Origin of the sequence: Microbacterium sp. LWO14-1.2 (assembly GCF_038397715.1) — a bacterium.
GTDB lineage: Bacteria > Actinomycetota > Actinomycetes > Actinomycetales > Microbacteriaceae > Microbacterium.
Genome location: NZ_CP151633.1, coordinates 1,732,048 through 2,184,815, shown reverse-complemented (window position 1 = coordinate 2,184,815; position 452,768 = coordinate 1,732,048). Strand labels below are relative to the sequence as shown.

Genomic DNA, 452,768 nt, shown 5'->3' with positions numbered 1-452,768 from the left:
GCGACGGGGGCGTCGGACGAGATGGTCATCGGCACGCCGGCGCGCTCGAATTCGCCGAGCGGGTTGAAGCGCTCACCGGGGGTGCCGATGGCCTCCTCCACGCCCTCGCCCCAGTTGAAGTAGTGCTGCGTCTGGTTCACGGGACGGATGCCCGACGCGGCCATCCGCTCGATCTGCTCGGGCGTGGGCAGGCCGCAGTGCTCGATGCGGTGACGGGCGTCGGCATCGGGATGCTCGGCGAGTGCCGCCTCGATCGCCGACACGACCATCTCGATCGCCGTGGGCGATTGGGCGTGCGTGGCGGTCTGCAGCCCGGCCGCGTGCGCCTTCGCGATGAGCGCCGCGTAGTCGGCGGGCTCATGGTAGAGCTGCCCCGTGCGGCACGGGTCGCCGACGTAGCCGTCGGGGAAGTACGCCGTCCACCCGCCGAGCGTGCCGTCGGCGTAGAACTTGATGCCCGCGAAGCTCAGGTGCGCGTTGCCGAACTGTCCGACCAGGCCCATCTCGAGCGCCTCGTCGAGCAGGTGCGACAGCAGGTACATCGACACGCGCAGTTCGAGGCGTCCGGCCTCGGCGAGCCGCAGGTACATGTCGAACTCGCGCCGGGTGACCTGGCAGTCGCCGATCGACGTGACCCCGCCGGCGAGGAAGCGCTGCGTCGCGGCATCCAGCTGCCTGAGGTGCTCCTCCGGTTCGTCGGCGAGATGGAAGTTCGGTCCGTGGTGGCCGATCTTCACGCCGTGCACGCCGGTGAGGATGTTGCACGCGGCATCCGACAGCTCGCCCGTCAGCTCGCCGTCGGCGTCGCGGAAGAACTCGCCGCCGTCGGGGTTCGGGGTGTCGCGGTCGACGCCGCCCGCGGCGAGCGTGTACGAGTTCACGACGCCGCCGTGACCCGAGGCGTTCATGAGGTACACCTCGCGGTCGCGGGCGACCTCGTCGAGCTCGAACCGGGTGGGGTGCCGCTTCTCGGCGAGGTTGCGCTGCTCGTACCCGTACCCGCGCACCGGACGTCCGGCCGGAGCCTCGGCCGCCGCGGCCGACAGCAGCGCCACGATCTCGGGGATGCTGCCGGCCTTCTCGGGTCCGCAGTCCACCCACGTCATCATCTGACCGAACATCAGAGGGTGCGCGTGCGCATCGACGAAGCCGGGCACCACGACCGCATCGCCCAGGTCGACCCGCTCGGGGCGCAGGCCCGCCCGCTCCGCCGCCTGCTCGCACTCCGCGAGGGAGCCGATCGCGACGATCCGACCGCGGTCGGTGAGCAGGGCCGTCGCGGTGGCGGCGTCGGCGTCCACGGTGTGGATCGCGCGGGCCGTGATCAGTCGCGGCGTCGTCTGGGCGGAGCGGTCGAAGGGGGTGAGCTTTCTCATGGGCCTGTTCGCTGTCGATGCGGTCGGGGTGGGGCGGGAGCGGCGCGGGTCAGGGGAGCCGGTTCGCCGTCGTGTCGGTGCGGGCGGTGAAGGATGCCGTGACCGGCGCCTCGTCGGAGTGCTGGGGCGCGAGGCGCGTGCAGATGCCGGCGATGATCGCCATGCCGATGAACATCGCGATGACCGCCCAGACGCTGCCGGTCCAGGCGATGAGCTGCGTCGCGAACCACGGCGAGAAGCCGGCCCAGACCGCGGCGCCTACGCCGTACGACAGGGCGATCGACGTGTAGCGGGCCTGCGGACGGAACATCTGCGCGAGGATCGCGGCGATCGGCGCGTAGGTCGCGCTCATCGCGATGCGCACGAGCGAGGCGAACAGGAAGATGAGCGGTTCGACGCGGCCCGGCATGATCAGCAGGAACGGCACGAACGTGAGCACCGAGGTCACGAGGCCGATGTACATGACGTTCTTGCGGCCCCACTTGTCACCCAGCCAGGCGACCGGGAGGGTGACGAGGAACTCGACGAACGAAGCGATCGTCATGGCGTCGAGGATGACCTGCTCGCTGATCGCGATGGGCTCGCCGGTGGCGTACGCGGTCGCGAACGTCGTGGCCAGGTAGTAGCCGCCGGTGGAGATCGGCAGGATGCCGATGCCGAGCAGGATCGGCTTCCAGTTGGCGCGCAGCGCGAAGGCGAGGGGCATGGACTGCTTGCGGCCCTCGATCTTCTTCTCGAAGACCGGCGACTCCTCGACGCGGTAGCGCACCCAGAGGCCGACGCCCACGAGCACGATCGAGAGGAGGAACGGGATGCGCCAGCCGCCGTCGATGATGAAGTCCTCGCCGCCGCGCGACATGATCGCGAAGATGCCCGAGGCGAGCAGCGCACCGGCCGGGTTGCCGAGCTGGGTGAACCCGCCGTAGAACGTCTTCGACTTCTCGGGCGCGTGCTCGACGCTCATGAGCACGGCACCGCCCCACTCGCCGCCTACCGCGAGACCTTGGATCGCACGGAGCAGGATGAGGAGGATCGGTGCGAGGATGCCGATGTTCTCGTAGGTGGGCAGGCAGCCGACCAGCACCGTCGCGACGCCCATGAGCAGCAGCGTGATGACGAGCGAGACGCGACGACCGAGCTTGTCGCCGATGTGACCGAAGATGATGCCGCCGAGGGGACGGACGAGGAACGCGACGGCGAAGGTCGCGAACGCGGCGGCGGTCTCGGCGAGACGGTCGCCGCTCGGGAAGAACAGCGGACCGAAGACGAGCGCTGCGGCGGTCGCGTAGACGTAGAAGTCGTACCACTCGATGGTGGTGCCGACGAACGCGGCGATGCCCGCGCGCCGCGCCTTGCTGTGGGTGGAAGCCATGAGGCCCGCTCCTTTGCGGAAGATGTTCGGATAGCGAAGGATGCTACGGACGGGACCGGGTCTGCGACAAGACCAGAACTCCAGCGTGACAGACGATTCACTGGACTTCTGATCGCGCACCGACGCATCTCTCGCCTTCCCGCCCGCCACGTGTGCGCTTACACTGCAGATGTGCACGCGCAGTCGCGCGATCGCGGGAAACTGACGAATGTGGGCGGACCCATGGATTTCGACGCCGAACTGATCCGTGCCCTGCAGGAGGACGGTCGCGCCAGCATCCGTTCGCTGTCGGTGCGGCTCGGACAGTCCCGTGCGGCCGTGGCGGCGCGGCTGCGGACGATGCTCGACGACCGCACCGTGCGGGTGGTCGCCGCGGTCGATCCGGTGTTCCTGGGGCAGCACGTGCTCGCGCACGTGTCGATCCGCACCGACGGATCGGTGGAGGTGGTCGCCGAGCACCTGCGGGACATGAGCGAGACGGTGCTCGTGTCGGCGGTCGGCGGCGCGCACGACCTGGTGACGGAGGTGCGTCTCGGGTCGATGGCGGAGCTGCACGATCTGCTCGCGCAGATCCGCGCGATCGGGGGCGTGCTCGACATCAACACGATCATCTACTCGACGGTCGTGAAGGGGTTCTTCGTGTCGGAGTACCACGGAGACGTGACGCTCGACACGATCGACGAGGACCTCATCGAGCACCTGCAGTCGGACGGGCGGATGAGCTTCCGTGCGCTCGGCGAGGCGGTACGGCTGTCGCCGTCGGCGGTGGCGACCCGGGTGCAGCGGCTCATCGACGGCGGTGTGATCAAGATCAGCGCGGTCGAGGCGCGCGGCCTCGCGCACCGGCAGCTGTCGATGGGGGTGGGGCTGAACCTCAACCACGACGACGATGCGGTGATCGAGGAGCTGCGCACCGGGCGGGGCATCGACTTCGCGGCACGCACTCTGGGCCGCTTCGACGCGGTCGCGACCCTGGTCGAACCGTCGGCGGGGGCGCTGTATGCGAGCCTGGAGCGCCTGCGGTCGCTTCCCGGCGTCACGCGCATCGAGGCGTGGCTGCATCTGGCGGTGCTCAAGGAGGACTACGCGCGCACCCTGCATGCGCCCGCGCTGACCCGGCTGGTCGGGCAGGGCTGAACGGCGCGCCGTCACCGTCCGTTCACCGCGCGCCGCCAGACTGCGAGGATGAGCGAATCCCCGCAGAGCAGCGCGGTCCCCGACCCCGCTGCGACGGCGAACAGCGGCGCGGTCGGCGTCATCGGCCTCGACCTGCGCGGCGACACCCCCGCACCGAGGAAGCAGGTGTTCTCGTGGGCGCTGTGGGACTGGGCGACACAGCCTTTCAACACGGTCATCCTCACTTTCATCTTCACGGCGCTGTACCTGACGACCGAGGCTTTCCTGCCCGCGGACATCGCGGCGCTCGACGCGAAGGACCCGGTGCGGCTGGCCGCCGAGGCCGACCTCGCGTCGGGTCTCGGGCTGGGGTCGACGATCGCGGGCATCGCGATCCTGCTCATCGCCCCCGTCCTGGGTCAGCGTGCTGACGCGGCCGGTAGGCAGAAGCTGTGGCTGGGCATCGGCACGGGTGCGCTCATCGCGTGCATGTTCGGCCTCTGGTTCGTCGAGCCGACCCCTGCGCTGTTCTGGCTCGGCGTGGCACTGATCTCGGCGGGGTCGGTGTTCGGCGAGATCGCCGCCGTGAACTCGAACGCCATGCTCATCGGCATCGCGAACCCGAAGACCGTGGGCCGCATCTCGGGTCTCGGCTGGGGATTCGGCTACATCGGCGGCATCCTCGCGCTCGTGCTGGTGGTCGTGTTCTACATGCTCGACTGGTTCGGTCTGCCGGAGGACGGAGGGCTGCCGTTCCGGATCATCGCGGTGGGCTGTGCGATCTGGGCGATCGTGTTCTCGATCCCGATCTTCCTCAACGTGCCCGAGCCGTCGCTCGGCCGCCCGGAGCGGAAGGTGGGTTTCTTCGCGTCGTACGGGCTGCTGGTGAAGGACGTCGTCCGCCTGTACCGCAACCCCGAGACGCGCAACACGTTCTGGTTCCTGCTGTCGAGCGCGGTGTTCCGCGACGGGCTGGGCGGCGTCTTCGCGTTCGGTGCGATCATCGCGGGGCAGGTGTTCGGATTCGAGTTCCTGGAGCTCGTGATCTTCGGCATCGCGGCGAACCTCATCGCGGGCGTCTCGACGATCATCGCGGGACGTTTCGACGACACCTACGGCCCGAAGCGCATCATCCTCGTGTCCCTCGCCTCGATGATCCTCGCCGGTCTCGCCGTGTTCTTCCTCGTGGATGCCGGCACGATCGTCTTCTGGATCGGCGGTCTGATCCTCTGCGCGTTCGTGGGGCCCGCGCAGGCGGCAGCGCGCTCGTTCCTCGCCCGCGTCACCCCTGCGGGGCGCGAGGGTGAGATCTTCGGCCTGTACGCCACGACGGGTCGCGCGGCGAGCTGGATGTCGTCGGGCGCGTGGACGCTGCTGATCGTGCTCACCGGTGCGACCGCCTTCGGCATCGTCGGGATCGTGATCGTGCTCATCGCCGGGTTCCTCCTGCTGCTGCCGGTCAGGGCCACGGCGCGCTGAGCCGCGCCCACCCCGCGTGGACGGGAGTAGCCTGACCGCGTGACGGTCATCATCGCGTTCCTCGCCAATGTCCTCGTGGCGATCGCCAAGACGGTGGCGGCCGTGCTCACGTCGTCGGCGTCGATGGTCGCCGAGGCCGCGCACTCGTGGGCGGATGCCGGGAATGAGATCTTCCTGCTCATCGCCGACCGGCACGGTGCGAAGGCGAAGGACGAGCGGCATCCGCTCGGGTACGGTCGCGCGGCGTTCGTGTGGTCGCTGGTCGCCGCGTTCGGGATCTTCACCGCCGGATCGATCGTGTCGATCATGCACGGCGTGCAGGAGCTGTCGGACACCGGCCCGGTGGAGAGCCCCGGCATCGCGTACGCGATCCTCGGCATCGCGTTCGTGCTCGAGGGGGCGTCGTTCACACAGGCGCTCGTGCGGTCGCGGAAGCTCGCCCGCGAGCGGGGGTCGTCGACGTGGGACTACGTGCTCGAGACGAGCGACACGACGCTGCGGGCGGTGTTCTTCGAGGATGCGGCGGCGCTGATCGGGCTCGTCATCGCCGGCGGCGCGATCGCGATGCATCAGATCACGGGCGTCGCGGCGTGGGATGCGGTCGGATCGATCCTCGTCGGCGTGCTGCTCGGTGTCGTGGCGCTGATCCTCATTCGACGGAACATCGCATTCCTCATCGGGTCGAACGCCTCGCCGGCGTTGCGTGTGCGGGTGGGGCGCGCGCTGCTGACATCGCCGCAGATCCAACGACTCACGTACCTGCATATCGAGTACGTGGGTCCGAACCGGCTGTTCATCGTCGCGGAGGTCGACCTGGCGGGCGACGCGCGGGAGCACGACGTGGCCCGCCGCCTGCGCGAGGTCGAACGGCAGATCGAGTCGCACCCGGTGGTCGAGACGGTCGTGCTGTCGCTGTCGGTCGACGACGAGACGTCTCTCGACTTCGGGGCGCCTGCGGGCGTCGGCACGGTCTAACACGCTCGGGCGAACGGGCGCGGCGCGCTGAGCCGCGGCGGCACGCTGAGCCGCGGTGTTCGCCATCGCTGCTCCGGGTCCCACCAGGCGGGCCCGCGCACCTGCGGGACGCCGGAATGCATGCGGATCTCCCACCCGGAGTGGTCGAGTGATCGGTGGTGCCACCAGCAGAGGGGGACGCCGTTGTCGGTATGGGTGGGTCCGCCTCTGGCGTGTTCGGTGACGTGGTGGATCTCGCACCAGGACGCCGGGACGTGGCATCCGGGGATCAGGCATTCCTTGTCGCGTGCGACGATCGCTCGTCGTTGGTGCACGGTGAACACGCGATCGGTGCTGTCGATCCCGACGATCCGGCCCGCGTCCATGGTGACGCGCTGGATCGTGCCCGAGCAGCCCACCTGGGCCGCGACCCCGACCGGGATCTGGCCGTGCGAGTCACCGTGAGCGCCGGGTAGCGTGGCCCATCCCGCGCCTTCCTCCAGGTCACGTGCGTCGACGGTGACGACGAGCGTCGGCGCTGCTCCGCCGAGAGTCGGCATGTCTTTGTGCCGGGCGGCGATCGCGAGCACGGCCGCGAAAGCGTCGTGACGCTTCTGCATCGCTGTGCGCGCGTCGATCACCGCGCGAGGGTCCGAGTTGAACGGATCCGAGTCGAACGGATCGGGGTCGCGGGGCAGGAACGCGACGCGCGACGCCGACCCCGCTCCGGTGGGGTTGGTGATCGCGTCGATGACGGTTTCGAGTTGCGCGGCGACCTCGGGCGACAGCCACCCGCGGATGGGTCGCAGACCGTGGCGAAGTCGACCCAGCGTGATCCCGCGTCGATGCTGGGCATTGCGGTCATCGGGGTCGGCTCCGTCGGGGTCGAGCACGGCGACGAGCGCATGCGCGAGGTACGCGAGATCGTCGGGGCTGGGCACCGGTCCGTCATCGGCACTCGACGCAGTGTCATCGCCCTCGCCGCCGGCATCACCGCGCTCGCCAGTCTCTGAACCCGGACCGTCTGCATCCCTGCCGCCGCGCCCGCGCGCCGCCTGGGCGAGGCACTCGTCTGCACCTGCTCGCTCGTCGGCAGAGAGCCGCTCCCACGCCTTCTCCACCGGTGCGGTCGCCGCCAGCATCCCGGCGATTCCCACCCTGCCGTCGATGAACGCATCGCGCAGTGCGGGCCATCGCGCCGGCATCCGCTCGCCCGACAGCAGGTTGACGTCGCGCCGCACGAGGCCGACCACCCGACCGATGCGCGTCGCGGCGGATGCGTCGACCGCGAGAGCACGCTGCAGCAGTTCATTCTGCGAGCGACACCCGGCGGCGTGCGGGAGATCGGCAGCGTCTGCGGTGGCGAGCGCCTCGACGACGACGGCTTCCGCGCGACGCAGGACTGCGCCGGCGGCGGCGATGACCGCGATGCGCTCATCGTCGGTCATTCCGGCGAGCGCGTCGTCGCCGAGCGCGCGATCGAGGTCGGAGACGACCTGATCGAGGAGCTCGCGGGTGCGGGATGTCATACCCCCATACAACCCGCCGCCTCCGACATTCAGACCCGAAAACGGGCTGATTTACCCCAGCTCAGAGCAGTATTCCGAAACTCGCTTCCGCCGTTCCGGCATATCCGAAGAACCATGGGAGAGAAGCGCCTACGCACCCCAGTTGTCGGCCAGCTTCCCGAGCAACCGCGCCAACTCGGCCCGCTCCTCGTCTGTGAACGCGGCCAGCGCGCTCCCCAGCATCTCTCGTCGTTCGCCGCGCATCCCTTTCGCGAGGGTGCGCCCCTCGTCGGTCAGCGCGATGCGCGTCCGGCGCGCATCGTCGGGGTCGGCCTCGCGGCGCACCCACCCGTGCGCGACACCCTGCTGGACCAGGCGGGACGCGCGGGGTTGATCGACGCCGATCTCGGCTCCGAGATCACTCACGCTCAAGGGAGAGGATGCCGCGGCGAGCGCCTCGAGCATCCGCATCCGCGCCGGTCCGCCGAAGCGCCCCGACGGGTCGGTCATCCAGGGCGGCATCCCCGCGCGACCCGAGTAGCCCGGGTGGCCCGGGTGACCCGGGTGGCCCGAGCGACCCGGGTGACCGTGCTCGAAGTGGTCGGGGTGCGGCCCGCCATGCCACCCGTGCGGACCATGCCCGCCCGGACCCCGCCCCCGCTCGCCCTGACGCCTTCCACGCAGCCGCGAGAGTGCGCGGGCGATCGCCTCGGTGGAATCTTCGTCTGGAGTCGTCACAGCTCGATTTTACATGCGACTTGACATGTAATCCGAGTCCATGTCACACTACATATACATGCACTGTGACAAGCACATGCACACTGACATTGAAGGACTTCCGATGAACACCACCGATACACAGAACACCGAGCAGACCCCTGACCGCCCCTTCGGCTACTGGCTGAAGGCTGTCGACCGCCTGATGGCCGCGCAGTTCGAGACCGCCTTCGCCGGCGAGCACGCGACTCGACGCGACTGGCGGCTGCTGAACGTCGTCGACGGAACGGCTCCCGCCCGCCGCCCGCTCACGGCGCACAAGCTGCACGATCTCGTCGACCGCGGCTGGGTGGTCGCCGACGGCGACGGCTGGGCGCTCTCCGATGAGGGACGCGCCGCCAAGGACAGGCTCGGCGCCCTCGTCGACGGCATCCGCGCGACGGTCACCGACGCCGTCTCCCTCGACGACCTCGCCACGACGATGTCCTCCCTCGAGAGCATCGCACGCGCACTCGGCTGGGACGAGGGATCGCCGCTCCCGCGCGGACGCGGACGGCACCACCGCCACGGACGCGGTCACCGCTTCGGCGGCCCTCGCGGCTTCGATCACGTCCGCGGCTTCGGGCACCGTCACGGCTTCGACCCGCGCCACGGCTTCGACCCGCGTCACGGCTTCGACCGCGAGCACGGCCACGACTGCGGCCACCGCGGCCACCCCGCCCACGCATTCGAGCGTGGTTTCGACGCCGGCTTCCGTCGCGGTCGCGACGCCTGACCACGGCATCCTCGCAGAGCCCCATCCTCACGCAGGGTGGGGCTCTCTGCGTCTCCGCGCACCTTTCCCGCGCCCGCGCCGCCGCACGGCGACTCACTCCGGCGACTACCGCAGGGCCGGCAGCACCACCTGGTCGATGAGGTCCGCGACCGTCTCCGGATCGAGAGCGCGGCGGCGCAGACTCACGCTGCCGAACGCCGCGGTCGGCACGATCCCGGCGATGAGCGCGACGGGCGCATCCGGGCGCACCTCGCCGCGTTCCTTCCACCGCTCGATCACCGTGGTCAGCACGGCGACGGGCGGTCCGCCGATCACCCGATAGGCGACGGTGCGCAGCTCCTCGTCGCGGCCGATCTCGCTGAGGATGCCGGCGAGCACCGTGGCTGTCCGCTCGTCGGCGTCGGCGAAGTGCCCTGCGGCGGCGAGCAGGTCGCCGCGCAGGGTGCCCGTGTCCGGTGCTTCCGTCGCGACCTGCAGAGCGCGGACCGCGGCGACGACGAGCTCGGCCTTGGTCTCCCAGCGGCGGTAGATCGCCGACCGGCCGCATCGGGCCCGCTCCGCCACCGCCGCGATGGTCGCGCCGTCGTACCCGTCCTCGATGAGGAGGTCCTGCACCGCCGAGAGGATCGCCGCCTCGACTCCTGGGTCGCGCGGGCGACCAGCCGCCCTGCTCGCCTCGTCCGCTCCCACGCGCCCATTGTACATTCCGGGATCGAGCAGTACCGTATATATCGGTACTGCTCAGTACCGTATTCCTCGAGCAAGGAGTCGTCATGGTCACCACCGCATCCGCACAGCCCGTCGCGACCCGACCACGCGCCCGCGCGGCGCTGATCCTCACCGCCGCCGTCGCCATCGCCATCGCACTCAATGCCGTCGTCGCGGCCGTCGCGATCGCGACCGGCGCACCCGCCGCCTACGGACCCCTCACGCCGCCCGCGTTCGGGCTCTTCACCGCGCTCGGAGTCGCCGCCGGGTGGGTCGGCTGGTCGCTCGTGACCCTGCGCGCGAAGGATCCGCGCCGGACGCTGTCGATCCTCGTCCCGCTGGTGACGGTCGCCTCGTTCATCCCCGACGTGCTGCTGCTCGCGCTGGGATTCATCCCCGGCACGACCACCGGCGCCGTGATCGCGCTCATGGTGATGCACGTCGTCGTCGTGGCCGTCGCCGTCCCCGCGTACGCGCTCGCCACGCGAAGGCGCTGACAGAGGGAGGGCGGCGGCGCGACCCCGTCAGCCCAGGAAAGCGGATGCCGTCGAGATCGGCGCGGCGACGGCATCCGCCGCGAACGGCAGCCCGACCGACGTCGCGAGGTAAGCCGCGCCCGCGATCGCGCCGGCCAGCAGCAGGACGAGCACCGCGAACACCGCCACCGCGAGGCCGCGATACGAACCGGGGGCCGGATCCTGCGGCGCCACCGACGGACGGGCCCAGTCGTCGGCGACCGCCGACGGAGCGTCGTCCGCGAGCACAGCCGGACGGCGGCGAGCGCTGCGGGTCGCCGGCAGCTCGGCATCCGCCGGCGGAGGAGGGATCACGGCGTCCGCGGGTGCGATGTCGGCGGGCGGAGGCGTGAGCAGCGCCTCGGGCACGGGGGCGTCGGATGCCGGGGGCGGCGTCAGCAGCCCCTCCGGGACAGGAGTGTCGGATGCCGGAGGCGCGGCGAGCAGCTCGTCGGGAACCGGCGTCGCGGGCGGTGGCGCGACAGCATCCGCCGAGGCGTCCTGCGGGCGTGTGCTGTCGTCGCTCATGTCAGCCTCCGAGGGCTCCGACGTCGGTGACCCCGACGTCGGTGCGGTGGAAATTCTGGAACGACCGGGATGCCGTCGGCCCGCGCTGCCCCTGGTAACGGTTGCCGTAGGGACCCGACCCGTACGGGTTCTCGGCCGGGGACGTCAGGCGGAAGAAGCACAGCTGCCCGATCTTCATGCCCGGCCACAGCTTGATCGGCAGCGTCGCGACGTTCGCGAGCTCGAGCGTCACGTGCCCGGTGAAGCCGGGGTCGATGAAGCCGGCGGTCGAGTGCGTGATGAGCCCGAGGCGCCCCAGCGACGACTTGCCCTCCAGACGCGCGGCCACGTCGTCTGCGAGCGTGACCTGCTCGAACGTCGCCCCCAGCGCGAACTCCCCCGGGTGCAGGATGAACGGCTCGTCGGGTTCGACCTCGATCAGCCGCGTCAGCTCCGGCTGATCGACCGACGGATCGATGAACGGGTACTTGTGGTTGTCGAACAGACGGAAGTAGCGGTCCAGGCGCACATCGACGCTCGACGGCTGGATCATCTCCGGCTCGTGCGGCTGCAGGCCGATCCGGCCTGATGCGAGTTCTGCCCTGATGTCGCGATCGCTGAGAAGCACGGCACCAGCCTAGTTGCCGCGTCAGCGCGACGCTTTGGTCGTGACGTGCCTGGCGGGTAGGCTTGCGATCACCCGGTCTTCGGAACGGGTACGGGGCTGTAGTTCAATGGCAGAACTTCTGCTTCCCAAGCAGACAGCGCGGGTTCGATTCCCGTCAGCCCCTCCACATGTGACTTCCAACGCTATCCCGGACGTTCTGGAGCTACTCCGGACTGAGGATTTCGCGGGGATGCCGTCTACCGGTCAGGTATCAGCCGGTTCGGGTTGAGCCAAGTGGCCGCCGTCTCGGAGAACAGCCCGACCAGTGTCTTGAACCCGGGTTCGGCGAACTCGTGCTCACGCGTGGCGACGTGAAGGTTCCGACGCACAGGCTCCGAGAGCCGACGGAGCTCGACCCCCTCGGGCACCGCTGCCACGGTCAGCGCCGGAACCAGCGCGACTCCGACGCCAGCGGCGACGAGTTCGAGCTGGACGGCGAAGTCCATCGACTGCGCAACGACGCGGGGGCTGAATCCGGCAAGCCCGCACGCTCGCTCCATCATCTCGAAGCACGAGACATCCGAAGTCGGGGCAATCCACGAAGACGCCTCGAAGTCCGACAGCTCGAGGACCGGCCCGATCCCCGAGCCAGATCTGACCGCCAGCAGTACCGGTTCGCTCCCCAGCTTCCGGGTAGCGATGCCCGCTGGAAGATCCCTAGGGACGTTGGAGTACGAGTGCACGACTGCGAGATCGACGCTCCCGCTTGTGAGGGCATTCAGCGATTCCGTCGGCTCTGCCGTGGTCAGATGAAGTTCCAGCGCCGGCGCTGCGCTGTCGTTCAGCCGACGGAAGGCGTCCGCGACGATTGTCCTGGCTGCTGAGGGGAAGGACGAGATCTTGTACAGGCCGACCGTCCCTTCGCGAAGCGCCTCGACTTCGAGTTCCGCGAGGGAGAGCCGATTCACGATCTCGTGCCCGTGCGCGGCAAGCGCCGATCCGGCGGGGGTCAGCACAAGGCGCCTTCCCTGTCGCCGTGTGAGCTGGACTCCGACCTCTTTCTCCAGAGACGCGATCTGCATGGATACGCCCGGCGAGCTGATATGGACCTCTTCGGCCACGGCCGTGACCGTGCCCAAGCGCTCCAGAGCAGCGAGGAGCCGCAGCTTCCTCACGTCAATCATGCATTCTCCTTAAGCTCTGCTTAGGAATATAGTCAGCCACCGTAACTGGTGCTTATCTTTCAATGTTGACACTCTTACACTATGAAGATCAATCGCCCGCTCCTCGCCGGCCTTCTCGTGGTCGCGTTGTGGGCCTCGGCATTCCCTGCGATCCGTGTCGCGGCACCCGCGTTGGGCGTCGTCGGTCTGTCGTTCGTTCGGCTGGCCGTAGCCTCGCTGGCCCTGCTCGTCATGGCGGTTGCGGTGCGGGCGCGCATGCCGCGGCGGGAGGACCTCGGCTGGATCGCGGCATGCGGATTTTTCGGGATGGCCGTGTACCAGCTGCTGCTGAACTGGGGCGAGCTGTACGTTCCTGCGGGCACGACAAGCATCATCGTCGCGGCGGCACCGCTTGTCTCGGTCATGGTTGCCCGCGTGCTCTTCTCCGAGCGAGTTTCGGTCGTGACGGTGGTGGGCAGCGTCATCGCGCTCGCGGGAGTAGCGCTGGTCTGCCTCGCACGTGCGGGAGTCTCCCTGTCCGCAGCCGTCTGGATCGTGGTCGCGGCGATGGTCGTGCAGGGCATCTATCACCCGCTTCAGCGCCCGCTGCTGAAGCGCTACTCGAGTATCGAGGTCGCCTGCTACGCCATGATCGCAGGCACCGTAATGACCATCCCCTTCGTCCCGTTCGACCTCGATGGCCTGTTGAACGCCGACACCGCCGCCTGGCTCGCGGCGATCTACTTGGGGTTGCTCCCTTCCGCGGCCGGTTTCGTCCTGTGGGCGTACGCCGTCGCCCGGATGCCCGTGGCCGTCTCGACCTCCCTCCTGTATCTCGTGCCACCCGTTGCCGTGCTCATCGCCTGGCTCTGGCTCGGTGAGCTTCCGATCCTCCCTGAACTACTTGGCGGCATCGTCGTCATCATCGGGGTCGTCACCATCTCCCAGCTCCCTCGGATGCTCGCAAGACGAGCCGAAGGTCGGCAGAGTCTCCCCGCCGACGCGATTCAGAAAGATCGTCGCTAGCATGCGCGTTCTCGTTGTCGGTGCAGGAGCAGTCGGCGGATACTTCGGCGGCTCCTTGGCGCGTGAGGGAGTCGATGTCGAATTCCTCGTCCGACCTCAGCAAGCACAGGAACTCTCCAGGCGAGGCATGGTCACGGTCTCGTCGACCGGGCATCGCATGACCGACAGAGTCGAGACCGTGACCGCGGATCGTCTCGGTCCCGGATGGGATCTGATCCTCCTCGCGGTGAAAGCGAGAGCACTGAACAACGCTCTCGATGACATTGAAGCTGCCGTTTCGGATGCGACGGCCATCCTTCCGTTCCTCAACGGAGTCGGGCACATCGAGACCATCGCGAACCAGTTCGGGATCCGGCATGTTCTCGGCGGCGTCGCCACCATTGCCTCTGAGCTGAACTCCTCCGGCGAAATCACCCTGCTTGCCCCCGGAGGCTCGGCAGCGTTCGGTGAGCTCGACGGACGCATGTCGGACCGGGTCGCTCGAATCGCGACCATGTTCGAACGGACCGCGATTAACGTATCCACCTCGACCACCATCGTTCAGGACATGTGGGAGAAGTGGTTATTCATGGCCGCAGGAGGAGCGGTCACGACGTTGCTCGGTGCGCCCATCGGGGAGGTGGTCGACGTTCCCGGCGGTCCGGCCATCACCGAGCAGATCGTGTCAGAGGTCTCATCAGTGCTTCACGCCGAGGGGCACGCGCCACGCCCTCAAGCACTGTCGCGGGTATTGTCAACGCTCACCGAAGCCGGCTCTTCCTTCACGACATCCCTGTATCGCGACGTCGTCGCCGGTCGACATACGGAAGCCGAGACGATTCTGGGCGGCATATCACTACTGGCGCAGAACCACCGAATCGAGACGCCCATCACCGATACAGCCGTCGCACGGCTACGGATCTTCGAACGCCGGCTGTCGTTGACGAAGCGAAACGAATCAACGGAGCATTGACACAACAGTTATTCACGCCCGTCCCCGAACAGGGACTTCTCTGCTCCCGTTGTCTGAAGTAGCCGTGGAACGCCCGACTGCGCGACTCGCAAGATCCGCATGAGCTTCGGTCCGAACAAGGAGACCAAAGAGGATCAGTAGTCCGGAATAGCTATGAAAGTGACACCACATGAGCCCGCCGCAGGTCGGCTCCTCCCCGGTGATCGATCAGGATCCCCGCTGCGCGTCGTCCAGCGAGATGACGAGCTTCTGCGCCGAGACTCCGTCGCGGAGAGTGTCGATCGCGTGCTGGACCGCCGCAAGGCCGCGTCCGGCGACACGGGCTTGCGGATAGGGGCGGTGCTCCCCGGAGGCGAGCGCGGCGGGAAGGTAGCGGCCCCAGATGGCGGGGCCGACCGGCGAGGCGGCGATGGCGCTCCCCCAGATGAACGACGGCGTGATGCCACGGGAGCGACTCCGCACCTGCAGCAGCGCAGTGCGGGTCCCGAGCGTCAGGAAGAGGCGGATGCGGGCGAGGGAGAAGCCGCGCCGGCGTGGCTGGTCGACGAGTGACCCGGCGGATCGCGACGAGGACGCCCCGGCGTGCGTCGTGGACGGGAGTGTTTCGCTAGCCTGACCACATGGACCAGGACCACCCGATGCTCTCGCTCGTCTACACCAGTTCCGCAGCGCAGCCCTTCACCGAGGAAGAGCTCAGCGAGCTGCTGGAGAGCAGCAGGGCGGGCAACCGCTCGCGCGGCATCACAGGACTGCTCCTGCACCGCGACGGCGAGTTCGTGCAGATCCTCGAGGGCGACCGTGACGAGGTCGAGCACCTGATGGGGCGCATCGTGCAGGATCGCCGGCACCGCGACGTGCGCATCCTCCTCAAGGAGCCGCTGCACGAGCGCCGCTTCGCGCACTGGACCATGGGCTACGAGTCGCTCTCCGCCCTCGACGCGACACCGGCGGAGGGATACCGCGACTCGTTCGACGACCTCAGGATGGGCGACCACGACATGATCGGACGGGCGCTCATGGAGCTCACCATGTGGTTCCGGGTGCGCGACGCGGATCAGCGCCGGGAGGCGTAGCAGACGCCTCCCGGCGCGTCGCCGGAGATCAACCGACGGAGATCAGCCGAGGGGGATCAGCCGACGGGGGATCAGCCGAGCCGTTGCCTTCGTCGCAGCACGAGCGCGCCCCCGACGCCGAGCAGCAGCGCTCCGGCGAGCACGAACGGCACGGGGTCGGCTCCGGTGGCGGCGAGCGCTCCCGCCCGCGGACGGGGAGCGGCGGCGACCGCTCCGGATCCTGCGGCACCCGCGGCATCCGTTCCCGCGGACGGGTCGGCGCCGCCCGATCCGGCCCCGGGGTCCGTGCCGGGGCCGGGGTCCGTGCCGGGGTCCGTGCCGGCGTCGATGCATGCCGCGTACGCCTCGGGCGTGGGCGAGAAGCGGAACCAGTCGAACGTCGCGGGGAGCTCCGCCGCAGCGGTGGCACCCCGGAAGGCGAACGGCCCGACGTGGGTGTACCGCGGGACGCCGGGAGACGTCTCCAGTCGCACCCGGTTCCCGAACGCCTCGAACGTCGAGCCGTCGTACGAGACAGACGCCTCGATCTCGCGGCCGTCGCTGGTCAGCCGCAGCCAGACCTCGCCGACGTCGGTGCGCTGCTGACTGGTGAAGGCCGGGGAGCCCGCCCCCACCAGTTCGACGACCCGACCAGGCGTCGCCTTGCCGAGGTCGAACTTCAGATAGTTCGTGTCGCTGGCGTAGAGCAGCAGACCGGCCTGCTGGAAGTTCTGCGTCGGGGTCAGGCCGACCTTCGTCGTCACCTGCCACGCCCCGGCGGGCAGCTTCTGCTGCAGCAGCGGTGCCGCCGACACCCCTCCCGTGTAGGTCGGCACGATCAGCGCGCCGTCGGAGACGGTGTGCCGCGCAGCATCCGCCCGCACCGTGCGATCCCACTGGTCGCCCAGCGCGCCGTCGAACTCGTCGGACCCCGGGGCGGCACAGGTGGCGAACAGCGGGTTCGCGGCATCCTCGGCGAACCCGCCGAACGGGGGTTCGATGACCGTCTCCGCCCCGGCCTTCGCCCAGGCGATCGTGCCGCCGAGGCGGTCTCCGGATTCATAGAACAGATACGTCTCGCCGCCGTCGGTCACGACCTCCGGCGATGCCACCCGGCCGGTGTCGGTGCCGAGTCCGCTGGACTCGTGCAGCAGGATCGGGGTCTTCCCCACGTCGCGCAGCGTCGGGTCGATCGTGCGCGCATAGGACTTGCCGCTCGACGCGTGGTACAGCACGTAGAGCTGGCCGTCGTGCTCCCAGAGGTTGGGTCCGGAGACGTTCGCCCCCTCCTCCTCGCCCGGCTCGACGACCGGCACGGGGTCGACGACCCAGGTGCGCCCGTCGACGGACTCCGCGAGCCGGATGCGACGGATGCCGGTGAGACCGCCCGCGATCGGGGTGTCGTCGTTGGCCATGTAGAACATCGCGTAGTTGTACGGCGAGTCGGGATCGGGGTGGTCGAAGACCCGCGCGTACGAGCTTTCGGTGATCCTGCGCGTGCCCGGCACGTCGCCCATCGCGTTCGTGACGGCGATGTCGCCGTACTCGAACGTCACCCCGTCGTCGCTCGTCGCGAAGCGCGTCACCGAGTTGTTGCCGTGGAAGTAGAGGAACATCTTGCCCTCGTCAGCGTTCCAGAACGCGTCGGGGCTGGACACATGCGGCACCGGTCCGTAGTGCGGCGGCCAGTCGTTCGTGATGACGGGCCCCGCGGCATACTCGGTCCACGGACCCTCGAGGCTGTCGGCGTACATCAGCACGATCCCGCCGGGGTCGTCGTGCGGCGCGAGGTAGAGGTACCACTCGCCGAGCGGGTCCGCGAAGTGCTCCCCGGCGTGGAAGACGCTGGGGAAGATGTACTCGTCGGTCGGGTTGTAGATCATGTCGAACTTGTCGGTGATGATCCCCTGGTAGCCGAAGACCGGCCAATCGGCGGGTGGGGGCGCCACCTCCGCGGCGACTCCGCTTCCCGATCCGACGGGTGCCGCCTGCGCGGGCAGGGCGCCTCCCGCCGCCATGACCGCGGCGACGGCGACGGCGGCGAGCGACAGTGCGCGTCGCTGCGCACGTCTGGCTGTCGTTCTCATTGCTTCTCCTTCGGTGGATCCTGCGATGGATGCCCCGGCGAGGGCGCGACGAACAGCGCTCGGTCGGAACCGGGCGTGACGCGAGTGAGGGCGCTCCGGGTCAGCCCTTCAGACCGGTGTGGGCGAGTCCCTGCACGAACTGCTTCTGCGCGAACAGGAAGACGACCAGTACGGGCACGACCGTGAGCGTCGTGGCGGCGAGCTGCACGTTCCACATCGGCCCGCCGTAGGCGTCGACGTACTGCGTCAGCGCCTGCGGCAGCGTGAACATGTCCTTGCTCGACAGGTACACGATCGGCTCGAGGTACAGGTTCCACGACTTCAGGAACGTGAAGATCGCGACCGCGGCGAGCGCGGGTCGAGCCAACGGGAACGCGATGCGCCAGAAGATGCCCCAGCGGCCGAGGCCGTCCATGCGCCCGGCCTCCTCCAGCTCCGTCGGCAGCCCGAGGAAGAACTGGCGCATGATGAACACCGCGAGCACCGCCGGCGCCCCGAGCACGGGGATGACGATCAGCGGCCAGTGCGTGTTGATCAGCCCCAGGGAGTTCACGAAGCGGAACAGCGGGACGATCGTCACCTCACTGGGCACCAGCAGCCCCACGAGCACCACGAGGAAGAGCGCGTTCGCGCCGGGGAAGCGGATGCGGGCGAACGCGTACCCGGCCATGGCGGCGACGAGCATCGTGCCCACCGTGACGAGCGCGGCGATGTAGAGGCTGTTCCAGTACTGCTGCGCGAACGGCTGCAGGCGGAACACCTCGCCGTACGCGTCTGCCGACGGGTTGGCCGGCCACAGGGTCGGGACCTTCTGAAGGATCTCGCTCATCGGCTTGAAGCTGCTCGTGATCATCCACAGCGTCGGGAAGACGAAGGGGATGCTGAGCACGGCCATCAGCGCGATGAGGCCTCCCGCGAACCAGCGCCGGCGGCGGGTGGCGGCACCCGGCCGCTCGCGACGCTCCGGGGATCCGGTCGTGACGGCACGGGTGCTGAGGGACTCCGGCCGGTCGATGACGTCAGTTCTCATTGAAGACCCACCTCTTCCTGGTCTGCCATTGCACGAGCGTCAGCACGAGCACGATGAGGAACATCAGCACGGCGATGGCGCTCGCGTAGCCGAAGTCGTTGAAGCGGAACGCCTGCTGGTACAGGTAGTACACGAGCACGGTCGTGGAGTTGCCCGGCCCGCCTCCGGTGAGGACCGCGATCTGCGCGAACACCTCGAGCGAGCCGACGATGGTGAGGATCATCACGAGCAGGATGGTCGGGCTGATCATCGGCAGCGTGATCGAGCGGAAGCGACGCCAGGCGCCGGCCCCGTCGATCCGTGCGGCCTCCCCGATCTCCTCCGGCACGCCCTGGAGCGCGGCCAGGAAGAGGATCAGGTTGAGGCCGACGTTTTTGAACACCTGCACCACGATCACGGCGAGCATCGCCGTGACGTCGTTGCGCAGCCAGTTCGGCCCCTCGATTCCCACGGTGGCGAGGAAGCCGTTGATGCCGCCGTCGGACTGCAGCAGGAAGCTCCAGACGATGGTCCACGCGACGAGTGAGACGACGACCGGCGAGAAGAAGAACGTGCGGAAGGTCGTCGTCCCCGGCAGCTTCTGGTTGAGAAGCACCGCGAGGAAGAGGGCGAGCGTGACGTTGAGCACGACCAGCCCGATCGAGAACCACAGGCTCGCGAGCAGCGAGTCCCTGAGTCCGGGGTCGGCCAGCATCCGCTCGTAGTTGTCGATTCCCGAGAACACGAAGGTGTTGGCGAGCACGTTCCAGTCGTGCAGCGAGAACCAGAGCACGGCGACGAGCGGGACGATGACGAAGGCGACGGCGCCGAGCACCACGGGGGCGACCATCGTGTACCCGACGATCCAGTCCTGCCGCGTCGCCGCGGAGCGGCGGGGGCGTGCGGGCCGCCCCTTCCGCTCCGCGGTGTCGGCCGCCGCGAGGACGGCGGAGGATGTCATGCGATCAGCCCTCCAGAAGCGGAGCGATCGTCTCGCAGGTGCTGCCGAGCACGGACTCCACGTCGGCGTCCGCGGTCCACAGGGCGTCGAGCTGCGCACGCACCGTGTCCTGGATCTTGGCGAAGTTCGGGTGAGCCGGCTTCGTGACGGCATCCTGGATCCCGTCGACGACCACGGCCTGCAGCTGCTCCTCGGTGAGGCGCGGGTTGCCGGCGGCGAGGGTTTCGGCGTTCAGCAGCGACTCGCGGGGCGGCGGGAAGTACGCGGCGAGCTTCTCGGCGTTCTCCGGCTCCGTGAAGAAGGCGAGGAAATCGGCGGCCACGCCGGGGTTCTCGGCGTTCGCGAACACGCCGATGCCGGCCTGTCCGATCACGTTCTGGCGCCCCTCCGGGCCGTCGGGCAGCGGCACGACGTCCCAGCCGAACGAGTCGTCGAGGGCCGACGCGCGGCTGATCTGCGTGATCGTCATCGCGGCGTCCCCGGCGAAGAAGTCGGCGGTGACTCCGGGCTCGGGCATCGCGCCGTCGACGAAGATCGCGTCGTGGATCCACGTCATCGCGTCGACCATCTCGGGGTCGGTCAGCGTGCAGCTGGCGCCGTCCTCGCTCCACGGCGAGGCACCGAACGACGACCAGATGGTGGCGAGGTTCTCCCACACCTTGTAGTCGAAGTCCCGCACGACGAGACCCTGCTTGCCCGAGGTCGCGGCGGAGGCGGCGGAGATGTCGCGGGCCGCATCGAACGTCCAGTCGCCCGAGGCCACGAGGTCGGCCGGGTTCGGCTGACCGGCCGCGGCGATCTGGTCGGTGTTCACGAACACGGCGAACGGACTGTTCGAGAACGGGTACGCGAAGAGCTTGTCGTCCTGCTGCCAGAGCGCGAGCGAGGAGTCGAGCAGGTCGTCGTACTCGTACCCCTCGTGGTCCTGCAGCGTGCCGGTGATGTCGTAGAGGGCACCCGACGAGACGAACTCCGGGGCGTAGCTCTCGAGGATCCAGCCGAGGTCGGGGGCGTTGCCTCCCGCGAGCTGGGTCGTGAGCGTCGTCGTGTAGTCGTCGAACGGGATCGGCTCGAAGGTGACCTTCGAGACCAGCTCCGGGTTCTCGGCGACGTACTCGTCGGCGATCTCCTGGAACAGGCCGAGCTGCGTCTCGTCGGCCGTCCAGACCGTCATGCGGAGCTCGACGGGCTCGTCGGGGGTGGCGGTGCCCTCGGGGCTCCCGCTGCATCCGGCGAGCACGAGGGCGACGGCGGCGATGCCGGCCCCGGCCGTCAGCGGCAGACGCCGACGACGCGATGCGGATGTGCTCATGGTTGTCTTCTCCTTGCTGTGCTGTGATTCGGGTGGGTAGTGGGTGGGGTGGTCAGTAGGCGTAGACGCGGCCCTCCGGCCAGTGCAGCTCGACGCCGGCGGCCTCCAGCTCGCGCTGGTAGTCGGAGCGGATGCCGGCGTCGCCGTGCACCTCGTGCGGAGTGGTGTCCGTCGCGGCGCAGTAGGCGGCGAGGTGGCCGGCCGCCTCGCCGACGTTCCACTCCACGGGGTGCAGCCGGTAGCAGCCGTTCGTGATGTGCGTCGTGCCGATGTTCTTGTTCGCGGCGAGCAGGTTGGCGGTGCGCTGCGGGATGAGCGCGCCGAGCGGGATCTCGAAGGGCGTGGAGGCCACGTCGATGTAGGTGTCGCCGCCCGTGGAGGGGTGCAGATCGATGCGGTACATGCCGACGCCGACGGACTCCTCGTACCTGGTCGCGCCCTCGTCGCCGCGCACGTCGTACGACACATCGTTCTCGGTGACCGTGGTGAGCGCGCGGATCCGGCGGGATTCGCGGTGGTACGGGGCCTGGGCGAGCCCGTCGTCGGACCCCATCACATCGGGGCGCAGCCGCAGGCCCGGGTATCCGGTGCCCCCGTCGGCGCGCGGGGCCTCGGTCTGCATCCAGTACATCATCGACAGCGACAGCTGCCGCGCCCGCCGGTAGTGCTCGAGCTCCGCGTCGCGCGACACATCGAGCACCGGGGCGAGGAAGTAGTCGATGCTGGGCCAGTTCACGAGGCAGATGTCGCTCTCGTAGAAGCCCTGCTCGAACTGGTCGCGCGCGGCGATGCGGCGGAACGTCCACAGGTTCGCGTCGCCCGCATTGCGCGACTGGTCGGCGTCCACCTCGGCGACGTCATCGCCCGGGTTGGGGTCGAACGCACGCGTGCCCATCTCGAGGGTGCGGGGGTTCGGGGCCTCCCACGACAGCATCCGGCTGCCCTGCCAGGCCTCGGGCAGGTAGTCGCGCCAGAAGTCGTAGTCGGCCGGACGCTCGATCGTGTGGTCGCCGTCGACGTGCTCGATCGCGAAGCACACGCTGAGCGCCTGCACGTTGTCGGGCTGGGCCTCGTCGGGGGCGCTGGGCTCGCCGGTCTCGGTGCGCGACTCGAAGCCGGTCACGTACTCGGTGCCCGACAGCGGCAGCAGCTCGCCGGTCTCGGTCGCGTCGAGCACGTACTGCGCGGTGACCGAGACGGTCTCGCCGTCGACCTCCGACTGCAGCGTGACGCGGGTGATGCGGTCTCCGTCGACGTCGGCCGCGACGGGACGCACGCGTTCCAGCAGGCGGATGCGGCCCGTCGACCGGTGCGGGGCGAGCATCTCCTCCAGCACGCCGACGGCGATCCGCGGCTCGTGGCACAGCTTCGACACCCAGCCCGCACCGGGGTTGAGGTCGGCGCGGCCCTTCGCGGCATCCGTCAGCGGATAGCGGCGACGGTAGACCTCGCGGATGCCGTCGCGCAGCTGCCGGTAGCGGGCGGTGATGCCGAACTCCTCCACCCAGGGGTGCTCGTCGGGCGGCACCGCCTGCGAGGTGAGCTGGCCGCCGATCCACGGGTACTCCTCGGTGAGGATCACGTGGGCACCTCGGTCGGCGGCGGCGAGGGCGGCGGCCACGCCGCCGAGTCCGGCGCCCACGACGAGGATGTCGGTGGTCAGTTCTCGCGTTGTCACGAAGGGTTCCTTTCGAAGGGTCGGGTGAGGGAGGGGGCCAGCGCGACGGTGTCACCCTCGACGTCAGGGCAGTCGATGATCTGGTGGTAGTCGGCGTCCGTGAGCCGCAGGGCGGCGGAGGGGCGGACCGAGGAGCGGCGGGTCGGCTCGGCATCCTGATGCACGATCCGCGAGAGCAGCACGAGGGCGCGGGCGCCCATCTCCTCGCGAGGGACGGAGAAACCCGACCACCGGCGCCCGCGGCGCAGCGGCAGGTGCGGCTGACCGAGCAGCACGACCGACAGATCGCGCGGAACGGCGAGCCCCCTCGCCTCGAGCGCGTCGGCGATCTCGTCCGGGTCGTTCTCGGGGGCGAGCAGCAGGGCCGTGATGCCGCGCTCGACGATCTCGTCGGTGCCGCGGGCGCCGTCGCGCAGGTCGAGGAAGCGGGGCGTGAGCCCCTTGGCCTTCATCGCGTCGCGGTAGCCGTCGACGCGGTCGCGCGTCGACTGGTCGTCGCTGCGCGCGCCCGCATAGGCGATCTGGGTGTGTCCGAGAGCGACGAGCCGATCGACCTGCCGCGCGGTGGCCGTGACGTAGTCGGCGCCGACGTACGGGAGCAGGTGCTTGTCGGTCTCGCGCTTGCCGATGAACACGAACGGGTAGTTCGTGTCGAGCAGGTGCTGTAGCTCTTCGCGGTCCTCCTGCTGCCCGAGCAGCAGGCATCCGTCGGCGATGCCCAGCCGCTGCCACCCGTCGCCCGCGAGCCGGCGTCGTCCGTCGACCACCCGCGCGGAGGTGAACAGCAGCATGTCGACGCCGAGCTGCTCGGCCGCCTCCTCGATGCCGTTCAGGAAGGCGCCGTAGAAGTCACGGCCTCCGCGCGGGAACGTCTTCTCGTAGGTGAAGACGCCGAGCAACTGGTTCTTGCCGCCGGCGAGGCGCTGCGCCACCGGGTTGGCCGAGTACCCCGTGATGCGGAGCGCCTCGAGCACCCGATTGCGCGTGGCCTCCGAGATGCGTACGCCCTTCGGCGTGTGCCCGCTCAGCACGATGCTGACGGTCGCCTGGCTGACGCCGGCGAGAGCGGCGACATCGGCCTGCGTCGAGCGGTGGTGCGGCATCGATCCTCCTTGATCGCCTGCGGGGTATTCCCTCACTCTGGCGATAGAGGACCGAGGTGGTCAACGTGATAATACGCATTATTAGCGCGGATGCCGGGGGCGTCTCCCCTGGCGCGTCAGGCGGCGAGCGCGAGCCACGCCCTCGGACTGCATCCGAGTCGCTGGGAGAACGCGCGGGAGAACGCCGAGGCGCTGGCGTAGCCGAGCTCCGCCGCGATCGTGCCGACCGGCGTGCCGGCGCGCAGCTGCTCCTGCGCGATCGTGAGTCGCCATTCCGTGAGGTAGTCGGCGGGCGTGGTGCCCACCACGTCTTTGAAGCGGGCGGCGAAAGCGCTCCTCGACATGGCCGCGGTGCGGGCGAGAGCGTGCAGCGTCCACGGCTCGCCCGGTGCCTCGTGCACGGCGGACAGCGCGAGTGCCAACCGCTCGTCGGAGAGCCCGGAGAGCAGTCCGGGCGGCAGCGCGAGCCGCTGGGGGTTGTCGAGCATCCACCGCAGCAGCTGGATGAGCACGACCTCGAACAGCCGGTCGATGAGGATCGGGTGCCCGCAGCGTGCATCGTCGACCTCCGCGAAGAGCAGGTCGAGCGCCGGTCGCAGCGTCGCGACCTCGGCGAGGGGCAGGACGACGACCGACGGCAGCGCGCGCACGAGCGGATGCTGTGCGCCGCCATCGAGCTCGACGGTGGCGCACGCGAAGTCCGACTCCTCGGTCGGCGCGCCGACGAAGACGTGCTCGGTCGGCCGGGGGAAGAACAGCAGACTCGGCTCGGTCACGGCGATCCGGTCTGAGGAGCCGTCTGGCCGCCTGACCTCCATCTCCATCTCCCCCTCCCGCAGGACGTGCAGGAATCCGCGCCCGGCCTCGGCGGGGAACGCGGTGACTCCGCACAACGGCCCGCTGTGGAAGAGGCGGGTGCGCACCCGGAATCGCGCGAGCAGGGGCGAGAGGCGATCGACGGAGGGCATGGGCTCATCATCTGGACTATCTGTCAATTAGTCAAGACGGAATGGTGCGTATCGTCCACGGTCGATCGGAAGGATGGAGTCATCGCCACCCGCGTGAGGGTGGCCCGATCAAGGAGTAGAACCATGGCCAACGTCCCTCTCATCGACCGCAACGACACCACCGGCACCGTCAGGGAGCACCTCGACGAGATCTCGGGCGCCTTCGGCACCGTGCCGGCGATGTTCCGCGCGGTGGCCAACTCGCCCGCCGCACTCGCGAGCATGTGGGGCTCCTTCGGCGCTTTCGGCGGCGGGACCCTCGGTGCGGCCCTCGGCGAGCAGATCGCCGTCGCGGTCGCCGATCGCAACTCGTGCGAGTACTGCCTGGCCGCGCACACCGCGCTCGGGAAGAGGGCGGGACTCACGCGCGACGCCCTCGCCGCCGCACAGCACGGCGAGTCGGACGATCCGAAGACCGCTGCGCTCCTCGCGTTCGCGCTCGCGCTCGTGAACGACCGGGGCCAGCTGTCTCCGGCCGACGTACAGGCGGTCCGCGACCAGGGCTGGACCGACGAGCAGATCGTCGAGACCATCGGCCAGGTCGCGCTCAACCTCTTCACGAACTACGTGAACATCGCCCTAGACGTCCCGATCGACTTCCCCACCGTCCCGCTCCGCCGCGCGCGCTGATCGCTCCGGCATCCACCAGGTCGTCGCCACCAACTTCCAGACGGTGGCGGCGGCCAACGGATACTGGCGGCGGTGACGTCGGGCGGCGGCTACCACCTTTCCCCGCCCGTTTCAAGCACGCGCGCCACTTCCTGCCGCGTGCGACGATCAGGTCATGGACGCTCCCACCCCGCTCTCCTCCTCCGGTGAGGATGCTGCGCGGGGTGCGGAGCGCCGGCTGATGGCCGAGGCAGCCGCAGGCGGACAGGCCGCCCTCGCGCAGGTGTACGACCTCACCTCCGCGCAGGTGTTCGGCCTGATCCTCGGCGTCGTCCGCGACCGGACCGCGGCCGAGGAGGTGCTGCAGGAGACCTACCTGCACGCCTGGCAGCACGCCGCCGATTTCGACGCCTCCCGCGACACCATCGCGGTGTGGCTGTGCGGCATCGCGCATCGGTACGCCGTCGCCCATCTGCGGTCGGTCGAGGCGGAGGCAGAGGCAGAGGGCGGAGCCGCCGACGAGGAGTCCTACGCCGACCGGCTCAGCGAGGCGATGCGCAGCCTCCCGCCCGAGCAGTCGCAGTGCATCGCGCTCGCGTACTACGCCGGGCTGACGCAGTTCCAGATCGCCGCCCGCACGGCGCAGACGCTCGCAGCGGTACGGTCGCACACCCGCGCCGGGCTCTCCGGACTCCACGACCACTCCCAGCGGGCCCGGCCCGAGACCGCCGCCACCAGGACCCCCGAGCCCGCCTGAGTCAGTCCCTGGCGTGCCGCGCGCCCGACCGGTACGCGCGCCAGAGGATCTGCGCGTGGTCCTCCTTGGCATCGGCGACGCCCGCCTCGTCGCCGCGCAGCGCGCTCACCCACTCGCGCACCCGAGCCGCGACGGCGCCGACGATCATCGCGAGATCGGTACGGACGGGCGGGGGCGTCAGCGCCTCCTCGTCCGACATCCGGCCCCGCGCAGGCAGGTCGTCGTCCAGATGCCGCATCGTGAGCTTCGCGACCCCCACGGCGTGCGCGTTGATGATCGAGTGCGCCGCCCCCTCGATCTCCCAGCGGGACGCCGACGGGCAGGCGGCGATCAGTCGCGAGTGGAAGCGCCGCGACGAGGTCGCATCGTGCTCACCGCGGATGAACAGCATCCGCGTCGAGAGTCCGCCGACGGCATCCGTGATCCGGTAGCGGAGCATGTGCGGCAGCACCCGGAGGAAGTACACGGGGCCGCAGAGGATGTACGCCGAGACGGCGATCATGGCCAGGTGCAGCGACTCGCGCAGCGACGACTGCAGGAATCGCACCGCCTGGCGGAAGACGGTGGCCTCGTGCTCGTCGACGACGGGGCTCACGAGCACGGCGTGACGCAGGTCGGGCCTGCGCGTCAGCACCTCGGTGACGATCTGCGACCCCATCGAGTGGCCGATGAGAACCGGCGTCGACAGTCCGTAGTGGTCGAGGACCGCCTCGACCTGGTCGGCGAAGAAGGAGATCGACGGCGTGCGTTCGCGGGGTTTCGCGACGCCGGCGAATCCGGCGAGGTCGAGGGCGTACACGTCGCCCCGCTGCGCGAGCGTCGGTGCGAGGAACTCGAAGTAGCTCGCCGCGACGCCGATGCCCGCGACCAGCACGAAGGGCTCCCGACCCGCCGCCGCGGTCGTCGTCACCCGGGTGACGCGCGTGGTCGCCGACGGCGAGGTCACGTGCTCGACGATCACCTCTGGCCTGTCCGATCCGCTCGTCACCCCTCCACCCTGCCAGTCCGCGGCACGGATGCCGCGCGGACGGACCCGCGATGTCGGTGCCCGGGAGTAGACAGGAGGCATGCGTGCGCCCTCTCCCCTGCTCGACGTCAGGCGGATCTATGCGGAGCCGGATGCCGCGCGCTCGCCCCGCGGGCAGGAGATCATCGCCCGGTGGCCCGACGCGGCGATCGTGCCGGTCGCGTCGCACTGGCAGATCCCCGAGGTGCACGGTGACGAGCGCAACGTGGCGCGCTGGGTGCGCATCAAGACCGAGGCGCTCGTGCTCGGCGAGAAGAAGAGCGTCGCGACACGGGTCAACGGCCGCTCGGCCGACTTCATCGCCCCGTCGCTCGCGAACGGCTGCGCCATGGCCTGCGCCTACTGCTACGTGCCGCGCCGCAAGGGCTACAGCAACCCGGTCACGGTGTTCACCAACATCGACCGCATCACGGCGCACCTCGCCCGGCACGTCAGCAAGCAGGGGCCGAAGACCGAGCCGAACCAGTGCGACCCCGAGGCGTGGGTGTACGACATCGGCGAGAACAGCGACTGCTCGGTCGACGCGATGATCAGCGAGAACGTGCGCGACGTCTGCGACCTGTTCCGCATGCTCCCCACCGCGAAGGCGTCGTTCGCGACCAAGTTCGTCAACCGCGACATGCTCGACTGGGATCCGCTCGGCCGCACCCGCATCCGCTTCTCGCTCATGCCGGCATCCGTCGCGAAGGTCACCGACATCCGCACGTCGCCGATCGCCGAGCGCATCACCGCGATCGACGACTTCGTCGAGGCCGGCTACGAGGTGCACCTCAACTTCTCGCCGATCATCGTCACGCCCACCTGGGTCGAGGAGTGGACCGAGCTGCTCGTGCACCTCGACGACGTGCTGTCGCCCGCGGCGAAACGGCAGCTGGCGGCCGAGGTCATCTTCCTCACCCACAACGAACGACTGCACGAGGTCAACCTCGGCTGGCATCCGAAGGCCGAGGACCTGCTGTGGACGCCGGCGACCCAGGAGGCCAAGGTGTCGCAGAACGGCGCCGTCAACGTGCGATACCGCGCCGACCTCAAACGCGCGCACGTCGAGACCTTCACCCGGCTCGTCGCGCGCCACCTGCCCTCGTGCCGCATCCGGTACGCGTTCTAGATGTCAACCCTCGCGCACCTTCCGGATCGCGGGGATACCGTCGCTGACATGAGCTCTTCTCGCACGTCCCCCGCTTCCGTCGACGACATCGCCCGCGACGGATTCGGGTGGCACGAGCTGCTGCCCGGGCAGCGCGAGGCCATCACCTCGGCGGCCGCGGGGCGCGACACGCTGCTCGTGCTGGCCACCGGCGGCGGCAAGTCGGCGGTGTACCAGGTCGCCGGCGCGCAGCGCGGCGGTGTCGTGCTCGTCATCTCGCCGCTCGTGGCGCTGCAGGCCGACCAGCTCGCCTCGATCCGCGAGGCGCCGGCCGCCCCGCCGGCCGTCGCGCTCAACGGCTCGACCTCCGCCGCCGACACCGCTCGCGCCTGGGAGCTCATCGATCAGGGCGGCCCGGTGTACGTGCTGCTCGCCCCCGAGCAGCTGGCGAAGGAGGAGACGGTGGCACGCCTGGCTGCGGCGGGCGTCTCGCTGTTCGTCGTCGACGAGGCGCACTGCGTGTCGTCGTGGGGGCACGACTTCCGCCCCGACTACGCACGGCTCGGCGATGTGCGCCGCGAACTCGGCGACCCGCCCGTGCTCGCGATGACCGCGACGGCCTCCGAACCGGTCCGCGCCGAGATCATCGAGAAGCTGTCGATGACCGACGTCGACGTGCAGGTGCACGGCGTCGACCGTCCGGAGATCCGTCTCGTCGTGCACCGGCACGAGAGCGACGCCGAGAAGAAGGCCGCGGTCGTGCAGGAGGCTCGCACGTGGACCGCGCCGGGCATCGTGTACGTCGCGACCCGGAAGGAGGCCGAGAGCTACGCCGACGAGATCGCCTCCGACGACCGCCGCGTCGCCGCTTACCACGCGGGACTCCAGGCCGCGGAGCGGCGCGATGTGCAGGATCGCTGGCGCGACGGCACCCTCGACGTCGTCGTCGCGACCTCCGCGTTCGGGATGGGCATCGACAGGGCAGACGTGCGCTTCGTGCTGCACGCCACGGTCACGGAATCGTTGGACGCGTACTACCAGGAGGTCGGACGCGCCGGTCGCGACGGAGAGCCGGCGACCACCGCCCTGCACTACCGGCCGGAAGACCTCGGGCTGCGGCGCTTCTTCACGAGGCGGTCGGTGCGCACGGCCGACATCCGCGCGGTGCGCTCCGCGATCGTCGCGACGCCCGGCGCACACCTGCGCGCGCTGGCGGATGCCGTCGGCAGGCCCACGCGCACGGTCACCCGTCTCGTGAACGACCTGGTCGACGCGGGCCTCGTCGACACCACCGACGGGGTGCGCCTGGTCCGCCCGGTCACGGCGGCGCAGGCGGCGAAGGCCGTGCGGGAGACGCTGGAGTCACGCGAGCGGATCGCCGACTCCCGTCTCGCGATGATGCGCGCGTACGCCGAGACGACGCAGTGCCGTCGCCGGGTGCTGCTCGAGTACTTCGGGATCGACGGCCCCGCCTGGTGCGACAACTGCGACCGCTGCGAGCAGCGCGACGCCTCGGCCGCGGACGATGACGGGGTCGCGATCGCCGACGCCCCTGTCGCCGTCGACCAGAGCGTCCGTCACCGGGACTGGGGCACGGGCACCGTGACGGGTGTGGAGGCCGATCGAGCGACGGTGTACTTCGCGTCGGAGGGCTACAAGGTGCTGTCGTTCACCGCGATCGACAACGGCGCGCTCACGATCGCCGAGCCCGCCGGTCGCTGATCGCGAGCAGCGCTCCGCCGAGCACGGCCGCGACGAGCGAGCCCGTGAGCACGCCGATCTTCACGTGCTCGTCGGCGACCGACGCGCTGCCGTATGCCAGCTCGCCCACGAGCAGCGACACCGTGAAGCCGATGCCGGCGACGAACGACATGCCGGTGAGGTCGAACCAGCGCAGGGACGGATCGAGCCGCAACCCGGGAAGGCGCGTCAGCACGAAGGTCGTCACGAGGATGCCGAGGGGCTTGCCCGCCACGAGACCCACGACGATCCCGAGGGTCAGCGGATCGCTGAACGCCGAGCGCAGCCCCTCCGCCCCACCGATCGCGACACCGGCGGAGAAGAACGCGAAGACCGGGACCGCGAACACCGTGGCGACGACGCCCCACCGGTCCGCCCAGTGCGGGGCCAGCCCCTCCCAGACCGGCTCGGGCTCGCCGCGGTCGATGCGCACGCGCGCGCGACGGGTGGGCAGCACCGGCACCGTGAACCCGAGCAGCACACCGGCCACGGTGGCGTGCACGCCCGAGGCGTGGATGAGCGCCCAGGTGGCGAGGGCGAGCGGCAGCAGGATCCACCACGCGCGCACGCCCCGCTGCGCGGCGACGGCGAATCCGGCGAGCGGCAGCAGTGCGAGTGCGAGCCACGGCAGGCTGATCGTGTCGGTGTAGACGGTGGCGATGATCGTGATCGCGATGAGGTCGTCGACGATCGCGAGAGTGAGCAGGAACACCCGGAGCGCGGGCGGAAGGAAGCGCCCGACCACTGCGATCACGGCCACCGCGAAGGCGATGTCGGTCGCGGTCGGGATCGCCCAGCCGGATGCGGCGTCCGCGTCTCCGGCGGTGAAGAGCAGGAAGATCAGCGCCGGAGCGACGACGCCGCCCGCGGCGGCGGCGATGGGGAGCGCGGCAGCCCGCGGATCGCGGAGGCGCCCCGCGACGAACTCCTCCTTCAGTTCGAGTCCGACGACGAAGAAGAAGATCGCGAGCAGACCGTCGGCCGCCCACGCGCCGACCGACAGCTCCAGATGCAGCTCGGGGATGCCGAACGTGAAGTCGCGGATCGCGGCGTACCAGCCCGACGCGGGGCTGTTGGCGAGGATCAGGGCGGCGACGGTCGCGGCCAGGAGCAGCACTCCTGCGGTGACGTCGCTGCGGACGGTGGAGCGCACGCCACGCCACAGCTCATGGGGCGCGACGCGGAAGATGGACGACGAGGACATGGATGACCTACCTCACGGTGGGAACGGGCGACACGGGCATGAGCGCACCACCCACCGGGGTCGGCGGTGCGTCAGCTGCGTGGCGGCGGGCAGCCCGCGATCTCTCCATGCGACAGCGTGCCCCAGACGCTGGTCCATCCGTTGGTCCCCGGGTGCATGACGACCTTCTCGCCGGCGGCCATCGGGGTCGCCGATGCCAGCAGGCGCGGAGCGCGCACCGCAGCGGGCATCGGACGGGGAGGCATGACCCCATTCTACCGCCGGGCCGGGTCCGGCCGACAGCGCTCATCCGCCATCGACCGGACCCTCCCCACGGTCAGGAATCCCGTCGGATCAGGTCGTTCGTCGACCTCAGCACCAGCCGGTCCGAGAACGCCGCGGCGTCGGCATCCGTCGCTCCCCGCACGGTGAACCGGGCGGTCTCGCCCGGCAGCAGCGTGACGAGCGCCTCGTCCGCCTCGGCCGCAGGATCGATGCGGTCGACGAGCAGCGTGAGATCGCGCACGAGCGTCCCCGCCGTGACGTCGACGGCCCAGCCGTCATCCGTCCGCTGCGCTGCGACCTCGGTCGACGCGGCGGGCAGCGACGAGTCGCGCGGCTCCGCGAAGAACCAGTCGGCGGTCGCGTCGGCGTCGGCGCTCCCGCGGGCCGCGGTCGCGCGGATCATCTCACCGGCGGCGTCCTGCGCTGCAGCGACGTCGGCGGCGAGGGCGACCCGCTCGATGCCGCGCGCCGGCACGACGACCGACCACGTCTGCTCGGCGAGCGGCGCACCCTCGAACGACCGGCGGGTGATCGCGAACTCGGCGCGCCAGTCCTCGTCGGTGTCGTTCGTCGCGGTGAGGGTCAGCCCCTCGGCGCCGGGCTGGATCGTGGCCAGGCGCGGAGCGTTCGCCGCCCGCAGGGCGAAGAGCAGCGGCTTGCGGCGCCCGTCTCCGTCGACGGCGGCCCACGAGGTCACGGGCCAGCAGTCGTTGAGCTGCCAGGTGACGGTACCCGTGTTGTACGGGGCGAGCGAGCGCCACCACTCGATCGCGGTGCGCACGGCCACCGCCTGGTTGAGCGACATCGCCCAGTGCCAGTCGTCCATGTCGTTGGGCAGCGGCAGGTGCGGCACGAGGCCGTCGGTGAGCTTGTCGTTGCCCGTGATCGCCTTCTGGTGAACGATCATGCCGGGCGACTCGGGGGTGAGCGGGTCGTCGCCGACAGCCCTGGTGAGGGTGCTCCACGTGGGCGGCCCCTGCCACCCGAACTCCGCGACGAATCGCGGACGGTGGTCGCGGTAGTGCGTCCAGTCCTTCTGGTTCCAGGTGTCCCACACGTGCATGGTGCCGCGCTCCGCGGCGTTCTGCCGGTCGTCGCGGTCGGGGCTGAACGGGCTGCCGGGCGTGTAGGGCACGTGCGGGGCGAGCTCGCCGACGATAGCCGGCAGCAGCTCGTAGTAGTACCCGGCGCCCCAGGTGCGACCGTCGAGACGTCCCTCCCAGCGCCACTCCTGTCGGCCCCAGATGTTCTCGTTGTTGCCGTTGAGGATGACGAGCGACGGATGAGAGGCGAGGCGGACGACTGCCGCTCGCGCCTCGAGGTCGACCTCGGTCCACAGCGGCTCGTCCTCCGAGTACGCCGCGCACGCGAACAGGAAGTCCTGCCAGGTCAGCAGGCCGCGCTCGTCGCACTCGGCGTAGAAGTCGTCGGATTCGTAGATGCCGCCGCCCCAGACGCGGATGAGGTTGAGGCCCGCGAACTCCGCCTGCGCGAGCCGCTCGGCGTACCGTGCCCGGTCGACGCGGTGCGGGAACGCGTCGTCAGGGATCCAGTTCGCCCCGCGGATCTCGATGACCCGGTCGTTCACGACGATGGCGAAGCCGACGCCCTGCTCGTCCTCGTCCAATCGCGCCTCGACCGAGCGGAACCCGACCCGCCGCTCGTGCTCGTCGATCGCCTCACCGTCGCGCAGCAGCTCGAGCCGCGCGTCGTACAGCGGCTGCGCGCCGTGGCCGCGCGGCCACCAGAGCTCGGCCGACGGCACGTCGCCCTCGACCAGCACCGCGCCGTCGCGCACCTCGGCCTCGAACTCCGCCCCCGCGACGACGAGCCGCGCACGCAGACCATCGGGGGCCCCGACGACGGATGCCGTGGCCCGCACCCGCGGCACGCCCTCCGCCACGTCGCCCGCGATCAGTGCGTCCCCGAGCCGTGCACCCGACCAGCTCTCGATGGCGACGGGGCGCCAGATGCCGGAGGTCGTGGTGTCGATGCCCCAGTCCCACCCGAAGCTGCACGCCATCTTGCGCAGCGAGTTGTACGGGTGGTGGTTGGCGTGCGGGCGGGCGCCGAGCGCGAGGCTGGCGGCATCCGCCGCGCGGATCGGCGACCGGAACGCCACCTCCAGCTCGTTCTCCCCCGCGCGCAGCGCCGACGTGACGTCGATGCGGTGCGGGCGGTGCATGTTCTGCACGCTCGCGATCTCGACGCCGTTCAGGCGGATCGACGCGACCGTGTCGATGCCGTCGAACACGAGGTCGTGCCGCTCGTCGGCATCCGGGTCCACCCCGTCGATCGTGGTGCGGTAGGTCCAGTCGGCGAGGCCGATCCACGACAGAGTCTTCTCGTTCTCGTCGAGGTACGGGTCGGGGATGACACCGGCCGCGAGCAGGTCGGTGTGGATGCTGCCCGGCACCTGCGCCGGGATCGCACCGGCGTCGGCGACAGCCGGCGGAACGGTCCCCCTCGCGGCGATCGCAGTCCATCCGTCGTGCAGGGGTCGTCGGGTGACGGTCACAGGGTGCCTTTCATCGGTCACGGCTCGGGGGAAGCGTCGGGCGCCGCCGAGGAGACCGCGTCGGCGCACATCTGCAGCATCCAGTCAACGCTGGCGCAGAGCATGAACCCGATGGCCACGCCGGTCAACCCCCTGACCGGTGCGGGAGGGGCCGACCTAGGGTCGTCGCACACGACCGAACACGAGCAGAGGAGGACGATATGAGCGACCCGTCGAACACGCAGGGCACTCCCGGTTCCGGCGAGGAGGCCGACACGGCGTCGGGCGGCGCGCCGGACGACTCCGGCGACAAGAGGTACACCGGCGAGACCGACGGACCTGACGACTCCGACGACGTCCGCGAGACGCTCGACGAGCAGACGACCGACGACGAGGGCAAGCCCGTCGAGAACCCGTCGGGCGGCTGACCGGCCGAGGACCGGCCGCCGGCTACTTCACGGAGCCGGCGGTCAGTCCTCGAACGAAGTACCGCCCGAGCACGAGGTAGAGCAGCACGGTCGGCGCCGCGACGAGCACGGCACCGGCCATCAGCTCCGAGTAATCGACGGTCGTCGTGCCGATCATGTTGTTCAGAGTGACGGTCGCCGGCCACACCGACGGCGACGACAGGATGAAGGCGAACAGGAAGTCGTTCCAGATGTTCGTCACCTGGAAGATTCCCGCGACGACGAATCCCGGCACCGACAGCGGCAGGAACACCCTCGTGTAGGTGCGCCAGATGCCCGCGCCGTCGACCGCGGCCGCCTCGACGAGCGCGCTCGGGATGCCCTCGTAGTAGTTGCGGAAGATCAGCGTCGTGATCGGCAGCCCGTAGATCACGTGCACGACGATGAGGCCGACGATCGTGCCCTGCAGCTGCACGGCGCTGAGGAACTGGAACAGCGGGATGATGACCGACTGGAAGGGGATGAACATGCCCACCAGCAGGATCGTGAACAGCGCCCCCGAGTAGCGGAACGGGAACTTCGACAGGATGAACCCGTTGAACGATCCGATGAGGCACGACAGCACGGCGGCGGGGATCGTGATCTGCAGCGAGTTCAGCAGCGATCCGTGCAGCTTCTCCCAGGCGCCGGCGAAGGCCTCGAAGCTCGGCTGGTCGGGGAAGGCGAGGAAGAAGGACGGTGCGCCCGTCGACCCGGCCAGCGCGGTCGCGATGATGACGTACACGGGCACGAGCATCGTCAGCAGGCCGGCGACGCACAGGGCGAACACCACCCACTCCCCCACGGTGCGGGGCAGACGGCTGCGCTGCCGGCCGTCGTCGGCGACGGCGCGGCGGCGCGTGCGCGCGGGCAGGGTGACGAGCCGGGTGGCCGTCTCGTCGGTCGTCATGACGGCCATGTCACGACCTCCGTTCCTTGCGGTAGCCCCGGATCAGGTAGGGCACGATCACGCAGAGCGTGAGCACGAGCAGCACGATCGACATGGCCGAGGCCTTGTCGTAGCGGCTCGCGAGGTAGTTGTAGATGTAGATGCCCGGCACATCGGTCACGAACCCGGGACCCGACCCCGACATCGAGACGACGAGGTCGAAGATCTTCAGCGCGACGTGCAGCAGCAGCACGAAGCACGTGACGGTCGCGGGCCAGAGCTGGGGCAGCGTGATGTGCCGGATGCGCTGCCAGGCGCTCGCGCCGTCGACGGATGCCGCCTCCAGCTGCTCCTCGGGGATCGCGGCGAGACCGGCGAGGTACATCGCCATCGCGAAGCCGAGCAGCTGCCAGCCCGCGGCGAAGATGATGGGGAGCATCGCGACGGGGACGCCCAGCTGCACCTTGAGCCAGTCCTCGCCGGTCGGCTGGTTGAGCGCGCCGAGGATGGTGGTGTCGGTCATCCACCCGGGTGGATCCTGCACGCCGAAGAACTCGAGGATCTGGTTGACGCCGGTCTCCGGCGCGAAGATCCACCGCCACGCGACGCCTGTGACGATGAACGACAGGGCGTACGGCAGCAGGAACACGGTGCGGAACAGTCCGCGAGCGGCGACCACGTGGTGGATGAGCAGCGCCCAGATGAGGCCGCCGAGCACCGAGAGCAGCAGGAAGCAGACCGTGAAGACGACGAGATTGCGGATGCCGGCCTGGAACCGCTGCTCCAGCACGAGCTCGGCGTAGGTGCTGCCGAGGGGCTCACGCAGCGTGAGGTCGCGCGAGGTGCCGATGCGCCAGTTCGACAGCGAGATGTAGACCGTCGTGCCGATGAAGACGTAGACGAAGACGAGGCTGACGAGCATGGTCGGCGCGAAGGCGAGGGCCGCCCTGCGCTGGGTTCCGGCGCCGAGGCGGCGACGCCGAGCGCGGCGCGCGGGCGACGACGGCGGAGAGGACGGTGCGGACACGACGGGTCCGGCACCGCCGACACGGCCGCCGGAGCGGGCCGTGTCGGCGGCGGAGCGCAGGTCGACCATCGGCCTAGAGGCCGCCCTGTGCCGCGACCATCGTCGCCAGGAAGGCGTCGACGTTCTGGTCGCCGTTGAAGGCCGAGACGGCATCCGCGAAGATCCGCGAGAACTCGGCGGTCGTGACCTGCCCGTGGGCGAGGCTCGACACGACGGATGCCGAGGCGAAGGTCTCGGCTGTGGCCTGCTGGTACTCCGAGAGACTCGACGTGTCGGCCGTGGTGAGCGCCGGGATCGTGCCCTTCTTGGCGGCGAACGCGGTCTGCACCTCCGGGTCCATGAGCGTCTCGAGCCACAGGTCGGCGGCCTCGGCGTTCGGGACGTTCGACGCGGGGATCGAGAAGCCGTCGCCCACGTAGTCGAAGATGTCCGCCGACTCGGGGAACGACGCCCACCCGAAGTCGCTGCCCGGCTCGAACCCGCCGTTCACGAGCTCGCCGTACGCCCAGTCGCCCATGAGGTTCACCGCGCAGTCGCCCGCGGCGACCTTCTTCGCGGCCTCGTCCCAGGTGAGGGCCGAGTGGTCGTCGTTCGCGAGCGAGAGGGCGGTCTTGTAGTCCTCGACCGCCTGCCGCACCTCGTCGGAGTCGAAGGGCGCGTCGTTCGTGAACAGCTCCTTCCAGCCGTCGCCGCCGGTGCGCGCCATGATGAACGACTCCAGCAGCTGCGCGGAGGCGAACACGTCCTTGTCGCCCAGGCAGATCGCGGTCGTGCCCGAGTCCGCGATCTTCTGCATGTCGTCGAGGAAGCCGTCGATCGTGGTCGTGTCGTCGAGCGTCACGCCCGCCTCTTCGAGCACGGCCGGGTTCGTCCACAGCACGTTGCCGCGGTGCACGCCCACCGGCACGGTGTAGTACTTGCCGTCCACGGCCTGCGCCTCGGCGACATCGGCCGGCAGGTCGTCGGCCCACCCGTGCTTCTCCCAGAGGGCGCTGATGTCGGCGACCTGGCCGCCCTCGACGTAGCTCTTCAGCTCGCCGTCGGGGTGCAGCTGCCACGAGTCCGGCGGATCGTTCGCCTGCAGACGCGCGGCGAGCGCCTGCTTGGCGTTCGCCCCGCCCCCGCCCGAGACGGCCGCGTTCTCGACGGTCAGTTCGCCGTCGGCATCCTCGACGGCGTCGAAGAGCACCTGCAGCGCCTCGGCCTCGGAGCCGGAGGTCCACCACGAGGTGACCTCCAGGGTGTCGGCGCCTCCGCCCCCACCGGTGCCGGTGGTGTTGGCGCCGCAGCCCGAGAGGGCGACGGCGGCGAGGGCGGTGGCGGTCACGGCGGCGGCCGTGCGGTACAGACGTGTGTCGTTCATGACTCTTCCTTGAGCGGTGATCGAGCGGTGATGTCGGGTGTGGTCGGGTGGGATCAGGGTCGAGGCAGCGCGGCGGCGCGCTCCACGACGCGGGCCTTGCGCGTGATGCCGAGGCCGCGGGCGCCGATCTGGTTGAGCTGGTCCTCGCGGAACCGGTTCTCCCAGTCGACCTCGTAGTCCTCCTTGGGGAAGTCGGCGGGGCTCTCGCCTCGGCGGAACCGCTCGGCGACGTCCTTCGCGTAGGCGGCGTTCTTGGCGCACATCGGGGCGGCAGGGATGTAGATCACGTTGCCCCAGCCCTCCTGCTTCTCGACGGCGGCGACGCCGTGGATGACGTCGGAGTGCCACCAGACCGAGTCGCCGGGCTGCACGGTCGGGATGCCGGCGCGTGCCCGCATGAGCAGAGGGTGCCAGCGCTCGCTGATCGCGAGGGCCTTCCCCTGCTCGGCGCCGGCCAGTTCGTCGTCGGGCACGTCGTCGAGCAGCGCCCTGACGAGGATGTAGGCCATCGCCTCGGGGATCGGCACGACCCAGAGCACACCCTGGTCGTGGCGCATCTCGGACATCGCGAGCCAGCCCTGGAAGCTGCGGAAGACGCTGCACATGGTCGAGGACGGGTACTCGTCAACCTCGGTGCGGAACGCGGCGTCCCACGGGTCGTACGACTCGAAGTCGCCCTGGAAGATCGACTCGAACACCTGCTGGTACGCGGGCGTCAGCCAGCGCTCGACCGAGCCGGAGTCGGTGTGCGCGCCGAGTCCGCCCGAGGTGGTCCCCGGCGGGCGGCGGCGGATGCGGTCGGGGTACATCGAGTCCTGGTCGGGGTCGAACCACGTGACGCCGCGGGACTCGCTCTTCCACATGCGGTTCAGGAAGCTCTGCACCTGCGCGGTGTGCTCGTGCTGCCGTGCCTCCATCTGCGCGGTCGACCAGTAGATCGGGAAGATCTCGGGCTTCGACGCGTCGAGGTTGCCGAAGAAGTCGTCGCCGGGGCCGCGGTACTTCGCCATGAAGTCGTTGCTGTCGACGTACTCGACGAGCGAGCGATCCCACTCGACGGCCTGCTCGGACGGCACCTGGCCGCGGACGACGGCGCAGCCGCGGCGGTGGATGAGGTCGATCGTCTCCTGCGGGACGGTGCCGGCCTCGATGTCGGAGTAGTGGACGACCGGCCAGACCTCCTCGCCGTTCTCCCTCGCGCGCTCGATCTCGACCACTCGCGGTTCGATCGCCGCTTCGATGCGGCGGAAGAGGCCGGCGACGTCGCCGATCTGCTCGCGAAGCTTGGTCTTGACGGCGCGGATGGCGGCCGGGAAGTCTTCCGGTGGGGTCGCCCAGCTCGTCTGCTCAGTCATGGAAAACTCTCCTTAGCGGTGGTCGTGGTGGATTCGGTAAGCTACGATTACTGAATCGTGAGGGCAACCATAGGAGACGGTCGGTGGCGGAGTCAAGCGGCAATACCGGTATACGGGTTTCGGGGCTGACGGCCCCGCGTCCCGAGGTGCTCGCCTCGATCACCGATCAGCACGTGCTCGCCGTGATCGAGGCGGCCGAGGCACCGCTGTCGCGCGCCGAGATCGCCGAGACCACAGGGTTGTCGAAGCCCGCCGTGTCCGCGGCCGCCGCCCGGCTGAGCGAGCGGGGCGTCATCCACGACGTCGGCGTGCGCGAGGGACGACGCGGCGGTGTCGCGACCCTCTACGCCCTGAACGAGGACTACGGCCGGTCCCTCGCCGTGGTCATCGGCAACGAGTCGATCGCCGTGCAGGCGAGAGACCTCAGCGGCACGGTGCGCGTCGCGCTCGAGAGCCCTCTCACGCAGGAGCACCCGCCGCAGCACATCGTCGCCGAGACGAACCGCCTCATCGCCGAGGCCGCCGCCGCGTTCCCCGCGCCGCTGCTCGCCGTCGCGGTGTCGATCGCCGATCCCGTCGACGCGCACTCCGGCACACCGCTCGTGCTGCCGAAGTCGGTGTTCCCCGCCGCCGACATCCACCCGACGACCGAGTTCGACCTCTCAGACGCGGCCCGCGTCGTCGTCGACAACGACGTGAACTGGGCCACGATCGGCGAGTACCACGAGGGCGAGCTGCGGGGCAGCGACGACTTCGCGTACGTCTACTTCGGGCAGGGCATCGGCGCCGGACTGCTGCTGAACGGCCGGCTCTTCCACGGCCACCGCGGTCTCTCGGGAGAGATCGGCTACGTGTGGGAGGGGGCGGACGGACGCCTCGACGTCACGGAGCGGCTGGCACTGCTCGGCCTCGGTTCCCCCGGCGTCTACGGCCTCGACCTCGCCAAGGCCGACGCGATCCTGGCGCCCGACCCCCTCGGCGACGCCGCGGTCGCGGCATCCGAGGTCCTCGCCTTCGCCGTCGCGAACCTGACCATGGTGATCAACCCCTCGGCGATCGCGTTCGGCGGTCCCCTCAGCGTCTACCCGGCGTTCGCGGAGGCCCTGGGGCAGCGCATCGCCGCGCTCAGCATCGACCCGCCGCGGTTCGTCGTCAGCACGTCGACGCCGCTCCTCGGCGCGAGCATCGAGGCGCACCGTCTCGCTCTCGAAGAGGCGGGCATCCCCGACGTCGCGGCGAGGTCGTCGCGATGATGCGGGAGGCAGGGATGCCGTCCGGCGCACCCGCCTGGCTGCAGGAGCTCGACCTCACCCTGCCCGTGACGGCGCAGTACGTGCTCACCGGGAACCTGCACGACGTGCATCCGGCTCTCGACGGCACCGGCTTCGTCTCGACCGCCGACCTCGTGCGCGAGTGCCTCGTCGCGAACGACGCCGACCTCGTCTACCGCTTCGACGCGCTGGAGGGCATCTGGCTCGATCACGCGGCCCCCGGGGTGACGAGCGACGAGTTCTTCCCCGATTCGCACCTGAACCGCGCCACGGTGGGCGCCGTCGCCAAGCTCGCCGATCTGCTGCTGCGGTCGACGGCCGACACCGGGCGACGGGTGGCGCTGATCGTCGAATCGGGGTCGGCGATCTGGAGCGACCACGACAACGTCGAGGCCCGCCGCCTGCTGCTCGCCAGTCGACGTCTCGCGACGCAGGACGCGCGGCGCGTGCCCGGCGGACGCCGCGCGGTGCCCGCGGGCAACACCGTGGTCTGGATGGCGGATGCCGAGGCCGATGCGCCCGACTGGCTGCGCCACTCCGACAGCACCAGGACGCTGCGGCTGCCCCTCCCCTCCCTCAGCGCCCGCCGCGCGGCCGCGGAGCGCCTGCTGGAGGGATCCGACGGGCACGCCGAGCAGGCCGCCGCCGCGTTCGCCGAGAGCACGCAGGGCCTCACCCTGCGTGCGATGCGCAACATCGCCACCCTCGCCCGCGATCAGGGCCTCGACGGCGACCGCATCACCGAGGCGGTCCGCAGCCACCTCGCCGGGGTCGTCGACAGCCCGTGGCAGGACCCGGCGCTGCTCGACCGCATCCGCGGCGCCGACGGGATCCTCGGACGCCGGGTGCTCGGCCAGCCGCGCGCGGTCTCGCAGGCCCTCGACATCCTGCTGCGCTCGGCCCTCGGGCTCACCGGCGCGCACCAGGGCGGCGCGCGGGCACGGCCGCAGGGCATCCTCTTCTTCGCCGGCCCCACCGGCGTGGGCAAGACCGAGCTCGCGAAGGCCCTCGCGGAGGTGCTGTTCGGGGCGGAGGACGCGTACGTCCGCTTCGACATGAGCGAGTTCTCGGCGGAGCACAGCGAGGCCCGTCTGATCGGCGCGCCGCCCGGATACATCGGCCACCGCGAGGGCGGCGAGCTGACGAACGCGGTCAGGGAGCGGCCGTTCGCGGTGCTCCTCTTCGACGAGATCGAGAAGGCGCATCCCCGCATCCTCGACAAGTTCCTGCAGATCCTCGATGACGGCAGGCTCACCGACGGCAGCGGCGACACGGTGTACTTCAGCGAGTCCGTCATCATCTTCACGTCCAACATCGGCGCGAGCGAGGCGCTGCACGACATGGCGGTCGCACGGGGGGAGGGCGTCGCCGCAGAGGATGCCGCGGCCAGGGTGCTCGCGCAGATCCGCACCCATTTCACCGACGAGCTGCAGCGGCCGGAGCTGCTGAGCCGCATGGGCGACAACATCATCGTGTTCGACCCGATCAGCCCCGAGGTCGGGCGTCGTCTCGTCGAGAAGTACATCGACACCGTGTCGGAGACCGTCGCTGCGCGGCTCGGCGCCTCGATCCGGCTGCACGACGACGCTCGTCGCGCGATCGAGGAGTACGCGCTCACCAAGCTCCCGTTCGGGGGCCGCGGCATCGGCACCGCGATCGAGACGGCGCTGGTGAACCCGCTCGCGCGGTCGCTCGACCGGTCGAGCGACGGGCAGCTCGTGATGATCCGGGACGCTGCGCCCGGACCGGCCGGTTGGGAGCTGTCGGTCGAGGTGTCGCGACCGTGATGTGATCTGAACCTTTCGTCTCCGGTCCCCGTCTCTTCGGAGAGAGTGCGTCCCACGCCCTCGAACCGACAGGATGACGCGGACCGGTCACGACCTTCCGCGCGAGGAGCAGCGCATGGATACGGGGAATTCGTCGACAGACGCCGACGAACTCCTCCGAAGCATCCACCACCGTTATGCCGGCATGCTGCGTGGCTTCGTGATCGGGCTGGCCTACGACGCGGCGGCCGCCGACGATGTCGTCCAGGAGACGCTGCTCCGGGCGTGGCAGCGCCCCGAGATCCTCACCAGGCCCGAGCCGGTCATCCGCGCGTGGCTCTGCCGCGTCGCCCGCAACCTCGTCACCGACGACCTGCGCAGCGCGCGCCACCGCCGCGAGATCCCCGTCGACGCGCTGCCCGAGTCCATCGGCGACGACGAGACCGATCGCATCTTCGACCGCTGGATGGTCTCCGAGGCGCTGTCGACGCTCCCCGCCGACCACCGCGCCGTGATCCGCGGCGCGTACCACGGCGGACGCAGCGTCGCGCAGCTCGCCGCAGACTTCGGCATCCCCGTCGGCACCGTGAAGTCGCGCCTGCACTACGGGATGCGCGCCCTGCGCGCCGCGCTCCGAGAGAGAGGGATGCTGTCATGATCCCCGACCACCACTACGCCCACTGGGACGCCGCCTACGTGCTCTGCGCGCTCAGCGATCCAGAGGACCGCGAGTACGAGGCTCATCTCGCCACGTGCTCGGCGTGCTGGCGGGTCGTGGCCCAGCTCGAGCCGCTGCCCGCGCTCCTCGCGCTGCTCGGCGACGAGCCGGACGCCGCTCCGGTCGAACCGGCGCCGCTGGCCGCCCTCGCGACAGCCGCCCGTCGCAGCCGCCGTCGCCGCAGTGCGCTCCTCGTCGCCGTGGCGGCAGCGACGGCCCTGCTCGCCGGTGTCGCCGGGAGCGCCGTCGTCACGATGCTCTCGACGACTTCCGTGGAGGCCGCAGCGGTGCCGGTCGACCTCCGCCCGGTCGGCTCGAGCGGCGTGCGCGCCGATGTGTCGCTGACCTCCGAGGAGTGGGGGACGCGACTCGCCTGGGACTGCTCGTATCCCGCCGATGTCGCGGCCGGGCACCGCTACGAGCTCGTGGCAGTCGACGCCCACGGCGTCCGCCGCGTGGTCGGCACCTGGATCGGCGACGGACGACCGACCGCCGGCCTCACGGCGACCACCGCCCTGTCCCTCGACGAGATCGTGCGCGTCGAACTGTCCTCGGCGATCTCGGGCAGGCTGCTCGCCGCCGCCGACCTCTGACCCTTTCCCTCATCCCCACACCAGACCGGAGAACCATGTCAGCCTCAGCATCCACCCGTCGATCGGCCGCCCCGGCGGACGCCGCGTCGTCGACCCCCGCCGTCACGAGCCGGGGCACCCGCCTCCTGCTCCCGCTCACCCGCATCGCCCTCGGCTTCGTCTACCTCTGGGCGTTCATCGACAAGCTGTTCGGCCTCGGCGTCGCGACTCCGCCCGACGGGTCGGTGCTGGCCGGACAGTCGCCGAGCGCCGGATACCTCGGCCACACCGAGGGCGCCCTGTCGGGCGTCTTCCGCGCCATGGCCGGCAACCCGGTCGTCGACGTGCTGTTCATGCTGGGCCTCGGCGCGGTCGGCATCGCCCTGGTGACGGGCGTCTGTGTGCACCTCGCCGCACTCGGCGCCACCTTCGTCATGGGCGGCATCTACCTCAGCGCGCTGCCGCTCGCCAACAACCCCCTCGTCGACGAGCACCTCGTCTACATCCTGCTCGGCTGGCTCCTCGCCGCGCTGGGCGCCGGCCGGATCGCGGGGTTCGGCACCCGCTGGGCGTCGCTCCCGCTCGTGCGCCGCCACCCCTGGCTCACCTGATCCGACGCCGACACACCTCATCCCCCTCCGCCCCGGAGGGCTCGACTCCCATCCCTCCCCCACCTCGTCGGGTCCTCCGGTTCTCCCGCCCTGATCGCCGAGACCCCGGTTCATCGCAGAGACCCCGGTTCATCTCAGAGACCCCGGTTCATCGCAAAGACGCCGGTTCGTCGCAGAGACCCCGGGCTGTGGTCGTCCACAACCCGGGGTCTCGACGCGAAACCGGAGTCTCCGTGCGCGCGGCCGTCAGCCGAGGCGAGCCGTGCGCAGCGTGGCGGTCGCGCTGTGCGCGGCCATGCCCTCCGAGTCGGAGATCACCTGCACGGCGTCTGCGAGCGCGGGCGTCGCCTCACGGCTGATGCGCTGGTACGTGAGCGGCTTGAGGAAGCGCGACACCGAGAGCCCGGCGCTGTGCTTGGCGCCGCCGGCCGTCGGGAGCACGTGGTTCGTGCCCGCCATGCCCTTGTCGGAGTAGGCGACCGTGCTCCACGGACCGAGGAAGATCGACCCGTAGTTGCGGAGGTTCTCGTGGTACCAGTCATCGTCGGCCGTGAGGATCTCGAGGTGCTCGGGGGCGAGGTCGTCCATGAGGGCCGCGGCGGTCTCGCGGTCCTTCGCGACGGTCACCACGCCGTAGTCGCGCCAGGCCGCGCCGGCGATCTCCGCGGTCGCGAGGGTCTCGAGCTGTCGATCGATCTCGGCGATCACGGCGCGACCGTGCTCCTCCGACGTGGTGATGAGCGCAGCCGGCGAGTTGGGGCCGTGCTCGGCCTGACCGAGCAGATCGGCGGCGACGAGCTCGGGATCGGCCGTCTCGTCGGAGATGACCGCGACCTCGCTGGGGCCGGCGAGCAGATCGATCGCGACCGTGCCGAAGAGCTGACGCTTCGCCTCGGCGACGAAGGCGTTGCCCGCGCCGACCAGCATGTCGACGGGCAGCTCGCCCAGCAGGCCGTAGGCCATGGCGGCGAGCGCCTGCACTCCGCCGATCACGAAGACGCGGTCGACGCCGGAGAGGTGCGCGGCGTACACGACGGCGTCGTTGGCTCCGCCGTCGGGCTGCGGGGGCGTGCAGGCGATCACGGTCGGCACGCCCGCGGCCTTCGCGACGCCCACGGTCATGAACGCGCTCGCCGTGAGCGGGAAGCGTCCGGCCGGCAGATAGGCGCCGACGCGGGAGACGGGGATGTACTTGGCACCGGTCACGAGGCCGGGCACCAGCTCGGTCTCGAAGTCGGCGAGGTGCGAGCGCTGCTCGCGGGCGAAGGCCTGGGTGCGCGCGGCGCCGAGCTCGATCGCCTCACGCAGGGCGGGATCGAGTCGCTCGCCGCTGCTCGCGATCTGCTCGGGCGTGAGCTCGATGGCAGCGCCCTGGTAGTTGTCGAGCTTCCTCGCGTAGTCGAGCACGGCGTCCATGCCGCGGTCCCGGATGTCGGCGAGCATCGTCGTCACGGTCTCGATCACGGCGGGGTCGCGCTGCGCGGCCGGGGCGTCGATCAGCGGGGTCTTGAGGTGGTGGAAGGCGCCGTCATGACGCGCGAGGACTGCAGGAGAGTAACGCATGCAGGAAGGCTAGATCGGCGGCATCCATCCGACAAGCCTGATGATCCGTACTGATGCATCGGGTTTACCATTGGCCTGTGACCATCACGCAGCTCACCGCCTTCCTCGCGGCTCTCGAACACGGCTCGTTCACCGCAGCGGCGGCGAGTCTGGGCATGACGCAGGCCTCCGTGTCGGAGCTCGTCGCCCGCCTCGAGCGCGAGCTCGACGCGACGCTCTTCGTGCGCGGCAGCCGCCGTCTGGTGCCGACGGCCGCCGCGCAGGAGCTGCGCCCGCACGCCGCGCAGGCCGTCAGCGCCGTGCAGAACGGCATCGACACGATCCACTCTCTCGCTTCGCTCGACCGCGGCATCTGCACCTTCGGCGTGCTGCGCAACGCGGCGTACTACGCCCTCGCCGATCTCGCCGAGACGTTCCACCACCGGCATCCGAACGTGCGTCTGCGGCTGGTGGGCATCAACTCCGCGCACGTCGCGCGGTCGATCGCGCGCGGGGAGCTCGAGGCCGGCCTGCTCGTGCTGCCGATCGACGAGGACGGCCTCGAGGTCAAGCCGCTCTTCCGCGACGAGGTGCTCTACGTGTCCTCGACCAGGCCTCTCGACGGCGGACCGGTGACGATCTCCGAGGTCGCCGAGGCGAAGCTCGTGCTGTACGACGCCTTCGCCGGATGGGACGACCCGACACGCAGACAGCTGCTGGAGCGCGCCCGCCTGCAGGGCCTCACGATCGAGCCGTCGGTCGAGGTCGAGCACGTCGAGACCGCCCTGAGCCTCGTCGCCGCCGGCACGGCCGACACGATCGTGTCGCGGTCGATCGCCGAGTCCGAGGGCTTCCCTCCCGGCATCCGCACCTTCCCGTTCGCGGAGCCCATGCACGACACGATCGCGCTCGTGCAGCGCGAGGGGGTGCTGCTGTCGCCGGCGACGCGCAAGCTCGCGGAGCTCGCCGAGCGGATGCTGCGCGAACGCCTCCCCGAGCACGCGGGGCGCACGCCGCTGCAGTGACCGCAGACGCGACGGGGCGCGAGGAGCCATCGCCCCCCGCGCCCCGTCGTGAGAGGTGTCGGCTCAGTCGTCTTCCGTGGCCGTGACCATCACGCCGAGTGGCGCGAGGTAGCCGTTGGGGTCGATCGTCCAGTCGGCGGCAGCCGCGGCCTCGACGACCTCGGGGGCCCACTCGAGGTAGACGCGGTCGTCGCCGCCGTTGATGACGAGCACCGTGCCGGAGCCGGTCTCGTCGCCCTCGACGCAGACGTACGAACGCCAGGCGCCCTCGGGCACCGAGAACGTGCCGCCGGCTCCGAGTGTGACCGTCGTCGACGGGTCGCCGTTGAGGGTGACCTCCCAGCGTCCGGTCTTGAACAGCAGCGCCTGCGTCTTGTCGTGACGGTGACGCAGCACGCCCTGACCGGGCTCGGCCTTGACCCACGCGAGGTTGAACGAGTGGGGCTCGTGCACGTTCGGCACCTGGCGGCGGTTCTCGCTCATGCCGTAGCCGATCGCGGTGGCGAGCTCGACGCGGCCGCCGTCGACCGCCGCGCACAGCAGCGCCGCAGCCGAGTACTTCCGGTCGCCGGGCTGGATGACGCGCGAGCGCATGTCCTCCACCGAGTACTCGGTGAGCTCGTCGATGTAGTGCTGCTTCATCGGCTTGATGAGCGCCACGTCGTCGGGCAGCACGTCGCCCGCGACGGTGTCGATCAGCTTGTTGTCGGCCGTGAGGTGCAGTCCGTACGACTCCGCCTCGCGGAGCACCGACGGCCCCCAGATGATGCCGCCGTTGTCGTCTCGGCCGAGCACCGTGTAGAGGATGCCGTCGTCCGGTCCCTCGTTGGTGAAGCCGCGGAAGATCCAGGTGGGGATCGTGACGATGTCGCCGTCGTGGCTGATGTACTCGCCCTGCTTGCCGTCGACGCCCCACCGCAGCCGGAACTCGCCGCCGAGGTTGATGAACACCTCGGCCGTGAAGTGCAGGTGCAGGTTGTTCGAGATGCCGTTCGGCATCCCGGCGGCGCCCGTGTTGAACCCGTGGTTCACCTCGAGGTTCACGTACTGGCTCGCGTTCTGCGAGACGCCGGCGCCGATGAAGGAGTAGTTCTCCTTGCGGTCGGACCCCGGGGTGCGGCAGTCGATGAACGCCGAGTTGCACGGCACCCAGTCCGAACGGCGGATGGTCCGTCGCTGGATCTCCTCGGTGTCGACGACGACGTCCGTCGTGCCCTCGATGACGGTGCTCATGTCTTCTTCTCCCTTGTCGATCAGTCGATGATCAGTAGATGTTGGCGAAGGGCACCGGCTCGTCGCCGCGCGACCCTGCGATCTGCGCACGGAGTGCGATGTCGTCCCACAGGCGCACCTCCTTGACGATGGCGCCGTTGTGGAAGGTGAACTGCGAGATGCCGATCAGGTCGATCGGCTTGCCGGTGAGCGGACCGTAGTTCGGCACGCCGTTGTAGTCGCCCACGAACTTCCAGACGACGGCGACGCGGAGGCCCGCGTAGCGCACGTCGTAGTTGGTCTGGATGTCGCGGATCTCGAACTGCCCGCCGGGGAACGACTCGAGCAGGCGTAGCAGCGCGCGGCGGTAGCCCTCCGGGCGGATGATCGTGCGGTCGCCGACCGTGTTGAGCGTGAGGTCGCGGTCGAAGTACTTCTCGACCTTCTGCAGGTCACGGTCGTTCCACACGGTCTGGATCATGTCGATGACCGTCTCGACCTCGGCGCGGTGCTCGTCGGGGCGGACGCCCGAGTCGCCCTTCGCGATGGGGTCGGCGGGGGCGGGCTCGGTCCAGGAGCCGGAGAAGCCGCGGAACGCCTGCGCCCGCGCCAGCTCGTCGAGGTCGTCGCCGCGGCGCAGCGCCCCGGCGAGCGTGTCGCGCACGACCCACTCCTCGACCATGCGGCCGCGGCGGTAGAGGCAGTTCGCGATCGTGCGGCTCACGTACGGCGAGTGCAGGTCTCCCGACAGCACGAGGTGGGAGCTGAGGAACGCGTCGTCGCCGCGGGCCTCCCAGATGACGTCCTCGGCCTGACCTGTGCGGTCGGGCGTCGCCGAGATGCGCATGAGCGACCCCTCGATGACCTCCTGACGAGTCGTGGAGGTGCCGAGGGCGCCGTGCACGATCGAGTCGGGCTCGTAGTTCTCACGGATGTAGCTGATCGACCGATCGACCCAGATGAGGTCGGTGACCTCGCGGATGAAGTCGTCGGGGTCTTTGTACGGCAGGTAGGCGACCGGGTCGAGAGACACGCTTTTCCACTCCTTCGAGATACGACGCTGCGGTTCATCGGTGATCGCACGCCTCGTTGTGGTCAGTGTATGCGTATGCACAACACAGCGCAAGAGAGGTTCCAGCGCACACGTGGTCATTCCCCGAGAACCGTCGATCGGGGCCGGAACGGATGCCGCGGCCGACACTCCAGCGCACGAGGGAGGAGCTGCCGCAGGAGCGGAGAGACCCGCGGAGTCAGCGCGTCGGCGCGGGCGCCAGCGTGCGACGCGCGATGAAGGTCGACGCGAACCCGGACGTCCGGATCTCGGCGCTCGGATCCTCGATGCGCCGCACGACGAGGTCGGCCGCCGCGCGCGCCATGCCGACGATGTCATAGCCGACCGTGGCGAGGTCGATGATGGGCCATGCCGCCTCGGGGAGGTCGTCGAAGCCGATGACCGAGAGGTCCTCCGGCACGCGCAAGCCGGCACGGTGCGCGGCGTTGAGCGCGCCGTATGCGACGACGTCGTTGCCGCAGAAGAGCACCGTGGGGCGGTCCGACCCGGCGAGCAGCTCGGCCGCGGCGGCCTCTCCCTCGGTCGCACCGTAGGGGGTGCGACGCACGTCGCGCTCGTCGAGCTGCAGCCCCTCGGCGGTCAGGGCATCGCGGAGCGACGCCTCGCGCCCCTGCCCCGTGCTCGTGTTGCTCGGCCCGAGCACCGCGCCGATGCGCCGGTGCCCGAGGGCGACGGCCGCTCGGACCGCCTCGCGATAGCCGGGCACGGAGTTCACGACCGCCGCGTCCGCATCGACGAAAGACCCGGTGCGGTTGAAGTACACGAAGGGCAGACCCCGGTCGCGCAGGCGCAGCGGAGCCACGGAGTCGACGGTCGTGGTGGCGAGGATGACGCCGTCGAGGCCGTTCGCGAGCAGACGCTCGACGACCGTGTCGTTGTCGGCCGACTCGGTGTGCAGCATCAGCTGGTAGCCGAGGGCCTCGAGCTCGCGATGCACGGGCGCGATGATGTGCGAGTAGAACTGGTTGTCGAGGTCGGTGAGCAGCAGGCCGATGCGCCTGGTGCGGCCGGACGAGAGAGCCCGGCCGGCCTCGCTCGGCACATAGCCGAGCAGCTGGGCCGCCTCGCGCACCCGGAGCTTGGTCGCCTCGGACACTCGGGCGTCGTCACGGAGCGCGCGCGACACCGTCGGCTGCGACACCCCTGCCAGACGGGCTACATCCCGGCTCGTGACGACCATGTCAGGCCTCCCCCTCGGTCACCGGATTCTACCGCCCTTGACGCCGGAATGCATACGCGGTCATAATCAGCACATACGTATGCAATGAAAGGAAGGGCCATGCCCCTGCATCTGAAGACCGCGCCGACGAAGACGTTCGCGGACACCGCTCAGCAGGACGTCGCGGAGCGGGTGAGGGCGATCATCGGCGACATCCGCGAGAACGGCGACGCGGCCGTCCGACGCTACGCCGAGCAGTTCGACAACTGGAGCCCGGAGTCGTACCGGCTCTCCGACGACGAGATCGCGCAGATCATGGGCACGCTCGACGACCAGGTCATCGCCGACATCGAGTTCGTGCAGGCGCAGGTCCGTCGCTTCGCCCAGGCCCAGCGCGACTCCCTCGTCGACATCGAGGTCGAGACGCTGCCCGGGGTCTTCCTCGGCCAGAAGCACGTGCCGGTGCAGGCGGCCGGCGCGTACATCCCCGGAGGCAAGTACCCCCTCACGGCCTCCGCGCACATGACCATCATCACGGCCAAGGTCGCCGGGGTACCCCGCGTCGTCGCGTGCACCCCGCCGATCCGCGGCGAGATCCCCGCCGCCACGGTCGCCGCCATGAAGCTCGCCGGCGCCGACGAGATCTACATCCTCGGCGGAGTGCAGGCCGTGGCAGCCATGGCCGTCGGCACCGACACGATCGAGCCGGTCAACATGATCGCCGGCCCCGGCAACGCCTACGTCGCCGAGGCCAAGCGCCAGCTGTTCGGCGAGGTCGGCATCGACCTGTTCGCCGGCCCGACCGAGATCCTCATCGTCGCCGACGAGCACGCCGACCCCTTCTTCACCGCGGTCGACCTGCTGTCGCAGGCCGAGCACGGCCCCGACTCCCCCGCCGTGCTGGTCACCACCTCGCAGCAGCTGGCCGAGGAGGTCATCGACTGGATCGACCGGATCCTTCCCGGCATGCCGACGCGCGACTACGCCGGACCCGCCTGGCGCGACTGGGGCCAGGTTATCGTCGCCGACGACCTCGACGAGGCGTACCGCATCGCCGACGACTTCGCGTTCGAGCACGTGCAGATCTTCACCGAGAACCCGCGCGAGGCGCTGACGAGGATGCACGACTACGGCGCCCTGTTCCTGGGTGAGAACACCTGCGTGTCGTACGGCGACAAGGTGATCGGCACGAACCACGTGCTGCCGACGCTTGGCGCCGCCCGCTACACCGGCGGCCTCTGGGTCGGCAAGTACCTGCGCACCGTCACGTATCAGGAGGTGCAGAACACCGAGTCGTCCGCCGAGCTCGGCGCCGTGTGCGGACGCGCAGCCCGCGTCGAGCTGTTCGAGGGTCACGCCCGTTCGGGCGACGCGCGCGCGTGGCGTCACGCGGGCACGCAGTTCGACTGGATCGACGAGAGCCACGCCGCGATCGGCGCGGACGCCCGATGACCGATCTCACCGGCCGCACGGCCGTGGTCACCGGCGGCGGCAGCGGACTCGGGGCGGCGATCGCCCGCGCCCTGCACACCGTCGGAGCCTCGGTCGTCGTGGTCGGCCGCGACACCGCCAAGCTGGACGCCGTGGTCGCCGAACTCGGTCCGAGGTCCCGCGCTGTCGCGTGCGACGTCGCGGACCCGGCCTCCGTCGACGCCCTGCGCAGCGCGCTGGAGGGCACCGAGGTGTCGATCCTCGTCAACAACGCCGGCATCCCCGGCCCGGTGGCGGCGCTCACCGACATCGAGGTCGACGACTGGGACGAGGTGTTCGCGGTCAACGTGCGCGGCACGTTCCTGCTGTGCAAGGCGCTGCTCCCGGGCATGGTCGAGCGCGGTGACGGCGACGTCATCAACGTGGCATCCGTGTCGGGCAAGCGCCCGCTCGCCCACCGCACTCCGTACTGCGCCTCGAAGATGGCCGTCATCGGGCTCACCTCGACCCTCGCGTTCGAGGTCGGGCCGGCCGGTGTGCGGGTGAACTCGCTGTCGCCTGGTCCCGTGCAGGGGCCGCGCATGGCGCGCAACTTCCGCCTCGAGGCCGAGCGGTCCGGCACGAGCGTCGACGACGCCGAGCAGGCATTCGTGTCGCGGGCCGCGCTGGGCCGCATGGTGACAGAGGAGGAGGTCGGCGCAGCCGTCGTCGCGATGCTCGCGATGCCCGGCATGTGCGGCGCCGACGTCGATCTCTCGGCGGGGATGGTCGCGTGACCGCCTCGCTGCGGCAGCGCGCGAGCGCCGGTGAGAAGCTCATCGGCGCTCTGCTGCGCATGCCGGCCGAGGAGACCGTCGAGATGCTGGCCGTCGCCGGCTTCGACTTCGTGCTGATCGACTGCGAACACGGACCGGCCGACATCGTCGCGCTGCGTCACCACATCGCGCTGGCGGCGGTGCACGACGTGCCCGTCGTCGTGCGGGTCGGCGAGAAGGACCGCGGCCTCGTGCTGCGGGTGCTCGATCAGGGCGCGCAGGGCATCCTCGCCCCGCACCTCGACACGGCCGAGGACGCAGCCGACCTCGTCGACGCCTCCCTCTATCCGCCCGTCGGCTCGCGCGGCTTCGCGACCTACAGCCGTGCCGGGCGCTTCGGCGAGGTCGCGGCGGCCGCGCACCGGGACTGGTGGCTCGAGAACACCCTGGTGCTCGGCATGATCGAATCGCCGCGCGGCGTCGCGAACGTCGAGGCCATCGCGTCGACGCCGCGCCTTGACGGCATCATGATCGGCCCGGCCGACCTCGCCGCGGCATCCGGAGCGGACGACCTGCCGGTGTCTGAGGCCGTCGCGGTCGTGAACGGGGCGCTCGCGCGCTCCGCTGCCCTGCGCATGGACATCGTGGGGACGAAGGATGCCGCGACTGCGGCGTTCGCGCACGGCGCCGACCTCGTCGTCTACAACCTCGCGTCGTCGCTCATGACGCACCTGCGCGATCTGGCCGCTCCGACGCGCTGAGCTTGCGCAGGAGATCTCGCGTGACGAAGGACGCGATCGCGGCATCCGTCCTTCGTTGCGTGAGATCTCCTGCAGTGCGTGCGTCGCCCGCTCACGCCACGGCTGCCGGCCGAACCCGCTGCGCGCACCATGAGCGCACGAGATCGCCGAACTCGCGCGGCCGTTCGAGCGGCAGCAGGTGACCGGCGTCGAGTGACACCAACCGCGCACCGTCGATCTCCGCCACGATCTCGGTGTGGAACCGAGGCGGGCAGATGACGTCGTCGAGTCCGGACACGACGAGCGTCGGCATTCGCAGCGATGACAGCCGCGACAGCAGGTCGACGCGGGTCAGCTGCAGCTCGAGCTGCGTGCGCAGCAGGTCGTCGCCGGTGTCGTCGCCCATGCTCAGGGCGCGTTCCACGAGGTCGGGGCGCTCCGCGGCCAGGCGTTCGCCGAGGAGCGGTTCGAGGATGCTCTGCTGCAGCGATCGGGCGTCGTCGCCGTCGTCGAGGCGGCGGATCCACTCCGTCCAGCCCGCGCGCTGTGCCCCGGTCGGCGCCTTCGCGTTCGTCGACACGAGGCAGAGCCCCGCCACGCGGTGCGGAGCGGCGAGGGCGAGCGCCATGCCCACGATCCCGCCGAGCGAGTGCCCGACGATCACCGACTGCGCGGGCAGATCCGCCAGCAGCGCCTCGACCTGCGCGCGGAGCGAGGGGCGATCCAGCGTCGGCCGGATCACCCCTCCACCCTCCGTGTCGAAGCCGGCGTCCGCCCACAGGTCGGCCGTGCAGTTCATGCCGGCGAGCAGCGTCAGCGGCGGGACGGATGCCGACACGTCAGCCCTTCACGGCGCCGTCGCTGAGACCGGCGACGAGGTACTTCTGCGCGATGAACGCGATCACGAACACCGGGATGGTCAGCAGCATCGATGCGGCTCCCGCCTGTTGCAGCATCGGCAGGGTCTGTCCGAGCTGCGTCGCGATGAACACCGGAACCGTCTTCGACGACGTGTCGGTGAGCACGAGCGCCGTGAGGTACTCCTGGAACGCGAACAGGAACACGAAGATGCCGGCGGTGAGGATGCCCGGCCCCATCAACGGGATCATGACGCGCCGCAGCATCCCGATCCGGGTGCAGCCGTCGATCATCGCCGCTTCGTCGAGCTCCCGCGGGATCTCGGCGAAGAAGTTGCGCAGCAGCCAGATCGTGAACGGCTGGTTGATCGCGACGAGGGCGATCGCGAGCGCGAACGTCGTGTCGTAGATGCCGAGCGCGCGGCTGATGTCGTACATCGGCAGCACGACCGAGAAGCGCGGCAGCGCCCGGAAGATCAGCGCGAGCACGAGCAGCAGCGCCGACACGTAGCTCGGGAAGCGCGACAGCGCGTACGCCGCGGGGATGCCGATCACGAGCGCGATCACGGTCGAGACCACCGCGACGACGAGCGTGTTGACGAGGTAGTCCGCGAAGTACGTCGTCTCCCACAGGTCGACGAACGCCTGCAGCGTGGGCTGGTAGTCCCAGAGCACCGGCGGGTTCGAGAACGCGACGTCGGTGGGCTTGGTCACCGACAGCGTCATCCAGATGAACGGGCTCAGCACGACCACGCAGAGGATGCCGAGCAGCAGCCCCGTGATGACGGGCGGGCGGTGGGGGCCGCCGCGGCGGCGCCGCTTCGGCGCGCCGCGGGTGACGATGGCTCTCGTCGAGAGCTCTGCGGAGGTGAGACTCATCGTTCGGCCTTCGCTTCCTTGAAGATGCCCCGGATGAACGGGATCAGCATGATGAGGATCAGGAGGATGGTGAGCACGTTGATCGCGCTGCCGAGGCCGAGGTTCTCGGCGCCGTCGGCGAACGCCACCGAGTAGACGTAGAGCATGATCGACTCGTTGCCGATGTTCTGCGCCTGCGGCGACAGCGGGATCAGGTTGTCGAACATGCGCAGCACGTCCATGATCGTGATCAGGGTCACGAACCCGAGCACGCCGCGGATCGTCGGGATGATCACGCTGATGTGCGTCTGGAACGCGTTGGCCCCGTCGATCTTCGCGGCCTCCTTCAGCTCGTTCGGCACGCCCTGCAGCCCGGCGAGGATGATGAGCATCGCGAACGGCAGCATGTGCCAGACCGTGTTCGCGATGACCAGGATCGCGTTGGGCACCTGGTCGGTGAACCACAGCACCTGGGTGCCGCCGAAGAAGCCGATGAGCCGGTTGACGACTCCGCCGAAGTTGTCGTCGAAGAGCCACGAGAACGCGACGGCGCCCACGAGGTTCGGCAGCACGTACGAGACGAGCATGATGCCGAGCACCAGGGGGCGCGAGGTGGTGATGCGGTTGATGCCGGTGGCGATGATGTAGCCGAAGACCAGCAGGATGGCGGTGGTGATGATCGTCACGACCACCGTGAACACGACCGCCTTGTGGAAGCGCGGATCGGTCAGGGCGTCGGTGAAGTTCTCGAGCCCGATGAAGGTGCCCGGTGAGCCGTAGCGGACCTGTTCGAAGCTCCACTGCACGGTGCGCACCAGCGGGAGCACGAGGAGCGCCCCCATCACCAGCAGACTCGGGAAGAAGAGCAGCCAGAACTCGCGTGCCTTCATAAGCGTCCTCCCTTGGACGGACTGTGGCCTGAACTCGCGCTCAGGCCACAGTCATGACGTCGGTGCGTCGGTCAGCCGGCGATCTTCTCGCCGGCGGCCTGCATCTGGGCGAGTCCTTCGTCGACCGCGATCTGGCCGTTCAGGATCGAGACCAGGATCGGCCGGATCTCGTTGGTGATGTCGGCCGCGATCGGCGAGACGATCGGGGGCATGGCGCTGGCGATCGAGTCGTTGGCCGCCGCACCGTACGGGGAGTTCTTCTCCGTCACCATTCCCTCACGGGCAGGGTAGGCCGCGGGGACGGAGGCCTTCGACGCGTCTTCGCTGACGGCGGAGGCCATCATCTGGAACAGCATGTCGTGGTCGAGCTTGGTGTTGAACGGGATCGACCAGCCGTCGATCGAGAGGCGGTTGTACGAGTACTCCGCGTCGGAGGTGACCTTCGGCGCCCCGGCGAACCCGAACGAGTCGGCGAACTTGGAGTTGGAGTCGAGCGTCAGGTCGAACATGCGACCCGAGAACATGATCGACATCGCCGCGGTGCCGTTGAACATCTGCTGCTGCACCTTGGGCTGGTCGAACGTGGTGACCTGCGGGTCCATGTACGGCTTGAGCGCGAGCATCGCCTCGACGGCCTGCTTGGCCTCGGGGGTGTCGAGCGTGACCTCGCCGTCTGCGGTGACGAAGTCGGCACCGAGCGAGTTCATCGCACCCTGGAAGCCGGTGGTGACGTCGGCCGTGGCGAGCCACGGCAGGGCGATCGGGTAGTCCATGAGCCCGGCGCCCTTGATCGCCTCGGCCGCGTCGATCATCTCGTCGAACGTGGTCGGGACCTCGAGGCCGAGGTCGTCGAAGATGTCGGTGCGGTACGCCATGACGAACATCTGCGCCTGCATCGGCACCGCGTAGATGTCGCCGTCGTACGACATGCCCTCGACCATCGACTGGCTGATGTCGCCGAGGCCGTAGTCGTCGGCGTACTTGTCCCACAGATCGTTGAGGGGGACGAGCTTCTCCTCCTCGCCGAATCCGGGGATGACGAAGCCGTACGTCTCGATGATGTCGTAGGTGCCCGTGTCGCCCGCGAGGGTCGCGGTGGTCTTGGTCACCTGGCCGCCGAAGTCGATCGGGTCGTGCTTCAGCGTCACGTCGTCGGTCGAGCAGCTCGACACCATCGTGTCGGTGAACGGGTCGATCGCGGAGGAGTTGTAGGCGAGGACGTTGACCGTCGTCTTGCCTTCGGGTGCCGTGTAGTCGCACGTCACCTTCGTCGAGTTCTCATTGTCGGTGCGGGAACCCGCGCCACAGCCGGCGAGGGCGACGATGCCCACGGCGACGAGTGCGAGTACCGGCAGTGCTCGGTGCTGTGTGTGTCCCATGTCGCTGATGGTATACGTATGCAGTCGACTTAGGGAAGCCTATATTCGGGCTTTCTCGACAGTTGGAATACGTATACTGCACCGGTCGTGCCACACCCGCCGTCCCGACACCGGCGAGGTCACCCGCCGAGCGCCTCGAACGGGATGCCGTGACGCGAGAACTCCCGCGTCGAGCGCGGTCCGGCGTCGACCAGCACGGTCCGACGGCTGCGTCGGGCGAGCGGCAGATCGCTCGCGGAATCCGTGTAGAGCGTATCCGCGATCGCGCCGGGGCGCATCGCCTCCAGGGTCTCGACCTTGCGCTCGCCCACGTTGTGGTCCGCGAAGCGCGGACCCCGGGCGGAGAAGCGGAAGCGCGACGCGAGCAGCGGCATCCCGCCGACGCCGAGGGCGTCGAGGTACGCCGCGGCGAGCGCGTGCTCGGTCGCGGTCGTCACGACGCCCGAGCCGTCGGCCCATGCCCGGCGCAGCGCGGTCAGCACCTCGGGCCGCACGTTGTCGGGGCGTGCGGCGAGCCCCTGCGCGGTGCGGACAGCGAGCCGCGCGTAGGCGGCCTCCGACACGCCGGAGAGGACGACGTGCACGATGACGCGGTTGCACCGCGGGCGCAGCGACCCCGCCGCCGGAGCGAGCGCGGCGGTCACCGCGAGAGCCGCGACCGGCAGCACGAGCCACGGGCGCGACCGCAGCCGCGCGAACACGAGCGTGGCCATGGTGTCGGCGCGGCTGAGCACACCGTCGAGGTCGAAGACCGTGGTCACTCCGCGTCGACCGCCCGGTCGATGATGAGCGAGACCCGGTCGGCGCGGTAGACGTCGACCGCGAACTCCAGGCAGTCGCCGTCGGCGAGGAACGTCCGTCGCGTCAGCTGCAGTCCGCCCGCGGCGCGGCGGGTGCCCAGGCGGCGTGCATCGTCGGCATCCAGCACGACCACCTCGAGCTCCGCCGAGGTGCGGGCGATGGCGAGGCCGAACCGCCCGCGCAGCTCGTCCCACAGCGACCCTGCGAGGTCGCCGTCGAGCAGGCCGGGCACGAGGTCGGCGCGGTAGTAGGTCGTCTCCACGGCGAGGGGCTCGTCGTTCGAGCGCCGCAGGCGCCGAAGCGCGTAGACGAGTGAGCCGGCAGGGATGCCGAGCCCCGCCGCGACGGTCTCGTCGGCCGGTCGCTCCTCGGCCCAGAGGAGCTCGGCTCCCGGGTTGCCGCCCGCGCGGGCGATCTCCTGCGAGAACGAGCCGAGCCGCAGGCGCACGCGGGGTTCCGACACGAAGGTGCCGCGGGTCGCGTCGCGGTGCACTCGCCCCTCGTTCTCGAGCACCCCGAGCGCACGGCGGAGGGTCATGCGGCTCACGCCGAGCTCGACGCTCAGGTCTCGTTCCGCCGGCAGGGGCGTGCCGGGGGTGAGCTCACCGTCGTCGATGCGGGTGCGCAGCTCGCCGGCGATGCGCACGTAGGCGGGCTCGCCAGATTTCGTCCGTGTGAATTCTTCCGTCTCGCGCATGCCCACCATTGACACGCTACTCGTGCTCGCTCTACCGTGCCTTGGTATAGACCAGCTGTATCCACCGCCGTCGAATGAAGGTCGAGTCATGGAAACACCCGAAGCTCCCATCGCCCCGTCCGCCGCCCCGACCGGCACCCGCATGAAGCGGGAGCTCGGGCTCTACGCATCCTTCGCCGTCGCCTTCGGGTTCGTCTCGATCGCGACCGGCATCTTCACGACCTACGGGGCCGTGCTGAACAGCAGCGGACCGCGCGGCATCTGGGCCTGGCCCATCGCCGTCGTCGGTCAGACCATGGTCGCGCTCATCTTCGGCGCGCTCGCCGCCCGCATCCCGATCAGCGGCTACGCCTACCAGTGGGTGTCGCGCCTGGCCAACCCGATCCTCGGCTGGCTCACCGGGTGGATCTCGTTCGCGTTCCTCGTCGTCGTGGTGGTCGCGGTCGACTACACGATCGCCGCGACGATCCTGCCCGAGCTGTTCGGCTACGCCCCGAGCCCCGCCAACTGCTGGGTCATCACGGCCCTCGTGATGCTGCTGCAGGCGATCCTCGTGGCCCTGAGCACCAAGGTCACCAACCGCGTCAACGAGGTCGCCGTGACCGTGCAGATCATCGGGATGATCGGCATCACCGTGCTGCTGTTCGCCGTCGGTGCGGCGCTCGGGCGCCTCGACTTCACGCAGCTGTTCGCCACGGCACCCGTCGCCGAGGCGGGGTACTGGGACTTCGGCGGACTCACCGAGGCCGGCCCGTTCCCGCTCGCGTTCCTGCTCGGCGCGTTCACGATCGTCGGCTTCGAGTCGGCCGCGAACCTCGCCGAGGAGACGAAGAACCCGGAGCGCGTGATCCCCCGTGCCATGGTGCAGGCCGTCGTCGCCCTCGGTGTGCTGGGGATGCTGTTCCTCATCGCCGTGACCGCACTCGCGGGCGACACCGCGAAGCTCGCCGAGTCGGCGACCCCGGTGGCCACCGTCATCACCTCGGTGCTGGGCCCCGTGGTCGGGAAGATCCTGCTCGTGCTCGTCGTCATCTCGATCTTCTCGTGCGGCCTCGTCATCACCCTCAGCGGCACCCGCCTGATCTGGGCGATGTCGCGCGACGAGCGCTTCCCCGCCTGGCAGCTGCTCCGCCGCGTCAGCCGCACCCGGCACACCCCGGTGGCGGCGACGCTCGGCTACCTCGTCATCACGCAGGCGATCCTCGCGATCTTCAGCGGCACGAGCGATGCGCTCTTCATCCTGTTCTCGGCGGCGACCCTGCTGCCGGCGATCATCTACGCGGGCACCGTGCTGCTGTACATCGTGAAGCGCCGCTCGCTCCCCGCGAGCGCCGGGTTCTCGCTAGGCCGGTGGGAGGTGCCGGTGCTGATCCTCGCGAGCGTCTGGCTCGTGTACGAACTGCTCATCTTCCGCGACGTCTCGTTCGAGCAGCCGCGACTGTACGTCGGCATCATGCTCGTGATCGGCATCGCGTACCTCGTCTACCTGCTCGCGACACGCGGACGCCGCGGTCTCACCATGCCCGATATGGCCGACGTCGACCGCACGTTCGACGACGACACCGCGTCCGCCTCCCGGTGAGACGCCCCTCCTCCAGAGAAATCAGCGAAAGTGGAACCATCATGAACTCCCCCTCTCCCGCCCTCCCCGTCGTCGTCATCGGCGGAGGAATCGTGGGGTCGGCCCTGCTCTACACGCTCGCGCACCGCGGAGTGGATGCCGTGCTCCTCGAAGCCGAGAGCGCGCTCGGTCTCGCGGCGAGCGGCACGAACTCCGGCGTGCTGCACACCGGATTCGACTCGACCCCGGGTGAACTCGAGACCGAGCTGATCCTGCGCGCCGCCCGCATCCGTCCGGCCATCCTCGACGCGCTCGGAGTGCCCGTCATCCACTGCGGCGCCGAGCTCGTGCCGCACACGGACGAGGATGCCGAGACGGTCGCGGCGCTCGCGGCCGGCGCCGCCGCGAACGGCGTGGAGGTCGAGATCCGCGAGTCGGACGGCGCCCTGCTGGTACCGGGCGAGTCCGTCAGCGACCCCGTCGCGTTCACGTCGGCGCTCGCGGCGTCGGCTGTCGCCGCCGGGGCACGGGTGGAGCTGGGCGCACGCGTCTCCGCGCTCACGCCGGGCGAGGAGGCCATCGTGGTCGAGACGGCCGACGGCCGGACCATCCGAGCCGCCGCGGTCGTCAATGCCGCCGGGCTGCACGCCGACGACGTGGCCCGGCTCATCGGCGACGACTCGTTCGAGATCTACCCGCGCAAGGGCGAGTTCTTCGTGTTCGAGCTGCCGGGCGGCGCGACGCTCGACCGCATCATCCTGCCGGTGCCGACGAAGCGCACGAAGGGCGTGCTCGTCTTCCCCACGCTCGACGGCAAGGTGATCGCTGGTCCGACCGCGGTCGACCTCGACGACAAGGACGACTGGACGGTGCGCCGGGAGGCACGGGAGGAGATCCTCGCCAAGGCCGTCGCGCAGTTCCCCGCGCTGGACGGCCTCGAGCCGATCGCGAGCTACGCGGGGCTCCGCCCTGCCGGCCGAGGGAGCAACTACGTGATCGGGTCGTCGGAGAAGGATGCCCGCCTGATCAACGTCGCGGCCATCCGCTCGACGGGTCTCACCGCGTCACTCGGCATCGCCGATCACGTGGCGGAGCTGCTCCCCGCGGTCGGCATCGAGGTCGGTCCGCTGCAGCCGCCCACGCCCGCGGCGCCGGTTCCGGCCGCGAGCACGCCGTGGTGGCGTCGCACGGCCGAGCACCGCGGCGTGCTGCCGGGTGCCGTCGCGGGCGAGGATCAGCCGTCATGACCACCGTGCTCGCGATCGACCAGGGCACGTCGGGCACCAAGGCGGTCGTCGTCGACGAGTCCGGGGAGATCCTCGCCCTGAGCGAAGTCGCCGTGCGGCCGACGTACCTCTCGGGCGGCGGAGTCGAGCAGGACCCCGAGGCGCTGCTCGACTCGGTGCTCCGCGCCGGACGCACCGCGGTCGCCGAGGCGGGCGCCGAGGTCGACATCGTCACCCTCGCGAACCAGGGCGAGACCGTGCTCGCGTGGGATCCCGATACCGGCGCCGCGCTGTCGCCCATGATCGTGTGGCAGGACCGCCGCGCCGAATCGGTCTGCGCCGAGCTGCGCGACCACGCGGAAGACATCGCCCGCCGTACCGGACTCGTGCTCGACCCATACTTCTCGGCACCCAAGCAGGCGTGGATCCGGCGCACTCTCACCCGCGAGGGCGTCGTGACGACCTCTGACAGCTGGCTGCTGCACCGCCTCACGGGCGAGTTCGTCACCGACGCCTCGACCGCCAGCCGCTCCCTGGCGGTCGACCTCGACAGCGCCGCCTGGGACCCCGAGCTGCTCGACCTGTTCGGACTCGCCGACGAGCGACTCCCCCGCATCCTCGCGTCCGACGACGTCGCGGGCACGACGACCGCCTTCGGCGGCTCCGCTGCGGTCGGCGGGCTGATCGTCGACCAGCAGGCGGCGCTCGTCGCGCAACGCTGCCTGCAGCCCGGTGAGGCCAAGTGCACGTTCGGCACCGGCGCGTTCCTGCTCGCGAACACCGGTACGGAGGCCGTGCGCTCCACCGCCGGGCTCTCGTCGTCGGTGGCGTGGCAGCAGGGCGGGCAGACGAGCTACTGCCTCGACGGCCAGGTGTACACGGCGGCGTCCGCGGTGCGCTGGCTCGAGAAGCTCACGTTCATCGACACGGCCGCCGATCTCGACCGGGTCGCCGCCGACGACGCGGACGGCGTGCTGTGTGTGCCGGCCCTCGCGGGACTCGCCGCTCCCTGGTGGCGTCCGGACGCGACGGCGACGTTCACCGGCATGACCCTGTCCACGGGCAGCGAGCATCTGGTGCGCGCGGTGCTGGAGGGCATCGCAGCGCAGGTGGCCGAGCTGGCCCGCGCGATGTCGGCAGACCTCGGCTCCCCGCTCCAGCGGCTGCGGGTCGACGGCGGGCTGACCCGCAGCCGGGTGCTCATGCAGGCGGTCGCCGATCTCATGCGCGTCCCCGTCGACGTGTATCCGTCGCAGCATGCGACACCTCTCGGCGCTGCCGCGCTCGCCCGCTGCGCGGCGGACCCCTCGCTCACGCTCGACGAGGCGATCGTGTTGTGGTCGCCCTCGCAGACGTACGAGCCGCAGTGGTCGGACGACAGAGCCGCGGAGTTCTCGGGGCGCTGGCGCGCGGTGGCGGAGTCGCTGTCCTGACCCACCCGGCGGTCAGGCGGCCCCCGCGTAGAGCTCGCCGACCGGCACGGCCACCGGCAGCACATTGCCCGGCTGCGCGAGCGGACACGCCCACGCCGGGTCGTAGGCGCACGACGGGTTATAGGCGAAGTTGAAGTCCAGCACGACGGTGCCGCGCTCGGCATCCGATCCGAGGTCGGCGCCCTTGATGGTGTCGAGCAGGTAGCGTCCGCCGCCGTACGTGCCGCCCGGCGTGCCGGCGAGCGCGTCGCGCACCGGTACGAACAGGCCGCCCCCGTAGGTCGTCAGCCGCCAGACGTCGAGGCTGCCCACGCCGGGGATCTCGACGAGGCCGACGCGCTCGAACGGCACCACGCCGTCGGTGCCCGTCGCGAACTCGAAACCGCCGGGCTCCGCGGGCTGGATGGGCAGCTCGAAGCGCCACTCCGGGTCGTACGAGGCGATCGGCACGCCCTCGAAGAGCACCCGGTCTTCGGCCAGGAGCGGAGTGGCCGGATGCCGCAGCAGCAGCTCATCGCGCTCGATGCGCCACAGTTCGTGGGCCTCCTCGGGCGAATCGGCCTCACGGATCGCGGCGTACAGCGCGAAGACGCGGCGCCGCCAGTCGGCGACCTCGAGGGCCGTTCGTGCACTCTGCGTGGTCATGCGCCCAGGCTACGGGAGGCAGCGCCACCCGGGGCCGGGCACCGTAGGTTGGTGTGATGACCCCGACCCCGCGGACCCGCGACCTGGCCGGCCGAACGTTCCTCGTCACCGGGGCGAACGCCGGCATCGGATACTGGTGCGCCGAGCTGCTCGCCGCCCGCGGCGCGCGGGTCGTGCTCGGATGCCGCTCGGTCGACCGCGCGACCGTGGCTGAGCGGTCGATCCGCACGCACGTCGAGGGCGCCGACGTCGGCATCCTCTCCCTCGATCTCGGTGCGCTGACCGGCATCGCCGCTGCGGCGGCGAGCGTGGACGAGCCTCTGCACGGCGTGATCTGCAACGCGGGGGTGAAGGCGGCTGACCGCGGCGAGCGCACCGCCGACGGGCACGACCTCATGATCGGGACGAACGCGCTCGGCCATTTCGCTCTGCTCGCCCGGCTCGCACCCGCTCTCGCTCCGGATGCCAGGGTCGTCGCCGTCGGCTCGATCGCACACCGGTTCGCGCGCATCTCCCCCGACACGCTCGACGCCCCGTGGACCGGCAGCTCGCTGCGGCAGTACGGGCGCTCGAAGGCCGCGCTCATGGCCCTCGCGTTCGAGCTCGATCGACGGTGGCGCGGCACGGCGCGCTCGGCGCTCTGCGCGCACCCCGGCTATGCGGTCGACCCGCTCACCCCGGAGCGCGACGGCCTCGCCCCCGTCCGGCCGTCGACCAGGCGACTCGCCTCCCTCACCCGCGGGGTGGTGCAGGGGAAGGATGCCGGTGCCGCGCCGATCGTGCACGCCGCGGCCTCGCCGGACGCCACCGGCGGCGACTACTGGGGGCCGGGCGGACTGCTGGAGTTCCGCGGCGCTCCGCGCCGCGTCCGCGCGTCGGACGAGGTGCGCTCGCGGGAGGTCGGCGCCGCCCTCTGGACGGCCGCCGAGGAGCTCACCGGAGTGACGTTCCCGGCGTGATCGGTCGTGCCGCCCATGCCGTCAGACGGCGCGGACCGCGGCGGGGATCTCGTCGACCGAGCGGTAGACGGGGAGTCCGCGCTGGAGGGCGATCTCGACGTCCTTGTCCGCGCCCGCTGAGGCTCCGGGCAGGCGCAGCACCGCGTCGCAGTGCTGCAGCAGGCGGCGGGCCGTCTCGTACATGACGTCGCCGTCTTCTCCTGCCTCGTCTCCCGCGGCGCCGTCCGAGAGTCCGCGCAGCACGGGGAGGGCCACCCATTCGCCGATCATCGGCACGTGTCCGAGGCGGTGGATCGGCGCAGCCGCCTCCTCGAGCCGTTCGAGGTTGCGTGCAATGAGCGCGGGGTCTCCGCCGGTTCCGGAGCGGTAGGGGCCGGCGATGAGGATCAGGAGTGGTGTGTTCATGCCGAGCACTGTATCGTTAACCGTGCACAAACGTGCAACTCCATGAAAGAACGAGGCTATCCGGATGCTGAGCGCCCAGCGCAGGACCCATCTCCGCGAGATCCTGCAGCGCGACGGTCGGATCGTCGCGAAGGACGTCGCCCGCGAGCTGTCGCTGTCGGAGGACTCCATCCGTCGCGACCTCCGCGAGATGGCCGAGGCCGGTGAGCTCGTCCGCGTCTACGGCGGAGCACTCCCGATTCCCGCCGCCGACCGCCCCGTGGACGCGCGACTCCGCCTCGCGACGGAGAGCAAGGAGCGTGTGGCCCGCCGCGCGGTCGACCTCATCGCCCCGGCATCCACCGTCGTGCTCGACGCCGGGACCACCACGCTCGCGATGGCCAAGATGCTGCCGCCCGGCGCCGACCTGACCGTGATCACTCCGAGCCCCGCCGTCGCACTGGCGGTCGCCGAGCACACCGACGCCCGGGTCGTGATGATCGGCGGGGAGCTGTCGCGCCACTCGCTCGTAGCAGGCGGACCGCTGGCGATCGAAGCCCTGCAGCACCTCTCCTCCGACGCGTTCTTCCTCGGTGTCACGGGCATCGATCCCGAGAACGGCCTCACCACCGGGCGTCTCGACGACGCCGCGACGAAACGAGCCGTCGCCGCCCGGAGCCGACGCACCTACGTGCTGGGCAGCGAGGAGAAGATCGGGGCGACGTCGCACTTCCCCGTTCTCGACCTCGATGCGGTGACCGGGATCGTGGTCGACCCCGACGACCGCAATCCCCTCATCGGACGCCTCCCGACGGTCTGACGGGCGGCAGGTCGGGTGACCGGGCTCAGGTGACCGGGCTCAGGTGACCGTGCTCAGGTGACCGTGGCCGCGACGATCGCGGGAGTCATGGCCGCCATCATCGCCGCAGCCATCGCCGCGTTGAGGGCGCTCGCCACCGCGTCGCCGACCGCGGTGCCGTCGGCCTGCGGCGCGTCCGCCGTCAGCTGTTCGATCCGCTTCTTGAGGTCGCGAGCCGAGGCACCGGCGCACTCCTCCCGGAGGATCGCGTGCGCCGCGTTCAGGTTCTGCAGGATCGACAGCAGCGAGAGGTCGGCCCTGGTGGCGGCGCGGTCGCCGGCGATCACGTCGGCGAGGCGGGCGCGCAGCACGCGCTCGGGCGCCGGGTCGGACTCGGGCGTGCGCACGGACCCCCAGCCGAAGAATCCGCGCTCACCGCGCACGAGCACACCCTGCACGACGAGCGACTCGACGACCACCTCGAGCGGGTCGAGCTTGGGACGGCCGATGAGCGACTGCAGACGCTTGCCGCGCAGCGGCAGCAGCCGCTCGAGCGTCGTGTCGAGCACCGGGTGCCCGGTCGGCTCGGTCGACGCGATTTCGACGACGGGATGACGCTCCTCGGTGAGGGTGATGCGCCCACGCAGCGCGAGGTCGGTGAGCACGGCGGCGATCTCGCCGTACAGGCGATTGACGCTCACCGAGGATTCGACCCGGCCGTCAGGACGGAGGAGGAGCATGTGGAGCTCTTCGACGATCAGCATGCCTCCACGGTACGCAGGAGCGCCGCCGCCCGGCATCCACCGGAGGAATGATTCGCCGGGTCCGCCGCCCGGCCGACCGGGTGTGGCCGACCGGACCCCGCCGTGTCAACCCCGTCGCCCGACGACGATCGCGTTCCTAGGGTTCAGCGCATGGCATCCGACACCGCAGACGCGCCCGCCGGCGCCGAGACGCCCACGAAGCTGCGGCGTGCGATCACCGGACCGCTGCTGTTCGCCTTCATCCTCGGCGACGTGCTGGGCGCCGGCATCTACGCGCTCATGGGCGTGCTCTCCGAAGAGGTCGGCGGGATGCTGTGGGCACCCCTGCTGCTCGCACTCCTGCTCGCGCTGTTCACCGCCGGTTCCTACGCCGAGCTGGTCACGAAGTACCCGCGTGCCGGCGGGGCGTCGGTCTTCGCCGAGCGCGCCTTCCGCAGTCCGATCGTGTCGTTCCTCGTCGGGTTCAGCATGCTCGCCGCGGGCGTGACGAGCGCGGCGGGTCTCGCGATCGCCTTCGCCGGTGACTACTTCGGCACGTTTTTCGACCTGCCTGCGACTCCCGTGGCCATCGTCTTCCTCGCGGTCGTCGCCGCCCTCAACGCCCGCGGCATCCGGGAATCGATGGGCGCGAACCTCGTGATGACGGCGATCGAGCTCAGCGGCCTCGTGATCGTGATCGCGGTGGTCGGCATCTTCGTCGCAGGCGGTGGCGGTGACGCGTCGCGACTCACCGCGACCCCCGAAGGCACGCCGGTCGCGCTCGCAGTGCTGGGCGGAGCCGTGATCGCGTACTACTCGTTCGTCGGGTTCGAGACCTCGGCGAACATGATCGAAGAGGTCAAGAACCCTCGCCGCACCTACCCGCGCGCCCTGTTCGGGGCGCTGTTCACCGCCGGCGCGGTGTACGTGCTCGTCGGCGTCGCGAGCTCCCTCACACTCCCCGCGTCCGAGCTGCAGGAGTCCAGCGGCCCGCTGCTCGCGGTGGTCGAGGCCACCGGCGTCAGCATCCCCTCGTGGCTGTTCAGCCTCATCGCGCTGATCGCCGTCGCCAACGGCGCACTGCTGACGATGATCATGGTGAGCCGTCTCACCTACGGCATGGCCGAGCAGCGCCTGCTGCCGGGCATCCTCGGGCGGGTGCTCCCGAACCGCAGGACGCCGTGGGTGGCGATCCTCACCACGACCCTCGTCGCGATGGGCCTGACGCTCGTCGGCGACCTCGCGACACTCGCCGAGACCGTGGTGCTGCTCCTGCTATTCGTGTTCCTCAGCGTCAACGTGTCGGTGCTGGTGCTCCGTCGCGACCGGGTCGAGCGCGACCACTTCCGCGTCTGGACGTTCGTGCCGGTGCTCGGCGTCGCGTCCTGCATCCTGCTGCTCACACAGCAGCGTCCCGTCGTCTGGCTCTTCGGCGCCATCCTGCTCGCCGTCGGCGTCGTGCTGTTCGTCCTCGCCCGCTGGGGACGCGCCCGCTCCGACCGGGCGACAGCAGCCGCCACCGCATCCGCCTCACCGACCACCCCTCACGACACCCAGGAGGACACCCATGGCAACGCCTGACGACACGAGCAGCGTCGACGACATGAGCTTCGACGAGAAGCGTCACGACCAGCTGACCACCGCCCCGAACGCGACGGAGGAGGACGCGGCTCCGCGCATCGAGGTCACCGAGCACGACGGCGTGACGCGCATCGACATCGCTCCGGATGCCGCGGTGCGCCCCGGCCCCGGCCCGGGCGTCGAGCTCGACGACGAGGGCCGCCCGGTCGACCGCTGAGCCGCGTGCTCTCCGACCGACGGCGCGGCCAGCGCTCGGCTAGAGCCAGCCCTTGCGCTTGAACGCGACGTAGAGGCCCACGCCCATCGCGAGCATGAGCCCGATCGCCATCGGATACCCGAACGCCCAGTGCAGTTCAGGCATGTTGTCGAAGTTCATGCCGTAGACCGTGCCGACGAGCGTCGGGGCGAAGAGGATCGCGGCCCAGCCGGAGATGCGCTTGACCTCGTCGTTCTGGCGGATGCTCAGCTCGGTCATGCGCCGCATCTCCTCGTTCTGGCGGCGGGCGACGATCGTCGACTCCACCGTGAGCGCGTTGTCGAGCACGGTGCGGAACGTGGTGACCCGGTCGGCGATCCGCAGCGTGTGGTCGAGCACATCGCGCAGGTACCGCTGCAGCTCCTCGTCGACGTGGTACTTCTCGGATCCGCGAAGCAGGGCGTCGAGCATGCCGGACAGCGGCTGCGTCGCCCGCTGGAAGTCGATGACCTCGCGACCGAGCTCGTAGATGCGCTGGGTCGCGTCGACGCCCTCTTCGAACAGCTGGCTCTCGATCTCGTCGATGTCGTTCTCGAGACCGGCGAGCACCGGGGCGTACTCGTCGACCACCTCGTCGAGGATGGCGTAGAGCACCGCCTCCGGACCCTGCGTGAGCAGCGCGGGATCACCCTCCAGGCGGTGCCGCACCTTGCCGAGGTCGGGTGATTCGGCGTGGCGGATCGTGACGACGAACTCCGGTCCGACGAGCACGTGGATCTCGCCGAACTCGACCTCCTCCGTCGCATCGAGGTAGCGGGCGGAACGCAGCACCATGAACAGCACGTCGCCGTAGCGCTCGAGCTTCGAGCGCTGATGGCCCGAGAGCGCGTCCTCCACCACGAGCTGATGGATGCCGAACTCCTCGGCGACCTCGCGGATCTCATCGGCGCTCGGCCGATAAAGGCCGATCCAGCTCATGCCGCCGCGCGCGTGCATGAGCTCGAAGGTCTCGCTGAGGCTCGCGGGGTTCTCGGTGCGGACACCGTCGACATAGATGGCGTTGTCGATGATCGGCATGGCGCTCCTCCTGCTCAGGCCGTGCCGGGTGCGCTCAGCCCTCGGCGGGGGCGACGCAGGCGATGGCCGTCTCGGCGATCGCCTGGTGGTACTGCTCGGCGGTGAAGGGCAGACCGAAATCGGGCGCCGTCTGTCCGGAGGCAGCGGGGGCCTTCGACGCGATGGCGGCGAGCTCCCACGCGAGGTACGCGGCGACCGTGCCGCCCTGCGTCGAGTCGTTGAGCGACACGGCGACCGTGAAACCCGTGGTCGGGTCTGAGTACGCGGCCGTGGCGTAGCCGGGAGTCCAGCCGTACTGACCGACCATGGAGCCGACGAGGCTCGCGCCGCCGGTCGCCTGCTGCCACGACGGCGCACCCTCGTAGGCGGGCAGCGGGGCGCCGAAGCGGTTCGGCTCCTCCTTGGTCCGCAGTACCTGGGCCGCCTCGGCCTGGGCGTAGCGACCGAGGTCCTCGATGGTCGACACGACGCCCGAGTCGGTGAACCCGGTGCTCGACGACATGGTCGTGATGTCGACGGGAGCCGCGCAGTTGTACCCGCCCTCGACGGGCGACAGGTAGTGGCCCTCCATGACCGCGCCCGTCGACGGCGGCGCCGCGGTCGCGCGCGGAAGCGACGTGTTCGGGAGCCCCAGCGGCTCGGTGACGTACTGCGCGATGAGCTCGGAGGCGGAGAGACCGGAAGCCCGTTCGAGGGCGAGACCCAGGATCAGGTACCCGGCGTCCGACTCGCGGTACGTGGTGTGCGGGGCGACACGTCCGGCGCCGAGACCGTAGGAGGCCAGCTCCAGGGGCGACCACACGCGCTCCGGGGTGTTGAGCCACGCCGACTTGGCGACCGCTTCGGACGAGCCGATGCCGCTCGTGCCGTTGCACAGGTCGACCAGCGTGACATCCTTCATGTCGGGCACACCCGAGACGTAGTCGGGCACGAGGTCGTCGAGGTCGACCGTCCCCTCGTCGGCGAGCGCGTACAGCACGTCGCAGGTCATGAGGCGGGTCACGTCGCCGATGCGGAACGCCATGTCGGTGCTGATCTCGGCTCCGGCACCCGGATCCTGCGTCCCGACGCCGGTCACCCACTTGCCGCTCCACGGCACCCAGACGCCGACGACCGCACCGGTCGCGCCGGAGGCCGTGAGCGCGTTCGTGACGGCATCCTGCATCGCCGCGACCGTGTCGTCGGGCAGAGCGCCGTCGACCTGAGCCGGCGGCTCGTAACTGAAAGAGGGCTCGGACGTGCACCCGGTGAGGAAGATCCCGAGCATGGCGACGCCGGCCGCTGCTGCGCGGAACCTGCGCGACGAGAGAAGCTGCATGAAGGGGACCCCCGGAAGACGTGTCTCCCGAGTCTAGAACGCGGAGGCTGAAAGTACGCATCGGGCGTGCCCGTAGGGTGATGATCATGCCCCACACCTTCGATGCCGACATCATCGCCGCCGTCCTCCGTCACATGAACGGCGACCACACCGACGACAACATGCTGATCGCCCGGGCGTTCTCCACCGGCGAGGAGGGCGAGGTCACGGGATCGACCATGACCGGCTTCGACGGCGACGGCGGCACGTGGAGCGTGACGCGCGGCGGCACGGCATCCGAGCTGCGCGTCCCGTGGCCGGGCGGCCCCATCACCGAGCGTCCGGCGGTGCGGCGCGAGGTCGTCGCGATCTACGACCTCGCCTGCGCGAAGCTCGGCATCGAGCCGCGGCCCCACGACTGACCCGCGCCGCCTTTCGTTTCGCCGAGCCACCCCCTTCTCGCCGAGCCACCCCCTTCGGCGCGGTGGGAAAGAGGGTGGTTCGATGCGAAGGGGGTGGCTCGGCGTGGGGGTGGGCGCAGGCGGGGCGACATCGAGGGTTTCGCTTCAAGTTAGGCAACCCTTACACTGAGGACATGTCCGAGATCCTCTCCTTCTCCGCCGCCCTCCGTGAGCGCTCCTCCGGTTCGCATTCGCGCAGCGAGGGGGCCGGCTTCATGTCCGATCTGCTCAAGGGCGAGGGCTCCCGCGAGGACTACATCTCCCTCGTCGCGCAGCACTACTTCATCTACGAGGCGCTCGAAGGCGCGGGCGACCGGATGCGTCAGGACCCCGTCGCCTCGGTCTTCCTCAGCGACAAGCTCACCCGCCTCCCGGCCCTCGAGGCGGACCTGGAGTTCCTGCTCGGCGAGGACTGGCGCGAACGCATCAGCCCGCTGCCCACCACCCAGCGCTACGTCGAGCGCATCCGCCAGGTCGGTGCGACCTGGGCCGGCGGCTTCGTCGCCCACCACTACACGCGGTACCTCGGCGACCTGTCGGGCGGCATCTTCATCGGCCGGGTCATGGCGCGCCGCTTCGGCTTCGAGACCAACGGGATCGGCTTCTACCTGTTCGACGACATCGCCGACCCGAACGCCTTCAAGGACGTCTACCGCGAGCAGCTCGACGCCGCACCCTGGGATGACGCGGAGCGCGAGCGCGTCATCGACGAGGTCCTGCTCGCCTACCGCTTCAACACCGAGCTCTTCGAGGATCTCGACCGGGCGCGCGTCGCCGCCTGACGTCGGTCACCGCGTTTCGTCTCGCTCCGCTCGCTCGACGACCTCTCGGGTTGTTGGGCGCGGTCCGGGTCGTTGCGCGAGGAGCGCAGCGACGAGACGAAACGCGCCACGACCTCTCGGACGCCTCAGGCCTTCCCGACCTCCGGGGTCGACCGCGCGATCCACGCGTCGCGCATGAAGCGCCGCACGTCCTCGTCGACGCGGATGTCGCTCGGGCGCAGCGGCCGCGAGAGGTACAGCCCATCAAGCGAGGTCAGCCGGGAGAGCGCGACGTACGTCTGACCGGGCGCGAACGCCCCCGATCCGAGATCCACGATCGCCCGGTCGTACGTCTTGCCCTGCGACTTGTGGATCGTCACGGCCCACGCCAGACGCAGCGGGAACTGCGTGAACTCGGCGATCACGTCACGCGTCAGCTTCTTCGTGGTGGGCTCGTACGAGTATCGGAATCGCTCCCAGACGGCAGGCTCGACGTCGACCTCCTCGCCGTCGATCTCGACGCGCACGGTCTCGCCGAGGATGCGCACGACCGTGCCGATCGTGCCGTTGACCCACCGCGGCGGCTCCCCCGACATCGACGTGTCGTTGCGCAGGAACATCACCTGGGCACCGACCTTGAGCTTGAGCTCGGTCTCGGCGGGCAGCGACGCCTCCCCGCGGCCGAACTCGCCGTTGATCTCGGCCTTCGCCGACTGCTCCTTGCCGGGCAGCGCCGCGAGGTGACGGCTGTTGATGCCGTTCACGATGTCGTTGCGCGTCGCCAGGGTGATCATCGGCACCTCGCCCGGCTCGGGCTCGGGCGGCGTCCGCGCGCCCTGCGCGTTGAGCACCCCGGCGATCTCGGCGGTCACGCGGCCGTAGCGCACGGCGTTCAGCATCGCCTTGAAGCCGTCGTCGGACTGCCGGTGGATCTGCACGAGCTCGCGCACGTGCAGCTCGGCGCGGGTGTCGACCGCGAACAGGGCATCGCCCGAGGATGCTTCCGCATCGCCGCCGTCGAAGCCTGCCCAGACCTTCGCGTCGAAGAACCAGAAGGACCGGTAGTGGTCCTTGACGTAGCGCAGCTCGTCGCCGCGCGGCGGGACCGGCGCCAGCTGGTACGGGTCACCGAACATGACGACCTGCACCCCGCCGAACGGGATGCCGCGCTTGCCGCGCGCCTGGCGGAGCGAGCGGTCGATGGCATCCATGAGGTCGGCGTTCACCATGGAGATCTCGTCGATCACGAGCGTCTCTATCGCGTTGAGGATGCGGCGGGTGTTGTCGTTCTGGTCGATGTCGGAGTCGCCGATCAGACCGATCGGCAACCGGAACAGCGAGTGGATCGTCTGCCCCTCGACGTTGAGGGCGGCGACGCCGGTCGGTGCGCAGATCGCGATCTGCTTCTTGGTGTTCCAGGCGAAATGCTGCAGGAGGGTGGACTTTCCCGTGCCGGCGCGGCCCGTGATGAAGACGTGCTCGCTCGTGTCCTCGATCAGGCGGAACAGCTCCTGCTGCTCTTCTGACAGGGCGGGAAGGGACACGACTCTCTCACAGGGCTGGCGACGGGTGGAAGCGCGGCGATCACGGCCGCGGGGACGCACGCGCGGATGCCGTGCGCACGCTCCCCCATGGTACGTGGCGGCACCGCGCGGCATCCGTCTGACACGGGCGCGACGACGTGGCGACGCTCGGCGTCCCCCCAGCGCTCCCTCCTAGACTTGCGCCATGCAGCAGGTCGAGACGAAGGCGCCCCGGCGCTCCCGTCTCGCTGCCGACCTCGCGCTCCTCGCCGTCGTCGGACTCGTGCTCGTCGCCGCCCTGGCGGCGGGCGGCGCCACACTGTATCAGCAGTTCTACGGCCCGTCCGCGTTCGTCGAGCGGTATCTCGACCTGCTGTCGCAGGGCAAGGCCGCCGACGCGCTCCGCGTGCCCGGTGTGGCCATCGACAGCGAGACGCTGGAGAAGGCGGGCATCCTGGCCACGGCATCCGAAGCCATGCTGCGTCAGGCCGCGCTCGCGCCGCTCTCGGAGGTCGAGATCGTGTCGGAGAAGCCCGAGGGCGACCATATCGCCGTCACCGTCTCGTACCGCGCGGGCGAGCACGACGGCACGACGACGTTCTCGGTCGCCCAGGACGGCTGGGCCGGGGTCACCCCGAACTGGCGCTTCACGACCAGCCCGCTCGCCGTCGTGAACCTCACGCTCCGGGGTGCCGACCGGTTCTCGATCAACGGCTTCGAGGTCGACCGTCGCCAGATCTCGGCCGATGCCGCGCCGCTCGACCCGCTCCCGATGCTCGTGTTCACCCCCGGCATCTACTCCGTGACCGTCGACACCCCGATCTCGACGTCGACGGGGGTGGGCGTGCTCGCCGACACCCCGCTCGCCGTCACGCCTCTCGACGTGCAGACCGAGCCCACCGAGGAGTTCACGGCGGTCGTGCAGCAGCGCGTCGAGGAGTTCCTGACCGCGTGCACCACGCAGGAGGTGCTGCAGCCGACGGCCTGCCCGTTCGGACTGGAGGTGTCGAACCGCATCGCCTCGCTGCCGAAATGGTCGATCGCCGCACAGCCGCAGGTGACGGTCGTCCCCGACGACAACGGTCACTGGAGCATCCCCCCGACGGATGCCGTGGCGCACGTCGAGGTCGAGATCCGCTCCCTGTTCGACGGCAAGGTGCAGGCGATATCCGAGGACGTGCCCTTCCAGGTCAACGGCACCATCACGATCCTGCCCGACGGCTCGGCGTCGATCCGCGTGGGGTCTCCGGACGACGCACCGCAGGACTAGCGCACCGCAGGACTAGCGCGCCGCGCGCTCCGCCTCGCGCCGGTCGCGGTCAGCGAGCTCCGCGAGCCGGGCGTTGTACTCCTCGAGCTCGGCATCGCCCGTGCGGTCGGCGTGCCGGTCGCGGCGCTTCTGCAGCTTGGTGTCGCTGCGGCTCCACTGGATCGCCACGGTGATCGCGAGGATCAGCGTGGGGATCTCTCCGATCGACCACGCGATGCCGCCGCCGATGTACTGATCCTCCATCGGGGAGGGGCCCCAGTCGCGGCCCATCGAGCCGAACCAGTCGGCGACCATCAGACCCTCCTGCATCATCATCGCCATGCCGAAGAACGCGTGCATGGCCATGACGGCGATGAGGGTGATGAGACGTCCCGGGTACGGCAGGCGGTACGGCACGGGGTCGGCCCCGACGAGGCTCATGACGAACAGGTAGCCCGAGATGAGGAAGTGCGCGACCATCCACTCGTGACCGAGGTGCTCGTACATCGACCAGCGCACGAGGTCGGTGAAGTAGAAGGCCCAGAGCGACACGATGAAGATCGCCGCCGCGACGAACGGGTGCGTGACCACCTTCGCGAACGGTGAGTGCACGGCCCACATGATCCACTCGCGACCGCCGCGGGTGCCGTCGTCGCGCTTGTGGATCGCGCGCAGCGCGAGCGTGATCGGCGCGCCCGAGACCAGCAGCAGCGGGATCGCCATCGACAGCATCATGTGCCCGAGCATGTGCACGCTGAAGAGGTACTCCTGGTACGCGTTGATCGGCCCACCGGTCACCCACACGAGCATGAGCACGCCGAGCACCCAGAACACCGTGCGGTGGATCGGCCAGCGGTCGCCGCGCTTCTGCAGGCGGCGGACGCCGGCGAGGTAGAAGAACAGACCGAACCCGGCCGCGACGAGCCAGAGGATGTCGATGTCCCAGGCCGTGAACCAGCGGTCGATCGTGAACTCGGGCGGCAGCGGCGAGCGCGTGAGGTTCTCCGCCGGCGTCTGCACGAAAGCCGCCTCCTCCCCGGTGGGAGGGGGCGTGCGCGCGAGCGCCGCGGCGGCACCGGACGCGAGGCCCATCAGCGCGATCTCGCCGAGCACCAGCATCCAGAACCAGCGCGCCGCCTGCGCGCCGTCGAGGCGCGGGATGAGACGGATGCGGTACCAGGCCCCGAACAGCCCCATGCCGACGAGCAGCACGACCTTGGCGATGAGGATGCCGCCGTACGGCGTCATGAGCTGCGTGATGTCGCCGAGGGCGACCACCGAGCGGGCGAGTCCCGAGACGGCGACGACCACGAACGCGGCGATCGCGAGGCTCGAGTAGCGGGCGACGAGCTTCGCCGTACCGATGTCGGAGCGACCGCGCAGCACGATCACGAGCAGCAGGCCGCCGAGCCAGACCGCTGCGCCGATCGTGTGCAGCAGGATCGAGTTCACCGCCACGTTGTGACCGGACAGCTCGCCGGAGTGCCCCTGCGTGGCGAGGGGGAGGAAGGATGCCGCGGCCAGCACGGCCGTGAGCAGGGTGGGCAGCCAGCTGCGCCAGGCGAACACGAGCACCGTGATGACGGACCCCATGATCGTCGTGATCAGCCACGACTGGCCGAGCGCGGTCTCGAGCAGGAAACGGCCGAGCTGCGCCCCGAACTCCCGCTCGGCGCTCAGCTGCGGGTTGAACGCGGCCATGAAGGTGAGGAAGGCGCTGATGCCGGCGGAGACCGTGAAGACGGCTGCGCCGACGGATGCCGTGTTGAGCGCGACCTCGAAGGACTTCTGCTCCGACCTCAGCGCGAAGAGGGCGAGCACGAGCGAGCCGAGCATGGCAGCGGCGGCGATGTTCATGACGAGCTTGACGACGGGGATCGCCCAGCGCACGAAGGGTCCGGGGTCCTGGAGCAGGAGCGGGGCCGCACCGCCGCCGAGGATCAGGGCGACGACCACGGCGACGAGTCCGCCCGCGAGCAGGATGCCGACGCCGACTGCACGATAGGCAGGGCTCGTCGGGGCTGACACGGCGCGGGAACTCACCCCTCCAGCCTAAGCCGCGTGCCGAGGAGGACGCGCCGAAGGCCGCCCCCGACGGATCGGGAGCGGCCTTCGAGAGGTGCGGTCTTACTTGACGGCAGCCTTGAGCTTGGAACCGGCGGTCACCTTGACGCGCTTGCCGGCCGGGATCTTGATCTCGGCACCGGTCTGCGGGTTGCGGCCCGTGCGAGCGGCGGTCGCGACCTGCTCGAACGAGATCCAGCCCGGGATCGAGACCTTGCTGCCCTTGGCAACAGCGTCGGAGACCGAGGAGAACAGCGCGTCGAGAACGCCCGAGACGGTGGCCTGGCTCTGGCCAGTGGCGGAAGCGATGCTCGCGACGAGCTCGGTCTTGGTGATGGACTTGTCAGCCATGTCATCCTCCAGCGACGGATCCGTCGCATCGTTTGTGGTTCGGCAGACGGGCGCCTGCCGTTGGTCGTGTGACCGCCTTGAATGTACCAACGACGACCCACATTTCCGCGTCATTTCGCGGGTTTTGGGCTTTTCCTTGGCGTGTCGTGGTGCAGATGTGACGAATGTGACGCCTGAGGACGTCCCGTGACGGGCTCGCTCACGCCCCTCGGTGATCGTCGACCACCGCCCGGGCAGTGCGTTCGAAGGCCGGAGCGACGCGGTCCTCGCCGTCGAGATAGCCGCCGACGAGCGCCGCGTCGCGGAGCAGGACGAGGGAAGCCGCGACCTCCGAGGGCTGCCGCAGACCCGCCGCCGCCGCGACCTCTTCGAGGGTCGAGCGGAACCAGTCGCGGTGCTCGGCGATCAGCGTGCGCACCGGTCCTTCGGCGTCGGGATACTCCGCCGCCGCGTTGATGAAGGGGCACCCTCTCGTGTGCCGCTGGCGGATGTCGGCGGCGATCCCGCGGATGACGGCGTCGACGAGGGTCGCCGGGTCCGCGGCATCCGCCCCCGCCTCGTCGAACAGCGACCGGAGCATTCCGTCCTCGTTGCGGAGATAGGCGAGCACGAGGTTCTCCTTGCCGCCGAACTGCTTGTAGAGGGTGGCGCGCGTGACCTCCGCCTCCTCGATGATGCGGTCGACGCCGACCGCATGGATCCCCTCCTCGTAGAAGAGGCGTGTCGCCGTGTCGATCAGGCGGGTGCGCGCGGCACTCGGCCGCCGGTGAGTCGTGGTGTCCATGGTGATCCCTCTCATCGTGGCATCCGTCGTACCGTTCCGCGACGAGGCGATCACGCGGCGCGTAAAGAAGGAGATCACGCGTATCGAAGGACCGGATGCGGCATCCAGTCCTTCGATACGTGTGATCTCCTGCGTTGCGTGCGTGCGGGCGGTCGTGCGGGCGGGGCTGCGTGGGCGGGGCGGGCGGGCGCGGGTGGGGTGGAGCGGGCGCACTACGCCCGGTGTCGCCCCTGGGCCACGGCCTCCATCACGACGGCCTGCACCTCCGGCCACCGTTCCATGACCTGCTCGTATGAGAAACGCAGCACGTGATAGCCGCGGAGCATCAGCCTCGCGTCGTGCTCGATGTCGCGCGTGCGCTGCGCGCCCGTGTGGCTGGCCCCGTCGATCTGGATCACGAGTCTCTCGCCGATGAGGACGTCGACCCGGTGTCCGAGCACCCACGCCTGAGGGACCATGGCCACCCTCAGCCATCGGAGGCGAAAGATGAAGATCGTCTCCAGACCGGAGTCGGAGTACGGACGAGCGCGGCCGAGGAGCTCCCGCGCTGCCGGAGAGAGCGCGAACTGCTCCAGCTGCTCCCGATCGACGGCGCCGCGGTTGAGCGCGGACTCCCACACGACGAGCGCGGTCTCCGTCGGTTGGCACGCAGCCACGAGGGACAGCGTATTGAGGATGCCGTCGACGACGGCATCCGGATCCCGCTCGACGAGCGGAACGGCCCAGTGCACGACCACCCCCTCGGGCACGGCCAGGCGCGCGGCGTTCGGGCGCGCGGCCACGTGGATCGGCCTCGCATCGGGCACCCAGAGGCCATACCGAACAGCCGCGGTGAGACAGCTCAGCACGATACCGCGCGAGGCGGCCCCAACGAGGAGCGGATCCGCATCAGGAAGCGCCACCCACCCGCGACGGATGCGGCGGACGGCGCCGACCTCCTTCGCTCGGCGAAGCGCGTGGGCGCTGACGCCGGCCGAGACGAGCGATGCGGTGCGAGCGACACCGCCGCGGCGGGACAACTCTGCGAGCGGATCCATCGTCCGATTCTGCGACGCCGAACACGGGGCATCCGCGGTCTCCACAGGCTTCGAGGGTCGGGAGAGCCTCGGGCGTACTGGTGCAGAAGGAATGGAACGAAGGAGATCGCACGTATCGAAGGACCGGATGCGGCATCCGATCCTTCGATACGTGCGATCTCCGTCGTTGCGCGTGCGCGCCCGGGGGGGGAGAGGAGCACGTGCGGGGGACAGGACGCGGGCGAGGCAGAGCCCGGGGATGCAGAAGGGGCGAGGATCCGAAGATCCTCGCCCCTTCCGACTGGATGCTGTGGCTTACCAGCTCGACTTGGTCACGCCGGGCAGCTCGCCGCGGTGCGCCATGTCACGGAAGCGGACACGCGAGATGCCGAACTTCGTGAGGACACCACGGGGGCGGCCGTCGATGACGTCGCGCGAGCGCAGGCGGACCGGCGACGCGTTGCGCGGCAGCTTCTGCAGGCCGACGCGAGCGGCCTCGCGGGCCTCGTCCGACGCGTTCGGGTCGACGAGGGTCTTCTTCAGCTCGAGACGACGCTCCGCGTAGCGGTCCACGACTGCCTTGCGCTGCTCGTTGCGAGCGATCTTGCTCTTCTTAGCCATGGATCAACGCTCCTCTCGGAATTCGACGTGCTGACGGATGACCGGGTCGTACTTCTTGAGCACGAGACGGTCGGGGGTGTTGCGGCGGTTCTTCTTCGTCACGTACGTGTAACCCGTACCTGCCGTCGAACGCAGCTTGATGATCGGACGGACGTCCTGAGCCTTCTTGGCCATTAGAGCTTCACACCCTTCGCCTGGAGGTCCTTGACCACGTTCTCGATGCCACGGGCGTCGATCACCTTGATGCCCTTGGCGGACACGTTGAGCGTGATCTTACGACCGAGCGACGGGACGAAATAGGTCTTCTTCTGCACGTTCGGGTCGAAGCGGCGCTTCGTCCGGCGGTGCGAGTGCGAGACGTTGTGACCGAAGCCGGGAACAGCACCGGTCACCTGGCACACTGCTGCCATGATGGTGACTCCTTCATTACCGTGAGGCCGGACGGCCTCACCCAAGATCCCTTGTCTGCACGCCACGGGCCCGTCGACAAGCTCGGGAACCCTGTAGCACGCGAACTGCGCACAGGAGTGTGCGCAGACAAAGAGTCAGTCTAGCACGGTCAGGCTCGCCCGATCGACGCGGCCTGCGCACCCCTCCCCCAGCGGAACGGCGAGACGGTCGGATCGCCGGCGATCCAGAACCGCCACGGGAAGGCGTCGGTACCCGCGACACCGGCGACGCCGACACGAGGCCCCGTCGCGACGTCGAGCACCGGCTCGTCGCGCAGCCACAGCTCCGCCCGCGCGCCCTCCAGCTCGGACCCGGTGACCGCGTCGATGCCGTCGTGCAGCGGATGCCGCAGCCCGGCCGCCTGCCCGAAACGCCCTGGCCCGCGGGCGAGGTCGCGCAGCAGGCGCGACGTGAGCGGCGGCTCGGCACGACGGCGGATGGCGGCGGCATCCACACCGTGCACCACCTCGCCGGCGCGCAGCAGGATCCCGCCCGCCTGACCCTCGGCGCCCGAGACGACGTTCACACAGGAGTGGATGCCGTGGCTGAGGTACACGTACAGGTGCCCCGGCTCGCCCCACATCGTGGCGTTGCGTGCCGTGCGGCCCATGCGGGCGTGCGAACCGGGGTCGGCATGCGGCCCGGTGCCCTGCCCGTGATATGCCTCGACCTCGGTGATCCGCAGGTGCACCGCGGAGCCGGCGACGAGGGTGCGCAGCTCTCCGCCCAGCAACGACGGGGCGACGTCGACCGGCAGGCCGGACAGCTCGGCGCGGGTCGCCCGGTGCACGGCATCCGACGGCATGGTGCTCAGAACTGCGGCGCCGTCTGGCACCACGAGGCGTCGAACCCGGTGAGGGCCACGATCTCGTCGCCCGTGCGCAGGTCGAGCAGATGCGTCTCCATCTTCTCGGGCAGCGGCAGCAGCATGCGGTCGTACGGATTGTCGGTGAGGTCGGGGGCGATCACGACAGCGGCGTACTGGCCGCTGGGCGACGCGCACGCCTGCAGGATCGAATCGGTCGGCCCCACCTCGACGAGGGGGATCGCGGTGCCCTCGTCGTCGACCGTGATGATCGCCTGGCCGGACGGGATGCCGTTCTCATCACGCGCCACGACGTGCCGCAGCGTGCCGCCCGGATAGGGCGTGATCGTCGTCGCCGTGCCGTAGTCGGGGTTCGAGGCGGCGAGCGGCTGCTCCGATCCGTCCGTGAGGTTGAGCTCGACGACCGAGCCGTCGAGCCGCTCGACGATCGCCGTGTACGTGCCGCGGCTGATGCCCTGGATGGTCGTCGCCAGCCCCAGGGACTGGACACCGGCATCCGTCGAGCGGTCGACGAGCGACAGCGCCCCGTCGAAGTCGATGAACAGCACCGCCGAACTGTCGGGCACGAACTGCCAGACGAAGATGTTCGCCTCCTTGCCGCCGACCTCGGTCACCACCGGGTCGTCGTCGCCGCTGAGCGACTGGGTGACGAGGACGCTCGCTCGCCCCTCGGTGTCGCTGAGCTCGCGGTCGGAGTAGCTGTAGCCGACGTACCCGCCGCGGTCGGAGACCTGGATCGCGCCGACGTATCCGTCACCGGGGAGCTTCAGCTCACGCGGATCGGAACCGTCGCGCTTCATGACGAGGAGCTTCGACCCCTCGTCCTCTTCGACCGAGACGACCAGCTGCGTCGACGTCGCGCGGAAGTCGTTGATCTTGTCGGCGGCGTACACCGGCACGGCGTTCTCACCCGTCAGATCGGTGCGGAAGATCGTGTCGTCGCCGTCGGCATCGCGCCGCAGCAGGAAGATGCTCGACGACGGCGTCGTGAAACTCGTCGTCAGCGTCGTCGACGGACCGCCGCCGGCTCCGGTCGCGTCGGCGATGCGCACCGTGTACTCGGTGGCGTCGTCGAGGGGGACCGTGAAGCGGATGCCGACACCGCGCCCTGCCGCATCGAGCGTGAACGGAACAGCCGGTTCGACCGTCACCTGCGACTCGTCGATCGCCGACAGCGCCTGGTTCGTGGTGAGGATCACACGACTGCCCGACGTCTCGATCGCCTGCTCGGGGTTCACCTGCACCTCGGTGATCCGCGGGCCCTGCGTCAGGCTCACGAAGCCGAGGCCCGCGCCCACCAGGACGAGGATGCCGAGCACGGCCCCGAGCGCGACGAGGAAGCGGCGATTGCGGGGCGGTGCTTCGGCGGGGGTCGGACGGTCGGTCGTCGCGGGCGGCGGAGGTGAGTAGACACGCGGTTCCGGCGACGGGGCGGCGTCGGGCGGAACCCCGTGCGTGTCGTCTCGGTCGGCTGCGCCGTCCTCGCTCAACGACCCGCGGGAAGTGACGTCGGCCTCGCGGGCCTCCGCCTCGCGGGCGGCCGCCTCGCGGGCCTCCGCCTCGCCGGCCTCCGCCTCGCCGGCCTCCGCCTCGCGGGCCTCCGCCTCGCGGGCCTCCGCCTCGCGGGCCTCCGCCTCGCGGGCGGCCGCCTCGCGGGCGGCGCGCATCTCGGCGCGGGTGCGCGGGACGGGCGGCTCGTCAGTACTCATACGGGTCCCCGGGCTCGTCGATGGGCTGCACCGAGGTCGGGTCGACGTGCAGACGGCCGTCGGCATCCGCCTTCACGGTGCCCTCGACCTGCACCCACTGTCCGGTCTTGAACTCGCCCGCGTCGATCGTGACGGGCAGCGTCGCCGTCTGCGCGTCGATCACGCAGTGCGTGATGACGAGCCGTGTGAGGTTCACGCCGTCGGCATCCGCCGGGGTGACGAACCCGGTGAGCGACACGGCCTTGCCGTCGTAGGCGGCGGTGTTCGTGGCGGACGCGAACACGCTCGCCCAGTCGCCCACGCCGAACGTCGAGGTGTCGGCGACGCCCAGCGTCACGTCGTCGGCACCGACGAAGAGCGCGGTCTGCTCCCCCGCGCGCGACATCGCGAGCTCGACCGACAGGGAGGCGGGAGGGAGCACGAGTGCGGCGACCACGACACCCGACGCGATCACGCCGCCGGCGACCGTGCCGGCCGTCGCCAAAGCGCGGCGGGCGGAGGGCCGCGCCCCCTCGGCATCCGCATTGTCCGATCCGTGATCGTGAGATCCGTGATCGTGTCCGTGGTCGGTCTCGGCGCCGAGCGGCAGCGTGCACGACCAGATCGCGGCGGCGAGGGTCACGACGGCGGCGGCGCAGGCGAACCACACCGACTCGGGGCTGATGTAGAGGGTGAGGCGTCCGGTCACGCCGAGGCCGAGCGTGACGATGGAGACGACGGTCGCGAGCCCCACACCCAGCCAGCGGGTGCCGAGGGCTCGGCGGCGCGAGACGGACTGCTCAGACAAAGACGTTCACCCCGATCCCGATGGCGAAGGCGGCGAGCACGACCACGCCGACGATTCCGGCGAGCGTACGGGTCGTGAAGGTGGTGCGCATGAGCGCGAGCATCTTCACGTCGACGAGCGGCCCGACGAGCAGGAACGCGACGATCGCTCCCGACGAGAACGTCGAGGCGAACGAGAGGGCGAAGAACGCATCCACGTTCGAGCAGATCGCGACGGTCATGGCGAGCGCCATCATCGCGACGATCGACAGCACGGGGTTGGATCCGATCGCGAGGAGCAGCTCCCGTGGGATGAGCACCTGCACCGCACCGGCCAGGGCGGATCCGATGATGAGCGCCGGCATGACCGCGCGCAGTTCGACGAGGAACTGCGTGAGGCTGCGGCGCACCGGGGTGCCGGGCTCGTGCGTGACCCGCTCGCACGTGTCGACGAAGCGCTGCGTCAGCAGCGAGTCGGGCGAGGGGTGTCGGCTGTAGATCCAGCCGATGAGGTTCGCGATGAGGTATCCGCCGATGAGACGGGCGACGAGGATGCCGTCGTCGAACCCGAACGCCGCGTGCGTCGTGAGGATCACGATCGGGTTCACGATCGGAGCCGCGATGAGGAATGTGAGCGCCTCGGCCGGGGCGAGCCCGCGCATCATGAGTCCGCGGGCGAAGGGCACGTTGCCGCACTCGCAGACCGGGATCAGCATGCCCAGCAGCGACAGCACGGCGCGGCGCGCCCACGCGCGTCGCGGGAGCCAGCGGTGGATGACGTCGGACGGCAGCCACACCTGCACCACGATCGACAGCAGCACGCCGAGGATGACGAAGGGCAGCGCCTCGATCAGCACGCTGAGCGCGAGGGTCAGGCCGTCCTGTGCCCGGCTGGGCAGCGCCGCGTCGTAGAGGTTCGGGAGGAACGCGTCGACGAGGAACAGCGCCGCGACGATGCCGGCGCCGAGGGCGACGCCGATCCAGGGCGACCGCGGCGGCCTGACGGGCCCGTGCGAGTGCGCCGTCCGGGTCGGGGCCTGCGCCGTCACGCGATCGCTGCCTCTTCTGCGGCGCGCTTGTTGGTGCACGGGGCGCACAGTCCGAAGATGTCGACCACGTGCGCGGCGTCCGTGAATCCGTGCAGGGCTGCCGTGCGATGCGCCCACTGCTCGACGTCCTTCGCCTCGATCTCGACGGTGAGACCGCAGTTGCGGCAGATCAGGTGGTGGTGATGACCCTGCGTCGTGCAGGCGCGGTACAGCGCCTCGCCCTCGGGGCTCTGCAGCGAATCGGCGTCGCCGGAAGCGGCGAGGCCGGCGAGCGCGCGGTACACGGTGGCGAGGCCGATTCCCGTGTTGTCGTCGCGCAGCGAAGCGTGCAGGCTCTGGGCGCTCACGAATCCGCGCGCGTCGGCGAGCGCTTCGCGCACGCGTTCGCGCTGCCAGGTGTTCCGCTGAGCCATACCCACGATTCTAGGCGCGCGGCCCTTGTCGGGGGCTGGGAGCCGCTGCGGGACGCATTCGAATCGCTCAACTGGCAATTTCGGGGGTCGGATCGTTGCCAGTCAAGCGATTCGAAAGCGGAGGAGACTATGTCCGGACCCGGCGCACCCCTCCGCGCACCCGCTGGATGATCCAGCACACGACGTAGATCGTGAACGACAGGGTCGTGATGTACGGGCTCACCGGCAGGGTGCCGGCCAGCGCGAGCAGGATGCCGCCCACCGCCGACACGAATCCGAACAGCGCCGCGAGCAGCGGCACCGCGACGGGTCCGGCGGTCACGCGCATCGCGGCGGCGGCCGGCGTCACGAGCAGAGCCATCACGAGCAGCGCGCCGATGATGTGCACGCTGACCGCGACGATGAGGCCGAGCAGCACCATGAACAGCAGGCTCACCGCGCGGGTGGGCACGCCGCGCGCCGCGGCCGATTCAGGATCGAGCGAGTCGAAGCGCAGCGGGTGCCACATGAGCAGCAGACCGAGCAGCACCACGATGCTGATGCCGAGCAGCCAGCCCAGGTCGGGGCTCGAGACGGAGACGATCTGCCCCGTCAGCAGGCTGAAGCGGTTCGCGCTGCGGCCGTCGTAGAGAGACAGGAACAGGATGCCGAGACCGAGACCGAACGGCATCAGCACGCCGACGATCGAGTTGCGGTCCCTCGCCTTCGCGCCGAGGATGCCGATGAGAACGGCCGCGACGAGCGCTCCGCCCAGCGAGCCGGCGACGACGCTGCCGCCGAACAGCAGGGCCGCGGCGGCGCCCGCGAACGACAGCTCGCTGACACCGTGCACGGCGAACGCGAGGTCGCGCTGCATCACGAAGACGCCGATGAGTCCGCCGACGATGCCGAGCACCGCGCCCGCGACGATCGAGTTGGCGAGCAGCGCGACGAGGTCGCCGTAGTCCTGGAACGAGAACACGTCGCTCCAGTCCACGGTCTGGACGATGCCGGTGACGGCGGTCATGCGTGGGCCTCGTGATCGTGGTCGTGGTGGGGCTCGGCATCCGGCACTCCGACGACGACCAGCCGGTCGCCGGCGCGCAGCACGAACACGGGTGTGCCGTAGAGCTCGGTGAGCACGCGGGTCTGCAGCACCTCCTCGGGGGTGCCCAGCACGAAGCGGCCGCCGGCGATGTAGAGGATGCGGTCGACGCGGCCGAGGATCGGATTGATGTCGTGGGTGACGAACAGCACGGCGGCGTCGCGCTCACGGCGCTGCCGGTCGATGATGTCGGTCACGGCGACCTGGTTCGCGAGGTCGAGGTTTGACAGCGGTTCGTCGCACAGCAGCAGCGACGGCTCGTCGGCGAGCGCCTGTCCGACCCGGAGGCGCTGCTGCTCTCCACCCGAGAGCAGCCCCACCCGCCGGCCGGCGAAGTGCGAGGCGCCGACCGCGCGCAGCAGCTCGTCGACCTTGGCTTTGTCGCCGCGGTGGGGCACGGGGAATCCGAACCGGCTGCCCTGCACGCCGAGGGCGACGAGGTCGCGCGCCCGCATGCTGGTGTCGGGAGCGAGGGTGCGCTGCTGGGGCACGTAGCCGATGCGGCGATTGCCCTTGCGCACGGGCCCGCCCGAGACGCGGATCTCTCCGGCCGACAGCGGCTGCAGGCCCAGGATGCTGCGCAGCAGCGTGGTCTTGCCCGACCCCGACGGCCCGAGCACGGCGATGAACTCGCCCGGCTCGACGGTCAGGTCGAGACCGGACCACAGTTCGCGGTCGCCGCGCTGCAGGGCGGCGCCGCGCACCTCCAGGACGGGCGTGCGCGGCGCGGGGCCTGCGGTCGTGTCGGCGGCGCCGCTCACGACTGGAGCGCGTCGGCGAGGCTCTGGATCGCGTCACTCATCCACTCAGAGTACGACGATCCCTCGGGCAGCAGCTCCGTGAACGCGACGAGCGGAATACCGGCATCCGTCGCAGCATCCTCGACGCGCTGCGTCTCGGCGCCACCCGTCTGCGCGTTGGTCAGCACCGCGCGCACGTCTCCCGCGGAGATCACGTCGAGGGTCGCGAGCAGCGTGGCCGGGGCCACGTCGGTGCCCTCCTCCACGGACTCGGCGAAGCCCTCGGGCGTGACGTCGGTGAGGCCGGCCGCCGCGGCGATGTAGCCGGGCAGCGGTTCGGTGATGATGACGTTCGCTCCCGCAGCATCCGTCTTCAGGGTCTCGAGGTCGGCCTCGAACCCCTCGAGGTCGGCGACGATCTTGTCGGCGTTCGCGGTGAAGTCGTCCTTGCCGTCGGGGTCGAGCTCCGACAGCTCGTCGGCGATCGCCTCGACGACGTGCACCATCGTGTGCGGGTCGAACCAGACGTGCTCGTTGAAGCCCTCGATGTGGTTGTGACCCTCGTGGCCCTCTTTCCCGTCGGCGTGCTCGTGGTCGTGGCCCTCGTCCTCCGTGGCGGCCTCGTCGCCGTGGTCGTGGCTCTCCTCGTCGTCGGCGTGGTCATGGCCCTCGTTGCCCGGGTAGTCGTGCGAGTACTCGACGGCCGTGACGACGTGCGGATCCTGCGCGTCCTGCAGCAGCGTGTCGATGAAGGAGTCGTATCCGCCGCCGTTCTCGATCACGAGGTCGGCCTTCTGCACCGTGAGGCGGTCGCGCGCCGAGGCCTCGTACGAGTGCGGGTCCTGCGTGGCCGACGTGATGATCGACTCGACCTCGACGCGATCGCCGCCGATCTGCGCGGCCAGCGAGCCGTAGACGTTGGTGCTCGCGACGACCGTGATGCCGTCGTCGCCGCCCTCTCCCGCGGCCGGGGTGGTGGAGCATCCGGCCAGCGATAGGGCGGCGACGGATGCGAGGGCGAGGGCGACGACGGGCTTCTTCATGCTTTCACTCTAAGCGCTAATGAGAACCATTATCAAATCGCGCCGCTGCGGGGGCGTTCCGCACGCCCGGGCCTGCCCTGTTGGCATCGAGACCCACCTCGCGCGCCGAGACCCACCACCCGCGGCGTCCGGGGTGGTGGGTCTCGACGGGGGTGATGGGTCTCGGCGCCGCGCGGGGGGCGGGGCGGGGCGGCCGCGGGGCGGCGGCGCCGGGCGGCCGGGCGGGCGTCAGACCACGACACCCTGCGGCGCGAGCCAGACCGTCGAGTCCGCGGGCACGGCCCCCTCGACGAGCGTGCCCAGGACGAGGTCGTCGGCCTCCGCGCCCAGGTCGAACGGCTCCGAGCCGAAGTTCGTCACGATCTGCCAGCCGTTCGGCCGCGCGAAGCGCAGGACGTCGGCACGCCCTGTCTCGACCCACTCCAGGCTCTCGTCCGTCTGCAGCAGGCGACGGAGCCGCAGCGCCTCACGGTACAGCGCGAGGGTCGACGACGGATCCGTCTCCTCGACGTCGACGGCGTACTCGGCGAACCACTCCGGCTGCGGCAGATGCGCGTCGCCGGCGCCGAAGCCGAACGACGGACCGGATGCCGTCCACGGCAGCGGCACGCGGCATCCGTCCCTTCCGAGGCCGTCGAAATCGGCGCCGCGGAAGAACGACGGATCCTGGCGCTGCTCCGGTCCGATCTCCGCGACCTCCTGCAGCCCGAGCTCCTCACCCTGGTACAGGTACGTGCTGCCGGGCAGACCGAGCAGCAGCAGCGTCGCGGCGTGCGCCCGACGCAGCCCGCGCTCGCGGTCGAGCTGATCGGCCGGTCCGCCCGCGGCCACCCACTCGACACCCTGCTTGACGCCCTTGCGCCCGTTGAGCGGAGCGAGGCCGTAGCGGGTGGCGTGACGCGTGACGTCGTGGTTCGACAGCACCCACGTCGTCGACGACCCCGTGATGCGCGCCTGCGCGAGGTTGTCGGTGATGACCGTGCGGAACTGCTCCGCGTCGAAGTCGGCGACGAGCAGGTCGAAGTTGAACGCCTGGCCCAGACCCTCGGCCGAGGCGTAGCGCGCGCGGCGCTCCGGGGTGCTCACCCACGCCTCGGCGACAGCCGTGCGGGGCGGGTCGTACTCGTTGAACACTCGCCGCCACTCGGCGTAGATCTCGTGCACGTCGTCGCGGTCGTGCAGCGGGTGGTTGCCGTCGTGCGGCAGTGCGTCGAGCTCGGCGGTGCTGGGCAGCGGCTCGCTGAGATCCTTGGTCAGCATGTGCGCCACGTCGATGCGGAAGCCGTCCACCCCTCGGTCCGACCAGAAGCGCAGCGTCGTGAGGAAGTCTGCTCGCACCTCCGGGTGATCCCAGTTCAGGTCGGGCTGCTCCGGCGCGAAGCTGTGCAGGTACCACTGGCCGTCCTCGACGCGCTCCCACGCCGACCCGCCGAACGCGGCGGTCCAGTCGGTCGGCGGCTCGTCGCCGTCCGGCCCGGAGCCCTCGCGGAAGATGTACCGCTCCCGCGCGGCCGATCCGCGTCCGGCGGCGAGCGCCTCTTGGAACCACTCGTGCAGGTCGGAGCTGTGGTTCGGCACGATGTCGACGACGACGCGGATGCCGCGCTCGTGCAGTGCCGCGACCATCTCGTCGAAGTCGGCGAGCGTGCCCAGCCGCGGGTCGACGTCGCGGTAGTCCGCCACGTCGTATCCGCCGTCGGCGAGCGCCGAGGGGTAGAACGGACTGAGCCAGACGGCGTCGATCCCGAGCTCGGCGAGGTAGTCGGCGCGAGAGACGATGCCGGGGATGTCGCCCAGGCCGTCGCCGTTCGCGTCGGCGAAGCTGCGGGGGTAGATCTGGTACACGATCGCCTGACGCCACCAGGCCGCCGTGACGTCGGAGTGGTCGTTGCGGGTCTCGGTGAGAGTCGCATCGGTCATGAGAGGGTGGTGCTCCTTCTTTCGGTGGTTCGGATGGTCAGCCCTTGACGGCGCCCTGCGTCACGCCCTCCATCACGAAGCGCTGCGTGAACAGGTACGCGAGGATCGCCGGGGCCATGGCCATGAGGTACGACGCGAAGGCGACGTTGTAGTTGTTGCTGAACTGGTTCTGGAAGAGGTTCTGCCGCACCGGCAGGGTCTGCAGGGCGGGGTCGGAGATGATGAGCGACGGCATCATGAAGTCGTTCCACGCATAGAGGAAGGCGAAGATGCCGACGGTCGCGCTCATCGGTGCGAGCAGGGGGAAGATGAGCCGCCAGAACGTCTGCCACGTCGACGCACCGTCGATGCGGGCGCTCTCCTCGAGCTCGATCGGGATCGAGCGGAGGAACGCGGTGAACAGCAGCACGCTGAAGCTCAGCTGGAACATCGTCGCGAGGATGATGACGCCGAACGGGTTGTCGAGGCCGACGCGTCCGGTGAGTTGGATCTGCGGCAGCGCCACCACGGGGAACGGGATGAACATCGCCGCGAGCAGGTAGAAGAACGACCAGCGGAACAGCTTGCGGTCCCAGTTGCGCACGATCGCGTACGAGGCGAACGCCGCGAGGATGATCGTGGCCGCCACGGTGCCTGCGGTGACGAGCAGCGAGATGCCGGCGCCGACGGGGAACTTCGTGAGGTTCCACGCCTGCACGAACCCGTCGATGCTGAACGGCGCCGGTAGCGAGAACGCGTTGCCGTCGACGGCCTGGCCGGTCGTCTTGAACGCCATCGAGATGGTGACGTACAGCGGCAGCAGCACGGTGACCGCGCAGAGGATGAGGATGACGGTGCCCGACCAGTTGACGCGCTCCATGCGGATGCGCGGCTTCTTGCCGTCGGCGGTGACGGTGGTGAGTGTCTGCGTGGACATCAGAGGGCGTTCCTTCCGCGGGTCAGCGAGAGCTGCAGCAGCGAGATGAGCACGGCGACGATGAAGAAGATCGTCGCGTTGGCCATCTGGTAGGCGTAGTCGCCGCCGTTGAACCCGGCGATGATCGTCATCGCGACGCTGCGGGTCGCAGTGCCGGGTCCGCCGTTGGTGAGTCCGACGATGATGTCGTAGGCGTTGAGGAAGCCCTTGAAACCGAGGATCACGTTGATCACGACGTAGCCGGCCACGAGCGGGACCGTGATCCGCAGCAGCTGCTGGGTCTTGCTCGCACCGTCGATGCTCGCCGCCTCGTACACCTCGCCGGGCACCGACAGGAGACCGGCGATGTAGATGAGGAGCGTGCCCGGCGTGGCCTGCCAGGCGGTCACGATCACGATCGCGACCCAGGCGAGGTCGGGGTTGGCGAGCAGGCTCGTCTCCAACCATGGGATGCCGGTGGCTGCGCCCGCCGCGGGGATGGAGTTCGAGAACAGGAAGTTGAAGACGTAGGCGATGATGATGCCCGAGATCACCATGGGGATCACGAAGATCGTGCGGAGCCCGGTCTTGAAGCGGATGCGGGACGTCAGCCCGACCGCGAGCAGGAACGCGATCACGTTGACGACGATCACGGTCGCGATCGAGAAGCCGAACGTGAAGAGGTAGCTCTGCAGGATCGACGGATCGCTGAACATCGCGATGTAGTTCGTGAAGCCGTTGAAGCTCCACTCCCCCAGGCCGATCGAGTCGGTGAAGCTGAAGAAGATGCCCATGACGCCCGGCACCGTGATCGCGAGCGTGAAGATCACGAGCGTCGGCAGCAGGAACAGGTAGTAGATGGGCTCGACCCGCTTGCGGTGGCGTCGGAGGCCGCGGGCGCTGCCCGTGACGATCGCGGTCGTGTCGGTGGTCGGGGTGTTCGGTTTGGTGAGGTTCGACGCGGAGCGCGTCGTGGCGGCGTTCGTCATGGCGTGGACTCCTCTGTCTCGCCGGATGCGGGGGCATCGGCGGACGCGTTGTCCTCCGTGCTGGGGATGGGCGCGCGGAACGCGATGCGCGCCCAGTCCGCGTCCATGGTGCGGAGCGTCGATGCGGGAGAGGCTCCGAGCACCATGGCCTGCACGTAGTTGTTGAGCGGCAGCGTCTTCGGCACGAGCACCGACGGGCCCTGGTAGATCTGCCCGCTGTCGTAGTACTCGATCATCCCCTCGATGCGCGGGTCGTCGGGTGCGGGGGCGTCGGTGGTCGGAGTGAAGCCGAGCTGCGACTCGTTGTACGCCTGGATGTTCTCGGGCAGGAAGAGGTATTCGAGGAAGTCGCGGGCGGCCTCCTGGTGTCGGGAGCCCTCGGGGATCATGGCCGCGAGGTCCATGTTGACGCGGACCCCGAGCTCGGACGGATCGTTCGTCATCGGCAGCGGGAACGTGCCGAGGGCCAGGTCGGGAGAGGTCTTCGCGATCTCGCTGAACGCCCACGGGCCCTGCAGGTACATGGCGGCCTCGCCCTTCGCGAAGGCGAGGTTTCCGTCGCCGTAGCCGCGACTGGGAGCATCCGCGTTCGTGTAGTCCTTCGCGAGCTGGAGCATCTTGTCCATCGGCTCGGCGAAGTCCTTCTCGAACGAGACAGACGAGTCCGGGCCGACCTCTGTGCCCTCGGTGGCCATGGCGTCGAAGAAGTCGATCACGTCGACCGAGCCGCCGGCGGTGTAGTCGTACCAGCCCTGCGCGACCGTCCAGTCGTCCTTGAACGTCGCGTAGAACGGGTCGATGCCCGCGGCCTTGAGCTGGTCGCACACGGCGATCAGCTCGTCCCACGTGGTCGGGACCTCGAGACCCTGCTGCTCGAAGATCTCCTTGTTGTAGATGACGGATGCGGCCATCACCGAGTAGGGCAGGGCGCTCGTGCGCCCTTCGCACGAGCCGTACTGGTCCATGAGCGGGCCGAGGTCGTCGCGGATCTGGCCGGCGGCCTCGGTGCCGGAGAGGTCGGTGAGTGCGCAGCGCTGCACGAAGCGGGCGACCTCGTAGTTGTAGTTGGCGAGCATGATGTCGGGCGGGTTGCCTCGGACGAAGCTCGCCGAGATCACATCGACTCCCGATGTGTCGACCTCGACGTGCACCTTGTCCTGGGAGGAGTTGTACTGCGCGACGAGTTCGGTCATGAACTCGATGGCCTCACGCTTGTTGAACGTGAAGCGGATGGTCTCGGCGCCGCCCGCCGAGGAGCATCCGGTGAGCGCTGCGCCGACGAGCGCGAGCGCTGCGACCCCGGCCGCGATGCGGGCCGGGCGTGGGGATCTGTCAGACACCGTCGTCCTTTCGTCCTGTAAATCAGCAGACTAAATCTAGTGAGCGAATTTACTTCGATGACCGGTACTCTCTCATCTGAGCGAGAGTGAGGTCAAGACCCGTGACAGAAGCCAGCGCCGGCCTCGGCACCGGTCGCGCCAGCGTGAGCGCGGTGCTCGACTTCGCCTGGACGGGCGGAGAGTTCACGGCGACCGAGGTCATGGCCGGCACCTCGCTGACCCGCTCGACGGCGATCGACGCGATCGACACGCTCGTCAGCGCGCAGGTGCTGCGCGAGCTGCCCAACGCCAGGGCGGCCGGCAGCTACCGCTCCGGCCGACCGGCGCGGCGCTTCGTGCTCGCGCCCGACCTCGGCGTCGTCATCGGCGTGGACGCGGGCGACACCCACCTCACCGTGACCGTCGCCGACGTGCTCGACCGCACTCTCGTGCATCACCGCACCGCTCTCGACCCCACCCAGTCCGGTCGCGCGAGGCGCGACACGATCCTCGGACAGATGGCGCGGGCGCTCGAGGAGGCGGATGCCGTGCGAGACGACATCCTCGCGATCTGCGTCGGCGTCGCCGCGCCCGTCAACCGCGACGGCATCTCCCCGCCGCACCCGGACGGCTTCTGGGAGCGCACCAATCCGGGCCTCGCCGCCGCCCTGTCCGACTGGGCCCGTGTGGTCGAGATCAAGAACGACGCCCAGCTCGCCGCGATCGCGGAGGGCTCGTCGGGCGCCGCGGTCGGATGCCGTGACTACGTCGCCCTGCTCGCGAGCGAACGGTTCGGCGGCGGCGTCGTGGTCGACGGCCATGTGCTGCGCGGCGCGCACGGCGGCGTCGGCGAGGGCGTGGTCTTCGACCACATCATCGGCGTCGGATCGGCCGTCGGCCTCCGTTACGCCCTGCAGGACCAGGTGCGCGCGGCCGTCGAGAGCGGCGAGATCGCGCACGACACGGCGATCGGCCGACTGGCGGATGCCGAGCAGGTCGACCCGCGGGTCGTGCTGATGGCCGCGGCATCCGGCGATGCCGACGCGCTCCTCGCCGCAGCCCGGGTCGGCGAGACCCTCGCCCGCGTCGTCGGCGTGCTCGGCAGCATGTACGACCCGGCGCGGGTCGTGGTGTGCGGCGCCGTCGCCGAGAGCATCGAACCCGTGCTCGCCGCGGCCCGCGAGGTGCTCCCCGCGCAGCTGCACCTGCCCGCACCCGAGATCCTCGCTTCCACGCTCGGCGCCGAGGTCGTCTCGATCGGCGCGGTCACCACCGCCCGGCGTGCGGCGCGCGAGCGGGCCGTGCCGCTGCTCGCCGAGCGACGACTCGCCGCGCTCGCGTAGCGGCGCGCCACAGCATCCGTTCGCGTCCATTCATGCAGCGGATGCATGGGTGAGGGCTTGGGTGCTATTTGTGGTCGTCCGGCGGCCGTGATGACGTGGATCGGTGAGACGCCCCGAGACCCCGCCTTCGCCCGCCGCCGATTCCGTCGATTCCGCCGCCCCCGCCGCTTCCCTCCCCCGTCGGAGGCGCAGACGCCGGGCGATCGCGCTGGCCGCCGGCGTGCTGATCGTCGGCCTGGTGGCGACCGGCGTCGTGGCGGTCGCCCAGCTGCAGGGCAACGTGACGACCGCGCCGATCCGCGCCTCGGTCGGCGGTCAAGACGATCCGGTCGAGGACGAGCCGGCGACCGGCGCCGTGAACATCCTGCTCCTCGGCTCGGATGCGCGCGCGCTCGCGTCCGACGAGTTCGGCGACGACGACGGCACCCAGCGCAGCGACGCGATGGTGCTCGCGCACATCGCCGACGACAACAGCCGCATCGACGCCGTGCAGCTGCCCCGCGACACGCTCATGGACCTGCCCGCCTGCGAGGACACCGGTCGCGGGTCGTCGAGGGGAGGATCGGGGATGCTGAACTCGGCCTTGAACCTCGGCCCGGCCTGCTCCGTCGCCGCGGTGGAGAAGCTCACGGGAGTGCGCATCGACCACTTCGTGCAGATGGACTTCGAGGGCTTCATCGGGATGGTCGACGCCCTGGGCGGCATCGACGTCTGCCTGCCGGAGCCGCTGCAGGACGGCCACGCGCGTCTCGACCTGCCGGCCGGCCCGCAGTCCGTCGACGGGGCACAGGCTCTGGCGCTCGCCCGCACCAGGCATGCCCTCGCCGAGGAGAGCGACATCGCCCGACTCGGCCATCAGCAGATGGTGCTGTCGGCGATCGTGCAGAAGGCCACCAAGAGCGATGTGCTCGTTCGGCCCGATCGCCTGTACGCGTTCCTCGACGCCGCGACCTCGTCGATGACCGTCGATCCGGGGCTCGGCGCACTGACCGACCTCGCCGGTCTCGCGGCTCGGCTCGCCCGAGTGCCGCTGAGCGACGTCACGTTCCTGACGATGCCGTGGACGCCCGCGCCGCAGGACCGCAACAGGGTCGTGCCGGCCGCAGACGCCACCGTCGTGTTCCAGGCCATCCGGGACGACGTGCCGATCGAGCTGGCTGCCGACGCCCCTCCCGCTGAGGAAGAGGCGCCGGATGCCGCAGTGCGGGCCACACCGCTCACGGTCTCGAACGGCGCCGGCGTCGGCGGGCTCGCCGGCCGTGTCGCCGACGACGTCCGCGCGCTCGGGTACACCGTGCAGGGGCTGTCGAACGCGGAGCGCACCGAGACCACCGTCATCGTCGCCGGGGAGGATGCCGAGGCGCAGGCCACTGCCGCGAGCCTCGTCGCCGACCTCGGCGGGGGCATCGAGGTGCGCACCGGCAGCGGCTCCGGCGTGCAGCTCGTCCTCGGCGCCGACTTCCCCGATCGGGCCGCCGAGGTGCACGTGCCGCCGCGTCCCGTCGACGCGGTCAGCCGGAGCGCCGACACCGACCTGTGCGCGGCGTGAGCGCGGCCTGAGCGCGGCGTGAGCGCGGCGTGAGCGCGGTTCAGCCCCGCAGCGTCTGAAGCAGGCCCGCGACGGCGGGATTCCGCAGCGCGTCGGCGGTGTGCAGCAGCCCGATGGGCCGTGCGGGCTGGTCGTCGAGGGCGATGCAGCGTCCGCCGAGGGCGACGGCGAGCTCGGCGAAGGCATCGGGGACGACCGTGACGCCGCCGACCGCGAGGGCGAGCCGCACCAGGCCGTCGCGCTGCGTCGTGGTGACGACCCGAGCCGGGCGCGCGCCGAGCCGGCGGCACACCTCTTCGGTCGTCGCGCGCATCGACGTGCCCGTCGGAAGGGTCACCAGCGTCGAATCGGCGAGCAGCTCGCGGAGCGGGCGGTCGCCCACGGCATCCGGAGCGACCGCGATGAAACGCTGCGACGGCAGTTCGACCGCGACGAGGTCGCCCGGCACGCCGTCGAGCGCGCACAGCGCGAGGTCGGCGCGTCCCTCGCGGAGCGATGCCACGACCGCCGCCGGGTCCTCCTCGGTCGTCATGCTGAGGGTCACGCCGGGGTGCGCGAGGTGGAAGGGGCCCACGAGGTCGGGAGCCAGCGACGAGATCAGCGACGGCAGGCCGGTGATGCGGAGGGATCCGGCGGCGAGGGTTCGCACGGATTCGGCGAGCGCATCGATCACCGAGACCTCGGTGAGCGCGCGGCGGGCCGCGGCGGCTGCCACCACTCCTGCGTGCGTGAGCTCGACGCCCCGGCCGGAGGGACGGAGGAGCGCGACGCCCAGGGCCTGCTCGAGCCCTTGCAGCCGTCTGGTGAGGGAGGGCTGGGAGACGCCCAGTTCGTCGGCCGCGACGGTGACGGATGCGTGGTCTGCGAGGGCGACCAGGGCCTCCATCTGGCCGAGCGAGGGGCGGGACATCAGTATGCCAACGTATCAGTGGGCGCCTGAAGGCCGGCCGGTGCGGGTGCTACGCGGGCAGTTGCGCCGCGAACCGGTCGTCCGTCGCGCGCAGCACCCGCAGGATGTTGCCCGACCAGACCTTGTCGATGTCGGCATCCGACCATCCGGACACCGAGAGGGCCTCGCGCAGCCGTGCGAACCCCGTGACGTCTGCGAGTCCCTCGGGGAAGTGGTCGAACCCGTCGAAGTCGCTGCCGATGCCCACGTGGTCGATGCCGGCGACCTCTCGGGCGTGGTCGAGGTGCGCCACGACGTGGTCGATGGTCACCGGCGGCGCGTCGCCTTCCTGTCCGGCGGCGAACCAGTCGGCCCAGTCGCGCGACACGAAGACGGGGACGAACGAGACCATGATCACACCGCCGTTGCCTTCCAGCCGCTGCAGGATGCCGTCGGGCACGTTCCGCGGATGGTCGGTGATCGCCCGGCACGACGAGTGGCTGAAGATGACGGGCGAGTCGGTGACGCGCAGCGCGTGGTCCATCGTCGCCTCCGACACGTGCGAGAGATCGACGAGCATGCCGAGGGCGTTCATCTCGCGCACGACCGACTCGCCGAACGCGCTCAGCCCGTCGTGCTGCGGTTCGTCGGTCGCGGAGTCGGCCCAGGGCGTGTTGTTGTTGTGCGTGAGGGTCATGTACCGCACACCGAGCCGCGCGAACATCCGCAGCGTCGCGAGCGATCCGCCGATGCTGTGGCCGCCCTCGGCGCCGAGCAGGCTGGCGATCCGTCCCTCTCGCCCGGCGCGTTCGACGTCGGCGGCCGTGTGCGCGAGGGCGAGTCGGTCCGGATAGCGTCGCACGAGGCGGTGCACGAAGTCGATCTGCTCCAGGGTGTACTGCACGGCATCCACCTCCGGTTCGTCCTCCGCGTAGACCGACCAGAACTGACCTCGCACGCCACCCTCCTGCATCCGAGGCAGGTCGGTCTGGAACGGGGAGAGCACCGCGGCGTCATCCAGCCCCTCGACGGAGTAGCCGGCGAGCGTGCGCGCCGCCCAGGGCAGGTCGTTGTGTCCGTCGATGAGTCCGGCCGGCGATGGATCGGTCAGCGGTGAGTCGGTCATACGACGAGGCTAGAGGCATCGTCACCGTCACGGGATAATCGCACCGTGCAGGATTCCGAGCCGCGGCGCTCCCCCTCAGCGATCGAGCTGCTGCTCGACCCCGAGACCGAGTCCGCCGTGCGCGTCGAGTGGCAGGCACTCGCCGACCTCGGGGTGTCGAGTCTCGCGGCGCACACGGCGCCGAGCAACCGTCCGCACATCACCCTGGTCGCGCGCGTGGGTCTCGCGCCGGTCGCTCCGGAGGTCTTCGCCGCGATGACGGGTTTCCCGATCACGCTCGGGGCTCCGCTGCTCTTCGGGACCGGGGAGCGACGGGTTCTGGCGCGCAGCGTCGTGCCGACCGCGGAGCTGCTCGCGCTCCGGGACGCGGTGCTGTCCGCCGCCGGTCCCGGCGACGACGCGCCGCACACCGCGCCGGGAGAGTGGATGCCGCACGTCGCCCTCGCCCGTCGCATCCGCGTCGCCGACCTGCCCGCCGCGCTCGAGCGCCTCGGCGAGGACATTCACGGACGGGCCGGCGTCGTGCGGCACTGGGACGCGGATGCCGGGGTCACGTCCGTGCTGGCCCCAGCTACCGAGGCACTCACTCGACGAGCAGCGCCGGCTCCTCCAGCACGCTCGCGACGTCGGCGATGAAGCGGCTCATGCCGTCGCCGTCGATGACCCGGTGGTCGAAGGATCCCGCGACCGTCGTGACCCAGCGCGGACGCACCTCGCCGTCGACGACCCACGGCTTCTGGCTGATGGTGCCCATCGCCACGATCCCCGACTCGCCGGGGTTGATGATCGGCGTCCCGGCATCCATCCCGAACACGCCGATGTTGGTGATGGTGATGGTGCCGTGCTGCTGGTCGGCGACCGGCGTCTTGCCCTCGCGGGCCGTGAGCGTCAGCCGGTTCAGTGCCCGTGCGAGATCCTTCATGCTGAGGTCCTGCGCGTCCTTGATGTTCGGCACGAGCAGACCACGCGGAGTGGCCGCGGCGATGCCGAGGTTCACGTAGTGGCGCACGGCGATCTCGGCGCCGTCCTCGGTGTCGATCCACGCGGCGTTCACGAGGGGAGTGCGGCGAGCAGCCCAGATGACCGCGCGAGCCATGATCAGCAGCGGCGAGACACGGATGTCGGCGTAGTCGGGCGACGCCTTCAGACGCTTGACGAGCTCCATCGTGCGGGAGGCGTCGATCTCCTTCCACACGGTGACGTGCGGCGCCGAATACGCGCTCTGCACCATCGCCGACGACGTCGCCTTGCGCACGCCCTTCACCGGGATGGACTCGGTGCGATCGTCGGATGCCGGAGCCGGCGCCAATCCGCGGGCCAGCCCGGCCGGGGCGGACTGCGGCGCCGGCACGGTCTCCTCGCGCACATCGCCCCACTCCGGCGTCTGGATGTTGCGGAAGACGCTCGCCTGCTCGGCGTGCTTCACGACGTCGTCGCGGGTGACCTCGCCGTCGGCGCCGCTCGGGGCGACGGTCGTCAGGTCGACACCGAGATCGCGGGCGAGCTTGCGGATCGGCGGCTTCGCGATCACACCCACCGACGAGCGCACGGGGCGCTCCGCGGGGCGCTTGCGCCGCGAGGTCGCGCCACCGCCGGAGCCGTAGCCGACGAGCACGGATCCGCAGCCCTCCTCGGGAGCGGGCGCCTCGGCCGTCGCGATCACACCGGGTCCGGCGTCGTCGCGAGCATCCGTCACGAAGGTGATGATCGGCGATCCGACCTCGACCGTCGTGCCCTCGGCCGCCAGTAGCTCACCGACGACCCCCGCGTGCGGCGACGGCAGCTCGACGAGCGACTTGGCCGTCTCGATCTCGCAGATCACGTCGTTGATCGCGACGGTGTCACCCGGGGCGACCTTCCACGCGACGATCTCGGCCTCGGTCAGGCCCTCGCCCACGTCCGGGAGGTTGAAGTTCTGCGTGCTCATGATTGATCCTTACTCGTTCGCGGTCGTTGAGCGAGCGGAGCGAGACGAAACGCGGTGAGGCATTTCGTCTCGTCGCTGCGCTCCTCGCTCAATGACCCGGGGGAAGGCGACTGCGGCACGCATCAGTAGGCCAGGGACCGGTCGACGGCCTCGAGGATGCGGTCGGCATCCGGCAGGTATGCGCCCTCGAGCTTCGCGGGCGGGAAGGGGGTGTCGTACCCCGACACCCGGAGCACCGGGGCTTCGAGCGCGTAGAACGCGCGCTCCATGACGGTCGCCGCCACCTCGGAGCCGAGGCTCGTGAAGCCCTGCGCCTCCTGCGCGTAGACCATGCGCCCGGTCTTGCGCACCGACCCGAGGATGGGCTCGTAGTCGATCGGAGACAGCGACCGCACGTCGACGACCTCGCAGCTCGTGCCCTCCGACTCGGCGAGCGCCGCCGCCTGCAGCAGCGTGGTGACCATCGCGCCGTGCCCGACGAGTGTGACGTCGGTTCCGGTGCGCACCACGCGCGAGGCGTGCAGCGGCGCGGCGGAGGCATCCAGTTCGACCTCGCCCTTGGGCCAGTAGCGGCTCTTCGGCTCCATGAAGATCACCGGGTCGTTCGACGCGATGGCCTCCTGGATCATCCAGTACGCGTCGTTCGGCGTCGACGGCGACACCACCCGCAGACCGGGAGTGTGCGTGAAGTACGCCTCGGGGCTCTCCTGGTGATGCTCGACCGCGCCGATGTGGCCGCCGTACGGGATGCGGATCACGATCGGCAGGCTCAGCGAGCCCTCGTGCCGGTTGGTGAGCTTGGCGAGCTGCGTCGTGATCTGGTCGAACGCCGGGAACACGAAACCGTCGAACTGGATCTCGATCACCGGGCGGAAGCCGGTCATGGCCAGACCGATGGCCGTGCCGACGATCCCCGACTCGGCGAGCGGGGTGTCGAGCACCCGGCGGTCGCCGAAGTCGCGCTGCAGATGCTCGGTCACGCGGAAGACCCCGCCGAGCTTGCCGATGTCCTCGCCCATGAGCAGGACCTTCGCGTCGTCCTCCATCGCCTTGCGCAGACCGGCGTTCAACGCCTTACTGAACGGCATCGTCTCGAGAGTCATGCCTGCACCATCCTCGACGTCGTGAAGTTCTGCGGCCATGAGCAATTTCTGCGGCCCTGGCCGAGGGTGGAGGCCGCAGAAGGTGCGGATGGCCGCAGAAGGTGCGCGTCCCGAGTCATGCCTGGCCTCCCTCGAACGACGCCTCGTAGCGGGCGCGCCACGCCTTCTGCTCGGCGATGAGCGGATGCGGGTCGCTGTACACGTGGTCGAACATCTTGTCGGCGCTGGGCGGACCGAGCTCGACCGTGCGAGCACGCAGATCCTCCGCGGCGTCGGCCGCCTCGGCATCCGTGTCGGCGAAGAACTGCGCCGAGGCGCCGCGGTTCTCGAGGAACGCGCGCATGCGCACGATGGGGTCGCGGAGCGCCCACGACTCCTCCTCGTCAGACCCGCGGTACTTCGTGGGGTCGTCGCTGGTGGTGTGCGCGCCGAGGCGGTAGGTGACGGCCTCGATGGCGCGGGGTCCGCCGCCGGCGCGCGCCTCGTCGAGTGCGACGCGCGAGACGGCGTAGCTGGCGAGCACGTCGTTGCCGTCGACCCGGACGCTCGGGATGCCGTAGCCTGCGCTCCGCTCGACGAGCGGCACCCGCGACTGGGTCGTGACGGGCACGGAGATCGCCCAGTGGTTGTTCTGCAGGAAGAACACCGCCGGGGCCTGATAGCTCGCGGCAAAGACCATGGCCTCGTGGACGTCGCCCTGGCTGGAGGCACCGTCGCCGTAGTAGACGATCACCGCCTCATCGCGCTCAGGGTCGCCGGTGCCGGTGCGTCCGTCGAACGAGAGGCCCATCGCGAAGCCGGCGGCGTGCAGGGTCTGCGAGCCGAGCACCAGCGTGTAGAGCCGGGTGTTGCCGTTCTTCGGGTCGGTCGGGTCCCATCCGCCGTGCGACACCCCGCGCATGAGCTTGATGATGTCGACGGGGTCGACACCCCGAATGCGGGCGACGACGTGCTCGCGGTACGAGGGGAAGATCGTGTCCTGCGCGCGGGCCGCCCGACCGGAGCCGACCTGCGCCGCCTCCTGCCCGCGGCTCGGCGGCCACAGGGCGAGCTGCCCCTGCCGCTGCAGGTTGGTCGCCTGGGTGTCGATCGCCCTGATGGCGACCATGTCTCGGTAGAACTGCTCGAGCTCGGCGTCGCTGATCGCCTCGATCAGAGGCAGATACTGCTCGGCTGCGGGGCTCGGGGCGAAGCTGCCGTCGGCGTCAAGGACACGCACGAGGGGGGTCTCGGGGGTACTCACGCGCTCCACGCTACCCGCGGCCGCATGCCAGGTCACGTATACCTAGGACGCCCTCGTAACTGCCGGGAATCCGAAGAAACGGCCGGTCAGCGCAGGATGGCGGCGACGGCCAGCACGCGGTCGACCGACGCCTCCTCGCCCACCGAGATGCGGATGCCGTCTCCCGAGAACGGACGGACGACGAGGTCGTTCTCGGCGAACGCGGCAGCCGCGGCATCCGTCTCCGCGCCCGTTGGGAGCCAGACGAAGTTGGCCTGGGAGGTCGGGACGTCCCACCCCTGCGCCCGCAGACCGTCGATGAGCCGGGTGCGGCGTTCGACGAGCACGGCGACGCGCTCCCGCAGCTCGGACTCGGCGTCCAGGCTCGCGATCGCGGCGTTCTCCGCGGCGGAGGTGACGGACAGAGGGATGCCGGTGGTGCGCGCCGCGTCGAGGACCTTCTCGTTGCCGATCGCGTAGCCGACCCGCAGGCCGGCGAGGCCGTAGGCCTTGGAGAACGTGCGCAGCACGACGACGTTCGGATGCTGCTCGAACACGCGCTCGGCGAGACCGTCGATCGCGTCCTCGTCGGTGACGAACTCGGCGTACGCCTCATCGAGGATCACGAGCACGTCGGACGGCACCCGCTCGAGGAAGCGGGTGAACTCGGCGCGCGTGATGATCGGACCGGTGGGGTTGTTGGGCGTGCACAGGATCACCGCGCGGGTGCGGTCGGTGACGGCATCCGCCATCGCATCGAGATCGTGGCGGGAGTCGGCCGTGAGCGGAACCTGCACGCCGGTCGCGCCCGCGACGAGCGGCAGACTCGGGTACGCCTCGAACGACCGCCAGGCGTAGACGACCTCGTCGCCGACGGAGGCCGTGGCGAGGATCAGCTGGTGCAGGATCGACACGCTGCCCGCCGCGACGTGCACCTGGTCGGGCTCGACTCCGTACCGGGCTCCCAGGCGCTCGCGGAGGCGGCCAGCGGTCGCATCGGGGTAGCGGTTGATCGGCGTCGTGTGCTGCAGAGCCTCGACGACCGACGGGAGCGGCTCGAAGGGGTTCTCGTTGCTCGAGAGCTTGAACGCATCGGGCCCGGCCTGCTTGCCCTGCCGGTACGGCGCGAGGGCGGCGATGGCGGGGCGGATGCGCGGGAGGATCGGGTCGGTCACAGCACCACTCTAGGATCCATAGGCCCGTGGCGGCCAGGAGAAGGCGGCAGTACCATTCTGGTATGGCTATGACGGTGCGACTTCCGGAAGAACTCGACGCGCAGCTCGAGGCTATCGCTCGCGCTCGGCACACCTCGAAGCACGCGGTGCTCATCGAGGCCGCGACGCGCTTCGCCAACAGCGAGTCGAAGACGGATCGCGTGTTGTCGCTGACCGACGAGATCACGGATCGGTATGCCGACACCATCCGACGACTCGAAGACGCATAGACGGTGACGGAGTACATAGAGCCCGAGCAGGCTCTCGCGGTCATTGCGAAGCTCGGTCTGCACGTCCGCGACGAGGGCCTGCTCTTCTCGGCGTTGGCGCGGCCCTCAGCCGGGATGTTCGGCACGGACGCATATCCGACGTTCGAGGGCAAGGCGGCGGCGCTGATCAGTTCGCTGGCCCAGAACCATTCGCTGTTCGACGGAAACAAGCGAATCCCCCTCGTCCTGACCTTCATCTTCATCCGCATGAACGGGTTCGACCTGACCTTCACGAACGACGAAGCCTTCGACTTCGTGCTCGACGTCGCGCAGAGCCGGATCGACCTGGAGCAGATTGCGGCGATCGTTGCCGCGCACGTCCGATCCCGGTGAGCACCGCTTTGCCTGACCCACGCCTCCTGACATCCGCGCACCCTCGTGCGAGACTGGCCTGACCATGCGCTTCATCATCCGAGTCGTCGTCAACGCGTTCGCCCTGTGGGTCGTCACGCTGATCCCCGTGCTGCAGGTCACGATCACGGCGTTCCCTCCGGGCGAGACGCTGCAGCTCGTGCTGACCCTGCTGGCCGTCGCCGCGATCTTCGCGCTGGTGAACACCATCATCGGCACCGTCGTCAAGATCGTCGCCTTCCCGCTGTACATCATCACGTTCGGGCTGATCGGCTTCGTGATCAACGGCTTCCTGCTGTGGCTAACCGCCTGGATCACGAGCGGCTTCGGATGGGGCCTCACGGTCGGCTCGTTCTGGTGGGGTGTGCTCGCCGCGCTGATCATCTCGGTGATCAACGGCGTGTTCAACTTCATCCTGCGCCCGCAGCGCCGCAAGTCCCGCCGGGACTGACCGCGCCGGCGTCTGCATCACCGAGCCGTTCGTTCGGCGCGGTACTCGGTGCGCTCGATGACTGCGGCGTCGTCGAGGTCGTCCCACAGCCGTTCGACGCTCTCGATGCGGGGATCGGCTGCGGCGTCGGCATCCTCCGCCAGGTCGACGTACGCGGCGAGCAGGTGCGGCTCGCCGAAGTCGCCCCACGCGAAACCCGGTGAGTGCTCTGCGGTGACCACGACGCTGTCCCGCGAGCCCGTCCCCGCGGGCGAGCCGCCGCCCGCGAGCGCCCGCACCGGATCGTCGGTGTAGCCGAGCGCGACGAGGGTCTGATCCTCGTCCAGGGTCGGATCGACCGGGCTCCCTGCGGTCACGACGAGGGGCACGTCGTACTCGCTCTGCATCGCGACGTGCGATGCGACCATGCCTCCCTGCGAATGCGCGACGATCCGTACCTCGTCGCCGGGCCGGGCACCGGCCGCTTCGACGGCGGCGAGCGTCGCTTCGTACGAGGCGGAGGTCTGACCGAGGTACAGCTGCGAGTTCGACTTCATGTCCCACGGGTCCGGTCCGCCCATGTCGCCGGGCGCGAACGTCTGGGTCCCCTTCACGTAGACCACGTACTTCGCGGCGCCGCCGGCGAACGAGTACTTCTCGACAGCGACCTGCGCTCCGCGCTTCTCGGGGATCCGGCTCAGCGCGCCCGCGAGCCCGGAGGGCGCGGCGGACGGCGTCGCGGTCTTCACAGGCGTCACCGTCACCGGTTCCGCCACGCCGCGCAGCCGGGATCCGCGGGGGATCACGCCGAGCCTCGACCCGGCGCCCACGAGTGCCGGAACGATGCCGACAGGACCGAGGAGTCCACCGAGCGGCACCTGCGTGATCAGCCCCGCGAAGCGCTCGTCCTCCCACCGCTCGATCAGCCCGCGCGCCAGGTCCGGGATCCGCGGATCTGACTCCTCGAGTCGCCGCATGCCGGCACGCGCCTCATCTCCCACCGCGCCGAACCCCCGTGCCCGAGCCTCGATCAGCAGCTCGACGTACTCGTAGGTGTCGGCCATGAGTCGGGTGCTCGCGGCCGCGTCGACGCACTCCCCGTGCAGCACCGATGACCGCTGGCAGAGACCCCAGAGCGCGACCGTGTCGACGAGGGCGCTGAGCCCCGGGGTGTCGACGATCCGCTGATAGGCGGTGCGCAGCGCCCGAGCCGCCTCGTCATGGCGGAGCGCTGCGGCATCCATCCGACCCGCCAGCTGCCGCAGCTCGTCGGGGTCGACCGAGATCGCCCCGCCATGGCCGACGTCGATCCCGCTCATGCGCTCACGCTCGCGATCCTCGCCTCGTGCAGTCCTGCGTCGGCCGCCGCGACCCGCGTCCTGGTCGCGAGCTCGCCCAGCAGCTCCCGGAGCGCCGCCACTCCGTCCGAGCGCCAGCTGGCGTCGAGCGACAGCGCGAGCACGTCGCCGGCAGCAGCGTCGAGCGCGTCCTGCGCAACGCGAACAGAGGCGAGCGCCTGCAGCAGCGCCCACAGCGCGTCAGAGGTCAAGGGAGCGGAGTTCAGGGGGTCGGCCGGGGCGAGCGAGAGCATGCACCCAGCATCCGCCGCTCCGCCGACGCCCGCGCCGACCGCAGGCGTCCGCGGCCGGTGCCCGTGAGCATCTTCCCGGTGAGCTGCGCGGTGCAGAACAGGTGGCCGCGGCATCCCGGCGTCGCGCGATCAGCTCCCGACGGGCAGAATGGACCGGTGACATCTGAAGATCCCTTCCGCGTGATCTTCGTGTGTACGGGGAACATCTGCCGCTCCCCGATGGCCGAGATCGTCTTCCGCGATCTCGCCGAACGCCAGGGACTCGGGTCGCGCATCGTGTCGCGCAGCGCCGGCACCGGCGACTGGCACGTGGGCGAACGCGCCGACCATCGCACGATCGACGCCCTCGCCCGCCGCGACTACGACGGCTCGCAGCACCGGGCCAAGCAGTTCACGTACGCGTCGTTCGCCGAGAACGACCTCGTCGTCGCGCTCGACCGCACGCACGAGCGGGTGCTGCGCGAATGGGCGCGCGACGAGGACGAGGAGGGCAAGGTCACGCTGCTGCTCGCCTTCGACCCGACCGCGCCGTCACCCGATGTGCCCGACCCGTACTACGCCGGCCCCGAGATGTTCGATTCGGTGCTCGGTATGATCGAGACGGCGACCCGCGGGCTGTTCCGCCAGCTCGAGCCGGCTCTTCGCCAGCCCCGCTCGCCCCGAGGGATCGGGGCCCGATCAGGAGGACTCCCCTGACTTTCACGCCCTCGCTCCCCCCGCAGCCCCTCAGCCCTCTCGACGGCCGCTACCGCGGCGCCGTCACCGGGCTCGCCGACTTCCTCTCCGAGGCCGGACTCAACCGCGCGCGGGTCGAGGTCGAGGTCGAGTGGCTGATCGCCCTCACCGACCGGTCGCTGTTCGAGACGAGCCCGCTGTCGGATGCCGACAAGGAGCGCCTCCGCGCCCTCTACCGCGACTTCGGTCAGGCCGAGATCGACTGGCTCGCCGAGAAGGAGGCCGTCACCCAGCACGACGTGAAGGCCATCGAGTACCTCGTACGCGATCGCCTGAGCACGCTGGGTCTCGACCGCATCGCCGAGCTGACGCACTTCGCCTGCACGAGCGAGGACATCAACTCCGCCTCCTACGCGCTCACCGTCAAGCGCGCCGTCGAGGAGGTCTGGCTGCCCGCGCTCGACACCGTGATCGCGAAGCTGCGCGAACTCGCATCCGAGCACGCCGACGCCGCCATGCTGTCGCGCACGCACGGCCAGCCCGCGACGCCGTCGACCATGGGCAAGGAGCTCGCCGTCTTCGCATGGCGGCTGGAGCGCGTGCGCGCGCAGATCGCGGCGTCCGACTACCTCGCCAAGTTCTCGGGCGCGACCGGCACCTGGTCGGCGCACCTCGCTGCGGATCCGGATGCCGACTGGCCGACCATCGCGCGGGAGTACATCGAGGGTCTGGGTCTCGGGTTCAACCTGCTGACCACGCAGATCGAGTCGCACGACTGGCAGGTGGAGCTGTACGACCGGGTGCGGCACGCCGGCGGCATCCTGCACAATCTCGCGACCGACATCTGGACGTACATCTCGCTCGGGTACTTCGCGCAGATCCCCGTCGCCGGTGCGACCGGCTCGTCGACCATGCCGCACAAGATCAACCCGATCCGCTTCGAGAACGCCGAGGCGAACCTCGAGATCTCGGGCGCCCTGCTCGCATCGCTCGGCCAGACGCTGGTGACGAGCCGGCTGCAGCGCGACCTCACCGACTCGACGACGCAGCGCAACATCGGCGTCGCGTTCGGTCACTCGCTGCTCGCGCTCGACAACCTGCGCCGCGGCCTCAACGCGATCTCGCTGTCGCGCGACGTGCTTCTCGCCGACCTCGACGTCAACTGGGAGGTCCTCGCCGAGGCCATCCAGACCGTGATCCGCGCCGAGGTCGTCGCCGGCCGCTCCACCATCCAGGACCCGTACGCGCTGCTCAAGGAGCTCACCCGCGGGCACCGGGTCGGGGCAGAGGACCTCGCCGCTTTCGTCGAGACGCTCGAGATCGGGGATGCCGCGAAGCAGCGCCTCCTGGCGCTGACGCCCGCGACGTACACCGGCATCGCCGAGCAGCTCGCACGATGACCGGGAGCGGCGGGCTCACGGCGGCGGAGGTCGCGGGCGCCCGCATTCCGGTGCGACGCCTCGGATCCCGCTACGACATCGACGACGTCGACCACTTCCTCGACGAGTGCCGCTCGACGCTGGAGGCGTGGGAGCGGGCGCGCGCGACCGCGACGGGTCTGAGTGCGGGCGACGTCGTGACGACGTCCTTCGGGTCTCCGCGCGGCTTCACGCCCGGCTACGACGCGGATGCGGTCGACGACCTGCTCGACCGCATCGTGGTGCGGCTGCGCGAGCTCGCCGGCTGAGCGGGGGCGACCCACCGGCGTCGGGCCCCGGCTGCGGATCAGCCCGACTGCGCTCCGGCCGGGTCGCGCGGCATGAAGAACGCCGCGGCGAGAGTCAGCACCGCCACGATCGCCGCAGCGATGAACACCCAGAACGAGGCGTTCACGATCGTCGCCGGGTCGCCGGGCCCGGCTCCCCGCGCGATCACCGCGTTGGAGATGGCTCCGAACACCGCGACGCCGAGCGCGCTGCCGGCTGATCGCGCGAACGCGTTCATGCCGGTGACCGCCCCGCGCTCGCCCCACCCGACCGAGGCCTGCGCGGCGATGAGGGTGGGCGCGGCGCTCCAGCCGAGCCCGAAGCCGAGCACGAACGCCACCCCGGCGATGGCGAACGGGTTCGGCCAGGGCGAGACGACGGCGAGTGCGACGGCGGCGACCGTGGTGATCCCGAGCCCGGTGAGGGCGGTGCGCCGGAAGCCGATGCGCAGGTACAGGCGTCCGGCGTTCGCGGCGGCGAGCGGCCAGCCGAGGGTGAGGGCCGCCACCGCGAGGCCCGACAGCAGCGGCGCGATGCCGATCGACCCTTCGAGGTAGGCGGGGGCGAAGCTCGTGACGCCGGTCATGAGGGCCCCGATGCCGAGCGACACGACCGTGGTGGTGAGGATGAGCGGCCGGGCGGCCAGCCGCAGGTCGACGATCGGCTCGGCGGCGCGGCGCTCGACGAAGGCGAACACCACGAGCGCTGCAGCACCGAGCCCGAAGCACACGGCGCTCGGCCACGAGATCCAGTCCCAGGCGTTGCCGCCCTCCAGCATCCCGAGGATGAGTCCGGTGAGACCGACCGTGAGCAGCGCGGCGCCCGCGTAGTCGATGCGATGCTGCTGCGTCTGCTTCTGCTCGTGATACCGCCTCAGCAGCATCCAGGCCGCGATCAGGCAGAGCGGGATGTTGATCCAGAAGATCCAGCGCCAGGCATCGAGCTGCGCGAAGATGCCGCCGAGTGCGGGGCCGACGACGGACGAGATCGCCCACACCGAGGCGATGTAGCCCTGCACCTTCGCGCGTTCGGCGACCGTGTAGATGTCACCGACGATGGTCATCGACATGGGCGCGACCGCACCGGCGCCGAGCCCCTGCACGATGCGGAACACGATGAGCGCGGTCATGCTCCCCGCGAAGCCCGACAGCAGCGAGCCGAGCAGGAAGAGCCCGATCCCGAGCAGGATGATCGGCTTGCGTCCGACGGTGTCGGCGAAGCGCGAGTAGATCGGCACGCTCACCGCCTGTGCGAGCAGGTAGACGGAGAACAGCCAGGGGAACTGCTCGTAGCTGCCCAGGTCGCGCACGATGCTGGGCACCGCGGTGGCGAGGATGGTCGCGTCGATCGCGATGAGGCCGGTCGACAGCATGAGGGCGCCGAGCACCGGCCCGCGTTCCGAACGGAGTCCGACGGAGGCGCGGTCGATGGATGCTGTCACCCTGAGGACAAGCCGCCCGGCACCCCCGATATTCCGCAGACGTGGGAAATCGCGGAGCGAGCGGTCAGGACTCGGAGCGCGTCGCCGGCCCGTCGGAGTCGGCGTCGGGCTCGGCGTCGTAGAGCACCGGGCGGTCGACGGTCTTCGTCACGTCGGCGGGATCGACGACGAGGATCAGCATCGCCAGGAACAGCAGCGTCACGATGAACGCGCCGCCGCCGACGACGAGGCCGAGCGCGATGGGCGTGAGCCCCTCGTAGCTGCCGTTCGCGATCGCCGTGTTCACGCGGGCGGTGAACGCACCGGTCGACACGAGCGTGACGATCGCGGCGAACACTCCGCACGCGAGCGCGATGCCCAGCAGGTGCAGGGGTCGCAGGATGTCGCGCCGGGTGGGCTTCTCTTCGCTCATCGGTCACCTCCGTGCTCGACCGGGGCTGGGGCGGATGCCGCGGCGGCGGGCTCCACGCGCTTCGGCGTGAGCCCGGCGATGCCGAGGAACACGGCCACGACCGCCGCGTAGCCGCCGAACATGCCCACGCCGAGGATGATGCCGGTCAGTTCGAACTCGCCGGCGCCCTGGATGGCGTACGGCTGCACGAAGCCGGCGGGGATGGTCAGCAGCAGCACGGCGAGGAGGATGCCGAAGGCGCCGACCGTGATCGAGTCGCGCGCGGTCGTCTCACCGGCGCGGCGTGCGCGCAGGCCGACGATGAGTTCGACGACGCCGGTCGTCAGCGCCCAGGCGATCACGACGACGAAGAAGAGGTCCTCGGTGCGCCAGGCCGGCACTCCGGCGGTCATTCCGGCGGCGAATCCGAGCAGGGCGAGCACGACCCACGACCAGCGCTGTCCGACCGGGAACACGAGCCACACCGCGAGCAGCATGACGAGCGAGGATGTGAGCACGAGCCCGCTGAAGACCGAGAGGCCGACGGCCGCCGAGTGGTCGGGAGAGAAGGTGATCATCACGGCCGCCGCCGCGGCGAAGAGCGCGCGCAGCAGTTGGACGTGGCGCGGGGTGAACGCGCGAGCAGGGGCAGACATGACGATCCAGAGTCCTCCGGGTGGTTCCCCCCAGTCTACGCGCGGGGCGCAGGGGGTGCGGACGGCCGGGAGCGTCCGTGAGGCCTGACGGATCTCCCCAGATCGATCGTCAGGCCCCACGTGATACGCAGTGACGGGGGCGGCACCGCGTCGAGCCGATCGAGTGCAAGGTCGGGTACCCTGCCTGCCTCGATACAACCCTGTAGACCCCAGAAACGGCACCTCGTCCCCTTCGGGATGCCTGAGTGGTCGTATGCTCACTGTAGGGGCCGGTCGTTCACATACCGGTGGGGGTGGTGTGATGAGTTTCGAGAGAAGCATCCGGCGTACGTCGGACGAGTTCTCCAGCGCTCTGCGCGATGCCATCAACGCTCGCGGTCTGTCTCTGGCCCGTCTCCACGAGATGCTGCGCGCACGCGGCAACGGCGTGTCGATGGCGACGCTCAGCTACTGGCGTTCCGGTCGGCGCCGACCGGAGGGCGTGCAGTCTCTCGCCGCGATCACCGAGATCGAGCGGCTCCTGCACCTCGCCCCCGGCGAGCTGACCGTGCGGCTCGGAACGACCAACCGTACCGGTCCCATCGGTCCCAATCAGTTCCCCATGAACGAGCAGGAGCTCGAGCGCGCGGTCCGCGACGCGTTCACGGCTCTCGGCGCCGCGTACCCCGACACCGCGCGAGAGCTCACCACCCATTCCGTCACCGACGTCGACGCGGCGGGCAACGTGGCGCACTGCGAGACCCGCAGCATCGTGCAGTCGACGGTCGGCACCATCACGTCGATCCCGTTCCTCGAGCTCACCCCTGGCGAGCGGACGCCGGCGCCGATCATCACCGCCATCGCGGGTGGACGGATCGCTGCGCGGTACTCGCACCCGAACGGCGAGGTGCACGGCGTGCTCTTCGAGCTCGATGCGCCGCTCGCCGCCCCCGACACGACGATCGTCGAGTGGGCGGTCGACTACCCGCCCGACTACCCTCCGCAGCGCGAGACCGGCCACGCCGTGGCGATGAAGTGCCGCGAGCTGCTGGTGTGGACGCGCTTCCACCCGGACGCGATCCCCGACCACGTGACCGAGCGCGTCGACAACCCGCAGGGCACCACCACGACCACGACGGAGATCGGCGGGCGCACCGCGGTGGCGCAGATCAGACGCGGCTTCGGCCCCGGTGCCCTCGGCCTCAGCTGGGCGTACGACGACGGACGCTAGCCAGCGGGCGACGCGATTCAGCCGGGCTGGTCGCCCACCGCGACCGGACGCCCCGGTGTGTTCGACCACTGGCTCCACGAACCGGGGAACACCTTCGCCTCGATGCCGACCTCATCGAGCACGAGCGCGGTGTGCGCGGCCGTGATGCCCGATCCGCAGTAGGCGGCGACGGCCGTGCCGGGGGTCACTCCCACGGCGGCGAAGGTCGCCCGCACGGTGTCGTGGTCGAGGATGCGTCCGGCGGAGTCGAAGTGCAGCACGGTCGGCAGGTTGACCGCGCCGGGGATGTGGCCGGCCTGCGGGTCGAGCGGCTCGACCTCCCCGCGGTAGCGCTCGCCCGCGCGCACATCGAGCAGGACCCCGGATGCCGGCAGCGCGGCCGCCTCGTCGATCGTGATCGCCGAGACCCCGATCGCCGCGAGCGTGACGTCGCCCGCCTCCGGCGTCACATCGTCGGTGGTCACGTCGTGCCCGGCGTCGCGCCAGCCGCGGATCCCGCCTTCGAGCACGCGCACGTCGACACCCGCCTGACGCAGCAGCCACCAGGCGCGCGCGGCGGCGACTCCCTTCGCGTCGTCGTACGCGACCACGACGTCTCCGTCGTGTACACCCCAGCGGCGCGCGGCATCCTGCAGCTGCTCGGTCGTCGGGAGCGGATGCCGTCCGTCGGCCGGTTCGCCGTGCGACGAGAGCTCTGCGTCGAGGGGCACGTACACGGCTCCGGGGATGTGCCCGGACAGGTAGTCGGCGCGGCCGTCCGGCCGATCGAGCCGCCAGCGCACGTCGATCACGCGCACCGGCGCCCCCGAGGCCTGCAGCTCGTTCAGTTCGGCGACGCTCACGAAGTTGCTCATGATGCGAGGCTACCCAGCACGCGGCGGGGTCGGGTCGCGGGCGCCACACGCCGTCACGTTCGTCGCGTCACCGCGGCGGTAGGCTCGTGAAGGCCGCGTCGGGAAGGGACAGCATGCCCTCTCGACTCCGCTGGATGCGGCTCCGCCCACAGGAGACCGCCCTCATCGCGATCACCGCCGTGTGGGGCAGCACCTTCCTGCTCGTGCACTGGGCGATGCAGCACTCCGGGCCGTGGTTCTTCGTCGGTCTCCGCTTCCTCGTCGCCGGCGCGATCAGCGTCGTCATCTTCCGGGGCGCGCTGCGCGGCATCCGCTGGCGTGACATCGGCGCCGGAGTCGCGATCGGCGTGATGATCCACCTGGGGTACGGCCTGCAGACCGTGGGCCTGCAGACGATCGACTCCAGCACCTCCGCCTTCATCACGGCGATGTACGTGCCGCTGGTGCCGCTCGCGCAGTGGGCGGTCTTCCGGCGTCGGCCTCCGGTCATGGCCTTCGTCGGCGCAGGACTCGCGTTCGTGGGACTCGTGCTCATCGCGGGACCCGACGCCTTCGCGTTGAGCCTCGGCTCCGGCGAGATCATCACGATGATCAGCACCCTGCCGATCGCCGCCGAGATCATCCTCATCTCGCTGTTCGCCGGGCGCATCGACCTCGGGCGGATCACGGTGGTCCAGCTCCTCACGGCCGGCCTCCTCGGACTCCTCACGATGCCGATCGTCGGCGAGTCGCTGCCCGCGTTCTCGTGGGTCTGGGTCGGCTGCGCGGTCGGACTGGGCGCAGCGAGCTGCCTCATCCAGCTCACGATGAACTGGGCGCAGAAGTCGGTCTCCCCCACGCGCGCCACCATCATCTACGCGGGCGAGCCGGTCTGGGCCGCGGTCATCGGACGCATCGCCGGCGAGCGCCTGCCCGTCACGGCTCTGCTCGGCGGGGCGCTGGTCGTGTTCGGCATCCTCGCCAGCGAGCTGAAGCTGGTGCGTCGCCGGCGTCCGGCGGCGACGCGAGAAGCTGCGACGACGTCGCGGGAATAGAAGCGCGGGGCGCGCGTTTCACCCCACATGATTGAAACTTCAACCGTCGTCCCGCTCGCGACCGAGCGGACGCGCGTACGGGTGCCGATGCGCTTCGGCGACGGATACTCCACGACGGCGGACGTGGTCACCTTCGACGGCCTCGCCGACGGGCGCGAGCACCTGCTGCTCGGGCTCGGCGACTGGCGAGGCGCTCTCGAGCGTTCGGCGGACGGCGGCGACGCGCCGCTCGTGCGTCCGCACAGCGAGTGCCTCACCGGCGACGTGTTCGGCTCGGAGCGGTGCGACTGCGGACCGCAGCTGCGCGAGGCCGTGGAGCGCATCGCCGACGAGGGCGGCTTCCTCCTCTATCTGCGCCAGGAGGGACGCGGCATCGGCCTCTACGCGAAGCTCGACGCCTATGCGCTGCAGGACTCCGGCCTCGACACCTACGAGGCCAACGTCGCGCTCGGCCGCGGCGAGGACGAGCGCGACTACACCGTCGCCGCGCAGATGCTGCAGGCGGTGGGCGTCGACCGCATCCGCCTCCTGAGCAACAACCCCGACAAGGCCGCGCAGCTCGCCGGGCTCGGCATCGAGGTCGTCGAGCAGGTGCGCACGGGCGTGCACGAGACGACGGCGAACCACCGCTACCTCGAGGCCAAGCGCGACCACACCTCGCACACCATCGACCTGTCGGCGGCATGATGAGCGAGCGGCAGCTGGACGACGCCGAGATGGCGACATGGCTGCCGACGATCCGCTTCGTGCAGCTGCTCCCCCAGGTCCTCGACCGCACCCTCAAGGCCGAGACGGGGCTCAAGCACGCGTACTACGCGATCCTCGTCTCGCTCGCGAGGGAGGATGCCGCGGCCATCACGATGACGGACCTCGCCGGTATCGCGGGCCTCAGCAGGTCGCGGCTGAGTCACGCCCTCGACGTGCTGGAGGAGCGCGGCTGGGTCACCCGCACGACGTGCGGCCGGGACAAGCGCACGCTCACCGCTGCCCTCACCCCCGAGGGGCGCGAGCTGCTGCGCGGGGCGGCCCCGGTGCACGTCGCGCAGATCAGGGAGCTCGTGCTCGATCCGCTCACCGAGGAGGAGCGCGAGCAGCTCGGTCGGATCGCGACGAAGCTGCTGCCGGGGGTCTCGGAGGCGCTCGCTTCTCCCCCGCAGACCAGGGCGGCAAACGTATACCGGTAAGACCGGTTGAAAACCATAGGATTCGGTTCCAGAACGCAGTGGATCGCGACGCGAGACACGTCGCGCGGCAGGGAACCGGATCGTATGACAGCGGACACAGGCACCGAGAGGACGTGCGCGGTCAGCGCCTTCGCCGATGCGCTGCGCGCCGCGATCGCCCACCGCCGTGTCTCCCTGCGCGCACTGCAGCGCCGCCTGGGCGACCGCGGTCACGACATCAGCGTCGCCACGCTCTCGATGTGGCAGTCGGGTGCCCGCCGCCCCGAGAAGGACACCTCCCTCGACGTCGTCGCCGAGCTCGAACGGCTACTCGACCTCGACGACGGCGAGCTCGCCGCCTCGCTCGGGCCCTCACGGCGGGTGCGCCCCACCCGGTACCGCTCGTACGCCGCACTGTCGGAGCTGCCAGCGCATCCGCTCACCGAGGAGCCGCAGCCGGAACTCCTCGAGCGCTCGGGCGCCATCCTGCTGCACCTCGACCGCGCGGGCAGGATCGCCCGCACCGTGAACCGCACCGTCTGGCAGGCGGCGGTCGACGGGGCCCGCGACGCCACCGTGTTCTACGGTCTGCGCGACGAGGTCGCACCCGAGATCCGCGGCAGCATCGGGTGCGACCTCGTCGACACCGTCGTCGACCTCGACCTACAGCTGCTGCGCACGACGCTGCGGCTGCACGCCCCGCTCCGCCAGGGCGAGATCGTGATGACGGAACGCGAGTCGACGAACGCGCCGGGGAGCGCCCCCGACGAGACGTTCACGCTCGTCGCCCCGCGTCGCCAGGCGGAGGTCGCGCTGCACGCCGTCTTCGACCCCGCCGCTCCTCCGCGCCGCTGCCGCGTGATCGTCGACTCCGAGGAGTCGTCGCGATCGCACACCGTGCCGATCAACGGCACGTGCGTGACCCACGCCGAGTACGGGTTCGGTCCCGGCACGATGACGATGGTCTGGGAGCTCTAACCCATCCCGCCGGTCGAGCGTCGACGCACGCCCGGACGACGCAGCCTCCCCACCGTGAACACGAGGGCGCCGAGCGCCAGCAGCGCGAGCCCGGTGAGCACGGGCCCCGTCGGCTCCGCGCCGGTCCACGCGAGCACGCCCGGTCCGACGCCCGACGCGGGCGGCGCCGCGGACATCGTGATCGACATCGTCGAGCTCACGACGGTGCCGTCGGCATCCTGCACCGTGTAGGTCACCGGTGTCGTGGTGCCGGAGAATCCCGCGCTCGGCGTGAACGTGACGGTGCCGTCGGAGTTCACGACCCAGCGGCCCTGCGACGGCACGACCAGCGTGCGACCTTCGTCGCTGAGCTGGGATCCACCCGGCATGCCGATGAGCGTGAGCCGCAGGGTGCGCCGGTCGAGCGGAGCGCCGTCACCGGGACGGTCGTTGGCGAGCGGATCGAGCGTGACCGGCCCGAAAGACGTCGAGGACCGGTCGGGTTCCGCCACCGGGGTCTCGCCCACGAGCACGCGCACGCCCGCCGTCACGCGGGTGCCGTTGGTGTCGGCGACCGAGTACTCCACGCCCGCCGGGCCCTCGAAGCCCGGGACCGGCGAGAAGGTGACCGAGCCCGTGTCCGGATCGATGCGCCACTCGCCCTGCCCCGGCACGAGCAGTGCGCGTCCGTCGTCGGTCGCCTCGGGCGAGGTGAAGCGCACGGATGCCGGGTCGAGCGGCGCGGACTCCGCACCGGCGGCGTCGTTGGCGAGCACGTCGACCGTCACGGGCTGGGCGTTGCGGGTCGCGGCCTCATCGTCGCGCGCGATCGGTGAGATCTCGCCGACCGTGATCGTGATCCTGGCGGTGCCGCTCTGCCCGTAGCGGTCGGAGATCCGGTACTCGACGGGCGTCGCCGCGCCGCGGAACGCGGGCTCCGGGTCGAACGCGACCTGACCGCTCAGCGGATCGATCGTGTACACGCCTTCGCTGGGGATCGAGAGCCGGGTCCCGGCATCCGTCGCCTGCGGAGAGGTGAACGCCAGACTGCCCACGACGAGAGGCGAACCGGGCGCTGCCGTGTCGTTGTCGAGCGGCCGCAGTGTCACGGTGACGTTCTGCGGCGTGCTGCGCGCATCGTCGACCGGGACCGGTGCAGCCGGAGGCAGGACGGTCACGATGAGTGCGGCGGTCGCCGTGGTGCCGTTGGCATCCGCGACGCGATAGGAGACGGCATCCGCGCGTCCCACGAATCCGGGAACGGGCTCGAACCGCACGAGCCCGGTCGCGGGGTCGATCGTGAAGACCCCCTGATCGGCGCGCTCGAGACGGGTGCCGCCATCGGTCGCGTCGACGGAGGTGAAGCGGGTGCTCGCCGGGACGAGAGGGGCAGATGCCGCACCAGCGGCGTCGTTCGCGACGACGTCGACCGTGATCGGCGCGTCGAAGGGCGTCGACGCCGCGTCGTCCGTCGCGCTCGGCGTGACGGACGTCACGGTGACGGTGACCTGCGCTGTCGCGGGCTGTCCGTAGCGGTCCGACACCCGGTACCCCACCGGCGTCGCGGTGCCCGTGAACCCGGGCTCGGGGTCGAAGGTCGCCGTGCCCGCGGCATCCATCGTCCAGACACCCTCTCCGGGTACGACGAGCGACCGACCGTCCGCCGTCGCCCCCGGAGCCGTGAAGCGCGCGGATGCCGGGTCGAGTGCCGATCCGGTCGGCACCGTGTCATTGCGGAGCAGATCGATCGAGACGGTGACGTTCTGCGCCGTGCTCGCCGTATCGTCCACGGCCGCGGGTGGGGCGGGCGGCGCGACCGTCACGGTGATCGTCGCCGACCCCCTCGTGCCGTTCCCGTCGGCGACGGAGTAGCCCACGGGCGTCGTGGTGCCGACGTAGCCCTGGACGGGCGCGAATCCGACGGTCCCGGTCTGCGGATCGACCGTCCATGTGCCCTGGCCCGGAACGACGAGCCGCTTTCCGCCGTCCGTCGCGGCGGGGTCGGTGAACACGACGCTCGTCGGCGTGAGCGGCGCCGTGGCAGCGCCCGCTCGATCGTTCGCCAGCACGTCGACCGTGGCCGAGCGGTCGAACGCGGTGGTCGCCCGGTCGTCGGTCACCGTGGGGGTGATGGCCGTCACGGTGACCGAGACGGTGGCGGTGCTCTCCTGCCCGTACGGGTCGCTCACACCGTAGGCAACCGGCGTGGCGGGTCCGATGAAGGCGGGCTCGGGATCGAAGGCGATGCGTCCGTCGGTCGTGACGCGCCAGGTGCCTTCGCCGGGAACGACCAGAGTCGTGCCGCCGTCGCCTGCTCCCGGCGCCGTGAACCGCACCGAGGCCGGATCGAGTGACGACCCGGCCGGCGCGCGGTCGTTGTCGAGCACGGGGACCGTCACCGTGACGTTCTGACCGGTGGTCACGGCATCCGAGGTCGCGGCCGGCGGCGCCGGCAGCGCGATGCCCACCCGCACGATCGCCGCCGCCCTGGTGCCGTTGGCGTCGGCGACCGAGTACTCGACAGGGGTCGCCTCTCCGGTGAATCCCGGCTCGGGGGTGAAGGTCACGGTTCCGGTGCCGCGGTCGACGGTCCAGACGCCTTCGCCGTCGACGGCCAGACGCGTGCCGTCAGCCGTCGAGCGGTCGGACGTCAGGGCCACGCTCGACGGGTCGAGCGGGGCGGAGGCCGCACCCGCGGCGTCGTTGTCGAGCACGGCGATGGTGGCCGGCTGATCGAACGCGGCGGATCCGCTGTCGTCCTGGGCACGCGGTGTGATCGGGGTCACCGTGACGGTGACGGTCGCGGTGACCTCCTGGTCGTAGGGGTCCGACACCGCGTAGGCGACCGGCGTCGCCGCGCCCGTGAAACCGGGCAGCGGATCGAAGCGGACCGCTCCGGTGTCGGTCACGGTCCAGGTGCCCTGTCCGTCGACCGCGAGGGTCGTGCCCGCGTCGGTCGCGGTCGGCGAGGTGAACCGCACGGACGACGGCACGAGCGACGATCCGGCGGGGGACGTGTCGTTGCCGAGCACCGGCACGGTGACGGTCACGTTCTGCGGCGTCACGGCGTCGTCGTCGACCGCCACGGGCGGTGTCGGCCTCTCGACGGTGACGGTGACCCCCGCGGTGCCCCTGGTGCCGTTCGCGTCGGTCACGCGGTACTGCACGGTGGTCGCGACACCCGCGAATCCCTCTGCGGGCGTGAACGTCACCACGCCGGATGCCGGGTCGATCGACCACGTCCCCTCGTCGGGGACCACGAGGGTGCGACCTCCGTCGGTCGCGTCGGGGTCGGTGAAGACCACGCTCCCGGGGTCGAGCGGCGCGGATGGAGCGCCCGGCGCATCATTGCCGAGCACGGGCACCGACACCGGTCGTCCGAAAGGCGTGGAACTCGTGTCGTCGACGACGCTGGGTGTCACCGCCGTGACGGACAGGAGCAGACGGGCGTTCGCGCGCCCGGCGAAGCTGTCGACCCAGGTGTAGCCGACGGGAGTCGCCCGTCCGCTGAAGCCGGGGTCGGGGTCGAATGTGACCTGGCCGCTCTGCGGGTCGATGGTGTACACGCCCTCGCCGGAGACGACGAGGCGCTTTCCACCCGCGGTCGCATCGGGCGAGGTGAACGCCACCGAGGTCCGGTCGATGGTTCCCGGAGTCCCGGCTCCACCGTCGCCGGGGACGTCGTTCTCGAGCGGATCCACCGTGATCGTGACGTTCTGCGGGGTGTCGAACGGGTCGTCGTCCGCTCGCGGGATGCTGCCGACCGTGACCCGCACCTCGGCCGTGGCGCGGGTGCCGTTCGCATCGGTCACGCGATAGTCCACCGCCGTCGCCTCGCCGGTGAAACCGTCGACCGGATCGAACGTGAGGACCCCCGTGACCGGGTCGACCGTCCACGTCCCCTCGCCGGCGACGACGAGGCGTCGTCCGTCGTCCGTCGCATCGGGTGAGGTGAGCCGCAGGCTCGAGCGGACCAGCGGGGCCGAGTCGGCGCCCGCCCTGTCGTTGGCGAGCACATCGATGGCCACGGGGTTCTGGAACGGCCCGACCGCTTCGTCGTCGACCGCGATCGGCGTGATCGCGACCACCTGCACCGCGAGGGTCGCGGTCGCCTGACGACCGAACGCATCGGCCATCCGGTACTCGACGGCGGTCGCGGCTCCGGTGAACTGCGGCTCAGGGATGAAGGTGGCAGCGCCCGTCGCCTGGTCGATCTGCCACGTTCCCTCTCCCGGCACGACGAGCACAGTGCCGCCCGCTGTGGCGTCGGGCGAGGTGAAGACGACCGTCGCGGGATCGGGCTGCCTGCCGTCGAAGGTCTCGTCGTTGTCGAGCAGGGGCATCGTGACGGCGACGTTCTGCGGCGTCGTCACGGAGTCCGCCCGCGCGATCGGCGCGGCCGGGAGCTCGACGCTCACCCGGACCGGTGCGGATGCCGTGGTGCCGTTCGCGTCGCGCACGGAGTAGGTCACCGGCGTGGCCGCACCCGCGAACCCGGCCGACGGTGTGAAGGTCGCCGCACCCGTCGTCTGGTCGATCGTCCACACCCCCTGCCCCGGCACGTCGAGGCGCTTGCCGCCGTCGGTCGCAGCCGGATCGGTGAGCACGACGGTCGTCGGATCGAGAGGAGCGGACGCCGCGCCCGCGCTGTCGTTGTCGAGGATCCGCACCGTGACAGGGGTGCCGAACGGGGTCGACGCCGAGTCGGCGACCGCGATCGGGGTGACGGCGGTGACCGTGACGGTCGCGGTCGATGTCGTGGTCTGACCGAATCCATCGGTGATGCGGTAGGCGGCGACAGCATCCCCCACGAAGCCGGGGACGGGATCGAACGTCATCGCACCGGTGGTCGGATCGATGCGCCAGGTCCCCTGCCCGGTCACGACGAGCGTCTTGCCCGCGTCGGTCGCCGCGGGCACGGTGAAGATCACGCTCGTGCGGTCGAGGCCGGTGCCGGAGTCGTTCGCCGACGGCTCGATCGTGACGTCGGTGTTCTGCGGCGTGGTCGCGGTGTCAGCGCGGGCGACCGGCGCGGCCGGGAGTGCCACGGTGACCGTGAGCGTCGCCCTCGCCTCGCTCCCGTTCGCGTCGAGGATGCGGTAGCGCGCTCCCGTGGCCGTGCCGGTGAAGGTCGACAGGGGCGTGAAGATGATCGCGCTGCTGGTCGAGTTGAGCTCGTACGTGCCCTGCCCCGGAATGACGAGGCGACGGCCCGCGTCGGTCGCTCCCTGGTCGACGAGCAGGAGGGAACGACGAGAGAGGGGAGCGGATGCCGCACCCGCGCGATCGTTCGCGCTGACGTCCACCGTGACCGGCGTGTTGTACGCGGTGGTCGCGGTGTCGTCGACGGCCACGGGCGCGATCGGGGTGACCGTGACCGTGATGGTCGACGACGCGGTCGATCCGAAGGAGTCGGTCACCTCGTAGCCGACGGCGGTCGCCGCGCCGGTGAACTCGGGCAGCGGGTCGAAGGTGACGACGCCCGACACGGGGTCGATCACGTACGTGCCCTGACCCGCGACGACCAGACGGCGTCCGTCGTTCGTCGCATCGGCGGACGTGAAGTGCACGCGGCTCCCGGCGAGCGCCTCGCCCGTGGCGGAGGTATCGTTCGCGAGGGGATTCACCGTGACGTTCACGTTCTGCGGGGTGGTGGCCGTGTCGGGTGAGGCGGTCGGGGCGGCCGGCGCGTCGACGGTGACGTCGACGGTGGCCGTGTCGGTCGCGGTGTTGCTGTCGGCGACGCGGTAGCCGACGGGGGTCGCCGGTCCGGAGAACCCGGTGTCGGGGGTGAACGTCACGGCTCCGGTGACCGCGTCGACCGTCCAGACGCCCTCTCCCGCGACGGCGAGACGATGGCCGCTGTCGGTGGCCTGCGGACTGGTGAGCCGCACGGTCGACGGCACGAGAGCCGCGTTCGCGGCACCGCGGAGGTCGTTGCGGAGCACGTCGATCGTCACGGCCTCGCGGTAGCCCGTGCGGGCGGAGTCATCGCGGGCGTCGGGGTTCGCCGACCGTACCGTCACCGTGACCGGCGCGGTGCTCGTGCGTCCGAAGCTGTCGGTGATGCGATACGACACGGGCGTCGCGGTGCCGGTGAACGCGGGCAGAGGATCGAAGGTCACGACGGCGGTCGCCGGATCGATCGTGTAGGTGCCCTCGTTCGGCACCACGAGACGTCGGCCGCTGTCGGTGGCGGTGCCGCTGGTGAAGATCACGGATGCCGGATCCACGGTCACGCCGTCAGGACGCCGGTCGTTCGCGAGCACGTCGATCGTGACGTCGATGTTCTGTGTCGTGGCAGCGATGTCGGCGACGGCCTCTGCGGCCGGGGGCAGGTCGACCGAGACCGTCAGCGTCGCGGTGGCCGCCGTGCCGTTCGCATCGAGAACGCGGTACGACACGGGCGTCGCGGAGCCGGTGAAGCCCGCTTCGGGCGAGAACGTGATCGCACCGGCGGCGGTGACGTCGTACCGGCCCTGCCCGGCGACGACCAGCGCCGCCCCGCCGTCGATCGCGTTCGGGCTCGTGAGCACGACCGACCGGCTGTCGAGAGGCGCGGTGTCGGCGCCCGCCCGGTCGTTGTCGAGGACCGGGACCGTGGCCGGCGTCCGGAACGGCGTGCGCGCGGCATCCGAGACGGCGGTCGGGGTGACCGCCGTGACGCGAGCGGAGAGTGTCGACGTCGCCGATGTGCCGGCGGTCAGGCTCACGCTGTAGGCCGCCGGGGTCGTGACGCCCACGAAGCCCGGGAGAGGATCGAACGTCGCGATGCCGGTCGTCGCATCGATCGTCCAGGTGCCCTGATCGGGGATGACGAGCTGTCGCCCACCTGCCGTCGCGTCGGGGCTCGTGAACACCACGCTGCCGCGGTCGAACGTGCCGGTGCGGCCCGGCCCGTCGTTCCCGAGCGGATCGATGGTCGCGGTGACGTTCTGCGGGGTGGTGAGCGTGTCGGGGTTGGCGGTCGGCGGTTCAGTGATGCGGGCGCGGATCACGGCATCCGTCGTCGTGCCGTTCTCGTCGCTCACGCGATACGCGACGGGATCGACCGCACCGGAGAACCCGTCGACGGGAGTGAAGGTGACGTCGCCGGTGGTCGGTGCGATCGAGAACGACCCCTGTCCCGGCACATCGAGGCTGCGTCCGCCGTCGGTGGCGTCCGGCGACGTGAACACGACGGAGCGTCGGTCGAGCGGAGTGGACGGCGCCCCCGGTTCATCGTTCGACACCACGTCGAACGTGAGCGGGGTGTCGAACGCCACGGTGACCTCGTCGTCGACGGCGCGTGGGGTCACCGGGGTGACCCGCACCGTCACCTCGGCGGAGACGGTGTTGCCGAAGGAGTCCCTGACCGAGTACGCCACCGGCGCTGCCGTACCTCGGAACGCGGGCTCGGGATCGAACCGGATGACGCCGGTCTGCGGGTCGACGGTCCAGACTCCCTCGCCCGGAACCTCGAGCCGCTTGCCGCCGTCGACCGCTGCCGGGGAGCTGAGCACGACGCTGCGCGGGTCGAAGGTTCCGGTGACGCCGGTACCGTCGTCGCCGACGCGATCGTTCTCCAGGGGATCGACAGCGACCGTGACGTTCTGCGGCGTCGTCGCCGCGTCGTCCGCCGCTGTCGACGGCCCGCCCACGGTCACGGTGACGAGGGCCGTCGACCCGGGGCCGACCGACGCAGTGTTGTTGAAGGCCCGGTACTCGACGGGCGTGGCTCGCCCCGTGAAACCGGCAGCGGGCGTGAAGGTGACACTGCCCGTCGCGGGATCGATCGTGTAGACGCCCTCGCCCGGCACGTCGAGGCGACGACCGGAGTCCGTCGCGTCGGTGCTCGTGAACACGACGGTGCTCGGCTGCATGGTCGCACCGGCGCCGGCGTTGTCGTTCGCGAGCACGGGGACGGTCACCGCCGTGTCGGCGGGGGTGTTCGCGGTGTCGTCGACGGCGTCCGCGGCGACGGTGGTGAAGGCGAAGGGATGATCTTCGACTTCGCCGTCGGGCGTGAATCCCGTCGGCGATGCGCCGGCGGCCTTCCCCGTGCGGATGCGGGCGAAGGTCGGGTAGGTCGCGCCGTCGGCAGGGATGTCGGTCGGCACATCCCAGGTGAGGGAGGCACCGGTCGCGCAGCGTCGGACGGCTGACCGCTCGGCCGTGTCGAACGTGCCGTTGCGATTCCAGTCGATCCAGCCCGCGAGCTGCGAGGTGCCCGAGCAGGCGATCGGCAGCGAGAACGTGCCCCCGGGGAGCACGGTGTTCGTCGACGGGATCGCGAGCGTCTCGTCGTCGGGACCTCCCCAGAACGTCTGCCCCGTGCCGTCGTCGCCGAGAGCGTTGGCCGAGAACGGCTGCGCGGTCTCGATGTCGGTGTTCGAGCCGAGGCGGATGTGCGGTGCTGCCGGGGACGCCAGACTGAAACCGGACCCGAAGAGATCGACGCCGGGGTTGGTCTGCAGGTTCCAGGTCCCCGTCGACTCGGGGATGGTGCCGCCCGTATAGCGGAACTGCGACACGGCGCCGGCCACGTCGTAGGACGCGGGAGCATCGCCGAAGTCGAGCGTCACCGCGACGCCGACCGCGACCGCGCTGATGCCGCCACCGCGCACCGTGACGTCGTCGAGCGACGTCGCGTCTTCGAGGAAGGCGACCGCAGTCGGACCCGCACCACACCCGCCGGTCATGCTCGTGCGGAGGTCGAGTCGACCGCCTTGCCGGAATCCGAGCGTCGAGAAGTTGCATGCGGGGTCGCGGTAGCGGTCGATGATGCGCCACGTCGCGCCGGGGGGCGCAGTAGCCCCGACGTACTCCGCGTTTCCGGATTGCTCGGCATCGGCGATCACCATCCCGGCGAGCTCGATGGGGTCTCCATCGAACGTGGCCGAGCAGTCCAGGTCGAAGTTCGCGTTCCCGCTGGGCCCACCTCGCAGCCCCACGATCAGCTGGTTATTCCCTCCCGTGCCGCCGATGTTGTACATGTCGTCGAGGCCGTCACCGCCCCAGTCTCCCGGACGGTAGGAAGCGAGGCCACCGGTGCCCTGCAGGTCGGAGATGGTGCAGGTGATCGCCAGCTGCTGTCCGCCGACGGTGATGGTGTTGGTGCGGGTGGTGTTGTTCGCGAGCGGCGCGCCGTTCGCTCCCCACGAGAACCAGTTGATGGTGGAGAGGAAACGGCCCGTGCCTCCGGTCGCCGTCGCCGATTGCGCGGCCGGGGCGCTGACGAACGTCAGCACCCCGGCAGCGAGCGCACCCGCAGCGATTCCCGCGAGGACCCTGGACCACCGGTTCCGGCGCTTCTTCGCTGCGTGCATGGCTGTTCCGTTCAGGTCCTTCGGCGACGGATGACGAGCAGGCTCGCCCCTCCCCCGATCAGCGCGAGGCTGAGCACGAGGATGAGCCAGGGCACCGCCCCACCGGTGGCGGGCAGCGGGGGCTCGATCTCCACGAGACCCGCGTCGATCGTCGGGTTGATGAAGGAGGCGACGAGGTTGCCGTCGGCTCCGACCACGAGACGCATGTCGGTGGCGCCGGGACCGAGGGTGAACACGGGGCTGCGCCCGGCCCGGTTCGGGTTGGAGTCGTCGCCGCCTCCGCCGCCCTGACGGGTGAACTCGAACCCGCGAGGAACTCCCGAGAACTGCACGTAGTAGCTGCCGGGCGGCAGACCGTCGAACAGATAGCGTCCGGTCGCGTCGGTCTTCACCGCCGGCACCGGAGCGCCCTTCCAGTCGAGAGCCGGCGTGCCGTCGGCGGTGAAGAGCGTCACGGTGACGCCGGGCGCTGGCTTCTCGCCGGCATCCTGCCGACCGTTGCGGTTGGCGTCGTACCAGACGAAGTCCGACACGGCGTACAGCTGCTGCGCGATACCGAGGTCGATGGTCGGGTTGATCCGCACGGCGCGGGTCGTCCCGTCCGCCGGAGTGACCGGCCGCGTGTCGGTGCCAGCCCCGGAGAGCGTGAACACCGGGGTGAGGCCGGAGGCGTCGGGGTTGGAGTCCGCCGCCGTCGAGACGCCGGGCGCCGACTGGATGGTCGGCATGAAGCCCGCGGGCAGGTCGGTGAACCGGACCCGGTAGTCGCCGGGACGCAGGTTGTCGAACACGTAGTGACCGTTGGCGTCGGTCTTCACGGAGGGCACCGGGGTGCCGTTCGCGTCGACCGCCGGCGAGCCGTCGGGGGTGACCAGCGTCACGGTGACACCGGCGACAGGAGCCTCGTTGGGATCCTGCCTGCCGTTGCGGTCGGAATCGACCCAGACGAAGTCGCCGACGGCGAGCACGGGCACGATTCCCGCGTCGATGGTGCGGTCGATGCGCCGAGCCACGGTCACGCCGTCGTCGTCCTCGGCGGGGGTCGTGTTGTCGCGCCCCGGTCCGACCTCGAAGGGCGGGGTGATGCCGTTCGGGTCCGGAGTGGAGTCGCCGGCGGCGTCACCTTGACGCGGCGTCGTGAAGAGGAAGCCGGGAGGCGTCTCGGTGAACGCGACCGTGTAGGTTCCCGGCGGGAGGTTGTCGAAGACGTACCGCCCGTTCTCATCCGTGCGCACCGGCGGCACCGGCTGACCGTTGAGGTCGGTGACCGGGTTGCCCGAGCCGTCTCGCAGCGTGACGAGCACCCCGGGGACCGACGGCTCGCCGTCGTCCTGACGCCCGTTGCCGTTGTTGTCGGTCCAGACCCGGTTGCCGACCGCGAAGGCCTGCGTGAACCCGAAGTCCACCGTCAACAGGTCGGCGGCATCGCCGTTCGGCCCGTGTGCGCCCGCGCCCGTCGCGCCCGCGTCGACGTCGTCGAGCGGGTTGGTGCGGGTCAGGGTGACCACGCCCGAGGTGACGCCCGTCGCCGACGGATCGGTCGTGTTCTCGCCCTTGTCGCGGTTGTTCGCGGCGGCATCGGAGGACGTGGGCGTCGACGAGAACCACGAGGCCAGCGGCCCGTCGTCCTCGAAGTTCGACGAGGACACGCGCACCCGGTAGTCGCCGGTCGGGAGACCGTCGAAGCGGTAGAAGCCGTTCGCGTCGGTCGTCGCGGTGATCGGGTCTCCGTCGGCATCCCGCACGATTCCGCCCACGCCGTCGAGGAGTTCGACGACCGCGCCGACCACCGGGTCCTCTCCGTCGTCGAAGGCACCGTTGTTCGCCTGACCTGCCCCCGCACCGCTGTCGAACCACAGCCGGTTTCCCAGCGAGAGAGCCGGGACGAATCCGAAGTCGGCGGTGAGGTTGTCGAAGGTGTCGCCGAAGGGGCCGTTCCGCCCCGCGCCGGTGGCGCCGGCGTCGACGTCGCCCGTGGTGCCGGGCGCCAGGGTGATGACGGCCGAGCTGATGCCGGTGCTCGCGGGGAACCGCGAGTCGGTGCCCTTGTCCGCATTGTTCGACCCGCTGTCGAACGCGGAGCTGCTGCCCGTGCTCGAGAGCTGCGCGGCGAGCGGACCGCCGTCGGCGAAGTTCTCGGCGGCGACGCGCACGACGTACTGCCCTGAGGCGAGGCCGTCGAAGCGGTAGAAGCCGTTCGCGTCGGTCGTGGCAGTGACCGGCGTGCCGTTCACGAGCACCGGGTCGCCGTCGGCGTCGAGCAGTTCGACGACAGCGCCGACGACCGGGGTCTCACCGTCGTCGAAGCGTCCGTTGTCGGTGTTCGCGCCCGCGCCCGTGTCGAACCAGAGGCGGTTGCCGAGGCTCAGCGGCGGTGCGGCGACCGTGACGATCGCGCGATCATCATTGTTCGACGGGTTGCCGGGCGACGGGTTCGGGTCGCCGTTCTCGTAGCGGTCGGGCGTGCGTCCGACCGGCACGGTCTCGGGGGTCGGCTGGTTCGGCGACGGTTCGACCACCGCGACGTTGACGAGATCGCCCGCCGAGGTGCTGGCCACGCGCGCGGTGACCGTGATCGGCTCGGCCGCCTCGGTCGCGTCGAGTCCCGCACCCTGCCAGGTGAGCGTGATCTCCTGACCGGTGACGGTCGCGGGCGACCAGTCGGTCCCGGTCGCCGAGACGTACTCCAGACCGGCGGGAAGACGGTCGGAGACGGTGAAGCCCGACCGCGCCGTGCCCGGGCCGTTGTTGCTGGGCGTCAGGCGGAACGTCACCTCGTCGCCGACCCGATACGGGCCGGATCCCGAGGTGAGCTCCTTGTCGAGCGTGAGATCGATGAGCTGCACGAGCCCGAAGTCGACCGTGAGGTTGTCGAACCGGTCGCCCTTCGGACCGTTGGCTCCCGCACCCGTGGCTCCGCTGTCGGCCTCGCCGGTCACGCCGGGCCCGAGGACGATCGGTGCGGAGACGATGCCGGTGGCCGCCGGGTCCGCGGCATCCTGGCCCTTGTCGACGTTGTTGCTCGTCGCGTCGAAGACGGCGGAGGCTCCGGTCGACGAGACCCAGTCCTGGAGCACCTCGCCGTCGGCGAAGTTCGAGGCGGCGATGCGCACCTGGTAGGTGCCGGGCGCGAGTCCGTCGAAGCGGTAGAAGCCCGCGGCGTTCGTCGTCGCGGTGATCGGGTCGCCGCCCGCATCACGGACGGGGGTGCCCGATCCGTCGAGGAGTTCGACGACCGCGCCCTCGACCGGGTCTTCCCCGGTGTCGAAGCGTCCGTTGTTCGCATCGGCCCCCGCTCCGTCGTCGAACCAGATGCGGTTGCCCAGCGAGTAGCTCGGGGTGAACCCGAAATCGAAGGTGTGATCGGCGGCACCGGGACCGGGCGTCCGCACGGCCGCGGTGACGAGCGTCGCGCTCTGCCGCACCCCGTTCGAGTCCACGGCCTCGTCGGTGCCGGCCGCAGTGAGGGTCGGCACCACCTCGTCGAGCGGCCCGCCGTCGGCGTAGTCGGCCGCGCGATCGAGACGGATTTCGTAGTCGGTGTCGGGAGTGAGCGGCAGACCGTAGATCGTCGACCCCGTCGAGGTGCCGGGCGAGCTCGAGAAGATGTAGGTGCCCTGCGCGTCGGTGACGGCCGAGGCCACGACGTTCCCGGCGGTGTCGAACAGGCGCACGGTGACGCCTGCGATCGGGTCTTCGCCCGCCTCCTGGATGCCGTCGCCGTCGAGGTCGAGCCACACGCGGTTGCCGATCTCGACCGGGGGCAGGTCTGCCAGGGTCGTCAGGTCGCCCAGACCTCCGGCCTTCACGAAGCTGCCGCTGTTCGTCTCGAAGCCGGTCGACATCATCGCTCCGCGCTGAGTCGTGCCGTCGGAGTGCTGGTACACGCGGACGCCGTCGGAGCTGAGGTCGAGCGGATCGACCACCGTGGCCATGGTGTTCACATAGCCGGGGATCTGGAGGGCGGACCCGAGGGCGGTGTTGCCGTGATAGTCGACCTGGCTCGCCAGCCGGGAGAAGATCGTCTGATAGAACTTGCCTCCGCCGGGGCCCCAGTCGTTGGGCGCGGCCATGCCGGACGTCGCACCGCCGCAGGAGCCGTCGTTCTCCAGGGTGTAGCCACCGGAGGGGTCGACGCACGCACGCAGGAGGTCACCGGCGCCGATGTAGGTGTGCACGGTCGATTCCGATGCCGTCGTGCTCCCGAGCGCTGCGCCGTTCTGGTCGCCCGAGCGGTCCTTGATCGACAGCAGGATGTTGCCGCCGGAATCGAAGGCGACGCTCGACGCCACCGGCGACGGACCCGCGGAGCGCGGGCCCGAGACGGCGAACGTGTCCGACCACGGCCTGTAGGGCGACGATCCCGCCGGCCCCGACGAGTTGTAGGCGGTGGCCCGGGGGTAGTCGAGTCGCACGCTGAGGACGGGAGCGCCGAACTGCCGGGTGTCCTCGTCCATCGGCACCACCACAGCGCGCAGGTCGGCTGCCGTCGGGCCGGTGCAGGTGAGGGTGGCGTACACCGTGCCGTCGAAGGTCCCGAGACCGTACGGACGGACGTTCGCGGGCGCGCAGCCGCTCACCGAACCCAGTGGCAGCGGGATCGCCACGGGCGCTCCCGCGCTGGGCGCCGCGGTCGGAGTCGCGCCGGGCGTCAGGGGCACGGCGTAGAGGTTCTTGTCGTTGAGGTTGACCGCGTACAGGGTTCGCCCGTCGCTCGAGACCTCGATGTCTCCGAGGCCGATCTTCCCCACTGCCGGAAACGCTGCAGCGTCGTGGAACCAGTCGTAGGTCGCCGGGTCGATGACGCCGCGCGGGTCGGCTCCGGCGTTCGGGATCTGCACGAAGAGACCGGCATTCGCCGCTCCGGACGTGGTGTCGCTGATGTAGATCGCGCCGAGGCCCTGCGGACCGACGGGCGTGCTGCGGCGGAAGGAGGCGGCACTGAAGACGTGAGTGGTGCCGTAGTTGGACGTTCCCCAGACGGTTCCGATCTGACCCTGCGTCGCAAGCACCGTGCGCCCGGAGGCCGGAGAACCGGTCGTCGTGTAGGGCATCGAGTACAGCGCGGGGAGCGCGCCGTGGTTCGGCGTGGGATTCGCCGTGGTCTGCATGAAGTTCGTGCTGATCATCGACCGCTGGGTCGGCACGACCACCTGCGGCGTTCCGCCCTCCGTACGCACCATGCCCTCGCGGGTGGCGCCGAGGCTGACGCCGCTGGCGCCGAGGGTGACGAACTGCACGCTGCTGCCGTTGCTCGCACCGACGCGGGCGGGTCGGAACGGCGCGGGGAGGGTGAACTCGACACGCACCGCCTCGGTCGCCGCTCCGGCCACCGACAGCGTGTACGTGCCGTCGGCCGCGGTCGTCGCGGTGCCGACCACGACCCCGCGTGAATCCGTCGCGGTCACCGAGACGCCGCGCAGTCCGGTGTCGCCGCCGAAGTCGCCTGAGGCGGCATCCCGCACACCGTTGTCGTTGAAGTCCTGGAACACGGTGCCGCTCACCGCGCCATCCGCAGCGGTCGCGGCCTGGCCCCCGACGAGGGTTCCGGTGAGCGCGATCGCGCCCGCGAGAGAGGCGGCGACGAGCGCACGCATCCGCGGCGTCTTCTCCGGGTGTCGACGATGCGTCACGAACAGTCCCATTGATCCCCCAAGACCTCACGGGAGGCACGCTCAGCGCGCCCACAGCAAACAAACAGCAGAACGTTAGCATTTCCGGTCTTGAATTCCGGTATACTACGCAGCCACTCCCGGCTACCCGGCCAGTTGTGCGGCGAGTGGCACGGGAACTCCCTGCTCAGGGGTGAGATCGACGGTCACGGTCTGCGAGGGGAGATCCGCCTCGAAGCGCAACAGTCGCCCGTCTGAGTCGATCCAGAAGCGGGTGTTCCCGCCCTTCCTTTCGGCGGAGTCCGCGTCAGACGGGCCGGCGATCACATCGACCGGGGCGCCGTCGATCTCGTCGGCGCGCAGCCACGCGGCATCCGACTGCGCGAGCAGCTGCGCGTTCTCCGGACGGTCCATCCCCAGGCTCAGCACGAGGAGCAGGACCGCGTCGACGGAAGAGGTCGACGGGTCGAGCGGTCGCGCGCCCCCCGGCTCGGCGGGTGGTGCCGCGGGGATGCCGGGGTCGGCCGCGATGCCGCCCCAGCCGACGAAGGTCGAGGCGTTCCAGGTCACGATCGCGGTGTCCCCGTCGAGCTCGGCCGCCGCGATCCCGACTCCTGCCCGGTGGTCGACCCGTCCGCGCAGCGCGACCGGAGCTCCGCCGGCGGTCACCTCCGTGCGGAACTGCGTGCTCCCCGACTGGTACGCGAGGAAGCGCGCGACAGCGAGGCGCTCGGCCTCGTCGGTGCTGAGGGCGCGCGGCCCGCTCGTGGCCGTGGACGTCGGCACGGGTTCGGGAGTCCCCGCCCCCGCGACTGCCACCGTCGCGACGATTCCGCCGATCAGGGCCGCACTGAGCGCGGCGGCACCCCAGAGGCGGCGTCTCATCGCGCGACGCAGCACGACCATCACCGCCCTCCGAACAGCGAGGACCCCAGCGGACGGTCACGGTCGAACCCGGGCAGGACGAGGAAGGAGCCGGATGCCGTGGTCCGAGCGAACGCGAGGAGGGCGTCGGCCTCCGACATCCGCTCGAGCGTGCGGGTGAAGGTCGACAGCTCCGCCTGCATGCTGATGAACAGCAGCCCGAGGGGCTCTTCCATCGAATACGACCGGCGCAGCATGAGCGGCACACCGGCCGGTCGCGGGTGGGCTCGTCGCGCGTGCGCGTCGGCGGGGATGCGGTAACGGCCGTCGGCGGACTTCGCCTGCAGGTCCACGTCGTCGCCGATGCGTCCGCCCGAGAGCGGCGCACCGCTCGCGCGACGGCGACCGATCGCAGCCTCCTGCTCCCCGACGCTCAGGGAGCGGAACGCCGCCACGTCGACCTCCATGCGGCGGACGACCAGGATCGTGCCCCCGGCGGCGGGGCCGTCGGGGATCCAGACGGATGCCGCGAACTCCTCCTTCGTCGTGGGCACCGCGATGCCGTCGACGAAGCCGAGGAGGTTGCGCGGAGCGGAATGCCCGCGACGGACCCTCTCGTCGGGGCCGCGTGTCCCGCGCTGTCGCCACCGCTCCTGCAGCGCGGTCGTCTTCTCGGCCACCCGCACCAGCACGAGCGGCAGCAGCAGCGGATCGGAAGCGCACACCTGCACAACCACGTCTCCCCCGCGGTGCTGCTCGTCGATGTCCTCCCGGGGGAAGCTCGGCAGCGGCTCGGCACCCGGGGCCCCCGGGTGCGCGGCCGCGACGAGGCGCGGCCCGACGCCGACCGTCACCGTGAGGTCGCCCGGCTCGAGGCCGACGAGCGCCGGATCACGGCCCTCGACGAGATCGAGGATCAGCGCGCCGAGATCGGCGAGCACGGATGCGGGATCGCCGGACAGGTCGTAGACGGCGAGCGCCAGGTGCGGTTGGGCGATGCGCGGTCGGGCGACGCCCGCCTGGCGCGCGCCCGCGGCATCCACTCGGGTCCGACCCGGCTCGGAAGCCGTTGCCGATCCGCGGGGAGAGGCTGCTCCGGCGAGCGCGAGGCCGAGCGCCGCGGCGCCTCCCGAGCCGAGCAGAGCCCTCCGCGACAGCCCCCGCGGGCGCTCCCCGTGCTCGCCGAGATGGTGATCCTGCTTCATACTGCTCCCGCTCCGCGCGCTGCCTATGATGGGGCGATGCGCGCCCGAGTCGCCCCTCTGACCCTGCTCGTATCCGCTGTTCTCGTCCCGGCACTGCTGATGTCCGGATGCTCTGCGTCGTCGCCCGCACCCGAGGTCGCCGACGGCCCGGCGCTGCTGCGCGTGCCTGCGGACCACCCCACGATCACCGACGCCGTCGAGGCCGCCGACGAGGGCGACACCGTGCTCGTCGCCCCCGGCGTGTACCGCGAGACGGTCGCGATCGCCACGGCCGGCATCACGCTGCGCGGCGAGGCCCGCGACGAGGTCGTCATCGACGGCGAGGTGCGCCGCGGCAACGGCGTGGTCGTCTCCGCCCCCGGCGTGACCGTGCAGAATCTCACGGTGCGCAACGCCACGCAGAACGGCGTGCTCGTCACCGGGATGCGCAGCGACGACGGCACCCCGGCCGGCGGCCACGACGGCTACCGGACGATCGACACCGACGACTTCCCGCTGCTCGACGGGTTCCGTGTCGACCACGTCACGGCCTCGAACAACGGGCTCTACGGCATCTACGCCTTCAACGCGGCGAACGGCGTCATCACCGACTCCTACGCCTCCGGCGGCGCGGACTCCGGCATCTACGTGGGTCAGTGCGAGCGGTGCAACATCGTCGTGAGCGGCAACGTCGCGGAGCGAAACGCCGTGGGCTTCGAGATCGCCAACGCGGGCGGCGGGCTGATCGTCACCGGCAACCGCTTCGTCGGCAACCGTATCGGCGCGACCATCGCCTCGGACTACCAGGAGGCATACGTACCCCAGCGGGCGGCCACCCTGGTCGGCAACGTCATCGCCGCGAACGCCGAGGTCGCGACCCCCGAGCAGGCCGAGGGCGGCTTCGGGATCGGGGTCGGCATCGCGGGCGGCACCGAGAACGCGGTGACCGCCAACCTCGTCGAGGCGAATCCGGCAGCGGGAGTCGTCGTCACCTCCGCGGAGGACCTCGGCCCGGAGGCCAACCGGATCACCGGCAACGCCCTGCGCGGCAACGGCCTCGACCTGGTCTACTCGCCGAGCGCGCGGGCGCCGGGCGCCGAGAACTGCTGGGAGGGCAACGCGGGGGCCGTCAGCGCGCCATCCGACCTGCAGACCCTGTCGCCCTGCTCCGCCCCGGCCGCTGTCGACGCGGTCGTGTTCGCGCCGGTCGCGGGGCCGGCCGGCATCCCGTTCTCCGAGGTCGCCGCGCCGCCGGCACAGCCCGATCTCGGGTCGGTCGATGCTCCGCTGCAGCGGTGGGAGGGCGCTGAAGACGTGCCGCAGATCGACGTCGCGGGCATCGGCATCCCGTCGCCCGACCTGCTCGCCGAGAACTCCGCGGTCCGCTGGTAGCGCGATCTCGGGGATGGGGACGGAGCGGGAGCGATCCGTCCCCATCCGTGCGAGGCCGAGGCTGTACCTCCGCCCCCGGAGGGAGGGGGCGTCGAAGGCTCTCGCACCCGGGCATCCCGTCGTGCTCGAGGGGCGGGGATGCCGGCGGGTCTCGGAAGTCAGCTGCGCCCCCGAGGGTGCGGCAGCTCCGAGGTCTGCGGGCGAGGGATGCGGGCGGGAAGCAGACGGAGATGGTGTCTCCGCGTGGAGATGGCGTCGTCGTCGATCGTCATCCGACTCTCCCTCGCGCGATCCTCGCGGGGAGGGTACGGAGAGCGAGACGTACCCCACGCCCCGCTCTCCGCTCACCCTTTTCCCAATTACAGTGGCAACCGGCTTCGGCCTGATCGGCGTCTCTCCGGCGGGCAGAAACGTAGCAAGGCGACGTTCACGCAAGAGCCGCGGGTGTGTGAACGTTCCATTCAGGTGATCACTTCTGCTCCGGTTCGTCTCTGCTTCCGCTCTGGTTCTGCTCTGAGCAGAACCGCTCGATGCCCGCGCCTGGCGCGACGTACCGTGAGTCATGGCCGACATCGTCCCGTTCTCCCGCGCACCCCGCCCCGCCGACCCCGAGCCGCTCTGGCGCCACCTGCTCGGCGATCAGCTGCGGCGCCGCCGCCACGACCGCGAAGAGACGCTCACCGAGACCGCGGAGCGCGCCGGCGTCTCGCCGCAGTACCTCTCCGAAGTCGAACGCGGGCTCAAGGAGCCGTCGAGCGAGATGATCGCCGCGATCGCCGGAGCGCTCGACATCTCGCTCATCGAGCTCACGAGCGCGGTGGCAGACGAGCTGCGGACGGCGGCCGCCCCGGCATCCGCTGCCGTCTCCGCCGCCCGCGGTGCGTTCGTTCTCGCCGCCTGAGCGAGCTCACGCCGTCCGCTCCCCCAGCACGGTGTCGATGAGGCCGTAGCCCAGCGCTGCGGATGCGGTGAACACCCGATCGCGATCGGTGTCGGCGCGCAGCTCCTCGACCGTGCGCCCGGAGTGCCTGGCGAGGATGGACTCCATGTCGGAGCGCACCCGTACGACCTCGTCGGCCGCGAGGATCAGATCGGGGATCGCACCGCGCGACTGTCCGGCCGGCTGGTGCAGCACGATGCGCGCGTGCGTCAGCGCGGACCGCTGCCCCGCAGCGCCCGCCGCCACCAGCAGCGCCGCCGGGCCGATCGCCTGGCCGACGCACGTCGTCGCGATCGCAGGACGGATGTGCTGCATGGTGTCGTAGATCGCCAGAGCCGCCCCGGGATCGCCGCCCTCGCTGTTGACGTAGAACTGCACGGCCGACTCCGGGCTGTCGGCGTCGAGGTGCAGCAGCTGCGCGATGAGCGCGTTGGCGACGCCCGCGTCGATGCCGGTGCCCAGGTAGATCACGCGCTCCGCGAGCAGGTGCGAGTACACGTCCATGACGCGCTCGCCCCGTGGATGCTGCGCGATGACGTTCGGGATCGTGTAGCTGCTCATGAGCCGACCCCCAGTCCGACCCGCGCACGCCGGCGCGGCATGATCTCGGCGACCGAATCGAGGATGCCGTCGATGAAGCCGTAGTCCTGCGCCTGCTGTGCGGTGTACCAGCGGTCGTGCAGCGAGTCCTCGAAGATGCGCTCGGGCGGCTGCCCCGTGTCGTCGGCGATGAGGCCCAGCACCGTGTCGCGCATGTGGCGCAGGTCGCCGGCCTGGGTCTCGATCTCGACTGCGGATCCGCCGATGCCCGCGGACCCCTGATGCATGAGGATACGGGCGTGCGGCAATGCCCGGCGCTTGCCTTTCGCCCCGGCGGAGAGGAGGAACTGGCCGGCGCTGCAGGCGAGCCCGAGCGCCAGGGTCGAGACGTCGTTCGGGATCAGGGTCATGAGGTCGCGGATCGCGAGCATGGACGGCACCGAACCACCCGGGGAGTGGATCCACAGGGCGATGTCGGTGGTCGGGTCCTCGGCCGACAGGGTCAGCAGCTGCGTCATGAGCAGCGTGCCGTTGTCGTCGTCGAGAGCGCCGTCGAGCACGAGCACCCGCTCGTGGAACAGCGCGCGGCGGGCCTCTGGCCCGAACTGCGGGATGGGGTTGTCTTCGCTCATGCCCCCAGCATCCGTCGCCCCCTCGCGGTCCACGCGGGAATCCGCCGGGGGCGGATCCGCCGTGAGCAGAGCCATGCCTTCGCGTGCGGGGAGCCGTGCCGCGCTCGTCGCTCGTGACTCCTCGCTCGTGACGAAGGAGATCTCTCGCTGCGAAGGAGGTTTTCTCGCCCCCGCTCCTGCAAAACGTGTGATCTCCTTCGTTACGGGTGTCCGTCGTTCCGTGCGCGCTGCCCGAGCGTGTCTGGAATACGGTGGGCTCGTCCACCACGAACCCGGAGAACACCATGCCCCTTCACGACGGTGTCGGCGAGGGCGTCGACATCGACGCCTGCATCGCCCTGCTCGAGGCTCACGGAGTGCCCCTCGACCCCGGGCTGCAGTCCGCCGAGCTCGCCGAGATCGAAGCCCGCTACGGATTCGTGTTCAGCCCCGACCATCGGCACCTGCTCGCGCGGGTCCAGCCGGCGGGCGAACGGTGGCTGCACTGGACGAGAGACAGCGAGGACAGCATCCGGTCCCGCCTCGACTGGCCCCGCGAGGGGGTGCTTTTCGACGTCGAGAACAACGCGTTCTGGCCCGCCGGCTGGGGTGTCAGGCCGCCGAACGCTGAAGCGCGCAGCGCTGTCGTGACGGAGCGGGTTGGGCAGTGGCCGACGCTCGTTCCCCTGTTCGCGCACCGGTACATGCCCGCCGCCCCGGCCGGCCCCGGCGCTCCCGTCTTCTCGGTCTGGCAGACCGACGTGGTGTTCTCCGGCGCGGACCTGCTGGACTGCCTCCGTCGCGAGCTCGAGCCAGACACCGCCGGCTCCCCCGTCATCGACGTGTCGGCAGACTCCTGCGTGCCCTGGTCGCTCTTGCCCTTCGAGCAGGAGGTGGCCGAGTAGGGCGTACCGGCGTCGCGATCCTTCGCACGCGCGTAACATCGCCGACTCATGACGGACGTAGCCTCGACCGCATGACGACGCAGCAGACACCCGAGTGGCAGTGGTCGGAGGACGGCATCAACTTCCGCACCCGCAAGTGGGTGCGCCCGGAGGACCTGAACGCCAACGGTTCGCTGTTCGGCGGCAGCCTGTTGAAGTGGATCGACGAGGAGGCGGCGATCTACGCGATCGTGCAGCTGGGCAACTACCGCGCGGTCACGAAGCACATCTCCGAGATCACGTTCGAGGCCTCGGCCGTACAGGGCGACCTCGTCGAACTCGGACTGCAGGCGACGCACTTCGGCGTCACCTCGCTCACGATGCGCGCAGTGGCCCGCAACATGATCACCCGGAAGCGCATCCTCACGATCGAGAAGATCGTGTTCGTGAGCCTCGACGAGAACGGGCGTCCGACACCGCACGGGTACCGCGACATCACCTACAACCGCGACCGGATGCCGACGGAGCGGCTCGTGACCGGGACGGTTCCGCTGCCGAAGCTGTGATCGCAGGGGATCGCACGTAATGAAGGACGCGCCGCGGCATCCTGTCCTTCGCTGCGTGTGATCTCCTTCGTCACGCGTGGACCACGGGGTGACGAAGGAGCAGGCGCGTCAGCGGGCGAGCGCCGGGATGGTGCCCGTCGCAGGCGGCGACGACGTGGCGGGCGCGGCCGTCGTGACCGCGGCCCCCGCCTGCGCCTCTCCGGTCGATGCGGCGAGGCGGGCGGCGCGCGCGGTCGACCGAGCGGGCTCTCCCGCGTTGACGATGCCGCGCACCACCGCGCCGATGACCAGCAGCCCGACCAGCAGCGCCCCCGACACGATGACCGGCATCCACTGATTCGCGAACGACGCGGCCAGGCTCAGCACCGCGGCGGGGATCCAGACCCCCACTGCGCCGCCGGCCAGACCGGCCGCTCCGCGCATGACGGCGATCGCCGCGACCAGCGCGCACAACCCGGCCAGCACGGCCCCCATTATTCCGATCGGCACCAGAACCGATGCCAGATCGCTCGCAACCCTCGATGACGTCATGACGACCCCCCGTCAGCGGACCCTCCGCACCATCAACAGTACGAAGGAGGCGCCGCTCCGGCATCCATCTGCAGGATGATGTTGCGTAATCTTGACGAGCCGTTCAACGTCGGGTCAGCCACCCGAACCGCGACCCGCGCACCGTGCGGATCGGCTGGGTGACGACGGCATCCACGACCATGGATCCATCGGTCGGGCCGACGATCGCCATGGTCGACGTCTCGGTGGCCTCGACCGGGTCGACCTTGAGGTGAGCGAGTCCGCGGTGCGCTCGGACGTAGGCGGGCACGAGCAGCAGGATCGCGCCCAGCCACGCGAGCGGATTGCTGAGCGCGACGCCCTCGAAGCCGATCAGCGCGCCGAGCACCACGGCGGCTCCCACGCGCATCACGAGCTCGATCACACCGGTCACCGTCGGGACGAGCGTGTGGCCGAGACCCTGCAGCGCCCCGCGGAGCACGAACAGGATGCCGAGCGCCCAGTACCCGCACCCGTTGATGATGAGCATCACGTGCGCGAGATCGACCACCTCGTCGGCATCGACGCCGTGCCCGACGAACAGGCGCACGAGCGGGGCGCCGAAGGCGATGATCACGACGCCGAGCAGCAGACCCGCGCCGATCGCCATCCACGTCCCCTCGATCACACCACGGCGGATGCGGTCGGGCCGCCGTCCGCCGAGGTTCTGCGCCGCGTACATCGAGGCGGCGAGACCCAGCGACGAGAGGAACGCGACCGCGAGACCGTCGACGCGGGACGCCGTCGTGTACGCCGCGACCGCGTCGGAGCCGAGCGTGTTGAGCGCGACCTGCACGGTCAAGGTGCCGATCGCGATGATCGACGCCTGGAAGCCCATCGGCAGCCCCAGCCGCAGGTGCTCGCGGACGTCGTCGCGCGTGACCCGCCAGTCGGCCGCGCGCAGGTGCAGCATCGGCAGGCGGCGGCGCACGAACTCCAGGCACAGCACGACCGAGACGGCCTGCGCCACGACGGTCGCGAGCGCCGCGCCGCCCACCCCCCAGTCGAGGGGGCCGACCATGAGAACCACGAGGCCGACGTTCAGCGCGCACGACACCGTGAGGAAGACGAGCGGCGTGCGGGAGTCGCCGATCGCGCGGATGATCGCCGAGAGGTAGTTGAAGAACATCGTCGCGCTCGCGCCGAGGAAGCTGATCTGCGTGAAGGTCGTCGCCTCGGGCAGCAGTTCGACCGGCGTCTGCAGCAGCTCGAGCAGCGGGCGGGAGATGAGGGGCGCGACGATCGTCAGCACCACGCTCGTGACGCCGGTGAGGATGACGCCCGTCGCGACGGACCGACGGACACCGGGGGCGTCGCCGGCTCCGAACGCCTGTGCGATCGGGATCGCGAACCCGCTGGTCAGGCCCCAGGCGAAGCCGATGAGCAGGAACAGCAGGCTTCCGGTCGCGCCGACGGCGGCGAGGGACTGCACGCCGAGGTGGCGACCGACGACGACGGCATCGGCGAACTGGTACATCTGCTGCACCACGTTGCCGATGAGCAGCGGGATCGAGAACGAGAGGATGACACGCCACGGGCGACCCGTGGTGAGGGAGGTGGCCATGGGGAAGCGGCTCGCAGGACTGGGGGGACGGATCGGGGGAGCCACCATTTTATCGAATCGATTCGGGACAACACCATCCCCGATCGGCAACTACGGTCTATGGGATGAGCACCACGAAGCGCACAGCATCCGACACCGGCGTCGGCGACGACGAGCAGCACCTGCGGCGAGCGCTGAGCAACCGCCACATCCAGCTGCTCGCGATCGGCGGAGCCATCGGCACCGGCCTCTTCATGGGCAGCGGCAAGACGATCTCGGTCGCGGGCCCGTCGGTGATCTTCGTCTACATGATCATCGGGTTCATGCTGTTCTTCGTCATGCGGGCCATGGGCGAGCTGCTGCTGTCGAACCTCAAGTACAAGTCGTTCAGCGACTTCGCGAGCGACCTGCTCGGACCCTGGGCCGGCTTCTTCACCGGATGGACCTACTGGTTCTGCTGGGTGGTCACCGGGGTCGCCGACGTCATCGCGATCGCCGGGTACACCGACGCGCTGTTCCCCGGCATCCCGCTGTGGATCCCCGGACTGCTCGTCGTCGTCATCCTGCTCGCGCTGAACCTGCCGACCGTGGCGGCGTTCGGCGAGATGGAGTTCTGGTTCGCGCTCATCAAGATCGTCGCGATCGTGGCGCTCATCGTCACGGGTCTCGTGATGATCGTCACCGGGTTCCAGCACGAGGCCGGAACCGCGAGCTTCGCGAACCTGTGGAACCACGGCGGCATGTTCCCGCACGGCTTCATGGGCTTCGTCGCCGGCTTCCAGATCGCGGTGTTCGCTTTCGTGGGCGTCGAACTCGTCGGCACCGCGGCGGCCGAGACGAAGGACCCGGAGCGCAACCTGCCGAAGGCGATCAACGCCATCCCGATCCGCATCCTGCTGTTCTACGTGGGCGCGCTCGTGATCCTCATGGCCGTCACGCCCTGGACCGAGTACGTCGCCGGAGAGAGCCCGTTCATCGCGATGTTCGCGCTCGCCGGGCTCGGCATCGCCGCGACCGTGGTGAACCTCGTCGTGCTCACCTCGGCGATGTCGAGCGCGAACTCGGGCATCTACTCGACCTCGCGCATGGTGTTCGGCCTGGCGAAGGACGGCGACGCCCCTCGCCTGTTCGGCCGCCTGTCGAAGCGGCGCGTGCCGCAGAACGCGCTCTTCCTCTCCTGCATCCTGCTGCTGTCGGGCGTGGTGCTGCTGTACGCGGGCAAGGACATCGGCACCGCGTTCGACATGGTCACGACGGTCTCGGCCGTGTGCTTCATGTTCGTGTGGACGATCTTCCTGTTCAGCTACCTGGCCTACCGCCGCAACCGCCCGGAGAAGGCGGCCACGTCGACGTTCCGGATGCCGGGCGGCGTGTTCATGGTGTTCGTGGTGCTCGCGTTCTTCGTGTTCATCCTCTGGGCCCTCACCACGCAGCCCGACACGCTCACCGCGCTGCTCGTGACCCCGATCTGGTTCGCGCTGCTGATCGTCGCGTGGCTCTTCGTGCGGAAGTCGCAGAACCACCTCGAGCGGCACGCCGCGCACATCGCGCACCTGCGGAGCGACGCCGCGGAGTAGGGACGCGGCCGACGCACAGCACCGGACGGATATTCTGGACGCCGCGGTCGCGGAAGGAGAGCGATGTTCGACAGTCCGCTCTCAGCCTCGGCCTACGAGATCCTCGGTGTGGATCCGGACGTCGAGCACGACGAGCTGCGCCGGGCCTATCGCCTGCGGCTGCGGCAGACGCATCCCGACACGGGCGGCGACGCCGCGGTCTTCATCCAGGTGCAGCGCGCGTGGGAGCTCGTCGGCACGCCCGAGCTGCGCGCGGCCTACGACCGCCGCAGCGGGGTGCACCCCGGCATCCCCACGGATTCGGAGGAGTCGGGATGGCGTCCGCGCGCCGCAGCGCGCACCGACACCCGCCCGAAGGCACGATCGTACGGGCATCCCGGCGGGTGGCGCCGCGAGAGGTATCTGACCCTGATCCGCGAGTGGGCGGGATTCGGCGTCGAGGTGCCTGACCCGTACGACCCGGCGCTCGTGCGCTCCGCGCCCCGCGACCTGCGGCGGCTGCTCGCCGACGCCCTCGCCGAAGAGGCCACCGCGCGCACCGTCAGCACGCTCGGCATGGGGTTCACCGTGTGGCACGACGTCGCGACGGGCCCCGACCCCGACGACAAGCTCGACCACGTGGTGCTGAGCCCGTCTGGACTCTACGGAGTGATGTCGGAGGACTTCGGCGGCGTCGTCGGCTTCCGCCGCGGCGAGATCACCGGGCCGAGCCTCGGCACGAGGGCGCCGGTCACCGCGGCCCTCGCCCGCATGCGCGCCGTCGCCAAGGCCGCGAGGGTGAAGTTCGGCGGAGCGATCATCGTGCTCCCCGACGACGACCTCTCGCAGGCGGTGACGCCGCTCGGCACGAGTCGCGGCGTGCCGGTCGTGGTCGTGCGGCGCAGCGCTCTGTCGATGGTGCTGCGGCAGGGCGTGCCGGGTGCTCGCGCGATCGGCGGCAACGAGCTGTTCGACGTGCGCACGCGGTTGCAGCAGACCGTTCGCTTCGTCTGACCCCGCCCGCCCCTCCCCCGCCCCGGCCCATCCCCCTCCCCGGCCCGTCCCGCTCTCCGGCCCGCCGAGCCACCCCTTTCGCGTCGAGCCACCCCTGTACGAGCCGCACAGAAGGGGGTGGTTCGGGCATAAGGGGGTGGCTCGGCGAAAGCGGGCGGGCGTTGACGGGAGCGTCAAACCGGTTTACACTCGTCAAACCGGTTCACGAAAGCCGAGTGCAGTCACGAGGAGGTGGCATGAGCCGCACGACCATCGCCGATGTCGCCCGCGAAGCAGGCGTCACCAAGGCCACCGTGTCGCACGCCCTGAGCGGCAAGCGCCCCATCTCCGACGACACCAGGGCGAAGGTGCTCGCCGCCGTCGAGAAGCTGCAGTGGGTCCCGAGTCAGAGCGCCCGCGCCCTCGCGACGCAGCGGGCCAACGCCGTCGCGGTCGTGCTCGCACGCGACCCCGAGGTCATCGCGAACGACTCGTTCTTCCCCGCCTTCATCGCCGGCGTCGAATCGGTGCTCGCCGAGACCGAGACCGCACTGCTGCTGCAGGTCGTGCCGGACCGGGATGCCGAGGAGCGGGCGTACCGCACGCTGAGCCACGGCCGCGCCGACGGCGCCCTGCTGCTCGACCTGCGCACCGACGACTGGCGGGTCCCGCTGCTCGAGCAGCTGCGCGTACCCACCGTGCTCGTCGGCGCCTACGAGCAGCCGACCCGGTTCTCCTGCGTGCGCACCGACGACGCCGCACCGGTGACCGAGATCATCGACCACCTGCGCGCCGCCGGGCACACGCGCATCGCCCACGTCTCCGGGCCGCTCGACTACGTGCACTCGCGCGTGCGCGCCGACGCGTACATCGCAGCGATCGGCGACGACAGCCTGCTGCGCGAGGGCGACTTCACGGCATCCAGCGGCCGAGAGCGCACCGCCGAACTGCTCGCGCTGCCCGACCGGCCGACCGCGATCCTGTACTCGAACGACACCATGGCCATCGCCGGACTCTCGTACGCGCGGTCGCAGGGGCTGAACGTCCCCCGCGACCTCGCCATCTCCGGCTTCGACGACGACCACCTCTCCGCCCACCTCTCCCCCGCCCTGACGAGCGTGTCGTCGGGGCCGGCGGCCCGCGGTCGCGCAGCGGCCCGGCTGCTGCAGGCCGACATCCTCGGCGCCGACCCGCGCGTCGAAGACGTCGACTGCACGGTCGTGCACTTCCGCGCGAGCACCGCGGGCTGACCCGCACCAAAAGAGATCCCGACCAGCACGACCCGAACGGCACCACCCGACAGCATCACCCGAACCATCGCGTCAAGGAGGACACCATGAAAAAGATTCGTGCAGCAGCGCTGCTGGGCGTCACCGCCCTCGTCGTCACCGGCTGCTCGGCGGGCGGCGGAGGCGGAGGCGGTTCCGCCGACGGCACCGGTCCGATCAAGATCTGGCTCTCGAACAACGAGCAGGAGGTCGAGTGGGGCCAGTCGATCGTCGACGCCTGGAACGCCGAGCACCCCGACGAGAAGGTCACCGCGCAGGAGATCCCCGCCGGCTCGTCGTCGGAGGAGGCCATCACCGCGGCGATCACCGCCGGCACCGCCCCCTGCCTCGTCTACAACGTGGCTCCGGCCGCAGTGTCGGGATGGGTCAAGCAGGGCGGGCTCGTCGACCTCAGCGAGATCGACGGCGCCGACGACTACATCACCGAGCGCGGCGGAGAGGTCGACTCCTACTCGACCGACGGCGCCTACTACCAGCTGCCGTGGAAGTCGAACCCCGTCATGGTGATGTACAACAAGGCACTGTTCCAGGCCGCCGGCATCGACCCCGAGAACCCGCAGATGAACACGTACGACGCGTTCCTCGACGGGTCGCGCAAGATCGTCGAGTCCGGCGTGCAGAGCGCCATCTGGCCCGCGCCGACCAGCGAGTTCTACCAGCCGTGGTTCGACTTCTACCCGCTGTACCTGGCGGAGACCGACGGCACGATGCTCGTCGAAGACGGCAAGGCCACGATCGACTCGGATGCCGGCCGCACCGTCGCCGAGTTCTGGTCGACGTTCTACGAGGAGAAGCTCTCGCCGAACGAGGCCTCGACCGACGACGCGATGTCGGCCGGCACCACGGCCATGCAGCTCGCCGGCCCGTGGGCGATCCCCTCGTACGCCGACACGGTCGACGTGGGCTTCATGCCGGTGCCGACCAGCGACGGCCGCGAGAACCCGACGACGTTCGCCGACTCGAAGAGCGTCTCGATGTTCACCGCCTGCGAGAACCAGGGCACGGCGTGGGAGTTCCTGAAGTTCTCGACCAGTGAGGACAGCGACGGCAAGCTGCTCGAGGCCACGGGTCAGATGCCCATGCGCACCGACCTCACCGGCACCTACGCCGACTACTTCAGCGCGAATCCCGACTACGTGTCGTTCGCGGAGCAGGCGGAGGCGACGGCCGATGTGCCGAGCATCGCGAACTCGGTCGAGGCGTGGCAGGCGTTCCGCGACGAGTACTCCTCGGCCGTGATCTTCGGCAAGGAGTCGATCGACGACTTCCTGAAGAACGCCGCGACGAAGATCGACGACCTCGTGGCCGAGTGACGACAGGGTCATGACTCTCCGAGACGACGCGGTCACGGACGTGGCCGGGGCACCCGCTGCCCCGGCCACCCCTCCGGCCCGGTCATCGCGATCGCTGCGCACCCGCCTGCTGGGAGCGCAGCCGATCGGAGGCGCGTTCGCGCTGCCGTACCTCGTGTTCGTGCTGGCGATCTTCGCGTTCCCCCTCGGCTTCGCGGTCTACATCGCCTTCCACGACTACTTCTTCACCGCCCCCGGTGCCGAGGTCGAACGGCCCTTCGTGGGCTTCGACAACTTCGTCACCGTGCTCACCGACCCGCGGGTGCTCGGCGCCTTCCGCAACACGCTGATCTTCCTCGTGATCAACGTGCCGCTCACCGCCGTGCTGTCGCTCGTGCTCGCGGCGGCGCTGAACACCGGCATCCGCTGGGCAGCCGCCTATCGGGTGGCGTTCTACGTGCCGTATCTCACGGCGAGCGTCTCGCTCGTCGGAGTGTGGATGCTGCTGTTCTCGGGCAACGGACTGATCAACACGATCCTTGGTCCGCTCGCACCCGACCCCTCGTGGCTCGTGAACAGCGGGCTGGCGATGCCGATGATCGCGTTCTACGTGACGTGGAAGCAGCTCGGCTTCTACATCCTGCTCTACCTCGCCGCCCTGCAGAACGTGCCGAAAGAGCTGTACGAGTCGGCCGAGACCGACGGGGCAGGGGCGTTCTCCCGGTTCTGGAACGTCACGGTCCCCGGCGTGCGCAGCGCGACGACGCTCGTGCTGATCCTCTCGATCATCACGGGGGCGAACCTCTTCACCGAGCCCTACCTGCTGACGAACGGCGGCGGACCGGACGGCGCATCGACGACCCCGGTGCTGCTGATCTACCAGCTGGGCATCCAGCAGCAGAACCCCGACACCGCGGCGGCGATCGGCATGATCCTCGTGATCCTCGTCGGGATGCTGTCGCTGCTGGCCAACCGCGCGACGAGGGAGCGATGATGACCCGCCGACGTTCACTGCCCCGCATCCTCAGCATCGTCCTGCTGACGGTCGCGGCGATCGGATTCGCGTTCCCGTTCTACTTCATGCTGGTCGGCGCGTTCCAGGAGAGCCCGACGAACTCGCCGAGCGAGCTGCTGCCGACGAGCGGGTGGACGGTCGACAACTTCGTCGCCATCGACTCGCGCATCGACCTGCTCGGATCGCTCGTGAACTCGCTGATCTTCACGGTCGGCGTGCTGCTCGGCACTGTCGTGTTCGGTCTGCTGGCCGGCTATGCGATCGCCCGCCTCGACTTCCGTGGCAGGGGCGTCGTGTGGGTGCTCATGCTGCTCGTGCAGATGGTGCCGTTCCAGTTGCTGATGATCCCGCTCTACGTGCAGATCACCCGCAACTACGGCCTCGGCGACTCGTATCTCGGAATGATCCTGCCGTTCCTCATCAACACGACGGCCGTGTTCATCTTCGTGCAGTTCTTCAAGACGCTGCCCGCCGAGATCTTCGAGGCAGCGCGCATCGACGGCGCCGGCGAGATCAGACTGCTGACCTCGGTGGCGATCCCACTGATCCGTCCAGCGCTCGTGACCGTCGTGCTCGTGACGTTCATCGGCCCCTGGAACGAGTTCCTCTGGCCGTTCCTCATCACGAAGGATGCCGCGCTGCAGCCGCTCGCGGTGTCCCTCGCCAACTACATCTCCAACGTCGCGCAGTCGACGGCGAACCCGAACGGGGCGATCCTCGCCGGGGCCACGGCGCTGGCGTTCCCCGTCGTCATCCTGTTCATCGTCTTCCAGCGCTACTTCACCGCCACCGACCTCGGTGCGGCGGTCAAGGGCTGACGCCCGACCACCGCGCCAGAAAGGACCCCCATGTTCACCGGAGCCTCCTTCCCCCTCGGTCCGTTCACGCCCTACGAGGGCAACCCGATCCTGCGCCCGCGCGGCGACAGCTGGGAGTCGGGCAACCTGTACAACCCCGCTGCGCTCGTCGACGGCGACGAGGTCGTGCTGCTGTACCGCGCCCACGCCGACGACATCGTGTCGCACATCGGCATCGCGCGGTCGAGCGACGGCGTGAACTTCACCCGCGAGGACGCGCCGATCCTCTCCCCCTCGGAGGACTACGAGACGTACGGCTGCGAGGATCCGCGCATCGCGCTGATCGACGGCACGTACTACCTCACCTACACGGGGTGGGATCGCCGCAGCGCGCAGCTGTGCCTGGCGACCTCGACCGACCTGCGCACCTGGACCAAGCACGGTCCGCTGTTCGACGACTTCGACACGTTCAAGACCATGGATCCGCGGGGGTTCAACTGGTCGAAGGCCGGGGTCATCGTGCCGCAGAAGATGCACGGCTCGTGGTGGATGTACTTCGGCGAGGGCGGCATCTACTGGGCGACGAGCGACGACCTCATCCACTGGACGCCCGGCACGCCGGACACCCAGCCCATGTACTCGCCGACTCCCGGCACGTGGGACGAGGCGCTCGTCGAGATCGGCACCTCGCCGGTCGTCACCGACAACGGTCTGCTCGTGATGCTCACGAACGGCGCGACGCGCACCGTGCACGACGACGGCACGGTCGACGTCGACTACCGCTGCGGCCAGATCGCGATCGACCCCGACCAGCCCACGAAGGTCATCGCACGCCTGCAGGAGCCGTGGCTGCGCCCGCAGACCTTCGAGGATCTCAACGGACTCGTCTCGAACGTCACGTTCGTCGAGGGGCTCGTGAAGTTCCGCGGCAAGTGGTTCGCGTACTACGGACAGTCCGACACGACGCTCGCCGTCGCGATCCACGACCCCGCCGAGCCGTGGGGCCGGGCGCTCAGGGAGCAGTCATGACGATCTCGCGTCGAGCCTTCCTGACCGCCGCGGCCGCGAGCTCGGCGCTCGCGCTGCTCCCCAGCGGCCCGGTGGATGCCGCGGCGGCGTCTCCGGCATCCGCTCTCCCGGTGCGCGTGCCGGCCGAAGCGGCGCGGGGACGCCGGCTCACGAACCTCGCGCACCTGCGATTCCTGCTCGCGGAAGTGCCCGTCGCGGCGAGCGCGACGCACACGACCTTCGGGATCGAGAGCGATCCGCGGGTACGCGCGCCCTGGACGTACGCCGACACCGACGGCGCGGGCGGATACCGTCCGGTCGGCGGCGGCACACGCGACGCGGCGACGGGGTACTGGACGCAGGGCGCCTACAACGCCGACGACATCGCCAGGGCCGCGGTCGTCTTCCTGCGCGACTGGAAGGCCACGGGCGACGCGCAGAGTCGCGACGAGGCACGGGACGTGCTGCGCTCGCTCGCGTTCCTGCAGACGGTCTCGGGCCCGAACGCGGGGCGCGTCGTGCTGTGGCAGCAGGAGGACGGCACGCTCACCCCCAGTGCCATCCCCGTCGAGCTGCCCGACCCGTCCGACTCGGCGGAGTCGTACTGGCTCGCCCGCACCGTCTGGGCGTTCGGGGAGGGCTATGCGGCGTTCGCCGCGGAGGATGCCGCGTTCGCGGCCTTCCTGCTCGAACGCCTGCACCTGTGCCTCGACGCGCTGGGCCGCGAGTCCCTCGGACGCGCGGGGCAGTTCGTGCGCAGCGACGGGCGCGACCTTCCGGCATGGCTGATCGCCGGAGGAGCGGATGCCACGGCCGAGGCCATGCTCGGACTCGCGGCCGCCGCGGAGGTCGGCGACCGGCGCAGTCGTGACGCGCTCGCGACGTACGGCGAGGCGGTGGCCGCGATGGCGACGGATCCGCGGGGCGGGTGGCCGTTCGGCGCCGTGCTGCCGTGGACGGGGTCGCTCGGGTTCTGGCACGCGTGGGGCGCAGCGGCACCGGAGGCGCTCGGTCGTGCGGGCACCCTGCTGCGGCGGCGCGACTGGTCGCGGGCGTCTGTGGCCGATGCGGGCACCTTCACGCCGCAGCTGCTCGCCTCCGGAGGACCGCACAACGCGTGGGCGCCGCTGCCCGCCGAGGCGCAGATCGCGTACGGCGCGCACGGTCGGGTGGCCGGCGCCCTCGCTGCGGCGGCGGCCGGTGGCGGCGAGGGACTGCGTGTCATCGCCGGTCTCGCGGCGGGCTGGTTCTTCGGCGCGAACACCGCCGGCCGACCCGTGTACGACGCGGCGACGGGTGTCACGTTCGACGGCGTCGAGACCGACGGACGCATCAACCGCAACTCCGGCGCCGAGTCGACGATCCACGGACTGCTCACGATGCTGCTGCTCGACGCGAACCGCGACGTCGCGGCCCTCGCGACCTCGATCACCGGGTTGAGCTCGTTCTCGGGGCTCCGAGTGCTCGAGGCGGAGACGGCGCGGCTGTCGGCGGGGTGCGTCGTGGAGCGGCCGGCGGGCGGCGCATGGACCGGGGAGGGCAACCTGTCCGCCGGAGCGTTCGTGCGGGTGCCGGCCGGCGAGACGGTGGAGTTCGACGTGACGGAGGCCGGCGGCATCCTGCACGGTCTGATCTGGCGACAGGCGGCCGATGCCGGGGATGCGGTGTGGGAGGTGTTCCGCGGCCGCAAGCGGCTGTGGAGCACCCGCACGCCGGCCGGCGGGACGGGCGACCGCGGTCTCACGGAGGCCGACGGGATGCTGGTGCCGCAGCGCCTCGGCGGGGACCTGCCGGGCGAGGCGGTGGTCGTGCGGTGCACGAGCCGCGGCGACGTGCGGCTCGATGCCCTCGTGATCCAGCCGGCCGTCGCGACGGCGGTGTACGCGACGACCTCGGGCTCGGCGGTGCTGTACGCCGAGGGGACGGGCCGCGACCAGCGAGTGGCGGCTCTGGCCTCTGGCTCCGGGCGCGCGTACGAGGCCGACGGGTCGCAGCGCGGGCAGGCCGTCGGCGGCGGGAAGGTGCGCGTGCGCGGCGGCGGGTTCTCCGTAACGCGGTGAGCGCATCCCCCTCTTCTCCCTCCCTGCCCTCCCCCGTCCTCCCCTGCCTCCTTCCCCCCTTCTTCGCGAACCACCCCTTTGTACCCGAGCCACCCCCTAGTGCGCCGCTCATAAGGGGGTGGCTCGGGCCGAAGGGGGTGGGTCGGCGGGCGGGCGGGCGGGAGCGGGGCGCGGCGGGAGCGGGGCGCGGCGGGAGCGGGGCGGGGCGAGCGGGCGGCGCGTAGCCTGGGAGGGTGCCCCTGAACGATCCGCTGCCCGACCGCCCCGCACCCGACAACCCCACCGGCAAGCTCGTACTGCTGCGGCACGGCGAGACCGAGTGGTCCAAGGCGGGGCGGCACACCGGTCTCACCGACATCCCGCTGACCGCGCGCGGGGAGGACCTCGCCCGCGGTGCGGGCCGCCTCGTGGCCGACTACGACTTCTCGCTCGTGCTCACGTCTCCGCTCGAGCGCGCCCGGCGCACGGCCGAGCTCGCCGGCCTGCACGCCGAGGTCGATCCGCTGCTCGTCGAGTGGGACTACGGCGGGTACGAGGGCCGCACGACGAAGGACATCCGCGCCGAGCTCGGCTACGACTGGAGCGCGTTCACGCACGGCGTCGTGCGCGGGGAGACGCCCGGCGAGACCGTCGAAGAGGTCGCCGCACGAGCGTCGCGCGTGCTCACCCGCGTGCTGCCCGTGCTCGCCGAGGGCGACGTCGCACTCGTCGCGCACGGCCACTTCCTCCGCATCCTTACCGCCGTCTACCTGCGGCTCGCCCCGCGCTTCGGCGCGCAGATCTCGCTCAACGCGGGGTCGGTGTCGGTGCTGAGCTTCTACCGCGAGCAGCCGGCGATCCTCTCCTGGAACTACGGACTCGAACTGCCGCTCGCCCCGTCGGAGTCCTGACCCGGAAACCCCGTGCGCGATGTCGTAGCGCGGGAGTAGCCTGCCCGTCATGACGACGACGATGTCGACGGAGACGATGCAGTGGCTGCTCGGCGGAGACCCCGCCGTGCGCTGGCAGGTCGAACGCGACCTCGTGCACGCACCGGATGCCGCGTGGCAGGCGACCCGTGCACGGGTGGCGACCGAGGGATTCGGCGCAGCCCTGCTGGCGGCGCAGGATGCCGACGGGCGGTGGGCGGGCGGTGCTCACTTTCCCGCCGGCTTCTTCGACACCGGTGGTCCGGCCGAGACGGATCAGCCGTGGATCGCGACGTCGTGGTCGCTGAACCAGTTGCGCGAGTGGGGCGCCGACGCGGCGGCGCTCGGCGACACCGCCGCCCGCCTCGACCGCAACTGCCGCTGGGAGTACGACGACATGCCCTTCTGGGGCGGCGAGGTCGACGTGTGCATCAACGCGTTCACACTCGCGAACGGCGCGTGGCTCGGCGCAGACGTGTCGCGCCTGGTCGCGTGGTTCCCCGAGCACCGGCTCGCCGACGGCGGCTGGAACTGCGAGGCGGAGGAAGGCGACTCGGTGCGCTCGTCGTTCCACTCGACGCTCAACGCGCTGCGCGGGATGCTGTCGTACGAGCGCTTCACGGGCGACACCTCGCTTCGCGAGGCCCGCCACGCCGGCGAGGAGTACCTGCTGCGACGGCGGCTGCTGTACCGCGAGTCCACGGGCGAACGGGTCGGCGCGTTCGTCGATCACTTCGTGTACCCGTCGCGGCATCAGTACAGCGCGCTGACGGCGCTCGACCACCTGCGCGAGGCGGCTCTCGTCGACGGCACGGCTCCCGATGAGCGGATCGCGGATGCCGTGGCGGTGGTGCGTGCGGCGCGGCGGCCGGACGGGACGTGGCTGCAGGGCGCTCCCCTGCGCGGGCGCACCTGGTTCGACGTCGATGTCCCCGAGGGCGAGCCGTCGCGCTGGCTGACCCTGATCGGCGCACGCGTGCTCGCCTGGGCCGATCGCGGCTAGCGATCGTCGGCGGAGTCAGGCCACCCGCCGCAACGACACCGCGAAGATCGACGGCTCACCCTGCAGATCGAGTTCGACCTTCAGGCCCGTGCTCGTCGTGGTGATGTCGAAGGCGATCGTCGCGTTCGTGCACTGGGTCGGCTGCGGCGAGGGCTCGGCATCCAGATCGCCACTGGATGCCGAGATCGTGCCGTCGCCCCGGCACGCGATCTGCGCCTGGTAGATGCCGGGCTCGAGCGACTGGAACCGCGACATGTAGTGCGCCGACAGGGGCTCGCTGAGCCAGCCGGACAGCGAGCCGACGTACCCGTCGGTCTCCGATCCGGGGACGGCGGTCTCCGCCCAGTCGGGGATCTCGTCGACCGGAAGGGGGAGCTTCTCCGCCGCCGCGGGATCCGGTGTGGGCTCGGGCGAGGTGGTGACCGAGGCGGAGGGCGCCGGGGAGGCGGACGCATCGCGGTCGGCATCTGACATCGGCGTGCAGCCGACCACCCCCGCCGTCGCCGCGAGAACCAGCCCGACCGTCGCCATTCGTCTGCCGTCCATGCCCTCCACGCTACGGAGGCGTCAGGAGAGCGCAACCCCTCGCGGTCTGAGCGACGGGGTGGTCGGGTCGGATCCCCGCGCGGCCGACGCAACGAGAAGCCCTGTCGCCGGGGCGAGGTTGACCATCAGTCCTGGCTGCAGCACGATCGCCACGATGAGCGCGACCGGCGCGGCGATCTCGAGGATCCGCGACGTCCACCCCGTCGTCGCCACGCTCCCCGCTGCGGCGATCGTCCCGACGATCGCCGCGATGGCCGCCGGCCCGACAGCCTGGTTCCAGTATCCGAGTCCGCTCATCGGCGCGTACTCATCACCGACCAGGGTCGCTGAGCCGTATCGGGTCCAGGCGAGGATCCAGGCGACCGATGCCGCGGCGAGGATCACCAGGCACACTCTGGCGATGCGATCGGCGCGGACCAGCAGGGCGACGAGGCCGCCTGCCACGACCGCGACGAACCACATGAGTCCGAGCACCACGGCGACACCGAGGTAGCCGATGCCGTCGGCGCACGTCCATGTGTCGGCGCCCTCACCTCCCGGCGGACCCATGCTGCAGCTGAGGTGCAGCTGTTCGCGGACCATTCCGATGGTGGCCGCGCCGAAGAGGAACCCCGCGAGACCTCCGGCGAGCACCGCGGTCACGGCGAAGAGGACTCCGGTCCGCTCCGTGGCCCTGCGTCTCGATCCGCTCATGTACGAGGCACGTTAGCAGGGCCGCAACCCCTCCAGCATCCCGGGATACGACACGCCGTTCTTTTGAATCATTCAAAAGAACGTGTAGTGTCGGGGGCATGGAAACCACACTCGAGTCGGCGCTTCACGACGCCGGTCTGAGGGCGACCGCGGGCCGCGTCGCCGTTCTCGAGGCGATGGAATCCATGGCCCACACGGATGCGGAGCGCGTGTTCCGCGCAGTCTCCGAGGTGCTGCCGACGACGTCGATCCAGTCGGTGCACAACATCCTCGCGGACCTGACGACGGCGGGCCTGCTCCGCCGGATCGAACCGGCAGGATCCGCAGCGCTCTACGAACGGCGCATCGGCGACAACCACCACCACGTCGTCTGCACCCGCTGCGGTGCGATCGGCGACGTGGACTGCGTCGTCGGCGAAGCACCGTGCCTCACCCCGTCTTCGGCCGGGGGATTCACCGTCCAGACAGCCGAAGTCACCTTCTGGGGCCTCTGCCCCAGTTGCCAGAACGCCGCGTAGGCGTGTCCGCCGACGCCCCCGGAACCCCGGGTGCACTCGTCGCGCCCACGCGCAGAAGGAGAAGATCATGACCGACCCATCCACCACGCCCCTGCCCGCGACCACCACGCAGACGGGCACGCCGGTCGCCAGCGACGCGCACTCCCTCACCGTCGGCGCCGACGGCCCCACGGTTCTGCACGACCGCTACCTGGTCGAGAAGCTCGCGTCGTTCAACCGCGAGCGCGTGCCGGAGCGCAACCCGCACGCGAAGGGCGGCGGCGCGTTCGGCGAGTTCGTCGTCACCGAGGACGTGTCGGCCTACACCCGCGCCGCCGTGTTCCAGCCGGGCGCCACGAGCGAGACGCTGCTGCGCTTCTCGTCCGTCGCCGGTGAGCAGGGCTCGCCCGACACCTGGCGCGACGTACGCGGCTTCTCGCTGCGCTTCTACACGACCGAGGGCAACCTCGACATCGTCGGCAACAACACCCCCACCTTCTTCATCCGCGACGCGATGAAGTTCCCCGACTTCATCCACTCGCAGAAGCGCCTGGGCGACTCCGGTCTGCGGGATGCCGACATGCAGTGGGACTTCTGGACCCTCTCCCCCGAGTCGGCCCACCAGGTCACCTACCTCATGGGCGACCGCGGTCTGCCGCGCAGCTGGCGCCACATGAACGGCTACGGCTCGCACACGTACCAGTGGGTCAACGCCGAGGGCGAGCGCTTCTGGGTGCAGTACCACTTCCTGTCCAACCAGGGCGTCGAGGCGATGGGCGCGGCAGAGGCCGAGCAGCTCGCCGGATCGGATGCCGACTTCTACCGTCGCGACCTGTTCGACGCGATCACCCGCGGCGAGCACCCGTCGTGGGACGTCTACGTGCAGATCATGCCGTACGAGGAGGCCAAGGCCTACCGCTTCAACCCGTTCGACCTGACGAAGACCTGGTCGAAGAAGGACTACCCGCGCATCAAGGTCGGCACGTTCACCCTGAACCGCAACCCGCAGAACTTCTTCGCCGAGATCGAGCAGGCGGCGTTCTCGCCCGGCAACCAGGTGCCCGGCACCGGCATCTCGCCCGACAAGATGCTGATGGCCCGCGTCTTCGCGTACCCCGACGCCCAGCGTCACCGCGTCGGCACGAACTACAACCAGCTGCCCGTGAACCAGCCGCACGCGGCCGAGGTGCGCAACTATATGCACGAGGGCAACATGCAGTACCGGTTCAACCCGGCCGAGCACCGCGTGTACACGCCGAACTCGTACGGCCCTGCCGGCGGCCCCGCCGCCGACCCGCTGGCCGGTGTCGAGGCGAGCTGGGAGTCCGACGGCGAGCTGATCCGCTCGGCCGCGACCCTGCACCTCGACGACGACGACTTCGGTCAGGCCGGAACCCTGTACCGCACGGTCTTCGACGACGAGCAGCGCGCCCGCTTCCTCGAGACCCTCACGGGTCAGGGTCGCGGCCTCACGGTCGACGCGATCCGCGAGCGCTTCTTCCAGTACTGGACGAACGTCGACGCCGCGCTCGGCGAGGCCCTGCGCCGCGCCGTCTGACGCATCTCCGTCGCGCCGAAACCCACCGCGACCGTCGAGACCCATCCCCCGCGCCGTGCGGGAGGGTGGGTCTGGACGGGGCCGGTGGGTTTCGGCGTATCAGGGGACGGGGGCGAGGGACAGGGACGGGGGCGAGGGACAGGGGACGGGGGCGAGGGACAGGGGACGGGGGCGAGGGACGGGGACGGGGACGAGGGGCGGAGAGCGACAGCGTCAGGATGCCGGAACGTGCAGCGCCCGGTGACCGAGAGCGACCACGACGAGCGTGAGCAGCGCGGCGAGCAGCAGCGGCACGGCCACCCCGAGGCGCAGCAGCAGGGCCCCGACGAGCGCCCCGGCGAAGATGATGGCGATCGCCGCGAGCCGCCGATTCCACACGCTGCCGAGGCCGCCGCCGACCAGCGACTCGCTCGCGAACGAGGTGAGCGTCGACGTGACGACGACGGTCGTGACGTCCGCGACGGCGAGACTGCGGGCGACGGCCGCCTGCATCCCCATCGCGGCCGCCGTCGTCGAGGAGGCGACGAGCTCGAGAGCCGGTGCGTCGGCCCAGGCCGGCACGAGGTAGGCGACGCCGAGCAGGGCCAGCACGAGCGCGCCGGCGCCGAGCAGCAGCGAGACGCCGCCGCTCCACACCTTGCGCCGCGAGCGCAGCACCAGGCCGCCGATGAACGCACCGACCGTGAACGTGGCCAGAGCGACCGCGGGTCCGAGCACCGGCAGGTCGTCGGCCCCCGCGACAGCCATGCCGAGGACGACGATGTTGCCGGTCATGTTGCCGACGAACACGCGGTCGAGGCCGAGGAAGCCGACCGCATCGACCACGCCGGTCACGAACGTGAGCACCATCATCATCCACAGCGTGACGGTCGGCGCGCGCTCCCCGGAGCGCGGGTGGGTGATCGTGGTGCTCGTCATCGGATCCTCTCCAGCGTCGCCCGGCTCTCCCCGCCGAGCTGCAGCACGGCCTCGGCGAGGGCACGGATGCCGGTGGCGACGTCGTCCCCGCCGACGAGCTCATCCGGGTGATGGCTCGTGCCGTCGGGGTTCCGCAGGAACATCATGCCCACACCCGTGATGGCGGCGAGCGCCATGCCGTCGTGTCCGGCCTTGCTGAAGATGACGGCGGGGTCGTCGGCACCGTCGGGCAGAGTCGAGCGGATGCCCTCGCGCACCACGTCCTGCAGCAGCGGCGCGCACATCACGGCCGACGCGCTGTGCACCTCGCGCGCCTGCCAGCGCAGCCCCCGCTGCCCGGCGATCGCGTCGATCTCGGCCGAGATCCGCTGCCACACCTCGTCGCGGTGCGCGTCGAGCTCGCCGCGCAGGTCGAGGCTGAACCGCACCTCGCCCGGCACGATGTTGACCGCCCCGGGGAACGCCTCGAACTGCCCGACCGTGCCGATGACGTGGTGCTCGGCCCGACACAGCCGCTCCACCGTGAGCGCGGCCTCGCTCGCGCCGAGCAGCGCATCCCGACGCACCGAGTACGGCGTGCCGCCCGCGTGCCTGGCCTCGCCCTCCATCGTGAACTGGAAGCGCCGTGCGCTCGCGATCGACGACACGACGGCGAGGGCCTCCCCGCGATGGTCGAGCTCAGGGCCCTGCTCGATGTGCGCTTCGAGGTATCCCACGAGCTGCTCCGGCCGGCGCTCGGCCTCCCCGATGCGCTCCGGGTCGAGGCCGAACGCGTGGAAGGCCTCGCGCAGCGTGGTGCCCTCGGCATCCGTCAGCGCCCACCAGTCGTCCTTCCAGGCGCCGGCCACCGCCGAGGAGCCGAGCAGGGCGGTGCCGAAGCGCGTGCCCTCCTCATCCGCGAACGCGACGACCTCGAGCGCGAAGGGGAACGGCGACGCCCATCCTCCGTCGTGGAGGGGCACGCGCAGCATCCGCACGATCTCGATCGCCATGAGCACGCCGACGATCCCGTCGTAGCGTCCGGCGTCGGGCACGGTGTCGAGGTGCGAGCCGAGCACGAGTGCCGGAGCCTCCCGGTCGACACCCGTCCCGCCCGCGGCGTCGAGCCGTCCGATCTGGTTGCCTGCGGCATCCTGCCACGTCGTCATGCCGATCTCGCGCATCCAGCCGGCGGCGAGCGCGTTGCCCTCGGCGTGCTCGCGCGACAGGTACACGCGCTGGATCGCGTCGCTCGCGGCCGACACGGCGGCGAGCTCCTCGCAGCGCTGCATCACGCGACGGGCGGCGTCCGCGACCCTGTCTGGGCCGACGACGGATGCCGGAAGCCGGTCGATCAGCGCGATCATGCCGCACCCCCGTAGACGTCGGAGGCCGCGTCGACGCCGCCGCCAGGGGCGACGCGGGCCCCGGCCCGCCGCAGCACGGCCTCGAGCGCCGCGAGGGTCGTGAGCACGGCATCCTTCCGCGCGTTGTACCCCATGGTGCCGATGCGCCAGACGCGGCCGTGCAGGGGTCCGAAGGAGGTGCCGATCTCGATGCCGAAGTCGTCGAGCAGCGCCTGGCGGGTCGCATCGCCGGCGACCCCGTCGGGGATCTCCACCGCGACGACGTTGTTCATCTTGTGCGCCACGTCGCCGAACACCTCGAGGCCCAGACCGCGCACTCCCGCGAGCATGGCGTCGCCGGCGAGCCGGTGGCGTGCGATCACGGCATCCCTGCCCTCGATCGCGATCGTGCGGGCGCATTCGCGAGCCGCGTAGAGCATCGACGTCGCCTCGGTGTGGTGGTTGAGGCGGCGCGGCCCCCAGTAGTCGAGGATCATGCCGAGGTCGAAGTAGTTCGAGCGCACGAACCGGTCGGACACGGGGTCGCCGGCCTCGCGGATGCCCGCCTCGATGCGCTTGCGGCTCTGCACGACCTCGACGGCTCTCTCGGAGAGGGTGATCGGCGCCGCGCCCGACGGTCCGCTCAGGCACTTCTGCAGTCCGGCGGTCGCCGCGTCGAGTCCCCATGCGTCGGCCTCGAAGTCGTTGCCGCCGAGCGAGGCGGTCGCATCGCAGTAGAACAGCACGCCGTGCCGCGCGCAGAGCTCGCCGATCTCGTCGAGCGGCTGGTTCATGGTGGTGGACGTGTCGCCCTGCACGATCGCGAGCACGGCCGGCCGCACCCGCTCGATCGCCTCGGCGATCGCCGACACGGGGAACACCTGCCCCCAGTCGGTCTCGATCGTGTGCACCTCGGCGCCCGCACGTTCGGCGATCTCGACGAGGAGGTGCCCGAAGCGTCCGAAGATCGGCACCAGCACGCGGTCGCCCTGGTTCACGAGCGATACGATCGCCGCCTCGATACCGGCTCGCGAGGTGCCGTCGACGAGCAGGGTCGCCTCGTTCCGGGTCGCCCAGACCGCGCGGTACAGCTCCTGTGTCTCGGCCATCGCGGTCGTCATGAAGGGGTCGTACTGTCCGACGAGCGGAGCCGACAGGGCGCGCAGCACGCTCGGGTACGCCGACACCGGACCGGGGCCCATGAGGAGGCGGGCGGGCGGGTCGATGGGGGCGGGGATGCGGGCATCCGTCATTGTTCTTCCGTTCTCTGTGTCATCGAGGTCATGAGGCGGCGCGCGAGCCGCACGAGGGCGGCGTCGCTGCCGGGGCGGCCGATCAGGCTCACGCCGACCGGTGCCGGACCGAGCGGCGACGCCACGGTGAGCAGCGGCGCGGTCACCGACGGCAGTCCGGCGATCGACGCCGGGTTGGTGAGGCGCATGGTCGCCTGACGCGTGCGCTCGGTCGCGAACTCACCCGCCGAGCGCGACGGGGCGGGACCCGGCACGGTCGGCAGCAGCAGCACGTCGTCGAGCACGAGACGGCGGATGCGGTCGCGCAGCGACGCGGCGACGGTGAGCGCCTCGGCCTCTTCCTCCGGAGTGACCGCCGCCGCACGACGGAATCGCTCCGCGACCGCTGCTCCCAGCGCCCCCTCGTGCCGCCGCACCCAGGAGCCGTGCGCACGCCAGGCCTCGGCGGCCTGCAGCGTGCGGAACGTCGCGGCGAACTCCTCGGGGGCGCCGAGCGAGACGTCTGTCACGCACAGATCGTGCGCGGCGCTGTCGGTCTGGGTGCGGAGCGCATCGGTGAAGGCGGAGAACGCATCCAGGGTCGCGGGGTCGAGGTCGGCGAGCAGCTCGACGGGAACGGCGAAGCGCCGCGGTAGCTCGGCATCCTGCAGATCACTCGCGGGGCGCTCCCGCTCTCCCCCGCGCAGGCTCCAGTCGACGACCCGCTGCAGCGTCTCGCCGTCGCGCGCGATCCAGCCGACGGTGTCGAACGAGGGCGCCAGCGGAAGAACGCCGTGAGTCGACACGAGCCCGTGCGTGGTGCGCAGGCCCCACAGCCCCTGGTACGAGGCCGGCACGCGGATCGATCCGGCCGTGTCGGTCGCGAGCGCGACGTCGGCCTGCCCGGTCGCGACGGCCGAGGCCGCGCCGCTCGACGATCCACCGGGCAGCGCTCCGGGCAGGGCGCCGTTCGGCGGAGTGCCGTAGTGCGGGTTGTCGCCGGCCATCGAGTACGCGAACTCGTCGGTGCGGGCGATGCCCCGCACGGCCGCACCGCCCTGCAGCAGATCGGCCACGGCGGGGGCCGTCGTGCGCTCGACCCGTGCCGCATCGAGGAACGTCGGGTTGCCGGCCCCGATGCGGTGGCCCGAGATCGCGAACAGGTCTTTCACGGCGACCGTCAGGCCGGTGAGCGCTCCCTCGGCGGCAGCCGGTCGCAGGGGGTCGCCGACCGTGCGCCAGATCGAGCGGTCGAGCGGCTGCGCCCTCGGGCTGACGTGCGCGGCGGTGATCAGCCAGCGCCCGTCGATGCGCTGCCAGACCTGGGTCTGCAGACCGGTACCACCCGCGCGGTAGCGCGAGGTCGACACGAGCAGTGCGACGTCGCCGCCCTCGCCGAGCGGGCGGTACTCGACCCGCTCGATCGTGCGCGGCGGCACGCCCCCGCGTCCGCTGCGGAACGCGCTGATCGCGTCATGACCGACGAGCAGCCCCGTGTGGTCGCCGCGCATCGTGGCGGGCCCCGGCGCGAACGACGCGTCGAGCACGGGCACGTCGTCGGCCACGATCGCGCGCTCGTACTCCTCGAACGCGGCGCGCAGCTCGGCCGGCATGGTGGCGGTCACGGCGTCTCCCCCTCGGCGGGGCGCAGTGCCGGGGACGCGGGAGCGGACTCGGCAGCCGGGACGGACGCGGCAGGGCGGTCGACGCGCACGAAGTCCGCCTCCCTGATGCGCGCGTGCACCCCGCACACGACGTCGACGACCTGGGAGATGTCGAAGTCGGTCGCGGCGGAGAGGTACGCGTAGGCGAGGTGCTCGTCGAGCCCCCACCGCGCCTGCACGACATCGATCGCCGCGCGCACGCAGTTCCTCATCGCGAGGCCGAGATCGGGATCGAGTCCGGTCGGCACGAGGTACTCCGGAGTCCGCACGAGGGGGCCCGCGAGCTCGCCGAACTCTGCGAGCGCGACCGCACGCGGCACGACGTCGAAGCGCAGGGTCGCCCGCAGCGAGGCCTCGAGCGCCGTGAGCGCCACCTCGCCGTCGCCCTGCGCGAAGTGCGGATCGCCGACGTACGCCAGAGCCCCGGCGACCTGCACCGGCAGGTACAGCGCGGTGCCCTCGACGAGCAGGCGGATGTCGATGTTGCCGCCGTGCGACCCCGGCGGAACGGAGTGCGGTCGCGCGTCACCCGCCACCGCGACGCCCATCGTTCCGAGGAACGGCGCGAGAGGGAACTCCACGAGGCCCGGTCCGCCCTCGTGAACGGGCAGCACGCCGACGAGTCCGTCCGGCCGCTCCTCGACGGGGGTGAACACGCTGACGGACCCCGGATGCCGTGGCAGCTCGCCCGCGAGGGCGCCCTTGCCGTGACGGTTCGAGATCACGCCGTACGGCACTCGCGGTTCGAGTCGGACGACCGTGATCCGCAGCAGGTCGCCGGGCTCCGCGCCCCGCACGAGGATGGGCCCGGTGACGACGTGCGGTCCGTCGTGGTGCGGGTCGCGCGCGACGGACGCGGCGATGGCCGCGGCATCCGTCAGCACCTCCTCGGCGGGCACCCCGTGCGCGCCGAAGAACGCGACCGGGTCGCCGCCCTGGTCGTCGAGGAGTCCCTCGTGGCTGACCGTGTCGACCGTGACGGTGGCGCCGGAATCGACGATCAGCGCCGGGCGGTCGGTCTCGCACGGCAGGCGTCCCCACAGCACGGTCTCGGGCGACGCCGGCAGGTAGTGGTCTCCGGCGATGGCGCCGACGCCCGGTTGCAGCACGGCGAAGGTCGCGACGGTGTCGATGGTCATGCGGAGATCTCCCTCGCGGTGAGCAGCCGGCCGGATGCGGCGGCGGGGCGCGTCGCCCCGGCATCCTCGGCGGTGATGTCGTGGATCAGGGCCCCGCGCAGCCAGGTGCGGCGGATGCGACCGATGAGGTCGCGTCCGTCGTACGCCGTGATGGGATTGCGGTGCCAGAGCTCGGCCGCCCGCACGGCGAAGCGCTCGGCCGGCGCGAACTCGGTGAGGTGGGCCGGCGCGCCGACGGCGATCTCGCCGACCCCGGCGAGTCCGGCGACGCGTGCGGGTCCGTTCGCGAAGAGCGGCAGCAGCACCTCGAGCGGGATGCCGCGGGTCAGCGCCTCCGTCCACACGGCGGACAGACCGACCTGCAGCCCCGAGATGCCGCCCCAGGCGAGACCGAAGTCGCCGTCGCCCGCCGTCTTGAGCTCCGCGGTGCTGGGCGAGTGGTCGCTGACGATCGCGTCGATCAGCCCGTCGCGGATCCCGTCCCACAGCAGATCGCGGTTGCGCGCCTCGCGGATCGGCGGGCAGCACTTGAACTCGCTCGCGCCGTCGGGGATGTCCTCGGCGATCAGCGTCAGGTAGTGCGGACAGGTCTCGACCGTCAGCGCGACGCCGTCGGCCTTGGCCTGCGCGATGAGCGGTAGCGCGGTGGCATCGCTGAGGTGCAGGATGTGCACGGTGGCCCCGGTGCGTCGCGCGGCGTCGATCACGGCCGCGATCGCCGCGGCCTCACTCGCCGGCGGACGGGAGTCGAGGAAGGCGCGGTACCCGCGACCCAGCGCGCCGGGCGGGTCGAGCAGCGTCGGATCCTCGGCGTGCACGATGAGCCGCGAGCCGATGGCGGCGACCTCGACCATCGCGCGGTCGAGCTGGTCGAGGTCGAGGTGCGGGAACTCGTCGACGCCGGAGGGCGAGAGGAAGCACTTGAACCCGAACACGCCCTCGTCGTGCAGCGCGGCGAGCGAGCCGAGGTTGTCCGGCACGGCGCCGCCCCAGAACCCGACGTCGACATGCGCGGCGCCGGCAGCCGCCCGCCTCTTCACGGCGAGCGCGTCGGGGGTGGTCGTCGGCGGCAGGGAGTTCAACGGCATGTCGATGATCGTCGTGACGCCGCCGGCCGCGGCCGCGCGGGTGGCGGACGGGAAGCCCTCCCACTCCGTGCGGCCGGGGTCGTTGACGTGCACGTGCGAGTCGACGAGCCCGGGGAGCAGGACGGCCTCGTCGGCGACGAGCACGTCGGGCGTCCGCTCCGGCGAGGGGTCGTCGACCGCGACGATCACGCCGTCGGCGACGGTGAGGTCGGCGGGGCGCAGAGCGCCGTCGATCCAGGCGCGGGCGGCCCGGACGGTGGTGCGGGTACTGCTCATGCGCTCAGCGGCTCCCGACCAGTGCGCCGCGGCGGGGAGGGAACGCGTACTCGTCGCGCTTGCTCGTGCCGACGCCCATGCGGGCCATGCCGCTCGCGAGTCCGACCGCGGCGGCCACGCCGTCGACGACCGGCACCCCCACCTCGGCGGTCAGCGTGCGGCACAGGTCGGCCATACCCGCGCAGCCCAGCACGATCACGTCGGCCTCGGCCGCGACGGCCTCGTGGCACAGCGCCGCGATGGTCGCGACGGACTGCGACGACGTGTCCTCGAGATCGAGCACGGGGATGCCGGTTCCGGCGAGGGAGACGCAGGCCTCCCGCATCCCGTAGCGCGCGACGAGGTCGCTCGCGCGTCCGAGCGTGCGGGTCAGCGTCGTGACGACTCCGAACGAGCGACCCGACACCGCGGCGACGTGCATGGCGGCCTCGGCGATGCCGACCACGGGCACGTCGACGAGTTCGCGGGCGGCATCCAGCCCTGGGTCGCCGAAGCAGGCGATGACGTACGCGTCACTGCCCCCGTCGCGCTGGTCCTGCTCGACGAGCTCGATCACGGCGGCGGCCGCGAACACCTCGTCGACATGACTCTCGATCGCCTCCGCACCCGTGTCGGGGCAGACGGCGTGGATCTCGATGTCGGGACCCGCCACCTCCCGGGCGGCGACCGCGATCTTGTCGGTCATCGCCCGGGAGGTGTTGGGGTTGATGAGGGTGATCCTCACGACTCGTCCTCCGTCACCGTGCCGTCGGAGATGCCCTCGGTCTCGCCGTCGAAGGTCGGGACGCGCGGGTCGATGCGCTCCAGCACCGTGAACGCCAGGAAGCCGAGTCCGCAGCCGATGAACCAGGTGAAGTTGCCGATCCAGGAGATGTCGAACAGGCCGAGGTCGGCGATCAGCTTGGGCAGCACGGCGATCACGATCGTCGGGATGCCGGCCCACAGCAGCGCCTTGAGCGCGTTCGGGTTGTAGCCGTTGCGGTACCAGTACGCGCCGGTCTCTGACATCGTGAACATGTCGTCGGTGCGGATGCGCTGCCGCGCCGCGATGTAGTACCCGGCGATGAGCAGCCCGAACAGCGGACCGATGAGCGCTGCCAGCAGCCCCAGCGAGTAGTGGATGGCCGTCGCGTCGGAGTACCAGTTCCACGGGAGGAGGAAGACGGAGCCGACCGCGGCGATCATGCCACCGGTGCGCCACGAGATCTTCTGCGGGGCGACGTTCGAGAAGTCGAAGGCCGGGGCGATGAAGTTCGCGACGATGTTGATGCCGACGGTCGCGGTGACGAAGGTCAGTCCGCCGAGCAGGATCGCGACCGGGGTGTCGATCCGCTCGACCGTGTGGATCGGGTCGGTGATGAGCTCGCCGAAGACCGGGACGGTGGCGGATGCCGTGATCACGACCAGCAGCGAGAAGAACAGGAAGTTCACCGGGAGACCCCAGAAGTTGCCCTTCTTCACGGCGCCGAAGCTCTTGCCGTAGCGGGCGAAGTCGCCGAAGTTCAGCATCGGCCCCGAGAAGTACGACACCACGACGCCGATCGCCATGAACATCAGGCCGAGGGATCCCCAGAAGCCGACGTCGGGCTGCGCGGGGTCGGAGAGGTCGAGGCTGATGTTCTCCCAGCCGGCCTGCGAGATGAGGTAGACGGCGAGCACGATCATCACGACGTACACCGCGGGGCCCGCCCAGTCGATGAAGCGGCGGATGACCTCCATGCCGTTCCAGAACAGCGCGACCTGGGCGACCCAGAGGATCGAGTACGAGATCCACCCGAGGGCGCTGAGGCCGAGGAAGCTCACATCGAGCAGCGCCGCGGAGCCCGGGAAGAACTTCAGGAACACGATGTTCAGCGACTGCGCGGCGAGGAACGTCTGCACTCCGTACCAGGCGATCGCGATGAGACCGCGGATGATGGCGGGGATGTTCGCGCCCTTGACGCCGAAGATCGCGCGGTTGATGACCGGGTACGGCACGCCCGTCTTCTGGCTGGGCTTCGCGACGAGGTTGGTGAAGATCTGCACGATGACGATGCCGACCACGAGGGCCACGAGCACCTGCCATGCGGCGATGCCGAGGGCGAAGAGCGATCCGGCGGTGACGTAGCCGCCGACGGAGTGCACGTCCGACATCCAGAACGCGAAGATGTTGTACCACGACCACTTCTGCGTGCGGAGCGGGGCGAGATCCTCGTTGGCGAGGCGCGAGTCGTAGTGCGGCTTGACGTTTCCGGAGCCGGAGGGGTGTCCGGCTGCTTCGACGATGTCCTGGGGTGTGGTGGGCGGCGCGACGGCCGATGTGCGAGGGGGAGGAGTCATTTCCGTGCCTTCCGGAGAGGCCGTGCGGCCTGGATCGTTGGGAGCGACCACGACATCGGGGTGCGGGTGATGGAAATGAAGCTATTGATTAACACTCCGCGTCAGGTTTCGGAGATGTAACGGAGCCGTGAAGTTCCCGCTTCATCCACGCCACTTCGCGCCCTAGACTCGGGGACATGACGGATGCCGAGACCCCGCTCGCCTCGTCGGGCCCCGGGCTCCTCGTCGGGTCACGGGTGCGGGATCTGCGCACGCAGCAGGGGATGTCGGCCCGGTCCCTCGCCCTGCGGCTCGGCATCTCGCCGAGCGCGATCTCGCAGATCGAACGCGGCGTGCTGCAGCCGAGCGTCTCTCGGCTGATCGCCATCACGGATGCTCTCGGCGTGCCCCTCGCGGCGGTGTTCGACTCCGGCGCCGCGCCTGCCGGCGCGCCGGGCGGGGCGACCACCGACACCGGGTTCGTCCTGCAGCGGGCAGCGCAGTCGTCGGCCGTCGAGCTCGACGGAGGGGTGCGCTTCCGCCGACTCTCCCCCGGCGACAGCCCCGGCATCGACTACTTCGAGTCGACCTACCCGCCCGGGACGGCCGCGCACGCCGACGCGGACCTGTTCCGCCATGAGGGATACGAGGTCGGCACCGTGATGTCGGGCGAGCTGACGATCGACTTCGACGCCGAGCGGGTCATCGTGCGCGCGGGGGACTCCATCAGCTACCCGTGCTCGCTGCCGCACCGCATCCACAACACCGGAGCGGAGGATGCCGTGGCGCGATGGCTCATCGTGCACTCCGCTCCGGGAGCCTGAGCCCGCACCGACCTGCGTCCGCGATGATGGAGGGGTGGCCGTCCCCCTCTCCGATCTGAACAGCATGCCCACGCCGCAGCAGGTCTACGCGGCCGACGGCACCCGCCTCGCGACGTACACGTGGGGCGAGCTCGACGCCCCTGTCGTCGTGATCGTGCACGGGTTCGCGTCGAGCGCCCGCGACACCTGGGTGCTCACGGGCTGGGTGCGGCAGCTGACGCAGGCCGGCTACCGCGTGCTCGCGCTCGACCAGCGCGGCCACGGGCTCAGCGAGAAGCCGCATCAGGCGGATGCGTACGGCATCCGCACCCTCGCCACCGACGTCGAATCGGTGATGGACGCGTATCTCGTCGACGAGGCGTCGTACGTCGGCTACTCGCTCGGCGCCCGCGTCGGCTGGGAGGTGGTGCGCGATCTGCCGCAGCGCATCGGGCGGGCCGTGCTGGGCGGCGTGCCCGACGGCATCCCTCTCGCGCGTCTCGATCTCGCGCAGGTCCGGGCCTACCTCGCAGACGGCACGCCGGTGGCGGATCCGACCACCCAGAACTACATCGCCCTCACGGAGCGCGTGCCGGGCAACGACCTGAGCGCTCTCGTGGCGCTCGCCGAGGGGCTGCGGTCGTCGCGCACGATCGACCCGGATCCGTCGAACGCGCCGGAGAGTCCGATCCTGTTCGCGACGGGGTCGAAGGACGCGATCATCGAGGGGTCCCGTGCGCTCGCAGAGGCCGCGCCGCAGGGGCGGTTCTTCGAGATCCCCGACCGAAACCACTTCAACGCACCGGGGTCGCGGGCCTTCAAGGAGGCGGCGCTGGCGTTCCTCGCGGAGGCGTGACGCCCGCGGGCGCTCGCCCCGCCCGCCGACACACAAGGGGGGCCGACAGGCCAGATGTCGGACGCTTCGGCGGGAAACGTCCGGGATGCGGCGTGTCGGCCCCCGGAGTGTGAGGTGCCGGTCAGACGGCGCTGGTCTCGCGCTTCGGCAGCACCCATCCCGCGCGCGGGAAGTGGCAGGTGTAGCCGTTGGGGTAGCGGATCAGGTAGTCCTGGTGCTCGGGCTCGGCCTCCCAGAACGGTCCCTCGGGCTCGATCGTGGTGACGGCCTTGCTGGGCCACAGACCGGAGGCGTCGACGTCGGCGATGGTGTCGCGGGCGACGCGCTCCTGCTCGGGGCTGAGCGGGAAGATCGCCGACCGGTAGCTCGAGCCGATGTCGTTGCCCTGACGGTTCAGGGTCGACGGGTCGTGGATCTGGAAGAAGAACGCGAGGATGTCGCGGTACGTCGTCTTCGTGGGGTCGAAGACGATCTCGACGGCCTCGGCGTGGCCGGGGTGGTTCCGGTAGGTGGCGTGGTCGTTCTGGCCGCCGGTGTAGCCGACGCGGGTGTCGAGCACGCCCGGCTGACGGCGGATGAGGTCTTCCATGCCCCAGAAGCAGCCGCCGGCGAGGACGGCCGTCTCGGTTCCGGGTGTGCGGGTGATGGTTCCGGTGTCTGTCATGACTGCTCCTCGGAGGTGCGGGCGGTGGTGTCGGTCTCGTCGGCGTCGGGTCCGGCGAAGAGGGGACGGTAGCGACCGTACCCCTCATCCTCGAGCCTGTCAGCCGGGATGAAGCGGAGGGCGGCGGAGTTCATGCAGTAGCGCAGTCCTCCGTCGGCGACGGGTCCGTCGTCGAAGACGTGCCCGAGGTGGCTGTCGGCGCCGGTGGAGCGGGCCTCGGTGCGGGTCATCCACAGCTTCCGGTCGGTGCGGGTGGTGACGGCATCCGCGTCGATCGGCTTGGTGAAGCTCGGCCACCCGGTGCCGCTGTCGTACTTGTCGGTGGACGAGAACAGCGGCTGTCCTGACACCACGTCGACGTAGATGCCGTCGTCGTGGTTGTTCCAGTAGGCGTTGCGGAAGGGCGGCTCGGTGCCGTCCTCCTGCGTCACCTCGTACTGCAGGTGGGTGAGCTCGCTGAGGGCCTGAGGGGTCTTGCCGTAGTCGTTCGACATGGTCTGTCTCCTTTGTCCGACGCGGCTGGCTGCGGCGTCATAGAGGAGAACCGGCGACGGGTCCGATTTGGTCCCTCGGGGCTGTGAGCGGGCTGTGAGTTTCGGTGGAGTCGATAGAGTTGCTCGTCTGCACGCTTCTGCAAACGGATCCCCAGGGGAGAACGCACATGTCGGTGGGATTGCTCGCGGTCGTCGATGACATCCTCAGCGCGGCGATGAAGGCCTCGGCGAAGGCGGCCGGCGTCGTGATCGACGACGCCGCTGTCACGCCGCAGTACGTGCAGGGCATCACGCCGGCGCGCGAGCTGCCCGTCGTCGCGAAGATCGCGTTGGGGTCGCTGGCGAACAAGTTCGTGATCATCATCCCGATCGCTCTGCTGCTGACGGCGTTCGCGCCGTGGGTGCTGCCGTACCTGCTGATCCTCGGCGGTGCGTATCTCTGCTTCGAGGGCGCCGAGAAGGTGCTCGAGTGGTTCGGCGTGCATCACGGCCATGCCGATGAGGGCGCGCGCAACGAGAACAAGCTCGTGTGGGGTGCCGTGCGCACCGACCTGATCCTGTCGACCGAGATCATGCTCATCTCGCTCGCGAACCTCGAGGCGGGTCTGGACGTGTGGACGACGCTCGCCATCCTCGCGGTGATCGCGGTACTGATGACGGGTGTCGTGTACGGCGCGGTGGCGCTGCTGGTGAAGATCGACGACATCGGCCTGAAGATGGCGAAGAGCCCGGAGCGGCGGGTGCGCCACACGGGTACCCGCATCGTGCGATCGATGCCGGCGGTGTTCCGCTTCATCAGCATCCTCGGCACGGTCGCGATGCTGTGGGTCGGTGGGCATCTGCTGCTCGTGAACCTCGGCGAGGTGGGCGTGCACGTCGGCGCCGACATCCTGCACGCGATCGAGCACGCCCTGGAGCCGGCGGGCGGCGTCATCGTATGGATCGGCGACACCCTCTTCTCGGCGATCGCCGGGCTCATCGCCGGACTGATCATCGTCGGGGTGGTGCTGGGGATCGGTCGCCTGTTCGGAAAGCGTCCGAGCTTCCACGAGGGCGAGGAATCCCCCGCCGACGTGCGGGTCTGAGCCCCGCCGACGTACACGTCTGCGCCCTCGCCGACGCGCACCGCTGAACCGCGGGCATCCGATCGGGCGCCCGTCACTCTCCCCGGTAGAAGAAGTACGGGTCCTCCTCGCCCGTGTAGACCTCGGCGGCCGCCTCCCCCGCGAAGAAGGCCCGCACCGGTTCATAGACGACCTCGTCGTCGCGGTCCAGGCTCTGGTGCGCGGCCTTCGGCGCGAAGACGACGACCGCGTTGGGGTTCGCGTCGCGGTACGACCGCGGCTCGACCCACGGCACGTAGTCGAACTCCGGCCGGACGATGAGCGTGGGGACCGCGGTCTCGGCGACGTGGTCGAGCACGGCATCCGCGATCTCCTCCGACGACGACGTGACGAGCACGTTGGCCAGGATGTTCATGCCCACCGCTGAGTCGAGCATCGTGGCCGACACGTCGAGCATCTCCCGCTGCGGCATGAAGGCCACCGCGGCCTGCGGGCTCACGTCCATCAGCAGCGCCGCGACCAGCACCTTCGTCTCCGCGAGGAATCCGGCAGTGCTGCGCGCGCCGAAATCGTCCTCCGGCTGTGCCGGCGGGGCCGGCATCTCGTCGACCTCCTCCTCGCTGAGACCGCCGTGGCTGTAGCCGCCCGGTGCCACGAGCGCGACCTTCTCGACGGACTGCGGGTGCGCCGACGCATAGGCCTCGGCGTAGAACCCTCCGAACGAGTGCCCGAGCAGCGCGATCGTCTCCTCCTCCACGACCTCCGCGCGGAATGCCTCGAGGTCGTCGAGCAGCCTCTCGATCGAGTACTCGTCGGCGGGCAGCATGTCGGAGAGACCAGCGCCCGGCTGATCGAAGTAGTACACGTCGCGGCCTTCCTCGGCCGCGAGACGATCGAACAGCTCCACCGACCCGCAGACGCAGTATCCGGGCCCGCCGTGCAGGAAGACGATCGGCGGCTCGCCCGAGTCGGATGCCGCCTCGGTCTTCCACCACGCCACTCGTGATCCCGTCGAGAGCTCGGCGTACTGCGTCGCCTCCGGAGCGTCGAGACTCTGCGCACCCGAGTGGAGCGGGATGCTGAGCGTGATCACCGCCACGCCGAGCACGGCCGCCGTGATCCCGGCCGTCACATCGCTGGTCGACGTGCGTCGCGACCAGGACGCCCCTCGCACGCGGCGGCGCCGCGTGCGAGCGAGCAGCACGAGCGATGTCGCATAGGTGACCGCGACTCCGACGAGGACCGATCCCGCGTACATGGCCACCCGCTCCGGCAGCAGCGCGCCGATGACCACGAAGGCGACGATCGCCACGGCCACCCCCATCAGCACCGACACTGCCGCGGCGATGCCCACGGCGACCGCCCCGAGCGCTCTCCGCGGCGCCGTTCGCGTGCGCCTCCGGTCCGTCGTCGTTCCGTCTGTCTTCGTCATGACCCGCCGCTCCCTGCAGTCGTCCGATCGGCGGGATCATGGCCCCGTCCGACCGCAGAACGTTAGCCGCGATGTCGTCGATTGAGGGCACGAATCAGCCAGCCCATCCCGGCATCCCGGCATCCATTCCGGGGCGGCCGGGCCTCAGGCCGGGTCACAGGCCGGGTCACAGGCCGGGTCAGCGGGTGTGGTCGGCGCTCCGCAGCCACTCGTCGAACGTCTGCGTGCCCCGGATCGCATCCGGTCCGCCGCGCAGGGAACCCGAGGCCAGCCCGCGTCCGTACGCGCCCGGCAGCCGCACCTGCAGCACCCGCTGCCGCGAGCCGTCGAACGCCAGCTGCCGCCTTGCCGCATCCGCCAGAACCTCGTCACGGGGTCCGACGAGATCGCGGGCGCGCCCGACCGCACCTCCCTCGGCCGCCCGCACGAGGTGCGCCCCGACCTCGCGCGCGGCGACCGGGCGCATGAGCAGCCTCGGCATCAGCGCGACGGGTCCCCTCATCCCGGACAGCAGCTGTCCGGCGAACTCGTGGAACTGTCCGGCGCGGGCGATCGTGAACGGGACCGGCCCTGCGGCCACCGCGCGCTCCTGCGCGAGCTTGCCCGCGTAGTACGACGCGTCGATGTCGTCGATCCCGACGATCGACAGGGCGACGTGATGCCCGACACCCACCCGGCGTCCGGCGTCGAGCAGGTTCGCCGTCGCCGACTCGAAGAACGCGATCGCCGTCTTCGCCGACAGCGTGGTGCCGCTGTTCGAGGCGTCGATGATGGCATCCGCTCCGTCGAGGGCCTCGACGAGCCCCTCTCCCGTGAGCACGTCCACCCCGCGCGACCGCGCCAGCACGACCACATCGTGGCCGGCGTCGGTCGCGGCGCTCACCACGTGCCGACCGACGACTCCCGTTCCTCCTGCGACGGCGATCCTCATCTGCATCCTCCTGCTGTCGTGCCTCTCGGCGTGCGATCGCACGCCTCCACCTCGATGACGACGCAGCCCGGCGGAACGTGAGGCTCACATTCCGGGATGCCGCATCGTCATATCCTGCGAGAGCAGCCCGCGAGAGGAGCCGGTGTGGACGACGATCTGGACGAGGTGTTCCGCGAGCGTCGGCGCCTGCTCGCGCTGGGCTACCGCATGACGGGCACGATGGCGGATGCCGAGGACGTCGTGCAGGAGACCTACCTGCGCTGGTACCGCCTCGACGATCAGGAGCGCGCCGCCGTCGCGAATCCGGCCGGCTGGCTCACCACCGTGGCGGGCCGCGTCGCCCTCGATCTGCTCGGCTCGGCCAGGCGGCGGCGCGAGCAGTACGTGGGTCCGTGGCTGCCCGAGCCGGTGCCGGCCGACCTGTTCCGCGGAACCGCGCCGGCGAGGATCGCGTCCGCAGACGATCCGCTCGACCGCGTCACCCTCGACGACGACGTCTCGACCGCGCTGCTCGTCGTGCTCGAGTCGATGACTCCCGCCGAGCGCGTGGCGTTCGTGCTGCACGACGTGTTCGACGTGCCCTTCGACGACATCGCCCGGGCCGTGGGCCGCTCCCCCGCCGCCGTGCGCCAGCTCGCCTCCTCGGCGAGGCGGCACGTGCGCGAGAACCGCGCGAAGTCGGTGCCGCGCGCCGAGCACGACCGGGTGGTGCGCGCGTTCCAGGAGGCGACGCGCACCGGCGAGATCGCGAGCCTGATGCGCTTCCTCGCGCCCGACGTGCAGCTGCACAGCGACGGCGGCGGCTTCGTGAGCGCGGCCCGCAACATCGTGTCCGGCGCCGACCGGGTGGCGCGCTTCCTGCTCGGCATCGCGGCGAAGCATCCCGAGCTGACTCTCGAGGAGCAGCAGCTCGCGGGCGGCGTCGGTTTCGTGTTCCGCAACGGTCCGGCCGTGCAGTCGGTCATGGACATGCAGGTGCAGGACGGACGCATCACCCACCTGTGGATCGTGCTGAACCCCGAGAAGCTCACCCTCTGGGGCGACGCGCGCTGAGCAGCCGGGCGCCGCGCGGGTCTGCGCACAGGGCGCCGTCGCACCGGCATCCTGCTAGCGTCGTCCCTGCGCACCCGCACGCCCCCGCAGGAGACCCGATGAGCGACGCTCTGATCCGGGATGCCGAGACGGCCGACCTCGACGCCATCACCGACATCCACAACCACGCCGTCGTGCACACCACGGCGATCTGGAACGAAGACGCCGTCGACGTCTCCGACCGCGCCGCCTGGCTCGCCGCACGGCGGGAGCGCGGCTACCCCGTGATCGTCGCCGTCGACGAGACGGGCGTGGTCGGATACGCCTCGTTCGGCGACTGGCGCCCGCACAGCGGCTATCGTCACACGGTCGAGCACTCCGTGTACGTGCGCGACGACCAGCAGGGCCGCGGCATCGGCAAGGCGCTCATGATCGAGCTCATCGACCGCGCCCGCCGCCTCGGCGTGCACGTCATGGTCGCCGCGGTCGAGAGCGGAAACCTCGCGTCGATCGTGCTGCACAAGCGCCTCGACTTCCTGCAGGTCGGACGGATGCCGCAGGTCGGCGCCAAGTTCGGGCGTTGGCTCGACCTGACGTTCCTGCAGCTGATCCTCGACGACCGCCCTTTCCCGCCCGAGCTCGCCGCGACCGACGGAGCCGCCGGGTGAACCCCCTGCTCTGGCTCGTCGACGCGGTCAACTCGCAGTGGGTGCTCCCCGGCGGGCAGGCGCTTCTCGTGCGCGAGGTCGTCGGCAACGCGTTCGGGCTCGCGAGCGCCCTGGGCGGCATGCGCCGCAAGGTCTGGGCGTGGCCGGTGGGCATCGTCGGCAATCTGCTGCTGCTGACCGTCTTCCTCGGCACCATCCTCAACCCGGACCACGAGCTGCCGCACCTGTTGGGTCAGGCCGGACGCCAGGTCATGTTCATCGTCGTCGCGATCTACGGATGGGTGCGCTGGAAGCAGGCGTCGAACGACGGCGGACGCGTCACGCCGCGGTGGGCGCCCACGAGCGCCCGCATCGGACTCGTGCTCGTGCTCGTCATCGGCACCGTCGCGCTCACCCCGCTGTTCCGCGCGCTCGGGTCGTACGAGCCCGTGTGGGCCGACGCGTGGACGTTCGTCGGATCGCTGCTCGCGACCTACGGCATGGCGAAGGGCTGGACGGAGTTCTGGCTCATCTGGATCGCCGTCGACGTCGTCGGCGTGCCCCTGCTCTTCGCATCGGGCTTCTACGCGACCGGGTTCATGTACGTGTTCTACGGCGTCTTCACGGCCGTCGGGTTCGTCGTCTGGTGCCGCGCGCAGGCGAACGCGAAACCGCAGGTCGACACGCTGATGCCGGATCCGCGTCCGCAGACCGCGCCGATCCGCACCGCCCGACGCCGCCGCTGACCGCCGCCCGCTGCTGCTGCCGCCGCTGCCGCCCGCCCGTTTCGAATCGCCCGAATTGCAGTTTTCACCCCCGCTCAGTTACCAGTTGCGCGATTCGAAACACCGTCCGTGTGACGGCATGTGTCGGCGACACTGGCACGCAGCGGCGGGTGCGCGGTTGCCTTGACGACATGACCCGTCAGATCCGCTTCAACGCCTTCGACATGAACTGCGTCGCCCACCAGTCGTCCGGGCTGTGGCGCCACCCCGACGACCGCTCGCGGCAGTACAACACCATCTCGTACTGGACCGACCTCGCGAAGCTGCTCGAGAGCGCGACCTTCGACGGCATCTTCATCGCCGACGTGCTCGGCACGTACGACGTGTACGGCGGCACGAACGAGGCGGCGATCCGCAACGGCGCGCAGGTTCCGGTGAACGACCCGATCCTGCTCGTGAGCGCCATGGCAGCCGTGACCGAGCACCTCGGCTTCGGCGTCACGGCCGGAACCGCGTTCGAGCATCCGTACCCGTTCGCCCGTCGCCTGAGCACGCTCGATCACCTCACGCAGGGTCGCGTCGGCTGGAACGTCGTGACCGGATACCTGCCCAGCGCCGCGCGCAACATGGGTCAGGAAGATCAGCTCGCGCACGACGACCGCTACGACCACGCCGACGAGTACGTCGAGGTGCTGTACAAGCTGTGGGAGGGGTCGTGGGAAGACGACGCGGTCGTCGAGGACCGCGAGCGCGGCATCTTCACCGACCCGTCGAAGGTGCACCCGATCGGCCACGAGGGGAAGCACTTCAGCGTGCCGGGCATCCACATCTCCGAGCCGTCGCCGCAGCGCACTCCGGTCATCTACCAGGCCGGCGCGAGCCCGCGCGGCGTGCGGTTCGCGGCCGAGAACGCCGAGGCGATCTTCGTCGCCGCCCCGTCGAAGGAGGTGCTGGCCGGCACCGTGAAGCGCATCCGCGATGCGCTGGAGGATGCCGGGCGCGACCGCTACGACGCCCGCATCTACACGCTGCTCACCGTCATCACCGGCGCCACGTCGGAGGAGGCGGCGGCGAAGCACGCCGAGTACCTGTCGTACGCGAGCCCCGAGGGCGCCCTGACGTTCATGTCGGGCTGGATGGGCGTCGACCTGTCGCAGTACGAGGAGGACGAGCCGGTCGGCAACGTCGAGTCGAACGCCATCCAGTCGGTGCTGCAGCACCTCAAGGAGGAGGCGGACCTCGGCCGCGAGTGGACCGTCGGCGACTTCGGCCGCCACAACGCCATCGGCGGCCTCGGACCCACCATCGTCGGCTCGGGCGAGGAGATCGCCGACGAGCTGCAGTCGTGGGTCGACGAGACCGACATCGACGGCTTCAACCTCGCTTACGCCGTGACGCCAGGCACCTGGCAGGACGTCATCGAACACGTCATCCCCGTGCTGCGGGCGCGCGGCGCCTACCCCGAGGAGTACACGCCCGGCACGCTGCGCCACAAGCTGCACGGCAAGGGCGACCGGGTGCAGGACACGCACCGCGCGGCACGTTACCGGGTGGGTGCGCGAGTCGGCTAGGCCTGTCGCTTCTGCGGTGAAGGGCAGGAATTGCGGATGCTTTCGCGCACAGCATCCGAGATTCGTGCCCTTCTCCGCATTTCGTGCGCCTCGCGATGGCGGGATCCGGTGGGATGCTGACGGTCCGGCCGCTCGTGGTGGCGGCCGGACGCCGATGAGACTGGGCGTATGCGCATCGCCGACTTCCCCGTTCCCGACACCGCCGCCGCCCACGGCGCGCTCGTCCTGGCCCGCGAGTACCACTCGCCCTCGATTCTGAACCACGTCACGCGTTCGTGGCTGTGGGCCGAGGCGTTCGCGTCCGTCGAGGGATTCGGCGCCATCGATCACGAGCTGCTCTACGTCGCGGCGATGCTGCACGACATCGGCCTCGCCCCCGAGTTCGACAACCACACCCTCGCGTACGAGCATGCCGGCGGACACGTCGGCGTCGCACTGACGGCGGGCGCGGGCTGGGATGCCGTGCGGCGCCGCCGCGTGCTCGACGTGATCGTGGAGCACAACTGGCCGAGCGTGGACCCTGTGCAGGATGCCGAGGGCTACCTGCTGGAGGTCGCGACGGGTCTCGACATCTCCGGCGCGCGGCCCGACGCCCTGCCCGGCGACTATCTCCGCGAGGTGCTCGCCGCCCATCCCCGTCTCGCCCTCGCGCGGGAGTTCGGCTCCTCCGTGGTCGACCAGGCCGAGCGGAAGCCGTCGTCCGCCGCCTGCCGCCTCGTCGACGGCGGCGTCGTGGGCAAGCTCCGCGACAACCCCCTCGAGACCCTCGCCTGACGTCGGCCGCCCCCGGTGCGAAAAGGACCCGCGCTCGGGTATCAGGAGGGGGATGCCGACTCCGCGGGAAAACCCCAGGTCGCGCGCACAGGTTAAGCGATCCGTTATGCCGCGCTGAGAAGTCGAACTTTCCACTTATCTGCGGCGTCGACATAATCGATCACGAAGGGTTCAGCCTTACCCGAGACCCCCTCACCCCGACGAGCAACGGAGCCGTCGATGACGACGCTCCGTGTTTCGTGACACCTCGAGCGATGGCGCCTCGGCGCGCCATGGAAGGACTTCGTCATGCCTGCTTCACAGCATCTCCGCCGTCACGGGAGCACTCCGGCCCGCTGGATCGGCGCCGTCGCCTTCGGCGCGGCATCCATCCTCGTCCTCGCCGGCTGCGGCGGCTCAGGCGACTCCGGCGACTCGGGGGGCGAGGGCGGAGCGCAGACCCTCGTGTTCGGCCTCTCGGCCGAGCCGGCGACGCCCATCACCGGCATGCAGCAGGGCGGGGCCGTGAACCAGCTGCTCACCATGGTGCACCGCGGGCTCATGACGTACGACGAGAGCGGCGCGGTCGTGCCGGGTGTCGCCGAGTCGGTCGACACGAGCGATCCCACGTCCTACGTGTTCACGCTGCGTCCCGACCTGACGTTCCACGACGACACCCCGCTCACGGCGGAGAACGTGAAGAACTCGCTCGACTACTACCGCGACCCCGCGAACGGTTCGCAGCTCGCCGCCGGCCTCAAGGACATCACCGACATCGTCGCCGACGGCGACACCGTCACCATCACGCTCGCGCAGCCCAACACCGCGTTCCTGCAGTACCTGGCCCTGCCGTTCGCGGCGATCGTGCCCGACTCGTCGCTCAACGCCGACACCGCGAACTGGATCGGCGCCGGCCCCTTCGAGATGACGAACCTCGATCAGGGCATCGGCCTCACGGTCGAGAAGAACGAGGACTACTACGACGCCGACGAGGTGTCGCTCGACAGCATCGAGGTGAAGTTCTACCCCGACGGGGAGGCCCGCACCAACGCGCTGCTCAGCGGCGACGTCGACATGATCGAGTACGTGCCGTGGGAGAACTTCCAGCGGGTGTCGGATGCCGGGCTCACGGTCGACGCGCAGCAGGGGCCGTTCCAGTACGTGCAGTTCAACGTGACCGACGGCCCGTTCGCCGACCCGAAGGTGCGCCAGGCGGTCGCCTACGCGCTGAACCGCGAGAACGCGGTGACCGCAGCGTTCCAGAGCAACGGCGCGCCGCTCGACGGCATCGTGATCCCGGACGACGACCCCGCGTACGACCCGAAGGCCGCCGAGCTGTGGAGCTACGATCCTGAGAAGGCGAAGGAGCTGCTCGCGGATGCCGGGTACCCGGACGGCTTCTCGGCGACGCTGCTCTCGACCTCGCAGTACACGTTCCTGCAGGACAACGCGCTGTCAGTCCAGGAGGACCTGCGCGCGGTGGGCATCGACGTCACGCTCGACGCCCCCGACTGGTCGACCCGCGTCAGCAAGGGCAACGCCGGAGAGTACGACCTCGCCGTCTCGGGTGACGCCGGCGTCATCACCGATCCGTCCTACCTGCTGAACTGGGTCGTCGACAGCCGCAACTTCAACGTCGGCTGGGGCTACTCGAACGAGACGCTGCGCGGCCTGATCGAAGACGGCCTCCGCGCCGCCGACGACGACGCCGCGAAGAAGGAGATCTACGCGCAGATCGCCGACATCTGGGCGGAGGACGTGCCCTTCGCCTCCATCAACACCCGCGAGCAGGCGTACGCCTACAACGACAAGGTGAAGGGCTTCGAGACGCTGCCCGGGTTCCTCGTCTTCTACAGCTCGCTCAACCTGGCGCACGCCTCCGTGGAGTGACCCCGCTGTGATCCTCTTCATCGCGAAGCGGCTGGCGATGGGGGTGGGACTGGTCCTGCTGGTCCTCACCCTCATCTTCTCCGCACTGCAACTCGTTCCGGGCGACCCCGCCGTGCTGCTCCTCAGCACGGGCGACGGCGGGGCGCCCAGCCCGGAGGCCGTCGCGGCCCTCCGCGAGCAGCTGGGCCTCAATCAGCCGCTCCTCACCCAGTACCTGTCCTTCCTCTCCGGCGTCTTCACCGGCGACCTGGGCGAGTCGTTCCGCACCTCTCAGCCCGTGCTCGAGGCCATCGGCGCCCGCCTCCCGCGCACCCTCCTCCTCGTCGCGTACGCCACGGTCCTGTCGATCGTGATCGGCGTCGCGATGGGAGCCCTCGCGGCCCGCCGCGGCGGATGGGTCGACACGCTGGTCACCGCGCTCAGCTCGATCGGCGTCGCCCTGCCCGTGTTCGTGTTCGGCGCCGTGCTCATCCTCGTCTTCTCGATCACCCTCGGCCTCTTCCCCGCGGGCGGCTACGTGGACCCGTCGAAGGACTTCCTCGGGGCGATCAAGAGCCTCACCCTTCCGGCGATCTCGCTGGCGGTCGGGTTCGCGGCCCAGATCGCCCGCATGACGAGGTCGGCGGTGCTCGAGGTGCAGACGCAGGACTGGGTGCGTACCGCGAAGTCGATCGGACTCGCGCCGATGACGGTGTTCCGCCGGCACGTGCTGCGCAACTCCCTGACCCCGGTGGTCACGGTCGTCGGCATCGGCTTCGGCACCCTGCTCGGGTCGACCGTGCTCGTGGAGCGCGTCTTCAACTACCCGGGCCTGTCGAGCCTCCTCGTCGACGGCGTCACGACACGCGACTACCCGGTCGTGCAGGGCGTCGTGATCGTGATCGCGATGCTGTTCATCGCGATCAACATCGTCGTCGACATCACCTACGGAATCCTCGACCCCCGAGTGAGGCGAGCATGAAGATCAGCCCCCGCCTCCGTCAGGCGATCACCCCGCTGCGCAGCGTCATGGTGGTGTACCTCGTCGTCATCATCGTGCTCATGGCGTTCGCGCCGCTGCTCGCCCCGTATGACCCGATCGCCCAGAACGTCGCGATCCGCCTGCAGCCGATCTTCAGCCCAGGGCACCTGCTCGGCACCGACGAGCTGGGGCGCGACATCCTCTCGCGCATCATGTTCGGCGCACAGGTCGAGCTGTTCATCGCCCTCGGCGCCACGGTGCTCGCCGCGGTGCTCGGCACCCTGCTCGGCCTGCTCGGCGCCTACTTCAACGGCCTCACCGAAGTGGTCACGATGCGGCTCATCGTCGACGTCATCCTCGCGTTCCCGCCCATCGTCCTCGCACTGCTCGCCGTGACGCTCTACGGGCCGGGCCCGGTGACCCTCATCATCGCGATGGGTGTGCTGTTCGCCCCGATCTTCGCCCGCATCACCTACGGACAGGTGCTGTCGACGAAGCGCGAGGAGTACGTCGACGCGGCGCGTACGTTCGGAGCGCCGACGGTCGTCATCCTGTTCCGCACCGTTCTCGCGAACGTCTCGGCGCCCATCATCGTGCAGTTCTCCCTGACGATGGCTGCGGCGATCCTCATGGAGTCCGGACTCAGCTACCTCGGCCTCGGCGTCGTGCCGCCCACCCCGTCGTGGGGCTCGATGGTGGCGCAGGGTCAGCGGTACCTGACGACCGATCCGCACGTGCTGCTCGTGCCGGGCGCGGTCATCGTCCTGACGATCCTCGCGTTCGGCATCCTCGGCGACGCCCTCCGCGACCTCCTCGACCCGAAAGCGAAGAAGCGCTCATGAACGACCCGCTGCTGCAGGTCGACGGCCTGTCCGTCGAGTTCGCCACTCCCGACGGCTGGCGCCAGGTCACCCACGAGGTGTCGTTCAGCGTCGACCGTCGCAAGACGCTCGCCCTCGTGGGCGAGTCGGGCTCCGGCAAGTCGGTCACGGCGATGTCGATCCTCGACCTCCTCCCTCCCAACGCGCGGCGCACGGGACGCATCCTCTTCGACGGCACCGACCTCGTGCCGTTGCGCGACAAGGGGCTGAGGCCGCTCAGGGGATCCCGCATCGCGACGATCTTCCAGGAGCCGATGACGGCCCTGAACCCCGTCTACACGATCGGGCATCAGCTGATCGAGGCCCTCACCAGCCACCACGACCTCGACCACAGGGTGGCGCGTGAGCGCGCGGTGCAGCTGCTGCGCGACGTGCACATGCCGGCTCCGGAGGAGAAGGTCGACCACTATCCGCACCAGCTCTCGGGCGGCCAGCGCCAGCGCGCGATGATCGCGATGGCGATCTCGTCGGAGCCCGACCTGCTGATCGCCGACGAGCCGACCACGGCGCTCGATGTGACCGTGCAGGCCGAGATCCTCGACCTCATCGCCGAGATCCAGGAGCGCATGGGGATGGCGGTGCTCATCATCACGCACGACATGGGCGTGGTGGCCGACGTCGCCGACGAGGTGGTGGTCATGAAGGACGGCCGCGTCGTGGAGGAGGCGCCGTCCGCTCGACTGTTCAAGAGCCCGCAGGAGCCGTACACGCAGGCATTGCTCGCCGCGGTGCCGCATCTCGGCAAGGCCGACGACTTCCTGGCCGCCGCGGGCAACAAGCTGCGCATCGACGGCGTGACCGCCACCACCCCGCTGCCCGAGACGGTGCTGCGGCTGCAGGATGCCGTGATCCGGTACCCCGGACGCTGGCGCCGCCCCGGGTTCCAGGCCATCAACGGCATCGACCTCGAAGTGCAGCGCGGCGAGATCGTCGGCCTGGTCGGCGAATCCGGATCGGGCAAGTCGACGATCGGCAAGGCCGCGATCGGCCTGCTCCCGGTGACCGAGGGCACCCTCGAGGTGCGCGGCGAGCGCATCACCGGACGACCGGGGCGTGCGCTGCGCCAGCTGCGACGCCACGTGACGATGGTCTTCCAGGACCCCGCATCCTCTCTGAATCCCCGGCGCACGATCGGGCAGGCGATCTCCGACCCGCTGCTGTGGCAGGGGCTCGTGCGCGATCCCCGCGCGCGGAGGGCGCGGGCGAAGGAGCTCCTGGAGCGCGTGCAACTGAACCCGGACTGGTCCGATCGCTACCCGCACGAGCTGTCGGGCGGGCAGCGGCAGCGCATCGGCATCGCTCGCGCGATCGCGACCGACCCGGTGCTGATGATCGCCGACGAGCCGACCTCGGCGCTCGACGTGTCGGTGCAGGCGCAGGTGCTCGACCTGTTCCTGGCGCTGCAGCGCGAGCTCGGGTTCTCGTGCCTGTTCATCAGCCACGACCTGTCGGTGGTCGAGACCCTGTCGAACCGCGTGGTCGTGCTGCGGCACGGCGACGTCGTCGAAGAGGGTCCGACCGAGGAGGTGCTGCACCACCCGCACGACGAGTACACGAAGCGTCTCATCGCGGCCGCGCCCGTGCCCGACCCCGAGATCCAGCGGGTGCGGCGCGCGGAGCGTCTCGCGTCGAGGAGGGCCTAGCGCATGGAGACACGACGACTGGAGCTGTTCGTGACGCTGGTGGATGCCGGCGGCTTCAAGCAGGCGGCCGACAGCCTCTTCATCACGGCGCCGGCCCTCTCGCAGCAGATCTCCCGGCTGGAGAAGGACGTGGGGGTCGCCCTGATCGACCGCACCACGCGTCCGATCACGCCGACCGAGGCGGGCCGCGAGTTCTACTACCGATGCCGGCGGGTGCTGGAGGCCATGCAGCACATCACCCAGCTGCTCGACGACCAGCGCAGCCACGAGTTCGGGCGGGTGCGGGTCGGCATCGTGCCCGCGATGATGTTCAGCTCACCGGCTCGCGCCGTTCGGCAGTTCATCCGCGCGCATCCGACCGCGACGGTGCAGGTGCGCAGCATCCCGACCTCCCTGCTCGTCGACGAGCTGGAGCAGGGGTCGATCGATGTCGCCATCCTGCTCACCGAGCCCGACCTCAAGGACCTCTCGTCGACGGCGCTGTTCGCCGAGGAGTACCTCGTGGCCCTCCCCGACGACCACCCGCTCGCGGGGGTCGACGAGGTCGACTTCGCGATGCTGCGCAACGAACGCATCCTGCAGGGGCCGCGCACCGCCAACCCGACGGGCTACGACGCGGTGGTCACCGCGTGCATGCGCGCCGGATTCTCGCCGCGCTCGCTCGAGGTCATGGGCTCGTACCTCGACCAGGCGGCGATGGTGTCGGCCGGGATGGGCGTCTGCTTCATCCCGAAGTCGCTGTCGGACATCCCGCAGCACAACGTCGTCTACCGCACGCTCGTGAACCCCTCGGTGGGACTCACGACCTCGATCTCCTGGTTCGACCGCCGCCTCGACGCGGTCGGCCGGGCGTTCGTGCAGCACTGCATCACCGAGCTCTCCGTCCCGGAGAGCCTCACCACGGAAGAAGGTTCATCATGAAGTTCGCGATCGGCCAGATGGTCTCGGGCGACGACAAGGCCGCGAACCTCGCGGAGATCTCCCGGCTCACCGAGGAGGCGGCGGCTGCCGGAGCGCGCCTCGTCGTCTTCCCGGAGTTCGCGATGTTCGACGTCCCCACCCTCGACGAGGAGTTCGTGAAGCAGGGCGAGTCGCTCGACGGACCGTTCGTGACGGGACTCGCCGAGCTGTCACGACGCACCGGGGTCTCGATCGTCGCCGGCATGCTCGAATCCATCGACGGGGAGGCGCGCGGCTACAACACGCTCGTGCTCGTGACGCCCGACGAGGGCCTGTCGCGGGTCTATCACAAGCTCCACCTGTACGACGCGTTCGGGTTCCTGGAGTCCGACCACATCCGCCCCGGCGACATCGCGGGCCCGGTGACGTTCACGGTCGACGACGTGACCGTCGGGATGCTGACGTGCTACGACCTGCGCTTCCCCGAGGTCGCGCGCGAGCACGCCGACGCCGGCGTCGACCTGCTGCTCTACCCCGCCGCCTGGATGCCCGGGGCCCGCAAGGAGGACCACTGGAACACCCTCGCCCGCGCCCGCGCGATCGAGAACACGCTCTACGTCGCCGCGGTGTCGCAGGGGCCGGGAGTGGGCACCGGCGGCAGCATCATCGTCGACCCCATGGGGATCACGCTCGGCGAGATCGGCGAGTCGACCGGCATCGCCGTCGCCGACGCCCGCCCCGAGCGCATCGCCCAGGTGCGCAGTGTGAACCCCTCGCTCGCCAACCGCCGCTTCACCGTCGTCGCGTCCGCCTGACGCCCGCACCCCGGAACACCGAAAGGAACATCATGACTCACACACTCAAGCAGGGGGCCTGGCTCTCGGACGGCAGCAGCGCGATCGGGGAGATCGTCGCCGGACTCGGCTACGACTTCGTGGTGCTCGACATCGAGCACGGATCGTTCGACCTCGCGACCCTCGAGCGCTTCATCCCGCTGCTCAAGGGGCTCGGCCTCGAGGTCCTCTCGAAGGTGCTGGTGCCCGAGCGCGGCGCGATCCAGCAGGCCCTCGACTTCGGCTCGGACGGCGTCATCATCCCGCACATCGAGGGACTGGAGCACGCCAAGCGCATCACCGACTTCGCGAAGTTCCCGCCGCTCGGATCACGGAGCCTCGCGGGTGGTCGCACCATGGGCTACCGCGGCTACTCCGACGAGTGGATCGCCGCCCAGGACCGCGACATCAAGGTCTTCCCCATGGTGGAGGATCCACGGGCCCTGCGCGACGTCGAGGGCATCGCCGCCCTGCCCACGGTCGACGGCATCTTCATCGGCCCCGGCGACCTCGCGGCCATGAGCGGTCGCGGCGCGTACCGGCAGACCGAGGCCGACTTCGACGACTTCCGCCGCGTGATCGCCGCCGCACGCGCGAACGGCAAGCCGTGGGTGCTCCCGGCCTGGACCACGATCGAGAAGGAGTTCGCGATCGCCGAGAACGCCGACTACGTGCTGCTGACCATGCAGCACGCCGCGATCTCGGAGGGCTACGGCAACGCGCGCACCCTCATGGACGGGCTCATCGCCGACGCATCCGTCTCCGTCGCCTCCTGATCGGCCGCCCCCGGAGCCCCGCTCCGGGGGCGTTCTCCGATCCCGCCCTCACACTCCGACTCCCTGCGTCGTCATATCGGTGGAGGCGCATCCGGCGCCCCGAGAACCAAGGAGACGACGTGTCGCACGTGAACATCGGCAAGATCTACTCTGCCCCTTATCGGGCGATGCTCGAGTTCAACGACCAGGCGGTCGCCGCGGGAGTGGATGCCGGGCTCTCGCCGCTGCTCGTCGAACTCGTGAAGGTGCGCGCATCGCAGATCAACGGCTGCGCGTTCTGTCTGCGGATGCACAGCGCCGATGCCGTGAAGGCCGGGGAGACCGCCGACCGGCTCGCAGTCGTCGCCGGGTGGTGGGAGTCGCAGTACTTCAGCCCCGAGGAGCAGGCAGCGCTGCAGATCGCCGAGCGGGTGACGATGATCGGCGACCACGCCCGCCTCCCCGACCGGGGCGTCGACGTCGACGGCGTGCTCAGCGAGAAGCAGATCGCCGCCGTGACGTGGCTCGCCGTGGTCATCAACAGCTGGAACCGCATCGCGATCAGCAGCCACTACCCCGTGCATCCCTGATCCAGGATCGCCCGATCGCTGGGCGGGCAGGTCACTGGGCGGGCAGGTCACTGGGCGGGCAGGCAGCCGCCGTCCATGATGTAGCCGCCCACGTCGACCGTGACCACGTCGGCGCGGAGCTCGCCGAACACGCAGCCGCCCTCGGGGGCCGCGGCGCCGAACGCCACGGCACGCTCATCGCCCATCACCTGCGGGTCGACGAGGCCGGCGTCGTCGAGAGCCTGCTCGACGGCGTCGAGCGAGATGCTGCCGGAAGCCTGCAGCGTTTCGAGGCTGCGCTGCAGATCGGCTGCGGGCTGTGCGGCGGCCGCCCGGGCGTCCTCGTCGAGATCCATCCGCTCCCGGTGCCGATCGTTCTGCGCCATCGCGTGGTCGGGGTCGTACGGCGCGCACTCGGGCGGCAGCGTCTGCCCCTCCACCAGCGGGCACGCCACTGTCGGCGTCGGGGTGGGACTCGGAGTGGGCGGTGCGGCTCCCGGCCCCGTCGCGGTGGCGCATCCGCCCAGCAGCAGCATGGTCGCGAGAACGAGCGGCACGCCTGCCCGTCTCGCCGCATCCCCCCGGATCCCGGTCATGCCGCCATGCAACCACATCGCCTGCACCCCGTCGAGCGTCGCGTGCTTCCGCACAGCACCACTCCACGTCAAGACCCTTTGTCACCCTCGCGCGAGGGCGCACACTGCGAGCATCCGACCGATGGGAGCATCACCGATGACTGCGCTCGCACACTCCACCCTCGACACCGTCACGGCGCGGGGTCCGATCAGCGAGGCCGTGCTCGGCCGCCTCCGCGGGCATGCCGACACCGGGCCGGCGGATGCCGCGCGCGCCGCGCTGCCGACGGTCTCCGATGTCGTCCGAGACGACGACGTGCAGCTGTCGCTGTTCCTGCTGTACGCGTCGTCGTACGGCTCCTTGCCCGGTCTCGACCCCGACCTGGAGTGGGACGCAGAGCTGATCGCCGCCCGCCGGATCCTCGAGGAGGCGTTCGAGGCGGCCCTGCGCGCGCAAGTGCCGCAGCCGGAGTCGCCCGAGCCGACGGTGGATGCCGTGGGCCGCGCCCTGTTCGCGCTCGCTGCGGCCGACACCGGCCCGAGCCTGTCGCGGTACATGGCGAGGAAGGCGACCCGCGAGAACGCCGTGGAGATGTTCATCCAGCGGTCGATCTACACGCTGCGCGAGGCCGACCCGCACTCCTGGGCGATCCCGCGGCTGCACGGTCGGGCGAAGGCGGCGCTCGTGGAGATCCAGACCGACGAGTACGGCGGCGGCCGACCCGACCGCGTGCACGCCACGATCTTCGCGCGGGCGATGCGCGGCATGGGCCTCGACGACACCTACGGCACCTACGTCGACGACGTGCCGGCGATCACGTTCGCCTCGCACAACCTCATGTCGATGTTCGGGCTGAACCGGCGGCTGGTCGGCGCGATCGTCGGACACCTCGCCGCCTACGAGATGACCTCGTCGATCCCGTGCCGTCTGTACGCCGACGGGCTGCGCCGGCTCGGCTACCCCGACGACGTCACCGACTACTTCGACGAGCACGTCGAGGCGGATGCCGTGCACGAGCAGATCGCCGGGCGCGACCTCGCCGGCGCCCTCGCCGAAGACCACCCGGAGCTGCTCGACGACATCATGTTCGGCGCCTCGGCATGCCTGACGGTCGACGGATGGATGGGCGGACACATCCTCGACGCCTGGCAGCGCGGCGAGTCGTCGCTGCGCACGGGGGCGCGGGCATGAGTCGCGCGGCCGACGACGTCACGATCACGGCGTACCCCGACGGACCCCTGCTGGTCAGAGGGGCCGCCGTGCTGCAGACCGTCGACGGCGAGACGATCGAGGTCACGCGACCGACCGTCGCCCTGTGCCGGTGCGGGCTCTCGACGATCAAGCCGTTCTGCGACGGCACGCACAAGGCATCCGGGTTCCGCACCGACGTCTGACGCCCGGCATCCGCATCCGTTCCGCATCCGTTCCGCATCCGTTGCGCAGGAGATCGCACGTAACGAAGGACGGATGCCGGCATCCGGTCCTTCGTTGCGTGTGATCTCCTTCGCTGCGCGCGCCGGGTCACCACTCCCACTCGATCGCGATGCTCCCCGGGCCGAAGTCGAACTCGATGTGCGAGGCGCAGCCGCCGATGAGCGAGACCGGGAAGGAGCGTTCGACACCGTCCTGCTGCGTCGTCGCCCAGCACCGGCGCGGAAGCCGCTCGTCGTCGAAGTAGATGAATACGCCGACCTCGGCCTCACGCCGCACGGCCACGAGAGACTGGATCTCGCTGATCGCATCGTCGGCGTACCGGTGGTCGAAGGTCTCCCACTCCGTCATCACCAGCTCGCCGCGGCGGAGCGGCGCCTTCAACCGCACCATCGGCCGGATGACGCGCTGTGCCATGTCGACGACCACGTCGACGAGATCGCAGCCGAGCACGGCGCGGACGCCGGGAGCCTGCGTCTCGCCGGGCTCGACCGTGACGAACACCGCGACCTCCCGGGCTCCGTCGATCCTCGCCTGCCAGACGTTCCTGGCGACGTTGCGTGAGAGCAGGCCCTCGGCATCCACGTAGGTCATCAGCGTCGACGAGCGCTCCGACAGCTGTCGTGGCGCGCTCTCGTCGGTGACCTCGTTGTGCTCGAGCCCGACGAAGCTCGCGAACGGCACGTTCCCGTCTGCCGGAACACGGCGACGGGGCACGAGCTTGCCGGCGAGCACTCCGTCGTCGAGCCGCAGCAGATCCTCGAGCTCGTGCACGACGTCGGCGGAGGCGTCGGTGCCGGGGATGCGCGCCCCCGACTGCCAGTGCGACAGCGCGGCGACGCTCACCTCGTGGCCACGGTCCCTCAGCCGCTGCTGCAGCGTCCTCAGCGACATGCCCCGGCGGCGCACGGCGTTGCGGAGGATCGTCGCGAAGTCGTCGTCGCCCGCGTGCTCGTCGTCGCCCATCACGCCCTCCCCACCAGGGTCCGTCACCGGTCGCTGCACCGGATACCGAGATTCTGGCAGAGCTCGAGTCGCCCTCTCCGCTTCGTTTCGTTCGGGCCGTCCTTCAACGCGCCGGTCGGCGCTTTCGCTTCTGCACCTCGGGCACCATCAAGGTCGGAACCGCGCGCATCATGAACTTGTCGAAGTCGGGAACCGTGAACGCCGCGTAGCCGTGCTCCGGGGTGTAGAGCAGGCCCATGTCGATGAGCTCTGCTCGCGTGGGTCCCAGCTGGGTGGATTCGCGGCCCATCAGCCTGGCCACATCGGACGCCTTCTGCGCCGCAGGTCCGAGCTGTGCCATGGCGCGCATGTAGGCGGTCTGCAACGGGGTGGCGCGATCCAGTCGCACTCGGAAGAAGGAGGCGTCGAGTTTCGCCTCGTATCCCTCCCGAGCGTCGAGAACGTCCGCACGAGTGATCGGCGATCCTTCCGCGATCTCCCACACCTGATATCCGAGCTCCTGAAGGAAGAACGGATACCCCTGCGTGATGTGAATGGCGAGAGCCACCGCATCCGGTTCGTACTCCACTCCTTCCGCTCGCGACGGCTCGACGAGAGCCTCGCGCGCGCTCCCCTCGTCGAGAGAATCGATCTTCGGAAACTGGAACAGTCGCTCGGCATACGACTTCGCATCACCCGCGAGCTCCGCGATCTGCGGGAGACCGGCTCCCACGAAGGTGATGGGCAGTTTCCGTTGCACCGTCTTGTGGATCGCCTGAATGAGAGCCTCGAGCTGCCTCGCGCTGAGGAACTGCACCTCGTCGATGAGGATGGCGACGCCCCGCCCATGTTCCTGGGCGGCCTCTCCTACCGCGACGAGGACATCGGTGAGGTCCATGCCGAGCTCTCCATGGTCCGCGAAGCCCTCCGCCGCCTCGACGTCCCAGGACAGCGACCATGCACCCTGTTGATCGACAGAGAGCGCGAAGGAGGTGACGACCGCGGCGGCGCGGCGCATTCTGTCCGTCCACTTCGCCCTCGGGGAGAGCCTGAGCAGGGTGGCTTTGAGCAAGGAGGCCATGTTCTGTCGAAACCGCGTGTCGTCGTGCTTGCTGGCCTCGATCTCGACCACTTCCCATCGCTCGGACCGCGCGATGTCACCGAATTCGTTCAGCAGGACCGTCTTGCCCACGCCGCGCAGCCCGGTGATCACCATCGACTGATGCGTCTTGCCGCGGGCCAGTCGCTGCAGGAGGGTTCGAAACGCCCTGATCTGCTCTTCCCGCCCGACGACGATGTCGGGCGAGGCACCCGCATTGGGAGTGTATGGATTGAGAACGCTGTCCATCGAGCCTCTCTTTCAAGCTTTAGCCCACTTTATTGAGATGAGATAAAGACGAACGAGCGGACGGCGACCGCGGTATCGCCATTCCGGTACAGCGCGTTCGGGCCGTCCTTCAGCGCGGATTCAGCGCGCGGCCACCACACTGGAGGAATGCGGATCCTGGTGGTGGACGACGAGGTGCGCCTCGCCGACGCCGTGCGGCGGGGGCTCGAGGCGGAGGGCTTCGCCGTCGACGTCGCGCACAACGGCGTCGACGGGCTGTGGCGTGCGCGGGAGACCCGCTACGACGCGATCGTGCTCGACCTCATGATGCCGGGGATGAGCGGCTGGAAGGTCTGCGAGGCGCTGCGCGCGGAGGAGAACTGGACCCCCGTGCTCATGCTCACCGCGAAGGACGGCGAGTGGGATCAGGTCGAGGCGCTCGAGAGCGGCGCCGACGACTACGTCACGAAGCCGTTCTCGTTCGCGATCCTCGTCGCGCGCCTCCGCGCGCTCGTCCGGCGGGGAGCGGTCGCCCGGCCGGCGGTCCTCGAAGCGGGTGATCTGCGTCTCGACCCCGCCGCGCACCGCGTGTGGCGCGGCGACATCGCCATCACCCTCACGGCCCGCGAGTTCGCGGTGCTCGAGCATCTGATGCGGCACCGCGGCCAGGTGCTCTCGAAGCGCTCCCTCATCGACGGCGTCTGGGACGACGACTTCGACGGCGACCCGAACATCGTCGAGGTGTACGTCGGCCACCTGCGCCGCAAAGTCGACAAGCCGTTCGGCCGCGAGGCGATCGAGACCATCCGCGGCGCCGGATACCGGTTGGCGGCCGACGGTGGGTAGCCGCGGCTGGCGCTCCGTTCGGGGCAGGACGACGCTCGGCGCCACGGCCGTGGTCGCCGTCGCGCTGATCGTCGGAGCGTTCTCGTTCTACGGCATCCTGACCACCAGCATCCGCGCCAGCACCGAGCGTGCCGCCGAACAGCGCGTGGAAGAGCTCGCCGACCGGCTCGACGGACCGGGCGGCCGCGACATCCGCACCCTCGACGACGAGATCGTGCAGATCATCGGCCCGGACGGCGTCGTGCGCGCGGCGAGCGAAGAGGCACAGGACGAGCTGGGCTCGACCGCGCTGCCCTCCGACGGCGACACGCACACCAGGACGATCGACGGCACGCCGATGCTCGTGGTGTCGGAGGACCTGCGCGACGATCAGACGATCGTGCTCGCGGTGCGTCTGGACGACGACGACGAAGCGCTCTCGACCGTGGCGGTGCTGCTGATCGTGGCCGTCCCTCTGCTGCTGATCCTCGTGGCGGTCACGACGTGGCTCGTCGTCGGACGCGCCCTGCGGCCCGTGAACCGCATCCGCGAAGAGGTCGACGGCATCACCGCCGAACGCCTGCACCGCCGCGTCGAAGTGCCACCGTCGGCCGACGAGGTCGCCGCGCTCGCCACCACCATGAACGGGATGCTGGACAGGCTCGACGCCTCAGCCACCGCCCAGCGGCGCTTCGTATCCGACGCCTCGCACGAGCTGCGATCGCCCCTCGCGACCATCCGCCAGCACGCCGAGCTCGCCCAGGCGCACCCGGGCACCACCAGCATCGGCGAACTGGCCGAGGTCGTGTCGGAGGAGGGGCTGCGCCTGCAGGGCATCGTCGAGTCGCTGCTGCTGCTCGCCCGCCTCGACGAGGGTGCGGGCTCCCATGCCGAGCCCGTCGACCTCGACGACATCGCGCTCGGCGAGGTGCGGCGGCTGCGGGCGTCCGGCCTCGACGTCGACGGCTCGGGCATCGCGGCAGCGCGAGTCCATGGCGACCCCCGTCTGCTCGGACAGCTGCTGCGCAACCTCGCCGACAACGCCGCCCGGCACAGCCGCGGACGCCTCGCGATCGGCGTCACGCCCGCCGACCGGCACGTGTTCGTCACGGTCGAGGACGACGGCGCCGGCGTTCCCCCCGAGGAACGCGAGCGGATCTTCGAACGCTTCGTGCGACTCGACGAGGCCAGGAGCCGGGATGCCGGGGGCAGCGGCCTCGGACTCGCCATCGTCCGCGCGATCGCCACCGCCGCCGGCGGTTCCGTCACGGTCGACGACTCGCGTTGGGGCGGGGCGCGCTTCGTCGTGACGCTGCCCCTCGCCCATCCGGGTCGGTGAGCGCGCCGCACGGCCCTCGCCGCGTTTCGTCTCGCTCCGGCTCGCTCAACGACCCGCGGGTGCCCTGTGCCGCGCCGGGTCGATGAGGGGAAACGTCGCCACACGGGTCGTTGAGCGAGGAGCGCAGCGACGAGACGAAACGCGGTACGCGCCGCACGGCCCTCGCCGCGTTCCTGAAAAGGGCTTCAGGTCGCTTCAGGATCGCTTCAGCGCCCCTCCGACACCATCGGAGACATGAACGACAAGACCCCGAACCAGGACCACAGCTCCGACGAGACCACCCCGATCTCGTCGCCGGATGCCCCGACGGTGCCCGTCGCTCCGGCATCCGCCACTCCGGCATCCCCCGAACCCGCTGCCGCGGCGCCCGGGCCCGCGCCCGCCGAGCCCGCCCCCGCGGCGAGGAACGGTCGCAAGCGCGGCCTGCTGATCGGCGGCGGAGTGCTCGCCGCCCTGCTGCTCGCGGGCGGCGGTGTCGCGGTCGGCGCGGCCATCGGCGACGAGTTCGACGACGACGACGACCGTCCGGGCTTCTCCGACGGACCGCGCGACGACGACGGCCCCGCCCAAGGCCCGCAGGACGGACGCCCCGGCGACGACCGCGGCGGCGACCGCCGCGACGACGACGGCCCGGGTGCAGGACCGGGCAAGGGCCCCGTGGCGGGCATCGGCACGGCATCCGCCGACGAGCTCGTCGACATCGCGAACGCGGCGCGCGGCGCGGCCGACGGCGAAGTCACCTCGATCGACGCCAAGCGCGACGGCGCGTGGGAGGTCGAGCTGACGACCGCGACCGGCGGCGAGACCGAGGTCCGCGTGGATGCGGAGGGGACGGCGGCGGTGGTCTCCTCGCAGGACGAGGACGATGACGACACCGCCCCCGCGTACGTTCTCGACGACGCGGCGATCCGCGCGCTCGTCGCCGCCGCACTCGACGAGGCGGACGGCCTGATCACCGACCTCGACGCCGACGACGACGCGTCCAGCCCGTACGACGCCCAGGTCGTGACCGACGACCGCCGGTCGATCGACATCGACTTCGACGCCGAATTCGCGGTCGTCGGCACCGATTCCGACGACTGACCCGTCACCGAGCCCGCCCTTTCACACTGGGGCGGGCGACGTGTGAACGCGATCGTGGTCTTCTTGTACCGCGATCGCAAACGGCCGGGGTGCCGACCGATCGTTCTCCCGCCGTCCTCCCCTCGTCGACGGCATTGGTGGGCGGAGCGCCTTCATCCGCTCCGCCCACCATCTCCCTCGCCCGCCGCCCTCGGCGATAGCATTCTGGGATGACGAACTCCGGCCCGATCGACGAGATCTCCATCGGCGGAGAGATGATCCGCCTCGGTCAGTTCCTGAAGTACTCGGGGCTGCTCGACTCGGGCGGAGACGCGAAAGAGGTCGTGATCGACGGCTTCGTGAAGGTGAACGGCGAGGTCGACAGGCGTCGAGGACGCCAGCTGCACGACGGCGACCTCGTGACGTTCGAGGGCCGAACGGTGCGCGTCCGCCCCTGACGGCCTCCTCGGCGCACGATCCTTCTGCGCACGCGCGTAACGCACACCCCCACCGCCGCGCAAGGTCTTTGCCCGTCGGCGCGTGCGGGTCGAGCATGAGGACATGCCGTCCTCCCCCTCCGTTCGACCGATCGATTCGTATGCGCCCATCGGCGACGGTCGCACGGTCGCGCTGATCGGCGACGACGGACGCGTGGACTGGCTGCCGCTCCCTGACCTCACCGACCTGCCCGTGTTCGCGCGGCTGCTCGACGACGAGACCGGCGGATGCTTCGAACTGCGGCCCGTCGCCGAGTTCCGTTCCGAGCGGCGGTACATCCCTGACACGAACGTGCTCGAGACGACCTTCACGACCGACGACGGCGTGGTGCGGGTGACCGACGCGATGGTCTCCGGCGTCGCCGGACGGATGCCGTGGGCCGAGCTCGCGCGACGCATCGACGGCGTCGAGGGCGAGGTCGCCCTGCGCTGGCGCGTGCAGCCGGGTTCGTCGCTGCAGACGGCATCCCCGTGGCTGGAGCGCACGCAGCACGGCGACGTGATCCGGAGCGGGAAGACCGCGTTCGGCCTGACCGGGTTCGAGCACGGTCCGGCCGACCCCGACCCGACGGCGCCGCTCGGCGCCGAGCTCACCGGCGGGTTCACCGCGACCCCCGGATCCCGGCATCTGCTGGCCGTCGCCGCCACGCACGACGAGCCGCTGCATCTGCCCGACCCGTACAACGTCGACGACGGCATCGACCGCACGATCGAGCACTGGCAGCACTGGTCGCGGGTGTTCTCATACGACGGGCCGTGGGGCGAGCAGGTGCAGCGCAGCGCGCTCGCCCTCAAACTGCTGATCTACAGCCCTTCGGGAGCGATCGCCGCGGCCGCGACCACCTCGCTACCCGAGAATCCCGACGGCGGCAAGAACTGGGACTACCGGCACGCCTGGGTCCGCGACCTCGCGTACACGACGCACGCGCTCGTGCGCTTCGGGCTGCGCGAGGAGACGCACGCCGCCCTGTCGTGGCTGCTGCACACGATCCGCCGCCACGGCGACGATCTGCACGTCATGTACACGCTCGACGGCGGCCTCGTGCCGGAGCCCACCGAGTACGACGTGTCGGGGTGGAACGGCATCGGACCCGTCGTGACCGGGAATCCGGCGGGCGAGCAGCTGCAGCTCGGCGTCTACGGCGACCTCATGGCGATCTGCCGCACCTACGTCGACGCGGGCAACGTGCTCGACATCGGCACCGGACGGATGCTGTCGCAGATCGCCGACCGCACGTGCGACGTGTGGCGCAACCCCGACTCGGGAATGTGGGAGCTCCCGGAGGAGCGTCACTACACGTCGTCGAAGATGGGCTGCTGGAAAGCGCTGGAGGATGCTGTCGCCCTCGCCGAAGCGGGCGCCATTCCGGGGAGCGCCGAGCGCTGGCGGGCGGAGCGCGACCGCATCCGTCACTGGATCGACGAGCACTGCTGGTCGGAGGAGCGTTCCGCGTACGTCTTCTACGCCGGCGCCGACACCCTCGACGCGTCGGTGCTGCTGCACGCGCCGAGCGGTTTCGACCGCGGCGAGCGCATGTCGACGACGATCGACGCCCTGATCGAGGAGCTCGGGGCCGGCGCGCTGCTGTACCGCTACAGCGGCGTCTCGGCCGAGGAGAAGACGTTCGTCGCGTGCGCGTTCTGGCTGACCGAGGCGCTCGCGTGCGTCGGCCGGCACGAGGAGGCGCGGGAGCGGATGGACCAGCTCCTCGCCCTCGCGAACGACGTCGGCATCTACGCCGAGATGATCGACGCCGACGACGGCTCGGCCTGGGGCAACACCCCGCAGGCGCTGAGCCACCTGGCGTTCCTGACGGCGGCGATGACCATGCGCGAGGTCATGCCCGACGACCTGCTGCCCGACAGCTGACCGCACTCCGGGCGATCGAACGCCCGGATCGCAGACCGACCACAGACCGGAAAACAAGGAGAGGACACACCATGTCTCGTGACCAGTACACCTTCGTCAACCCTGCAGAGCTCTACTCCGACATCGAACCGCAGAAGCAGCAGATGCCCGAGCCGGGTCTCGACGCGGATCTCACCCCGAAGGCCGATCTCGGTGAGGAGTCGTACCGCGGCTCCGACCGCCTGAAGGGCCGCAAGGCGCTCATCACGGGCGGCGACTCCGGCATCGGTGCGGCCACGGCGATCGCGTTCGCCCGTGAGGGTGCGGACGTCGCCCTGTCGTACCTGCCCGAGGAGGAGGAGGATGCGGCGCGCATCGCCGGCATCCTGCGCGAAGCGGGTGCGAACGTCGCGACCATCCCCGGCGACCTGCGCGACCCCGAGTACTGCCGCACCCTGGTGTCCGAGGCCGTCGGCGCGCTCGGCGGGCTCGACATCCTCGTCAACAACGGCGGCAAGCAGATCTTCCAGGAGTCGCTGACCGACATCACCGACGAGCAGTTCGACGACACCTTCAAGACCAACGTCTACGCGATGTTCTGGATCACGAAGGCCGCCCTGCCGCACCTGAAGCCCGGGTCGACGATCATCAACACGACCTCGATCCAGGCGTACTCGCCGTCGGGCATCCTCGTCGACTACGCGTCGACCAAGGCGACGATCAACGCGTTCACGAAGGGTCTCGCAGACCAGCTCGCACCGAAGGGCATTCGCGTGAACGCCGTCGCGCCCGGCCCGATCTGGACGCCGCTGCAGCCGAGCGACGGCCAGCCGCAGGAGAAGATCGAGCAGTTCGGCGAGGAGACCCCGCTCGGACGCATGGGTCAGCCGGCCGAACTCGCGCCGGCCTATGTGTTCCTCGCGTCGGCCGAGTCGAGCTACGTCGCCGGTGAGACGCTCAATGTGAACGGCGGCATGCCCACCCCGTGATCGGGATGCGTCGGCTCGCACACTCGTGATGCCGAGACCCACCACCCTCGTCGAGACCCATCGCCCGATACGTCGGGGGCGGTGGGTCTCGGCGCAGCGGGTGGGTCTCGACGCCTGTCGGTGGGGCACGGCACGATGGGGTCATGGCCGACGGATACGACCTCGACTTCCTGCCCGCCCCCGTGCCGCTGCCCCTGCCGCCCGGCGCGGTGCGCGAGCTGACCTACCCCCGGTTCACGGTGCTGCTCCACCCGGAGCGCCGCCTCGCCGCGGTGACCGGGGTCAACATCGAGGGCTCGCGACTGCTCGACCTCGGGCGCTCGGGAGAGTGGCGCCTCGACCCCCGTGTCGACGCCGATCTGCAGACGGGACCGGAGGTGTACGCGCGCAACGACCTCGACCGCGGGCACCTCGTGCGGCGGCGGGACCCGGGCTGGGGCGGCGCGGCCGAGGCGCGCGAGGCCATGGAGGCGACGTTCTTCTATCCGAACGCCGCCCCGCAGGCAGCCGGGTTCAACCAGTCGAAGGAGCTGTGGCTCGGACTCGAGGACCACGTGCTCGCGTACGCGGAGTCGACGGATCAGCGCGTCTCGGTGTTCACGGCGCCCGTGCTCGGCGACGATGATCCGCCGTACCGCGGCATCCTCATCCCGCTGCGGTTCTGGAAGGTCGCCGCCTGGCAGGGGCCTGACGGGCTCGCCGCGGCCGGCTTCCTGCTCGACCAGTCGGATCTGGTCGATCTCTCGGAGGGTCTGCGTGCGGCGCCGCCGCTCGGCGGCTTCCGCACGTTCCAGGTCTCCGTCGCCGAGATCGCGCGTCTGACCGGGATCGACCTCGGTCCGCTGACGGATGCCGACGTGCTGCCGCGACGCACCGCGAGACCGACCGACCGCATCCCGCTCGCGACTCCCGCGGACATCGTGCTCTGACGCCCCACGGCGACTCCCGGCATACCGATAAGCAATCCCTCTTGCGCGCCGGGCGCAGGGGTGTCACGCTTGCGAAACAGCCATTCGCACCGCAATGCGGATGCTGCGGCGTCGCCCTTCGGCGATGCCAGGCGGGGCGCCCTTTCCGCCGCCTCCCCCGTGGTGGGGGCGTCCCGCCTGCAACGCGCCTCAGTCGTCGTGCGCGATTCGGAACACCGGGCGACCGGAGGTCCGCGCGCCACCCGATGCCACCCAGTCGGCCACCTCGGTCCAGGGCCGGATGTCGAGCGGGCCGACGTCGAGGTCCCGGTCCGCGGCCAGGTAGGCCATCTCCTCCGGCAGTCCTGGCTCGGATCCGAGGAAGAAGCTCGTGATGGAACGATCCGCGGTCGCGGGGTCTGCGACGAACGCGCCGTAGGGGAAGTGCTCGTCTGCGCCGGCCGCGTGCCCGAGCGCGATGGCCGTGCCTCCCGGTGCGAGCAGAGAGTAGGCGCGCACCAGCTCGTCGCCGCCGATGAGGTCGATCGCGCCGTGCACGCGGCCCTCGACGGCCTCGGTCGTACCGTGCACCTCGTGCGCACCGAGACGGCGGAGCTCCTCGTGCTGTCTTTCGTCGCGAGCCACCGCGACCACGTGCGCGCCCGAGCGCGCAGCGAGCTGCACCGCGACACGGCCGACGGCTCCGGTCGCGCCGACGATCAGCATCCGTCGTCCGAGCACCGAGCCGAGGCGCCGCACGGCGCGCAGCGCGCTGGTCGCCGGCACCGGCAGCGTCGCGAGGCGCTCGGGCGAGACGTCGTGCGGCGCCGACGCGGTCATGGTGTGCGGCACCGCTCTGCGCTCCGCCCATCCGCGTGCGGCGAGGCTGAGGAAGACGACCCGGTCCCCCGCTTGCGGTCCGAGCCCGTCCGCCGCGGCCTCGATCACCACACCGCTCCCGTCCCACCCCGGGATCGCGCCATCGGAGAGGGAGGGCAGCGCGGCGAGGTCCCCGGGATTCGGGGCGAACGCGTCGACGCGCACCAGCAGCTCATCGGGTCGCGGCGTCGGATCGGGCACGTCGGCGAGCGCCAGCCCGCCGGGTTCCTGCGCGTTCTTCGTCCAGGCCAGCATCGTTCCGTCCTCCCGTGTCGTTCTGTGGGGAGCAACCGGTCGCTCGGGAGGGGCATTCCCGTGCGCGGGCGTCAGCGGGAGCCGGATCGGGCATCGGCACGCAGACGGACGACGAGCAGGACCGCGCCCGGACGCGACTGTGCGGTGCCCGCGTCACCGCGGGCACCGCACAGTCGTCAGGGCGTCAGCCGATCAGCTGATCGGCATCCTCCGTCGCGCGCTTCCGGCGGATCAGGAGCAGAGCCGCACCGCTGGCGAGCAGCATCAGCGCGGCGACCACGACCCACGCCGCGACCTCGCCACCGGTGACGGCGAGCGGGACGCCGGGCGTCTCGACCGACACGATCGACGGATCGGAGGTGAAGGGGTCACCGCCGGGGGTGGTGCCGCCGGCCGTCGCCATGTTGCGGATGGATCCGGCATCCAGATCAGCCTGCGTCACCGAGTACGTCGCCGTGCAGGTGACCTGCGCGCCGGGGGCGAGCGATGCCGCTCCCGCGGGGCAGGTGACCGCCGACAGCGTCCCGGTGCCGGTGAAGCCGGTCTCGTTCACGACGATGTCGGTGAGCGTCAGGTTGCCGGTGTTGGTGACGACGAACGAGTAGGTGATCGCCTGTCCGACAGCCGTCGCACGGTCGATGCTCGCGGTCTTCACCACGTTCAGACCGGGAGCCGGCGCGCTGGGCACCGACACCTCGGACTCCGGCGACACGGGGTCGGGGCCGGTGGGCGGTGTGCCGGTGGCGGTCGCGGTGTTGGTCACCGTGCCCGCGTCGACGTCGGCCTGCACGACCGTGTAGGTCGCGGTGCAGGTGACCTGAGCGCCGGGAGCGAGAGACGCGGCCCCGGCCGGGCAGGTGATCGCCGACAGGTCGCCCGCACCCGAGAAGTCGCCTTCGACGACCTCCACGTCAGCGAGAGTGACGTTGCCGGTGTTCGTCACGAGGAAGGAGTACGTGATCTCCTGCCCCACGGCGATGTCGTCCTGCGCGGCCTCGTCGGCGGACTTCACGACCGTGATCGCGGGTGCCGGCGGGATGTCGACCGTGATCTCGTCCTCGGGCGAGACGGGCGGCGGCGTCAGCGGGTTCGGCGGGGTGCCGGTGCTGGTCGCCGCGTTCGTGACCGATCCGGCGTCGACGTCGGCCTGCGTCACGACGTAGGTCGCGGAGCAGGTGACGGAGGCGCCGGGGGCGAGGGATGCCGCGCCTGCAGGGCACGCGATCGCCGAGAGGTCGCCGGTGCCGGAGAAGTCCGTCTCGGTGACGGTCACGTCGGTCAGCGTCACGTTGCCCGTGTTCGTCACGAGGAACGAGTACGTGATCGTCTGGCCGGCGGCCGTGATCGTGGTCGGGTTCGCGGTCTTCTCGACCTCGAGCGCGGGTGCCGGCGGCACCTCGACGACGACCTCGTTCGAGGGGACGACCGGCGGCGGCGTCAGCGGGCTCGGCGGGGTGCCGGTCACCGATGCGGTGTTCGCGATCTCACCGGCGTCCACGTCGGCCTGCGTGGCGACGTAGGTCGCCGTGCAGGTCACGGAGGCGTTCGGCGCGAGCGTCGAGGCGCCTGCAGGGCAGGTGATCGCGGACAGCTGCCCGGTGCCCGAGAAGTCGGTGTCGGTGACGGTGACGTCGTTGAGCGTGACGTTGCCCGTGTTGGTGACGAGGAAAGAGTACGTGATGGTCTCGCCGGCCTCGTCGATCGTCTCGACGTCCGAGCTCTTCACGATCGTGAGGGCGGGAGCCGGGTCGACCGACGGGATGGTGACCTCGGACGGGGGCGATACGGGCGGCGGCCCCTGCGGCGGGGTGCCGGTCGCGGTCGCGGAGTTCGTGATCGAGCCGTTGTCGACGTCGTCCTGCGTGACGGTGTACGTCGCCGTGCAGGTCACGGAGGCAGCCGGCGCGAGGTTCGCCGCGCCCGCCGGGCAGACGACCGGCGAGAGGATGCCGGTTCCGGTGAACCCGGTGTCGGTGACCTCGACGTCGGTGAGCGCGACGTTTCCGGTGTTGGTGACGACGAAGGAGTAGGTGACGGCCTGGCCGGCGGTGAACTGCTCCTCCGAGGTGGGGGTCGCCGACTTCACGACGCGGATCGCCGGTGCCTGCTCGTCGAACACGACGGTGGTGTCGGCGGGCGGGTTGAGACCGGTGCTGGTGATGTTGTCCGGACCGTTCGTGAACGAGCCGGCCACCGGCGACGTGACGTTGACCGTGATCGCGCACGAGGCCATCCCGGCCGTGAGGTTGCCCGAGGCCGTGATCGTCGTGCCGCCCGCCGGGGCGTTCACCACTCCTGCGGGGCACGTGGTCACGGCCGCGCCGTCGGCGATCGTCAGACCTGCCGGCAGGGCGTCGGTGAGCGACCAGCCGTTCTTGGCGGCCAGGTCGGCGGTGTTCGTCACGGTGAGGGTGAGCGTCGAAACCCCACCGGCGACGACGGATGCCGGGCTGAAGACCTTGTCGAGCTGCGGCGTGACGTCGAGGATGCGGATGTTGTCGAAGGCCGCGTCGTTGCCGACACCCGAGCCGTTCGCGTTCGTCATGCGGATGCCGAGGCTCGACCCCGAGAACAGCACCGAGCCGTTCGAGGTGTACGTGCCGACGTTGACGGGCTTGGCGGCGACCGGTCCGACGGCGGGCGCGTCGACAGTGGTCGTCGACGAGCAGGCGTTCAGCACACCGCCGACGTTCGTCGCCGTGCCGCCCTCGTTGAGGAAGGCGAACTGGTACTGGGGTGCAGAGACCCCGCAGTTCACGGCGGCCGTGTCGACGCTGAAGGTCAGGAACCGGCCGGACGGCTGAGCGACCGGGATGTTGTTCACGGTCTGGAACTCGATCGCGTTCGCGCCCGGGTTGCCCTCGGTGTACGCGGCGACGACGTCGTTCGTGTTGGGATTCGCTGCGCCGCTGTGGACGCCCAGACCGTACGCGAGCTGGCGCAGGTTGGCCGAGCTGACTGCGCTGGCGCAGTTGCCCTGCGACGTGTACGGGATGTTGAAGTTGACGATGGCGCCGTTGCAGTTCGTGAGCCAAGCGGTGTCGGCCGTGTACGTCTGACCGCCCGCGCCGACGTACGAGGTGAGCACGACGGGCGCGGTGCCCGGACCGTTCTCGAAGTTCTCCTCGAAGACGACGCTGTTCGGCTGCGGTGTGCCCGGTGTGCCCGGCGCCGCCTGCGCGGCGGTCGCGACGCCGACGAGCGAGGCGCTCGCCAGAGCCAGAAGCCCGAGGGCGGCGGCGATCCTGCGCCCCGTCTCCCGTGCCGATGATGGGCGCGAGCGCCCCCGGTGGTTCCTTCGCATGACTCCCTCCCCGTCTACCCGTGGGGCAGACCCTGTGTGCATGCGGCGCTGTCGTTCGGGTGCGCCGCTCGCACCGATGAGCGCGGCTCCACAACGCCGCGATGACTGCGGATCGGTTCGCGGGTGCAACTGCGCGACCGAGTCCAGGGGGAGTCTTTCAGCGGGGCGGGCATTCAGCTCAGGCACAGGAAGCGAATTCACCCCTCCGACCGATATATCACCCCTGGGTCGGAAGAGCGGCGGACGGCAGACGGCGCGGATCAGCGCCCGAGTTGGAACAGCTGCTGCAGTTGGGCCCTGTTCGACACCCCGAGCTTGCGATACGCCGTGCGCAGGTGGGTCTTCACGGTGTTGACGCTGACGTGGTGGTCGGCGGCGATCTCGACGTTCGACCGACCGGCGACCGCAGCGCGCACGACCGCGTTCTCGCGTCTCGTCAGAGCGTCGGTGCCCGCGATCGCTGCGTTGTCGACGACGGCGCGCAACCTGTCGGCGATGTCGTGGTCGCCGCGTTCGTCCACGAGCTCGGCGAGGCGCTGCCGGGTCTTCGCCGATCCGAGGGCGAGGGCCGCGTGGCAGCGATTCCAGCTCGCCAGCGCCGCCGCGCGGCGCAGCAGTTCGTCGCGCTGGTCGACGACGTCGGTGTCAGCAGCGATCAGCAGCGAGGGGACGAGCACGCGCGGGTGCGCACTCGAGGCCTGCAGCAGGGGTGCGACGACCGCGCGCGCCTCCGCACCCCGGTCGAGGGCGAACAGCCGGAAGGCGTGCAGTGTCGCGCCGGTCTGCCGCACGACGCTCGACGCGGTGTCGACCGGCAGATCCCCGAGCGCCCGAGACGCTCGCTGCGGCTGATGCAGGATCTGCAGGAGCAGGTACCGCACGATGCTCGAGTACTCGGCGTTGAGCGGGACGTTCGCATACTCCGGGGCGAGCCCGCCGACGAACGCGTCGAACTCCGACAGCAGCGCCTGCGCGTCGCCGGGGTCGTCGGGCGTCAGGAAGGCGCGGAGCGCGAAATACGGCCCCCAGTAGTCCGGAGCGAGACGGATGTCGACGCCGGAGAGCACGACACGGGCGGCGTCGGGTTCCAGGCGCTCGGTGTGGAGGATGGCTTCCGCCAGTCGCGCGGGAGTGACGGCGTCATCCGCCCACCAGGCGCCCTCGGGGATCTCCGGCATCCTGCCGAGCCACTCCGCGGCGTCCCGACCGCGACCGTGCAGGGCGTGGATCAGCGACGCGGCGCCGACCGAGCGGGAGTCCACCATCCGATTGCCGACCGACACGGACCAGTCGTGGCTCTGCGCGAACTGCTCGAGAGCATCGTCGAACCGGCTCACGAGCAGGAACGCGACGCCCCAGTGGTAGTGGAACTCGGGGAGGGCGTTGGCGAACGTCGGGATCACCTCGACGGGGATGCTGCGCAGCATCGACACCGCGGATTGGGTGGCCCTGACGGCATCCCGATGACGACCCGCCCCGCGGGCGACGGCGATGCGTCCCGTCAGCGCGGCCAGACGGTCGAGCGGCGCAGCGGCCGGGTCGTCGGAGATGATGTCGGTGTACGCGCGCCCCTCCGGTTGGCCGTCGAAGGTGCGCCGCAGATACTGCTCGGCGAGGCGGAGCCGCGAGTTCTGCGCCAGCACGTCCGGCGGCAGTGCGCGGATGACGTCGATCACCGCCTGCGGAGCGTCCTGCACGAGGGCGCTCCACTCGTCTCGGAGCAGCACGAGGACTGTATCCCAGTCCTCCGCCTCACGCGCGTCCTGCAGCGAACGCAGGACGGCGCTGTCGATCGGTGTGCTCATGAGTCTGTCCTCCCCAACAGAGTCGTGATCCCACGAGTCTCGCAGAACGCAGGAGGTCGCTTCGACCCAGGAGCAGCGGCGGGCGCCACTCGGAAAGCGGGAGTCACTCAGGTCGGATGCCGCCGAGGAGGACGTCGAGGAACAGGCGACGGTCGCCGTGGTCGCCGAGGCGGACGGCGTGCTCGACACCGCAGATGAGGTGCTCGAGCTGGACGATGGTGAGGTCGTCGCGCACCAGCCGCTCGCGGCGCGCTCGGTCGAGCACGGCCTCGAACGACTCGAAGATCTCGACCTTGAGAGCCCGCACGTCGTCTTCCTCGTCGTCGGGCGAGAGCAGGACGGCCTGCAGTCCGCCGTCTTCCAGCTGCAGGGCGAGGGCGTTCTCCAGGAAGGTCGCGAGAGCGGAGCGGGTGTCGTCCTGCGCGGAGGCGGCGCGCGCGATCTCGACCATGCGCTCCAGCGTCTCGACGGAGAGCGCCTCGACGAGCGCATGCACGGTCGGAAAGTGGCGGTAGACGGTCCCGACACCGAGCCCGGCGTCTCGGGCGATGGCGTTCAGGCTCAGAGAGCTGCGCGGATGCTCGCGAGCGACATCGAGGATCCGCTGGCGGCTGCGCACCGCATCCGCCCGCACCTGTCGCATGAGAAAAGTCTAGCAGTTCAAGCGGATAGTGAATCCGTTTGTGCTATGTTCAAGCGGATAACTCATCCGATTGACTCGAAGGATCCCCCGTGACCTGGAACCCCGCCCACCTTCCCGACCAGAACGGTCGCACCCTCGTCGTCACGGGTGCCACGGCCGGCATCGGCTACTTCGCCGCCGAGCAGCTCGCCGGCGCCGGCGCAGACGTCGTGCTCGCCTCACGCTCCGCCTCCAAACTGGAGCGCGCCGCGGCGTCGATCCGCGACCAGGTGCCCGGCGCGTCCGTGCGGAGCGTCGTCGTCGACCTCGCCTCTCTCGAATCGATCGACCGCGCGGCCGACACCCTGCGCTCTCTCCCCCGCCTCGACGGACTGCTGCTCAACGGCGGCGCCATGACGCTGACGAAGGCCCGGGGCGCGACGACCCAGGACGGGCTCCCGCTGCTCCTCGGCACCCACGTCGTGTCGACCGTGCGGCTGCTCGCCGGCATCCTGCCCGCTCTCGTCTCCTCGGCCGAGGCACACGCCGCCACCGGCCGCATCGTGCACACGTCCACCGGATTCGTCAGCCGTTTCCCGGCCGATGTGTCCGACCCCGCCCGCGTCCCGCGACTGGCGATCAGCGCGTACACGAAGGCCAAGACCGTGACCGAGGTGTTCGCCTTCGAGCTCGACCGACGACTGCGTGCGAACGAGGTGCCCGTCCAATCACTCGTCGCCCGCCCCGGCGTCGGCGTCGATGCGAAGACCCCCGAGCGCGCCGGCATCCGCGACTCCACGACGCCGTACCAGCGCAATCCGTACACGCCGTGGGCGCAGGGCAAGGACACGGCTGCGTGGTCCTCGGTCCGCGCCCTCACCGATCCGCAGGCCGAGGGCGGGGAGTACTACTCGCCCACCGGGGCGTTGCGCGGGCAGCCGATCCGCATCACTCCGCTCGCGCGCACGCACGACCCCGACCCCGAGGCGGCGGCATCGGTCTGGGCGCAGCTGGAAGACCTCGCGGGCGTGACCATCCCGGTGCCTGCGCTGCGGTGACGGCCGCCGCGAAAGCGCGGCGGTCACGACGACTCAGTTGAAGTCGCCGCCCGGGGCCATGTCGGCGAAGCGCGAGTAGTGACCCTGGAACGCGACGGTGATCGTCGCGGTCGGACCGTTGCGGTGCTTCGCGACGATCAGGTCGGCCTCACCCGGACGCACGTCCTTGTCGTAGACCGAGTCGCGGTGCAGCAGGATGACCATGTCGGCGTCCTGCTCGATCGAGCCGGACTCACGCAGGTCGCTGATCGCGGGCTTCTTGTCCTGCCGCTGCTCGGGGCCACGGTTCAGTTGCGAGAGGGCGATGACGGGAACCTGCAGTTCCTTGGCGATGAGCTTGAGGCTTCGCGAGAACTCCGAGACCTCCTGCTGACGCGACTCGACGCGCTTGCCCGAGGTCATGAGCTGCAGGTAGTCGATGATGACCATCTTCAGACCGGCGCGCTGCTTGAGTCGCCGGCACTTCGCGCGGATCTCGACGAGCGTCATGTTCGGGCTGTCGTCGATGTAGAGCGGAGCGTCGTTGATGCGCCCGCGGGTCGAGGCGACGGTCGTCCAGTCGCGCGGGTCGAGCGTTCCCTTGCGCATGTTCTGCAGGGGGATCGCGCCCTCGGCACTGAGCAGACGCATGGCGATCTCGCTCTTGCCCATCTCGAGCGAGAAGAAGATCGACGGGTAGTCGTGGCCGATGGAGGCCGCGCGCGCGAAGTCGAGGGCGAGGGTGGACTTTCCCATGGCGGGTCGGGCGGCGACGACGATCATCTGTCCGCCGTGCAGGCCGTTGGTGAGCTCGTCGAGCTCCCGGAAACCGGTGGGGATGCCGGTCATCGAGCCGTCGCGCCCGTTGGCCGCCTCGATCTCCTCGACCGCCGCGTCGACGGCCACCGTGAGCGGCACGTAGTCCTCGGCCGTCTCCGACCCGGTGACCGAGTAGATCTCCGCCTGGGCGTTGTTCACGATGTCGGTCGCATCGCCCTGACCGTCGTACCCGAGCTGCACGATGCGCGTGCCGGCGTCGACCAGACGACGCAGGATCGCGCGCTCCGAGACGATGCCCGCGTAGTAGCCGGCGTTGGCCGCGGTCGGGACGATCGAGGTCAGCGTGTGCAGGTAGTCGGCGCCGCCGGCGCGACTCAGCTCGCCCGTCTTGATGAGCTCGTCGGTGACGGCCACGACGTCGGTGGGCTCGCCGTGCGAGTAGAGCGAGAGGATCGCCTCGTAGATGAGCTCGTGCTTGGGGATGTAGAAGTCGGCGCCCTTGAGCGTCTCGATCACATCGGCGACGGCATCCTTCGACAGCAGCATTCCGCCGAGCGCGCTCTGCTCGGCGAGCAGGTCGTGCGGCGGGGTGCGCTCAGGCTTGCGCTGGCCCCCGAGGCGCTCCTCGGAGATGTCGGCGATCGACACACTGCTCCCTTCGCTGCGACTGTCCCCCGGTGCGCGCCGCGACCGCGTCGCGCTCTGATTCCGGCCGGAGGACGATCTGCGCAGCAAATCACAGGCCTCCGACATCGGGTCGCTGGACCACGCTACGAGCGGGTGTTTCCGGTCGCAACACGGGCTGTGGATAACCATGTGGAGAGCGTGCGGAGAAGTCCGGAGTGTCTGTGCAGAACGGGTGTGGATAACCCGGTGGAGTACTAGTCGCGCGAGTTTTATTTTGCGGTTTGATCGGGGCTTTACCCTTTCCCCACCCTGTGGATGGGAAAGTGCTTCAAGTGAACATTGAAGGTTCATCGAATCGCGAGCGGGATGTGTAGAACCTGGGGAAAGTCAAGCGGGGATTTCACCGGGCGCGTCGGCCGCCCGCGACCTCGCTGATGCGCCGTGAACCATCGTTCAATTCACGCGCGCGGGGGTCTAGACAAGCCGGTATTCCGGGAGTATCGTCGCCCCCACATCAACGCAGGATGCATCGGAACGAAGGTCTTTCGGGGAGGGAAGCCGACGTGAACGCTCAAGCGACCCGACGCGGCGTACCCGCCGCCGTCCTGTGGGGTGGCGTGGGCGCTGTCGCGTGGGCCGCGATCACGATCCTCACGGGTGGCTCCTCCGCGCACGCCGATGAGCAGTCCGATGCCCCCCTTCTCGACAGCGTCTCCTCGCTCGTGAGCCAGACCGTCTCCACCGTCGGCAGCACCGTGACCGCTGTCACGCAGCCCGTGGTCACCCAGGTCGTGGCTCCGGTCGTCACCGAGGTCGTCGCTCCGGTCGTCACCCATGTGGCAGCGCCCGTGCAGCAGGCGGCCCCGGCCGTGGTCGAGACCGTGACCGAGACCGTCGCGGCCGTTCCCGTCGTCGGACCGGCGACCGCACCCGTCGTCGAGACCGTCACCGACACCGCTCAGGCCGCCGTGGCTCCGGTCACCGACCTGCTGCAGGATGCTCCGGTCTCGCAGATCGTCCGCCCGGTGCAGGATGCCGTCTCGGCCCTGCCGATCGTCGGCAGCCTCATCGACGGCCTGGGCGTGAACACCCTGCTCACCGACGTCGTGGGCGTCGTCGACGAGACCACTGCCGTCGTCGGCGGGGTCGTCGAGAACACGCTTCCGCCGGTGCTCGTCGCCCTCGATCCTGGGTCGGGCATCGCTGCGGATCGCCCTGATTCCGCGGCATCCGCCGTGTCGAGCTCGCACCCGCGGGGCACCCGTGCGCCCGCTGCCGCGACACCAGGGAACCCCGCGACCGCCGCAGTCGAGCCGGTAGCCACCCCCGCTGCCCCGGCCACGAGTGTGCCCGCATCCGACGAGGAGAAGGCCCCGTCTCCCTCGCACGGCGGTTCGCCCGCCATCCCCGCGTCCGCCGGCTCCGGCGGCGCCTCCGGTCTCTCCCACGCGCGTCTCAGTGACGTGGGATTCCCCGCGCTCCGTGCCGTGGAGCGCACCCCCGGTGCACCCGACGACGTCCTGCCGACGTCGCTGGTCGCCGACACCGACGTCTCTCCTGACTGACGGGTGGTCCGGTCGCTCCTCGTGAGCGACAGATGCCGTGCTGCGCGCGCACTCACCCTCGCGCGCACCCACATCGGACACCCAATTCCAGTCAGGAGAAGGACATCATGCGCACCATCCTCAAGCGGGCCCTCTGGGGCACGCTCATCGCCGGCGGGGTCACCCTGTTCGGCGCGACGGCCGCCAACGCGGCCGACACCTCGGGAGCAGACGGACTGCTCTCGGGAACGCAGGCGGACGCCCCCATCTCGGTGCCCGTCACGATCGTCGACAACGCGATCTCGCTGCTCGGAGATTCCTCCGCGCAGGCGGCTCCGGCGCCCGCCCCGGCACCGGCACCCGCTCCGGCCCCGGCTCCCGCACCCGCTCCCGCTCCGGCTCCCGCTCCGGCGACGAGCGGCGCGGACGGTGTCGCGTCGGGCACCCAGGCGGTCGTCACCGTCACCGTCCCCGTGACGGTGAGCGGCAACGGCATCAGCCTCCTGGGCGACTCGTCGAGCGCTCCCGCAGCACCCGCACCCGCACCGGCAGCCCCCGCCGCCACCCCGTCGGTCACCACGAACGGCGCCGACGGCGTGCTCTCGGGTTCGCAGGCGCTGCTCGACGTCGACGTGCCGATCACCGTGACCGGCAACTCGCTCTCGCTCCTCGGCGACAGCGCCTCCACCGGACAGGACGCCGCGGCACCGGCATCCGGGTCCGGCACGTCGGATGCCGCAGCGCCGAGCACCTCGGGTGACGACGGCGTCGCGAGCGGCACGCAGGTCACCGCTCCCGTCACCGCCCCGGTGAACGTCAGCGGCAACGCCATCTCCCTCCTGGGCGACAGCTCGAGCGAGGGCGGCACGGCCCCGGCTGCTCCGGCCGGTTCCTCCGCACCCGCCACGGGTTCGACCACGACCGGAGACGACGGCATCCTGGGCGGCAGCCAGGTCACCGCTCCCATCACCGCCCCGGTGAACGTCAGCGGCAACGCCATCTCCCTCCTGGGCGACAGCTCGAGCGAGGGCGGCACGGCCCCGGCCGCTCCGGCCGGCTCGGGCACTCCGTCGACCGAGGCCTCGACCTCGGGTGACGACAGCGTCCTCGGCGGCACGCAGGTGACCGCTCCCGTCACGGCTCCAGTGACCGCCACCGGCAACGCGATCTCCCTCCTGGGCGACAGCGCCACCGACGGCGGCTCCACGCCGGCCGCTCCGGTCGGTTCGACGGCTCCGTCCACGGGCGCGACCACGAACGGCGACGACGGTGTCGCGAGTGGCACGCAGGTGACCGCTCCCGTCACGGCCCCCGTGACCGCGACCGGCAACGCCATCTCCGTCCTCGGAGACAGCGATGTCGCGGGCGGAACGGCTCCGGCCGCTCCGGCCACCGGCGGCACCTCGACCGGAGGAACCACCTCCGGTGACGACGGCGTCCTCGGCGGAACCCAGATCACCGCTCCCGTCACCGCTCCGGTGACGGGCACCGGCAACGCGATCTCCGTCCTCGGAGACAGCGAGGTCACCGGTGGCTCCACCACCGGAGCCCCGACGACGGGTGGCCCGACCACGGGTGGCGTGACCACCGGTGACGACGGCATCCTCGGCGGAACCCAGATCACCGCGCCCATCACCCTCCCGATCACCCTCGGCGGCAACGCCATCTCGGTCGGAGGCGACAGTACGGTGACCGGTCCCGGCACCGACCCCGGAACGGACCCGGGAACCGACCCCGGCACCGACCCGGGAACGGACCCCGGAACGGATCCTGGCACCGACCCCGGCACCACGCCCGGAACGACCCCGACCACGACGGCAGCTGTGCTGTCGTCGAGCGGAGCCGTGACGGCCGCCGGCTCGTCGCAGGGACTCGCCCAGACGGGTGACGCCTCCTCCACGGGTCTCGCCGCTCTCGCCGCAGTGCTGCTGCTCCTCGGAGCAGGGATGCTGCTGCGTCGCCGCCTGACCGTGTGACAGGTCCCGGCGGTGCAGTCGTCCTCGGGGGAGGAGGCGCCGCACCGCCGGTGCGCGGGTCCCGGGCCGTCGGGAGGGGGACCCCTTCCTCGCCCGCCGGCAGATCGCGACGCCGCGCAGCATGCGGATGCCCCGTGTCCCCAGCACGGGGCATCCGCCATGCCCTCGGCATCCCCCCTCCCGCGCCCCTGCTCCTCCCCGCCCCCCTGCTCCTCCCCGCCTGCGCCGAAACCCACCACCCCCGCCCAGACCCACCACCCCACACGTCGCGGTTGGTGGGCCTCGACGCGGAAGGTGGGTCTCGGCGGGGGACGGGGACGGGGGCGGGGGCGGGACGGCATGGGCGGGAATGCAGAACGCCCCCTGTCCCGAGGGACAGAGGGCGTTCTCGCGAAGACGTCGCTTACTTGGCGGCGACGACCTGCAGGGTGATGACAGCGGTCACGTCGTCGTGCAGACGGACGGTGGCCTCGTGCTCGCCGACCGACTTGATCGCGGAGGTGATGTGCACCTTGCGCTTGTCGATCGAACCGAGACCGGCGGCCGCGACAGCGTCGGCGACATCGGCGGTCTTGACCGAACCGAAGAGACGACCCTCGTTACCGGCCTTGACAGCCAGGCGGACCTTGGTGTCTTCGATCGAGTTCTTCAGCGCCACGGCCTCGTCGCGGTCGTGGATCGCGCGAGCCTGACGAGCAGCCTGGATCGAAGCGACCTGCTTTTCGCCACCGCGGGTCCACGCCGTAGCGAAGCCCTGGGGGATGAGGTAGTTGCGGGCGTACCCGTTCTTGACCTCGACCACGTCACCGGCGCTTCCGAGCCCGGCGACCTCGTTCGTGAGAATCAGCTTTGCCATGTCGGTACCCCTCAGCGGCCAGCGCCGGCGTAGGGCAGGAGAGCCATCTCGCGAGCGTTCTTGATCGCGCGAGCGATCAGACGCTGCTCCTGCACGGAGACACCGGTGATACGACGGGCGCGGATCTTTCCACGCTCCGAGATGAACTTGCGAAGGGTGGAGACATCCTTGTAATCGATGACACCGACCCGGATCGACTTCGCGGGAGCGGCGTTCTTCGCGCCCTTCCGCGGCTTGCGGCGGTCGCCGCTCGACTTTCCAGCCATTGGTTTTCCTTAGTTATGAGACGGATGCCGCAGCATCCGGAGATCTGTTTCAGAAGGGGGTGTCGTCGCCGAAGCTGCCCGGAGTGCTCCAGGCATCGGCGCTGGTCGACGAGCCGGGCGTGGACCACGGCTCCTCCGACACCTGCTGCTGGGCGGGACGGGACTGTCCGCCGCCGCCACCACCGTTCGACGCCGCACGGGTGACCTGCGCGGTCGCGTACCGGAGCGAGGGGCCGATCTCATCGACCTCCAGCTCGATCGCGGTGCGCTGGTTGCCCTCACGGTCCTGGTAGGAGCGCTGACGCAGACGGCCCTGCGCGATGACGCGCATGCCCTTGGTCAGCGAACCCGCCACGTGCTCGGCGAACTCGCGCCAGACCGACGCGCGGAGGAACAGCGCTTCGCCGTCCTTCCACTCGTTCGCCTGACGGTCGAAGTTGCGCGGGGTCGACGCGATGGTGAAGTTCGCCACCGGCAGTCCGTTCTGCGTGTAGCGCAGTTCGGGGTCGGCCGTGAGGTTTCCCACCACGGTGATGACTGTTTCGCCGGCCATGAGACTTACGCCTTCGCTGCCTTGGCGGACTTGCGAGCAGCCTTCTCCTCGGCACGCTTGGCCTCGGAAGCGATCATCGCCTGAGCTTCCTCGGCGCGCAGCACCTTGGTGCGCATGATCTGCTCGTTCAGCTTGAGCTGACGGTCGAGCTCCTGCGTGGCCTCGCTGGTCGCGGTGAAGTTGACGACGGCGTAGATGCCCTCGGTCTTCTTCTGGATCTCGTACGCGAAACGGCGCTTGCCCCAGACGTCGACGTTCTCGATCGAGCCACCATCGTTGGTGATGACCTTCAGGAACTTGTCGAGCGTAGGAGCGACCTGGCGCTCGTCGATCTCGGGGGTCAGAATGACCATGAGTTCGTACTGGTGCGTCACTTACCCACCTCCTTCGGACTAGAACGGCTTCCGGGACTTTCCCGGAAGCAGGAGGGTGTGTAGCACGTCGTCCGTCCGGGCATCCGAATGGGCGCCTGAGGGCAGACAACCTCGTCAGTCTAGCGGAGTTTCCTCTGAACTGCTCCCACCCGGTCGGGACCGGCCTGGCATGCTGGTGGGGTGCGTGCTGATCGTCAGCGCCCACAGACGACCGAAGGGGGAACGCGCATGCGCGTCAACAAGATCGGGGCCGGCATCGTCCTGGCCGCCGCCATCCTGCTCACCGGCTGTTCCGCACCCGCGGACGAGCCGAAGGACGACACCGCGTCGTCCACGCCCGCCGCGGAGGAGAGCACCGCTCCCGCATCCGACTGCCCGGAGCTCACCGAGGGTGCGACCGTCGACGGAGCCACGCTGGCGGAGTGCGTCTCCGCAGCCATGCTGGCGTCGGAGGGCTTCGCCGCGAAGATGACGACGCTCGGGATGGAATCGACCACCAAGTTCAACCCGGGCGATGAGGCTCTCGAGACCACGACGACCTTCGGGTCGATCATCGCCATCGGAGACGATGCGTGGGTGAAGACCACGGACGGCGAATGGCAGGTCGCCGATCCGGCGTCGAGCGACCAGATGGTGTCGACGCTGAGCACGGCGGCGAAGGCCACCGACCCGGCCGACCCGATGGGTGTCGCGGCGTCGCTGAGCGGCGAGTACACCGTCACCGGGAAGAGCACGCGTCTCGGCCAGGACGTGTACCTGGTGTCGGGAACGACCGAAGAGCAGGGCACGACCGTCAACATGGTCTTCGAACTCACGAAGGACTACGTCGCACTCGCGGCCACGGGCTCCACCGAGGTCCAGGGGCAGAAGCTCGAGAGCGTTCAAGAGATCACCGAGTGGGACGTGAAGCAGGACATCGTCGCACCGCTCTGATCGTCTGATCGGACGCGGAACCGAGCGGGTCGGGGCTGATGCCCCGGCCCACTTCGCTGTATCCGCGGTGACGCTGCGAAGGAGATCGCACGCTGCGAAGGAGCATCCGTCGTGTCGGGTCCTGCAATGCGTGCGATCTCCTTCGCTGCGTGCGGGCGGATGCCGCGCGCGAGCGGATGACGCGTGCGAGCGGATGCCGCGTGCGGAACCCGCTCAGAGACGCGGATGCAGTCGCCCGCACATCCCGAAGGCCGCCTCCGCCGCGCGCTCCGGCGCCGCAGTCACGGACGCGAGGGCCAGATGGCTCACGTCACCCTCCGCCACCCGGCCGGCCAGGTCGAGACTGCGGCGCGCCTGGGCGAGCGGCCCCTCCTCCACGAGCGCCCCCCACTCCGCACTGGCGTCGCGGACCAGCGCCCCCGCCGCCGCGTAGAAGGCGCGCAGCTCCTCCAGACGGCCGTCGCGCACGGCATCCCGCAGCCGCAGGAACCCCTGCACCGCGAGGTCTCGCCTCCGTTCCGCGCGCTGCCCCCGCTCTGCCGTCCCGCCCGGCCCGTCGAGAGACGCCGCTGCGGCATAGGTCTCGGCATCCACCAGGTGCTCGGGCGGGAACGTCATCACGGCATCCCCCGCCTCCGGCAGACCGGCGTTGCTCATGAGCACCATGACCCGCAGCTCGCCGTCGTTGATCGCTCGATGGATGGTGCCCGGCGTGAACCAGACCACCGATCCCGACGACAGCGGCGTCTCCCGGAATCCCGTCGCGTCGATCGTCTGCAGCGCGCCGCGCCCGCCGATCACGGCGTAGGCCTCGGTCGACACGAGATGCATGTGCGGGCTCCCGCCGCTGAGTCCGTCGACGGCGGCGGTGTCGTAGACCGCGAGCTCCGAGACCCCGATGCCCCCGGGGAACGTCGAGGCCGACGTCATCCCGCGCTCCGGACCAGGTCGCGCACGGCATCCGCGAGCCCTGCGGCGTCGTCGACCGTGCCGTCGGCGACCCCGACACCGTAGCGGTGGTGCAGGGTGTCCCCCGCCGCGACCACCGTCTCCTCGCTGAAGAACGGAGCGGGGTTGAGGGCCGCGAACTCGTCGGAGCGCGCGAACCACTGCGGTGGATGATGCGGGTTGCGGTCGTCGTCGAGCATGAGCAGCAGCGACGAACGGTCGACACCGTCGTGCCGCCCGGCGAACCCCATCCACTCGTGCCGCTGCCCTCGGAGCTCGTCGCGCCCCTGCACACCCGGCGCGACGAGGGTGCCGCCCGTGAACGACCGCGGTCCGCGCCAGAAGAGGCCGCCGTAGCCGGCGTTCTCCCGCCCCCTCGTGGTCGGCGACCCGAAGGAGACGGCGCTCCCCCGCACGTTGGTCATCCTCGTCTCGAAGCTCAGGGCCCACGCGGTCTCCGAGACCGGCGCCGCGGTCAGCACGCGCCTCTCGTCGAACCAGTGCTCGCCCGCCTGGGTGATCCACTGCAGCTCGTGCGCGATGGTCACGGCCTCCCCCACCGTGACCGCGACCTCGCCCATCGCACGCTGCTCGCCGTTGTTCGGCAGCGATACGTACCCCTGCCCGTGCACGTACGACCAGCCACCCCAGAAGTTCTCGTCGTCGATGACCGGCAGCGCCCAGGAGATGCCCTTGTGCCACACGTGGTCGTGCGGACGGTACAGGCTCACGAGGTCGCCGCCACGGGTGCGGAGCGGATGCAGGTACGGCCGCGGCGACTCGAGCTGCGGGTGGTCGGGGGCGTAGGTGTACCGGAACAGCTCGATCTCCCCGTCGCGCACGGTCACGCTGCGGCCGATGTCGTGGATCGCCTGGAACGCCTGGCTCGCCGGGAACGCCTCGGTCATGCCTTCTCCTTCCGCGGCGGCCAGGGCACCAGCCCGCCGCTCATCGAGGTGTGGAACGGGTCGCCGTCGACGATCCGGCCTGCCGCGACCGCCTCGCCGCGGAAGGCCGAGGCGTACGTCGCTGCGGCGAACTCGAGCGTCCGCCGGGCGTCCGACAGCGCAACCGGCGGTGTGCCGCCCTCGCGCAGCGCCGCGGCGAGCGCGGCGAACTGATCGCGGTGCGCGCTGGCCCGCGCGGCCGACGGTCCGGCGGCCCAGCGCTCGGCCAGTTCCTCGTGGCCGGGGGCGGGCGTGAAGGTCCAGTCGTCGGTCGTGTAGCCGTACACGTGCCGGAGCTCGACCGACGCGTGCTCGAAGTCGAGGCGCAGGCGCGAGGTCTCGTGCGGCGACACGAGGGAGTTCACGACGGTCGCGACCGCACCGCTCTCGAAGCGCACGAGCGCGGCCGACACGTCCTCGGTGTCGGTCGGGCGGGTCTGCCGCGCGGCGATCGCGGTGACCTCGGCCCACGGGCCGAGCAGCGAGAGCAGCAGATCGAACTGGTGGATGCCGTGACCCATGGTGGGGCCGCCGCCCTCGACCTCCCACCGTCCGCGCCACGGCACGGCGAAGTACTCGTCGTCGCGGTACCAGAGGGTCTCGCACGTCGCGACGAGCGCACGCCCGAGGTCGCCGTCGTCGATCATGCGTCGCAGGTGCACGGCCGCGGGGCCGAACCGATGCTGGAACACGGTGAGCGTCGGCACGCCCGCCTCCGCCTCGACGCGCGCGATCTCGTCGAGCTCGGCGAGGCTCAGCGCCGTGGGCTTCTCGACCAGCGCCGGCACGCCGGCGCGCATGGCGGCGATCGCCAGGGGCGCGTGCGTTCCCGGAGGCGTGCAGATGTGGACGAGGCCGAGTCCCTCGACGGCGAGCAGTTCCTCGGCATCCGTCACCGCCGTCGCTCCGTACTGCGCGGCGAAGGCGGTGGCCCGGTCGGCGTCGATGTCGGCGACGACCACGAGCTCCATCTCGCCCGTGAGGTCGGCGATCGCCGCGGCGTGCGCGTGCGCGATGCCGCCGGTGCCGATGATCCCGACGCGGACGGCCGGTGGATGGGTGGTCATGCGTTTCCCTTCGATGAGACGGACGACGATGAGACGGACGACGATGAGACGGACGACGGCGTGGGGGAACCCGCCGTGCGGCGGCGTTCCGCGGCGACGAGCGCCACGACGATGAGACCGGGGGCGATCACGACCAACGGCGGCAGCATCCAGACGACGACCGCGCTCACGCCGATCCCGGCGAGCACCAGCGCGCTGCCGATCGGATCGTCGATCGCGAGTCCGCGGCCCTGTCGCCAGAGATCGCCCCAGCGCGCCTCCGGTGTCCAGAGAGCTGCGGTGCGCAGCACGGCGACCGCGACGAGCGCTGCCAGCCCTCCGCTGACGATCGCGAACGGGATGCCGCCGGGCAGCTGTCCCTGCGCGGCGCCGAGCGCGTTCACGACGAGGAGGCCGATCACGAGAGCGGATGCCGCGCCGAACCACCACCCGGAGCGCACGGCCTGCACGCCGCGCAACGCGAGCAGCCGCACGGCATCCGGCTCGTCGTCGAGGTGCGCACGGAAGTGCCGCGCACCCGCCGCGAACGCGGGGACGAGAGTCAGGAGCGGAAGCGACATGAGCGTAACGGCGAGCCCGATGACGAGCATCTCGCCGAAGGCCGCGACCCACGAGCCGCCGAACACGCGCCGGGTCTCGGTCCGCATCGCCGTGCCCCTGTCGGCGGTCATCCCTTGAGTCCCTCGGTCGCGACGCCCGACACCAGGTAGCGCTGGAACGCGAGGAAGAACAGCACCACGGGGAGTAGCGCGAGGATCGCCATGGCCATCTGGGCTCCGTAATCGCTCGTCGACGTCTGGTCGACGTAGAGCCGCAGCGCGAGCGGCATCGTGTACATGCCCGGGTCCTTCAGGTACAGCAGCGGACCGAAGAAGTCGTTCCACGACCAGATGAACGCGAAGATCGAGCTCGTCACGAGCGCGGGCTTCATGAGCGGCAGGATCACGGCCGTGAAGGTGCGCACGTGCCCCGCGCCGTCGATGCGCGCCGCCTCGTCGAGATCGCGCGGGAGACCCCGGATGAACTGGATCATGAGGAACACGAAGAACGCGTCGGCGGCGAGGAACTTGCCCAGCAGCAGCGGCCAGTAGGTGTTGATCATGTCGAGCTGGTTGAACACGATGTACTGCGGGATGATCACGACGTGGAACGGCAGGAGCATCGTCGCGATCATGCAGAGGAAGAAGAGCTTGCTGCCGCCGAATCGGATGCGCGCGAACGCGTACGCCGTGATCGAGCACGACAGCACCACGCCGACGACCGAGGCCACCGCGAGGATGAGCGAGTTCACCACGAACGTCCAGAACGAGACGCCGCCGATGCCGGAGAGCGCCTTCGCGTAGTTGTCGAACGAGAAGGACTCCGGCACGAGGCTCACCGAGCCGATGATCTCGTTCCCCGGTTTGAAGGACGACATCACCATCCACACCGCCGGGTAGAGGATGACGACGAGCACCGCGAGCGTGAGCACGTGGAACACCGCCGTGCGCGCGCCGCGACGCCAGCGCAACCCGCTCGCCTCGCCGCGGGCGCGCGGTCCGGAGGGGTCGGTCGTGATGAGTTCGGTCTGCGTGATCGCCCTGGTCATCGTTCGTCTCCTGCGTAGTGCACCCACGCGCGGGAGCTGCGGAACAGCATGAGGGTCACGAGACCGACGACGATCACGAGCACCCAGGCCATCGCCGAGGCGTATCCCATCTGGAAGTCGCGGAACCCGCGCAGGTAGAGGTAGAGCGTGTAGAACAGCGTGGATCCCGCGGGTCCTCCGCTGCCGTTCGAGATGATGTACGCCGAGTTGAACACCTGGAACGCGTGGATCGTCTCGAGCAGCAGGTTGAAGAACAGCACCGGCGACAGCATCGGGATCGTGATCGAGAAGAAGCGCCGCACCGGGCCCGCGCCGTCGACGGATGCCGCTTCGTACAGCTCCGGCGGAACCTGCTTGAGTCCGGCGAGGAAGATCACCATCGGCGCCCCGAACTGCCACACCGTCAGCAGGATCAGCAGCGGCAGGGTGCGGGCCGGATCGCCGACCCATCCGCCCTCCGATGCCGGCGGCCCGCCGAAGAACGACCCGATCTGGGCGACGATGCCGTTGTCGATGAACATCGCCTTCCACACGATCGCGATCGACACGCTCCCCCCGATCAGCGACGGGAGGTAGAACGCCGAGCGGTAGAACCCCTGCCCTCGTCGCGGCGCGTTGAGCAGCATCGCGACACCGAGCGCGGCGACCAGCTTCAGCGGGGTGCCGATCAGCACGTAGATGCCGGTGACCTTCACCGCCTGCAGGAAGTTCGGGTCGGTGAACATGCGGGTGTAGTTCTCGAGCCCGATGAACTCCGGGTCGTTGAACAGGTTGTAGTCGGTGAATGACAGCACGAGCGACGCGACCATCGGTCCGGCGGTCAGCGCGAAGAACCCGATGAGCCAGGGACTGAGGAAGAGGTAGCCGGCCCGTGTCTCGCGCCGTGCCCGCGCGCTCGACCGCGCACGGGGCGGTGAGGTGGCTGCAGGAGCAGTCATGGGATGTTCCTTTCTCCTGCAGCCGGGCGCCACGGCCGTGCGGCAGGGGGATGCGAGACGGTCAGGATCCGAGCACGAGGGAGATCTCGGAGAACAGCTCCTGCGCGAACTGCTTCGTCGTCAGGTCGCCGTAGCGCAGCTGCTCGTGCAGCTCGCCCCACTTCGCCTCGATCGTGCCGTAGCCGGCGGGGAGGATCGGGTAGCTGGCGGTGAGCTCGTCGTCGACCGACGCGAGGTAGTCGAGGTTGACGGTGTCGGCGGGCGTCTGGTCGATGGCCGCGCGACCCTCCTCGGTGGGCGGGGTGCCGAGCGAGGTTCCGAAGACCTCGGCGACCTCGGGCGAGGTGGTGAGGAAGTTCACGAACGCGGCGGCGGCCTGCTGCTGGTCGGAGTTCTTCGCGACGCTCAGCAGCATGCTCGGCTTGGGGGCGAGCACGTGCTCCTTCTCGCCCTTCTCGAGCGGAGGCTGCACCATGCCGATGTTCTCGGTGCCGGCATCCGTCATGCCCTGCAGCACCGTGGTCGAGAAGTTGAACCAGATCGCAGCCTCGCCGGCGAGGAATCCGCCGCTCGGCGAGAGGGCGACACTGCGCTCCACCGGGTAGAACTCACCGTCCTCGCGGAGGTCGGCTGCGCTGTCGAGGTACTCGATCACGTCGTCCTCGTCGAAGGCGGGGGTGCCGTCCTCCTCGAAGACCGGATTGCCGTCCTGCATCAGGTGGTAGATGAAGTTGGGGAGGCCGCCCGTGTAGTCTTCGGCGCCGTAGATCTTCGGATCGGATGCCGCGCCCGCCTCGTTCACCTCGAGGATGAAGTCGTTCAGCTCGTCCCACGTCATGTCGTCGGTCGGGTAGTCGATGCCGAACGAGTCGAGGATGTCCTTGTTGTACATCATCGACCAGGCGTTGGTGCCGAGCGGGACCCCGACGAGCTGATCGTCGACCGTGCCCGATCCGAGCACCTGGTCGGTGATGCCGTCGAGCGGCAGCAGCGTGTCACGGTAGGGAGACAGGTCGGCGAGCAGCCCCTTGCTCGCGTACTCGCCGAGGTATCCGGCATCCATCATCACCACGTCCGGGAGCGACTTGCCCGCGGCCTCGGTGTTGCGCGCGGTCCAGTAGTCGCCCCAGGCGTTGAAGTTCCGCACGACCTCGACGTTCGGGTACTGCTCGTTGAACAGCGCCACGACCTCTTCGAAGCGGGCGGCACGGTCTTCGTTCCCCCACCACGAGAAGCTGATCTCGGCGGCGGTGTCCTCGTCGAACGTGACCTCTTCGGGGGCGGCGTCGGAGCCGCCTCCCGTGCCGCAGCCGGCGAGCACGAGGGCGGCGACGCCGGCGAGGGCGAGCGATGCGGGCAATCTCTTCGACATGGGTGTCTCCTCATTGAGCGGGCGTCAGCCCTGGTGTGTGTCGGCGGCAGGATGCGCCGGACGGCGGTGGGCGATCAGGCGATCTCGGTCCCCTGGATCAGCGAGCGGATGATCTCGACGGGCAGCTTGGGCTCGCGGGTCTCGGTGAGCAGGCCGTTGCGCTCCTGCATCGTGTCGGTGAGCTGGGTCCAGCACCAGCCGGAGAGACCGCGTGCGCGACCTCGGAAACCGCGGGTCCCCGATTGCACGGCACCGAGGATCGACGCGAGCATGCGGGTGTAGTCCTCGGCACCGGCGGCCTCGGAGTAGCCCCACGAGTCCTCGGGGCTCGCGTCGGCCGCCCACTTCACGCCGCCGAACTCGGTGAGCATGATCGGCTGGCCGTCGTCGGAGGTGCCGGGCAGTCGCACCCGGCGCCCGGCCGGGCCGATGCCCGAGATGTACGCGCGCAGCTCGGCGTCGTCGATGTCGTAGCGGTCGGCGAGGACCTCGCCGTCGGCCTCGTAGTCGTGCATGGTCCACAGGTCGGACGTGCCGAGCTCCCAGCCGTCGTTCGAGATGACGGGCCTCGTGGGATCGAGGGCCTTGGTGAGCTGGTACAGCCCCTCGGCGAACGCCCGCTGATCCGCCCGCGAGGCGATGTGCTGCACTCCCCAGCTCTCGTTGAGCGGCACCCACGTGACGATGCTCGGGTGGGCGCGGTCGCGCAGCACGGCGGCCGTCCACTCGGCGGTGGTGCGCTGCACGGCCCGCTCGTCGAACGTGTACGTCGCGGCCATCTCGCCCCACACGAGCAGCCCGAGCCGGTCGGCCCAGTAGAGGAAACGGTCGTCCTCGACCTTCTGATGCACGCGCACGGAGTTGAACCCCAGCTCCGCGATCAGCTCGGCCTCGCGGCGCAGCGCGTCGGGCGAGGGTGCGGCGAGGTGCGACTCCGGCCAGTAGCCCTGGCTGAGCACCGAGCGCAGCGTCACCGGCCGGTCGTTGAGCAGGAGTGCTCCGTCGCTCCACGAGACGCTGCGCAGGCCGAGGTAGCTGGCGACGGCATCCGTCCGCTCCCCGTCGTCGAGTTCGATCCAGGCGTCGAGCAGCGTGGGCTGTCCGGGGCGCCACAGCAGTCCCTCGTAGTTCTGGCCGTTGCTCTGCCCGTCGAGGGCGACCGTCAGGGTGGCCCTCGTGCCGGTCGTCTGCACGGTCGCCGCGGCGAGTTCGCGTCCCGCATGGGCGATCCGAACGCGCGCGCTCGCCCGGTCGCCGCGGCTGAGCGTGAGGTCGAGCGTCACCGTGCCGGCGGTGAGGTCGCTGGTCCAGTTCAGCCCCGTGATGTGCTGCGGGGCGACCGATTCCAGCCACACCGACTGCCAGATGCCGGTCGTGCGGTGGTACCAGATCGCGTGCGGGTGCTCCTCCCAGTCCTGCTTGCCGCGCGGCTGGGAGAGGTCGTGCGGGTCGTCCTCGGCGCGTACGACGATCGCGTGCTCGTCGGTCGTGGGGTCGAGCGCGTCGGTGATGTCGAGCGCGAAGGGCGTGTGGCCGCCCTCGTGGCATCCGACCAGCTGCCCGTCGATCCAGACGGAGGCCCGGTAGTCGACCGCCCCGAAGTGGAGGACGGCCCGCTCCCCCGCTGCGTGGCCGACCTCGGCGAGCTGCGCGCCGGTGAGCGAGCGGCGGTACCAGACGACCGGGTGGAACCCCGTCTCGCCGACGCCGGACGCCGGCGACTCGGGCGGGAACGGGACGAGGATGCTGCCGCCCAGCGCGCGTCCGTCGAACCACCGCTCCGCGAGGCCGCGGTCGGCGTCGTCGTGCGCGAAGCCCCACTCTCCGTCGAGCAGGAGGAACGACTCGCGCACGAGCTGCGGCCGCGGGCGGGCCGACTCCAGCGCGCTCGCGCGCAGGGTCTCGTTCGTTCGGTCGGCGTCGTGCGTCACCACGGGTGGGCTCCCTCTTCCGGCATCTGCGCCGGTTCTCGTCGTCTGATCCGCCGTCGTCGGCGGCTCGGAAATCGCTTTCCGTTCCACGTTGAACTACACGATAGTTCCACGTTGAACTAGAGTCAACCGAAGAACGCCGTCCGTCTCAGAGGAGCCCCGCATGCCCCGCGTCACGCTCGCCGACGTCGCCGCCCGGGTCGGCGTCAGCGCCAAATCGGTCTCCAACGTCGTGAACGGCACCGGCTGGGTCGGCGACGAGGTGCGCCAGCGCATCCTCGCCGCGATCGACGAGCTCGGCTACCGCCCCAACCTCGCGGCTCGACAGCTGCGCAACGGCCGCAGCGGGCTCATCGCCCTCGTGCTCCCCGACCTGCGCGAGCCGTACTTCGCCGAGTTCGCCTCGCAGTTCGTGAGCGCGGCTCAGACACGGTCCCTCACGGTGCTCATCGCGCAGACCGGCGCCGACCGCGCGGCCGAGCTCGCCATGATGGCCGGTGAGGGATTCCCCGCGCTCGACGGGATCGTCATGAGCCCCCTGGCTCTGCGCCCCGACGACCTCGTGGGCCGACCGGCCTCTCCCCCGCTCGTGCTCATCGGCGAGCAGGCCGAGGAACTGCTGACCCCCGCCGTGCACCACGTCGGCATCGACAACGTGTCAGCGGCAGCCGCCGCCACCGCGCACCTGATCGAACAGGGGCGCCGGCGCATCGCCGCGGTCGGCGTGCAGCAGTCGGGGCCGACCGCCACCTCCCGCCTCCGGTTCGACGGCTATCGACAGGCGCTGGCCGCCGCGGGCATCGCCGACGACCCCGCGCTCTACGCCACGGTCGACCAGTTCAACCGCGCCGAGGGATCGATCGCCGTCGAGCGGCTCATCGCGGAGGGCACCGACTTCGACGCCCTGTTCTGCTTCAGCGACAGCCTGGCGCTGGGCGCGCTGTACACACTCGGCAGCCACGGCATCTCGGTGCCCGACCGGGTGCAGGTGATGGGTTTCGACGACATCGAGGAGGGACGCTTCCACATCCCGGCGTTCTCGACCGTCGACCACGGCGTCGAGCAGGCGGCATCCGTCATCCTCGACATCCTGCAGGACGCGAAGACCGCACCCGGATCGCACCACGAGGTGCCCCACCGCCTCATCGCCCGCTGACCCGGCCCGTCCCCGACACTTCGGGGCTGGTACCGGAAGCACGCGCCGACCCCCGACCCGGACGTCAGCCGATGACGGGCGGGATCTCCGACCAGGCGATCCGCTCGTCGGTCGACGGAGCGGCGGGGATGCGCCCGGTGCCGTCCGGCTCCGGGATCGCCGCGAGCAGAGCCCGGGTGTACGGATGCTGCGGCGCAGCCCACACGCGATCGGTCGGCCCCGACTCCAGCACGCGGCCCGCGTACATGACGAAGGTGCGGTCGGCGATGCGGCGGACCACGGCGAGGTCGTGCGAGATGAACAGCATCCCCGCTCCGGCCTCGGCGACGAGGTCGCGCATGAGTCCGGCGACGCTGGTCTGCGTCGAGGCGTCCAGGGCCGAGATCGGCTCGTCGGCCACGAGCAGCGACGGCCGCGCTGCGAGCGCCCTGGCGATCGCGATGCGCTGCTTCTGCCCGCCCGAGAACTGGTGCGGGAACCGGGTCGCGACCTGAGCCGGGAGCCCGACGCGCTCGAGCCACTCCTCCACGCGCGAGCCCTCGGCGCCGCGTGCCCGAGCGGTCGTGATGCCGTCGGCGATCTGGTCGCCCACCCGGCGGCGCGGGTTCAGCGACGTCGACGGGTCCTGGAACACCATCTGGATGCCGGTGAGCGCGAGCTTCCGGCGGCGGATGCCGAGCGGCGTGACCGGCGCATCGCGGAACCGCACTTCACCGGCGGCGATCTTCTCGATGCCGACGACCGCGCGGGCGAGGCTCGACTTGCCGCTGCCCGACTCGCCGACCAGCGCGACGGTCTCCCCGGGTGCGACCTGCATCGACACCTGGTCGACGGCGACGACCGGCGGGTTGCCCGGGTAGCGCACGACGACGCCCCGCGCGTCGAGGACGGAGACGTCACTCATCGGCATCCTCCTTCTCGCTGGGCGCGACCGGGTCGACATCCGCGACGGGTCCGCCGGCCGCTTCCTCGACCTTCGAGCCGGGGAGTGCGGCGAGCAGCGTGCGGGTGTACTCGTGCTGCGGGTCGCGGAACAGCGTCTCGCGGTCGGCCTTCTCGACGATCCGACCGTCCTTCATGACGGCGACCTCGTCGGCGATCGCGCTCATCACGCCCAGGTCGTGCGTGACAAGCAGCACCGCGAGATCGCGCTCGGTGGCGAGGTCGCGGAGGAGCTTCAGGATGCCGGCCTGCACCGTGACGTCGAGGGCCGTGGTCGGCTCGTCGGCGAGCAGCACCTCCGGATCGCAGGCGAGCGCGCACGCGATCGCGATGCGCTGACGCTGACCCCCGGAGAACTGGTGCGGGTAGCGCTTGAGCGCAGCATCCGGATTCGGCACCTGCACCGTCTCGAGCAGTTCGATCGCCCTGGCCGTCGCGGCGGCGCCGCGGAGTCCGAGGTGCACCCGCATGTGGTCGGTGAGCTGGCGGCCGACGGGCAGCTGGGGGTGCAGCGAGGCGGACGGGTCCTGGAAGACCATCGCGATGCGCTTTCCCCGGATGCGGTTGAAACCGCGCCGACGGAGTCCGACGAGCTCCTCGCCCGCGAGGGTGATCGAGCCGCCGGTGCGCGCCTGGCGCGGCAGGAGGCCGAGCACGGCCAGCGAGGTGAGGGTCTTGCCCGATCCCGATTCGCCGGCGAGTCCGTGGATGCGCCCCGCCTGCAGGTCGAGTGAGATGCCGTGCACGAGAGGGCGGCCGATCTCGATCGTCAGATCGCGGATGCGGAGGGCCGGCGCTGCTGCGGACGCGTTCATGCCGCCGCTCCCTTCGCCGAGGCGACGTGGTCGGCCTGCTTCTCGTGCGTGACCTCGGCCGTCGGGTCGAGCACGTCGCGCATCGCGTCACCGAGGAAGTTGAACGCGAGCACGACGGTGAGGATCGCGAGTCCGGGGAACACCCCGAGCCACCACGCGTCGAAGTTCTGCATGGCCGCGGAGATCATCGACCCCCACTCGGCGGTCGGCGGTTGCGCGCCGAGTCCGAGGAACGACAGGCCGGAGAGCAGCAGGATCGCCGCGCCGATGTCGAGGGTCGCCAGCACGAGCATGGGTCCGGCGATGTTGGGGAGGATGTCGACGAAGAGCGTGCGGACGGGCGAATGGCCGAGCAGGCGTCCGGCGATGACGTAGTTCTGTCCGCGCAGCCCGAGCACGATGCTGCGGGTGACACGGGCGTACTGCGGCCACGACACGACGATCGCGGCGATCACGGCGTTGAACAGCGACGGACCGAGCGACGCCGCCACGACCATCGCGAGAATGACGGTCGGGAACGCCATGAACAGGTCGGTGATGCGCATGAGCGTCTCGTCGACGCCGCGACCGAAGTACCCGGCGACGGCGCCGATCGTGGTGCCGATGATCATCGCGGCGATCACGAGCATGAGCGCCAGCGGCAGGCTGACCGTCGCGCCGGTCATCAGACGCGAGAAGATGTCGCGACCGTTGCCGTCGGTGCCGAGCAGGGTGTCGATCCCCGGCTCCTGCAGGCGCGGGAGCACCTGGGCGTTCGGCCCGTACGGCACCCACCACTGCGCCGTGAACGCGACGATGATCCAGGCGGCGGCGATCACGGTGCCGATCACGCCGAGCGGGGTGCGCCAGGCGCGCGGCCAGCGGAAGCGGAACCGCCAGGGCCCGGATGCCGAGTCGATGCGGCTCATGCGATCCTCACTCTCGGGTCCAGGACGCCGTAGAGCAGATCGACGACGAAGTTGATGAGGAGGTAGATGACGCCGACGACGAGACCGACGCCCATGATGCCCGGCAGGTCGAGGTTGGCGGCGGAGTTGTAGGCGTACGTGCCGAGCCCCGGCCACGCGAACACCGACTCGACGAGCACCGTGCCGGAGAGCAGCGAGCCGAACGCGACGCCCACGACGGTGAGGATCGGGAGCGACGCGCCGCGCAGCACGTAGTCGAGGATGACGCGCATCGCGGGGAGCCCCTTGGCCCTGGCCGCGCGCACGTAGTCGCTGCCGAGCACCTCGAGCACCGACGTGCGGATGAACCGCGTGAGCAGACCGATCGTCACGAGCGACAGCACCATGACCGGCAGGGCGAGGTGCGCGAGGGCGTCGAAGAAGCCGACCCCGTCGCCGTTGAGGAGGTAGTCGACCGTGTACAGCCCGGTGATGCGGGGCGGCGGTGTGATCGAGGGCGAGATGCGGCCCGATCCGGGCGCGATGCGCAGCTCGAGGAAGAAGACGTAGAAGCTCACGAGAGCGAGCCAGAAGGTGGGGACGCTGAGGCCGACCAGCGTCACGACCCGGATGACCTGATCGGTGACGAGCCCGCGGCGGTACGCGGCGAGCGTGCCGAGCACGATGCTGACGGCGAGGCTCAGGATGATCGCGCCGATCGCGATCTCGATGGTCGCCGGCACGGCGGTGGCGAGATCGCTGGTGACCGGTCGCCCGGTCACCAGCGATGTGCCGAGGTCCCCGCGGAGCAGGTTCCCCATGTAGATGAAGTACTGCACGAACAACGGCTGGTCGAGCCCGTGCTCCTTGATGAACGCCTCACGCGTCGCGGGGTTCTGCGACGCGCCCTCGCCGAGTGCCGCCGACACGGGGTCGCCGGGCACGAGGTTCGTCAGCGCGAAGGTCACGATCGTGACCCCCACCAGCAGGAGCAGGGAGGTTCCGGCCCGGCGCAGCAGGTAGCCGACGAGCGGCGACCTGCGACGCTGCGCCTGGCGTTGCACGGCCACCGTCGTCATGCGTCAGAGCCCTCTCAGCCGGCGGGCTGGATCTCGGCGATGTCCATCTCCCACACCGAGTTGTACACGGCGCCGGAGACGGCATCCGCCGTGGCGATGTTGCGACCGGGGACGATCAGCGGCACGAACGGACCCTCGACCTGCATGGCCTCGGCGAACGCGGTGAACGCCTCGCTGCGCTGGCCCTCGTCGGTCGCGGCGGCCGCACCGGCGGCGATGCCCGCGATCTCGGGGTTCGCCTCGGCGGTCCAGCCGGCGCGGAGGCCGACCTTCAGGCCGGGGGCGAAGGGCAGGAAGTTCGCGGAGTCGGCGTAGTCGGGACCCCAGAACCACAGGCCGAAGCCCTCGGTGCCGTTGACGTACGCGTCGAGCTCGGTGGCGAACGGCGCCGGAGCGAGCTCGACCGTGATGCCGGCATCCTCGAGCTGCGCCTGCACGCGCTCGGCGAGCGGGGTGAACTCCACGCCGCCGACGGGGTAGTCGTTCGGGAACTGCAGCTTCAGCGTCTGACCGGTGTAGCCGGCCTCGGCGAGCGCGGCCTTCGACTTCTCGAGGTCCTGCTCCACACCGCTGTCGAGGGCACCCTCGAATCCGGGCGGGATGACACCGGTCGCCTGCACGGCACCGGAACCCGCGAGCTCGAGCAGAGCGTCGTAGTCGAGCGCGTAGCGGATGGCCTCGGCGATCTTCACGTTCGCGAGGTCGCCGGCGACGGCCGAGGACTGGTTCAGCAGCAGGAAGATGGTCTGACCGGAGGGGACCGATTCGACCTGGAGGCCATCGCCCAGACCGGCGACCTGGTCGCCGTTGAGGTCCATCGCGACCATGGAGTCGCCGCCCTTGAGGTTCGCGAGCTGGGTCGCGCTCTCCGAGACGTTGCGCACCACGACGCGGTCGTAGCCGGCCTCCTCGTCGCCGTTGTACTCGTCGTTCTTCGTCAGCACGACCTGCGACGAGAGGTCGAGGGTGTCGAGCACGAAGGGTCCGGAACCGGCGGAGGCGCCGTCGAGGAACTTCTGCGCCGAGTCGGAGCCGTCGGTCGTGCCGCCGTTCTCGATCACGACGTCGGAGTTGACGATGCCGAGTGCGGGGTTCGCGAGGATCGCGGGCAGCTGCAGCAGCGGCGTCTCGGAGGTGATGCTGATGGTCTTGTCGTCGACCTCGGTGATGGTGAGACCGCCGAGCAGGAAGTTCGGCTTCGCGTCTTCCATGCCCTGGATGCGCTGCAGGGTGAAGACGACGTCCTTCGCCTCGATCGGCGAGCCGTCGGAGAAGACGCGGTCGCCCTCGAGCGTGAAGGTGAACTCGGTCGCGGCGTCGTTCTGCTCCCAGGACGCGAGACCGGGGACCGGAGTCGACACGTCGGAGCCCTCGAAGTCGACGAGCGTCTCGTAGAGCGCCTTGGCGATCATGTTGCCGGTCGGGTCATAGGTGTGGCCGGGGTCGGCGGTCTCGATCGAGAACGCCGTGTCGATGACGAGCGAACCGGACGACGAGTTGCCATCGCTGTTGTTCGCGGAGTTGCCTCCGGAGCATCCTGCGAGCGCGAGGAGCGAGACCGCTCCGATCGCGATGACGGACGTGCTGCGACGTGACGACATGAGAGCCTCCAGAGGCGAGGAGTACATTCGGGTTCGGTCGATGCCGGGTGGACGACCGGTGATCAGATTCGCATCATATGGGACGATGTGTCCAGCGAGGATGCAACCGAACTCACGGTCTGTCCCAGCACCTCGCACGGGAGGAGACATATGTCCAGCAAGAACAGCGAAGGTTCGCAGCATTCTGGACGAAGTGCCACCCCTTTGGACGACACCGCGTACAGAATCCTCGACACCCTGCGCGATAACGGTCGTATCTCGATCGCCGCTCTCGCCGAGAGCGTCGGGATCTCCCGCGCCAACGCCTACACGCGTGTCGAGTCGCTGATGCAGGACGGTGTCATCACCGGGTTCAGCGCGACGGTCGATCAGGCCAAGGCCGGCCTGTCCATCGGGGCACTGGTGTTCGTCACGGTGCACCCGCAGGCGTGGGCGTCGTTCCGCGACCGCGTCGTCGAGATGCCCGACGTCGAGTGGTGCGCGATCACGACGGGCGAGCACGACGCGATGCTGCTCATCCGCGCGGTCGACGTCAGCGGCGTGCACGAGTTCTCGACCGGAGTCATCGCGCAGCTGCCCGAGGTGCGCACGGTGGTGAGCGTGGTCGTGCTCGACGAGGTCGTGCGCCGCTCGTACCTGCTGCCGACAGACCTTCCCGAACGCGACATGGCGGTGCCCCTCGGCATGACGCGCTGGACTCCGGCATCCCCCGGTCGCGACGCCCTCCCGCCCCGCTGACCCAGGGGTCGTCGACCGAGACCACCCGCGGGTCGTTGAGCGAGACGCTCTCCCCGCGGGTCGGTGAGCGAGACGCTCTCCCCCGCGGGTCGTGGAGCGAGCGAAGCGAGACGAAACGCCGTCCCCTCGTCAACGCTCCCGCGCGGCGACGGTCAGAGACTCCGCAGCCGCGCGGCCTTCCGCTCGTCGATCCCTCCGCGCCAGCCCGACAGCGGCGGGGGCACGTCTGACCGCGGTCCTCCGGTACACGCCTCGGCGACCTCGCGCCGCGACACGAAGCCGTCCCAGCTCGGGGTCACACTGCCGGGGAGCACCCCGAACTCGGCGAGCCCCAGAAGGATGCCGTAGCGCTGATACCTGTCCGCGCGGGGGATGATCCTCGCGCGCGCGACCGCCTTCTCCAGTTCACCGGGCCGGGTACCGTCGGGGAGGCCGGCGATGAGGTCGAGCAGGGAGCGCAGTCGCTCGCGGTCGTCGTCGGTCGGCACGGGCAGTCCCTCCGCGCTCGCTGCGTCGAGGTCGGCGAGGTAGTGGTGCGGCTGCTCGTTCCACGCCCAGCCGAGAGCCAGACGCAGGAGCTGCTCGGTCACGTCGATCTCGAGTGCCTCCTCCCTCGCGAGTCCGCAGTCGGGCAGGCCGTCGGCGGCGACCGCTGCCTCGGCGAGGTGTCGGCACCAGCCGACGGAGATCACGGTCTGCCGTCCGCGGGGAGCGCTGTGCAGGCCGGCGATGAAGGCTCCGAGCACGGCATCGTCGTCGAGGTGCGAGGCCGCCTCGATCGACCTGGTGAAGACCTCGTTCGCTGTGAAGTGCTCGGGCACGCGCACGGGCCATCCGTGGCTCTCGGCGGCCTCGATGTCCGCAGGATCGTGCGAGGCCTCCGCGCCGGCGACTCCGCCGGTGCGGGTGAACCGATACCCGTAGAGCCGCATCAGGACGTCGAGTTCGGCGCCGCCGGGGATGCGGCGAGGAGCGCGGGCGGAGGGATCGAGGCTCATGGCGACCATCCTGTCGGTCCCTCGTCGGGAGCGGGAGTCCCGACGAGGGCGAGAGGGATTGGATGCTGGGATATCGGTGTCGCGCGAGGGCGTTCCGGGGATCGGTGCGTTTCGTCTCGCTTCGCTCGCTCAACGACCCGCGAGGGGGCTCGCTCGCTCATTGACCCGCGAGGGGGCTCGCTCGCTCATTGACCCGCGAGGGGGCTCGCTCGCTCATTGACCCGCGAGGGGTCTTAGATTGAACGAGCGTTCAGGCAGCGACCTCTTCGCACACGCTCAGCTGGGGCAGGCCGTGCATCTCGTAGTGCTCGACGAGCCGGATGAGCCCCGCATCCGTCAGTTCGAGGTCGCTCTCGCCGTTGCCGGTGACGACCGTTCCGTCGGCGACGAGCACGTGCACGAACGACACCCAGATGGTGTCGCCGGTGCGGGTGCCGACGAAGCGCCCGAAGGTCACGGTGTCGCCCGAGTAATCGCCCCAGATCGCGCCGTCCTTCTCCCAGTAGACGAACTCGCTCGGCGCCTCCGGGTCAACGGCGGAGGTGGTCGATGACACCATGCGGAAGCGGCGGCCGTCGAGGGAGGGGATAGTCGTCGTAGGCGAGGTCACCCTCCGATTATGCGGCGCTCCGTGGGGGCGCTCCCACCCGGCATCCAGGCGTCTGCCGCGCCCGGCGAACGCGCAGCAGGGGCGAGACGAAACGCTCCGCGGGCCTGCCGCGGCATCCGTTTCGTCTGACCGTCATTCCAGGTCGAGGCGCAGCAGACCGGGCAGATGCGCTGTCTGCGCGCGCACCGTGACGAGGAACGTCTCGTACTCCGGGACCATCTGCACGCGCGACGATCCGAGCACATGGGTGGTCGATCGGCCGCCCTGCCGCTCGAGGCCGAGGCGACGCACCGGGTAGCCCGTCGGGGTGAGCCAGATGCGGCTCAGCTGCGCGTACGGGACGTCGAGGTCGTCGAGGCGGAGACCCTGCTGACTGACCCCGATGCGCGACGGGATGCCGCGCAGCATCCTCCGCCGCTGCACCGCGCCGATCAGCAGTCCGACGCCGGCGACGCCCGCGAACGGCGCGATGAGGACGAGCGCCGACAGCTCGCCGTCGAGGAATCCCGGGGTGACGGCGACGGCGACCGTGGCGAGGGTCACGAGCAGGGCTGCGACCGCTCCGACGAGCAGGCCGTTCGCGAACCCGCGCTCCTTCGACGCGTCCACCGCGAACGACGTCGGCAGGTGCGCTCTCGCGCGAGCGGCCGCGACGGGATCCACCGCCGGCGGCTCGTCGACCGGGCTGAGCACGGCCATGAGCTCGTTGAAGGTCGTGCGTGTGAAGCCCGGCAGCTCCACGACGATCTCGCGCCCGTTGCTGTAGACGATGAGAGCGCGGGTGACCCCGCTGCGGATGCCGTTCGTGCGGTGCTCCGTGATCTTCGAGCGGAACACGGTCGTGGCGCGGTCGAAGACCTCGCGGTCTCCGCCGCGTCCGACCTCGACCGTCGTGGGGCGGACGACGACGCGGACGTTGCGGAACCAGAAGATACCGAGCCACACCGCCGCGGTCAGGGCGAGCGCCACGACGAGCACGATGATCCCGCGCGTCGGGATGTCCATGCGGCGCGGCAGGAACTGCGGCAGCACGAAGAGGGTCAACGTCGACAGCACCGCCGTCGTCACGACCGCGCTCATCACGGCCCGTGCCGGATGACGACGGAACACCCGTTCGCCCGGCACCACAGCGACCCCGTCGACCATCCCCGGCCCTCCCCGCTCTGGACTTCCTCTCGCACAGTAGCGGCGAACCGTCGTGCCGCGCACTCCCCCGGGTAGCGTGGGTCGCATGCACTGGATGCCCGACCCCTCGGCCGGATCATGGCTGCGCGACAGGCTCGACGACCCGTGGAACTCGTCGATGCACTCGGTCGTCCCCCACGGATACCCGGCCTACGCGCGCATCCTGCATCCGGCGATCGTGCGCTCACTCCCCGATCGGCCCGTTCCGACGTTCGACGACTGGGAGCGGATGCCGGGAGCCGAGCAGCAGCGACTGATGGAGCTCTTCGTCGACGAGCCCACGACCTGGGCCGAGACCGCCCGGGCTTTCGGCACCGTGCTGCATCCTCTCGCCCAGTGGCAGCGCGTGGTGCGCACGCCGATGGACGAAGACTGGCAGACCCGCGTCGCCCCGGACGGTCGGGAGTTCAGCGCCCCGGCCGAGGGCGCCCTCGCGCCGGAGACCGTCGCCGCGATCGCGACGCACCTGCGTGCGGCCACGGGCACGCCCGACGACGGAGTGTCCGCACTGTGGGAGGGTTTCGGCGGTCTGCTCGGCCACTTCGGGCACACCCCGTCGCGCGCGTTCCTGACGCCCGTCGACGATCCGAACCACCGGGCGATGCTCGACCGCAGCGTGCACGACCCGTTCAACAACGTCTTCCGCAGGAAGACGTGGCAGGAGGGCATCCTGTCGAAGGAGATCTCCGAGGGACCGCGCTTCCACACGCGGGACCGCGCCTACGTGCTGTTCTCGGCCGGCGTCGCCGAGTTCGCCGATGCCGACTGGGTGCTGCGTGCGCCATGGCGCGACCTCCCCGGCGAGCAGCACGGATTCCCCCCGAGCGCGCAGAGCCCCAGCATCCTCTGGCCCGAGGATCGGGCGTGGGTGCTGGTCAGCGAGATCGACTACGACTCCACGGTCGTCGCCGGGTCGGCCGAGCTCGTCGCCGCCCTGTGCGCCGACGCCGCGCTGGAGGCCTTCGCGATCAGCGAGGGCGCCGAGCTGCACGGGGACAGCGACGAGGTGAACCGATGAGCCACCCGCAGCCCGCCACGAGCTTCGACAGCCGACCTCTGACCGATCCCGTCGACCCCCGAGCGGTCAGCTCCTTCGCGGCGGAGCTCCGCGCCCGCGGTTCGCTGGGCATGTCGGTCTCGACCGTGATCGGTCTCGTGGTCGTCGTGATCGTGGTGCTCGTCTCCGTCCCGATCGCGGCCTCCGTGCTCATCGGCCTCGCCACCAGTCCGCGCGACTTCGGGTTCGCCGGGATCGGGCTGCTGCTCTTCGGCGGCGTGGGCGTCGCGATCGGCATCGGAGCGCTCGTCGGCTGGCGGCGAGCACGGGTCACGCGGTACCGGCTCGACAGGTTCGCCCGGGCCAACGGCATGACCTACGAGGCGCGGATCGCCGACCCTCCGCTGCCCGGCATGATCTTCAGCCTCGGCCGCTCACGTGTCTCGACAAACCTCGTGCGGGGCACGAACCCGCGGTTCGTCGAATTCGGCAATTACCAGTACACGGTGCAGTCGGGGAAGAACTCGACCACCTACCGCTGGGGGTACGTCGCGGTGAAGCTCGACGTGCCTCTGCCGAACATCGTGCTCGACGCGAAGGGCAACAACGCGTTCGGCTCCAATCTGCCCGCCTCGTTCCAGCGCGAGCAGCGGCTGTCGCTCGAAGGGGACTTCGACAAGTACTTCACGCTTTACTGCCCTGCCGGCTACGAGCGCGACGCGCTGTACCTCTTCACGCCCGACATCATGGCGCGCTTCATCGACAACGCCGCCGAACTCGACGTGGAGATCGTCGACGACTGGCTGTTCCTCTACACGCAGCGACGCGCATCGACGCTCGACCCCGCGACCTGGTCGTGGCTGTTCGGCGCGGTCGGCGCGCTCATCACCAAGTTCGACCAGTGGGCGCGGTGGCGCGACGACCGGTTGCGAGAGGAGGCGGCGAGCGCTCCGGCATCCGTGGTTCCGGCCGTGGACCCGCAGACGGCCAGCGCCCAGCTGCCGTTCGCGCCGCCTGCCGGTCTGCTCGCGCCGCCGCCCGGGGTGGCCGCCGAAGGACGGCGCCTCAAGCGCGGCTTCCGCTGGCTGCCGGTGGTGGTCATCCTCGGCTTCATCGCGTTCTGGTACCTGCGGAACGCATTCTGACTCCCCCGTCTCGCACCGGACCACGGCCGGTGTCGGTGCGTCCGGTTACTGTCGCGATGTGGCGGAGCCGGTGCAGCAGTGGTGGGCGAGGAGGCAGTTCTCGCGCGGCAGCGCCGTGCCCTACGAGGTCGGCACGTTCCGCACAGCCTGGGCCGCCTACCCGGAGCTGATCCGCCAGTACCACCCGGAGCTGAATCACGGTGTGACCCTGTCGCAGATCCCCCTCGCCGCCGATGTGCTGCTGTGCTGGGAGTGCGCCGTCGGGCACCGCTTCGCCGCGACCCCGACCGAGCAGCGCGAGCGACCAGGGCGCGTCCGCCGCCGTTCGGCCTGGTGTCCGGAGTGCTCGACCCTCGCACGACCGCAACCCGTCGTCCTGGGCGAGGCCCGCGCGATCCCCCGGGCACCCCGCCGGCCCTCGCCCGCGCTGTGCACGAAGACGCCCGACCTCCCCTCCGGCACGGCGTTCCTCAGCACATGCGCGCCTCAGTCGGCATCCGCGGCCGAGGCTGCGCTGCGGGCGGGGCTCACCGAGCGCCTGCTCTTCGACAGCGGGGTCAACGCGGTCAAGGTGTCGCGGCCCTTCTTCCGGCACACCGAGGTGTGGCCGGACATCGTGATCCCCGAACTGCGCATCGCCGTCGAGTACGACACGGTCGGACGCCACGGTCTCGAGCACGTCGGCAAGCGACAGGATGCCGATCAGCGCAAGGACCGCGCGCTGCGCGGAGCCGGCTGGGAGGTCGTGCGCATCCGCACGGGGCCGCTCGCGCCGATCGGCCCGTTCGACCTGCAGATGACCTCGGTCGGCGTGCGCGGCATCACCCGCCTGCTCGACGCGTTCCGCGGCATCCGCGGCGACCTCCTGGTCGACGCCTACCTGCGGTGACGCGGCGGAGTGTGTGGGGGTGGGTGCTGTTGGGGATCAGCGGCCCACCCCATCCCCCCTCGGGATCAGAAGAAGATCTGACTCTCCCTCCGCAGGACGGTCGAACCGTCCGGACGCGTGGTCAGCTGGGGACTGACGTATCAACGCGTGTACGTCGATGGTATCCCGGGGGACGTTGCAGGGAATTGCGACGCTCGATCTGCACCGCCGTCGAGTCGAACCGGTTCGATCTCCTGGTCAAACCGGAGTATTTCCTGCGGTTTCCGCACGTTTACGAGTCTCGTTCGCGAGGCCGAAGTACACCAGTTCCGCGTCGTCCAGCATCCGCGAGCGGATGAGGAACCGCATCCCCGTCGGTCCCTCCACGCTGAACCCGGCACCCCGGCCCGGCACGACGTCGATGGTGAGGTGCGTGTACTTCCAGTACTCGAACTGCGACTCCGACATGAACACCTCGACCGGAGCGTCGAGACCCACGTCGAGCGCCCCCAGCAGCACGTCGCTCGGCCCGGTGAGGAACATCCCGACGGGGTAGCACATGGGCGACGACCCGTCGCAGCATCCGCCCGACTGGTGGAACATCAGCGGACCGTGCTGCGCCGAGAGGTCGCGGATGAGGGATGCCGCGGCATCCGTCACCGCGACCCGCCGGTGGCTGTCGAGATCGGCCATCAGAAGAAGCCCATCGGGCCTTCCGCGTACGACACCAGCAGGTTCTTCGTCTGCTGGTAGTGGTCGAGCATCATCTTGTGGTTCTCGCGGCCCACGCCCGACTGCTTGTACCCGCCGAACGCCGCATGCGCAGGGTACTGGTGGTACGTGTTCGTCCAGACACGGCCGGCTTCGATCGCCCGCCCCGCGCGGTATGCGATGTCGCCACTGCGGCTCCAGACGCCGGCCCCCAGACCGTAGAGCGTGTCGTTCGCGATCGAGATCGCGTCGTCGTATCCGTCGAACGAGGTCACCGACAGCACGGGCCCGAAGATCTCCTCCTGGAAGATGCGCATGTCGTTCGTGCCCTCGAACACGGTCGGAGCGACATAGAACCCGTCGCTGAGATCGCCGCCGAGGTCGACCCGCTCGCCACCCGTGAGCAGGCGGGCGCCGCCCTGCCTGCCGATGTCGATGTAGCTGAGGATCTTCTCCAGCTGGTCGTTCGACGCCTGCGCGCCGATCATCGTGGCGGGGTCGAGCGGGTTGCCCTGCACGACCTTGCGGACCCGCTCCAGGCCGTCGGCGAGGAACCCGTCGTAGATCGACCGCTGGATGAGCGCGCGCGACGGGCACGTGCACACCTCGCCCTGGTTGAGCGCGAACATCGTGAAGCCCTCGAGCGCCTTGTCGTAGAACGGGTCGCCGGTGTCGCGCGCGACGTCCTCGAAGAAGACGTTCGGGCTCTTGCCGCCCAGCTCCAGGGTCACGGGGATGAGGTTCTGGGAGGCGTACTGCATGATGAGGCGGCCCGTCGTCGTCTCACCCGTGAACGCGACCTTGCGGATGCGCTTGTGCTGGGCGAGCGGCGCGCCGGCTTCGATGCCGAACCCGTTCACGATGTTCACGACACCGGCGGGCAGCAGGTCGCCGATGATGTCGAACAGGAACAGGATGGATGCCGGTGTCTGCTCGGCGGGCTTGATGACGATGCAGTTGCCTGCGGCGAGCGCGGGCGCGAGCTTCCACACCGCCATGAGGATCGGGAAGTTCCACGGGATGATCTGGCCGACCACGCCGAGCGGTTCGTGGAAGTGATACGCGACAGTGTTCTCGTCGAGCTGACTGATGCCGCCTTCCTGCGCCCTCAGCACTCCGGCGAAGTAGCGGAAGTGATCGATCGCGAGGGGGATGTCGGCGGCGAGGGTCTCGCGCACCGGCTTGCCGTTCTCCCAGGTCTCGGCGACGGCGATGCTCTCGAGGTGCTGCTCGATGCGGTCGGCGATGCGGTTCAGGATGACCGAGCGCTCGGCGGGGCTCGTCTTGCCCCAGGTGGCGAAGGCCTTCCAGGCGACGTCCACCGCCCTGTCGATGTCCTCGACGGTACCGCGGGCGACCTCGGTGAAAGGCTTGCCGTTCACGGGGCTGATGTTCTCGAAGTACTGCCCCTTCACGGGGTCGACCCACTCGCCGCCGATGTAGTGCCCGTAGCGGGGGCGGTAGTCGGCGATCGATCCCGCCTGCCCCGGTGCGGCGTAGGCGGCGGATGCGGTGGACACGTCCTCTTCGACGATGGTCATCGGTGACTCCTTCGACGGGCCGCGCTTCGGTGCGGCGGCTGATCCTCCGAAGGTAGGTCGCGTGACGTTGCACCCCGGTGCGCAACGTTGCAGGAGGTTGCGTGCCCGGCGAACCGTCAGCGCGCTTCGAGCCGCTCGATCCGGGTGACGAGGCCCGCGCGTTTCGGCGAGCGCGCCGGCAGCATCTCGAGTGCGAGGCGCAGCGCCTCGGCATCCGCCTGTCCTTCGGGGATCTCGGCGTAGGCGAGCAGCACGTCGAGGCTCGCCTCCGACAGCATCGCCTCGCGCAGCGCAGCACGCACCGAGTCGCGGAAGTCCTCGACGCCCGGCGACGTCGACTCGGGCAGTACCGGGCCGCGGTAGGCGGTCAGCGCGACGCGGTGCGCTCCTCGGTCGAGCAGCGACAGCACGTCGTGGGCGTCCGTCTCCAGCGGCACGGGCAGACGGTACGGACGCGACTCGGGCACGAGGCTCGGAGCGTGCTTCTCGAGCACCTTCCTCAGTCGCACCATCTCGGGCCGCAGCGTGTCGGGCGAGGCGTCTGCGCCGTAGACGAGCTCGCTGAGGCGCTCGGCCGACAGGCCCTGGCGGTGCGTGGCGAGCATGAGCAGGATCGCAGCGTGCCGGGCGCTCAGCTCGATGACGGACTCCTCGTGCTCGGTCTCGGTCTCCAGCCGCGCCCGATCGCGTCCGAGCACGTGCAGGGTGGCACGGGTCGTCGGTCTGGCCCTCGTGGAGACGGATGCCGGGCGCTGCGTCTCGGCCCGTTGCCGGAGCCGGGCGACGAGCAGCTCCGACTCCACGGCGCGCGCGGTCGCATCGACGAGCAGTCTGGCCTGCGTCGACACGACCTCCTCCCCGCCGGTGACGTCGATGACGCCGAGCACGCGCTGCGTCTCGGGGTCCCGCACCGGGGCGGCCGAGCACGACCAGGGATGCACGAGCCGGTTGTAGTGCTCGGCACCGCGGATCTGCACGGACTGGCCGAGCGTGAGTGCGGTGCCCGGCGCGCTGGTGCCCACCGCATCCTCCGCCCAGTTCGCACCGGCGACGAATCCCATGCCGTCGGTCAGCGACTGCAGCTGGCGGTCGCCCTCGATCCACAGCAGGCGGCCCGCCTGGTCGCCGACGGCGACGACGACACCCGAATCCTCGGCCGAGCCGGGCAGCAGGAGGGCGCGGATCATGTCCATCGCCGAGGCGAGCGGGTGCGCACGGCGGTACTCGTCGAGCTCCTCGCTCATGAGGTCGATCGGGGGGATGCCTTCGGGGCCGACGCGTCCGCGCCACGATCGCACCCACGACTCGCGCACGAGCGGACGGACCTGCTGCAGCCGCACGTCGTCGAGGTTGCCGGCGATCAGTTCCTCGTGTGCGCGCTCGACGAGGAGTCGGGAGGCCTCTGGGCCGTCACGCGACACCTGCCACGGCGCAACCACATCGTCTCCGATCGTCATCGCGGGTGGTCTCAGTGTACGAGCCGGGTGTCGCGGGCGATACGGGTTGTGCGGGTGGTGTGTCAGGAGTGTTCGCGGACGCGGATGCAGCTCCCGGTCCTGCAAGCGAGCGGCGGGCTAGCCCCGAGCGGCCCACCACTCGCGGAGGCGCTGCTCCGCGGCATCCGTCCCGATGACGCCCTCGTCGAGGCGCAGCTCGAGCAGGAAGCGGTAGGCGTCGCCGACCTCGCGGCCCGGACGGATGCCGAGCACCTCCTGAATTCGGTTGCCGTCGAGCTCGGGGCGGATCGAATCGAGCTCCTCCTGCTCGCGAAGTGCCGCGATGCGCGATTCGATGTCGTCGTAGGCCGAGGCGAGCCGCGACGCCTTGCGCTTGTTGCGCGTGGTGACGTCGGCGCGGGTGAGGATGTGCAGGCGCTCCAGCTCGTCGCCGGCATCGCGCACGTAGCGGCGCACTGCGGCATCCGTCCACGCGCCCTCGGCGTAGCCGAAGAAGCGCAGGTGCAGTTCGATGAGCGTCGCGACGGTCTCGGTGGTCGCCGTGTCGAAGCGCAGGGCCTGCAGGCGCTTGCGCGCCATGCGGGACCCGACGATGTCGTGGTGGTGGAACGTGACCGCTCCCCCGTCCTCGAGCCTGCGGGTGCGGGGCTTGCCGATGTCGTGCAGCAGTGCCGCGATGCGCAACGGCACGTCGGGGGCCGCACCGGGATGCCGCGAGTGCTCGAGCTCGATCGCCTGCCGCAGCACGGTGAGCGAGTGCTCGTAGACGTCCTTGTGGTGGTGGTGCTCGTCGACCTCGAGGCGCAGCGCGCTGATCTCGGGCAGGAACTCGTCGACGAGTCCGGTGTCGACGAGCACGCGGATGCCGCGCACGGGGTCGTCGGTCTGCATGAGGCGCACGAGCTCGGACTGGATGCGTTCGGGGCTCACGATCGAGAGGGTGCCGCGCAGCTGCTCGATCGCCGCGGTCGTCGCGGCGTCGATCGCGAATCCGAGCTGCGCGCTGAACCGCGCACCGCGCAGCATGCGCAGCGGATCGTCGCCGAACGACACCTGCGGATCGGCCGGCGTGCGCAGCACTCCCGCGACGAGATCCTCGACGCCGCCCGTGGGGTCGATCAGCTTCACCGCCGGCACCTGCAGCGCCATCGCGTTCACGGTGAAGTCGCGGCGGATGAGATCGCCGTCGATCGTGTCGCCGAACTCGACGGTCGGCTTGCGGGTCACTCCGTCGTAGCTGTCGGCGCGGTAGGTCGTGATCTCGACCTGCTCGCCCTGCACGCGCGCGCCGATCGTGCCGAAGGCCCGGCCGATGTCCCACTGAGCGGTCGACACGGGTGTGACGATGCGCAGGATGTCGTCGGGCTGCGCGTTCGTCGTGAAGTCGAGGTCGTGGGTCTCGCGTCCGAGGATCGCATCGCGCACCGGACCGCCCACGACGGCCAGGTCGAACCCCGCTGCGGCGAACGCGTCAGCGAGGGTGCGGACCACCGGATTCTCGGCGAGCGCGCCGAGGCGGGCGAGGCCGTCGGCCATGTTGAGCATGGGTTCCAGCGTACTCGGCGGCCTCCGGGGCCTGGAAAACGCAGACCGACGCCGACGTCAGGACAGGGCCTCAGAAGAGAGGGTTCTCGCCCTTCGCCTGCGCCACCGCCGCGGCTCTCGTCCGGATGAGGCGCAGCAGCAGGGCGCTCAGCACGAAGCCGCCGACCAGCGCCACACCCATGAGGAACCAGACGCCGATCTCGGGATCGATGACCTTCAGGCCGTAGATCAGCACGACGCCCAGCAGCAGGACGGGTCCCTCGACGAGGGCGAACGTCACGAACAGACGCGTCTGCTTCGCCGCGTACTCCTTCTCGACCGCTCGCACCCGTGCACCGATCGACGAATCCCCCGCGTAGCTCATGCCTTCACCCTACTGAGAGCGGGTGGATGCCGTCGTTCACCTCCCCGTCGCCTCGGCGTCAACCCGCCGTCATCCCGCTCCGATGGGCTGGTCGGGCCCCGTGCGGCTGAGCACGGAACACCCCACCCCACGAAGGACACCCATGACCTCCCCCACCCCTGCGGTGCGGTGGCGGCGCTACGGACTCGCGTCCGCCGCCGTCGTCGCCCTGCTCGGCGGCGCCGTCGTCGCCCCGATCGCCGCTGCCGCACCCGACCCCGAGGTGCCGACGGGCTCGCTGATCACCGGCGACACGACGTGGCGCTACCTCGACGACGGCTCGGACCCGTCCCCGGCTCCGGCCGCCCTGCGCGACTGGACGCTGCCCGACTTCGACGACAGCGCCTGGAAGACCGCTCCCGGGTCATTCGGCGCCAAGAACGGCGCACTCGCCGCGGTCGGACCGCAGACGCCGAAGACGTTGCTGAACCACTACCTCGACGGCACGGCGGCCCCCACGGTCCCCACCTACTTCTTCCGCACGACGTTCGATCTGCAGGAGGGCGTCGCCGAGCAGGTCGCCGCGCTGCGCAGCACGATCACGTACGACGACGCGGTCATCGTGTGGATCAACGGCGAAGAGGTCGCCCGCTATGTCGACGGCCGCATCACCGACACCGTCAACGTCGAATACGCCGGCGACTCGAACGGCGACCCGCTGACCAGCACGTTCAGCGCCGAGGGGACGCTGCTGCACGACGGTGAGAACGACATCGCGGTCGCGCTGTTCCAGGACCGCGAGACGAGCTCCGACATCTACTTCGACATGTCGTCGCTCACGCTCGTCGAGGCATCCGATCCCGGTTCGCCGGTGGTCGCGCCGCCGACGCGCGTGATCCTCACACCCACCGAGCAGCCTGCCGTGTCGCAGTCGGTGTCGTGGCTCGCCGGCGATGCATCCCACACCGTCGGCCAGGTCGAGATCGCACCGGCCGCGGGCGGCGAGACCCGCACGGTCGACGCGTACGACGCGGGCGTCGTGAACGGCAACCCGAACAAGCACTTCTCGGCGACGATCACCGGTCTTCAGCCCGCGACCGCATACCGCTACCGCGTCGGTCTGCCCGGCAGCTGGAGTGAGTGGTTCGAGTTCCGCACCGCCGATCCGTCGGCGACGGACTTCCAGTTCATCTACTACGGCGACGCCCAGATCGGCCTCGACACCACGTGGCCGAGCGTGGTGAAGCAGGCCGAGGCGAACGCGCCCCGGTCGATCGGGTCGGTGCACGCCGGCGACCTCATCAACACGTCCAGCAACGAGAACGAGTGGCTGAACTGGTTCAAGGGCATGGAGGACTCCGCCGTGCGGACCAACGTCATGGCGGCGCCCGGCAATCACGAGTACTCGGGCGACAAGCTCCTGACCGCCTGGAAGGCCGCGTTCGAGTACCCGCACAACAACCCGTCGACGAGCACGATCGGCAGCCTCGCCGACCTCGCGAAGGGCGACACCCCGGTGGCGCAGCAGTACCGCGCGTACTTCGACCACTGGTCGTCGTTCGCGGCCGAGACGGCGTACTACACCGACTACCAGGGCGTGCGGTTCATCACCCTCAATGCGACTCGTGACACGACGTTCCTCACGCCGGCCGGCCTCCCGTCCTGCACGGGAGCGGACTGCCCGTCGAGTCAGGTGGCAGTGCTGTGGACCCGTTTCCAGGCCGCGTGGCTCGACCTGCTGCTGCAGAACAGCCCGTCGAAGTGGAACGTCGTCACCTTCCATCAGCCGGTGTTCTCGGCATCCGAGGGTCGTGACGAGCCGGTGCTGCGCGCCGAGTGGCTGCCCGTGTTCCAGCGCAACGACATCGACCTGGTCCTCATGGGTCACGACCACACGTACGCTCGCGGCTTCGTCGACACCGACGCGACCGGCACAGCCGGCATGACGTCGGGTCCCGTGTACGTCGTGTCGAACTCGGGCGCGAAGCATTACGAGCTCGAGACGCCCGAGAAGAACGTGTGGACCAACAACGGCGCGACGCAGGTGCTCCGCGGCCAGGGCGTCACGACCTACCAGGTCATCGACGTCTCGAAGGACCAGCTCGTCTACCGCTCGTACCTCGCGGAGAAGCAGCCGGATGCCACGACCGACCTCCCCGTCGGCGCTGTCTACGACACCTTCACGGTGACGAAGTCGGATGCGGGCGAGAAGTACGTGACCGAGGCGGGCGTCACCCCTCCCGTCATCGAGGAGCCGGAGAAGCCCACGGTCGAGCTGGGAACGGCATCCGTCACGGCGGGCGGCACCGTCACGGTGTCGGGCTCCGGGTTCGCAGCCGGCGCGGTCCTGCGCTTCGAACTGCGCTCCGACCCGGTCGATCTGGGCACGACGACGGCGGACGCGAACGGCGCCTTCCGCCGCACGCTCACGATCCCCGCGAACACCCCGGCCGGGATGCACACGCTCGCTGTGATCCTCGCCGACGGCACGGAGGTGACCTCCTCGCTGACCGTCACGGCCGCGGCGCCCAGCGGCGGCGCGACGACCCCGGGCACGGGAGGCGCGACCGCCGGTGCCCTCGCGAACACGGGTGCCGACAGCACGCCGTACATCGTCGGCGCGGTGGTGCTGCTCGCCCTCGGCCTCGGCCTGGTCGTGCTGCGCCGTCGCCGCGTGCACGGCGCGGATTCGGCCGAGTAGTCGCGGCAACCCCCTGAGGGCGTCGTCGGGTCACCCCGGCGGCGCCCTCCGTCGTCGCAGCCCCGCCGTGCCGAGAGCGGGTGCGCCCGCGCGGCAGGGAGCCTAGGATCGGCCTCGTGACGGCAGACGAGAAGCAGGGCCCCGGCGACACCTCCCGGCGCGGTTTCCTGAAGATGGGAGGGGCGGCTCTCGCGGGTGCCGTCGTCGGCGGCGCGGGCGGTGCGGCGATCGGCGCGAGCGTCGCCGGCGGCCCGAGGGACGGGTTCGCCGCCGATCCCGACCCGTTCTCCGCACTCACGCCTCGCAGCGAACCCGGGTTCGACCATCTCGTCGTCGTGATGGGTGAGAACCGCTCGTTCGACAACCTGCTCGGCTATCTCTACACGGCAGAGAACCTTCCGAAGGGCGAGACCTTCGAGGGCCTCGCCTTCGGGAAGCACAGCAACACCGCATCCGACGGCACCGTCGTCGACGCCCACATCTACACCGGTGACACCGACCGGATCATGAGCTACCCCGACCCGGATCCGGGCGAGGAGTACCCGCACGTCAACACGCAGATCTTCGGCACGGTCGACCCGAAGGGGAACGCCGATCTCTTCGCCGAGCAGATGACCGCTCCGTTCAACGCCCCGACGCACGGCGAGAAGGCCACGATGTCGGGGTTCCTCGAGGACTACATCATCAACTTCCGCCGTCTGCGGCAGGGCGAGCCTCCCCAGCCCGCCGAAGCGGCGCACATCATGGGGTCGTTCTCTCCCGAGATGCTGCCGGTGCTGTCGACTCTCGCGACAGAGTTCGCCGTGTTCGACCACTGGTTCGCCGGGGTCCCGTCGCAGACCTTCTGCAACCGCTCCTTCTTCCACGCCTCGACCTCGCACGGGTTCGTCACCAACCAGGGCGGAGCGGGCTTCGGCAAGTGGTTGTCGGCTCCGGCGGCCCCCACGGTGTTCAACCGCCTGGAGGACAAGGACGTCAGCTGGAAGATCTACATCGACAAGCTGCAGCTCGTCTCGTACACGGGGATGCTGCACGTCGCCGTGCTGGAGAAGTACTGGCGCACCGAGCACTTCGGAACGATGGAGGACTTCTACGCCGACGCGAAGAACGGCACCCTGCCCGCGTACGCCTTCATCGAACCGCGCATGGTCTACGACCACAACGACTTCCACCCGCCCTTCGGGTCCCCCCGCGAGGGCGAGGTCGACGGGCGCGAGGTGTTCGACAGCGCCATCTCCGACGTCAGAGCGGGCGATCGGCTGATCCACGACATCTACGAGGCGATCCGCACGAGCGCGTCCCCGAAGGGGTCGAACGCCGTCAACACGCTGCTGCTCATCACCTTCGACGAGCACGGCGGGACATATGACCACGTGCCGCCGCCCGCGGCCACGAAGCCGACGAAGGATACGGGTCCCGGCGAGATGGACTTCACGTTCGACCGCCTCGGATGCCGCGTGCCGGCCATCGCGGTGTCGGCCTACACGAAGCGCAACACGATCATCCACGACGAGATGCATCACGGATCCGTCACCGCCACGCTCTCGCGCCTGCACGGTCTGGAGCCCCTGAACGATCGCGATCAATCGGCGAACACGCTTTTCACCGTCGTGAACCTCGACAAGCCCCGGCATCCGGCCGACTGGCCCATCACGACGCCGGCGTACACCCCGCCGAATCCCGAGGAGCGGACGCCGCAGGACGGCGCGGAGGCGCAGATGAAGCCGCTCACTCCGCCGGCCCGCGGACTGCTGGGCCTGCTCATCGCGAAGTACGGGCGCCCCGACGAGCCCGAGCCCAAGACGTTCGCCGACGCCTACCGCCTGCTGCACGAGCACGGCGAGGAGCTGTTCGGTCCGCCCAAGAGCGCCTGACGCGGTCAGAGGTCGAGGAAGTCTCCCAGCCAGGTGCGCACCTCGGCGAGACATCGCGGGCTCACCGAACCCGCGACACCGGTGAGACGTTCGCGCGACAGCGTGCGCGGTTGCTCGGTCATGATCCACGAGAGACGGTCCAGCCCGCTCGGCCCCTCGACCGGCACGTGGTTCGGCCACCCCCGATCGACGGTCGTGATGGGCAGCGCGATCGCGAGGGTCGTCACGGCGTCCAGGTATCCCGCCGATGCGACGAGGAGAACCGGGCGGTGCCCACCCTGCTCGCGCCCGCGGACGGGGGCGAGACTTGCCCAGGCGACGGCGCCGGGTAGGAGTTCGAACTCCGTCACGACGCGGCGGGGTGGTCGAGCCGCTCCCACTCGGCGGTCTCCTCGGCATAGCTCCTCGCGTCCGCCGAGGACGTCTGCGCGACGGCATCCTTGACCGCGGCGAGCCGACGTCGGCGGTCCTCCGCATCGGCGAGGCGCTCGAGATGGGCGCCGAGGGTGAGACCGTCGCGGGCGGCCTGCGTCTTCAGGCGGTCGCGCAGGTCGTCACTCACCTTGATGGTCGTGGTCATACTTCGAGTATACCGATGCACCTTCGTGGGGCAGAGCGGATCTCAGGCGGCTGTGACCAGGCTCAGCACACCGGTCGCGATGAGTGTGGTGAGGCTCGTCCACAGCACGATGGCCACGGCCTGCCACAGCAGCACCCACTGCTTCGACACACCCGTCGAGACGAGCACTGCGGCCGTGAACTGCGTCGGAAGAGCGAGCGGACCGAGGATGCTGGCTCCCGGCACGCCGAAACGCACGAGGAAGCGCTTGAGCCGCTTCACTCCCTTCGATTCGGTCGTGGTTTCGGGGTCGTTCGCCTCGGCTCGGGCGACCTCCGATCCGGCGGGCACGGGCACCGCCGACGCCCGGCGAGCACGCCGCGCGAGGATCGCCGCACGGATCCGTGCGCCGAAGAAGACGACGAGCAGAACCGACAGGAAGTTGCCGGTCACCGCGGCGAGCGCGGCCACGACCGGGTGGAGTCCGGCCCAGACGCCGAGCACGGAGGCGAGCTCGCCCTCGATGAACGGGATGGCTGCGGCGAGCGCGACGATCAGCGGTTGGATGAGCAGCGGAACCTCGGACGCGAGGTTCTGCAGGAATTCGAAGACGTTCATGTTCTCTCCTCGGAGTGAGTGCGTGGTTGGTGGCGGGCACCCCGAGCACCGCTGCACCCGAGAGCGCAGCGGGCGGGATGCCGCGGGGTCAGCGGTTCGTGATGACGGCGGTGGCGACGAGGGTGTTCGTGATGATCGCGATCATGGTGCGGGTGACGGCGGCGGCCGCGGCACCGGCTGCCCAGTCGCTGCGTTCGATCTCCTTGGCACGGGTCGCCGTAGTACCGGACCACGGGATCTCCCGATGCAGGGTCGGCAGTCCGCCGCTCGCCGAGACGAGCGCGATCACGGCGGCGATGCGCGGTTCGGGCTGCTCGCCGTCGACGAGCGCCCGGCGCATGGCGTCGACGATCTCGGCGCGACGGCCCGTATCGCCCTCGGAGAGCTTCGTCGTCGGAAAGACCCCGAGCGCCCGATGCTCGGAGCGATGGAGGTGCCCGCGCTCGACGAGGCGGTCGAGCAGCGGAGCGCGCAGGTTCGGTCCGATGGCGGCGAGCACGCCCTGCACTTCGCGCGGCTTCTCGGAGATGTAGTCCCAGGCCGGACGCAGCAGCGCGTCGTCTGGCGCGTCCCCCTCGGCCCGGATGCGCACGCCGCGGATGCCGGCGTCCTCACTCGAGGCGTGTCCCGTGCTCGCGAGATCGGCGAGCACGGCGCCGCCGAGCACGTAGAAGAGAGTGCTCTCTCCGGCGATCGTGCCGGAGGAAGGGTCGAAGAGCGCCAGCAGCACGTCTTCCACGAGAAGGGTGCCGGTGCGCTGCGTGTGAAGGCTGTCGTCGGTCATGATCAACAGGTTAGCACACTGTACTAGCACGGTGTACCGGAACGCTGTGCCAACCGTCTAGACTCTTCTCCGGAGGCAGTGATGGGAACCAGGGAGCGAATCCTCGAAGCGACCACGGAGATGATCCGCGAGGGCAGCGAACGGCTGAGCGTGCGGGCGGTCGCGAAGCGCGCGGGGTGCGGCGCGAGCACGCTGCGCCACTACTTCCCCACGCAACGCGACCTCCTCAACGCGGCGCTCACCGCGACGTACGAGGCGGCGATGCCCGACGAGCGGATCCGCGACACCTCCGTCCCCCCGCGCGAACGTCTGCGCGAATGCCTCCTCCGCCTGCTCCAGCCGTTCGGCGGACCGGATGCCGCGCGCGATGTGTGGCTCAGCATCTTCGAGGCGTTCGCCGGACCCGACGCGACCCCCGAAGCGCGGGCCGGCTATGAGGTGCTCGAAGCACAGGCAGCCCGCCGCGTCGGCGCCTGGCTGGCGATCCTCGAGGCCGAGGGCGCGCTCACGGCCGGCGACAACGCGCGCCGCACCCACTTCCTGCTCACGGTGGTCGACGGCCTCTCGATCGCGAGAGTCCTCCCCCGCCGTGGCACGCACCTCGAAGACGAGGCCGCCACGCTCGCGCGCGCCGTCGACGCCGTGTTCGACGTGCCCTTCCCCTCCGCGCCCGTGCGCTGAAGACGAAGAGGGGCGGATGCCGCAGCATCCGCCCCTCTCGTCATCGATCGACCTCAGACCGGGTCGCCCTGCACGGGCCCCTCGGTGTTGGGCTTCCAGCCCAGCGCCGGCGCGACGTGCTCGGCGAACGCCTCGAGCACGTGCAGGTTGTAGGCCGGGCCGAGCTGGTTCGGGATCGTGAGCAGCAGGGTGTCGGCCGACATCACGGCCTCGTCGGCCTTCAGCTGCTCGATGAGCACATCGGGCTCGGCCGCGTAGGTCTTGCCGAACGTCGAACGGAATCCGTCGATGATGCCGACCTGGTCGGCGTTCTCCTCGCTGCGCAGACCGAAGTACGCCCGGTCCATGTCCGACACGAGCGGGAAGACGCTGCGGCTCACCGAGACGCGCGGAGCGCCGGTGTGACCGGCATCCTTGTACGCCGCGCGGAAGAGGTCGATCTGCTCGCGCTGCAGCTCGTGGAACGGCTGACCCGTCGCCTCCGTGACGAGGGTCGAGCTCATCATGTTGAGACCCTTGCGGCCGGTCTCCTCGGCGGTCGCCCGCGACCCGGAGCCCCACCAGATGTGATCGCGCAGGGTCGGCGACTGCGGCTCGATCTGCAGGTAGCGCCCCGCACCGACCATGCGCGGGTCGCCCGGTGCGAGCCCCTCGCCGTCGATCGCGCGGAGGAACAGGTCGAACTTCTCGCGGGCGAGCACCGATCCGCGCTCGGGGTCCTCCTCATCGTGGAACCCGAAGGTCTCGTAGCCGCGCAGCGCCGTCTCGGGTGACCCGCGGCTCACGCCGAGGGCGATGCGTCCGTCGGCGATGAGGTCGAGGGCCGCGGCCTCCTCGGCGAACTGGAACGGGTTCTCGTACCGCATGTCGATGACGCCGGTGCCGACCTCGATGCGCTGGGTGCGCGCGGCCATCGCCGCCAGCACCGGCATGGGGGACGCGGCTTGGCGCGCCCAGTGGTGGACGCGCACTGAGGCGCCGTTCACGCCGAGCTCGTCTGCGCCCTCCGCGATCTCGATCGTCTGCTTGAGCATGTCACCGGCCGTGCGGGTCGCCGAACCCGGCACATCGGCATAGTGGCCGAAGGAGAGGAATCCGAAAGCCTTCATGGTGTATTCGAACGCATGGATGCCGCGGGGTATTCCGTGCAACTTCTGCGGCCATCGTCACCTTCTGCGGCCTCTGCGCGCGCGAACGGCCGCAGAACATGCCCGAGGCCGCAGAAATTCATGCGGCAGCCGGAGCCAGGAACCCGTCGATCACGAACGCCCGGATCCGCGGCTCGAGGTCGGCCCACAGCGCGGGGAACGGCACCTCGAACAGGTCGGCGAGCGCAGCGGCGATCTGCATCACGGTCAGTTCGCCGTCGCAGGCGCCCACGAACGCGGCGAGCGCGGGGTCGACCGACACCGTCCTGGCGAATCCGCCGCCCTGACGCAGCTCGATGATGCTCGGGTCGTCGCTGCCCGGCAGCAGGTGGCGGGCCTCCGTGACGTCGGATGCCGTGACGAGCGTCATCGGCAGCCCCTCGGCGAGCAGGTCGTGGGCGGCGAGCCCGGCGCGCAGCGCCCCTCCCACGTTCGACACCGGCTGCGTGACGCGCTCCAGTCGCCGCAGCGGCGCGGCTCCGGACGGACGGCGGATGAGGATGTACCCGAAACCGACCCCGGTGACGCCGCGCTCCGCGAAGTCGTCGAGCCAGGCGGTGAGCAGCGGCGTGAACTCGGGGTCGCGGGGCGTCGTGCCGCCGTCGCGGATCCACAGCTCCGCATAGCCGAGCGGCGTCAGCTCCTCGCGCTGCACGACCCACAGGTCGAGCTCGGCGGGCACCCAGGACGAGAGCCGGTCGAGTCCGGCGCGGAGCGCGAGCTCGGCCTGACCGCCGCGCGATTCCCAGTTGCCGAGCAGCTGAGCCGCACCGCCGACCGTGAGGAAGCGCGGCGCCGCACGCACGAACTGCTCGACGAGCGCGTCGCCGACGAGGCCGCCGTCGCGGTACTCGTACTCGGGAACACCGTCGACTCGCGGGGTGATGACGAACGGCGGGTTCGAGACGATGAGATCGAACGCCTCGCCCTCGACGGGCTCGAACATGCTGCCCTGGCGGAACTCGATGTTCGCGACGCCGTTCAGCTGCGCGTTGAGCTCGGCGTACGCGAGCGCCCTCGCCGAGATGTCGGTGGCGACGACGGCACCCGCGTGACGTGCGACGAGCAGTGCCTGGATGCCGCAGCCGGTGCCGAGATCGAGCGCCCGGTCGACCTCGATCGGCATGATGATCTCCGCCAGCGTCCGTGACGCCCCGCCGACGCCGAGCACGTGATCGGGCGGAAGGGCGCCGTCGAGGGCGACCTCGTCGAGGTCGCTCGCGATCCACCACTCCCCCATGCCGTCGGCGTCCACGAACGACTGCGGGCGCAGCAGCGCGGTCGGCACGACGTGCTCGCCGTCGATCCGCGCGAGACCGAGTGCCGTGAGCCCGTCGACGCCGAGCCGCGGGAGAGCGGCGGAGACGGATGCCGTCAGCTGCGGCATCCCGAGCACGAAGAGGCGTCCGAGAGTCGCGAGCACCCCGTCGTCACCGGCCGTCGCACGCAGGATGGGTTCGCGCATGCCGCGGGCGAGGGCGTCGTCGGCCTCCTCGCCCCAGAGGCGTCGGAGGGGCTCCGACCGCAGATCGGCGGCGTCGAGATCGGCGGCGAGCGCGGTGCTCAGAGAGTGATCGGGGACGGGCGCTGCAGTGTCGGACACGGCCGTCACTCTACGCGTCTTCAGGGTTCTCTTTCGGCCGGACGCCTAGAATCGCAAGGTCACGACTCACGAGCCGCCTGAGAACACGGCGCTCGAGGAAAGACCCCATGACCGCGAGCACCTCCCAGAACGGCCTGCGCGCGCGCCTGCACCGCCTGGCGCGCGGTTCCGTCGTCGTCGCGGCCGTGCTCGGCCTCTGCGCCACGGGCGGTGCCGCTCCCGCGGTCGCCGACTCGTCGTCCGACGAACCGTCGGTCGAGGTGCACGTCTCCGCCGGTCTGCGCGGCACCGTGGCCCCGGGCAACGCGACCACCGCATCCCTCACGGTGCAGAACGAGTCGACGTCCGAGCTGCCGGCCGGGCGGGTCACCGTCGAACTCAACCGCACGCCCCTCGGCGACGAGACCACGCTGCAGAGCTGGCTCGACGACGCCGAGACGACGGGATCCTTCGAGGAGATCGGCACCGACTCGACGACGCCCGTCGACCCCGACTCCTCTGCGACGACGAGCATCTTCATCCCCGCGGAGACCCTCGCCGACCTGGCCCCGGGCGTCTACCCCCTCCGGGCGACGCTCACCGGCGCGGCGACCGCCGACATCGACGAGGACGTCACCTCGACCTCGGTGCTCGTCGTCTCCGAGCCCCCGGCCGCTCCGATCGCCGTGGTCGTCCCCCTCACAGCCACACCGGCCGACGGCGCGCTGCTCACCTCCGAGGAGCTCAATCTCCTCACCGCCGCCGACGGGGCCCTCACCGCCGTGCTCGAGGGCGTGTCCGGAACCTCCGCGGTGCTCGCCGTCGACCCTGCGATCCCGGCATCCATCCGCGTGCTCGGATCGGCGGCTCCTGCGCCGGCGGTCGAGTGGCTGCGCCGGCTCGACGCCCTCCCCAACGAGCGGTTCGCGCTGCAGTTCGGCGACGCCGACCTGACCACGCAGTCGCAGGCCGGTCTCACCGCTCCCCTGCAGCCGACGAGTCTCGCGCCGTACCTCGACCCGAGCCGCTTCACGAACGTCGCGACGCCCACTCCGACTCCCTCCGACGGCGCAGCGGATCCGACCCCGCAGCCCGCAGACGGCAGCCCGCAGCTCCCCGACGACGCGACGCTGACCGCCGTCGACGGAGCCGTCGACGGCATCGTCTGGCCCCGCAGCGACGTCACCGACGCCGACCTCGCCGCCTTCTCCGCCTACCTCGGCGACGACGCCGTCACGATCCTGTCGTCGTCGGCCACGAGCGGCACGGTCGGCGGTCACTCGCTCATCGACGGCCACAGCGTGCTGGTGACGGATGCTGCGGCCTCCAGCGCCCTGTCGAAGGCGGCCAGCCAGAACGACGCCGCCGTCCGCCAGCAGTTCCTCGCGCAGGCGAGCGCGCACCTCTCGCTCTCCGGCCGCGCGAGCACCACGGCGCCGGTCCTCGTCGGCCTCAGCCGCGACGACACCCGCTCGGCCGACGCGCTCAAGGAGACGATCGGCTCGGTCGACACCCCCGGCTTCTCGCTGTCCGGCGTTCTCGCGGCACCGGCGGCGACGACCACCCTGGCCACGGAGCCCGACACCGACCGCGGCACCGACCTGCAGCGCATGCTCGCCGACGAGGCGGTGCTGGGCGAGTTCTCGACGATCCTCGACGACCCGCAGGACATGCTGAGCCCCAAGCGCATGCAGATCATGCGGGCGACCGCGGTCGGACTCGGCGCGAAGGCATTCGACGAGGCCGTCGCCGACGTGAAGGACGCCACCCGCGACACCCTCGCGGCCGTCGACATCCCTCCCGCGAGCACGATCCAGCTCCTCTCGGCCAACGCCGATCTGCCGTTCTCGGTGCGCAACGACCTGCCCTGGCCCGTGAACGTGCTCCTCACGGTCTCGCCGAGCGATCCTCGCCTCGAGGTGCAGTCCGTCACCGCGGCGACCCTGCAGCCCGGTGCCACCACGCGCATCAAGGTCCCGGTGTCGGCCCGCGTCGGCAGCGGCGAGCTGCGGCTCGGCCTCCAGCTCTCGAGCCCCACGGGCGTGCCGATCAGCCAGCCCGAGAGCGTGCGCGTCTCGGTGCGCGCGGAGTGGGAGACGATCGGCCTGGTGCTGTTCGGCGCCCTGATCGTGCTGCTCCTCGGTCTCGGAACCATCCGCACGATCGTGCGCCGTCGGCGCGACAAGCGTGCAGAAGAGGCGGCGGATGCCGTCACCATCGAGGAGTCGGATGAGTAGTCTCGGCCGCGCGAGCGCCATCATCGGCGCGGGGACCATGATTTCGCGGGTCACCGGCCTCCTTCGCACCATCGTGCTCGTCACCGTCATCGGCTCCGTCGGGGCCGACGCCGCCGATGCGTTCGCCGTCGCGAACCAGCTGCCCAACAACGTCTTCTCCCTCATCTCGGTGGGCGTGCTGACCGCCGTGATCATCCCCCAGATCGTGAAGGCGACAGCGGATGCCGACGGCGGCAACGCCTTCATCTCGAAACTGTTCACCCTCGGCACCGTGGCTCTCGTGGCGATCACGGCAGTCGCGACGATCGCCTCACCCTGGCTCGTGTGGCTCTACGCGGGGAAAGAGGGTACGCCCGAGCTCGTCGCCCTCGCCACGGCGTTCGCGTACTGGTGCATGCCGCAGATCCTCTTCTACGGGCTCTACGCGCTGCTCGGCGAGGCCCTCAACGCCCGCCGCATCTTCGGCCCCTTCACCTGGGCGCCCGTGGTCAACAACGTCGTCTCGATCATCGGGTTCCTCGTCATCGGCGCGGTCTTCGGCGGTCCGCTCACCCGCGTGTCCGACTGGACGCCCGAGATGATCGCCGCCCTCGGCGGCACCGCGACGCTCGGCATCCTCATCCAGGCCGCCATCCTGCTCGTGTTCTGGCGCCGCACGGGATTGTCGCTCCGACCCGACTTCCGCTGGCGCGGTGTCGGACTCGGCGGCGTCGGCAAGCTCGCCGGCTGGACCTTCTTCATGGCGGTCGCGAGCCTCCTCGCCGGCCTCGTGCAGACACAGATGCTCATCGAGGCAGCGGGCAAGGGCGCCTCGGTCGCGACGTTCCAGTACGCGTGGCTGATCTTCATGCTCCCCTACTCGATCATCGTGCTGTCGATCGGGACGCCGTACTTCACGCAGATCAGCGAGCACGCGGCGGCCGGACGCGACGACGAGGTCCGCGCCGACATCGCGCGCAGCATCCGCACCCTCCTGTTCTTCATCGTCGCAGCGGTCGCGGCCGTGGCCGCCGCCGCCATCCCGGCCTCCCGCGTGTTCACGAACAGGGCGTCGGATGCCGAGGCCGCCGCCCTCGTGCTCCTCGGGTTCCTCGTGTGCCTGATCCCGCTGACGGTGCTGTTCATCGTGCAGCGCACGTTCTACGCCTACGGCGACACCCGCACGCCGTTCCTGTTCACGCTCTTCCAGTGCGTGCTCGTCGTGGTCACCGCTCTGGTCGCGCAGTGGCTGCTCGCAGCCGAGGTGATCGATGTCACGGCGGTCGCCGCGACGATCGCCCTCGGCCAGTCGATCGCCAGCACGATCCAGACGGTCGTGGCCACGTGGCTGCTGCACCGCAAGATCGGCGGGCTGCGCGTGCGCTCCTGGCTCGCCGCGATCGGGCGCTTCGCGATCGCCGGCATCCCCGCCGGTCTCGCCGGCTGGGGGGTCTTCCTCCTGCTCGGCGGACCGCAGGGATGGACCACGGCCGACAAGCTCCAGGGCGCGCTCGGCACCGGCATCATCGGCATCGCCGTGCTGGTCGTCTACCTCGGCATCCTGGCCCTGCTCCGTGCCCCGGAGCTGGCGGTCGCCGGGTCGCTGCTGCGCCGTTTCCTCCCCGGTCGCTGAGCCCCCGCACGAGGGAATGCGACGCGGTTACCATTGGTTGAACCAGTCGAGCGTCCACCGACGTCTCTGCAACGCCTCGATCACGGAGAGCACATGCGTCAGGTCATCATCATCGGCTCCGGCCCCGCCGGATTCACCGCCGCCATCTACGCGGCGCGCGCGAACCTCAACCCGCTGCTCATCGCGAGCTCGGTGGAGGTCGGCGGCGAGCTGATGAACACCACAGAGGTCGAGAACTACCCCGGCTTCCCCGAGGGCATCCAGGGCCCCGAGCTCATGGCGAAGTTCCAGGAGCAGGCTGAGAAGTTCGGCACCGAGGTCGTCTATGACGACGTCACCGAGCTCGACCTCGCCGGACCCGTCAAGAAGGTCACGCTCGGCAGCGGCGCCTCCCACGAGACGCGCTCGCTCATCTACGCGACCGGCTCCGCCTACCGCAAGCTCGGCATCGAGGGCGAAGAGCGCCTGTCCGGCTACGGCGTCTCGTGGTGCGCGACGTGCGACGGCTTCTTCTTCCGCGAGAAGACGATCGCCGTGGTCGGCGGCGGCGACTCGGCCATGGAAGAGGCCACGTTCCTCACCCGCTTCGCCGACAAGGTCTACGTCATCCACCGCAAGGACTCCCTGCGTGCGTCGAAGATCATGCAGGAGCGCGCTTTCGCGAACGAGAAGATCGAGTTCGTGTGGAACAGCGAGGTCGTCGAGATCCTCGGCGGCGACTCGGTCGCCGGCGTGCAGCTGAAGTCGACGGTCGACGGTTCGCTGCGCGACCTCGCGCTCGACGGTCTGTTCATCGCGATCGGCAACGACCCGCGCACGCACCTGGTGCACGACAAGCTCGACCTCACCCCCGAGGGCACGATCTGGGTCGACGGCCGTTCGTCGAAGACCTCTGTGCCCGGTGTCTTCGCCGCGGGCGACGTCATCGACCCGACCTACCGTCAGGCCATCACGGCTGCGGGGTCGGGCACGGTCGCGGCTCTCGACGCGGAGCACTTCCTCGCGGATTTCGATGACGCCTCGGTCGAGGTGCCGGCCGCCGAGGCGGCGGAGATCATCACGGCCTGACCGGTCGGGAACACTTTTCCCTCGCCCGCTGTTGTAGCAGGCGAACCTCGAATCAAGGAGAACTCTGATGAGTGCAAAGGCTACGAGCCAGGCGACCTGGGAGCAGGACGTTCTGCAGGCCGAAGGTCCCGTGCTGGTGGACTTCTGGGCCGAGTGGTGTGGACCGTGTCGCATGGTCTCGCCGGTTCTGGACGAGATCCAGTCCGACAACCCCGACAAGATCACCATCCTCAAGCTGAACGTGGACGAGAACCCGCAGCTGGCGATGCAGTACCAGATCACGTCGATCCCGGCGATGAAGGTGTTCCAGGGCGGTGAGGTCAAGACGACCATCATCGGCGCGAAGCCGAAGTTCGCCCTCGAGCAGGATCTCGCCGCTTTCATCGGCTGATCCGCCGTCACGACCTCACGGGCCGTCACCCCTCCGGGTGGCGGCCCGTCGTCATTCCCGCTCGGCCTGACGCTTGTCCGACACCGGGACCGACGGCAGCCCTCGCGCATGGCGCGCCGCGTCGACGAGCTCCTGGATCAACGGCGTCTTCGCGGCGTTGTACGACGCGGTTCCCCGGGCGGCGGCAGCGACGGCATTCGCGCGCAGCTCCGGGACGGCCGTCGACCCGATGTGCTCGACGATCCAGTCGGGATCCCCTGCCGAGCGGATGCCGTCGGCCAGCGCCTCGAACAGCGAGGGCCAGGCGGGGTCGTAGGCGACCAGCATCCGTGGCATGTGCGCTGTCGGGGTGACGTCAGGAGGCGTCGGCGATCGTGGGATCCCACCGGCGGTGGCGCTGCTTCTCATCGAGAAGCCCCCAGACAGCCGGCGTGAGCTCGGGGTACTCCAGGGCGATCTGACGCAGCACACGGTAGTGACGGGCCTCGTTCGGGCGCACTCCGTCGTTCGCGGTGATGTTGTCGGCGCGCAGCAGGTACACGACGAGCTCGTCGACGCTGGGCAGCTCCTCCATGAACTCCCACGGGTCTTCACCGCCCAGCAGGCGCTCCTGGATGAGCACGGCGAGCTCGTCCGACGCTTCGGCGCGCAGCACTTCGAGGCTGGCGCGGCGGGGAACGGACTCGGTCATGCTTCCAGCCTACGTCTGCTTGCGACGCCCTCGGCGCTCGACGACCAGTTCGTCCGACATCTCCTCGAGCTCGCGGCCCTTCGTCTCGGGAACCTTGAAGTACACGAAGAAGAACGACAGCAGCGCGAAGAACGCGTAGAAGCCGTAGGCGAAGGTGAGGCCGATCTCCGCGAACACGGGGAACGTGGTGGAGATGAAGAAGTTCGCCGCCCACTGCGCCGCCGCAGCGACGGCGAGGGCGCCCGCGCGGATGGAGTTCGGGAAGATCTCACCCAGGAGCACCCACACCAGCGGGCCCCACGTCGCGCCGAAGAACACGACGAACCCGTTCGCGCAGATGAGGGCCACCGTCGCCCAGGGGTCGGGCAGCGTCGCCGTCCCTTCCGCGTTGAGAGTGCCGAACGAGAACGCGACAGCCATGAGGCCGAGCGTCACGGTCATGCCCACAGAGCCGACCAGCAGCATGATGCGGCGGCCGACCTTGTCGACGAGGAGGATCGCGACGATCGTCACCACGATGTTCGTCACCGACGTGATCACCGACGTCAGCAGGGCGCTGGACTCGTCGAAACCGACCGACTGCCACAGCGTCGTCGAGTAGTAGAAGATCACGTTGATCCCGACGAACTGCTGGAACACCGACAGCAGGATGCCGACCCAGACGATCGGCTTCAGACCCAGACGACTGCCACGCAGATCGCGAAGCGACTCGGATTTCTCGGTGTCGATCGTGCCGGTGATCTCCGTGATCTTGGCCTCGACATCGACCGTTCCCGTGACGGTCTGCAGGACTTCGGAGGCCTTGTCGATCTCGCCCTTGCGCACGAGATACCGCGGTGACTCGGGCAGTCGGAGCGACACCAGGCCGTAGACGAGGGCGGGGATCGCCGCGACCATGAACATCCACCGCCACGCGGTGAGGCCCCACAGCGGCTGATCGGCCTCGCCTGCGATTCCCGCGAGGAGGGCGTCCGACAGCAGGGCCGCGAAGATGCCGGTGACGATCGCAAGCTGTTGCAGGGAGCCGAGGCGGCCACGGATGGCCGCCGGCGACACCTCGGCGATGTACGCCGGGGCGATGACGGATGCCGCACCCACCCCGAGTCCGCCGATGACACGCCAGATGATGAGGTCGACCACGCTGAACGCGAGGCCCGATCCGATCGCCGAGATGAAGAACATCGCAGCGGCGACGACCATCACGGGGATCCGTCCGCGTCTGTTCGCGATCGGGCCGGCGAACCAGGCGCCGACCGCGCAGCCGATCAGCGCCGACGACACCGCGAAGCCCTTGAGACCGACGTTGAGGTCGAAGCCCGACACCGTTCCCGCGAGAGCATCCACTGCTCCGTTGATGACCGCCGTGTCGAATCCGAAGAGGAAGCCTCCGAGAGCCGCTGCGATGCTGACCGCGATCACCCTGCGCTGGATGCCCGCCGGATTCTGTGTTGTGGACATTGTCGTCCCCCCCATCCTCACGATGACGCGAGTCTAAGGGACGCACCCCCTCAGCGGGGCGGCATCACGCCGAGCCGTACCCGGACTGCCCGAGCTCCTCCAGAATGCGATTGAGGTCCTGGATCGAAGCGAAATCGATCGTGACCTGGCCTTTGCGAGCGCCGAGCGAGATCTTGACGCGAGTGTTGAGTCGGTCGCCGAGCCCGCCCGCGACCTCGTCGAGGTACGCGCGGCGTGCGCCAGGGGTCGGCTTGACCGAACGTCCGGGCGCCGACGGGACGCTCTTCGCGGCCTCCTCCGTCGCCCTGACCGACAGGTCTTCGTTCACGACCTTGTCGGCGAGGCGCTGCATCGCCTCGGGCGAGTCGAGGCTGAGGATCGCGCGAGCGTGACCTGCCGTGAGCACGCCCGCCGCCACGCGCTGCTGCACCGGGACGGGGAGCTTCAGGAGACGGATCGTGTTGCTGATCTGCGGACGCGAGCGTCCGATGCGGGTCGCGAGCTCCTCCTGCGTGATGCCGAAGTCGTCGAGGAGCTGCTGGTACGCGGAGGCCTCCTCCAGGGGGTTCAGCTCGGAGCGATGCAGGTTCTCGAGCAGAGCGTCGCGGAGCAGGTCTTCATCGGCCGTCTCCCGGACGATCGCCGGGATCGCGTCGAGACCCGCCTCACGGGCGGCGCGGGTGCGCCGCTCCCCCATGATGAGCTCGTAGTCGCCGTCGCTGTTCTTGCGAACGACGACAGGCTGCAGAACGCCGAACTCGCGCACGCTGTGCACGAGTTCCGCGAGGTCCTCGGGATTGAAGTGCGTGCGCGGCTGCCGCGGGTTCGGCACGATCTTCTGCGGGTCGACCTGCACGAGATGGATGCCGGGAACGGCCTCGAGGTCAGGGGCGTCGACTGTCTCGGAATCCGCCTGCTCTGCCGGTCGAATGCTGGCACCCGGGAAGAACACGTCCACCGGACGCTCCGCCTGATCCGCCGTGGGGATGAGGGCCCCGATCCCGCGACCCAAACCGGTGCGCTTCGCCATCATTTCTCCTTGCTCTGCGCCGCTGCGCGCGACGCGATCTCGACTGCGGCCTCACGATAAGCGATCGCGCCCGCGGACTGTCCGTCATAGGCGATCACGGTCTGCCCGAAACTCGGCGCCTCCGACACCCGCACTGAACGCGGGATGACGGTGGCGAGCACCTGCGACGGGAAATGACTGCGCACCTCGTCCGCCACCTGCTGCGCCAGACGCGTGCGTCCGTCGTACATCGTCAGCAGGATCGTGGAGAGGTGGAGGCTGGGATTCAGGTGCTTCTGGATCATCTGGATGCTGCCCAGCAGCTGGCTCAAGCCCTCGAGCGCGTAGTACTCGCACTGGATCGGGATGAACACCTCGGATGCCGCGGTGAAAGCGTTTATCGTCAGGAGACCCAGCGACGGCGGGCAGTCGATGATGACGAAGTCCAGGCTCGTCGTCTCGAGGTAGTCGAGCAGAGCTCGGCGCAGGCGATGCTCGCGCGCCACCTGCGCCACGAGCTCGATCTCGGCGCCGGCCAGGTGGATCGTGCTCGGAGCGCAGAACAGGTTCTCGCTCTCCGGGCTCTGCTGCACGATGTCGGCGAGCGGGAACTCCTCGATCAAGACGTCGTACACACTTGGCGTATCCGCGTTGTGCGGCACGCCCAGAGCAGTGGAGGCGTTGCCCTGCGGATCGAGGTCGATCACCAGGACCTTTGCACCGAGGCTCGCGAGCGCCGAGGCGATGTTGACGGCACTGGTGGTCTTGCCGACGCCGCCCTTCTGGTTGGAGACGGTGAAGATGCGGGTGTCCCCCGCGAACTCGACCTGAACGTTCTCCAGTGCCCGACGGCGAGCGGAGAGGTCTGCGAGTTCCCGCGCGAGCGGTGTGTCCATCCCGAAGGAGTCCTTCGACGATGCCTGTTCGGACTGTTTCACGTGAAACATCCACTCCTTTCGGGGCCGTCTTCCACTCTAATCGCTCAGTCGGACGTTGCTCGCGTCAGGGTGGTCTCGGTTGCGCCATGGCTCTTGTCACGGGAGCCCAGTGATCCCTCTGTTCCCCGCGGTGGTGACCCACTTCATGCTCGCTCCGGGGACAGCCGTCACCTGCCGCCCGTCTGCGAATCCCCTTGCTACTCGCTCGGTCGATGAACCTGGCACCCCACTCCCCTAGCGTGGCCTTTCAGAGGAATGGTGTGACGACGACCGACGATGACGGCTGTCCGATTGAGCCGAAGCCTCGTCGGGTGGAACCCCACCTCTCTGCTTCGTGGTGCTCGCCGCAAGCGTCTCTCCACACCTCCCGTCGTTCTTCCGGATGTCTCCGCAACGCGAGGCAGCGATGCGCGACGTGCCGGTACGCGTGAGCTGGGTTCGCCTGGGCCCCTGGCTACCAGTGCTGGATCCTACATCACGAGCGTGGAGCCGCCGGTCGCGCGGTCGGGTCATCTCCTTCGCTGAAAGGCGGACGTTTCACGTGAAACATCGATCGTATGCGCCGCGGGAGCTTCCCAACTCACTGAACGGCGTCGTGTCATTGCCGCCTGTGTACCGCCGCCCGGAGGTCGTGTGGTCCGTGAGAGTTGGCTCGCCTGTCCACAGCATCGAAAACCGCGCCCGCCGGGTCAGCACGAGCGGAGCATGAGCTCGGGGTTGGTCGGTCACGTCAGAGCCACTGCGATCCATCTCATCTCCGCCGGGTAGCCACCGCTCCCCCGTGAGCTCAGCGTGAAGAGATGTCCTCGTGCGGTGGTGTATCGGACGGTGATTGTTTCACGTGAAACGGCCCCTGATCCAAGCAAGGCCAGCTCGGCCACACCTCATCCATCCATACTCACAGCGTGGTGGCGCCCTCACAGCGCGTTCGCGGCGCTGTGCGTCCGGCGGTAATACGCGCTGCGGAGGCTCATGGGGTCTTGCCCACACGGGAAGCCACCCGAAATGCATTGATTCGTCTCGGACCGTCGCATCGCGGCTGCCTGTGTCTCCGCGGAAGCCACAGGCCCCGTCATCCCCACCCGCATGATGCGCTTCATACAGTGATGCGTGCGAGGACGCCAAGCCGGCGCGTCGCTCGCGCGGTCGTTGACGCAACTCCCCTAGAGCCCCGAGAGCCCCAGGCCCCGGGCAGGATCACCCCACGCACGCACTCGGGGATCCGGCCAGCAAACCGCGGTCCCCGAGCAGAGCTCATGCAACCTCGTGGAGGTAGGAGCGCGCATGAAGGGTCGCAAGACAACGGGCAGTCTCCCCCTCGTTGATCCGACATGTAGCCCCATGCCGATCGAGCTTCAACCCTTGCGTGAGCGTTTCACGTGAAACGCTGCGGTACCTGCAGCACGCGGCCGGCCGGAACCCCCTGTGCGCTACTCCAAGGTCGAATGACCTGCGGGCGGCTGGCCACAACCGCGTGGATCGCACGTGCCGATCCCGAGTCGTACTCATCGACGCCGGTCGTCTTGGACTTCAGGCAGACTTTCGGTGGGCCACCTGGCACATTCGCCCGTAATGCCGTCGCGGCACGAGGATCGCGACTCGCGCACGGAGCCGTGTCGCAGGATCGACGGTCGCCCGTTGCGGCGTCACGAGTGCGCACGAACCTAAGCGAAACCTCCCGTTCTTGTCTCCGAACCACGCTCGGATGTTTCACGTGAAACGGCGGGGTGTGTGCAGGAGATGGCGGATGCGCTCAACGGTCTCGGCAACCGGGTGCGTGGTATCGATCTCCGCCGTCGCGGTCGCACGGAGCAGCGGCTCGACCGACACCGTGTACTCGAGAATCTCCTGTCGCTCGGCATCTGTCTTTCCGTACGGGTTCCCATGACGACGAGCGATCCGCTCGATCATCACCGACGTCGGCGCCGATAGGAGGACGACGTGATCGAAGACGTCGTAGAGCAGCCCTTGGTTCTCGACCGTTCCGGCGACCACGATATCCTCGTGCTCGTCGAGCAGCGCCCGAACCCGGTCGAGATCCCACTGCTCCCGCGAGACCTTCCACTCCCCGTGGTCCGTGTCGATAGCGAGCACACCTCCTGCCGACAGGGCCTCGACCACCGTCGACTTCCCGACTCCCGACATACCTGTCACCAGAACCCGCGCCACGCCCCAAACCTATCGTCGGAAGGAGACACCGGCGTTCCGACGGTCGTGTTTCACGTGAAACAAACCGGGCACCGCCATCACCCACTTCCGTGCAGGCACATCACCCAGTGGCGTAGGACGCTCCCCTCGCGACGCTCATCACCGCGCCCATCCCTCCCCGCTCCGGAAGAAAGCAACCACCAGAGCATGAGCGCGGAGGTCTGCGGAAACGAGTGTGGAAAGGGCTCACCCAGCGGGACTCCTTCTCGCGAAAGGAAACGCACCGCAGCTCGGCCCCCGCAAGAATCCGACCGCCGGAACCTAGGATCGAACGGAGGCCCTGATCACACGAGTGACTTCGGCCTCCGGGAGAACCCCTTCACCCAGAATCTCCACGCGAACGTCGGACAGGCGGTACTTCTTGATCTGCTTCTGCGCCGCGTCGATCTCGTTGGTGGCGTTCTTGCCCTTGAGCAGCGTCAGCTCTCCCCCGTTGCGAACGAGCGGCGCGGTCCAGGGCAGCAGGGTGCGGAGGGCGCTCACGGCTCGCGCGGTGACGACGTCGAACCCTCCAGGTCGCTCGACGTCCTCCGCCCGTGCGCGAAGCACTTCCACATTGTCGAGCCCGAGTTCACGCTTCTGTTCTGTGAGCCACGTGACTCGGCGTTCCATGGGCTCGACCAGCGTGAAGTGCACGTCGGGGCGGGCGATAGCGAGAACGATGCCGGGGAGTCCTGCTCCCGAGCCCACATCCGCCACAGAACCGTGAAAGAGCGGGGCGGCGATCGCACTGTTCAGAATGTGCCTCGTCCACAGGCGCGGAAGTTCGAGCGGGCCGATGAGGCCGCGTTCTTCGCCCTCCTCAGCGAGCGCGGTCGTGAACTGGCGAGCGAGTCCGATGCGCGCACCGAACAACTCTGCGGCAGCCGACGGCTCCGCCTCGAGCTCACTCACTGGAGGGATCCCCGATGTTTCACGTGAAACGTCAGTGACGACGCAGGACCGTGTGTCGGTCCGCACCCTCGCCGTACGACTCGGAGACGAGTCCGTGATCGGCCGCGATGTCGTGCACGAGCTTGCGCTCATAGCTCGACATGGCCGGCAGCGACGCCTGCGAGGCGCCATCCTCGAGCTTGGCGGCAGCAGCACTCACGAGGGTCTCGAGCTGACGACGACGCGTGTCGCGCGACCCGCCGATGTCGAGGATCAGGCGCGAGAACGATCCGGTCTTGTTCTGCACCGCCAGGCGCGTGAGCTCCTGCAGCGCCTGCACGGTGTCGGGAGCCGACAGAAGCGAGAGCGCGTCACCCTCAGCCTCGACCGAGACGTACGCGCGTCCCTGACGCACATCGAGGTTGAGGTCGCCGTCGATGTCCGCGATGTCGAGGAGTTCCTCGAGGTAGTCCGCGGCGACGTCGCCTTCGTTCTCCAACTGGGCGACCGTCGGCTCGACGGTCTCGGTCAGGTTGTCGGTCATGAACCGCTCCCCTTCTTCTTCGCACGCTTCTTGCCGACCGGCTGCTGTCGCTTGGGGGCCTCCGCCTTGACGCGCTCGGCCTCTTCCAGCAGACGCTTCTGCTCCGCCTCGTAGCTCGCCATCGAGACGACCTTGCCCGACGAGTCGATGGCCTTGCCCTTGCGAGCGAGGCGCTCCTCGCGTGCCTTCGCCGCGTCCGAACCGGGGGTCGGCATTTCGCGGATCACGAGGAACTGCTGACCCATGGTCCAGAGGTTCGAGATGAACCAGTAGATGACGACGCCGAGCGGGAAGAACACACCCGAGAAGATGAAGCCCAGCGGCAGCACGTACAGCATGATCTTCTGCATCTGGTACGCCTGGCCGGTCTTGGCCTCGGGCGACAGGTTCTTCGAGATGATCTGCAGCTGCGTGAAGAACTGCGACGCGATCATGAGCACCACGAGAGTGACCAGGATGATGATCGCCGTGGTGTTCTCTGCGTCGACAGCGTTACCCAGCGTCTCGTGGAGTGAGGCGACACCGAACAGCTTGGCGTCATAGAACTCCTTGGTGAGCTCCGGGCTGAGGAAGCCGACGCCACCGATACCCGCCTTGGCGTGCTTGCTCACGTCGCTCAGCACGCTGTAGAGCGAGAAGAACACCGGCATCTGCACCAGCAGAGGCAGACAGCTCGACATCGGTGTCGTGCCGTGCTTCTTGTAGAGCGCCATGGTCTCGCGGCTCATCGCCTCGCGGCTGAGCTGGTCCTTCTTGCCGCGATACTTCTCCTGGACTTTTCGCAGTTCAGGAGCGATTTCCATCATCTTCCGCTGGCTCTTGATCTGCTTGACGAACAGCGGGATCAGCGCGGCGCGGACGACGATCACGAGGCCCACGATCGAGAGCACCCAGGTGAGGCCGGATGCCGCGGGCATGCCGACCGCGGTGAGCAGCCAGTGCCAGGCGACGAGCACCATCTCGACGAGCCACTTGAGCGGCCACAGGATGGTCCCGAGCAGATCGAAACCGCCGGAGGCGGGCTCCGGCGAGGGGGTGGTACTGGCGAGCAGGAGGTCTAGACCCACCGTTCAATCCTTTCGGGCAGGGACGACGAAACCGCGAGCGGTCAGGTCATGGCGGAAGTGTTCGTGCGGACGGACGTCATCGACGCCACCGCGAGTCCAGGGATTGCAACGGAGGATGCGCCATGCCGAGAGCAGAGCCCCCTTCACCGCGCCGTGCTGTTGCACCGCTCCTACAGCGTAAGCGGAACAGGAGGGGTAGTAGGCACAGACATCTCCATACAGTGGCGAGATCACCTTGCGGTACCCGGTCAGGAATGCGAGCACGAGATTCCGCGGGATGAGGGGGATGCTGCGCACGAGGTCGTGCGAATGGAGGTGGGCGGTCCCGATGGACGATGCCGGCAGGGCGGTCATGCCCGCACCGCGGACAGCCGACCGAGACAGCGGTTGACGTCGGCGCTGAGCTCGTCGTAGCTCGCGGACGCAGACGCAGGAAGGGCACGGATGACGACATCCGTGCCCTCTGGCACCCGAGCGAGCGCCTCCGCACAGACGGCTTTCAAACGTCGCCGAACGGTATTGCGCACCACTGCGGTGCCGACCTGCTTGCTGATGATGAATCCGAACCTCGCGGCTCTGCTCTCACCGGTCGTCAGCATCGAGGTGACGACCCGGGCCCCGCCACACCGCGATCCGCGTCGAACGACCAGTCGATAGTCGCTCCCGCGTGTCAGACGAAACGGGCGGGCGAGCACAGCGGATTACGCGGAGAGCTCGGTGCGGCCCTTCGCACGGCGGGCCGAGAGGATGGCGCGGCCGGCGCGGGTGCGCATACGGGCGCGGAAGCCGTGCTTCTTGGCGCGACGACGGTTGTTGGGCTGGAAGGTGCGCTTGCTCATGGGATCACTCCGGGAATGCTGCCACCGGAACCTGTTTCGACCGGAGACATAGGGAACTGCCGTTCAGGCATAAGTCAACCGATTAAGGGTACGTCTTGGCAGCGCACAGAGCAAATCTGCGCGCTCGACCGGTCGTCCGCCGGGGAGATCCGCACAGCCATTATCCACAACCTCCGCGGTGCACGTCCGTGCAACACGCGCGCGTCTTTCCCAGGCCAGGTTGCCGTTCCCGGCCACGGTGACTACCGTGGCATCCGAAGTTATCCACAGGGGGGCGCGTTCCACGACGACCCTCCGCGATCCCCCATCCCGGAGCGTCATGTCCTCACCAGCCCAGCCCGACGTTCCGATCTGGACCACGGTGCAGGAGCTGCTGGAGGCGGATGATCGCGTGACCCCCCAGCTGCAGGGCTTCCTCAGCCTCGCCGTGCCGGCCGGTGTGATGGCCGCGACGCTCTATCTCGAGGTGCCGAACGACCTCACGGCCGCGCAGATCAACAAGCGTCTGCGCCTGCCCATCATGGAGGCCCTGTCGCACATCGGCGACGAGGTCACCTCCTATCGCACCGTGGTGAACCACGAGCTGGCCGAGCAGCCGACCGCGCCGATCGCCGTCGCCGACTTCGGCCGTCAGGAGCAGGTGCGCATCGAGTCGCCCATGGAGCAGGCGCCCACGCCGATGCGCCACGAGTCGCGGTTGAACCCGAAGTACACCTTCGACAACTTCGTCATCGGTCAGTCCAACCGCTTCGCCCACGCCGCGGCGGTCGCCGTGGCCGAGGCGCCGGCGAAGGCCTACAACCCGCTCTTCATCTACGGTGACTCCGGGCTCGGCAAGACCCACCTCCTCCACGCGATCGGCGACTACGCGCAGTCCCTCTACGCGGGCGTCAAGGTGAGGTACGTCTCGAGCGAGGAGTTCACGAACGACTTCATCAACTCGATCGCCAACAACCGCGGCGCCGCGTTCCAGGCCCGCTATCGCGACGTCGACATCCTCCTCATCGACGACATCCAGTTCCTGCAGGGTCGTGCCGAGACGCAGGAGGCCTTCTTCCACACCTTCAACACTCTGCACGACCACAACAAGCAGGTCGTGATCACGAGTGACGTCGCCCCCAAGCACCTCACCGGCTTCGAGGACCGGATGCGGAGCCGCTTCGAGTGGGGCCTCATCACCGACGTGCAGGCACCGGACCTCGAGACCCGTATCGCGATCCTGCGCAAGAAGGCGCAGAGCGAGGCGCTGCACATCCCCGACGAGGTGTTGGAGTACATCGCGACCGTGGTGTCGTCGAACATCCGCGAACTAGAGGGCGCACTGATCCGCGTCTCGGCCTTCGCGAGCCTCAACCGCTCGGCGCTCGACATCTCGCTCGCGCAGACGGTGCTGCGCGACATCGTCGACACGGCGGAGGACAACGTCATCTCGCCGACCGACATCATCACGGCGACCGCTCAGTACTTCAAGCTGACGGTCGACGACCTCTACGGCTCGAGCCGCTCGCAGCAGATCGCGACCGCACGGCAGATCGCCATGTATCTGTGCCGCGAGCGCACGAGCCTGTCGCTGCCGAAGATCGGGCAGTTGTTCGGCAACCGCGATCACACGACCGTGATGTACGCCTATAAGAAGATCAGCGAGCTCATGAAGGAGCGTCGCTCGATCTACAACCAGGTCACCGAGATCACCACGCAGCTCGGTCGACGCTGAAGCGCGTCGCCTCGGATAGAGGGGTGCAGGGTCCGTGAGGACGCTGCACCCCTCTTCTCGTCCCGTGCGTGCCGTTTCCGGCATCCGTTCGATGCCTTTTTGCACATGTGGATAACTTGTGGATGACGGCGGTCGAGATCGGGACGGATGTGGGGGAAACCCGCCGACCTGTGGATAACCCCTCGAGCGAAGACCGACGAGCGAATGCCATCCATCCGCGGATTCCTCAGGGATTCCACAAGTCACAGACGTGTAGTTCCCTACTCGCGTCTGCTTTCCACCGACTTATCCACAGTATCCACAGGCGTTAACACCGTTAAGAAGTTAATTCGAATCAAGGGCGATCCGATCACCAGAGGGTGGGGAAACTCCGACGAACCGGTCGAATCACACGGGCGTAGGGATCGGAGCATCTGTGGGGCTAGCATGGGAAGCCCTGCACTGGCAGGACCGATCACGACGCGTCACAGAACGACGACAAGGGAGCACCCGTGAGGTTTCAGGTCAACCGCGATGTCTTCAGCGAGGCTGTGTCCTTCGTCGTCAAGCTCCTGCCGCAGCGCAACCCGCAGCCGATCCTGGCCGGAGTGCTCATCGAGGCGGATGACGCGGGTCTGACCCTCTCGGCGTTCGACTACGAGGCATCGGCGCGCACGACCATCGAGGCGACGGTCGAGACGCCGGGCACGATCCTCGTGCACGGACGGCTGCTCTCCGACATCGCCAGCCGCCTCCCGAACGCTCCGATCGAGATCGCAGTCGAGGAGGACGGCGGCATCACCGTCACCTGCGGATCCGCGCGCTTCACCCTCGCTGCCATGCCCGTCGAGGAATATCCCTCGATCCCCGAGGTCTCCGGTTCCTCCGGCGTCGTCCCGGCCGATGACTTCGGCACCGCGATCTCGCAGGTCGGCTTCGCCGCGTCCCGCGACGACGTGACCCCCGTGCTCACCGGTGTGCAGCTCGAGGTCTCGGGTCAGAGCCTGAGCCTCGTGGCGACCGACCGCTACCGGGTGTCGCTGCGCGACGTGCCGTGGGACGGCGAGACCGTCGAGAGCACCGCCCTCGTCCCGGCGCGCACTCTGCTCGAGGTCGGCAAGACCTTCGGTCACGCAGGCACGATCCAGGTCGCGTTCTCGGGAGCGGGCGACCGCGAGATCATCGCGTTCACCGCCGGCAACAAGACCGTGACGTCGCTCCTGATCAAGGGCAACTTCCCGCCGGTGCGCCGTCTGTTCCCCGAGCAGACCGACCACTACGCGGTCGTGAACACCGCCGACCTCGTCGAGGCCGTCCGTCGTGTGTCGCTCGTGCTCGACCGCGCCGCCCCGCTGCGCTTCACGTTCTCGAGCGACAGCGTCACGATGGACGCGTCGGGCAGCGAGCACGCCAGGGCCTCCGAATCGGTCGACGCGATCCTCTCCGGAGGCGACGAGGTCACGCTCGGCCTCAACCCGCAGTACCTGATCGAGGCTCTCGGCGCGGTGAAGAGCGAGTTCGTGCGCGTGACGTTCACGTCGAGCGACAACGCCAACAAGCTCAGCCCGGTGCTGATCACGAGTCAGACCTCGGTCGACCAGGCCGGTCTGGACTCGTTCAAGTACCTGCTGCAGCCGAACCTGCTGCTCCGCTGATCCCCCTCGCCGACGGGCCGCTGTCGGAGGCCGAAGGTAGGCTGACTCCGTGATCGTGGAGCATCTGAGTCTGGTGGATTTCCGCAATTACGCGACCGCCGAGCTCGCTCTCCACAAGGGCCCCAACGTCTTGGTCGGCCGGAACGGCCAGGGCAAGACCAACCTCGCCGAGGCCGTCGTCTTCCTCGCCACACTCGGATCGCACCGGGTGTCGTCCGACGCCCCCATGGTGCGCGACGGCAAGGAGTACGCGATCATCCGCGCGCGACTCTCCCACGGAGAGCGTCGCGTGCTCGCCGAGGTGCAGCTCAACCGGCAGGGGTCCAACAAGGCCCGCATCAACGGCTCCCCCTCGAAGACGAGCGAGCTTCCCCGCTACGCGCACGTCGTGCTGTTCGCCCCGGAAGATCTGCAGATCGTGCGCGGAGATCCCTCGTCCCGCCGCCGCTTCGCGGATCAGCTCCTCATCCAGCGCACGCCTCGGCTCTCAGCCGTGCTCGCCGACTACGATCGGGTGCTCAAGCAGCGCACCGCCCTGCTCAAATCCGCCCGCGCCCGGGGAATCCGAGGTGACGCGCTGAGCACGCTCGACGTGTGGGACGACAAGCTCGTCGCACTGGGATCCGAGATCATCGCCGCGCGCCAGCGGCTGGCCTCCGATCTGCAGCAGCCGGTGAGCGACGCCTACACCGCGATCGCCGGCGCCGACCACCAGCCGCAGCTCGAATGGGCACTCTCCATCAGGGGCGGAGACCCCGAAGAGGGCGAGGCGGCGACGCTCATCGACGATGACGGATCGCTGAGCCTCGCGAAGTGCGCCGAGATGTTCCGGGCGTCGCTGCTCGCGAAGCGCACCCAGGAGCTGGACCGCGGTCTCACGCTCACCGGGCCGCATCGCGACGACCTGATCCTGCGGGTTCGCGGTCTTCCGGTGAAGGGCTACGCGTCGCACGGGGAATCCTGGTCGGTCGCGCTCGCGCTCCGGCTCGCCTCAGCCGAGCTGCTCCGCAGCGAATCCCCTGCCGGGGATCCCGTCCTGATCCTCGACGACGTGTTCGCCGAGCTCGACGCCGATCGTCGGCAGCGGCTGGCCTCGCTGACGGCCGGCTACGAACAGGTGGTCGTCACCGCCGCGGTGGAGGAGGATATCCCCGAGGTGCTGCATGCTCACGTGGTGCGGATCACGGCCGGCACCATCAGCGATGAAAGAGACGCCGCGCCCGGGGAGGACGCGCCCGCAGCACCCGAGACCGGAGAGGAGGCCGACGATGACTGATGCGGCGACCGCTCCGGCATCCGACGCCCCCGAGACGGTCGCGACGTATCTGCGTCTGCGTGGGCTCCAGCCCAGCGCAAAGAACTGGAAGCGCAAGCGGCGCGTCGTCACCGACGACGACAACGCCCCCTTCACTCCCGGACGCGATCCCGGTTCGCTCGGAGCCGTGCTCGACAAGCTCAGCCGTGACTCGGGCTGGCAGACGACGCTCGCCCGGGAGGATCTGGTGCGGCAGTGGGGCGATCTCGCCGGCGCCGACACGGCGAAGCACTCCGAGCCCGTCTCGCTGGAACGCGGTCTGCTCACGGTCAAGTGCGACTCGACGGCCTGGGCGAAGAACCTCCAGTACATGCGCGGGACCATCCTCACGGAGATCGGGAGACGGTATCCGGATGCCGGGGTCGAGAACCTCCGCTTCATCGGACCGGACGTACCCTCTTGGAAATGGGGTCCCAGAGTCGTTCCAGGACGGGGCCCACGCGATACCTACGGGTAGGGCACCATGCAAGGGGTCTGGAACGCTCAGAGGGCCACACGCGGCCTCTGAGCCGCATTGCGCATCGAAAGCCCGCTAGACTGGGAGTTCGACATATCGATGTGGAGACTGCCCGCTGATGACGCCTGAATCCCCTGCTGACGAGACGGAATCGACCGACGGAGGCATCCCCGAGAACGCGGGCACCCCGGCACCGAAGGCTCAGCAGCCCGGTGAGTACGGCGCCGACTCGATCCAGATCCTCGAAGGTCTCGAGGCGGTCCGCAAGCGACCCGGTATGTACATCGGCTCGACCGGACCCCGCGGTCTGCATCACCTCGTGTACGAGATCGTCGACAACTCGGTCGACGAGGCCCTCGCCGGATACGCCGACACGATCCTCGTCACGCTGCTCGAAGACGGCGGCGTGCGCGTGATCGACAACGGCCGCGGCATCCCCGTCGACCCGCACTCGTCCGACCCCACGAAGTCGACCGTCGAGGTCGTGCTGACGATCCTGCACGCCGGCGGCAAGTTCGGCGGCGGCGCATACGCCGTCTCCGGCGGTCTGCACGGCGTCGGATCCTCGGTCGTGAACGCCCTCTCCACCCGCTTCGAGGTCGAGGTCAAGCAGAAGGGCTTCGTCTGGCGGCACAGCTTCGCGAACGGCGGCGCCCCGCAGCAGAAGCTCGAGAAGGGCGAGGCGACCGATCAGACCGGAACCGCGATCACGTTCTGGCCGGATGCCGAGATCTTCCAGGAGACCGTCGAGTTCGACTACGACACCCTCCGCACCCGCTTCCAGCAGATGGCCTTCCTCAACAAGGGCCTGCGCATCGAGCTCTCCGACGAGCGCCCCGGATCCGCCTATGAGGTGGAGCACGAGGGCGAGACGATCACGAAGCAGCCGAGCGACGTCTTCTTCTACGAGCGCGGCCTCGTCGACTACGTCGAGTACCTGAACAAGGTGCGTCACGCCGAGGTCGTGAACGAGGAGATCATCGCGTTCGAGTCGGAGGACACCGCGCGCAAGATCTCGCTCGAGGTCGCGATGCAGTGGACGACCTCGTACACCGAGAACGTGTTCACCTACGCGAACACCATCAACACCCACGAGGGCGGCACGCACGAAGAGGGGTTCCGTGCAGCGCTGACCACCCTGGTCAACCGCTATGCCAGGGCGAACAATCTGCTCAAGGAGAAGGACGACAACCTCTCGGGCGACGATGTGCGCGAGGGCCTCACGGCCGTCATCTCGATCAAGCTCGGCGAGCCGCAGTTCGAGGGTCAGACCAAGACGAAGCTCGGCAACACCGAGGCGAAGGCGTTCGTGCAGAAGGTCGTCGGCGATCAGCTCGGCGACTGGTTCGACCGCAATCCGGCGCAGGCCAAGAACGTGATCCGCAAGGCGATCGACGCGGCAACCGCTCGTCTCGCCGCCCGCAAGGCACGCGAGACCGCCCGCCGCAAGAGCGTCTTCGAGTCTGCGGCGATGCCCGACAAGCTCAAAGACTGCACGAGCAAGGATCCGTCGATCAGCGAGATCTTCCTCGTCGAGGGCGACTCGGCCGGCGGCTCCGCGGTGCAGGGCCGTGACCCGCACACGCAGGCGATCCTCGCGCTCCGAGGCAAGATCCTCAACGTCGAGCGCGCCCGCCTCGACAAGGCCCTCGGCAACAAAGAGGTCCAGGCGATGATCCAGGCCTTCGGCACGGGCATCGGCGAGGACTTCGACATCGAGAAGGCGCGCTATCACAAGATCGTGCTGATGGCCGATGCCGACGTCGACGGACAGCACATCACGACGCTGCTGCTCACGATGCTCTTCCGCTACATGCGCGGGCTCATCGAGGCCGGCTTCGTCTACCTCGCGATGCCGCCGCTGTACCGCCTGAAGTGGTCCAACTCCCCGCACGAGTACGTGTTCAGCGACGCCGAGCGCGACGCGCTGCTCAAGTACGGACTCGACAACGGCAAGCGGATCCCGAAGGATGCCGGCATCCAGCGCTACAAGGGTCTCGGCGAGATGAACGCCAAGGAGCTGTGGGAGACCACGATGGATCACACCACCCGCACGCTCCGGCAGGTGACCATCGAGGATGCCGCGGCGGCCGACGAGATCTTCAGCGTGCTGATGGGTGAGGACGTCGAGTCGCGACGCAGCTTCATCCAGCGCAACGCCAAGGACGTCCGCTTCCTCGACATCTGAGTGCGAGCGGTTCTCGCTTCGCTCGCTCAACGACCGGAAACTGAAGAGTACACATGACTGACGAAGAACGCCCCGACATCAACGAGGGCCACGACCACGGCCGGATCGACCAGGTCGACCTGCAGTCCGAGATGCAGCGCAGCTATCTCGACTACGCGATGGCCGTCATCGTGGGGCGCGCGCTCCCCGATGTCCGCGACGGACTCAAGCCCGTGCACCGCCGTGTCATCTACGGCATGTACGACGGCGGCTTCCGCCCGGACAAGTCGTTCTCGAAGTGCGCCCGTGTCGTCGGCGAGGTCATGGGTCAGTATCACCCGCACGGCGACTCGGCGATCTACGACGCCCTGGTCCGCCTCGTGCAGCCGTGGTCGCTGCGGTATCCGCTGGCTCTCGGCCAGGGGAACTTCGGCTCTCCTGGCAACATGGGCGCCGCTGCCCCTCGGTACACGGAGACCAAGATGGCTCCGCTCGCGCTCGAGATGGTGCGCGATATCGAAGAGGACACGGTCGACTTCACCGACAACTACGACGGGCAGACGCAGGAGCCGACCGTGCTCCCCGCGCGCTTCCCGAACCTGCTCGTCAACGGGTCGGTCGGTATCGCGGTCGGCATGGCGACCAACATCCCGCCGCACAACCTCCGCGAGGTGTCGGCTGCGGCGCTGTGGGCGCTCGACAACCCCGGGCTGCCGCGCGAGGAGCTCGTCGAGGGCCTGATCCAGCGCATCCCCGGTCCGGACTTCCCGACCGGTGCGCAGATCCTCGGCACGAAGGGCGTGCAGGAGGCGTACCGCACCGGCCGCGGCTCGATCACGATGCGCGCGGTCGTCAACGTCGAGGAGATCCAGGGTCGCACCTGCCTCGTCATCACCGAGCTGCCGTACCAGGTGAACCCCGACAACGTCGCGGTGAAGATCGGCGACCTGGCGCGCGACGGCAAGATCACCGGCATCGCCGACATCCGCGACGAGTCGTCCGACCGCACCGGCCAGCGTCTCGTCGTCGTCCTCAAGCGGGATGCCGTCGCGAAGGTCGTGCTGAACAACCTGTACAAGCACACCCAGCTGCAGGAGAACTTCGGCGCGAACATGCTCGCGATCGTCGACGGCGTGCCGCGCACGCTCGGCATCGACGGGTTCGTCACGAACTGGATCACGCACCAGCTCGAGGTCATCGTCCGCCGCACGCGCTTCCGCCTCGCGAAGGCCGAGCGTCGCATGCACATCCTGCGCGGATACCTGAAGGCGCTCGATGCGCTCGACGAGGTCATCGCGCTCATCCGTCGGTCCGCCACCGTGGAGGACGCGCGCGACGGACTGAAGACCCTCCTGGACATCGACGACGACCAGGCTCAGGCCATCCTCGACATGCAGCTGCGTCGACTGGCCGCCCTCGAGCGCCAGAAGATCCTCGATGAGGCCGCCGAGCTCGAGCGTCTCATCGCCGAGTACAACGCGATCCTCGGTGATGAGGCGCTGCAGCGCGACATCATCCGCGAAGAGCTCACGGGGATCGTCGACCGCTTCGGCGACGAGCGGCGCACGCACATCCTGCACGGGTTCGACGGCGACGTGTCGATGGAAGACCTCATCGCCGAAGAGGAGATGGTCGTCACCGTCACGCGCGAGGGCTACATCAAGCGCACGCGCAGCGACAACTACCGCTCGCAGCACCGCGGCGGCAAGGGAGTGAAGGGTGCGCAGCTGCGCGCCGACGACATCGTCGAGCACTTCTTCGTCACGACCACGCACCACTGGCTGCTCTTCTTCACCGACAAGGGCCGCGTCTACCGCTCGAAGACGTACGAGGTGCCGGAGGCCGGTCGCGACGCGAAGGGCACGCACGTCGCGAACCTGCTCGCACTGCAGCCCGACGAGAAGATCGCGCAGATCCTCGACATCCGCGACTACGAGGTGGCCGACTACCTCGTGCTCGCGACGCGCGACGGACTGGTCAAGAAGACGAGCCTCGCGAGCTACGACACGAACCGTCAGGGCGGCGTGATCGCGATCCGTCTGAATGACGAGGACGAGCTGGTCTCGGCGCTCATGGTGAACGCCGAGGACGACATCCTGCTCATCAGTCGCAAGGGGATGTCGGTGCGCTTCAGCGCCACCGATGAGGCCCTGCGCCCGATGGGCCGTGCCACCGCCGGCGTGAAGGGCATGAAGTTCCGCGAGGGCGACAGCCTGCTGTCCGCCTCGGTCGCCGCACCCGGCCAGTACGTGTTCGTGGTCACCGACGGCGGCTACGCGAAGCGCACCGCGATCGACGAGTACCGGGTCCAGGGACGCGGCGGATACGGCATCAAGGTCGCCAAGCTCAACGACGATCGGGGCACGCTCGCGGGTGGTCTGATGGTGTCGGAGGACGACGAGGTCTTGGTGGTTCTGTCCAGCGGCAAGGTGGTACGCTCTGCCGTGGCCGAGGTGCCCGCCAAGGGCCGCGACACCATGGGAGTGGTGTTCGCACGGACGTCGGAAGCCGACCGCATCCTCGCCATCGCCCGCAATGGTGAGCGGGGCCTCGCCGAGGAAGAGGAATCGGCCGAGGCGGAGTCGGACTCCCCCACCGCCTCCCCCGAGACACAGAACCCTGAGGACACCAACGCATGAGCACAGTAGCCGACAAGCTGGCGAAGAAGTCCACGCGCAAGACGGGCGGCAAGCAGGTTCGCCTGCGTCTCGTCTACGTCGACTTCTGGTCGGCTGTGAAGCTCTCGTTCCTGGGAGCCGTCGCGCTCGCGATCGTCACGATGGTGTCGTTCTTCCTGATCTACCTCGTGCTGCAGGCCACGGGCATCCTGTCCCAGGCCGACGACTTCATCAGCACCATCACCGACAACTCGGTGCGGATCTCGGAGATCGCCGGTCTCCCGCAGGTCATGGCCTTCGCGGCTGTCGTGTCGATCCTCAACCTGATCGTCTTCACCGTCCTCGGTGCGGTCGTCGCCGGTATCTACAACCTCGCCGTGAAGGTGACGGGCGGTCTGCTCGTCGGCTTCATGTCGAACTGACGCGCGACAGGGTCGGAGCCCGAACGAACAGAGGGGCGGATGCTGCGGCATCCGCCCCTCTCGTGTTCTCGCGCGACGGGTTCTCACATGCCTCTCAATCGAGGCGAGAGAGTCTCGCGGCGAGATCAGGCACAGGGGACCACGCGATCGGGTGCTTGGCCCGCCCTCGTTCGAGAAGGCCGAAGGATTCGATGTGGCTGAGGTCGTTGCGCGCGGTCTGCGTCGACACGCGGTACCGATTGGCGATCTCCGTCGCGGTGATCGCCAGCGGCGACTCCCTCGTGACCCACTCGATGATCTGGGTCTGCCGCATGTTGAACTCTCGGGCCGCTCCTCTCAGTGCGCTCTGCACGCGAAGCGACTCGCGGTGCCGCGCCGCGATGTAGGTGTCGAGCTCGTTCAGAGATCGCTGGATCACGCGCAGCTGATGGAGGATGAAGTACGTCAGATCATTGTCGTCGTCTTCGGTGTACTGATAGCTGTCTCCGTACTTTCCCGGGGCAGCTCGAAGAATCTTCGAGATCGTGAGGTACTCGGCGAGCCAGTACCCGTTGTGGAGCATCGACCAGTAGAAAGCCGTCCTCGCTATACGCCCGTTCCCGTCGGCGAAGTAGTGGTCGTAGCCGAACATGAAGTGCGTGATGATCGAGCGCACGATAGGCGGAATGTACGGGGAGTCCGTGGAGTCGCCGTTCGCGAACGACGTCAGCTCTGCGAGTCGTTGCGGGAGTTCTCGAGCGGGAGGCGGCACGTGAACCTGTGTCTCACCCGCCCACACACTGACTCTCGCGTGGTCGGGCGTTTCCAGGCGGCCCGCGTCAGAGGGTTGATCGAGTGTCCCCTCGGTCAGAACGGCGTGCAGTTCGAGGACCCACTGCGGGGTGAGAGGATCGGCTGCGGACTCCGTCACCACCTGCATCGCCCGATAGTTGTTCAGAATCATTCTCTCGGACTTCGTCCGGGGGTCCCGCCCTGTACTGAGAAGCTCCACGGCGACGCGGCGGCTCGTGGACGCGCCCTCCAACTGACTGGAGGTGATGGACTCTTCGACCAAGGACCGGACGACGAACATGTCGCGGCCGTCCGGCGTCATCGCCGCACCGCCGCCCACGACGCTGCCGCCTGACCGTCGACCGATCTCTTCTGTCAGCTGGAGCAGTTCGTCGGTCATGGCGAACGTGAAGCGTGATCCGTCCTTCGCCCTCAGGGCGACGGTGCGCATCTGGGAGCTCCGCTGCAGCTTCAGCCGAAACCACCACTCCTCGTGAGTGAGGCCGGCCGGGGGCTCTCGCCGGAGGAGCTGCTCCCAGTGGTAATACTGAGAGTCGTCGAGGGCGGGAGCGAAGAGCAGCGCATTGGCCCGCTCCGAGTCCGCGAGCACCTTCCTTCGCAGATCGTCCAACGGAGGCGCGGGGTGTCGTAACGGCATGGGATCCCCTTCACACAAAAGAAAACAAAGACCAGTACTTTGTTTTGTTTTCTTGTCAGTATCGCAGATGTCAGCGAACGCCGCGCGGCTGACGCGCGACGGAGTAGGGAAAACCGGAAGCGGGGTGTCGGGATCCCTCGGTGTCGGCACGTTCACCGAGCCCGTACTTTGGAACCATGACCACACAGACAGCCACGCCTTCCCAGGCCCCGGCCGCGAAGCCGCCGCTGCGTCTCTTCCTCACGCTCCTCCATCTCGCGGGCGTCGGGGTGCTCGGCGGGATCATCTTCAGCGCCCTCACCGGACTGCTCAGCGCCGGACTCGGCCTTCTGCTCGTCGCCGGCATCGGCGTCGTCCTGCTCGTCGGTCTCGTCTACGCGCTCTTCGCCGTCGGCTGGTTCGAGGTCGCGCGAGTCAGCGGCCTCTACCGCACGCCCATCGCCCCGCTGCGCTGGCGTCCCCGCGACCGCCCAGGCTTCTCGGGCTGGATCCGCGCGCTCGGACGGCAGGCGATCGACGGCCGCATGTGGCGGGCCATCGCGAACTTCGCCATCTCGGCCGTGCTCGGCTGGATCGTGCTGCGCCTGGCTTGGGGCCTCGTCTGGTCCATCGCCATCTGCTTCGCTCCGCTCGTCGGCGCCGGCACCGTCCTGGGTCCGTTCGGCGGGATGGGCATCACGGCTCCCTGGGCGCCGCTCGTCGGCATCCTGGGCATCGCCGCCTGCACGTTCGGCATGGTCGGCCTCGCCGCGCTCCACCGGGTGCTGTCGCTCTCGATCGTCATCCGCGCGAAGGAGGCCGAGCTCACCGAGCGCGTCCGCACCAGCACCGCGCAGCGCGAGGGCGCCGTGCGTGCCGCCGACGTCGAACGCACCCGCATCGAACGGGACCTGCACGACGGCGTCCAGCCGCGACTCGTCTCGGTCGGCATGACGCTCGGACTCGCGCAGCAGAAGATCGACACCGATCCGGATGCCGCGAAGGAGCTCATCACCGAAGCGCACACCTCGACGAAGGCGGCGATCACCGAGCTTCGGCAGCTGGCGCGCGGAATCCACGCCTCGGTCCTCGACGACCGCGGTCTCGACGCCGCCCTGTCGGCGCTGGCCGGCAGATCGCACATCCCCGTGCAGCTCGACGTGCGCATGGACGGGCGCTGCAGCCGCGAGGCCGAGGCAGCCGTGTACTTCTCGATCGCCGAGTCGCTGACCAATGCCGCGAAGCACTCCCGTGCGAGCGAGGCCCGCGTGACCGTGCGACTGCGCGAGGGCGGTGTGCTCTGGGCCCGGGTCGAGGACAACGGCATGGGCGGCGCGCAGGTGCAGCCGGGCGGCGGCCTCGACGGCATCGCCAACCGCATCCTCGCCGCCGGCGGCACGTTCCGTCTCGACAGCCCCGCCGGTGGACCGACCAGCCTGGAGGTGAACGTGCCATGCGCATCCTGATCTGCGAGGACTCGGTCCTGCTCCGCGAAGGTCTCGTGCGGCTGCTGGAGGACGCCGGCCACACCGTGGTCGCGGCCCTCCCCGACACGAACGGTCTCGCCGAGGCGGTGGACGCCGAGGCGCCCGAGCTCTGCATCCTCGACGTCCGCCTCCCTCCGACATTCACCGACGAGGGCATCCGCGCGGCGCTCGAGCTGCGGGCCTCCGATCCGTCGCTTCCGCTGCTCGTGCTGTCGCAGTACGTCGAGGAGCGTTACGCGTCCGACCTCATCGCCGCTCAGGGCGGTCCGCTCGGCTACCTGCTCAAGGATCGGGTCGCCGACGTCGCCGAGTTCCTCGCGTCGGTGCAGCGCATCTCGGAGGGTGCGACCGTGCTCGACCCCGAGGTGGTGGCGCAGCTGCTCACGCGGCGCAACCGCGACGACCGGATGATGCGTCTGACCGAACGTGAGCGCACCGTGCTCGCGCTGATCGCCGAGGGCAAGTCGAACCAGGCGATCGCCGGGCTGCTGTTCCTCTCGGAGGCGAGTGTCGAGAAGCACATCACCGCCATCTTCCAGAAACTCGGGTTCGAGCCGGACGAGTCGGGCAACCGCCGCGTGCTCGCCGCTCTCGCCCACATCGAGAACACCGGCGGGGCTACCCCGCCCACCGGCCAGACAGGAGCCGCACGATGACTACTCCCCAGCATGATCCCGCGTTCGACCCGCGGAGCGGACAGACTCCGCTGACTCCGCCTCCCGTCGCCGGACCCGAGGCACCGCCGGCGGCCACCGAGCCCCCGACCGGTGGACCCGGCGGCTCAGGGCGCGGCCCCGGCGTCACCGCGATCCTCGTGACCACCGCGGTGATCGGCGGCATCGCGCTGCTCGGATCGGGTGCCACGGCGGCCGTCGCCGCGACCGGCACGATGCTCTCCTCCTCGGGCGAGCGCGGAGACTCGGTGCAGACGGTGGATGCCGAGGGCATCACGAGCATCGACCTCGACGTCGACGCGGGCAACATGCGCGTCGAGTTCGGCGACGTCGACGAGGCGGAGCTCTCGGTCACCAACTCCCGGAACCCGGGATGGACGCTCGAGCGCGAGGGCGACGAGCTCGTGGTCCGCAGCCCCGATTTCGAGTGGGGCTGGTGGTTCGGCGGATGGTTCGGCGACGACCAGTCGGCCGTGCTCACTCTGCCGGAGGATCTCAGGACGGATGCCGTGGACGCCGACCTCACGCTCGACGCCGGCAGCCTCGACGTGGTCGGAGACTTCGGCGCACTCGACCTCACCGTCAACGCGGGAGCGCTCGATGTGGAGGGCTCGGCCGAGAGCCTGGCCGTCGAGATGAGCGCCGGCCGTGCGGACGTCGCGCTCGACGGCGTCGACCAGGCCGACCTCAGCGTCTCGGCAGGCGACATGAACGTCGACCTCACCGGACGTGCCCCGTCGCTGACGACGATCGAGGTCAGCGCCGGGTCGCTCGACCTCACGGTGCCCGACACCTCGTACGCCATCAAAGAGGACGTGAGCGCCGGCTCGCTCGACGCCCGGGTGGACAAGGGGTCGAGCAGCGCGCGCGTGATCCAGGTGTCGCTCTCCGCGGGCAGCGTCACCATCCGCCCCGGCGCCTGATCCGTCACGAGGGCGGGACTCTCCCGGGTCCCGCCCTCGATTCGGTATTTCCGAGATTCTCCGGTAAAGTCTTGGAGGTTGACGGGGCTATAGCTCAGGCGGTTAGAGCGCTTCACTGATAATGAAGAGGTCCCAGGTTCAAGTCCTGGTAGCCCCACTCCTTAACTCAAGAAGTACCCTCACGGGGCCTTAGCTCAGTTGGTAGAGCGCCTGCTTTGCAAGCAGGATGTCAGGAGTTCGAATCTCCTAGGCTCCACACTGTGTTGAGACAGTTCGAGAAGGCCCCGCCGAGTGCGGGGCCTTCTCGTTTCTGCGATGGCGGATGCCTCACGCCGGGCGCGACGGCTCTCTCCACAGTTGTTAACAGATCTGTTAACAACTGTGGAGTCCGCGCTCACCAGTCGTGGACGGTGCCGTCGAGCAGGCGGTTGTACGGCAGATAGGCCTGCTCGTACGGGTACTTCCCCGCCTCGTCGACGTCGAGCTCGACGCCGAGACCCGGCTTGTCTCCGGGGTGCAGGTAGCCGTCCGTCCAGGTGAATGACTGCTGGAAGACCTGGTCGGTGCGCGAGCCGTGCTTCATGTACTCCTGGATGCCGAAGTTGTGGATCGACAGCCCGAGGTGCATGGCGGCGGCCATCCCGACAGGGGAGATGTCGGTCGGCCCGTGCATGCCTGACTTGATCTGGTACATCGCGGCGTAGTCGAGCGTCTTCTTCAGCGCCGTGATGCCACCCATGTGTGTGACCGCGCCGCGGACGTAGTCGATGAGCTGGTCGCGGATGATGTCCTTGAAGTCCCACACCGTGTTGAAGATCTCGCCGATCGCGAGCGGCGTGGTCGTGTGCTGGCGCACCAGTCGCAGCGCTTCCTGGTTCTCCGCCGGGGTGCAGTCCTCGAGCCAGAACAGGTCGTACGGTTCGAGGTCCTTGCCGAGACGCGCGGCCTGGATCGGGGTCATCCGGTGATGGCCGTCGTGCAGCAGCGGGATGTCGGGGCCGAATTCGTTGCGCACGGCCTCGAAGACACCGGGGAGGTGGTTGAGGTAGGCCCGGGTGTCCCAGTCCTCCTCGACCGGCTTCGCGCCGCGACGGGCGGGTTCGTGGTCGTACCGCACGCTCGCGTCGCCGACGTCGGCTCCCTGCGCCGCGATGCCGTAGATCGCCTTCAGCGTCGGCACACCGGTCTGCACGCGGATCGCCTTGTATCCCTGCTCCTGGTGGGCGCGGATCGAGTCGAACAGCTCGGGCAGCTCCTTGCCCGAGGCGTGCCCGTACGCCATGAGCCCGTTGCGCGACGCCCCGCCGAGCAGCTGATACACCGGCAGCCCTGCGACCTTGCCCTTGATGTCCCACAGGGCCATGTCGACCGCGGCGATCGCCGCCATCGTGACCGGCCCCCGGCGCCAGTAGGCGCTGCGGTACAGGAACTGCCAGGTGTCCTCGATCCGCGACTCGTCTGCGCCGATCAGCAACGGCGCGACGTGCTCGGTGAGGTAGGCCACGACGGCCAGCTCTCGCCCGTTCAGGGTGGCGTCGCCGAGTCCCGTGACCCCGTCCGACGTGGTGAGCTTCACCGTGACGAAGTTGCGGTCGGGGCTGGTGACGATCACCTCTGCCTTGTCGATGGTCATTTCGTGTCTCCTTGCGGGTTCTGATGCGGGCGGGGGGTGAGGTGGGCGATGACCGTGTCGATGCGCTCCCCGTCGGAGAGGGGTTCGAGCATGCGAGCGACATCGAGCGTGGTCCGGTCGGGCGGTGGGAGTTCGAGGAGCGAGCGGATCCAGGAGCCGACGGCGGCGCGCTGCGCTTCTCCGCCGCCGAGGCCCGCCTCCCTCCGTCGGCGCAGCGGTGCGAGGATGCGCACCGGCACCTTCGCGGCGCTGTCGCGGCTGATCTGGTCGAGACGGTGGGCGATGCGGGGGTTCGCGAACCGGATGCGGAGGTCGTCGAGCCAGGGATCGAGATCCTCCGGCGGGAGATCGATGACCGCACGCTGCTCCGTCCACAGCGCCTCGACCGCGTCGCGCAGCGCATCGTCGGCGAACGCCTCGCTCACGGTCTCGTAGCCGTCGAGGCGACCGGATGCCGCGAGCAGGGTGTGCCCGGCGTTCAGCAGCCAGAGCTTGCGCTCCTCGTAGGGAGCGACGTCGTCGACGAAGCGCGCCCCCGCGGCATCCCAGGCGGGGCGCCCCGCAGGGAACTCCCCGTGCAGGATCCATTCCGTGAAGGGCTCGGTCACGACGACGGCGGGGTCGGAGACGCCGGTCAGCTCCCGCGCGGCCTCGACGTCCGCGGGCGTCGTGGCCGGGGTGATGCGGTCGACGACGGTGTCGACGAACGCCACGTTCTCGGTGATCCAGGCGGCGTCCGCGCGCGCGTGCGCGAGGACGGCGTCGCGCAGCATCCGGCCGTTACCGGGCAGGTTGTCGCAGCTGACGATCGCGATCGCTCCCGCTCCGGACGCCCGCCTCGCGGACAGACCGGCGGCGATCCGAGCAGGAGGACCGGCGTCGACCGCGTAGCCGGGCTCGGTCACCGTGAGGGTGAGCACTCCCGTGCGCGGGTCGGCGATGGTGTCGAGCCAGGCCCGCGCGTCGTCGCCGGGGACCGCCGCGGAGATCGAGCGGATGGTCTCGGCGGTGTCGCCGTCGGCGGCGCGCTCGATGAGGGTGTAGGCGAACCGCTGAGCCGCGAGCAGTCGTGCGGCGTCGGGGCGACGGCCGGTGAAGGCGGTGATGCGCCAGTCGTCGTGGGCGTGCTCGGTGTACCACGCCTGATGCGCGCGATGGAAGGCACCGAGGCCGAGGTGGGCGACGCGCCGGTCGGTCGTCGGGGTGCCGGTCACGGTCGAGTCCCTCCTCGTCGATCCGGCACGTGGGGTTCGGTGCCGCACACGGCCCCTGGCTGAGCCGGTGCAGATGATCGTTGCAGTGCAAACGTTTGCATGCAACCATCGCCGCTAACCCGGCGACGGGCCCCGGAAACCCGAACCACAATGACGTCTGAAGGAGTATCGACTATGGGTGTGCTCGACTGGATCGTCGTCGCGCTGTATTTCCTCGTGATGATCGCAATCGGCGTCTACGCCAAATCCCGCATCAAAGACGCCGCCGACTTCTTCGTCGCCGGCGGCAAGATCCCCTGGTGGCTCACCGGGATCTCGCATCACATGTCCGGATACTCCGCAGCGGTCTTCGTGGGGTACGCCGCTCTGGCCTACACGACCGGCTTCGCGGTCTACGTGTGGTGGGCGCTCAGCATCACGATCGCCTGCGGTCTCGGTGCGTGGCTGTTCGCGCCGCGCTGGCCCCGTCTGCGCGAGCGTCTGGGCATCATCTCCCCGCTCGAGTACGTCGCCAAGCGGTTCAACGTGCCCACCGAGCAGGTCCTCGCGTGGTCCGGTGTCGGCCTCAAGGTCTTCGACGTCGCCGCGAAGTGGAGCGCCTCCGCGATCCTCCTGCAGGTGTTCGCCGGAGTCCCGATCGGCTGGGGCATCCTCCTCGTCGGCGGTGTGACGATGATCTACTCGACGATCGGCGGCGTGTGGGCCGACGTCCTCACCGACTTCGGCCAGTTCATCATCCAGCTCGTCGCGGCCGTCGCGCTCGCCGTCGCGGTGATGATGCACCTCGACGGCTTCTCGACGATCTGGACGATGTGGGACGAGCTCCCGGCCGGGCACTCCGATCCGTTCGCCGGAACGCTCACCGTGCCGTTCTTCCTCGCCTACATCCTGATCTCGACGATGTCGTACAACGGCGGCACGTGGAACCTCGCCATGCGCATGATCTCCACGCCGAACGGCCGCGAGGCCCGTCGATCCATGATCTTCTCGGGCGCGCTGTACCTCATCTGGCCCCTGGTGCTCTTCTTCCCGATGTGGGCAGCGCCGCTGCTCATGCCGAACCTCGAGGACCCGAGCCAGTCGTACGCGCTCCTCGTCGACAACCTGCTGCCGACGGGCCTCGTCGGCCTGGTGCTGGTCGGCATGTTCAGCCACACCATGGCCATGACGTCGTCGGACTCCAACGCGATCGCCTCGGTCGTCGTGCGCGACATCATCCCGATGTTCCGCAAGGGGCGCAGCTTCCTGCCGTCCAAGACAGAGCTGCTGTTCAGCCGCTTCATCACCTTCCTGTTCATCACGGGATCCATGGTGATCGCGCTCACCAGCGACTCGTTCGGCGGCGTGCTCGGCCTCCTGATCCTCTGGTTCGGTGCCCTGGTCGGCCCCGTCGCCGTGCCGATGCTGCTCGGCATGCTGCCCTGGTTCCGTCGTTCCGGCTCGGCGGCAGCGCTGATCTCGACCGCCCTCGGACTCGTGACCTTCGCCCTGAACCGCTGGGCGTGGCCGGGCTGGGTCGAGTCGATGGGCGTCAACGCGCAGGCGTGGACCGTGGCGACCCCCGTCGTGATCTCGCTCGTCTCGTTCATCGTGATCGGCTTCATCCGCTCGGAGGAATCCGTCGAGACCGATGAACTGATCGACTCGATCGCCTCGGATGCTCCGTCGCGGCCGGCCGCGGACTCGCCGACGGTCGCACAGCGGACTGCGGGTGTGGCGGATGCGTGAGACCGACACTCGCTGGGGGGAGCACCTCGTCACGACGGTGCTCCCCTGGTGGGAGCGGGCGGTCCGCCCGGGCGGCGGGGTGTTCACGTGCTACTCCAACGACGGTGAGCGCGTCAGCGACGAGCTCTACACGTGGTCGCAGGGGCGCTGGGCGTGGCTCGCGGCCGAACTCGCCGACGAGGCGGTCGCCGGCCGCATCCCCGTCGACGCGGAGCTGTGGCGCCGCCGGTCGATCGAGACCGCCGATCTCCTCAGCCGGCACGCGCTGCTGGGTGACGGCACGACGGCGTTCCGTCTCACCGCCGAGGGGGTTCCGCTGCCCAGCGGTGCGGCGGGCGAACGCGCCACGAGCGTCTTCGCCGACCTGTTCGCCGCACTCGGCCTCGCGGGAGCTCTGCGGATGCTCGACGACGGCGACGACCGCAGGGAGGCGTGGCTGTCGCACGCCGAGCAGCTGCTGGAGACCGCGCGCCGATCCATCGCGAACGGCACGGCTGCGAGCGAGCCTTATCCCGTGCCGCACGGGTACTCCGATCTCGCCGGACCGATGACCCTCGTGCACACCGCGTCCGAACTGCTGCGCGCGGCGCCGCGGAGCGAGACGGCGCTGGCCGTCCGCGACCACGCGCTGTCAGTGCTGACGACGGACTTCCTCGGGGCCGGCGAGTGGTGGGAGTTCCGCCCGGCGGATCCGCGCGACGCGCACACGCTGCTCGCCCGCCACCGCACGCCGGGGCACCTGCTCGAACTCACCTGGATGCTGCTGCATGCCCGCGACCAGGGCCTGGCGCGCGGAGACCTCGACGCCGCGCACGCGCCGGGCGCCGAGCAGCTCGCGGCCCTCGCACGCCGCGCTGTCGAGATCGGCGAGGACACCGAGCACGGCGGGATGCTGCGGTACGTCGACGGTGGAGGCGGGCCGCCCACCGGCATCCGATCCGACCGTCCCGAACGATACGAGGATCTCGTCACGCGCACGTGGGACACGAAGCTGTGGTGGGTGCACGTCGAATCGCTCTACGCCACGGCTCTGATCGCCGACCGCACCGATGACCCGATGCTGGCGCTGGCGGCGGCGCGGCTCGACGACTACACGTTCCGGATCTTCCCCGATCCCGCGGGAGCCGAATGGCTGCAGATCAGGGATCGCGCGGGAGAACCCCTCGGCGAGGTCGTCGCGCTGCCGGTCAAGGACCCCTTCCACATCGCACGCAGCCTGCTGCTGCTCCACCGCCTCGCCTCGAAGAACGACACAGGAGAATGACCGAGATGACGTCCCCGTCCACCACCCTCCACCCCATCGCCGTGCATCGTCACGACGACCCCCGCGCTCTCGGCGAGGCCGCCGGCACGCAGGCCGCGGAGCTCATCGCCGAGGCGATCGCCGCGCGAGGATCGGCGCGAGTGATGCTCGCCGCCGCTCCGTCGCAGGCAGCCACGCTCGAGCGGCTGGCGTCCGCCGATCTCGACTTCTCGCGAGTCGTGTTCTTCCACATGGACGACTACATCGGTCTGCCGTCGGATGCTCCTCAGGGATTCGGCAACTGGCTCGATGCGCACTTCCTCTCCCGTCTCGCCGCGGCACCCGTGTTCCATCGCATCGACACGTCTCTCGTCGCTGCGGAGAGCGCAGCGGCCTACGCCGCCGTCATGGGCGATGAGCTCTTCGACGTCACGCTGTGCGGGCTGGGCGTGAACGGCCACCTGGCGTTCAACGATCCGCCGGCCGACTTCGCCGATCCGCTCGCCGCACGTCCGGTCAGCCTCGACGACACCTCGCGGCAGCAGCAGGTCGACGAAGGGCATTTCCCGGACCTCGACGCCGTCCCGGCACAGGCGATCACCGTCACGATCCCACGATTGCTCGCCGCGCGGCATATCGTGTGCAGCGTGCCCGGTGCCCAGAAGCAGCGCGCAGTGACCGAGACGCTGCGCCGCGACCCCGACCCGATGTTCCCCGGGACGGCGCTGCACACCCACCCCGACGTGCACCTCTTCGTCGACGCTGATTCCGCCCCGGAGGACGACCCGCATGAGTGAGCTGGCCGACGAGTACTTCGACGCCGTGACCGGCCTGATGGCGCGCATCCGCGCCGAGGAGAGGGAGAGTGTCGCCGCCGCAGCCGACGTGCTCGCAGCGCAGATCGCCCGGGACCGCCTCGTGCACGTCTACGGTCCCGGCGGACACTCGAACCTCGCCAGCCAGGAGGTGTTCTTCCGGGCAGGCGGGCTGATGCACGTCTCCGCGATCCTCGACGAGGGGACGCTCCTCTCATCGGGCGCGCTGCGGTCGATGGCGGTCGAGCGGCTGCCCGGCTATGGACGGATCGTGATCGAGCGCGCGGGCATCGGCGACGGCGACGTGCTCGTCCTCGTGAACGCGTACGGCATCAACGCGGCGCTCATCGACGCCGCGCTGACGGCCCGCGAGCGCGGAGCGAACGTGATCGGCGTCTCGTCGCGCGCGCACGCCGAGCAGACGGCGGAGCAGCATCCCGCCCGGCATCCGTCGCACGCGAACCTGCACGACGTGGTCGACGTGCACATCGACACGAAGGTCCCGATCGGCGACGCTGTCGTCCAGGTGCCGGGCGCCGTCGAGAAGTCGGGGGCGACCTCGACGTTCGCCAACGCCTTCACGATGAACTGGCTCATGCTCGAGACGCTCGCCCTGCTCGGGGCGACCGGCGACGAGGTGCCCATGTGGCGGTCGGGCAATGCGCCGGGGGGCGATGAGGCGAACGCCCGCTTCATCGACAGGTTCCAGGGCCGGGTGTCGTGGCTGTGACGACGACGCGCACGATCAGCGGACGGGACGTCGCGACCGGTGCCGGTGTGCGGGTGGTGGTCGAGGGCGCGCGGGTGACGGCGGTCGAGCGCGGCGGTCCTGCGACGGGGCCGTGGATCGCACCGGGGTTCGTGGATCTGCAGGTCAACGGCTTCGGCGGCCACGACGTCAATGCCGAGGTCCTCGAGCCCTCCGCGATCTCGGCGATCACGGCGGCGCTCGCCGGCCGCGGCGTGACGACCTGGGTGCCCACGGTGATCACCGGCACCGAGGAGCAGATCACCGCGCGCCTCGACGCCGTGACCGCGGCGAGGAAGGACGACCCCGCCGTCGCGGCCGCTGTGCCTTTCGTGCACGTCGAAGGACCGTTCCTCTCGTCGATCGACGGGCCGCGCGGTGTGCACGACCCCGCTGCGATCCGTCCGATCGACGCCGACGAGGTGCACCGCTGGACCGCACACGGCGAGGTGGGCTACGTCACCCTCTCGCCGCACGACGACGACGCCCCCGTCCAGATCGCCCGGATCGTCGCCCACGGGGTGGCGGTGGCGATCGGGCACACGCACGCCGACCCCGCGCGCATCACCCGGGCGGTCGAGGCGGGCGCGACGCTGTCGACCCACCTCGGCAACGGCATCTCGGCGGAGCTTCCTCGGCATCCCAATCCGATCTGGACCCAACTCGCCGACGAGAGACTGCGGTGCGGCCTCATCGGCGACGGGCACCACCTCCCCGCCGAGACCTTCGTCGCGATGACGCGCGCGCTCGGCCCTGAGCGGGCGTTCCTCGTGTCGGATGCCGTGGAGCTCGCCGGGGCCGCACCCGGACGCCACCGCACGACCGTCGGCGGCGAGGTGCTGCTCACCGCGGATGGACGACTGTCGTATCCCGACACCGGCTACCTGGCCGGATCGGCGATGAGCCTCGCGGACTGCGTCCGCTGGGTGACAGCCACTCCCCTGGGCCTCGCGACTGCGGTGCGGATGGCGACGGAGCTGCCGGGGCGCATCGTCGGCGACCTCACCGGTGGCGTGTTCGATGCGGGGCGTCTGGCGGCGGGATCGCCGGCGGACATCGTCATCCTCGATGATGAGGGAAGGGTCGTCGAGACGATCGCGGGAGGAAGGACGGTCGCGTGAGCAGTGCGGTACCGGTCGGGTGTGCGGTCGCGGCGGTCGACGTGCCCGACGGCACGCCGATGTCGGGCTTCGCGGCGCGCTCGTCGGGGTCCACGGGGGTGCACGATCCGCTGACGGTGCGGGCCCTCGTGATCGACACCGTGGCGCTCGTCACCGTGGACTGCTGCGCGCTGCACGAGCGCACGTGCGCGTCGGTGCGTGAGGAACTGCTGGCCGACGGGATCGTGACCGAGATCGTGCTGCACGCCACGCACACGCACGCGGGGCCGTGCATCTCGCATGAGCGCCTCGGAGTCGAGGCGCCCGGGCTGCGCGTCGAGGTCGAGAGGAGCATCCTTGACACGGTGCGGAGCGCCGCGGCGGACCGGGTGCCCTGCAGCCTCGTCTATGCCGAAGCCCATGGCGCGGGAGTCGCCCGCAACCGACGGCACCTCGAGCGGGAGATCGATCCGCCCGTGCAGGCCGTCGGCTTCGACCGAGAGGGCAGGCGGGTGGCGACCCTGGTGTCGTACCCCTGCCATCCGGTCGTGCTGGACGGAGACAACACGCTGATCAGCGGCGACTTCGTCGCACCGCTGCGTGAACGGATCGAAGCCCAGCATCCGGGCAGCGTCTGCGTGTTCGCCACCGGTGCGGCGGGCGACGTGAACACGGGTCACCGTGCGGAGTCGTCGTTCGTCGGAGGCGGCGCCGGACGCACCTTCGCCGAGGCCGACCGGGTGGGCGGCGTCCTCGCCGCTGCGCTGAGCTCCGTCGATCCGGCCCCGATCGACGCCGGCCCCATCGGCTTCGCTTCCGCGGGGGTGACGCTCGACATCGCGGCGGAGAGCGACGACACGGTCGCCCTGCAGGTCGAGGGATGGCAGCGCGAGATCGCCGACGGCACCGGGCGGTCGGCGCTCCTCGTCCGATGGCTGCGCTGGGCACGGGAACGCCCGTCATCGCCCGCGTCCTCCTGGGTCGGCCGGGTCTCCGTGATCTCGTGCGGTGCGCTGCGCATCATCGCCCTCCCCGGGGAGCCGTTCCTGTCGGCAGCCGACCGACTGCGCGCCGGCCATGACGGGCCGACGATCGTGCTCGGCTACTGCGACGGTGTCCCCGGGTATCTCCCCGACGAATCCGCCTACGCGCTCGGCGGTTACGAGGTCGTCGACGCCCACCGCTACTACGCGATGCCCGGCCCCTTCGCGCGCGGCTCGCTGGAGGCCGTCGTCGACGTCGCGGCCGCACTGCTCGACGGGCCGACCCGGTGACCGTCGCCCGGGCATCCGTCGTCGACGTGGCGCGCGCCCTCGGCGTCTCGCCGTCGACCGTGTCGCGGGCGTTCAACCACCCCGAGCTGCTGCGCGCCGAGACGGTCGTCGCCGTGCACGCGGCGGCTGAGCGGCTGGGGTACGTGCCGAACCGTCACGCGCAGGCGCTGATCACGGGACGCACGGGGGCCATCGGTCTGATCGTCCCCGACATCACCAACCCGTTCTTCCCCAAGCTGGTGCGGGCAGCGCAGCGCTCGGCCGAGCAGCGGGGACTGTCGATGTTCGTCGCCGAGACCGGGTACGACCCCGAGAAGGAGCGCCGGCAGATCGCGACGATGGCGCCGCAGACCGAGGGCGTGATCGTCGCGTCGTCGCGCCTCCCCGGTGACGAACTGCAGCTCATCGCGCAGCGCACACGGGTGGTGTTCATCAACAACGACACCCCCGGTCTCGCGCGTGTGCTGCTGAGCTCGAGCACCGCTCTGCGCCAGGGTATCGATCATCTGGTCGCCAGCGGCGCTCGCCGCCTCTGCTACGTGGGCGGTCCTGTCCGGTCGTGGTCAGAGGGCGAGCGGCGGCGGACGGTCGGCGACGCCGTGGCCCGCCTGGGCCTCGACGCGACGTACCTGCGGGACGAGTCGGGTACCTACGCCGAGGCGCGTGCCCTCGCGAAGGAGGTGCTCGACTCCGGTGCCGATGCGGTCATCGCCTTCGACGACGTCGTGGCGCACGGCGTTCTCGACGGTCTGCTGGTCGAGAACGTCCGGGTACCGGGCGAGGTCGCGCTCATCGGCTGCGACGACGCCCTCCCGATCCAGACCCATCCACGCATGTCGACGATCAGGCTGCCGTTCACCGAGGCCGTCCGTGCGGCGATGGGTCTGATCGCGGTCGATGAGATCCAGCCGGACACCCGCGTCGAGGTCGAGGGCGTGCTCGAACTCCGTGAGACGACCCGTGAGACGACCCGTGAGATGTGACCTACGCGTCGCCGGCGAAGCGGCGGCGCGTCTCGGCATCCGCGGTGTAGACGACCAGTTGCACGTCGGTCTGGTCCGACGGTCGCAGCTGGTGGTGCTCGAACACGAGGCGGCCGAGCGTCGGATGCTGGAACACGCGCTCGCGCGACTCGAAACCGCCGACGCCGTGGCTCTCCCACCGTTCGCGGAAGTCGTCGCTCTCCTGCACGAGCCTGCCGATGAGATCCCGGTAGCGGGGGTCGCCGAGCCGCGGGCCCGCCTCCGCCCGGAACTCGGCGAGGAACCGCCGACTGGTGTCGTCCCAGTCGTCGAGCAGCGACCGCACGGCGGGGTCGGTGAAGATGAGCCGCAGCAGGTTGCGCTCCTCGGCGGGAGTGGTGGCGACGTTCGGGTAGAGCTTCTCGTAGGCGGCGTTCCACCCGGCGATGCCCCAGTCGGGCGCGAGCGCGTAGGCGGGGTGCTCGTCGAGAGCGTCGAGGAATCGCTGCACATGGGGTGGCGCGGTCTCGACGGCTTCGCCTCCCCCCGGCCGCTGCGGTGCGAAGCCGGCGAGGGTGAGCACGTAGTCGTGCTCGGCGACCGTGAGGTGCAGGGTGGTGGCGACGGCATCCAGCACCTGACGCGACGGGTTGATGTCGCGGCCCTGTTCGAGCCAGGTGTACCAGGTGACGCTGACGCCGGAGAGGTAGGAGATCTCCTCGCGGCGCAGTCCGATCGTGCGCCCGCGCCCGGCCGGGGGCAGGCCGTAGCCCGTGCGATCGAGCTGCTCGCGTCGGGCGCGCAGGAACGCGCCGAGCTCCTTGCGCTGCTGCTCATCCGTGGCCACCTCACAAACCTAGTGCTCTCACTACTAGTGTCAGCGGCGACTTCCGGCGATCGCCGAGACGCACGACAGTGAGAGGATGCCCACTCCCCTTCGCTCCCGCACCGTGACGCACGGCCGCAACGCCGCCGGCGCCCGCGCCCTCTTCCGCGCAGCCGGCGTGAACGCCGCCGACTTCGGCAAGCCGATGGTCGCCGTCGCGAACAGCTTCACCGAGTTCGTCCCCGGCCACACGCACCTGCAGCCCGTGGGTCGCATCGTGTCCGACGCGATCAGTGCGGCGGGCGGCATCCCCCGTGAGTTCAACACCATCGCGGTCGACGACGGCATCGCGATGGGCCACGGCGGGATGCTGTACTCGCTCCCCTCGCGGGACCTCATCGCCGACTCGGTCGAGTACATGGTCAACGCGCACCAGGCCGACGCCCTCGTGTGCATCTCGAACTGCGACAAGATCACCCCGGGCATGCTCATGGCCGCGCTGCGCCTGAACATCCCGACCGTCTTCGTGTCCGGCGGTCCGATGGAGTCGGGACGCGCCACGCTCGTCGACGGAAGCGTGCGGACCCTCGACCTCGTCGACGCGATCTCGGAGGCCGCGAACGACACGGTGTCGGATGCCGACATCCAGCGCATCGAGGAGAACGCGTGCCCGACGTGCGGGTCGTGCTCGGGCATGTTCACCGCGAACTCGATGAACTGCCTCGTCGAGGCGCTGGGACTCGCTCTGCCCGGCAACGGCTCGGTGCTCGCCACCCACACCGCCCGCCGCGCGCTGTACGAGAAGGCCGGCGAGGTCGCCGTGCAGATCACCCGGCGCTTCTACGATGAGGACGACGCGTCGGTGCTCCCCCGTGCGGTCGCGAGCTACAACGCCTTCGAGAACGCCATGGCGCTCGACATCGCGATGGGCGGCTCGACCAACACGATCCTGCATCTGCTGGCTGCCGCGCACGAGGCGGGCGTCGCGTTCGGCCTCGACGAGATCGACGCCGTCTCGCGTCGCGTGCCCTGCCTCGCGAAGATCGCCCCGAACCCCGCCTACGGCCGCATGTACTACATGGAGGACGTGCACCGCGCGGGCGGCATCCCTCGCATCCTCGGCGAGCTGCGTCGCGCGGGCGCACTGAACGACGACGTGTCGTCGATCCACTCCCCGTCGCTCGCGACCTGGCTCGACGAGTGGGACATCCGCAGCGGCTCGGTCTCCGAGGAGGCGCAGGATCTCTGGTACGCGGCACCCGGCGGCGTGCGGTCGTCGAGCGCGTTCTCGCAGTCCGAGCGGTGGCGGGAGCTCGACACGGATGCCGAGAACGGCTGCATCCGTGACGCCGAGCACGCGTACTCGGCCGACGGCGGTCTCGCGGTGCTCCGCGGCAACATCGCCGTCGACGGCGCGGTGGTGAAGACGGCGGGTGTGGACCCGTCGATCCTCGTGTTCTCCGGCCCAGCGGTCGTCTGCGAATCGCAGGAGGAGGCGGTCGCGAAGATCCTCGGCAAGAAGGTGCAGCCGGGCGATGTCGTCGTGATCCGCTACGAGGGCCCGAAGGGCGGACCGGGCATGCAGGAGATGCTGCACCCGACCTCTTTCCTCAAGGGCCGAGGTCTCGGCAAGGTGTGCGCACTCATCACCGACGGCCGCTTCTCGGGCGGCACGTCGGGGCTCTCGATCGGCCACGTCTCCCCCGAGGCGGCGTCGGGCGGTGTCATCGCGCTGGTCGAAGACGGCGACATCATCTCGATCGACATCCCGACGCGGGACCTGACGCTGCAGGTCGACGAGGCCGAGCTCGAGCGTCGTCGCGCGGCGCTGCTGGAGGACGGCGGCTACCGCCCGCGCGATCGCCAGCGTGCGGTGTCGCTGGCCCTGCGCTCCTACGCGACGATGGCGACCTCGGCCGATCGCGGCGCGGTGCGCGATGTCGAGGCGGTCGAGCGCGCGCTGCGAGAGCAGGAGATCCGGTCGGCGTCCTCCCTGGTGTGAGAGAAGGCCGAGCGGTGACGGATTCATCCACAGCTGTGGATGAAGGTGTTAACAACTCTGACCTGGGATTCATGAAATTCACAGGAATGGATCGTGCACCCATTGGCACTCTCGCGACAGGATTGCAACCCCCCTTTTGTGGGACCTCGATGCGGCGTACCGTGCTCTCATGAGTAACGTCGAGACTGTGCAGACCATGGTGCAGATCGAGGTGACGTTCGACGGGCGGGGATTCCTTCTCGCGCAAGACCAGGATCTCGCCGAACTGAAGCATCAGATCGAACAGGCCCTGACCACCTCGGGCACCTTCGTCGACCTCGTCGTGGTGGGCAACCGCAAGCTCAGCGTGCTCATCACCCCGCGCAGTCACGTGACCATCACCGAGGCGACCGTGCCGTTCGACGCGCGCGACACGGGAGACGTCGACTCGCCGTTCGGCGGGTACTACGACCTGCGCTGACCCGACCGCTACCACCGCGCACGGCATCCGGCAAGGCTCCTGCGTCCGCGACGACCGAGCCGCACCGTGGGGCCATGAGCATCCGAAGCCGATGGACCGCGATCGCCGACGGCGTGTACCGCCTCGAGACCGCGAACGTGAACTGCTACCTCGTCGTGACGAGCGACGGGATGACCCTCGTCGACGCTGGTCTGCCGCGCACTCTGCCGCTCCTCGACGACCTCCTCGCGCACCTCGGCGCCCATCGAGGCGACATCGACGCGATCATCCTCACCCACGCGCACTTCGACCACGTCGGGATGGCGCACGGCCTCGTCTCGGAGCGGCGCACCCCGGTGCACGTGCATCCGCGGGACCAGCGACTGGCGCGGCATCCGTACCGCTACGCCCACGAGCGCGCGCGGATCACGTACCCGTTCCGCTATCCGAAGGCCGTGCCGACGCTGCTGGCCATGACCGCGAAGGGGGCCCTCGGAGTGCGCGGTGTCGAGGCCGCACCGACCGTGCACCACGCGACGGCCGTCGAGGCGCCGGGCAGGCCGACGGCCCTCTGGACCCCCGGTCACACCGAGGGTCACTGCGGATTCTGGTTCGAGGACCTGGGGGTGCTGATGACGGGCGACGCGATCGTCACGCTCGACCCGTACACGGGGAGGACAGGGCCGCGGATCGTGGCGGGAGCGGCGACCGCCGACAGCGGCCGGGCCCTGAGCGACCTGGACGCGTTCCTCGCCTCGTCCGCGCCCACGCTGCTTCCCGGACACGGCGAGCCCTGGCATGACGGAGCCGGGGCCGCCGTGGCTCACGCTCGTCGCGTGGGTCGCAGCTGACCCCGGCTCGGATTCCCGCTGGGTGGTCGGTGATCAGGCCCGGGCTGCGCGCCCGTCGTTGCCGGGCACACGGGGTGCGCGCGAGACGAACACGCCGAGCAGGATCATGCCGATGCCGAGAACCAGGTGCAGCCAGTTGTCGGCGTTGTTCACGGGGATGAAGTTCAGCTGGTCGTTGCCGACGGCGATGAGGCCGTAGATCCAGACGACGAGGTACGCGGCGCCGCCGACGATCAGGTACAGCCTGGCCGCCCGGGCACGTGCGGCCAGCGCGATGCCGGCGACCGCGAAGGCGAGGTGCACGAAGTTGTGCAGCACCGACACCTGGAAGACGCCGAGCAGATGAGCTTCGGAGCCGGCTCCCGCGCCGTGCAGGTGCTCCGCGGAGTGCGTGAGTCCGGGGATGAAGCCGGCGATGCCGACGAGGAGGAAGACGATGCCCACGATGAGGGCGGTCTTCTGGATGGGGGTTCCTGCGTAGCGCTCGACGCGCGCGGTGTCACTCATGATGTCCTCCGTAACGGTGCGTTGGGGTGCCTGAGGTTATCGATCGGCTGTGGCTGTCCCGCAGGGCATTGACTCGGTGCTCTCCCCGGGAATATGCTCCCGGGCTTCCTTCCGCCGGGCGACGCTCCCGGCCGGACGAGTGCGCGTCCTGTCAATCCCCTCGGTTCGGCATCGAGCGCTCTCGTACGGTCGGCCCATGCCTCACCGATCGCACACCGACGTGCCCCCGAATCCGCAGCCCCCCGCGCACGACGACCTCCGACGGGTGCAGCATCTCGCCCAGTTGGCCGCGGTGGTGCGTGCCTGCCCCGGACTCTACGTGCGCTACTCGGAGGGGCCCGAGAAGGATGCCGAGCGCAGCAGCGTCGACAGTGAGAGCGGCCTCGAACTCCCAGGGCTCTCGGTGAACCCGCTGGATGCCGAGGAGTGGTGGACGCGCCCCCTCGAGGACTGGCTCGCACGGCAGCTGTCGCAGTACCGTCACCTGGCCGAGAAGGACCCCTCTCGATTCGCCTGGATCCTCAGCGGCGTCGTCTGCGGTCGTGGCCCCGACTGCGAACCGCTGCTCCGCGATGTCGAACCCGTCGCGATCCTCGCCGACGAGCTCCTGGAGGAGGCACGCGCCCGCTACGCGGAGAACTTCGACGCGGGGCGCGGTCCGGCGGACGCCGGCTGACGGCATCCCGGTCCACGGGCGAGCGAGAGGATGACGGAGGGTCAGAGCGCCGGGCCCCGCACGATCCGCACGGGGCCGCGGGCGTCGCGGATGCTGACCGCCGCTCCCTTCTGCGTCACGACGACCTGCTCGTCGTCGGCGAGCTCGGCGGCGACGCGCCGCACATCGGGCATGAGGGTCCGCCATGACTCACCGCCGACGGTGCGGGCGACGTCGCTGGGGCAGATCGACGATTCGGCGCGCTTGCGCACGAGAGTGCGGATGGCGGCGGCGATGCGCTCGTCGAAGTCCTCGCCGGAGCGCTCCTCCCACCAGGGGATGCCGCGCTCGCCGAGTGCGGTCTTAGCGTCGTCGACGCGTCGGCGAGCATCGGACTCCGACGCCTTGACGGCTCGGCGCGCGGACATCAGTTCGTCGACGAGCTCCTGGCGGAAGGTGTCGGGGATGCTCGGGTCGGTGGCCCGCCACCGACGACCGTCGATGACGACGTGGTGGCCGTCCGCCGTGCGCTCCGGACCGTCGGCGCTGTCTCTCCCCTTCGTCATGACGGCAGTCTCGCGCGAAGAAGAGCTCGGCGACAGGGTCTTGACGCCGACGGCATCCCGTCCGGTGTGGCGGTCAGGAACCGGTCGACGCCCGGGCGACGAGTCGCATCGGGACGGTGACGCTCTCGTAGGGGCGCGTGCGGTCGCTGAGACGGGCGACCGCGAGCCGGGCGGCCTGGCGCCCCAGCGCCTCGATGTCTCCCGAGACGACGCTCACCCCGAGCACGCGCGCCCACTCCGGCTCGTCGAAGCCGATGACGGCCGGCCGGTCGGGATGCCCGGCGACGGCTTCCATGACACCGAGCAGGATGCGGTTGTTGCCGGCCACGACGGCGGTGGGCGGCTCGTCGAGGGCGAGCAGCTCGCGCATGCACGCGCGGGAGGATGCCGCGTCGTGCGCGTCGGTGCGGAGGAGCCGGCGCCAATCGGCGTCGGCGGGGTCGAGCACGTCGCCCATGCCCGCGAGGCGTTCGCGATACGTGGGCAGCCAGGCGTAGTCGCCGATGAAGGCGATGCGGCGGTGTCCGGCATCCAGGAGGTGCTGGGCCGCCAGCCGCCCTCCCTCGCGGTTGTCGAAGACGACCGAGTCGGCGGCGAGGTTCTCGGCCGGGCGGTCGACGAAGACGACGGGGATGCCGCGGGCTTGCAGCTGCGCGTAGTCGCTGTGATCGGTCATGGCCGAGACGGTGATCACGGCCGTGGTCTGCCGGTCGGCGAGGTCGCGGGCGACGCGCTGCTCCTGCTCGGCCGACTCGCGCGAGTTCGCGACGGAGAGGTGCATGCCGCGGGGGCGGATCTCGTCTTCGACGGCCTGTGCGAGCGCGGAGTAGAACGGGTTCGTGAAGTCGCCGGTGATGAGGCCGATGGATGCCGCGAGGCGTCCGCTCGCGAGGAGGCTCGCCGCTGCGTTGCGCTGGTAGTCGAGCTCCGCGGCGGCCGACAGGACGCTCGCGAGCGTCTTCTCGCTCACGTACGACTCCCCGCCGAGCGCCCGCGATGCTGTCTTGAGGCTGACCCCCGCGCGTTCGGCGACCTGGGCCAGCGTCGGGCGCGGTGTCGCGCCGGTCTCTGTGCGAGTCATGCATCCCCTTGTCGCCCGCGAACGCGGATAGCTCATTATGGCGGCTGCCGATCGGAACCGAGCTCTTTCGCCGGTCGCGATCGCTGTGATAGCGTCCAGCGTATGACAGCGATGTCATATATCGGTCATCCCGGCGTCGGAGTCGGTGAGGACCCCATCAGCGACACACCGTAGTGGAGTTAGAGGAGCAACCATGAGGGTCCCCAGCCCGAGGAACCACCGATCCGCCAGACGATCCTGGGCAGCGGCCGGAGTCGCCGTCGCCGTCGGGCTCGGCATGATGACGCCGACGGCGGCCTCGGCGGCCGGAGAGACGACCTTCGCCTCGTCCTTCGAGTCCGGCGACGCGGCCCCCGTGCTCACCGGCACCGGTCAGCCCGTCAACGTCACCGGCAGCCGCTTCGCCCCCGGCAGCGTGCTCGGCGACGTGACAGCGGTCACGGCATCCGCCCAGAACGCCCCCAACGAGGCCGCCGCGTTCGTCGCAGACGGCAACGCCTCGTCGAAGTGGCTCGCCTTCGCCAACACGGGCTGGGTGCAGTACCAGCTCGGCACCCCGCAGCCCATGGTGCGGTACACCCTCACCTCGGGCAACGACGCGCAGGAGCGCGACCCCAAGGACTTCCGCGTGCAGGGCTCCACCAACGGCACCGACTGGGTCACGGTCGACCAGCGGACCGGCGAGCTCTTCTCCGGACGCGGCGAGACCCGCACGTTCGAGCTCGCCGCCCCCAGCGCCGAATACCTCTACTACCGCCTCGACGTGCTCGCCACGCGCACCCCCAGCGCCAACATCGTGCAGCTCGCCGGGTGGGAGCCGATCGCCGTCGACGGCGCGACCCCCGCCCCCGGCGACCTCATGCTGCAGGTCGGCAACGGCCCGACGAGCTCCGACACCGCGAAGACCGGCGTCGGCTTCTCCGGCACGAAGGCGCTGCAGTACGTCGGCCGCCACCTCGACGCGGGGCCGGCTTCCTCGACCAGCGTGCTCTACGACGACGTCGCGATCGACGTCGCCGAAGACAGCGAGCTGTCGTACCTCGTCTTCCCCGTGCTCGACGGCGAGCAGACCTACGCCGCGACCTTCGTGGCGGTCGACCTGACGTTCGACGACGGATCGACGCTGTCCGCCGGCGATGCCACCGACTCCTACGGCTACGGCGCGAACGCGCGCGCCCAGGGCCAGGCGAACGTGCTCTGGCCGAACCAGTGGAACAAGGTCACGATCGACCTCGGCGCGTTCGCCGGCCGCACGATCGACGACATCCTCTTCCGCTACGACCACCCCGGCACCGACGTGAAGGGCGTGGAGGTGCCCACCGGCGCGACCGCCTTCAGCGGCTGGCTCGACGACGTGAGCATCGGCGCAGCAGAGCAGCTGGACACGACGGACGGACTCGTCTCGTACGTCGACACTCGCCGGGGTACGAACTCGACCGGAGGCTTCTCGCGCGGCAACAACCTGCCGGCGACCGCGTGGCCGAACGGCTTCAACTTCATCACCCCGATGACCAACGCCGACAACGTCGGCACGATCTACCAGTACCAGCGGGCCAACAACGCGCAGAACCTCCCGGCCCTCAACGGCATCGGCTTCTCGCACCAGCCGAGCATCTGGATGGGTGACCGCAACCAGATCGCCGTGCTCCCCGCCGCGAACGGCAACCCCACCTCGTCGCTCAACGACCGCAAGCTCGCGTTCCACCACGAGAACGAGACCGCGCGGCCCGACATCTACAGCGTCGAGTTCGACAACGGCATCCAGACGTCCGTGACCGCCACCGACCACGGCGCGATCTACCGCTTCGAGTTCACCGGCGACACGAGCTCCGTGCTCATCGACCAGCTTGTGAACTCCTCGAAGCTCCAGATCAACGGCGACACCGTCTCCGGCTGGGTCGACGGCGGATCCGGCTGGCCGGGACGCACGCGCATGTTCGTGTACGGCACGTTCGACAAGGCGCCGCTGAACGCCGGAGCGACCACTCAGGGCGACCGCAACGGCACGGCCCGCTACGCCTCCTTCGACACGAGCGGCGACAAGACCGTCGAGCTGCGGCTGTCGTCGTCGTTCATCTCGCAGGACCAGGCGAAGAAGAACCACGAGTTCGAGCTGCAGGGCGTCTCGTTCGAGCAGGCGCACGCCGCCGTGCGCGACGCCTGGAACGACCGGCTCGGCGTGATCCACGACGTCAAGGGCGCGACCGACACCCAGCTCGTGACCCTGTACTCGAGCCTGTACCGCCTGAACCTCTACCCGAACTCGCAGTTCGAGAACACCGGGTCGAAGGCCGACCCCGTCTACCAGTACGCCAGCCCGGTGTCCGCGACGAGCGGCAGCGCGAGCGACACTCGCACGAACGCGAAGATCGTCGACGGCAAGATCTACGTCAACAACGGCTTCTGGGACACGTACCGCACCGCCTGGCCGCTCTACTCGCTGCTCTACCCCGACGTGACCGAAGAGCTCGTCGACGGCTTCGTGCAGCAGTACCGCGACGGCGGATGGGTCGCCCGGTGGTCGTCCCCCGGCTACGCCGACCTCATGACCGGCACGAGCTCCGACGTCGCGTTCGCCGATGCGTACCTCGCGGGGGCCCTCGACACCGACACCGCTCTCGAGGCCTACGACGCCGCCGTGAAGAACGCCACCGTGCTGCCGGCATCCAACGCCGTCGGACGGAAGGGCCTCGCTCAGTCGATCTTCCTCGGCTACACCGAGGCGACGACGCACGAGAGCGCATCGTGGGGGCTCGAGGGGTACATCAACGACTTCGGCATCGCCGAGATGGCGAAGAAGCTGTCGGAGGACCCGGCGACCCCGGCCGACCGCGTCGAGCAGCTGAAGGAGGAGGCCACCTACTTCGAGGCGCGCGCCGAGCACTACGTCGAGATGTTCAACCCGGAGGCCGGCACGTTCACCTCGCGGAACGCCGACGGCTCGTGGACCTCGGGTGCCGAGTTCGACAAGAAGGCCTGGGGCGGTGCGTTCACCGAGGCCAGCGCGTGGACGTTCGGCTTCCATGCCCCGCACGACGTGGACGGACTCGCCGCGCTCTACGGCGGCCGTCAGGGTCTGCTCGACGTCATGCACGACTTCCTGACGGTCCGCGAGAAGGCCGACTACTCCGGCATCCACGAGGCGCGCGAAGCACGCGACGTCCGGCTCGGGATGCTGGGCATGTCGAACCAGATCGCGCACCACATCCCGTACGTGCTCGCCGAGGCCGGCGACCCGTCGGGAGCGCAGGAGCTGATCCGCGACATCCAGGACCGCCTCTTCGTCGGCTCCGACATCGGCCAGGGCTACCCGGGCGATGAGGACAACGGCGAGTTCTCGGCCTGGTACGTCTTCTCGGCCCTCGGCTTCTACCCGCTCGAGGTGGGCTCCGGCGACTACACGATCGGCACGCCGCTCTTCGACAGCGCGACGCTGTCGATCGGCGGCACCGACCTCGTCGTGAACGCGCCGGGCGCATCGGCCGGCGCGGACTACGTGGGCGGCGTGAGCCTCAACGGGCAGCCGATCACCGAGACGACGTTCGACGGCGACCTGCTGCGCGCAGGAGGCCGCCTCGACTTCACGATGAGCACGACCCCGCAGGCCTGGGGTGCCAAGGACCTCACCGAGAAGCTCGAGGTGCCCACCACGCTCGTCGACGCGACCAAGCCAGGACGCGGTTCGCTCGCCGCGGCGGACGGCACACCCGTCGGCTCGCTCGTCGACGACAACATGAACTCGACCGTCACCTTCCAGGGCGACTCGGCCGAGCTGGTGTGGACGTCCCAGTCGGGTCCCGTCTCGATCGGCCAGTACACGCTGACCAGCGCGTCGAAAGCGGCCGCTCCCGCGAGCTGGACGCTCTCCGGTTCGCTCGACGGCACGACGTGGACCGAGCTCGACAGCCGTGAGGGCCAGACCTTCACGTGGGACTCGCAGACCCGACCGTTCACGACGCAGACCGCCGGGGGATACACGAGCGTCAAGCTCGCCCTGAAGGGCGGCGGATCGACGCTGGCTCTCTCGGAGGTCGAGCTGTTCGCCTCGGCATCCGCGGCCGACGGCTTGTCGATCGCCGCGGGCGCTCCGCAGCGCGTCGCCGTCGGCACCGCGTTCTCGGGGTCGCTCGCCACGATCGTCGGCACCGAGACCGACGCGTCGGGCTACGACGTCACCGTGGACTACGGCGACGGCGAGGCGGTCGACGACGTGACCCTCACCCGCGACGAGCTCGGCGGCTGGAAGGTCAGCGCGCCGCACACGTTCACGGCACCGGGCACGTACTCGCCCGTCATCACCGTGCGCGACTCGTCGGGCGCGGCAGCCCAGGCCACCGCGTCGATCGAGGTGTTCCGCGACGAGACCCTCATCGGAGGCTTCAACAACGTCTGCATCGGCGACCTCGGGGTCACCGCCGCCAACTGCGACTCGCAGGGCCACGGCTACTTCCGCGACAAGCTCAACGCCGACGGCTTCGTGCAGGGCCAGACCCTGACCGTGCCGGGCACGACGCTGACGTACGACCTGCCCGCCGTCCCGGCCGGTGCGCCGGACAACATCACGGGCGAGGGTCAGACGGTGAAGCTGTCGCTGGGCACCGGTGCCACGCAGATCGCGTTCGTCGGCACCGCCACCGAGAGCAACCGCGACTCGGATGCCGTGCTGCACTTCACCGACGGCAGCACCCAGACCGTCACGATCAGCTTCGGCGACTGGGTCGGCGCGTCGGGCAACCCCTACAAGGGCAACACCGTGCTCACGATCTCCGAGGGTCGCCTCTCGGGAACCGGAGCGGAGTCGAGCGTGAAGAACACGGCGATCTACGCCACCGCCCCGATCGCCCTCGCGGTCGACGGGAACGGTGCGCCGAAGGTGGTCGAGTCGCTGACGATGCCGAAGGAATCCGGTTCGCTGAACGACGGACGCGTGCACGTGTTCGCGGTCGCGTCAGACGGTGACCGCGGCGCCGCCGCCGAGCTGTCGGTCGCGGCCGGCACGGTCGACGAGCAGGTCACGGGCGTCGAGTTCGACGCCACCGTGGCGACCGTCACCGGCGGTCTCGGCGAGACGTCGACGGTGATCAACTGGGGTGACGGCTCCCCCGTCTCGGCGGTCGACGTGACCGACGGTGCGGTGCAGGGCACGCACACCTACGCGAAGGCCGGCAGCTACACCGTGACGGTGACCGCCGACGACGGCGTGAAGTCGGCGTCGACGCAGCTGACCATCGTCGTGGCGGATCCGGTGCCCGTGTACGAGCCCCGGATCCAGGCACCGCAGCAGGCGGCGCCCGGAGACACGGTCACGATCACCGGAACCGGCTTCGCGCCGGGTGAGAGCGTCGCGCTCCGCATCGACGACGAGCAGCCGGTCGTCGTGCAGGCCGAGCAGAACGGGTCGATCAGCGGGTCGATCACGGTGCCGAGCGGAGCCGTCGACGGCGACCACCCGGTGGTCGCGCTCGGCGACGTCTCGAAGGTCGAGGCGCGGGCATCGCTCCTCGTCGTCGGCGATCCGAGGGCTCCGAAGAACACCTCGGTCACCCTGAAGGCCGGATCCGACGACCCCGTCGCCGGAGAATCGGTGCCGCTGATCGCCACGGTGAAGCCCGCCGGTGCGGCCGGTCAGGTCGAGTTCCTCGAGGGCGACGTCGTGGTCGGATCGGCCGGGGTCTCCGCGGGAGTCGCGACGGCCGACGTCACGATCGCGACCTCCGGGCAGCACACCTACACGGCCCGTTTCGTCCCGTCGGACGAGACCGCCTTCCGCCCGTCGACCTCGGCCCCGCTGACGATCGACGTCCGCAGCGCCCCGGTGCTGCAGGCCGAGCTCGTGATCGGCCAGGTGCGCGTGGCGCAGGGCGGCACGGTCGAGCTCGTCGGGCGCGGCTTCGGCGCCGGCGAGCTCATCACGATCACGCTCTTCTCGGAGCCGGTGCGCCTCGCCGAGGTCACGGCCGACGGCTCGGGCGCGTTCCGCACGACGGTGACGATCCCGGCGAACACCCCGGTCGGACAGCACACGCTGGTCGCCCAGGGCGCAGCATCCGGACTCAGCGCGCAGGGTGCGCTCACGGTCACGGCCGCTGCGTCGACGGGTGACGGCCTCGCGGGCACGGGTGGGGCGGTGCCGATCGCGCTGATCGTGCTGATGCTCGGCCTGCTCGCCACGGGCGGCGTGCTGTTCGTCCGGCGCCGCCGCTCGGAGGGCTGACCCCCGCACCCGACTCGGCGGGAGACCTCGGGCTCGGGAGGAGGAATCGCAGCGATTCCTCCTCCCGACCCGGAGATCCCCCGAACGGATGCGGTGACGACGGCGGATGCCCCGGCGTCGCCCCCGTCAGACGGCCGTGAGGCCGTGGGGGGCGACGTTGAGTCGCTCGCATCCGTCGGCCGTCACCACGACGATGTCCTCGATGCGCGAACCCCACTCCCCCGCGAAGTAGATCCCCGGCTCGATGCTGAACGCCATGCCCTCGCGCAGCACCAGGTCGTTGCCCGGCGCGATGTACGGTTCCTCATGCACCGAGACGCCGATGCCGTGCCCGGTGCGGTGCAGGAACGCGTCGCCGAGACCGGCTTCGGTCAGCACGGTCCTCGCCGCGGCATCCACCTGCTCGGCCGTGACTCCCGGCCGCACGGCGTCGACGGCGGCCTGCTGCGCCCGCACGAGCACCGCGATGCGCTCGGCCGCCGCGGGCTCGGGCGTGCCGACGACATAGGTGCGGGTGCTGTCGGAGTTGTAGCCGCTCGGCACCGCTCCCCCGATGTCGACCACGACGACGTCGCCGTCCTCGATCACGCGGTCAGAGACCTCGTGGTGCGGGTCGGCGCCGTTCGGGCCCGATCCGACGATCACGAACTCGACCGTGCGGTGCCCCTCCGCGACGATCGCCTCGGCGATGTCCGCCGCGACCTCGCGCTCGGTGCGTCCGGCGCGCAGCCACTCGGGAACCCGGCGGTGCACGGCGTCGATCGCGCGGCCGGCGCGGTGCAGCTCGGCGATCTCGTCGGCATCCTTGATCATGCGTCCTTCACGCAGCACGGGCGTGGCGAGCTCCAGGCGCAGACCGAGCCGATCCGCGAGCGGGATGACGTGCAGGGCAGGCAGTGCGTCCGAGACGCCGACGCGGGTGGCCGCGGTGATGATGTCGGAGACCAGCGCATGCGCGTCGTCTCCGTCGACCCAGTCGGAGACGGCGAGGCCGAGTTCGCCGACGGCGGTGCTGCGCACCTTCGCGAGCTCCATGCGCGGAACGACGACGGTCGGCGCGATGCCCGGTCCGAGCACGAGGGCGGTCAGACGCTCGATCGTGTCGCCCTCCACGCCCACGAGGTACTGCAGGTCGGGACCGGGGCCGACGATGATCGCGTCGAGGCCGGCGTCCGCGGCGAGGGCGGATGCCCGGTCGAGGCGGGCGGCGTACACGGATGCGGGGAAGGGCGTTGTGCTCACGGCATCCACGCTACTGCGCGGCGATTCGCCGCGGAACGGACGTCGCCCTCCCGGAGCACCGGGAGGGCGACGTCGGAACGGATCGACGGTGCGGGTCAGTGGCTGTGCGCCACGGGCTGCCACAGCGACAGGGCCGTGATCCACGACGGGTCGCCCCACGCGCGGTGCGTCTGCACGGCGCGGTAGGTCACGCCGTTGTGCTGGCGCAGGTCGCCGCGGGTGTACGAACCGGTCGGGTTCCACGCTGCGACCTCACCGGTGGGCGTGGTCGGGGTGGTGGGCGTGCTCGGAGTGGTCGGCGTGGTCGGGGTGGTCGGCTGCACCGCGGCCGGGTTCGTCGTCACGGTGAAGATCGAGCTCGCCGCTTCACCCGCCGCCGACACGGCCACGATCCGGTACTGGTAGGTCGTCGACGCGGCGAGGCCGGTGTCGAGGTAGCGCGCCTTCGTCGACGTGCCGACCGCGGCGAAGGTGACGCCGTCGACCGACCGCTCGACGCGGTACGACGTCGCGCCCGCAGCGCTCCGCCACATGAGGTCGACGCTCGACGCGGTGCGGCCCATCGAGTGCACGCCGGCGGGCGCTGCGGGCGTAGCCGGAGTCGTGGGCTCCGTCACCGGCGGCGTCGTCACCGGCGGCGTCGTCACGGGCGGGGTGGTGGTCGGCGGAGTGGTGACAGCTCCCCCGGTGCGCACGTCGATGTCGATCGCGTTGTAGAAGGCGTTTGTCGTGTCGGCGATGTCCCACACCGCGTAGATCACGTGATAGCCGGTGTGGTCCGACGGGATGCTGAGCGTGTGGGTGGTCGGCACGCTGGGGATCTCGCCGCGACCGTCGAACGTTGCGAGCGGCTCGAGGTCGCCGCGATCCAGCGGTGCGTTGGGGTCCCAGCCCTGCTTGGTGATGAAGTAGCGCCACTGCGCGGTGCGGTGGGCTGCCGTGAGCGTCCATGAGACCTGCACGGGTCCCGCCTGCACGACGTTCTTGGCCCAGCGTGTGGCGGACTGCTGATCGAGCGTGCCGCCGAACAGGCCGCCCGCCGAGGCGAGCTGGCCGTCGGCCGGACCGCCGGCAGGGAAGCCCTTCGGGGCCTCGAGGCTCTGCGGCTCGTACGCGACGCTGCCGCGGTCGGTGTTCGCCGACCACGCCGCACGCGAGATCAGCGATGACGTGCTGCCGCCGACGTAGCCGTGCGCCGAGGCGGACGGGGCGGGCGCCACGAGCAGGCCGGAGGCGGCCACTGCGGCGACCGCGAAGGATGCGATTCCGATTCTGGAGAGAGTTTTCACCCCTCAGAGATACCGACTTCCTGGACGGCATCCAAGAATCTGGCAATATACAATCCCGTGTCGCCGCAGCAGCGCCGTCGCGTCAGCTCACCGCCGTGCGCACGCGCTCCGCGAGGAACTCGCGATTGGCCGCGTCGAGGTCGAGCACGGCGTAGGCCGTGGGCCAGAGCGTGCCGTCGTCGAGGTGGGCCGGGTGCTCGAAGCCGAACGTGCCGTACCTCGTCTTGAACTTGCTCGCGGGCTGGAAGAAGCACAGCACCTTGCCGTCCTTCGCCCACGCCGGCATGCCGTAGTACGTGCGCGGGACCAGTTCCGGTGCCGCCTCCGACACGAGTGCGTGCAGTCCCTCGGCGATCCCCCGATCGTCGTCGCTGAGCTTCTCGATCGCCGCCTTGAGATCGGCCTCGCCCTCTGCCCTGACCTCCTCCGGCGACTTCTTCGCCCGCGATCGCGCCGTGCGCTTGTCGGACGCAGCCGCCTTCATCGCCTCGCGCTCCTCCGCGCTGAAACCCGTGTCCTTCTCCGCCATCGTCGGCTCCTCTCCTCAGGTCGGTCGTGATGAGTTCACCCTACGGAGGGGTCGATGGACGTCGCTTCTCGATTCGTGATCGATCAGGGTCGACATAACCCGCCGTGTCGCATTCCCCTGCGGTTAGGGTGGGACGCATGGACATGCGTGTCGCGGCATACGCAGTCGTCACCGATGACGACGGGCGGGTGCTGCTGGCGCGCTGGATCGAAGGGCGCCGCGTCGCGTGGACCATGCCCGGCGGCGGTCTCGAGCCGGGCGAGGCTCCCGAGGCGGCCGTGCGCCGCGAGCTGCGCGAGGAGACCGGCTACACCGTCAAGGTGGGCGAGCTGCTCGGCATCCACTCGCGCGTCATCCCCGCCTCGCAGCGCGTCCAGAAATCGGATCAGCCGCTGCACACCCTGCGCATCGTGTACCGTGCGACGGTGTCGGGCGGGCGCCTCCAGTACGAGACCGACGGCTCGACCGACATGGCGGAGTGGTTCCCCGTGAAGGCGATCAGTGAGCTGCAGCGGGTCAAGCTCGTCGACATCTCGCTGCGCATGGCCGGTCTCCTCTGACGCGGAGGGCTCTCAGCCGCGGGGTTCCTCGGGGACCGAGATGTCGGCGACCGTCGCGCCGTATGCGGAGATGAGCTCGTCGGCGTCGACGAAGAGGCTGTAGCCGTGCGTGCCCGCGCCCATCGCGATGCGCTGACCGACGATCGTCTCGTCGGCGTACACGGGCCAGTCTGTGGTGCTCCCGATCGGCACGATCGTTCCACGTTCGTAGCCCGTGGCGGCGAGAGCGAGCTCGGCCTCCGGGAGTCGGAGCTTGTTCACCCCGACGACGGCGCGCAGCTTGGCCCACGAGATGGAGCGCCCTCCCGGAACCAGCGCGAACAGGTACGTGTCGTCGGACCGCTTGACCACGAGGGTCTTCACGATGCCCTCCGGAGGGATGCCGAGGAGCTCGGCCGCCTCGAAGAGACTGCGGGCCGCCGGCCGCTCGCGGATCTCGATGTCGAGATCGCGAGCAGCGGCGGCCTCACGCACGCGGGCGTGCACGTCCGCCGGCTCGGCGGCCGGGGACTCGAAGTCGGTCACGCCTCGGGGGCGGACAGCGGGTCGTCGGCGACCCAGAGCTCGTCGTCTGCGCGAAGGGCCTGCCAGGCGGCGTACAGGACGCCGACCGCAGCGGCCGCGCCGAGAACCAGGGCGATGACCGAGCCGAGACCCGGGCCCTTCTTCTGCGGCTTGGTGGCCTTGCGCACCTTCTTCTCGATCTTCTTCTCGATGCCGTGACGCTTGGCGTTCGCGACATCCCAGGCGGTCAGCGCACTGCCGACGACACCGCCGACGATCGGAACGACCTTGTCGTCGACGACGTGCTTGCCGAAGCGCACGCCCTGGTCGACGACCGGCGCCACGCGGCGGTCATAGGTGTGCTGCACGGCCGGACCGACCTGCTCGCGCCCGAAGTTGCCGAGCTGGCGCCCCGCCTCGCGCGCCACATCGGCAGCGTGGCCGACGAGGACCTGCTGGTTCTCCCAGAGCTGGTTGGCCTCCTTCTGGAGACGGCGCAGTTCCTTCTTCCGCTTGCGGCTGATGCTCACGATGCTCTCCTGTCGCTTGGAGTACGGGTTCCCCATCTTGCCACGCCACCCTGGAAGGGGCGAGGGAATCACCGAGGCCTTGCGTCAAGCGACGATCAGCGCTAGATCGAGGCTCGCACACGGGAAGCTCTGCGAGAATGACAGCATGCCTCACGCTTCTCACGTCGCAACCCTGCACACCAACCACGGTGACATCGTCATCAACCTCTTCGGCGACCACGCCCCGAAGACGGTCAAGAACTTCATCGGCCTCGCCGACGGCACCCAGTCGTGGACCGACCCCGCCACCGGCAAACCGGGCGAGGGTCCTCTCTACAAGGACGTCATCTTCCACCGCATCATCCCGAACTTCATGATCCAGGGCGGCGACCCGCTCGGTCAGGGCGTCGGCGGCCCCGGATACACCTTCAACGACGAGATCCACGGCGACCTGAACTTCAACGAGCCCTACATCCTCGCCATGGCCAACGCCGGCCTGCGCCGCAACGCCATCACCGGCGAGGTCGAGGGCACCAACGGCTCGCAGTTCTTCATCACCACCGACCCCACCCCGTGGCTCCAGGGCAAGCACACGATCTTCGGCGAGGTCGCCGATGACGCCTCGAAGGCCGTCGTCGCCGCGATCGGCGCCGTGCCGACCGCTGCGGGCGACCGTCCGATCGAGCCGGTCGTGCTGCAGTCGATCGACATCGTCGCGGCCTGACACCGAGGCTGGCCGATCCGGATGACCACGCCTGAGTTCGCGGACAACCGCGACAACTTCTGCTACCGGCATCCGGATCGGCAGAGCTTCGTGCTCTGCCAGCGGTGCCTCCGCACCATCTGCGGCGAATGCCAGACCCCGGCCGCGGTCGGCGTCATCTGCCCGGAGTGCATGAAGGAGGAGCGCAAGAACCGCACCCCCGCCCAGAAGCGGGCCGAACGCCGCTGGGGCGGGCGCTCGTCGACCATGGCCGCCGTGCGCAGCGGCAATCCCGTCGTGACCTACGCCCTGATGCTGATCACGACGATCATCGGCCTCTTGCAGCTGGCCCCGGGGATCGGCGAGGTCCTGACCGACGCGCTGCGATTCAACGCCTTCTTCCTCTACCCGCAGTTCTCCATCTTCCCGTTCGAGCCGTGGCGTCTGCTCACCGCAGTCTTCGCCCACGGCGGATTCATCCACCTCGCTCTGAACATGCTGGCGCTGTGGATGCTCGGTCAGAGTCTCGAGCCGATGCTCGGCCGGGTGCGCTTCCTCGCGCTGTACCTCATCAGCGGGCTCGGCGGCTCCGTCGCCGTCGCGCTGCTCGCCCCGGGAGTGTTCACCGTGGGCGCCTCCGGCGCGGTCTTCGGCCTCATGGCCGCCCTGCTGATCGTCGGCCGTCACATCGGTGCCAACGTCACCGGCATCCTCGTGATCCTCGGCATCAACTTCGTCGTCGGGTTCTTCATCGGCGGCATCGCCTGGCAGGCGCACCTCGGCGGGGCGCTCGTCGGCGCGCTGGTCGCGTTCATCCTCACCCGTACGCGCCGCCGCGATCAGCGGGTGTGGCAGATCGTGCTCATCGCGGCCGTGGCGGTCGCCCTCCTCGTGATCGTCGCGTTCATCCCTCCCCTGCTCATCACGTCGATCTACTCCTGATCAGCGGTTGTTTACAGGTTCGTTAACAGGTGTGAATAACACGGGTGTAATTCATCCCCAGGTGTGAACAACCCTGTGGATAACTCTGTGGTGACCTTGTGGAGACACTGTGGAGACGTGTGGAGAGGAACGTCCACGGCCGGTCCGCGCGAGTCCGGAGGACGACGAAGGCCCCTCGCGATGCGAGGGGCCTTCGTGCGTGAGCGGGGCGATCTAGCGCCAGCGGGTGGTCATCAGGAAGCCGATCAGAGCGATGCCGAGACCGATCGCGAGGTTCCAGTTGTCGAGGCCGGGGATCGGGAACTGCATCCCGGAGATGTAGAACACGAGGATCCAGGCGAGACCGAGCAGCATGAAGCCGATCATCACCGGCTTGAACCACACGGCGTTGGGGGCGGACTCGCCCTCGGCGCGGGGTGCGTCGGGCTCTTCGGTCTTCGGGTCTCGGGCCATGCCGACATTGTACCCAGGTCGCCTTTGTTCCCGCGAGAAAGCAGGCTTCCGGCCCCGTGCACAGGCCGGAAGGATAGGATCTCGCCATGACCGCATCCGTCGTCTCGGGGGAGCGACGTGGCCGTAGCCGTCGCCCTCGATCGCGCGCCACCTTCACGAGCGTGCTGGGGGAGCTGCTGCTCACCGCCGGCGTGCTCGTGCTGCTGTTCGTCGCGTGGCAGATGTGGATCGGCGACATCATCATCAGCGCGCAGAAGAACGACGAGGGCGCGGCGGTGTCGCGCGAGTGGGCTGAGGCCCCGCCCCCCGCACTGCCCGAGACGTTCGAGCGGCCGGACGGCACCACGGCGTACCAGCCCGTGATCCCCGCGCGTCCCGCCGACACCGAGCAGCTGGGCCAGATGCACATCCCGCGCTTCGGATCCGAGTACAACGTGGGCATCTTCGGGGGCACCAGCCGCGCCCGCACGCTCGACAAGCTCGGGATCGGCGTCTACACGAACTCGAAGATGCCCGGCGAGGTCGGCAACTTCGCGATGGCCGGGCACCGCACGACCTGGGGCAAGCCGTTCAACCAGCTCGACAAGCTGCAGATCGGCGACGCGATCGTCGTCGAGACGATCGACGGCTGGTTCACCTATCGCTTCCGCACGCTCGAGTACGTGAAGCCGACGCAGACCGACGTGCTGCTCGACGTCCCGCAGATCCCCGGTGCCCAGACCGGCGAGCAGTACATCACGCTCACCGCCTGCTCGCCGCTCTACTCGCTCGCCGAGCGCATCGTCGCCTACGGCGTCTTCGAGAGCTTCCAGCCCCGCGCCGAAGGACCCCCGAAGGCGCTGACCGACCCGCCCCCGCCTCCGGCCGCGCCGTCGATCTGACCGAAGGGACCGAGAGGAATCATGTACGCCGCACTCTGGCGCCTGCTGCCCGGCCCGTGGTGGGTCAAGCTGTTCATCCTGCTCGTGCTCATCACGGCCGTGCTCTACGCCCTGTTCTGGTTCGTGTTCCCCTGGATCAGCCCCATCATCGCGCCCGGCGAGGTCGACCTCGAATGACCCGGGTGCTGGTCGTGGACAATCACGACAGCTTCGTGCACACCCTCGTCGGATACCTGCGCGAGCTCGGCGCCGAGGTCGAGATGGTCGAGGCGGATGCCGTCGACGCCGCCGACCTCGAACAGTTGCTGCCCCGCTTCGATGGCCTCATGCTGTCACCCGGACCGGGGACGCCCGCGGATGCCGGGGCCAGCCTCGACGCCGCTCGGATCGCCATGGCCATCCGTCTGCCGCTGCTCGGCGTCTGCCTCGGCCATCAGGCGATCGGGGAGGCCCTCGGCGCCCCGGTGACCGAAGCGCCCGAGCTCATGCACGGCATGGTCTCGCAGGTCGGGCACGACGGGTCGGCGCTGTTCGACGGCATCCCCTCCCCGTTCGCCGTCGGGCGCTATCACTCGCTCGCGCTCGACGAGGCATCGCTGCCGGAGTCGCTCGTCGTCACCGCGCGCACCGACACCGGCACCGTCATGGCCGTCGCCCACAAGACCCTGCCCGTGGTGGGAGTGCAGTTCCACCCCGAGAGCGTGCTCACCGAGGGCGGCTATCGCCTGCTCGCGAACTGGCTCGCACAGTGCGGCGATGCGGATGCCGTGGCCCGCGCCGAACGACTGCATCCGCTCGTGCGGGCGTAGCGCGTTTCGTCTCGGTCGCTTCGCTCCCTCGCTCAACGACCCGGGGGAGGGTCGCTGCGCCTCAAGGTCGACGACCCGGGGGAGGGTCGCTGCGCCTCAAGGTCGACGACCCGGGGGAGGGTCGCTGAGCCCCTGAGTCGACGACCCGGGGGAGGCGGGTGGCGGTCAGCCGTCCGCGGCGGCGGCGCAGTAGCGGAGCTCGACGGTGGACCCGACGGGCACGTCGCCCGGTGCGACCGACATCGAGGCGACCGTGGGCGGGTTCGTCGGCGGGCAGTCCGTGAGCTCGACGGGGCTGGCGGTGAGGCCGATCCGTTCGAGCTCGGCGGTCGCGGCATCCATCGTCCATCCCGAGACGTCGGTCAGTGTCACGCGTCCGCTGGCGACCACGAGGTTGACGACGGTCTTCGGGGCGACCTCGGTGTCGGCAGCCTCGCTCGCCTCCATGACGGTGTCTGCCGCGAGGCCCTTGTCGTTCCGCTGGATCACGGTGCCGAGCTCCAGCCCGGCCTGAGCCAGTGCGTCCCTCGCCGCGGCGAGAGACAGGCCCTCGAGCGTCGGCACGACGACCGTCTCCTTGCCGGATGAGACGTACACGGTGATCGAGTCGCCCTCGCTCACCGTCGTCCCGCCCTCGGGATCCGTGCGGGTGACGTTGCCCTCGGCGATGTCGTTGCTCGGTTCGAGCACGAGCTTCGCGGTGAGGTCGAGTTCGTTCAGATCCTCCTGCGCGCGCTCCGACGACACGTTCACGAGGTCGGGCACCGTGCGGGAGCTCGACGGGATGTCGTCGGGGCGCATACTGATGGTCCACACCCAGAACAGCACCGATGCCAGCAGCACGGCGAGGAGAGCGACACCCGCCCAGATCCACGCGACCGGGGGACCGGACTGCGTGCGGGCCATGGTGGTGTCGGTGCTCAGCTGCCGCAGCGACCGGGCCGTCTCCTGCGCCTGGCGCGGACTCGGTCCGTACAGTTCGCTGGTGAGCGCGCCGATCTCCTTGCGGCTGGGCGCCTGACCCGAGACGGCCGCGTCGAGTGCGGCGCGGAAGTGCGCGGCATCCGGGTAGCGCTGGTACGGATCCTTGGCGAGCGCGCGGAGCACGATGGGGTCGAGCGAGGCCGGAGCGTCTTCGTTGACCTCGGTCGGCGGCACCGGAGTCTCGCTGACGTGCTGATAGGCGACAGCGACCGGGGACTCGCCGCGGAAAGGCTGACGCCCGGTGAGCAGCTCGTACAGGACCACACCGGTCGAGTAGAGGTCGGCGCGCGCGTCGACCGGCTCGCCCTTCGCCTGCTCGGGGGAGAAGTACGCGGCCGTTCCGATGATCTGCGTCGTCTCGGCGACCGTGGACGAGGAGTCGGACACCGCGCGGGCGATGCCGAAGTCCATCACCTTGACCTGGCCCTTGTCGGTGACCATGACGTTGCCCGGCTTGATGTCGCGGTGCACGACACCGGCCCGGTGCGAGTAGTCGAGAGCTTCGAGGATGCCGTCGACGTACCGCACCGCGTCTTCCACGGGTACGGGCCCGCGGGCGATGATGTCCTTCAGCAGCGTGCCGCTGATGAGCTCCATGATGATGTACGGCGGCTCACCGGATCCGTCGCCGGTGCTGCTGGACGGGTCGCCGGCGTCGTACACCCGCACGATCGACGGGTGCGACATGCGCGACGCGGACTGCGCCTCCAGGCGGAAGCGCGTGCGGAACGCGGTGTCGCGAGCCAGATCGGGGTCGAGGATCTTGATAGCGATCGCGCGACCGAGCGTCAGATCGTACCCGCGGTAGACCTTGGCCATTCCGCCATGCCCGATGAGCTCGTCGACGCGGTAGCGACCCGCGAGAACGCGTGGCTCTGTCGACACGTACTGACCCCCTGATACGACCTGATGAAGTGCTCAGCCTACGGCGTGGAAACCCCTAATCCCCTGTGTCCTCGCCGCCGGCGCCGTCGGCCGGAGTGATCTGAGCGGTGAGCTGCGGCGAGTTGCCCGAGGGACGGTCGCCGCAGAACGCGCGGTACGTGGCTGTGACCTGCAGAGCGGGGTCGTTGGCCGGAGTGATCTGGGTGCTCAGCTCGCCCGGGCCGAAGGCGCGGGTGGTCTTGCCGTCGCTGAACGTGGCGTTCGTGATCGTGACCTCGTACGAGCTGACCGTGCCGGCGCCCGAGGGGCACGAGAACGCGGTCCAGTTGAGGGCGATCTGCTTGCCCGCCTGCGGGGTGCCCGAGAGGCTGGGTGCCGAACCCGGTGCGCCGATCTCCACGCGCGGGGCGTAGGTGACGAGGGTGATCGCGTCGCCCTTCTCGAGGGTTCCGCGCGGGTCGACGGTCTCGACGACGTCGACCAGGTCGTCGGACGGGGCCGGGGTGTTGCCGACGCGGCACTGGGGGAGGAGTCCCGCCTCCGTGGCCCTGTTCAGCGCGTCCTGGCACGACAGGCCGACGAGCCCGAGGGAGTCGACGTTGATCGGCGTCTCGGTGGGCGTCGGCGTGGGCGTCGGCGTCTCCGGAGGTGCGGACGAGATCGACGGGGACGGCGTGGGATCGGCATCCCCGTCGCCCTGGTTCATGAGCGCCAAGATGGTGCCGCCGAGAACGATGACGAGCAGCGCGATGAGCGCGACCAGGGGCCACGTCCACCGGCTGCGCTTCTTCTTCTCCGCCTCCTCCTCGGCCGCTGCCTCGGTCGGGACCTGAGCGGTGGTGGGGAGGACGCGCGTGGCGCCGTCGTCGCCGGATGCCGTGAGCAGCCGGGTCGCGTCGTCTCCCGCGACTCCGCCGGTGGCGATCGCGGGCACGGCGATCGCCGCGGAGTTCAGGTCGCCGCGGCGCAGGGCCTGGGCGGCGCGGGCGACGGTCGCGGCGGACGACGGACGGTCGGCCGGCTTCTTCGCGATCATCGCCATGACGAGGTTCTGCACCGGGATCGGCACGGTGGGCGGCAGCGGCGGGGGCTGCTCGTTGATCTGCGCCATCGCGATCGCGACCTGCGATTCGCCCGTGAACGGACGCTTGCCCGCGAGGGACTCGTAGGCGACGATGCCGAGCGAGTAGATGTCGGTCGCGGGGGAGGCCGGGTGACCCGACGCCTGCTCCGGCGACAGGTACTGCACGGTGCCCATGACCTGGCCGGTCGCGGTGAGCGGCACCTGGTCGGCGATGCGCGCGATGCCGAAGTCGGTGATCTTGACGCGTCCGTCGGGCGTGATCAGCAGGTTGCCCGGCTTGATGTCGCGGTGCACGAGACCGGCCGCGTGTGCGGCCTGGAGAGCGGATGCCGTCTGCGCGACGATGTCGAGCGTCTTGTCGGCGCTCAGCGAGCCGTCGCGCTCGAGGATCGTCGACAGGGCCTCGCCGGGCACGAGCTCCATGACGAGGTAGGCGCTGCCGTTCTCCTCGCCGTAGTCGAACACGCTGGCGATGCCCTCGTGGTTGACGAGCGCGGCGTGGCGCGCCTCGGCGCGGAACCGCTCGAGGAACCCGGGGTCCCCCATGTACTCGTCCTTGAGGATCTTGATCGCGACAGTGCGTCCGATGACGTGATCCGTCGCCTCCCACACCTCGCCCATGCCGCCGATCGCGATTCGCGACTGCAGCTCGTAGCGACCACCGAACGACACACCCTGCGTCGGTCTCATCTGCCCAGCACCGCCTCTATGACCTTCTTTGCAATCGGGGCGGCGATGGTGTCGCCGGATCCTGACTGCCCCTGTCCGCCGCCGTCTTCGACGAGGACCGTTACTGCGACCGTCGGGTCGTCCGCCGGCGCGAAACCGGTGAACCACAGCGTGTACGGCCTGTCGTTCCCGTTCTCGGTCGTGCCGGTCTTACCGGCCACGTCGACCCCGTCTATTCTTGCACCCTGCGCTGCGCCGTTTGAGACGCTGGCGACCATGGATGCCGTCACCTGATCGGCCACGTCCGCCTCCAGCGCACGGCCGAACTCGGTGTCGTCGTAGGACCGCACGACCGAGAGGTCGTTGCCGATCACCGAGTCGATCAGGCGCGGGTTCATGACGACGCCGTCGTTCGCGATCCCGGCGGCGACCATGGCCATCTGCAGGGGGGTCGCGATGACCTTGCCCTGCCCGAACCCGGTGAGCGCGGTCTGCGCGTCGTCGAGGGCCCGCGGATAGCTGGACGCCGTCGACTCGAGCGGGGTCGAGAAGCTCTGGTTGAAGCCGAACTTCTCCGCCATCTCGCGGATCCGGTCGTCGCCGAGCTGCACGGCGAGCTCCGCCATCGGGATGTTGCAGCTGAGACGGATGGCCTCGGAGATCGTGACGGTCTCGCCGTCGCCGCAGGTGCCGCCCCAGGCGTTCGCGACGGTGTTCGTCGAGCCGGGGAGCTGATAGCGGGCGGGGTTCGGCAGTGCGGAGTCCGGCGTGTACTCGCCGGAGGCGTAGGCGGCGGCTGCGACGACGAGCTTGAACGTCGACCCTGGCGGGTTCAGGTCGCCGGCGATCGCGCGGTTCGAGAGCGGCTTCGTCGGGTCGGCGTCGAGCTGGTCGTACGTCGCGTTGGCGGCATCCGCGTCGTGCGTCGCGAGGGCGTTCGTGTCGAAGCCCGGCGTCGAGACCATGGCAAGGATGCGACCGGTGCTCGGCTCGATCGCGATCACGGCGCCCTCGAGCCCCTGCAGTGCATCGTAGGCGGCCTGCTGCGCGGCCGCGTCGAGCGTGAGCTGGGCGCTGAAGCCGGCCTGCGGCTGTCCGGAGAGGATGCGCTCGATCTCGGAGAAGAACGCGCTCGATCCGGTGCCGGAGAGGTCGGCGTTCAGCGCGCGCTCGATGCCGGTCGCCGACTGCAGCGCCGGGTTGAAGTAGCCGGTCACCGGCTCCCACATCGCGCCGTCGGTGTAGACCCGCTGGAACTGGTACTTGTCGTCGGACGGCACGGAGGTCGCGATCGCGACGCCGTCGACGATGATCGACCCGCGCTGGATCTCGTAGCTGTCGAGCAGGGTGCGGCGGTTGTTGCTGTTCTGCCCCAGGGCGTCGGCCTCGACGACCTGGATCCAGCTGGTGGCGGCGAAGAGCGACAGGAACATGAACAGCATCACGATGCTGAGGCGACGGAGCTCCTTGGTCATGTCAGCCGATCACCGTCCTCGGTTGGCTGCGCACGCCGTCGGAGATGCGCAGCAGGATCGCGACGATGAGCCAGTTCGCGACGAGCGACGATCCACCGGCCGCGAGGAACGGCGTCGTCAGACCGGTCAGAGGGATGACGCGGGTCACGCCGCCGACCATGATGAACACCTGCAGCGCGATCGTGAACGCGAGGCCGGTGGCGAGCAGCTTGCCGAAGTCGTCCTGTCCGGCGAGGCCGATGCGGATGCCGCGGCTGATGAACACCATGTAGAGGCACAGGATCGCGAAGAGGCCGATCAGCCCGATCTCCTCGCCGAGGCTCGTGATGATGTAGTCGCTGTGGGCGAGGGGAGTGACCTCGGGGCGGCCCTGACCCCAGCCGGTGCCGAGGAGGCCGCCGTGCGCGAGCCCGAAGAGGCCCTGCATCGGCTGGAATCCCGCACCGTCAGGGTCGACCTTGTCGGGGTCGAACAGGAACAGCCAGTTCGTGAAACGCCCCTGCACGTAGCTGAGGATCTGCGTCGCCACGGCGACGCCCGCCGCGACGAGGGCGAGGCCGATCAGGACCCAGCTCGTCTTGCCCGTCGCCACGTACAGCATCGCGACGAACATGCCGAAGATCAGGGTTCCGGTGCCGAGGTCGCGCTGGATCACGATGATGCCGAGCGAGATCGCCCACACCACCAGCACGGGGCCGAGCTCGCGCATGCGCGGCCATGTGATGCCGAGCACCTTGGTGCCGACCGAGGTGAGACTCTCACGCGTGCGCACCAGGTAGCCGGCGAAGAAGATCGCGAGGCTGATCTTGGCGAGCTCGCCCGGCTGGAACGCGAACATGCCGCCGAGCGACACCCACACCTGGGCGTTCGCGTCGGGGATGCGCAGGCCGGGCACGAACGGCAGCAGGAGCAGCAGGATGCCGGTGAGGCCGAAGATGTACGTGTACCGGAACAGCACCCGGTAGTTGCGCAGCATGATCACGACCGTGATCGCTCCGGCGAGCGAGATCGCCGTCCACGCGAGCTGCTTGGTGGAGTAGGCGTTCCACCCGGTGAGGGCCTTCGCGATATCGATGCGGTAGATCATCGCGATGCCCAGACCCGTGAGCAGCGTCGCGATCGGCAGCACGAACGGATCGGCGTCTGACGCCACGGCGCGCAGCACGAAGTGCACGGCGAAGGCCAGCACGGCGAGGCCGCCGCCGATGGCCAGGATCATGGGGTCGATCAGTCCGAGTGCGCCCAGCTGCACGAGGGTGAGCGACGCGCCGCTGATGACGACCGCGAAGAGCAGCAGCCAGAACTCGCGGTTGCGCTGCGTCTGCGGCATCCGCAGTCGGCGGAGCGCCTTGATGACGGTGGTGTCGGCCTGGACGTCGGTGCTCATCCCTCGCCCTCCGTCGTGGTCGGCGTGGGCACCGGGGTCGGCAGCGGCGTCTCGCCGGTCACGCGGTCGGCGCCTGCCTGCAGCCGGGCGACGATGGCCTCGGCATCCGACAGCGACCGCGCTGTGATCGTGCGCTCGACGGAATCGCGCTGGTACGGCGGCAGATCGGCGAGGAGGATGTCGGTGTCCTGCAGCGGGGTCGACAGCGTGATCGGCCCGATGTTCTGCTGCACGCCCTGGTAGATCACGACGCTGTCCTCGTCGGCGCCGACGAAGTAGCGCGTCTGCGTCCAGCTGTAGGCCGCGAAGGCGGCGAATGCGAGCATGCCGAGGACCACCAGCATCCCGGCGATCCAGCCGAGTCGGCGGCGCTTGGCGCGGCGGCGGTCCTCTTCGATGAGCTCCTCGAGGTACTCCGACGAAGGCTCGAAGTGGCTGGGATCGTTCGCGGCCTGGCGCACCGGGTGCAGCCAGCTGCTGCGCGGCGCGCGCACCGGCGGCACGGTGATGTTCGCGGGGTTCGAGGCCGAGCCGACGATCGTCGCCGTGCCCGAGTGCATCGCGTGCGCACCGCCGACCTCGACCAGCACGATCGTGACGTTGTCGGGCGCGCCGCCGTCGAGAGCCTGCTTGAGCAGGTTGTCGGCGGTGCGGCCGGAAGGGAGACCGAGGCGCATCGCCTTGAGGATGTGGGCCTCGTCGACGACGCCCGAGAGCCCGTCGGAGCACAGCAGCCAGCGATCACCCGGCTGCGTGTGCATCACGAACATGTCGAGCTCGGGATCGGAGTCCATGTCGCTGAGCACCCGCATCAGCACCGAACGCCGCGGGTGGTAGCGGGCCTCCTCCGGTGTGATGCGCCCCGAGTCGACGAGCCGCTGTACGAAGGTGTGGTCGGCCGTGATCTGCGTCAGAGCGTCGTCGCGGTAGAGGTAGATGCGCGAGTCGCCGATGTGGCCGATGACCGCGTAGTCGTCGACCATGATGATCGCGCTGAGGGTCGTGCCGAGTCCTGCGAGCTCCGGGCGATCCTTGGCGGCGCGGATCAGATCTCCGGCAGCGGTCGTCGCGGCCGCCTGCAGCGACGCCTGGGCGTCTTCGGTCGAGGAGTACGGCTGGTCGAGCGGCTGCATCCGCTGGATGGCGATGCTCGACGCGACGTCGCCGCCCGCGTGACCGCCCATGCCGTCGGCGACGACGAACAGGTTCGCCCCGGAATACCCGGAGTCCTGGTTGTTGGAGCGGACCTTGCCCGTATGGGAGATCGCGGCGCTCGAGCCTTCGAAGACCATGCCGGGGTCAGGCTCGCAGCTCGAAGGTCGTGGCGCCCACCTTGATGGGAACGCCGAGGCCGAGGGCGACGGGGCCGCCCGTCACACGGTTGCCGGCGACGAACGTGCCGTTCGTGGATTCGAGGTCCTGGATGGCCCAGGCGTCGCCGCGCAGCAGCAGTCGTGCGTGGTGGCTGGACGTGTAGTCGTCGCGGATCACGAGCGCGCACTCGCTGGAGCGGCCGATCGTGAGAGTGTCGGTGCCCAGCGCCAGTTCGAGGCCCGCCTTCGGACCGGATGTGATCACGAGGCGCTTGGCCGTCGCGACGGTCGCCGGTCCGGTGTTCGCCTTCGCCGACGAGGGGCGCTTGGCCGGTGCCGGGGGAGTGGACGGGGATGCCGCGGCGGCATCGCCGTCTGCGGGGAGCTTGCGCACCTTCATGCCGAACAGGTCGGCGCGCAGCGAATAGACCACTCCGAACACGAAGAACCACAGCAGCACCAGGAAGCCGATGCGCATGAGAAGGAGGACGAGCTCGCTGGGGGTGGTCATCAGATCGCTCCGAACGCGCGGGTCGCGTCGTCGTCGCGCGGGCGGGCAGGACGCGACGGTGCCGCGACCGGCACGATGCGGAAGACGAGGTCGGTGCGGCCGATCGTCAGGGTCGTGTCGGTGGGCAGAGCTGCCTCCCGGACCTTCGTGCCGTTGACCTTCGTGCCGTTCGTGGATCCCAGGTCGCGCATCATGGCGCGCTCGCCGTCCCACAGCACCTCGACGTGCTTGCGGCTCGATCCGGCATCCGCGATCGTGATGTCGGCGTCAGAGCCCCGGCCGATCACCGTTCGGGCGCGGGTGAGCGAGTGGCGACGCCCGTCGACATCGATCACTGCCTGCCAGTTCACGCGGCCCTCGACGGTGCCCGAGCTGACGCGCACGGTTCCGGTGGGGATGTCGTCGGATTCGAGCGTGATCGAGAGAGGGCCGGCGAAGCTGTAGCCCTGCGACTTCGCGTGCTTCGTCAGAAGCGCGTGCAGCTCGTCGGTGAGCGCACCGCCGAGTCCCTGCATCCGCTCGGCGTCGTCGGCGCTCAGCCGCACCACGTAGCTGTTGGGCGTGAGGATGCGGTCACGACTGACCACAGCCGCCTTGGTATCCGCCTCGCGCCGAAGCGCCGAAGCGATCTCCACGGGCTGGATGCCGCTGCGGAAGGTCTTCGCGAAGGCGCTGTTCACAGCGCGCTCGAGACCCTTCTCAAAGCTGTCAAGTAGTCCCACTGGGCTCCTCTGGCATGCCGACCGGTAGGGACATCGTAGCCAGGTGACCTGGATGTACGCCGTTCCGCGGGTCTTCGGCACCCGATTTCTCGGAGGACGGCGGGCTGCGAGCGGCGGGGTGAACCGTGCCGCGGCCGGTTTCGTGAGGGGGTGGAGCGCGTGATAGCCTTGCGAAGTTGAGTTCTTCGGAACGAGACGACTCGCGCGAGTGGCGGAATGGTAGACGCGCTGGCTTCAGGTGCCAGTGTCCGTATGGACGTGGGGGTTCAAGTCCCCCCTCGCGCACAGTGGGCCCTGTTCGTTTATTTAGGGCAATCTGTTCGTAAATTGAAAGACCCGGTCAGACAATGTTTCTGACCGGCTCTTCCGTTTTCTCCACGACTGCGGCTCATCCCGAGCCCTCGGTCTACAGCACCAGTGGGTCGACGCTGATGTGGTTTGGCTCGTTCAAGAACGCGAGGAACCTCGTGCCTTTGGTGCTTGTCCTCGGCGAGAAGATGCCGTCCGGGCTCATTGTCGTAGTCTCGAAGTAGTGGAGCAGCCAAATGTGAAGCTCACCGAACTCGCCCACAAGTCGTGAGAACTGTTCTCTCTCTGACCGGGAGAAGGGTGCCCAACTGCCCTCGTTCGCAACGGCGTTGGCGAGGCGAACTCTCTTCCGCTCGCTTGCCGTCTCTGCTGCGATCCTTTGGGCACGAGTGACTCCGGCGATGAAGTCGTCTGACCTGACGATGTCGTCGAGTTTCAGTGTGCCGTCGTCAACCCTTGCGAGGGCCTGAGCGACTGCAACATTGAAGTCATGCTGGCGTTGCATCTGCCGTGCGTCCATCGCGTGCGCGATTGCTTCGGCAGCAACGGACCCGATGAGCGGCACCATCGAGATCGCAGCCTTGCCCGCGAAGGCGAGGGCGTCCTCGGCTGGTTCATGTGGAGGGACGAGAGCGTTGATGTCGGTCGTTCACGGCCGTGCCAACCAGGTCGGGCTTCCCGTCGTCGAACAGGTCGGCGCGGGCAACAGCGTCGCTTACATCGGAAACGATCCCGTCACCGGTGAGCCGCTTATGCTCCGCAGCTCCGCCGGCGTCGAAACACTCTACGTCTACGACGGGCTCGGAACACCGGTGGCGATGCTCACCGACTACTCCGCCGTCGCCTACGCCTACACCTTCGACCCATTCGGCACCGCGGTGCTCAACCCCGGCGGCACTGGCGGGAACGGCGTGAAGGAGAGCCCGTTCCTGTTCAAGGGCGGCATCCAAGACCGAGCCACCGGTTGGGTTCACTACGGCAACCGTTGGTACAACACCACCCTCGGACGCTGGACCCAACAAGACACCCTCGATGTCCCCCTCGACCCGGTCAACGCCAACCGCTACGCCTACGCGGGAGCTGACCCGGTCAACAACGTCGATCCAACGGGACGGCTCTATGATGACAGCTGGAATTGGGGTCAGAGCGCGGTTGTAGCGGGCGCGACGGGAATCGCCGAGGGGCTCGTCGAATGCGGCATCGGAGGGGTGGTTGGGGCGGGTGCGTTTAGCGGCCCTGGATGTGTCATCGGGGGCTTGACAGGCTTCATCACGGGTGTCGTCACCGGCTTCGTGGACGATGCAGTTGGTCAGGCATTCTGGACAGGGGACGACATGATGAACGCAGAAAAACTCAGGAAGATGCTCCGGTGGTATCTGATTATCGGCGGGTCAGTAGTCGTAGCCATCGGGATCCTAATTTGCGGGCTCTTCGCCGCTGAGGGATTCGAGAATACATGGGGTGGGATCGCGGGTGCGGTGATCATGGTGGGAGGAATTACGGCCGTGGTAGTCGGTAGCGTGATGTCACGCCGCGACGGTCGTTAGCAATGTGGGCCATCGTTTTTGGTGTGGTTACAGCTCCTGTGCTCGGGGCTCTCGCGGTCGCCCAGTTCGTGATTAACGGGCTCACCGAGGGGTCGTTCTGATGGCAGGTTCCACGCGCTATTGGGGCACGATCCTTGGGGCTGCCCTACTAACAGCGGGCTTATGCGTCGCCATGCTCATCGCCGGTTTTGCGCCAGTCTGGATCCCTATTGCTGGACTCGTTGTGGCTTGCGTCATGTTCGTATGGAGTTTGATTTCACTGATTAGCAAGAGCCCGCCGCGATAAGTTAATTCGACACTGCGTCCTGGGCGTTGGAAGGAATGGGTTGTTGATGGATGTCTGGATCGGCGGGCTCGGCGTCCTTCTCATATTCGCCGGCGTGGGCGTCTTGTGGAGCGGCATGTCCTCTGCCCAACCTCGTCTTCGCAGACTCGATGGGCCCCTGGGCCAAGAAGGAGCGTAGGGGTTGTTCCGATATGCGTATGCGGGCGCAGACCCGGTGAACAACGTTGATCCGACGGGGGCCGTAACTGAAGCATGCGGGGCAGCGGTCCTCGACGCCGCACTCGGAGTGACTAGCCTGGTCAGCGGAGTCGTCACTTTGGGGACCGCCTCGCCCACAGGGGGCCTCTCGTTGGTTGCCGGCGGCATAGCCGCCGTCGAGATAATCGGCGGCGCCTACGAGACAACCCGAGGCATAACTTCGGCAGTTCAAAGCTGTTAGGGGTCCGTGTGCGTACAAGGAATGTGTGGGGTTTAGTAATCTCGCTGATACTCGCCGCAGGTGGCGTCGTTGTATTCGTCCTGTCTCTGCGGTCAGACGGGGCTCTGCCTTTGGGTATCGGAGTGCTTCTTCCCGGAGTGCTGGGCATCATTTACTTTGGAGTTCAGTTGAGCAGGAGGCGCAGCGAATGACGCGGGTGCCAGAGGGCGACGAGGAAGCAGCCTTGCGGAGACGCCTTCGCGAGGTCGAGGCCGAGCACGCCGATCTGTTGGGTAAGACGATGGGGGGAAGCTCCATCGGGAATCCCGATCTCGTTGGTCACGGGAAAGACCTCGAGAGAGAGGCGGACGATCTTCGCATCCGTCTGGGTGAAGAACCTCGCTTTCCCCAGAGGGGCACTCGGCGGAGCGCGGTGACGGGTTGGCTGATGTTCGTTGGCGCGATCATCGTCATCGTCGGGGGAGTCGCGTTATTGACGCCTCGCTGACTCGCCGCCTACGACGAACTTGCGAGACGCCTTCGCATCACGGAACGCTTCACGTGTACGTCGGGTTCGGCTCACCCGTGGCGATGCTCACCGACTACGCCGCGGTGGCCTACGCATACACGTTTGACCCCTTCAGCACCGCGGTGCTCAACCCCGGCTGCACCGGCGGGAACGGTGTTAAAGAGAACCCATTCCCGTTCAAGGGCGGCATCCAAGACCGAGCCACCGGTTGGGTTCACTACGGCAACCGTTGGTACAACACCACCCTCGGACGCTGGACCCAACAAGACACCCTCGATGTCCCCCTCGACCCGGTCAACGCCAACCGCTACGCCTACGCTGGCTCCGACCCGATCAACAATTTTGACCCCTTGGGTCTTTATGACCTCGAGGCGGCCGCTGGCACCGTTGGCACTTTCGCCGGAGGCGCAGGAGCGGTAGGGGCAACCGTAGGCTGTGTCGTGGGCCTGATTGGTAGTGGCCCCGCATGCGTAGCTGGGGCCGGGGCTGGGGCGGCAATCAGCGGCGCCGCCGGTGGGGCATTCGGTATAGGGGTAGCGATTGGCAACTCCATTAAGGGGGTTTACGGATGAACGAGAAATGGCGAGTCAAGAACACCGTCCAGGCGAGAATCTCGATCCTCTGTCTCATTTTCGGTGCTCTGGGCCTCGGTATCGTTGTTAGTCTTGCAGGCGTTGAGCCAATCTGGAGCTTCCTGATAATCGCGCTTTACCTGGTCGGCGGTCTGCCAGCGACTCTTTTCGCCGTGTTTGCGCAACGCGGGAATGACACGACACACCGCTAAAGGAATTCAGCGTACGCAGCACGTCCACGTACGTCATCGTGGTGGTCGCTGGCGTGATAGGGGGGCTCATGGGCTCGCGACCAACTACAGCTGACCGACTTCGCCGCCGATTCCTTCGCGCACACGTTCGACCCCTCGGAATCACGCGGCATCCGCGGGGTGGAAGAGAAGTCGCGTAGCTGCGGAGGGAAAAGTCGGAGAAGGCTGGGAGAAAACCTGCTTCTAAGTCGGCCTCGCGAACCGCGGAGTAAAGCGGCTATCGGTCGTAAGCGAAACACACCACAGTTGGGAAAAGCCCGGTCGGATTGCAGATCTGACCGGGCTTTCCGCATTCATCGACCGTGGGGCTGTGGTCGAGTGCGGATGAGTGCCGCGGGGACGGTCCCTACTCGACGTCCCACAGGGTGTATCCGACGACACCTGCCGGGATGAATTCCATCGGCGTCGTCAATTCGTTCTCCATCCCGACGATTCGGCCCGTGTCTTCGGAAACGAGGAGAGTGTTGCGGTAGTTGCTGTCGTCATCGGTGACACGAAGACCGATCACTTCGCGGCCCAGTCTGTCCTTCGTCTCGCCGAGAACGGTCACGCCGCCGGCATCGACGAGCATGCGCATCAGCGTCGCGTGCTGCTCGTCGGTCAGCGTCCAGTAGCTCAGAAGTTGACCGATGGCGAGCAGGAGTTCTCCGGACGACGACTCGGGCGTCGCTCCGAGATCAGCGAGCGCCGAGAACAGCTCCTCGCGACTCGACCCCTTCAGGGTCACGACGCCCGTCGGGATATCGAGATCCTCGGCACTTGTCACAACCTCGCTGATGACGTCGCCGGGCTCATATGGGCTGGGAGTGATGCCCTTCGGCCGCTCACCGTCAGCCCAGTAGGACGCTGCGGCGACGACAGTGCTCACCGATCCTGTCTCCGGCGACCATTCGAAGGTCGCCTCCTGGGGGACGACCTCGACGTGTTCTTCGGCGATGTCGATATCCCAGCCCCAGCCGACCGTTCTCACTCGCGACTGCTGAACGACGTCGTCTGGCATATCGAGCCTCTGCTGCGCATCGGAGACCACAGCGCTCAATGGCTGAGCGTTCGCGTACTGCAGCGGTGCGGGAGTCAGCGCGACTGCCGACTGAGTCGGTCCGAGGACGTTCACCGCGATGACGGCGACGACGGCGATGGATGCGACAGCCGCTGTCAGACCGCCCCACGCCCAGCCCGAGCGGCGCCGACGTGTGCGGGAGGTTTCGAAGGCACCCCGGATGATGCCTTCGCGAACGGCTATCTCGCGCGCCGTGAGGGCGGCGAAGCGCTCGGTCGTCGCAGGATTCGCCGCTCGGAACAACCGGTCGAGCTCATCATCGGAGACGTTCATCGCCGGCCTCCTTCGCTTCCAGCTGCGTGCGCAGTTTCGTTCGCGCTCGGGTCAGCGTTGTCCACACCGCCGCCGTGCTGCAGCGCAGGACCTCCGAGACCTCCCCGGCGTTGAGGCCGTCCCAGTACGTGAGGACGACGACCTGGCGTTCCCGGGCATTCAGGGACTTCATCGCTTCACGCAGAGCGAGCGCCTCCAACGGATGGATCGGCTCACTCGCATGCTGGAGCCCACGGCTCAGCGCGTCCAGCGCCCGCCCGCGCGACCGAGCGCGACGGTCGACGTCGCGAACCTTGTTGTCGGCAGTGCGGATGAACCAGCGCAGGCCCATGGGCTTCTGCGGGCGCAGCTTCCGCCACGCCACGACGAAGACCTCGGCGGTGATCTCATCGACCTCCTCCCGGTTCTCGAGGAAGCAGGACACATGGTGATGGATGAGCTGCCAGTGTGCGTCGAAGAGTTCCCTGAAGACCACGGCCTTGTCGGGCTCTGCGGAGCGAGCGGAAGCGGTGGAACGCGACGGGGGCATCGCCGAGAGGCTCTCGGAGCCGGCGAGGACGACACGGAAGTTGTCGAAGAGGCCTGCCCCCATCATCACCGACGCCTCACTCACCTTGCTCGTCCTCTCAGGCTACCCCGGCATCACAGCGTGCAGAGGAGGTTGGTGGTGCCGACCGAGACGTTGGCCGAGCCGTTCGGTCCGGCAGTGGCAAGAGTCGTACCCGAGCTGTTGCGAGCGCGCACGCTACCCGAGAGTCGGCCGTTCGCAATCGAACCCACCGTCTGAAGAGCGGCGGTGCTCACGTTGGTGCAGACGGTAAAGGTCAGCTTCGTTCCGCGAAGGCCAGGCAGCGCATATGCGCAGTACGTGCCGGTGGCGCAGCTGCCGACCGCCCGCTGCAACGGCGACTGAGCTTCCAGGATCATTCCGAGCGCAGGCCACACCGCCGCCGTGTCGCTGACGGCGATACCACCCGGCACCGCCTCCAGAGCGTACTCGACATCGGGGTGCAGGTCGTCTGCGTCAGCGTTCGCGGCGGCCGGCGTGAGGGTGAGGGCCAAGGCGAGTGCGATGACGCCGGTGATCGTGCGCTTCATGATGCCTCCCGGGCTCGGGGTGTGAGAGGGCCGGGCCACGGCATCTGCTCCGCCGGCGGCCCCTGCGATCTCAGTATCCGCGCGAAAGCGCGACGCCAGCGCCCACCTCTTTGCGCGTGCAGCGAGTTCCTGACACATCTCTTCCGCAATGTTGCGGACCCAGCTGGGGTGTTCCTCGGAGGAGAGGTCCTAATTCTCTCGCGGCAGGCCAGAGAGCCGTCGACCCCGCGAATCAGGCAGATGCGATGGACAGATCTCGCCCGAGCGGCCATGTACTGGGTGATGCTTCTCTCAGAAGGGACTCTCCCATGAACGAGGTCGACCTCGACGCACGACTCCGCTCGGCCGCCCCGCGCGTCTCGACGGGTGTCGCACTGGCCGAGCGCGGGATGCTGGTGCTCGATGACGCACGTCGGCGGCGCCGTCGCCGGTCGCGGGTGTGGGTGGCCGGCGCGACCGTCTCCTTGGCGCTCATCGGCGGCGGGACCGTCGCGGTAGCGGGAAACGGCACGCAGACGCCGTGGGGCTGGACGGCCGATGCCGTGTACGTGATCCCCGGGCCGAACGGCCAGACCTGCTTCGCGGGCCTCGTCGTGAAGCCGGACGGCGCAGCCGCCGACGCGGAGGTGGTGCTGCAGGCGCGACGGTTCGTGTCAGGACTGGACCTCGAGTCCCTCGACACGTCGGCGGCGAGAGCTGAACTCGAGGCAGAGAACGATCAGCCGTATGACGACGGCACGCCCGGGGTCTTCCACTACACCGACGAGGACATCGTGCAGTCGGCGATGCATCAGACGGTTGCGGGCCTGCTCTTCGCCGAGCTGGAGGCCCGAGGATTCTCGCCGGACGGCGACGACGGATACGTCAGCCTGTTCAGCCAGGCCCAGGGATGCCAATGAGCGGCCCCGATGATCTACGGGCGCGGATCGACGCGCTCGTGCGGGCCAACATCGACGACGTCATGTCGTACTTCCAGCGTCGGCTCCTCAACAACGCCGACGCTGCCGAGGCCGTCGGCGAACTGCTGTTCCTCACGTGGAAGCTCCGTCGCCGAGTTCCCGGCGACCCCACCGAGGGCAGGATGTGGCTCTTCGCGGCGGCGCACAACGTCCTCCGTGGCACTCGGCGTTCACTGTCGCGTCGTTCGGCCGCGGTCGATCGCCTGGTGCAGGACGCGCGCACCTGGGCGGCGCCGGAGTGGGACGACACAGCGCTCGAGGTGCAGCTCGCGCTGCGAGCTCTCTCTGTCGGCGACGCAGAACTCGTACGGCTCACCTATTGGGAGGGCTTTTCCTCCGACGAGGCGGCCACGATCATCGGAGTCAACGCATCCACGGCCCGGTCACGTCTGTCTCGGGCACGGGACCGGCTGCGCGTCGCATTGGACGCGACGCGCAGCGACGCCGTCGGAGAGCGGCCGTAGCCACTCGCTTTGACTTCGGGGTGTTCTCTTTGGTTAGCATTACCTAACCCCAGAAGAGAAAGGCCTCCGCCGTGCCCTCACGCGTTCGACGTTCCGCGCTCCCGCTGCTCGCCCTCACCACCTCCGCGATCCTCCTCCTCGGGGGATGTGCGGCCGGCGCGGAATCGCCCGCCACGGATGATGCCGGTGACGTCCACGAGGTGACACACGCGCGGGGCACGACCGAGGTGCCGACTGAGGTGGAGCGCGTGGTGACCCTCGAACCGCTGGAGCTCGACACCGCCGTGGCTGTGGGAATTACACCGGTCGGCGCCGCCGTGGCATCCAACGTGGCCTCCACCCCGTCGTACCTGGGCGTCGACGGGGTCGAAGCCGTCGGCACGGTGCCCGAGCCCGACCTCGAGGCCATCGCCGCGCTGAAGCCCGACCTGATCCTCGGAACGGAAGCGCGCCACTCCGCGCTCTACGAGCAGCTCTCGGCCATCGCCCCCACCGTCTTCATCGAGACGCAGACCGACCCCTGGCGTGACAACGCGCTGCTGATCGGCGAGGCCCTGAACAAAGAGGACGAGGTCGCCGATCTGCTGGCCGACGTCGACCAGCGCTGCGCAGACCTCAGCGACCAGTACGACGTCGACGGTCAGACCGTGCAGCTGATCCGTCCGCGCGACGAGACGACGCTGAGCCTCTACGGCCCGATCTCGTTCGCGGGCAGCCTGCTCGAGTGCGTGGGCTACACGATCCCGGAACAGGACTGGGCCGACGGACTGCAGGCCGACATCTCGCCGGAGAACATCCTCGACGCGACCGCCGACGAGGTGTTCGTCACCACCGCAGACGTCGATGACCAGAGCACCATCCCGGCAGCAGTGACCCAGAACGCCTCGGCGTTCCCGTCCGTCACCCTCGTCGACACGAGCTACTGGGTGGCCGGCGTGGGGCCGAAGGGCGCGCACGCCGTGCTCGACGACATCGAGAAGCACCTCGAAGCGAAGCGGTGACAGCATCCACGAGGGCGGGGTCACGAGCGGCCCCGCCCCGACGGCGCCGTCGGGCACTGCCGCTCGTCGGACTCCTCCTGCTCGGCGCCGCGCTCGTCCTGGCGGTGGTGCTCTCCCTCGCGGTCGGAGCGAATCCTCTACCGCTCTCCCACCTGTGGAGCACGCTGGCGGGGGAGGGCACCCCCGAGAGCCGGTACGTCCTGCTCGAACTGCGCATCCCTCGCACGCTCGTCGGCATCGCCGCGGGGGCGGCCCTCGGCGTTGCCGGCGCGCTCGTGCAGGCCTTCACCCGCAACCCGCTCGCCGACCCCGGGATCCTCGGCGTCAACGCGGGCGCGGCGCTCGCGGTGGCGCTCGGCGTCTCGCTCCTCGGGCTGCGCGCGGCATCCGAGTTCATCTGGCTGGCGTTCCTCGGCGCTCTCGTCGTGACGGTCGCCGTGTACCTCGTCGGCTCATCCGGGCGCGGGGCCGCCGACCCGATCCGTCTGACACTCGCGGGGGTCGCGCTCGGCGCCGTGCTCTCCGGGATCACGACCGGCCTCACCCTGAGCGACCCCGACGCCTTCGACTCGATGCGCAGCTGGAACGCCGGATCGCTCCTCGGCCGCAGCGTCACCGAGACTGGGCCGGTGCTGGTGTTCCTCGCCGCGGGGCTCCTCGTCGCGCTGATCCTCGCGCCGGGCTTGAACTCCGTGAGTCTGGGTGAGGACATCGCCCGCAGCCACGGGGCGAACGTCACCGGCATCCGCGTCGGCGTGATCGTGGCCGTCACCCTCCTCGCCGGAGGGGCCACCGCCCTCGCCGGTCCGATCTCGTTCGTCGGCCTGATGGTGCCGCACGTCATCCGCGGGGTCTTCGGCGTCGACCAGCGCGTCATCATCCCCCTCTCCGCCGCGCTCGCGCCCGTCATCGTGCTGCTCTCGGACGTTCTCGGCCGCGTCATCATCGCGCCCGCCGAGGTGCCCGTCGGCATCGTCACAGCCCTCGTGGGAGCCCCCGTCCTCATCGCCCTCGCGCGACGACGGAAGACGCGTGCGCTGTGAGCTCCGCCCCTCTGCCGCTCCGCCCGACCCGACCCCGGCGGCTGCTGCTGCGCGTCGGCCCGGTCCGCCTGCCGCTGCGTGTGCGCAGCCTCGTGGTCGCGGCGGCGTGCGTCATCGCCCTGGTCATGTTGCTGGTCCTCTCGCTCGGGATGGGCGCGTTCCCCCTGAGCCCGGATGCCGTGGTCGCCGTGCTGCTCGGCGGCGGCGACCCCCTCGATCGCACGGTCGTGCTCGAATGGCGGCTGCCGCGTGCGCTCGCCGCAGTCTCGGTCGGCGCTCTCCTCGCGATCGCCGGATCGCTGTTCCAGAGCGTCACGCGCAACCCGCTCGCCAGCCCCGACATCCTCGGGCTCTCGAACGGCGCCTTCACGGGCATGCTGGTCGCCCTGGTTCTCGTCTCGCCGAGTCCGTCCGCTCGCACCCTCGGCGCGCTGATCGGCGGCCTCTCTGCCGCGGCCGTGATCTGGCTCTTCGCGGCGCGCGGCGGGGTGCAGGGGTTCCGGCTCATCCTCGTCGGCATCGGGGTCTCGGCGATGCTCGCATCCCTCAACACCTGGATGCTGCTGCAGATCGAGCTGGAGACGGCGATGTTCGCGTCGGCCTGGGGAGCCGGGTCGTTGAACGGTGTGACCTCCGAGACGCTCGTCACCGCCCTCGTCTGCGCGGCGCCGTTCGTGCTCGCCTCCGCCGGGCTGGGACCGCGGCTCCGTCAGCTCGATCTCGGCGACGACGTCGCCGCCGCGACCGGCTCGCGCCCCGCGCTGGTCCGAAGCGCGGCGCTCCTCATCGGTGTGGTGCTCGTCGCCGCGGCGACCACGGTCGCCGGTCCGGTGGCGTTCGTCGCGCTCGCGGCGCCGCAGGTGGCTCGCCTGCTCGCCCGCACGCCGTACCTGTCGCCGGGGCTGTCGGCTCTGGTCGGGGCCGTCCTCCTGCTGGCGTCGGACATCGTCGCGCAGCACCTGCTCCCCGTCGTGCTTCCCGTCGGCGTCGTCACCGTCTCGGTGGGCGGCGCCTACCTCGTCCTCATGATCGTTCTGGAGATCCGTCGCCGTGCCTGACCTCGCTCCCGACTCCGCGCGGCTGCGCGCCGAGCACATCACCCTCTCCTACGACCGGGCCGAGATCGTGCACGATCTGACGACCGAGATCCCGCCCGGGTCGTTCACCGTGATCATCGGCGCGAACGCCTGCGGCAAGTCGACGCTCCTGCGAGGGCTGTCCCGGCTGCTCCGCCCGTCGGGCGGCACGGTGATCCTCGACGGAGCGGACATCGCCGGCTACCCGGCCAAGGAGGTGGCGCGCCGCATCGGACTGCTGCCTCAGAGCGCGACGGCCCCGGACGGCATCACGGTCGCCGACCTCGTGGCGCGCGGGCGTTACCCGCACCAGAGCATGTTCCGTCAGTGGTCGGAGAGCGACGAGGATGCCGTGCACGAGGCGCTCGAATGGACGGGTTCGACGGACCTCCGCGAGCGGACCGTCGACGAGCTGTCCGGTGGTCAGCGCCAGCGGGTGTGGGTGTCGATGGCCCTCGCGCAGGGGACCGACCTGCTCCTCCTGGACGAGCCGACGACGTATCTCGACGTCGCGCATCAGGTCGACCTCATGGAGCTCTTCGCCGACCTGAACCGTCGAGGCCGCACGATCGTCGCCGTGCTGCACGATCTCAACCACGCCGCCCGCTACGCCACGCACATCATCGCGATGCGCGACGGGCGGATCGTCGCCGAGGGCGCCCCCGCAGATGTCATCACCAGCGAGCGGGTGCACGAGGTGTTCGGGCTGGCGAACGTCGTGATCGACGATCCCGTCACGGGCGGCCCTCTCGTCGTGCCGCTGCGCGGCACCTCACGAACGGAGACACCATGACCCCCGACCGTCCCTGGGCGTACAGCGCCTTCCGGGTGACCGTCGCGGCCCGCCGGGTGCTGAGCCCTCGGTTCGTCCGCCTGACGTTCACGGGCGACGACCTCGCCCACTTCGCGGAGTGGGGGACCGATCAACGCATCAAGCTCGTGCTGCCCTTCGCCGACGGATCCCTCGCCGAGTTCGGCCTGCTCGACGAGCCGACACCGCACCCGTCCGACTGGTACGCCCGCTGGAAGGCTCTCCCCGAGGATCAGCGCAACGTCCTCCGTACCTACACGCCCGCCGGCATCCGATCGGCGGAGCGCGAGCTCGACGTGGACTTCTATCTCCACGACCCGGCGGGCCCGGCCTCGGCGTGGGCCGCGGCAGCCCAGCCGGGCGACCCGGCCGTCATCACCGGCCCGGATCAGCGGATGGGCTGGACGGGGTACGGGCTGCACTGGGTGCCGGGCGATGCCACGCGGTTCCTGCTCGTGGCCGACGAGACGGCGTACCCGGCTGTGCGCAACATCCTGGGCACTCTGCCCGACGGCACCCGCGTCGATGTCGTGCTCGAATGCGACGACCCCGCCGACGACACGGTGTCGGCCTCCCTGCGCGACGGCGTCGGCATCCACATCGTCGAGCGAGGCGGCGCGCAGCCGACCGGAGCCGAGCGGGCCGTCGCCGCCTGGGCCGCCCAGCACGGATCGGATGTGAGGGACGACCCGCGGTTCTACGCCTGGATCGCGGGGGAGACGGGCACGACCACGCGGATCCGCCGCTTCCTCACTTCCGGCGTCGGGGTGCCGAAGGAGCAGGTCGCGTTCCTCGGCTACTGGCGCGTCGGCGGCCCGCTCACGGGGTGAGGTCGAGTCCGGAGATCCCTCGCGGATGGCGTCTCGCGGTGACTTGTATCGCCTGTTCAGAACAAATTGTGCTAGCTTCATGACACAAACGAAGGAGCGCACATGCACCCGATCACGACAGCCTGGACCGTCGGCGACATCGCAGCCTTCCTCTTCGCCGTTCCCGTGACATCGCTCGCCGGTGCCGTGTTCCTCGCGCTGGTCGTCGCGGCGTGGCGCGCACGCGTGGAGGCGGACGCCGCACCGGGCGCCGCTGCGGCGGTCGACGACAGGCTGCGGGACCGCTACCGGCCGCAGCGCATCGTGCTCGGCATCCTCGCCGTGGCGGTCGGGGTCGCCTTCGTTGGCGCCTACCTCTTCCGGGTGTTCGTTCCGATGGAATCGAGCGCGGTGCCGTGGCTGAGGTTCACGCTCCCCCTGATCGTGGCGGCCGTCGGCTTCGCCGTGCTTCTCGTCGTCGCCCTCCGCCGGGGTGACGATCCATCAGGAGAGCCCGTGCTCGGCCGGCGGCGCACCTGGGCGACTTTCGCCGATCGCTCCGCCCTCGTCGGGGTCGCGCTCGCCGCGATCCTCCTGATCGCGACGACGCTGATCGGCGGGGCTGTGGCGTCGCTCGATGCCGAGGGGCGATCCACCATCGTCGAGATCCCCGTCCCCAACGTCGCCGGCGTCGATCCCCTCCGTGTCTCCTTCTACGGCTGGGCGTACGGTGCGCCCGTTCTCGTGATGCTCGGCCTCGTCCTGCTGGTCGTGTGGTCGGTGCTGCACGCGGCGGCCGCGCTCCCGTTCCTCGGTCCCGGTGTCGTCGCCGCCGAACGCGACCTCCGCAGGGGAGTCGCGGCGGGTGCGCTCGGCATCCTCACCGCTGTCGTCCTGCTCACCACCGCCGATGCCTGGCGGCTGATCGCGCGCTCGGCGCAGGTGTCGAGCCTGGAGATCATGGGCGTCAACGACGGGCGACCGTATGAGGTCGCGTGGCAGCACAGCGAGTTCGCCACCCTCGCGGCCTGGGGTGCGCCGGTCCTCGAGATCTGCGCGTTCACGCTCCTCCTCCTCGTCGTGATCCGGAGCCCGTACCCTGCGATCGCGTCGACCACCCCGCGCGAGTCGGAGCGCATCCGATGACGACCGATCTCTCGCTGACCGCGACCGATACTGGCCCCGCCGCCGACATCTACCGGCAGCTGCGCGGACTCATCGTGTCCGGCCAGGTCGGCGCCGACGAGCGCCTCCCGACGGTGCGGCAGACCGCGAGCGACCTCGGCGTCGCCACCGGCACCGTCGCGAAGGCCTACAAGATGCTCGAGCAGGACGGCCTGGTCGTCAGCCGCACGGGTGCCGGCACACGCGTCGCGCCGGAGGCGGCCGTGCTGCCCGCGTCGGTGCTCCGCCGCATCCGCGAACTCGTCGACGACGCGAGAGCCGCAGGCATCGACAGCGCGGACGTGGTGAACGTGCTCCGCGTGGTCTGGACGCACGGCTGACCTCGCAGCAGCCGTCGACCGACTCTGCACCTGCTGCTTGCGCACAACCGGTGTATCGGGCCAAGCTGACGCCATAGCGAAGTCGCTCGCGCACGCACCCGGGCTCGCATCGTGTCCCGCCGACGGCGTCGAGCCGGTCAGGCACGGGAAAGAGGACAGATGGCTGTGATCTCGCGGGGTTTCGGCGGGCGGCGGCGCGAGAGCGAGCCGAACCTCCCACCGGGGCAGTACCTCACCGAGGACTTCCCCGTGCTCTCCGCCGGCCCCACGCCGCGGATCGACACGTCCGAGTGGAGCTTCGGCATCCGCGACGAGAGCGGTGCGCTGACCTCGTGGACCTGGGATGAGCTCCACGCGCTGCCCATCGACGACATCCACACCGACATCCACTGCGTCACCCGCTGGTCGAAGCTCGGCACCCACTGGCGCGGCGTCTCTCTCGACACCCTCCTCGCCGGCATCGACACGAGCGCGTCCTTCGCGATGGCCCACTCCTACGGCGGGTACACCACGAACATCCCCCTCGACGATCTGCTCGGCGGGCAGGCGTGGGTCGCGTCCGAGTTCGAGGGGGAGCCGCTCGACCCCGAGCACGGCGGACCGGCGAGGCTCATCGTGCCGCACCTCTACTTCTGGAAGAGCGCCAAATGGGTCAGAGGACTCACGCTCATGGAGGAGGACGCGCCCGGATTCTGGGAGCAGAACGGCTACAACATGCACGGCGACCCCTGGACCGAGGAACGCTATTGGTGATCGTCGCCGGATGGCGCCCCGCGCGCGTGGTCGGTGTCACCGAGCAGACGGCGTCGTCGCGCAGCATCCTGCTCGATGTGTCCGACTGGCCGGGCAACGATCCGGGCCAGCACGTCGACGTGCGGCTGACCGCGGAGGACGGGTATCAGGCAGTGCGCTCCTACTCGCTCGCGTCCTCGGGTGACTCGACGGTCGTCGAGCTCGGGGTCGATGAGATCCCCGCCGGGGAGGTGTCGCCGTACCTCGTCCGCGACGTGATGGTCGGCGATGAGCTCGAGGTCAAGGGTCCGCTGGGCCGCTTCTTCGTGTGGCGGCCGGATCAGGAGGGTCCGGTGCAACTGATCGCCGGCGGATCGGGGATCGTCCCGCTCGTCGCGATGGTGCGAGCGGCGGAGGCCGCGGGCGTCGGGTCGTCGATGCGCCTGCTGTATTCGGTGCGCAGCGCGGCGGACGCGATGTTCGGCGACGAACTGCGGAACGACGCCGAGGGGAATGGGGCCGCGGGGAGCGAGCGCGCGGCGGTCGACGTGCGCTGGGCGTACACGCGGTCGGCTCCTCCCGGATGGAACGGCAGGGCAGGCAGGCTCGACGCGGATGCCGTCGCCGCGGCCGTCTGGCCGGCGGATCGCCGTCCTCTCGTCTTCGTCTGCGGGCCGACCGGATTCGTCGAGCACGTGTCGCGCATCCTCGTGCAGCTCGGCCACGACCCCGAGCGTGTGCGCACCGAGAGATTCGGAGGCAGCTGATGAGTGCAGACCACCCCGCGACCACGGTCGACGGCAATGCGATCGCCGGTCAGGTGCTCGACATCCTCGGCATCGACGTCACGGCCCTCCACGGCACGTGCGACGGATGCGGCAGCGAGGCGTGCCTGGCCGAAGCCGTCGTCGAGATCGACGCCCGCGTCGCGATCGTGCGGTGCCGCGCCTGCACGCGCACCCTGTTCACCGTGCTGCACACGGACGGGAGCCCGCGGCTCGTGTTCGGAAGCCTCGGGTCGCTGAGCGGCTGAGCGGCTGAGCGGCTGAGCGGCTGAGCGTCTCGAGCGGCTGAGCGTCGGTCAGCGACAAGAGGGGCGGATGCCGGGTGAGTGCCCGGCATCCGCCCCTCTCCGTCAGCGGCCTGTGCGCTCGATCAGTTGAACTCGAGCGGGTGCGAGCCGACCCGGCCGGAGCCGTCGAGCGGGTCGAGACCGTCGATCGCGGCGATCTCGGCATCCGTCAGCTCGAAGCCGAACACGTCGAAGTTCTGCTCCATGCGCTCCTTGCGGCTGGACTTCGGGAAGACGATGAAGCCCTTCTGCAGGTGCCAGCGGATCACGGCCTGGGCGGGCGTGACACCGTGCGCCTCGGCGGCCTCGGCGACGGCGGGGTTCTCGAACAGCGGGTACTTGCCCTGGCCGAGCGGACCCCACGACTCGATCTTCGTGCCGTTCTTCTCGGCCCAGGCGAGCACGTCGCGCTGCTGGTAGGCGGGGTGCAGCTCGATCTGGTCGATGGCGGGCACGACGCCGGTCTCGGCGACCAGGCGGTCGAGGTGCTCGGGCAGGTGGTTCGAGACGCCGATCGAACGCGAGAGGCCTGCGTCGCGGATCTCGATGAGCTTGGTCCACGCGTTGACGTAGGTGTTCTTCTCGGGCGTGGGCCAGTGCGTCAGGTACAGGTCGACGTAGTCGAGGCCGAGCTTGTCGAGGCTCTCGCGGATCGCGTCGTGCGGCTGCTCGCCGGACTGACGGTCGTTCCAGAGCTTCGTGGTGATGAACAGCTCGTCGCGGGGGATGCCGCTCTTCGCGATGGCGGCGCCGACGCCCTCCTCGTTCTTGTAGATCGCAGCGGTGTCGATGTGGCGGTATCCGACCTCGAGGGCCTCGGAGACGGCCTTCTCCGCCTCATCCGCAGGCACGAGGAAGACGCCGAAACCCAGCTGGGGGATGGAGTGGCCGGAGTTCAGGGCGATGGTGGGAACAGTCATGACTCCAGCCTAGAAGTCCCGTCGGCCTGGGGGCTCGGACGTTGACATCTGCACGCCGAGGGCGTAGTCATCCGTCAGGGGCTAGCGATCGGCCCGCACCTCGACGGTATCGCCGCGGAGGGTGAACTTCAGCGACGTGCCGTCGGAGAACCGGTCGCGGAGGGCATCGGGCGATCCGGTGGCGACCGTGAACTGCACGGATGCCGGGAACCCGCCGGCCGAGCAACCCATGCCGAGCCCCGTCGACACCGAGTCGGACGAGCCGAGGACCTTGGTCGAGATCGCGAGAAGGCAGCGCTGATCATCGATCTCGGTCCACCCCTCGTTCCGTACGAAGGTGACGCCGTAGTAGTCGTCGAAGACGACGGATCCGTTGGTCTGCTCGCCGAGGGCGTCCCACCACTCGCCGCCCGGGTCGACGGGGATGGTGTCGACGATCCCCGGCTCGATCGGCCGCGCGGTCGCGGTGACGACGGTCGCGACGGATGCCGAGACGGCGGCGACGACCGCGACCACCGCGCACGCGGCGGCGATCCACGCCGTTCTCGGGCGCGGGTCGAAGAGGCCGAGGCGCGGGACGGAGTCGGACGGGTCGCGGGGTGCGGTCGAGTGCTCGGCCGGCGCCGACGGATGCCTCTCCGGTGCCTCGGTCGTCCCCGACGGAGGAGCGACGGCTGCCGGCGGCTCGACCGGCGGCGGTGCTTCGAGGTCGGCGAGGCGCCGCATCGCCTCGGGGTCGCGGGTGATGTCCGCATCGCGCCCGTACGCCCGCGACTGCAGGGCGCGCAGCTCGGCATCCGTGTCGGTCATCGCGTGTCCTCCTGTCGGACGGCGATCCCGGCGGCGACGGCGGCGTCGCGGAACGCCGTCGCGAGGTCGGCGAGCGTCGATCCGGCGTTCAGCCCGCTCGGGTTCGGCAGCACCCGCAGTTCGGCGCCGCCCAGAGTCTCCTCCTGCACGCCCTGCTGGGCCTTCCGACGTCCGAAGCCCGTGCGGTAGGCGCCGATGCCGAGCATCGCGACCACCGCGAGGTCGTGCTCGGCGACGAGTCGCCGCAGATCGTCGACCCCGGCGACCAGCTCCTCCGGCGCGAGCTCGTCGGCCGCGCGGGTCGCCCGTTGCACGAGGGTGCTGACCCCGACGCCGCGCGCGAGGATGTGCTCGCGGTCGGCCGGCGTCACTCCGTCGTACGCGTCGATGACCCGGTCGAGGATGCCGGCGGCATGCAGCGCCTTCCAGAACCGGTTGCTGCGGTGCGCGAAGGGTGCGGCGACCTCGGCCGAACGCAGTCCGGGGTTGATGCCGACGAACAGCAGCCGCGTCCGCTCGTCGATGAGCGGCGGCATGATCAGGGCGGGGCGAGGATCGGACACACTCGGACTCTACGCCCGCCACCGGGGCGGCAGACTGTGGGGAGCATTCCCAAAACGGAAGGATCGACGACGATGACCGATGACGCCTGGCTCGCCCGCCTGGAAGAGGAGCATTCGGGGCTCGACCTCGACCGATTCGACAGGGCCGACGCGTGGGCGCTCGGTCGCGCGATCGCCGAGCGGGGACTCGCGGAGTCGGCGCCGATCGCCGTCGACATCCGTACGGCATCCGGTGTGCTCTTCCATGCCTCGCTCCCCGGCGCGACGGCCGACAATGACTCGTGGGTCGCGAAGAAGGCGGCGACCGCGCTGCGATTCGAGACCAGCACGGCGCTGCTCGAAGCGAGGGTGGCAGCGGGCGGACGCGACCCGATGGAGCCGGGCTGGCTGGATGCCGCGACGTACGCCGTCGCTGGCGGCGCGGTGCCGGTGCGCGTGCGCGGCGTCGGTGTCGTGGCCGTGGCGACCGTATCGGGTCTGCCGTCGGCCGACGACCACGCGCTCGTCGCCGCCGCGCTACGCGAGCTGGGGGACGCGCAGCGCGCCTGACGGCGGGGCGGAGCCGCGCTCAGAACCCCTCGGGCGCGCGAGGCGTGTAGGCGCTCTGCAGCGCCTCGACCTCGGAGTCGTCGAGACGGATGCCGACGGCAGCCACCGCGTCGTCGATGTGCCCCACGCGCGTGGCTCCGACGATCGGTGCGGTCACGGCATCCTGCTGCGCCACCCAGGCGAGCGCGATCTGGGCGCGCGAGACCCCGCGCGCCTCGGCGACGCGCGCGACGGCCTCGACGATCGCGCGGTTCGACTGCTCCTCGCTGCGATAGAGCGTCGAGCCGAACGCATCCGACTCGGTCCGCGCGGTCGTGTCGTCCCAGTCGCGGGTCAGTCTTCCGCGGGCGAGGGGCGACCAGGGCAGCACGCCGACGCCGGAGTCGAGGCAGTACGGGTGCATCTCCCGCTCCTCCTCGCGCTGCAGCAGGTTGTACTGGTCCTGCATCGACACGAACGGCGTCCATCCGTTCTGGAGTGCGACGTGCTGGGCGGTCGCGAACTGCCAGGTCCACATCGACGACGCGCCGATGTACCGCGCCTTGCCCGCGCGGACGACGTCGTTCAGCGCCTCCATGGTCTCCTCGATGGGCGTCTCGGGGTCCCACCGGTGGATCTGGTACAGGTCGACGTAATCGGTGCCGAGGCGGCGCAGGCTCGCGTCGATCCCGCTCAGGATGTGCCCGCGGCTGAGCCCCGCCTGGTTCGCTCCCGCCCCCATGCGCCCGTGCACCTTCGTCGCGATCTCGATCTCGTCGCGCTGCGCGAAGTCGGCGAGGGCCCGTCCGACGATCTCCTCGCTGGTGCCGTCGGAGTACACGTCGGCCGTGTCGAACGTCGTGATCCCGGCCTCGACCGCGTGCCGGATCAGCGGACGACTCGCCTCCTCGTCGAGCGACCAGGGATGCGCCCCGCGGTCCGGAACACCGAAGCTCATGCATCCGAGCACCACCGGGGAGATCCGCAACCCGGAACCGCCGAGCCTCACACTGTCCTTCGCCTCGAGCATCCGCTTCTCCCTTGGTCGTCTCGGCGACATGTGCGTCGTCGTGTCGGGAGAAGCCTATGCCGGGGTCCGGACGGAGGCGAGGCGGGGATGATCGCGGAACCGGCGGATGCTGTCAACCGCCCTGCGCTCGCCCACGATCCGCGCGACCATGGACATCCGCCACCCACACAGGAGGACTCCATGACGAACATCGACGCATTCGCCAACAGCTTCGAGCCGGAGATGCCCGGCGTGCCGCACACGGAGGACCCGACCGACGGCACCTTCCCGACCGACACCGAACAGCCCGAGACCCAGGGCGACGAGCCCCTCGAGGCCGAGATCGGCGAGGACGGACAGGGCGACCTGGCCCCCGAGGACGAGGGCTCGCAGCACAGCGGCGACGCCCCCGACGACCTGCGAGTCGCCGAGTGAGCGACGCGGACCGCGCCGCCGACGCACCGGATGCCGCGGCCGAACTCGACGCGAAGGACCGCATCGCCGAGATGCTCGACGATCGCGGCGGAGACGACCCGGATGCCGTGGGCGAGGTGCCGGCGGGCGGTGCGGGCGCCGACTCCGGCGCTGCCGGCGCGGTCGGCGTCGACCCGGCCTCGAAGGGCGAGGTCAAGGACGAGTCCATCCACAACGACGAGCCGGGGATCGGCACGCGCCGCTCCGGCGAGTGAGGTCTCGGGCCTTCTCGTCGTCACCCGCGCAGTCGTAGGCTGTGCGGGTGACAGACGCACTCGATGACGGTCCGTTCTTCCACGGCACGAAGGCCGACCTGAACCCGGGCGACCTCCTCACTGCGGGGTTCCGGTCGAACTACCGGCCCGAGATCGTGATGAACCACATCTACTTCACGGCGCTGCGCGACGGCGCGGGCCTCGCGGCAGAACTCGCGCCCGGCGATCGGGATCCGCGCGTGTACGAGGTCGAGCCCGTCGGAGCGTTCGAGAACGACCCGAACGTCACCGACAAGAAGTTCCCCGGCAACCCGACCCGGTCGTACCGCAGCGCCGATCCGCTGCGCGTCGTGCGCGAGGTGCACGACTGGACCCGTCTCACGCCGGAAGCGCTCGCCGACTGGCGCGAGAAGCTGTCCGCCCTGCACTCCGACCCGCGGGCCGAGATCATCAACTGAGGTGCGGCGCGGCGTTTCGTCTCGCTCCGCTCGCTCAACGACCCGCGGGAAGGGCCCGCTCGCTCAACGACCCGCGGAAGGGCCCGCTCGCTCAACGACCCGCGGAAGGGCCCGCTCGCTCAACGACCCGCGGGCCGAGATCATCAACTGAGGTGCGGCGCGGCGCGGCGGGCGAGAGCAGAGAGCGCGCGGTCGAGCACGACGAAGACGAAGCCCACGGCGACGAGGGCGACCGACAACGCGATGATCCACTGCGCGACGCCGGGGATGCCGAGCGCGTCGACGTCCATGAACGGGTACGGGTATCTCTGGCCGGGCACGAACTGGCCGCCGAGCGCTCCGTAGCAGAACGCCCACGCGAGGTAGGCGTAGGGGATCAGGACCCAGAGCACGGGGTCGATCCAGCGGAACGCGCCCTTGGGCACGAACAGCAGCCAGTCCACGATCAGCAGCACCGGGGTGACGATGTGGATGAGGTTGTCGGTGAGGGAGAAGATGTCGGCATCCCCCGCGGCGAACCGCGTCGGCACGAGCACCACCAGGTAGATGAGCATCGTGACCGTGATCGCCATCATGACCGCACCGCTCCAGCGGGCGCTGGGCGTCGATGTGCCTCGCGCGCCGTCGCGGCGCAGGTCGGCGATCGTGCGGACGACGACCAACAGCATCCATCCCCCGCAGATGAGGTTGCTGACCATCGTGTAATACAGGAACGTCGTGGGGTCGAGGGCGCCGTCGACGATGCCCGCGTTGCGGGCGATCCCGGTCCCGATCGCCACGAGCGCGATGAGGCGGTACGCGAGGGCCAGCGGCCGTGAGTTCACCGCCGCTCGCGCGTAGAGGGGTGTCTTCGGCTCGGTGACCGAGAGGTCGGGGGCCGCGGGGGGAGTCACAACGGCTTTCGACATGCTTCGAGGCTACGCGCCTTCCGGGGTCGGCTGCTCCGTCACCTGTGGATCGGGCACGATCACGCACTTCAGCACCTCCTCGGTGCGGGAGGCGAGCAGACGAAAGGCACGCCGGGCGTCGCTGAGCGGGACCGTATGCGTCAGCAGATCGGACACGACGACCGTCCCCGACTCGATCATGGCCACCGCCGTGCGGACGTCGTCGACGGTGTGCGAGAGGGAGGAGCGGATGCCGAGCTCGCGGCCCACGAGGCGCCAGGTGTCGATCGAGATCGGCGCCGCGCTCACCCCGAGCATGATCACCTTCGGCACGAAATCGGGGATGCTCGGAGCCCTGGAGCAGCAGCTGGTCAGCGGCCGCATCGCCCCTGGGCAGAAGCTCCCGTCGGAGCGGGAGCTCGGGATCGAGTACCGCGTCTCGCGCACGGTCGTCCGCGAGACCCTCAGCGGCCTCGCGGACCGCGGCTACATCGAGATCATCCCGGGGCGGGGGTCGTTCGCCAGACCGCCCGAGGCCAGCGACCTCGCCCAGCCGATGGTGCGGATCGCGCAGCAGGAGGGCGTCACCTCGCGGCACCTCGTCGACGCGCGGAAGGTGCTCGAGTGCGCGGCCGCCTCAGCGGCAGCCCGTTCGGCGACCGCCGAGGATGTCACGGCTCTCGACGAGGCGCTCGCCGCGCACCTCCGCGCCGACGGACTCGACCAGCGGGTCGCGACGGACATCGCGTTCCACCGGGCGATCGCCCGCGCCAGCGGAAATCCGGTGCTCGAGGTCATGTTCACGGCCATCGGCGAGCTCGTGTCCGACATCATGTACCGCAGCCACAGCGACCCGCAGGTGCACTCCGCCGGCGATCCGATGCACGGCGAGATCCTCGCCCGCATCGTCGCGCACGACGCCGACGGCGCGGCCGACGCCATGCGGCGGCACCTCGACCTCGCCCTGCAGCTCTACGGTCCGGACGTCGACGAGCCCCTCCGCGACGTGCTGCGACGGAGGGGCATCGGCGCGGAGCGCGCGGGCGGCTGAGCCGCGGCATCCGTCTTCTCCGCCCGCTCCGGCCGCGTCACTTCTACGGCCATCGTCACCTTCTGCGGCCTCGGGCGGATGCCGTGGCCGCACAAGGTGGCTCATGGCCGCAGAACGTGCGGCGCGCGGAGGCTCACCAGTCGTGCACGGTCCCGTCGAGGAGGCGGTTCACGGGCAGGTAGGCCTTGGCGTACTCGTGGCCGGCTGCGGCGTCCTCGTCGAGCTCGACGCCCAGGCCGGGCGTCTCGCCGGGGTGCAGGAAGCCCTTGTCGAACGTGAACGACGTCTGGAAGACCTCGAGCGTCTGCTCGTTGTGCGGCATGTACTCCTGGATGCCGAAGTTGTGGATCGCGAGATCGAGGTGCAGAGCCGCCGCCATGCCGACGGGCGAGATGTCGGTCGGACCGTGGATGCCGGACTTGATGCCGTAGATCGCGGCGAAGTCGAGCAGCTTCTTCATGGCCGTGATGCCGCCGGTGTGCGTGACCGCCGAGCGGACGTAGTCGATGAGCCGCTCGGTGATGAGGGTCTGGTAGTCGAAGACCGAGTTGAAGACCTCGCCGATCGCGAGCGGCGTCGTGGAGTGCTGGCGCACGAGGCGCAGTGCCGTCTGGTCCTCACCGGGCGTGCAGTCCTCGAGCCAGAACAGGTCGTACGGCTCGATGTCCTTCGCGAAGCGCGCGGCCTCGATCGGCGACATGCGGTGGTGGCCGTCGTGCAGGATGCGCAGGTCGGAGCCGAAGTCCTCGCGGATGCGCGAGAAGATGCCCGGCATGTGGTTGAGATAGTTGCGCGTGTCCCAGGTCTCCTCGCTGGGGCGGTCGCCCGAGCGCTTGGCGGGCTCGTAGTCGTAGCGCACGCCGGGGCCGGCGTTGGAGACGCCGTAGATCTGGCCGAGACCGGGAACGCCCGTCTGCACGCGGACCGCGGTGTAGCCGAGCTCCTCGTACCCCGAGACGGCGTTCTTGAGCGCCTCGTAGTCGGTGCCGGAGGCGTGCGCGTAGACGCGGACGCCCTCGCGGCTCGCACCGCCGAGCAGCTGGTACAACGGCATCCCGGCCTTCTTGGCCTTGATGTCCCACAGCGCCATGTCGACGGCGGCGATCGCGGCCATCGTCACGGGGCCCCGGCGCCAGTACGGTCCGCGATAGAGGTACTGCCAGGTGTCCTCGATGCGGTCCTCGTCGCGGCCGACGAGCGTCGACGCGACGTGGTCGGAGAGGTAGGAGGCCACGGCGAGCTCACGCCCGTTGAGGGTCGCGTCGCCCCAGCCGACGACGCCGTCGGAGGTCGTGATCTTGAGCGTGACGAAGTTGCGCCCTGGGCTGGTGATGATGACGTCGACGAGCTCGATGGCCATGGTCTTCTCCTGCGTGTCGAAAAGGGTGGTGGGGCGCGGCCGCTCGGGTCGGCCGCGCCCCGGTCGTGATGATCGGGTCCGGTCAGACCGCGTCGCGCGGGTCGGTCAGGTCGCGACCGGCCACCTCGGGCATGATGATCGACGCCACGAGCGCGCAGAGCGTGAAGAACGCGAGCATGATGATGATCGGGATGAACGAGCCGGTGACGGCCGACACCCAGGCCGCGGCGATGACGGGGCCGGCGCCGGTCGCGACGATCGCGGCGATCTCGCGGGCCATGGCCGTGTACGTGTACCGGTTGCGGGCGCCGAAGATCTCGGGGAGCGTGAGGTTCTCGAGCGAGGCGAAGCTCATGACCGCGAGGTTGTGGAGCACGACGTAGCCGACGAACACCTGCAGCGTGTCCTTGCTGCTGATCATGAGCATGGTCGGCACGATCACGATCAGGGCGATGACGGCCCACACCATGTACATGCGCTTGCGGCCGAAGCGGTCGCCGAGCCAGCCCGAGAGGGGCACCGTGATGAAAGCCACCAGCGACGACACGATGACCGCGTTGACGCCGATGCTCTTGTCGAGCAGCAGCACGACGGTGATGTAGCTGATCAGGTACGTCTGGATCATGCCCGAGTTGCCGGCCTGACCGAAGCGCAGCAGCAGCGCGATGACGAACGCCTTGATGGGCTTGCGCTGCATCGCCTCGAGCGTGCGGATGTCGTTGGTCTCGGTGGCGAGCTGGATCGTCTCCTCGCGCGACAGGGCCTTGCCGTCGATGACGTCGTCGCGCTCCTCGAAGACGGGGGTCTCCTTGAGGTTGAAGCGCACCCAGATCGCGAACAGCATGATGACGGCGCTGGCGAGGAACGGGATGCGCCACGCCCACTCGATGACCTCGTTCTCGCTGTACACGACGAGGAGGATCGCCCAGATGCCGGAGGCGAGCAGGGTTCCGCAGTTCGTGCCCAGCGCGACGAGCGAGGCGATGATGCCGCGGCGCTTGGCCGGCGCGTACTCCGCGAGCATGACGCCCGCGCCGGAGATCTCCGCGCCGGCGCCGAAGCCCTGGGCGATGCGCAGCACCACGAGCAGGATCGGAGCGAGCACGCCCACCTGCGAGTAGGTCGGCAGCACGCCGATCAGCGTCGTCGCGAGGCCCATCAGGAGGATCGTGTAGAACAGGACCCTCGTGCGGCCGGTCTTGTCGCCCATGCGGGCGAAGAAGAACGCGCCGACCGGGCGGGCGACGTAGCCGACGCCGTAGGTGGCCATCGCGGCGACGACGGCCACGGCGGGGTTCTCGGAGGAGAAGAAGAGGTCGGCGAAGACGAGCGCGGCTGCCAGCGAGTAGAGCTGGTAGTCCATGAACTCGAGTGCCGTGCCGAGCCAGCCGGAGATGGCGGCGCGCACGAGGTCCTTGACGGACCTCTTCTCGGCGGGGTCGACGGCTGTCGCCGTCGTCTGCTGTTCTGACATGGGAGGTACTCCTTCGGACCAGGAACGGGTGGTGTGCGCGGGCAGCGCGAGGGGTGACTACAGGGCCAGCAGGACCTTGGCCGAGGCCGACGAGTCGCGGGCGAGCTCGAAGGCCTGGACGGCGTCGGATGCCGGGAGGACGTGGGAGATGACGGAGTCGAGGGCGTCCGATTCGGCGAGCATCGCGACCGCGTCGTCGATCTCGGTGGCGAAGCGGAAGGCGCCGCGGATCGTGAGCTCCTTCGCGAGCATCGGCGCGAGGTTCACGCCGATCTCGGCGTTCGCGAGCATGCCGACCTGCACGACGGTGCCGGCGCGGCGAGCCGCGCGCACGGCCTGCGTCAGAGCGACGCCGACGCCCGAGCACTCGAACACGACGTCATAGGACTCGTCGTCGATCGTGTCGCGGCCGACGAGGGCGACCTCGGTGGCGCCGAGGGCCTGAGCTCGCGCGAGGGGCTCCTCGCGCACGTCGCTCGCGCCGACGGTCGAGGCGCCGGCGTGCACGGCGGCGGCGACCACGAGCAGGCCGATGGGTCCGGAACCGATCACGAGCACGCGCTTGCCCCGGATGCCGTCGGCGAGGCTCACCGCGTGGATCGCGACGGCCAGCGGCTCCGCGAGGGCGGCGCGCTCCAACGGCAGGCCCCGGGGGAGGACGCGGACCATGTGGTCCTCGACGATCAGCAGCTCGGATGCCCCGCCCTGCCGGTGCGGGTCTGCTGCCGCGCTGCCCAGGTAGTCGCCTCCCGCGCGCAGGTGCGGGCGGTCCTCGAGCCCCGGGACGGAGGCGCCGTACCGGGCGGGGTGCACGGTCACGGGGGTGCCGGGGGCGAGACGGCCGGACGGGTCGAGGTCGACGACGCCGGAGAGCTCGTGCCCGGGCGTCAGGGGCTCGCGGATCGTGTACTCGCCGTTCGCGCCGTGGAAGTAGTAGTGCAGGTCGGATCCGCAGATGCCGACGTAGTTCACGCGGAGGCGCACCTCGCCGTCGCCGGGGGTCGGGGCCTCCCGGTCCTCCCAGCGGATGTCTTCCTTGCCGTGGATGGCGAGAGCCTTCATGGCTGCATCTCCTTCGTGGGGGTGCGCGAGGCGTCGACGGCGTCCGCGATGGCGGCGTCGACGCCCTGGCGCCGGATGGTGTCGGTGAGGTCGCCGACGCGCTCGATGAAAGCATCCTGCTCTCCGAGCTCGGCGCCGAACAGATGCAGCTCGGCGATCACGCGGCGGGCGAGCTCGCGGCCGTCCCGCGCGGTGGCGGCGAGGGAGGCGAGGCGCTCGCGCGCGGCATCCGTCATCGCGGCGGCGTGCAGACCCGGGTCGAATCCGGGCAGCGGGGCGATGCACGACAGATAGCCGGCGACGGTGAGTGCGATGAGGTGCGGCATCTCGCCGCGCGACAGCGACAGGAGTGCCGGCTCGGGGATGCGCTGGCGCAGCTTGACCGATCCGTCGGTTCCGACCTGGCTCGTGCGGTGGCCGAGCGCGGTGTTCGCCCAGCGCTCGAAGAGCTCGGTCTCGTAGGCGCGGATGTCGACGCCCGACGGCACCTCGATCGACGGCTCATACTCGTCGCGGAGCACGGCGCGCGCCGCGTGCTCGATGCCGTCGATGCCGATCGCGGCGGGGATCGTGGCGACGCCGCTCAGCGCGCCGAGGTAGGCGATGAGCGAATGCGTGCCGTTGAGCAGGCGCACCTTCATCTGCTCGTAGCGGGCGACCTCGTCGGTGAAGACGGCGCCGCCGGCCTGCCATGCCGGTCGGCCGCCGGCGAAGGAGTCCTCGATCGCCCACATCGTGAACGGCTCGGCCGGCACCGGGATGTCGTCGCGCGCGCCGAGCAGCGTGCTCACGCGCGTGCGCAGTTCGCCGGTGGTCGCCGGGACGATGCGGTCGACCATGCTCGACGGGAAGGTGACGGCGTGGTCGAGGAAGGTCAGCGCCTCCGCGCCCGCGGAGCCGGGGAGCTCCTGGAGGAACTCGCGCACGAGCTTCTCGGTGTGCTTGCCGTTGGCCGCGAGGTTGTCGCAGCTCAGGATGGAGATCGGTGCACCGCCGGCGGCGGCCCTGGCCTGCAGGCCTCGCGCCAGCTGTCCGATGGTCGACCGCGGAGCGCCGCCGCGGAGGTCGGCCAGCACGGTCTCGTCGTCGAGGTCGAGGCGCTGGGTCGCGGCCGAGTAGCTGTAGCCGTTCTCGGTGACCGTGAGGGTGACGATGCGGATGCCGGGGTCGGCGATCTGGGCGACGACGCGGTCGGGCTGCTCGGCGCCGACGAACGCGTCGGTGTGCGCGCCGGGGATCGAGAGCGACGTCGCGTCGGGCGAGATGGTCGCGACGGAGTACAGCATGTCCTGCGCGTGCAGCGCGTCGACGATGGTGCGGGAGCGCGAGGCGACGCCCACGATCCCCCAGTCGCCGCCCTCAGCCTGCAGGGCCGCGGCGGTGTAGACCGCCTGGTGCGCGCGGTGGAAGCTTCCGAGTCCGAGGTGCAGGATCCCGGCGCGGGCGGGGGCTGCCGGCGCGGTGGTCGAGATGCGAGCGGTGCGGCTCAGGGCCGATGCGGGAGTGCTCACGCGGTGGCTCCTTCGCTGTGGGCCGCGCACCACTGAGGGTGATCGGCGGTGATCGTCATGTAAACGAGTGTGTATGAGTTGTACAAACTTGTCAAGCAGGTTTACATGCGCGGGTGGGATCGTAGGATTGCACGAAAGACGGAGGGTGCTCGTGGCAGCGACATTGACGGACGTGGCACGCCACGCGGGCGTGTCCATCGCGACGGCGTCGCGCGCGTTCGGAGAGCCGGACAGACTCGCCCCCGGAACCCTCGGCCGCGTGCTCGAAGCGGCCACCGAGCTCGGCTACGCCACTCCGCAGTCGGCGGTCACCGCCACGCGCACGTTCGGCGTGATCCTGCCCGACGTCGCGAACCCCGTCTACGGCACCCTGCTCAAGGCGATCCAGGGCCAGGCCTGGCATGGCCGCCATCGCATCGTCGTCTTCGACGCCGACGAGGACCTGCGCCGCGAACGCGAGCAGATCGAGCAGGCGCGCAAACTCGACGGGATGCTGCTCTGCTCGCCGCGTCTGCCCGACGAGGAGGTCCTCGCCCTCGTCGGCGACACCCCGTACGTCGTGGTCAACCGCCAGATCGACGGCGCCCCCTGCATCGTCATGGACACGGAGCACGGGCCCGCGCAGGCGATCGAGCACCTCGCGGCTCTCGGGCACACCCACATCGCGTATGCGTCGGGGCCCCGCGGATCGTGGGCCGACGTGCACCGCGCAGACACCGTCGCCCGCGCGTGCGAGCGCCACGGCATCCGTCTCACCCTGCTCAGCCACCAGGCCGCGTCGATCCAGGGCGGGCGTGCGGCCGCCGCGCCCGCAGCGGCGAGCGGCGCCACCGCCGTCGTGGCCTACAACGACCTCGTCGCGCTGGGACTCGAAGCCGGGATGCTGGAACTGGGCCGCCGATGCCCGAGCGACGTCAGCATCATCGGGATCGACGACATCGATCTCGCCGGTGCCGTGACCCCCGCGCTCACCACGGTGCGCATGCCGATCGATCGCAGCGGCACCGTCGCGGTCGATCTGCTGCTGCAGATCCTCGCCGGCGGACCGGTCGGCGACCTCGCCCCGCTCGCGTCGCAGCTCATCGTGCGCGCGTCGACGGCCGCCCCTCCCGCCTGACCGCGGCTCGGCGGCGTTCGTTTCTGCGGCCTCGGTCATGTTCTGCGGCCTCTGCGCGGCCTGATGGCCGCAGAAGTCACCCTGAACCGCAGAAGTTCACGTGGGTTGTCCACAGGCCACGAACACCGCGAGTCGACGGATGCCACACTCGTGGCGTGACTGCCTTCGGACCCCTCTTCGACTGCGCCGCGAGCCGGCGGGACCTCCTGCGCGTGGCCGGCGCCGCGGCCCTCGCCCTTCCGTTCGCCGGGCTCGTCCGACCCCCGGGTGCTGCGGCGCCGCCGTGCGGAGTGCTCGTGCACGAGGACGGGTTCGCGACCCCGAGCGCGGGATCCTGGACGGAGTCTGACGTCGACGGCGCTTTCCCCCGAGTCCGTAGCGGTGACGCGTGGAGCGATCAGCGGTTGTTCCCGTCGAGCCGTTTCGCGATCGTCCCCGACCCGGCCGGCTCCGGGGAGCGGGTCATGCGCTTCACCGTGCCGGCCGATCAGTCCGCCTACCGGTCGGAGATCGGCCGTGCCGCCTTCTCGTGGGGGCGCTACCGGTACGACTTCTCCACGTTCGTCCCCGAGGACTACGTCCCCTATCGTTATCAGACGATCCTCGCCCAATGGCCCGGTGTTTCGACGGGGGATGACCGCCCGGGCAGGCCGCCGCTGGTCCTCTCGCTCCGCGGGGCGCCGTCGCCCGCGTGGGAGATCCTCGTCAATAGTGTGGCCGAGGACGGGAGCATCGACCAGACGAAGCACCCGCTGCCTGTGCCGTTCCGAGCCGGGGTGTGGAACGACTGGAGTGTCGACATCGTGTGGTCGACGCCGTCGACGCCGGGCCGCGTCACCGTGTCGTACGCCGGAGGCGAGGTGCTGCGCATCGACGGCGTCAACAACGCGCATCAGAAGCGCCCGCCGTACTTCCAGACCGGGATCTACCGGTCGACGTGGCGGACGGGTGGGTATGCGCCGCAGCCCGATCTGCAGATCTACCACCGCCGCATCTCGGTGCACGACCTGACGGCGTGCCAGCCCGCCTGACGCCGCGGAGATCGCTGACGGCTCCGTCAGTCGGCGCCGAGTGCCCGATCGACCGCGACCTCCACGTGCAGGGCGGTGGTGGGGAACACGGGCACGGGGGAGTCGTCGGCCGAGACGAGCAGTTCGATCTCGGTGCATCCGAGGATGATGCCCTGGGCGCCCTCCGCCACGAGACGGTCGATGACCTCGCGGTAGCGCTGCCGCGACTCCTCGCGGATCTCGCCGTGCACGAGCTCGTCGTAGATGATCGCGTGCACCGCGCGACGGTCGTCGGCGTCGGGAACGAGGGTGCGGATGCCGTGCGCGGCGACCCTCTCGCGATAGAACGGCTGCTCCATCGTGAAGGCCGTTCCGAGCAGGCCCACGGTCGACAGGCCCGCACGGGTCACTGCCTCGGCCGCGACGTCGGCGATGTGCAGGAACGGGATGCCGACGGCATCCTGGATCCGCTCCGCGACGAGATGCATGGTGTTGGTGCAGAGCACGAGCAGTTCTGCGCCGGCGCTCTCGAGGGCGCGAGCCCGGTCGGCGAGGAGGTCGCCCGCGGCGTCCCAGTCGCCTCGCGCCTGCATCGCCTCGACCTCGGCGAAGTCGACCGAGTCGAGCACGATCCTCGCGGAGTGATGGCCGCCCAGGCGCTCGCGCACCCGCTCGTTCGCGAGCCGGTACCACTCCAGCGAGGACTCCCAGCTCATGCCGCCGAGAACGCCGATCGTCTGCATCCGCTGCCCCTCAGACGCCGACCGCGGTGCTCTGCAGCGCATGCACGACCGGGGCGAGTTCTGGCTGCGTCACCGCGTCGCCCAGAGTGCGTTCGAGGGCGTCGTCGTGGATCGGATGCGCCTTCTCGTAGAGTTCCTGTCCGGCCGATGTGAGCTCGGTGTAGATGCCACGGCGGTCGTCGGCGCAGAGGATGCGCGTGAGCAGGCCGCGGTCTTCGAGCCGCGTGACGAGGCGTGTCGTGGCGCTGGGGCTCAGGGCCGTCGCGCGGGCGAGCTGCTGCATCCGCATGTGCCAGCCGTCCTGGCGGCTGAGCGCGTCGAGCACCGTGTACTCCACGACGGAGAGCCCGACCGCCTCGCCGAGCGCCCGTTCGAGCTCGGCGTCGATCAGCCCGTGGAGTGCGGCGAGCGTGCGCCAGCCGCGCGCGCGGATCTCGACGGCGTCGTCCGAGATGCCCATGGTGACCTCCTGAGTCGTTGCTGACGCAGATAGTTGCTTGCGCCGACTACTTGCGTGTGCAATGATTGCACGTCGGACGCAATATCCCGCGTCTGCAACTACTTTAGCAGAGCACCACGGAGCACACCCATGCCACTCGGACTCATCGCCCTCGCCATCGGCGCCTTCGGAATCGGACTCACCGAGTTCGTCATCATGGGCCTGCTGCCGGAGGTGGCCGCCGACTTCGGCGTCACCGAGGCGACGGCGGGCTGGCTCATCTCCGGCTACGCGTTGAGCGTGGTTGTCGGGGCGCTCGGGCTCACCGCCGCGACGACGCGCCTGCCGCGCAAGGCCGTGCTGCTCGGACTCGTCGTGCTCTTCATCGCGGGCAACGCCCTGACCGCGATCGCGCCCGACTACTCCACGGCCATGATCGGCCGCATCGTCGCCGCTCTCTGCCACGGTGCGTTCTTCGGCATAGGCTCCGTCGTCGCGTCGAGCCTCGTCGCCCCGGCGAAGAAGGCCGGTGCGATCGCGATCATGTTCACGGGCCTCACCGCGGCCAACGTGCTCGGGGTGCCGTTCGGCACGTTCATCGGCCAGCAGTTCGGCTGGCGCGCGACGTTCTGGGTGATCTCCGCGATCGGCGTCGTCGCGTTCCTCGGCATCGCTCTGCTCGTCTCGGCGCCGCGCTCCTCGGACGCACCCGTGAGCCTGCGGAACGAGCTCAGCGCATTCGCCTCCGGTCAGGTCTGGCTCTCGCTCATCGTGACCGCCCTCGCCTTCGGCGGCATGTTCGGCGCCTTCACCTACATCGCGTACACGCTCACCGGCGTCACGGGATTCGCGGCGTCGGCCGTGCCGTGGCTGCTGGTTCTTTTCGGGGCCGGGCTCGTGGTCGGGAACTGGGTGGGCGGCCGCCTCGCGGACCGGGCGATCGACCGCACGCTGCTCTGGTTCATCGCGGCGCTCGCCGTGATCCTCGTGCTCTTCGGGATGCTGGCGTGGTCGCAGCCCGCGACGATCGGCCTGCTGGTCGTGATGGGCGCGTTCGGTTTCGGCACGGTGCCCGGACTCCAGAGCCGCGTCATGCAGTACGCGGGCGGCGCTCCGACGCTCGCCTCGGGTGCGAACATCGGCGCGTTCAACATCGGCAACGCGCTCGGAGCCTGGGCGGGCGGACTCGGCATCTCCGCCGGTCTCGGCTACACCTCGCCCATCTGGATCGGCGCCGCGATCACGGCATCCGCTCTCGTGGTGATGGTCGTCGCGAGCGTTCTCGCCCGGCGGCGCCCCGCCTCGGCGGCGACGGGCACGCTGCGAACCGTCGTCGCCTGACCCGCGTCACTGCGCGCGCATGAACTCCTCGGCCGCGCGTACCTGCTCGCTCGTCGGACGGATGCCGGTGTAGAGCACGAACTGCTCGAGCGCCTGCAGCGTCGCGACCTCGGCGCCCGTGATGACGGTCTTCCCCGCCTCGCGAGCCGCCCGGATCAGCGGCGTCTCGGCGGGCAGGGCCACGACGTCGAACACCACGGATGCTGCGGCGATCTGCTCCGCGTCGAAGGCCAGGGACTGCGCGTCGGCGCCGCCGGCCATGCCGATCGGGGTGATGTTCACGATGACGTCGGCGGTGACGCCGGCGGCATCCGGGGTCCAGGCGAAGCCGTAGAGGTCGGCGAGGCCGCGACCCCGCTCCTCGTTGCGAGCCGCGATGGTCACCTCGGTGAAGCCGGCATCGCGGAACGCGGCGGCGGTGGCCTTCGCCATCCCTCCGGATCCGCGCAGCAGCACCGACGATGCAGGGTCGAGGCCGCCGCGCTCGATGAGCTGCGCGATCGCGCTGTAGTCCGTGTTGTGGGCCGTCAGTACGCCGTCGTCGTTGACGATCGTGTTCACCGAGTCGATGGCCGACGCGGAGGCGTCCATGCGATCCACGAGCGCGATCACGTCCTCCTTGTAGGGCATCGACACCGCGCAGCCCCGGATGCCGAGACCTCGTACCCCCGCGATCGCCTGGCCGAGGTCGGTCGGGGCGAACGCCTTGTAGATCCAGTTGAGCCCGAGCTCCTCGTAGAGGAAGTTGTGGAAGCGGGTGCCGTTGTTGCTCGGCCGCGCCGACAGCGAGATGCAAAGGGTCATGTCCTTGTTCAGCATGGTCACCGGATCAGGCTACCCAAGGGCCGGTCGGGGCTCTCGCGGGAACGCTCCCGCGACACGGCGGCAGCCCCATGGCGCGATCGTGTTTCCTCGTTTATGGTGAAGGTGCATGCACAGGGGATTGATCGCTCCGTCTACCCCAGATGACGGGCTGCCTTCCCCAGAGGCAAAGGCGATCCGTGCATGCGATTGGGCCCCCTCGAGTCGCTCAGTCCCCAATGGGCCGCTCGAGGGGGCCGCTATCGTTGTGGCTTTCCACGATTTTCGTCTTTTGTCCCCCATTTGGGGGACAAAACCCCCTCGGAGGGGTTAGGGTTGTATCTGACGCACCCTCCGGTCGTCTTCGGCCCTCATCGCTCCCCCCGCGGTGAGGGCCACACCATTTTCCGGGCCGATGACGCTCGACGGCCGCCACGGTGTTGTGACGGCGAGAGGTCGCTCATGCAACATTTGGGTTACGGGCTGACACCGGGACTTCCGCTCTGGCGGTGCTCCACTAGCGTGGACCACGTCGGTGCATCCTGCGTCGGCTTCTTTTCCCAGCAGAACAGGCAGTAAATGAGCACCCAGGGCACGGTCAAGTGGTTCAACTCGGAGAAGGGCTTCGGCTTCATCTCCCCCGACGACGGCGGCGCTGACGTTTTCGCGCACTACTCCGCCATCCAGTCTTCCGGCTACCGCTCGCTGGAGGAAAACCAGCGAGTCGAGTTCGACGTCGCGCAGGGCCCCAAGGGCCTGCAGGCCGAGAACATCCGTCCTCTCTGAGGCGGGCGACCTACAGAACTCCCTGACCGGGTGCCGCAACGAGCGCGGCATCCGGCGGGGAGTTCTGTGCTTTCACCGGTCCTGAACGGCCTCAGTCGAGCAGCAGAGCGCGCAGATCGTCGGCCGTGGAGACGCGGAACGCAGCGTCGTCGCCCTCGTGGGAATCGCTGAAGCCCCAGTCGACGAAGATCACGGGCACGTCGTTCGCCGCGCCCCCGTCGACGTCGTGGTGGCGGTCGCCGATGAGCACCGGCCGTGAGATGTCGACGCCGCGCGCGGCCAATCGGCGCAGGGCTTCGGCCACGATATCGGTCTTGGTCGCGAGGGTCGCCTCGTCGGGCGTGGCGCCCACCGTCGTCAGGAAGTACGGGCGCAGTTCGAGGAAGTCGACGATGGCGTCGACCTGGATCTCGGGTTTCGAACTCGCGGTCGCCTGCGGGATGCCGGCGGCATGCACGTCGCGGAGGATTTCCGGGACACCCGCGTAGGTGGCGATATCGGTCGTGTAGCCGTCGGCCTTGCCGAGCGTGCGGTAGAAGGACACGGCCTCGGTCGCCTGCTCGGGCGTCATCCCCGCCTGGGCTTGGAACGAGTCGAACATGGGCGGGCCGATCCAGTGGATCAGCTCCTCGCGCGTGGGCGCGGGTCGACCGAAGTGCGTGAGCGCCACGTTCAGTCGACGGAGGATGCCGACGGAGGCGTCGACGATCGTGCCGTCGACGTCCCACAGCACGCAGGAGTAGGGGGAGAGAGGCATAGCTTCCAGCCTATGGGCAGTCGTCCTGCACAGAATCCGCCCGGCTGGGGTTATCCACGGATGCCGGGATGCCGGATCTCAGGCGGCTACCGTCGGGACATCGCCGCAGACGCGGAGAAGACTGGGGGAATGTACGTGTCGATGGAAGTCATCGCGATCATCGCGTGCGGGGTGTCGGTGATCGTCGCGTTCGTCAGTGCCTGCGGGTGGTTCCTCACCAGGATGGATGCGCGGTTCGCGGCGCAGGATGCGCGATGGGATGCACGCTTCACCGCGCAGGACGCCCGGCTCACCGCGCAGGACGCGCGATGGGATGCCCGCTTCACCGCGCAGGACGCCCGGTTCACCGCGCAGGATGCGCGATGGGACGCTCGATTCGCGGAGGCGGACGCGAAGTGGGATGCGCGGTTCGCGGAGGCGGACGCGAAGTGGGACGCGCGATTCGCGGAGCTGGATGCGAAATGGGACGCACGGTTCGCGGAGGCGGACGCGAAGTGGGACGCGAGATTCGATCGGCTCGAGGACCGGATGGGCGGCCTGGAGGTCCGCATGACCGGTGCGGAGCATGAGCTCACCGAGGTGAAGGTCGCCGTCGCCCGACTCGAAGGGCCCCGCCCGCGGATCGTCACCTCGCGCTGACGTCAGAAGAGCCGGGGGATGCCGGACTCGATGCCCTTCATGTCGTCGTAGTCGAGGACGAGGCAGCGGATGCCGCGGTCTTCGGCGAGCACTCGCGCCTGCGGCTTGATCTCCTGTGCGGCGAACACTCCCTGCACGGGTGACAGGTGGGGGTCGCGGCGGAGCAGGTCGAGATAGCGCGTGAGCTGCTCGACGCCGTCGATGTCACCGCGGCGCTTGACCTCCACCGCGATGGCCACGCCCTCGGCATCCCGCACCAGCAGGTCGACGGGGCCGATCGCGGTGGGGTACTCGCGGCGCACGAGCGTCGCGCCGTCGGCGATCCGATCCACCTGCTCGGCCAGCAGACGCTGCAGATCGGCCTCGACGCCGTCCTTCTGCAGGCCGGGGTCGATGCCGAGATCGTGGTTCGAGTCGTGGATGACCTCGTAGATCTGCACGCGCAGGGCGTCGCCGGTCTTCTTGTGGGTGACCCGCCAGACCTCGGTGACGCCGGCGCTCGCCTCCTCCTCGCCCGGCACCTCGGTGGAGAGCGAGCAGGGAGGGCTCATCCAGTTCAGGGGCTTGTAGCTGCCGCCGTCCGAGTGCACGAGCAGACTGCCGTCTCCCTTGTGCACGAGCAGACGCGTGGCGAGAGGGAGGTGGGCATTGAGCCGCCCGGTGTAGTCGACGGAGCAGCGGGCGATGACGAGACGCACCCGACGAGCCTAACCGCATCGGGAGGGGTCGATGTCAGCGCGTCGCGACGGGCGTCTTCTCGTCCTCGCGCAGCGGGCGGGCGGCTCCCGAGAAGAGGCCGGAGAGCACGGCGAGCCCGGCGAGGATGAACAGCGTGTTGAGGAGTCCGATGTGCTCGCTGATGAATCCGAGCACGGGAGGGCCGCCCAGGAACGAGATGTAGCCGATGGTCGCCGCCGCGCTCACGCGCGCCGCGGCCTTGGCCGGATCGTCGGCCGCGGCCGACATCCCCAGCGGGAACCCGAGCGAGGCGCCCACGCCCCACAGTGCGGCGCCGAGGAACACGAGCGGCAGCGAAGGCGCGAGGATGAAGAGCAGGATGCCGGAAGCGGCGGTGAGCGCGAGGATGCGCAGCACGATGACGCGACCGAAGCGGTCGACGAGCGGGCCGCCGAAGATCCGGACGGCGGTCATCGCGACGGAGAAGGTCGCGAGGGCCGCGGCGCCGAGCGCCGTGCCGCCGCCGTGGTCCTCCGCGACGCCGAGCGCGAGCCAGTCGTTCGCGCCGCCCTCCGCGAACGACATCCCCAGCATCACGACGCCGATCGCGTACGTGCGCGGTTCGCGCCAGGCGGCGAGGGCCACGTGCATCCGCTCGCGCCAGCGGGGCTTCTCGCCGGCCGCGTCCGCGGGGTCGAGCGCCTCGGCGCGGGCCGGGACGTTGAGGATGCTCGTGAGGCCGATCGCCGCGATGAGGATCGCCGTGGCGACGGTGTGGCCGAACACATCGATGCGCAGCTGCGCCGCCAGGGCGCCCATCCCGGCGCCGACCACGGTGCCGAAGCTGAAGAAGGCGTGGAACAGCGGGAGGATCGTCTTCTTCGCGTACTGCTCGATCGCCGTGGCCTCGACGTTCATCATCACGTCGATGCTGCCGTTGCCGAGGCCGAACAGCGCGAGACCGAGGAGCACGATCGGGTAGGAGCCGAACACGTTCGCGCCGACGCCGATCAACGCGACACCGGAGGCGAACGTGGCGATCGCGATCAGCATCCCGTGTCGCGCGCCGGTGCGCGCCATGACAGCGGGACCCGATGAGATGCCGATGATCGAGGCGATGCCCGCGCCCAGTAGCAGCATCCCCACCTGGGCCTTGTCGATCTCGAGCGCGATCTTGATGTCGGGCACCCGCGAGGCCCAGGTGGCGACCGAGAGTCCGCTGATGAAGAAGATCGCGAAGACCGCGGCCCGCCACCGGACGTACTGCGGGCGGGAGAGGACGTGCTGCATGGGAGACAGCCTATCGAATCGATTCGATCCCGCCTAGCCGCGGCGGGTTATCCTCGGAGTATGACGAGTCCCGAAACTCCGCGTCGCGCGACCATAGCCGATGTCGCGCGCGAGGCGGGGGTCGCGACCTCCACGGCATCCGTCGTCTTCAGCGGCAAGGCCAACGTCGCCCCGGCGACCAGGGAGAGGGTCCTCGCCGCGGCGGCGGAGCTCGGCTACGCCGGGCCGGACCCGCGAGCGGCCTCCCTGCGTCGCGGACGGAGCGGCATCGTCGCGGTCGTGCTCGAAGGACACCTGCGCGCGGCGTTCCTCGATCCCGTGACGACGGCGATGATGGACGGCCTCACCGACGGCCTCGCCGAGCTGAGCGCCGGCATCCTGCTCATGCGCGACGAGCCGGGCGACGACGGGTCGCCCCTCGCGAGCGCACCGGTCGACGCCGTCGTGCTGATCGGATGCTCGGGCCGCACTCGCGCCTCGCTCGACGTGGTCCGCGGGCGAGGTCTCCCGGTCGTCGTGATCGAGGGAGACGCGGGCGACGGCATCCCGCGCATCACCCTCGACAACCAGGCCGCCGCGGCCGATGTCGCACGGCACCTCTCCGAGCTCGGACACCGCGACGTCGCCCTCGTCACCCTGCCGCTCGACCAGGACCGCGTGCGCGGGACCGTCACAGCGGAGCGCGTCGACGCAGCCACCGTCGACGTCACGGTCGACCGCCTCGCCGGTATGCGCGAGATCTTTCCCGACGCCCCGGCGATCTCGGCCTCCGGCAGCCTCATCGACGAGGGACTGCTGGTCGGGCGGATGCTGTTGGAGGACCCCGACTCTCGTCCGACGGCGATCCTGGCGCAGAGCGACCTGCTGGCCGTCGGGGTCATCCGCGCGGCGGCGGAGCTCGGGCTCCGGGTGCCCGAGGACCTGTCGGTCGCGGGCTTCGACGGGATCGACGCCGACGGTCTCGGCGACCTCGTGCTGACGACGAGCGTGCAGCCCGCGGTCGAGAAGGGCCGCGCCGCGGGCGAACAGGTCGCGCGCATGCTGCGGGGTGAACCAGGGGTGTCGCTGCACCTGACGTGCCGCTTCCGGGCGGGGACCACGACAGCCGCGCCGCGCCACTGAGCCCTGGACGGGCCTCTCTGGCGAGACTCAGGAGTGCGCGGGTCCGAGCGGAAGAGGCGTCGAGGCGAAGTCGAGGATCGACCAGCGACCGCAGTCCACGACCGCGTCCGGCACTGCCGACACCGGCAGCTCCCACGGCACCGACTGCGCGTCCTCGAGCAGGAAGGTGACCTCGCCCACCCCGAAGTCCTCGCGGTTCACGAGCCAGGCGTAGCCGTTCAGGCGATGGTCGACCTGCACGAGCTGCGCCGGATCGTCGAGGTGCAGCTTCGGCAGCCGGGCGGTCCAGAACTGCCCGGCACCCGTGCGACCCGATGCGTCGACCCAGTCGGTGACGCACGCCAGGTCGGGGTCGCCGGACGCCTCGGACGCGGCGATCGCCAGCCGCGGGACGCTCACGGCCCCGAGGACGAGCGCGACCACCGCGGCGACGACGGCGACCGTTCGGCGCACTGTGGCCGGAAGCCGGAGGGTGCGCGGAGACGCCACGAGTGCGAGCGCCGGCAGGAAGACGATCGGCTGGAGGTACCGGGCGGCGTGAGTACCGAGAGCGATCGCGCCGACGACGACGGCGAGCGGGAAGACCCACGACGCGAGGGCGACCATCCGTGAGGAGGGTCCGTCGGCCCGGATGCTGCGGAGCACGCCGACCGCCAGCAGCGCGACCCCGACGAGCAGAGCGAGAACGCCGAGCGGGGACTCGAGACGCTGCGCGGCGAGGTCGGCGTAGTACCCGATCGACTCCCTCCACAGCGACGGCTGCGCGTACCCGGCGCCGGTGTTCGCGATCCATGCCGCGAACGGAATACGGAGGAGGAGCCCCAGCCCGGTACCGGCCAGCGCGGCGGAGAGGAGGCCCACGGCGAGCACGCGCAGCGCCCGACGACGCACCACGAACATGAGCGACAGCAGGGCGAACGGCGCCGTGAACCACGCGGCGTACAGCGGATTCGTCAGGGTCGAGAGGGCAGCGACCGCGCCGAGCGAAACTCCGAGCGGGACGACGCGCCCGCTGCCGTCGAGCACCCGGCGGGTGAGGCCGATCGACAGCACCACGGCGACGACGGTGGCCGAGTAGTACGTGGTCGTGAGCTGCAGAGACGCGAGTTCGAGCGCATCACGCGACGCCGACGTCTCGGTCGTCGCCAGCAGACCGACCACGGTGACCGCGACGACAGACCAGCCCACGGGCGCGCGGCCCTCGCCGGCGCGACCGGCCACGAGGCGGATCGCTCCGTAGAGGGCGAGGATGCCGAGGACCGCACTCACCGCGAACAGGCCGTCGACCCGGAGCGGAAGTAACATGCGGAGAGCCGAGAACAGGGCCGTCTCGGGGAGGAAGAGCACGCTCGACATCGCCCAGTCCAGCGTCTCGCCGCTGAGGACCGACCGGGACAGGAGGGCGACGATGAGCGAATCGCCGTCGCGGAAGAGCAGCTCGGCGCGGGGAGACGACGCCACGACGGCCGCGGTGACCAGCGCGACGGCGACGGCCAGCATCCATCCCGTCAGCTCCCGCACCCACGTCCGCGTCACGGGCCTACTCTGCCACGCGATCGTGCGGGGGTCGCGGCGGCCCGGTCAGGCGTCGCGCTGCGCCGCGAGGTCCCACACCTGCTCGAGGGGTGCGGTGCCCTCGGCGCCGTCGGCATCGCGGAACAGCTCGACGAAGCGGCCGATGTCGGCCTGCCAGGCGTGGTCGGCGGGGTCCTCGGCGAGAGCCGCGACCGCGGCATCCCAGTCGTCGCACTCGACGAGGTGGAACAGGCGATGCCCGGAGCGCCAGATCGTCCAGTCGTAGATGCCGATGCGCGCGAACGTCGCGGCGAGGTCGTCGGGGATCCGCTCGTGGTTCGTGCGGTAGTCGTCGACCGCGCCGTCGCGGATCTCGGAGTGCAGGGCGATGCGCATGCTGTGGTGGCCTTTCGTCAGGTGCGGACCCGGAAGGAGATCGCGACGGGGCCCTCGGCCTCCGTCGTCTCGACCAGGATGGCATCCCCGACCCTGGTCGCGGCGACCGGCGTGCCGGTGATCTGCGCGGTCTTCTCGTCGAGCAGCCCGGCAGGGTCGGGAAGGCGGATCGGTCCCCGCGCGTCGACGACGGCGTGCACGGCGTCGCCCGAACGGGTCCAGCGCAGCCAGGGCCCGTCGGAGGGGGCGAACCGGTCGACCGGCCGGGCGTCGAAGACGGCGTGGCCGTGGCGCGCGGTCCAGGCCGCGATGCCGTCGAGAGTCTGTCGCTGGAGGTCGGGGATGCGCCCCGCCGCGTCGAGACCGATGTTCAGCAGCAGGTTCCCACCGCGCGACACGACGTCGACGAGCAGCCGCACGGCATCGTCCGCCGACAGCAGGTGCTCGGACGTCTCGTTGCGGTTGTGGCCGAAGGAGAGGCCGATGCCGCGGGTGTTCTCCCATGCCTCGCCCACCTCGACGGCCGTGCCGTGCACGTACTCGCTCGTGCGGAAGTCCCAGTGCGACTCCCCCCAGCGGTCGTTGACCACCCCGTCCGGCACCGCGTCGTAGAAGATGTCGAACGCGTGCGCGAGACTCTTCGGGCCGGGGGCGATGCCGGCATCCGGCCAGCGGATGTCGCCCCACAGGATGTCGGGACGGTACCGCTCGACCAGGTCGACGAGATGGTCGTGCGCGTATTCCGCGTAGGGGAGGTCGTCCGGGGCCGGGGCGCCGTCGTGGTCGATGGGCGGCAGGTCGGAGAAGTGCCAGTCGAGGCCGCCCGAGTAGTAGACGCCGAAGCGCAGGCCGGCTCGTCGAGTGGCGTCGGCGAAGGCGCCGATCAGGTCGCGACGGGGTCCGCGTGCCACGGTGTTGCGGCCGTCCGTGCCCGGTGCGTCCCACAGTGTGACGCCGTCGTGGTGCTTGGTCGTGGGGATGAAGTAGCGCGCGCCGGTCGCGGCGACGACGGCGAGCACCTCGTCCGGATCGAAGTCCTCGGCGCGCCACTGATCGAGGAAGTCGTCGTACGGGGCGCCTCCGTGCGCGGCCTCGTGATGCGCACGCGCCGGCGATCCCTCGATGCGGATGGTGTTGGCGTACCACTCCGCGTACGGGTTGTGGGTGTACCACTCCTCGCGGGACACGGCACCGAGCTCGCCCGTCGGCTCGGCCCAGGCCGGCACCGAATACGGCCCCCAGTGCACGAAGATGCCGAGGCCGGCACCGCGAAACCACTCCGGCAGTGGTCGCTCGAACCGGCGGTACTCGGCGGGTCGGACGGCGTCCTCGTCGAACATGGCCATCGGCGCTTCTCCTTCACTCCGTTGTGGGATATATTGCGTATCAAGTATCCTATAGGAAATTGTGATCTCGACGAGGAGAGTCATGACAGATGCAGCAGTCTTCCGACGACCGACCGACCGCGTCCCCGGCGGCGAGTGGTTCAGCGGAGCGGGCCTCGGGATCTTCGTGCACTGGGATCAGGCGTCCCAGCAGGGCATCGAGATCTCCTGGCCGCTCGTCGGACGCTCCATCATCCCCGGTCGGGATGCCGTGGAGGACCGCGTCACGGTCGCCGAATATCAGGCGACCGCGCCGACGTTCGACCCGACCGAGTGGGACGCCGCGGACCTCGCCCGCCGGGCGCGTGAGGCGGGCGCCACCTACGTCGTCTTCACCGCCCGGCACCACGCGGGCTACAACATGTTCTTCACCGAGCAGTCGGACTTCGGCGTCGAGCACGGACCCTTCCACCGCGACATCACCCGCGAGTTCGTGGACGCGGTGCGCGGGGAGGGCCTCCGCGTCGGGATCTACTACAGCCTCCCCGACTGGAACCACCCCGATTACCCGGCCTTCCGCGACGAGGACCTGCCGTACAAGCTCGAGCACTGGCCGGCCGCCGGACTCCCCGAGTTCGCGGACACACCGGACGCGACCGACCGCCACCGCCGGTCGAGCCCCGAGGAATGGGACCGCTACCTGGCGTACGTCCGCGCACAGCTGCGCGAGCTGCTGAGCAACTACGGCACGATCGACCTGCTCTGGTTCGACGGCGACTGGGAGCGCTCGGCCGTCGAATGGACGGCCCCTGCGCTGCGGCGCCTCATCAAGGAGCTGCAGCCGGATGTCGTGATCAACGATCGGCTGCCAGGGCAGGGCGATTACCGCACCCCGGAGCAGGGCTTCCCCCTCACCGCCCCGACGGGACCGTGGGAGCTGTGCCTCACGATCGGCGACCACTGGGCCTACCGGCGAGGACCCGACAACGAGAAGTCCGCGCGCTCGCTGCTCGTGACGCTCATCGACGTCGTGGCGCGCGGCGGGAACCTCCTGCTCAACGTCGGCCCAGGCCCCGACGGCACGCTCCCCGAGGTCGAGCGGGAACGGCTGCAGGAGTTCGCCGACTGGATGCCGTCGCACGCCGAGTCCGTGATCGGTGTCGACCCCACCGAGGGCATCGACTTCCACGGACCGACGACCGCACGCGACGGGCGCCTCTATCTGCACCTCACGGCGCTGCCGGTCGAGGAGATCATCGTGCGCGGACTCCCGGTGCGGCGGATCACCCGCGTGCACCGCCTGGCCGACGGGCTCGATCTGCAGCACGACGCGAGCTTCGAGGTGCATGAGGCCTCGACCGCCGGAGACGACCTGGGCGAGCTGCGCATCGTCGCCCCGGAGCCCAGCGGCGCGCTGATCGACGTCGTCGCCATCGACTTCTCCACGACCTGACCACAGACGTGACCGCGTCCGGATCCCCTCCACCCCGATCGAGGCCGGACGCATCCGAGCGGTACCCCTCACCCACGCATCGATGATGCATCCAATGAAGGAGGCAGACAGTATGAATGCAGTCCCCTCGCGCCGTGCCAGGCGCCTGATCGTCTCCGGCGTCGCCGGACTCGCCGCGATCACCCTCGCGGGGTGCGCGAGCAGCTCGGGCGGAGGCGGCGGCGACGCCGGCGGCCCGCTCGTGCTCTACACCTGGGCCGCCAGCGAGGGCGACCAGGCGCAGTGGGCCGACTTCATCTCGGGGGCGAAGGCCGAGGACCCCGATCTCGACATCTCGGTCGAGGGCCCGAGCTTCTCGGACTACTGGACCAAGGTGAAGACGCGACTCAGCGGCGGCAACCCGCCCTGTCTGCTGACGACGCAGGCCGCCAGGGCTCAGGAGCTCGGCGACCTGCTGATGCCGCTCGACGACCTCATCGAGGAGGCCGGGTTCGACACCGACGAGATCGACGCGTCGATGCTGGCGGGCATGACCGTCGACGGCACGATCCGGGCGATCCCCTACGACGCGGAGCCGATCGTTCTCTTCTACAACGTCGAGGCGTTCCAGGCCGCGGGGCTGGAGCTCCCCGGCACCGAGTACACGCGAGAGCAGTTCGTCGCCGACGCCAAGGCCCTCACCGACGGCGACAGGAAGGGCCTGGCGATCGCACCGGGGATCTTCATCCCGAACGCCTGGTCGCTCGCCGACGGCGTGCCGGCCGTGACCGAGGACGGCGAGCTCGACCTGACCGATCCGGAGTTCGTCGAGCAGATCCAGAGCTTCTTCGACCTCGTCGCTGTCGACCAGGTCGCGAAGGCCCCGGAGGCGGCCGACGGCTCCGAGGTCTCGCAGCAGGCGTTCACGTCCGGAGCCGTGCCCATGCTCATCGAGGGTCCGTGGATGTACGGCAGCTTCGCCGACGCCGCCGACTTCACGCTGGGTGTGACCATCGTGCCCTCGACGAGCGGGAGCGCCGCGGCGATGACCGCAGGGTCGGGCTTCGGCATCGCCGCGAACTGCGAGCGTCCGGAGGAGGCGTTCGCCGCGATCGAGGCGCTCACCTCGCTGTCGGTGCAGGAGAAGCAGGCCGAGGCGCGAGGAATCGTCCCCGCCCGCATCGAGGCGCTGCCCGCCTGGGCCGAGGGCAAGACCGAGGGCGCGGCCGACGTGGTCGAGGCGCTGCTGTCCGACGCGACGCCGCAGCGCACGACGCCCACCTGGAACCAGGTGGAGACCCTCATGACGCAGTACGGCGTGCAGGGCTACCGCGGCGAGCTGACGGCCGAGGAGATCATGGACACCATCCAGAACTCGGTGGCGGGCTGAGCGCATGGCCGTCATGAGCGAGCGGAGGGAGGCCTCGGCCTCCTCCGCGATGCCCGGAGGGGTGGGGGCGCCGATCGGCGTCCCCACCCCGAAGGCCCAGCGGATGCCGCGTCGGCGCGGCCAGGCATGGGTCGCCGTCGCGTTCCTCGCGCCGGGGATGATCGGGTTCGTCCTGTTCATCCTCACGCCGCTGTTCGGCTCGGCGTTCATCAGCCTCTTCGACTGGAAGCTGTTCGGGAGCCCCGACTTCATCGGCGTCGAGAACTACGTGAAGCTGTTCCGCGACCCGACGTTCTACACCGTGCTGGGCAACACCGTGATCTTCGCGGTGGTCTACACGGCGCTCAACCTGTTCGTCGCGCTCACGATCTCGCTCTGGCTCAACACGCGCATGAAGGCGGCGGGTGCGTGGCGGGTGGTCTTCTTCCTGCCGGTGATCACCCCGATGGTCGCGAACGCGCTGGTGTGGCGTCTGCTGCTCTCGCAAGACGGGCTCGTGAACTCGATGCTCGCGACGGTCGGGATCGACGGCCCCAACTGGCTCTCCGACTCGGCGTGGGCGCTCCCGTCGGTCATCGCGATGTCGGTGTGGCAGTCGTTCGGCTACAACGTGATCGTGCTCTCGGCGGGCCTCAGCGCCATCCCGAAGGAGCTCCTCGAGGCGTCCCGCATCGACGGCACGACCGCGTGGCAGCGACTGCGGTTCATCATCCTCCCGCTGCTGTCCCCCTCGCTGTTCTTCTGCTCGACGATGACGATGATCGGCGCCTTCCAGGTGTTCGTGCAGCCGCTGTTCCTCACACAGGGAGGTCCGGGCGAGAGCACCAACACGTTCGTGCTGTACCTGTACCGCAACGGCTTCGTCTTCGATCGGCTCGGATACGCATCCGCTCTCGCGTGGATCCTCTTCGTCGTGGTGATGCTCATCACGGCTCTGCAGTTCGTCGGCCAGCGCAAGTGGGTGAACTATGAGTGACCGCGACCTCTCCGCCACCGCCCTGCTCGTGCTCCCGCGCCGTGCGCAGCAGCGCAGGACCACCCTGAAGGAGTGGCTGAACACCGCGGCGATCGCCGTGGTGGCGCTGATCTTCGCGTTCCCGTTCATCTGGATGTTCCTCACGGCGCTGAAACCCGAGAACGAGGTCTTCACCGAGACGCCGCAGATCTTCGGATCCGAGATCCGCTGGGCCAACTTCGTCGAGGCCTGGACCGTGGTGCCGTTCGGCCGCTTCATCCTCAACGGCCTGTTCGTCGCGATCCTCGGAGCCGCGCTGTCGGTCGTGGTCGCCGTGCTCTCGGCCTACGCGTTCTCACGTCTCCGCTTCCGCTTCCGCGACAAGCTGTTCCTGCTGTTCGTGCTCACGCTCGTGCTGCCGCAGGAGGTGCTGGTCGTCCCGCTGTTCATCATGATCAACGGCTGGGGGCTCAACGACACCTACGCGGCGTTGATCATCCCGTTCGCGTTCACGGCGTTCGGCACGTTCCTGATGCGGCAGTTCTTCCTCACCATCCCGCTCGAGTACGAGGAGGCCGCGCTGATCGACGGCGCCTCGCGGCTGCGCACCCTGTGGTCCGTCCTGCTGCCGCAGCTCACGGCTCCCCTCAGCGTGCTGGCGGTCTTCTCATTCATCGGCTACTGGAACTCGTACCTGTGGCCGCTCATCATCATCAACACGCAGGACATGGCGACGGTCCCCCTGGGGCTGGGCATGTTCACCGGCCAGTTCGGCACGCAGTGGGCTCTGCTCATGGCGGCGTCGACCCTGGCCGTCATCCCCTCGCTGATCCTGGTGCTGCTTCTGCAGCGTCAGCTGATCAAGGGGGTCACCCTGGGCGGACTCGGAGGACGCTGATGACCACCACGGACGACACACGCATGGACGTGCGAGCGGATGCCACGGCGGGCAGCCGAATCGTGCGCGCCGAGGCGCTGCTGTGCGACATCCCCGTCGAGACGGAGCGCACCGACGCGCTGCAGACCTTCGTGAAGCAGGAGACGATCATCGTGCGCCTGCGCACGGCGGACGGCACGGAGGGCGTCGGCTACAGCTACACGATCGGCACGGGCGGCGGCGCGGTGCTGAGTCTGCTGCGCGAGACGCTACTGCCCGCACTGATCGGACTCGAGGCCGAGCGCCCGGAGGCCGTGTGGCTGGCGCTGTTCGGCATCACGAGGGCCACGACGGTCGGCCCGATCACGGCGCTCGCGCTCGCCGCGATCGACACCGCGGTGTGGGATGCGAAGACGACGCGCGCAGGGCTGCCCCTCTGGGTCGCGGCCGGCGGCGCCTCGCCATCGGTGCCCCTGTACGACACGGAGGGCGGCTGGCTGCACTACCGCACCGACGAACTCGTCCACCACGCGGTCGCGGCGAAGGAGCGCGGCATGGGCGGGGTCAAGATCAAGGTCGGCATGCCGCGCGGCCACCAGGATCTCGACCGCCTGCGCGCGGTGCGGGATGCCGTCGGTCCCGACCTCGACATCATGGTCGACGCGAACCAGTCGTTCTCGGTGTCGGAGGCCGTGCGTCGTGCGCGCCTGTTCGAGCAGGTCGACGTGTTCTGGTTCGAAGAACCGCTCCCCGCGGAAGACGTGGAGGGCCACCGCCTGCTCGCCCGCTCGACGTCCGTGCCGATCGCGGTCGGCGAGAGCATGTACTCGCTCGGCCACTTCCGCGAGCACCTGCAGCGAGGGGGCGCGTCGATCGTGCAGGCGGACGTCGCGCGCGTCGGCGGCATCACCCCGTGGCTCAAGATCGCGCACCTCGCGGAGTCGTTCAACGCGAAGGTGGCGCCGCACTTCCTCATGGAGCTGCACGTCTCGCTCGTCTGCGCGATCCCCAACGCGCTGTACCTCGAGCACATCCCGCAGCTGCGCGCCGTGACGACGGGCGAGCTGCGCATCGAGAACGGCAGGGGTTGGGCGCCCACGGCGCCCGGCCTCGGCATCGCGTGGGACGAGCGCGCGGTGGACCGGCTGATCGTCGCATGAGCATGGTCGACCGCCCACGCGTCGCCATCGGTCGCGGCGGACTCACGGCCCCGCCGATCGCCTACGGCGCCGCCGCGCTCGGCAATCTCTACCGCGCGCTCGGCGACGACGAGTGGCCGCAGATCGTCCCCGCGGCGTGGGCCGGCGGCGTGCGGTACTTCGACGTCGCCCCGCACTACGGCCTCGGCCTCGCCGAGCGCCGGCTGGGCGAGGGCCTGCAGGCCCTGCCGCGAGACGAGTTCGTCGTCTCGACGAAGGTCGGACGGCTCCTCGTGCCGCAGGATGCCGCCGGCCGCACCGACCGGGACAACCTCTTCGACGTGCCGGCCGACCACCGGCGCGTGCGCGACTACTCGCGGGACGGCGTGCTGCGCTCGATCGAGGACTCGCTGACGCGGCTCGGACTCGACCGCATCGACATCGTGCTCGTCCACGACCCCGACGAGTTCGAGCGGGAAGCGCTCGACGGCGCGTTCCCGGCGCTCGCAGAGCTGCGCGATCAGGGGGTGATCGCCTCGTTCGGAGCGGGGATGAACCAGAGCGCGATGCTCGCCCGCTTCGTGCGCGAGACGGATGCCGACGTGATGATGATCGCCGGACGCTGGACGCTGCTCGACCAGTCCGCCGCCGACGACCTGCTGCCCGCCGCCGAGGAGCGCGGTGTGAGCGTGCTCGCCGCGGCGGTGTTCAACTCCGGCATCCTCGCGACCGACGACCCGGCTCCCGGCACCATGTTCGACTACGGACCGGCGGGGGAGGAGGTCGTCGAGCGGGCCAGGGCCATCGCCCGTGTCGCCGCCCGCCACGGACGGACCCTGCCCGAGCTCGCCGTGCAGTACCCGCTCACCCATCCGGCGGTGGCGGCGGTCGTGCTCGGGGGTGCGAGCGCCGCGCAGATCTCACGCAACAGCGGTCTGCGGAGCCGACCGGTCGCCCCTGAGCTCTGGGACGAGCTGCGGGAACTCGGCCTGATCAGCCACTCCCTCCCGTCGGGCGCCGTGTCGGCATCCGCGCGCCCCCGGTCTGAGCGCGAAGGGCAGCCCGTACGATGAGACTCATGTTCAGCGACGACGAGGCCCGCGGACCGCGACCGCTCCCCGCGCGGCGCGCCCTCGTCGACGACGTCTACGACGCCGTGCTCGGGCTGCTCATGGACCGCGTCATCGACCCCGGTGCCCGCGTCAACATCGACGCTGTCGCCCGCGACCTCGACGTGTCGCCCACCCCCGTGCGAGAGGCCCTCACCCGTCTCGAAGCCGAGGGGCTCGTCGCGAAGCGCGCCCTCAAGGGCTATGTCGCCGCGCCGTTGCTCGACGCCCGAGGGCTGCGAGACCTCTACGACATGCGCGAGCTCCTCGAGCCGGAGGCCGCGCGACGCGCCTCCGGGCGGATCGACGACGAGACCGAGGCCGAACTGGCGGAATCGGTGGCGCAGATGCGCGCGGCATCCGACCCGGACGAGGACGAGCGGTTCCGCAACTACCGCCGGTTCATCGACGAGGACCTGCATTTCCACCACCTCATCGCCGAGAACGCCGACAGCCCGCTGCTGGCCGAGGCCATCGTGAGACTGCGCTCGCACATGCACCTCTACCGGCTGGACTTCCGCCACGACTTCGAGGACGACACCGTCAGGGAGCACGAGAGCATCCTGGACGCGCTGCGTCGACGGGACCCGGATGCCGCGGCGGAGGCGATGCGCGCGCACATCGCGCAGTCCTACGAGCGGCTCGGCCCCGCACTCGCCCGGAACGCCGAGACGGGGCAATCCGACGCTCGCGGCCTTACGGGTTCCTAACGCCAGGTAAACTGGTCAGCGACACCCGCCCGCCTGCGCCGATCTCGGCCGACGAGCTTTGAGGAGCCGCTTATGCTGATGCTCCTCGCTGTGTTCCTCCTCGGGTCGCTTCTGATGCCCGTTCTGGTGCGCTGGCTGGGGGCTCAGGCCTTCGCGGTCGCCGCACTCATTCCCGCAGCGGCATTCGTCCATGCGCTCGTGCTCACCCCGCAGGTGCTCGACGGTCCGGCACCGTTCGTGTCGGTGCCGTGGATCCCGCAGCTCGGGCTCGACCTCTCCATGCACATGGACGTGCTGGGCTGGGTGCTGACCCTCATCGTCACCGGCGTCGGCGCCCTCGTGCTCCTGTACTGCCGGTGGTACTTCCACGACGACTCCGCGGGCATCGGACAGTTCTCGGCGGTGCTGCTCGCCTTCGCCGGCGCCATGTACGGCCTCGTGCTCACCGACGACCTCGTGATGCTCGTCATGTTCTGGGAAGTCACGAGCATCCTGTCGTATCTGCTCATCGGCCACTATCGCCGCCGTGCGGCCAGCCGCCGTGCAGCGCTGCAGGCGCTGCTCGTCACGACGCTCGGCGGGCTCGTGATGTTCATCGGCGTCGTGCTCCTCGTCGTCGACGCGGGCACCGGCAGCATCCGCGAGATCCTCGAGCTCGCGCCGACGGGTCCGATGGTGGATGCCGCGATCGTGATGCTCCTCGTCGGCGCGATCAGCAAGTCGGCGATCTTCCCGTTCCACTTCTGGCTGCCCGGTGCGATGGCGGCGCCGACTCCCGTGAGCGCCTACCTGCACGCGGCCGCCATGGTGAAGGCCGGCATCTACCTGATCGCGCGGTTCGCGCCGATCTTCGCGTTCAGCGGTCCGTGGCGACCGATCATCATCTCCCTCGGCATCGTCACCATGCTGCTCGGGGGATTCCAGGCGCTGCGCGAGACCGACCTCAAGCGCATCCTCGCCTTCGGCACCGTGAGCCAGCTCGGTTTCTTCGCCGTCGTCGTGGGCTACGGCACGCAGGCCAGCGCACTCGCGGGCCTCGCCCTGGTCATCGGTCACGCGCTGTTCAAGTCGGCGCTGTTCCTCATCGTCGGCGTCATCGACCGGCAGCTCTCGACCCGTGACATCACCGAGCTCAGCGGTGTGGGCCGCCAGGCGCCGGTCATGGCGACCGCGGCCTTCATCTCGGTCGCCTCGATGGCAGGCATCGCCCCGACCATCGGATTCGTCGCGAAGGAATCGACGCTCACGGCCCTGCTCGACGACGCGATCGGCGGGTCCCCCTGGGGTCTCGTCGCCGTCATCGGCGTGAGCCTCGGTTCCATGCTGACGGCGGCATACGGCATCCGCTTCCTATGGGGGGCGTTCTGGAGCAAGCGCGACGCGATGGGCGACCGCATCCCCGACACCTCCTGGCCCGACCCGCCGGTCGGTTTCCTGTCGGCGCCGATCATCCTTGCCGGGGTCACCCTGGCCGCGGGCATCGGCGCCCCGGCGCTCGACAAGGCCCTCCAGGGGTACGCGCTCACCGCGACCCCCGGTCTCGACCACGCCGGCGACGCGGTCGAGGGGCCGGGGCACCTCGCGCTCTGGCACGGGCTGGAGCCGGCGCTCGGCATCTCGATCCTCACGGTGCTGCTCGGCGCGGCGCTCTTCCTCCTCACGGTGCGCTCCGGCTGGGATCGCAGGTCCCGTCTGCTGCCGTTCACCGCGGCCGACGCGTACTACCTCGTGGTGCGCGGCGTCGACCGTCTGTCCGTGCTCAGCACGACCCTCACCCAGCGCGGTTCGCTGCCCGTGTACGTCGGCACGATCTTCGTGGTGTTCGTGGCCGCCGAGATCACCGCGCTGCTCGCGAGCGACGTCGACCGGTTCCAGCTCTCCGCCTGGCACACGCCCGTGCAGATCGTCGTCGCCCCGCTCATGGCCGTCGCCGGTGTGATCGCCGTGCGGGCGCGCAAGCGCTACACGGGCGTCGTGCTCGTGTCGGTCACCGGGCTCGGTATGGTCGTGCTCTTCGCGACGAGCGGCGCCCCCGACCTCGCGCTCACGCAGATCCTCGTCGAGACCGTCACGCTCGTGACGTTCGCTCTCGTGCTGCGCCGGCTGCCCGCGCGTCTCGGCGAGCACAACGCCTCGGTCGGTCGCATCCCGCGGGCGCTCCTCGCGATCGGCGCCGGTCTCACCATGGCCTGGGTCGCGATCGTGGCGACGCAGTCGCGGGTCGCCGAGCCCATCTCCGAGATGTTCCCGAAGCTCGCGTACGAGATCGGGCACGGCAAGAACGTCGTCAACGTCGCTCTCGTCGACCTCCGCGGCTGGGACACGATGGGCGAGCTCTCGGTGCTCGTGCTCGCCGCGACCGGCGTCGCCTCCCTCGTGTTCGTCACGCACCGGGCCGACATGCTCGCCTCGACCAAGACGCTCCCCAAGGCCAAGCGCCGCCGCACGCTCAGCCGGCCGCTGGTCGAGACGACCGACGGCATCCGCTTCCAGACCTCCGAGAACGAGAGCAGCCCCCGGGCCTGGCTCGTCGGCGGGCAGAAGATGAAGCCGGAGAACAGGTCGATCCTCCTCGAAGTGGTCGTCCGCATCCTGTTCCACACGATCATCGTGGTGTCGATCTTCCTGCTGTTCGCGGGGCACAATCTGCCGGGCGGCGGCTTCGCCGGCGGCCTCGTCGCCGGCATGGCCCTCGTCATGCGCTACATCGCCGGCGGGCGCTGGGAGCTCGGCGCGGCCGCCCCGACGGATGCCGGGCGCCTGCTCGGCGCCGGTCTCATCCTCGCGGTCGGCGCGGCCGTCGTCCCCCTCTTCTTCGGCCAGGCGCCGCTCACCAGCACGTTCTGGGAGTGGGAGATCCCCGGCATCGGCCACATGGAGTTCGTCACGTCGACGATCTTCGACGTGGGCGTGTACCTCGTCGTCATCGGACTCGTGCTCGACGTGCTGCGCAGCCTCGGTGCCGAGGTCGACCGGCAGACGCAGGAGCTGCGCGAGCGGGGGGTGACGATCTGATGGACGTCTCCGTCACCCTCATCGCCATCATGGCCGTGCTCTTCGCGTGCGGCGTGTACGCGATGCTCGAGCGCAGCCTCACCCGCGTGCTCATCGGCTTTCTGCTGCTGGGCAACGCCACCAACCTGCTGCTCCTGATCGTCATGGGCGTCCCCGGACGTGCGCCGTTCTACGACGCCGACGGCGACGTGAGCGACCCGCTCCCGCAGGCGCTCACCCTCACCGCGATCGTCATCACGTTCGCCGTCTCGGCGTTCCTTCTCGCCCTCATCTACCGCTCGTGGCAGCTCGGACAGGCAGACACGGTCGAGGACGACGAGGCCGACATCGCGCTCCGCGAGCGCACGGACGCCGACGAAGACCTCATGGACGACGAGTCCGAGACCGACGACGACGACGCAACCACCGACTTCGTCGGTGTGCAGACCTCGCCGATCACCGTGCTGCACATGCGCGACAACGCGGCGATCCACGACGACGCCCCGGTCGACCGGCCGAGCTCGTGGTCGCCGGAGGACCGCGATGCCGACGGCCGCGCCGACGCTCAGGACGCAGACGCAGACGCAGACGCAGACGCGGACGCAGCGCATGACGCGGATGCCGCGGCATCCGTCATGACCGATGAATCCGCGCCCCCCGACGACGCCGACGGCTCGTCGGACTTCCGCACCGACGCCGACACCCACGCGTCCGACGCCCACGAGACGGATGCCGCGGATGCGGCGCGCGACACGGCATCCGACACCGCTTCCGACGACAACGCACCCGAGCACCGAGAAGACGGGGAGGACCGCCGATGAGCGCACTCGTCCCCCTGCTCGTCGCCCTGCCGCTGCTGGGCGCCGCGGTCACGCTCGTGTTCGGCCGCAACGCGCGTCTGCAGGTGTTCGTCACGGTCGCGACGCTCGCCATCGTCTCGGTGATCGCCGCCGTCCTGCTCGTGGTGGTGGATGCGGGGACCCCGCTCGCCGTCTCGGTGGGCGGTTGGCCGGTCCCGTTCGGCATCGTGCTGTACGTCGACCGGCTCGCCGCTCTGCTCGTGCTCATCTCGAGCATCGTGCTGCTCGCGGTCCTCCTCTTCTCGATCGGTCAGGGCGCCGCCGACGGGACGGACGAGACGCCGATCTCGATCTTCAACCCCTCGTACCTGATCCTCGCCGCCGGCATCTTCAACGCCTTCATCGCGGGCGACCTGTTCAACCTCTACGTCGGCTTCGAGATCCTGCTCGTCGCGTCGTACGTGCTCATCACCCTGGGCAGCACCGAGTCGCGCATCCGCACGGGTGCCGTGTACATCGTCGTCTCGCTCGTGTCGTCGATCCTGTTCCTCGCGTCGATCGCGATGATCTACGGCGCGCTCGGCACGGTGAACATGGCGCAGATCGCCGAGCGGATGACCGAGCTGCCGCAGGAGACGCAGCTGGTGCTGCACCTCATGCTCGTCGTGGCGTTCGGCATCAAGGCGGCCATCTTCCCGGTGTCGTTCTGGCTGCCTGACTCGTACCCGACGGCGCCTGCGCCCGTCACCGCCGTCTTCGCGGGCCTACTCACCAAGGTCGGCGTCTACGCGCTGATCCGCACCGAGACCCAGCTCTTCGCCGACAACAGCATCGACACGCTGCTGCTCATCATCGCGCTGGCGACCATGATCGTCGGCGTGCTCGGCGCGGTGGCGCAGGCCGAGCTCAAACGGATCCTCTCGTTCACGCTCGTCAGCCACGTCGGCTACATGATCTTCGGTCTCGCGATCGCGACGCCCGCGGCGATCGGGGCGACGGTGTATTACATCGTCCACCACATCGTCGTGCAGACGACGCTGTTCCTCGCGGTGGGCCTCATCGAGCGTCGCGCGGGGAGCACGTCGATCCTGCGCGTGAAAGGCCTGCTCAAGGTCGCGCCGGTGATCGCCGTGCTCTACTTCATCCCGGCCATCAACCTCGGCGGACTCCCGCCCTTCTCCGGGTTCATCGGCAAGTTCGCGCTGTTCGAGGCGGCCGCCTCGGTCGGGACCCCGCTCATGATCGTCCTCATCGTGGGCGGCATCGTGACCTCGCTCCTCACCCTGTACGCCCTCATGCGCGCGTGGAACCTCGCCTTCTGGCGCGAGGAGGAGGACTCCACCGAGACCGAGGGACGCATCTCGTACCTCGGCAACGCACCCGCCGCCGACGAGCAGCAGGAGCGCCGCCGCATCCCGAAGATCATGACCGTCGCGACCGCCGGCATGGTCGGTGTCACGGTCGCGCTGACCGTCTTCGCCGGGCCCCTGTACGCGCTCTGCGACCGCATCGGCGCCGGGCTCCTCGAGCCCGTCAACCTCGTGCAGCTGGAAGACGAGGTGGAGGGATGAGCAAGGAGACCGGCCGTCACATCTGGCGCGACATCGGCGTGCAGCTGCCGTTCCTCGCGTGGCTCGTCGTGCTCTGGATGCTGCTGTGGAGCCAGTTCACGGTGCTGGCGTTCCTCTCCGGGCTCGTCGTCGCCGTGTTCGTCACCCGCGTGTTCCGGCTGCCGACGGTCGAGCTGTCCGGGCGGATCAACCTCTGGTACGGCGCCCTGTTCGTCGTGCAGTTCCTGTTCGCGATGATCCGCGGCGGCCTCGCGGTCACGATGCAGGTGTTCGACTTCCGCCGTCAGCCGGGAGCGGCGATCATCGCCGTGCCGCTGAAGTACGCCGACGACCTGATGATGACCCACGTCTCGGTGGTGTCGTCGCTGATCCCCGGATCGCTGATCGTCGAGGCGGACCGCGACCGGCAGATCCTCTACCTGCACGTGATCGGCGTGCGGTCGCAGGACGATGTCGAGAAGCAGCGCGAGGGCGTGCTGCGGTGGGAGCGCCGCATCGTGCGTGCGCTCGGGGCGCCGTCGCAGTACCGTGCCCTCAAGGCCGACGAGCGCGCGGCGAAGGGCGGTGCGCGATGAACATCCTGCTCCTGGTCGTCATGGTCGTGTTCGGCGTCGCGGCGATCCTCACCATCGTGCGGATCGTGCGCGGCCCGTCGATCCTCGACCGTGCCGTCGCGTCGGACGTGCTCCTCACCGAGGTCATGTGCGTGCTCGGCGCGGAGATGGCCATCAACGGGCACACCCGCACCATCCCCGTCATGCTGATCATCGCGGCGATCGGGGTCTTCGGCTCGATCGCGGTCGCGCGGTTCGTCGCGAGAAGGGACAACACGACGCCGTGAACGTCTTCGAACTCCGCCTCCCCGACGCCGTCATCGACACGACGGTGCTCGTGCTGATCCTGCTCGGCGCGATCCTGTGCCTCTCGGCGGCGGTCGGCCTGCTGCGGTTCCGCGACGTGCCGTCGCGTCTGCACGCGGCGACCAAGCCGCAGGTTCTGGGCCTGGTGCTCATCTGCCTCTCGATCGCCGTGTCGATGGGCACCGTCGGCGGCATCCTCGTCGGTCTGCTGCTCGTGGCGCCGATCGTGCTCATGCAGTTCGCGACCGCCCCGCTGTCGGCGCACATGGTCGGCCGCCAGGCGTACCGCAACGGCACCACCGACGAGCGGAGCCTCGTCGTCGACGAACTGGCCGAATCGAAGCGGACGCCGCCCGCCGCGGGCTGACGCCGCTCTGCCTGACGACTTCTGCGGCGTCGGTCAGGTTCTGCGGCCTCGTCGGCGGGCAGGGGCCGCAAAAGGTGACAGAGGCCGCAGAAGGTGACGAGGGCCTCGCCGATGGGCAGGGGCTGCAGAAGGTGACGAAGGGCCCGCAGACGGTGCGCACCTCAGAGGCGGTCGGCGAACCCCTGAATGAGCTCGGCCGCCGGTTCGGAGTCGCTGATGAGCGTGCCGTGCCCGTGGTCGGGGATGACCTGCAGGTCGGCGCCGGGGATCTCGTCGATGATCTCGCGGCACCAGCTCAGGGGAGCGAGCGGATCGCTCTCTCCGCGCAGGACGAGCACGGGACAGTCGATGCGGGCGAACGCCTTCTCAGGTTCATGCACGATCGTGGCCCGCATCTTCCGGAACAGGTGGGGCCCACCGCGGAGGTACTCGCGCGCACCGCGCCAGATCACGAGCGGGCGCTCTCCGATGAGGTCGGTGAGCAGATAGCGGGCCTGCGCGGCGATGTTGCGGGCAGCCTTGTTCACGGTCGGACCGGCGAGCACGACGCCCTCGACGAGGTCGGGATGCCGAGCGGCGAGCTCCGCCGCGATCTGGCTTCCCATCGAATGGCCGATCACCACGACGGGGCCCTCGCCGACATGGCGGAGGTACGCGGCGACGAGGTCGGCGTGGCGTTCCATGGTGAGCGTGCGATCGGGCTCGGGGGCCTCGCCGAACCCCGGCAGGTCGAGGGCGATGACATGCCCGCGCAGACGCTGCACCACATCGAGATAGACGCTGCGGCCCATGCCGATGCCGTGCAGCAGCAGGAAGGTCGGGCCGGCCTCGCCGAACGTCTCGGCGATCAGCGTCGCGCCGCCGTGCTCGAACTCGAGCAGCGTGACGGGCGTGCCCTTCGGTGCGAGGTAACTGGATGCCACTCGACAACGGTAATCGAGTGGTCACCGCTCGGCGAAACCGGGTGTGCAGGGCGGTGTCCGAGCGTCATGTGAGGATGGAGGGTGACTTCGCGCGACCCCGACCCCGAGACGACGACAGTGCCGGAGGCCGGACCCGCGGCGAAGCCCGACCGCTTCTTCGCGCGTCTCGCGTCGAGTCTGAGCGATCCGGTGCTGCGGGCGCTCGTCGCCGCCACGGCCGTCTCACGCATCGGTCGAGGGGTGTTCTTCGCGGTCACGGTGCTGTTCTTCACGCAGATCATCGGCCTCTCCGCAGCCCAGGCAGCGGTCGTTCTCGCGGTGTCGAGCGGCTGCGGGGTGCTCGGCTCGCTCCTCGGCGGGTGGATGGCCGATCGGTGGAGTGCGCGCCGACTCGCTTTCGTCTTCGAGGCGCTGGGCGGGCTGCTGCTCGCCGCCTACGCCTTCGCGGGCGACTTCGTGTCGGCGCTCGTGCTCGCCAGCGCGAGCGGCTTCCTCGACTCGATGGGACACTCCGCACGATCGGCGATCATCGCGCGCGGCTTCGCGCCCGAGCGCCGCGTGCATGCGAGGGCGGTGCTCCGCACGGTCACCAATCTGTCGATCGCCGCGGGATCGGGGCTCGGCGCGATCGCCCTCGCGCTCGGCACCCCCGAGGCCTATCGCATCGTCATCGCGAGCGGCGGTCTGCTCTGCGCGCTCGGATCGCTGCCGCTACTCCGGCTCACCTCGGCGGTCGATGCACCGAGCCGCACCGCGATCCACGACGTGCGCACGGAGACAGGCTCCATCGACACGGATGCCGCGGCCGCGTCGCGCCGCGACTGGAACCGCCGCTCGCCCTGGCGCGACCCGCGCTACCTGCTGCTGACCGTGCTGTCGGCCGTGTTCGGCATGCAGTTCGGCGTCGCGGAGTTCGGCATCCCGCTGTGGATCACCGGCTACACCGAGGCGCCGGAGGTCGTCGTGTCGGTGCTGCTCGTCGTCAACACCGCGCTCGTGGTGCTGTTCCAGGTGCGTGCCTCGCGCGGCACCCACGACGTGCGGGTCGCCGGCCGTGTGACGATGGTCGCCGGGTGGCTGATGGTGGCGGCCTGCCTGGTCTACGCCCTCGCCGCCGGGTTGCCCGCGTGGGTCGCGATCGTCGTGCTCGTGGTCGCGATGGTGGCGCACACGTTCGCCGAGATCCTGTCGCAGGCCGGCGCGTGGGGCCTGAGCTTCGAGCTCGCCGACCCCGTGCGAGCCGGGGCGTATCAGGGCGTGTTCGGCATGGGGTTCTCGCTCGGAGCGCTCGCCTCGCCGATCGTCGTCAACGCGACGGCCATCACGTACGGTCCGGTGGGGTGGGCGATGCTCGCCGCGATCTTCCTCGCCGCCGCGGTCGGCATCTGGGTCATCGCGCGCCGCGCCGCGGCATCCGTCTGACCGGGCCGCTCACCCCGCAGGGCTCAGGACGAGCGTGCGCTGCGCCGCAGCATCCACCGCCTCGGGCGAGAAGGCCCAGGGGCGCTGCACTCCCGCGGCCCAGTCGGCGGTCTGGTCGGTGTAGTGCTCGTCGAACGCGTGGCCCGATGCGCCCGTGAGGTGGATCCACGTCGATGCGTCGAAGTCCGAGAGGTCGACGACCATGCGCATCGACGGCACCGTCGTGGTGGCGTACGACTCGCCCAGCTGCCAGCCCGTGGCGTTCACGACCGACGCCCCGCCGCTCACGGCATAGGGGCCGCGGTTGAAGAGCGCCTCGACCGGAGCGATGCCCGACGAGCCGAGGGTGTCGCTCGTGAGCGTGATGGCGTGCAGCGTTCCCCAGTTCCAGGCCGTGACGTCGGTGCCCTGCAGGCCCGACAGCTCGGCGTAGGCCTCCTCGGCCGACAGTGCGAGCATCTCGTCCCGTCCGTCGACGTCGATCGCGGGGTTGGTCCACAGCGGGTCGTCCGGGTCGTCCAGCAGCGCGCCGACGACGGTGAAGAGCCGACCCTGACCGTCGGCGGGCAGCGGTTCGTCGCGCTCGACGAAGAGGTTCTGCACGAGGTTCGACCAGAGCACGTTCGCGTAGGCGGCGGCTGCCGAGTCCGCCTCGTTCTGCGCGTCCCAGTCGCGGAGCAGGTCGACGGCATCCTCCGTGCCCGCACCGTCCACCTCGATGTCGTCGAGCGCGCTGGCGAGGCGCTTGCCGATCCACATCTCGCTGTCCATCTGGATGTCGCGCATGTCCTGGGCGGTCAGCGGTCCGGCCGCCGCGCGGCGTTCGATGAGGTACGCGATGCGCGCGGCGCGGTAGCCGTAGTCCCAGTCGCGCGAGAGGAAGTAGCGGTAATCGTCGGCGACGATCGCGTTGTTCGCTGTCACGATGTAGCCCGAGGCGGGGTTGTACGAGACGGGGAGTTCGTCGAACGGGATGAAGCCCGTCCAGTCGTACGCGCTGTCCCACCCCGGCTGCGGCATCCATCCGTCGCCCGCGCCGCGGATCGGGAGGCGGCCGGGCGTCTGGTAGCCGATGTTCCCCTCGGTGTCGGCGTAGATCAGGTTCTGCGCCGGGACGTCGAACAGGGATGCCGCGACGCGGAAGTCGTCGAAGTCCTGCGCCGTCGACAGGGCGAAGATCGCCGTGCCGGTGGTTCCGGGGTCGAGCGCCGTCCAGCGGAGGCTCACGGCGTACTCGGCGTCTTCACCGCCCGGAGCGGATGCCGTCGCCCCGCCCGCCACGAGACCCGGCCCCGGGTCGTCGGCGAGGGAGCTGAAGTCGTCGACGAGTCCGGAGATGAGGGGGCCGTGTCCCGTCGAGCGGATGGTGAGCTCGATGTCGTCGCCGCCTGCGACGCGGATCGTCTCGGTGCGCTCCTCGAGGGGCACGAGAGCGCCGTCGCGCCAGTACTGGTCGCCCTCGATGCGTTCGACGTACAGGTCCGTGACGTCGGTCGTCAGGTTGGTGAAGCCCCAGGCCACGTGCTGGTTGTGGCCGATCACGATGCCGGGGAGTCCCGAGAACGAGAATCCGCCGACGTCGAACGGGCACTCGTCCGAGACCGACGCGCACCGCAGCTGCACCTGGTACCAGACCGAGGGCAGCGAGGCGCCGAGGTGGGGGTCGTTGGCGAGCAGCGGCATCCCGCTCTCGGTGAGGTCGCCCGACACCACCCAGGAGTTCGAGCCGATGCCCTCTCCCACGTCTCCGACGAGCAGGCTCGCCGCTTCGATGACGTCGGATGCCTCGGTCCAGTCGACCGTCGTGACGGCCTGCTGCAGCTCGGGGTCGGCGGGCGCGGTCGAGAACGCCGCGGGCTCGGCGTCGGTGTCGAGGGCGGGGACCGTGGATATCGTCGGGACGATCACGGGGTTCTCGTCGAACGGGTACGGCGGGTAGAGCTGGTCGAGCGTGGCGCCGAGCTGCGCGGCATCCTCACCGCCGTCGGCGAGCCGGGCGGTGAGCAGCGCCCGCTCGGTCTCGTCCTCGATGTTGCCCCGCAGATCCCACGCCATCGCCTTCAACCACGCGACGGAGTCGGCGGGCTCCCACGGCTCGGGGGCGTAGTCGGGGTTCTGTATGCCGAGGACGGCATACTCCAGCGACAGCTCGGACCCCGAGCGGGAGGACAGGTACGCGTTGACGCCGTCGGCGTACGACTCGTAGTAGCCGAGCGTGACGTCGTCCATCTGCGCGACCTCCTCCTCCGCGACCTTGCGCCACCCGAGGGTGCGCAGGAACGCGTCGGTGCCCGCCTGCGATTCGCCGAACATCTCGGCGACGCGGCCGGCCGTGACGTGGCGGCGGAAGTCCATCTCGAAGAAGCGGTCCTGCGCGTGCACGAAGCCCTGCGCGAAGAAGAGGTCGTGCGAGGAATCGGCCGTGATCGTCGGCACGCCGCTCGCATCGCGCTGCACCGTCACCTCGGCCTGCAGTCCATCGAGGCGCAGCTCGCCCTCGGTCTGCGGGAAGGAGCGCTGGATGGTCCAGGTCACGAAGAACGCGGCGGCCACGGCGATCACGACGATCGCCGCGACCACGAGGAACGCGATCCTGCCCAGCCGCACTCCCCACGAGCGGCGCGCAGGCTCCACGACAGCAGCCTGATCAGTTGTCATCATCGAAAACTCTCTCGGGTGGCTCGACGGGACTCAGTCCCAGAGAGTCCCAGAGCGCGTCCCATGGACGCATTCTCGAATCCTAGCCGCACTGGACGCTTTCGAATCGCCTGACTGGCAACTCCGCGGTGGTCGCGGTTGCAAGTCAAGCGATTCGAAAACGTCTCCGATGTCAGCCGATCAGGCTCGGCTGCAGGTCGCGCAGCGTCCGGCGGTGCGTCATCCTCGTCACGCCGATCGCCGCGAGAGCGAGCGCACCGACCAGCCACATGCCGAGCACCGCGAGATCCCACCCGGCGCGGGAGAGATCGCCGCCGTACATGAGCTGGCGCATCGCGTCGACGACGTACCCCAGGGGGAGAACGTGATGCAGAGCGGCGAGCGGCGCGGGCAGCGTCTGCCACGGGAAGGTGCCGCCGGCCGTCACGAGCTGCAGGACCATGAGCACGAGGCCCATGAACTGGCCGACGGATCCGAGCCACACGTTCAGCGCGAGGATGATCGCGGCGAACGTCGCCGACGCCGCCATCAGCACCCCGAGAGTGCCGATCGGGTTGTCGAACGTGAAGCCGAGGGTGATCGCGAGGATGCCCATGAGGCCGAGCATCTGCACGGCGCCCAGCATCGCCGGGGTGAGCCAGCCGGCGAGCGTCACCCGGATCGGCGAGTGCAGGGCCGTGACCGCGCGACGAGAGATCGGCTTGACGATGAGGAACAGCGCGTAGATGCCGATCCAGCCCGACAGCGCGGCGAAGAAGGGCGCGAGACCCGCGCCGTAGTCTTCGGCCGACGCGACCTTGTCGCTCGACACCTTCACGGGGTCGGCGATCGTGTCGGCCTGCTTCTCGCGAAGCTCGGGAGTGGATGCCGGGATGCGCGCGACACCGTCGGCGAGACCGTCGCGCAGCTGGGCGGCGCCGTCGGAGAGGGTGGACAGGCCGTCGCGCAATTGGACGGCGCCGTCGTTCACGGCCGCTGCCCCCGATGCGGCCGTGCTCGCGCCGCTCGCGAGCTGCGACGCGCCCGATGCCACTGCTGCGGCGCCGTCGGCGAGCTGATCGACCTTGCCGACGGCGGTCTGCACGGTGGTGTTGCCCTCCTGCAGTCGCGTCGCGAGCGGGTCGAGGGTCGCGAGGACCTGGTCGATCTCGTCCTGTGCGAGGCCCTGGTCGGCGAGCAGCGTCGCGATGTCGCTGCGCACCTGCGGCAGAGCGTTCGTGGCCTGCTGCACGACGGACCCGGCGCGGTCGGCCACATCCGCGAGCTGGCGGTTGCCGTCGCTCACCTGCTGCGCTCCGGCCGCGAGGGTGCTCGCGCCGGAGGCGAGCTGGGCGGTGCCCGACGCGAGCTGCGAGGTGCCGTCGGCGAGGGTGGCGCTGCCGGATGCCGCGGTCGTCGCCCCGTCGGCGAGCTGCGTCGCGCCGTCGACCGCCGTCACCAGGTTGTCGCGCACCTCGCTGAGGCCCGTGAGCAGACGCTCCGCGGCCTCGCTGCCCACCATCTCGGCCACGGAGCTGCGGATCTTCTCCACAGCCTGAGTGCCCATCGAGGACGCGAGGTAGTTGTTCGCGTCGTTCGTCTCGAGATCGATGCGCGCCTGGTGCGGCTCGTCTCCGGCGGCCGAGGTGAGCGCGGCTGAGAAGTCGGCGGGGATCGTGACCGTGAAATCGACGGACCCGGTGCGCAGCGCCTCGGCGGCCTCGTCCTCCGTCATCCGCTGCCAGTCGAAGGCATTGCCGTCGATGAGGTTGTCCGCGACATCCTCGCCGTAGTTGACGGTGTCGGATGCCGTCGCCGTCGCGTCGCTCGTGGGAGCCGGCGCGCCCTCGTCGTCGACCACGAGGGCCACAGGGACCTCGGGGAACTTCGCGTAGGGATCCTGGTTCGCCCAGAGGTATAGGCCGCCGTAGAGAATCGGCACGCACACGAGCGCGACGAGCGCGATGATGCCCATCTTGCTGGCGGTGAGCCGCCGCAGCTCGGCGGCGATCATGGCGGGGACCTTCATCGCGCGCCCTCCTCGTCTTCGGTCTCGGTGTCGGATGCCGTGAGCTCGGCGTCGTGCGGGTCGTGGCGCGTTTCGTCTCGGTCGGCTTCGCCGTCCTCGCTCAACGACCCGCGGGGGTCCTCGGCTTCGCCGTCCTCGCTCAACGACCCGCGGGGGTCCTCGGCTTCGCCGTCCTCGCTCACCGACCCGTCGGGTTCCTCGGCATCCGTGTCGAGCGTCAGCGGTGCGATGGGGCCGGAGGCGTTGACGGCGTCGAACTCCTGCATCCGCTCCAGGGCGACGGCCGCCGATCCGCCTACGATCACGAGCATGGCGTACCCGCGGTCGGCGAACTCCATGGCGATGCGCCACCAGCCGTCGGGGCTGCCGCCGTGGCGGTCGGGGGCCACGAGCACGATCGCCTGCGTGCCGTCGCGCAGCACCGCCAGTTCGCACAGGATGCGGACGCGCGCCGCCGGGTCGACGTTGCCGATCGGCACGGACGCGAGCTCGCCGTAGCCGAGCTGGTTCAGCCAGCGGCGGGCGTGCAGCGGCGTGGCGCCGAGTCCGGCGAACATGAGCTCTTCGCCGACGACGCCGGCGAGGGCGATGTCGGGGTGGGGGTCGCTGACGTCGGGGGCGTCGACGAGTGCGACGGTGCGGCGCAGCATCCGGTTGTCCGTCGCGCCGTCGATGGTCACGCGTCCTGTCTCGGGGCGCATGCGGCCGCTGGCGATGAGGCCGAGCACGGTGGGACGCTGCTCGGTCTCGGCGAGGGCGAACCGCACGGCGCCGGTGTGGAACTCGAGGCTGGTCGTCGGCAGCGCCTGGCCGCCGCGGCCTTTGCTGACCTGGTGCAGGGTGATCCTCATGCGTCGGCCTCCTCGGCCTCGATGATGTCGGGGTGCGTGCCGAGAAGATCGTCGGCTTCGCGCCAGGAGAGTCCCGCGATGCTCAGAAGCGCGCGCACGGCCAGGTTCGCGGCCCCGCTGCTGTTCGCATCGGTGCGTGAGACGACGGTGCGGGCGACCTCTTCGATGAGGCGTGCGAGCGTCGGGGCGGCGATGTCGGTGCGGAAGCTGCCTTCGTCCTGCCCGCGCTGCACGAGGGCGGCGACCGTGCGACGCAGCGGGGCAAGCGCCTCGGCGGTGTGCTCGACGTGGGCCTCGTCGAGGGCGAGCGCGGCGGCGAACTGCACGTGCGAGGCCTCGCTCCAGAGCCGGGCCGCGAGCCGGGCGAGGGCGAGGCGCGGGTCGCTGTCGGTCACCGACTCGGCGATCGCGTTGAAGCGCTGCGCGCCGGTCGAGATGAGCTCGCGGATCAGGGCGTCACGGTCGTCGAAGTGGCCGTAGAGGGTGCGGCGCGAGAGGCCGGCGCTGCGGGCGATGACATCGATCGACGCACGGGGGTCGTTCGCCAGGGTCGCGCGAGCGGCGTCGAGGATGCCGGCGCGGTTCTCGACCGAGTCGCGGCGCGGTGCACGGGTGGTCATGCCTCCATGATAGTTATGTTGCACACTGATGTGCAACATAACTATCAGAACTCACAGCAGACGGCTGCAGACGCAGACGAGGGGCGGATGCCGCAGCATCCGCCCCTCGTCGACCGAACCGTCAGTCGGTGCCGGAGTCGAACGCGGCACCCTCGGAGGCCGTGTCCACGGCATCCGCGAACTTCTCGTCGACGTCTTCGACCGCTCCGGTGATCTCGGCGGACTCGCCGGCGGTGACGCGTCCGACGAGCTCGCCCGTGGCGCCGCCGACGAGGCCGAGGCCCGCGTACTGCTCGAGGCGGGCGCGCGAGTCGGCGATGTCGAGGTTGCGCATCGTGAGCTGTCCGATGCGGTCCACCGGGCCGAAGGCGGCGTCGCCGACGCGCTCCATCGACAGCTTCTCGGGGCCGTACGACAGGTTCGGCGAGACGGTGTCGAGGATCGTCCAGTCGTCGCCGCGGCGCAGACGGATCGTCACCGAGCCCGAGATCGTCGATCCGACCCAGCGCTGGATCGACTCGCGCAGCATGAGCGACTGCGGCTCCAGCCACCGGCCCTCGTACATGAGGCGGCCGAGGCGGCGACCCTGCTCGTGGTAGGTGGCGAGCGTGTCCTCGTTGAGGATGCCGTTGACGAGGCGCTCGTACGCGATGAAGAGCAGCGCCATCGCGGGGGCCTCGTAGATGCCGCGCGACTTCGCCTCGATGATGCGGTTCTCGATCTGGTCGCTCATGCCGAGGCCGTGGCGTCCGCCGATCGTGTTCGCCTCCTGCACCAGGGCCACCGGGTCGGTGAACTCGATGCCGTTGATCGCGACGGGGCGACCGCCCTCGAACGTGACCGTGACGTCTTCGGCGTCGATGGCGACCGACGGGTCCCAGAACTTCACGCCCATGATCGGGTCGACGGTCTCGAGAGACACGTCGAGGTGCTCGAGGGTCTTCGCCTCGTGCGTCGCACCCCAGATGTTCGCGTCGGTCGAGTACGCCTTCTCGGCGGAGTCGCGGTAGGGGAAGTCGTGGGCGACGAGCCAGTCGCTCATCTCCTTGCGGCCGCCGAGCTCGGTGACGAAGTCGGCGTCGAGCCACGGCTTGTAGATGCGCAGGCGCGGGTTGGCGAGCAGGCCGTAGCGGTAGAACCGCTCGATGTCGTTGCCCTTGTAGGTGGAGCCGTCGCCCCAGATGTCGACGCCGTCCTCCTTCATGGCGCGCACCAGCAGCGTGCCGGTGACCGCGCGACCGAGGGGGGTGGTGTTGAAGTACGTCTTGCCGCCGGAGCGGATGTGGAACGCACCGCACGAGAGGGCGACGAAGCCCTCCTCGACCAGGGCGGTCTTGCAGTCGATCAGGCGCGAGGCCTCGGCGCCGTACTCGAGCGCACGGCCGGGGATCGACTCGATGTCGTCCTCGTCGTACTGGCCCAGGTCGCCGGTGTAGGTGTACGGCACGGCACCCTTGTCGCGCATCCAGGCGACGGCGACGGAGGTGTCGAGTCCTCCGGAGAAGGCGATGCCGACGCGCTCGCCGACGGGCAGTGACTGGAGGACCTTGGACATGCCTTCCAGTCTATCGGCGGCGTGTCGCCTGTTTTCGCGCCGCCCGTCACAGGAGCGTCCCCGTGGGGTCAGGAGGATGCCGTGGCCAGCGCGGCCCGCTGCGTCGCGGCGTACTGCCCGCCCCAGGCGGTGAGCGCGTCGACGAGGGGCATCGATCCGCGGCCGAGCTCGCTCAGCCGGTACTCGACCTTCGGCGGAACCTGCCGGTACACCTCGCGGGTGACGAGGCCGTCGTCTTCGAGCTCGCGCAGCTGGCGCGTGAGCACACGGGCGGTCGGCTCGTCGAGCAGGCGGCTCAGCTCGCCGAAGCGGAGCACCTCGTGCTCGCCGAGGAGACTGAGGATGCTGGGCTTCCACGCTCCGCCGAGCACGGCGATCGAGATCTCGGCGTCGCAGGCGTCGCCCCACTCGCGCACGATGCGTTCGGTCTTCTCCCTCATCGGTCCGCCTTCCGTCGCCGCCATGGTATCCGAAACGTCAGTATGTGACCTGGATGACCGTACTTGTCGGAATCGTACCCCTCCGCCAGACTCGGGTGGTGACCTTCCCCGTCCCCGTCGTCTCCGCTCCTGTGCGCCCTGCCCGGCACCCGTGGTTGGCCATGGTGCCGCTGCTCCTCGGCATCCTGATCGGCGCCCTCGCGATCAGCAGCGTGTCGACCGCGCTTCCCGCGATCCGCGGCGACCTGACGCTGTCCGACAGCGGTGCGCTGTGGCTGGTCGACGTCTATGCGCTCTCGCTCGCGGCGACGCTCATCCTCGCCTCGCGCATCGGCGACACCTTCGGCCGTAAGCGCATCGTGCTGCTCGGCCTCGCCGGCTTCGCGGCGCTCAACCTCGTGGGCGGGCTCGCGCAGGACGGACTGCTGCTGATCGTCGTGCGCGCGCTGCTCGGCGTCGCGGAGGCATTCGTCGTCGCGGGTGTCGTCGCGACCATCGGCGCGCATTACCAGGCGCGTCAGCGCGTGCTGGCGTACGGGCTCTGGACGGCGACCTTCGGCACCGGCAGCGCGCTCGGGCCCGTGCTCGGCGGCATCGTCACCGAGGGCCCGGGATGGCGGTGGCTGCTGCTCGGCAGCGTGCCCCTCGCCGTGGTCGCCGGCATCCTCGCGATCTGGCTGGTTCCCGATTCGCGCAGTTCCCGGCCCGCGTCGTGGGACGTGCTCAGCATCCTGTCGTCGATCGTCGCGCTCGGCGCGCTCGTGTTCGCCCTGCACGAGGCGCTCGCGGCGCCGATCGCCGCTGCCCTCGCCGCCGTCGTCGCCATCGCGACCCTCGTGTACTTCATCCGGCGCCAGCGCGCGCTCCGCGAACCGCTCATCGACATGCGGCTGTTCTCCGTCCCGGGCTTCAGTCCCGCGATCGTGCGCATCGTGGCGAGCAGCGGTGTGGCTGCGGCATCCGTGCTGCTCGTCAGCCTGCACCTGCAGGATCTGCGCGCTCATACGGCTGCCGAGGCGGGGATCGCGATCCTCCCGCAGGCGGTCGCGATCGCCGTGGGCGGTGTGGTCGCCCCGCTGTTCCTGCGGTGGCTGACCTCGCCGACGCTGACCGTGCTCGCGCTCGTCGTGCAGGGCGTCGGGCTCGCGTGGCTGGCGTTCGACCCCGATGTCGTGGCGATCCCGCTCGTGCTCGTCGGCGCCGGGTTCGGCGTCGCCGCGACCCTGGCCGCCACGACCCTGTTCGACGTGACGACCGAGGACGACGCCGGCCAGGTCGGAGCGATCCAGGAGGTGAGCTTCTCCCTCGGCGGCGGACTCGGAATCGCCGTGCTCGGCACGATCGCGACCATCGTCGGCGGCGGCGGATTCGCCGTCGCGCTCGTCGTGGCGGCCGTCGCCGTCGTGGCAGCCGCCGTGTTGCCGCTGTGGCGGGGAACAGCCGCGAGCACCGCCGCCGACGCCCACTGACACCGACCCCACGAGAGGACACCATGTCGTCGCGCCCCATCGCCCACTGGATCCACGCCCACCCGCAGCCGGACTCCTTCAACGCGCGCCTCTTCCGTGAGGGAGTCGACGCGCTCTCCCGCGACTATGACGTCGTCACCAGCGACCTGTACCGGCAGGGGTTCGACCCCGTGCTCGCGGCGCGCGACTTCGGCGACCCGCTCGGGCGGCCGGGCAACGTCGTCGACCTCATGGGCGAGGCGTTCGCCGAGGGCCGCCTGCCCGACGACGTGATCGAGGAGCAGCGCAAGCTCGGAGCGGCTGACCTCGTCGTGCTGCAGTTCCCGCTCTGGTGGTACGGGCCTCCGGCGATCCTCAAGGGGTGGTTCGACCGGGTGCTCACGAACGGTTTCGCCTACGGTCCGAACGACCCGGAGACCGGTCTGCCGCTCCGCTACGGCGACGGGCTGCTGACGGGACGGCGGGCGCTCGTGATCGTCACCGCGGGCGAGGACGACCGCTCGATCGGCAGTCGCGGCATCAGCGGCGACATCGACCAGCTGCTGTTCCCGCTCACACACGGCACGCTCTGGTACACCGGCATCGAGCCACTGGACCTGCACGTGGTGCACGACGCCGACGGACTCGAGGCGAGTGACGTCGACCGCGAGACCGCGCGGCTGCTCGCGCGTCTGGACAGCGTCGCCGACGAGGCGCCGAGCCGTCCGTTCCGACGGCTGAAGGACGGCGACTACCGGGGCACGCGGGCACTGCGCGCCGACCTCCTGCCTGGGCGCACAGACCTCGACATCCACCGCATCCGCTGAGCTCCGCGGTCGCTGTCGCCGAGATCGGGACTTACTCCCGACCACGGATCGCGCTCAACCCCCTGCACGTGCCGGTCCCCGCGGTGGGAGAGTGGTCGGCATGGGTCAAGCAGTGCTGTGGGGTGTGGTCGCGGCATCCCCGTTGTTCGTCGGCGCGGTGCTCGCGCTGCTGCGCGCGTGGCCGCCCCGGTGGCTGGGAATCGTGCTGGGCTTCGGCGCTGGGGCGCTGATGGCGTCGATCGCGTTCGAGCTCTGGGAGGAGGGGCTCGACATCGCGGGTCCCATCCCGCTGGTCATCGGCGTCGCCCTCGGAGCGCTCAGCTACTACATCGCCGATCGCATCCTCGACGCGAGGGCAGCGAAGAAGAAGGACGGAGCGGGAGGCGGGCAGCTCGCCGTGGGGGCGCTGCTCGACGGCATCCCCGAGCAGCTCGTGCTCGGCATCGGTCTGGCGTCGGGCGAACCGGTGAGCGTCGCGCTCGTTGTCGCCATCCTCGTCTCGAACCTGCCGGAGTCGATCGGCTCGGCCGCCGATCTGCTCGAGGGCGGCATGAAGCGATCGCGCGTCCTCGCTCTGTGGGGTGGTGTCGCCGTCGTCTGCGCCGCGGCCACCGTGGCAGGCTTCGCGCTGGCGAGCGTCACCGACGAGACCTTCCGCTCCGCGGCCGGGGGTTTCGCCGCGGGAGCGCTCCTGGTCATGCTCGTCGACTCGATGGTCCCCGAGGCGCAGTCGAAGGCCAAGGAATCCACCGGGCTCGCGACCGTGCTCGGCTTCGCGCTCGCCGCGGGACTCGCGCTCTCGTCCTGACCCCGCCATCCGGCGGTCCGCGCGCCCTCGATCGGCCGCACCCGGCGGGTTCCGTGGCGGAAGGGGCGGAGGGATGCTGAGCCGAAGGCCGCCACGACGCGACCATGGACACAGAGGACAAAGGAGTTCCGATGACCGACACACTCGCCCGACCGCCCTTCGACCCCGAGCTGGAGGCCGCGCTCGCGCTCGTCGCCGATCAACTGCCGCCCACGCTCACGGCGGAGATGATCCCGCTGATGCGGCAGTCCCCCGTGGGGAACGACGACGAGATCAGACAGGTGCTCGCGGAGCGCGGCTTCGTGTGGCGCGACGAGACCATCCCCGGCCACGACGGCGACGACATCGTCGTGACGGTGATCGCGAAGGACGGACGCACGGGTACGGGACCGGGCTTCTTCCACACCCACGGCGGCGGCATGATCATCGGCAACAGGTGGCTGGGCGTCGTCGGCTTCCTCGACTGGGCCGAGCGCTTCAACGGAGTGATCGTGACGGTGGAGTACCGGCTGGCACCGGAGTTCCCCGATCCGTACCCGGTCGAGGACTGCTACGCGGCGCTGCAGTGGACCGCAGAGCGCGCCGACGAGCTCGGCATCGACACGAGTCGCCTGCTCATCGGCGGCGGGAGCGCGGGAGGAGGTCTCGCCGCGGGCACGGCTCTGCTCGCCCGGGATCGGCGAGGACCGGCGCTCGTCGGCCAGCTGCTCATCTACCCGATGCTCGACGACCGCGACGAGAGCGTCTCCACCCGCCAGATCGACGGCATCGGCGTGTGGGATCGCGGGTCGAACATCACCGGATGGACGGCGCTGCTCGGAGATCGCAAGGGCACCGACGACGTGTCGATCTACGCCGCCCCCGCACGGGCCACGGATCTCTCTGGTCTGCCGCCCGCGTTCATCGACTGCGGCAGCGCAGAGGTGTTCCGCGATGAGGATGTGGCGTACGCGACGACGCTCTGGGCGTCGGGAGTGCAGGCCGAGCTGCACGTGTGGGCCGGCGGCTTCCACGGCTTCGACATGTTCGCGCCGCACTCCGCCGTCGCGCAGGCGATGCTCGCCGCCCGCGACGACTGGGTCACGCGGCTCCTCGGCTGAGGCAGCCGCGCCGATCGGTGCGGGTCAGAGGCCGCTCAGAGTCTCTCGCGCATCCTTCGTGAGCAGGTAGAGGGTGTGACTCTGACCGGGGAAACGGGTGAAGCCGAACCGCTCGTAGAACGGGACGATGTCTTCGGAGAGCGCGTGCACGAGCATCGCGCGGATGCCGATCACGTCAGCCGCCTCCAGGGCCCGGTTCGTCGCGTGCTGCAGCAGGGAGTGCCCCAGCCCCAGGCCGTGGAACTCACGATCGACGGCGAGCCGCCCCAGGAGCACGACGGGAATCGTGGCCGGCATCCCGGCCGCGAGTTCCGGCGGTCCGTCGTCGCGCACCAGGGTGCTGGAGGACAGGCATTAGTAACCGGCGACGCGCCCCTCGTGTCGGGTGAGGGAGACGAGGGTGCGCGACGCGCCCGCCTTCTCGTTGTTGCGTGCCCGACCGCGTAGCCAGCTGTCGAGCGAATCCTCGCCCGATCGGAACTCGGACAGCCTGTCTCCGACAGCGAGCGGACGAGGGCTCAGGAACTCAACCAAGGTCGGAGAACACCGGCTTGCGCGTCATCAGGTCGCGCAGGCCCTCGAGGGACCGCGAGGGCTGATCCATGACCTGCTGGAAAGCGTCGAAAGCCTCCGCATCGACCCGGAGCTGACGATCCTCCTGGATCACCTGCTCGGCGCGCGCGGCAAGGACCTCGGACGAGAACGCCGAGACCGTGCGACCCGAGAGGGCGGCGGCGCGCTCGATGGTCTCCTTCTGGGCGGAGGTCACACGGAGCTCGATGCGAGCGTCCTTCAGCGGAGCAGTCATCGAATCAGTGTACGGCAATCTGCCGTACATGACCTCGATGGCCGAGGTCCTAATCTGGAACCCCGGGCGATGGAGCCGATATGCAAGATCTGCTGGGGCGGCTGACCGCCCTCGACCCCGACGCGAGCGAGAGCCTCAAGGTCGTGGCGTACTTCGACGCGCTGGTCGCCCGGTCGGTCGGCGTCGAGAGCATGCTCCGCGGGGCGGCCGTGCTGAGCGGCGCGACGGTCGGACTGCGCGACGGTGCGCAGATCGTGCGCGTCGCCGCGGGCGGCGAGCGCATCGATCCGCGGGATCCCGACGAGTCGTGGATGCGCCGGGAGAGCGGACAGGATGCTGTCGCCTGGATCGAGCGCGACGGCGCCCCCCACACCAACGACGCGATGATCCTCGAACGGCTCGCCCTCGCGCTGGGCATCGTCCGCGCTCGCCGGTCGGTCGGCGCCGAGAGCGCCGTCGAACTCGCGATCAGCTCGTATGCGAGTGTCGATGAGAGGGCGGCCGCACTGCTGCGACTCCGGATGACGGATGCCGCGCTGCGGGTCGTGGCGTCGCCGCCCGATCCCGCGCCGCTCGCTCGGCATCCGTCGTCCGTGGTCGCGACCCGGCACGGTCTCACGCGTGCGACGCTTCTCGACGCGGCGTCGGATCCGCTGGCGGCGTGGCCGGAGGATTCCGCCCCGCGCCTCGGTGTGGGGACGGCGGTGTCGGGCGTCGATCTCCCCGAATCATGGGCGGCGGCGCTCATCGCCGTGCGGCTCTCCTCCGACGCGGAGCCCGCAGTGCACGCGGCCGACCTGGGTGCCGCGTTGATCGTCGCTCACGCCGCCGACGCGGTTGCCCTTCACCCGGATGCGGCGGCGCTGCAGGGCCTCGACGCGCGCACCCTCGAACTCCTCGACGCGCTCGCCGAGGAGCGCAGCGTCCGGGGCGCCGCCGCCCGGCTCGGGCGGCACCACTCCAGCATCCAGGAAAGACTCGCGTCGTTGATCGATGTCCTCGGATACGACCCCCGCACCCGGCGCGGCCATACGCGGTACGCGCTGGCGCGGATGCTGCACACACTCGCCGACTGACCGTCGGCGTCGCGGGGTTCGCAAGCTCGGCGCGAAGACGAAGAAACCCCGACCGTCACACTCGCGTGCGCTGCGTCGGGGGCTGTGCTCTACAGTAATCCTGCGACCCGTCGCCAGGCAAGAGAAACCAGCCATGAACCGTTTGCGCGCATCGATCCCTGCAGCGCGAATCGCTCGATACGACGCGGCATGCCAGCATTCCGATGTAGACGGCATGGAGCTCTATCGGTGGGCGAACTCGGTCGCCCTGGCAGTCTTCGACGATCTCGGCAACCTCGAGGTCGCGATGCGGTCCGCGATGGCCCGGGAGCTCGCGGTCCGCTACGGGATCGACTGGTACAAGCGCACAGACCTGCTGGACGAGGACACCCTCGAGCTCATCGCCGAAGCGTGGGCGAACGGACACCTCGCCACGCTCGACGCAGCACCCGATGTGGTGCACGGGAAACTCGTCGCCACCCTGATGTTCGGATTCTGGGTGAGGATTCTGGGCAGGGGCGGGTACCAGGGTGAAGGAAGCTCGCGCGCACGACGGATCTACGACACCCAGCTCTGGAAGCCGGCTCTGCGGAAAGCGTTCCCCGAAGTCGGCGACCTCGAGCGGGCTCGAGTCGAGACGGCGGCGCGGCACGTGAGGTTCCTTCGTAATCGCATCGCCCACCATGAGCACATCGTGTGGGGTGTGCCCGTCGTCGGCGAGCGCAACTCCGACGGTGCGCCACTGCGACTCTCGCTGAGGGAAGCGCACGGCACTGTCCTGGAGCTCGCTGGATACGTGAGCAAGGACCTTCGCGGGTGGCTGGACGAGAACAGTCGGGTGCGTTCGCTGATCGACGACTGCCCGATCTGGGAAGGACTTCTCCTGCTCTGAGGCCGACTCACCGGCGTCGCGGGGTCACTCGAAGCCGGGGTACTCCTGCAGCTTCTTCTCGAACTCGGCGCGGTCGGCGTCGCTGAGCAGCGCGCTCGCGAGCACGGTCAGCTGGAGTCCTTCGAGCGGTTCGCCGGTGCGGGCGTTCTGCGCCTCCCGCGCCGTGCGGAAGTCGCCGGTCGGGTCGTTGGAGAGGTCGTAGATGTTCGCGTAGAACCGGATCGGGTCGGGGTAGTTCTCGGCGTAGTACTCCCACGTGTGCTGTTCGCGCGGATCGTCGCTGCCGTACAGCTTCGCGATCATCGTGGGGTCGAGGCCTGACGACTCCCCGTTGAACGAGTACAGGTACGACATGCCGTGCTCGGCGATGACGTCGTCGATCGTCGACATCACATCGAGCTTGAGCGAATAGTCCTGCACGGGCTGTGTCGTCGCCCAGCTCGCCGACGTGTACTCGACGAGCATCGATTCGCCGCCGTAGCCGTTGCGCTCGGGGCGGAAGTCCTCGTCGCCGACCTGCACCCATTCGAACCCGTACTCGGCCGTGAGCCGCGAGCGGATGTCGGCGAACAGGGTCTCCGCCTCAGCCTGCACCTGTTCCAACGACTGCTGCGCCAGTACGTCCTGCGAGTCGGTGCCCTTGATGCCCGGGTAGGCCTCCTCGTGCTTCTGCTCGTCGGACTTCATGCCGTCGTAGCTGCCCGACGCCGAGGTCTGCAGCGCTCCGAGCCCGCCGACGGTGGCGACGTTGACGACGAGCGTGATCGCAAGGGCGACAGCTCCGAGCGTGCGGCCCCGGCCGGTGAACAGGGCGCCGACGATGACCGCGACGACGACGAGCTGCAGGGCGAGCATCGTGACTCCGTAGAGCACGTCCGTGCCGCCGGCCGCGAGCGTGACGAGCAGGATCACCGCGAACAGGAAGCCGGTGATCAGCGCGATCCAGCCGAGGGCGTTCGCGGGCTTCTTCGCCTCCGGCTCGGCGGTCGCCGTGGCGAAAGCACCGGGGACGGCCGGCTGCTGCACGACGGTCGACGACGAGGGACGCCGCGCGTTGCGGTAGCCGCCGGGTGGGGGCACGGGCGGCGCACCCTCGGTGCCGGCGACGTAGCGGGCGCGCTGCTTCTCGTGGTCCATCACCATGGCTTGTCCGTCCCCGAGCCGCCGCCGTCGTCGCCCTGCTGCTGATCCCGCTCCTGAGTGCCCTGTTCGAGCTTGTCCTTGAGCTCCTCGAGCTTGTCCTCGGAGGGCTGCGGCTCCTCCTCCTGCGGCTGCTCCTGCTCCTCGGGCTGCTGTTCCTGCTGCTTCTGCTTGAGCCGGTCCTCGAGGTCGTCCTTGCTCTGCTGCATGTCGCGGTTCGGGTCGGACGACTGCTGCTGCGCCTCCTCGCTGTCGCATTCGGCGGGCATCTCGGTCGTGACCGTCAGTGCCTCGGCGTACAGCTGCGCGGCGCCCGGCCCGTCGCCGTCGGCGCGGGCGGCATCGCCCATCCGCTCGATCACGATCGCGAGGTTGATGCGCACACCGCACACCTCGAGTCCGGTCGCGAGGTCGAGTGCCTCCTCGAGCTTCGCGCGCGCCTCGGGCAGCTGCTCGGCACCGGCCAGCGCCGTTCCCACGTTGAAGGGCGCCTTGTACGGCTCGAACCAGTTCAGGAACTCCTGGCCGTGAGCCGACGCCTCCGAGCCGGCGTAGTCGTCGGCCACGTACGCGCTGATCGACTGGTGCGCGAACGCGTACATGCTCAACAGCTTGCCGACGAAGAGCAGTGCCACGAGCGTCAGCGGCAGCGAGCAGATCGCGATCCACCTGCGGATGCGGCGGCGACGCCGGTTCGACGCGAGAAGAGCGGATGCCGCGTCGGCACGGACGTCGTCAGGTGCGGTCACGGCGGTCATGCGTCACCTCCGTCGGTGCGTGTCGTCTCGCTCCGCTCGCTCGACGACCCGCGGGGACTTCGCTCGCTCAACGACCCGGCGCTCGGGGCGCGGAGGTGGCGGAGGCGGGCGACGAGCATGCTGGCCCGGGCGAGCTCGACGGCGAGCAGGGCGGCGATGACGAGAGCGGCGATCCAGTACAGCTCGATCACGTTGCCGACCTCGCCCGACTCGGCGTAGTTCGTCGTGGTCGACGGCGCCTCGGGCAGGGCGATCCCGGCATCCTCCGTCCGATGCTGGTACGGGATGCCCAGCTGGCCGGCGATCGTCTGGAGGTTCTGCTCGTCGATGGTCGACAGGGCGTTCGCGCCTTCGTACTGGATGTACTCGCCGCTCGCCCCGTCGACGCCGCCGGTGGTGAGGCGCATGGGCCCGCCCTCGGCGGTGCCGTAGCCGAGCACGGCCCCGGCGTCCGTGTACTGCGCGCTGGCGTCGAAAGGCTCGGGCGTCGAGGTCGCAGTCTGCTCGCCGTCGCCGAAATAGAAGACCATGCGCGAGCGGTCGGGCTGCGATTCGGCGGCGTTCGCGAGCGTGTCGGCCAGCAGCTGGTTCGCGATGCCGATAGAGCTGCCGCGCGACTGGCTCGTCACCTCGGGGCGCAGCACGTCGAGCGACGAGATCAGCGCGGTGGTATCCGTGGTCAGCGGCAGGCGCAGGTCGGCCGAGGCGTCGAAAGTGATGAGCGCGAACCGGGCTCCGGGGTACTCGTCGACGATCGACTGCACATCGGCGCGCACCCCGTCGAGTCGGGGCTGGCCGTCGCCCCAGTCCTCGGCGACGATGCTCGCGGTCGTGTCGACGACGAGCACGATGTCGGTGTCGGTCGCGAGGGTCTGTGTCGCCCCTCCGGGGATCCCTGGGCGCAGCAGCATTGTGAAGAGGGCCACGAGCATGACGAGGCGCATGACCCACAGCCCGCGGTCGCGGCCGGGGGCCTTGACGAGGGCGAGCACCCCGATCGCCGCCACCGGAGCGAACAGCAACAGGAGGAGGAAGACGTTGAGGACGGGCTGGAGGATCACAGCTTCACCCTCCAGAGCACGACGATGAACGACAGCATCGAGACGAGCAGCACCACGATCCAGAGGTTCGGGGTGTCGGTCCAGACGACCTGAGCCTGACCCTTCAGCTCGGTTGCCTCCTGCTCCTGCACCTGCGCCACGATGTCCGACACGGTGGTGGTGTCGCGCAGGCCGTAGGCCTGTCCGCCGGTCGCCTCGGCGGCGCGGGTGAGCTCGGCGCTCACGTCGGCATCCTTCCCCTCCACCGGGTTGAGCGCGAACACCCGCACGCCCACGGACTTCGCATACGCGGACGCCTCGTCGAGAGTGACGATCGAGGCGCCGTTGATCTCGTTGTCGGTGGCGAAGATGATCGACCGGGACCGTTCGTCATCAGGGTGGTCGAAGGCCATCGCACAGGCGGCGAGGCCGTCGCCGATGAGCGAGGCGCCGTTGCCGTTGAGCGTGCCCACCCAGTGCTCCGGCACCTCGTCGAGGTAGTCGAAGCTCTCGCGGATGCTCTGCAGATGCTCGCGGATGAACGGGTAGTCGTCGGTGAGGGGGAAGATCTGCACCGGGGAGCTGTTGAAGATCGTGAGCCCGATGCGCTCGCCTTCGAAGTCCTCGAGCAGCTCCTCGAAGACGCTGAGCACCTCGACATCGACCTCGCTCATCGACCCAGACACGTCGAGGCACAGCATGATGTCGCGGCTCGTGTTCACGGGTTGGATCGTCTGGGACGACATCGGCCGCGCGGCGACGACACCCGCAGAGACGACGGCGATGACCCCCAGCAGCAGGATGCCGGAGAGCGCCAGCACGCGTCGGTTCAACGCCTGACGGAACGTCGGCAGGGCACGCAGGCGCTCGGCGCGCGCGACCCTCGCGCGCTCGTGCGCGTCGGTCTTCGCACCCGCGCGCAGACCGAGGAGAACCCCGATCAGGATCGCGACGATCGCGGCGCCCACGACGGCGAGGATCACCCACCCGTTGGCTAGTGCCATGTGCGCACCACCGTCCTGGCGGCCTCGGCACCCGCGAGCGGATCGATCGCGGGACCCTGGCGGAAGATGCTGGGGTAGTAGTGGCGGCCCATCGCGTCGATGAGGGCCGGGTGCACGCCGCGCGCCACGAGGTCGTCGAGCGCGAGCACCGGCGCCTCCAGTCCGCTGTACTCGTTCACGAAGGTGCGGACGACCCGGCTGAGCTCGAAGTTCGCGTTGCGTGCGGAGAGGGTGCGCGCCCGGTAGTCGTCCTCGATGTGCTGGATCGCGTCCAGGTACTCGACCCGCAGCTGCGACAGCACGTCGACCGTCTGCAGTGTGGCGCCCTGCCCGTCACGGACGAGCGTCAGGTCGCGCCGCGGACGCGTCAGGACGATCACCAGCCAGGCGCCGGCGATGAGCAGCAGCAGGATGCCGATCGCGAGCAGCATCCATCCCCAGCCGTACTGCGCGGGAGGGTAGAGCTCGTCAGAGCCGGGCATGCGACCTCCGATTCAGCAGCTGCAGCAGCTGCGAGACGGCGTCGTCCTGATCGGCGAGCACTCCGTGACTGATCTCCATGCGCTTGAGGATCTCGGCGAGCCGCACAGCATCCGCCTCGGTCTGCGCGGTGAGCTCGCGCACGATGTCGAGGTCGCCCTGCACGAAGTCGGGCACCTCCCACATGCTGTCGACGTCGCTGCGGACGGTTCCCGTGGTGTGGTCGAGCACCGGTTCGGCGTCGCGCAGGGTCAGCCACAGGACGTCGTGCTGCACCCGCAGCCGGCGCAGCATCCGCTCCGTCTCGGTGGTGACCGGCGCCTCGTCGGTGATGACGACGACGATCATGCGCCGCGAGATCGTGCGCGTGACGTACGACAGGAGGGCGTCGCGATCGCTGGGAGCCGTGCTGTCGTCGATCGCGCGATCGACCGTGCGCAGCGCGTGCTCGAGAGCGCCCTCGCTGCGTCCCGGCGCCCGTCGGCGCACGCCGTCGGCGTCGCCGGAGACGAGGGTGAAGTCGTCGCCGTGGCGCAGTGCGAGGATGCCGAGCACACCCGTCGCGAGGATCGCCAGGTCCTTCTTCGAGCGCTCGTCGCGGGCGAGCGCCGCCATCGACCGTCCGGTGTCGACCACGAACATCACCGTGTGCATGCGCTGCGCGCGGTGGCGCTTCACGAGCGGGGTGCCCAGCCGGGCCGTCGCGCGCCAGTCGATGTCGCGCACCTGATCGCCGTACTCGTACTTGCGCAGGTCTTCGAAGTCGAGGCTGCGCCCGTGCAGCAGCGACGCGTACGCGCCGTCGAGCGCGTGCAGCGACTTGCGCGACGAGTGGATGAAGAGCTTGCTCTTCACCTGCGTGATCAGGCTGGGCATGGGGGCGTCAGGGAGTGGGGACGGCGCCGAAGATCTGGTCGATGATCTCCTCGCTGCGGATGCCCTCGGCGTCGGCCTCGAACGTCAGCAGCACACGGTGGCGCAGCACGAGGTGACGCAGCGAGCGGATGTCCTCCGGCAGCACGTGACCGCGACCGTTGATCAGGGCCAGCGCGCGCGCCGCCTGCAGGAACGCGATGCTCGCGCGGGGGCTGGCTCCGTACTTGATGTAGCGGGCGCGCTCTTCGCCGATGTACGGCGCGGGGTTCCGCGTGACGTAGGCGATCGACACGATGTAGTTGCGGATCGCCGGGTCGACGTAGATGCGCGAGGCGACGTCCTGCAGCATGTGCACGTCGTCGAGGGTGATCGCGCTCTCCACGTGGCGCTCTGGATCGAGCACGCCGGAGTCGATGCGTCCGAGGATCTCGAACTCGTCGGCCGGGCTCGGGTACTCGACGATCTCCTTGAGCAGGAAGCGGTCCATCTGCGCCTCGGGCAGCTCGTAGGTGCCCTCCTGCTCGATGGGGTTCTGCGTCGCGATGACGAGGAACGGCTTCGGCAGCGGGTGGATCTCGCCGCCGATCGTCGTCTGGTGCTCCTGCATCGCCTCGAGCATCGCGCTCTGGGTCTTCGCGCTCGAACGGTTGATCTCGTCGAGCAGCACGAAGTTCGCGTGCACCGGACCGAGCACGGTGCGGAACGAGCCGGTCGCGGCGTCGTAGATCTGGTTGCCGGTGATGTCGCTGGGTAGCAGGTCGGGCGTGCACTGGATGCGCTTGAACTGCGCCTTCACGGTGTCGGCCAGGGTGCTCGCGGCAGTGGTCTTCGCGAGACCCGGCACGCTCTCGAGCAGGATGTGCCCTCCGGCGATGAGCGAGATGAGCAGACTCGTACGCAGGCGCTCCTGGCCGACCATCTTCGCCGAGTACGCGTCGGACACGGTTTTCAGCACGGCGCTCGCGCGGCGCAGCTCGGCGTCGGTCGGCGCTTCGGATCGCTTCGACGCCGAGGGCGAAGCGGGAGGAGCGGGCTGAGCAGCGCTCGCCTCGGCGCGCGTGGCCGGGGCCGCGGGCGGAGCCGGAGGTGCGGGCGGGGCCGCCGAGGCCGACGGGGCGGGCGGAGGCGGCGGGGTGGAACCCGCGGGGCTGCCAGGTGCGTAGGGCTCGTTCACAGGTCTCCTCGTTCCCTCGGGGACGCGTCGACGTTCCCCCGCGACCAGCGTAACGGCATCCGTTCGTGCGCCTCCGGCCCTCGAATGGGGACTTCTCCCCATGCCCGTCGGATCAGGCGGAGGTGACGGATGCTGCGCGGCGGCGTCCTACCCAGACGACGAGGCAGGCGACGCCGATGATGGCGACCGCGATGCCGACGATGTAGCCGGCGACGCCGAGGTACTCGCCCGGGACCTTGTGCGGGTTGAGGAAGGGGTAGGGGTACCACCACGCTTCGCCGGTGGACGGCGAGATGACCAGGTTGGCGCGGATCATCGTGTACGCGGCCCACACGAGCGGGAAGATCGCCGAGATGAAGACGGTGCTCCACGGCAGCGCCCTGCGCCGAGGGGCGAAGAGCACGTCGAGCAGGAGCACCAGCGGGAAGACGACGTGCAGCACCTCGTTCGACCAGGGCACCGTGACGCCCTGGGGCAGTTCGATGCCGCGCAGCAGGGTGTTGTAGACGATGCCCGTGACGATCATGTATGTGCTGGCACACACGAGCAGGATGGCGAGCCACGAGGGCTCCTTCTCGTCGTCGCGCCGGTGCCGGATGGCCCAGATCGCGGCGATGATGAACGTCACCGCGGCGATCACGTTGGAGTCGATCGTGAAGAAGCTGAAGAAGTTGGCCCAGATCGTGGGCAGGTGGCTTCCCCACGGGGTCGGATCGCTCATCGCGATCTGCAGGGTGAGCGACAGCTGGGCGATCACGGCGGCGAGGCCGAGCGCTGCGGATGCCAATCGGACGTAGGGCCACCAGGTCTTCATACTTCCTCCCGCGCACACACTATCGACATGCGGAGAAATCGGGCCTGAGCAGGCGGGCCGCGCTGGCACGGGGGCGACGGATGCCGTTCCGGTCGGCCGGACGCGCGTCGTTCGGCCGACCGTGGCGCGTCCGGCCGATGAAGGGCGATCCGCCGCGCGAAGAGAGGTGGCTCAGCTCCCGCGCTGCCGCCAGCGCATGCGGGTGACGAGCACACCGAGCAGACACAGTGCTCCGCCGAGGAACATGAGCGGCGTGGGGACCTCGCCGAGGATCGCCCACGACAGCAGGATCGCGATGGCCGGTACGACGTAGGTCGTGGCCGAGGTCTGCCCCGCGGTGCTGCGCTGCAAGACGTACGCCCAGGTGGTGAAGGCGATCGCCGTCGGGAAGATGCCGAGGTACACGACCCACAGCGTCGAGTCGAGTGGAGCGGTCTGCACGGCATCGATGAGACTGCCGGTCCAGGGGAGGAGGGCGACTGTGCCGGCGACAGCGCCGAGGAACGTCAGCGTCGTCGCATCCGATCCCGCGTTCAGCAGGCGCTTCTGCAGCAGTGTGCAACCCGCGTACATGACCGCCGCGAGCAGGGCGAGCAGCAGCCCCGTGAGGTCAGGTCCGGCGGACGTCGACGAGTTCATGCCGATCAACACGACCCCGAGGAACGCTACCGGCGCGCCGATCAACAGCGGCTTCGGAAACCCCTCGCGCAGGAAGAGTCCGCTGAAGACGACGACCATGAGCGGTGCGAGGTTCACCACCATTGCCGCGGTGCCCGCGTCGAGCGTGCGCTCGGCCGCGTTGAGAGCGAGGTTGTAGACGCAGAACCAGCCCACGCCCCACACGGCGATCAGCCACCAGTTCCTGCGCGCGGGAAGACGGATGCCGTGGCGCACCGCGATGACAGCCAGCACGAGACTGCCGACGGCCATGCGCAGCAGCGCGAGCGCCCCGGGGTCGAAGTGCGGACCCGCTCCGCGGATGCCGATGAACGCCGACGCCCACAGCACGACCGTGACCAGCGCGGCCACGAGCACGAGCGGCCCCTGGCGGCGGGGTGTCGCGAGCGTCGCGTCGCTGGGGAGATCAGTCTTCGGCATCCTCCGATCGTGGCACCGGCCACCGACATCGGTCGATGCGGGCGAGTGACAGCATCCGTCGGTTTCCCGCCAGGTGATCGGGTGTCACCGAAGCCGCGCCCCCATTACCGTGGGCGAGACGGGGTGATGCTCACGCGGGCACGCACGAGAGGTGGGGAGCGGCCATGACCGATGAACGAGCCGACCAGGTGACGCCGTCACCGTACAACGCGTCGCTGCTGGCGGAACTGTCAGAGATTTTCGAGTCGTACGGGCGAGCGACAACGAGTCTGGAGGACATCCAGTCCTTCGCCTCGAATCGGCAGTGGCTGTTCGAGAACGATCGCTCAGGGGTCGCCGACGCGGTTCGCGCCTTGATCGCCGAGCTCGAGCACATCCAGTACGTAGTCCCCGACGAAGACGAGCGTGTCGAAGCGCGTCGAGTCCTCGACGCATTCGTTCAGAGATTCCTTCCGCGAAGCTGAGGCGAACCCGAGGCAGCGACTTCGGCTGTTCGGCCGCGCCCGGGTGGTGGCCAGGCTCACCCGAAACAGCCCTGAAACCACGCTTCGGTAGGATGGGACCGCCCGAAGAGGGCCAGCTCATCAGCCGGTGCGAACCCGGCGTCAGCAAGGGGGACACCCATGCCAGGAATCGTGATCGTCGGCGTCCAGTGGGGCGATGAGGGCAAGGGGAAGGCCACCGACCTGCTCGGTGAGCGCACCGACTGGGTGGTGAAGTTCAACGGCGGCAACAACGCCGGGCACACCGTCGTCGTCGGCAACGAGAAGTACGCGCTGCACCTGCTGCCCTCCGGCATCCTGTCCCCGGGCGTCACGCCCGTGATCGGCAACGGCGTCGTCATCGATCTCGAGGTGCTGTTCAGCGAGCTCGAGGCGCTCGGCGCCCGCGGCATCGACGTCTCACGGCTGAAGGTGAGCGCGAACGCGCACATCATCACCGCCTACCACCGCACGCTCGACAAGGTCACCGAGCGCTTCCTCGGCAAGCGCAACATCGGCACGACCGGCCGCGGTATCGGCCCGGCGTACGCCGACAAGATCAACCGCGTGGGCATCCGCGTGCAGGATCTGTTCGACGAGAACATCCTGCGTCAGAAGGTCGAGGGCGCGCTCGACCAGAAGAACCACCTGCTCGTGAAGGTCTTCAACCGCCGTGCGGTCACGGTCGACGAGATCGTCGAGGAGCTGCTGTCGTACGCCGAGCGCCTGCGCCCGATGGTCGCCGACACCGGCTACCTGATCGCCGAGGCGCTCGACCGCGGCGAGGTCGTCGTGTTCGAGGGCGGCCAGGCCACCATGCTCGACATCGACCACGGCACGTACCCGTTCGTCACCTCGTCGACCGCGACGGCGGCCGGCGCGGCATCGGGTTCGGGTGTCGGCCCCGGCGCACTCGACCGCATCGTCGGCATCGTCAAGGCCTACACGACCCGGGTCGGCTCTGGTCCGTTCCCGACCGAGCTGTTCGACGAGCAGGGCGAGTGGCTGCGCTCGCGCGGCTTCGAGTTCGGCACCACCACCGGGCGCCCGCGCCGTGTGGGCTGGTACGACGCCCCGATCACCCGTTACGCGACGCGCGTCAATGGCATCACCGATCTCGTGCTCACGAAGCTCGACATCCTCACCGGCCTCGAGGAGATTCCGGTGTGCGTCGCCTACGACGTCGACGGCGAGCGCTTCGACGAGGTGCCGGTCAACCAGACCGACTTCCACCACGCGACCCCGATCCTGGAGTACTTCCCCGGGTGGTCGGAGGACATCTCCACCGCGCGCACCTTCGACGACCTGCCGAAGAACGCCCAGGACTACGTGCTCGCCCTGGAGGGCATGAGCAACACACGCATCTCGGTGATCGGCGTGGGCCCGGAGCGCGACCAGGTCGTCGTCCGCCACGACCTGCTCGACTGATCCGCGCATGACCCGTTTCTGGCTCGGCGGCTACGGTGCCGCGATGGGCGGCTCCGCCGACGGCATCGGCCTTCTCGCCGGCGACGAGCAGACCCCGACGAAGCTCTCGTACCGGGGCGCGGTCACCGAGACCCCGTCGCCGTCCTGGCTCGCGCAGCATCCCACCCTCGACGTCGTCTACGCGGCGCTGGAGGGGGATGCCGCGGTGCAGGCGTTCCGCCGAACCGGCGAGTCCACGCTGCAGCCGCTCGGCGAGCCGGTCGAGTCCGGTCAGTACGTCTGCCACGTCGCGGTGTCGCCCTCGGGCGGCTACCTCGTGGCGAGCTGCTACGGCGACGGTCGCGTGGTGCGCATCGGGATCGCTCCCGACGGGAGCCTGGTGCCGGATGCCGCGAACAAGGCCGCCGAACTCCGCGCCGCCCTGCTCGGCGAACCCGCCGAGACCGCGGCCCCGGCGGGCGTCGCGGCCGCGGCATCCGACCCCTATGCGGGTGCGCTCACGGCGACCGGCGATCCCCGGGTGTCGCATGCCCACGCCGCGGCGTTCCTCGCCGACGGACGCATCGCCACGACCGACCTCGGCTTCGACCTCGTACGCATCTGGCGGGCCACGGCCGGCGGTCTCGTGCTCGACCACGAGATCACCCTGCCGCAGGGCACCGGTCCGCGGCACATGGTCGTGCACCCGAGCGGGCACCTGCACGTCGTGACCGAGTACTCCTGCGAGGTCTTCACTCTCGCCGCGGGTCCCGACGGCACCTGGAGCGTCGTGTCGTCGGTGCTGTCGAGCCCGATCGCGCAGGTGGGCGTCGACTTCCCCGCCGAGCTCGCCCGCACCCGCGACGGGCAGTTCCTGTACACGGCGCTGCGCGGCAGCAACACGATCGCCGCCCTGCGGGTGCGCGGAGCGGGCGAGAGCCTCGAGCCGGTCGCTCTCGCCGACGCGGGGGTCGACTGGCCGCGGCATCACCTCGTGCACGAGGGCAAGCTGCTCGTCGCGGGGCAGCGCTCCGACACGATCGCGCTGCTCGACCTCGACGAGCGCACGGGCGCGCCCCTCGGCATCCGTCATGAGGCGCAGGTCCCGACGCCGACCCACTTCCTGCCCGTGCGCTGACGCTGGCGCCCTCCACTTCGCGTGCCGACCCGCCCGGATCGGCGGCCGCGGAACAAACCCCGTGACTCGGCGTTGGTTCTGAGCAAGACTGGCCACGGAGAGGGGCATCGCATGACTGCCGAGAACACCGACGAATACGACCTGATCGTGCTGGGAGGCGGACCGGTGGGCGAGAACGTCGCCGACCGTGCCGTGCAGGGCGGTCTGACCGCGATCATCGTGGAGAGCGAGCTCGTCGGGGGCGAGTGCTCCTACTGGGCGTGCATGCCGTCGAAGGCTCTGCTGCGTCCGGCCCAGGCGCTGCGCGCGGCCAAGAAGGTCGGCGGCGCGGCCGAGGCCGTCACGGGCGAGCTCGACGTGCGCGCGGTCTTCGACCGCCGCGATTCGTTCACGAGCAACTGGTCGGACGACGGACAGGTGAAGTGGCTCGACTCGGCGGGCATCGATCTGGCCCGCGGCCACGGACGGCTCACGGGCGAGCGCGAGGTCACGGTGACGGATGCCGAGGGCGGCACGCGCGTGCTGCGAGCCCGTCATGCGGTCGCGATCAGCACGGGGACGGATGCTGCGGTGCCACCGGTCCCTGGTCTGCGCGAGGCCCAGCCCTGGACGAGCCGGGAGGCGACCAGCGCCGAGGAGCTGCCGGATTCGCTCGCGGTGATCGGCGGGGGCGTGGTCGCCGTCGAGATGGCGACCGTCTACGCGTCGCTGGGCACGAAGGTGACCGTCATCGCCCGCAGCGGCCTGCTCGGCGCGTTCGAGTCGTTCGCGGGTGAGCGGGTGGCCGCGGGGCTCGCGGAGCTCGGCGTCGACGTGCGCACCGACACCGGTACCGCGAACGTCACGCGCACCGACGACGGTGTGGTGATCGACCTCTCCGACGGTTCGACGGTCACGACCGCCGAGGTGCTCGTCGCCACCGGACGCACTCCGCGCAGCGGCGACATTGGCCTCGACACCGTCGGGCTCGAGCCCGGCCGGTACATCGAGGTCGACGACACCTTGCGCGTGCCCGGCTCCGACTGGCTGTACGCCGTGGGCGACGTCAACGGCCGCGTGCTGCTGACGCACCAGGGCAAGTACCAGGCGCGGGCGGCGGGCGACGTGATCGCGGCGCGCGCGAAGGGGGATGCCGTCGACGACGCGCCCTGGGGTCGTCACGTCGCGACCGCCGACCACGCCGCTGCGCCTCAGGTCACGTTCTCGTACCCCGAGGTCGCGTCGGTCGGGCTCACCGAGGCCGAGGCCCGCAAGGCCGGGCACGAGGTCGCCGTGGTCGACTACGACCTCGGCGGGATCGCCGGAGCGAGCGTCTACGAGGACGGTTTCGACGGTCACGCGCGCCTCGTGATCGACGCCGAGCGCGACGTCGTGCTCGGCGCCACGTTCGTCGGACCCGAGGTCGCCGAGCTCGTGCAGGCGGCGACCGTGGCGGTCGTCGGCGAGGTGCCGATCTCCCGCCTCTGGCACGCCGTTCCGGCGTATCCGACCATCAGCGAGATCTGGCTGCGCCTGCTCGAGGAGTACGGCAGGCAGTCCGCCTGATCGCGCTGCCGGCGCGGAGCAATCCGTTCCGATCCCCGTGCCGAACAGGCGAGGGACTTTGTTTCCCACATTGACGACCCCTCGCGCAACCCCGAGCGGATGTCGTACACCTCGGTTACGCTCATACCCACATCCCAGGAGGCAGAACCATGAAGGCTGTACTCGCAGGAACCGTCATCGCCGAAGCAGACGAGAGTGACCTCGCGCGCATCGAAGGCAACTGGTATTTCCCGCCCGCATCGATCACCGAGGGCGCGCTCGTCGAGAGCCCGACGCCGTACACATGCCCGTGGAAGGGCGCAGCGCAGTACTTCTCCGTGCAGGCCGGCGGCGAGCTGCACGAGGACTACGCGTGGTCGTACCCGACCCCGTATCCGTCGGCGTTCGACCGGGTGGGCAAGGACTTCTCCGGCTTCGTGGCCTTCGATCCCCGCGTGCAGATCGAAGCATGACCGCCGTGTGCCGGCGCCGGGGCGCCGATGCCCGACTCGTCGATCGACCGACTGGAGTACAGCCATGATCGAATTCCGCAACGTCACGAAGAAGTTCCCCGGCGGCGCCGTCGCCGTGAACGACTTCAGCCTGGTTCTGCCATCGCGTAAGACGACCGTCTTCGTCGGGTCGTCCGGATGCGGCAAGACCACCCTGCTCCGCATGATCAACCGCATGGTGGAGCCGACCTCGGGAGAGGTCGAGATCGACGGAGAGAGCGTTCTGGCGGGCGATCCCGTCGCTCTGCGCCGCAGCATCGGCTACGTGATGCAGAACTCCGGCCTCATGCCGCACTTCACGGTGATCGACAACGTCGCCACGGTCCTCCGCCTCAACGGCGTGAAGAAGGCCGACGCGCACAAGCGCTCACGCGAGCTGCTCGACACGGTGGGCCTCGACCAGGCGCTGGCCGAGCGCTACCCGAGCCAGCTGTCGGGCGGGCAGCAGCAGCGTGTCGGCGTGGCCCGCGGGCTCGCGGCCGACCCGAACATCCTGCTCATGGACGAGCCGTTCGGCGCCGTCGATCCGATCGTCCGCGCCGACCTGCAGCAGGAGACACTGCGTCTGCAGCACGAGCTCGACAAGACCGTCGTGTTCGTGACTCACGACATCGACGAGGCCTTCCTCCTCGGCGACCAGGTGGTGATCCTCGACAAGGGTGCGCGCATCGTGCAGGTGGGCAGCCCGAGCGAGATCATCGAGAACCCGGCCGACGACTTCGTCGCCTCGTTCATCGGCGCCGACCGGGGCCGCCGCGCGCTGCACCTCAAGCAGACTCCGCACGGCACCGTCGTCGTGGACTCGGAGGGCCGCACGCAGGGTGCGATCGTGGCGGATGCCGAGACGTCCGACGGTCCGCTCTCCGGGCCCGACACCGCCGCCCTCGACGCGGTGCAGGGCGGTCACCCGTGAACTGGGTCGGCGACAACCTCGGGCTGATCCTCGATCTGACTCTGGTGCACCTGCGCCAGAGCATCATCCCGATCGTGCTCGGGTTCGTGCTGTCGCTGCCGCTCGGCTGGGTCGCCTGGCGATTCCGTCTCGTGCGCGGACCGATCATCGTGCTCACGGGCCTGCTGTACACGATCCCCTCCCTGGCGCTGCTGATCCTACTGCCGGCGACGCTCGGGTACTCGGCGACGGAGGAGCCGAACCTCGTCGTGGCGCTGACGATCTACGCCATCGCGATTCTCGTGCGCGCGGTCTCCGACGGGCTCGATTCCGTCGACGACGACGTGCGCCAGGCGGCGACGGCCACGGGCTTCGCGCCGTTCCGCCGCTTCTGGGCCGTCGAGTTCCCGCTCGCCGGACCCGTGATCCTCGCCGGACTGAGGGTCACTGCCGTGAGCACGATCTCGCTCGCCACGGTGGGCACGCTCATCGGTGTCACGAACCTGGGGTACCTCTTCACGAACGGTCTCGAGCGCCGCATCATCGCCGAGGTGTTCGCCGGGGTCATCGCGGTCGTGATCATCGCGCTCGTGATCGACCTGATCCTGCTGCTGCTCGGACGCGCCCTGATGCCGTGGACCCGCGTCGCGACGAAGACGCCCGCCGCTCGCGCCATCGCCGTGGGGGCTCCCGCATGAACCTCTTCCTCGAAGCCTTCGCCTGGATGTTCGCCCCCGAGCAGTGGACGGGCAATTACGCGCTGCCGAAGCTGCTCGGCCAGCACCTCGCGCTCACCGCGATCTCCGTCCTGATCGCCGCGGCCATCGCGCTGCCGATCGGGTGGCTCATCGGTCACACCGGCAAGGGGCGCGAGATCGCCGTCGCGGTGTCCGGCGCGGCCCGCGCGATCCCCGCTTTCGGACTCCTGATCCTCCTCGTGCTGCTCCTCGGCGTGCTGCGGATCCCCGAGGCCGCCGTCATCACCTTCGTCCTGCTGGCGATCCCGTCGCTCCTCGCCGGGGCCTACACGGGACTCGAAGCCATCGACCGTCGGGTGATCGACGCCGCGAAGTCGATGGGCATGACGGGATGGCAGGTGTTCTGGAAGGTCGAGGTGCCTCTCGGGCTGCCTCTGCTGGTCGGCGGCATCCGATCCGCGCTCCTCCAGGTGATCGCCACCGTGACGATCGCCGCCTACGTCAACCTGGGCGGTCTCGGCTACCCCATCATCCAGGGCATCCCGCTGCGCCGGTTCGACCAGGTGCTCGCGGGCGCTCTCCTCGTCGCCGTGCTCGCTCTCATCGTCGACCTGATCCTCGCCGCCGCGCAGCACGCCGCGGTCCCTGCCGGGCTCCGCGCCGGGCGTCCGACACGGCGACGTGCCCGCGCCGACTCCGCCGCGACGGCATCCGCTCCCGCCACCGCCTGATCCGGCGGTTCGACGCACACGAACCCTTCGTCACACAGCAGCAGTACCCAGAGAAGAGGAATCCCATGTTCACAGCACGAGGCAAGCGCTCGGTCTTCGCCGTCGGCCTGGTCGCCGCGGCGGCTCTCGCCCTGTCGGCCTGCTCGTCGAGCAACCCGCTCGACGAGCCCAGCGACTCCGGCGACAGCTCGGGCAGCGGCGACACCATCGTCGTCGGCTCGCAGGCGTACTACTCCAACGAGATCATCGCCGAGATCTACGCTCAGGCGCTCGAGGCCAAGGGCTTCGACGTCGAGAAGAAGCTCAACATCGGTCAGCGCGACGCGTACATGCCCGACGTCGAGTCCGGCGCGATCAACGTCTTCCCCGAGTACACGGGCAGCCTGCTCGAGTACCTTTCCGACGACGAGGTCACCGTCACGAGCCCCGAGGACGTCTACACCGCTCTCGGCGACGCGCTGCCCGACGGCCTCACGGCGCTCGACTTCGCCGAGGCCACCGACCAGGACTCCTACACGGTGCTGAAGAGCTTCGCCGAGGAGAACGACCTGAAGACGATCGGCGACCTGAAGAACGTGTCGTCGCAGGTGACGATCGGCGCCGCTCCCGAGTTCGAGCAGCGTCCGTACAGCCCGGCTCGCGCCAAGGAGGTCTACGGCGTCGACCTGACGTTCTCGGCCACCGGCCAGACCACGCTCGAGTCGCTGCTCGCCGGTTCGATCCAGGTGGCCGACATCTACACGGCCGACCCGGCGTTCGAGACCGAGGACATCGTGGCCCTGGAGGACCCCGAGAACCTCATCATCTCGTCGAACGTCGTGCCGATCGTCTCGAGCGACATCGCCGATGAGGTGTCGGATGTCCTGAACGCGATCAGCGCGAAGCTCACCGGTGAGGAGCTCGTCGCCCTCAACGTGCAGAGCACGGTCGACCAGAAGTCGTCGGCCGACATCGCGAAGCAGTGGCTCACCGACAACGACCTCATCTGAGTCGCAGAGCCTGACGGAAGTGCCCGGGTCTCAGGACCCGGGCATTTCTGCGTCCCCGTGCGTGCGCCGCGCTCACCCCCCCCCCCCCCCCGCGCCGAGACCCACCACCCCCGCCGAGACCCACCCTGCGCAACGTCGCTGAGGGTGGGTCTGGACGCGCGTGGTGGGTCTCGGCGGGCGGGCGAGCGCGGGCAGAGCGGCTAGACGCGGGCGTCCTGCCTCGGCACCCACACCTGCTTGATGATGATGAGGATGGATGCCGCGACCGGCACCGCCACGAGGGCTCCGAGCAGGCCGAGCAGCGTGCCGCCTGCGAGCGCCCCGATCACGACGAGGGATCCGGGGATCGAGATCGCGCGGTTCATGACGCGGGGCGTGATGACGTAGGCCTCGATCTGCATGTACACGAGGTAGATGATCGCGAACACGAGCGCGGCGACGGGGTTCGTGAACAGCGCGAGACTGGTTCCGATGATCCAGAACAGCACGGATCCGACGAGCGGGATCAGGGTGATGCAGAACGCGACCGTGGCCATGAGCGGCGGGAACGGCAGGCCGAGGAACAGGTACAGCAGGAACGCCAGGATCGCGTTGCAGAACGCGAGGATCACCATTCCCATGACGTAGCCGCCCACCGAGTCGGTGATCTGGTCGGTGATGTCGCTCGCCCGCGCACGGTCGCGCGCCGGGACCAGGCGCAGCAGGCCGGACTTGATGGTCGGCAGGGTGGCGACGAAGTACAGGGTGAGCACGAGCACGACGATGATGCCCGAGATGGCCGAGGCGATGCTCGCACCGACCTGCAGGGCTCCTCCCCCGATCACAGCGATGTTGCCCGGGTCGGTCAGGAACTTCTGCACGTCGGCGACGAGGTCCTCGAACTGGTCGCCGAACTGCCGCTCCAGGGTCGCGTAGATGTCGGACCGGGTGAACTCGGCGATCATGCCGGGCACCGAGCGCACGAAGCTCGCGATCTGGTCGACGACGATCGGCACGACCATCCACAGCAGCAGGCCCGCGACGACGATCAATGCCAGGATCACCGCCACCACCGACAGTGCGCGCGAGAGTCCGCGGCGTTCGAGGAACCGCACCGACGGGTCGAGGCCCAGGGCTGCGAAGAGTGCGAGGGCGATGTAGATGAGCACGGTGGAGAGATTCGACAGGGCGAGGCCGAGCAGCACGGCCGCGAGGCCGCCGAGCGTGACAAGGAAGCCGAACACGAACGGACGGTCGATGCGTGTCCAGAACGAGCGACTGGGCGTCATCGGCTCGACGACCTCGGCGGGGGCAGCGGTCGCCGCCGTGACGTCTCCGGCTCCGGCATCCTCGGTCGCCGCAGATTCCGTCTCGGGGCTCTCGATCCCGGCGGACGACGGCGGCATCTCCGTCCGTTCGGATGCCGCGCCCTCCGCGCTCTCGGACCGGGATCGCTCGTCATCGCTCATGTACTCACGATAGCGGCCGGGGTGGCTGCGCCTTCGGCATCCGAGGTCACCCGCAGGGTCGTCCAGGCCCGTGTTTCCGTAGAGTAGGGGCATGACCGCCGCCGAAGATCCCCGCGCTGAACTCCTCCGACTGCGCTCGAGCATCGACAACATCGATGCCGCTCTCATCTTCATGCTCGCGGAGCGTTTCCGTGCCACACAGCAGGTCGGCCGACTCAAGGCAGAGCACGAGATGCCGGCATCCGATCCCGGGCGTGAGGAGCAGCAGGTCGCGCGGCTGCGGGCGCTCGCGGAGGAGGCGCACCTCGATCCGGAGTTCGCGGAGAAGTGGTTCAACTTCGTGGTGGCCGAGGTGATCCGCCATCACACGGAAGCCGCCGGAGGGCGGTGACGGGTCTTCCGGGCGAGCGACGGTGTGTGCAGCACTCACTCGCCCGGAACCCGACTTAGTTCATTGACTAAACTATGTAAGAGGTTACGCAGACGGTCCCGAACTGTCAACCGTTCTCCCGCACAGGAATCGCCCCATGCTCAACGCCGATGACGCACTCGACACCCAAGCGGCGGTACGGCGTGCGAACGTCCGCAGGGCGCTGCAGCTCGTGTTCGACGCCCCCGGCACCCAGACACGCGCCGGCATCTCGCGCGCCACGGGGCTCACGGCTGCCACGGCGTCGTCGCTCGTCGCCGAGCTCCTCGACGACCGCCTGATCGTCGAGGGCGCGCAGGCCGCGAGCACCGGCGGCAAACGTGCGACGACGCTCGACATCGACGCCGACCACCACCTCATCCTCGTGGTGATCCTGCGACCCACCGATGCGAGGATCACCCTGATCTCGCTCGCCGGAGGAGAGATCGACGCGCGGCGCGTGGACTTCACCGACGGCACGCGCGAGCGGATGCTGGCGACTGCGCTCGCCTCGGTCGCCGACGACTACGGCGACCGCCTCCTCATCGCCGCGGTGCAGCTGCCGGGCACCACCGACGGACGCACCGTGCTCGAGAGCGTGCAACTGGACTGGCGCGATGTTCCGCTCGCCGAACGCCTCGAGACGGTCCTCGGCGCACCGGTGCTCCTCGTGAACGACGTGGATGCCGAGGCCATCGCCGAGGCGGGAGCCGATGGTCCGCGCTCGGGTCATCGACTCTTCATCCATGTCGGCGGCGGCATCGGCGCCGCAGTCACGCTCGACGGCGAGCTGGCTCCGGGCCCCCGCCATCGTGCCGGCGAGATCGGGCACGTGCAGGTGGTGTTCGGCGAGGCGGCCCGCGCCTGCCGCTGCGGTCGGACCGGATGCCTGGAATCCGCCGCCGCACTCGGGCCCATGCTCGGGCAGGACTTCTCGGACGCGCTCGACGTCGACGAGATCAGGGCGCTCGTGGCCCGCGCCGACCAGCGCGACCTCGACGAGGGGGCCCGCGCGCTGGCCAGGGCGATCAAGCTGCTCAGCGCGCTGCTGGATCCGGCCGAGATCGTGATCGGCGGACCGGGGGCCGTGCTCGGCGACCGCTTCCTCGACCTGGTCCGCGCGGAGACCGACTATGCGGCGACGGGCACCGCGCAGGTGCCTGTCCGATACGCCGATCCCGCGATCTCCCTCGCGGCAGGGCCCGCGCAGGCCGCCCTCACGGCATCCCTCGGGGTGCGATGGATGCCGCCGCAGCTGCCCCGGCATCCGTAGTCCTCCTGGCGCGGGTCGCGCGGCACGCTCAGAGACCGTCGCCCTCGAACCAGTGCTCCTGCCAGCGCCAGTCGATGGGGTCGGAGACCCGCTGGTAGCGGATGTCGGTGGAGAGCCGGATGCGTGACCGGGGATCGACGTTGTCGGTCGACGCGTGCACGATGTGCGCGGAGTGCACCATGACGTCGCCGGCGCGGTAGTCGGCGACCAGCCAGCGCGCGTCGTACTCGTCGGCCAGGGAGGGGAGGTCGGCGGTGATCGAGGCCGCCGGCAGGCGCAGCGTGCCGGCCCGCTCCTGCGCCATCACCCGATGGTGGCTGCCCTCGAGGTAGGCGAGGCCGCCGGTCTCGACACTGCAGTCGCCGAGCGGGATCCACATCGACAGCACCCGGTCCGTGCCTTCGCGCAGGTACACGAGGTCGTAGTGAGCCTGCGTGGCGGTGCCGATTCCGCTCTCCCCGGGGCGGGTGTGCCGGATGATGCGGCGTCGGTGCAGGTGCACGTCATCGCCGAGGAACCACCGGAACCAGTCGCGGATCGACGGATGCGTCGTCAGTGCCGCGTACCTGTCGCCCGGCACGATCTCGTCGAACAGCAGCCGGCGGGTGAGGGCGCCGTCGACCGGCCCTCCCGCGTCCACACCCTCGTGGATGCCGTCGACGTCGACCAGACCCGTCGGGGCGAGGGTCTCGAAGTAGTACCGGCGGAAGCCCTCGACGAGATCCGCGTCGAGGTGCTGGGTCAGGTAGAGGTATCCATCGCGGCGCAGACGCTGCCACAGAGCATCCCGGTCGCGGCGCTCGCCGACAGGCACGGCGTCGAGTCGTCCCAGTCGGCCGGGGCTCTCGTCGAGGATGTAGCCGTTGGAGGTGATCATGCATCGAGTCTTCTCGCAGTAGCACGATCGAGCCATGCAATCCGATGACATCTGCTTGTACTTTCGGGGTTCGCTCACGACACTAGGAGGATTATGCAGAACTGGGCGATCTACGCGACCCCGGCTCGCACGCTCACCGACGTGACGATCGCGTGCCTCGGCGCCGGCGAGTACTCGGGTCGGAACGAGGGATTCCGCGACCGGCAGCTGCGATCGCACGCCGCCGTCGTGGTGAGCGAGGGCAGCGGGTGGTACTCGAGTCCGCTCACCGGCGATGTGCGCGTGGACGCACCTGCGCTGCTGTGGCTCTTCCCCGGTGTCGTGCACGGGTACGGCCCGCAGCGATCCGGGTGGACCGAGCACTGGGTGCTGTTCTCGGGGGCGGCCACCCGTGCGCTCGACGAGTTGGGTGCGTGGCGGCGGGCGAAGCCGATCGTCCCGCTCGACGGGGTGCCCGACTCGCTGCGTCCGACGTTCGACACCCTGCACTCGGAGCTCGCCGACAGCGGCTCGGCCGCTGCGCTGCGAGCATCCGCCGCCGGTTATGCCTGGATCGCCGAGCTCGCCGCGGCCACCATGCCCGACGCGGCTCCCGACCTCATCGAGGCGTTCACCCGGGGTGCGGCACGCCAGATCCCGATGGAGACCCGTGCGCGCGAGCTCGGCCTGAGCGTCGGCCAGCTGCGGGCTGCCGCCGTCGCGGCGACCGGGCTCACGCCCCTGCAGCTGCTCATCGACTCGCGGCTCGCGCGGGCGCAGTCCCTGCTCGTCGAGACCGATCTCGAGGTCGGAGCGATCGCACGCCAGGTCGGCTTCGACGATCCGTCGTACTTCTCGCGCCAGTTCACGCAGCGGCTCGGGCGCTCACCGAGCCTGTTCCGTGACGAGCAGAGGCGGATGCCGTTGCCCGCCGGCATGCAACCGGAGCAGGTTCTGCGGTGAAGCGACACTTCTGCGGCCATCCCGACCTTGCGCGGCCGCAGAAGTGACCGATGGCCGCAGAAGTGACGAGCCTCGCGCCGCTACTTGACGCTGCCGGCGGTGAGGCCGCCGACGAGGCGCTTCTCGATGAGCATGAACAGGATGACGACGGGCAGGATGGCGACGATGGAGACGCCGAACACGTACTGCCAGCTCGTCTCGTACTGACCGACGAACTTCGTGAGGGCGACGGACAGCGGCTGGTTCTTGTCGGTGGAGAGGATGACGAGAGACGCGGCGAACTCGTTCCAGCAGGCGACGAACGTGAACACGATCGCCGTGACGATGCCGGGCCAGACGAGCGGCAGGTTGATCTTGAACAGCACGGTGAAGCGTCCGGCGCCGTCGATCTGCGCGGCCTCGTCGACCTCTTTGGGGATGCCGGCGAAGAACGAGTGCATGATCCACACCGCGAACGAGAGGTTGAAGGCGGCGTTGATGAAGATCATGGCTGCCCAGGTGTCGCCGAGGCCGAGGGTCGTGAACTGGCGGAAGAGCCCGGAGGTGAGCACGGCCGGCTGCAGCATCTGCGTCACGATCACGAGGAACAGGAACACCATACGGCCGGGGAACCTGAAGCGTGCCGTGTAGTAGGCGGCGGGGAGCGAGACGAGCAGCACCAGCAGGGTCGCGAAGACGGCGATGATGATCGTCGAGATCAGGTTGTACGGCAGCGGTGTCTCGGGAGTCGACCACATCGTGATGTAGTTCTCCCAGTGCCACTCGACGGGGAGGTAGGTCGGGTCGACGGAGCGGATCTGCGGCTTCGTCTTCACGGAGCCGAAGAACATGATCAGGTAGGGCAGCACGAAGATCGCGAGCACGAGGAAGCCGGCGGCCGTGCGCAGGATGACGCGGGGCAGCGTGACCTGGTCTGCGGTGTACCGGCGCTTGCGGCCGGGGATGCGCGGGGCGGGCGTGGAGCCCGAGGTCGTGACGAGGGCGGTCTCGGTCAGGGTCACGATCAGACCTCCTTCATGGGCTTGACGGCCTTGACGTAGATCGCCACGATCACGATCACGATGAGGAAGGCGATGACCGACAGCGCGCTGGCGACATCAACCTTCTTCTGCAGCTCGATGTACTTGAAGATCATCGTCATGATCGTGTCCGCGCCGTAGCCGGGGATGGATCCCGTCATGACCTTGAGGATCGGGAGCGAGTTGAACACGTTGATGATGTTGATGAGCACGGCGACCGCGAGGGCGCTGCGCAGCTGCGGAACGATGATCGTCCAGTAGGTGCGCATGGCTCCGGCGCCATCCATCTTCGCCGCTTCGAGGGTGTCGGCGGGCACCGTCTGCAGGCCGGCGAGGATCGTGTAGGTCGTGAACGGCAGCGACACGAAGATCGCGATGACGATCGACCAGGCGAACGCGGTGGCGGGGTTCTTCGTCCACCCGTAGCCCACGGCGTCGTCGGACAGGCCGATGTCGTAGAGGAACTTGTTGAACACCCCGAAGTACGGTTCGAGGCTGTAGTAGAAGACCATCGTGGTCATGACGACGGACGCCGCCCACGGCACGATCACGGCCATGCGCACGATCTGTCGTCCGGGGAAAGCCTTGTTGAGGATCTGCGCGAGTCCGAGGGAGATCACGACGGTGAAGCCGACCACGACCACGACCCACACGATCGTGCGGAAGAGGATCGGCCAGAACTCGGCGAAGCCGAACACGGTGGCGAAGTTGTCGAGCCCGACGGAGCCCTTGTCGAGACCCGACAGAGAGATGTCGCGCGTGGAGTTGTAGAACATGACGCCGGCCGGGAACAGCACGACGCCGATGATGAGCAGCAGCGCCGGCGCGATCCACGGCAGCGCCTGCAGGAGATCCTTCCCGCCGGGGCGCCCGCGTGCGGCGCCCGACCGGCGGGCGGGGGTGCGGGGGCGGCCGGTGGCCGCCCCCGCGAGGGTCTGGGACTCTGTCGTCTGGCTCATGGGAATCCCCGAACCTCTCCTTCCGCGGGGCTCAGCCCGCGTCGACCTGCGCCTGGATCTCGGTCAGAACGTCCTGCGCCGGCTTGGTCTGCAGCTGGCCGAACAGTGACTTGAACGCACCGTCGGTGGCCGACCACTTCGGGTTGGTCGACGGGTAGAACTGCGCGTCGGGGAGCACGTCGAGGAAGGGCGCGAGGGCCTCCTCGCCGGACAGCTGCTCCGCGCCGGACTTCGTGACGGGCAGGAAGCCCTCGGCCTGCACCCACGGCACGTACACGTCGGCCGAGTAGTAGTAGTCGAAGAACTTGGTGATCGCCTCCTGCTTGTCGCCGTCGTTCTGGAACGCCATCAGCTGGTCCATGACGCCGAGCGTGAACGGCGAGCCGTCCTTCGTCGGGATCGGGACGATGGAGTAGTCCAGCTCGGGGTTGCCCTCCTCGATCTGACCGACCGTGGGCGGCAGGCCCACCTGCATCCCGATCTTGCCCTGGATGAAGATGTCCATCAGCGGCGACCGCTGCGTGGAGCCGGGGTCGGCCTGGGTGGCGCCGGCGTCGATCATCTTCTTGATCTGCTCGGCACCGGCGAGGTTCTCCGGGGTATCGATCGTGATCTCGGACGCGTCGCCGAAGGAGCCGCCGCCGCCCCACAGCCACACGGCGGCCTCGGCCTGGGCCTCCTCGGAACCGAGCGGCATGCCGTAGCCGGCGACTCCGCCGCCGAGCGCCGAGACCTTGGTCGCGGCATCCAGCAGCTCGTCCCACGTCTTCGGGGCCTCGGTCACGCCCGCCTGCTGCAGCAGCGTGTTGTTGACGAACAGGGCGCGTGCCGACGCGATCAGCGGCAGCGCGTAGGCGGTGCCGTCGACCTCGGCGTTCGCGATGAACGCGTCCTGGAAGTCGGCGAGGGTGTCTTCCGACACGACGTCGGAGACCGGGTAGAGCAGCTCGTCGCCCACGAAGCCGGCGAACGGACCGCCGTTGTAGATGTCGGGTGCCTCGCCGGCCTGGATCTTCGTCGAGATGACCTTCTCGAGGTTGTCCCACGACTGCACCTCGAGGTCGACGGTGATGTCGGGGTTCTCCTTCTCGAACCCTTCGATCACGTCTTCCCACAGACCCTTGGTCGCGTCGGAGTAGCTCGGGACGAGCAGGCTCAGGGTGTTCGCGTCGTCTCCGCCGCCGCCCCCTCCCGAAGAACCACCGAAACCGCAGGAGGTGAGCGTGAGTGTGGCGGTTGCCGCGAGTGCGACGGCGCCGAATCGCAGTGACTTCTTCATCTGTGTGGCATTCCTCACTGTGTCAGGAACCGCTCGGATGGAGCGGAGGGTCGCACAGCCGCGAGTACAGCACGCGACAGTGCGTGGTCGCCTCCCCGGAAGGATCGGCGTGGAGTTGTTCGATTATTTGTCAGGCGAATAAACAAATCAAGGGGAATCTTGCAGACCCGCTTGGTTAAGAAATACTATGATCGGAACATCTCCAAAACAATCACAATGTTGCATCATTCGCTTCACTCGTCCCGGAGGACGCCATGACCGAGAACCTTCCCGGCGCACACATGCGCGCAGAGCTCACCTCGCAGCCCGAGACCTGGGCTCGCGCTGTCGAGCTGCGCGACGAGCAGAAGCGCCTCCCTGCCGCGGGCGAGCGCATCGCCGTCGTCGGATGCGGCACCTCCTGGTTCATGGCGCAGGCCTATGCGGCGCTCCGTGAGGGGTCGGGCCAGGGCGAGACCGATGCGTTCGCGGCATCCGAGGCCTTCGTCGACCGCGGGTACGACGCCGTCGTGGCACTGACCCGGTCCGGCACGACCACCGAGGTGCTCGAACTCGTCGAGCGCGTGCGCGGACGGGCTCGCGTGATCGGCGTCATCGGCGACGAGACGTCGCCGCTCGTGTCGCTCGTCGACGAGGCCGTGCTGCTGCCGTTCGCCGACGAGAAGTCGGTCGTGCAGACGCGCTTCGCGACGACCTCGCTCGCCCTCCTCCGCGCCTCCCTCGGCGAAGACCTCACGTCCGCCATCGACGACGCCGCCGCCGTGCTCGCCGCACCCGACGACGACGGGCTCTGGGATGCCGAGCAGTACACCTTCCTCGGTCGCGGCTGGACCGTCGGCCTCGCGCACGAAGCGGCTCTGAAGATGCGCGAATCGTCGCAATCGTGGACCGAGTCGTACGCGTCGATGGAGTACCGGCACGGTCCGATCGCCATCGCCGCTCCCGGTCGCGTGACCTGGCAGTTCGGCGACGCCCCCGAGGGGCTGGCCGCGCAGGTCGAGGCCACCGGGGCCCGTTTCGTGCAGCATCCGATCGACCCGCTGGCCGATCTCGTGCGTCTGCACCGGGTCGCACTCGACCGCGCTGTCGCCCGCGGCCTCGAGCCCGACCAGCCGCGCAACCTCACGCGATCCGTCATCCTGGATGCATGACCTCAGCGACGCCGGAGCACCCGATGACCACGCCTGACGCCGGGGCCGTCGAACGCCCCGGCACCGCGCGCTCACTGGGCGCGGGTGCTCCGGTGCTCGCCTTCGACGTCGGGGGCACCGACATCAAGTCGGCGCTGTTCGACGCAGACGGGACGGCGCTCGATCTGCGGCGCACCCCGACGCCCGGTGCGACCGGCGACCGCACGGCCGTGGTGATCGAGCGGCTCGGCGCGCTCGCCGCCGAGTACGCATCCGCGCACCCCGGCGTGCTCCCGCAGGCCGTCGGACTCGTGGTGCCCGGCATCGTCGATCCGGATGCCGGGATCGGCGTCTTCGCCAGCAACCTGGGCTGGCGCGACAGCCCGATCCGCGACCTCGCCTCGACCCGTCTCGGGCTGCCCGTCGCGTTCGATCACGACGTGCGGGCGGCGAGCTGGGCCGAGAACGTGCTCGGCGGCGCGCGGGCCTACGACGACTCCGTCGTGCTCGTGATCGGCACCGGCATCGCCGGCGCCCTGATCATCGGCGGCGCCCCGTACACCGCGGGCGGATACGCGGGGGAGATCGGGCACTCCCCGATCGCCGACGGCCCCATCTGCCCGTGCGGCGCGCGCGGATGCCTGGAGGCCGTCGCATCGGCCGGCGCGATCACTCGCCGCTACGTCGAGGCCACCGGCGTCACCCCCGATGGCGCGAAGGACGTCATCGCCCGCGCCGCCGCCGGGGATCCCGTCGCCGTCGAGATCTGGGAGTCGGCGCTCGACGCCCTCGCCCTTTCGCTCGCCCAGCTCACGGCCGTGATCGCCCCGCAGGCCATCGTGATCGGCGGCGGGCTCTCCCGCGCCGGCGCAGCGCTGTTCGACGAACTCCGCGACCGCCTCGCGGCACGACTCAGCTTCCACCGCATCCCCGACCTCGTCCCCGCCGAGCTCTCCGGCAACGCCGGCATCCTCGGTGCCGCCCTCCGCGCACGGGAGCTCGCATGATCCTCACGGTCACCCCGAACCCCGCTCTCGACCTGACCTGGCGCGTCGACCGCCTCACGGTCGGGGCGACCCACAGAGCGGATGCCGGTGCGGCGCGTGCCGGCGGCAAGGGCCTCAACGTCGCGAGAGTCGCCCATGCGCAGGGCGCCTCGACTCTCGCCCTCACGACGGCCGGCGGGCGCAGCGGTATCGCGTTCTCGGCCGAACTCGCTGCGAGCGGTGTGCCGCACCGCGTCGTGCCGGTCTCCGCGGCGACGAGGCAGAGCGTCGCGATCGTCGACGAGGAGCTCGGCGACACCACGATCATCAACGAGCGGGGCGTGAACCCCGCCGACACGGAGTGGGCGGCGCTGTTCGGAGAGGTGGTCGATGCGCTGCCGAGCGCGCGCGTCCTGGTCGTGTCGGGGAGTCTGCCGCCCGGCGCCCCCGAGTCCTTCGTCCCCCTGCTGATCGGCACGGCCCGCGACGCGGGTGTGCCGACGATCGTCGACACCTCAGGCCCGGCGCTGCTGCATGCGGCGGATGCCGGAGCATCCGTCCTCAAGCCGAACGCCGCCGAGCTCGTCGAGGCGACAGGCATCGCCGACCCCGTCGATGGCGCGCGGTCGCTCATCGCGCGCGGGGTCGCGCTGGTGCTGCTGTCGCTCGGAGCCGACGGGATGCTGGCCGTCACCGCATCCGAGGTCCTGCACGCGCGTCTCGACGCCCCGCTCGCCGGGAACCCGACGGGCGCGGGCGACGCCGGCGTCGCCGCCTGCGCCGTGCTCTTCGCGGAGGGCATGCGGGACCCCGAGACCGTGCTGCGCCGCGCCACCGCGTGGTCGGCCGCCGCCGTGCTGATGCCCCTCGCCGGCGAGATCTCCGACGACTGGCGTGCTCTCGAAGACCGCCTCGTCGTCGCCTCCTACAGCCCCGCCCTCCGAGAGGACTCCCCGTGACACTCGTCTCCGCCCGCGAACTGGTGACGGATGCCGCGACCCGCGGCACCGGCATCGGCGCGTTCAACGTCATCCACCTCGAGACCGGAGAGGGCCTGGTGCGCGCGGCGGAGGCCGCTCGACTGCCGGTGATCCTGCAGATCTCGCAGAACTGCGCCGACTACCACGGCGGTCTGGAACCGATCTCGCTGGCGACACTGGCACTCGCTCGTCGCGCGAGCGTGCCCGTTGCCGTGCATCTCGATCACGCGGAGCGCCCCGAGCTCGTCGACGAGGCCGTCGAACTCGGCTTCGGCTCGGTCATGTTCGACGGCGGCGCGCTGCCCTACGACGAGAACGTCGCGCTCACCGCGGCCGTCGTCGAACGCGCCCACCGTGCCGGCGTGTACGTCGAGGGGGAGCTCGGCGAGGTCGGCGGCAAGGACGGAGCGCACGCCCCCGGCGTCCGCACCGATCCGGAGGAGGCCCGCGCCTTCGTCGCGGCGACCGGAGTCGACGCGCTCGCTGTCGCCGTCGGCTCGTCGCACGCCATGACCGACCGCACGGCATCCCTCGACCTCGACCTGATCTCGCGCCTGAAGGCCGCGCTCGACGTGCCCCTCGTGCTGCACGGCTCGTCGGGCGTCGCCGACGACGTGATCGCCGCCGCCGTGCGCGCCGGCATGACGAAGATCAACGTCTCGACGCACCTCAACGGGTTCTTCACCAGGGCCGTGCGCGAGAAGCTCGCCGCCGACGAGCGGCTCGTCGACTCGCGCAAGTACCTCGCGCCCGCGCGCGACGCGCTCGCCGCCGAGGCGGCACGGATGCTGCAGCTCTTCGCGCTCGCCTGACGAGACGGGCCTGGCGACGGCGCGCGGCGTCGTCGCGGGGCGACCGCGACCCGTAGACTTTCGCTGAATTCGAGCCGCGGCGCGGGAGCCCTCCCGTCGACCGCGAGGTCCGATCCGACTGACCCGGAGGTATTGTCGCGATGAAGCGTGCGGCGCGCCTCGAGGCGATCCTGGAGATGCTCGCGGGTCAGGGCGAGGTCGGCGTCGACGAGCTGGTCGAGCGGTTCGAAGCGTCTCCGGCGACGATCCGCCGCGACCTCGACAGTCTCGCGGCTCGCCGCCTGCTCACCCGCACGCACGGTGGCGCCGTGGGGCAGTCCGTCGCGTACGAGCTGCCCATCCGGTACAAGAGCCACCAGCAGACCGGTCACAAGGAGCGGATCGCCGCGGCGGCCGCGCGTCTCGTCGAGCCGGGGGCCGTCATCGGGCTCTCCGGGGGCACCACCACCACGGCCATCGCGGGAGCGCTCGCGGCCCGGGACGACCTCTCGGGCGTCGGCGTCACTGTCGTCACGAATGCCGTCAACATCGCTGCTCAGCTGGCGATGCGCCCCGACATCAAGGTCGTGGTGACGGGCGGCGTCATCCACTCGCGCAGCTTCGAGCTCGTCGGCCCGTTCGTCGAGCAGCTTCTCCGCGGGGTGCGCCTCGACATCGCCTTCATCGGAGTGAACGCGATGGATCCCGTCGACGGCGCGCGCACCAACGACGAGCGCGAGGCGGCCGTGAACCGCATGATGGCGGAACGCGCACAGCGCGCCGTGATCGTCGCCGACTCGTCGAAGGTCGGCACCGGGTCTTTCGCCTCGATCGGCGGGGCAGACCTCTTCCAGACCCTCATCACGGACAGCGGGCTCTCGACCTCCCTGCGCGAGGAGTTCACGGCAGCCGGCTACCGCGTGGTCATCGCCGACTGACGTTCGCCCGAGGCTCCCGCTCGACGGGTCCGGTGCTCGCCGGCATGCACTCTTGACGACTTCCCGTGCGCCTTGCTATGGTCGCCAAAACGATGCATTGTGCATCTTCTTAACCTAAAACATCACGAACAATCATCTCTGCACCGTCGCACAGATCGGAAGACCATGTCCTTCTCGTTCGCCCCTCCCCGCCGCCGATCGGTCGTCTCGACGCTTCTCGTCGGCGTGCTCGCCGCGACCGTCCTCGTCGCCGCACCCGGCGCCGCAGCGGCCGCCCCCGACATCACGGCCGAGGTGCCGGTGCAGCCGGGCGACACCCTCGGCGCCATCACCGCCGTCGCCGACGAGGGCGACGGCGCCGTGCTCACCACGCAGTCAGGCGGCGCGGTGCGCGTCACGTTCCTCGACGCCGCGACGCTGCGGATCGAGGCCGACCGCAGCGGAACGTTCACCGACCCCGCGAACACCTCGCAGGGCGACCCCGCCCGATCCGCGAACATCGTGGTCGGCGCGGGCGACTTCACAGCATCCGATGTCTCCGTCTCCGACGGATCGACCGTGCGCATCGCGACCGACGAGGTGACGCTCGAGGTCGACAAGGGCTCGGGTCGCATGACGCTCCTGCGCGCCGACGGAAGCACCGTCTGGCAGGAGAGCAGCCCGCTGAGCTTCGGCCCCACCGCCACCACCCAGCACCTCGCCGCGCGAGACGGCGAGCAGTTTCTCGGCGGCGGCATGCAGAACGGCCGCTCCATCCACACCGGCGCGACCGTCAACATCTCGCGCAACTTCAACTGGTCCGACGGCGGGCACCCCAACGCCGTCCCGTACTACATGAGCAGCGCGGGCTACGGCGTGCTGCGCAACACCTTCGCGCCCGGTACCTACGTGTTCTCGGGCGACCCCACCACGACCCACGCCGAGAAGCGATTCGACGCGTACTACTTCGTGGGCGACTACAAGCAGTCCCTCGACGGCTACACCAAGCTCACCGGGCGCCCCCACATGCCCCCGGCATACGCCCTCGAGTACGGCGACGCCGATTGCTACAACCGCTCGAACCCCACCTACACCTCCAGCGGCTTCGGCGACCCCGAAGGGGTGAAGCAGCACACGATCCAGTCGGCCCAGGTCGCCGCGCAGTTCGCGCAGCACGACATGCCTGCGGGGTGGATGCTGGTGAACGACGGATACGGCTGCGAGTACTCGCAGCTCCCCGAGACCGTGGCGGCGATCGGCGAGCAGGGACTGCAGACAGGGCTCTGGACGCAGCGGGCCCTGACCCAGCAGGAGAGCGAGGTCGGCGACGCCGGCATCCGTCTGCGCAAGCTCGACGTCGCGTGGGTCGGCGAGGGCTACCGTCTCGCCCTCACCGGATGCGAGGCCGCGCATGACGGCATCGAGCAGTACTCCGACGCCCGAGGCACCGCTCTCATGGTCGAGGGCTGGGCAGGGGCGCAGCGCTGCGGGATGCAGTGGACGGGCGACCACTCCGGCAACCTCGACGCGGTGCGCTGGCAGGTCTCGGCGCTCACCGGCGCCGGCAACTCGGGCCTGCCGTTCACGACGGGCGACGTCGACGGCATCTTCGGCGGATCCACGAAGAGCTACGTGCGCGACCTGCAGTGGAAGGCGTTCGCACCGGCGCTGTACTCGATGAGCGGGTGGGCGGCCACCGACAAGCGGCCGTGGCTCTACGGCGAGGAGGCCACGCGCATCAACCGCGACTACCTGCAGCTGCGTCAGCGCCTCATGCCGTACATCTACACGCTCGCCGCCGAATCGCACCGCTCGGGGACGCCGATGATGCGCTCACTCGCCCTCGAGTACCCCGACGACGCTCGCTCCTACAGTGCGGAGGCGAACAACCAGTTCCTGCTCGGACGTGACTTCCTCGTCGCGCCGGTCTTCACCGACAGCGACGTGCGCAACGGCATCGTGCTCCCCGAGGGCGACTGGATCGACTACTGGTCCGGAGACGTCGTGCGCGGCGGCCGGGTGCTCAACGGCTACGACGCCCCGCTCGACACCCTGCCGGTGTTCGTGCGCGCCGGCGCGGTCATCCCGCAGGGCATCGTGGCGCGCAACTCGTCGCTCGTGCCGGACGATGCGCCCCTCACCCTCGACGTGTACCCGCAGGGCGAGTCGGAGTTCACGCTCTACGAAGACGACCAGGTCACCCGCGACTACCGCGACGGCGCGAGCTCGTCGCAGCTGTTCGAGGTCGACGCCCCCGCGAAGGATGCCGGAGACGTCACCGTCACCATCGGCACCCGCGACGGCGACTACACGGGCAAGGCCGCAGAGCGCGCGTACCGCCTGCAGGTGCACAGCGGATCGGCGCCCGACGCGGTGACCCGCGACGGCGTCGCCCTCACCGAGGTCGCGGATGCGGAGGCGCTCGCCGCGGCCGGCGCGGGCTGGTACTTCGACGAGACGGACGCCGACGGCACCGTGGTGGTCGAGGCGGGCACCGTCGCGTCGACGGCGTCCGCCGTCATCGCGCTCGCCGGCGCGAGCGCGGTGGGCGGAGACGATGCGGATGCCGCGGCGATGACCGCCGAGGTTCTGCTGGACGACACCGTCGCGCAGGGCGCCGAGACCACCGTGCGGGTGACGGCCACCAACACGGGCGATCACGACAAGACGGGTCTCGCGTTCTCGCTCGAACTCCCCGACGGGTGGGACCTCACCGGCACCGCCGACGACGAGACGCCGACGCTCGCGCCCGGTGCCTCGGCGACCGCGACGTTCACCGTGACGCCGACGACCTCGGCGGCCGGGGGTCAGGCCACGATTCGCGCGAAGGTCGACTACACGGCGAGGTCCGGTGCCTCCGGGAGCGCCGGCGCCGCGAACCAGATCTACGTGAACTACGGATCGCTCGCCGCGGCCTACAACCACGTCTCGATCACCTCGCTCGCGACCAGGGCCCAGGGCGACTTCGACGGTGGCAAGGCCTCGTTCTCGGCCGAGGCGCTGGCCGCGCAGGGCGTCGACCCCGGGTCGACGGTGCGGGCGGCACTCCCCGGCGGAGACGTCGACTTCACCTGGCCCGACTACGTCGACGGAGCGGTGAACGCGGTCGCCCTCGACGGGCAGACGATCAGCGTCAGCGGGCAGGGCACGCATCTCGCGGTGCTGACCTCGGCCGCGGTCGGAGGCGGCGTCTCGCCGACGCTGACCGTGACGTACACCGACGGCACGAGTCAGAGGGAGAGCCTGTTCGTGCCGAACTGGCTCAAAGCCGGGCTCGGCTCCGCGACCGCCGTGATCGACACCAAGGGCCGCAACAACGCCGCCAGCGCGACGATCGAGTACGCGCAGTACACGTACAGCGTGTTCGCGAACAGCATCCGCCTGAATCCGTCGAAGACGGTGGAGTCGGTCACCCTCCCCGTCGAGACGCGCGTGAAGTTCTTCGACTGGAAGGTGGTCTCGCAGCAGCTGCCGGACGCGCCGACCGGCACCGTCGCGCTCTCGGACATCGACTGGGTCTCGGCCACCAACGGCTACGGCGTGATCGGCAAGGACGTCGCGAACAAGGACTCGGCGACCTCGCCCGACGTTCCCCTGCAGATCAACACCACCCCCGAGCTCAAGAAGGTCTACGACAAGGGCCTCGGCGTGCACGCCGTCTCGAAGCTGACCTACTACCTCGGCGGCGCCTGCACCTCGTTCACGACCGACGCCGGGCTGGAGGACGGCTTCTCGGGAGCGGTCATCTTCCGGGTCGACGTCGACGGCACGCAGCGGTACCAGTCGGTCACGTTCACGCCGGGCTTCGCCACCGAGCGGATCGCCCTCGACGTGACGGGAGCGCAGTACCTCGACCTGCGGGTGGATCCGACGACGGCCGGCGCGATCAACGGCGCTCACGGCGTCTGGGGCGAACCCACGCTGGTGTGCGCCGACGCCGACACGAGTGCTCCGATCACCGAGGCGACGCTCGCCCCCGACCCGGCGGCGAGCGGATGGCACACCACGCGTCCGACGCTCACGCTGACGGCCTCCGACGACCGTGCTGTCGCGCTCACGCAGTACCGGATCGGCGAGGGAGGGTGGAACACCTACACCGAGCCGGTCGCGCTGCCGGAGGGCGAGACGACCGTGCAGTACCGGTCGACGGATGCCGCGGGCAACGTCGAGGAGGCCGCGACGCTCGGGCCGATCAAGGTCGACTCGGACCGGCCGACGGTGGGCGTGACCGTCGACGGACGCCGGTTCGTCGTCACGGCGGCGGACTCCGTGTCCGGCATCGCCGCGGTCGAGTACTCGCTCGATGCCGGCGCGACCTGGACCGCCTACACGACGCCGGTGACGGCTCCCGCCGAGGGAGCGCAGCTCATCGCCCGCGCCGCCGACCGCGCCGGCAACGCCTCGGCGGTGTCGGATCCGGTGCGCATCGAGGCGACGGGCACCGGACCCGAGCCGGGCTCGCAGACCCTGTCGGCTCCGACGCAGGCACGAGCGGGCGAGGAGATCACCGTCCGGCTGGCGGGATTCGCCCCGGCCGCCGAGGGCGAGCTGTGGCTCTTCTCCGACCCGGTGCGCCTCGCGACCTTCACGACGGATGCCGCCGGTGCGGCGACCGTGACCGTGCGTGTTCCGACGTCGACGCCCGTGGGCGCCCATACGCTGCGGGCTCTCCTCGGCGGAGACGTCGTGGCCTCGACCGCGATCGCGGTGGTCGCCGCCGGCTCGGCAGGCGCAAGCGAAGGCTCGGCAGCGACAGGGGGACTGGCCGCGACCGGATCGTCACTCGACCCCGCGATCCCGGTCACCGCCGCACTGCTGCTCCTCGCGATCGGAGCCGCGCTGCTCGTGCGGCGCGGTGCGCGCCGGCGGCCTCACTCCCGCGGGTGATCGGCCGGTGCCGCGACGGGTCCCCTCCCGTCGCGGCATCCGGTCGATCCGCCCTCCGTCGGCGGATGGTGGGGATGTCGCGACCCCTCTCGCGACATCCCCGAGGTAGATGGTGTCCATGTCGTCTCTCGCACTCCCCAGTGCACGAGGTTCCCCATTTCCGACTGCGCCTCCCTCGCGCTCCGCTTCCGGAGCCCTTCGCGTGGCACCCTCTGCAGATTAGGAGAGGGCGCACCCTCCTCTGATACATCGAGTGGAGAAAATCTCTAGAACCCGTCGCCGTGGCAGTGGAACGGGGCCCGGAGACCTGTGGACTCGGATGCCGCGGCCAGCGCCACTGCCGGAGCATCGCCGCCCGCGAGCCGGAGGTGCAGGGCGGCGAGGAGCTCGCAGGCGACGTCGTCGGCGACCACGACCGGGGCTGCGATGACGCAGCGGGTGCCGGCGTGCAGCCAGACGCGCGTCATGCCCAGTGCCTCCTCACCCCAGCGGACCGATGATCGCCCGAGCTCGCACGCCGACAGCACGACCGTGTCGGGCGGGCGTGGGATCAGGTCGACGTCGTACCCGAACAGCGTGCCGTCGACGAGCTCGAAGCCCGAGAACAGCGGGTTGTCGACGGCATGACGGCCGTGCGCGGCGATGTGCAGCACGTCGGTGCGCCCGGCGAGCTCGGTGATCGCGTCGACCCGAGCCTCCTCGCCGGCGAACACCTCGGCCGTGCCCCAGGCGCTCGCCGCCGTGCGGACCTCCTCGCCCGCGCGGGCGACGCGAGGCCCGGCCGCGAAGCCTGCACGGGCTCGCCGCCGCGGCGCACGGTCCTCCAAGAGGCGCGACACCGAGGTGGCGATCGTGAACGGGATGCCGGACAGCCCGGGGAGCATGGCCCACGGGATGCCGCCGAGGATGCCGGGGATCGTCAACGCCAGCCGTGACGCCTGCGGGGCGGCGGCGCGCGCGGGCGCGAACAGCGACTCGTCGAGCGCGCGCAGCCGTTCGTCGAGGGATCGGCCGACGGTCGCCGCCATCGGGCCGCCGTGCGTGAGGGCGGCGACGTCGAGGTCGGCGCGCAGTCCGTCGAGGGCCGCACGGATGCGCGGCCAGGGCAGCTCGACGATCGACGCCCCTGCCGCCGTGACGACCGTGCAGAGCAGGTCCGTCCCCGTGTACACGTAGGCGAGGACCGCCGTCTCGTCGTCGAGCCGCGCCCTGGTCGTCGCCAGGTCGAGGCGTCCGCGGTGGGCGCCGGCGCCGGTCGACGACCACTGCCGATCGCGCACCCGGTCGCGCAGCGCTCTCACCCGGGCATCGGCGGTCCAGTCCGAGCCGGCGAGGTCGGCGCGCAGCATCCGCAGTTCCGCGAGGTCGGCCGCGAGATCGGCGTCGTGCGGCGGACGGACCGGGGCGACCTGCTGGCTCAGGTGCCTCGCGCGCTCCGACCACTCGAACAGCACGCCCGGATCCCGCGTGCGGGCGGCCGCCCCGAGCCCCGTGAACATCAGCTCGGTTCCGTGCATCGCCACCGACGCCTGCAGGTCGAGGGCGCCGAACGACTGCTGCCAGGCGGTGAGCAGGTCGAGTCCGTGGGCCGCGGCGCGCAGGGCGGCGGCATCCTTCCCCGCCTTCGCCGCCCGCACCGCCTGCACCTCGTGGGCGCGCAGCCGCAGCGGTGTGGGGGCGTCGTCGGTGAGCCGCGGCATCCGTCCCTCGCCGACGAGCCGCGAGGTGAGGCCGAGCGCGGTCGCCTCCGTGCGGAAGCCGCCCGCCGTGAGCGCGCGCTCGGTGCGCGCGAACGCGGCGGCGTCGACAGCGCGCTCCGGGTGCGCCCGCAGGGATGCTTCAAGGCGCACGGCCTCGGCCCGCGCCGACCATCCGTCGCTGCCGAGGGCCGCGAACCGGCGGGCGGCTCTCGCTGCGGTGCGCTCGGCTGCTGCGGCGTCGTGCCGCAGCAGCGACCGCGCGAGGTGGAACTCGGCCTCGCCGCGTGCCTGCCGCATGCGCTGCGTCCCGAAACGTGTCGCGACCTCGTCGAGCAGCGCTTCCGCCTCGGTGGTCAGCCCGGCGTCACGGAGCACTTCCGCCCGGTCGAGGTCGCTGATCGCCGCGGCCAGGTCGCTCGTGGCGGCGAGCGTGGGGCGAGAGGCGGTCATGAGCTTCAGCGCCGCGACGAGATCGCCGCCGAGCAGCGCGGCGTACCCGAGGTTGTGCCGCGCCTCGGCCAGAGGTTCCTCCTCTCCGAGCGTCTCGTACACGGCGATGGCGCTGCGCAGGTCGGCGGTGCAGTCGTCGAGTCGGTGCCGCTGCATCCCGACGATCGAACGGCTCATGAGCAGGTTCGCGCGTTCGATCGAGTCCTCGTCGAGCGCGTCGATCGCCCTCGTGAGCGCCTGATCCGCCTCGTCGAGTCGTCCGCCGTGCATGAGCAGCGTGCCCAGCTGGCCGTCGAGCACGGCGACGGTGTCGGCGTGGAGCCCCGGTCGCGCGAGGGCTTCGCGTGACAGGCGCTCGGCCTCGCCCGGCTCACCGGTCTGCGCGAGCACGTACGCCATCGTGCCGTCGATGCGCGCTCGCAGGTCGGCGTCGTCGCCGGCGCGGGCGGATGCCGTCGCGAGCGCGCGCCGCGCCCGACCGAACCGCCGGGAGTTGGCCGCGTCGACGCCACGCTGATGCAGCTCGCGCGCAGACAGGGGCATCATCCCAGAATGCCGGTCGACAACGCGGCGCGGAAGGGTCGTGACGGCATCCGTCGCCGGACGCCGTCACGAGCGGCTACTCCCGCGGAGCGGGCAGGGTCTTCAGCACCGCGGCCACCGCCTTCGCCGCCGTGGCCGGCGAGACGCCCTCCCGCGGGACGGAGCCGAGCTGCGCCGCGACGCGCCCCGCGACATAGGGCGCCGCGAACGAGGTGCCGCTCCAGATCGCGAACCCGCCGCGGTAGTCGTCGGGGTCGATCGTCTCGCGACGGAGCCCGTCGACATCGGCCCTGCACGACGCCTGCTCGCCGCCCACGAACGCCGGCGACGTGCTCACGACCGCCGCCCCCGGGGCGTACACCTGCACCCAGGGTCCGACGTTCGAGAACAGCGCGACCGAGCGCGCCGACGGGTTCAGCGCCCCGACCGACACGAGCGGCGCGTCGTCGTCGTGCGGGATGCCGTTGTCGGACCCCGGCCACGGCCACAGCGACGCCGGGAACGACGGCCGGTCGATCGCGTCGTTGCCCGCCGAGCACACGACCACGCACCCCAGCTCCCTCGCCTTCGTCAGCAGGGCGGTGAGCGTGGTGCTGAACAGGCCGTCCTGCGGGGTCTCGTGGTAGTAGCCGAGCGACAGGTTGAGCACGTCGATCGGATGCCCGGTCGACGGGTCCTCCCGGTGCCGCCGCAGCAGCTCGACCACCTGCGCGACCGTCGTGAGGAACGTGCTCTCGTCGATCACCCCGAGCGCGCCGGCCATGCGCACCGACAGGATGTCGGCATCCGGAGCGGTCTGCCGGATGATCCCCGCGATGAACGTGCCGTGACCCGCGACGGCGTCGATCTCGCCGTCGAGCTGGCCGTACATGTCGGGGTAGCGCTCGGGATCGGCGTCGTCGGTGAGGCCCACGGGCACGCCGTCGAGCTCGATGTGCCGGGTGACGACATCGTCGGGCAGCCAGTCGTGCACGCCGCACCCGGTGTCGAGCACGGCCACGACAGGGCGTCGGCCGCGCTTCGGCGACGGGCCGCGGCGCGGTGCCGGGCCCAGCCAGCTCACCGGCTGCCGGGCGCCGCGCCCCGGTTCGAGGTAGTCGTCGCTGCCGCCAGCCCCGGCGCCGCGCATCGGGTTGGTGCGGCTGAAGGGATTCGTGCGACTGAAGGGATTCGTGCGGCTGAACGGGTTCAGGCCGACCGGGTCGATCGACAGCACGTGCTCGAGGCTCGTGCGCGGCATCGACGACCTGGTGCTCCTCCTGGCGCGCTGCAGCACCCGCCATGCGTCCGGCGGCACGGGCGATTCCCCGCGCACGGGTTCGTCGGGGGTCGTGAGATGCGCGCGCAGGAAGCCGGGCACCCCCGGCAGCAGATCGTCGGCGTACAGGCGCGACTCGGGCGACTCGACGTCGAGCTGCCAGCCGAAGGATGCCGCGGCCTCCTGCAGCGCCTTCACCTCGCCGTCGTACGCCTCGTGGTCGTTGTCGCGGTCGAACGTGATGAGCAGTCGCTCGGGCAGATACGCGGTCGGGAAGGCACGGACGCCCCCGACCGGTTCGACGTTCGGATCGAGAGCCGTCCCGCGACGGATCGACCCCTCCGCTCTGTCCTGCCAGCTCCAACCCCTCGGCTGCTCCATGATCGGTCGTCCCCTCCTCGCGGGCGCACCCGCATCCTGTGCGGGCGGGCCCGCGGTGTGTGCGGGCGGACCCGCGGTGGATCACAACTCGAACTGCGGTGTCGACAGCGTGCGTTCCTCGTCGCCGACCGTGGTGGTGAGGCGCACGCGGGTGAACCCGTCTGGCACCTCGTCGAACGTGAAGCGCCCGGTCTCGTTGGGCGTGACGCTGCGGACGCGGTCGCCCTGGGCGAGCTCGACCACCGCGGCCGCCGTGTCGACCCACCCGTCGATGCGGTGGCGGTCGCTCGCCGTGCGGGTCACGTGCAGCAGGATGCTCGTCGTGCCGTCGCTGAACTGCAGGGTGAGCGCGTCGGTGCCGCTGCGCACCGCGCCGAGCGGCTGTTCGACGAGGGTCAGCAGCGCGTACTCCTCGCTGAGGCCCTCGGCGGCGACGGCCGCGATCATCCGGTCGATGAGCGTCGCCGGCATCGGATCGACGTCGCGCCAGAGCGCGCGCAGCTGCGCGAAGAGCGCAGCATCCTCCTGATCGTGCTCGCTCACGGTGCGCCCTCGGTCCGCGTGGTCGGGGCGTCGAGCAGCGCGCGCAGCTTGGCGAGGCAGCGCTGCCGGGTGGGTCCGATGCTGCCGACGGGCATGGCGAGGTCGGCGGCCAGACGGGTGTAGTCGGGACGGTCCTCGAACGCGATCACGCGCAGGAGCCGCTGGCACCGGTCGGCGAGGAGGCGGACGGCCGCCCACAGGCGCCGGTTCTGATCGCCGGTCGCGGCGTGCTCCTCGGCGGATTCCTGCTCGGGGAGCAGGGCGTCGAGAGCATCCGTCTCGGTGGTGTCGATCCGTCCGTGCGCTTTGCCCGCCCGCCAGGCCTCTCGCCTCGCGGTGGTGGTGAGCCAGGCGGCGATCGCGCGCGACTCGGTGATCGAGCGCCCGCCGCGCACCAGCTGCATCCAGGTCGTCTGGATCACGTCCTCGGCGAGCGTGCGCTCGAGCCCGTAGGCACGCACGACGTGCCAGAGCACAGGCGTCATCAGCCGCACGAGGTCGTCCATCGCGCGGCTGTCGCCGTCCCGCCATGCGTCGAAGTATCCGGCGGCGAGCTTCCAGCGTGCCGCGCCGTCGTCCGGTGCAGGATCGAGGCCGGCTCCGGGTGGGCCGTCGATCATGAGACTCATTGTGATCACACCTATCAGGAGTGCGGCAAGAGGCTGCTGATACATGGACTCGGTCGATCTCCCGCACCGGGTCGTCGACGGGCCGATGTCGGGGAGCGGATACCGTGGAGAGGTGACCGTCCTCGCCGTCCTCCTGTTCCTCAACGCCGCCTTCAACGCCCTCGTCTGGCCGCGCTTCTACACCCGCATCGCGAAGGATCCCCGCGCTCGGGATGCCGCGGGCAAGCCCACGACCTTCCTCACCGTGCACGTGGTGCTGATCTCGATCGCCCTCGTGCTCGCCCTCGCCTCGGCGCTCGCCGGCATCGCGGCGCTGACCGGGTCCCTGTAGCGGCCGCCTCGGTCAGGCCGACTCGTACCTCTTGGCGTGCTCGGCCCACCGCGACTCGACCGGAAGGGCGCGCAGCGCGCGGTTGCCGACGGCGAGGGCGACGGATGCCAGGCACAGGCCGGCGCAGACGAGCAGCGTCCCCTCCCGTCCGAGCCAGGCGAGCCCGAAACCCGCGACGAGCGGGGCGAGAGGCAGCGCCCCCATCGCGAGCACCCCGGCCGCGCTGTTCGCCCGCCCGAGCAGTCGGCTCGGCGTCGCCACCATGAAGTAGCCCATCATCCCGGCGTTGAGTGCGGGCAGCAGCAGCACCGATGCCCCGAGCACCGCCACGATCCCCCAGGGCTGATCGACCCAGCACAGCACGACGGTGCCGACCGTCGCCGTCGCCAGACCCGCGATGGCGATCGCGCCCGCGCCGAACCGCGGCACGAGAAGGGGAGCGACGATGGCCCCGCCCAGCATGATCGCCCCGACGGCCGCCCCGAGGGTGCCGATCAGGACTTCGGAGTGACCGGCCTGCTGCAGCGCGTAGATGACGGTCGTGATCGCGGCGTTGAACCCGAGGTTGATCACGGTGACGGTGAGCAGCACGCCACCGAGATCGGGCCGAGACAGCAGCCAGGAGAACCCCTCGCGCAGCTCGCTCCACGCGCTCGCGGGGGTGGCGGGCGCGTCGCCCTCGCGGTCGTCGAGCTCGGCAGGGGGATCGGATGCCGCGGGCTCGCCGCGCCGCAGCATCCACGCCGTCGCGCCGGCGACGAACTGGCAGAGCGTCATCGCCGCGCCGATCGCCCAGCCGCCCAGGCTCAGGAGCAGCCCGCCGAGGGGGCCTCCGGCGAGCTGCAGCGCGGCGTCACGGCCCTGGTTCGCGGCCTGAGCCCTGCCCATGGCGTCGTCGGGCACGATCTCCTTGATCGCGCTCTCGCCGGCGACGTCGAAGACGCCGCTGCGCGCGGCGAGCAGCACGTTGGCGATGAGCAGGGTCGTGAAGGTCAGCGCATCGGCGAGCGCGAGCACGGTGAACGCGCCGGCGAGCAGCACGCCGAGGAGCGATCCGACGATCATGAGGTCGATGCGTGCGTGCCGGTCGGCGAGGATTCCGCCGGCGAGGGTGAAGACGACCTTCGCGACCATGCCGGCACCGCCGATGATGCCGGCCTGGGCGGGGTCGTCGGTGACGATCAGCGCGAGTAGCGGGACCGCGAATCCGAACAGGGCGGCGGCGAGTCCCTTGCTGGTGTCGCTCGCGAGCCAGATGAGATAGCGCGGGCTGCGCCAGAGGCTCGAGGGGGTCGTCGCAGTGGTCATGAGCGCCAGCGTAGAAGGCCACCGAGAATTGCGCAATATTTCTTGCGCAACTTTCCGTGCGCGTATGATCGGACCATGACCGGAGGAGCGCAGGGGGACGATCCCGTGTGGATGACCTCCGCCATGCTCAAGGCCTACGCGCACCCCCTCCGCCGGCGGATTCTCAAGCTCCTCGCCCGCCACGACCACATGCGCGCCGCCGACATCGCGGCCGAGCTCGACGTGCCGGCGAACCGCGTGAGCTTCCATCTGCGCACCCTCGCCGACGCCGCCCTCATCACCGAAGCCCCCGAGCACGCCCGCGACCGCCGCGACCGGGTCTGGACGGCCGTGCGAGGAGCCATGAGCGTCGGCGACCCCGACCATCCGGTGGCCGACGAGGAGCTCGGCGGAGCGGTCGTGCAGGCCGTCGCCGCAGAGCACCAGGACCTGCTCCAGCGCGTCGTCGCGTGGGCGCCGGAGTACTACGGCGGTCGCTCGCCCGGGATCCGCGCCGTGTTCCAGCAGCGCACCACACGGCTCACCGAGGCCGAGTTCGAGGCGCTCCTGCACGAGTTCGACGAGGCGTTCGAACGGGCAGAGGCCGCCCATGACGAGAACGACCCCGACGGCCGCTTCTGGCAGGTCGACATCGTCGCCGCCGACGACACGATCTGAGCAGGAGGCCCCGGCTCAGTCGTCCGACTCGTCCCTGGCACCGCTCACGATGAGGATGCGGCGCAGATGCATGGCCGACAGCACGCCCGTGCCCATGGTGCTGCCGACGTCGATCGTGCGGTCGTCGACCCGCTCGAGCAGCAGGCGGATCGCGCGCGCGGCCTCGCCGCGGAGGCGGTGGGCGTCGGCCGTCGTCGGATCGTCGACGGCGATCGCGTCCGCGACGGCATGGCAGGCAGCCGACAGCGGCTCGGGCAGCTCGGGGTCGAGGCCGAGCGAGCCGGGGCGATCCCAGATCGTGTCGGCTGTCGCGTCGGCGATGTCGCGGATCAGGTGCGCGATGCGGTCGAGTCGTCGCAGATCCTCGTGGATGTGCTGCGTCTCGCCCCGACGCCCTCGCGCGCGGGGGTTCACGCGCCGGCTGTCGTCGGCCTCGGCGAGCGCGGTGCGCAGCGACGCCGTCGTGTCGGCGAGCGACGCGGCATCCTCCGCCCACTGCTCGTGCTCCGGCGGCCACGACTCCGTGATCGCGTAGCCGATGTCGTGCAGGTGGTCGCTGAGCTGCCGTCGGAATGCGTCGACGCGCGCGGCCGCGACGAGAGTGGTGGGCGCGGGGGCGATCACGACGTTGACGATCAAGCCGACGACCACGCCGACCGCCATCTGGGCGAGGTATCCGAGCGAGTAGTCGTCGGCATCCTGACCTCCGACGATGAGCACGAAGAGGGCGGCGATCGGGACGTACTCCTTGCCGACGCCGAACCAGCCCGTTCCCGACAGCAGCACGCCGACGCCGACGACCACCGGGATGGTCCACCACGTGGGGCCCACCGTGAGCACGACGACCGTGGCGAGGCCGATGCCCGCGACGAGGCCGAGCAGGGTCTGCAGGCCCGACCGCACCGAGCCCATCAGCGTCGGATACATGCTCACGAGCGCGCCGAGCGGGGCGTAGTACGGGTACTCGTCGGTGACGCCGGGCATGTGCGGGGCGATCCACCAGGCCAGTCCCACGGCGAGCGCGGTCTTCGCCACGAGCAGCAGGCGCGCGGGCTGCACGGCCTGGCGCAGCGACTCCACGATCGCCGGTCGACGTTCGCGGATTCGCGAGCGGATCTTCGTCACGGCATCCTCTCGATCGTCCTCCCCGCATGCCGACGCTAGTCGCTCGCCCCGCGCCGTCGAACGGGGTTGCCTCCCCGGTGCGGGCCGGGTAGGGGGACCCGGCTGTAGCCGCTCGCGCAGTTCGGGGGCCGACACGCCGGATGTCGGACGGATGCCGCGAAGCAGTCCGCCGTGTGGCGTGTCGGCCCCCGAGGCGGGTCAGCCGGCGGGACGGGAGAAGCCCGGAGTCAGGGCTTCGCCCTCCGGAAAGCGAGGAACGAGACGACCGACAGCACGGCCACGATCACGAGTCCCCACAGCGCGAGGCCGAGGGCGCCGAGGTCGCCGATCCCGCGTGCGACCTCCAGCCACAGCTCCAGTCGGGTCACCAGGAACACGAGCGCGAGGAGCACGAGCGCGAGACCGACTCCCACGACGGTGAGCACCACCGGCCCCCAGCTCTTGAAGATCGTCGCGCCCGTGAAGCCGAGCATGAAGAGGAACAGGGCGAGGGTGAAGAACACCACGAACGCGCCGGCCGGTCCCGCCTCCCACAGCCACGGCAGATGGAAGACGTACCCGTTCACGCCGTAGCCGTTCGTCGCGAGCTCGATCGCCCCGCCCAGCAGGAAGACCAGGCTCAGCAGCGCGCTGCCGAGGATCGCTGTCGCGAGGGTGCCGAGGAAGAACTCCCTCCTCGTGATGCTCATGGCCTGCGAGAACGGGAAGGTGAGGGTCATCGCCGAGATCCCGATCGCGAAGAAGTACCAGAGCGGGGCCTGCCCGCCACCGCCGTACTTCGGGCCGTCGACCGGGATCATCGCGTAGATGAGCACCGAGATGACGACGGCGGAGCCGAGCACGATCAGCGGAACCCAGATGAACGTCTGGCGGTTGATCAGCTGCAGGCGGATGACGTTGAGTGTGCGTCGCATCAGCGGACTCCTTCCTTCACGGCGGCGTCTTTCGTCGCGGATTCCGCCTTCTGCGTGAGGCGGACGATCAGCTGCTGCAGCGAGACGGGAGCCAGATCGAGACCGGATGCCGAGATCTCGGCCCGCTCGGCGGGCGACACGTGTCCGAGCACGGTGATCGACGCCACGCGGCCGAGCGACTCACGGTGCAGCACCTCGCGGCCGGATGCCCAGGCGTCGACCTTCTCCGCGTCGCCGACGACGGTCACGGCGCGGTCGCGCACGGCATCCGTGTCCTCCTCGAGGAGGATTCGACCGTTGTCGATCACGATGACCTTCTCGATGAGGTTCGAGACCTCGTCGATGAGGTGCGACGACAGGATGATCGTGCGCGGATGCTCGGCGTAGTCCTCGAGCAGGCGGTCGTAGAAGATCTGCCGCGCCACCGCATCGAGACCCAGGTACGGCTCGTCGAAGAACGTCAGCTCGGCGCGGGAGGCGAGCCCGATGATGACTCCGACGGCCGAGAGCTGCCCGCGAGACAGCTTCTTGATCGTCTGCTTCATCGGGAGCTGGAACTGCTCGATCAGCTCGTCGGCCAGCTGCTGGTCCCAGTTGCGGAAGAACAGGCTCGCGGCCTTGAACGCGTGACGCGGATACGCGTCGTCCGGGTACTTCTGACTCTCGCGCACGAAGCAGATCCGGTCGAGCACGTGCGCGTTCTCGTACGGGTGCTCGCCGAAGACCCTGACGTCGCCGGAACTGGCGAAGTTCTGCGCGGTGAGGATCGACATGAGAGTGGTCTTGCCCGCGCCGTTGCGGCCGAGGAGCCCGTAGATCGAGCCCGCCTCGAGACGCAGCGACACGTTGTCGAGAGCATGCTTGTCCTTGTAGCGCTTGGTGAGGTTCTGCACCTCGATGACGGCGGTCATGCGGGGTTCTTCCCTTCTGTGGAGGCCGCCCGCTCGGTCAGCAGGGCGGCGAGGTCGGTGGCGCTGAGGCCCAGGGTGCGGGCCTCGGCGAGGAGCGGGTCGAGGTAGCGGTCGGCGAACGCGGCCCGGCGCTCGCCGAGCACGATCTCCCGCGCGCCTTCGGCGACGAACATGCCGATGCCGCGGCGCTTGTACAGCACTCCCTTGTCGGTGAGCATGGCGACTCCCTTCGCTGCCGTGGCGGGATTGATCCGGTAGAAGCCGGCGAGTTCGTTGGTCGAAGGCGCCTTGGTCTCCTCCGCGAGCGAGCCGTCGATGATCGAGTCCTCGATCTGCTCGGCGATCTGGAGGAAGAGCGGCTTGCCTTCTTCGATCACGAGTCCTCCGCGCGGTGGTTGATGGGTTAGTTACTCGACTAGGTAACCACTGAACCTGGCGTGTGTCAACCACACGTTCGCGGGACTGTTCTGCCCGGGCGCCGGCACGCCCGGACTCGTCGGAACTGGCGCGATGAGAGCATCCTCAGGGAGCGCTCGGGTGCCGATCTCGTCGGTGTTTGCCACCCCTTGGTACAGCGACGTGCGGAGCGTCGGACGCCTCCCTTACCGCAGATGTTGTCGGGGCAGGGGTGTCGTATCCATTCCCCCCATGTCACAGGTGCCGGTGTGCTCTCACTGTCGATCGGTATATTCCGCGCTCGGCCCTGGCATCTTTCGCCGACGACAGGCACTATTTGTTCGGGAGTAAAAACTGGATTAGGCAGCAGAGGCCCGAAAGGTAATACCGATGACCGATAAAGAATCGAATCCACCAAAAAGGCGGCTACGAGGAATCAACAAGACCGTTGTCGCTGCGAGCCTTGCTCTGGCGTTGGGCTTCTCGGTCGCGCCGACTGTCGCCTTCGCCGGGGACGTCTGGTACGCCAAGGGCCTCGCGCGATTCGAGGACCAGAAAGCCTTGTCCAAGCAGGTGACCCTCACTGGCGCTAGAGGTGGCGCCGCTTCGAACTACATGAGGTTTCACCTAGTCAACACGTACTCGTATCAGGCGCAGATCGCGAGTTCCGTTGTCGACGGAGTAGCTACCGCCTTCAGCCATGCGAGGGTAACGAAGGCCTTCAGCAACTGCTGGTGGGAGTGGCCTGACGGCGATCTCCCCAAGGCGAACGACCAGAGGATCGGAGTATCGTGCGCGTACACGAATTGAGTTCAGGTTCGCCCCGTAAGCGGATCCTCGGCGCCAGTGTCGTGGTGCTTGCGGCAGTGGGCGGAGTCGGCCTCGGTATCGCCGCCGTCGGCGCAGCGAACGCGACCCAGGAGCCCGATGTCGACGCCGTCGAGGTCGTTGACGAGCTTGCTGATGCGGCGTCGGCAGAAGACATCTTGCCGACCGACATCGATCTGGAATCGATGGATGACAGTATCGAAGATTCGAGCATTCGATTGGTTGGCGAGGACCAGACCTCGTCATACTGGATGAGCACGAATGAAGACGGTGACATTTGCCTTATCACCGATTTCGTGCAGGGTGTCTCTGCGATGGCATGCGCGGATCCTGCAGTTCTTCAAGAAAAGGGCATGAGTTGGTCACTTGCGGGTGACCCGAAAGCCGAGGGGTATCGGGCGATCGTCGCTTTGGTGCTGCCCGACTCCGCGGAAACTGATGACATCGAGGTGAGGTCTGCGACCTCGGGGGCTGAGCTTTCAGGCCGCGCCGCGGATGCAGAAGTGTCGTCGACCTGGACCGAAGTGTCACCCAATCTGCTGGTCGCGGACGCCGCGGACGTCGACCCGGCTCTCGAATTTGTCATCCCCCAAAACACCGCCGAGGCACCGGATGGGGCTAGCGATGCCAAGATCTCTTACGCATTTGACCCCGCATCGGTGCCCCAGCTTTGACGACAAGATCTCGTCCATACATTCTGCTTGCCCCCGCCGCTCTTATTCTCGCGCTGGGGGTAAGCGGGTGCGTTGGAACCGGAGAAGGATATTCGGACCTGTCCGGCAAAGCCGATACTGAGATTCCCGCTCCCGGCGGCCTGCCGAGCAACGCACTCAACGGCTTCGATGTCGACACGATTCGATGGGTCGGCTCGAGCCACGAGTCGAACGTTTGGCTCGCACGCGGTCAACAGCACCCCGTCTGTTTTCTCGCCTACTCCCACTCCGAATGGATCAGCGGTTGCGGCAGTGATGGCATGTACAGCCTCGGAAGACACACCTATTGGATTGTTCCCGACGGGGGGACTGCACCGCGTGGTGCAGTGCCGATCTCACAGAACGTGTACGGCTCGAAGTGAACCGTGCGCGTGGCGCTGAACAATCTCCTGGGAGGTCGTGCCGGAGAGCCCGGGCTCCCCGCGGTCGTCGAGCGAGCGGAGCGAGACGAGATGCGCGTCAGGCGCGGGGGTGGCCGACGTACATCGACCCGTGCAGCTCGGCGACGTGGTCGAACGCCAGACGGCTCGCCGCTCCGGCATCCCGAGCGCGGAGCGCGTCGACGAGGCGGGCGTGCTCCTCGTTCGACTCCCGCAGATAGTCGATGCGGTACGGGATGAAGTAGGCGTAGAGCTCGTGCGAGACGCGATGATGCAGGTCGGCGGCGCCGGCCGCTCCGCCCATCGTCGCGAGCTCCTCATGGAACGCGGCGTCCGCCGTGCGGAACCCCGTCCAGTCCGCCGCCGAGCGCATCTCGTCGACCAGGGCGTCGAGGCGCGCGAGCGCCGACTCCTCGGGTGTGGCGCTCGCGATCGCCGCGAGACCCGCCTCGAGCGCGGCGCGCTGGTCGATGAGGGCGTGCACGTGCGCGGCATCCGCCCGATACGCGTCGATCTCGCCGACCGTGCCGAGCGCCGGCGCATCCGCGATGAAGGTGCCGCCCGCATGGCCTTTGCGCCGCACGACCACGCCCTCCGCGCTCAGAGCACGGTAGGCGCGGCGCACGGTCATCTCGCTGACCTCGAACGCGCGGGCGGTGTCGTCCGTGCCGGGCAGCCGCTGGCCCGGCACGAGCATCCCGAGCTCGACGGCCAGGGATATCCGCGCACGCACGGTGTCGACGGCGGTGGTGCGGCGGATCGCGCCGAGCGCCGGAGAGGCCAGGTCCATGGTGCGTCCTCGTCTCGGGTCGGCGCCGGCGCCGGCGGCGCGGCCCGCCTCAGCTCGTCGCGCGTTCCTCGGCGCGACCCGGTGCGGCGGACTCCTCGACGAGCTCGGCGTCGAGGCGGAACCGCCTGCCCCACACGATACCGACGACCATCGCGACCACGGGGATCAGTGCGAGCACGGTGCTCACGGCGACGCTGCCCCCGGTCACGAGCGTGAAGTTCGACAGCACGAGCCACAGCGCGAACGCCAGTCCGACGACCGACAGGATCGGGAAGACGCGCGCCTTCACCGACCGACCGGATGCCAGCTCGGGGCGTCGTGCGAAGAACACGAGCACGGCGATCGAGGTCGTCAGCATGAGCAGCACCATGCCGACCGTCGCGACCCCCGCCATCGAGCCGAACACCCCGACGAGCGGGTCGAGGCCGAGCAGCGCGAGAGCGGCCAGCACGACAGCGGCGGTGATCGTCTGCACGATCGACGAGAACGCCGGGGAGTGGTGGGTGGCGTGACGGCGTCCGAGACGGGCGGGCAGCACCGCCTTGTGCGCGAGCGTGAACTGGTAGCGGGCGATCACGTTGTGGAACGAGAGCACGCAGGCGAACAGGCTCGTGATGAGCAGCACCTGCACGATGTCGCGCAGGATCGGTCCGAGGTACTGGGTCGTGGTGTCGAGCAGCAGATTGCCCTCACCGGCAAGGGTCTGCTGCGCCACGGCGACCGCGTTGCTCGCCCCGACACCCGTGACGAGCGCCCAGCACGAGATGGCGTAGAAGACGCCGATGATGATGACCGCGAGGTACGTCGCGCGGGGGATGGTGCGCTCGGGCGACCGGGCCTCGTCGCGGAAGACGGCCGTCGCCTCGAATCCGATGAACCCGGTGAGAGCGAACAGCACGGCCACGCCGATGCCGCCCGTGAAGACGTTCGCGGGATCGAAGGTCTCGAGCGCGATGCCCTCGGCACCGCCGGTGGCGAAGATGACGACGTCGAGCACGACGACGACGAGGATCTCGAGGGCGAGCGCGATGCCCAGCACCTTGGCGCTCAGCTCGATGTGTCGGTATCCGAGCACGGCCACGATCGCCATGGTCGCGAACGAGTACAGCCACCACGGCAGGCTCGGCCCGCCGAAGAACGTCACGAGGTCGTCGACCGCCCACCCCATGTACCCGTACACGCCGACCTGGATCGCGGTGTACGCGACGAGCGCGGTGAACGCCGAGCCGAGTCCGAACCGCGATCCGAGTCCGGCTGTCACATACGAGAAGAACGCGCCGGCCTCCTTCACGAACGGAGTCATCGTGACGAATCCGACGGAGAACACGAGCAGGATGACGGCCGCGAGCGCGAAGCCGATCGGGGCGCCGGCGCCGTTGCCTGAGCCGATCGCGATGGGCACGTTGCCGCCGATCACGGTGAGGGGAGCGGCGGCGGCGATCACCATGAAGACGATCGCGCCGGTGCCGAGCTGGCCGTCGAGGCGCTGGCGCGGCTCGGCGAGAGGGGAGACGGTCATGTGGTCTCTTTCGACGAGCATCCGGAGGGGGATGCGGGAGAGGAGGGGGTCAGTACAGATCGGTGCGGCGGTCGGCGAGGTACGGGTTCTCCCGTCGCGCGCGTCGCGTGGCCTCGGGATCGATCGTGGCGATCAGGAGGCCGGTGTCGGTGGGGCCGAGGGAGTCGAGCACGACGCCCTCGGGGGAGACGATGCTGCTGCGGCCGACATACGTCAGGTCGCCTTCGGTGCCGGTGCGGTTGACGTAGACGACGTGCACCTGGTTCTCCCACGCCCGCACGGGGATGAGCCGTTCGGCGATGTGCGCGTAGGGCTCCATCTGCGCGGTCGGGACGATGACGGCATCCGCCCCGCTGAGGGCCGCGGCGCGGACGGTCTCGGGGAACTCGACGTCGTAGCAGATGAGCACCGAGACCTTCACGCCGTCGATGTCGATCGTGGGCGGGAGGGTGTCGCCCGGCACGAAGAGGCTGCGATCGAGGTCGCCGAAGAGGTGGGTCTTGCGGTAGCGGAGCATCTCGGCCCCGCTCCGGTCGATCGCGACGAGGGAGTTCGTGATGCCGCCGTCGGGCAGCGTCTCCGGCAGGCCGGCGATGATCGCGATGCCTTCCGTGCGCGCGATCTCCGCGATCCGCTCGACGAGCTCGGGCACGGCGAGCGGGGCGAGCGCGTCGCCGATGTTGTAGCCGGTGACGAACATCTCGGGCGTGACGAGCAGGTCTGCTCCCCGCGACGCGGCATCGCGAGCCGCGTCGGCGATCACCGCGAGGTTCGCCTCGACATCGCCGGCGATGCCGTCGTGCTGCAGTCCGGCGATGGTCAGGGTCATGCGGGGGCTCCTCGGGTACGTCGTTGTGATCCATCTAATAGATCAATGTGATCCATTAGATGACCATTGTGTGACGATCGTGTTTCCCCCGCAAGAGGCGAGGGCCCGGAGATCCGCGGATGGTGCCGCGTTTCGTCTCGTCGCTGCGCTCCTCGCTCAACGACCGCGGGGAAGGAGCCTCCGGGTCGTCGAGCGAGCGAAGCCCCCGGGTCGTTGAGCGAGCGGAGCCCCCGGGTCGTTGAGCGAGCGAAGCGAGACGAAACGCGGTTCCGACCACAGATGCTCCGAGTCAAGCGACGCGCGCTCGTAGGGTGGATGGGTGGAGTTCTCCTACAGTCGCCTGCGTCGTCGCCCCGACGTCGAGGCCGACAACCTGCAGGCGTACGGCGCGACCGACCTGCTGCTCGTCGAGCGGGCGCTCTCCTCCGGCATCCCCGGCACGGAGATCGCGGTGATCGGCGACGAGTACGGAGCGATCACTCTGCCGCTGGTCGCGGCGGGGCTCGAGGGTGTCCGCGTGCATCAGGATCTCGCGTCCGGCCGTCGCGCGCTCGACCTCAACGCCAGCGACCTCGGACTCACGGGGTACGCGTCGCACGAGCTGGATGAGTCGCTGCTCGCGGGGGCGCGACTCGTGCTGCTGCAGCTGCCGAAATCGCTCGCCGAGCTCGAGGAGATCGCGGATGCCGTCGCGCGCCGGGCCGCGCCCGACGCGGTGCTCGTCGCGGGCGGCCGCGTCAAGCACATGACCCTCGCGCAGAACGATGTGCTCGCGCGCCGGTTCGCGGCCGTGCAGGCGCAGCGGGCGGAGCGGAAGTCCCGGCTCGTCGTCGCCTCGGAACCGCAGGATGCCGCGGGCGAGCCGCCCTTCCCCGTCGTCCGGCAGCATCACGGGCTCACGCTGGTCGCGCACGGCGGCGCCTTCGCCGGCGCGAAGCTCGACATCGGCACCCGGGTGCTGCTCGACGTGCTCGGCCTGGACCAGAAGGGCCTCGGTTCGGTCGGCGACCCCGACGATGCGGGCGCGTCCGCGACGGTCGTGGACCTCGGCTGCGGCACCGGCGCGCTCGCCGTGTCGTACGCGCTCGCGCACCCTTCGGCCCGCGTGATCGCGACCGACCGCTCCGCCGCGGCGGTCGCCTCGGCGCGGGCCACGGCCGCCGCGAACGGGGTGGCCGACCGGGTCGAGGTCATGCACGACGACGCGGCATCCGCACTCCCCGACGGGATCGCCGACGTCGTGCTGCTGAACCCGCCGTTCCACCTCGGCACGAGCGTCCACACGGGGGCGGCGACCCGGCTGTTCGGGGCCGCCGCGCGCATCCTCCGTCCCGGCGGCGAACTCCTCACGGTGTACAACTCGGCGCTGGGCTATCGCACGGAACTGACCCGCCTCGTCGGGCCGACCGAGCAGATGCACCGCACCCCGAAGTTCACGGTGACGCGCAGCATCCGCCGCTGACGGCGGGCCGGGGAAACGCCCGAGAAGCGGCGGGAGGCCCGTGTCCGAAAGCCGCGCAATCCCCCGGTCAGGTCGAGAAAGTCGAGCGCCCTCACAAACGCGGATTTGCCCCTGACCGGCCATTTCGTTACGTTGGTCTGTGGGCCTGACGGCCCGAAGACCAGTCCGCGACCGCGTCCTTCTTTCGAATGTGCTGTGCTGCGAAGAGGCGTGGGCGTACGGTCGATGCTCTATCGCGGTGGATCCGAAATCCGCCGTCCGCGCCGCCACAGCACCACGTCGAAACGGCCGGGAGCGTCACCCGGGCGTAACCGAAGCAGGCTCAGCCACCCGAAGGCGAGCCGCGGGGGAAACGTGTCCGAAATCGCTCTTGAAGCGCGCAATCTCTACAAGGTGTTCGGTCGGAATCCGAACCAGGCCGCTCGGCGCCTGAAGGCCGGCGAGAGCCGCATCGACGTCGCCGAGGCGGGAACAGCAGCCGTGATCGACGCCAGCTTCACCGTGAAGCGCGGCGAGATCTTCGTCATCATGGGCCTCTCCGGCTCCGGCAAGTCCACCATCATCCGGATGCTGAACGGTCTCCACGAGGCCACCGACGGTTCGGTGCTCGTCGGCGGAGACGCCATCACCGGCATCCCCGGTTCGCGCCTGCGCGAGATCCGCCGCGACCGCATCTCCATGGTGTTCCAGCACTTCGCGCTGCTGCCGCACCGCACGGTCGCCGCGAACGTCGCCTATCCGCTCGAGCTCAAGGGCGTCGGAAAGTCCGAGCGCCTCGCGAAGGCCGAGGAGATCCTGTCCCTCGTCGGCCTCGGGGGTCAGGCCGACAAGCTCCCGTCCGAGCTGTCGGGCGGAATGCAGCAGCGCGTCGGCATCGCCCGTGCGCTCGCCGCCGACACCGACATCCTCCTCATGGACGAGGCGTTCAGCGCCCTCGATCCGCTGATCCGCCGTGAGATGCAGGAGCAGCTGCTCGAGCTGCAGGAGAAGTTCCAGAAGACCATCGTGTTCATCACGCACGACCTCAACGAGGCCATGTTCCTCGGTGACCGCATCGCCGTGATGCGCGACGGCCGCATCGTGCAGATCGGCACGCCAGAGGACATCCTCACCGACCCGGCCAACGACTACGTCGAGCAGTTCGTGCAGGACGTCGACCGGGCCCGCGTGCTCACGGCCGGCAACGTCATGGAGCGCCCGCGCCCCGTCGTCGCCGAGACGGCCGGACCCCGCACGGCCCTCCGCCAGATGCGGGATGCCTTCATGTCGGCGACCTACGTCACGGGCCGCGACCGCAAGCTGCTCGGCATCGTCACCGACCGGGATGCCGTGAAGCTGGTGCGCAAGGGAATCACCACGCTCGAGTCGATCCTCAAGCCCGTGCCGCAGAGCGTCAGCGTCGATGAGGTCCTGATGAACCTCTTCGTGCCCTCGGTCGAGTCGCCGCTGCCGCTCGCGGTGGTCGACGCCGACGGACGCCTCGTCGGCGTCATCCCCCGCATCACCCTCCTCGCAGCCCTCGGCCCCGGACCCGGCGCGACCGGCGAGCTCACGCTCCCGCTGCTGCCCATGCCGCAGGCCGAGATCGACGCCGTGCTCGACGACGGATGGACCGCCGATCCGGGGGCCACGACGACAACGGGAACGCAGATGACAGGGGAGGTGCGCTGATGGACGGCTTCCGACTTCCTCTCGGGACCTGGGTCGCATCCGGCGTCGACTGGATCAAGACCAACCTCGACGGCCTCCTCGACGTGGTGTCGTTCGTCGTCACCTCGCTCGTGCAGGGCCTGACCTTCCTGCTGCTCCTGCCGTACTTCTACGTCGTGATCGTGATCGCCGCGCTCATCGCGTGGCTCGTGCGGTCGTGGCAGCTCGCGATCGGCACCGTGATCTCCTTCACGCTGATCGTCGCGATGGGCCTCTGGGTCCCCGCGATGCAGACGCTCGCCCTCGTGCTCGTCGCCGCGCTCGTCGCCGTGATCATCGCGATCCCTCTCGGCATCTGGTCGGCACGCAACGCCACCGTGCGGGCGGTGCTCAAGCCGATCCTCGACTTCATGCAGACGATGCCCGCGTTCGTGTACCTGATCCCGGCCATCGTGTTCTTCAGCATCGGCGTCGTGCCCGGACTCGTCGCGACCGTGATCTTCGCCCTGCCTCCCGGCGTGCGACTCACCGAACTCGGCATCCGCGGCGTCGACTCCGAGACCGTCGAGGCCGGACAGGCGTTCGGTGCGAAGCCGGGACAGATCCTGCGCGGCATCCAGCTCCCGCTCGCCATGCCGACGATCCTCGCCGGCGTCAACCAGGTCATCATGCTCGCCCTGTCGATGGCCGTCATCGCCGGCATGGCCGGGGCCGACGGGCTCGGCAAGATGGTCGTCGAGGCCATCTCCACCGTGAACATCGCCAAGGGCGTCGAGGCGGGTCTGGGAGTCGTGCTCATCGCCGTCTTCCTCGACCGTGTCACCGCGGCCCTCGGCACGCTCGGACGCAACCGCGGGTCGCTGCTCGCGCTGATCCGCGATCGCCGCGCGCAGCAGCGCACTGCCGCGATCGAGGCAGCGCCGGCATCCGCCCCGGCATCCGCGTCCGTCGAAGAGAAGGAGCTCCAGAATGCGTAATCGCAGGCTCATCACCGTCGCGGCGCTCGGCGCCGCGGCATCCCTCGCCCTCGCCGGGTGCGCGAGCGACGGCGCCGGCGGCACGATCGAACTCGCCGGTGGCGGGTCGGATGCCGCGGGCGGCGGCGACAAGGGCACGATCACCCTCGGCTTCCTGCCCTCGTGGACCGACGGCCTCAGCACCGCGTACCTGTTGCAGGATCAGCTCGAGAAGCTCGGGTACACCGTCGAGATGAACACCCTCACCGAGGCGGGGCCGCTGTACACGGGCCTCGCACAGGGCGACGTCGACATCTTCCCGTCGGCGTGGCCCGAGATCACCCACGCCGAGTACATGGCGACGTACGGCGACTCGATCGAAGACCTCGGCACGTACTACGACAACGCGAAGTTGACGATCGCGGTGCCCGAGTACACCGACATCGACTCGATCGACGAGCTCGCCGCCGCGAGCGACAGGTTCGGCGGCAGGATCTACGGCATCGAGCCGGGCGCCGGACTCACCGGGCAGACCCAGAAGATGATGCCCGAGTACGGTCTCGACGGCTACGAGCTCGTCACCTCGTCGACCGCCGCGATGCTCACCGAGTTGAAGTCGGCGACCGAGAACGAGAAAGACATCGTCGTGACGCTGTGGCGTCCGTTCTGGGCCAACGACGCGTACCCCGTGAAGGACCTCGAAGACCCGAAGGGCGCGATGGGCGAGGCCGAAGGACTGCACTTCCTCGGCACGAAGGGCTTCGCCGCGCAGCACCCCGAGGCCGCCGCGCTCATCGAGAAGATCCAGCTCGATGACGCCCAGTACGGTTCGCTCGAAGACCTCGTCGTGAACGAGTACGGCGAGGGGCGCGAGGCCGAGGCCATCGACGCATGGCTCGAAGAGCACGGCTCCGAGTTCGACTGGGTCGTCGACTGACCCGATCCTCAGCGCCTGACGCACGATGGGCGGGGATCCAGGACGGAGCCCCGCCCATCGCTGTCGGTGCTTCGGAAGGAGATCTCGCGTTCTGAAGGAGCGGCTACGCGTAGCCGTCCTTCATTGCGAGAGATCTCCTGCACAGCGTGCGGACGCAACCCCCTTCGACTCCGGAATCGCCGGACGTAGCCTGACCCCATGGACGGGTTCGCGGCGGTCGACTTCGGGTTCGCTCGCGAGGTGCTGCAGCGCGGCATCGCGGCGCTCTACCTCGTCGCGTTCGTCTCGACGCTGAACCAGTTCCGGCCGTTGCTCGGCGAGCGCGGGCTGCTCCCGGCGCCGGCGCTGCTCGACTGGGTCGGCGACGAACCGTCACGGCGGCGGATGCTGCATCCCACCCTCTTCCTGCGCATCCGCTACACCGATCGGCGCCTCGCTGGGCTGTGCTGGTGCGGCATCGCGATCGCGGGTCTGCTCGTGCTCGGCATCCCTCAGCTCGCTCCGCCGTGGGTGCCGATGGTCGCGTTCCTCGCCCTGTGGCTGGGGTACATGTCGGTCGTGAGCATCGGGCAGACGTTCTACTCGTTCGGGTGGGAGATGCTGCTGCTCGAGGCGGGGTTCCTCGCGGCGTTCCTCGGCTCGCACGACCAGCCGCCGCCGACCGTCGTGATCGTGCTGTTCTGGTGGCTGCTGTTCCGGGTCGAGTTCGGCGCGGGCATGATCAAGATCCGCGGCGGACGCGAATGGCGGGACCTCACCGCGCTCATGTACCACCACGAGACGCAGCCGATGCCGGGGCCGCTCAGCCGTCAGGCGCACCTGCTGCCGCGGTGGTTCCACCGCGCGGAGGTCGTCGGGAACCACGTCGCGCAGCTCGTCGTGCCGTTCTTCGTGTTCGCTCCGCTGCTGTCGACCTGGATGCCGGGGCCGGTTCCGCAGATCGTCGGCACGACCGCCGCGCTCATCATGATCGCGACGCAGCTGTGGCTCGTCGCGACCGGCAACTTCGCGTGGCTGAACTGGGTGACGATCGTGATCGCGTTCTCGGCGGTCGGGCTGCCGGGGGTGGGCGCGCCCGCCGGTGACGAGACCGATGCGCTGTGGCCCGGCATCCCCCTGTACTGGTTCGTGATCACGTCCGCCGTCGGCCTGCTGGTGATTGCGCTGAGCTGGCCCGCCCTGCGCAACCTCTTCGCGCGACGCCAGCTCATGAACGCGAGCTTCAACCGCTGGCAGATCGCCAACGCCTACGGCGCGTTCGGCACGGTCACGAAGGAGCGCATCGAGCTGGTCGTCGAGGGGTCGGCCGACGACGACGAGCTGCTGTGGCGCGAGTACGAGTTCAAGGGCAAGCCCGGTGATGTGCGGCGCGTGCCAGGTCAGTTCGCGCCGTACCACCTGCGGCTCGACTGGCTGATGTGGTTCCTGCCGCTCGGGCGCTCGCTCGACGACTGGTTCACGGTGTTCCTGCTGCGACTCCTCGAGGCGGACGCGCCGACGCTCGCCCTGCTGCGCTCCGATCCGTTCGAGGGGGAGCGGCCGCGGTGGGTGCGAGCGGTGTCGTACCGGTACCGCTTCGCGACCCGCGCCGAGCGGCAGGCGCACGGGGTGCGGTGGATGCGGACCCGTCAGGCCGTCGTGCTCGGTCCGCTCGGGCTGCGGTGAGGCCGCGGCATCCGCTCTGCTGTGTATTCGACTCGGCGCCGCCCGTAACGAAGGAGATCTCGCGCTGCGAAGGAGCTTTCACGCGGATACCTCCTTCGTTGCGTGCGATCTCCTGCGCACCGCGCGGTGACTCGACACCCCACAGCCGTCGACCGCCGCCGAGCGCGGCGAAACGCCCCGGCCGGACGCAGGGTCCGGACGGAGCGTTCCGCCTCGCTGGGCGAGGTCAAGAGATCTTCTTCCTGTACGTCACGATCGCGAGCACGTAGGCCACCACCAGGATGCCGATGCACCAGGCGAGCGCGACCCAGATGTCGTTGCCGACGGGCTGCTCCGCGAACAGCGCCTGGATCGTGTTCACGATCGACGTCACCGGCTGGTTCTCGGCGAACCAGCGCACCGGCCCCGGCATCGTGTCGGTCGGCACGAACGCCGAACTGATGAACGGCAGGAAGATAAACGGGTACGAGAACGCGCTCGCCCCGTCGACGGTCTTGGCGCTGAGCCCCGCGATGATCGCGAGCCACGTGAGAGCCAGCGTGAACAGCAGCAGGATGCCGATGGCCCCGAGCCAGGCGAGCACGCCGGCGCCGGTGCGGAATCCCATCGCGAACCCGACCCCGAAGATGATCGCGAGGGTGATGGCGTTCGCGGTGAGCGACGTCAGCACGTGCGCCCAGAGGACGCTCGACCGCGCGATCGGCATGGAGTGGAAGCGCTCGAAGATGCCGCTCTGCATGTCGGTGAAGAGCCGGAACGCCGTGTAGGCGATGCCCGACGCGATCGCGATCAGCAGGATGCCGGGGAGCAGGTAGTTCACGTAGTTCTCGGAGCCGGTGCTCGTGCGGAGCGCCCCTCCGAAGACGTACACGAACAGGAGCATCAGCGCGATCGGGGTGACCGCCGTGGTGATGATCGTGTCCGGACTGCGGAAGATGTGCCGCATCGAGCGGCCGGTGAGGGTCGCCGTGTCCGCGGTGAAATGCGTGGTCATGCTGCGGTCTCCTTGTCTGTGCCGTGGTCGGACGGGCCGATGAGCGTGAGGAAGATCTCCTCGAGGGTGGGCTGCTTCTCGACGTATTCGACCTTCGCGGGAGGCAGCAGGGCCTTGAGCTCGGCGAGCGTGCCGTTCGCGATGATGCGGCCCTCGTGCAGGATGCCGATGCGATCGGCGAGGTGCTCGGCCTCGTCGAGATACTGCGTGGTGAGGAGAACGGTCGTGCCGGAGTCTGCGAGACGCTTCACGACCTCCCACACCTCGATGCGCGCCTCCGGGTCGAGACCGGTGGTGGGCTCGTCGAGATAGATCACCTCGGGGTCGCCGACGAGGCTCATGGCGATGTCCAGTCGCCGTC

Annotated in this window: 427 protein-coding genes, 4 tRNA genes and 1 pseudogene (2 of these 432 only partly in view); 206 read left to right on the top strand and 226 right to left on the bottom strand. The window is 69.9% G+C overall.

Annotation, left to right across the window (positions count from 1 at the left end; all coding sequences use genetic code 11):
- Both MRBLWO14_RS10525 and MRBLWO14_RS10520 read right to left on the bottom strand, forming a co-directional pair.
- A protein-coding gene (locus MRBLWO14_RS10525) for an amidohydrolase (protein ID WP_341933105.1) crosses the window boundary here: on the bottom strand, positions 1-1,376 show its 5' portion. Its footprint begins 292 nt before the window's first position; only the first 1,376 of its 1,668 coding nucleotides appear in the window; it begins with the start codon at positions 1,374-1,376; its stop codon lies beyond the left edge, outside the window.
- Between the two features lie 49 nt (positions 1,377-1,425).
- Positions 1,426-2,748 (bottom strand): MFS transporter, encoded by a 1,323-nt coding sequence (locus tag MRBLWO14_RS10520; RefSeq protein WP_096714491.1) that lies wholly within the window; start codon positions 2,746-2,748, stop codon positions 1,426-1,428.
- 222 nt (positions 2,749-2,970) lie between these two features.
- Between MRBLWO14_RS10520 and MRBLWO14_RS10515 the strand changes: the two genes are divergently transcribed.
- From MRBLWO14_RS10515 to MRBLWO14_RS10505, 3 genes are read left to right on the top strand one after another with little or no spacing between them, the layout of a single operon-like run.
- On the top strand, positions 2,971-3,885 hold the full coding sequence (locus tag MRBLWO14_RS10515; RefSeq protein WP_341933104.1) for an Lrp/AsnC family transcriptional regulator: 915 nt from the start codon (positions 2,971-2,973) through the stop codon (positions 3,883-3,885).
- Positions 3,886-3,933: 48 nt separating this feature from the next.
- The gene (locus MRBLWO14_RS10510) at positions 3,934-5,343 is read left to right on the top strand and encodes an MFS transporter (protein WP_341933103.1); all 1,410 of its coding nucleotides are present in this window, start codon (positions 3,934-3,936) and stop codon (positions 5,341-5,343) included.
- 39 nt (positions 5,344-5,382) lie between these two features.
- Entirely contained in the window at positions 5,383-6,318 is a 936-nt protein-coding gene (locus tag MRBLWO14_RS10505; protein ID WP_341933102.1) for a cation diffusion facilitator family transporter, read from the top strand.
- Here MRBLWO14_RS10505 and MRBLWO14_RS10500 read toward each other — a convergent pair.
- Positions 6,315-7,826, bottom strand: coding sequence for a DUF222 domain-containing protein (locus MRBLWO14_RS10500; protein ID WP_341933101.1), 1,512 nt, complete (start codon positions 7,824-7,826; stop codon positions 6,315-6,317). The genes MRBLWO14_RS10505 and MRBLWO14_RS10500 overlap by 4 nt on opposite strands.
- A gap of 129 nt (positions 7,827-7,955) precedes the next feature.
- Complete coding sequence (locus MRBLWO14_RS10495; RefSeq protein WP_341933100.1) at positions 7,956-8,543, bottom strand: MarR family winged helix-turn-helix transcriptional regulator; 588 nt, start codon at positions 8,541-8,543, stop codon at positions 7,956-7,958.
- Positions 8,544-8,646: 103 nt separating this feature from the next.
- On the opposite strand from MRBLWO14_RS10495, the gene MRBLWO14_RS10490 reads away from it, so the two are divergent.
- Positions 8,647-9,297 carry a hypothetical protein gene (locus MRBLWO14_RS10490; protein ID WP_341933099.1) on the top strand — a complete coding sequence of 217 codons (651 nt, stop codon included), beginning with the start codon at positions 8,647-8,649 and terminating at the stop codon, positions 9,295-9,297.
- A 105-nt stretch (positions 9,298-9,402) separates the two neighbouring features.
- On the opposite strand, the gene MRBLWO14_RS10485 is transcribed toward MRBLWO14_RS10490, so the two are convergent.
- Entirely contained in the window at positions 9,403-9,987 is a 585-nt protein-coding gene (locus MRBLWO14_RS10485) for a TetR/AcrR family transcriptional regulator (protein ID WP_341933098.1), read from the bottom strand.
- Between the two features lie 83 nt (positions 9,988-10,070).
- Between MRBLWO14_RS10485 and MRBLWO14_RS10480 the strand changes: the two genes are divergently transcribed.
- Positions 10,071-10,502, top strand: a complete 432-nt coding sequence (locus MRBLWO14_RS10480) for a DUF6069 family protein (protein ID WP_341933097.1) — start codon at positions 10,071-10,073, stop codon at positions 10,500-10,502.
- Positions 10,503-10,529: 27 nt separating this feature from the next.
- Here the strand turns inward: MRBLWO14_RS10480 and MRBLWO14_RS10475 are convergent, their stop codons facing one another.
- Together MRBLWO14_RS10475 and dcd are read right to left on the bottom strand one after the other, a co-directional pair.
- Complete coding sequence (locus MRBLWO14_RS10475) at positions 10,530-11,048, bottom strand: hypothetical protein (protein WP_341933096.1); 519 nt, start codon at positions 11,046-11,048, stop codon at positions 10,530-10,532.
- Between the two features lies 1 nt (position 11,049).
- The gene (dcd, locus tag MRBLWO14_RS10470) at positions 11,050-11,655 is read right to left on the bottom strand and encodes a dCTP deaminase (RefSeq protein ID WP_341933095.1); all 606 of its coding nucleotides are present in this window, start codon (positions 11,653-11,655) and stop codon (positions 11,050-11,052) included.
- Positions 11,656-11,747: 92 nt separating this feature from the next.
- Between dcd and MRBLWO14_RS10465 the strand changes: the two genes are divergently transcribed.
- Positions 11,748-11,821, top strand: a tRNA-Gly gene (locus MRBLWO14_RS10465).
- Between the two features lie 70 nt (positions 11,822-11,891).
- On the opposite strand, the gene MRBLWO14_RS10460 is transcribed toward MRBLWO14_RS10465, so the two are convergent.
- Positions 11,892-12,818 carry a LysR family transcriptional regulator gene (locus MRBLWO14_RS10460; protein ID WP_341933094.1) on the bottom strand — a complete coding sequence of 309 codons (927 nt, stop codon included), beginning with the start codon at positions 12,816-12,818 and terminating at the stop codon, positions 11,892-11,894.
- Between the two features lie 81 nt (positions 12,819-12,899).
- Here MRBLWO14_RS10460 and MRBLWO14_RS10455 point away from each other — a divergent pair, with 81 nt between their 5' ends.
- Both MRBLWO14_RS10455 and MRBLWO14_RS10450 read left to right on the top strand, forming a co-directional pair.
- A complete protein-coding gene (locus MRBLWO14_RS10455; protein ID WP_341933093.1) occupies positions 12,900-13,823 on the top strand; it encodes an EamA family transporter in 924 nt (307 codons plus the stop codon).
- 1 nt (position 13,824) lies between these two features.
- Positions 13,825-14,775 (top strand): ketopantoate reductase family protein, encoded by a 951-nt coding sequence (locus tag MRBLWO14_RS10450; RefSeq protein ID WP_341933092.1) that lies wholly within the window; start codon positions 13,825-13,827, stop codon positions 14,773-14,775.
- Between the two features lie 207 nt (positions 14,776-14,982).
- On the opposite strand, the gene MRBLWO14_RS10445 is transcribed toward MRBLWO14_RS10450, so the two are convergent.
- Positions 14,983-15,237 (bottom strand): hypothetical protein, encoded by a 255-nt coding sequence (locus MRBLWO14_RS10445; protein WP_341933091.1) that lies wholly within the window; start codon positions 15,235-15,237, stop codon positions 14,983-14,985.
- A 158-nt stretch (positions 15,238-15,395) separates the two neighbouring features.
- Between MRBLWO14_RS10445 and MRBLWO14_RS10440 the strand changes: the two genes are divergently transcribed.
- Positions 15,396-15,848 carry a BLUF domain-containing protein gene (locus MRBLWO14_RS10440; protein ID WP_341933090.1) on the top strand — a complete coding sequence of 151 codons (453 nt, stop codon included), beginning with the start codon at positions 15,396-15,398 and terminating at the stop codon, positions 15,846-15,848.
- Between the two features lie 71 nt (positions 15,849-15,919).
- Here MRBLWO14_RS10440 and MRBLWO14_RS10435 read toward each other — a convergent pair whose 3' ends face one another.
- The 7 genes from MRBLWO14_RS10435 to MRBLWO14_RS10405 form a co-directional block, all read right to left on the bottom strand.
- The gene (locus MRBLWO14_RS10435) at positions 15,920-17,914 is read right to left on the bottom strand and encodes a DUF1349 domain-containing protein (protein ID WP_341933089.1); all 1,995 of its coding nucleotides are present in this window, start codon (positions 17,912-17,914) and stop codon (positions 15,920-15,922) included.
- Positions 17,915-18,014: 100 nt separating this feature from the next.
- Positions 18,015-18,944 carry a carbohydrate ABC transporter permease gene (locus MRBLWO14_RS10430; protein WP_341933088.1) on the bottom strand — a complete coding sequence of 310 codons (930 nt, stop codon included), beginning with the start codon at positions 18,942-18,944 and terminating at the stop codon, positions 18,015-18,017.
- Entirely contained in the window at positions 18,934-19,884 is a 951-nt protein-coding gene (locus tag MRBLWO14_RS10425) for a sugar ABC transporter permease (protein WP_341933087.1), read from the bottom strand. The genes MRBLWO14_RS10430 and MRBLWO14_RS10425 overlap by 11 nt, the downstream gene beginning before the upstream one ends.
- A gap of 4 nt (positions 19,885-19,888) precedes the next feature.
- Positions 19,889-21,196 carry a sugar ABC transporter substrate-binding protein gene (locus MRBLWO14_RS10420; RefSeq protein WP_341933086.1) on the bottom strand — a complete coding sequence of 436 codons (1,308 nt, stop codon included), beginning with the start codon at positions 21,194-21,196 and terminating at the stop codon, positions 19,889-19,891.
- Positions 21,197-21,248: 52 nt separating this feature from the next.
- Positions 21,249-22,874 (bottom strand): FAD-dependent oxidoreductase, encoded by a 1,626-nt coding sequence (locus tag MRBLWO14_RS10415; protein ID WP_341933085.1) that lies wholly within the window; start codon positions 22,872-22,874, stop codon positions 21,249-21,251.
- Positions 22,871-23,977 (bottom strand): LacI family DNA-binding transcriptional regulator, encoded by a 1,107-nt coding sequence (locus MRBLWO14_RS10410; protein WP_341933084.1) that lies wholly within the window; start codon positions 23,975-23,977, stop codon positions 22,871-22,873. Before MRBLWO14_RS10410 ends, MRBLWO14_RS10415 begins: the two co-directional genes overlap by 4 nt.
- Before the next feature lie 116 nt (positions 23,978-24,093).
- Positions 24,094-24,945, bottom strand: coding sequence for an AraC family transcriptional regulator (locus MRBLWO14_RS10405; RefSeq protein ID WP_341933083.1), 852 nt, complete (start codon positions 24,943-24,945; stop codon positions 24,094-24,096).
- Between the two features lie 123 nt (positions 24,946-25,068).
- Here MRBLWO14_RS10405 and MRBLWO14_RS10400 point away from each other — a divergent pair, with 123 nt between their 5' ends.
- Together MRBLWO14_RS10400 and MRBLWO14_RS10395 are read left to right on the top strand one after the other, a co-directional pair.
- Positions 25,069-25,614: a carboxymuconolactone decarboxylase family protein gene (locus tag MRBLWO14_RS10400; protein ID WP_341933082.1), complete on the top strand. Its 546-nt coding sequence runs from the start codon at positions 25,069-25,071 to the stop codon at positions 25,612-25,614.
- Positions 25,615-25,768: 154 nt separating this feature from the next.
- Entirely contained in the window at positions 25,769-26,350 is a 582-nt protein-coding gene (locus MRBLWO14_RS10395; RefSeq protein ID WP_341933081.1) for a sigma-70 family RNA polymerase sigma factor, read from the top strand.
- A gap of 1 nt (position 26,351) precedes the next feature.
- Here MRBLWO14_RS10395 and MRBLWO14_RS10390 read toward each other — a convergent pair whose 3' ends face one another.
- Complete coding sequence (locus MRBLWO14_RS10390) at positions 26,352-27,338, bottom strand: alpha/beta fold hydrolase (protein WP_341933080.1); 987 nt, start codon at positions 27,336-27,338, stop codon at positions 26,352-26,354.
- Between the two features lie 79 nt (positions 27,339-27,417).
- Here MRBLWO14_RS10390 and MRBLWO14_RS10385 point away from each other — a divergent pair, with 79 nt between their 5' ends.
- A complete protein-coding gene (locus MRBLWO14_RS10385; RefSeq protein WP_341933079.1) occupies positions 27,418-28,485 on the top strand; it encodes a spore photoproduct lyase family protein in 1,068 nt (355 codons plus the stop codon).
- Positions 28,486-28,533: 48 nt separating this feature from the next.
- Positions 28,534-30,186 carry a RecQ family ATP-dependent DNA helicase gene (locus MRBLWO14_RS10380; RefSeq protein ID WP_341933078.1) on the top strand — a complete coding sequence of 551 codons (1,653 nt, stop codon included), beginning with the start codon at positions 28,534-28,536 and terminating at the stop codon, positions 30,184-30,186.
- Here the strand turns inward: MRBLWO14_RS10380 and nhaA are convergent.
- From nhaA to MRBLWO14_RS10365, 3 genes are all read right to left on the bottom strand, one after another.
- Positions 30,158-31,408: a Na+/H+ antiporter NhaA gene (nhaA, locus tag MRBLWO14_RS10375; RefSeq protein WP_341933077.1), complete on the bottom strand. Its 1,251-nt coding sequence runs from the start codon at positions 31,406-31,408 to the stop codon at positions 30,158-30,160. The genes MRBLWO14_RS10380 and nhaA overlap by 29 nt on opposite strands.
- Before the next feature lie 71 nt (positions 31,409-31,479).
- The gene (locus MRBLWO14_RS10370; protein WP_341933076.1) at positions 31,480-31,653 is read right to left on the bottom strand and encodes a hypothetical protein; all 174 of its coding nucleotides are present in this window, start codon (positions 31,651-31,653) and stop codon (positions 31,480-31,482) included.
- Positions 31,654-31,724: 71 nt separating this feature from the next.
- Positions 31,725-34,190: a glycoside hydrolase family 2 protein gene (locus tag MRBLWO14_RS10365; protein ID WP_341933075.1), complete on the bottom strand. Its 2,466-nt coding sequence runs from the start codon at positions 34,188-34,190 to the stop codon at positions 31,725-31,727.
- A gap of 200 nt (positions 34,191-34,390) precedes the next feature.
- On the opposite strand from MRBLWO14_RS10365, the gene MRBLWO14_RS10360 reads away from it, so the two are divergent.
- On the top strand, positions 34,391-34,597 hold the full coding sequence (locus MRBLWO14_RS10360; protein WP_341933074.1) for a hypothetical protein: 207 nt from the start codon (positions 34,391-34,393) through the stop codon (positions 34,595-34,597).
- Between the two features lie 22 nt (positions 34,598-34,619).
- Here the strand turns inward: MRBLWO14_RS10360 and MRBLWO14_RS10355 are convergent, their stop codons facing one another.
- The 4 genes from MRBLWO14_RS10355 to MRBLWO14_RS10340 are packed head-to-tail and all read right to left on the bottom strand — an operon-like array spanning position 34,620 to position 39,249.
- Positions 34,620-35,534: a carbohydrate ABC transporter permease gene (locus MRBLWO14_RS10355; protein ID WP_341933073.1), complete on the bottom strand. Its 915-nt coding sequence runs from the start codon at positions 35,532-35,534 to the stop codon at positions 34,620-34,622.
- 1 nt (position 35,535) lies between these two features.
- Positions 35,536-36,600, bottom strand: a complete 1,065-nt coding sequence (locus MRBLWO14_RS10350; RefSeq protein WP_341933072.1) for a sugar ABC transporter permease — start codon at positions 36,598-36,600, stop codon at positions 35,536-35,538.
- A gap of 4 nt (positions 36,601-36,604) precedes the next feature.
- Complete coding sequence (locus MRBLWO14_RS10345) at positions 36,605-37,894, bottom strand: ABC transporter substrate-binding protein (protein ID WP_341933071.1); 1,290 nt, start codon at positions 37,892-37,894, stop codon at positions 36,605-36,607.
- Positions 37,895-37,947: 53 nt separating this feature from the next.
- A complete protein-coding gene (locus MRBLWO14_RS10340; protein WP_341933070.1) occupies positions 37,948-39,249 on the bottom strand; it encodes a DUF1479 domain-containing protein in 1,302 nt (433 codons plus the stop codon).
- Positions 39,250-39,395: 146 nt separating this feature from the next.
- On the opposite strand from MRBLWO14_RS10340, the gene MRBLWO14_RS10335 reads away from it, so the two are divergent.
- The 5 genes from MRBLWO14_RS10335 (at position 39,396) to MRBLWO14_RS10315 (ending at position 44,187) form a co-directional block, all read left to right on the top strand.
- Positions 39,396-40,502, top strand: a complete 1,107-nt coding sequence (locus MRBLWO14_RS10335; protein ID WP_341933069.1) for an ROK family transcriptional regulator — start codon at positions 39,396-39,398, stop codon at positions 40,500-40,502.
- Entirely contained in the window at positions 40,499-42,307 is a 1,809-nt protein-coding gene (locus MRBLWO14_RS10330) for an AAA family ATPase (RefSeq protein WP_341933068.1), read from the top strand. Before MRBLWO14_RS10335 ends, MRBLWO14_RS10330 begins: the two co-directional genes overlap by 4 nt.
- Before the next feature lie 115 nt (positions 42,308-42,422).
- Positions 42,423-42,944 carry a sigma-70 family RNA polymerase sigma factor gene (locus MRBLWO14_RS10325; RefSeq protein WP_341933067.1) on the top strand — a complete coding sequence of 174 codons (522 nt, stop codon included), beginning with the start codon at positions 42,423-42,425 and terminating at the stop codon, positions 42,942-42,944.
- Positions 42,941-43,597 carry a zf-HC2 domain-containing protein gene (locus MRBLWO14_RS10320; protein WP_341933066.1) on the top strand — a complete coding sequence of 219 codons (657 nt, stop codon included), beginning with the start codon at positions 42,941-42,943 and terminating at the stop codon, positions 43,595-43,597. Before MRBLWO14_RS10325 ends, MRBLWO14_RS10320 begins: the two co-directional genes overlap by 4 nt.
- 35 nt (positions 43,598-43,632) lie before the next feature.
- Positions 43,633-44,187, top strand: coding sequence for a hypothetical protein (locus tag MRBLWO14_RS10315; RefSeq protein ID WP_341933065.1), 555 nt, complete (start codon positions 43,633-43,635; stop codon positions 44,185-44,187).
- Positions 44,188-44,433: 246 nt separating this feature from the next.
- On the opposite strand, the gene hisD (MRBLWO14_RS10310) is transcribed toward MRBLWO14_RS10315, so the two are convergent.
- Complete coding sequence (gene hisD, locus MRBLWO14_RS10310) at positions 44,434-45,750, bottom strand: histidinol dehydrogenase (RefSeq protein WP_341933064.1); 1,317 nt, start codon at positions 45,748-45,750, stop codon at positions 44,434-44,436.
- Between the two features lie 77 nt (positions 45,751-45,827).
- Here hisD (MRBLWO14_RS10310) and MRBLWO14_RS10305 point away from each other — a divergent pair, with 77 nt between their 5' ends.
- The gene (locus tag MRBLWO14_RS10305; RefSeq protein ID WP_341933063.1) at positions 45,828-46,754 is read left to right on the top strand and encodes a LysR family transcriptional regulator; all 927 of its coding nucleotides are present in this window, start codon (positions 45,828-45,830) and stop codon (positions 46,752-46,754) included.
- 63 nt (positions 46,755-46,817) lie between these two features.
- Here MRBLWO14_RS10305 and MRBLWO14_RS10300 read toward each other — a convergent pair whose 3' ends face one another.
- From MRBLWO14_RS10300 to MRBLWO14_RS10290, 3 genes are all read right to left on the bottom strand, one after another.
- Positions 46,818-47,987, bottom strand: coding sequence for a hypothetical protein (locus MRBLWO14_RS10300; protein ID WP_341933062.1), 1,170 nt, complete (start codon positions 47,985-47,987; stop codon positions 46,818-46,820).
- 31 nt (positions 47,988-48,018) lie between these two features.
- Positions 48,019-48,999: an ester cyclase gene (locus MRBLWO14_RS10295; protein WP_341933061.1), complete on the bottom strand. Its 981-nt coding sequence runs from the start codon at positions 48,997-48,999 to the stop codon at positions 48,019-48,021.
- Positions 49,000-49,216: 217 nt separating this feature from the next.
- A complete protein-coding gene (locus MRBLWO14_RS10290; RefSeq protein ID WP_341933060.1) occupies positions 49,217-50,218 on the bottom strand; it encodes a LacI family DNA-binding transcriptional regulator in 1,002 nt (333 codons plus the stop codon).
- A gap of 99 nt (positions 50,219-50,317) precedes the next feature.
- Here MRBLWO14_RS10290 and hisD (MRBLWO14_RS10285) point away from each other — a divergent pair, with 99 nt between their 5' ends.
- The 3 genes from hisD (MRBLWO14_RS10285) to MRBLWO14_RS10275 are packed head-to-tail and all read left to right on the top strand — an operon-like array spanning position 50,318 to position 53,144.
- Positions 50,318-51,649 carry a histidinol dehydrogenase gene (gene hisD / locus MRBLWO14_RS10285; RefSeq protein WP_341933059.1) on the top strand — a complete coding sequence of 444 codons (1,332 nt, stop codon included), beginning with the start codon at positions 50,318-50,320 and terminating at the stop codon, positions 51,647-51,649.
- Positions 51,646-52,404, top strand: a complete 759-nt coding sequence (locus tag MRBLWO14_RS10280) for an SDR family oxidoreductase (RefSeq protein ID WP_341933058.1) — start codon at positions 51,646-51,648, stop codon at positions 52,402-52,404. Before hisD (MRBLWO14_RS10285) ends, MRBLWO14_RS10280 begins: the two co-directional genes overlap by 4 nt.
- The gene (locus MRBLWO14_RS10275) at positions 52,401-53,144 is read left to right on the top strand and encodes an aldolase/citrate lyase family protein (protein WP_341933057.1); all 744 of its coding nucleotides are present in this window, start codon (positions 52,401-52,403) and stop codon (positions 53,142-53,144) included. Before MRBLWO14_RS10280 ends, MRBLWO14_RS10275 begins: the two co-directional genes overlap by 4 nt.
- Before the next feature lie 91 nt (positions 53,145-53,235).
- Here the strand turns inward: MRBLWO14_RS10275 and MRBLWO14_RS10270 are convergent, their stop codons facing one another.
- The 6 genes from MRBLWO14_RS10270 to MRBLWO14_RS10245 form a co-directional block, all read right to left on the bottom strand.
- Positions 53,236-53,961, bottom strand: a complete 726-nt coding sequence (locus MRBLWO14_RS10270; RefSeq protein ID WP_341933056.1) for an alpha/beta fold hydrolase — start codon at positions 53,959-53,961, stop codon at positions 53,236-53,238.
- 1 nt (position 53,962) lies between these two features.
- Positions 53,963-54,859 carry a carbohydrate ABC transporter permease gene (locus MRBLWO14_RS10265; RefSeq protein ID WP_341933055.1) on the bottom strand — a complete coding sequence of 299 codons (897 nt, stop codon included), beginning with the start codon at positions 54,857-54,859 and terminating at the stop codon, positions 53,963-53,965.
- The gene (locus MRBLWO14_RS10260) at positions 54,856-55,728 is read right to left on the bottom strand and encodes a sugar ABC transporter permease (protein WP_341933054.1); all 873 of its coding nucleotides are present in this window, start codon (positions 55,726-55,728) and stop codon (positions 54,856-54,858) included. The genes MRBLWO14_RS10265 and MRBLWO14_RS10260 overlap by 4 nt, the downstream gene beginning before the upstream one ends.
- 71 nt (positions 55,729-55,799) lie before the next feature.
- Positions 55,800-57,107: an extracellular solute-binding protein gene (locus MRBLWO14_RS10255; RefSeq protein ID WP_341933053.1), complete on the bottom strand. Its 1,308-nt coding sequence runs from the start codon at positions 57,105-57,107 to the stop codon at positions 55,800-55,802.
- Between the two features lie 119 nt (positions 57,108-57,226).
- Positions 57,227-57,868 (bottom strand): HAD family hydrolase, encoded by a 642-nt coding sequence (locus MRBLWO14_RS10250; RefSeq protein WP_341933052.1) that lies wholly within the window; start codon positions 57,866-57,868, stop codon positions 57,227-57,229.
- Entirely contained in the window at positions 57,865-58,605 is a 741-nt protein-coding gene (locus tag MRBLWO14_RS10245) for a GntR family transcriptional regulator (protein ID WP_341933051.1), read from the bottom strand. Before MRBLWO14_RS10245 ends, MRBLWO14_RS10250 begins: the two co-directional genes overlap by 4 nt.
- An 88-nt stretch (positions 58,606-58,693) precedes the next feature.
- On the opposite strand from MRBLWO14_RS10245, the gene MRBLWO14_RS10240 reads away from it, so the two are divergent.
- From MRBLWO14_RS10240 to MRBLWO14_RS10230, 3 genes are read left to right on the top strand one after another with little or no spacing between them, the layout of a single operon-like run.
- Positions 58,694-60,187, top strand: coding sequence for an amino acid permease (locus MRBLWO14_RS10240; protein WP_341933050.1), 1,494 nt, complete (start codon positions 58,694-58,696; stop codon positions 60,185-60,187).
- A gap of 41 nt (positions 60,188-60,228) precedes the next feature.
- Positions 60,229-61,413 (top strand): FAD-dependent oxidoreductase, encoded by a 1,185-nt coding sequence (locus MRBLWO14_RS10235; protein ID WP_341933049.1) that lies wholly within the window; start codon positions 60,229-60,231, stop codon positions 61,411-61,413.
- Positions 61,410-62,825 carry an FGGY family carbohydrate kinase gene (locus MRBLWO14_RS10230; protein ID WP_341933048.1) on the top strand — a complete coding sequence of 472 codons (1,416 nt, stop codon included), beginning with the start codon at positions 61,410-61,412 and terminating at the stop codon, positions 62,823-62,825. Before MRBLWO14_RS10235 ends, MRBLWO14_RS10230 begins: the two co-directional genes overlap by 4 nt.
- A 12-nt stretch (positions 62,826-62,837) precedes the next feature.
- Here the strand turns inward: MRBLWO14_RS10230 and MRBLWO14_RS10225 are convergent, their stop codons facing one another.
- On the bottom strand, positions 62,838-63,470 hold the full coding sequence (locus MRBLWO14_RS10225; protein WP_341933047.1) for a DUF1684 domain-containing protein: 633 nt from the start codon (positions 63,468-63,470) through the stop codon (positions 62,838-62,840).
- 56 nt (positions 63,471-63,526) lie between these two features.
- On the opposite strand from MRBLWO14_RS10225, the gene MRBLWO14_RS10220 reads away from it, so the two are divergent.
- Complete coding sequence (locus MRBLWO14_RS10220; RefSeq protein ID WP_341933046.1) at positions 63,527-64,429, top strand: SDR family NAD(P)-dependent oxidoreductase; 903 nt, start codon at positions 63,527-63,529, stop codon at positions 64,427-64,429.
- Between the two features lie 21 nt (positions 64,430-64,450).
- On the opposite strand, the gene MRBLWO14_RS10215 is transcribed toward MRBLWO14_RS10220, so the two are convergent.
- A complete protein-coding gene (locus tag MRBLWO14_RS10215) occupies positions 64,451-64,834 on the bottom strand; it encodes a DUF4406 domain-containing protein (RefSeq protein WP_341933045.1) in 384 nt (127 codons plus the stop codon).
- Between the two features lie 64 nt (positions 64,835-64,898).
- On the opposite strand from MRBLWO14_RS10215, the gene MRBLWO14_RS10210 reads away from it, so the two are divergent.
- Entirely contained in the window at positions 64,899-65,633 is a 735-nt protein-coding gene (locus MRBLWO14_RS10210; protein WP_341933044.1) for a DeoR/GlpR family DNA-binding transcription regulator, read from the top strand.
- Positions 65,634-65,686: 53 nt separating this feature from the next.
- Here MRBLWO14_RS10210 and MRBLWO14_RS10205 read toward each other — a convergent pair whose 3' ends face one another.
- On the bottom strand, positions 65,687-66,376 hold the full coding sequence (locus MRBLWO14_RS10205; RefSeq protein ID WP_341933043.1) for a GPP34 family phosphoprotein: 690 nt from the start codon (positions 66,374-66,376) through the stop codon (positions 65,687-65,689).
- A 150-nt stretch (positions 66,377-66,526) separates the two neighbouring features.
- Here MRBLWO14_RS10205 and MRBLWO14_RS10200 point away from each other — a divergent pair, with 150 nt between their 5' ends.
- Positions 66,527-67,936 carry an APC family permease gene (locus tag MRBLWO14_RS10200; protein WP_341933042.1) on the top strand — a complete coding sequence of 470 codons (1,410 nt, stop codon included), beginning with the start codon at positions 66,527-66,529 and terminating at the stop codon, positions 67,934-67,936.
- Positions 67,923-68,153: a multidrug transporter gene (locus tag MRBLWO14_RS10195; RefSeq protein ID WP_341933041.1), complete on the top strand. Its 231-nt coding sequence runs from the start codon at positions 67,923-67,925 to the stop codon at positions 68,151-68,153. The genes MRBLWO14_RS10200 and MRBLWO14_RS10195 overlap by 14 nt, the downstream gene beginning before the upstream one ends.
- A 39-nt stretch (positions 68,154-68,192) precedes the next feature.
- On the opposite strand, the gene corA is transcribed toward MRBLWO14_RS10195, so the two are convergent.
- Both corA and MRBLWO14_RS10185 read right to left on the bottom strand, forming a co-directional pair.
- Positions 68,193-69,209: a magnesium/cobalt transporter CorA gene (gene corA, locus MRBLWO14_RS10190; protein WP_341933040.1), complete on the bottom strand. Its 1,017-nt coding sequence runs from the start codon at positions 69,207-69,209 to the stop codon at positions 68,193-68,195.
- 34 nt (positions 69,210-69,243) lie between these two features.
- Complete coding sequence (locus tag MRBLWO14_RS10185; protein ID WP_341933039.1) at positions 69,244-70,527, bottom strand: serine hydrolase domain-containing protein; 1,284 nt, start codon at positions 70,525-70,527, stop codon at positions 69,244-69,246.
- Between the two features lie 86 nt (positions 70,528-70,613).
- Here MRBLWO14_RS10185 and MRBLWO14_RS10180 point away from each other — a divergent pair, with 86 nt between their 5' ends.
- Positions 70,614-70,928: a DUF2470 domain-containing protein gene (locus MRBLWO14_RS10180; RefSeq protein ID WP_341933038.1), complete on the top strand. Its 315-nt coding sequence runs from the start codon at positions 70,614-70,616 to the stop codon at positions 70,926-70,928.
- Between the two features lie 173 nt (positions 70,929-71,101).
- Positions 71,102-71,749: a biliverdin-producing heme oxygenase gene (locus tag MRBLWO14_RS10175; protein ID WP_341933037.1), complete on the top strand. Its 648-nt coding sequence runs from the start codon at positions 71,102-71,104 to the stop codon at positions 71,747-71,749.
- Between the two features lie 125 nt (positions 71,750-71,874).
- Here the strand turns inward: MRBLWO14_RS10175 and MRBLWO14_RS10170 are convergent, their stop codons facing one another.
- Positions 71,875-73,272: an AAA family ATPase gene (locus MRBLWO14_RS10170; protein ID WP_341933036.1), complete on the bottom strand. Its 1,398-nt coding sequence runs from the start codon at positions 73,270-73,272 to the stop codon at positions 71,875-71,877.
- Between the two features lie 184 nt (positions 73,273-73,456).
- Between MRBLWO14_RS10170 and MRBLWO14_RS10165 the strand changes: the two genes are divergently transcribed.
- Positions 73,457-74,521 carry a hypothetical protein gene (locus tag MRBLWO14_RS10165; RefSeq protein ID WP_341933035.1) on the top strand — a complete coding sequence of 355 codons (1,065 nt, stop codon included), beginning with the start codon at positions 73,457-73,459 and terminating at the stop codon, positions 74,519-74,521.
- Between the two features lie 12 nt (positions 74,522-74,533).
- Here MRBLWO14_RS10165 and MRBLWO14_RS10160 read toward each other — a convergent pair whose 3' ends face one another.
- The 19 genes from MRBLWO14_RS10160 to MRBLWO14_RS10070 all read right to left on the bottom strand — a co-directional run bounded on the left by MRBLWO14_RS10160 (position 74,534) and on the right by MRBLWO14_RS10070 (position 92,559).
- Positions 74,534-76,543: a cytochrome c oxidase assembly protein gene (locus tag MRBLWO14_RS10160; protein WP_341933034.1), complete on the bottom strand. Its 2,010-nt coding sequence runs from the start codon at positions 76,541-76,543 to the stop codon at positions 74,534-74,536.
- 84 nt (positions 76,544-76,627) lie between these two features.
- Positions 76,628-76,915 (bottom strand): HU family DNA-binding protein, encoded by a 288-nt coding sequence (locus MRBLWO14_RS10155; RefSeq protein WP_050724056.1) that lies wholly within the window; start codon positions 76,913-76,915, stop codon positions 76,628-76,630.
- Positions 76,916-77,114: 199 nt separating this feature from the next.
- Entirely contained in the window at positions 77,115-77,699 is a 585-nt protein-coding gene (locus tag MRBLWO14_RS10150; RefSeq protein WP_341933033.1) for a helix-turn-helix domain-containing protein, read from the bottom strand.
- A 212-nt stretch (positions 77,700-77,911) separates the two neighbouring features.
- Positions 77,912-78,736, bottom strand: a complete 825-nt coding sequence (locus tag MRBLWO14_RS10145) for a type IV toxin-antitoxin system AbiEi family antitoxin domain-containing protein (RefSeq protein ID WP_341933032.1) — start codon at positions 78,734-78,736, stop codon at positions 77,912-77,914.
- Positions 78,737-79,030: 294 nt separating this feature from the next.
- Positions 79,031-79,336 (bottom strand): 30S ribosomal protein S14, encoded by a 306-nt coding sequence (rpsN, locus tag MRBLWO14_RS10140; protein ID WP_067195802.1) that lies wholly within the window; start codon positions 79,334-79,336, stop codon positions 79,031-79,033.
- Between the two features lie 3 nt (positions 79,337-79,339).
- Positions 79,340-79,510, bottom strand: coding sequence for a 50S ribosomal protein L33 (rpmG, locus tag MRBLWO14_RS10135; RefSeq protein WP_017203558.1), 171 nt, complete (start codon positions 79,508-79,510; stop codon positions 79,340-79,342).
- The gene (gene rpmB / locus MRBLWO14_RS10130; protein ID WP_025102729.1) at positions 79,510-79,746 is read right to left on the bottom strand and encodes a 50S ribosomal protein L28; all 237 of its coding nucleotides are present in this window, start codon (positions 79,744-79,746) and stop codon (positions 79,510-79,512) included. Before rpmB ends, rpmG begins: the two co-directional genes overlap by 1 nt.
- 149 nt (positions 79,747-79,895) lie before the next feature.
- Positions 79,896-80,591 carry a DNA-3-methyladenine glycosylase gene (locus MRBLWO14_RS10125; RefSeq protein ID WP_341933031.1) on the bottom strand — a complete coding sequence of 232 codons (696 nt, stop codon included), beginning with the start codon at positions 80,589-80,591 and terminating at the stop codon, positions 79,896-79,898.
- Between the two features lie 5 nt (positions 80,592-80,596).
- Entirely contained in the window at positions 80,597-82,321 is a 1,725-nt protein-coding gene (locus tag MRBLWO14_RS10120; RefSeq protein WP_341933030.1) for a hypothetical protein, read from the bottom strand.
- Positions 82,311-83,108 (bottom strand): TIGR03943 family protein, encoded by a 798-nt coding sequence (locus tag MRBLWO14_RS10115; RefSeq protein WP_341933029.1) that lies wholly within the window; start codon positions 83,106-83,108, stop codon positions 82,311-82,313. Before MRBLWO14_RS10115 ends, MRBLWO14_RS10120 begins: the two co-directional genes overlap by 11 nt.
- Complete coding sequence (locus MRBLWO14_RS10110) at positions 83,101-84,042, bottom strand: permease (protein ID WP_341936188.1); 942 nt, start codon at positions 84,040-84,042, stop codon at positions 83,101-83,103. The genes MRBLWO14_RS10115 and MRBLWO14_RS10110 overlap by 8 nt, the downstream gene beginning before the upstream one ends.
- Positions 84,043-84,131: 89 nt before the next feature.
- Positions 84,132-84,548 carry a transcriptional repressor gene (locus tag MRBLWO14_RS10105; protein ID WP_096713480.1) on the bottom strand — a complete coding sequence of 139 codons (417 nt, stop codon included), beginning with the start codon at positions 84,546-84,548 and terminating at the stop codon, positions 84,132-84,134.
- Between the two features lie 127 nt (positions 84,549-84,675).
- A complete protein-coding gene (locus MRBLWO14_RS10100) occupies positions 84,676-85,554 on the bottom strand; it encodes a metal ABC transporter permease (RefSeq protein WP_341933028.1) in 879 nt (292 codons plus the stop codon).
- Positions 85,551-86,393, bottom strand: a complete 843-nt coding sequence (locus tag MRBLWO14_RS10095) for a metal ABC transporter ATP-binding protein (protein ID WP_341933027.1) — start codon at positions 86,391-86,393, stop codon at positions 85,551-85,553. Before MRBLWO14_RS10095 ends, MRBLWO14_RS10100 begins: the two co-directional genes overlap by 4 nt.
- Entirely contained in the window at positions 86,390-87,415 is a 1,026-nt protein-coding gene (locus tag MRBLWO14_RS10090; RefSeq protein WP_341933026.1) for a zinc ABC transporter substrate-binding protein, read from the bottom strand. The genes MRBLWO14_RS10095 and MRBLWO14_RS10090 overlap by 4 nt, the downstream gene beginning before the upstream one ends.
- Before the next feature lie 228 nt (positions 87,416-87,643).
- Positions 87,644-89,335, bottom strand: a complete 1,692-nt coding sequence (locus MRBLWO14_RS10085) for a glycoside hydrolase family 13 protein (protein WP_341933025.1) — start codon at positions 89,333-89,335, stop codon at positions 87,644-87,646.
- A 37-nt stretch (positions 89,336-89,372) separates the two neighbouring features.
- Positions 89,373-90,251 (bottom strand): carbohydrate ABC transporter permease, encoded by an 879-nt coding sequence (locus MRBLWO14_RS10080; protein WP_341933024.1) that lies wholly within the window; start codon positions 90,249-90,251, stop codon positions 89,373-89,375.
- Positions 90,251-91,219 carry a sugar ABC transporter permease gene (locus MRBLWO14_RS10075; protein WP_341933023.1) on the bottom strand — a complete coding sequence of 323 codons (969 nt, stop codon included), beginning with the start codon at positions 91,217-91,219 and terminating at the stop codon, positions 90,251-90,253. Before MRBLWO14_RS10075 ends, MRBLWO14_RS10080 begins: the two co-directional genes overlap by 1 nt.
- Positions 91,216-92,559, bottom strand: a complete 1,344-nt coding sequence (locus MRBLWO14_RS10070) for an extracellular solute-binding protein (protein WP_341933022.1) — start codon at positions 92,557-92,559, stop codon at positions 91,216-91,218. Before MRBLWO14_RS10070 ends, MRBLWO14_RS10075 begins: the two co-directional genes overlap by 4 nt.
- 101 nt (positions 92,560-92,660) lie before the next feature.
- Here MRBLWO14_RS10070 and MRBLWO14_RS10065 point away from each other — a divergent pair, with 101 nt between their 5' ends.
- Together MRBLWO14_RS10065 and MRBLWO14_RS10060 are read left to right on the top strand one after the other, a co-directional pair.
- Complete coding sequence (locus MRBLWO14_RS10065) at positions 92,661-93,881, top strand: ROK family protein (protein WP_341933021.1); 1,221 nt, start codon at positions 92,661-92,663, stop codon at positions 93,879-93,881.
- Positions 93,882-93,984: 103 nt separating this feature from the next.
- Entirely contained in the window at positions 93,985-95,430 is a 1,446-nt protein-coding gene (locus MRBLWO14_RS10060; RefSeq protein WP_341933020.1) for an LCP family protein, read from the top strand.
- Positions 95,431-95,470: 40 nt separating this feature from the next.
- Here MRBLWO14_RS10060 and MRBLWO14_RS10055 read toward each other — a convergent pair whose 3' ends face one another.
- Both MRBLWO14_RS10055 and MRBLWO14_RS10050 read right to left on the bottom strand, forming a co-directional pair.
- Positions 95,471-96,340: a LysR family transcriptional regulator gene (locus tag MRBLWO14_RS10055; RefSeq protein ID WP_341933019.1), complete on the bottom strand. Its 870-nt coding sequence runs from the start codon at positions 96,338-96,340 to the stop codon at positions 95,471-95,473.
- 49 nt (positions 96,341-96,389) lie between these two features.
- Positions 96,390-97,445, bottom strand: a complete 1,056-nt coding sequence (locus tag MRBLWO14_RS10050) for a dipeptidase (RefSeq protein ID WP_341933018.1) — start codon at positions 97,443-97,445, stop codon at positions 96,390-96,392.
- A 45-nt stretch (positions 97,446-97,490) separates the two neighbouring features.
- Between MRBLWO14_RS10050 and MRBLWO14_RS10045 the strand changes: the two genes are divergently transcribed.
- Positions 97,491-98,081 carry a 2'-5' RNA ligase family protein gene (locus tag MRBLWO14_RS10045; protein WP_341933017.1) on the top strand — a complete coding sequence of 197 codons (591 nt, stop codon included), beginning with the start codon at positions 97,491-97,493 and terminating at the stop codon, positions 98,079-98,081.
- On the opposite strand, the gene MRBLWO14_RS10040 is transcribed toward MRBLWO14_RS10045, so the two are convergent.
- The 4 genes from MRBLWO14_RS10040 to MRBLWO14_RS10025 all read right to left on the bottom strand — a co-directional run bounded on the left by MRBLWO14_RS10040 (position 98,029) and on the right by MRBLWO14_RS10025 (position 102,872).
- On the bottom strand, positions 98,029-99,372 hold the full coding sequence (locus MRBLWO14_RS10040; RefSeq protein ID WP_341933016.1) for a dihydrolipoamide acetyltransferase family protein: 1,344 nt from the start codon (positions 99,370-99,372) through the stop codon (positions 98,029-98,031). The genes MRBLWO14_RS10045 and MRBLWO14_RS10040 overlap by 53 nt on opposite strands.
- Before the next feature lie 122 nt (positions 99,373-99,494).
- Positions 99,495-100,475, bottom strand: coding sequence for an alpha-ketoacid dehydrogenase subunit beta (locus MRBLWO14_RS10035; RefSeq protein ID WP_341933015.1), 981 nt, complete (start codon positions 100,473-100,475; stop codon positions 99,495-99,497).
- A 115-nt stretch (positions 100,476-100,590) separates the two neighbouring features.
- On the bottom strand, positions 100,591-101,718 hold the full coding sequence (locus MRBLWO14_RS10030; protein ID WP_341933014.1) for a thiamine pyrophosphate-dependent dehydrogenase E1 component subunit alpha: 1,128 nt from the start codon (positions 101,716-101,718) through the stop codon (positions 100,591-100,593).
- 86 nt (positions 101,719-101,804) lie between these two features.
- Positions 101,805-102,872, bottom strand: coding sequence for a histidinol-phosphate transaminase (locus MRBLWO14_RS10025; RefSeq protein WP_341933013.1), 1,068 nt, complete (start codon positions 102,870-102,872; stop codon positions 101,805-101,807).
- A 62-nt stretch (positions 102,873-102,934) separates the two neighbouring features.
- On the opposite strand from MRBLWO14_RS10025, the gene MRBLWO14_RS10020 reads away from it, so the two are divergent.
- The 3 genes from MRBLWO14_RS10020 (at position 102,935) to MRBLWO14_RS10010 (ending at position 103,982) form a co-directional block, all read left to right on the top strand.
- On the top strand, positions 102,935-103,141 hold the full coding sequence (locus MRBLWO14_RS10020) for a ribbon-helix-helix protein, CopG family (RefSeq protein ID WP_341933012.1): 207 nt from the start codon (positions 102,935-102,937) through the stop codon (positions 103,139-103,141).
- Between the two features lie 3 nt (positions 103,142-103,144).
- Positions 103,145-103,513, top strand: a complete 369-nt coding sequence (locus MRBLWO14_RS10015) for a type II toxin-antitoxin system death-on-curing family toxin (protein ID WP_341933011.1) — start codon at positions 103,145-103,147, stop codon at positions 103,511-103,513.
- 64 nt (positions 103,514-103,577) lie between these two features.
- A complete protein-coding gene (locus tag MRBLWO14_RS10010; protein ID WP_341933010.1) occupies positions 103,578-103,982 on the top strand; it encodes a phage holin family protein in 405 nt (134 codons plus the stop codon).
- A gap of 17 nt (positions 103,983-103,999) precedes the next feature.
- Here the strand turns inward: MRBLWO14_RS10010 and MRBLWO14_RS10005 are convergent, their stop codons facing one another.
- Complete coding sequence (locus tag MRBLWO14_RS10005; protein WP_341933009.1) at positions 104,000-105,280, bottom strand: hypothetical protein; 1,281 nt, start codon at positions 105,278-105,280, stop codon at positions 104,000-104,002.
- Positions 105,277-105,552: a hypothetical protein gene (locus tag MRBLWO14_RS10000; protein WP_341933008.1), complete on the bottom strand. Its 276-nt coding sequence runs from the start codon at positions 105,550-105,552 to the stop codon at positions 105,277-105,279. The genes MRBLWO14_RS10005 and MRBLWO14_RS10000 overlap by 4 nt, the downstream gene beginning before the upstream one ends.
- Before the next feature lie 156 nt (positions 105,553-105,708).
- On the opposite strand from MRBLWO14_RS10000, the gene MRBLWO14_RS09995 reads away from it, so the two are divergent.
- The 3 genes from MRBLWO14_RS09995 to MRBLWO14_RS09985 are packed head-to-tail and all read left to right on the top strand — an operon-like array spanning position 105,709 to position 107,914.
- Positions 105,709-106,248 (top strand): low molecular weight protein-tyrosine-phosphatase, encoded by a 540-nt coding sequence (locus MRBLWO14_RS09995; RefSeq protein WP_341933007.1) that lies wholly within the window; start codon positions 105,709-105,711, stop codon positions 106,246-106,248.
- Positions 106,245-107,627, top strand: coding sequence for an adenylosuccinate lyase (gene purB / locus MRBLWO14_RS09990; RefSeq protein WP_341936187.1), 1,383 nt, complete (start codon positions 106,245-106,247; stop codon positions 107,625-107,627). Before MRBLWO14_RS09995 ends, purB begins: the two co-directional genes overlap by 4 nt.
- The gene (locus MRBLWO14_RS09985) at positions 107,624-107,914 is read left to right on the top strand and encodes a DivIVA domain-containing protein (RefSeq protein WP_341933006.1); all 291 of its coding nucleotides are present in this window, start codon (positions 107,624-107,626) and stop codon (positions 107,912-107,914) included. The genes purB and MRBLWO14_RS09985 overlap by 4 nt, the downstream gene beginning before the upstream one ends.
- Before the next feature lie 38 nt (positions 107,915-107,952).
- On the opposite strand, the gene MRBLWO14_RS09980 is transcribed toward MRBLWO14_RS09985, so the two are convergent.
- From MRBLWO14_RS09980 to MRBLWO14_RS09970, 3 genes are all read right to left on the bottom strand, one after another.
- Complete coding sequence (locus tag MRBLWO14_RS09980) at positions 107,953-109,374, bottom strand: MFS transporter (RefSeq protein WP_341933005.1); 1,422 nt, start codon at positions 109,372-109,374, stop codon at positions 107,953-107,955.
- A 64-nt stretch (positions 109,375-109,438) separates the two neighbouring features.
- Positions 109,439-109,786, bottom strand: coding sequence for a hypothetical protein (locus MRBLWO14_RS09975; RefSeq protein ID WP_341933004.1), 348 nt, complete (start codon positions 109,784-109,786; stop codon positions 109,439-109,441).
- A complete protein-coding gene (locus MRBLWO14_RS09970; protein WP_341933003.1) occupies positions 109,783-110,421 on the bottom strand; it encodes an acyl-CoA synthetase in 639 nt (212 codons plus the stop codon). The genes MRBLWO14_RS09975 and MRBLWO14_RS09970 overlap by 4 nt, the downstream gene beginning before the upstream one ends.
- A 301-nt stretch (positions 110,422-110,722) precedes the next feature.
- Here MRBLWO14_RS09970 and MRBLWO14_RS09965 point away from each other — a divergent pair, with 301 nt between their 5' ends.
- Complete coding sequence (locus MRBLWO14_RS09965) at positions 110,723-111,631, top strand: helix-turn-helix transcriptional regulator (protein ID WP_341933002.1); 909 nt, start codon at positions 110,723-110,725, stop codon at positions 111,629-111,631.
- Between the two features lie 17 nt (positions 111,632-111,648).
- Here MRBLWO14_RS09965 and MRBLWO14_RS09960 read toward each other — a convergent pair whose 3' ends face one another.
- The gene (locus MRBLWO14_RS09960) at positions 111,649-112,485 is read right to left on the bottom strand and encodes a sulfurtransferase (RefSeq protein ID WP_341933001.1); all 837 of its coding nucleotides are present in this window, start codon (positions 112,483-112,485) and stop codon (positions 111,649-111,651) included.
- A 113-nt stretch (positions 112,486-112,598) separates the two neighbouring features.
- Between MRBLWO14_RS09960 and MRBLWO14_RS09955 the strand changes: the two genes are divergently transcribed.
- The 4 genes from MRBLWO14_RS09955 to MRBLWO14_RS09940 all read left to right on the top strand — a co-directional run bounded on the left by MRBLWO14_RS09955 (position 112,599) and on the right by MRBLWO14_RS09940 (position 115,660).
- Positions 112,599-113,519 (top strand): DMT family transporter, encoded by a 921-nt coding sequence (locus MRBLWO14_RS09955; RefSeq protein ID WP_341933000.1) that lies wholly within the window; start codon positions 112,599-112,601, stop codon positions 113,517-113,519.
- A gap of 27 nt (positions 113,520-113,546) precedes the next feature.
- Positions 113,547-114,206, top strand: a complete 660-nt coding sequence (gene ribA, locus MRBLWO14_RS09950) for a GTP cyclohydrolase II (RefSeq protein WP_341932999.1) — start codon at positions 113,547-113,549, stop codon at positions 114,204-114,206.
- Positions 114,206-114,703 (top strand): MarR family transcriptional regulator, encoded by a 498-nt coding sequence (locus tag MRBLWO14_RS09945; RefSeq protein ID WP_341932998.1) that lies wholly within the window; start codon positions 114,206-114,208, stop codon positions 114,701-114,703. Before ribA ends, MRBLWO14_RS09945 begins: the two co-directional genes overlap by 1 nt.
- Positions 114,704-114,787: 84 nt before the next feature.
- On the top strand, positions 114,788-115,660 hold the full coding sequence (locus MRBLWO14_RS09940) for a helix-turn-helix transcriptional regulator (protein ID WP_341932997.1): 873 nt from the start codon (positions 114,788-114,790) through the stop codon (positions 115,658-115,660).
- Here the strand turns inward: MRBLWO14_RS09940 and MRBLWO14_RS09935 are convergent.
- From MRBLWO14_RS09935 to MRBLWO14_RS09920, 4 genes are all read right to left on the bottom strand, one after another.
- Positions 115,657-124,947: a CshA/CshB family fibrillar adhesin-related protein gene (locus tag MRBLWO14_RS09935; protein WP_341932996.1), complete on the bottom strand. Its 9,291-nt coding sequence runs from the start codon at positions 124,945-124,947 to the stop codon at positions 115,657-115,659. The genes MRBLWO14_RS09940 and MRBLWO14_RS09935 overlap by 4 nt on opposite strands.
- A gap of 11 nt (positions 124,948-124,958) precedes the next feature.
- Positions 124,959-130,592 (bottom strand): SdrD B-like domain-containing protein, encoded by a 5,634-nt coding sequence (locus MRBLWO14_RS09930; RefSeq protein WP_341932995.1) that lies wholly within the window; start codon positions 130,590-130,592, stop codon positions 124,959-124,961.
- Between the two features lie 111 nt (positions 130,593-130,703).
- Positions 130,704-131,444, bottom strand: a complete 741-nt coding sequence (locus tag MRBLWO14_RS09925) for a hypothetical protein (protein ID WP_341932994.1) — start codon at positions 131,442-131,444, stop codon at positions 130,704-130,706.
- A gap of 20 nt (positions 131,445-131,464) precedes the next feature.
- On the bottom strand, positions 131,465-132,628 hold the full coding sequence (locus MRBLWO14_RS09920; protein WP_341932993.1) for a Dyp-type peroxidase: 1,164 nt from the start codon (positions 132,626-132,628) through the stop codon (positions 131,465-131,467).
- 36 nt (positions 132,629-132,664) lie between these two features.
- Here MRBLWO14_RS09920 and MRBLWO14_RS09915 point away from each other — a divergent pair, with 36 nt between their 5' ends.
- Together MRBLWO14_RS09915 and MRBLWO14_RS09910 are read left to right on the top strand one after the other, a co-directional pair.
- Entirely contained in the window at positions 132,665-133,999 is a 1,335-nt protein-coding gene (locus MRBLWO14_RS09915) for a NosD domain-containing protein (protein WP_341932992.1), read from the top strand.
- A gap of 562 nt (positions 134,000-134,561) precedes the next feature.
- Entirely contained in the window at positions 134,562-134,900 is a 339-nt protein-coding gene (locus MRBLWO14_RS09910) for a helix-turn-helix transcriptional regulator (RefSeq protein ID WP_341932991.1), read from the top strand.
- Positions 134,901-134,906: 6 nt separating this feature from the next.
- Here MRBLWO14_RS09910 and MRBLWO14_RS09905 read toward each other — a convergent pair whose 3' ends face one another.
- Together MRBLWO14_RS09905 and MRBLWO14_RS09900 are read right to left on the bottom strand one after the other, a co-directional pair.
- Positions 134,907-135,500, bottom strand: coding sequence for an ATP-dependent Clp protease proteolytic subunit (locus tag MRBLWO14_RS09905; RefSeq protein ID WP_341932990.1), 594 nt, complete (start codon positions 135,498-135,500; stop codon positions 134,907-134,909).
- Positions 135,497-136,111, bottom strand: coding sequence for an ATP-dependent Clp protease proteolytic subunit (locus tag MRBLWO14_RS09900; protein WP_341932989.1), 615 nt, complete (start codon positions 136,109-136,111; stop codon positions 135,497-135,499). The genes MRBLWO14_RS09905 and MRBLWO14_RS09900 overlap by 4 nt, the downstream gene beginning before the upstream one ends.
- A 284-nt stretch (positions 136,112-136,395) precedes the next feature.
- Between MRBLWO14_RS09900 and MRBLWO14_RS09895 the strand changes: the two genes are divergently transcribed.
- Complete coding sequence (locus MRBLWO14_RS09895; protein WP_341932988.1) at positions 136,396-136,995, top strand: hypothetical protein; 600 nt, start codon at positions 136,396-136,398, stop codon at positions 136,993-136,995.
- A 71-nt stretch (positions 136,996-137,066) separates the two neighbouring features.
- The gene (locus MRBLWO14_RS09890; RefSeq protein ID WP_341932987.1) at positions 137,067-137,540 is read left to right on the top strand and encodes a hotdog domain-containing protein; all 474 of its coding nucleotides are present in this window, start codon (positions 137,067-137,069) and stop codon (positions 137,538-137,540) included.
- 108 nt (positions 137,541-137,648) lie between these two features.
- On the opposite strand, the gene MRBLWO14_RS09885 is transcribed toward MRBLWO14_RS09890, so the two are convergent.
- Positions 137,649-138,071 carry a hypothetical protein gene (locus MRBLWO14_RS09885; RefSeq protein ID WP_341932986.1) on the bottom strand — a complete coding sequence of 141 codons (423 nt, stop codon included), beginning with the start codon at positions 138,069-138,071 and terminating at the stop codon, positions 137,649-137,651.
- A 103-nt stretch (positions 138,072-138,174) separates the two neighbouring features.
- Positions 138,175-139,653, bottom strand: coding sequence for an MATE family efflux transporter (locus MRBLWO14_RS09880; protein WP_341932985.1), 1,479 nt, complete (start codon positions 139,651-139,653; stop codon positions 138,175-138,177).
- 104 nt (positions 139,654-139,757) lie between these two features.
- On the opposite strand from MRBLWO14_RS09880, the gene cycA reads away from it, so the two are divergent.
- From cycA to MRBLWO14_RS09830, 10 genes are all read left to right on the top strand, one after another.
- Entirely contained in the window at positions 139,758-141,209 is a 1,452-nt protein-coding gene (gene cycA / locus MRBLWO14_RS09875; protein ID WP_341932984.1) for a D-serine/D-alanine/glycine transporter, read from the top strand.
- A gap of 63 nt (positions 141,210-141,272) precedes the next feature.
- Complete coding sequence (locus MRBLWO14_RS09870) at positions 141,273-142,202, top strand: J domain-containing protein (protein WP_341932983.1); 930 nt, start codon at positions 141,273-141,275, stop codon at positions 142,200-142,202.
- A 236-nt stretch (positions 142,203-142,438) separates the two neighbouring features.
- Positions 142,439-143,431, top strand: a complete 993-nt coding sequence (locus MRBLWO14_RS09865; protein WP_341932982.1) for a LacI family DNA-binding transcriptional regulator — start codon at positions 142,439-142,441, stop codon at positions 143,429-143,431.
- 86 nt (positions 143,432-143,517) lie between these two features.
- Positions 143,518-144,783, top strand: a complete 1,266-nt coding sequence (locus MRBLWO14_RS09860; protein WP_341932981.1) for an extracellular solute-binding protein — start codon at positions 143,518-143,520, stop codon at positions 144,781-144,783.
- 10 nt (positions 144,784-144,793) lie between these two features.
- The gene (locus tag MRBLWO14_RS09855; RefSeq protein WP_341932980.1) at positions 144,794-145,756 is read left to right on the top strand and encodes a sugar ABC transporter permease; all 963 of its coding nucleotides are present in this window, start codon (positions 144,794-144,796) and stop codon (positions 145,754-145,756) included.
- A complete protein-coding gene (locus tag MRBLWO14_RS09850) occupies positions 145,753-146,595 on the top strand; it encodes a carbohydrate ABC transporter permease (RefSeq protein WP_341932979.1) in 843 nt (280 codons plus the stop codon). Before MRBLWO14_RS09855 ends, MRBLWO14_RS09850 begins: the two co-directional genes overlap by 4 nt.
- Before the next feature lie 30 nt (positions 146,596-146,625).
- Complete coding sequence (locus MRBLWO14_RS09845) at positions 146,626-147,603, top strand: glycoside hydrolase family 130 protein (RefSeq protein ID WP_341932978.1); 978 nt, start codon at positions 146,626-146,628, stop codon at positions 147,601-147,603.
- On the top strand, positions 147,600-149,642 hold the full coding sequence (locus tag MRBLWO14_RS09840) for a hypothetical protein (RefSeq protein ID WP_341932977.1): 2,043 nt from the start codon (positions 147,600-147,602) through the stop codon (positions 149,640-149,642). The genes MRBLWO14_RS09845 and MRBLWO14_RS09840 overlap by 4 nt, the downstream gene beginning before the upstream one ends.
- Before the next feature lie 233 nt (positions 149,643-149,875).
- Entirely contained in the window at positions 149,876-150,532 is a 657-nt protein-coding gene (locus MRBLWO14_RS09835; protein ID WP_341932976.1) for a histidine phosphatase family protein, read from the top strand.
- Positions 150,533-150,581: 49 nt separating this feature from the next.
- A complete protein-coding gene (locus MRBLWO14_RS09830; protein ID WP_341932975.1) occupies positions 150,582-151,553 on the top strand; it encodes a squalene cyclase in 972 nt (323 codons plus the stop codon).
- 15 nt (positions 151,554-151,568) lie between these two features.
- On the opposite strand, the gene MRBLWO14_RS09825 is transcribed toward MRBLWO14_RS09830, so the two are convergent.
- The gene (locus MRBLWO14_RS09825; RefSeq protein ID WP_341932974.1) at positions 151,569-152,099 is read right to left on the bottom strand and encodes a hypothetical protein; all 531 of its coding nucleotides are present in this window, start codon (positions 152,097-152,099) and stop codon (positions 151,569-151,571) included.
- A 21-nt stretch (positions 152,100-152,120) separates the two neighbouring features.
- Positions 152,121-152,792 carry a hypothetical protein gene (locus MRBLWO14_RS09820; RefSeq protein WP_341932973.1) on the bottom strand — a complete coding sequence of 224 codons (672 nt, stop codon included), beginning with the start codon at positions 152,790-152,792 and terminating at the stop codon, positions 152,121-152,123.
- Between the two features lie 98 nt (positions 152,793-152,890).
- Here MRBLWO14_RS09820 and MRBLWO14_RS09815 point away from each other — a divergent pair, with 98 nt between their 5' ends.
- Positions 152,891-153,310 carry a Fur family transcriptional regulator gene (locus MRBLWO14_RS09815; RefSeq protein ID WP_341932972.1) on the top strand — a complete coding sequence of 140 codons (420 nt, stop codon included), beginning with the start codon at positions 152,891-152,893 and terminating at the stop codon, positions 153,308-153,310.
- Positions 153,311-153,377: 67 nt separating this feature from the next.
- The gene (locus tag MRBLWO14_RS09810) at positions 153,378-154,847 is read left to right on the top strand and encodes a catalase (RefSeq protein WP_341932971.1); all 1,470 of its coding nucleotides are present in this window, start codon (positions 153,378-153,380) and stop codon (positions 154,845-154,847) included.
- A gap of 213 nt (positions 154,848-155,060) precedes the next feature.
- Here MRBLWO14_RS09810 and MRBLWO14_RS09805 read toward each other — a convergent pair whose 3' ends face one another.
- The 8 genes from MRBLWO14_RS09805 to MRBLWO14_RS09770 are packed head-to-tail and all read right to left on the bottom strand — an operon-like array spanning position 155,061 to position 164,808.
- The gene (locus MRBLWO14_RS09805; protein ID WP_341932970.1) at positions 155,061-155,765 is read right to left on the bottom strand and encodes a YoaK family protein; all 705 of its coding nucleotides are present in this window, start codon (positions 155,763-155,765) and stop codon (positions 155,061-155,063) included.
- Positions 155,762-157,111: a Zn-dependent hydrolase gene (locus tag MRBLWO14_RS09800; protein ID WP_341932969.1), complete on the bottom strand. Its 1,350-nt coding sequence runs from the start codon at positions 157,109-157,111 to the stop codon at positions 155,762-155,764. Before MRBLWO14_RS09800 ends, MRBLWO14_RS09805 begins: the two co-directional genes overlap by 4 nt.
- Positions 157,108-158,343 carry an alanine--glyoxylate aminotransferase family protein gene (locus MRBLWO14_RS09795; RefSeq protein ID WP_341932968.1) on the bottom strand — a complete coding sequence of 412 codons (1,236 nt, stop codon included), beginning with the start codon at positions 158,341-158,343 and terminating at the stop codon, positions 157,108-157,110. Before MRBLWO14_RS09795 ends, MRBLWO14_RS09800 begins: the two co-directional genes overlap by 4 nt.
- A complete protein-coding gene (locus MRBLWO14_RS09790) occupies positions 158,340-159,947 on the bottom strand; it encodes an AtzH-like domain-containing protein (RefSeq protein ID WP_341932967.1) in 1,608 nt (535 codons plus the stop codon). Before MRBLWO14_RS09790 ends, MRBLWO14_RS09795 begins: the two co-directional genes overlap by 4 nt.
- A complete protein-coding gene (locus tag MRBLWO14_RS09785) occupies positions 159,944-161,125 on the bottom strand; it encodes an acetamidase/formamidase family protein (RefSeq protein ID WP_341932966.1) in 1,182 nt (393 codons plus the stop codon). Before MRBLWO14_RS09785 ends, MRBLWO14_RS09790 begins: the two co-directional genes overlap by 4 nt.
- On the bottom strand, positions 161,122-162,489 hold the full coding sequence (allB, locus tag MRBLWO14_RS09780) for an allantoinase AllB (protein ID WP_341932965.1): 1,368 nt from the start codon (positions 162,487-162,489) through the stop codon (positions 161,122-161,124). The genes MRBLWO14_RS09785 and allB overlap by 4 nt, the downstream gene beginning before the upstream one ends.
- A gap of 4 nt (positions 162,490-162,493) precedes the next feature.
- Positions 162,494-163,213, bottom strand: a complete 720-nt coding sequence (locus tag MRBLWO14_RS09775; RefSeq protein WP_341932964.1) for an aspartate/glutamate racemase family protein — start codon at positions 163,211-163,213, stop codon at positions 162,494-162,496.
- Entirely contained in the window at positions 163,210-164,808 is a 1,599-nt protein-coding gene (locus tag MRBLWO14_RS09770) for an NCS1 family nucleobase:cation symporter-1 (RefSeq protein WP_341932963.1), read from the bottom strand. Before MRBLWO14_RS09770 ends, MRBLWO14_RS09775 begins: the two co-directional genes overlap by 4 nt.
- A gap of 176 nt (positions 164,809-164,984) precedes the next feature.
- Here MRBLWO14_RS09770 and MRBLWO14_RS09765 point away from each other — a divergent pair, with 176 nt between their 5' ends.
- On the top strand, positions 164,985-165,611 hold the full coding sequence (locus MRBLWO14_RS09765; RefSeq protein ID WP_341932962.1) for a helix-turn-helix domain-containing protein: 627 nt from the start codon (positions 164,985-164,987) through the stop codon (positions 165,609-165,611).
- A 34-nt stretch (positions 165,612-165,645) separates the two neighbouring features.
- Complete coding sequence (locus MRBLWO14_RS09760) at positions 165,646-166,446, top strand: alpha/beta hydrolase (RefSeq protein ID WP_341932961.1); 801 nt, start codon at positions 165,646-165,648, stop codon at positions 166,444-166,446.
- A gap of 121 nt (positions 166,447-166,567) precedes the next feature.
- Here the strand turns inward: MRBLWO14_RS09760 and msrA are convergent, their stop codons facing one another.
- A complete protein-coding gene (msrA, locus tag MRBLWO14_RS09755; RefSeq protein ID WP_341932960.1) occupies positions 166,568-167,110 on the bottom strand; it encodes a peptide-methionine (S)-S-oxide reductase MsrA in 543 nt (180 codons plus the stop codon).
- A complete protein-coding gene (gene msrB / locus MRBLWO14_RS09750) occupies positions 167,107-167,604 on the bottom strand; it encodes a peptide-methionine (R)-S-oxide reductase MsrB (protein ID WP_341932959.1) in 498 nt (165 codons plus the stop codon). The genes msrA and msrB overlap by 4 nt, the downstream gene beginning before the upstream one ends.
- Before the next feature lie 167 nt (positions 167,605-167,771).
- Here msrB and MRBLWO14_RS09745 point away from each other — a divergent pair, with 167 nt between their 5' ends.
- Entirely contained in the window at positions 167,772-168,689 is a 918-nt protein-coding gene (locus tag MRBLWO14_RS09745) for a DUF808 domain-containing protein (RefSeq protein WP_341932958.1), read from the top strand.
- A 73-nt stretch (positions 168,690-168,762) separates the two neighbouring features.
- Here MRBLWO14_RS09745 and MRBLWO14_RS09740 read toward each other — a convergent pair whose 3' ends face one another.
- Both MRBLWO14_RS09740 and MRBLWO14_RS09735 read right to left on the bottom strand, forming a co-directional pair.
- Entirely contained in the window at positions 168,763-170,100 is a 1,338-nt protein-coding gene (locus MRBLWO14_RS09740) for an alpha/beta hydrolase (RefSeq protein WP_341932957.1), read from the bottom strand.
- Positions 170,101-170,278: 178 nt separating this feature from the next.
- Complete coding sequence (locus MRBLWO14_RS09735) at positions 170,279-171,031, bottom strand: NAD(P)H-binding protein (RefSeq protein WP_341932956.1); 753 nt, start codon at positions 171,029-171,031, stop codon at positions 170,279-170,281.
- A 144-nt stretch (positions 171,032-171,175) separates the two neighbouring features.
- Here MRBLWO14_RS09735 and sigJ point away from each other — a divergent pair, with 144 nt between their 5' ends.
- From sigJ to MRBLWO14_RS09670, 13 genes are all read left to right on the top strand, one after another.
- Entirely contained in the window at positions 171,176-172,084 is a 909-nt protein-coding gene (gene sigJ / locus MRBLWO14_RS09730) for an RNA polymerase sigma factor SigJ (protein WP_341932955.1), read from the top strand.
- A gap of 98 nt (positions 172,085-172,182) precedes the next feature.
- On the top strand, positions 172,183-172,731 hold the full coding sequence (locus tag MRBLWO14_RS09725; RefSeq protein ID WP_341932954.1) for an N-acetyltransferase family protein: 549 nt from the start codon (positions 172,183-172,185) through the stop codon (positions 172,729-172,731).
- A complete protein-coding gene (gene pnuC / locus MRBLWO14_RS09720) occupies positions 172,728-173,456 on the top strand; it encodes a nicotinamide riboside transporter PnuC (RefSeq protein ID WP_341932953.1) in 729 nt (242 codons plus the stop codon). The genes MRBLWO14_RS09725 and pnuC overlap by 4 nt, the downstream gene beginning before the upstream one ends.
- Positions 173,457-173,626: 170 nt before the next feature.
- Entirely contained in the window at positions 173,627-175,006 is a 1,380-nt protein-coding gene (locus MRBLWO14_RS09715; RefSeq protein WP_341932952.1) for an LLM class flavin-dependent oxidoreductase, read from the top strand.
- A gap of 168 nt (positions 175,007-175,174) precedes the next feature.
- Positions 175,175-175,780 (top strand): HD domain-containing protein, encoded by a 606-nt coding sequence (locus MRBLWO14_RS09710; RefSeq protein WP_341932951.1) that lies wholly within the window; start codon positions 175,175-175,177, stop codon positions 175,778-175,780.
- Between the two features lie 288 nt (positions 175,781-176,068).
- Positions 176,069-177,649, top strand: a complete 1,581-nt coding sequence (locus MRBLWO14_RS09705; RefSeq protein ID WP_341932950.1) for an ABC transporter substrate-binding protein — start codon at positions 176,069-176,071, stop codon at positions 177,647-177,649.
- Between the two features lie 7 nt (positions 177,650-177,656).
- A complete protein-coding gene (locus tag MRBLWO14_RS09700; RefSeq protein WP_341932949.1) occupies positions 177,657-178,610 on the top strand; it encodes an ABC transporter permease in 954 nt (317 codons plus the stop codon).
- Positions 178,607-179,452 (top strand): ABC transporter permease, encoded by an 846-nt coding sequence (locus MRBLWO14_RS09695; protein WP_341932948.1) that lies wholly within the window; start codon positions 178,607-178,609, stop codon positions 179,450-179,452. The genes MRBLWO14_RS09700 and MRBLWO14_RS09695 overlap by 4 nt, the downstream gene beginning before the upstream one ends.
- Positions 179,449-181,134, top strand: a complete 1,686-nt coding sequence (locus MRBLWO14_RS09690) for an ABC transporter ATP-binding protein (RefSeq protein WP_341932947.1) — start codon at positions 179,449-179,451, stop codon at positions 181,132-181,134. The genes MRBLWO14_RS09695 and MRBLWO14_RS09690 overlap by 4 nt, the downstream gene beginning before the upstream one ends.
- Positions 181,135-181,137: 3 nt before the next feature.
- On the top strand, positions 181,138-182,055 hold the full coding sequence (locus MRBLWO14_RS09685) for a LysR substrate-binding domain-containing protein (RefSeq protein ID WP_341932946.1): 918 nt from the start codon (positions 181,138-181,140) through the stop codon (positions 182,053-182,055).
- On the top strand, positions 182,052-182,849 hold the full coding sequence (locus MRBLWO14_RS09680) for a carbon-nitrogen hydrolase family protein (protein WP_341932945.1): 798 nt from the start codon (positions 182,052-182,054) through the stop codon (positions 182,847-182,849). Before MRBLWO14_RS09685 ends, MRBLWO14_RS09680 begins: the two co-directional genes overlap by 4 nt.
- A 32-nt stretch (positions 182,850-182,881) precedes the next feature.
- The gene (locus MRBLWO14_RS09675) at positions 182,882-183,643 is read left to right on the top strand and encodes an aldolase/citrate lyase family protein (protein ID WP_341932944.1); all 762 of its coding nucleotides are present in this window, start codon (positions 182,882-182,884) and stop codon (positions 183,641-183,643) included.
- A 119-nt stretch (positions 183,644-183,762) separates the two neighbouring features.
- Positions 183,763-184,212, top strand: coding sequence for a carboxymuconolactone decarboxylase family protein (locus MRBLWO14_RS09670; RefSeq protein WP_341932943.1), 450 nt, complete (start codon positions 183,763-183,765; stop codon positions 184,210-184,212).
- A 47-nt stretch (positions 184,213-184,259) separates the two neighbouring features.
- Here MRBLWO14_RS09670 and MRBLWO14_RS09665 read toward each other — a convergent pair whose 3' ends face one another.
- A complete protein-coding gene (locus tag MRBLWO14_RS09665; protein ID WP_341932942.1) occupies positions 184,260-184,787 on the bottom strand; it encodes a hypothetical protein in 528 nt (175 codons plus the stop codon).
- Between the two features lie 136 nt (positions 184,788-184,923).
- On the opposite strand from MRBLWO14_RS09665, the gene MRBLWO14_RS09660 reads away from it, so the two are divergent.
- Together MRBLWO14_RS09660 and MRBLWO14_RS09655 are read left to right on the top strand one after the other, a co-directional pair.
- On the top strand, positions 184,924-185,958 hold the full coding sequence (locus MRBLWO14_RS09660) for an iron-containing redox enzyme family protein (RefSeq protein WP_341932941.1): 1,035 nt from the start codon (positions 184,924-184,926) through the stop codon (positions 185,956-185,958).
- On the top strand, positions 185,955-186,161 hold the full coding sequence (locus tag MRBLWO14_RS09655) for a CDGSH iron-sulfur domain-containing protein (RefSeq protein ID WP_341932940.1): 207 nt from the start codon (positions 185,955-185,957) through the stop codon (positions 186,159-186,161). Before MRBLWO14_RS09660 ends, MRBLWO14_RS09655 begins: the two co-directional genes overlap by 4 nt.
- 127 nt (positions 186,162-186,288) lie before the next feature.
- Here the strand turns inward: MRBLWO14_RS09655 and MRBLWO14_RS09650 are convergent, their stop codons facing one another.
- Together MRBLWO14_RS09650 and MRBLWO14_RS09645 are read right to left on the bottom strand one after the other, a co-directional pair.
- On the bottom strand, positions 186,289-187,191 hold the full coding sequence (locus tag MRBLWO14_RS09650; RefSeq protein WP_341932939.1) for a hypothetical protein: 903 nt from the start codon (positions 187,189-187,191) through the stop codon (positions 186,289-186,291).
- A 76-nt stretch (positions 187,192-187,267) separates the two neighbouring features.
- Entirely contained in the window at positions 187,268-188,491 is a 1,224-nt protein-coding gene (locus MRBLWO14_RS09645; RefSeq protein WP_341932938.1) for an ATP-binding protein, read from the bottom strand.
- A 147-nt stretch (positions 188,492-188,638) separates the two neighbouring features.
- Here MRBLWO14_RS09645 and MRBLWO14_RS09640 point away from each other — a divergent pair, with 147 nt between their 5' ends.
- The 7 genes from MRBLWO14_RS09640 to MRBLWO14_RS09610 all read left to right on the top strand — a co-directional run bounded on the left by MRBLWO14_RS09640 (position 188,639) and on the right by MRBLWO14_RS09610 (position 195,960).
- Positions 188,639-189,316 (top strand): response regulator transcription factor, encoded by a 678-nt coding sequence (locus tag MRBLWO14_RS09640; RefSeq protein ID WP_341932937.1) that lies wholly within the window; start codon positions 188,639-188,641, stop codon positions 189,314-189,316.
- Positions 189,309-190,634, top strand: a complete 1,326-nt coding sequence (locus MRBLWO14_RS09635) for an ATP-binding protein (protein WP_341932936.1) — start codon at positions 189,309-189,311, stop codon at positions 190,632-190,634. The genes MRBLWO14_RS09640 and MRBLWO14_RS09635 overlap by 8 nt, the downstream gene beginning before the upstream one ends.
- A 234-nt stretch (positions 190,635-190,868) precedes the next feature.
- Positions 190,869-191,717, top strand: a complete 849-nt coding sequence (locus MRBLWO14_RS09630) for a hypothetical protein (RefSeq protein ID WP_341932935.1) — start codon at positions 190,869-190,871, stop codon at positions 191,715-191,717.
- 209 nt (positions 191,718-191,926) lie between these two features.
- A complete protein-coding gene (locus tag MRBLWO14_RS09625) occupies positions 191,927-192,154 on the top strand; it encodes an RNA-binding S4 domain-containing protein (protein ID WP_341932934.1) in 228 nt (75 codons plus the stop codon).
- Between the two features lie 103 nt (positions 192,155-192,257).
- Positions 192,258-194,063 carry a glycoside hydrolase family 15 protein gene (locus tag MRBLWO14_RS09620; protein WP_341932933.1) on the top strand — a complete coding sequence of 602 codons (1,806 nt, stop codon included), beginning with the start codon at positions 192,258-192,260 and terminating at the stop codon, positions 194,061-194,063.
- Between the two features lie 71 nt (positions 194,064-194,134).
- A complete protein-coding gene (locus tag MRBLWO14_RS09615; RefSeq protein ID WP_341932932.1) occupies positions 194,135-195,031 on the top strand; it encodes an SDR family oxidoreductase in 897 nt (298 codons plus the stop codon).
- Positions 195,032-195,174: 143 nt separating this feature from the next.
- A complete protein-coding gene (locus MRBLWO14_RS09610; RefSeq protein ID WP_341932931.1) occupies positions 195,175-195,960 on the top strand; it encodes a DNA/RNA non-specific endonuclease in 786 nt (261 codons plus the stop codon).
- A gap of 189 nt (positions 195,961-196,149) precedes the next feature.
- On the opposite strand, the gene MRBLWO14_RS09605 is transcribed toward MRBLWO14_RS09610, so the two are convergent.
- The 4 genes from MRBLWO14_RS09605 to MRBLWO14_RS09590 form a co-directional block, all read right to left on the bottom strand.
- Positions 196,150-197,073, bottom strand: coding sequence for a zinc-binding dehydrogenase (locus MRBLWO14_RS09605; RefSeq protein ID WP_341932930.1), 924 nt, complete (start codon positions 197,071-197,073; stop codon positions 196,150-196,152).
- A gap of 184 nt (positions 197,074-197,257) precedes the next feature.
- The gene (locus MRBLWO14_RS09600) at positions 197,258-200,377 is read right to left on the bottom strand and encodes an LPXTG cell wall anchor domain-containing protein (RefSeq protein ID WP_341932929.1); all 3,120 of its coding nucleotides are present in this window, start codon (positions 200,375-200,377) and stop codon (positions 197,258-197,260) included.
- Between the two features lie 260 nt (positions 200,378-200,637).
- Positions 200,638-202,182 carry a helix-turn-helix transcriptional regulator gene (locus MRBLWO14_RS09595; protein WP_341932928.1) on the bottom strand — a complete coding sequence of 515 codons (1,545 nt, stop codon included), beginning with the start codon at positions 202,180-202,182 and terminating at the stop codon, positions 200,638-200,640.
- 103 nt (positions 202,183-202,285) lie between these two features.
- Positions 202,286-202,825, bottom strand: coding sequence for a helix-turn-helix domain-containing protein (locus tag MRBLWO14_RS09590; RefSeq protein ID WP_341932927.1), 540 nt, complete (start codon positions 202,823-202,825; stop codon positions 202,286-202,288).
- 89 nt (positions 202,826-202,914) lie between these two features.
- Here MRBLWO14_RS09590 and MRBLWO14_RS09585 point away from each other — a divergent pair, with 89 nt between their 5' ends.
- Entirely contained in the window at positions 202,915-203,862 is a 948-nt protein-coding gene (locus MRBLWO14_RS09585; RefSeq protein ID WP_341932926.1) for an SDR family NAD(P)-dependent oxidoreductase, read from the top strand.
- A gap of 33 nt (positions 203,863-203,895) precedes the next feature.
- Here the strand turns inward: MRBLWO14_RS09585 and dnaB are convergent, their stop codons facing one another.
- Positions 203,896-205,269, bottom strand: coding sequence for a replicative DNA helicase (gene dnaB / locus MRBLWO14_RS09580; protein WP_096713560.1), 1,374 nt, complete (start codon positions 205,267-205,269; stop codon positions 203,896-203,898).
- 542 nt (positions 205,270-205,811) lie between these two features.
- On the opposite strand from dnaB, the gene MRBLWO14_RS09575 reads away from it, so the two are divergent.
- Positions 205,812-206,813 carry a hypothetical protein gene (locus tag MRBLWO14_RS09575; protein WP_341932925.1) on the top strand — a complete coding sequence of 334 codons (1,002 nt, stop codon included), beginning with the start codon at positions 205,812-205,814 and terminating at the stop codon, positions 206,811-206,813.
- 107 nt (positions 206,814-206,920) lie between these two features.
- On the top strand, positions 206,921-208,768 hold the full coding sequence (locus tag MRBLWO14_RS09570; protein WP_341932924.1) for a chaplin family protein: 1,848 nt from the start codon (positions 206,921-206,923) through the stop codon (positions 208,766-208,768).
- 403 nt (positions 208,769-209,171) lie between these two features.
- On the opposite strand, the gene rplI is transcribed toward MRBLWO14_RS09570, so the two are convergent.
- Genes rplI through rpsF form a run of 4 tightly spaced genes read right to left on the bottom strand, consistent with a single transcriptional unit; the run spans position 209,172 to position 210,817 of the window.
- On the bottom strand, positions 209,172-209,624 hold the full coding sequence (rplI, locus tag MRBLWO14_RS09565; protein WP_096713563.1) for a 50S ribosomal protein L9: 453 nt from the start codon (positions 209,622-209,624) through the stop codon (positions 209,172-209,174).
- A gap of 11 nt (positions 209,625-209,635) precedes the next feature.
- Positions 209,636-209,890, bottom strand: a complete 255-nt coding sequence (gene rpsR / locus MRBLWO14_RS09560) for a 30S ribosomal protein S18 (RefSeq protein WP_096713564.1) — start codon at positions 209,888-209,890, stop codon at positions 209,636-209,638.
- Between the two features lie 49 nt (positions 209,891-209,939).
- Positions 209,940-210,443 (bottom strand): single-stranded DNA-binding protein, encoded by a 504-nt coding sequence (locus tag MRBLWO14_RS09555; protein WP_096713565.1) that lies wholly within the window; start codon positions 210,441-210,443, stop codon positions 209,940-209,942.
- 5 nt (positions 210,444-210,448) lie between these two features.
- Complete coding sequence (gene rpsF, locus MRBLWO14_RS09550; RefSeq protein WP_096713566.1) at positions 210,449-210,817, bottom strand: 30S ribosomal protein S6; 369 nt, start codon at positions 210,815-210,817, stop codon at positions 210,449-210,451.
- Between the two features lie 228 nt (positions 210,818-211,045).
- Between rpsF and MRBLWO14_RS09545 the strand changes: the two genes are divergently transcribed.
- The gene (locus tag MRBLWO14_RS09545) at positions 211,046-211,750 is read left to right on the top strand and encodes a hypothetical protein (RefSeq protein WP_341932923.1); all 705 of its coding nucleotides are present in this window, start codon (positions 211,046-211,048) and stop codon (positions 211,748-211,750) included.
- A 213-nt stretch (positions 211,751-211,963) separates the two neighbouring features.
- On the opposite strand, the gene MRBLWO14_RS09540 is transcribed toward MRBLWO14_RS09545, so the two are convergent.
- The 8 genes from MRBLWO14_RS09540 to MRBLWO14_RS09505 all read right to left on the bottom strand — a co-directional run bounded on the left by MRBLWO14_RS09540 (position 211,964) and on the right by MRBLWO14_RS09505 (position 220,544).
- Positions 211,964-212,680, bottom strand: a complete 717-nt coding sequence (locus MRBLWO14_RS09540) for a cupin domain-containing protein (protein WP_341932922.1) — start codon at positions 212,678-212,680, stop codon at positions 211,964-211,966.
- The gene (locus MRBLWO14_RS09535) at positions 212,677-213,606 is read right to left on the bottom strand and encodes a PmoA family protein (protein WP_341932921.1); all 930 of its coding nucleotides are present in this window, start codon (positions 213,604-213,606) and stop codon (positions 212,677-212,679) included. The genes MRBLWO14_RS09540 and MRBLWO14_RS09535 overlap by 4 nt, the downstream gene beginning before the upstream one ends.
- Positions 213,603-214,712, bottom strand: a complete 1,110-nt coding sequence (locus MRBLWO14_RS09530; protein WP_341932920.1) for a Gfo/Idh/MocA family oxidoreductase — start codon at positions 214,710-214,712, stop codon at positions 213,603-213,605. Before MRBLWO14_RS09530 ends, MRBLWO14_RS09535 begins: the two co-directional genes overlap by 4 nt.
- The gene (locus MRBLWO14_RS09525; protein WP_341932919.1) at positions 214,709-215,383 is read right to left on the bottom strand and encodes a hypothetical protein; all 675 of its coding nucleotides are present in this window, start codon (positions 215,381-215,383) and stop codon (positions 214,709-214,711) included. The genes MRBLWO14_RS09530 and MRBLWO14_RS09525 overlap by 4 nt, the downstream gene beginning before the upstream one ends.
- On the bottom strand, positions 215,380-216,300 hold the full coding sequence (locus tag MRBLWO14_RS09520) for a carbohydrate ABC transporter permease (protein ID WP_341932918.1): 921 nt from the start codon (positions 216,298-216,300) through the stop codon (positions 215,380-215,382). The genes MRBLWO14_RS09525 and MRBLWO14_RS09520 overlap by 4 nt, the downstream gene beginning before the upstream one ends.
- Positions 216,297-217,238, bottom strand: coding sequence for a sugar ABC transporter permease (locus MRBLWO14_RS09515; protein WP_341932917.1), 942 nt, complete (start codon positions 217,236-217,238; stop codon positions 216,297-216,299). Before MRBLWO14_RS09515 ends, MRBLWO14_RS09520 begins: the two co-directional genes overlap by 4 nt.
- 61 nt (positions 217,239-217,299) lie before the next feature.
- On the bottom strand, positions 217,300-218,610 hold the full coding sequence (locus tag MRBLWO14_RS09510) for an extracellular solute-binding protein (RefSeq protein ID WP_341932916.1): 1,311 nt from the start codon (positions 218,608-218,610) through the stop codon (positions 217,300-217,302).
- A gap of 74 nt (positions 218,611-218,684) precedes the next feature.
- Positions 218,685-220,544 (bottom strand): glycoside hydrolase family 2 TIM barrel-domain containing protein, encoded by a 1,860-nt coding sequence (locus MRBLWO14_RS09505; RefSeq protein ID WP_341932915.1) that lies wholly within the window; start codon positions 220,542-220,544, stop codon positions 218,685-218,687.
- A 160-nt stretch (positions 220,545-220,704) separates the two neighbouring features.
- Here MRBLWO14_RS09505 and MRBLWO14_RS09500 point away from each other — a divergent pair, with 160 nt between their 5' ends.
- Entirely contained in the window at positions 220,705-221,697 is a 993-nt protein-coding gene (locus MRBLWO14_RS09500) for a LacI family DNA-binding transcriptional regulator (protein ID WP_341932914.1), read from the top strand.
- A gap of 64 nt (positions 221,698-221,761) precedes the next feature.
- Here MRBLWO14_RS09500 and MRBLWO14_RS09495 read toward each other — a convergent pair whose 3' ends face one another.
- The 5 genes from MRBLWO14_RS09495 to MRBLWO14_RS09475 are packed head-to-tail and all read right to left on the bottom strand — an operon-like array spanning position 221,762 to position 227,021.
- On the bottom strand, positions 221,762-222,601 hold the full coding sequence (locus tag MRBLWO14_RS09495; RefSeq protein ID WP_341932913.1) for an ABC transporter ATP-binding protein: 840 nt from the start codon (positions 222,599-222,601) through the stop codon (positions 221,762-221,764).
- Positions 222,594-223,454, bottom strand: a complete 861-nt coding sequence (locus MRBLWO14_RS09490; protein WP_341932912.1) for an ABC transporter ATP-binding protein — start codon at positions 223,452-223,454, stop codon at positions 222,594-222,596. Before MRBLWO14_RS09490 ends, MRBLWO14_RS09495 begins: the two co-directional genes overlap by 8 nt.
- Positions 223,451-224,362 (bottom strand): ABC transporter permease, encoded by a 912-nt coding sequence (locus MRBLWO14_RS09485; protein ID WP_341932911.1) that lies wholly within the window; start codon positions 224,360-224,362, stop codon positions 223,451-223,453. The genes MRBLWO14_RS09490 and MRBLWO14_RS09485 overlap by 4 nt, the downstream gene beginning before the upstream one ends.
- Positions 224,359-225,420: an ABC transporter permease gene (locus MRBLWO14_RS09480; RefSeq protein ID WP_341932910.1), complete on the bottom strand. Its 1,062-nt coding sequence runs from the start codon at positions 225,418-225,420 to the stop codon at positions 224,359-224,361. The genes MRBLWO14_RS09485 and MRBLWO14_RS09480 overlap by 4 nt, the downstream gene beginning before the upstream one ends.
- A gap of 14 nt (positions 225,421-225,434) precedes the next feature.
- Positions 225,435-227,021 (bottom strand): ABC transporter substrate-binding protein, encoded by a 1,587-nt coding sequence (locus MRBLWO14_RS09475; protein ID WP_341932909.1) that lies wholly within the window; start codon positions 227,019-227,021, stop codon positions 225,435-225,437.
- Between the two features lie 204 nt (positions 227,022-227,225).
- Between MRBLWO14_RS09475 and MRBLWO14_RS09470 the strand changes: the two genes are divergently transcribed.
- Complete coding sequence (locus MRBLWO14_RS09470) at positions 227,226-227,759, top strand: Lrp/AsnC family transcriptional regulator (RefSeq protein WP_341932908.1); 534 nt, start codon at positions 227,226-227,228, stop codon at positions 227,757-227,759.
- 152 nt (positions 227,760-227,911) lie between these two features.
- On the opposite strand, the gene MRBLWO14_RS09465 is transcribed toward MRBLWO14_RS09470, so the two are convergent.
- The 3 genes from MRBLWO14_RS09465 to MRBLWO14_RS09455 all read right to left on the bottom strand — a co-directional run bounded on the left by MRBLWO14_RS09465 (position 227,912) and on the right by MRBLWO14_RS09455 (position 230,513).
- On the bottom strand, positions 227,912-228,757 hold the full coding sequence (locus MRBLWO14_RS09465; RefSeq protein WP_341932907.1) for a hypothetical protein: 846 nt from the start codon (positions 228,755-228,757) through the stop codon (positions 227,912-227,914).
- 250 nt (positions 228,758-229,007) lie between these two features.
- On the bottom strand, positions 229,008-229,367 hold the full coding sequence (locus MRBLWO14_RS09460) for a hypothetical protein (protein WP_341932906.1): 360 nt from the start codon (positions 229,365-229,367) through the stop codon (positions 229,008-229,010).
- Between the two features lie 132 nt (positions 229,368-229,499).
- The gene (locus MRBLWO14_RS09455) at positions 229,500-230,513 is read right to left on the bottom strand and encodes a hypothetical protein (protein WP_341932905.1); all 1,014 of its coding nucleotides are present in this window, start codon (positions 230,511-230,513) and stop codon (positions 229,500-229,502) included.
- Between the two features lie 85 nt (positions 230,514-230,598).
- Here MRBLWO14_RS09455 and MRBLWO14_RS09450 point away from each other — a divergent pair, with 85 nt between their 5' ends.
- From MRBLWO14_RS09450 to MRBLWO14_RS09440, 3 genes are read left to right on the top strand one after another with little or no spacing between them, the layout of a single operon-like run.
- Positions 230,599-231,570 carry a hypothetical protein gene (locus MRBLWO14_RS09450; protein ID WP_341932904.1) on the top strand — a complete coding sequence of 324 codons (972 nt, stop codon included), beginning with the start codon at positions 230,599-230,601 and terminating at the stop codon, positions 231,568-231,570.
- The gene (locus MRBLWO14_RS09445) at positions 231,567-232,694 is read left to right on the top strand and encodes a hypothetical protein (RefSeq protein WP_341932903.1); all 1,128 of its coding nucleotides are present in this window, start codon (positions 231,567-231,569) and stop codon (positions 232,692-232,694) included. Before MRBLWO14_RS09450 ends, MRBLWO14_RS09445 begins: the two co-directional genes overlap by 4 nt.
- Positions 232,695-232,752: 58 nt before the next feature.
- Positions 232,753-233,583, top strand: coding sequence for a zinc-ribbon domain-containing protein (locus MRBLWO14_RS09440; RefSeq protein WP_341932902.1), 831 nt, complete (start codon positions 232,753-232,755; stop codon positions 233,581-233,583).
- 237 nt (positions 233,584-233,820) lie between these two features.
- On the opposite strand, the gene MRBLWO14_RS09435 is transcribed toward MRBLWO14_RS09440, so the two are convergent.
- The 5 genes from MRBLWO14_RS09435 to MRBLWO14_RS09415 form a co-directional block, all read right to left on the bottom strand.
- A complete protein-coding gene (locus MRBLWO14_RS09435; protein ID WP_341932901.1) occupies positions 233,821-234,255 on the bottom strand; it encodes a DUF779 domain-containing protein in 435 nt (144 codons plus the stop codon).
- Entirely contained in the window at positions 234,255-235,814 is a 1,560-nt protein-coding gene (locus MRBLWO14_RS09430; RefSeq protein WP_341932900.1) for an aldehyde dehydrogenase family protein, read from the bottom strand. Before MRBLWO14_RS09430 ends, MRBLWO14_RS09435 begins: the two co-directional genes overlap by 1 nt.
- Positions 235,815-235,930: 116 nt before the next feature.
- Positions 235,931-237,271, bottom strand: a complete 1,341-nt coding sequence (locus MRBLWO14_RS09425; RefSeq protein ID WP_341932899.1) for a GAF domain-containing protein — start codon at positions 237,269-237,271, stop codon at positions 235,931-235,933.
- A 117-nt stretch (positions 237,272-237,388) separates the two neighbouring features.
- Entirely contained in the window at positions 237,389-238,816 is a 1,428-nt protein-coding gene (locus MRBLWO14_RS09420; RefSeq protein WP_341932898.1) for a CCA tRNA nucleotidyltransferase, read from the bottom strand.
- A 70-nt stretch (positions 238,817-238,886) separates the two neighbouring features.
- Positions 238,887-239,180 carry a hypothetical protein gene (locus MRBLWO14_RS09415; RefSeq protein ID WP_341932897.1) on the bottom strand — a complete coding sequence of 98 codons (294 nt, stop codon included), beginning with the start codon at positions 239,178-239,180 and terminating at the stop codon, positions 238,887-238,889.
- A gap of 142 nt (positions 239,181-239,322) precedes the next feature.
- Between MRBLWO14_RS09415 and MRBLWO14_RS09410 the strand changes: the two genes are divergently transcribed.
- Positions 239,323-241,860: a metallophosphoesterase family protein gene (locus MRBLWO14_RS09410; RefSeq protein ID WP_341932896.1), complete on the top strand. Its 2,538-nt coding sequence runs from the start codon at positions 239,323-239,325 to the stop codon at positions 241,858-241,860.
- A 116-nt stretch (positions 241,861-241,976) separates the two neighbouring features.
- Positions 241,977-243,734 carry an alkaline phosphatase family protein gene (locus MRBLWO14_RS09405; RefSeq protein ID WP_341932895.1) on the top strand — a complete coding sequence of 586 codons (1,758 nt, stop codon included), beginning with the start codon at positions 241,977-241,979 and terminating at the stop codon, positions 243,732-243,734.
- Positions 243,735-243,739: 5 nt separating this feature from the next.
- On the opposite strand, the gene MRBLWO14_RS09400 is transcribed toward MRBLWO14_RS09405, so the two are convergent.
- The 4 genes from MRBLWO14_RS09400 to MRBLWO14_RS09385 all read right to left on the bottom strand — a co-directional run bounded on the left by MRBLWO14_RS09400 (position 243,740) and on the right by MRBLWO14_RS09385 (position 245,695).
- Positions 243,740-244,084 carry a type II toxin-antitoxin system PemK/MazF family toxin gene (locus MRBLWO14_RS09400; protein WP_341932894.1) on the bottom strand — a complete coding sequence of 115 codons (345 nt, stop codon included), beginning with the start codon at positions 244,082-244,084 and terminating at the stop codon, positions 243,740-243,742.
- Entirely contained in the window at positions 244,081-244,314 is a 234-nt protein-coding gene (locus tag MRBLWO14_RS09395) for a hypothetical protein (RefSeq protein WP_341932893.1), read from the bottom strand. The genes MRBLWO14_RS09400 and MRBLWO14_RS09395 overlap by 4 nt, the downstream gene beginning before the upstream one ends.
- Positions 244,315-244,356: 42 nt before the next feature.
- Positions 244,357-244,911 (bottom strand): small multidrug efflux protein, encoded by a 555-nt coding sequence (locus tag MRBLWO14_RS09390; RefSeq protein ID WP_341932892.1) that lies wholly within the window; start codon positions 244,909-244,911, stop codon positions 244,357-244,359.
- A gap of 88 nt (positions 244,912-244,999) precedes the next feature.
- On the bottom strand, positions 245,000-245,695 hold the full coding sequence (locus MRBLWO14_RS09385; RefSeq protein ID WP_341932891.1) for a GPP34 family phosphoprotein: 696 nt from the start codon (positions 245,693-245,695) through the stop codon (positions 245,000-245,002).
- An 81-nt stretch (positions 245,696-245,776) separates the two neighbouring features.
- On the opposite strand from MRBLWO14_RS09385, the gene MRBLWO14_RS09380 reads away from it, so the two are divergent.
- Complete coding sequence (locus MRBLWO14_RS09380; RefSeq protein WP_341932890.1) at positions 245,777-246,376, top strand: TetR/AcrR family transcriptional regulator; 600 nt, start codon at positions 245,777-245,779, stop codon at positions 246,374-246,376.
- A gap of 53 nt (positions 246,377-246,429) precedes the next feature.
- Here the strand turns inward: MRBLWO14_RS09380 and MRBLWO14_RS09375 are convergent, their stop codons facing one another.
- Together MRBLWO14_RS09375 and MRBLWO14_RS09370 are read right to left on the bottom strand one after the other, a co-directional pair.
- On the bottom strand, positions 246,430-247,485 hold the full coding sequence (locus tag MRBLWO14_RS09375) for an LLM class flavin-dependent oxidoreductase (RefSeq protein ID WP_341932889.1): 1,056 nt from the start codon (positions 247,483-247,485) through the stop codon (positions 246,430-246,432).
- A gap of 118 nt (positions 247,486-247,603) precedes the next feature.
- A complete protein-coding gene (locus MRBLWO14_RS09370; protein WP_341932888.1) occupies positions 247,604-249,136 on the bottom strand; it encodes a methyltransferase in 1,533 nt (510 codons plus the stop codon).
- Positions 249,137-249,234: 98 nt separating this feature from the next.
- Here MRBLWO14_RS09370 and MRBLWO14_RS09365 point away from each other — a divergent pair, with 98 nt between their 5' ends.
- From MRBLWO14_RS09365 to trxA, 4 genes are all read left to right on the top strand, one after another.
- On the top strand, positions 249,235-251,343 hold the full coding sequence (locus MRBLWO14_RS09365; RefSeq protein WP_341932887.1) for a DUF6049 family protein: 2,109 nt from the start codon (positions 249,235-249,237) through the stop codon (positions 251,341-251,343).
- Positions 251,336-252,955 (top strand): murein biosynthesis integral membrane protein MurJ, encoded by a 1,620-nt coding sequence (murJ, locus tag MRBLWO14_RS09360; RefSeq protein ID WP_341932886.1) that lies wholly within the window; start codon positions 251,336-251,338, stop codon positions 252,953-252,955. Before MRBLWO14_RS09365 ends, murJ begins: the two co-directional genes overlap by 8 nt.
- 93 nt (positions 252,956-253,048) lie before the next feature.
- Positions 253,049-254,023 carry a thioredoxin-disulfide reductase gene (gene trxB, locus MRBLWO14_RS09355; protein WP_341932885.1) on the top strand — a complete coding sequence of 325 codons (975 nt, stop codon included), beginning with the start codon at positions 253,049-253,051 and terminating at the stop codon, positions 254,021-254,023.
- Between the two features lie 67 nt (positions 254,024-254,090).
- Positions 254,091-254,414 carry a thioredoxin gene (gene trxA, locus MRBLWO14_RS09350; protein ID WP_096713591.1) on the top strand — a complete coding sequence of 108 codons (324 nt, stop codon included), beginning with the start codon at positions 254,091-254,093 and terminating at the stop codon, positions 254,412-254,414.
- Positions 254,415-254,465: 51 nt separating this feature from the next.
- Here the strand turns inward: trxA and MRBLWO14_RS09345 are convergent, their stop codons facing one another.
- The 12 genes from MRBLWO14_RS09345 to rpmH form a co-directional block, all read right to left on the bottom strand.
- The gene (locus MRBLWO14_RS09345; protein ID WP_341932884.1) at positions 254,466-254,750 is read right to left on the bottom strand and encodes a GrpB family protein; all 285 of its coding nucleotides are present in this window, start codon (positions 254,748-254,750) and stop codon (positions 254,466-254,468) included.
- A 19-nt stretch (positions 254,751-254,769) separates the two neighbouring features.
- Positions 254,770-255,105 (bottom strand): tryptophan synthase subunit alpha, encoded by a 336-nt coding sequence (locus tag MRBLWO14_RS09340; RefSeq protein WP_096713593.1) that lies wholly within the window; start codon positions 255,103-255,105, stop codon positions 254,770-254,772.
- A 9-nt stretch (positions 255,106-255,114) separates the two neighbouring features.
- On the bottom strand, positions 255,115-256,563 hold the full coding sequence (locus tag MRBLWO14_RS09335; protein ID WP_341932883.1) for a sugar porter family MFS transporter: 1,449 nt from the start codon (positions 256,561-256,563) through the stop codon (positions 255,115-255,117).
- Between the two features lie 64 nt (positions 256,564-256,627).
- Positions 256,628-257,593: a ParB/RepB/Spo0J family partition protein gene (locus MRBLWO14_RS09330; RefSeq protein WP_341932882.1), complete on the bottom strand. Its 966-nt coding sequence runs from the start codon at positions 257,591-257,593 to the stop codon at positions 256,628-256,630.
- Complete coding sequence (locus tag MRBLWO14_RS09325; RefSeq protein ID WP_341932881.1) at positions 257,593-258,519, bottom strand: ParA family protein; 927 nt, start codon at positions 258,517-258,519, stop codon at positions 257,593-257,595. Before MRBLWO14_RS09325 ends, MRBLWO14_RS09330 begins: the two co-directional genes overlap by 1 nt.
- A 1,701-nt stretch (positions 258,520-260,220) precedes the next feature.
- Complete coding sequence (locus MRBLWO14_RS09320) at positions 260,221-260,679, bottom strand: AAA family ATPase (RefSeq protein ID WP_341932880.1); 459 nt, start codon at positions 260,677-260,679, stop codon at positions 260,221-260,223.
- 300 nt (positions 260,680-260,979) lie between these two features.
- Positions 260,980-261,612, bottom strand: coding sequence for a 16S rRNA (guanine(527)-N(7))-methyltransferase RsmG (gene rsmG, locus MRBLWO14_RS09315; RefSeq protein WP_341936186.1), 633 nt, complete (start codon positions 261,610-261,612; stop codon positions 260,980-260,982).
- A gap of 31 nt (positions 261,613-261,643) precedes the next feature.
- Entirely contained in the window at positions 261,644-262,135 is a 492-nt protein-coding gene (locus MRBLWO14_RS09310; RefSeq protein ID WP_341932879.1) for a R3H domain-containing nucleic acid-binding protein, read from the bottom strand.
- Positions 262,132-263,202 carry a membrane protein insertase YidC gene (yidC, locus tag MRBLWO14_RS09305; RefSeq protein ID WP_341932878.1) on the bottom strand — a complete coding sequence of 357 codons (1,071 nt, stop codon included), beginning with the start codon at positions 263,200-263,202 and terminating at the stop codon, positions 262,132-262,134. Before yidC ends, MRBLWO14_RS09310 begins: the two co-directional genes overlap by 4 nt.
- 3 nt (positions 263,203-263,205) lie before the next feature.
- A complete protein-coding gene (gene yidD / locus MRBLWO14_RS09300) occupies positions 263,206-263,556 on the bottom strand; it encodes a membrane protein insertion efficiency factor YidD (RefSeq protein WP_341932877.1) in 351 nt (116 codons plus the stop codon).
- Positions 263,553-263,897: a ribonuclease P protein component gene (gene rnpA, locus MRBLWO14_RS09295; RefSeq protein WP_341932876.1), complete on the bottom strand. Its 345-nt coding sequence runs from the start codon at positions 263,895-263,897 to the stop codon at positions 263,553-263,555. Before rnpA ends, yidD begins: the two co-directional genes overlap by 4 nt.
- Before the next feature lie 6 nt (positions 263,898-263,903).
- Complete coding sequence (gene rpmH / locus MRBLWO14_RS09290) at positions 263,904-264,041, bottom strand: 50S ribosomal protein L34 (protein WP_022879826.1); 138 nt, start codon at positions 264,039-264,041, stop codon at positions 263,904-263,906.
- 319 nt (positions 264,042-264,360) lie between these two features.
- On the opposite strand from rpmH, the gene dnaA reads away from it, so the two are divergent.
- The 7 genes from dnaA (at position 264,361) to MRBLWO14_RS09255 (ending at position 274,368) form a co-directional block, all read left to right on the top strand.
- Positions 264,361-265,755: a chromosomal replication initiator protein DnaA gene (gene dnaA / locus MRBLWO14_RS09285; RefSeq protein ID WP_341932875.1), complete on the top strand. Its 1,395-nt coding sequence runs from the start codon at positions 264,361-264,363 to the stop codon at positions 265,753-265,755.
- A gap of 491 nt (positions 265,756-266,246) precedes the next feature.
- On the top strand, positions 266,247-267,389 hold the full coding sequence (gene dnaN / locus MRBLWO14_RS09280) for a DNA polymerase III subunit beta (protein ID WP_341932874.1): 1,143 nt from the start codon (positions 266,247-266,249) through the stop codon (positions 267,387-267,389).
- A gap of 49 nt (positions 267,390-267,438) precedes the next feature.
- Complete coding sequence (gene recF, locus MRBLWO14_RS09275; protein WP_341932873.1) at positions 267,439-268,665, top strand: DNA replication/repair protein RecF; 1,227 nt, start codon at positions 267,439-267,441, stop codon at positions 268,663-268,665.
- Positions 268,658-269,161, top strand: a complete 504-nt coding sequence (locus MRBLWO14_RS09270; RefSeq protein ID WP_341932872.1) for a DciA family protein — start codon at positions 268,658-268,660, stop codon at positions 269,159-269,161. Before recF ends, MRBLWO14_RS09270 begins: the two co-directional genes overlap by 8 nt.
- A 118-nt stretch (positions 269,162-269,279) precedes the next feature.
- Positions 269,280-271,349 carry a DNA topoisomerase (ATP-hydrolyzing) subunit B gene (gyrB, locus tag MRBLWO14_RS09265; protein ID WP_341932871.1) on the top strand — a complete coding sequence of 690 codons (2,070 nt, stop codon included), beginning with the start codon at positions 269,280-269,282 and terminating at the stop codon, positions 271,347-271,349.
- Between the two features lie 53 nt (positions 271,350-271,402).
- Positions 271,403-273,967 carry a DNA gyrase subunit A gene (gyrA, locus tag MRBLWO14_RS09260; protein WP_341932870.1) on the top strand — a complete coding sequence of 855 codons (2,565 nt, stop codon included), beginning with the start codon at positions 271,403-271,405 and terminating at the stop codon, positions 273,965-273,967.
- Positions 273,964-274,368, top strand: a complete 405-nt coding sequence (locus MRBLWO14_RS09255) for a DUF3566 domain-containing protein (protein ID WP_341932869.1) — start codon at positions 273,964-273,966, stop codon at positions 274,366-274,368. Before gyrA ends, MRBLWO14_RS09255 begins: the two co-directional genes overlap by 4 nt.
- A gap of 94 nt (positions 274,369-274,462) precedes the next feature.
- Here MRBLWO14_RS09255 and MRBLWO14_RS09250 read toward each other — a convergent pair whose 3' ends face one another.
- Positions 274,463-275,749, bottom strand: a complete 1,287-nt coding sequence (locus MRBLWO14_RS09250) for a Fic family protein (protein WP_341932868.1) — start codon at positions 275,747-275,749, stop codon at positions 274,463-274,465.
- 224 nt (positions 275,750-275,973) lie between these two features.
- Between MRBLWO14_RS09250 and MRBLWO14_RS09245 the strand changes: the two genes are divergently transcribed.
- The 5 genes from MRBLWO14_RS09245 to MRBLWO14_RS09225 all read left to right on the top strand — a co-directional run bounded on the left by MRBLWO14_RS09245 (position 275,974) and on the right by MRBLWO14_RS09225 (position 279,116).
- Complete coding sequence (locus MRBLWO14_RS09245) at positions 275,974-277,242, top strand: histidine kinase (RefSeq protein WP_341932867.1); 1,269 nt, start codon at positions 275,974-275,976, stop codon at positions 277,240-277,242.
- Complete coding sequence (locus tag MRBLWO14_RS09240; protein WP_341932866.1) at positions 277,230-277,919, top strand: response regulator transcription factor; 690 nt, start codon at positions 277,230-277,232, stop codon at positions 277,917-277,919. The genes MRBLWO14_RS09245 and MRBLWO14_RS09240 overlap by 13 nt, the downstream gene beginning before the upstream one ends.
- The gene (locus tag MRBLWO14_RS09235; protein WP_341932865.1) at positions 277,916-278,860 is read left to right on the top strand and encodes a DUF4097 family beta strand repeat-containing protein; all 945 of its coding nucleotides are present in this window, start codon (positions 277,916-277,918) and stop codon (positions 278,858-278,860) included. Before MRBLWO14_RS09240 ends, MRBLWO14_RS09235 begins: the two co-directional genes overlap by 4 nt.
- A gap of 83 nt (positions 278,861-278,943) precedes the next feature.
- Positions 278,944-279,017, top strand: a tRNA-Ile gene (locus tag MRBLWO14_RS09230).
- A 26-nt stretch (positions 279,018-279,043) separates the two neighbouring features.
- Positions 279,044-279,116, top strand: a tRNA-Ala gene (locus MRBLWO14_RS09225).
- Between the two features lie 138 nt (positions 279,117-279,254).
- Here the strand turns inward: MRBLWO14_RS09225 and manD (MRBLWO14_RS09220) are convergent.
- Together manD (MRBLWO14_RS09220) and MRBLWO14_RS09215 are read right to left on the bottom strand one after the other, a co-directional pair.
- Positions 279,255-280,493: a D-mannonate dehydratase ManD gene (gene manD / locus MRBLWO14_RS09220; protein ID WP_341932864.1), complete on the bottom strand. Its 1,239-nt coding sequence runs from the start codon at positions 280,491-280,493 to the stop codon at positions 279,255-279,257.
- Entirely contained in the window at positions 280,490-281,707 is a 1,218-nt protein-coding gene (locus tag MRBLWO14_RS09215; protein WP_341932863.1) for a mannitol dehydrogenase family protein, read from the bottom strand. The genes manD (MRBLWO14_RS09220) and MRBLWO14_RS09215 overlap by 4 nt, the downstream gene beginning before the upstream one ends.
- Before the next feature lie 174 nt (positions 281,708-281,881).
- Between MRBLWO14_RS09215 and MRBLWO14_RS09210 the strand changes: the two genes are divergently transcribed.
- The 7 genes from MRBLWO14_RS09210 to MRBLWO14_RS09180 are packed head-to-tail and all read left to right on the top strand — an operon-like array spanning position 281,882 to position 289,598.
- Positions 281,882-283,435, top strand: a complete 1,554-nt coding sequence (locus MRBLWO14_RS09210; protein WP_341932862.1) for a sodium:solute symporter family protein — start codon at positions 281,882-281,884, stop codon at positions 283,433-283,435.
- Positions 283,428-284,699 carry an AGE family epimerase/isomerase gene (locus MRBLWO14_RS09205; RefSeq protein WP_341932861.1) on the top strand — a complete coding sequence of 424 codons (1,272 nt, stop codon included), beginning with the start codon at positions 283,428-283,430 and terminating at the stop codon, positions 284,697-284,699. The genes MRBLWO14_RS09210 and MRBLWO14_RS09205 overlap by 8 nt, the downstream gene beginning before the upstream one ends.
- Positions 284,700-284,704: 5 nt before the next feature.
- Entirely contained in the window at positions 284,705-285,475 is a 771-nt protein-coding gene (locus MRBLWO14_RS09200; RefSeq protein WP_341932860.1) for a 6-phosphogluconolactonase, read from the top strand.
- Positions 285,468-286,223: a sugar isomerase domain-containing protein gene (locus MRBLWO14_RS09195; protein ID WP_341932859.1), complete on the top strand. Its 756-nt coding sequence runs from the start codon at positions 285,468-285,470 to the stop codon at positions 286,221-286,223. The genes MRBLWO14_RS09200 and MRBLWO14_RS09195 overlap by 8 nt, the downstream gene beginning before the upstream one ends.
- Positions 286,214-287,362 carry an amidohydrolase family protein gene (locus MRBLWO14_RS09190; protein WP_341932858.1) on the top strand — a complete coding sequence of 383 codons (1,149 nt, stop codon included), beginning with the start codon at positions 286,214-286,216 and terminating at the stop codon, positions 287,360-287,362. Before MRBLWO14_RS09195 ends, MRBLWO14_RS09190 begins: the two co-directional genes overlap by 10 nt.
- Positions 287,359-288,615, top strand: coding sequence for a neutral/alkaline non-lysosomal ceramidase N-terminal domain-containing protein (locus MRBLWO14_RS09185; protein WP_341932857.1), 1,257 nt, complete (start codon positions 287,359-287,361; stop codon positions 288,613-288,615). The genes MRBLWO14_RS09190 and MRBLWO14_RS09185 overlap by 4 nt, the downstream gene beginning before the upstream one ends.
- Positions 288,612-289,598, top strand: a complete 987-nt coding sequence (locus MRBLWO14_RS09180; protein ID WP_341932856.1) for a LacI family DNA-binding transcriptional regulator — start codon at positions 288,612-288,614, stop codon at positions 289,596-289,598. The genes MRBLWO14_RS09185 and MRBLWO14_RS09180 overlap by 4 nt, the downstream gene beginning before the upstream one ends.
- Before the next feature lies 1 nt (position 289,599).
- Here MRBLWO14_RS09180 and MRBLWO14_RS09175 read toward each other — a convergent pair whose 3' ends face one another.
- The gene (locus tag MRBLWO14_RS09175; protein WP_341932855.1) at positions 289,600-290,424 is read right to left on the bottom strand and encodes a helix-turn-helix transcriptional regulator; all 825 of its coding nucleotides are present in this window, start codon (positions 290,422-290,424) and stop codon (positions 289,600-289,602) included.
- Between the two features lie 76 nt (positions 290,425-290,500).
- Between MRBLWO14_RS09175 and ilvD the strand changes: the two genes are divergently transcribed.
- The 3 genes from ilvD to MRBLWO14_RS09160 all read left to right on the top strand — a co-directional run bounded on the left by ilvD (position 290,501) and on the right by MRBLWO14_RS09160 (position 293,695).
- Entirely contained in the window at positions 290,501-292,405 is a 1,905-nt protein-coding gene (ilvD, locus tag MRBLWO14_RS09170) for a dihydroxy-acid dehydratase (protein WP_341932854.1), read from the top strand.
- Between the two features lie 169 nt (positions 292,406-292,574).
- Positions 292,575-292,865 (top strand): hypothetical protein, encoded by a 291-nt coding sequence (locus MRBLWO14_RS09165; protein WP_341932853.1) that lies wholly within the window; start codon positions 292,575-292,577, stop codon positions 292,863-292,865.
- Positions 292,866-292,939: 74 nt separating this feature from the next.
- On the top strand, positions 292,940-293,695 hold the full coding sequence (locus tag MRBLWO14_RS09160; protein ID WP_341932852.1) for an MBL fold metallo-hydrolase: 756 nt from the start codon (positions 292,940-292,942) through the stop codon (positions 293,693-293,695).
- 33 nt (positions 293,696-293,728) lie between these two features.
- On the opposite strand, the gene MRBLWO14_RS09155 is transcribed toward MRBLWO14_RS09160, so the two are convergent.
- Complete coding sequence (locus MRBLWO14_RS09155; RefSeq protein ID WP_341932851.1) at positions 293,729-294,202, bottom strand: DUF4383 domain-containing protein; 474 nt, start codon at positions 294,200-294,202, stop codon at positions 293,729-293,731.
- 196 nt (positions 294,203-294,398) lie between these two features.
- On the opposite strand from MRBLWO14_RS09155, the gene MRBLWO14_RS09150 reads away from it, so the two are divergent.
- Entirely contained in the window at positions 294,399-294,878 is a 480-nt protein-coding gene (locus tag MRBLWO14_RS09150; RefSeq protein WP_341932850.1) for a DUF6098 family protein, read from the top strand.
- Between the two features lie 41 nt (positions 294,879-294,919).
- Here the strand turns inward: MRBLWO14_RS09150 and MRBLWO14_RS09145 are convergent, their stop codons facing one another.
- Both MRBLWO14_RS09145 and MRBLWO14_RS09140 read right to left on the bottom strand, forming a co-directional pair.
- Positions 294,920-295,423, bottom strand: a complete 504-nt coding sequence (locus MRBLWO14_RS09145; protein ID WP_341936139.1) for a DUF3253 domain-containing protein — start codon at positions 295,421-295,423, stop codon at positions 294,920-294,922.
- Between the two features lie 73 nt (positions 295,424-295,496).
- Positions 295,497-296,504 (bottom strand): LacI family DNA-binding transcriptional regulator, encoded by a 1,008-nt coding sequence (locus MRBLWO14_RS09140; protein ID WP_341936138.1) that lies wholly within the window; start codon positions 296,502-296,504, stop codon positions 295,497-295,499.
- A gap of 193 nt (positions 296,505-296,697) precedes the next feature.
- Here MRBLWO14_RS09140 and MRBLWO14_RS09135 point away from each other — a divergent pair, with 193 nt between their 5' ends.
- On the top strand, positions 296,698-302,718 hold the full coding sequence (locus tag MRBLWO14_RS09135) for a GH92 family glycosyl hydrolase (protein WP_341936137.1): 6,021 nt from the start codon (positions 296,698-296,700) through the stop codon (positions 302,716-302,718).
- Between the two features lie 126 nt (positions 302,719-302,844).
- Here the strand turns inward: MRBLWO14_RS09135 and MRBLWO14_RS09130 are convergent, their stop codons facing one another.
- The 3 genes from MRBLWO14_RS09130 to MRBLWO14_RS09120 form a co-directional block, all read right to left on the bottom strand.
- On the bottom strand, positions 302,845-303,960 hold the full coding sequence (locus tag MRBLWO14_RS09130; RefSeq protein ID WP_341936136.1) for a Xaa-Pro peptidase family protein: 1,116 nt from the start codon (positions 303,958-303,960) through the stop codon (positions 302,845-302,847).
- A 95-nt stretch (positions 303,961-304,055) separates the two neighbouring features.
- Complete coding sequence (locus MRBLWO14_RS09125; protein ID WP_341936135.1) at positions 304,056-305,249, bottom strand: lytic polysaccharide monooxygenase; 1,194 nt, start codon at positions 305,247-305,249, stop codon at positions 304,056-304,058.
- Positions 305,250-305,331: 82 nt separating this feature from the next.
- Positions 305,332-305,778 carry a hypothetical protein gene (locus tag MRBLWO14_RS09120; RefSeq protein ID WP_341936134.1) on the bottom strand — a complete coding sequence of 149 codons (447 nt, stop codon included), beginning with the start codon at positions 305,776-305,778 and terminating at the stop codon, positions 305,332-305,334.
- Positions 305,779-305,915: 137 nt separating this feature from the next.
- On the opposite strand from MRBLWO14_RS09120, the gene MRBLWO14_RS09115 reads away from it, so the two are divergent.
- Positions 305,916-306,338 (top strand): NUDIX hydrolase, encoded by a 423-nt coding sequence (locus tag MRBLWO14_RS09115; protein WP_341936133.1) that lies wholly within the window; start codon positions 305,916-305,918, stop codon positions 306,336-306,338.
- Between the two features lie 12 nt (positions 306,339-306,350).
- Here MRBLWO14_RS09115 and MRBLWO14_RS09110 read toward each other — a convergent pair whose 3' ends face one another.
- Both MRBLWO14_RS09110 and MRBLWO14_RS09105 read right to left on the bottom strand, forming a co-directional pair.
- The gene (locus MRBLWO14_RS09110; protein ID WP_341936185.1) at positions 306,351-306,812 is read right to left on the bottom strand and encodes a YbaK/EbsC family protein; all 462 of its coding nucleotides are present in this window, start codon (positions 306,810-306,812) and stop codon (positions 306,351-306,353) included.
- 47 nt (positions 306,813-306,859) lie between these two features.
- The gene (locus MRBLWO14_RS09105) at positions 306,860-307,372 is read right to left on the bottom strand and encodes a DNA helicase (RefSeq protein WP_341936132.1); all 513 of its coding nucleotides are present in this window, start codon (positions 307,370-307,372) and stop codon (positions 306,860-306,862) included.
- A gap of 145 nt (positions 307,373-307,517) precedes the next feature.
- On the opposite strand from MRBLWO14_RS09105, the gene MRBLWO14_RS09100 reads away from it, so the two are divergent.
- The gene (locus tag MRBLWO14_RS09100; RefSeq protein WP_341936131.1) at positions 307,518-308,075 is read left to right on the top strand and encodes a peptidylprolyl isomerase; all 558 of its coding nucleotides are present in this window, start codon (positions 307,518-307,520) and stop codon (positions 308,073-308,075) included.
- Positions 308,076-308,096: 21 nt separating this feature from the next.
- Positions 308,097-308,996 carry a rhomboid family intramembrane serine protease gene (locus MRBLWO14_RS09095; RefSeq protein ID WP_341936130.1) on the top strand — a complete coding sequence of 300 codons (900 nt, stop codon included), beginning with the start codon at positions 308,097-308,099 and terminating at the stop codon, positions 308,994-308,996.
- Positions 308,997-309,209: 213 nt separating this feature from the next.
- Here MRBLWO14_RS09095 and MRBLWO14_RS09090 read toward each other — a convergent pair whose 3' ends face one another.
- Positions 309,210-309,449, bottom strand: a complete 240-nt coding sequence (locus MRBLWO14_RS09090; RefSeq protein WP_096714156.1) for a cell division protein CrgA — start codon at positions 309,447-309,449, stop codon at positions 309,210-309,212.
- Positions 309,450-309,535: 86 nt separating this feature from the next.
- Between MRBLWO14_RS09090 and MRBLWO14_RS09085 the strand changes: the two genes are divergently transcribed.
- The 3 genes from MRBLWO14_RS09085 to MRBLWO14_RS09075 are packed head-to-tail and all read left to right on the top strand — an operon-like array spanning position 309,536 to position 311,139.
- Positions 309,536-310,330, top strand: coding sequence for a class E sortase (locus tag MRBLWO14_RS09085; RefSeq protein ID WP_251585019.1), 795 nt, complete (start codon positions 309,536-309,538; stop codon positions 310,328-310,330).
- Between the two features lie 21 nt (positions 310,331-310,351).
- A complete protein-coding gene (locus tag MRBLWO14_RS09080; protein WP_341936129.1) occupies positions 310,352-310,507 on the top strand; it encodes a hypothetical protein in 156 nt (51 codons plus the stop codon).
- Positions 310,504-311,139, top strand: coding sequence for an aminodeoxychorismate/anthranilate synthase component II (locus MRBLWO14_RS09075; protein ID WP_341936128.1), 636 nt, complete (start codon positions 310,504-310,506; stop codon positions 311,137-311,139). The genes MRBLWO14_RS09080 and MRBLWO14_RS09075 overlap by 4 nt, the downstream gene beginning before the upstream one ends.
- A gap of 165 nt (positions 311,140-311,304) precedes the next feature.
- Here the strand turns inward: MRBLWO14_RS09075 and pknB are convergent, their stop codons facing one another.
- Genes pknB through MRBLWO14_RS09040 form a run of 7 tightly spaced genes read right to left on the bottom strand, consistent with a single transcriptional unit; the run spans position 311,305 to position 320,169 of the window.
- Positions 311,305-313,008, bottom strand: coding sequence for a Stk1 family PASTA domain-containing Ser/Thr kinase (pknB, locus tag MRBLWO14_RS09070; RefSeq protein WP_341936127.1), 1,704 nt, complete (start codon positions 313,006-313,008; stop codon positions 311,305-311,307).
- A 55-nt stretch (positions 313,009-313,063) separates the two neighbouring features.
- Positions 313,064-314,782, bottom strand: a complete 1,719-nt coding sequence (locus tag MRBLWO14_RS09065) for a protein kinase (protein WP_341936126.1) — start codon at positions 314,780-314,782, stop codon at positions 313,064-313,066.
- Entirely contained in the window at positions 314,779-316,236 is a 1,458-nt protein-coding gene (locus tag MRBLWO14_RS09060) for a penicillin-binding transpeptidase domain-containing protein (RefSeq protein WP_341936125.1), read from the bottom strand. Before MRBLWO14_RS09060 ends, MRBLWO14_RS09065 begins: the two co-directional genes overlap by 4 nt.
- A 1-nt stretch (position 316,237) precedes the next feature.
- Positions 316,238-317,623 carry an FtsW/RodA/SpoVE family cell cycle protein gene (locus MRBLWO14_RS09055; protein WP_341936124.1) on the bottom strand — a complete coding sequence of 462 codons (1,386 nt, stop codon included), beginning with the start codon at positions 317,621-317,623 and terminating at the stop codon, positions 316,238-316,240.
- Positions 317,620-318,915 carry a PP2C family serine/threonine-protein phosphatase gene (locus tag MRBLWO14_RS09050; RefSeq protein ID WP_341936123.1) on the bottom strand — a complete coding sequence of 432 codons (1,296 nt, stop codon included), beginning with the start codon at positions 318,913-318,915 and terminating at the stop codon, positions 317,620-317,622. Before MRBLWO14_RS09050 ends, MRBLWO14_RS09055 begins: the two co-directional genes overlap by 4 nt.
- A 7-nt stretch (positions 318,916-318,922) precedes the next feature.
- Complete coding sequence (locus MRBLWO14_RS09045; protein ID WP_341936122.1) at positions 318,923-319,447, bottom strand: FHA domain-containing protein; 525 nt, start codon at positions 319,445-319,447, stop codon at positions 318,923-318,925.
- Positions 319,447-320,169 carry a DUF3662 and FHA domain-containing protein gene (locus MRBLWO14_RS09040; RefSeq protein ID WP_341936121.1) on the bottom strand — a complete coding sequence of 241 codons (723 nt, stop codon included), beginning with the start codon at positions 320,167-320,169 and terminating at the stop codon, positions 319,447-319,449. Before MRBLWO14_RS09040 ends, MRBLWO14_RS09045 begins: the two co-directional genes overlap by 1 nt.
- 202 nt (positions 320,170-320,371) lie before the next feature.
- Between MRBLWO14_RS09040 and MRBLWO14_RS09035 the strand changes: the two genes are divergently transcribed.
- A tRNA-Leu gene (locus MRBLWO14_RS09035) sits at positions 320,372-320,454 on the top strand.
- Positions 320,455-320,575: 121 nt separating this feature from the next.
- Here MRBLWO14_RS09035 and MRBLWO14_RS09030 read toward each other — a convergent pair.
- Positions 320,576-321,046: a hypothetical protein gene (locus tag MRBLWO14_RS09030; protein ID WP_341936120.1), complete on the bottom strand. Its 471-nt coding sequence runs from the start codon at positions 321,044-321,046 to the stop codon at positions 320,576-320,578.
- On the opposite strand from MRBLWO14_RS09030, the gene MRBLWO14_RS09025 reads away from it, so the two are divergent.
- Positions 321,033-322,025, top strand: a complete 993-nt coding sequence (locus tag MRBLWO14_RS09025) for an RHS repeat-associated core domain-containing protein (protein WP_341936119.1) — start codon at positions 321,033-321,035, stop codon at positions 322,023-322,025. The two genes, MRBLWO14_RS09030 and MRBLWO14_RS09025, sit on opposite strands and share 14 nt — an antisense overlap.
- Positions 322,026-322,913: 888 nt before the next feature.
- Here the strand turns inward: MRBLWO14_RS09025 and MRBLWO14_RS09020 are convergent.
- The gene (locus tag MRBLWO14_RS09020; protein ID WP_341936118.1) at positions 322,914-323,072 is read right to left on the bottom strand and encodes a hypothetical protein; all 159 of its coding nucleotides are present in this window, start codon (positions 323,070-323,072) and stop codon (positions 322,914-322,916) included.
- A gap of 248 nt (positions 323,073-323,320) precedes the next feature.
- On the opposite strand from MRBLWO14_RS09020, the gene MRBLWO14_RS09015 reads away from it, so the two are divergent.
- Positions 323,321-323,830 carry an RHS repeat-associated core domain-containing protein gene (locus MRBLWO14_RS09015; protein WP_341936184.1) on the top strand — a complete coding sequence of 170 codons (510 nt, stop codon included), beginning with the start codon at positions 323,321-323,323 and terminating at the stop codon, positions 323,828-323,830.
- A gap of 597 nt (positions 323,831-324,427) precedes the next feature.
- On the opposite strand, the gene MRBLWO14_RS09010 is transcribed toward MRBLWO14_RS09015, so the two are convergent.
- The 3 genes from MRBLWO14_RS09010 to MRBLWO14_RS09000 form a co-directional block, all read right to left on the bottom strand.
- A complete protein-coding gene (locus tag MRBLWO14_RS09010) occupies positions 324,428-325,111 on the bottom strand; it encodes a hypothetical protein (protein ID WP_341936117.1) in 684 nt (227 codons plus the stop codon).
- Between the two features lie 286 nt (positions 325,112-325,397).
- Positions 325,398-326,027 (bottom strand): sigma-70 family RNA polymerase sigma factor, encoded by a 630-nt coding sequence (locus MRBLWO14_RS09005; RefSeq protein WP_341936116.1) that lies wholly within the window; start codon positions 326,025-326,027, stop codon positions 325,398-325,400.
- 29 nt (positions 326,028-326,056) lie between these two features.
- The gene (locus MRBLWO14_RS09000) at positions 326,057-326,512 is read right to left on the bottom strand and encodes a hypothetical protein (RefSeq protein WP_341936115.1); all 456 of its coding nucleotides are present in this window, start codon (positions 326,510-326,512) and stop codon (positions 326,057-326,059) included.
- 308 nt (positions 326,513-326,820) lie between these two features.
- Here MRBLWO14_RS09000 and MRBLWO14_RS08995 point away from each other — a divergent pair, with 308 nt between their 5' ends.
- From MRBLWO14_RS08995 to MRBLWO14_RS08940, 12 genes are all read left to right on the top strand, one after another.
- Positions 326,821-327,411 carry a hypothetical protein gene (locus MRBLWO14_RS08995; RefSeq protein WP_341936114.1) on the top strand — a complete coding sequence of 197 codons (591 nt, stop codon included), beginning with the start codon at positions 326,821-326,823 and terminating at the stop codon, positions 327,409-327,411.
- Positions 327,408-327,935 carry a sigma-70 family RNA polymerase sigma factor gene (locus MRBLWO14_RS08990; RefSeq protein WP_341936113.1) on the top strand — a complete coding sequence of 176 codons (528 nt, stop codon included), beginning with the start codon at positions 327,408-327,410 and terminating at the stop codon, positions 327,933-327,935. The genes MRBLWO14_RS08995 and MRBLWO14_RS08990 overlap by 4 nt, the downstream gene beginning before the upstream one ends.
- 71 nt (positions 327,936-328,006) lie before the next feature.
- Positions 328,007-328,936, top strand: coding sequence for an iron-siderophore ABC transporter substrate-binding protein (locus tag MRBLWO14_RS08985; protein WP_341936112.1), 930 nt, complete (start codon positions 328,007-328,009; stop codon positions 328,934-328,936).
- Positions 328,933-329,979: an iron chelate uptake ABC transporter family permease subunit gene (locus MRBLWO14_RS08980; protein WP_341936111.1), complete on the top strand. Its 1,047-nt coding sequence runs from the start codon at positions 328,933-328,935 to the stop codon at positions 329,977-329,979. Before MRBLWO14_RS08985 ends, MRBLWO14_RS08980 begins: the two co-directional genes overlap by 4 nt.
- Positions 329,976-331,037 (top strand): iron chelate uptake ABC transporter family permease subunit, encoded by a 1,062-nt coding sequence (locus tag MRBLWO14_RS08975; RefSeq protein ID WP_341936110.1) that lies wholly within the window; start codon positions 329,976-329,978, stop codon positions 331,035-331,037. Before MRBLWO14_RS08980 ends, MRBLWO14_RS08975 begins: the two co-directional genes overlap by 4 nt.
- The gene (locus MRBLWO14_RS08970) at positions 331,030-331,848 is read left to right on the top strand and encodes an ABC transporter ATP-binding protein (protein WP_341936109.1); all 819 of its coding nucleotides are present in this window, start codon (positions 331,030-331,032) and stop codon (positions 331,846-331,848) included. Before MRBLWO14_RS08975 ends, MRBLWO14_RS08970 begins: the two co-directional genes overlap by 8 nt.
- The gene (locus tag MRBLWO14_RS08965) at positions 331,845-332,696 is read left to right on the top strand and encodes a siderophore-interacting protein (protein ID WP_341936108.1); all 852 of its coding nucleotides are present in this window, start codon (positions 331,845-331,847) and stop codon (positions 332,694-332,696) included. Before MRBLWO14_RS08970 ends, MRBLWO14_RS08965 begins: the two co-directional genes overlap by 4 nt.
- Before the next feature lie 102 nt (positions 332,697-332,798).
- Positions 332,799-333,821: a hypothetical protein gene (locus MRBLWO14_RS08960; RefSeq protein WP_341936107.1), complete on the top strand. Its 1,023-nt coding sequence runs from the start codon at positions 332,799-332,801 to the stop codon at positions 333,819-333,821.
- Complete coding sequence (locus tag MRBLWO14_RS08955) at positions 333,818-334,180, top strand: GntR family transcriptional regulator (protein ID WP_341936106.1); 363 nt, start codon at positions 333,818-333,820, stop codon at positions 334,178-334,180. The genes MRBLWO14_RS08960 and MRBLWO14_RS08955 overlap by 4 nt, the downstream gene beginning before the upstream one ends.
- 159 nt (positions 334,181-334,339) lie before the next feature.
- The gene (locus tag MRBLWO14_RS08950) at positions 334,340-334,933 is read left to right on the top strand and encodes a sulfite oxidase-like oxidoreductase (RefSeq protein WP_341936105.1); all 594 of its coding nucleotides are present in this window, start codon (positions 334,340-334,342) and stop codon (positions 334,931-334,933) included.
- Positions 334,930-335,679 carry a ferredoxin reductase gene (locus MRBLWO14_RS08945; RefSeq protein WP_341936183.1) on the top strand — a complete coding sequence of 250 codons (750 nt, stop codon included), beginning with the start codon at positions 334,930-334,932 and terminating at the stop codon, positions 335,677-335,679. The genes MRBLWO14_RS08950 and MRBLWO14_RS08945 overlap by 4 nt, the downstream gene beginning before the upstream one ends.
- Positions 335,679-335,945, top strand: a complete 267-nt coding sequence (locus tag MRBLWO14_RS08940; RefSeq protein ID WP_341936104.1) for a DUF6510 family protein — start codon at positions 335,679-335,681, stop codon at positions 335,943-335,945. Before MRBLWO14_RS08945 ends, MRBLWO14_RS08940 begins: the two co-directional genes overlap by 1 nt.
- Before the next feature lie 122 nt (positions 335,946-336,067).
- On the opposite strand, the gene MRBLWO14_RS08935 is transcribed toward MRBLWO14_RS08940, so the two are convergent.
- The 3 genes from MRBLWO14_RS08935 to MRBLWO14_RS08925 form a co-directional block, all read right to left on the bottom strand.
- A complete protein-coding gene (locus MRBLWO14_RS08935) occupies positions 336,068-336,904 on the bottom strand; it encodes an aldo/keto reductase (protein ID WP_341936103.1) in 837 nt (278 codons plus the stop codon).
- 81 nt (positions 336,905-336,985) lie between these two features.
- Positions 336,986-337,714 (bottom strand): hypothetical protein, encoded by a 729-nt coding sequence (locus tag MRBLWO14_RS08930; protein WP_341936102.1) that lies wholly within the window; start codon positions 337,712-337,714, stop codon positions 336,986-336,988.
- Positions 337,711-338,277, bottom strand: a complete 567-nt coding sequence (locus MRBLWO14_RS08925) for a mismatch-specific DNA-glycosylase (RefSeq protein ID WP_341936101.1) — start codon at positions 338,275-338,277, stop codon at positions 337,711-337,713. The genes MRBLWO14_RS08930 and MRBLWO14_RS08925 overlap by 4 nt, the downstream gene beginning before the upstream one ends.
- Before the next feature lie 72 nt (positions 338,278-338,349).
- On the opposite strand from MRBLWO14_RS08925, the gene MRBLWO14_RS08920 reads away from it, so the two are divergent.
- The gene (locus MRBLWO14_RS08920; RefSeq protein WP_341936100.1) at positions 338,350-338,826 is read left to right on the top strand and encodes a heme-binding protein; all 477 of its coding nucleotides are present in this window, start codon (positions 338,350-338,352) and stop codon (positions 338,824-338,826) included.
- Positions 338,827-338,845: 19 nt separating this feature from the next.
- Here MRBLWO14_RS08920 and MRBLWO14_RS08915 read toward each other — a convergent pair whose 3' ends face one another.
- Entirely contained in the window at positions 338,846-339,835 is a 990-nt protein-coding gene (locus MRBLWO14_RS08915) for an aldo/keto reductase (RefSeq protein ID WP_341936099.1), read from the bottom strand.
- Between the two features lie 180 nt (positions 339,836-340,015).
- Between MRBLWO14_RS08915 and MRBLWO14_RS08910 the strand changes: the two genes are divergently transcribed.
- Genes MRBLWO14_RS08910 through arr form a run of 3 tightly spaced genes read left to right on the top strand, consistent with a single transcriptional unit; the run spans position 340,016 to position 340,961 of the window.
- Complete coding sequence (locus MRBLWO14_RS08910; protein WP_341936098.1) at positions 340,016-340,249, top strand: hypothetical protein; 234 nt, start codon at positions 340,016-340,018, stop codon at positions 340,247-340,249.
- Positions 340,246-340,503 (top strand): hypothetical protein, encoded by a 258-nt coding sequence (locus MRBLWO14_RS08905; protein ID WP_341936097.1) that lies wholly within the window; start codon positions 340,246-340,248, stop codon positions 340,501-340,503. Before MRBLWO14_RS08910 ends, MRBLWO14_RS08905 begins: the two co-directional genes overlap by 4 nt.
- 47 nt (positions 340,504-340,550) lie before the next feature.
- On the top strand, positions 340,551-340,961 hold the full coding sequence (gene arr / locus MRBLWO14_RS08900; RefSeq protein WP_341936096.1) for an NAD(+)--rifampin ADP-ribosyltransferase: 411 nt from the start codon (positions 340,551-340,553) through the stop codon (positions 340,959-340,961).
- Positions 340,962-341,104: 143 nt separating this feature from the next.
- Here the strand turns inward: arr and MRBLWO14_RS08895 are convergent, their stop codons facing one another.
- Together MRBLWO14_RS08895 and MRBLWO14_RS08890 are read right to left on the bottom strand one after the other, a co-directional pair.
- Positions 341,105-341,869 (bottom strand): Pr6Pr family membrane protein, encoded by a 765-nt coding sequence (locus MRBLWO14_RS08895; RefSeq protein ID WP_341936095.1) that lies wholly within the window; start codon positions 341,867-341,869, stop codon positions 341,105-341,107.
- 9 nt (positions 341,870-341,878) lie between these two features.
- The gene (locus MRBLWO14_RS08890) at positions 341,879-342,157 is read right to left on the bottom strand and encodes a hypothetical protein (RefSeq protein ID WP_341936094.1); all 279 of its coding nucleotides are present in this window, start codon (positions 342,155-342,157) and stop codon (positions 341,879-341,881) included.
- Here MRBLWO14_RS08890 and MRBLWO14_RS08885 point away from each other — a divergent pair.
- Complete coding sequence (locus tag MRBLWO14_RS08885; protein ID WP_341936093.1) at positions 342,129-342,899, top strand: FCD domain-containing protein; 771 nt, start codon at positions 342,129-342,131, stop codon at positions 342,897-342,899. The genes MRBLWO14_RS08890 and MRBLWO14_RS08885 overlap by 29 nt on opposite strands.
- 133 nt (positions 342,900-343,032) lie before the next feature.
- Here MRBLWO14_RS08885 and manD (MRBLWO14_RS08880) read toward each other — a convergent pair whose 3' ends face one another.
- The 4 genes from manD (MRBLWO14_RS08880) to MRBLWO14_RS08865 all read right to left on the bottom strand — a co-directional run bounded on the left by manD (MRBLWO14_RS08880) (position 343,033) and on the right by MRBLWO14_RS08865 (position 348,306).
- Positions 343,033-344,259: a D-mannonate dehydratase ManD gene (manD, locus tag MRBLWO14_RS08880; protein ID WP_341936092.1), complete on the bottom strand. Its 1,227-nt coding sequence runs from the start codon at positions 344,257-344,259 to the stop codon at positions 343,033-343,035.
- 82 nt (positions 344,260-344,341) lie between these two features.
- Entirely contained in the window at positions 344,342-345,733 is a 1,392-nt protein-coding gene (locus tag MRBLWO14_RS08875) for an MFS transporter (protein WP_341936091.1), read from the bottom strand.
- A 57-nt stretch (positions 345,734-345,790) separates the two neighbouring features.
- Positions 345,791-346,795, bottom strand: a complete 1,005-nt coding sequence (locus MRBLWO14_RS08870; RefSeq protein WP_341936090.1) for an L-idonate 5-dehydrogenase — start codon at positions 346,793-346,795, stop codon at positions 345,791-345,793.
- The gene (locus tag MRBLWO14_RS08865; protein ID WP_341936089.1) at positions 346,792-348,306 is read right to left on the bottom strand and encodes a mannitol dehydrogenase family protein; all 1,515 of its coding nucleotides are present in this window, start codon (positions 348,304-348,306) and stop codon (positions 346,792-346,794) included. The genes MRBLWO14_RS08870 and MRBLWO14_RS08865 overlap by 4 nt, the downstream gene beginning before the upstream one ends.
- A 172-nt stretch (positions 348,307-348,478) precedes the next feature.
- Here MRBLWO14_RS08865 and MRBLWO14_RS08860 point away from each other — a divergent pair, with 172 nt between their 5' ends.
- Both MRBLWO14_RS08860 and MRBLWO14_RS08855 read left to right on the top strand, forming a co-directional pair.
- Positions 348,479-349,423: a LacI family DNA-binding transcriptional regulator gene (locus tag MRBLWO14_RS08860; RefSeq protein WP_341936088.1), complete on the top strand. Its 945-nt coding sequence runs from the start codon at positions 348,479-348,481 to the stop codon at positions 349,421-349,423.
- A gap of 155 nt (positions 349,424-349,578) precedes the next feature.
- The gene (locus MRBLWO14_RS08855) at positions 349,579-350,454 is read left to right on the top strand and encodes a heparin lyase I family protein (RefSeq protein ID WP_341936087.1); all 876 of its coding nucleotides are present in this window, start codon (positions 349,579-349,581) and stop codon (positions 350,452-350,454) included.
- A gap of 26 nt (positions 350,455-350,480) precedes the next feature.
- Here MRBLWO14_RS08855 and MRBLWO14_RS08850 read toward each other — a convergent pair whose 3' ends face one another.
- A complete protein-coding gene (locus MRBLWO14_RS08850) occupies positions 350,481-351,176 on the bottom strand; it encodes an aspartate/glutamate racemase family protein (protein ID WP_341936086.1) in 696 nt (231 codons plus the stop codon).
- Between the two features lie 10 nt (positions 351,177-351,186).
- On the bottom strand, positions 351,187-351,636 hold the full coding sequence (locus MRBLWO14_RS08845) for a MarR family transcriptional regulator (RefSeq protein ID WP_341936085.1): 450 nt from the start codon (positions 351,634-351,636) through the stop codon (positions 351,187-351,189).
- A 129-nt stretch (positions 351,637-351,765) separates the two neighbouring features.
- Between MRBLWO14_RS08845 and MRBLWO14_RS08840 the strand changes: the two genes are divergently transcribed.
- Complete coding sequence (locus MRBLWO14_RS08840) at positions 351,766-352,956, top strand: MFS transporter (protein WP_341936084.1); 1,191 nt, start codon at positions 351,766-351,768, stop codon at positions 352,954-352,956.
- 6 nt (positions 352,957-352,962) lie between these two features.
- Here MRBLWO14_RS08840 and MRBLWO14_RS08835 read toward each other — a convergent pair whose 3' ends face one another.
- Positions 352,963-353,781, bottom strand: coding sequence for a shikimate 5-dehydrogenase (locus tag MRBLWO14_RS08835; protein WP_341936083.1), 819 nt, complete (start codon positions 353,779-353,781; stop codon positions 352,963-352,965).
- Between the two features lie 555 nt (positions 353,782-354,336).
- Here MRBLWO14_RS08835 and MRBLWO14_RS08830 point away from each other — a divergent pair.
- Positions 354,337-354,543, top strand: a complete 207-nt coding sequence (locus MRBLWO14_RS08830) for a cold-shock protein (protein ID WP_067356903.1) — start codon at positions 354,337-354,339, stop codon at positions 354,541-354,543.
- 91 nt (positions 354,544-354,634) lie between these two features.
- On the opposite strand, the gene MRBLWO14_RS08825 is transcribed toward MRBLWO14_RS08830, so the two are convergent.
- On the bottom strand, positions 354,635-355,300 hold the full coding sequence (locus MRBLWO14_RS08825) for an HAD hydrolase-like protein (RefSeq protein WP_341936082.1): 666 nt from the start codon (positions 355,298-355,300) through the stop codon (positions 354,635-354,637).
- Positions 355,301-355,429: 129 nt separating this feature from the next.
- Here MRBLWO14_RS08825 and MRBLWO14_RS08820 point away from each other — a divergent pair, with 129 nt between their 5' ends.
- Entirely contained in the window at positions 355,430-355,939 is a 510-nt protein-coding gene (locus MRBLWO14_RS08820; RefSeq protein WP_341936081.1) for a response regulator, read from the top strand.
- A 2-nt stretch (positions 355,940-355,941) separates the two neighbouring features.
- Here the strand turns inward: MRBLWO14_RS08820 and nucS are convergent, their stop codons facing one another.
- Positions 355,942-356,637 carry an endonuclease NucS gene (gene nucS, locus MRBLWO14_RS08815; protein ID WP_341936080.1) on the bottom strand — a complete coding sequence of 232 codons (696 nt, stop codon included), beginning with the start codon at positions 356,635-356,637 and terminating at the stop codon, positions 355,942-355,944.
- A 34-nt stretch (positions 356,638-356,671) separates the two neighbouring features.
- Complete coding sequence (locus tag MRBLWO14_RS08810) at positions 356,672-357,907, bottom strand: MFS transporter (protein WP_341936079.1); 1,236 nt, start codon at positions 357,905-357,907, stop codon at positions 356,672-356,674.
- Between the two features lie 60 nt (positions 357,908-357,967).
- On the opposite strand from MRBLWO14_RS08810, the gene MRBLWO14_RS08805 reads away from it, so the two are divergent.
- Positions 357,968-359,029 carry a LacI family DNA-binding transcriptional regulator gene (locus MRBLWO14_RS08805; RefSeq protein WP_341936078.1) on the top strand — a complete coding sequence of 354 codons (1,062 nt, stop codon included), beginning with the start codon at positions 357,968-357,970 and terminating at the stop codon, positions 359,027-359,029.
- Between the two features lie 27 nt (positions 359,030-359,056).
- Here the strand turns inward: MRBLWO14_RS08805 and MRBLWO14_RS08800 are convergent, their stop codons facing one another.
- The 3 genes from MRBLWO14_RS08800 to MRBLWO14_RS08790 are packed head-to-tail and all read right to left on the bottom strand — an operon-like array spanning position 359,057 to position 362,286.
- Positions 359,057-360,565, bottom strand: a complete 1,509-nt coding sequence (locus MRBLWO14_RS08800; protein ID WP_341936077.1) for a hypothetical protein — start codon at positions 360,563-360,565, stop codon at positions 359,057-359,059.
- A gap of 45 nt (positions 360,566-360,610) precedes the next feature.
- On the bottom strand, positions 360,611-360,940 hold the full coding sequence (locus MRBLWO14_RS08795) for an L-rhamnose mutarotase (RefSeq protein ID WP_341936076.1): 330 nt from the start codon (positions 360,938-360,940) through the stop codon (positions 360,611-360,613).
- Positions 360,941-360,957: 17 nt separating this feature from the next.
- Entirely contained in the window at positions 360,958-362,286 is a 1,329-nt protein-coding gene (locus tag MRBLWO14_RS08790) for an alpha-L-fucosidase (protein ID WP_341936075.1), read from the bottom strand.
- A gap of 82 nt (positions 362,287-362,368) precedes the next feature.
- Here MRBLWO14_RS08790 and MRBLWO14_RS08785 point away from each other — a divergent pair, with 82 nt between their 5' ends.
- The 13 genes and pseudogenes from MRBLWO14_RS08785 to mnhG all read left to right on the top strand — a co-directional run bounded on the left by MRBLWO14_RS08785 (position 362,369) and on the right by mnhG (position 376,469).
- Complete coding sequence (locus MRBLWO14_RS08785) at positions 362,369-363,718, top strand: alpha-L-fucosidase (RefSeq protein WP_341936074.1); 1,350 nt, start codon at positions 362,369-362,371, stop codon at positions 363,716-363,718.
- A 112-nt stretch (positions 363,719-363,830) separates the two neighbouring features.
- Positions 363,831-365,087, top strand: a complete 1,257-nt coding sequence (locus MRBLWO14_RS08780) for a sugar ABC transporter substrate-binding protein (protein ID WP_341936073.1) — start codon at positions 363,831-363,833, stop codon at positions 365,085-365,087.
- 13 nt (positions 365,088-365,100) lie between these two features.
- Complete coding sequence (locus MRBLWO14_RS08775; protein ID WP_341936072.1) at positions 365,101-366,063, top strand: sugar ABC transporter permease; 963 nt, start codon at positions 365,101-365,103, stop codon at positions 366,061-366,063.
- On the top strand, positions 366,056-366,940 hold the full coding sequence (locus MRBLWO14_RS08770) for a carbohydrate ABC transporter permease (RefSeq protein WP_341936071.1): 885 nt from the start codon (positions 366,056-366,058) through the stop codon (positions 366,938-366,940). Before MRBLWO14_RS08775 ends, MRBLWO14_RS08770 begins: the two co-directional genes overlap by 8 nt.
- Positions 366,940-368,079, top strand: a complete 1,140-nt coding sequence (locus tag MRBLWO14_RS08765; RefSeq protein ID WP_341936070.1) for a mandelate racemase/muconate lactonizing enzyme family protein — start codon at positions 366,940-366,942, stop codon at positions 368,077-368,079. The genes MRBLWO14_RS08770 and MRBLWO14_RS08765 overlap by 1 nt, the downstream gene beginning before the upstream one ends.
- Positions 368,076-369,131: an aldo/keto reductase gene (locus MRBLWO14_RS08760; protein ID WP_341936069.1), complete on the top strand. Its 1,056-nt coding sequence runs from the start codon at positions 368,076-368,078 to the stop codon at positions 369,129-369,131. Before MRBLWO14_RS08765 ends, MRBLWO14_RS08760 begins: the two co-directional genes overlap by 4 nt.
- A 5-nt stretch (positions 369,132-369,136) precedes the next feature.
- Complete coding sequence (locus MRBLWO14_RS08755; RefSeq protein WP_341936068.1) at positions 369,137-369,877, top strand: GntR family transcriptional regulator; 741 nt, start codon at positions 369,137-369,139, stop codon at positions 369,875-369,877.
- Between the two features lie 72 nt (positions 369,878-369,949).
- The gene (locus MRBLWO14_RS08750) at positions 369,950-372,892 is read left to right on the top strand and encodes a Na+/H+ antiporter subunit A (protein WP_341936067.1); all 2,943 of its coding nucleotides are present in this window, start codon (positions 369,950-369,952) and stop codon (positions 372,890-372,892) included.
- Positions 372,892-373,389: pseudogene (locus tag MRBLWO14_RS08745) on the top strand (Na(+)/H(+) antiporter subunit C); the annotation flags it as partial. The gene MRBLWO14_RS08750 and the pseudogene MRBLWO14_RS08745, both read left to right, overlap by 1 nt.
- Before the next feature lie 299 nt (positions 373,390-373,688).
- Positions 373,689-375,242 carry a Na+/H+ antiporter subunit D gene (locus MRBLWO14_RS08740; protein ID WP_341936066.1) on the top strand — a complete coding sequence of 518 codons (1,554 nt, stop codon included), beginning with the start codon at positions 373,689-373,691 and terminating at the stop codon, positions 375,240-375,242.
- A complete protein-coding gene (locus tag MRBLWO14_RS08735; protein ID WP_341936065.1) occupies positions 375,239-375,817 on the top strand; it encodes a Na+/H+ antiporter subunit E in 579 nt (192 codons plus the stop codon). The genes MRBLWO14_RS08740 and MRBLWO14_RS08735 overlap by 4 nt, the downstream gene beginning before the upstream one ends.
- A complete protein-coding gene (locus tag MRBLWO14_RS08730; RefSeq protein WP_341936064.1) occupies positions 375,814-376,083 on the top strand; it encodes a monovalent cation/H+ antiporter complex subunit F in 270 nt (89 codons plus the stop codon). The genes MRBLWO14_RS08735 and MRBLWO14_RS08730 overlap by 4 nt, the downstream gene beginning before the upstream one ends.
- Positions 376,080-376,469, top strand: coding sequence for a monovalent cation/H(+) antiporter subunit G (gene mnhG, locus MRBLWO14_RS08725; protein ID WP_341936063.1), 390 nt, complete (start codon positions 376,080-376,082; stop codon positions 376,467-376,469). The genes MRBLWO14_RS08730 and mnhG overlap by 4 nt, the downstream gene beginning before the upstream one ends.
- A 161-nt stretch (positions 376,470-376,630) precedes the next feature.
- Here the strand turns inward: mnhG and MRBLWO14_RS08720 are convergent, their stop codons facing one another.
- Positions 376,631-377,392, bottom strand: a complete 762-nt coding sequence (locus tag MRBLWO14_RS08720) for an alpha/beta hydrolase (protein ID WP_341936062.1) — start codon at positions 377,390-377,392, stop codon at positions 376,631-376,633.
- Positions 377,393-377,473: 81 nt separating this feature from the next.
- Between MRBLWO14_RS08720 and MRBLWO14_RS08715 the strand changes: the two genes are divergently transcribed.
- A complete protein-coding gene (locus MRBLWO14_RS08715; protein WP_341936061.1) occupies positions 377,474-378,814 on the top strand; it encodes an MFS transporter in 1,341 nt (446 codons plus the stop codon).
- Positions 378,815-378,823: 9 nt separating this feature from the next.
- Here the strand turns inward: MRBLWO14_RS08715 and MRBLWO14_RS08710 are convergent, their stop codons facing one another.
- The 6 genes from MRBLWO14_RS08710 to MRBLWO14_RS08685 form a co-directional block, all read right to left on the bottom strand.
- Entirely contained in the window at positions 378,824-381,472 is a 2,649-nt protein-coding gene (locus tag MRBLWO14_RS08710; RefSeq protein WP_341936060.1) for a penicillin acylase family protein, read from the bottom strand.
- Positions 381,473-381,644: 172 nt separating this feature from the next.
- Positions 381,645-383,480 carry a YhgE/Pip family protein gene (locus MRBLWO14_RS08705; protein WP_341936059.1) on the bottom strand — a complete coding sequence of 612 codons (1,836 nt, stop codon included), beginning with the start codon at positions 383,478-383,480 and terminating at the stop codon, positions 381,645-381,647.
- A complete protein-coding gene (locus tag MRBLWO14_RS08700; protein ID WP_341936058.1) occupies positions 383,477-384,331 on the bottom strand; it encodes a hypothetical protein in 855 nt (284 codons plus the stop codon). Before MRBLWO14_RS08700 ends, MRBLWO14_RS08705 begins: the two co-directional genes overlap by 4 nt.
- Positions 384,328-384,951 (bottom strand): TetR/AcrR family transcriptional regulator, encoded by a 624-nt coding sequence (locus MRBLWO14_RS08695; protein WP_341936057.1) that lies wholly within the window; start codon positions 384,949-384,951, stop codon positions 384,328-384,330. The genes MRBLWO14_RS08700 and MRBLWO14_RS08695 overlap by 4 nt, the downstream gene beginning before the upstream one ends.
- A gap of 121 nt (positions 384,952-385,072) precedes the next feature.
- Entirely contained in the window at positions 385,073-386,506 is a 1,434-nt protein-coding gene (argG, locus tag MRBLWO14_RS08690) for an argininosuccinate synthase (RefSeq protein ID WP_341936056.1), read from the bottom strand.
- 68 nt (positions 386,507-386,574) lie between these two features.
- On the bottom strand, positions 386,575-386,946 hold the full coding sequence (locus tag MRBLWO14_RS08685) for a helix-turn-helix domain-containing protein (RefSeq protein ID WP_341936055.1): 372 nt from the start codon (positions 386,944-386,946) through the stop codon (positions 386,575-386,577).
- Positions 386,947-387,044: 98 nt separating this feature from the next.
- On the opposite strand from MRBLWO14_RS08685, the gene MRBLWO14_RS08680 reads away from it, so the two are divergent.
- The 4 genes from MRBLWO14_RS08680 (at position 387,045) to MRBLWO14_RS08665 (ending at position 391,129) form a co-directional block, all read left to right on the top strand.
- Positions 387,045-388,415 (top strand): MFS transporter, encoded by a 1,371-nt coding sequence (locus MRBLWO14_RS08680; protein WP_341936054.1) that lies wholly within the window; start codon positions 387,045-387,047, stop codon positions 388,413-388,415.
- Between the two features lie 23 nt (positions 388,416-388,438).
- Positions 388,439-389,221, top strand: a complete 783-nt coding sequence (locus tag MRBLWO14_RS08675) for an NAD(P)H-dependent oxidoreductase (protein ID WP_341936053.1) — start codon at positions 388,439-388,441, stop codon at positions 389,219-389,221.
- A 100-nt stretch (positions 389,222-389,321) separates the two neighbouring features.
- Positions 389,322-390,029, top strand: a complete 708-nt coding sequence (locus MRBLWO14_RS08670) for a hypothetical protein (protein WP_341936052.1) — start codon at positions 389,322-389,324, stop codon at positions 390,027-390,029.
- Positions 390,030-390,160: 131 nt separating this feature from the next.
- The gene (locus tag MRBLWO14_RS08665) at positions 390,161-391,129 is read left to right on the top strand and encodes an alpha/beta hydrolase (protein ID WP_341936051.1); all 969 of its coding nucleotides are present in this window, start codon (positions 390,161-390,163) and stop codon (positions 391,127-391,129) included.
- Positions 391,130-391,153: 24 nt separating this feature from the next.
- On the opposite strand, the gene MRBLWO14_RS08660 is transcribed toward MRBLWO14_RS08665, so the two are convergent.
- Both MRBLWO14_RS08660 and MRBLWO14_RS08655 read right to left on the bottom strand, forming a co-directional pair.
- On the bottom strand, positions 391,154-391,462 hold the full coding sequence (locus MRBLWO14_RS08660) for a GNAT family N-acetyltransferase (protein ID WP_341936050.1): 309 nt from the start codon (positions 391,460-391,462) through the stop codon (positions 391,154-391,156).
- 193 nt (positions 391,463-391,655) lie between these two features.
- Complete coding sequence (locus MRBLWO14_RS08655) at positions 391,656-391,937, bottom strand: DUF1778 domain-containing protein (RefSeq protein ID WP_341936049.1); 282 nt, start codon at positions 391,935-391,937, stop codon at positions 391,656-391,658.
- An 80-nt stretch (positions 391,938-392,017) separates the two neighbouring features.
- Between MRBLWO14_RS08655 and MRBLWO14_RS08650 the strand changes: the two genes are divergently transcribed.
- Together MRBLWO14_RS08650 and MRBLWO14_RS08645 are read left to right on the top strand one after the other, a co-directional pair.
- Entirely contained in the window at positions 392,018-393,013 is a 996-nt protein-coding gene (locus tag MRBLWO14_RS08650) for a hypothetical protein (RefSeq protein ID WP_341936048.1), read from the top strand.
- Positions 393,014-393,227: 214 nt separating this feature from the next.
- Positions 393,228-393,884, top strand: a complete 657-nt coding sequence (locus MRBLWO14_RS08645; RefSeq protein WP_341936047.1) for a hypothetical protein — start codon at positions 393,228-393,230, stop codon at positions 393,882-393,884.
- Positions 393,885-393,908: 24 nt separating this feature from the next.
- On the opposite strand, the gene MRBLWO14_RS08640 is transcribed toward MRBLWO14_RS08645, so the two are convergent.
- The 10 genes from MRBLWO14_RS08640 to MRBLWO14_RS08595 all read right to left on the bottom strand — a co-directional run bounded on the left by MRBLWO14_RS08640 (position 393,909) and on the right by MRBLWO14_RS08595 (position 402,792).
- Positions 393,909-395,027: a hypothetical protein gene (locus MRBLWO14_RS08640; RefSeq protein WP_341936046.1), complete on the bottom strand. Its 1,119-nt coding sequence runs from the start codon at positions 395,025-395,027 to the stop codon at positions 393,909-393,911.
- Positions 395,021-395,782, bottom strand: a complete 762-nt coding sequence (locus tag MRBLWO14_RS08635) for a hypothetical protein (RefSeq protein ID WP_341936045.1) — start codon at positions 395,780-395,782, stop codon at positions 395,021-395,023. Before MRBLWO14_RS08635 ends, MRBLWO14_RS08640 begins: the two co-directional genes overlap by 7 nt.
- Entirely contained in the window at positions 395,779-396,843 is a 1,065-nt protein-coding gene (locus tag MRBLWO14_RS08630; protein ID WP_341936044.1) for a VWA domain-containing protein, read from the bottom strand. Before MRBLWO14_RS08630 ends, MRBLWO14_RS08635 begins: the two co-directional genes overlap by 4 nt.
- Positions 396,840-397,826 (bottom strand): VWA domain-containing protein, encoded by a 987-nt coding sequence (locus MRBLWO14_RS08625; RefSeq protein WP_341936043.1) that lies wholly within the window; start codon positions 397,824-397,826, stop codon positions 396,840-396,842. Before MRBLWO14_RS08625 ends, MRBLWO14_RS08630 begins: the two co-directional genes overlap by 4 nt.
- Positions 397,817-398,308, bottom strand: a complete 492-nt coding sequence (locus MRBLWO14_RS08620) for a hypothetical protein (protein ID WP_341936042.1) — start codon at positions 398,306-398,308, stop codon at positions 397,817-397,819. Before MRBLWO14_RS08620 ends, MRBLWO14_RS08625 begins: the two co-directional genes overlap by 10 nt.
- Entirely contained in the window at positions 398,295-399,182 is an 888-nt protein-coding gene (locus MRBLWO14_RS08615) for a DUF58 domain-containing protein (RefSeq protein ID WP_341936041.1), read from the bottom strand. Before MRBLWO14_RS08615 ends, MRBLWO14_RS08620 begins: the two co-directional genes overlap by 14 nt.
- A 7-nt stretch (positions 399,183-399,189) precedes the next feature.
- Complete coding sequence (locus tag MRBLWO14_RS08610; RefSeq protein WP_341936182.1) at positions 399,190-400,155, bottom strand: AAA family ATPase; 966 nt, start codon at positions 400,153-400,155, stop codon at positions 399,190-399,192.
- A gap of 313 nt (positions 400,156-400,468) precedes the next feature.
- Positions 400,469-401,170, bottom strand: a complete 702-nt coding sequence (locus tag MRBLWO14_RS08605) for a Pr6Pr family membrane protein (RefSeq protein ID WP_341936040.1) — start codon at positions 401,168-401,170, stop codon at positions 400,469-400,471.
- A 171-nt stretch (positions 401,171-401,341) separates the two neighbouring features.
- Positions 401,342-402,268 carry a DMT family transporter gene (locus MRBLWO14_RS08600; RefSeq protein WP_341936039.1) on the bottom strand — a complete coding sequence of 309 codons (927 nt, stop codon included), beginning with the start codon at positions 402,266-402,268 and terminating at the stop codon, positions 401,342-401,344.
- 326 nt (positions 402,269-402,594) lie between these two features.
- Positions 402,595-402,792: a hypothetical protein gene (locus tag MRBLWO14_RS08595; protein ID WP_341936038.1), complete on the bottom strand. Its 198-nt coding sequence runs from the start codon at positions 402,790-402,792 to the stop codon at positions 402,595-402,597.
- A gap of 99 nt (positions 402,793-402,891) precedes the next feature.
- Between MRBLWO14_RS08595 and MRBLWO14_RS08590 the strand changes: the two genes are divergently transcribed.
- From MRBLWO14_RS08590 to MRBLWO14_RS08555, 8 genes are all read left to right on the top strand, one after another.
- Positions 402,892-404,178 (top strand): adenylosuccinate synthase, encoded by a 1,287-nt coding sequence (locus MRBLWO14_RS08590; protein ID WP_341936037.1) that lies wholly within the window; start codon positions 402,892-402,894, stop codon positions 404,176-404,178.
- A gap of 7 nt (positions 404,179-404,185) precedes the next feature.
- Entirely contained in the window at positions 404,186-405,295 is a 1,110-nt protein-coding gene (locus MRBLWO14_RS08585) for a beta-propeller fold lactonase family protein (RefSeq protein ID WP_341936036.1), read from the top strand.
- 111 nt (positions 405,296-405,406) lie between these two features.
- Positions 405,407-406,840, top strand: coding sequence for an NAD(P)/FAD-dependent oxidoreductase (locus MRBLWO14_RS08580; protein ID WP_341936035.1), 1,434 nt, complete (start codon positions 405,407-405,409; stop codon positions 406,838-406,840).
- A 149-nt stretch (positions 406,841-406,989) separates the two neighbouring features.
- Positions 406,990-407,292: a DUF427 domain-containing protein gene (locus tag MRBLWO14_RS08575; RefSeq protein ID WP_341936034.1), complete on the top strand. Its 303-nt coding sequence runs from the start codon at positions 406,990-406,992 to the stop codon at positions 407,290-407,292.
- 64 nt (positions 407,293-407,356) lie between these two features.
- Positions 407,357-408,244 (top strand): ATP-binding cassette domain-containing protein, encoded by an 888-nt coding sequence (locus MRBLWO14_RS08570; RefSeq protein WP_341936033.1) that lies wholly within the window; start codon positions 407,357-407,359, stop codon positions 408,242-408,244.
- The gene (locus tag MRBLWO14_RS08565; protein ID WP_341936032.1) at positions 408,241-408,921 is read left to right on the top strand and encodes an ABC transporter permease subunit; all 681 of its coding nucleotides are present in this window, start codon (positions 408,241-408,243) and stop codon (positions 408,919-408,921) included. Before MRBLWO14_RS08570 ends, MRBLWO14_RS08565 begins: the two co-directional genes overlap by 4 nt.
- On the top strand, positions 408,918-409,652 hold the full coding sequence (locus MRBLWO14_RS08560) for an ABC transporter permease (RefSeq protein WP_341936031.1): 735 nt from the start codon (positions 408,918-408,920) through the stop codon (positions 409,650-409,652). The genes MRBLWO14_RS08565 and MRBLWO14_RS08560 overlap by 4 nt, the downstream gene beginning before the upstream one ends.
- Before the next feature lie 65 nt (positions 409,653-409,717).
- Positions 409,718-410,641 carry an ABC transporter substrate-binding protein gene (locus MRBLWO14_RS08555; RefSeq protein ID WP_341936030.1) on the top strand — a complete coding sequence of 308 codons (924 nt, stop codon included), beginning with the start codon at positions 409,718-409,720 and terminating at the stop codon, positions 410,639-410,641.
- 200 nt (positions 410,642-410,841) lie between these two features.
- Here the strand turns inward: MRBLWO14_RS08555 and MRBLWO14_RS08550 are convergent, their stop codons facing one another.
- Positions 410,842-412,089, bottom strand: a complete 1,248-nt coding sequence (locus tag MRBLWO14_RS08550; RefSeq protein WP_341936029.1) for an AI-2E family transporter — start codon at positions 412,087-412,089, stop codon at positions 410,842-410,844.
- 91 nt (positions 412,090-412,180) lie between these two features.
- Between MRBLWO14_RS08550 and MRBLWO14_RS08545 the strand changes: the two genes are divergently transcribed.
- On the top strand, positions 412,181-412,480 hold the full coding sequence (locus MRBLWO14_RS08545) for a chorismate mutase (RefSeq protein ID WP_341936028.1): 300 nt from the start codon (positions 412,181-412,183) through the stop codon (positions 412,478-412,480).
- 136 nt (positions 412,481-412,616) lie between these two features.
- On the top strand, positions 412,617-413,771 hold the full coding sequence (locus MRBLWO14_RS08540; protein ID WP_341936027.1) for an ROK family protein: 1,155 nt from the start codon (positions 412,617-412,619) through the stop codon (positions 413,769-413,771).
- A 28-nt stretch (positions 413,772-413,799) separates the two neighbouring features.
- Here MRBLWO14_RS08540 and MRBLWO14_RS08535 read toward each other — a convergent pair whose 3' ends face one another.
- Positions 413,800-414,648, bottom strand: coding sequence for a phytanoyl-CoA dioxygenase family protein (locus tag MRBLWO14_RS08535; protein WP_341936026.1), 849 nt, complete (start codon positions 414,646-414,648; stop codon positions 413,800-413,802).
- A gap of 93 nt (positions 414,649-414,741) precedes the next feature.
- Here MRBLWO14_RS08535 and MRBLWO14_RS08530 point away from each other — a divergent pair, with 93 nt between their 5' ends.
- Entirely contained in the window at positions 414,742-415,590 is an 849-nt protein-coding gene (locus tag MRBLWO14_RS08530; protein WP_341936025.1) for an AraC family transcriptional regulator, read from the top strand.
- Between the two features lie 80 nt (positions 415,591-415,670).
- On the opposite strand, the gene MRBLWO14_RS08525 is transcribed toward MRBLWO14_RS08530, so the two are convergent.
- The 3 genes from MRBLWO14_RS08525 to MRBLWO14_RS08515 are packed head-to-tail and all read right to left on the bottom strand — an operon-like array spanning position 415,671 to position 418,847.
- Entirely contained in the window at positions 415,671-416,591 is a 921-nt protein-coding gene (locus tag MRBLWO14_RS08525) for a carbohydrate ABC transporter permease (RefSeq protein WP_341936024.1), read from the bottom strand.
- A gap of 2 nt (positions 416,592-416,593) precedes the next feature.
- The gene (locus MRBLWO14_RS08520; RefSeq protein ID WP_341936023.1) at positions 416,594-417,568 is read right to left on the bottom strand and encodes a sugar ABC transporter permease; all 975 of its coding nucleotides are present in this window, start codon (positions 417,566-417,568) and stop codon (positions 416,594-416,596) included.
- Between the two features lie 31 nt (positions 417,569-417,599).
- Positions 417,600-418,847 (bottom strand): extracellular solute-binding protein, encoded by a 1,248-nt coding sequence (locus MRBLWO14_RS08515; RefSeq protein ID WP_341936022.1) that lies wholly within the window; start codon positions 418,845-418,847, stop codon positions 417,600-417,602.
- 254 nt (positions 418,848-419,101) lie between these two features.
- Here MRBLWO14_RS08515 and MRBLWO14_RS08510 point away from each other — a divergent pair, with 254 nt between their 5' ends.
- The 6 genes from MRBLWO14_RS08510 to MRBLWO14_RS08485 all read left to right on the top strand — a co-directional run bounded on the left by MRBLWO14_RS08510 (position 419,102) and on the right by MRBLWO14_RS08485 (position 428,538).
- The gene (locus MRBLWO14_RS08510) at positions 419,102-419,998 is read left to right on the top strand and encodes a sugar isomerase (protein WP_341936021.1); all 897 of its coding nucleotides are present in this window, start codon (positions 419,102-419,104) and stop codon (positions 419,996-419,998) included.
- Positions 419,995-420,984 carry an ROK family protein gene (locus MRBLWO14_RS08505; protein WP_341936020.1) on the top strand — a complete coding sequence of 330 codons (990 nt, stop codon included), beginning with the start codon at positions 419,995-419,997 and terminating at the stop codon, positions 420,982-420,984. The genes MRBLWO14_RS08510 and MRBLWO14_RS08505 overlap by 4 nt, the downstream gene beginning before the upstream one ends.
- A complete protein-coding gene (locus tag MRBLWO14_RS08500) occupies positions 420,981-421,922 on the top strand; it encodes a 1-phosphofructokinase family hexose kinase (RefSeq protein ID WP_341936019.1) in 942 nt (313 codons plus the stop codon). The genes MRBLWO14_RS08505 and MRBLWO14_RS08500 overlap by 4 nt, the downstream gene beginning before the upstream one ends.
- Positions 421,919-422,755, top strand: coding sequence for a class II fructose-bisphosphate aldolase (locus MRBLWO14_RS08495; RefSeq protein WP_341936018.1), 837 nt, complete (start codon positions 421,919-421,921; stop codon positions 422,753-422,755). The genes MRBLWO14_RS08500 and MRBLWO14_RS08495 overlap by 4 nt, the downstream gene beginning before the upstream one ends.
- Before the next feature lie 140 nt (positions 422,756-422,895).
- Positions 422,896-423,672 (top strand): DeoR/GlpR family DNA-binding transcription regulator, encoded by a 777-nt coding sequence (locus tag MRBLWO14_RS08490; protein ID WP_341936017.1) that lies wholly within the window; start codon positions 422,896-422,898, stop codon positions 423,670-423,672.
- 165 nt (positions 423,673-423,837) lie between these two features.
- Positions 423,838-428,538, top strand: coding sequence for an NPCBM/NEW2 domain-containing protein (locus MRBLWO14_RS08485; RefSeq protein WP_341936016.1), 4,701 nt, complete (start codon positions 423,838-423,840; stop codon positions 428,536-428,538).
- A 266-nt stretch (positions 428,539-428,804) separates the two neighbouring features.
- Here the strand turns inward: MRBLWO14_RS08485 and MRBLWO14_RS08480 are convergent, their stop codons facing one another.
- From MRBLWO14_RS08480 to MRBLWO14_RS08465, 4 genes are all read right to left on the bottom strand, one after another.
- Complete coding sequence (locus tag MRBLWO14_RS08480; protein ID WP_341936015.1) at positions 428,805-431,231, bottom strand: CHAT domain-containing protein; 2,427 nt, start codon at positions 431,229-431,231, stop codon at positions 428,805-428,807.
- Between the two features lie 76 nt (positions 431,232-431,307).
- On the bottom strand, positions 431,308-432,870 hold the full coding sequence (locus MRBLWO14_RS08475; protein WP_341936014.1) for a S8/S53 family peptidase: 1,563 nt from the start codon (positions 432,868-432,870) through the stop codon (positions 431,308-431,310).
- 81 nt (positions 432,871-432,951) lie between these two features.
- The gene (locus MRBLWO14_RS08470; RefSeq protein ID WP_341936013.1) at positions 432,952-433,413 is read right to left on the bottom strand and encodes a hypothetical protein; all 462 of its coding nucleotides are present in this window, start codon (positions 433,411-433,413) and stop codon (positions 432,952-432,954) included.
- On the bottom strand, positions 433,410-434,042 hold the full coding sequence (locus tag MRBLWO14_RS08465) for a sigma-70 family RNA polymerase sigma factor (RefSeq protein WP_341936012.1): 633 nt from the start codon (positions 434,040-434,042) through the stop codon (positions 433,410-433,412). Before MRBLWO14_RS08465 ends, MRBLWO14_RS08470 begins: the two co-directional genes overlap by 4 nt.
- An 85-nt stretch (positions 434,043-434,127) precedes the next feature.
- Between MRBLWO14_RS08465 and MRBLWO14_RS08460 the strand changes: the two genes are divergently transcribed.
- On the top strand, positions 434,128-434,373 hold the full coding sequence (locus MRBLWO14_RS08460; protein ID WP_341936181.1) for a hypothetical protein: 246 nt from the start codon (positions 434,128-434,130) through the stop codon (positions 434,371-434,373).
- Between the two features lie 12 nt (positions 434,374-434,385).
- Here MRBLWO14_RS08460 and MRBLWO14_RS08455 read toward each other — a convergent pair whose 3' ends face one another.
- A complete protein-coding gene (locus tag MRBLWO14_RS08455) occupies positions 434,386-435,681 on the bottom strand; it encodes an MFS transporter (RefSeq protein WP_341936011.1) in 1,296 nt (431 codons plus the stop codon).
- Between the two features lie 75 nt (positions 435,682-435,756).
- Here MRBLWO14_RS08455 and MRBLWO14_RS08450 point away from each other — a divergent pair, with 75 nt between their 5' ends.
- Positions 435,757-436,338 (top strand): helix-turn-helix domain-containing protein, encoded by a 582-nt coding sequence (locus MRBLWO14_RS08450; protein ID WP_341936010.1) that lies wholly within the window; start codon positions 435,757-435,759, stop codon positions 436,336-436,338.
- Between the two features lie 15 nt (positions 436,339-436,353).
- On the opposite strand, the gene MRBLWO14_RS08445 is transcribed toward MRBLWO14_RS08450, so the two are convergent.
- From MRBLWO14_RS08445 to MRBLWO14_RS08430, 4 genes are all read right to left on the bottom strand, one after another.
- Positions 436,354-437,463, bottom strand: a complete 1,110-nt coding sequence (locus MRBLWO14_RS08445; protein ID WP_341936009.1) for an aromatic acid exporter family protein — start codon at positions 437,461-437,463, stop codon at positions 436,354-436,356.
- Between the two features lie 227 nt (positions 437,464-437,690).
- Positions 437,691-438,377, bottom strand: coding sequence for a hypothetical protein (locus MRBLWO14_RS08440; RefSeq protein WP_341936008.1), 687 nt, complete (start codon positions 438,375-438,377; stop codon positions 437,691-437,693).
- Positions 438,377-439,288: an ABC transporter ATP-binding protein gene (locus tag MRBLWO14_RS08435; RefSeq protein WP_341936007.1), complete on the bottom strand. Its 912-nt coding sequence runs from the start codon at positions 439,286-439,288 to the stop codon at positions 438,377-438,379. The genes MRBLWO14_RS08440 and MRBLWO14_RS08435 overlap by 1 nt, the downstream gene beginning before the upstream one ends.
- Positions 439,285-439,665: a GntR family transcriptional regulator gene (locus MRBLWO14_RS08430; protein WP_251584766.1), complete on the bottom strand. Its 381-nt coding sequence runs from the start codon at positions 439,663-439,665 to the stop codon at positions 439,285-439,287. Before MRBLWO14_RS08430 ends, MRBLWO14_RS08435 begins: the two co-directional genes overlap by 4 nt.
- Before the next feature lie 409 nt (positions 439,666-440,074).
- On the opposite strand from MRBLWO14_RS08430, the gene MRBLWO14_RS08425 reads away from it, so the two are divergent.
- Together MRBLWO14_RS08425 and MRBLWO14_RS08420 are read left to right on the top strand one after the other, a co-directional pair.
- On the top strand, positions 440,075-440,494 hold the full coding sequence (locus tag MRBLWO14_RS08425; protein ID WP_341936006.1) for a hypothetical protein: 420 nt from the start codon (positions 440,075-440,077) through the stop codon (positions 440,492-440,494).
- Entirely contained in the window at positions 440,476-441,186 is a 711-nt protein-coding gene (locus MRBLWO14_RS08420) for a hypothetical protein (protein WP_341936005.1), read from the top strand. The genes MRBLWO14_RS08425 and MRBLWO14_RS08420 overlap by 19 nt, the downstream gene beginning before the upstream one ends.
- A 498-nt stretch (positions 441,187-441,684) precedes the next feature.
- On the opposite strand, the gene MRBLWO14_RS08415 is transcribed toward MRBLWO14_RS08420, so the two are convergent.
- Genes MRBLWO14_RS08415 through MRBLWO14_RS08405 form a run of 3 tightly spaced genes read right to left on the bottom strand, consistent with a single transcriptional unit; the run spans position 441,685 to position 444,743 of the window.
- On the bottom strand, positions 441,685-442,395 hold the full coding sequence (locus tag MRBLWO14_RS08415) for an FCD domain-containing protein (protein ID WP_341936004.1): 711 nt from the start codon (positions 442,393-442,395) through the stop codon (positions 441,685-441,687).
- Positions 442,396-442,444: 49 nt separating this feature from the next.
- Positions 442,445-443,914, bottom strand: coding sequence for an APC family permease (locus tag MRBLWO14_RS08410; RefSeq protein ID WP_341936003.1), 1,470 nt, complete (start codon positions 443,912-443,914; stop codon positions 442,445-442,447).
- Positions 443,915-443,963: 49 nt separating this feature from the next.
- Positions 443,964-444,743 (bottom strand): carbon-nitrogen hydrolase family protein, encoded by a 780-nt coding sequence (locus tag MRBLWO14_RS08405; protein ID WP_341936002.1) that lies wholly within the window; start codon positions 444,741-444,743, stop codon positions 443,964-443,966.
- Positions 444,744-445,062: 319 nt separating this feature from the next.
- Here MRBLWO14_RS08405 and MRBLWO14_RS08400 point away from each other — a divergent pair, with 319 nt between their 5' ends.
- From MRBLWO14_RS08400 to MRBLWO14_RS08380, 5 genes are all read left to right on the top strand, one after another.
- Entirely contained in the window at positions 445,063-446,205 is a 1,143-nt protein-coding gene (locus tag MRBLWO14_RS08400) for a methyltransferase (RefSeq protein ID WP_341936001.1), read from the top strand.
- Between the two features lie 354 nt (positions 446,206-446,559).
- Complete coding sequence (locus tag MRBLWO14_RS08395; protein ID WP_341936000.1) at positions 446,560-447,876, top strand: glycine betaine/L-proline ABC transporter ATP-binding protein; 1,317 nt, start codon at positions 446,560-446,562, stop codon at positions 447,874-447,876.
- Positions 447,876-448,832, top strand: a complete 957-nt coding sequence (locus tag MRBLWO14_RS08390; protein WP_341935999.1) for an ABC transporter permease subunit — start codon at positions 447,876-447,878, stop codon at positions 448,830-448,832. The genes MRBLWO14_RS08395 and MRBLWO14_RS08390 overlap by 1 nt, the downstream gene beginning before the upstream one ends.
- Positions 448,825-449,748 carry a glycine betaine ABC transporter substrate-binding protein gene (locus MRBLWO14_RS08385; RefSeq protein WP_341935998.1) on the top strand — a complete coding sequence of 308 codons (924 nt, stop codon included), beginning with the start codon at positions 448,825-448,827 and terminating at the stop codon, positions 449,746-449,748. The genes MRBLWO14_RS08390 and MRBLWO14_RS08385 overlap by 8 nt, the downstream gene beginning before the upstream one ends.
- Positions 449,749-449,946: 198 nt before the next feature.
- The gene (locus tag MRBLWO14_RS08380; protein WP_341935997.1) at positions 449,947-451,413 is read left to right on the top strand and encodes a lipase maturation factor family protein; all 1,467 of its coding nucleotides are present in this window, start codon (positions 449,947-449,949) and stop codon (positions 451,411-451,413) included.
- Between the two features lie 226 nt (positions 451,414-451,639).
- Here the strand turns inward: MRBLWO14_RS08380 and MRBLWO14_RS08375 are convergent, their stop codons facing one another.
- Positions 451,640-452,407, bottom strand: coding sequence for an ABC transporter permease (locus MRBLWO14_RS08375; protein ID WP_341935996.1), 768 nt, complete (start codon positions 452,405-452,407; stop codon positions 451,640-451,642).
- Positions 452,404-452,768: the end of an ATP-binding cassette domain-containing protein gene (locus tag MRBLWO14_RS08370; RefSeq protein WP_341935995.1), read on the bottom strand. 418 nt of this gene lie beyond the right edge of the window; only the last 365 of its 783 coding nucleotides appear in the window; its start codon lies beyond the right edge, outside the window; the stop codon is at positions 452,404-452,406. The genes MRBLWO14_RS08375 and MRBLWO14_RS08370 overlap by 4 nt, the downstream gene beginning before the upstream one ends.

Coding starts and splice junctions, on each gene's coding strand:
- MRBLWO14_RS09425 (WP_341932899.1), bottom strand. CDS start 237,271: ATGACGATCGGAGACGATGTGGTTGCGCCGTGGCAGGTGTCGCGTGAC.
- rpsN (WP_067195802.1), bottom strand. CDS start 79,336: ATGGCTAAGAAGAGCAAGATCGCTCGCAACGAGCAGCGCAAGGCAGTC.
- MRBLWO14_RS09910 (WP_341932991.1), top strand. CDS start 134,562: ATGGCCGACATCGTCCCGTTCTCCCGCGCACCCCGCCCCGCCGACCCC.
- MRBLWO14_RS09605 (WP_341932930.1), bottom strand. CDS start 197,073: ATGCTGGCCTGGACGAAGAACGCGCAGGAACCCGGCGGGCTGGCGCTC.
- MRBLWO14_RS10260 (WP_341933054.1), bottom strand. CDS start 55,728: ATGAAGGCACGCGAGTTCTGGCTGCTCTTCTTCCCGAGTCTGCTGGTG.
- MRBLWO14_RS09515 (WP_341932917.1), bottom strand. CDS start 217,238: ATGACTGCTCCTGCAGCCACCTCACCGCCCCGTGCGCGGTCGAGCGCG.
- MRBLWO14_RS10450 (WP_341933092.1), top strand. CDS start 13,825: ATGCGCGTTCTCGTTGTCGGTGCAGGAGCAGTCGGCGGATACTTCGGC.
- MRBLWO14_RS10055 (WP_341933019.1), bottom strand. CDS start 96,340: ATGTCCCGCCCCTCGCTCGGCCAGATGGAGGCCCTGGTCGCCCTCGCA.
- MRBLWO14_RS08615 (WP_341936041.1), bottom strand. CDS start 399,182: ATGCCCAGCCTGATCACGCAGGTGAAGAGCAAGCTCTTCATCCACTCG.
- MRBLWO14_RS08685 (WP_341936055.1), bottom strand. CDS start 386,946: ATGAGGGAGAAGACCGAACGCATCGTGCGCGAGTGGGGCGACGCCTGC.
- argG (WP_341936056.1), bottom strand. CDS start 386,506: ATGTCCAAGGTCCTCCAGTCACTGCCCGTCGGCGAGCGCGTCGGCATC.
- MRBLWO14_RS09545 (WP_341932923.1), top strand. CDS start 211,046: ATGCGCGTCAACAAGATCGGGGCCGGCATCGTCCTGGCCGCCGCCATC.
- MRBLWO14_RS09770 (WP_341932963.1), bottom strand. CDS start 164,808: ATGACTCCTCCCCCTCGCACATCGGCCGTCGCGCCGCCCACCACACCC.
- MRBLWO14_RS09620 (WP_341932933.1), top strand. CDS start 192,258: ATGCCGTCCTCCCCCTCCGTTCGACCGATCGATTCGTATGCGCCCATC.
- MRBLWO14_RS08545 (WP_341936028.1), top strand. CDS start 412,181: ATGACCGCCGCCGAAGATCCCCGCGCTGAACTCCTCCGACTGCGCTCG.
- MRBLWO14_RS09455 (WP_341932905.1), bottom strand. CDS start 230,513: ATGGTCGACGGGGTCGCTGTGGTGCCGGGCGAACGGGTGTTCCGTCGT.
- MRBLWO14_RS10120 (WP_341933030.1), bottom strand. CDS start 82,321: ATGAGTACTGACGAGCCGCCCGTCCCGCGCACCCGCGCCGAGATGCGC.
- MRBLWO14_RS08385 (WP_341935998.1), top strand. CDS start 448,825: ATGCGTAATCGCAGGCTCATCACCGTCGCGGCGCTCGGCGCCGCGGCA.
- MRBLWO14_RS10475 (WP_341933096.1), bottom strand. CDS start 11,048: ATGAGCGACGACAGCACACGCCCGCAGGACGCCTCGGCGGATGCTGTC.
- MRBLWO14_RS09375 (WP_341932889.1), bottom strand. CDS start 247,485: ATGAAGGCTTTCGGATTCCTCTCCTTCGGCCACTATGCCGATGTGCCG.
- MRBLWO14_RS08655 (WP_341936049.1), bottom strand. CDS start 391,937: ATGACTGCTCCGCTGAAGGACGCTCGCATCGAGCTCCGTGTGACCTCC.
- MRBLWO14_RS09970 (WP_341933003.1), bottom strand. CDS start 110,421: ATGTCTGCCCCTGCTCGCGCGTTCACCCCGCGCCACGTCCAACTGCTG.
- MRBLWO14_RS09855 (WP_341932980.1), top strand. CDS start 144,794: ATGACTCTCCGAGACGACGCGGTCACGGACGTGGCCGGGGCACCCGCT.
- MRBLWO14_RS08960 (WP_341936107.1), top strand. CDS start 332,799: ATGCACCCGATCACGACAGCCTGGACCGTCGGCGACATCGCAGCCTTC.
- MRBLWO14_RS09570 (WP_341932924.1), top strand. CDS start 206,921: ATGCGCACCATCCTCAAGCGGGCCCTCTGGGGCACGCTCATCGCCGGC.
- MRBLWO14_RS10200 (WP_341933042.1), top strand. CDS start 66,527: ATGGCATCCGACACCGCAGACGCGCCCGCCGGCGCCGAGACGCCCACG.
- MRBLWO14_RS09745 (WP_341932958.1), top strand. CDS start 167,772: ATGTCGGTGGGATTGCTCGCGGTCGTCGATGACATCCTCAGCGCGGCG.
- MRBLWO14_RS09060 (WP_341936125.1), bottom strand. CDS start 316,236: ATGACCAAGGAGCTCCGTCGCCTCAGCATCGTGATGCTGTTCATGTTC.
- rpmH (WP_022879826.1), bottom strand. CDS start 264,041: ATGAGCAAGCGCACCTTCCAGCCCAACAACCGTCGTCGCGCCAAGAAG.
- MRBLWO14_RS08380 (WP_341935997.1), top strand. CDS start 449,947: ATGGACGGGTTCGCGGCGGTCGACTTCGGGTTCGCTCGCGAGGTGCTG.
- MRBLWO14_RS09150 (WP_341932850.1), top strand. CDS start 294,399: ATGCCTCACCGATCGCACACCGACGTGCCCCCGAATCCGCAGCCCCCC.
- hisD (WP_341933059.1), top strand. CDS start 50,318: ATGCCCCTGCATCTGAAGACCGCGCCGACGAAGACGTTCGCGGACACC.
- MRBLWO14_RS09015 (WP_341936184.1), top strand. CDS start 323,321: ATGCTCACCGACTACGCCGCGGTGGCCTACGCATACACGTTTGACCCC.
- MRBLWO14_RS09805 (WP_341932970.1), bottom strand. CDS start 155,765: ATGACGAGCACCACGATCACCCACCCGCGCTCCGGGGAGCGCGCGCCG.
- MRBLWO14_RS08665 (WP_341936051.1), top strand. CDS start 390,161: ATGACCGACACACTCGCCCGACCGCCCTTCGACCCCGAGCTGGAGGCC.
- MRBLWO14_RS09630 (WP_341932935.1), top strand. CDS start 190,869: ATGAACGACAAGACCCCGAACCAGGACCACAGCTCCGACGAGACCACC.
- MRBLWO14_RS09600 (WP_341932929.1), bottom strand. CDS start 200,377: ATGCGAAGGAACCACCGGGGGCGCTCGCGCCCATCATCGGCACGGGAG.
- MRBLWO14_RS09615 (WP_341932932.1), top strand. CDS start 194,135: ATGTCTCGTGACCAGTACACCTTCGTCAACCCTGCAGAGCTCTACTCC.
- MRBLWO14_RS10350 (WP_341933072.1), bottom strand. CDS start 36,600: ATGGTCGACCTGCGCTCCGCCGCCGACACGGCCCGCTCCGGCGGCCGT.
- MRBLWO14_RS08990 (WP_341936113.1), top strand. CDS start 327,408: ATGAGCGGCCCCGATGATCTACGGGCGCGGATCGACGCGCTCGTGCGG.
- MRBLWO14_RS08540 (WP_341936027.1), top strand. CDS start 412,617: ATGCTCAACGCCGATGACGCACTCGACACCCAAGCGGCGGTACGGCGT.
- MRBLWO14_RS10020 (WP_341933012.1), top strand. CDS start 102,935: ATGGCTATGACGGTGCGACTTCCGGAAGAACTCGACGCGCAGCTCGAG.
- MRBLWO14_RS09500 (WP_341932914.1), top strand. CDS start 220,705: ATGCCCCGCGTCACGCTCGCCGACGTCGCCGCCCGGGTCGGCGTCAGC.
- MRBLWO14_RS08530 (WP_341936025.1), top strand. CDS start 414,742: ATGCAGAACTGGGCGATCTACGCGACCCCGGCTCGCACGCTCACCGAC.
- MRBLWO14_RS09715 (WP_341932952.1), top strand. CDS start 173,627: ATGACCCGTCAGATCCGCTTCAACGCCTTCGACATGAACTGCGTCGCC.
- MRBLWO14_RS10490 (WP_341933099.1), top strand. CDS start 8,647: ATGAACACCACCGATACACAGAACACCGAGCAGACCCCTGACCGCCCC.
- murJ (WP_341932886.1), top strand. CDS start 251,336: ATGAGTAGTCTCGGCCGCGCGAGCGCCATCATCGGCGCGGGGACCATG.
- MRBLWO14_RS10330 (WP_341933068.1), top strand. CDS start 40,499: ATGATGCGGGAGGCAGGGATGCCGTCCGGCGCACCCGCCTGGCTGCAG.
- allB (WP_341932965.1), bottom strand. CDS start 162,489: ATGAGCAGTACCCGCACCACCGTCCGGGCCGCCCGCGCCTGGATCGAC.
- manD (WP_341936092.1), bottom strand. CDS start 344,259: ATGGCCATCGAGCTCGTCGACGTCATCATCACCAGCCCAGGGCGCAAC.
- MRBLWO14_RS10035 (WP_341933015.1), bottom strand. CDS start 100,475: ATGACTCTCGAGACGATGCCGTTCAGTAAGGCGTTGAACGCCGGTCTG.
- MRBLWO14_RS08600 (WP_341936039.1), bottom strand. CDS start 402,268: ATGCCGAAGACTGATCTCCCCAGCGACGCGACGCTCGCGACACCCCGC.
- MRBLWO14_RS10320 (WP_341933066.1), top strand. CDS start 42,941: ATGATCCCCGACCACCACTACGCCCACTGGGACGCCGCCTACGTGCTC.
- MRBLWO14_RS09860 (WP_341932981.1), top strand. CDS start 143,518: ATGAAAAAGATTCGTGCAGCAGCGCTGCTGGGCGTCACCGCCCTCGTC.
- trxA (WP_096713591.1), top strand. CDS start 254,091: ATGAGTGCAAAGGCTACGAGCCAGGCGACCTGGGAGCAGGACGTTCTG.
- MRBLWO14_RS08435 (WP_341936007.1), bottom strand. CDS start 439,288: ATGACCGCCGTCATCGAGGTGCAGAACCTCACCAAGCGCTACAAGGAC.
- MRBLWO14_RS09325 (WP_341932881.1), bottom strand. CDS start 258,519: ATGTTTCACGTGAAACAGTCCGAACAGGCATCGTCGAAGGACTCCTTC.
- MRBLWO14_RS09890 (WP_341932987.1), top strand. CDS start 137,067: ATGACGACGCAGCAGACACCCGAGTGGCAGTGGTCGGAGGACGGCATC.
- trxB (WP_341932885.1), top strand. CDS start 253,049: ATGCGTCAGGTCATCATCATCGGCTCCGGCCCCGCCGGATTCACCGCC.
- MRBLWO14_RS08940 (WP_341936104.1), top strand. CDS start 335,679: ATGAGTGCAGACCACCCCGCGACCACGGTCGACGGCAATGCGATCGCC.
- MRBLWO14_RS08585 (WP_341936036.1), top strand. CDS start 404,186: ATGACCCGTTTCTGGCTCGGCGGCTACGGTGCCGCGATGGGCGGCTCC.
- MRBLWO14_RS08575 (WP_341936034.1), top strand. CDS start 406,990: ATGAAGGCTGTACTCGCAGGAACCGTCATCGCCGAAGCAGACGAGAGT.
- MRBLWO14_RS08850 (WP_341936086.1), bottom strand. CDS start 351,176: ATGCAGACGATCGGCGTTCTCGGCGGCATGAGCTGGGAGTCCTCGCTG.
- MRBLWO14_RS10040 (WP_341933016.1), bottom strand. CDS start 99,372: ATGAGCACGCAGAACTTCAACCTCCCGGACGTGGGCGAGGGCCTGACC.
- MRBLWO14_RS08695 (WP_341936057.1), bottom strand. CDS start 384,951: ATGACCACCCGTGCACCGCGCCGCGACTCGGTCGAGAACCGCGCCGGC.
- MRBLWO14_RS10145 (WP_341933032.1), bottom strand. CDS start 78,736: ATGGATCCGCTCGCAGAGTTGTCCCGCCGCGGCGGTGTCGCTCGCACC.
- MRBLWO14_RS09495 (WP_341932913.1), bottom strand. CDS start 222,601: ATGAGTGACGTCTCCGTCCTCGACGCGCGGGGCGTCGTCGTGCGCTAC.
- MRBLWO14_RS08750 (WP_341936067.1), top strand. CDS start 369,950: ATGCTGATGCTCCTCGCTGTGTTCCTCCTCGGGTCGCTTCTGATGCCC.
- MRBLWO14_RS09640 (WP_341932937.1), top strand. CDS start 188,639: ATGCGGATCCTGGTGGTGGACGACGAGGTGCGCCTCGCCGACGCCGTG.
- MRBLWO14_RS08790 (WP_341936075.1), bottom strand. CDS start 362,286: ATGGCCATGTTCGACGAGGACGCCGTCCGACCCGCCGAGTACCGCCGG.
- MRBLWO14_RS08705 (WP_341936059.1), bottom strand. CDS start 383,480: ATGAAGGTCCCCGCCATGATCGCCGCCGAGCTGCGGCGGCTCACCGCC.
- MRBLWO14_RS08580 (WP_341936035.1), top strand. CDS start 405,407: ATGACTGCCGAGAACACCGACGAATACGACCTGATCGTGCTGGGAGGC.
- MRBLWO14_RS09675 (WP_341932944.1), top strand. CDS start 182,882: ATGACTCACACACTCAAGCAGGGGGCCTGGCTCTCGGACGGCAGCAGC.
- MRBLWO14_RS09140 (WP_341936138.1), bottom strand. CDS start 296,504: ATGACTCGCACAGAGACCGGCGCGACACCGCGCCCGACGCTGGCCCAG.
- MRBLWO14_RS09665 (WP_341932942.1), bottom strand. CDS start 184,787: ATGACCGGGATCCGGGGGGATGCGGCGAGACGGGCAGGCGTGCCGCTC.
- MRBLWO14_RS09205 (WP_341932861.1), top strand. CDS start 283,428: ATGCGTGAGACCGACACTCGCTGGGGGGAGCACCTCGTCACGACGGTG.
- MRBLWO14_RS09435 (WP_341932901.1), bottom strand. CDS start 234,255: ATGGCCGATCTCGACAGCCACCGGCGGGTCGCGGTGACGGATGCCGCG.
- MRBLWO14_RS10210 (WP_341933044.1), top strand. CDS start 64,899: ATGCTGAGCGCCCAGCGCAGGACCCATCTCCGCGAGATCCTGCAGCGC.
- MRBLWO14_RS09845 (WP_341932978.1), top strand. CDS start 146,626: ATGTTCACCGGAGCCTCCTTCCCCCTCGGTCCGTTCACGCCCTACGAG.
- MRBLWO14_RS08500 (WP_341936019.1), top strand. CDS start 420,981: ATGATCCTCACGGTCACCCCGAACCCCGCTCTCGACCTGACCTGGCGC.
- MRBLWO14_RS10370 (WP_341933076.1), bottom strand. CDS start 31,653: ATGCCTCCCCGTCCGATGCCCGCTGCGGTGCGCGCTCCGCGCCTGCTG.
- MRBLWO14_RS09940 (WP_341932997.1), top strand. CDS start 114,788: ATGACAGCGGACACAGGCACCGAGAGGACGTGCGCGGTCAGCGCCTTC.
- MRBLWO14_RS10385 (WP_341933079.1), top strand. CDS start 27,418: ATGCGTGCGCCCTCTCCCCTGCTCGACGTCAGGCGGATCTATGCGGAG.
- MRBLWO14_RS08760 (WP_341936069.1), top strand. CDS start 368,076: ATGAGCATGGTCGACCGCCCACGCGTCGCCATCGGTCGCGGCGGACTC.
- msrA (WP_341932960.1), bottom strand. CDS start 167,110: ATGACAGACACCGGAACCATCACCCGCACACCCGGAACCGAGACGGCC.
- MRBLWO14_RS08415 (WP_341936004.1), bottom strand. CDS start 442,395: ATGGACCTGGCCTCTCCGGCGCTCGGCGCGATCCGCCGCACCACCGCC.
- MRBLWO14_RS08450 (WP_341936010.1), top strand. CDS start 435,757: ATGACCGGAGGAGCGCAGGGGGACGATCCCGTGTGGATGACCTCCGCC.
- MRBLWO14_RS09880 (WP_341932985.1), bottom strand. CDS start 139,653: ATGGCCACCTCCCTCACCACGGGTCGCCCGTGGCGTGTCATCCTCTCG.
- MRBLWO14_RS09815 (WP_341932972.1), top strand. CDS start 152,891: ATGGAAACCACACTCGAGTCGGCGCTTCACGACGCCGGTCTGAGGGCG.
- MRBLWO14_RS09240 (WP_341932866.1), top strand. CDS start 277,230: ATGCGCATCCTGATCTGCGAGGACTCGGTCCTGCTCCGCGAAGGTCTC.
- MRBLWO14_RS08920 (WP_341936100.1), top strand. CDS start 338,350: ATGACCGATGACGCCTGGCTCGCCCGCCTGGAAGAGGAGCATTCGGGG.
- MRBLWO14_RS10440 (WP_341933090.1), top strand. CDS start 15,396: ATGGACCAGGACCACCCGATGCTCTCGCTCGTCTACACCAGTTCCGCA.
- yidD (WP_341932877.1), bottom strand. CDS start 263,556: ATGACCGCCCTGCCGGCATCGTCCATCGGGACCGCCCACCTCCATTCG.
- MRBLWO14_RS08755 (WP_341936068.1), top strand. CDS start 369,137: ATGTTCAGCGACGACGAGGCCCGCGGACCGCGACCGCTCCCCGCGCGG.
- rplI (WP_096713563.1), bottom strand. CDS start 209,624: ATGGCAAAGCTGATTCTCACGAACGAGGTCGCCGGGCTCGGAAGCGCC.
- MRBLWO14_RS09685 (WP_341932946.1), top strand. CDS start 181,138: ATGGAGACACGACGACTGGAGCTGTTCGTGACGCTGGTGGATGCCGGC.
- manD (WP_341932864.1), bottom strand. CDS start 280,493: ATGACCATCGACAAGGCAGAGGTGATCGTCACCAGCCCCGACCGCAAC.
- MRBLWO14_RS08995 (WP_341936114.1), top strand. CDS start 326,821: ATGAACGAGGTCGACCTCGACGCACGACTCCGCTCGGCCGCCCCGCGC.
- MRBLWO14_RS10245 (WP_341933051.1), bottom strand. CDS start 58,605: ATGCGCGAGACGGAAGAATTCACACGGACGAAATCTGGCGAGCCCGCC.
- MRBLWO14_RS09085 (WP_251585019.1), top strand. CDS start 309,536: ATGACCGCATCCGTCGTCTCGGGGGAGCGACGTGGCCGTAGCCGTCGC.
- MRBLWO14_RS09935 (WP_341932996.1), bottom strand. CDS start 124,947: ATGCACGCAGCGAAGAAGCGCCGGAACCGGTGGTCCAGGGTCCTCGCG.
- MRBLWO14_RS09895 (WP_341932988.1), top strand. CDS start 136,396: ATGCCCCTTCACGACGGTGTCGGCGAGGGCGTCGACATCGACGCCTGC.
- rpsR (WP_096713564.1), bottom strand. CDS start 209,890: ATGGCTGGAAAGTCGAGCGGCGACCGCCGCAAGCCGCGGAAGGGCGCG.
- MRBLWO14_RS09900 (WP_341932989.1), bottom strand. CDS start 136,111: ATGAGCGAAGACAACCCCATCCCGCAGTTCGGGCCAGAGGCCCGCCGC.
- MRBLWO14_RS10325 (WP_341933067.1), top strand. CDS start 42,423: ATGGATACGGGGAATTCGTCGACAGACGCCGACGAACTCCTCCGAAGC.
- MRBLWO14_RS10520 (WP_096714491.1), bottom strand. CDS start 2,748: ATGGCTTCCACCCACAGCAAGGCGCGGCGCGCGGGCATCGCCGCGTTC.
- MRBLWO14_RS09800 (WP_341932969.1), bottom strand. CDS start 157,111: ATGATCGCGCTGATCGACCGGCTTCCGGCATCCGTCGTCGGCCCAGAC.
- MRBLWO14_RS10430 (WP_341933088.1), bottom strand. CDS start 18,944: ATGAGAACTGACGTCATCGACCGGCCGGAGTCCCTCAGCACCCGTGCC.
- MRBLWO14_RS09525 (WP_341932919.1), bottom strand. CDS start 215,383: ATGACCGCCGACAGGGGCACGGCGATGCGGACCGAGACCCGGCGCGTG.
- MRBLWO14_RS08915 (WP_341936099.1), bottom strand. CDS start 339,835: ATGCTCGAGGCGAAGGACAGTGTGAGGCTCGGCGGTTCCGGGTTGCGG.
- MRBLWO14_RS08895 (WP_341936095.1), bottom strand. CDS start 341,869: ATGTCGAAAGCCGTTGTGACTCCCCCCGCGGCCCCCGACCTCTCGGTC.
- MRBLWO14_RS10050 (WP_341933018.1), bottom strand. CDS start 97,445: ATGACCGACTCACCGCTGACCGATCCATCGCCGGCCGGACTCATCGAC.
- MRBLWO14_RS09625 (WP_341932934.1), top strand. CDS start 191,927: ATGACGAACTCCGGCCCGATCGACGAGATCTCCATCGGCGGAGAGATG.
- corA (WP_341933040.1), bottom strand. CDS start 69,209: ATGCCGATCATCGACAACGCCATCTATGTCGACGGTGTCCGCACCGAG.
- MRBLWO14_RS09955 (WP_341933000.1), top strand. CDS start 112,599: ATGCCCTCTCGACTCCGCTGGATGCGGCTCCGCCCACAGGAGACCGCC.
- MRBLWO14_RS10345 (WP_341933071.1), bottom strand. CDS start 37,894: ATGAACGACACACGTCTGTACCGCACGGCCGCCGCCGTGACCGCCACC.
- MRBLWO14_RS09075 (WP_341936128.1), top strand. CDS start 310,504: ATGACCCGGGTGCTGGTCGTGGACAATCACGACAGCTTCGTGCACACC.
- MRBLWO14_RS08830 (WP_067356903.1), top strand. CDS start 354,337: ATGAGCACCCAGGGCACGGTCAAGTGGTTCAACTCGGAGAAGGGCTTC.
- MRBLWO14_RS09395 (WP_341932893.1), bottom strand. CDS start 244,314: ATGACCACGACCATCAAGGTGAGTGACGACCTGCGCGACCGCCTGAAG.
- MRBLWO14_RS08505 (WP_341936020.1), top strand. CDS start 419,995: ATGACCTCAGCGACGCCGGAGCACCCGATGACCACGCCTGACGCCGGG.
- MRBLWO14_RS09090 (WP_096714156.1), bottom strand. CDS start 309,449: ATGGCCCGAGACCCGAAGACCGAAGAGCCCGACGCACCCCGCGCCGAG.
- MRBLWO14_RS09555 (WP_096713565.1), bottom strand. CDS start 210,443: ATGGCCGGCGAAACAGTCATCACCGTGGTGGGAAACCTCACGGCCGAC.
- MRBLWO14_RS08935 (WP_341936103.1), bottom strand. CDS start 336,904: ATGACTGTTCCCACCATCGCCCTGAACTCCGGCCACTCCATCCCCCAG.
- MRBLWO14_RS08670 (WP_341936052.1), top strand. CDS start 389,322: ATGGGTCAAGCAGTGCTGTGGGGTGTGGTCGCGGCATCCCCGTTGTTC.
- MRBLWO14_RS09510 (WP_341932916.1), bottom strand. CDS start 218,610: ATGTCGAAGAGATTGCCCGCATCGCTCGCCCTCGCCGGCGTCGCCGCC.
- gyrA (WP_341932870.1), top strand. CDS start 271,403: ATGACTGACGAAGAACGCCCCGACATCAACGAGGGCCACGACCACGGC.
- MRBLWO14_RS09975 (WP_341933004.1), bottom strand. CDS start 109,786: ATGAGCGAAGAGAAGCCCACCCGGCGCGACATCCTGCGACCCCTGCAC.
- MRBLWO14_RS08795 (WP_341936076.1), bottom strand. CDS start 360,940: ATGCGCATCGCCCTGCACTCCGAGATCCGCGACGGCGCGGTCGACGAC.
- MRBLWO14_RS10425 (WP_341933087.1), bottom strand. CDS start 19,884: ATGACATCCTCCGCCGTCCTCGCGGCGGCCGACACCGCGGAGCGGAAG.
- MRBLWO14_RS09235 (WP_341932865.1), top strand. CDS start 277,916: ATGACTACTCCCCAGCATGATCCCGCGTTCGACCCGCGGAGCGGACAG.
- MRBLWO14_RS10300 (WP_341933062.1), bottom strand. CDS start 47,987: ATGAGCACCGTCATCGAGGGCACGACGGACGTCGTCGTCGACACCGAG.
- MRBLWO14_RS09655 (WP_341932940.1), top strand. CDS start 185,955: ATGAGTCGCGCGGCCGACGACGTCACGATCACGGCGTACCCCGACGGA.
- MRBLWO14_RS09025 (WP_341936119.1), top strand. CDS start 321,033: ATGAGCGGCACCATCGAGATCGCAGCCTTGCCCGCGAAGGCGAGGGCG.
- MRBLWO14_RS09925 (WP_341932994.1), bottom strand. CDS start 131,444: ATGAGACGCCGCCTCTGGGGTGCCGCCGCGCTCAGTGCGGCCCTGATC.
- MRBLWO14_RS09850 (WP_341932979.1), top strand. CDS start 145,753: ATGATGACCCGCCGACGTTCACTGCCCCGCATCCTCAGCATCGTCCTG.
- MRBLWO14_RS08390 (WP_341935999.1), top strand. CDS start 447,876: ATGGACGGCTTCCGACTTCCTCTCGGGACCTGGGTCGCATCCGGCGTC.
- MRBLWO14_RS10180 (WP_341933038.1), top strand. CDS start 70,614: ATGCCCCACACCTTCGATGCCGACATCATCGCCGCCGTCCTCCGTCAC.
- MRBLWO14_RS09120 (WP_341936134.1), bottom strand. CDS start 305,778: ATGGCGGAGAAGGACACGGGTTTCAGCGCGGAGGAGCGCGAGGCGATG.
- MRBLWO14_RS10400 (WP_341933082.1), top strand. CDS start 25,069: ATGGCCAACGTCCCTCTCATCGACCGCAACGACACCACCGGCACCGTC.
- MRBLWO14_RS09380 (WP_341932890.1), top strand. CDS start 245,777: ATGGGAACCAGGGAGCGAATCCTCGAAGCGACCACGGAGATGATCCGC.
- MRBLWO14_RS09765 (WP_341932962.1), top strand. CDS start 164,985: ATGACGGATGCCGAGACCCCGCTCGCCTCGTCGGGCCCCGGGCTCCTC.
- MRBLWO14_RS10510 (WP_341933103.1), top strand. CDS start 3,934: ATGAGCGAATCCCCGCAGAGCAGCGCGGTCCCCGACCCCGCTGCGACG.
- MRBLWO14_RS10235 (WP_341933049.1), top strand. CDS start 60,229: ATGAACTCCCCCTCTCCCGCCCTCCCCGTCGTCGTCATCGGCGGAGGA.
- MRBLWO14_RS08645 (WP_341936047.1), top strand. CDS start 393,228: ATGGAGCTCTATCGGTGGGCGAACTCGGTCGCCCTGGCAGTCTTCGAC.
- MRBLWO14_RS09160 (WP_341932852.1), top strand. CDS start 292,940: ATGAGCATCCGAAGCCGATGGACCGCGATCGCCGACGGCGTGTACCGC.
- hisD (WP_341933064.1), bottom strand. CDS start 45,750: ATGCGTTACTCTCCTGCAGTCCTCGCGCGTCATGACGGCGCCTTCCAC.
- MRBLWO14_RS08535 (WP_341936026.1), bottom strand. CDS start 414,648: ATGATCACCTCCAACGGCTACATCCTCGACGAGAGCCCCGGCCGACTG.
- MRBLWO14_RS09210 (WP_341932862.1), top strand. CDS start 281,882: ATGGGTGTGCTCGACTGGATCGTCGTCGCGCTGTATTTCCTCGTGATG.
- MRBLWO14_RS08710 (WP_341936060.1), bottom strand. CDS start 381,472: ATGACAACTGATCAGGCTGCTGTCGTGGAGCCTGCGCGCCGCTCGTGG.
- MRBLWO14_RS08700 (WP_341936058.1), bottom strand. CDS start 384,331: ATGAGGATCACCCTGCACCAGGTCAGCAAAGGCCGCGGCGGCCAGGCG.
- MRBLWO14_RS09695 (WP_341932948.1), top strand. CDS start 178,607: ATGAAGATCAGCCCCCGCCTCCGTCAGGCGATCACCCCGCTGCGCAGC.
- MRBLWO14_RS09590 (WP_341932927.1), bottom strand. CDS start 202,825: ATGCGACAGGTGCGGGCGGATGCGGTGCGCAGCCGCCAGCGGATCCTC.
- MRBLWO14_RS08620 (WP_341936042.1), bottom strand. CDS start 398,308: ATGCCCGGCTCTGACGAGCTCTACCCTCCCGCGCAGTACGGCTGGGGA.
- MRBLWO14_RS09145 (WP_341936139.1), bottom strand. CDS start 295,423: ATGACGAAGGGGAGAGACAGCGCCGACGGTCCGGAGCGCACGGCGGAC.
- MRBLWO14_RS08460 (WP_341936181.1), top strand. CDS start 434,128: ATGTCGGGGAGCGGATACCGTGGAGAGGTGACCGTCCTCGCCGTCCTC.
- MRBLWO14_RS08425 (WP_341936006.1), top strand. CDS start 440,075: ATGACCGATAAAGAATCGAATCCACCAAAAAGGCGGCTACGAGGAATC.
- MRBLWO14_RS08605 (WP_341936040.1), bottom strand. CDS start 401,170: ATGAAGACCTGGTGGCCCTACGTCCGATTGGCATCCGCAGCGCTCGGC.
- MRBLWO14_RS09490 (WP_341932912.1), bottom strand. CDS start 223,454: ATGAACGCGTCCGCAGCAGCGCCGGCCCTCCGCATCCGCGATCTGACG.
- MRBLWO14_RS08785 (WP_341936074.1), top strand. CDS start 362,369: ATGACAGATGCAGCAGTCTTCCGACGACCGACCGACCGCGTCCCCGGC.
- MRBLWO14_RS09480 (WP_341932910.1), bottom strand. CDS start 225,420: ATGACGACGGTGGCCGTGCAACGCCAGGCGCAGCGTCGCAGGTCGCCG.
- MRBLWO14_RS10405 (WP_341933083.1), bottom strand. CDS start 24,945: ATGCCCTCCGTCGATCGCCTCTCGCCCCTGCTCGCGCGATTCCGGGTG.
- MRBLWO14_RS09795 (WP_341932968.1), bottom strand. CDS start 158,343: ATGACGGATGCCCGCATCCCCGCCCCCATCGACCCGCCCGCCCGCCTC.
- dnaA (WP_341932875.1), top strand. CDS start 264,361: ATGTCCTCACCAGCCCAGCCCGACGTTCCGATCTGGACCACGGTGCAG.
- MRBLWO14_RS09690 (WP_341932947.1), top strand. CDS start 179,449: ATGAACGACCCGCTGCTGCAGGTCGACGGCCTGTCCGTCGAGTTCGCC.
- MRBLWO14_RS08780 (WP_341936073.1), top strand. CDS start 363,831: ATGAATGCAGTCCCCTCGCGCCGTGCCAGGCGCCTGATCGTCTCCGGC.
- MRBLWO14_RS10500 (WP_341933101.1), bottom strand. CDS start 7,826: ATGACATCCCGCACCCGCGAGCTCCTCGATCAGGTCGTCTCCGACCTC.
- MRBLWO14_RS08845 (WP_341936085.1), bottom strand. CDS start 351,636: ATGGGCATCTCGGACGACGCCGTCGAGATCCGCGCGCGCGGCTGGCGC.
- MRBLWO14_RS10380 (WP_341933078.1), top strand. CDS start 28,534: ATGAGCTCTTCTCGCACGTCCCCCGCTTCCGTCGACGACATCGCCCGC.
- MRBLWO14_RS10195 (WP_341933041.1), top strand. CDS start 67,923: ATGGCAACGCCTGACGACACGAGCAGCGTCGACGACATGAGCTTCGAC.
- MRBLWO14_RS10460 (WP_341933094.1), bottom strand. CDS start 12,818: ATGATTGACGTGAGGAAGCTGCGGCTCCTCGCTGCTCTGGAGCGCTTG.
- MRBLWO14_RS10125 (WP_341933031.1), bottom strand. CDS start 80,591: ATGCCGTCGGATGCCGTGCACCGGGCGACCCGCGCCGAGCTGTCCGGC.
- MRBLWO14_RS08740 (WP_341936066.1), top strand. CDS start 373,689: ATGAGCGCACTCGTCCCCCTGCTCGTCGCCCTGCCGCTGCTGGGCGCC.
- MRBLWO14_RS09660 (WP_341932941.1), top strand. CDS start 184,924: ATGACTGCGCTCGCACACTCCACCCTCGACACCGTCACGGCGCGGGGT.
- MRBLWO14_RS10420 (WP_341933086.1), bottom strand. CDS start 21,196: ATGAGCACATCCGCATCGCGTCGTCGGCGTCTGCCGCTGACGGCCGGG.
- MRBLWO14_RS09645 (WP_341932938.1), bottom strand. CDS start 188,491: ATGGACAGCGTTCTCAATCCATACACTCCCAATGCGGGTGCCTCGCCC.
- MRBLWO14_RS09475 (WP_341932909.1), bottom strand. CDS start 227,021: ATGTCGTCACGTCGCAGCACGTCCGTCATCGCGATCGGAGCGGTCTCG.
- MRBLWO14_RS10185 (WP_341933039.1), bottom strand. CDS start 70,527: ATGCAGCTTCTCTCGTCGCGCAGGTTCCGCGCAGCAGCGGCCGGCGTC.
- MRBLWO14_RS09410 (WP_341932896.1), top strand. CDS start 239,323: ATGACCTCCCCCACCCCTGCGGTGCGGTGGCGGCGCTACGGACTCGCG.
- MRBLWO14_RS09820 (WP_341932973.1), bottom strand. CDS start 152,792: ATGAGCGGATCGAGACGCAGGGCCACGGAGCGGACCGGAGTCCTCTTC.
- MRBLWO14_RS10340 (WP_341933070.1), bottom strand. CDS start 39,249: ATGACTGAGCAGACGAGCTGGGCGACCCCACCGGAAGACTTCCCGGCC.
- MRBLWO14_RS09520 (WP_341932918.1), bottom strand. CDS start 216,300: ATGACCAGGGCGATCACGCAGACCGAACTCATCACGACCGACCCCTCC.
- MRBLWO14_RS08475 (WP_341936014.1), bottom strand. CDS start 432,870: ATGGAGCAGCCGAGGGGTTGGAGCTGGCAGGACAGAGCGGAGGGGTCG.
- MRBLWO14_RS09095 (WP_341936130.1), top strand. CDS start 308,097: ATGACCACGCCTGAGTTCGCGGACAACCGCGACAACTTCTGCTACCGG.
- MRBLWO14_RS09725 (WP_341932954.1), top strand. CDS start 172,183: ATGAGCGACGCTCTGATCCGGGATGCCGAGACGGCCGACCTCGACGCC.
- MRBLWO14_RS09810 (WP_341932971.1), top strand. CDS start 153,378: ATGACCGACCCATCCACCACGCCCCTGCCCGCGACCACCACGCAGACG.
- MRBLWO14_RS09735 (WP_341932956.1), bottom strand. CDS start 171,031: ATGAGGATCGCCGTCGCAGGAGGAACGGGAGTCGTCGGTCGGCACGTG.
- MRBLWO14_RS09135 (WP_341936137.1), top strand. CDS start 296,698: ATGAGGGTCCCCAGCCCGAGGAACCACCGATCCGCCAGACGATCCTGG.
- MRBLWO14_RS10480 (WP_341933097.1), top strand. CDS start 10,071: ATGGTCACCACCGCATCCGCACAGCCCGTCGCGACCCGACCACGCGCC.
- ilvD (WP_341932854.1), top strand. CDS start 290,501: ATGCCCACTCCCCTTCGCTCCCGCACCGTGACGCACGGCCGCAACGCC.
- MRBLWO14_RS10155 (WP_050724056.1), bottom strand. CDS start 76,915: ATGGCTGACAAGTCCATCACCAAGACCGAGCTCGTCGCGAGCATCGCT.
- MRBLWO14_RS09905 (WP_341932990.1), bottom strand. CDS start 135,500: ATGAGCAGCTACACGATCCCGAACGTCATCGCGCAGCATCCACGGGGC.
- MRBLWO14_RS10220 (WP_341933046.1), top strand. CDS start 63,527: ATGACCCCGACCCCGCGGACCCGCGACCTGGCCGGCCGAACGTTCCTC.
- MRBLWO14_RS09680 (WP_341932945.1), top strand. CDS start 182,052: ATGAAGTTCGCGATCGGCCAGATGGTCTCGGGCGACGACAAGGCCGCG.
- MRBLWO14_RS09055 (WP_341936124.1), bottom strand. CDS start 317,623: ATGAGCACCGACGTCCAGGCCGACACCACCGTCATCAAGGCGCTCCGC.
- MRBLWO14_RS10280 (WP_341933058.1), top strand. CDS start 51,646: ATGACCGATCTCACCGGCCGCACGGCCGTGGTCACCGGCGGCGGCAGC.
- MRBLWO14_RS09705 (WP_341932950.1), top strand. CDS start 176,069: ATGCCTGCTTCACAGCATCTCCGCCGTCACGGGAGCACTCCGGCCCGC.
- MRBLWO14_RS10230 (WP_341933048.1), top strand. CDS start 61,410: ATGACCACCGTGCTCGCGATCGACCAGGGCACGTCGGGCACCAAGGCG.
- MRBLWO14_RS08730 (WP_341936064.1), top strand. CDS start 375,814: ATGAACATCCTGCTCCTGGTCGTCATGGTCGTGTTCGGCGTCGCGGCG.
- MRBLWO14_RS08480 (WP_341936015.1), bottom strand. CDS start 431,231: ATGCCCCTGTCTGCGCGCGAGCTGCATCAGCGTGGCGTCGACGCGGCC.
- MRBLWO14_RS09385 (WP_341932891.1), bottom strand. CDS start 245,695: ATGACCGACGACAGCCTTCACACGCAGCGCACCGGCACCCTTCTCGTG.
- msrB (WP_341932959.1), bottom strand. CDS start 167,604: ATGTCGAACGACTACGGCAAGACCCCTCAGGCCCTCAGCGAGCTCACC.
- MRBLWO14_RS09415 (WP_341932897.1), bottom strand. CDS start 239,180: ATGAGCTACGCGGGGGATTCGTCGATCGGTGCACGGGTGCGAGCGGTC.
- MRBLWO14_RS08810 (WP_341936079.1), bottom strand. CDS start 357,907: ATGCAGCACGTCCTCTCCCGCCCGCAGTACGTCCGGTGGCGGGCCGCG.
- MRBLWO14_RS10090 (WP_341933026.1), bottom strand. CDS start 87,415: ATGAAGAAGCCCGTCGTCGCCCTCGCCCTCGCATCCGTCGCCGCCCTA.
- MRBLWO14_RS09345 (WP_341932884.1), bottom strand. CDS start 254,750: ATGCCACGGATGCTGGTCGCCTACGACCCCGCCTGGCCCTCGCTGTTC.
- MRBLWO14_RS08625 (WP_341936043.1), bottom strand. CDS start 397,826: ATGGCACTAGCCAACGGGTGGGTGATCCTCGCCGTCGTGGGCGCCGCG.
- MRBLWO14_RS09045 (WP_341936122.1), bottom strand. CDS start 319,447: ATGACCACCCCCAGCGAGCTCGTCCTCCTTCTCATGCGCATCGGCTTC.
- MRBLWO14_RS08805 (WP_341936078.1), top strand. CDS start 357,968: ATGACGAGTCCCGAAACTCCGCGTCGCGCGACCATAGCCGATGTCGCG.
- MRBLWO14_RS08965 (WP_341936108.1), top strand. CDS start 331,845: ATGACCCCCGACCGTCCCTGGGCGTACAGCGCCTTCCGGGTGACCGTC.
- MRBLWO14_RS09115 (WP_341936133.1), top strand. CDS start 305,916: ATGGACATGCGTGTCGCGGCATACGCAGTCGTCACCGATGACGACGGG.
- MRBLWO14_RS10315 (WP_341933065.1), top strand. CDS start 43,633: ATGTCAGCCTCAGCATCCACCCGTCGATCGGCCGCCCCGGCGGACGCC.
- MRBLWO14_RS08640 (WP_341936046.1), bottom strand. CDS start 395,027: ATGGTGATGGACCACGAGAAGCAGCGCGCCCGCTACGTCGCCGGCACC.
- MRBLWO14_RS10435 (WP_341933089.1), bottom strand. CDS start 17,914: ATGAGAACGACAGCCAGACGTGCGCAGCGACGCGCACTGTCGCTCGCC.
- MRBLWO14_RS09710 (WP_341932951.1), top strand. CDS start 175,175: ATGCGCATCGCCGACTTCCCCGTTCCCGACACCGCCGCCGCCCACGGC.
- MRBLWO14_RS10355 (WP_341933073.1), bottom strand. CDS start 35,534: ATGGCCGTCATGACGACCGACGAGACGGCCACCCGGCTCGTCACCCTG.
- rpmG (WP_017203558.1), bottom strand. CDS start 79,510: ATGGCCAAGAAGGCTCAGGACGTCCGTCCGATCATCAAGCTGCGTTCG.
- MRBLWO14_RS09865 (WP_341932982.1), top strand. CDS start 142,439: ATGAGCCGCACGACCATCGCCGATGTCGCCCGCGAAGCAGGCGTCACC.
- MRBLWO14_RS09740 (WP_341932957.1), bottom strand. CDS start 170,100: ATGACGAAGACAGACGGAACGACGACGGACCGGAGGCGCACGCGAACG.
- MRBLWO14_RS08930 (WP_341936102.1), bottom strand. CDS start 337,714: ATGACCGACACGGATGCCGAGCTGCGCGCCCTGCAGTCGCGGGCGTAC.
- MRBLWO14_RS10240 (WP_341933050.1), top strand. CDS start 58,694: ATGGAAACACCCGAAGCTCCCATCGCCCCGTCCGCCGCCCCGACCGGC.
- MRBLWO14_RS10000 (WP_341933008.1), bottom strand. CDS start 105,552: ATGCTCTCGCTCGCCCCGGCCGACCCCCTGAACTCCGCTCCCTTGACC.
- MRBLWO14_RS08775 (WP_341936072.1), top strand. CDS start 365,101: ATGAGCGAGCGGAGGGAGGCCTCGGCCTCCTCCGCGATGCCCGGAGGG.
- MRBLWO14_RS08465 (WP_341936012.1), bottom strand. CDS start 434,042: ATGAGTCTCATGATCGACGGCCCACCCGGAGCCGGCCTCGATCCTGCA.
- MRBLWO14_RS08455 (WP_341936011.1), bottom strand. CDS start 435,681: ATGACCACTGCGACGACCCCCTCGAGCCTCTGGCGCAGCCCGCGCTAT.
- MRBLWO14_RS10265 (WP_341933055.1), bottom strand. CDS start 54,859: ATGAGTCTCACCTCCGCAGAGCTCTCGACGAGAGCCATCGTCACCCGC.
- MRBLWO14_RS09000 (WP_341936115.1), bottom strand. CDS start 326,512: ATGAAGCGCACGATCACCGGCGTCATCGCACTCGCCTTGGCCCTCACC.
- MRBLWO14_RS10075 (WP_341933023.1), bottom strand. CDS start 91,219: ATGACGAACGCCGCCACGACGCGCTCCGCGTCGAACCTCACCAAACCG.
- MRBLWO14_RS10175 (WP_341933037.1), top strand. CDS start 71,102: ATGTCCGAGATCCTCTCCTTCTCCGCCGCCCTCCGTGAGCGCTCCTCC.
- MRBLWO14_RS09870 (WP_341932983.1), top strand. CDS start 141,273: ATGTTCGACAGTCCGCTCTCAGCCTCGGCCTACGAGATCCTCGGTGTG.
- MRBLWO14_RS08405 (WP_341936002.1), bottom strand. CDS start 444,743: ATGACCCTGACCATCGCCGGACTGCAGCACGACGGCATCGCCGGCGAT.
- MRBLWO14_RS09985 (WP_341933006.1), top strand. CDS start 107,624: ATGACCGGGAGCGGCGGGCTCACGGCGGCGGAGGTCGCGGGCGCCCGC.
- gyrB (WP_341932871.1), top strand. CDS start 269,280: ATGACGCCTGAATCCCCTGCTGACGAGACGGAATCGACCGACGGAGGC.
- MRBLWO14_RS10225 (WP_341933047.1), bottom strand. CDS start 63,470: ATGACCACGCAGAGTGCACGAACGGCCCTCGAGGTCGCCGACTGGCGG.
- MRBLWO14_RS09610 (WP_341932931.1), top strand. CDS start 195,175: ATGGCCGACGGATACGACCTCGACTTCCTGCCCGCCCCCGTGCCGCTG.
- rpmB (WP_025102729.1), bottom strand. CDS start 79,746: ATGGCAGCAGTGTGCCAGGTGACCGGTGCTGTTCCCGGCTTCGGTCAC.
- MRBLWO14_RS09825 (WP_341932974.1), bottom strand. CDS start 152,099: ATGGACGGCAGACGAATGGCGACGGTCGGGCTGGTTCTCGCGGCGACG.
- MRBLWO14_RS09195 (WP_341932859.1), top strand. CDS start 285,468: ATGAGTGAGCTGGCCGACGAGTACTTCGACGCCGTGACCGGCCTGATG.
- MRBLWO14_RS10395 (WP_341933081.1), top strand. CDS start 25,769: ATGGACGCTCCCACCCCGCTCTCCTCCTCCGGTGAGGATGCTGCGCGG.
- MRBLWO14_RS10165 (WP_341933035.1), top strand. CDS start 73,457: ATGCAGCAGGTCGAGACGAAGGCGCCCCGGCGCTCCCGTCTCGCTGCC.
- MRBLWO14_RS10080 (WP_341933024.1), bottom strand. CDS start 90,251: ATGTCCACGCAGACACTCACCACCGTCACCGCCGACGGCAAGAAGCCG.
- ribA (WP_341932999.1), top strand. CDS start 113,547: ATGATTGAAACTTCAACCGTCGTCCCGCTCGCGACCGAGCGGACGCGC.
- MRBLWO14_RS08550 (WP_341936029.1), bottom strand. CDS start 412,089: ATGAGCGATGACGAGCGATCCCGGTCCGAGAGCGCGGAGGGCGCGGCA.
- MRBLWO14_RS08870 (WP_341936090.1), bottom strand. CDS start 346,795: ATGAAGGCTCTCGCCATCCACGGCAAGGAAGACATCCGCTGGGAGGAC.
- MRBLWO14_RS08515 (WP_341936022.1), bottom strand. CDS start 418,847: ATGAAGAAGTCACTGCGATTCGGCGCCGTCGCACTCGCGGCAACCGCC.
- MRBLWO14_RS10515 (WP_341933104.1), top strand. CDS start 2,971: ATGGATTTCGACGCCGAACTGATCCGTGCCCTGCAGGAGGACGGTCGC.
- MRBLWO14_RS08875 (WP_341936091.1), bottom strand. CDS start 345,733: ATGTCAGAACAGCAGACGACGGCGACAGCCGTCGACCCCGCCGAGAAG.
- MRBLWO14_RS09245 (WP_341932867.1), top strand. CDS start 275,974: ATGACCACACAGACAGCCACGCCTTCCCAGGCCCCGGCCGCGAAGCCG.
- MRBLWO14_RS09080 (WP_341936129.1), top strand. CDS start 310,352: ATGTACGCCGCACTCTGGCGCCTGCTGCCCGGCCCGTGGTGGGTCAAG.
- MRBLWO14_RS10360 (WP_341933074.1), top strand. CDS start 34,391: ATGAGCGACCCGTCGAACACGCAGGGCACTCCCGGTTCCGGCGAGGAG.
- MRBLWO14_RS09885 (WP_341932986.1), bottom strand. CDS start 138,071: ATGACGTCATCGAGGGTTGCGAGCGATCTGGCATCGGTTCTGGTGCCG.
- MRBLWO14_RS08570 (WP_341936033.1), top strand. CDS start 407,357: ATGATCGAATTCCGCAACGTCACGAAGAAGTTCCCCGGCGGCGCCGTC.
- MRBLWO14_RS08675 (WP_341936053.1), top strand. CDS start 388,439: ATGTCGTCGCGCCCCATCGCCCACTGGATCCACGCCCACCCGCAGCCG.
- MRBLWO14_RS10410 (WP_341933084.1), bottom strand. CDS start 23,977: ATGCCGCACCACCGCTCGACGCAGGCCGATGTCGCCGCTCTCGCCGGC.
- MRBLWO14_RS09445 (WP_341932903.1), top strand. CDS start 231,567: ATGAGCCACCCGCAGCCCGCCACGAGCTTCGACAGCCGACCTCTGACC.
- MRBLWO14_RS09840 (WP_341932977.1), top strand. CDS start 147,600: ATGACGATCTCGCGTCGAGCCTTCCTGACCGCCGCGGCCGCGAGCTCG.
- MRBLWO14_RS08375 (WP_341935996.1), bottom strand. CDS start 452,407: ATGACCACGCATTTCACCGCGGACACGGCGACCCTCACCGGCCGCTCG.
- MRBLWO14_RS09420 (WP_341932898.1), bottom strand. CDS start 238,816: ATGCTCAACATGGCCGACGGCCTCGCCCGCCTCGGCGCGCTCGCCGAG.
- MRBLWO14_RS09330 (WP_341932882.1), bottom strand. CDS start 257,593: ATGGCGAAGCGCACCGGTTTGGGTCGCGGGATCGGGGCCCTCATCCCC.
- MRBLWO14_RS10215 (WP_341933045.1), bottom strand. CDS start 64,834: ATGAACACACCACTCCTGATCCTCATCGCCGGCCCCTACCGCTCCGGA.
- MRBLWO14_RS09960 (WP_341933001.1), bottom strand. CDS start 112,485: ATGAGCAACTTCGTGAGCGTCGCCGAACTGAACGAGCTGCAGGCCTCG.
- MRBLWO14_RS09065 (WP_341936126.1), bottom strand. CDS start 314,782: ATGAGACCGACGCAGGGTGTGTCGTTCGGTGGTCGCTACGAGCTGCAG.
- MRBLWO14_RS10010 (WP_341933010.1), top strand. CDS start 103,578: ATGCGCTTCATCATCCGAGTCGTCGTCAACGCGTTCGCCCTGTGGGTC.
- MRBLWO14_RS09915 (WP_341932992.1), top strand. CDS start 132,665: ATGCGCGCCCGAGTCGCCCCTCTGACCCTGCTCGTATCCGCTGTTCTC.
- MRBLWO14_RS10455 (WP_341933093.1), top strand. CDS start 12,900: ATGAAGATCAATCGCCCGCTCCTCGCCGGCCTTCTCGTGGTCGCGTTG.
- MRBLWO14_RS09595 (WP_341932928.1), bottom strand. CDS start 202,182: ATGAGCACACCGATCGACAGCGCCGTCCTGCGTTCGCTGCAGGACGCG.
- MRBLWO14_RS08490 (WP_341936017.1), top strand. CDS start 422,896: ATGAAGCGTGCGGCGCGCCTCGAGGCGATCCTGGAGATGCTCGCGGGT.
- MRBLWO14_RS09390 (WP_341932892.1), bottom strand. CDS start 244,911: ATGAACGTCTTCGAATTCCTGCAGAACCTCGCGTCCGAGGTTCCGCTG.
- MRBLWO14_RS09430 (WP_341932900.1), bottom strand. CDS start 235,814: ATGACCATCGTCGAAGAGGACGTGTCCACCGCATCCGCCGCCTACGCC.
- MRBLWO14_RS08910 (WP_341936098.1), top strand. CDS start 340,016: ATGACGAACATCGACGCATTCGCCAACAGCTTCGAGCCGGAGATGCCC.
- MRBLWO14_RS09530 (WP_341932920.1), bottom strand. CDS start 214,712: ATGACCACCCATCCACCGGCCGTCCGCGTCGGGATCATCGGCACCGGC.
- MRBLWO14_RS08410 (WP_341936003.1), bottom strand. CDS start 443,914: ATGACCGTCTCCCCTCTCGCCGAGCCGCGCCAGCGCCTCGACGGCCAG.
- MRBLWO14_RS08955 (WP_341936106.1), top strand. CDS start 333,818: ATGACGACCGATCTCTCGCTGACCGCGACCGATACTGGCCCCGCCGCC.
- MRBLWO14_RS08560 (WP_341936031.1), top strand. CDS start 408,918: ATGAACCTCTTCCTCGAAGCCTTCGCCTGGATGTTCGCCCCCGAGCAG.
- MRBLWO14_RS09465 (WP_341932907.1), bottom strand. CDS start 228,757: ATGAGCCTCGATCCCTCCGCCCGCGCTCCTCGCCGCATCCCCGGCGGC.
- MRBLWO14_RS10005 (WP_341933009.1), bottom strand. CDS start 105,280: ATGAGCGGGATCGACGTCGGCCATGGCGGGGCGATCTCGGTCGACCCC.
- MRBLWO14_RS10100 (WP_341933028.1), bottom strand. CDS start 85,554: ATGACCGCCGTCACCGGCATCGTCCAGACCGTGGACTGGAGCGACGTG.
- MRBLWO14_RS09030 (WP_341936120.1), bottom strand. CDS start 321,046: ATGGTGCCGCTCATCGGGTCCGTTGCTGCCGAAGCAATCGCGCACGCG.
- MRBLWO14_RS08950 (WP_341936105.1), top strand. CDS start 334,340: ATGGCTGTGATCTCGCGGGGTTTCGGCGGGCGGCGGCGCGAGAGCGAG.
- MRBLWO14_RS08555 (WP_341936030.1), top strand. CDS start 409,718: ATGTTCACAGCACGAGGCAAGCGCTCGGTCTTCGCCGTCGGCCTGGTC.
- MRBLWO14_RS09165 (WP_341932853.1), top strand. CDS start 292,575: ATGAGTAACGTCGAGACTGTGCAGACCATGGTGCAGATCGAGGTGACG.
- MRBLWO14_RS08650 (WP_341936048.1), top strand. CDS start 392,018: ATGCAAGATCTGCTGGGGCGGCTGACCGCCCTCGACCCCGACGCGAGC.
- MRBLWO14_RS10085 (WP_341933025.1), bottom strand. CDS start 89,335: ATGACCGATGCGACTCTCACCGAGACCCGCAACGACCACTCCGACGTC.
- MRBLWO14_RS09540 (WP_341932922.1), bottom strand. CDS start 212,680: ATGACGTCGGCCTCGACGTTCCCCGGGGGCATCGGGGTCTCGGAGCTC.
- MRBLWO14_RS09335 (WP_341932883.1), bottom strand. CDS start 256,563: ATGTCCACAACACAGAATCCGGCGGGCATCCAGCGCAGGGTGATCGCG.
- MRBLWO14_RS08635 (WP_341936045.1), bottom strand. CDS start 395,782: ATGACCGCCGTGACCGCACCTGACGACGTCCGTGCCGACGCGGCATCC.
- MRBLWO14_RS09945 (WP_341932998.1), top strand. CDS start 114,206: ATGAGCGAGCGGCAGCTGGACGACGCCGAGATGGCGACATGGCTGCCG.
- MRBLWO14_RS09050 (WP_341936123.1), bottom strand. CDS start 318,915: ATGGTCTTCGAAGGCTCGAGCGCCGCGATCTCCCATACGGGCAAGGTC.
- MRBLWO14_RS09485 (WP_341932911.1), bottom strand. CDS start 224,362: ATGAGCCGCATCGACTCGGCATCCGGGCCCTGGCGGTTCCGCTTCCGC.
- MRBLWO14_RS09340 (WP_096713593.1), bottom strand. CDS start 255,105: ATGACCGAGTCCGTTCCCCGCCGCGCCAGCCTCGAAGTGCTGCGCGCC.
- MRBLWO14_RS08440 (WP_341936008.1), bottom strand. CDS start 438,377: ATGCGACGCACACTCAACGTCATCCGCCTGCAGCTGATCAACCGCCAG.
- MRBLWO14_RS08765 (WP_341936070.1), top strand. CDS start 366,940: ATGACCACCACGGACGACACACGCATGGACGTGCGAGCGGATGCCACG.
- cycA (WP_341932984.1), top strand. CDS start 139,758: ATGAGCACCACGAAGCGCACAGCATCCGACACCGGCGTCGGCGACGAC.
- MRBLWO14_RS09965 (WP_341933002.1), top strand. CDS start 110,723: ATGAGTTTCGAGAGAAGCATCCGGCGTACGTCGGACGAGTTCTCCAGC.
- MRBLWO14_RS08735 (WP_341936065.1), top strand. CDS start 375,239: ATGAGCAAGGAGACCGGCCGTCACATCTGGCGCGACATCGGCGTGCAG.
- MRBLWO14_RS10255 (WP_341933053.1), bottom strand. CDS start 57,107: ATGGGACACACACAGCACCGAGCACTGCCGGTACTCGCACTCGTCGCC.
- MRBLWO14_RS08770 (WP_341936071.1), top strand. CDS start 366,056: ATGAGTGACCGCGACCTCTCCGCCACCGCCCTGCTCGTGCTCCCGCGC.
- MRBLWO14_RS09830 (WP_341932975.1), top strand. CDS start 150,582: ATGACGACGACGATGTCGACGGAGACGATGCAGTGGCTGCTCGGCGGA.
- MRBLWO14_RS08485 (WP_341936016.1), top strand. CDS start 423,838: ATGTCCTTCTCGTTCGCCCCTCCCCGCCGCCGATCGGTCGTCTCGACG.
- MRBLWO14_RS10290 (WP_341933060.1), bottom strand. CDS start 50,218: ATGGTCGTCACGAGCCGGGATGTAGCCCGTCTGGCAGGGGTGTCGCAG.
- MRBLWO14_RS09930 (WP_341932995.1), bottom strand. CDS start 130,592: ATGGGACTGTTCGTGACGCATCGTCGACACCCGGAGAAGACGCCGCGG.
- MRBLWO14_RS09535 (WP_341932921.1), bottom strand. CDS start 213,606: ATGACCGAGGCGTTCCCGGCGAGCCAGGCGTTCCAGGCGATCCACGAC.
- MRBLWO14_RS09310 (WP_341932879.1), bottom strand. CDS start 262,135: ATGACCGACAACCTGACCGAGACCGTCGAGCCGACGGTCGCCCAGTTG.
- MRBLWO14_RS09255 (WP_341932869.1), top strand. CDS start 273,964: ATGAGCACAGTAGCCGACAAGCTGGCGAAGAAGTCCACGCGCAAGACG.
- MRBLWO14_RS08520 (WP_341936023.1), bottom strand. CDS start 417,568: ATGAGCCAGACGACAGAGTCCCAGACCCTCGCGGGGGCGGCCACCGGC.
- MRBLWO14_RS08820 (WP_341936081.1), top strand. CDS start 355,430: ATGTACGTGTCGATGGAAGTCATCGCGATCATCGCGTGCGGGGTGTCG.
- MRBLWO14_RS09155 (WP_341932851.1), bottom strand. CDS start 294,202: ATGAGTGACACCGCGCGCGTCGAGCGCTACGCAGGAACCCCCATCCAG.
- MRBLWO14_RS09270 (WP_341932872.1), top strand. CDS start 268,658: ATGACTGATGCGGCGACCGCTCCGGCATCCGACGCCCCCGAGACGGTC.
- MRBLWO14_RS09100 (WP_341936131.1), top strand. CDS start 307,518: ATGCCTCACGCTTCTCACGTCGCAACCCTGCACACCAACCACGGTGAC.
- MRBLWO14_RS10150 (WP_341933033.1), bottom strand. CDS start 77,699: ATGGACACCACGACTCACCGGCGGCCGAGTGCCGCGCGCACCCGCCTG.
- MRBLWO14_RS09785 (WP_341932966.1), bottom strand. CDS start 161,125: ATGACCATCGACACCGTCGCGACCTTCGCCGTGCTGCAACCGGGCGTC.
- MRBLWO14_RS08825 (WP_341936082.1), bottom strand. CDS start 355,300: ATGCCTCTCTCCCCCTACTCCTGCGTGCTGTGGGACGTCGACGGCACG.
- MRBLWO14_RS09200 (WP_341932860.1), top strand. CDS start 284,705: ATGACGTCCCCGTCCACCACCCTCCACCCCATCGCCGTGCATCGTCAC.
- MRBLWO14_RS08510 (WP_341936021.1), top strand. CDS start 419,102: ATGACCGAGAACCTTCCCGGCGCACACATGCGCGCAGAGCTCACCTCG.
- MRBLWO14_RS10205 (WP_341933043.1), bottom strand. CDS start 66,376: ATGCTGATCGTCGAAGAGCTCCACATGCTCCTCCTCCGTCCTGACGGC.
- MRBLWO14_RS08590 (WP_341936037.1), top strand. CDS start 402,892: ATGCCAGGAATCGTGATCGTCGGCGTCCAGTGGGGCGATGAGGGCAAG.
- MRBLWO14_RS09450 (WP_341932904.1), top strand. CDS start 230,599: ATGCACTGGATGCCCGACCCCTCGGCCGGATCATGGCTGCGCGACAGG.
- MRBLWO14_RS09920 (WP_341932993.1), bottom strand. CDS start 132,628: ATGAAGCAGGATCACCATCTCGGCGAGCACGGGGAGCGCCCGCGGGGG.
- MRBLWO14_RS08840 (WP_341936084.1), top strand. CDS start 351,766: ATGCCACTCGGACTCATCGCCCTCGCCATCGGCGCCTTCGGAATCGGA.
- nhaA (WP_341933077.1), bottom strand. CDS start 31,408: ATGTCCTCGTCGTCCATCTTCCGCGTCGCGCCCCATGAGCTGTGGCGT.
- MRBLWO14_RS09365 (WP_341932887.1), top strand. CDS start 249,235: ATGACCGCGAGCACCTCCCAGAACGGCCTGCGCGCGCGCCTGCACCGC.
- MRBLWO14_RS10105 (WP_096713480.1), bottom strand. CDS start 84,548: ATGGCTCAGCGGAACACCTGGCAGCGCGAACGCGTGCGCGAAGCGCTC.